Raw genomic sequence first — 455,480 nt, 5'->3', positions numbered from 1 at the left:
GGCATCCGCGCCGCACGCTCCGCGGCGATCCGGAGTGCCAACGGCAGCCGCGCGCACAGCGCGGCAAGCTCCGCCATGTGCTCGGGATCGTCCTCCTGCCGAGAGCCCGAGGTGACGCTGCGCAGCAGGGCGATCGAACCGTCCTCGTCCAGCACGTCCACGGCGAGCCGCTGTGCGCCCTCCCGGACGGCCAGGCCGGACAGCCGGTGCCTGCTCGTCACGACGGCAAGACACCCCGGGGTCGCCGGCAGCAGCGGCCGGACCTGGTCGGCGTCGGCCGCGTTGTCGAGGAGGATCAGCAACCGCCGGTCGGCGAGCCGGGAGCGGAAGTCCGCGGCCATCTGCTCGCCGTCGGCCCGGACGGCATCCTCGGGAGCGCCGAGACCGCGCAGGAAGCCTTCGAGCACCCGCTCGTACGCGACCGGGGCCCGCCGGTCGTAGCCGTGCAGATCGGCGTACAGCTGCCCGTCCGGGAACCGGTCGCGTACCGCGTGCGCCCAGTGCAGCGCGAGTGACGTCTTCCCGACGCCCGCAGTGCCGGTGACCAGGACGATCGACGCGCCGACGGGCTCGGCCCGGAGAATCCCGTCGAGCACGGCCCGTTCGCGGTGCCGGTCGACGAAACCCCTTCCGGCGAGGGGGAGCTGGCGTGGAACCGGAGGACCGCTGCGCTCGGCGGTGTGGAAGTGGATTCCCCCGTGCACGTCGTGGGCCTGCACGACGTCGCGGGCCACTCCGGACACCCAGGAGTGGACCTCCTCATGGCGCTCAGACACCTGTCGGGGGTGCGGTCCCGGCCACCTCGCGGGCGAAGTAGGCGCCGATGTCCTCACCCCGCGCGTACAGTTCCTCGATCCGGGCCACGACGCGGTCCCGCGACGCCCGGTCGAGGTGGCGCACGGCTCCCTCCAGGACGCCCGCTGCGTCGTAGCGGATCTCGTAGACCACATCGTCGTTGAGTGTGACCAACTCCGGTACGGTCCCCTCGCGTTCGTACTGAACGACATGCTCGGGCCCGATGACCCGGATCAGTTCCCCGCACTCGGCCCGCACACGCAGCAGTTCGAGCTCCCACCGCAGGTACGGCGTGAGCGGCCGCTCCACCACGCGGACCCGGAGCAGCCGGCAGGCGTGGCTCGCGGCGAGGCGGGAGAGGTCCAGCAACTCGCCGCGCCGTTCCGCGATCAGGCGCAGGGCCTGCTGCCAGTCACCCCGGACGAACGCCTCCCAGCTCGGATCCCCCGGCTCGCGGAAGTCCTGGCGGCGCTCCAGCTTCCAGGAGTCGTAGCCGTCGACGGCGAAGTCCCGTCGCCGGAAGTCCTCCCGATAGGCGTCGAGTTCCAACGGCTCGCCGTGCGGACCGCCGAGGAGATCACGCATTCGGGATCTGCGTCTTCGCCGCCAGCAGGGTGGCGCGCGGGATCACCACGAGGCGCTCTCCGCCGCCGATGACCGCGTCCTCGGGCAGCCCCTCGGCGTACACCGCGGTGAGGTCGCGACCGATCACCGCGAAGTCCCCGTTGTCGAGTTCCCAGATGTCCGGGCAGCCGTCCCGGCCCCCCGTCGTCCCCAGGTCGGACGGCGCCGCACCGACCCGCCGCAGCAACCGCGCCCGCGGATCGGCCTCCCACGCGCTACCCATGTACGCCGCCCCCATCCACCGCCGAGCCGTGCACCCAGCGTACGGAGGTGACCGCGGGGCGTCCACGTGCCCCGGCGAGAACGGGCCACGGGTACGGCGAGGGCCCGCCCCCCGGGAGGGGAGCGGGCCCTGCCGCGAAGAGACGGTTACTTCCCCAGCGGGGAGTCCGCCGGGATCGTGCCGAGGCGGCCGGCCTGGTAGTCGTCGAAGGCCTGGGCCAGCTCGGCGTGGGTGTTCATGACGAACGGGCCGTACTGCATCATCGGCTCGCGGATGGGGCGGCCGCCGAGCAGGACGAACTCGAAGTTCGCCGAGCGCGAGTCCTGGGTCTCGGCCGCCCGCAGGGTCAGCGCGTCGCCGGAGCCGGAGGCGTCGCCCTTGCCGAAGACGACGGCCTGGCCCATGCGGAAGGGGCGGGCTTCGGGGCCCGCGAAGCCGGAGCCGGCGAGGCCGTAGGCGAGGGCGTTGAAGTCCGCGCGCCAGGGGATGGTCAGTTCGGCGCCGGGGTTGAGGGAGATGTGCGCCATGGTGATGGGGGTGTGGGTGGCGCCGGGTCCGACGTGGCCGCCGAGGTCGCCGGCGATGAGCCGGATGAGGGCGCCGCCGTCGCCGGAGGTGAGCAGCTTGAGGCCGGAGGCGCGCAGGTCCTGGTACTTGGGCGGCATCATCTTGTCGGCCTTCGGCAGGTTCACCCACAGCTGGAGGCCGTGGAAGAGGCCGCCGCTGAGCACGAGCGACTCCGGCGGGGTCTCGATGTGCAGCAGGCCGGAGCCGGCGGTCATCCACTGGGTGTCGCCGTTGGTGATGGTGCCGCCGCCGCCGTGCGAGTCCTGGTGGATGAAGGTGCCGTCTATGATGTACGTGACGGTCTCGAAGCCGCGGTGCGGGTGCCAGGGGGTGCCCTTGGGCTCGCCGGCGGCGTAGTCCACCTCACCCATCTGGTCCATCATGATGAACGGGTCGAGGTGCCGGTAGTCGATACCGGCGAAGGCGCGGCGGACGGGGAAGCCTTCGCCCTCCAGACCGCTCGGGGCGGTGGAGACGGCGAGGGCGGAGCGGGAGTGTGCCTCGGCGGGTGCGGACACCCGCGGCAGGGCGAGCGGGTTCTCGACGGTCACGGCAGGCATGGGGGGCCCTCCTCGGGGACGGTGCACTTCCAATGTAGTTGAACACTGAACGTCTTGCCACGCGTGACCATTCCCTCACCCGATCGGGCACGAGGGCCCGGGGGCGTACGGGGCGTAACGGACTCAAGGAGCAGCCGGCCTCAGCCGTACATCCGGCGCATCGTGAAATCGACCATCTGTTCGACGGCCTTGGCGTCGAAGACCATACGGTGCTGCCCGTCGATGTCCAGCACAAAGCCGTAGCCGGTCGGCAGCAGGTCCAGCACCTCGGCGCCGGTGATGACGAAGTACTTCGACTCCTTGCCGGCGTAGCGGCGCAGCTCCTTGAGCGAGCTGAACATCGGGATGACGGGCTGCTGCGTGTCGTGCAGCGCCAGGAAGCCCGGGTTCTCGCCGCGCGGGCAGTACACCCGGGAGGTGGCGAAGATCGCCTGGAAGTCCTCGGCCGCCATCGAACCGGTGGTGAAGGCGCGTACGGCGTCGGTGAGCGAGGGCGGCGAGGGCTCGGGGTAGCCGCCGCCCATGGGGGGCGCGGCGTTCGGGTCGGCGTAGCCGTTCATCGGCGCACCGCCGGCGTCCGGGTAGCCCGGCATGGGCGCGGGCCCACCGGGACCCGGCCCCGGACCGGGATTCGCGCTCTGGTCGTAGCCGTACACGGCCCCTAGCGTAACGGCGCCCGCGCCCGGCCGGGCGCGGATCGATCCCGTCACATCCGGGGAGCGGGGCTTGCGCCTTATTACTGACGGGTAGCATCATGGGTGAGACGTTTTGTGACACCAGCAGCGATACGGAGCCGACGTCATGGGCCACTACAAGTCGAACCTCCGCGACATCGAGTTCAACCTCTTCGAGGTGCTCGGCCGCGACCAGCTGTACGGCACGGGTCCGTTCGCCGACATGGATGCCGACACCGCGCGCGACATCCTCGCCGAGCTGGCGCGACTGGCCGAGAACGAACTGGCGGAGTCCTTCACCGACGCCGACCGCAACCCCCCGGTCTTCGACCCCGGCACCAACACCGCCCCGGTGCCGGACACGTTCAAGAAGAGCTACCAGGCCTTCATGGACGCCGAGTACTGGCGCCTCGGCCTGCCCGAGGAGATCGGCGGCACCACCGCGCCGCGCTCCCTGATCTGGTCCTACGCCGAGCTGGTCCTGGGCTCCAACCCGGCGATCTGGATGTACTCCTCCGGCCCCGCCTTCGCGGGCATCCTCTACGACGAGGGCACGGAGCAGCAGAAGAAGATCGCCGCGCTCGCGGTGGAGAAGCAGTGGGGCTCCACCATGGTGCTCACGGAGCCGGACGCGGGCTCCGACGTCGGCGCGGGCCGCACCAGGGCCGTCCCGCAGGACGACGGCAGCTGGCACATCGAGGGCGTCAAGCGCTTCATCACCTCGGGCGAGCACGACATGGCCGAGAACATCATCCACTACGTGCTGGCCCGCCCCGAGGGCGCGGGACCCGGCACCAAGGGCCTGTCGCTGTTCATGGTCCCGAAGTTCGAGTTCGACCCGGAGACGGGCGAGCTGGGCGAGCGCAACGGCGTCTACGCCACCAACGTCGAGCACAAGATGGGCCTGAAGGCGTCCAACACGTGCGAGATGACCTTCGGCGACCGGCACCCCGCCAAGGGCTGGCTGATCGGCGACAAGCACGACGGCATCCGGCAGATGTTCCGGATCATCGAGTTCGCCCGGATGATGGTCGGCACCAAGGCGATCGCCACGCTCTCCACGGGCTACCTGAACGCGCTGGAGTACGCCAAGGAGCGCGTGCAGGGACCGGACCTGGCGCAGTTCACCGACAAGGCCGCGCCCAAGGTCACCATCACCCACCACCCCGACGTGCGCCGCTCGCTCATGACGCAGAAGGCCTACGCCGAGGGCATGCGCGCGCTCGTCCTCTACACCGCCTCCGTCCAGGACGCGATCCAGGTCGCCGAGGCGAACGGCGAGGACTCCCGCCGCCTGCACGGCCTCAACGACCTGCTGCTGCCCATCGTCAAGGGCTACGGCTCGGAGAAGTCCTACGAGCAGCTCGCGCAGTCGCTCCAGACCTTCGGCGGCTCCGGCTACCTCCAGGAGTACCCGGTCGAGCAGTACATCCGGGACGCCAAGATCGACACCCTCTACGAGGGCACCACCGCGATCCAGGGCCAGGACTACTTCTTCCGCAAGATCGTCCGCGACCAGGGCCAGGCGCTCACGGCGCTCAGCGAGGAGATCAAGAAGTTCCTCGCCGACGCGGCCGGCGGCGAGGAGCTGGCCGACGCGCGCGACCAGCTCGCCAAGGCCGCCGCCGACCTGGAGGGCATCGTCGGCACGATGCTCACCGACCTCGCGGCGACCGAGCAGGACGTCCGCAGCATCTACAAGGTCGGCCTCAACACCACCCGCCTGCTGCTCGCCTCCGGCGACGTGGTCGTGGCCTACCTGCTGCTGCGCGGCGCGGGCGTCGCCCTCGACAAGCTGCCGTCCGCCTCCGCGAAGGACGTGCCCTTCTACCAGGGCAAGGTCGCGGCGGCGAAGTTCTTCGCGACGAACGTCCTCCCGGGCGTCGCCGTCCAGCGGGCGATGGCCGAGTCCGTCGGCCTCGACGTCATGGACCTCCCGGAGGAGGCGTTCTGACCCGGTCCGGCCTCCGTCGGGCGGCCTGCTTCCCGGCGCCCTGACCTGCTGAAACGTCCCGCCTTCGCCTTTTCGGGTGAGGGCGGGACGATTGCGTGCGGGGCCGCCGGGCGGCGCGGCCAGAATCCGGGGATGACGAGCAGCACGACCCCCCGCCCCCGGGCGGCCGCCGACGCGCCGAAGCAGCCGGACGGCTCGCCGTGGCCCGTGCCCCCGCCGGGCGGCTACCGCCTGGCCGACCTCCTGCGCCTCGACCTGCCCCCGCGCGCCGAGCTGATCGACGGCAGCCTCGTGCTCCCCGGCCCGCAGCAGGAGTTCCACTCCGTCACCACCGACCTGCTCCTGCACGCGCTGCACGAGGCGGCGCCCGCGGACGTGCTGGTGCGCCGGCAGACGGCCGTGGTGCTCAGCGAGCACACCGCGCCCGTGCCCGACCTGATCGTCGTCAGATCCGGCGGCACCGACGGCACCGGCGGCCCGGAGCGGCGCAGCCACCCGGCGCAGGACGTCACCCTCGCCGTCGAGGTGGTCTCCCCCGACTCCCGGGAGCGCGACCGCGAGACCAAGCCGTTCAAGTACGCCCGCGCCCGCATCCCGCACTACTGGCGGGTCGAGGCGACCGGCCCCGACGACCTGCCGGTGGTCCACACGTACGCGCTCGACGTGCTGACGTTCGGCTACGTCCCCACGGGCATCCACCACGACCGGCTCAGGGTCGACGTCCCCTACCCGCTCACCGTCGACCTCACCGAGATCGCCCGGATGTGAGCCGCCGCCCGGGGCCGGGCCGGCGGTGAATCGGCTGGTTGGCTGTCGGGGCGGTTTCCTATGCTGGCCGGTATGAGTTCCGCACCGCGGGTTTTCGACCGCTCGCACACCGATGACCTGGCCGCCTTCGTCGCCTCGGCGCCCTCGCCCTACCACGCCGTCGCCGCCGTGGCGGAGCGGCTGGAGGCGGCGGGCTTCCGGCGGGTGGCGGAGACGGACGCGTGGGACGGCGAGCCGGGCGGCAGGTACGTGGCACGCGGCGGGGCCGTCGTCGCGTGGTACGTGCCCGCGGGGGCGCGGCCCGAGACGCCGTTCCGGATCGCCGGGGCGCACACCGACTCGCCCAACCTGCGGGTCAAGCCGCGGCCCGACATGGGGTCCGCGGGCTGGCGGCAGGTCTCCGTCGAGCTGTACGGCGGGCCGCTGCTCAACAGCTGGCTGGACCGCGACCTGGGCCTCGCCGGGCGGCTCGCGCTGCGCGACGGCTCGACGGTGCTGGTGGACGTCGGCCGGCCGCTGCTGCGGGTCGCGCAGCTGGCGATCCACCTCGACCGCGGGGTCAACGACAACGGCCTGACCCTCGACAAGCAGCGTCACCTCCAGCCGGTCTGGGGCCTGGGCGACGCGCACGACGGCGACCTCGTCGCCTTCCTCGCCGCCGAGGCGGGCCTGGACGCCGACGACGTCACCGGCTGGGATCTGATGGCCTACGACGTGCAGCCGCCCGCGTACCTGGGCCGGGACCGCGAACTGCTCGCCTCCGGGCGGCTGGACAACCTGCTGTCCGTGCACGCCTGCACCGCCGCGCTGCTGGCCGCCGTCGAGGCGGGCGGCCTCCCGCACATCCCCGTGCTCGCCGCCTTCGACCACGAGGAGAACGGCAGCCAGGCCGACACCGGTGCCATGGGCCCGCTGCTCGGCAACGTCCTGGAGCGCTCCGTCCACGCCCGCGGCGGCGGCTACGAGGACCGGGCGCGGGCGCTCGCCGGCTCGGTGTGCGTGTCCTCCGACGTCGGCCACGCCGTCCACCCCAACTACCCCGAGCGGCACGACCCGACGCACCACCCGCGGGCCAACGGCGGGCCGATCCTGAAGTCCAACGTCAACCAGCGCTACGCCACCGACGGCGCCGGCCGCGCCCTCTTCGCCGCCGCGTGCGAGACCGCGGGCGTGCCCTTCCAGCACTTCGTGTCCAGCAACGCCATGCCGTGCGGGACGACGATCGGCCCGATCACCGCCGCCCGGCACGGCATCACCACCATCGACGTCGGCGTGCCGATGCTCTCCATGCACTCCGCGCGCGAGCTGTGCGGCGCCGACGACCCGGCGTACCTGGCGGGGGCGCTCACCGCCTTCCTCCGGGCCTGACGGCCGCGGAGACGGAAGCGGGCCCGCACCCGGGGGTGGGTGCGGGCCCGCCGTCCGTGGGGCGGTGTCAGCGCTGGGCGAGCACCACCGGCACCGCGTCCCCGGCGAAGGGGCCGTCCGGCCCCTCCTGGTGGCCGACGACCGTCACGCCCTGCCGCGGGCTGTACGACACGCTCTCCGTCGCGACCAGGCCGCCCTCGGGCGCCGCGGGCAGCGCGAGGCGGTGCCAGCCCGTCGCGTCGGACTGGGCGACGTAGCCGTCCCGGCCGCCGACGACGCTGCCTGCGACGGCGACACCGGACGGGGTGAAGGCGATGCCGGTCAGCTGGCCCGCGTCCGCCGGCGCCGGCACCTCGCGCCACACCCCGCCGGTCCGGCGCAGCAGCAGGGCGTGGCCCGGGTCGTCCTCGGTCAGCAGCGTGCGGCCGACCGCCCAGACGCTTCCGGTGCCGTCCACGCCCAGGCCGTACACCTCGCCCCCGTAGCTGTCCGGGAGCTTCTCGGCGGTCCAGGTGCTGCCGTTCCAGTGCTGGACCACCGGCACGTCGTCGCCGCCCCAGCCGGCGGTGTACACGTCGTGGCCGGACACCACGAGCGAGGTGGGCAGGTAGGTCAGCGCGTCGGGCACGGGGAACCGCTTCCAGGCGTGGCCGTCCCAGTGGACGACCAGCGCCTCCATGTGGTCCTGGATGATCCAGCCGCCGGGCTTGGCGGGGTTCGGCTCCCCGCTGTCGAAGATCTGGAGCCAGCCGGTCGCCCACACGTCGGACGGCCCGCTCGCGGCCACCTGGACGAGGCCGCCGCCCTCCGCGTTCGCCGGCGTCGGCACCGGCTCGGCCTGCCAGGAGGTGCCGTCGAAGTGGTCGGCGAGTATCGGCCCGCACACCTGGAAGTCGGGCGGGAAGCCGCAGTTCGCGGTGCTCCGCCCCTCCAGGCCCACCGCCCAGGCCTCGCCCGCGGTGCCGGGCACGGCGGCGGTGGAGTTGATCTCGTTGTCGCCGTTGCCGACGCCCTCCGACGGCAGCGCCACGGCCTGCCAGCCCTTGCCGTCCCGGTCGTCCTTGCGGAGCAGCAGGGGGCTCTGACGGACGACCTTCTCGCTGACGGCCCGCTGGTTCAGGCCGCTCGCGAAGGTGACGTGGGCCCCGGCCTGCGTGACGTCGAACAGCGACCCGCTGCCGGGCGGCACGGGCTGGGCGGTGAGGGGGCCGTTCCCGGCGTCCGCCGTCAGCGGCGCGGCCGAGGCGGTACCGGTGAGGGTGCCGGCGGCGATCAGGGCGGCGGCGGCCACCAGGGCGGCAGAGGCCGAAGTCCGCATGCGCATAGCCAAGTTCTCCGATCCGGACGGCCTACGGGAAGTGCCGTCCGTCCCTCTCACGCCCCGCCCCGCCCGGAGGTGACGCCCCAGGGCGCCATTTCTGCACGGGTGTTCGCAGCCGCGCATGCAACTGCCCGCACCGGGCAGGCGATCCACCAGGACAACACGGGAACCGCAGACGAATTCCACCTCTGGAGGCGAACGCTGTGGGTATCGGAGGCTGCATCATCCTGATCGCGGTGGGCGGCATCATCACCTTCGCGACGGACTGGCACGCCAAGGGCGTCAACCTGGACCTGGTCGGCCTGATCATGATGGCCGTGGGCGTGATCGGGCTCGCCGCGTACGTGAGCATCTTCAAGCGCCGCCAGATCCCGCCGACCCGGGACGGCGACGTGCCGCCCGTCGTCGAGGAGCGCTACTACGCCGACGAGCGGTACCCGGGGCCGCGCTACTGAGCGACCCCCGTCACGCCTCGGCGCCTTCGTCGAGGCCCGCCAGCACCAGGGCCAGGCGCGTGTCGCCGCTGTCGGTCAGCCGCACGGGGACGCCCCAGTCCTGCTGGTGCACATGGCACGCCGGGTACTCGGCGGCAGGCGCGTCGTCGCAGGACGCCGCCATCGCCGAGACGTGCAGCACGCCCTCGGGCACGGCCGGGTTGAGCACCAGGTCGCGGAAGAGGTCGGTGCCCTTGCCCTCGCCGTCCGTGAGCAGCTCCGGCGGGGTCGCGCTGACCAGCAGCCGCGTCGAGGGCCCGTACCGGTCGTCGAGCTTCTGCCCGGCGGGCGCCGAGAAGACGACGTCCAGCCGGAAGGCGCCGGGCGCCACGTCCGTCGCGGCCCGCTGCGTGCGGTGCGCGACGCCCTCGACGCGTACGGCCTCCTCCGGCAGCCGCAGCCGGGTCAGCCGGTGCCGGGCGGACTCCACGACGACGATGTCCCCGGCGACGACCGCCGCGTCGGACGGCTCCCGCAGGTCGGTCGCGAGCGTGCTGACCTCACCGGTGACGGGGTCGTAGCGGCGCAGCGCGTTGTTGTACGTGTCGCTCACCGCGACCGAGCCGTCGGGCAGCCCGGTCACGCCCAGCGGGTGCTGGAGCAGCGCCTGACCCGCGGCGCCGTCGCGGTGCCCGAAGTCGAACAGCCCGGTGCCCACCGCGGTGCGCACGACGTAGCCCTCCTCGCCGCCGGCCCCCGCCGCGCGCTCGGCCCAGCGCAGGGCGGAGGTCTCGGAGTCGGCGATCCACAGCCTGTTCCCGGAGACCGTGAGCCCGGAGGGCTGGGCGAACCACGCCTCGCGCGCCGGGCCGTCGACCAGGCCCTCGTTGGTGGTGCCCGCGGCGACCTCGACGCGGCCGGTCGCCGGGTCGTACGTCCACAGCTGGTGCACGCCCGCCATCGCGATCCACACCCGGTCCTCGAACCACGCGACGTCCCACGGCGACGACAGGTCCACCCGGAGCGCCTCGCCCGCGGTCGGCGAGCCCTGCCACCACTGGCGTCCCGTGCCGGCGACCGTCGTCACGACACCGGACTCCAGGTCCAGCCGGCGCAGCGCGTGGTTGACGGTGTCCGCGACGATCACACCGCCGTCCGGCAGCATCGCGAGCCCCTGCGGCTCGCTGAAGCGCGCGGTCGCCGCGTCGCCGTCCGCGAGGCCGCGCTCACCGCTGCCGATCCGCCGCACGACGCTCTCGCCGTCCGCCGCCAGCTCCACCAGGGCGTGCCGCGTCGAGTCCGACACCAGGTAGTGGCCCGAGCCCGGCAGCGCCAGCACCTTGCCGGGGAAGCGCAGATCGGTCGCCACCGGCTCCGGCGGCACGTACGGGCCGTCGCCGCGGCGCAGCGTGCCCTTCTCGCCGTGCTCGGCCTCCAGCTGCGTCACGAGCCGCTCCAGGGCGTGCGCGTGCCCCTCGCCTGCGTGCTGCGCGACGACGTAGCCCTCCGGGTCGATCACGACGAGCGTCGGCCACGCCCGGACGGCGTACTGCTTCCAGGTGACCAGTTCCGGGTCGTCCAGCACGGGGTGGTGCACCTCGTAGCGCTCCACCGCATCGACCACCGCGTCGTGCTCCGCCTCGTGCACGAACTTCGGCGAGTGCACGCCGACGATCACCACCGTGTCCCGGTGCCGCGCTTCCAGTTCCCGCAGCTCGTCCAGGACGTGCAGGCAGTTCACACAGCAGAAGGTCCAGAAGTCCAGGATCACGATCGACCCGCGGAGGTCGGCGAGGGAGAGGGTGGCCCCGCCGGTGTTCAGCCAGCCGCCCCTGCCGGTCAGCTCGGGCGCCCGGACGCGTGCACGTGCAGTCATGTCCCCATCCAACAGCATTCCCCGGGGTAGGCATTCCCGCATGAAATACGTGGTGCGGGAGAAACTGCTCGCCATCGGCGAGGACTACTGGATCGAGGACGAGGGGGGCCGCCGCGCCTTCTACGTCGACGGCAAGGTGCTGCGGGTCAGGGAGACGCTGGAGCTCCGGGATCCCGGCGGCGAGGTGCTCGCCGTCATCCACCGCAAGCTGCTCACGCTGCGCGACGCCATGACCGTCGAACGCGGTGGCGACGTGCTCGTCACCGTCCGCCGGCGGCGGCTCGCCTTCCTCCACGAGGTCTACCGCGCGGAGCTCGCCACCGGCGAGGAGCTGGAGATCCGCGGGGACCTCATCGGCAAGGAGTACGACATCGAGTACGAGGGCGAGCGGCTCGCCCGCGTCTCCCGCCGCCTGCTGTCCCTGCGGGACGCCTACACCGTCGACGTGGAGCGGCCCGACGCGGACGCGGCGATGCTCGTCGCGATCGCCGTCTGCGTGGACCGCCTCGCGGCCAAGGAGGAGTAGCCCCATCCCCGCCGCCGCGGGGTGATCCGCCGTGGGTTCCCCCGGGAGGGCCGCGAGGGGCGTCCCGCAGGGCGCGTCAGGGCGTGCCGGGCGGCGGGACGGGGAGCACGCGGTCGCGCAGGACGGGGAAGTCCTGCCTCGTGGCCGCCACCCGCGAAGGGTCCAGCTCGCAGGTGAGGAGCTGCTCGGCGGGACCGGCCTCGGCGAGGACGGCCCCCCAGGGGTCGACGACCATGCTGTGCCCGGCCTGCTCCACCCCGGCGTGGGACCCCGCCGTCCCGCAGGCGAGGACGTACGCCTGCGACTCCACCGCCCGCGCGCGCACGAGCACGCGCCAGTGGTCGAGGCGCCGCGCCGGCCACCCGGCGCAGAGCACCAGCAGCTCGGCCCCGCCGTCGACGAGCAGCCGGAACTGCTCGGGGAAGCGCAGGTCGTAGCAGGTCGCGAGCCCGACGACACCGAACGGCAGACGGGCCGTCACCACCGTGCGCCCCGCGTCGAGCAGCGCGGCCTCACCGCTGTCGAAGCCGAAGCGGTGGATCTTGCGGTAGGTGGTGACCAGCTCGCCGTCCGGCGAGAAGAGCAGCGCGGTGTTGTAGAGGAGCCCCTCGGCGTCGCGCTCGACGACGGACCCGGCGTGCAGCCACACCCCGGCGTCCCGCGCGGCGGCGCTCATCGCCTCGGCGGTGGGCCCGCCGTCCACCGGCTCCGCCTCCGCGGCGAAGTCGCCGGAGGCGAAGGCTCCGACGGGCCACAATTCGGGCAGGACGACGAGATCGGCGCCCGTCTGGGCGCGGACGAGCGCGGCCGCGCGCACCCGCCGCCGCGCGGGCGTCTCCGCCGGGTCGACATCGATCTGGACTAGCGTTGCGCGCACCTGGACACCGCCCATACGTTGGGTCGTCAAGCCGGGCCTACCATCGTCACTCGAAAGCACTGCGTGGGCGCCCGCGCGCAGCGTAACTTAGGCGCCAACCACCACGACCGCGCACCGATCCGTCGAGGGGTCCCGTGACCGTCCACAGCAAGCTCCAGCCGTACATAGACGCCTGGACCCACTCCATCGAATCCGTCAACGAGCTGGTGTCGCCCCTTGCCGAGGGGGAGTGGAACCGCGCCACGGAGTGCCCGTACTGGTCGGTGCGCGACGTCGTCTCCCACATCATCGGCTTCGAGTGCGAACTCCTCGGCGATCCGCGCCCGATCCACACCCTTCCCAGCGACCTGCGGCACATCACCTCCGAGACGGCCCGCTACACCGAGGTGCCGGTGGACATCCGGCGCCACCACACCGCCCCGGAGATGACGTCGGAGCTGGAATACACGATCATCCGCAGGGCGCGGCAGCTGCGCAACGAGTCGCGGCAGCCGGACGCCAAGGTGCGCGCGATCGGCGGCGGCGAGACGACGCTGGAGGAGCAGCTGTGGGGCCGCGTCTTCGACGTCTGGGTGCACGAGCAGGACCTTCGGCGGGCCCTCGACAAGCCCGGCAACCTGGCGTCGGCGGGTGCGGTGCTGGCGCGCGACTACGTGCTGCGGTCGCTGCCGAAGCTGGTGGCGCACGACGCGGGCGCGCAGCCGGGCTCGGCGGTGGTGTTCGACGTGCACGGGCCGCTGGAGTTCATGCGCACGGTCCGGGTGAACGCCGAGGGCCGCGGCAGCATCGACTCCGCCGTGTCGCTGGGTCCCGCGGTGACCTTCGTCGCGGACTGGGAGACCTTCCTGCGGCTGCTGACCGGCCGCGTCCGCCCGGCCGCGGTCAGCGGCCAGGTCAAGGTCGAGGGCGACGCGGACCTCGCGGACGCGATCCTGCGTCACATCGCCGTGACGCGCTGAGCCGTCCGGGTGAAACACCGTACGCCGAACGGGTGCGGGCCTTCCGGGGCTCGCGCCCGTTCGCCGTTCGGACGGGGCTACTCGCCGCGGACGGCGGCGGGCGTGCGGTGGACGGTCTCGACGCGGCTCACCGCGATCCGCTCGCGCTCCAGCCGCTCGCTGGCCCGCCGCAGCCGCAGGATCTGCGCGAGGCCGAACGCCTCCATGACGAAGATGCTGCACCAGGCGACGCGGTAGTCGCCGCCGGTGGAGTCCAGCAGCACGCCGACCGCCAGCAGGGTGAGCATGGAGGCGACGAAGCCGCCGATGTTGACGATGCCGGAGGCCGTGCCGAAGCGTTCCGGCGGGTTGGCGGGGCGCGCGAAGTCGAAGCCGATCATCGACGCGGGCCCGCTCGCGCCCAGCACCACGCACAGCGCCACCAGCAGCCACGTCGGGTCGTCCCCGCCGGGCCAGGCGAGCACCCCCGCCCACGTCAGCGCCGTCACCGCGACCACGCCGAGCGTCAGCGGCAGCCGCGCCCCGTGGTGACGGGAGATCAGCTGGCCGAAGAGCAGGCCGAACGCCATGTTGGCCAGCACCACCAGGGTGAGCAGCCCGCCCGCCGCCCCGCGTGACAGGTGCTGCGCCTCGACGAGGAACGGCATGCCCCACAGCAGCAGGAAGACCATGCCGGGGAACTGCGTCGTGAAGTGCGTCCACATGCCGAGCCGGGTACCGGGCTCCGCCCAGGCCGCCGCGATCTGGCGCCGTACGTACGCGGTGCCCGCGTGCTCGGCGGGCGCGGGCTCGTAGCCCTCGGGGTGGTCCTTGAGGAAGGCCGTCATGAGCAGCAGCACGAGGGCGCCCGCGGCCGCCGAGCCGACGAAGGTCGGGGTCCAGCCCGCGGAGTGCAGCAGCCGTGCCAGCAGGACGGTCGAGATGAGGTTGCCGGCCACCCCGAAGAGCGCCGCGGTCTGCGCGATGATCGGCCCGCGGCGGGCCGGGAACCAGCGCGAGCCGAGCCGCAGCACGCTCACGAAGGTCATCGCGTCGCCGCAGCCCAGCACCGCCCGGGCGGCCAGCGCCGTGCCGTAGGAGTGCGACAGGCCGAAGGCGAGCTGCCCTGCGGTGTAGAGCAGCGCGCCGAGCGTGAGCACCTTCTTCGTGCCGAGCCGGTCCACCATCAGGCCGACGGGTATCTGCATCCCCGCGTAGACGAGCACCTGGAGGATCGAGAAGGACGACAGGGCCGAGGCGCCGACGTGGAAGCGGTCGGCGGCGTCGATGCCCGCGACGCCGAGGCTGGTGCGGTGCACCACGGCGACGAGGTAGACCAGGGTGCCGACGCTCCACACCAGCACCGCCCGCCGGCCGCCCGGCGGATCGCCGGGCAGCGCGCGTAGAGCGGCCGCGCCGGCCCCGCCGCCCCGGGAGGGTTCACCGCCCGCCGTCACGACTCGCCCCGCGCCAGGGTGTTGACGCGGACCAGGTGCCGGGAGACCGCCGCCTTCGCCTCCCGGACGCCCGCACCGCGCAGCGCCTCCAGGATCTCGGCGTGCTCCTCGATGTTCTTGGCGACCCGGCTCGGCTCGGCGTGCATCGTGGCCACGCCCATCCGCAGCTGCCGGTCGCGCAGCTGGTCGTAGAGCTGGGCGAGGATGCGGTTGCCGGCCGCACGGACGATCTCGGCGTGGAAGCAGCGGTCGGCCACCGCGAAGGCCGCGAGGTCGCCCGCGGCGGCGTGCAGCCGCTGCTCGGCGAGGAGTTCCTCCAGCCGGGCCGCGAGCGGCTCGGGCAGCGCGCCCGCGAGCTTGGCCACCGCGTGCTGCTCCACCAGCAGCCGGGTCTCGACGACGTCGGCGATCTCCTGCGCGGAGACCGGCAGCACGAGCGCGCCCTTCTTCGGGTAGAGCTTGAGCAGCCCCTCCGCCTCCAGCCGCAGCAGCGCCTCGCGCACGGGGGTGCGCGACACCCCCACGGCCTCGGCGAGATCCCCTTCCGTGAGCAGCGTGCCACCCTCGTAACTGCGCTCCAGCACACCCGCCTTGACGTGCAGGTAGACGCGCTCGGCGGCGGGTGGCGACTTGGCGGCGGCGCCGCCGGAGGCTGCGGTGACGGTATCCATGATGCGCACATCATAGATACAACAGCCGCCCGGACGGCACGGCGGTCCGCGATGCGGACGGCACACCTCCGGCGGAGGCGGTCATTCGAAGACGGGCACGGTCCCGCTGTAGTGGCGCACCGCCGCGACGACCTCGGCGCGCCGCACCCCGTACAGGCGCGTAGGCACCACCAGTGCCGTCCCGAACTGCTTCATCAGCCGCTTGCGCCTGCGCCGCGCTCCCCCGGACAGGACCCTCGGCCCGACCGGCAGCAGGGGCAGCTCGGTGGCCGGGGACCACGGGAAGAACACCAACCCCCCGCGCCTCACCTCGGCCTTCCGCAGCTCCCGCCACGGCACGGTCGGCTCCCCGGCCACGGTCAGCCCGGCCTCGTCGATCCGCAGCAGGCAACCCCGCCGGTGCAGCTCGTACTGCTGCCCGACGAAGAACATCCCCCACCCCAGGAAGTAGCACCCGCGCACCACGGAGCCGGTCGTCACGTGCCAGTCCGTCGGATTGAGCGTCACCACGGCGACGATCCCGGCCACGACCGCGGTGCGCGCGACCGTCCTCCACCCCCAGCTCGACCGCACCTCGTAGCCGCTCTGCGGCTCACCTGCTCCGGCGTCGTCCCCCATCGCACCTGTCCCCCCGGACACGTCCCGCCCCGCAGGCGGGAACACGCTCGCATCGTCCCACCGCGCCCACCGTCCGGCCAGAGCGGGTGACGTGGCGTCAGTCACCGTCGAAGACCGGCGGCCCGCCGCTCAGCGCCGCACCGCGGCGACGATCTCCTCCGACCGCAGGCCGTACGGCCGCGGGGGGACGATGAACGCGGCGCCGGAGCGCCAGGGACTCAGCCGGCCGTCACGGCGCGGGCGGGAGGTCGTCGCGGAGGATCGAGTAGAGGACGTTGTCGTGCCAGCTGCCCTGCCGGAAGGTGGACGCGCGCATCACGCCCTCGCGCGTGAAGCCGGCCTTCTCCAGGGCGCGCTGCTCGGCGATGTTGTCGATGTCGGTGTCCGCCTCGACGCGCACGGCGACGGAGTGGTCGAAGAGGTAGCGCACGAGGAGGCGGTGGGCCTCGGTGCCGGCACCGCGGCCGCGGGCGTCCGGCCAGAGCATGATGCCCATGTTCCAGTGGAAGGACGTGCCGCGGGGGATCTTCCGCCAGGAGACGAAGCCGAGGGATTCGGTGCCGCGCACGACGAGGAGGCGGCCGCTGTCCGGGCCGAGGATGCCGTTCTGCTCCCAGTCGCGCTTCCAGCGGTGCGGGTCGGACCAGCCGAACCACTGGAAGGGGCCCGAGGCGACGGGGTCGGAGAGGTGGCCGTTGATCACGGGGAGGTCGTCCTCGGTGATCGGGCGCAGGGACACGGCGTCGGGGGCGTGGTTGCCCTGGGTGTCGATCATCCGGTCATCGTATGACCGTGGTGATCCGATGTGGCGTTCCCTCAGGGGCGGATGGTGCTGACCAGATCCGCGGTCGAGGCGACCGTCGACTGGATCGTCGGCGCGACGCTGGAGCTCGCCAGGCAGAAGCCGAGCAGCCCCGCCACGATCGCATGGCTGACCTTGAGGCTCTTGTTGTGCATGAGCAGCCCCACGATGACGAGGAGCAGCACGATGACGGAGACGTGGACGACCATGGGGCGATAGCAGCACAATTCGACCGCGGAGCGGCGCAAACACGCAGAAGGGGCGGGTGCGGACGTCAGTACGTCCGCACCCGCCCCACCCTTTCGGGGATGTGCCCGGCGCCTACGCCCAGGTGATCAGCCGCTTGGGCTGCTCCAGGACCGCCGCCACGTCCGCGAGCACCTTCGACCCCAGCTCGCCGTCGACCAGCCGGTGGTCGAAGGACAGCGCGAGCGTGGTGACGTGCCGCGGCTTGACCTTGCCCTTGTGCACCCACGGCTGGAGCTTCACCGCGCCGAAGGCGAGGATCGCCGACTCGCCGGGGTTGAGGATCGGCGTACCGGTGTCGACGCCGAAGACGCCGACGTTGGTGATCGTGACCGTGCCGCCCTGCATGTCGGCGGGCGCGGTCTTCCCCTCGCGCGCCGTCGCCACCAGCTCGCCCAGCGCGGCGGCCAGCTCCGGCAGCGTCCTGTCCTGCGCGTCCTTGATGTTGGGGACGATCAGGCCGCGCGGGGTGGCCGCGGCGATGCCGAGGTTCACGTAGGACTTCTGGACGATCTCCTGCGCCTGTTCGTCCCACGTCGCGTTGACCGCGGGATTGCGCCGGATCGCGACCAGCAGCGCCCGCGCCACCAGCAGCAGCGGGCTGACCTTCAGGCCCTCGAAGGCCCGGTCCTCCTTCAGCTGCTGGACGAGCTTCATGGTCCGGGTGATGTCGAAGGTCACGAACTCGGTGACGTGCGGGGCCGTGAACGCGCTGGACACCATGGCCTGCGCGGTGGCCTTGCGCACGCCCTTGATCGGCGTACGCGTCTCGCGCGCGCCCGCCGCCGGAGCGGTGAGGGGCGCGGAGGGCAGCGGCGCGGGGGGCGCGGCCGCGGCGCGGATGTCCTCGCGCGTGACGACGCCGTTCGGGCCGGTCGGGACGACGGTGGCCAGGTCGATGCCCAGCTCCTTGGCGAGCTTGCGCACCGGCGGCTTGGCCAGCGGGCGTTCGGCGGCGGGCGCCGGGTGCCCGTTCACGGGAGCGGCCGGGCCGGGAGCGGTCTCGGGGGCCGCAGGTGGCTGCTGCTTGCGCGGGCGGCGGGTGGTGGAGGACGGCGCGACGCCGTACCCCACCAGCACCGCCTCGCGCTTGGCGGCCGCCGGCTCCGCGGCGGGCGCGGGCTCGGCGGCGGCCGGAGCGGGCTGCGCCGGTACGGCCTCGGACGCGGGCGCCTGCGGCGTGCCCGCGGCGTCCCCCGGGCCCTCGGCGCCCTCTGCGCCCTCTGCTCCCGAGGCGTCCACGACGATGATCGGCGTGCCGACGTCCACCGTCGTGCCCTCGCCGAAGCGGATCTCGCTGACCACCCCGTCGTAGGGAATGGGCAGTTCGACGGCCGCCTTCGCCGTCTCCACCTCGCAGATCACCATGCCGTCGTGCACGGTGTCGCCCACCGCCACGTACCACTTGAGGATCTCCGCCTCGGTCAGGCCCTCCCCGACGTCCGGCATCCTGAACTCGCGGAAGCGCTGCCCCTGTGCGGTCACGGTAGTCACAACCCTCTCCCTCAGTACGCCAGGACGCGGTCGACGGCGTCCAGCACCCGGTCCAGGCCGGGGAGGTACTCGTCCTCCAGGCGGGCCGGCGGGTAGGGGGCGTGGAAGCCGCCGACCCGCAGCACCGGCGCCTCCAGGTGGTAGAAGCAGCGCTCGGTGATGCGCGCCGCGATCTCCGCGCCCGAACCGTAGAAGACCGGCGCCTCGTGCACGACGACCAGCCGCCGGGTCTTCTCCACCGACGCCTGCACGGTGTCGAAGTCGATCGGGGAGAGCGAGCGCAGGTCCACGACCTCCAGGCTACGGCCCTCGTTCGCCGCCGCTGCCGCCACCTCCAGGCACACCTTCACCATCGGCCCGTACGCGACGAGCGTGACGTCCGTGCCCTGCTGCGCGACGACCGCCGAGTGCAGCCCGGCCGGGACCGCCTCGGTGTTGACCTCGCCCTTGTCCCAGTAGCGGCGCTTGGGCTCGAAGAAGATCACCGGGTCGTCGCACTCGATGGCCTGCTGGAGCATCCAGTACGCGTCCGAGGGGTTCGACGGCGAGACCACCTTTAGGCCCGCCACGTGCGCGAAGAGCGCCTCGGGCGACTCGCTGTGGTGCTCGACCGCGCCGATGCCGCCGCCGTACGGGATCCGGATGACGACCGGCAGCTTGATCTTGCCGAGCGCGCGGGCGTGCATCTTGGCCAGCTGGGTGACGATCTGGTCGTAGGCCGGGAAGACGAAGCCGTCGAACTGGATCTCCACCACCGGCCGGTAGCCGCGCAGCGCCAGGCCGATCGCGGTGCCGACGATGCCGGACTCGGCGAGCGGGGTGTCGATGACCCGGTCCTCGCCGAAGTCCTTCTGCAGCCCGTCGGTGATGCGGAAGACGCCGCCGAGGCGGCCGACGTCCTCGCCCATGACGAGGACCTTCGGATCGCTGTCCAGCGCCTTGCGGAGGGACTCGTTGAGGGCCTTGGCCACTGCCATCGTCTGCTTCATGATCAGTGCCCCTGTCCTGCGGTCGCGCCGTCTTCCTCGAAGGACGCGAGGTAGTCCGCGAACTGCGCCCGCTCCTCGTCGACGAGCGAGCTGCCGTCCGCGTAGACGTTGTCGAAGATGGCCATCGGGCCCGGGTTCGGCATGGTCCGCACGCCCTCGCGGACCCGCTTGGCGAGGGCGTCGCTCTCCGAGTCGACCCCGGCGTAGAAGCCCTCGTCGGCCAGGCCCTCACGGTCGAGGTAGGCGCGCAGCCGGGCGATGGGGTCCTTCGACACCCACTCCTCACGCTCCTCCTCGCTGCGGTAGCGCGTCGGGTCGTCGGTCGTGGTGTGCGCGCCCATCCGGTACGTGAACGCCTCCACCAGCATCGGGCCCTGCCCGCTGCGCGCGTGCTCCAGGGCCGCCCGGGTGACCGCGAGCACCGCCAGCACGTCGTTGCCGTCCACCCGCACGCCGGGGAAGCCGTAGCCCGCGGCGCGCTGGTAGATCGGCACGCGGGACTGCTTCTCGGTCGGCTCGGAGATGGCCCACTGGTTGTTCTGGCAGAAGAAGACCACGGGCGCGTTGTAGACGGCCGCGAAGGTGAAGGCCTCGGCCACGTCGCCCTGGCTGGAGGCGCCGTCGCCGAAGTACGCCAGGACCGCCGAATCGGCGCCGTCCTTGGCCACGCCCATCGCGTAGCCCGCGGCGTGCAGCGTCTGGGAGCCGATCACGATGGTGTAGAGGTGGAAGTTGTTCTCGTTGGGGTCCCAGCCGCCGTTGTTCACGCCGCGGAACATGCCCAGCAGGTTCAGCGGGTCGACGTCGCGCGTCCAGGCCACGCCGTGCTCGCGGTAGGTCGGGAAGACGTAGTCGTCGGGCCGGGTCGCCCGGCCGGAGCCGATCTGCGCGGCCTCCTGGCCCAGCAGCGACGCCCACAGGCCCAGCTCCCCCTGCCGCTGCAGGGTGATCGCCTCGCCGTCGAAGCGGCGGGTCAGGACCATGTCCCGGTACAGGCCGCGCAGCTCCTCCGCCGTCAGGTCGATCGCGTAGTCGTCGTGCTCGACACGCTCGCCCTGCGGGGTCAGCAGCTGCACGAGCCCGGGCTCACCACCGCCACGGCGCTTCGCGGCGGCTGCACGGGTCGTCCGCCCCCTTTTCGCGGGGGCACCACCGCCGGCAGTGCTCTTCACGCTCACGTTCGCTCCTCCGTCTGTCCGGCCCCCGGGATCTGCCGGGGAGCAGGATGGGGCCGCCCTCCCGTGTCTACGGGAGGCGGCGCACCTGGTCCGGCGGGACGCACGGGGTGTGTGCGGCATGACCGAGCCCAGGGCTGACAGCGCCCCGGCGAATGGCCTGCGACTACAGACGTTACCCACAAGTCCAGCATTCGCGCTAAGCCGTCCGACCTGCGGTTTTGCTTGGATTTCCTAGTAACTGCGCGCGCGCCGCGCATTCGGGTCGGGCATTCGTTTATTGCTGCAGGCCACCGGGACAATCGCACCGTATCTCGAATGGCGGACAACCGTAAGGGGCGGCAGGGAGCGCGTCGGCGGGAGGCGGGAAGCTCCGGGGGGTGCGACGCTGGGGGCGTGAGCGAAAACGGCCGTAAGGGTCATATACGGGTGTTCGTGGTGGACGACCACGAGGGCGTCCGCCGCGGGGTCAACCGGCTGCTGTCCCTCGACCCGTCGATCGAGGTCGTCGGCGAGGCCGCCGGCACCGCCGAGGCCGTCGACCGGGTGCCGGACGCCCATCCGGACGTCGCCGTCCTGGACGTACGCCTGCCGGACGGCAGCGGCGTCGAGGCCTGCCGGGAGATCCGCTCCCACGACGAGTCCGTGAAATGCCTGATGCTCACCTCCTTCGCCGACGACGAGGCCCTCTTCGACGCGGTCATGGGCGGTGCCGCGGGCTACGTCCCCAAGGTCATCACGGGCGACGACCTGGTCAGCGCCGTCCGCGAGGTCGCCGCGGGCCACTCCCTCATCGACCCGGCCGCCACCGCGGAGGTGCTGGAACGCCTCCGGGAGGGCGGCGCGCGCGGCGGCGAGGGCCAGGGCCGGGAGCGGCCCGGACGCCTCACGACGCGCGAGCGGGAGATCCTCGACCTCATCGGCGAGGGCCTCACCAACCGCGAGATCGCCGAACGCGCCGGGCTCGACGAGCGGACCGTACGGCAGCAGGTCTCGACGCTGCTGCACAAGCTGGGCATGGCCCGCGGCGGGGCGCAGGGCGCGGGGGCGGCATGAGACGTACGCCCGCGTGGCCGGCACGGACGGTGTGAGGCGCACGGGCGGCGCGGGCGCGGGGGCGAAATGCGGCGCAAAGGCGTAAGGGCGCCCTTAGCAGGTCGAGGTGGGGTGGCGCCACCTCGCCCGAACGGCCGCGCCCGTTGATCTACGCTGACACTCGTGACGGGCACGGCAACGGAGCCGCACACGCGGGCTGCGCTGTCCGCGCTGCTGCACCGGTACGAGGACGCGGGCGAACCGCTGACCTGCGAAGCCGTCCCCCGGGGACTGCTCAACCGCGGCTGGCGGGTGACCACCACCAGGGGCCGCTACTTCCTCAAGCAGTACATCTCCGCGGACACCGCCGCCCCCGCCACCATCGTCCGCCAGCACCGCGCCACCCGGCGCCTGGCCCGCCTCGGCCTCCCCGCCGCCGCGCCCCTGCGCGCCACCGACGGGCACACCGTCACCGTGCACGGCGGCGTCGGCTACGCGCTCTTCCCGTGGATCGACGGCACCCACCGCGAGGGCACCGACCTCGACGCCGACCAGTCCCGGCGGCTCGGCCTCCTGCTCGGCCTCGTCCACACCGGCCTGGCCCGCGTCCAGCCGCCCCCCGCCGCCGGACCGCGGCCCAGCGCCGACCCCGACGCCACCCACGCCGACATCGAGCGGCTGCTCGCCCTCGCCCGGGCGCACCGCCCGCACGACACCTTCGACCGGCTCGCCGAGCACCGCCTGGTCGAACGGCGCGAACTCCTCCGGAGGCACGCCCACCGCCGTCCGCCCGACCCCGCGCCGGAGGGGGGCGTGCAGGGCTGGGTGCACGGCGACTTCCACCCGCTCAACCTGCTCTACCGGGGTGACGAGCCCGCCGCGATCGTCGACTGGGACCGGCTCGGCGTCCAGCCGCGCGCCGAGGAGGCCGTCCGGGCCGCCGCGATCTTCTTCGTCCACCCCGTCGACGGCCGCCTCGACCTGCGCAAGGTCCGCGCGTACGCCCGCGCGTACCGGCTCGCCTCCGGAGCGGGCGAGGACGAGGTCGCGGCCGCCGTCCACCGGGTGTGGTGGGAGCGGCTCAACGACTTCTGGATGCTCCAGTGGCGCTACGAGCAGCGCGACCTGCGCTCCGACCCGCTCTTCCCCGCGACCTCCGCGCTGGCCGTGTGGTGGACGGGGGAGTACGAGGCGGTGCTGGACGCCTTCGCGGGGTAGGCCGCGGGGCGGCGCCCGGGATCAGGGCTTGTCGCCGGAACCCCCGGGGCCGCCGTTGCCGGCGCCGCCCGACCCGGCGGTGGGGGTGCCCGTCGGGGCGTCGTCGGTCGGAGAGGAGGACGGGGTGTCCTTCGTCGGCGGCGGCGTGGTCTTCGTCGGCTTCGACGACGGCGTGTCCTCGGTCGGCGGCGTCTTCGTCGGGGACGGGGGCGGCGCGCTCGTCGACGGGGTCCAGGACGGCTTCGTCGGCTCGTCCGTGGGGCCGCCGGTGTCGGTCGGCTCCTGGGTCGGCTGGTCCGTGGGCTGCTCGTCGCTCGGCCGGTCGGCGGGCGCGCTCGTGGACGACGTGGGCTGGTGGTTGTCGGCCGGGTTGTCGCCGCTGCCGTGGCCTTGCGTGGCGAGGACCACGCCGATGACCACGGCCAGCACCGCGGCCACGGTGAAGAGGACGGGCTTGAGCCAGCGGTTGCCGCTGCCGCCGTCGTAGCCGCTGCCGCCGGAACCGGTGCCCGAGCCCGCCGCCGCGCCGCCGACGACGCCGGGGACGAGCGGGGCCTTCAGCTCGGCGGTGCTGCCGCTGCCGCCGTCCGGGCGGTAGCCGCCGGCGCCGGGGGCACGGCCCTCGGGGAGGACCGCGGTGATGGCGCCGGTGTCCCACATGCCGCCCGTCCAGCCGCCCTGCTGGGTGAGGGCCTGGTGGGCGTAGCCGACGACACCGCGCATCTCCTCGGCGCTCTGGAAGCGGTCCTCCGGCTGCTTGGCGAGCGAGCGCAGCACCAGGCCGTCCAGCTCGGGCGGCACCCGGTCGCTGACCTGCGACGGGAGCCGCGGCTCGTCCTGGACGTGCTGGTAGACGACGGAGAGCGGGGTCTCGCCGACGAAGGGCGGGCGCAGTGCGAGCAGCTCGTAGAGCAGGCAGCCGGTCGCGTAGAGGTCGCTGCGGTGGTCGACGGACTTGCCGAGCGCCTGCTCCGGGGAGAGGTACTGCGGGGTGCCCATGACCATGCCGGTCTGCGTCATGGTGGTCGCGGCCCCGTGCAGGGCGCGGGCGATGCCGAAGTCCATGACCTTGACCGCGCCGCCCGTCGTGATGATCACGTTGGCGGGTTTGATGTCCCGGTGCACGATGCCGTGCTGGTGGCTGTACGCGAGGGCGTCCAGCACACCGGAGACGATCAGCAGCGCCTGGTCGACGGGCGGCGGCGTGGCGCTGGTGAGCAGGTCCTTGATCGTGTGGCCCTCGACGAGTTCCATCACGATGTAAGGGGCCGTGCCGTTCGGGGTGCGGTCCTCGCCCGAGTCGTAGACGGCCACGACGGCGTGGTGGTTCAGGCCCGCGACGGCCTGTGCCTCGCGCGTGAAGCGGGCCTTGGCGACGGGGTCCTCGGCGAGGTCGCCGCGCAGCAGCTTGACGGCGACGATCCGGCCCAGCCGCACGTCCTCCGCCGCGAAGACCTCGGCCATACCGCCGCGGCCGAGCTTGCGCGTCAGCCGGTAGCGGCCGTCGCCGACGACGGAGCCCGTGCCCCACTGCTGGAGGGAGGTCTCAGACGCTCCGGTGGCCGCGGCCGTCTCGTTCGGGTCGACCATCAGTCCTCGCCGTCGTTCGCCATCGCTTGGTCTGGTGCGCCACCGTACCGCTTTTCCGCCGGCCGTCTCGGCCCGCGTCCGGTGAACGGGCGCACCCGTGCACCCGTCGCCGCGACCCCGTCGGCCGGGGCCGCCGCGCACCGCTCACCCCAGCCGCCTACCCCCCGGCGGCCGCCCGATCCCGATACGCGGGAAAGTTCCGCGTTCTGTACGGGCTCGATGCGTATCAGGTGACGAGATGGTCAACGAACTTGACGTGCCCGCGCGATCGGCCAGACTGAGCGGGCAAGCTCGGGGACGTGTGTCATCCCGTCGGACCTTCATGGGGGTAGCGGTACTGATGAGCGGGGACGCCACGCAGGGCGGCGGTTACACGGGGCGCTCGGTGGGCGGTGGGCGCTACGTACTGCGCAACCTGCTCGGTCAGGGCGGCATGGCCTCCGTGCACCTGGCGCACGACACCGTGCTCGACCGGCCGGTGGCGGTCAAGACCCTGCACACCAACCTCGGCCACGAGCAGTCCTTCCGCGAGCGCTTCCGCCGCGAGGCGCAGTCCGTCGCGAAGCTCAACCACACCAACATCGTCTCGGTCTTCGACTCCGGCGAGGACACGATCGACGGCCAGGTCGTCCCCTATATCGTCATGGAGTACATCGAGGGCCGTCCGCTCGGCGACGTCCTCGCCGCCGACATCGCCCAGTACGGCGCGATGCCCGCCGACAAGGCGCTGAAGATCGTCGGCGACGTGCTCGCCGCGCTCGCCGTGAGCCACGAGATGGGCCTGGTCCACCGGGACATCAAGCCCGGCAACGTGATGATCACACGGCGCGGTGTCGTGAAGGTCATGGACTTCGGCATCGCACGGGCCATGCAGTCCGGCGTCACGTCGATGACGCAGACGGGCATGGTCGTCGGCACCCCGCAGTACCTGTCGCCCGAGCAGGCCCTCGGGCGCGGTGTCGACGAGCGCTCCGACCTCTACTCGGTCGGCTGCATGCTCTTCGAGCTCCTCACCGGCCGGCTCCCCTTCGACGCCGACTCCCCGCTCGCGATGGCCTACCAGCACGTCCAGGAGACGCCCCCGGCGCCCTCCGGCTTCAACCGCGCGCTGAGCCCGGCCGTCGACGCGCTCATCGCCCGCGCCCTGCGCAAGAACCCGGCGGAGCGCTTCCCGACCGCCGACGCCATGCACGACGAGACCGACCGCGTCCTCGCCGCCACCGCGCAGAACGCGATGCCGCAGCTCTCCGGCGACGCCGTCACCAGCAGCCGGGGCGAGGGCGTCGCCCACTCCGTCTTCCCCTCCGCGCAGGGGCCCGTGCAGACCCCGCCGCCGCAGCTCCAGACGCCGTACGCGCCGACGACGCCCGCACCGCAGTCCAATTACGCCCCGCACACCCCGCCGCCCTCCGCCTACGGCTACCCGCAGCAGGGCGCCCCGACCCCGCCGCCCAGCACCGCCTACGGCATGGGCGCACCGCCCTCCCTGCAGGGCATACCCCCGCAGCACATGGGCGGCGGCATGGGCCCGGGCGGGCCCGGGGGCGGCCGCAAGCGCAACACCCCGCTGATCGTGGGCGCCGCGGTGGTGGGTGTCGTCATCGTCGTCATCGTCGCCGTCGTCCTCGCGACGCAGGGCGGCGGCAAGCCCGACCCCGACCCCACGGCCGCCCCGAACCCCACCGCGACCACCGGGGCCCCGACGCCCACCGCCACCGGCGACGGCGTCGTCATGGGCGACCAGACCCGCACCATCGAGCCCAGCGAGTGCACCAAGGCGCACAACGAGCTGATCAACCCGGGCAAGCCCAACCTCATGACGATGCCCGACTTCACCTCGATCTACGTCGACTCCGCCGTGGCCTGCATGAAGGCCGCCAACTGGCCGTACGAGATCAAGGACATGGACGAGCAGCAGTGGGGCAAGGGCACCGTCACCTCCCAGAACCCCAAGCCCCTCGACGACTTCGACGCCAGCTCCGGTGACAAGGTCACCATCTGGGTCTCCACCGGCAAGAGCGCCAACTAGCCGCGCCGCAGGCTCCGCGGGCCCGCCCTCCTTCGCGGAGGGCGGGCCCGCACCGCTGCCGGGGCTCCGCGGACTAGAGGTACGGACCCGAGCGCGAGCCGGGGTGGCCGCCCTCCAGCTCCTCCTCGTGCCCGAGCGCACCCGGCGGCAGTGCCCGCCGCATCTGCTCCAGCTGCGCGCGCGCCGCCATCTGCTGGGCGAACAGCGCGGTCTGGATGCCGTGGAAGAGGCCCTCCAGCCACCCGACCAGCTGCGCCTGGGCGATCCGCAGCTCGGCCTCGCTCGGCACGCTGTCATCGGTGAAGGGCAGCGACAGCCGCTCCAGCTCCTCCACCAGCTCCGGCGCGAGCCCGGCCTCCAGCTCCTTCACGGAGCTGGCGTGGATCTCCTTCAGCCGCACCCGGCTGGCCTCGTCCAGAGGCGCCGCCCGCACCTCCTCCAGGAGCTGCTTGATCATGCTGCCGATCCGCATCACCTTCGCCGGCTGCTCGACCATCTCCGTGACCGGGACCTCGCGCCCCTCCTCGCCGTCCGTGCCCTTGGCACCGCCCAGCGCCAGGCCGTCCGGCCCGACGACCAGGACCTGCGGATTCTTCGAGCTCTCCGGCGAGCGTTCGTTCATCGGCATCTCCATGCCGCCATTGTCCCGCACCTGCCTGCCCCGCGGCCGTGTGCCCCCTCGTCCCCCGCGCTCCCCGCTCACCCGCCGGCCCGCCTGCCGGGGTGCGGCCGCGAGCGGGTGACCCGGGGCGCCGGTGGCCCCGCCCCACCAGCACCGTTACCACCAGCAGCACCGGCGCCCCCCCGGGGAACGGCCACCGGGACACGGGGGGCACGCTGCCCCCGTCCGTCCAGCCATGGGGCAGGTCGCGGGGGCGCCGTGCCCACTGGTGCGCCCGCGCGGGCGCGGGCGCGCGGGAGAGCAGGGCGGGGGGCGCCGGGAGGTCAGGGGCGGCGCAGCCGGAGTCCCAGGAAGCCCAGGCCGAGGCCGACCAGCACCATCCCCGCACCGAGCGGCAGCACGCGGAGGACCCGGGGTCCCCGGACAGCGGCAGGGGACGGGTCGCCGTGCGCCGCGGCCGGTGCGGGGAGGGTGGCGGGGGCCGGCGGCGGGGCGGTGGGGTCCGCGCCGGGCACGAGCGAGGGCGCCTGCTCGCGGACGCCGTGGTCGTAGCGGTGCGGCCGGGGCCCGTCCCCGTAGGCGCGGTGCCGCGCGTGCCCGCCCGGGCCGGATCCGCCGGCCGGGATGCTCACGGGCGGCCGCAGCGCGCCGCCGGAGGAGGGCACGGACGGCCGCGCGGAATCGGGGCGGGCGGGCTTTCCGGCAGGGCGGGAGGGAACGGGCGGGACGGCGGGAGCCGGCGGACGGGACGGCGGGGGCGTGGCCGGTGTGCCCGAGGTGGCGGGCGGACGCGCCGCGCCGTGCGGCGGGGCGGTCACGGGTGGGCCGGGCGGCGGGGGACCGGGAGGCCGCGCGGTCCCCGGCGGCGGTGCGGGTCGCGCCGGGCGGGCGGTCCCGGAGGGCGCGGGCGGCCGGAGGTCCCCGGCCCCGCCCGGCTGCGGGCCGCCGGGCCGCGGGTCCCGCCCCGGCCGGGGCGGGCGCGCCGCACCGGGAGTCGGCCCGCGGGGCGTCACCCCGCGCGGAGGCGGAGGCGGGCGGCCCCGGCGGGGCGGGGCGCCCGGCGGCCGGCGGGGCGACGAGGGCCGCCGCGAGCAGCACGGGCGCCGCCGCGCGGAGGACGGTGACGCCGGCGGGGCGGACGGGATGCGCCACACCGGGCGGTGACCCGCGCCTGCCGGATGCCCACCGCACGTCCCTCGCCTCTCCGCCGGACTCTCGGTGGAACCAGCGTCACACGAGGTGACACGTCCGGCATCCCGGGCATCCGGCGACGCGGGGGCGATCAGACGGCGAGCAGGATCTTGCCGATGTGCTCGCTGCTCTCCATCAGCCGGTGCGCGGCGGCGGCATCGGCCAGCGGGAAGGTGCGGTCGACGACCGGGCGCACCGTGCCCGCCTCGACCAGCGGCCAGACGTGCTCGCGGACGGCCGCGACGATCGCCGCCTTCTCCTCCCCCGGCCGGGCCCGCAGGCTCGTCGCGATGACGGCCGCCCGCTTGCCGAGCAGCTTCGCGAGGTTGAGCTCCGCCTTGGCACCGCCCTGCATACCGATGACGACGAGGCGCCCGTTGAGGGCGAGGGCGTCGAGGTTGCGGTCCAGGTACTTCGCCCCGACCACGTCCAGGACGACGTCCGCGCGGCGGTCGCCCAACTGCTCGACGAAGTCCTGCTCCCGGTAGTTGACCAGGATGTCCGCGCCCAGCCCGGCGCAGAAGGCCAGCTTCTCCGGGCTGCCCGCGGTGGTGGCCACCGTCGCGCCGATCGCCTTGCCGAGCTGGATCGCCATGGTGCCGATGCCGCTGGAGCCGCCGTGCACGAGCAGCGTCTCACCCGGTCGCAGGTGCGCGATCTGGAAGACGTTGGACCAGACCGTCGCGGTGACCTCGGGCAGCCCGGCCGCCGAGACCTGGTCCACGCCCCGGGGGAGCGGCAGCAGCTGTCCGGCCGGCACGGCCACCAGCTCGGCGTAGCCGCCGCCCGACAGCAGCGCGCACACCTCGTCCCCGACCGACCAGCCCGCCACTCCCGTACCGAGCCGCACGATCCGCCCGGAGCATTCGAGCCCGGGGTAGGGGGAGGCACCCGGCGGCGGGTCGTAGAAACCCTGCCGCTGGAGGACGTCGGCGCGGTTCACCGCCGAGGCCGCGACCTCGACGAGCACCTCGCCCGGGCCGGGTTCGGGATCGGGGACCTCGGCGAGGACCAGCGCGTCGGGGCCGCCGGGCTCGGCAATGGTGATCGCACGCATGTCACGACCATACGGGAAGCGGTTGCGGCGGTCCGCCGCGCCGTGCGGCGGCGGGGGACGCCGGAGTCAGTCCGCCGGCACGGCCCCCTGACCGCCCGTCGCCCGGTGGATGGTGATCAGCCGGTCGGTCGGGCGCAGCGGCGACGCGTCCGGGTCGTCGTGGCCGATCAGGCGCGAGCCGCGCTTGACGGACACCACCAGGTCGGCGCACTCGCGCGGCGCCCTGCCCGCCTCGGACGCCGCCACCGGCCGCTCGATGAGGTCGAGCCCGCTGCCGTAGGTGATCAGATCGTCCATCACCTGCCCGACGCTGGGGCTGAGCACGCCGAGACCCAGCAGCCGCCCCGCGTAACCGGAGCTGGTGATGACGGAGTCGGCGCCCGACTGCCGCAGCAGCGGTCCGTTCTCGTCCTCGCGGACCGAGGCGACGATGTGCGCCGCCGGGTTGAGCTGGCGCGCGGTCAGCGTGACCAGGACGGCTGTGTCGTCCCGCTGCGCCGCGACGACGATCTGCCGCGCCCGCTGCGCCTCGGCCCGGCGCAGGACCTCGCTGTGGGTCGCGTCGCCGCCGACCACGACGAACCCCTCCTGGGCCGCGCCGTGCACCGCCTTGTGGTCGGGGTCCACGACCACGATCTGCTCCTTCGGCACCCCGCGGCCCAGCAGCGTGCGCGCCGCCGCCCGGCCCTTGGTGCCGTATCCCACGATGACGACGTGATCGCGCACCTTTCTCCTCCAACGGGTGAGCCGGAACTGCTCCCTGGTCCGCTCGGTCAGCACCTCCAGCGTCGTGCCGACCAGGATGATCAGGAAGAGGACGCGCAGCGGCGTCACGAGAAAGGTGGTCGTCAGGCGTGCACCGGTGCTGTAGGGGACGATGTCGCCGTAACCCGTCGTCGACAGCGTGACCGTCGAGTAGTAGAGGGCGTCGAGGAAACCCACCGAGGTGTCCGCCGCGTCGTGGTAGCCGCGGCGGTCGGCGTAGACGAGGACGACGGTCACGGCGAGGACCAGGAGCGCGAGCAGCAGACGCCGGCTCACCTGCACCAGCGGCCCCGCGGCCTGCCGCGGGAAGACCACCGTCCGGCTGCCGGGCGTGGCGGCGGGCGGCGGCTGCCGCTCCGCGCTCCCCGGGCCCTCCGGAGGGGTCATGCGCCGGTACCCCAGGCGGGCGCGAGTGCCCCGGTGTCCAGGACCGCCGTCTCCTCCCCCGCCCTCCCGCCGCCCGGCGGGATCACCGCCATACCGTCCGCCGCGGCCAGCCCGCGCAGCATCGCGGGGCCGGTGAAATGCAGTGGCCGAGCGGCCGATTCGTCGTCGAAGACGACGGGCACGAGCCGGGTGTCCACCGGGTGGCCGGGAACGTCCGCGGTCAGCGGGGCCGCGTACGGGGCCGGCAGCGGGCGCCCGGCGAGCGTGCGCAGCACGGGGGCGACCAGGGTGAGCACGCCCGACACCGCCGCGAGCGGATTGCCGGGGAGCCCGGCCAGCAGGCTGCCGGAGGGCAGCCGGGCGAGCAGCATGGGATGCCCCGGCCGCACGGCCACCCCGTCGACCAGCAGCCCGGCGCGCAGCCGCGCCAGTACGGGATGCACGTGGTCGACCGGGCCGCCCGCCGTCCCGCCGGTGGTCACCACCAGGTCGGCGGTGCTCGCGGCCAGGGCGGCGTACAGGATGTCGGCGTCGTCCACGAGCCTCCGCACCCCGGTCACGTCCGCGCCCAGCCCGCGCAGCCAGGACGGCAGCATCGGGCCGAGCGCGTCACGCACCCGCCCGCCGCGCGGCGGGCCCTGGTCCAGCAGTTCGTCGCCGAGCACCAGGATCTCGACCCGGGGGCGCATGACGACGGCCAGCTCGTCGTATCCGGCCGCGGCGGCCAGCCCGAGGACCGCGGGGCTGACCACCGCTCCCGCGGGCAGCAGCTCGTCGCCGCTGCGGCATTCCTGGCCCCTGCGCCGTATCTCCTGACCGGGCCGGGGGGCGGAGTGCGGCGCCAGCACGTGCAGCCACTCCCCGTCGGTCCGCTGCCGCACACCGCCGTGCTCGCTGCGCAGCACCGCGGTGGTGCCCGGCGGCAGCACCGCCCCCGTGGCGATACGGGCCGCGTGGCCGCCCAGCAGGGGCTCCGACGGCCCCCGCTGCCCGGCGAGCACCTGCCCCTTCAGCCGCCACGGGCCCGGGCCCGACACGGCCCAGCCGTCCATCGCGGAGGAGTCGAAGGGCGGCAGGTCGGTCAGCGCGGGCAGCGGGCCGGCCAGGGCCATGCCGAGAACGTCCTCGCCGAGCGGCAGCGTCCGCGCGTCGAGGCGGCGCCCCGCCCGGCGGGCGATACGCCGCGCCTCCGGCCAGGAGACGGCGCTCGCCGCGGGCGGGGCCGGGTCCGGCACGCGCGCCGGCTCGTGGCCGAGTGCGACCGCCAGCGGATCGCCCGCGGGCGGGCGTGCCGACCGGCCGGCCACCCCCCGGGGGCCGCTGGCCAGTGCGAGGGCGTCGTCGAGCGCGCGGTCGGCGGCGTCCTCACCGCCGCGTCCGCGGTCACGGGGGCCGTTCATCCGCCCTGTCCCTCCGGTTCCGGCCAGTGCACGGCCAGATCCGCGGCCTTGCGCGCCGCCTCCCGCACGGCCTGCGGCCCGCCGCCGGCCTGCGCGGCCGCGTAGCCCACCAGGAAGGTGGTCAGCGGCGCCGCCGGGCGGGCGACACCGTGGGCGGCGTCACGGGCCAGGTCGAGCAGGACACCGGTGTCCACGTCGAGGTCGATACCCAATTCGGTCTTGACTGCTGCGATCCATTCGTCCACCACACGCCCATGGTCCCCGATCCGCCCCCGCAAGCCACCCAGGCTCACCCCGTGGACACCCCGCCCGGCCCACCGGGAGGGGCCGCGGATCCTCCGGCCGCCGGTGACAGGGGGGCTGTCGGGGCGTCAGGGGCCGGAGAGGCCGCCGTGCCGGTCGAGGTGGGAGCGCGCCACCGCGACGTCCTCCCAGGTGTCGCAGTCGAAGCTCGCCCGGCCGGTGGGGTCGGGGATCCGGCGCAGCGTCAGTTCCGCGGTGAGCAGGCGCAGCGGCAGGCCGGACAGGGTGCCGTACTCCGACCGCAGCAGCGCGGCCTCGCGGCGCAGCGGCTCGGCCCGGTAGGCCGCCGCGAGCGGCTGGTCGCGGCCGCCGGCGTCGGTGAGCAGCACACCCTCCCACTCGCCGGTGAGGGCGCCGGTGAGGGCCGCGACCGTGTCCACCGTGAGGAAGGGCAGATCGGCCGCGAGCACCAGCACCACCGGGGGGCGGTCCGGGCCGCCCAGCGCGGCGAGCCCGGCGGCCAGCGCGGGCAGCGGGCCGCCGCCCGCGGGTTCCTCCCGGGTCCAGTGCACGGGCCGGGCGGTGGGCCTGCGGGGGCCGACGACGACCGTCCGCCCGGCGTCCGCGCACACCGCGAGCACGCGGTCGAGCAGCGTCCGGCCGCCGACTGCGAGCGCGGGCTTGTCGGTGCCGCCCAGCCGCCGGGCGGCCCCGCCCGCCGGCACCACCGCGTCGTAGCTCGTCGTCATGCCGCCGAGTATCCCCCGGCCGGCGGGCGGCGCGGCCGGGGGGAGCGGGCTCCGGGTGGTGTCAGACGGCCGCCAGCAGCACGGCGGGCTGCTCCACGCAATCCGCCACCATCCGCAGGAAGCCGCCCGCGACGCCGCCGTCGCACACCCGGTGGTCGAAGGTGAACGACAGCTGCACCACCTGGCGCACCGCCAGCTCGCCCTGGTGCACCCACGGCTTCGGGGAGATCCGGCCCACGCCCAGCATCCCCGCCTCGGGGTGGTTGATGATCGGCGTGGAGCCGTCGACACCGAAGACGCCGTAGTTGTTCAGGGTGAACGTGCCCCCGGTCAGCTCGGCCGGCGACAGCGTGCCGGCGCGCGCGGACTCGGTGAGCCGGGCGATCCCGTCCGACAGCGCCGCGGTGGTCAGGGTGTGGGCGTCACGCAGCACGGGCACCACCAAGCCGCGGTCGGTCTGTGCGGCGAAGCCGAGGTGCACAGCGGGCAGCCGCACGATCTCCGAACGCTCCGCGTCCACCGTGGCGTTGAGCTCCGGGTATCGGGCCAGCGCGGCCGTGACCACCCTGGCGAGCAGCGCGAGCACGGAGATCCGGCGCTGCCCGGAGGCGTTCATCGCCGCCCGTGCGGCGAGCAGTTCGGTGGCGTCGGCGTCCACCCAGCACGTCGCGTCCGGCACCTCGCGGCGGCTGCGGGCCAGCTTCTCCGCGGCCGCCCGCCGTATCCCGCGCAGCGGCACCCGCTCCGCGCCCTCCGGCACGGCGGCCGCAGGCGGGGTGCCGGGCACGGCGGCCGGGGCGGCGATCGCGCGCTCGACGTCGGAACGCAGGATGAGCCCCTCGGGTCCGCTCCCGGCCAGCGTCCGCAGATCCAGGCCGTGTTCGCGCGCGATCCGCCGTACCAGCGGCGAGATGACGGCCACCGGCCCGCCCTCCGCGCCGCCCACCGCGGGCCGCGGGGCGGGCGCGAGCGCGGGAGCGGGAGTAGGAGCGGGAGCAGGAGCAGCAACGGGAGCGGGAGCGGATGTCGTGGGCGCGGGGGCTGCGGCAGCGGGCACCGCCGGGCCCCCGCCCGTGCGCAGCCGTCCCCGGCGGCGGCCCGTGGCCCCGCCGGTGCCGTAGCCGACCAGCACGTTGCCCGAGCCCTGTCCGCCGCCCCCGGAGCCGCTGGAGCCGCCGCCCGCGTCCCCGGTGCCGCCCGCGCCGTCCGGCCGGGGCATCCCCGCCGCGTCGCCGGACCCGACGGCGACGGTCACCAGCGGCCGCCCCACGGCCAGCGACTCGCCCTCCTCGCCGAACCGCGCGGTGACCACCCCGCCGTAGGGGCAGGGCACCTCGACCACGGCCTTGGCCGTCTCCAGCTCGACCACCGGCTGGTCGACCGCGACGACGTCGCCGACCTGCACCAGCCAGCGGACGATCTCCGCCTCCGTCAGCCCCTCCCCGAGGTCGGGGAGCGTGAATTCGCGCACGACGGCCATCAGTCGTCCTCCCACTGGAGCCGGCCGACCGCGTCGAGGATGCGGTCCACGCCCGGGAGGTGGTGCCGCTCGAGCATCGGCGGCGGGTAGGGGATGTCGAAGCCGGTGACCCGCAGCACGGGCGCCTCCAGGTGGTGGAAGCACCGCTCGGTGAGGCGCGCGGCGATCTCCGCGCCCGTCCCGGCGAAGCCCGCCGCCTCGTGGACCACGACCGCCCGCCCCGTGGCCCGTACGGCCGCGGCGACGGTCTCCTCGTCGAAGGGCACCAGGCTGCGCAGGTCCACCACGCCCAGATCCCAGCCCTCCTCCTCGGCCGCCTCCGCCGCCTCCAGGCACACCGGCAGCGACGGCCCGTACGTCACCAGCGTCGCCGTGCGCCCCGCCCGGCGGACCACGGCCCGTCCCGCCGGGGCCACCTCGGCCGGTGCCTGCGGCGACCACTCGGCCTTCGACCAGTACAGCCGCTTCGGCTCCAGGAAGATCACCGGGTCGTCGGAGGCGATCGCCGCCCGCAGCATCCCGTACGCGTCCTCCACCGTCGCCGGGGTGAAGACGTGCAGGCCCGGGGTGTGGACGTAGTAGGCCTCCGAGGAGTCGCTGTGGTGCTCCACCCCGCCGATGCCGCCGCCGTACGGGACGCGCACGGTGATGGGCAGCGGCAGAGCGCCCCGGGTGCGGTTGCGCATCCTGGCGACATGGCTCACGAGCTGTTCGAAGGCCGGGTAGGCGAAGGCGTCGAACTGCATCTCGACGACCGGCCGCAGCCCGTACATCGCCATCCCGACGGCCGCGCCCAGGATGCCCGCCTCGGCGAGCGGCGTGTCGGTGCAGCGGTCCTCACCGAAGTCCCTGGCCAGGCCGTCGGTGATACGGAAGACCCCGCCCAGCGTCCCGACGTCCTCCCCCATGACGTGGACGGCGGGATCCGCCGCCAGGGCGTCCCGCAGCGCCTGGTTGAGCGCCTGCGCCATCGTGCTCTGCCTGCCTGCGGGCGGCGCCTGGCGGCCCGCGTCGGTCGTGGCGGTGGTCATGACCGGTGCTCCGCCCCCGGCTCCGGCGCGGCGGCCGCTGCCGTGTGCTCCGCCTCCGCCGCCAACTCCGCCCGCAGCAGCTCGGACTGCTCACGCAGCTGCGGCGTGGGCTCGGCGTAGACGTGCGCGAAGAGCTCCATCGGATCGAGCGCGGGCTCTGCGTGCATCCGCGCGCGCAGGTCGGCGGCGAGCGTCTCCGCCTCCTCCTCCGCCTGCCGCCGCCCCGCGTCGTCGAGCAGCCCGCGCCCGGTCAGCTCCCTGTCCAGCAGCTCCACCGGGTCGTAGGCACGCCACGCGGCGACCTCGGCCTCCTCGCGGTAGCGGCCCGCGTCGTCGGCGTTGGTGTGCGCGTCGATCCGGTAGGTGACCGCCTCGACCAGGGTGGGGCCGCCGCCGTCCCGCGCGCGGTTCAGCGCCTCGGTGAGGACCTCGTGGACGGCCGGTGCGTCGTTGCCGTCCACCAGCCGTCCCGGCATCCCGTAGCCGACCGCCTTGTGCGCGAAGGAGGGGGCCGCGGTCTGCTTGGCGAGGGGCACGGAGATGGCGAAGCCGTTGTTCTGCACCAGGAAGACCACGGGGGCGTTCCAGACGGCGGCGAAGTTGAGCGCCTCGTGGAAGTCGCCCTCGCTCGTGCCGCCGTCGCCGACCATGGCGAGGGCGGCGACCGGGTCGCCGCTGAGCCGGGCGGCGTGCGCGAGGCCGACGGCGTGCGGCAGCTGGGTGGCGAGCGGCGTGCTGAGCGGGGCGACCCGGTGGACGCGCGGGTCGTACCCGGTGTGCCAGTCGCCGCGCAGCAGTGTCAGCGCCTCCACGGGATCGACCCCGCGGGCCACCACCGCGAGCGTGTCCCGGTAGCTGGGGAAGAGCCAGTCGGCGGGCCCGAGCGCGAGGGCGGCGGCGACCTCGCAGGCCTCCTGGCCGGTGCTGGACGGGTAGACGGCGAGCCTGCCCTGCTTGGTCAGCGCGGTGGCCTGCCGGTTGTAGCGGCGGCCGCGGACGAGCTGCGCGTACAGCGCGCGCAGCAGCGCGGGCTCCAGCCGCGCGGCGGCGGGGGTGCCGAGCACCCGGTAGGGCTCCGGGTCGGGCAGCAGCGGCGCGGCGTCGGCGCGTGGCCGCCAGGCGGGGGTGTCCAGCACGGTCATCGCGAGCACCTCCTTGTGGTCGGTGACCGTCAGCAGTCGGTAGCGCGAGCGGATCCCGCTCTCCCTACCGATTGTTCGGTCGCCGGAGGCATTTTGGCTACGGGGTGGTCCCGCCTGTGGACAAACGGTTCTGCACAGCCTGAGATGGAGCCAGTACGTCCATGGTAGGGAGCCCCCGGGGGATGGCGAGAGAACAGATGGCCGACCAGGAGCCGGCGGCGCGGCCGCTGGACCCGACGGACCGCACGATCCTGCGGCTGCTCCAGGAGGACGGCAGAGCCTCGGTACGGTCGGTCGCGGAACGCGTGCACGTCTCCCGGGCGAACGCGTACGCCCGGATCAACCGGCTCATCGAGGACGGGGTCATACGCGGCTTCACCGCCCGCGTGGACCACGAGCGGGCGGGGCACGCGGCCTCCGCCTACATCACCCTGAAGATCGTGCAGAATTCCTGGCGGACAGTGCGGGAGAAGCTCGTCCTCCTTCCCGGCGTCGCCCACATCGCCCTGGTCAGCGGCGATTTCGACGTCCTGCTGCTGGTGCACACGGTGGACAACAGAAGCCTGCGGGAGCTGGTGCTCACCCGGCTCCAGTCGATCGAGGAGGTGCTGAGCAGCAGGACGCTGCTGGTCTTCGAGGAGACGGACCTGGTGGTCGGGGACTGACCCGGTACCCCGCCTTCACCCGTTCGGGTGACGCTCGCCCGGGGTCCCCGGCCGCCGTCTACGCACGCAGCCCGTCGAAGGCCAGCCGCACCACGGCGTCGGCGACCTGCTCCGGGTCCAGCGCCCCCCTGGCCGCCGGCCGGTACCACTCGGCTATCGAGTTGATCATTCCGAACAGCAGCCTCGTCGCCAGCCGGGCCTCCACGTCCGTCCGCAGATCCCCCTCCGCCACGGCGGCCTTGAGCAGCTCGGCGACCCGCTGGTCGAATTCCCTGCGGCGCTTCATGGCCCAGCGCTCGGTCGTGGTGTTGCCCCTGACCCGCAGCAGGAGTGTCACATAGGGGAGTTCGTCCATCAGGACCACGGCCGTGCGCCGGATGACGTACTCCAGCCGCCGCACCGCCGAACCCTCCGCGGCCGCGGGGTCCTCCAGGATGCCGAAGAGCGCGTCGAGAGCCCGGCCCACCGCGCGGTTCAGCAGCTCCTCCTTGCCGCGCACATGGTGGTAGATGGAGGATTTGGAGATCCCGGCCACGCGGGAGAGGTCTTCCATGGACGTGCCGTCGTAACCCCGCTCGTTGAAGACCCCGACGGCCACGGCGAGCAGCGAATCCGGCGTGTATGTGTCGCGCTTCGGCATGGTCATGAGGAGATCACACCTTCCTGCGCCGCGACGCGCCGCCTCAGCCCCGGACTGGGGGCGTAGCGGCCGGTGGGGTACCACGCGTGCATCCCCTCCAGCAGATCCACCACGTAGCGCGCCGAGATCCGGTCGCACCACTCCAGCGGCCCGAGCGGGTAGTTGACCCCCAGCCGCATCGCGGTGTCGACGTCCTCGGCGGAGGCGACCTGCCGCGCGACGGCGTCCGCCGCGAGGTCCGCCAGCATGGCGACGGTCCGCGCGACGATCAGGCCGGGCACGCCGTTGACGACGCTGACCTCCTTGCCGAGCGCCTGGAAGAGTCCGACGGCGTGCGCCACCGCGTCGGCGTGCACCCCCGGGCCGGGCGCGAGCGCGATGCGGGTGGCGGCCCGGTAGTCGGCCGCCAGGTCGAAGTGGATCTGCGGCTCGTCCCTCTCCCGGCCCGTGGTCAAGGTGAGCAGCGTCCCGTCCGGCAGAACGAGCCCGCCGTCACCGCCCCCGGTGTCCTCGGCGGCCCCGGTGCCCTCGGCGACCTCGATGCCGGCCTCCCCGAGCATCGGCACCATGTCCCGGGCCGGCCCCAGGCCGCCGCGCAGGAGCACCCGGGCCGGCGCCAGGGCGGCTTCCGCGGTGTGCGGCTGGTGTCCGGGATCGGCGGTGCCGCCGGGACCGCCGTCCGCCGGGTACGGATACCAGCCGCGGCCGGACTTCCTGCCCAGCCGGCCCGACTCCACCAGACGCCGCTGGGCCAGCGACGGGGTGAACTTCGGGTCGTGGAAGAAGGCCTCCCAGACCGTGCGGGTCACCGCCTCGTTGACGTCCTGGCCGATCAGGTCCATCAGCTCGAAGGGGCCCATGGCGAAGCCGCCGCACTCGCGCAGCACCGCGTCGATGGTCGCCGGGTCCGCGACCCGCTCCTCGTAGAGCCGCAGGGCCTCGGCGTAGAAGGGGCGGGCGATGCGGTTGACGACGAAGCCCGGGGTGTCCGTGCAGACCACGGGCGTCTTGCCCCACACGGTCGCCGTGCCGGCGGCGAGGGAGACGGCCGAGGGGGCGGTCTCCGCGCCCGCGACCACCTCGACCAGCGGCAGCAGCGGGGCGGGGTTGAAGAAGTGCATCCCGACCAGCCGGCCCGGCAGGCGCAGCGCCCCTCCGATGGCGGTCACCGGCAGCGAGGAGGTGTTGGTCGCCAGCAGACAGCCGTCCGCGACGACGTCCTCGAGGCCGGCGAAGAGGGTCTGCTTGGCGGCCAGGTCCTCGACCGCGGCCTCCACCACCAGCGCGGCGTCCGCCAGTTCGCCGGTGCTCTCCACGGGGACGAGCCGGGACAGCGCGTCCCTGTGCTCGGTCGCGCCCAGCCGTCCCTTGGCGACGAGCCGGTCCAGGCGCCCGCCCACGACGTCGGCGGCGGCCCGGGCCCGGCCCGGGAGGGCGTCGTGGAGCAGCACCCGGTGACCGGCGAGCAGCGCGACCTGCGCGATGCCCTGGCCCATGGTGCCGGCGCCGACGACGGCCACGGTGCTGGTGCGGTCGATCCCGGTCACGCTGTCCCCTGTCCCTGCTCGCGGTGTGCTGCCTGTCCGACCTGCTCGCGCGTCCCCGCCCGGCCGGTGCCCGTCCCGTCCGGCCGTCCCGGTCGGGTCGTGGCGGCCAGGCGAGTTTTCCACAGGCCGGGTCGGCCGCCCTTGTCCCGACCGACCATTCGGTTAATCTAGCCGTGTCGCCCTCACTCCACGCAGCTCGACGAGGAGTTGGTCCCATTGTCCGCCGGTCTCTCCCCCCAGTCCCTGGCAGAAAGCCACCGTGCCACGCTCGACACGGCGCTGGACACGATCAGGACGCGCGGCTACTGGTCGCCCTACCCCGAGCATCCGAAGGCGTACGGGAACGCCGAGGAGGGGAAGGCCGCCTTCGAGGCGCTGCTCGGGCGTCCGTTCCCCTTCGCCGCCGAGCAGCCCGGCACCGACGAGTGGACGGGCGGCGAGCGCTCGCCGTACGGCGTGGAGCTGGGCGTGCGCTATCCGCATCCCGATCCGGACGTCCTGCTGCCCGCGATGCGTGCGGCGATGCCCGCCTGGCGGGACGCCGACCCGCAGACCCGGGCGCTGGTGTGCCTGGAGATCCTGGCCAGGATCAACGCGCGCACCCACGAGATGGCCCACGCGGTCATGCACACCTCGGGGCAGGCGTTCACCATGGCCTTCCAGGCCGGCGGGCCGCACGCCCAGGACCGCGGCCTGGAAGCGGTGGCCTACGCGTACGCCGAGCAGGTCCGCGTGCCCGGCACTGCCGAATGGGTGAAACCGCAGGGCAAGCGGGATCCGCTGGAGCTGCGGAAGTCCTTCACCGCGGTGCCTCGCGGCATCGGCCTGGTGATCGGCTGCAACACGTTCCCGACCTGGAACGGCTACCCGGGCCTCTTCGCCTCGCTGGCCACCGGCAACGCGGTGCTGGTCAAGCCCCACCCGCAGGCCGTGCTGCCGCTCGCGATGACCGTGTCCGCCGCCCGGGACGTGCTGGCCGAGGCCGGCTTCTCCCCCGACCTGGTGTGCCTCGCCGCCGACCGCCCCGGCGAGGGCCTGGCGAAGACGCTGGCGCTGCGTCCCGAGGTCCGCATCGTCGACTACACCGGCTCGACCGCCTTCGGCGACTGGCTGGAGGCCAACGCCCGCCAGGCGCTGGTCTTCACCGAGAAGGCGGGCGTCAACACGGTGGTCGTCGACTCCACCGACGACTACCGCGGCATGCTCGCCAACCTGGCCTTCTCGCTGTCCCTGTACAGCGGGCAGATGTGCACGACACCGCAGAATCTGCTGATCCCCAGGAGCGGCATCGGCACCGAGGCCGGCCCGCGGACGTACGACGAGGTGGTCGCCGACCTCGGCGCCGCCGTGGACAAGCTGCTCGGTGACGACACACGGGCCAACGCGCTGCTCGGCGCCCTGGTCAACCCGGAGGTCAGGGCCCGGCTGGAGGCCGCCCCCGGTATGGGCGAGGTGGCGCTCGCCTCCCGGGAGGTCGTCCATCCCGACTTCCCCGGTGCCGTGGTCCGCACCCCCGCGCTCGTCCGGCTGGACGCGGCCAAGCCGGACAGCGAGGCGCTCTTCACCGCCGAGTGCTTCGGCCCGGTCGCGTTCGCCGTGGCGGTCGACTCCACCGACGAGGCGCTGCGGCTGCTGCGCCGTACCGTCCGCGACCACGGCGCGATGACGGTCGGCGGCTACACGACCTCCCCCGAGGTCGAACGGCAGCTCGTGGAGGTGTGCCTGGAGGAGTGCGCCCAGCTGTCGCTCAACCTCACCGGCGGGGTGTACGTGAACCAGACGGCCGCCTTCTCCGACCTCCACGGCTCGGGCGGCAATCCCGCGGCCAACGCGGCGCTGTGCGACGCGGCCTTCGTCGCCGGCCGCTTCCGGACGGTGGAGGTGCGCAGGCCGGCCTGACCGCGGCGGGCCCGGCCCTCAGGGGCGGCCCGGCACCCGCGGGGATCGTGAGGTGGCGGCCCAGTGGTAGAGCGTCATGCCGACACTGGTGGCGAGGTTGTAGCTGGACACCTGCGGGCGCATCGGCAGCGCCACCAGGGCGGCGGCGCGCGCCCGCAGCTCGTCCGACACACCGTGCCGCTCCGAGCCGAAGACGATCAGGGCGTCGTCCGGCAGCTCGGCGGCACGGATGTCCTCGCCCTCCGGGTCGAGGACGTGCAGGGGTCCCGGCGGCAGCGCGTCCGCGGCGGTGCGGGCCACCGTGGTCGCGTAGTGCAGCCCGGCGCCGGCCCGTACGGCGTTGGGGTGCCAGGGGTCCAGGTCCCCGGTGGTGACCACGCCCGTCACGCCGAAGCCGGCCGCGAGCCGGACGACGGCGCCGACGTTGCCGAGGTTGCGGGGGCGGTCGAGGACGACCACGGGCGCCTGCCGGGGGAGCGCGGCCAGCGCCGCCGTACGGCTCGCGGGGTCCGGCGCGGCCGCGAGGGCCGCCACGCCGGTGGGGTGCACCCGGGTGACCAGGCCGCGCAGCTCGGCGGCCGGGATCTCGGTCACGCGCCGGGCGAGCTCGGCGGCCAGGTCGGGCGCGAGGTCGGCGGCGAGCCGGAGCACCGCCTCCTTGTCGCTGCTGACGGCGACAAGGACGTCGGCGCCGAAGCGCAGCGCGTGCTTGAGGGCGTGGAAGCCGTCGAGCAGCACCGCGTCCGCGGCGTGCTCGTGCCAGCGCAGTACGGCGGGCCGCGCCCCGGACAGCCGGAATGCGGCCTGCTCGTCACTCATGGCGCCAGCCTACGGCCGGACGCGGGGCCGTCCGGCCGCCCCCGGCCCGTACGGCCCCGGCCAAGGTCAGCCCAGGTCGGTCACCGGCTCGGCGGCCGGCGTGTCCTCCGCGGGAACACCGTCGCCGGCCTGCCTGCTGCCGGGGATCGCGACCGCCGCGCGGGGGGCGGGGGTCAGGTGCAGCAGCCGGGCCACCCGCTGGCCGAGCCAGCGCAGGAAGTTGGTGGGCAGGAAGACGGAGTCGGCGGCGATCATCGCCAGCGAGAAGATGGGCAGCCCGAGCACGATCGCGATCGACGCGTGCTCCAGCATCATCGCCCCCAGCAGCACGTTCTTCACCTTGCGGTTGAAGAGGGTGAAGGGGAAGGCGACCTGCACGATGACGGTGCCGTAGGTGATCAGCATGACCATCAGCGAATTGCCCGCCAGTGCGTGCGACAGCGAGGGCCACGGGGTGAAGTCGTCCAGGTGGAGCGGGTAGTAGAGCGCGGTGCCGTCCTCCCACCGGCTGCCCTGGATCTTGTACCAGCCGGCCGTGGAGTAGATCAGGCAGACCTCCACGACGATCACCAGCATGGCCCCGTTGTGGATGACGTTGGCCATGATGTCCAGCACCGAGCGCGGCTCGCCGGGCGCGTAGCGGCGCACCGCCCACCACAGCATCTGGAGCAGCAGCCCGGCCCACAGGGCCACCTTCCACTCGGTGGAGAGCTTGCCCATCGAGGTGGCGAGCACCAGGGCGGCGGCCAGCAGCACCCACAGGCCGACCCCCACCGGGTCGCTCCCGGCGCGCGCGGTCGCGAGGTCCGCGGAGATCTCCGGCTCCGCCGCAGCCCGCGCCGCGGCCCGGTCGGCGAGCCTGCGGTCGACCGACCAGACCTTGCCGCAGCGGGTGAAGACCAGGTAGATGGCCATGAGGTGGACGACGTTGTCGCCGCCGTCGCCCATGAAGACGCTGCGGTTCTGCAGCGACAGCACGCCGATCATGAAGAGCACCGACGCGGTCCTGGTGCGCCAGCCGACCAGCAGCATGACGCTGCTCACGATGGCCACGGCGTAGACCAGCTCGAACCAGCCCCGGTTGTCGCTCCAGATCAGCGCGGTGAAGGCGTGGTTGCCGGCGATCAGCCGCTCGGCGAGGTCGAAGCTCCACGGGCTGTCGGGGCCGTAGAGCTCGGAACGGTGCGGGAATTCGCGCAGCAGGAAGAGCAGCCAGGTCAGGGCGAAGCCGATACGGACGATCGCCACCTGGTAGGGACCGAGGACGGAGCCGGTGACCTTGGCCAGGCCCTGGGCTATGCCGCGGTCGACGGCGGCGCCGAGTCCGGCGAAGGGCGAGGTCACGGCGCCGTCGTCCGTGGCGGGGGCCTCGGTCTCGGCGTGGCGGCCGCCGGCGGCGGGGGCGTCGCCGCCCGCGTGTCCGGCGGGGGTGCGGGGGTCGCTCACGAGGCCTTCTCCTGCCCGGCGGGGGCCGCGGGGATGGTCCACCACGGCAGCTCTCGGTAAGTGGTCGCGGTGTCGGAGCTCTGGCCGCTCCAGCCCGGCTTGGCGACCGGGGTCACCGCGCCCCGCGCCTGGATGCGGACGACGGTCCCTCCGTTGAGGTGGGAGCCGAGGCGCCGGGCGACGATGTTGCGCAGGTAGGTGTCGCTCAGGTCGCTGCTGCTACCGGAGGTCGCCTGGCTCTGGTCGTTGTGGGTGTCCGTGTAGTAGCCCCAGGCGCGGCGGAGCTCGTTCTGGTCGGCGTGGCTGGGGATCGGGTTGTGCCGCATGGCCGCCACGTCCAGCGCCGTCAGGTCCACCCATCCGGTGGTCTCCGTGCTGCCGTCCGGCTTGCGCACCTCTGCCCTGGCCTGCACATGATTGTTCTGCTGGACCGGGTCGGGCGCGAAGAGCTTCCAGTTCTGCTCGAACTCGGGATAGATGTAGTCGCTCACCGCCGCGGCGTGCTGGGTGTTGAGCGTGTTCGACGGCGAGACGTGCAGGAACACCATGCCCAGGTGTAGGAGCGCTCCCACGGCGACCGCGCCGACGGTCACCGCCACCGTTATTCGTGCGGGCAGCGACAACGTCGCCACGTGGGGCGTCGATCCCTCCGCTGACTGCATCGTCTCTCCACTCTCACGTCGTCACACCAGGCACGCGCATGCCGGGCAGCACGCTACCGATCCCGAGGTCCGGCGGTGACCTTACCGAGATATCCACAGGTGACGGAATGCCTTGACACCCCTGCGATCAGGCCCCGACCATGGAACGGACCGAACGATCGGTCGGTCGACTGACAAGGCGTCCGGGGGCGGCGTCCGGGGGCGGGCGGCCGACCGGGCGCTGACCAGGGCACGACCGCGCGAAGGAGGGTTCCGCATGACGACCACGGCGACGACGAAGGGCTCGGCGGCCACCACGGCGTCCACGACGGCGACGGCACGAGCGGCCACCGCGCAGGACGTCCGTGCGCTCACGGCGGCCTTCGACGCGGCAGTGGCCGACGAGGTCAGGATCGAGCCGCGGGACTGGATGCCGGACGCCTACCGGGACACGCTCGTCCGCCAGATGGCGCAGCACGCCCATTCGGAAATCATCGGCATGCAGCCCGAGGCCAACTGGATCACCCGCGCGCCCTCCCTGCGCCGCAAGGCGATACTCATGGCCAAGGTGCAGGACGAGGCGGGCCACGGCCTCTATCTTTACAGCGCCACCGAGACCCTGGGCGTCAGCCGGGACGAACTGCTGGACAAGCTGCACGCCGGCCGCCAGCGCTATTCCTCGATCTTCAACTACCCCACGCTCACCTGGGCGGACGTCGGGGCGATCGGCTGGCTGGTGGACGGCGCCGCGATCACCAACCAGGTGCCGCTGTGCCGCTGCTCCTACGGCCCGTACGCCCGGGCGATGGTGCGCATCTGCAAGGAGGAGTCCTTCCACCAGCGGCAGGGGTACGAGCTGCTGCTCGCCCTCAGCCGCGGCACCCCCGAGCAGCACGCCATGGCGCAGGACGCGGTGAACCGCTGGTGGTGGCCCTCGCTGATGATGTTCGGCCCGCCCGACGACGAGTCGGCGCACTCCGCGCAGTCGATGGCGTGGCGGATCAAGCGCCATTCCAACGACGAACTGCGGCGCCGCTTCGTGGACATATGCGTCCCGCAGGCGGAGATCCTCGGCCTCACGCTCCCCGACCCCGACCTGCGGTGGAACGAGGAGCGCGGCGGCTACGACCACGGGCCGATCGACTGGGAGGAGTTCCGCGAGGTGCTGCGGGGAAACGGGCCGTGCAACCGCGAGCGGCTGGAGCGCCGGCGGTCGGCCCACGAGCAGGGTGCGTGGGTCAGGGAGGCGGCGGCCGCCTACGCCGCCAAGCACGCCCCCGGGGTGCGGCAGGCCGAGCGGCAGGAGGAGGGCGCATGAGCGGGCAGCAGCAGCCGGACGGCGAGTGGCCGCTGTGGGAGGTCTTCGTCCGCAGCCGGCGCGGGCTCAGCCACACCCATGCCGGAAGCCTGCACGCGCCGGACGCCGAGATGGCGCTGCGCAATGCGCGGGATCTCTACACCCGGCGGGCGGAGGGCGTGTCGATCTGGGTGGTGCCGTCCACCGCGGTCACCGCCTCCTCCCCCGACGAGAAGGACGCGTTCTTCGAGCCCGCCGCCGACAAGCCCTACCGCCACCCGACCTTCTACGCGATTCCCGAGGGGGTGAAGCACCTGTGACCGGACCCGCGCTCTCGGGCACGACCGCGGCCGCCGCCCTCGCGCTCGGCGACGACGCCCTCGTGCTCGCCCAGCGGCTGGGGGAGTGGGCCGGGAACGCCCCGGTGCTGGAGGAGGACGTCGCCCTCACCAACATCGCCCTCGACCTCCTCGGCCAGGCCCGCGCCCTGCTCTCCCTGACCGGCGACGAGGACGAGCTCGCCTTCCGCCGCGAGGCCCACCAGTTCCGCAACGTCCAGCTGGTGGAGCGGCCCAACGGCGACTTCGCCGACACCATCGCCCGCCAGCTCTGCTTCTCGGTCTACCAGGAGCTGCTGTACGGCGCCCTCGCCGAACGGGACGGCGCGCTGGCACCGCTGGCCGCCAAGGCGGTCAAGGAGGTCGCCTACCACCGCGACCACGCCGAGCAGTGGACGCTGCGGCTCGGTGACGGGACCGCGGAGAGCCACCGCAGGATGCAGCGCGCCCTGGAGGCGCTGTGGCCCTGCACCGGGGAGCTGTTCGACCCGCTGGAGGGCCTGGCGGTGGAGCTGCCCGCACTGCGTAGTCCGTGGCTGGAGCGGATCGGGAGCGTCCTCACCCGGGCCACCCTCGCGCTGCCGCAGGGCAGCGACCGCACGGCGTGGTCGGCGGGCGGCGGGCGGCAGGGCGTCCACACCGAGTCCTTCGGGCGCCTGCTGGCCGAGATGCAGTATCTGCACCGCGCCCACCCGGGGGCGACATGGTGAGCGACAGCCCGCTGGAGCGAGAACTGCTGCGGCTGGTCGGCGAGGTCCCCGACCCGGAGCTGCCGGTGGTGTCGCTGGCCGAGCTGGGGGTGCTGCGCGGTGTGGAGGTCACCGGGCCGGGCCGGGTGGAGGTGGAGCTGACCCCGACGTGGACGGGCTGCCCGGCCCTGGACACGATGGCGGCCGACATCACCCGGGTACTCACCGAGCACGGCATGCCCGACGTCGAGGTCCGCACGGTGCTGGCGCCGGCCTGGACGACCGACGCGATCAGCGCCGAGGGCCGCCGCAAGCTCGCCGAGCACGGCGTCGCGCCGCCGCGCCCGGGAGCCGGTCCGCACGCCGCGGGCAGCGGCCGGGACGCACCGGTCGCCGTGGATCTGGCGGTGCGCTGCCCGCACTGCGGCTCCACCGAGACGGTGCTGCTGAGCCGCTTCTCGTCGACGGCCTGCAAGGCGCTGCGGCGCTGTGAGTCGTGCCGCGAGCCGTTCGACCACTTCAAGGAGGTGTGAATGTTCCATCCGCTGCGGGTGGCCGAGGTCAGCCCGCTCACCGACGACTCGGTGACCGTGACGTTCGAGGTCCCCGAGGAGCTGCGCGGGGAGTACCGCTACGCGCCCGGCCAGCACATCGCGATCCGCCGCGGGGCGGACGGCGCGGAGATCCGCCGCACCTACTCGCTGTGCGACCCGGTGGCCGCCCCTCCCGACCCGGGGCCGCGGCGGCTGCGGGTGGGGGTGCGTCTGGTCGAGACGGGCGAGTTCTCGACGTACGCCCTCAAGGAGCTGGCGCCGGGAGACGTGCTGGACGTGCTGACGCCCGCCGGCAGGTTCGTGCTGGAGCCGCGGCCCGGCCGTTTCGCCGCGGTCGTCGGCGGCAGCGGCATCACCCCGGTGCTGTCGCAGATCGCGACGCTGCTGGCCCGGGAGCCGCAGGCGCGGTTCTGCCTGATCCGCAGCGACCGTTCGGCGGCCTCCACGATGTTCCTGGACGAGGTGGCGGAGCTGAAGGACCGCTGGCCGGAGCGCCTCCAGCTGGTCTCGGCGCTCTCCCGGGAGGAGCAGCAGACGGGGCTGCCGTCCGGGCGGCTGGACGAGGAGCGGCTGGCGGCGCTGCTTCCCGCGCTGCTGCCGGTCGCGGCGGTGGACGGCTGGTATCTGTGCGGTCCGCTGGGCCTCGTCGCCGCGGCCGAGCGCGCGCTGCGCAAGCTCGGCGTGCCGAGGTCGCGGGTGCACCAGGAGATCTTCCACGTCGACGAGCCGTCCGCGCCCGGCCCCGCCGCCGCGGCGGTACCCGGCGGCGGCACGGTACGGGCGACGCTGGACGGGCGGGCGGGGAGCTGGCGCTCGCAGGCCGGCGAGACGGTGCTGGAGACGGTGCTGCGCAACCGGCCGGACGCGCCCTTCGCGTGCAAGGGCGGGGTGTGCGGGACGTGCCGGAGCCGGCTGGTGTCGGGCGAGGTGCGGATGGACCGCAACTTCGCGCTGGAACCCGAGGAGACCGAGGCGGGCTATGTGCTGGCCTGCCAGTCGCACCCGCTCACGCCCGAGGTCGAGGTCGACTTCGACGCCTGACCGGCGGCAGGGTCACGGCGGTCCCGGCGCGCCCCCACGGGGAGGCCGGGACGCCCGCCGGAGGAGCGGTCAGACGACGAAGCCCGCGGCGCCGTCGCCGGTGACGACCGGGCGGCCCGCGGCCTCCCAGTCGAGCATGCCGCCGCTGACGTTCACCGCGTCCCGGCCCTGGGCGATCAGATACTGCGTGACCTGCGCGGAGCGGCCGCCGACGCGGCAGACGACGTGCAGCGGGGCACCGTCCGGCACCTCGTCGATCCGGGCGACGATCTCGCCCATGGGGATGTGGACGGCACCTTCGGCATGGCCTGCCGCCCATTCGTCGTCCTCACGGACGTCGAGCAGGACGGCGTCGGCCGGTACGGCGGCGGCGTCCACCGCGGGCAGCTGGGAACGGAACATCGGGCTCGGCCTCCTGGGGCGCGGGAGAGCGCGGTGACGCGTGGGCAAGGGCTCCCGCAAAGCTACCTCAGCCGTCGCCGGGGTCCCGGACGAGTTCGGCGAGCCTGGCCTCGCGCTGGGCGACCTGGCCGAGGAGCTGCTCGGCGATCTCGTTGAGCAGCGCGTCCGGATCGTCGGGCGAGAGCCGCATCATCTGGCCGATGGCGCTCTCGTCCAGCTCGGCGGCCATCGCCGAGAGCATCTCCTTGCGCTCGGCCAGCCACTCCAGCCGGGCGTAGAGGACGTCCGCCTCGCCCGGCAGGTCCGCGAGCGGTACGGGCCCGGCCTCCCACTCGGCGGCCAGGGCCTGAAGGGCCTCCTCGTCCGCGTAGGCGTACGCCTCGTTGACGCGGGCGATGAAGGCGCTGCGCCGTTCCTTCTCCTGCTCGTCGTCCTGCGCGAGGTCGGGGTGGGCCTTGCGGACCAGCTCGCGGTAGAGCCGCTGGGCCTCCTTGCCGGGCCGGACCCGGCGCGGCGGGTTCGGGTCCTCCACCGGGCGCACACCGTCCGAGCCGAGGAGGCCGCCGAACAGCTCCTCCACGCCGGGCATCGGCATGACGAGGGCACGGGCCTCCCAGGCCCGCTCGATGTCCGCCCGGTCCCCGCTGTGGGCGGCGACCGCCTCGGCGATCAGCGCGTCCAGCTCGTCGAGGCGCGCGTACATCGGGCCGAGCCGCTGGTGGTGCAGCCGCGAGAAGTTCTCCACCTCGACCCGGTAGGTCTCCACCGCGATCTCGAACTCGATCAGCGCCTGCTCGGCCGCCCGCACCGCCTTCGCCAGCCGCTCCTGCCCGGCCGACGCGGCGCCGGGCACGGCGGCGGGGCCGGACGCGGCGGCGGACTCGGTTCCGAAGGTGTTCGTCACCCGGACAGCGTAGGCCCTGTCCCGGCGGGCATGCCGAACGCGCCGGCCCGGGGGCGGCCGGCGGCACGCCCCCGGGCCGGCGCCGGACGGCAGGGGCTCAGCCCTCCGTCTCCGCGGCGAGCCGCCCGCCGCGGACCGCCGCCAGCAGGTCGGCGTGGTCGGCCTCGGTCCGGTCGGCGTACGCCACCGCGAAGGCCGCCACCGCGTCGTCCAGTTCCTCGCTCTTGCCGCAGTAACCGGCCACCGCACGCGGATCCGCGCTGTGCGCGTGCGCCCTGGCCAGCAGCGCGCCGGTCATCCGCGCGTAGTCGTCCAGCAGCCCCGGCGGCAGGGTCGCGGGGTCCACGCTGCCCTTCCGGTTCCGGAACTGCCGCACCTGGTACGGCACACCGGCCACGTCGGTCCAGCCGAGCAGCAGGTCGCTGACGACCTGCATCCGCTTCTGGCCGAGCACGATCCGGCGCCCCTCGTGCTCCACCGGCTCGGGGGCGAATCCGGCCCTGACGAGGTGGGGCAGCAGCGCCGAGGGCCGCGCCTCCTTGACCTGGAGCACCAGCGGCTCCCCCAGGTGGTCCAGCAGCAGCACCACGTACGACCTCGTCCCCACGCTGCCGGTGCCGACGACCCGGAAGGCCACGTCGTGCACGGCGTAGCGCGCGAGCAGCGGCAGCCGGTCCTCACCGACCGTGCGCAGGTAGCCGTCGAGCGCGCCCGCGACGGCCGCCGCCTCCGCGTCCGGTATCCGCCGCAGCACCGGCGGAGCGTCGGTGAAGCGCCGCGCTCCCCCCTCCAGCGCCTCGGTGGAGCGTGCCGCGAACCTCGCGCCGGTGTTCCGCCGGGCCTTCGCCGAGACCTGCTCCAGGGTCCCCGCCAGGTCGTGGGCGCCGGCGTGCGTGACCAGCCGCTCGTCGGCGATGGCGTTCCACGCCTCGTGCACCGGGAGCCTCGCCAGCAGCCGCATCGTGCGCCGGTAGGCGCCGACGGCGTCGTACGCAGCCGCCCGGCAGACGTCCTCGGCCGCGCCCGCCTCCCTTCCGGCCAGCACCAGGGACACCGCCAGCCGCAGCACGTCCCACTCCCAGGGGCCGCGCGCGGTCTCGTCGAAGTCGTTGATGTCCATCACCAGGCCGCCGCGGGCGTCGCCGTACAGGCCGAAGTTGGCCGCGTGCGCGTCGCCGCAGATCTGGGCGGCGAGACCGGTCACCGGGCGGTCGGCGAGGTCGGCGGCCATGAGCCCGGCGGAGCCGCGCAGGAAGGCGAACGGGCTCGCGGCCATCCGCCCGACGCGCAGCGCCACCAGCCCGGGTATCCGCCCGGCGTTGGACTCCTCGACCGCGGCGACTGCCGCGCTCCCCCCGCCGCCCGCCGTCGCGCGGCCGTCCCGCTCCCGCCACGTCCACAGCTCCGGCCGGCCGAAGACGGCCCTCGGCACGCGCTCGCGCACCGCTTTGCCCTGCTGCTTCGCCGACCGCTCGTGCGGCCAGCGCGCGAACCCCGTCACCTGCGGCACCCGTGCGTGCACGACAACTCCCCCCAGCCGTCCGCGTCAGCGGACAAGACGTGATGTAACCCACAGCGGGGGTCAATCCGGCTATTCGGTCGCCCCCGTCGCCCGATCCGTGCTTGCCTTGGACCCAGAGGACCCTACTCAGCGGCGAACCGCAGGTGCACGACGTTGGACGACAGCAGCGGGCCTCCCGCAGCCACCGATGCAGATGACCACACGGAACGTCCCACACCCGAGGAACAGCGCGACGACCGGGCACGTACCGCCGTCCGGCCGGGGCCGGAGGTCCCGCCGCCGGCCGACCGCAGGTTAGCCGGAGTGCGCCCCGCGGCGGACGGCACGCCGCCGCCCGCCGCCGCACCGGGAGTACGGGGCACCGCCGGGCCGTTCGGCAGCGGCGCCGCGCAGGTGCCGGGCAGCGTCCCGGGCATGACGGCGCTGCTCCGCCTCGCCGTGCTGTGCGTGGATCCGGACGGCCGGATCTCGTACTGGAACCGCGGCGCGGAGGAGCTGTTCGGGCACCGCTGGGAGCACGTCTTCGGGCACCGCGCCTCGGGCCTGCTCACCCCGGCCCGCACCGCCGCCGGCGCGCTGCACACCACCTCGGGCACCGCCCGCCAGGACACCCTCGACGTCCTCGACGACCTCACCGCCCCGGCCTGGGCCGGCGCGCTGGCCGCCGCCGACCGGGAGGGCACCGTCAAGGACGTGCTGTGGTGGACGTACCGCATCACCGAGCCCGGCGGGCGCAGCCTGCTCGCCGTCGCCACGCACGGCAGGCCGCTGCGCACCGGCGGGCTGCGGATCGCGGTCGGCGGCAGGCTGCTGCCCTACACCGCGGAGGGCCCGCGCAGGCAGGACATCGCCGTCGCCGCCGTCCTGTCCCCCGCGCCCGACCCCGCGCAGGGCCACGCGCTGACCGCCCGGCTCGGGACCGTACTGCCCGGCGTCAGCCCCGGCCGGCTGGACCGCATCGTCCGGCAGATCGCCCCGCTCGGGCACCCCGCGATCGAGATCGAGGGCAGCGTCCGGCTCCCCGTCACCCCGCAGGACTACGCCCAGGTGGCCGCGGCCGCCCGCGCCGACCGATCCGCCCGTCGCGAGCTGCTGCCCGGCTCCCGCCCGAACCCGGCCGCCGCCCGGGGCACCGGCACTCCGCGACGGCCTTCGGCCACCCACGGCGGCGACCGTTCGAGTGCCTCGGCCCTCACCGCCGTACCGCCGCCGTCCCCCGACCGGCCCCGCCCCGTCTCCCCCGCGTCCGCGGCGCCCCACCCCGACGGATCCGGGCACTCCGCCGGGCCCCCGGCGCAGCCCGGCGCGGCGGCCGGCCCCTCCGCCCGCGCTGCGCGGCGCGGCAGTTCCCCCGGCAGCGCGCTCGACGAGCAGCTGTCGCTGCTGCGCGAGACCGGCTCCGTCGTCGGCTCCACCCTGGACCTGCGGCTGACCGCGCGCGAGCTGTGCGCGGTCACCGTCCCGCGCTTCGCCGACCTGGCCAGCGTGCTCGTCGTCGACCAGCTCTTCTCCGACACCGAACCGCTCAAGGACGACCGCGCGGCCGACAGCGTCGTGGTCCGCCGGATCGCCCTCACCCGCCGGCCCGAGCCCGCCGCGAGGTGGCCCGCCTGGGAATCGGCACTCCCGGAGGGCGAGCTGCTGACGCTGGCCGCACAGGACGCGATGCCGCGGCTCGGCGACCCCGTCCTCGTCCCGGTCGTCGACCCCTCGCTCGCCCCCGACATCGCCGCGGACCTGGGCGTTCCGGGAATCGGCGACCTGCTGGCCGGCCACTCGCTGATCCTCGCGCCGCTCACCGCCCGTGGCACCGTCCTCGGCCGGGTGTGCTTCGTCCGCGGTCCGGGCCGCCGGCCCTTCGACGCGAGGGACGCCGCCACCGCCGCGGAGGTCGCCGCCCGCGGCGCCGTGCACCTGGACAACGCGCGGCTGCACCAGCTGGAGTCGCGCGCGGCCGCGACGCTCCAGCGCTCGATGATGCCGACCAGGCCGCCGCGGATCCCCGGCGTGCGCATCGCGCACCACTACATGCCCGGCGACCGCCAGGCGCAGGTCGGCGGCGACTGGTTCGACGCGATCCAGCTGCCGGGCGGGCGGGTCGCCCTGATCGTCGGGGACGTGATGGGCCACGGCCTCCAGGCGGCGGCCGTGATGGGCCAGTTCCGTACCGCGGTGATCACCATGGCCGCCCTCGACCTGCCACCCGCGCAGCTGCTGCGCCATCTGGACAACCTGGCCCACCGCCTGGGTACCGACCACCTCGCGACCTGCGTCTACGCCGTCTACGACCCGATCAACCGCACCCTCACGCTCGCCAACGCCGGGCACATCCCGCCGGTCCTGGCCGGTCACGACGGGCGCAGCGAGCTGCTGGCGATCCCCGGCGGCGCGCCGATCGGGGTGGGCGGGGTGCCGTTCGAGACGGTGGAGATCCCGGCGCCGGACGGCAGCTGGCTGGTGCTGTGCACCGACGGCCTGGTGGAGGTGCGCGGCCAGGGTATAGACGCCGGACTCGCCGCGCTGTGCGCGCATGTGATCGAACCCCAGCAGACGCCCGAGGACGTCTGCGCGCAGATCCTGCAGCGGGTGCACTCCGAGGACCGCCGCGACGACGTGGCACTGCTGGTCGCCAGGTTCGAGGGCATCGCCCCGCGGGACGTGGTGCAGTGGCGGCTGCGGGTCGACGAGTCCGACGTCGCGCGGGCCCGTGACCTGACCCGCCGCCAGCTCGAGTGCTGGGGCCTGCAGCGGATGAGCGAGACCGTCGAGCTGCTGGTCAGCGAGCTGGTCACGAACGCGATCCGGGCGGCGTCCTACGAGGTCGAGCTGCGGCTGATGCGGGTCGGCAAGCTGCTGGTCGAGGTCAGCGACGACAACCACAACCTGCCGCAGCTGCAGCGCGCCGAGGCGGACGACGTCGAGGGGCGCGGGCTGGCGCTGGTGTCGCACATGTCCCGGCGCTGGGGGACGAGCCGCAAGGCGGTCGGCAAGGTCGTGTGGTTCGAACTTCCACTACCGAGCTGATATTGTTGCACTCTACAACACTTCAGGTCGGCAGTCCGTCACCGGACCTGGGACGGCCGGCCGGCCGGAGTACCGGTGTGAGGAGTCGCAGCCATGAACGCCCGGGAGTCGTCGTCGTCCCTGGACATCGTCCAGCGTGAGCTGACCGCGTTCGCCCGCCGCGCGCGGGCCACCGCGGCGCGCATGCACCCCGAGCTCTCGCTCGTGTCCTACACGATCCTGGCACATCTGGAGGAGCAGCAGGGCTGCCGTGCCACCGATCTGGCCAGCCACTACATGCTGGACAAGTCCACGGTCAGCCGGCAGGTCGCCGCCCTGGAGAAGCTCGGCTTCATCGAGCGCCGGGTGGACGACAAGGACCACCGGGTGCAGGTGCTGCACCTGGCGCCCGGCGGCAAGGACGTCCTGGCCTCCGCCCGGCGCAGCCGCCAGGAATCCATCCAGGTGCGGCTGGCCGCCTGGGACCCGGAGGACCTGGAGCGCTTCGCCCGCTACCTCGTCCGCTACAACGCGGACGCCGCCGCACACCCGTGAGCCCCGCCCGCGCCCCGTGGAGGCGGCGGGCGGGGTCGCCGGGCCCGTGGCGGCCCTGCGTCAGAGGTTGACGCCGAAATCCTGCGCGATGCCGCGCAGGCCGGACGCGTAGCCCTGGCCGACGGCGCGGAACTTCCACTCCGCCCCGTTGCGGTACAGCTCGCCGAAGACCATCGCCGTCTCGGTCGAGGCGTCCTCGGTGAGGTCGTAGCGGGCGATCTCGGCGCCGCCTGCCTGGTTGACGACCCGGATGAACGCGTTGCGCACCTGGCCGAAGCTCTGCTGGCGGGTCTCGCCGTCGTAGATCGAGACCGGGAAGACGATCTTGTCGACCTCGGCGGGCACGCCGGCCAGGTTGACGTTGATGGTCTCGTCGTCGCCCTCGCCCTCGCCGGTGAGGTTGTCACCGGTGTGCTCGACGGAGCCGTCCGGGCTCTTGAGGTTGTTGAAGAAGACGAAGTGCTTGTCCGAGACGACCTTGCCCGAGGCGTCGAGCAGCAGCGCGCTCGCGTCGAGGTCGAAGTCCGTACCCGTGGTCGTACGGACGTCCCAGCCCAGGCCGACGGCGACCGCCGTGAGACCGGGGGCCTCCTTCGTCAGTGAGACATTGCCGCCCTTGGAGAGGCTGACACCCATGGTGGATCTCCCTGCTCAATCCGGCGCGGGCCGCGCCACTTGACGATTTCTTTGCCCAATGGCTCCAACGGACACCACCCTGCCCCGGTTCCCGGCGGGCTGCCACCGTACGCGCTCAGCCGTGCTCGGCCACCTGGCCGCGGGCCCACTCCGCCCACTCCTGCTGCATCGCGGTCAGCCGCAGGCCGTACTCCAGGGCCAGCCGGCCGTGCACGGAGATCTTGTCGTCCCCCCAGTCGACGGACGCCTCCAGCCGCTCGAGCTCGGCGTGCTCGGCGGCGGCGCGGTCGGCTTCGAGACTGAGATAGGTGACCGCCTCCACCCGACTGAGGACCCCGAGGAAGAAGACGCGCAGCAGCGTGTCACTGCGGCGCGTACGGTCCGGCTGGGTCTCGATCAGCCAGGTGCGCAGCTCCGCGAGGCCGCGCTCGGTGATCATGTACTCCTTGCGCCCGCGCGGGCCCTCCGCGGCGACCTCCAGCAGCCCGGCCCCCGCGAGTTTGCCCAGCTCCCCGTAGACCTGGCTCTGCGTGGCGGGCCAGACGTTGGCGAGCGAGGAGTCGAACAGCTTCATCAGGTCGTAGCCGCTGGCCGTCCGGTCGGCGAGCAGCCCGAGAACCGCATGGCGAAGACTCATGCGGAACAGCCTACCTTCCACATCCAACAGGTCAATACTTGACCTTCCACTCTCGACATGTCAGAGTTGGAACGCGCCGAGCCCGAGCAGCATCCCAGACCGACGCCCGGGCCCTACAAGGGGGAAACGATGAACTACCTGCGCGGCTTCATCCCGTGGATCGCCTTCGCCGCCGTCTCGCCAGCCGGCTGGCAGTGGGGCGCGCTCGCCGGACTGCTCCTCGGGCTCCAGCGGGTCGTGCAGGACCGCAGGGCGGGCGTCGCGAGGGACGCGCTGATACTGGAGTACAGCACCCTCGCCTGGTTCGCCGCGCTGACCGCCTTCGCCTTCGCCCGCACCGGCAGCCCGGTGCAGAACTGGACGGGCGCGCTCTCCCTCGGCTGGCTCGCGGTCACCGCATGGGCCGGTCTCGCCGTCCGCCGCCCCTTCACCCTCGGCACGGCCCGCCGCCAGACACCCGAAGAGGTGTGGCACAACCCGGTGTTCCTGCGGATCAACGTCGTCCTGAGCACGGCGTGGGCGGCCTCCTTCACCGTCACCGCCGCCCTGGTCGCCGCGGCCGGCGCCGCCGGGCTGGGCGCCGCGGTCACGATCCCGGTCCAGATAGCCGGATTCGCCGTCCCCGCCGCCTTCACCGCCCGCTACCCGGAGCGCGTCCGGGCCCGCCTCGCCTGATCCCGCGGGCAGCACGAAAAACCCCCGCCCCGGAAAGATCCGGAGCGGGGGTCCATGAGATCCCGGCGACACTTGCACACCGAGTGCTCACTATTGTGCGCGAGGGGGGAGTTGAACCCCCACGCCCTTTCGGGCACTGGAACCTGAATCCAGCGCGTCTGCCTATTCCGCCACCCGCGCATGGGTGCTGCCGTTCGATTCTCACACATCCGGTGGACTGTTCGGCCCGTTGGTGGTGAGCGCCTTGCGACATGCAGAAGGTTAGCACGGGGTCAGGGGTGGAATCACATCCGTTTGGCCTGGGGCGGAGGCGGCCGGGAGAGGCGGCGGGAAGGTGACGCGAAGGGTGACGCGAAGGACACGGCAGGTTCCGGGAGTCGACGCGGGGGTAGCCGCTCGTGCGGGACACTAGGGGACAGCTGGTGCGGAGCCGGATCTACCATCGCTGTGGAGCGGGTGAAGGTGACAAGGGGAGGCGAGGGGAACGAGGGGGGAAGCGCGGGCGTGTGAGGGTTGACACTGCCCTGTCCAGGGCGTTCGGGGAACCACAGGTTTTTCCCGCGCGTGGATACGATCAGTAAGCAGTATCGGATTCGACTCGGAGGAAGGCCCGAGGAGGGAGGTGCCCCGTGGGAGTGCTGAAGCGCTTTGAGCAGCGCCTGGAAGGACTGGTGAACGGCACCTTCGCCAAGGTGTTCAAGAGCGAGGTGCAGCCCGTCGAGATCGCGGGCGCGCTCCAGCGCGAGTGCGACAACAACGCCACGATCTGGAACCGCGACCGCACGGTCGTGCCCAACGACTTCGTCGTGGAACTGAGCACCCCCGACTTCGAGCGGCTGAGCCCCTACGCGATCCAGCTGGGCGACGAACTGGCCGGCATGGTCCGTGACTACGCCAAGCAGCAGCGCTACACGTTCATGGGGTCCATCAAGGTCCACCTGGAACGGGCCGCCGACCTGGACACCGGGCTCTACCGGGTGCGCAGCCGTACCCTGGCGTCCAGCGAGTCCCAGCACCCGCAGCACCCCCAGCAGTTCCCGCCGGAGCGGCAGCAGCCACGGCCGGCCGCCTACCAGCAGGCTCCGCAGGGCTATCCCCCGCAGCACGCCCCGTACCCGCCGGCCCTGCCCACCGCCGGGCCGCGCCCCGCGGCGGCGCCGCCGATGCCCGCCGCACCGCCGCCCGGTGGCGGCGCCCGGCCGTCCGCACCGGTCACCCGGCTCCCGGGCACGGGTGTCCCGGCCGGCGCCCCCGGCGCGTCCATGCGGCGCTGGATCGAGATCAACGGAACGCGGCACCAGATCACCAGGCAGTCCATGGTGCTGGGCCGTTCCACCGAAGCCGACGTCCGGGTGGACGACCCGGGCGTATCACGCAAACACTGCGAGATCCGGGTCGGCATGCCGTCCCTCGTGCAGGACCTCGGGTCGACAAACGGCATTGTGGTGGACGGACAGCACACCCAGCGCGCTACGCTCCGCGACGGCTCCCGCATCGTCGTGGGGAGCACGACCATCGTCTACCGGCAAGCCGAAGGGTGAAGCGGGGCCAATGTCAGAGCTGACCCTGACGGTCATGCGGCTGGGTTTCCTCGCCGTGCTGTGGCTGTTCGTGATCGTCGCGGTGCAGGTCATCCGCAGTGACCTCTTCGGGACGCGTGTGACCCAGCGCGCCGGGCGCCGGGAGGCCGGGACGAGACCGCCGCAGCAGCGCCAGCAGGCCGTCCCCCAGGCGCAGCAGCAGGGCCCCCGCCAGCGGCGCGGCGCCCCCACCAAGCTGGTGGTGTCCGAGGGCTCGCTCGCCGGCACCACGGTGGCGCTGCAGGGCCAGACGATCACGCTCGGCCGGGCGCACGATTCGACGATCGTCCTCGACGACGACTACGCGTCCAGCCGGCATGCCAGGATCTACCCGGACCGCGACGGACAGTGGATCGTGGAGGACCTCGGATCCACGAACGGCACCTATCTCGACCGGAACCGGCTCACCACGCCGACCCCGGTCCCGCTGGGCGCCCCGATCCGCATCGGCAAGACCGTCATCGAGCTGCGGAAGTAGTCGCACAATGAGCGAGCGGAGCCACGACGCGCGAGCGAGAGGGTGGGCAGCGTGCGGATGTACCCGGAGCCGACGGGGGAGGTACGCATGTCTCTGAGCCTGCGTTTCGCCGCCGGTTCGCACAAGGGCATGATCCGCGAGGGGAACGAGGACTCCGGCTACGCCGGTCCCCGTCTGCTCGCGATCGCCGACGGCATGGGCGGGCAGGCCGCCGGTGAGGTCGCCTCCTCCGAGGTGATCTCGACCATTGTCCCGCTCGACGACGACATTCCCGGTTCCGACATCCTGACGTCACTCGGATCCGCGGTGCAGCGTGCCAACGACCAACTGCTGCAGATGGTCCAGGAGGACCCGCAGCTGGAGGGCATGGGCACCACCCTCACCGCCCTGCTGTGGACCGGCCAGCGGCTCGGCCTGGTCCACGTCGGCGACTCGCGCGCGTATCTGCTGCGCGACGGCGTCCTGACCCAGATCACCCAGGACCACACCTGGGTGCAGCGGCTGGTGGACGAGGGGCGGATCACCGAGGAGGAGGCGACCACCCACCCGCAGCGCTCGCTGCTGATGCGCGCGCTGGGCAGCGGCGAGCGCGTCGAACCCGACCTCTCCATCCGCGAGGTGCGGGTCGGCGACCGCTATCTGATCTGCTCCGACGGCCTGTCCGGCGTCGTCAGCCACCAGACCCTCGAGGACACCCTGGCCGGGTACCAGGCACCGCACGAGACGGTCCAGGAGCTGATCCAGCTCGCGCTGCGCGGCGGCGGCCCCGACAACATCACCTGCATCGTCGCCGACGTCCTCGACACCGACGACGGCGACACCCTGGCCGGCCAGCTGAACGACACCCCCGTGGTGGTCGGCGCGGTCGCCGACACCCAGCTGCCGCTCAGCGACGCGCGCCACCTGCAGACCCCGGCCGGCCGCGCCGCGGAGCTGGGCCGCACCCCGCAGCAGGCGGGCCCGGCCGGCGCGTTCGGTCCGCCGGGCAGCGGGGGGCCGGTCCCGGGCGCCCCGCTCGGCACGTTCGGCGAGCACGAGGGCACCGAAGCGGCCAAGCCGCGCAAGAACCGCTCGTGGGTCAAGCGCACGGTCATCGGCGCGGTCGTGCTCGCCGTGGTCGCAGGCGGCGGCTTCTACGGCTTCTACACCTGGGCGCAGACGCAGTACTACGTCGGCGCGAAGGGCGACCACGTCGCCGTCTACCGGGGCATCGACCAGAAGCTGGTGTGGGTGAGCATGTCGAAGCTGCACACCGACCGCCCCGAGATCAAGCTGGCGTACCTGCCGGACTACCTGCGCAACCAGGTCAGCGCCACCATCACGATGGACAACCTGAGCCAGGCCGACAACAAGGCCGACGAGCTGGCCGAGCAGGTCAGGGTCTGCGAGAAGGCCGAGCGGGCGAAGAAGGCGGACGGCACGGCGAAGGCCCAGGAGGGCACCGCGGCCGCGGGAGGCGCCGGGGGCACCGTGTCCGACAAGGACGACACGGCCGCGAGCCCGCTCGACAGCATGAAGAAGGCGACCGCCCTTCCGACCAGCACCGGCGCCGCCGGCGCGGCCGGCCCCGAGGTGGGCGATCCGACGAGCACCGCGGCCCCGGGCAAGAACAGCCCCGCCGCGTCGGGCCCCGACAAGGCCGACACCGGCAAGGCCACGACCCCGCCCACCGCCGAGAGCCTGACGCCGGACGAGCAGGCGAAGGCCCGGAACTGCCCGTCGGGGCAGTCGTAAGTCCAGGAGGGCTCGGCTCGTCATGAGCGCCAGCAACACCACGACCATCACTTCGATCGGCGCTCCCAACCGCCGCAACACCGAGCTGGCCCTGCTGCTGTTCGCCGTTCTCATCCCGGTCTTCGCCTACGCGAACGTCGGGCTGGCCATGAACGGCTCGGTTCCCGCCGGGCTGCTCGGCTACGGTGCGGGCCTCGGCGTGCTCGCCGGGGTGGCCCATCTGCTGGTGCGCAAGTTCGCGCCGTACTCCGACCCGCTGATGCTGCCGATCGCCACGCTGCTGAACGGCCTCGGCCTGGTGCTGATCTGGCGGCTCGACCAGGAGCCGAGCCTGGGCGCCCCGATGGCCTCCAAGCAGCTGATGTGGTCGACGTTCGGCGTGGCGCTCTTCATCGCGGTGCTGGTCTTCCTCAAGGACCACCGCATCCTGCAGCGCTACACCTACATCTCGATGGCGGCGGCGCTCTTCCTGCTGGTCCTGCCGGTGTTCTTCCCGCCCGTCTACGGCGCCCGGATCTGGGTGACGCTCCCGGGCATCGGGTCGCTGCAGCCGGGCGAGTTCGCCAAGATCGTCATCACCGTCTTCTTCGCCGGCTACCTGATGGTGAAGCGCGACGCGCTCGCCCTCGCCAGCCGCCGGGTCATGGGCCTGTACCTGCCGCGCGGCCGCGACCTCGGCCCGATCCTGGTGATCTGGGCCATGAGCCTGCTCATCCTCATCTTCGAGACCGACCTGGGCACCTCGCTGCTCTTCTTCGGCCTCTTCGTGATCATGCTCTACGTGGCCACCGAGCGCACCAGCTGGATCGTCTTCGGCCTGCTGCTCAGCTCCGCCGGCGCGGTCGCGGTGGCCTCGACCGAGCCGCACGTGAAGGTGCGCGTCCAGGACTGGCTGCACCCGCTCGCGCTCGCCTCCAACGGCGGTGTGACCGAGACCGCCCAGTCCCGGTACGCGTTCGGCGCCGGCGGGCTGTTCGGCTCCGGGCTCGGCCAGGGGTACTCCCGGCTGATCCGCGGCATCGCGCCCAAGAGCGACTACATCCTCGCCACCGTCGGCGAGGAGATGGGCCTCGCCGGTGTGATGGCCGTCCTGCTGCTCTACGGCCTGCTGATCGAGCGCGGCATCCGCACCGCGCTGGCCGCCCGGGACCCGTTCGGCAAGCTGCTGGCCATCGGCCTGTCCGGCGCCTTCGCGCTCCAGGTCTTCGTGGTGGCCGGCGGCGTCACCGGACTCATCCCGCTGACCGGTATGACGATGCCCTTCATGGCCCAGGGCGGATCCTCCGTGATCGCCAACTGGGCCCTGGTGGCGATCCTGCTGCGGATCAGCGACACCGCACGCCGGCCCGCCCCGACTCCCGCAGGATCCCCCGACGCCGAAGCGACCCAGGTGGTGAAGAGCCAGTGAACAAGCCACTGCGACGGGTTGCGATCTTCTGCGGTCTGCTCGTCCTCGCCCTGCTGCTGCGGGTGAACTACGTGCAGTTCGTCCAGGCCGACCAGCTCAACAGCGACAAGAACAACCGGCGGGTGGCGATCAACCAGTTCGCCCACCCGCGCGGCGACATCATCGTCGACGGCAAGGCCGTCACCGGCCACACCGTGACCACCGGCAGCGACTTCAAGTACAAGCGCACCTACACCGACGGCAAGATGTGGGCGCCGGTGACCGGCTACGCCTCGCAGGTCTACGGGACGACGTTCCTGGAGGGCGTCGAGGACAGCTTCCTGACCGGCGACGACGACCGGCTGTTCTTCAACCGCACCATCGACCTGCTCACCGGCAAGCAGCGCCAGGGCGGCAACGTGGTGACGACGCTCAACGCCAAGGCGCAGAAGGCCGCCTACGACGGCCTCGGCGGCAAGAAGGGCGCGGTCGTCGCACTCGACCCGCGCACCGGCGCGATCCTGGCGATGGCGAGCACCCCGTCGTACGACCCCTCGAAGATCGCCGGCAGCAACGACGGCGACGCCTGGGCGGCGCTCGACAAGAAGAACAACCCCGACGACCCGATGCAGAACCGGGCCCTGCGCATCACCTACCCCCCGGGTTCGACGTTCAAGCTGGTCACGGCCGCCGCCGCCCTGGAGGAGGGCAAGGTGACCGACATCGACGCCAAGACGGACTCGCCCGATCCGTACGTCCCGCCGGGCACCACCAAGCGGCTGGTGAACGAGGGCAGCATCAAGTGCAAGGACGCCACGCTGACCGAAGCGCTGCGGCAGTCCTGCAACACCGTCTTCGGCAAGCTGGGCGTCGACGTCGGCCTCAAGGGGATGGTGGAGGAGGCCGAGAAGTTCGGCTTCAACAAGGAGCAGTTCGTCCCGGTGCGTGCCAACGCGAGCAACTTCGACACCGAGATGAGCGCCGACCACGTCGCCCAGTCCTCCATCGGCCAGTTCGACACCGCCGCGACGCCGCTGCAGATGGCCATGGTCGCCTCGGCCATCGCCAACAACGGCGTGCTGATGCAGCCGTACGAGGTGGACAAGCTGGAGGCGCCCAACACGAGCACCGTCTCCCAGACCACCCCGCAGAAGATGAGCACCCCGCTGTCCCCGGAGAACGCGCAGAAGCTCCAGCAGATGATGGAGACGGTCGTCACCCACGGCACCGGCAAGAACGCGCGGATTCCCGGCGTGCGCGTCGGCGGCAAGACCGGCACGGCGCAGCACGGCGTCAACAACGACAAGGCGCCCTACGCGTGGTTCGTGTCCTACGCCATGACCGACCACGGCTCGCCGGTGGCGGTCGCGGTCGTGGTCGAGGACGGCGCCGCCAACCGCGACGACATCAGCGGCGGCGGCCTGGCGGCCCCGATCGCCAAGAGCGTCATGGAGGCGGTGCTCAACAAGTGAGAGGAAGCTCACGCAGGGTGCCGGCCCGGTTCACATACCGGTCAGGTATCGGCGGAGGGCGGGGGCGCGGATCCGTGGGAAATGCCCGGTACCGTAGCTCCGTGCGGCGCAGGGCGGCAACCAACGGATTCGGGTCGTGAACGTCAAGATACGGGTTTGAGGAGAGGGCAGAGCTATGGAAGAGCCGCGTCGCCTCGGCGGCCGGTACGAGCTGGGCTCGGTGCTCGGCCGCGGTGGCATGGCGGAGGTGTACCTCGCGCATGACACCCGCCTCGGCCGTACGGTGGCGGTGAAGACGCTGCGGGCGGACCTCGCACGCGACCCGTCGTTCCAGGCCCGGTTCCGCCGGGAGGCCCAGTCGGCCGCCTCGCTCAACCACCCCTCGATCGTCGCCGTGTACGACACCGGCGAGGACTACGTCGACAGCGTCTCGATCCCGTACATCGTGATGGAGTACGTCGACGGCTCGACCCTGCGCGAGCTGCTCCACTCCGGGCGCAAGCTGCTGCCGGAGCGGGCGCTGGAGATGACCGTCGGCATCCTCCAGGCGCTGGAGTACAGCCACCGCGCCGGGATCGTCCACCGGGACATCAAGCCCGCCAACGTCATGCTGACGCGCACGGGCCAGGTCAAGGTCATGGACTTCGGCATCGCCCGCGCGATGGGCGACGCCGGCATGACGATGACGCAGACGGCTGCCGTCATCGGCACCGCGCAGTACCTGTCGCCGGAGCAGGCCAAGGGCGAGCAGGTCGACGCCCGCTCGGACCTCTACTCGACCGGCTGCCTGCTCTACGAGCTGCTGACCGTTCGGCCGCCCTTCGTGGGCGACTCACCCGTGGCGGTGGCCTACCAGCACGTCCGCGAGGACCCGCAGCCGCCGTCGGTCTTCGACCCCGAGGTCACCCCGGCGATGGACGCGATCGTCCTCAAGGCGCTGACCAAGGACCCCGACTACCGCTACCAGAGCGCCGACGAGATGCGGGCCGACATCGAGAGCGCGCTCGACGGCCAGCCGGTCGCCGCGGCCGTCGCGATGGGCGCGGCCGGCTACGGCTACCCGCAGTCCTACGGGGACGGCGCCGCCACCACCGCACTGCCGCAGCAGGCCGACCCGCGCACCTCGATGCTGCCTCCGGCCCGCGACGACGACGGCGGCTACGGCTACGACGAGCGCCCTGACCGGCGGCGGCAGAAGAAGAGCGGCGGCAGCGCGTCCACCGTCCTGCTGGTGCTGGCCGGCATCCTGGTGCTGGTCGGCGCGATCTTCCTGGGCAAGGCGCTCTTCGGCGGCAACGGCGCCGGCAGCGACGAGAAGGTGCCGAACCTCGTCGGCAAGTCCATGGACGAGGCGAACAGGGCGGCCGGCAACCTGGAGCTGAAGATCGTCGCGGGTACCCCGGCGTTCTGCGACGCGGTCGACAAGGACCTGATCTGCTCGCAGACCCCGGCGGCCGACAGCCCGGTCCCGGACGACAAGACGGTCACGGTCGTCCTGTCGAAGGGTGCGGCGCCCAAGGAGGTGCCGAGCGTCGTCAACGACAAGTTCGAGGACGCGCAGGCCGAGCTGACGAAGGCGGGATTCCAGGTCAAGCGGGTGGACCAGGAGTCCACGACGGTCGACGAGGACACCGTCATCAGCCAGGACCCCGGTCCGGGGACCAAGCAGCCCAAGGACGCGATCATCACGCTGAAGGTCGCGGTCAAGCCGGCGGAGAAGGAGATCCCGGACCTCGCCCGCTACCCGGAGGGCGGCGCCAAGAAGCAGCTCCAGGAACTGGGCTTCACCAACGTCCACACCCAGCGCCAGCCCTCGGACGACCCGCAGTACCCCGAGGGCACGGTCATCAGCACCAACCCGCAGGCGGGCTCCTCGGCGAAGCTGGACGACTCGATCACCCTGATCGTCTCCTCCGGCCCGACGCAGCAGACGCAGAATCCGCCGCAGAACCCGGTGATGCCGGACGTCGCCGGCCACCGGCTGGGCGAGGTCAAGCAGCAGCTGCAGCAGATGGGCATGAACGTGGTGGTCGTCGGCGGCGGTCCCGAGGGGGACAACGCCCGCGTGATCGGCAGCCCCACCCCGCAGGGCACGCCGCTCACGCCGGGCCAGGACGTCCAGGTGATGACCGTGGGCGGGGGCGGCGGAGGCTGATCCCCCCGGGCCCGGCGGGAGCCGGGCCCACCCGCAGACCCAGGGGCGCCGCCGTCCGGACTACCGCAGTTCGGGCGGCGGCGTCCTTTGCGCGTCCACCTTCTGGGTGCGGACGAGCTCACCCCACACGATGTAGCGGTAGCGCGAGGTGTAGACGGGGGTGCAGGTCGTGAGGGTGATGTAGCGGCCCGGCTTGGTGCGGCCGGACTCCTTCGGCACCTGGGCGGTCACGCCGACGTCGTACTTCGACGTCTGGTCGAGGATCTTGTAGACCTTGTAGACGTACCAGGTGTCCTTGGTCTCGAAGACGATCGCGTCGCCCTTGCCGATCTTGTTGATGTTGTGGAACTTGGCGCCGTGTCCGTCGCGGTGGGCGGCGAGCGTGAAGTTGCCGGTCCTGGCCCACGGCATGGCCGCCGGGGTGGGCTTGGTGTAGTAGCCGGCGACGCCCTCGTTGAGCACCTTGGTCGAGGTGCCCTTCTTGACCAGCACCTCGTAGTTCCTGCCCATCGCGGGGACGTGCAGGAAACCGATGCCGCCGGCGGTGTCCAGGCCGCGGGCGTGCGCGCCGGGCGGCGCCTGGGCCCACTCCTGGCGGACCTTCCTGGCCTCCTTGGCCTCGTGCCGGTCGGCCAGCACGTTGGTCCACCACAGCGAGTAGACGACGAAGAGGGCCATGATCAGCCCGGCCGTGATGAGCAGCTCGCCGACGACGCTCACGACGGAGGCGAGCGTGCCCCTGCCGCGCGGGGCGCCCTCCTGGCCGTCGCCGCTCTCCGGGACGCCGGGGTCGCCCGTCTCGCTGGTCGTGGTGGTCGTCACGCTGTTCAGCTCTCCGTCCGAGGGCACTGAGGCACTGCCGGCGAGGTGCGGGCTCCGCGGATCCGTCAGTCGCCGGTGACGAGCGCGTCCGGCTTGCCCTTGCTGCGCGGCCGCTCCTCGACCAGTTTGCCCCACACGATCAGCCGGTTGGTGCTGGTGAATTCGGGGGTGCAGGTGGTGAGCGTGAGGTAGCGGCCGGGAGCGGTGAAGCCCGAGCCCTCCGGGATCGGCTTGAGCACGCTGATGTTGGACGGCGGGGTACTGGCCAGCGAGCTGGTGATCACGTAGGTGTAGTACTCGTTCTCCGTCTCGACCACCACCTTGTCGCCGGCCGCGAGGTGGTTGATGTAGCGGAAGGGCTCACCGTGGGTGTTGCGGTGCGCGGCGACGGCGAAGTTGCCGGTCTTGTCCCACGGCATCGCGGTGTTCATTGCACCGTCGTAGTGGCCGATCATGCCCTTGTCGAGCACCTTGTGCTTGGAGACCCCCTGCGCGATGGGCGCCTTCACGTCCAGCTTGGGGATGTACATGATCGCGAAGCCCTGGCCGGGCGAGAAGGTGCCGGGCAGCCGGTTCGGGTCGGCGGATTCGCTGTCCCACTTCTGCTGGAGGTTGTTCGCCGCGCCCGCGGCCTCGCGGTGGGCGCGCACGTTGGTCCACCACAGCTGGTAGGTGACGAAGAGCAGCATCAGCACGCCGAGGGTGATGAACAGCTCGCCGACGACCCGGCTGGCGATGACCGCGGGGCTCTCCTTCGCGGCCCTCGCGGCCCGCCGCGCCTCCACCCGGCTCAGCGGTGCGGTGGGGGTCGTGCTCGGGGCCTGCGCGGCGCCGCTGTGGCCGCCGCCGCGGGCCCGGTGGCCGCCGCTCTGCCGCGCCGCCCTGCGCCGTGCCGCCCGTCCCCCGTCGGCAGGTGGCCCGGTGGTGGGGGCGGCCGTCCCGGGGGCCACGACAGGCAGCACGGCGGTGTCCCCGCCCTCGCCCGCGGGCCCGCTCTCCGGTACGTCCCCGCCCGCGGGCGGCTCGCCGTACGGCAGGGGGCCGCCCCGCCCGTCGTACGCCGCCGGTGCGCGCGGCCCGTCGTGCGGCGCCGCGGCGGGCGCCCCCTCGTACGGGACGGCGGCGGGCGCCTGAGGCTCCTCGTACGGGACGGGCGCGGGGGACGGCTCGTACGGGACGGCGGCGGGCGCCTGAGGCTCCTCGTACGGGACGGCGGCCGGCTCGGGAGCGGGGGCGAGGGGCTGCGCGGGGCTGAACCAGGGGGAGGCCGACGCGGGCCCGGCGAAGGGCTGCGGCGCGGGGGCGTACACCTGCTCCGGCTCGGGGGGCGCGTGCTCCGCGCGGACGTCCGGGGCGCCGGACGGCTCCGGCCGCTCCTCCGGGACGGCCGCGGGGCGGCTGGGCAGCGGGTCGTTCAGCGGATCGTCGAGCTGTTCCACGACAGCTCTGAACTGCCCGGTGTTCTCGTACGACATCGGGCCGTCGTCGGCGGGGCGCTCCGGGCGGAGCGTGGTCACGCCCCCGCCCTCCCGACAACGGGCGCGAGCCCCTCCGAGCGGTCCCTGGCGCCCTCGTCACCGCATTCGGCCAGCCAGTTCGCCAGCATCCGGTGCCCCCACTCGGTGAGCACCGACTCGGGGTGGAACTGCACGCCCTCCACGGCCGCCTCCCGGTGTCTGAGCCCCATGATGATGCCGCTGTCCGTCCAGGCGGTGACCTGCAGCTGGTCCGGAAGAGTCGGGCCCTCGACCGCGAGCGAGTGGTAGCGCGTGGCGGTGAAGGGCGACGGCAGTCCGGCGAAGACGCCCGCTCCTTCGTGGGTCACCAGCGACGTCTTGCCGTGCAGCAGCTCGGGGGCGCGGTTGACGACGCCGCCGTAGGCGACCGCGATGGACTGCACACCGAGGCAGACGCCGAAGACCGGCACCCCGGTTTCCGCGCAGTGCCGCACCATGTCGACGCACACCCCGGCCTCCTCGGGGGTGCCGGGGCCGGGGGAGAGCAGCACGCCGTCGAAGCCGTCCTGCGCGTGGGAGGGCCGCACCTCGTCGTTGCGCAGCACCTCGCACTCGGCGCCGAGCTGGTAGAGGTACTGGACCAGGTTGAAGACGAAGCTGTCGTAGTTGTCGACCACGAGAATGCGTGTGCTCATCGGACGGCGGCCATCCCGTTGTCGACGGTGACGTCATTGAAGGGGAGCAGCGGCTCCGCCCAGGGGAAGACGTACTGGAACAGCAGGTAGACGACGGCCAGCACCAGCGCCAGGCAGGTCAGCGCCCTTATCCACGCGTTGCCCGGCAGATGCCGCCAGATCCAGCCGTACATGCGGTCCCTTTCCTTCCGGCTCCCCGGAACAGAGTAAGGGGAGATCGCCCGGAGTGGGTTGGTAGCCGGACAAAGCTTCGTCCTGGCTTCACCTGCGCGTCCGGCGGCCAAGAGGCCGTGGTGCAGGCGTTTTTCAGGGCTGATCCACAGGCTGCGCATAGTGCAGGGACGTCGAGCCGGCGTAGCCCGGCAGGGTGGTGGAGCGGGCGGTGCCGACCTTCCAGCCGAGTCCGTAGGCGGCCACGTACTGGAGGTAGTTCTGGATCGCGGGGCTGCGGTCGAGAGCCTGGCGGAGTTTCGCCTGGTCGCCGACGGCGGTGATGCGGTAGGGCGGGGAGTAGACGCGGCCCTGGAGGATCAGGGTGTTGCCGACGCAGCGGACGGCGCTGGTGGAGATCAGGCGCTGGTCCATGACGCGGATGCCGCGCGCCCCGCCCTGCCAGAGCGCGTTGACCACGGCCTGCAGGTCCTGCTGGTGGATGACCAGGTCGTTGGGCTGCGGATCGGGGACGCCGGGGACGAGCGGGGTCGCGTCCGGCGGGGCGTCGTTCAGGGTGACCTGGACGGAGGGGCCGGTGAGCGGGGTGGTGCCGGCGTCCTTGCGGAGGGCGTCGATCCTGGCCTGCTCGGCGGCGCTCAGCCCGCTGCCCTGCCGGGTGAGCTCGTCCACGTCGTCGCGGACGCCGGTGAGCTGGTCCTCCAGCTGCTCGTTGCGCGCGTTCTTGGTGCGGATGGTGTCGGAGAGCTTCGGCAGCGGGTCGTCGCTGCGGATGTCGACGCCCTTGGCGGTGTCGAAGCTCATCCAGAAGATCAGCCCGGCCAGCGCGAAGACTCCCGCGCTGGCCAGCCGCAGCGCCACCGTGCGCGAGGCGGGGCGAGAGGAGGGGGCGGGTGCGCTTCCGCCGGGATCCGTCGCCACCGTACGCTGTCTCCTTAACAAGCAGAGGAAGCACTACGCTAACGGACGCCCGGCGTCGGCACCGCCCCCGCCGGCGCGAGACCGTCTTCCCATACCCGCCAGGACCGCCCAGCACCCCCGCGCGGTTACGCAGCGCATCGACAGGAGAGTCCCTCGTGCCGAAGTCACGGATCCGCAAGAAGGCCGACTTCACCCCGCCCCCGGTGAAGGCGGCAACCGCCATAAAGCTCGGCAACCGCGGCTGGGTCGCCCCGCTGATGCTGGCGTTCTTCGTCGTCGGGCTGGCCTGGATCGTGCTCTTCTACGTCACGCAGGGCGATCTGCCGGTGGACTCGCTCGGCAACTGGAACATCGTCGTGGGCTTCGGCTTCATCGCCGGGGGCTTCGTGGTCTCCACCCAGTGGAAGTAGCGGGCCCTCCCGGCGGCAACGCCGGCACGGTTGTCCACACAGTTATCCACAGCCGTTTCCACAGTGGGGAAAAGGTCGGAAGATCTGTGGATAACCTCTACGCAGTTGACGCCGGTACGACCGGTGGCCGCGGCTGACGGCCACCGGTCGTTTGCTGTCCCGACATCGAACCGCAGTGATCTTGCGGGAAAAACCGGGACAATACGAACGCCCGGCTGGTGTCACACAGCCCGCTCCGCAGGGTGTGCACATGATGCACAGGATTCCCTACCCGCTGTGGATAACGTGTGATCAACGGCCGGGGTAACGGCCTTCAGGACGTGACCTGCGCCACAGCGATCACGCTGAGCACCAGGGAGAGCGCCAGTACCCCGGCGGTCGTCCCCCACTGCACCGCGTTCCGCCGCTCGCGCGGGGCGTAGAACATCCCCACGGCGACGGCGGTGCCGCCCACCAGCCCGCCCAGGTGCGCCTGCCAGCTCACGTGGGGCCAGGTGAAGGTGAAAAGGATGTTGAGCCCGAGCAGGATCAGAATCGGACGCATGTCGTAGTTGAGCCGCCGCACGAAGACCGCGGTCGCGCCGAAGAGCCCGTAGAGCGCGCCCGAGGCGCCGAAGGTGAGCGAGTGCGGAGCCAGCAACAGCACCGCGGCGCTGCCGGCCAGGGCCGAGACCAGGTAGAGCGCGAGATACCGGCTGCGTCCGAGGACGCGCTCCAGCGGTCCGCCGATCCACCACAGCGTGAGCATGTTGAAGAGGATGTGCGTGAAGTTGGGCGGCAGGTCGTGCACGAAGGCCGAGGTGATGATCCGGTACCACTCGCCGTCGGCGACGCCCGCGCACTGCCGGTCCGGGAAGCCCTTGGGCCCGCAGACGGCGCCCAGCCCGAGGTCGTCGGCGATCCGGCGGCCGACCGCCAGCTCCAGCGCGTAGACCGCGACATTGAGCGCGATGAGGATCTTGGTGACCAGGAAGGGGTCCCGCGCGACCACGCCGCCCGCGATCGTGCGGTGCCGGGTGTGGGCCGACGCCCCCTGCCGTACGCAGTCCGGGCACTGGAAGCCGACAGAGGCACTGATCATGCACTCCGGGCAGATCGGGCGTTCGCACCGCGTGCAGCGTATGCCCGTCTCCCGGTCCGGGTGCCGGTAGCAGCAGACCGCCTGGTCCATGGATCCACTCCCCTGTCGCGGCGCTCTCGCCGAACGCCCCACCCGCCTGTTCCGACGTGCGGGCGGGGCGTGGTGTTCCCGTCGTGGTGCCCCGGGGTCCCGTACGCCTCCTGACGGCGCCCTCCGGGAACCTCGAAGACTACGTCAGCCGCGCTTCTCGACGACGACGGACTCGATGACGACGTCCTCCAGCGGGCGGTCGGTGCGCGGGTTCGTGGGGCTGCTCACGATGGAGTCCACGACCTTGCGGCTCGCGTCGTCGGCGACCTCGCCGAAGATGGTGTGCTTGCCCGTCAGCCACGCGGTCGCCGACACGGTGATGAAGAACTGCGAGCCGTTGGTGCCCGGGCCCGCGTTGGCCATCGCCAGCAGGTAGGGCTTGGTGAAGGCGAGGTCCGGGTGGAATTCGTCGGCGAACTTGTACCCGGGGCCGCCGGTGCCGTTCCCCAGCGGGTCGCCACCCTGGATCATGAAACCGGAGATCACCCGGTGGAAGACCGTGCCGTCGTAGAGGCGGTCGTGCGAGGCCTGGCCGGTGTTCGGGTGGGTCCACTCGCGGGTGCCCTCGGCGAGCCCGACGAAGTTGGCCACGGTCTTGGGGGCATGGTTCGGCAGCAGCCGGATCACGATGTCGCCCTGGTTGGTCTTCAAGGTGGCGTAGAGCTCCTCGGCCACGGTCTACCTTCCATAGTCGTCGCTGACAGGGGTTGATCCTCGCACGGCGCGAACCACCGCGCGGCCTTCCCCCGCACTCCGCACCCGCCGGCTGCGCCGCAACCGGGCCGACTGACCCGTATGCGCGTCCGCACATGCCGTACGGGGTCCGGGCGGGCATGATTTCAAACCGGATGGAAAGGCGAAAACCGTACGCCACCGAGGAGGAGGTTCCTGTGACCCGCATCGACAGCGTGCGCAGCGCGGCTGACATGACGAAGGACAGCGTGCGGCACGCCGCGGAGGTGGCTGCGCCGTACGCCAACACCGCGAAGGACGAGGCCGCGCGGTACGCACAGCAGGCCGGTGTCTACGCCCAGCAGGCAAGCAGGTCCGCCCGCCGGGTCTACGACGCCAAGCTCGCCGCCCAGGTGAAGCAGGCGCGCGAGCAGGCCTGGGCGGCGGTGCCGCCGAAGGCCGCGGAAGCGGTCGAGACCGCCGCCAAGCGCACCGCGAAGAGCGCACGGACGGCCGCCGACTACGCCGTACCACGGGTGAACTCCGCGGTCGCGGCGACGCGGGCGGTCGCCGTCCCCGTCACGGCCGAGGCGCTGGTCCGCGGCACCGCGGCGCTGCACGCGCTGCGCGGCCAGGTGACCGCCGCCGAGATCGACCGGCTGGTCCGCAAGCGGATCCGCCGCCGGCAGACCGCGCGGGCCTTCCGCACCCTGCTGCTGGCCGGGGCCGCGGGAGGCGCGGTCTTCGCCGCGTGGCGCTGGTGGAGCGCGCAGTCCGACCCGGAATGGCTGGTGGAGCCGGGCGAGGCCACCGAGGCGCCGGCGCCCGAGGAGACCATCAGCGGCACCAGCACCCTGACCGTCGTCGACCCGCTGGACGGGCCGCCGTCGTCGGTCAACGGCCAGGGCGGCGCGCACGTGGACCTCGTCGACGGCTCCGCCGGAACGGACGCCGACGCCGAGTCCTCGCCGTCCGAGGACGACAAGCCCGAAGGCGCCTGAGGCGCCCTCCGGCACGCAGCGGAGCCCCGGCCCCGCGCCCTCACAGGGGCGCGGGGCCGGGGCTCCGCGGGGTCGTACGGGGTGTCAGGCGGCGGCCGGCTCCGGGTCCTGCAGGACCGCGGGGACCTTGCGCAGGGTGATGAGCGCGGCGACCGCGCCGGCGAGCATCAGGCCGCCGCCGATCAGGGTCGTGGCGTGCAGGCTGTCGGTGAAGGCGTTCCGGGCCGCCTCCACGACCTGGTGCCCGAGCCCGCCGCTCAGCCGGGTGCCGGTGGCCACACCGCCGCTGACCGACTCGCGGGCCGCGCCCGCCTGGCCGGCCGTCAGGCCCGACGGCAGCGTCAGGCCGCTGCGGTAGTAGGCGTTCAGCACCGAGCCGAGGATGGCGATGCCGAGTGCGCCGCCGAGCTCCATCGCGGTCTCCGAGGTGGCCGCGGCGGCGCCGGTGCGGGTCGCGGGGGCGCTGGCGAGGATGGTGTCGGCGGTCACCGCGAAGGTGAGCATCAGGCCGGCGCCGTTGACGATCACCACGGGCAGCAGCTGCCAGTACGCGCTGTGCTCGGTGGCCAGGCCCAGGCCCGCCGTGCTGAGCCCCATCAGCACCAGGCCCGCGGCCACGGTGCGGGCCCGGCCGATGAGCGGGATCAGGGCGGAGGCGGCCGGCGCGACCGCCGCGGCGGCCAGCGGGCCCGGCAGCACGGCGAGGCCCGCGGTCAGCGGCGACCAGCCGCGCACCTCCTGGAAGTACAGCGAGAATCCGAGGGAGAGCACGGTCGAGGCGAACATCGTCACGACGTTGGCGCTGATCGCACCGGAGAAGGCCGGGTTGCGGAAGAGGCGCAGGTCCAGCAGCGGTTCGGCGAGCCGGGTCTGGCGGCGCAGGAAGGCCGTCAGCAGCGCGACGCCCAGGCCGCCCGCGATCCACACCGACGGCTCCGCGACCCCGTCGCGGGCCGCCGTCTTGATCGCGTAGATCACGCCGAACATGCCCAGCACCGACAGCGGCACGCTGGTCCAGTCCAGCCGCCCCGGCCGCGGGTTGCGGCTCTCCGGCAGCACGACCTTCCCCAGGGCGAGCACCAGCGCCATCACCGGCACGTTGACCAGGAAGACCGAGCCCCACCAGAAGTGGTCCAGCAGCAGACCGCCCACGACCGGACCGAGCGCGAAGCTGGCGGCGGCCACCCCGCCGCTGATGCCGACCGCTGCCGTGCGCTCCTTCGGGTCGGTGAAGACCGATCGCACCAGGGAGAGCGTGGAGGGCATGATCGTGGCGCCGAAGAGGCCGAGCAGCGCACGGGCGGCGATGAGCATCTCCGGGCTGCCGGCGTAGGCGGTGAGCGCGGAGGCGGCGCCGAAGCCCGTCACGCCGATCAGCAGCAGCTTCCTGCGGCCGATGCGGTCGCCGACATTGCCCATCACGATGAGCAGGCCGCCGAGCACGAAGCCGTAGACGTCCACGATCCACAGCAGCTGGGTGGCGGACGGCGCGAGCTGCGCGGTGAGCGAGGGTACGGCGTAGTTGAGGACGCTGGTGTCGATGCCGAGCAGCGCGGAGGCCACGCTGCAGATGGCCAGCACGGCCCAGCGGCGCCCGTCGCGCTCGGGGGCGCCCGCCTGACCGGCGGTGTCCTGCGGGGATGTCGTCGTCTTCGTCATGTACGGCAGCCTGCGGGGCACCGCTGACCGGCGGCTGACCGTCCGCGCACCGCCCGCACCGCTCACGCACCGCGCGCGCACCGGCGCCGGTGCGCGCCCTGCGGGGCGGTGCGCGGACCTGTCAGCGGCCGGTCACGTACGACGTGAGCAGTTCGACGGCGGCGTTCCGGTCGGACGGCACCGCCGGGGCGACGGCCCCGGCGGTGCCGTCCAGTGCGGCGCGGACGTCGCGGAGGACGCCGGTGCTGTCCGGCCCGCTCCCCGGGCCGCCGCGCAGCGCCTCCGCGGCCCCCAGCAGGGCGGCGGCCTGCCGGGGGTCGCCGTCCAGCAGCGCGAGGGCGGCGGCGGCCTCGGCCGCGGTCGCGGCGGTCTCCGCGGCCATCCGCAGCACGTCGGGGTCGAAGGTCACCGCGTCCCGCAGCGGGCCGCGCGCGCCGTCCGCGTCGCCCGCGGCCACAGCTATCCGCGCCCGTGCCACCTGCACGCCGCTGCGGATCGCGTTGCTGGAGAACCAGCCGGTGGGGCATTCGGCGAGGGCCTGCTCGGCGAGCGCCCGGGCCCCCGGCAGATCGCCGCGCAGCCGCGCGGCATCGGCGAGGCCGGTGTGCGCGAGTGCCAGGCTCTCCGGGGCGCCGGCCCGCCGGGAGAGCACGACGGCGCGCTCGCAGTCGCCCTCGGCGCCCGCGAGGTCCCCCGCCCGCAGCCGGTAGGCGGCACGGTTGGTGAGCAGATCCGCGACATCGAGGGCGGAGTCCAGCTCCTCGGCGAGCACCAGCGCCTCCTCGTGCAGTGCCACGGCCCTCCGCAGGTCCCCGCAGTGGTCGGCGAGGTCGGCGAGGAGGTGCAGGCTGGTGATCATGCCCCAGCGGTCGCCCTGCCGCCGGAAGCCCGCGAGGGCCTCCTCGCAGGCCTCGCGGGCGGCGTCCTGGTCACGGAGGCCCAGCCATGTCTGGAAGCCCTTCCCGAGCCGCCCCAGGGCGTCGTACCAGGGGTCGTGGCGGGCGGCGATCGCCGCGTCCGCCTTGGCCAGCTCCGCCGAGTCGTCGGAGGGCGCCCCGGCGAAGGGCGCCCACAGCAGTGTCAGGACCGGGAAGAGGGTGGCCACCCGGGAGAAGCCCTCGACGATCCGCGCGGCCTCGGCCACGTGCGCGGTGTAGGCGGAGGCGTCGGACAGTGCGCTGACGACCGCGAGCACGCACAGCGCGTACTCCTCCTCCAGCCCCTCGGGCGCGTGCGGTCCGAGTGCGGCCAGTACCTGCCGGGCAGGTCCGACGCCCTCGTACCGCACCCCGCGCAGCATCCAGTACGAGGAGAGCGCGGCGATCAGCCGCATGGCGCCGTGGATGTCACCGGCCTCGAGGCCGCGGTGCAGGGCGGCCTGGAGGTTGTCGCGCTCGTCGGAGAGCAGCCGCAGCCACTCCAGCTGGTCCGCGCCGCGCAGATGGGGATCGGCCGCGAGCGCGAAGCCGAGGAAGTGGGCGGCGTGCGCGCGGTGCGTCCGCTCCGTCTCGCCCGCCTCCGCCAGCCGCTCGGCCCCGTACGCGCGGATGGACTCCAGCATCCGGTAGCGGACGCCGCCGGGCCCGGTCGTGTGCTGGACCACCACCAGCGACTTCTCGACCAGCGCGGCCATCAGGTCGAGCATGTCCTCGGGGGCGACGTCCCCTTCGTCGCCGTCGCCGTCGGCGCACACCGCCTCGGCGGCGGCAGGCGTCCAGCCGCCCGCGAAGACCGAGGCGCGGCGCAGCACGGCCCGTTCGTCCTCCGGCAGCAGCTCCCAGCTCCAGTCGACGACCCCGCGCAGCGTGCGCTGCCGCGGCTGGGCGGTACGGCTGCCGCGCGACAGCAGCCGGAAGAGCACGTCGGGCCGCGGCCCGAGGCTGTACGGGGCCGTGTCGGCAGGCAGCGCGCCGAGGCGGGCGGCGATCTCGGTGACGGGCAGCGTGCGCAGCCGGGCGGCGGCCAGTTCGATGGCCAGCGGCAGCCCGTCGAGGGCGGTGCACAGCCGCAGCACGGTGTCGGCGGTGGCCGGGTCGGCGCCCAGGTCGAAACCCGGGCTGACGGCCGCCGCGCGCTCGGCGAAGAGCCGCACCGCGGGCGAGGCGAGCACCTGCTCGCGGTCGCTGCCGGGCTGCGGGAGGGCGAGCGTGGGCACCGGGCACAGCGTCTCGGCCGTGATCCCGAGCGCCTCCCTGCTGGTGGCCAGGATCCGCAGCTGCGGTGAGGCGGCGAGCAACCGCTCGGCCAGCGCCGCCGCCTCGGCCACCACGTGCTCGCAGTTGTCCAGCACCAGCAGCAGGGGCCGGTCGGCGAGGGCGGCGGCGATCCGGGCCACCAGGTCCGCGCCCGCCCCCGGCCCGGTGACCGCACCCGCCGGCCCCGTGCCTGCGTGGCCCGGCGGGAGGAGGCCGCCGTCGCGCAGGCCCAGGGCGCCGAGCACCGCCTGCGAGACCTCGGCTCCGTCGCTCACGCCGGTCAGATCCACGAAGCAGGCGTCGTGCGGGTGGCGGGCGGCTGCCTGCACCGCGAGCCGGGTCTTGCCCGCGCCGCCGGGACCGATCAGGGTCACGAGCCGCTGCCGGGCCAACTGGTCGCCGATCGCCGACAGTTCCTCACCCCGGCCGACGAAGCTGGTGAGCTGGGCCGGTAGATCGTGCTGCGCGGCGGGCGCCGCGGACCTGTCCAGTCCGGGGACGGCTGCGGTGTGCGCGGCGCCGGGTCGCGCCACTGCCGGGGAGGCGGCGGCCGACGGCGTTTCACGTGGAACATCCCGACTCCAAGCGTTTTCCGCTGTTTCACGTGGAACAGCAGCCGCCGGTGGGTCGAGCGGTTCACCGCGCAGAATCGCCAGGTGGACGGCGGCCAGCTCCGGCCCGGGATCGGCGCCCAGGGACTCGGCCAGCTCGCGGCGCGCGTCCTCGTACACCTCCAGCGCCTCGCTCGGCCGCCCGCTGCGGTACAGCGCGCGCATCAACTGGCCGCGCAGCCGCTCCCGCAGCGGGTGGTCCGCGACCGCCGCTCCCAGCTCGGCGACGAGCGAGCGATGCCGGCCGAGGGCGAGATCGGCCTCGACGCGGTCCTCGACGGCGCCGGTGCGCAGCTCCTCCAGCCGGACGACCTGGGCGGCAGCGAAGGGCGCGTCGCCCACGTCGGCCAGCGCGGGACCCCGCCACAGCGCGAGGGCCTCCCGCAGCACCTCGGCGGCCCGGGCCGGTTCACCCCCGAGCAGCGCCTCCCGGCCCTGCGCGCTGAGCCGCTGGAAGCGGTGGGCGTCCACCTGGTCGGGCCCGACGGCAAGCCGGTATCCCGCGGGGTGGCCCTCGACCGGGACGGGCAGCACCTGGCGCAACCGGGAGACCTGCGACTGCAGCGCGTTGGCCGCGCCGGCCGGCGGCTCCTCCCCGTACAGGGCGTCGATCAGGCGCTCGGTGCCGACGAGCCGCCCGGCGTCGAGCAGCAGCACCGCGAGCAGCGCGCGCCGCCGCGGGCCGCCCAGCGCAAGTTCGGCGCCGTCCGCGCCCAGGGCCCGCGTCGTACCGAGGATGCCGAACATCACGACCCGATTGTGTCGCACCCGCCGCCGGTGCCACCGGGCCGTTTCAGCACTCGGCCTCCGGGGCGCAGCCGCCGTGCTGCGCGGGGCCGCAGCCGTCACCCGCGGGCCCGTGCGCGGCGGCGTCGCAAGGGTGCAGCGATCCGCAGGCGGCGAGCAGCAGGAGTTCGTAGAGGGTGTTCCGCTGCTCGGCGTCCAGCGCCCCCAGCACCTCGTCCTCGACCGCGGCGAGCGACAGCTCCGCCGAGGCCAGCACACGGGCCCCACGCTCCGTCAGCAGGACGATGTGGCGCCTGCGGTCCTCCGGAGAGCGCTGCCGTTCCACCAGCCCGTCGCTCTCCAGCTCGTTGAGCAGGCCGACCACCGTGGCGCGGTCCATCATCAGCGTCGTCGCGAGCGCCTGCTGCGTGCTGCCGCGCTGGTCCCGCAGCACGGTCAGCGCCACGAGATGCCGCGGCCGCAGTCCGAGCGGCGCGAGCACGCCCTCCGCGTGCAGCCGCATCCGCCGCGCGAGGTGGTCGAGCAGCGCGCCCGACCGCCGCGGCGGCTGGTTCAGCACCGGCAGGGAGACCATCCACGAAGTCTATCTCGACAGGAGGGAAAGGTGTCGTGCTATAAATCGTTGGCGTTAGGCAAATCAATGAGAGAGGACAAACGAGATGCCTCACCTGCTGCACATCGACTCCAGCGTCCAGGGCGAGAACTCCACCAGCCGGCGGCTGACCGCGCGCGCCGCGGCCGCCTGGCGCGCCGCGCACCCGGAGGGCACGGTCACCTACCGCGACCTGGGCAGCCACCCGCTGCCCCATCTGACGTCGGCCACCGTGAACGCCGGGATGGTCCCGGAGGCCAACCGCACGCCCGAGCAGGCGGCGGCCTGGGCCCTGAGCCAGGAGATCGTCGGCGAGGTCCTGGCGGCGGACACCGTGCTTCTCGGACTGCCCGTCTACAACTGGGGAGCACCCAGCAGCGTCAAGTCGTGGGTCGACCACCTGATCGCCGTCGGCCTGTCCGTCGACGCGGAGACGCGGCAGGGCCTGCTCGGCGACCGCGACTTCATCGTGGTGGAATCCCGCGGCGGCGGTTACGCCCCCGGCACGCCGCGGGAGGGCTGGGACCACGCGCAGCAGTGGCTCCCGCACGGCGTGTCCCTGACCGGGCTGGTCCCGCGCTTCATCATCGCCGAGCTCACGCTTTCCCGGGTCAATCCGGCGATGACCGAGCTGATCCCGCTCGCCGACAAGAGCCTCGCCGAGGCGGAGCAGGCCATCGACACCCTTTGGCCGGCCCCCGTCAGCGCCTGAGCCCGCCGACACTCTCGTCCCGCTGCGCGGCGAAGGCGGTGTTCCACGTGAAACAGCCCCTTCACCCGGAGCGGGCGAAGGGGCTGGAGTGATTCCGGCAAGAAGTGGAGCCTAGGGGAGTCGAACCCCTGACATCTGCCATGCAAAGACAGCGCTCTACCAACTGAGCTAAGGCCCCGCAACGGAGACAGCGTACCCGGTGAAGCGGGGTCGGCCGAACGGCATTTCCGGGACCTAGGATGGTTTGCGGTATTCGCACGCGCAAACAGGGAGTGGCCATGGGCGACTCGGGCCGGACCGGAGGGACTCAGGACGCCGGCGACCGGGCACTGGAGGCGCGGGAGTTGCAGCGCGCCTGGTACGGGGAGCCCCTGGGGGAGCTCTTCCGGCGGCTCATGGAGGACCTGGGGCTCAACCAGGCGCGGCTCGCGGCCGTCCTGGGACTGTCGGCGCCCATGCTGTCGCAGCTCAAGAGCGGGCAGCGGGCCAAGATCGGCAATCCGGCGGTGGTGCAGCGGCTGCAGGCCCTCCAGGAGCTGGCCGCGCAGGTCGTGGCGGGACGGACGGGAGCGCGGGAGGCGGCGGCGCGGATGGAGGAGATCCGCGACGCGGCCGCCTCCTCGGTGCTCGGCACCACGACGCACTCCGCCCTCCCCGCGGAGACCCCCGCCGCACCGCGCGAGGTGGTGCGCGGCATCCAGGAGGTGCTGCGCTCGCTGGCCTCGGCCGCGGAGGTGGAGGACGCCGCCCGCTCCCTCGCGCCGCTCCATCCGCACCTGGCAGAGTTCCTCCGTGTGTACGGCGCCGGGCGGACCAGCGAGGCCGTGGCCCACTACGAGGCGCACCGGGACTGACGGACGGCCACGGGGGGAGAGCGGGACGCCATGGGTGAGGTCTTCGCCGGTCGCTACGAGCTCGTGGACCCGATCGGACGCGGCGGCACCGGCGCGGTATGGCGGGCCTGGGACCAGCGGCGCCGCCGCTACGTGGCGGCGAAGGTGCTCCAGCAGAGCGACGCCCACGCCCTGCTGCGCTTCGTCCGCGAGCAGGCCGTGCGCATCGACCACCCGCACGTCCTGGCGCCGGCCAGCTGGGCCGCCGACGACGACAAGGTTCTCTTCACCATGGACCTGGTGCGCGGCGGCTCCCTGTCGCATCTGGTCGGCGACTACGGACCGCTGCCGCCGCACTACGTGTGCGTGCTGCTCGACCAGCTGCTGGCCGGACTGCACGCGGTCCACACCGAGGGCATCGTCCACCGCGACATCAAGCCGGCGAACATCCTGCTGGAGGCCACCGGCACCGGGACCCCGCACGTGCGCCTGTCGGACTTCGGCATCGCCATGCGGCAGGGCGAACCGCGCCTCACCGAGGCCCACTTCGTGGTCGGAACCCCGGGGTATTTCGCGCCCGAACAGCTGCTGGGCGCAGAACCCGCCGTCGCCGCCGACCTCTACGCCGTGGGTCTCGTCGCCCTCTACCTGCTGAGCGGGCTGCGCCCGGACACCGAGGCCGTCAACGCCCGCTTCCTCGCCGACAGCGCACCCCCGCCGCCGAAGGAAGTGCCGCGGCCGCTGTGGCAGGTGCTGGTGGCGCTGCTGCAGCCGGACCCGCAGGCCCGCTTCCGTACCGCCCTCGGGGCACGGAAGGCACTGGCAGGCGCCGTCGAGCTGCTGCCCGAGCCGCCACCGGGGGAGGAGCCGGTCGAGATCTTCGACCAGGTGGGCCCGCTGCCGGAGGGCTTCGGCCCGGACGGCCCGCTGCGGCCGGCGGCCGGCGGCGCTCCCGCGTACGGACCGCCCGCGGTGGAAGGGGGGACGGCACCGGCGGCCGGCCCGCTGGGCGCGGGCCACCCGGTCACGGCAGACGCCCCGGACGCCTCCGTCACGCATCCGCCCACCCGGGCGGACGTCCCCGCGCCCGTTGACTCCCGCCCCACCGCGCCGCCACCGCCCGTTCCCGCCCTTTCCGCAACCGCTTCCGAGCCCGCGCCACCGCGCGCGCAGGCCGCGGCTGGCGGCCGCCGGGGAGCGCACCGGCCCACCCCGCGGCGCAGGCCGGGCCCCCCTCGCTCGGTGGTGATCCCGGTCCTCGTCGTCGCCGCCCTCTGCTTCGCAGTCGGCATCGTGGCGCTGGCCACGGGCTGACGCCCCGCCGGAGACGGTCCGGGCCGCGCCGTCAGCGACGCTGCGGAGGCAGCTGGGTGACGGTGTCGGCGGCGGCCGGCCGCCGCCGCGCGACGATCGTCCACACACCCAGCGCCAGTACCAGCACCGTCCCGGCGCCGAGCGCCGCGAAGCCCACGAAGCGGCGTGCGGAGACACTCCCGCCGGCAGCCGGGGAGCGCGCGGTGCCGTCCGCCGAGGACACGTCGTGAGCGTCGATCCCGATCCCGGCGGCCCGGGGGTCCCCGCTGTACGGGGGCGGGGACTGCGCGCCGCCCGACACCTGGACCCGCAGCGTCACCGGGACGGCGCCCCGCACGAAAGTGGCCACATCCGGGTGCACGGTGACGGCGAGGTAGTACCAGCCCGCGAAGCGCACCGCCGAGACCTCCGAGTCGTCGGCCGTGCGGTTGGCGTACGAGACGGGTGCGAGCTGCTCGTGCAGCGAGGTCGGGGTGCCGTCGTAGGAGTGGTCGGAGTCGTCGACCAGGGCGCGCACCGGGTTGAGGACGGCCAGCCGCACACCGCCGCTGGTGAAGTCGGAGTCGTCGGTGACCTCGGCGTTGGAGAAGTCGGCGAAGACGGTGGCCTGCTGGCCCCAGTCGACCGGGATCTCGTAGAAGCGGGTCTCGCCGGGCAGCACCCTGTCCTTCCAGATGCCGGTCCTGACCGCCGCCGCGGTCTCCGGGGACGTACCGCCGGCCGCCGGGCGCGGGGTGCCGACAGTGAGCGGCGTCGGGGTGGCGGCGTCGTCCGGGTCGGTGCCGGGCGCGTGGCCGACGGAGGCGCCCGCCCTGAGCGGCGGCTCCAGCACGGAGCGCAGCTCCAGCGTCCAGGGCGCCGGGTCGGACGCGCCGTCGCTGGTGCGGTGCACGGACAGGGTGTACTGGTTGGCCTCCTGGCACGAGCCGTCGCCCGCGATCGTGCGGGAGACCGCGGTGCCCACCGGGCGCACCCCGTCGTCGGTCCCGAAGTGGGCGCTGGCCTGGTCGCAGTGGTCGCCGTCCGCGCTGAGCAGGGTCAGTTCGATGCCGTCGTCGAAGGCCACCCGCCCGCCGGGGGCGGGAAGCGCGAAGGCCGAGGCGTAGGCGGAGGAGGTGGCGTCGAGCGCGAGGCCGTAGAAGCGGGTCTCGCCGGGCGCGATCGTGTCGCGGTAGGTGACGCCGGGCGTCATCGCGGGGGCGTCCGCGGTCGTGGCCGCACCGGCCAGCCGCGTGCCCTGCGGCTGCCACGTGGCGGGCGTGCCGGGCGCGGCGGGGGTGCCGCTGTCGGCGCGGGCGGGCCCGGCGTGGAGCGGCCCCAGGACCAGCAGCGCCCCGACCGCGAGGGCCCCCGCCGCGCGGCGGGCGCCTCCCCCGAGGCCGCGGCCCGTACCGCCCGCGGTCCGCGGGCCGCGCCTCTCGTCCTCCGCGCCACACGCGCCGGGCCGTCCGGCTACCGCGCCACGTATGCCGGCCCCTCCGGCCACCGCACGTATGCCGCCCCGCCCCGGCGCACGGCCACGCCCACCGGTTTCTCCGGCCACCGCGCCGCCTGTACCGAGCTCTCCGGCCTCCGCGCCACGTATACCGGGCCCTCCGGCCACCGCACGTATGCCGCCCCGCCCCTGCGCCCAGCCACGCGCACCGGTTTCCGCGGCCACCGCCGCCCGTATGCCGCGGCGCGACGCCCTGCCCGCTGTCATGCCCCACCCCTTGTCGTACGGCTCCGCAGGCGGCGTATCAGGGCCGCCGCTCCGAGTCCGGCGAGCGCCGCGGCACCGCCCGTTCCCGCCGCCACCAGGTCCATACCCTTCAGCCCGCCCCCGCCCGAGGGGGCTGCGACGGCCGGAGGCGGGGCCGCGTCCCCGGCCCCGGCGCGCGCCGCGGCGGTCCCGTGCGCGACGGGCGGGGCCTGGTACTGCGGCCCTGACAGCTCGGTTCCGGTGACGTTCACCCGCAGCACGACACCGACCGCGGCGTTCCGGGCCAGGCGGGCAGCCTCCGGGCCGAGGCCGACGGTGATCCAGTAGTCGCCCGCGCTGTGCACGGGGGTCACGTCGCCGCCGTCCACCCAGCGGTTGGCCCAGCTCACCAGCACGGTGCCGAGACCGACCGAGGCCGGTCCGCCGTCGTAGGGGCGGGTGCCGTGGCCGTCCGAGGCGTCCTTGACCGGCAGCCGGCCCGGCGCGTAGACGGCGGTGGCCACGAAGGTCGGCTCCGCCGGCGTATCCAGCGATCCGCCGTCCCCGACCGGCTCGTTGGCGAAGTCGGCGGAGTAGGTGGGTCCGATCGTGTCGGTGTACTGCCCGGGGGCGAGCGCGGCGGCGGTGGCCGCGGTCGTGCCGCCCGTGACCGGATCGCCGGCCGTCCGGTAGCTGTCGGCGCTCCGTTGCGAGGCGCGGGCGATCGCGGCGCGCGCGGAGTCGATGCGGGTGCGGACCGGGCCGTCCGGGCCCGCCCTGGATCCGGAGGAGTCCAGCGCCGTCACCAGGCCGCCGTCCGGGCCCCTGGCTGACGGGGCGGCCCCGGCGGCGGGAGGGGCCGGCAGGCTCGCCGCCGCGCCGAGCAGGACGACGGCCGGCAGCAGGCGCCTGCCGGGCTGTGGTCGTCGTCTCATGGCGCCGCATCCCCCTCGTCGACGGCGGCCGCACACCTCTTCGCGCCAGCACATTATGGTGCCGGCGCCCGTGCGTCAGGGGGCGGTCACGGTCCCGCAACAACGAAGGTCCCGGCCGCAGTCGCTGCGGCCGGGACCCAGGGCGGTGGTGCCTTCCTCTCGGCGGCCCACCGCGACGTCACGCGTTGGTGCCGGAACCCGCCGGGACCGAGTCAGTGGCTTCCGTCCACAGGTCCTGCTCGGCGCGGTCCGCCTGGATCTGTCGGTAGACGAACAGCCCGGCGACGGCGGCCAGCGCAACCAGGAGAAACTTCTTCATCGCCCGACCTCCTCCTTCATGCGTGGTGGAAACAGCTCCTGACGCGCTCGACTATACACAGCGGCCGATACCGAACGGTGACCTGCGCCCCGAAGCGCCACACCCACCGTCGACCGGCGCACATACGCCGAGAGCCATGTACTCGGTGGAGTACATGGCTCTCGAAGCGTCGGTGGGGCTACCAGGACTTGAACCTGGGGCCTCTTCCTTATCAGGGAAGCGCTCTAACCGTCTGAGCTATAGCCCCGCGCTGCAACGAAAGATTAGCGCACGCCTGGCCATGTCCCAAAATCGGTATCGCCCGGCGCTACTCGTCCTCGGCGAGCGTGAGCTCCACACCGCCCACGAAGCCCGCGGACAGGTTGTAGATGAAGGAGCCCAGCGTGGCCAGCGCGGTGGCCAGCACGACGTCGATGACCGCGATCACGGTGGTGAAGAGCATCACGCGGGACAGCGACAGGAAGGCCACCAGGTCGAAGCCGCCCTTGCCGCCCTGCTCGGACGTGGTGGCGTCGGAGATGGTCGAGCCGACCGTGCTGAAGACGCCGATCGCGTCGAGCACCATCCACAGCACCGCGACGGCCACGATCGTGCAGATGCCCAGCGCGATGGACAGCAGGAAGCTGACCTTCATCACCGACCAGGGGTCGGCCTTGGCGATCCGCAGCCGCGCCTTGCGCGTACGCGGCGCCGTACGGGCCGCGGGGCGGGGGCGGCGCACCCCGGCGGAGGCCGCCGAACCGCGCCCCGTGGGGCGGCCCTGCGCACCCCGCCCGCCGTGCCCGGCCGGCGTACCGGCCGGGGCCGGCGGCGCCCCCGGCGGCGGGGGCGCATAGGCCTGCGGCGGCTGGTGCGGCTGGGCCGGCTGCTGGCGCGTGCCCGTCACTGGGTATCCCCCCTGCTCAGGGCCGCCAGCTGAGCCACGGGCACCTCCGGTCGTCCCGGCCCCGCCCGCGGCGCCCGTGGCTCCACTCACGGCTTACTCCTCCGGCTCACCGGCCGCGGGCGCTGCGCCCTCGGCCGTAACGTCCTGTCCGGCGTCCTGCCCCATGCCGGACACAACATGTTCGATTCCGTGTCCGGACCCATCCTCGCCCATGACGGCGGGACCGGTCGCATCCGGATCATCCTCCGCTTCGGCGTTCCGCGCGATACCGACCACGGCGTCGCGCTTTCCGAGGTTGATGAGTTGGACGCCCATGGTGTCACGGCCGGTTTCCCGGACCTCGTCGACCCGCGTGCGGATGACGCCGCCGCCCAGCGTGATGGCGAGGATCTGGTCGCCGGCCTCCACGACCAGCGCGCCGACCAGCGAGCCGCGGTCCTCGACGATCTTGGCGGCCTTGATGCCGAGGCCGCCGCGGCCCTGCACCCGGTACTCGTCGACCGAGGTGCGCTTGGCGTAGCCGCCGTCGGTCGCGGTGAAGACGTACGTCCCGGCCCGCACCACGTTCATGGACAGCAGCTCGTCGCCCTCGCGGAAGCTCATGCCCTTGACCCCGGACGTCGCCCGGCCCATCGGCCGCAGCGCCTCGTCCGAGGCGGTGAACCGGATGCACTGCGCCTTCCGGCTGACGAGCAGCAGGTCGTCCTCCGCCGAGACCAGCTCGGCGCCGATCAGCTCGTCGGGAGTGCCGCCGTCGGCGCCCTCCCCGCCGTCGGCAGCCTCGCGCAGGTTGATGGCGATGACGCCGCCCGCGCGCGGCGAGTCGTAGTCCTTGAGCGCGGTCTTCTTCACCAGGCCGGACTTGGTGGCGAGCACCAGGTACGGCGCCGCCTCGTAGTCCTTGATCGCCAGGATCTGCGCGATGCGCTCGTCGGGCTGGAAGGCCAGCAGGTTGGCGACGTGCTGGCCGCGCGCGTCCCGCCCGGCGTCCGGCAGCTCGTAGGCCTTGGCGCGGTAGACCCGGCCCTTGTTGGTGAAGAACAGCAGCCACTGGTGGGTGGTGGTGACGAAGAAGTGGTCGACGATGTCGTCCTGCTTGAGCTTCGTGCCGCGCACGCCCTTGCCGCCGCGCTTCTGCGAGCGGTAGTCCTCGGTCTTGGTGCGCTTGACGTAGCCGCCGCGGGTGATCGTGACGACGATGTCCTCCTCGGCGATCAGGTCCTCGATGGACATGTCGCCGTCGAAGGGCACGAGCTTGCTGCGCCGGTCGTCGCCGTACTTGTCGACGATGGCCTGCAGCTCCTCGCTGATGATCTGCCGCTGCTTCTGCGGCGAGGCGAGGATCGCGTTGTACTCGTTGATCTTCGCCTGCAGCTCGTCGTGCTCGGCGATGATCTTCTGGCGCTCCAGGGCGGCCAGTCGGCGCAGCTGCATCTCCAGGATCGCGTTGGCCTGGATCTCGTCGATGTCGAGCAGGCCCATCAGGCCCTCGCGCGCGACCTCGACCGTCTCGCTGCGCCGGATGAGCGCGATGACCTCGTCGATCGCGTCCAGGGCCTTGAGCAGTCCGCGCAGGATGTGGGCGCGCTCCTCGGCCTTGCGCAGCCGGAAGCGGGTGCGCCGGACGATGACCTCGACCTGGTGGGTGACCCAGTGCCGGATGAAGGCGTCCAGCGACAGCGTCCGCGGCACACCGTCGACCAGGGCCAGCATGTTGGCGCCGAAGTTGGTCTGCAGGTCGGTGTGCTTGTAGAGGTTGTTCAGCACGACCTTGGCGACCGCGTCCCGCTTGAGGACGATGACCAGCCGCTGGCCGGTGCGCGACGACGTCTCGTCGCGGACGTCGGCGATGCCGCCGATCCGGCCGTCCTTGACGAGGTCGGCGATCTTCTGCGCCAGGTTGTCCGGGTTGACCTGGTACGGCAGCTCCGTGACGACGAGGCACTGCCGGTTCTGGATCTCCTCGACCTCGACGACCGCCCGCATCGTGATCGAGCCGCGGCCCGTGCGGTAGGCGTCCTCGATGCCCTTGCGGCCGACGACCAGCGCGCCGGTCGGGAAGTCGGGGCCCTTGATGCGCTCCATGAGCGCGTCCAGCAGCTCCTCCGGGCTCGCGTCCGGGTTGGCCAGGCACCACTGCGCGCCGTCGGCGACCTCGCGCAGGTTGTGCGGCGGGATGTTGGTGGCCATGCCGACCGCGATGCCCGCCGAGCCGTTGATCAGCAGGTTCGGGAAGCGCGACGGCAGGACCGTCGGCTCCTGGTTGCGGCCGTCGTAGTTGTCCTGGAGGTCGACGGTCTCCTCGTCGATGTCCCGGACCATCTCCATCGACAGCGGCATCATCCGGCACTCGGTGTACCGCATGGCGGCGGCCGGGTCGTTGCCGGGCGAGCCGAAGTTGCCGTTGGAGTCGACGAGCGGCATGCGCATCGACCACGGCTGCGCCAGGCGCACCAGCGCGTCGTAGATCGAGGAGTCACCGTGCGGGTGGTAGGTGCCCATGACGTCGCCGACGACGCGGGCGCACTTGTAGAAGCCCTTCTCCGGCCGGTAGCCCCCGTCGTACATCGCGTACAGCACGCGGCGGTGCACCGGCTTCAGGCCGTCGCGCACGTCCGGCAGCGCGCGCGAGACGATGACGGACATCGCGTAGTCGAGATAGCTGCGCTGCATCTCGGTCTCGAGCCCGACGGGCTCGACACGCAGTCCGCCGGCCTCGTTGCGCAGTTCCCGCTCGGAGGCGGGGACGTCGGGCACGGGAGGCGTGGGAGGGGTCGTGGGGGTCTCGTCGTCGGCCATCGCTGTCAGATAGTCCTTTCACACGGCGGGTGGGTGGGCCGACTCAGATGTCCAGGAACCGGACGTCCTTGGCGTTGCGCTGGATGAAGGAGCGCCGGGCCTCGACGTCCTCGCCCATCAGCACCGAGAACAGGTCGTCGGCCTGCGCCGCGTCGTCCAGCGTGACCTGGCCGAGCACGCGGTGGTCGATGTCCATCGTGGTCACGCGCAGCTCCTCCGCGTTCATCTCGCCCAGGCCCTTGAAGCGCTGGATCGAGTCCTCGCGGATGCGCTTGCCGCTCTGCTTGCCCAGATCCACCAGCGCGTCGCGCTCGCGGTCGGAGTAGGCGTACTCGAAGTCGTCCCGCCCCCACTTGATCTTGTACAGCGGCGGGCGGGACAGGTAGACGTGTCCGGCCTCCACCAGGGGGCGCATGAAGCGGAAGAGGAAGGTCAGCAGCAGGGTGTTGATGTGCTGGCCGTCGACGTCGGCGTCCGCCATCAGGATGATCTTGTGATAGCGCAGCTTGGCGATGTCGAAGTCCTCGTGCACGCCGGTGCCGAAGGCGGAGATCAGCGCCTGGATCTCCTGGTTCTGCAGGATCTTGTCGATCCTGGCCTTCTCGACGTTGAGGATCTTGCCGCGGATCGGCAGGATCGCCTGGTACTGCGGGTTGCGGCCGGACTTCGCGGAGCCGCCGGCCGAGTCGCCCTCGACGATGAAGATCTCGCACTTCGTCGGGTCGTTGGACTGGCAGTCGCTCAGCTTGCCGGGCAGCGACGCGGACTCCAGCAGGCCCTTGCGGCGGGTCAGGTCGCGCGCCTTGCGGGCCGCCACCCGGGCCGTCGCCGCCTGGATGGCCTTGCGGACGATGTCCGCGGCCTCCACCGGGTTGCGGTCCAGCCAGTCGCTGAGGTGCTCGTGGACGACCTTCTGCACGAAGGTCTTCGCCTCGGTGTTGCCCAGCTTGGTCTTGGTCTGGCCCTCGAACTGCGGCTCGCCGAGCTTGACCGAGATGATCGCGGTCAGGCCCTCGCGGATGTCCTCGCCGTTGAGGTTGTCGTCCTTCTCGCGCAGCAGCTTCTTCTCCCGCGCGTACTTGTTGACCAGGCTGGTCAGCGCCGCGCGGAAGCCCTCCTCGTGGGTGCCGCCCTCATGCGTGTGGATGGTGTTGGCGAAGCTGTAGACGCCCTCGCTGTACTGGCTGTTCCACTGCATCGCCACCTCGACGGACAGCAGCCGCTCCTTGTCCTCCGCCTCGATGTCGATGACGGTGGGGTGGATCAGCTCGCCCTTGCGCGAGTTGAGGTACGTGACGTAGTCGACCAGGCCGCCCTCGTAGTAGTACGTGACGGTGAGCGGCTTGCCCTCCTCGTCGACGTGGTCGGCGCGCTCGTCGGTCAGCGAGATGCGCAGCCCCTTGTTGAGGAAGGCCATCTCCTGGAAGCGGCGCGACAGCGTCTCGAAGGAGTAGTCGGTGGTCTCGAAGATGTCCGGGTCGGCCCAGAAGGTCACCGACGTGCCGGTCTCCTCGACGGCCTCGTTGCGTGCCAGCGGCGCCGTCGGCACCCCGAGCTTGTAGTCCTGCGTCCAGCGGTAGCCGTCCGTGCGCACCTCGACCGCGACGCGCGTCGACAGCGCGTTGACCACGGAGACGCCGACGCCGTGCAGGCCGCCGGAGACCGCGTAGCCGCCGCCGCCGAACTTGCCGCCCGCGTGCAGCACGGTGAGCACGACCTCGACGGCCGGCTTGCCCTCCGAGGGGACCACGCCGACCGGGATGCCGCGCCCGTTGTCCACCACGCGCACCCCGCCGTCGGCGAGGACCGTGACGTCGATGGTGTCCGCGTGCCCGGCCATCGCCTCGTCGACCGAGTTGTCCACCACCTCCTGCACGAGGTGGTGGAGGCCGCGCTCACCCGTCGACCCGATGTACATGCCCGGACGCTTGCGTACCGCGTCCAGGCCTTCGAGCACGGTGATCGCGCTGGCGTCGTAGGACTTGCTGGAATTCTCGTTGGGGTTGCCGGAATCGGCCACGAAGCGCCCTTTCTGGCACAGCACGAGCCGGGTCCCGCCGCGCGGGATTCGGCTGCGTCTTCGACATGTTCCGCTGGGGTACCCCTGCCGCGTGGCCAGGGGAGGGCGGTGTTGGAGCCAGTCTACCGGTAGCGCCGACCCTCATGGGGCTTTGCCGGTACCTCGCTTCCCATGTGCCGCCCAAAACCGCTGCCGTGAGACTCCCTCCACGCGGGCCGGGCCCCAAAACCGCTCACACGGGCGTCCAGGGCTTCCGGCTGTCAGGGTCCGGCTACACACAGCAGGGTCACCTCCCGGCGAGCCCCCGGACCTGGAACCAGGCTCGCACGAAGGTCCGACACAGCCCTGTGACCAGCGCTTTCACCGCGCTGCGGGAAGGCCGCGGAAGCGCACGGGCGTACGGGCGAGGTGCGGGGGAAGGAGACGGGCAGCCCCTGCCCGCGAAGGCGTGCCGCCGCGGCGGCTCAGCCGTACGTGTCGCCCGGGCCGCGGCTGCCCGGTGCGCGCAGCCGCCCGCCGTAACCGCGCGGCGGACCCGCGGGGCCCTGCACCTTCAGCAGCTTGACGGTGCCGTGCCCGAGGTCGGTGTTGAGCCGGGCCACCAGCATCGGGGCCAGCAGCCGCAGCTGGGTCGCCCAGGCCGTGGAGTCGCACACCACGGTGAGGACGCGCGCCTCCTCGTCGTAGCGCTCGGGCGAGCAGTGCTGGGCCACGTCCGGGCCGACGAGCTGCGGCCAGCGGCCCATCACCCCGCCGACCGCGGCGGGCGCCTCCCAGCCGCGCTCGGTGATGAGCCGGTTGATCGCCGCGCCCAGCGGCAGCGGGTCGCGGCCGTCGGCGTGCGCGCCGCTGCGCAGACCGCCGCGCCTGGCCTGCTTCTTCTGCACGGCCGCCGCGCCCCTGGCCCTGGCCTGCTCCTTGGCGGCGCGCAGGGCGACCCGCGCCAGGTCCACGCCGGAGGGCTGCGGACCGGGCCCGGCGGACGGGGCCGCCACGTCCGGGGTGCCGGGCGTGCCGGGGAGCTCGGGGACGTCGCTCACTGCCGTACCACCGTCCCGTTCTCGACCGCGAACCGCGCGCCGCGCAGCGCACCGGGCACGTCGTCGTCCACGGCCGCCGTGACCAGCACCTGCTCGCCGCCCGCGACCAGCTCCGCGAGCCGCTCCCGGCGGCGGGCGTCCAGCTCGGCGAAGACGTCGTCCAGCACCAGCACCGGCTCGTCGCCGTCCGCGCACAGCAGCTCGTAGGAGCCCAGCCGCAGCGCCAGCGCGTACGACCAGGACTCCCCGTGGCTGGCGTAGCCCTTCGCGGGCATCGGGCCGAGCTTGAGCAGCAGGTCGTCACGGTGCGGGCCGACCAGCGTCACACCGCGCTCGATCTCCTGCCGCCGGGCCTGCGTCAGCGCCTCCAGGAGCCGCTCGCGCAGCTCCTCCCGGCCGCTCGCGCCCGCCATCGCCTCGTCGCCGATCGAGCCGCGGTAGTCCAGTCCCACCGGCCCGCCGCCCGGCGCCAGCATGTCGTAGGCCTTGTCCACCAGCGGCTGGAGGGCGGCGACCAGGTCGAGCCGGTGCGCCAGCAGTTCGGCGCCCGCGGCGGCCAGATGCTGGTCCCACACGTCGAGCGTCGACAGATCCGCCCCCTTGCCGCCGTGCCGGCGGGCCAGGGCGGCGGTCTTCAGCAGCGTGTTGCGCTGCTTGAGCACCCGGTCGAAGTCGCTGCGCACCCCCGCCAGGCGCGGCGCGCGGGCGGTGATCAGCTCGTCGAGGAACCGCCGCCGCTCCCCCGGATCGCCCTTGACCAGCGCCAGGTCCTCGGGCGCGAAGAGCACGCTGCGGACGATGCCCAGCAGGTCGCGCGGGCGGACCTGCGAGGAGCGGTTGATCCGGGCGCGGTTGGCGCGGCCGGGGTTGATCTCCAGTTCGAGCAGCTGCCGGCGCTCGCCCTCGGCACCGCTCCCGGGGCCGCCGCCCCGCACCACCTGGGCACGCACCACCGCGCGCTCGGCGCCCATGCGCACCAGCGGGGCGTCGGCGGCGACGCGGTGGCTGCCCAGCGTCGCCAGGTAGCCGACCGCCTCGACCAGGTTGGTCTTGCCCTGCCCGTTGGGGCCCACGAAAGCCGTGACGCCCGGGTCGAGGGGGACCTCGGCCCGGGCGTAGGAGCGGAAGTCGGCGAGCGACAGGTGCGCTACGTGCATCGCGTGCTTGGCGCGCGGCCGCGCCGACCTCCTTGCCTGTGCTGTGCGGTGCGGGCCGCCGGGCCCGCACGCGCGGCTTACTCCGCGGCGGTGACCGCGTGGCCGCCGAACTCGTTGCGGAGCGCGGCGATCATCTTCATCTGCGGCGAGTCGTCCTGGCGGGAGGAGAAACGCGCGAAGAGGGAGGCGGTGATCGCCGGCAGCGGCACCGCGTTGTCGATCGCGGCCTCCACCGTCCAGCGTCCCTCACCGGAGTCGTCGGCGTGCCCGCGCAGCCTGTCCAGGTGCTCGTCCTTGTCGAGGGCGTCCACGGCGAGGTCCAGCAGCCACGAGCGGATGACCGTACCGGACTTCCAGGAGCGGAAGATCTCACGGACGTCGGTGACCGACTCCACGGCCTCCAGCAGCTCCCAGCCCTCGGCGTAGGCCTGCATCATCGCGTACTCGATGCCGTTGTGGACCATCTTCGCGAAATGGCCCGCGCCCACCTTGCCGGCGTGCACCGCGCCGCTGTCGCCCTCCGGCTTGAGCGCGTCGAAGATCGGCTGCGCCTTGGCGACGTCCTCGGCCTTGCCGCCGTACATCAGCGCGTAGCCGTTCGCCAGGCCCCACACGCCACCGGAGACGCCGCAGTCGACGAAGCCGATGCCCTTGGAGGCCAGCTGCTCGGCGTGCTTCTCGTCGTCCGTCCAGCGCGAGTTGCCGCCGTCGACGACGAGGTCGCCGGGGGAGAGCAGCTCGCCCAGCTCGTCGATGGTCGCCTGGGTCGGGGCGCCGGCCGGCACCATGACCCACACCACGCGCGGCCCCTGGAGGCTGTCCACAAGCTCCTTGAGGCTGTGGACATCGGCGAGATCGGGGTTGCGGTCGTAGCCGATGACGGTGTGGCCTGCGCGGCGGATCCGCTCGCGCATGTTGCCGCCCATCTTGCCGAGACCGATGAGACCGAGCTCCATCACACTTCCTTCGTTTCGAAGCATCGCGGACACCCGGCACGTGCACCGGCGCCGGTCCGCTGCCGTCTGACCCTGAACCTGACCTGAGGACGAGCCTACGTCGGCCCCCGCGGCCCCGGCGGGCGGGCTCAGCCGGACAGGCGCACCGGCATGATCAGGTACTTGTACGCCTCGTCGGCCTCGGCGTCGACGGCGGGACGGCCGCTGAGCAGCGCCGGCTTGGTGGAGGTGGTGAAGGACAGCTGGGCGGCCGGGGAGTCGATCGCGCTCAGCCCGTCCAGCAGGAAGGTCGGGTTGAAGGCGATCGAGATGTCGTCGCCCTCCAGCTTCGCGTCGACCCTTTCCACAGCCTGTGCATCCTCGCTGGAGCCGGCCTCCAGGGTCAGCACGCCCTGCTCGAAGCTCAGACGCACGGGGGTGTTGCGCTCGGCGACCAGGGCCACGCGCTTGACGGCCTCGACGAAGGGCGCCGTCTCGATCACCGCCACGGAGGCGAATTCGGTGGGGAAGAGCGTGCGGTACTTCGGCAGGTCGCCCTCCAGCAGCCGGGTCGTCGTCCGCCGCCCGGCGCCCTCGAAGCCGATGAGGCCCTCGCCGGCACCCGCGCCGGCCAGCGCGATCGACACGGTGTCGCCGCTGGTGAGGGACTTGGCGATGTCCTGCAGCGTCTTGGCGGGCACCAGGGCGACGGCGGAGATGTCGGCCTGCTCCGGCTTCCACAGGAACTCGCGGACGGCGAAGCGGTAGCGGTCGGTGGCGGCCAGCGTCACCGTGTCGCCCTCGATCTCGATCCGCACACCGGTCAGCACCGGCAGCGTGTCGTCGCGCCCGGCGGCGATGGCCACCTGGCTGGCGGCGGCGGCGAAGACCTCGCCGGGCACGGTGCCGGACGCCGTCGGCATCGCGGGCAGCGCCGGGTACTCCTCCACAGGCAGTGTGTGCAGCGTGAAGCGGGAACTGCCGCAGACGACCGTGACGCGCACACCGTCGGCCGAGATCTCCACCGGGCGGTTCGGCAGCGCCCGGGAGATGTCGGCGAGCAGCCGGCCGGACACCAGGACGGTGCCCTCCTCGTCCACCTCGGCCTCGACGGCCACCCGGGCCGAGACCTCGTAGTCGAAGCCGGACAGGCTCAGCTGCCCGTCCTCGGCCTTGAGCAGCAGGCCCGCGAGCACCGGCACCGGAGGACGGGCCGGGAGGCTGCGGGCTGCCCAAGCCACTGCCTCGGCGAGTACGTCGCGCTCCACCCGGATCTTCACCGGAACCGCCTCCTGCTTGTTGCCGACTGTCGGGGAACAGTCTGCCGCAGGGGACTGTCACTCGTTGCGGCTTGCCGTCAAGCGGCGACACGGGCGGGCGGACGACGACGGGCGAGTTGTGCACAGGACCGGCTTCGAAACGCTTTCCCCCCTCTCTACGTGTAGTCGTAGTAGTAGGGGGTGTGGATACCGTGGATAACCGGTTCCTGCGCAGGTCAGGCCGCGTTTTTTATCCCCAGAGCCTGTGGGCGGGGCCTGTGGGCAACCGGGGTCCGCTGTGGACGGCGAAAAGTTGTGCACACCCCGTGCACAGGGCACAGGGGGTTGTCCCCAGCTCCGTCCCCAGGAATACCCAGGTTCTCCCCAGGCGAACCCACCACGTTGGTGTGACGGCTTTCACTCTCCGGTGGGACAGACCGGATTTCGTTGCCGAACAGTGGACAGAGATGTGGAGAAGTGGGCTCTCGCTGTGCACAACCGACCGCATCCTGTGGGCGAGCGGTGGACAACCGGTCGGAGGCCGCTGTGGACAGCCGGGCCGTCCACAGTCTGTGGACGGCGGTTACCCACATTTCCCCACCCTGCTGAGCTGCCCGGACGGCCGCGCGGGGGTGCGCCCTGTGGAGGGTATCGGGACAACTTCGGTGTCCCCAGGGTGTGGACGGCAAAAACGCCGCGATCCTGTGGACAACAGGACCGCGGCGTCAGGGATTCGAACAGCGCGCGGGACGGGCGCCGGCCCGCTCAGCTCTTGATGCGGTTGGTGAGCTCGGTCACCTGGTTGTAGATCGACCGCCGCTCGGCCATCAGCGAGCGGATCTTGCGGTCGGCGTGCATCACCGTGGTGTGGTCGCGGCCGCCGAACAGCGCGCCGATCTTCGGCAGCGAGAGGTCCGTCAGCTCCCGGCACAGGTACATGGCGATCTGCCGGGCGGTGACCAGCACCCTGCTGCGTGAGGAGCCGGACAGGTCGTCCACCGCGAGCCCGAAATAGGCCGCCGTCTCCGCCATGATCGCGTTGCCGCTGATCTCCGGCACCGAGTCCTCGCCACCGGGGATCAGGTCCTTGAGCACGATCTCGGTGAGCTGGAGGTCGACCGGCTGCCGGTTGAGACTCGCGAAGGCGGTGACGCGGATCAGCGCGCCCTCCAGCTCGCGGATGTTGCGGGAGATCCGGGAGGCGATGAACTCCAGCACCTCGGGCGGCGCGTTCAGCTGCTCCTGCACGGCCTTCTTGCGCAGGATCGCGATCCGGGTCTCCAGCTCGGGCGGCTGGACGTCGGTGATCAGCCCCCACTCGAAGCGGTTGCGCAGCCGGTCCTCCAGGGTCACCAGCTGCTTGGGCGGCCGGTCGGAGGAGAGCACGATCTGCTTGTTCGCGTTGTGCAGGGTGTTGAAGGTGTGGAAGAACTCCTCCTGCGTCGACTCCTTCTGCGCCAGGAACTGGATGTCGTCGACGAGCAGGATGTCCATGTCCCGGTACCGCTTGCGGAAGGCGTCCGCCTTGCCGTCCCGGATGGAGTTGATGAACTCGTTGGTGAACTCCTCCGAGCTGACGTACCTGACCCGGGTGCCGGGGTAGAGGCTCCGCGCGTAGTGACCGATCGCGTGCAGCAGGTGCGTCTTGCCCAGACCCGACTCGCCGTAGATGAAGAGCGGGTTGTACGCCTTGGCCGGCGCCTCGGCCACCGCGACGGCCGCGGCGTGCGCGAAGCGGTTGGAGGCGCCGATCACGAAGGTGTCGAAGAGGTATTTCGGATTGAGCCGCGCGGTCGGCTCCACCGCCCCGCCGCTCGCCCCGCCCGACCCGGGACCGCCGCCGTGGCTGCGGCCGTGGCCGCCCGCCGGCCCCGGCCCGGAGCGGTCGCCGCGGGAATCGGGGGCCTGGGGCTGCTGCGGGTAGCCGCCGGATCCGGAGGCGTAGGGGTCCCGGTCCGGGGGCAGGGCCTGATGCGGAACGGACGGGTAGCCGTCCCCGCGCTCGGGGCGGTAGGGCCCCTCGGGGCGCGGGTCGCGGTGCCCGGAGTAGTCGTCCGGCCCGCGGTCCTGGAAGCCGCCGGAGGGCGCGCCCCAGTTGCCCAGACCGGGCTGCTGCCAGCTCTCGCCGGCCGGGCTGCGCGGCGTCCAGTCGTCGCTGCCGCCGCCGGGCGGGTCCTGGTAGGAGTGCCGCGGGCGCGGCACCTCGTCGTACGGGTCCTCCGCGGGGCGCTGGCGCTCGGGGGAGGAGGCGGGGGGCGGCGCGGACTGCTCCTGCTCGCCGCCGGACGCGACGGCGATGGCGATCCCTACGGTGTGACCGAACTCATGGCTGAGCACATCGGTGATGAGCTGCTTGAGCTGCTGCCCCTCGAGGATCTTCTTGGCGTACTCGTTCGGCGCAGAGAGCACCGCGGTGCCGGCCACGAGCGCCAGCGGCTGGATACGGCGCAGCCACTCGGCGTGCACCGGCTTCAGGTCCTCCCCGCTCACCAGCAGCTTCTGCAGGACCCGGGGCCACACTGCGGCAAGATCGGCGCTTACGTCAGCCACAGGGCACGCTCTCTCGGGTTGCTGAATTACTGGGGGTGCGTGGACTCCCGCGGACGTGTGGGTCTCGGCAGGGGCGGGAAGAGTACGGAGTTCAGCCACGGTAATCAGGGCGGCGTGCACGGTTCAAGTCGTTGTCCACAGGGTGTGTACAAATGGCGGGCGCGCACCGCCGGGTTTGACCGGATGGCCTAGCCGCACGTACCGTATCGAGGTCGAGTTGTCGATGGCTGCTGCCGCCTGCCTACCGATAGGCGAGGATCCTCCGGGGTGTCCCTGCTACCGGGCGGTCGTCAAGCGGTGACCCGTTTGGTCCGCGAGCTTTTCGTGGGCGCACGGTGACAGCCAGGCGACGCCCCGCCGGATCCGAAACTCTCCTGGAGCCCCTGAGTGAGCAAGCGCACTTTCCAGCCGAACAACCGCCGCCGTGCCAAGACCCACGGTTTCCGTCTGCGGATGCGTACGCGCGCCGGCCGCGCGATCCTCGCGACCCGTCGCGCCAAGGGCCGCGCACGCCTGTCCGCCTGATCGCCGCGGGCCTGATGTCGTGCTGCCCACCGAGAATCGGCTGAGGCGGCGCCAGGATTTCGCTACGGCCGTACGCCGTGGACGCCGGGCGGGCCGCCCGCTGCTGGTCGTCCATCTGCGTCGCGACGCCATACACCCGCACGTGCCTGGGGAGAGCACTCCCCCGGCACGTGCGGGTTTCGTCGTAAGCAAGGCGGTCGGCGGCGCCGTACAGCGGAATCAGGTCAAGCGCAAGCTCAGGCATCTCGTCCGGGAACGTCTGTCTCTGCTCCCCCCCGGTAGCCTGGTAGTGGTACGCGCGCTTCCCGACGCCGGGAACGCGGACCACGCACAGCTGGCCCTCGACCTGGACGCCGCACTGAAGCGGCTGCTGGGCCGTGACACCCATGGCGACGCCGAGGGGAGGGTGGCTCAATGAAATACCCGCTGCTGGCACTGATCAAGCTGTACCAGTGGACGATCAGTCCGCTGCTCGGCCCGGTGTGCCGGTATTACCCGTCGTGCTCGCACTACGGGTACACCGCGATCGACCGGCATGGCGCGATCAAGGGCACCGCCCTGACCGCGTGGCGCATCCTCCGGTGCAACCCCTGGTCGCCCGGCGGTGTGGATCATGTACCGCCGCGCAAGCGGCCGCCGTGGCACCAACTGCTGCGCCGCGCACTGCGGGGCGGCTCCGACGGGCCCGTCACGCCCGAGCCCACCGGACCCTCTCACGCCCAAGGAGCCTGACCGTGGGGATCCTGAACCCCCTATACGACGCAGTGTCGTGGATCATCGTCCAGTTCCACTCGTTCTACAGCCTGATCTTCGACGAGGACAGCGGCTGGGCGTGGGGTCTGTCCATCGTCTCGCTGGTGGTCCTGATCCGTATCTGCCTGATCCCGCTGTTCGTGAAGCAGATCAAGTCGACGCGGAACATGCAGGCGCTCCAGCCGAAGATGAAGGCGATCCAGGAGCGCTACAAGAACGACCGCCAGAAGCAGTCCGAAGAGATGATGAAGCTGTACAAGGAGACGGGCACCAACCCGCTCTCCTCGTGCCTGCCGATCCTGGCGCAGTCACCGTTCTTCTTCGCGCTCTACCACGTGCTGAGCAACATCGCGAAGGGCAACAAGGTCGGCGTGATCGACCACAGCCTCCTCGAGAGCGCGCAGCACGCCCACATCTTCGGTGCCCCGCTGGCCGCGAAGTTCCTGGACAGCTCCTCCAAGATCGAGGGTCTGGGCGCCTCGCTGACCGACGTGCGTGTCGTCACCGTCATCATGATCGTGATGATGTCGGCCTCGCAGTTCTTCACCCAGCGCCAGCTGATGACGAAGAACGTCGACATGACGGTCAAGACGCCGTTCATGCAGCAGCAGAAGATGCTGATGTACGTCTTCCCCCTCATCTTCGCCGTGATGGGTATCAACTTCCCCGTCGGTGTCCTCATCTACTGGCTGACCACCAACGTGTGGACGATGGGCCAGCAGATGTTCGTGATCTACCGCAACCCCACCCCGGGCAGCCTGGCCTTCAAGCAGCGCCAGGAGCGGCTGCGCGCCAAGGGCAAGCTCGTCGAGCCGCCGGAGGAGGTCGCCGCCAAGGAGGCCGTCGAGGTCGCCCGGGCCAACCGCACCCAGCCCAAGCGGCAGCCGAAGGCCAAGCGGCAGACCGGTGGTACGGGCGGCGGCGCCCCCCGCGTCGGCGGTTCCAGCGGCCAGAAGCAGGAGACGGACAGCAGCGCCGGGACCGAGGACGGCGGCTCCGCCGGCTCGTCCGGGTCCTCCCCGGCCTCCGGCGGCGGCGGCAAGCCCAAGTCCGGCGGCGGTGCGCCGCGGGCGGGAGCGCCGCGTGCCGGTGCGCCCCGCGCCGGAGCCCCGAAGGCGGGCGGTCAGAAGGGCGGCTCCACCGGCAAGCAGTCCGGAGCCAAGGCCAAGCCGACCAACCTGTCGTCGAAGAAGAAGTAAGAGGAGAGTCCAGGCGTGAGCGACGTCAACACCGGCACGGCAACCGACAGCGGCTCGTCCGCGACCCTCACCCGTCTCGAGCAGGAGGGTGAGATCGCGGCGGACTACCTGGAGGGGCTGCTGGACATCGCCGACCTCGACGGTGACATCGACATGGATGTCGAGGGCGAGCGGGCTTCGGTGTCGATCATCGGCGACGGCTCCGCGCGCGAGCTGACCAAGCTCGTCGGGCGGGACGGCGAGGTGCTGGAGGCGCTTCAGGAGCTGACGCGGCTCGCAGTGCACCGGGAGACCGGCGAGCGCAGCCGCCTGATGCTCGACATCGCGGGCTTCCGGGCCCGCAGGCGTGCCGAGCTGACGCGGCTGGGCGCGGAGGCGGCCGCGGAGGCGAAGGAGACCGGCGAGCCGGTGAAGCTGGACCCGATGACCCCCTTCGAACGCAAGGTCGTCCACGACGCGGTGGCTGCCGCGGGACTGCGCAGCGAGTCCGAGGGCGAGGAGCCCCAGCGCCGGGTGGTCGTCCTGCCGGTCTGACGACCGGCTGCCGCCCATGATCATTCGGCCCCGTCTGCTCGCAGGCGGGGCCGAAGCTTGTCAGTCTGGACGAGTCCGCACGTGACGGGCACGGCATGACGACGATCACGAGAACCGACCGAGAACCGACGAAAGGACAGTCCCGTGACGGAGGCAGCAGCGGAGCTTCCCGCGCCGCCGGAGCAGGCCGGGGCGGTGTTCGGCGACCGGTTCGCCGATGCGGTGCGCTATGCCGAGCTGCTGGCGGACGCGGGGGTGCACCGCGGCCTCATCGGTCCGCGTGAGGTGCCGCGGCTCTGGGAGCGTCACCTGCTGAACTGCGCGGTGCTCTCCGAGGTGATCGAGGAGGGGGTGTCGGTGTGCGACGTCGGCTCGGGCGCCGGCCTCCCGGGCATTCCGCTGGCGCTTGCCCGCCCCGACCTGGACATCACCCTGCTGGAGCCGCTGCTGCGCCGCACCACCTTCCTCGAGGAGGTCGTACGGCTGCTGGGGCTGGACAACGTCACGGTGGCGCGCGGCCGGGCGGAGGAGATGGTCGGCAAGCTGCCGCCGGTGGACGTGGTGACCGCTCGCGCCGTGGCGCCGCTGGACCGGCTCGCCGGCTGGGGGCTGCCGCTGCTGAGGCCGCACGGGGAGATGGCGGTACTCAAGGGCGACACCGCGGAGGACGAGCTGAAGGCGGCACGGGCCGCGCTGGGCAAGCTCGGGGCGGTGGGCGCCTCGGTGGTTCAGGTCGGTGAAGGCGTCGTGGACCCGCTGTCCACCGTGGTGCGCGTCCTGGTGGGCGAGAGCCCCGGTGGGGTGCGGGCGGCAACGCGGCGTGCGAAGGCCGCGCGAGCCAGCCGAGGGCCGCGCCCAGGGGGCAACGCGGGGCGCCGCCGGCGCTGAGGCGCGAGCCGGGCCGGTGGGGCGTGGCAGCTCTGGTCCCGGCCGAAGGCGTCGGCGGAAACGGCCAAAGCGGCATAATTCGGAGTGTCTGCCGCAATACCGGCGCGGTGCGGCGCATCGTGTTTCACGTGAAACGTCGCTCACTGCTTCCAGGAGTCCTCAGCCGTGGCCGCGCCGCGGCTGAGGCGCGCGCCAACAAACCGACCAAGACCAATTCGGCTGTGGATAACCGTGATTTGTCCACAGGCGGCCGGGGCTCGCTGGTTCAGCACCCCTCGGGCATGGCAGGCTCTCCTTATCGCGAGCCTTCCGTCGAGGAGAGTGAGTCATTGCGGTCCGACGCCAACATCGCGGGGCCGATGGCCGACCCGGTCCCCGGCCCCCGCACAGCTGAATCAGCCGGGGGATCACTTTCCACGCCCCCCGGGTTCGGAAGCGATGTTTCACGTGAAACATTGCCTCCTATGGATGACACCCCGATCGGCCGCGCCGCCCAGATGGCCGTCGAGGCGATGAACCGCACGGGCGAGGGGCTGCCGCGACCGGCGCAGACCCGCGTCATGGTGGTCGCCAACCAGAAGGGCGGGGTCGGCAAGACCACGACCACGGTGAACCTGGCGGCCTCGCTGGCGCTGCACGGCGCCCGGGTACTGGTGATCGACCTCGACCCGCAGGGCAACGCGTCCACCGCGCTCGGCATCGACCACCACTCCGAGGTGCCGTCGATCTACGACGTGCTGGTGGAGAGCAGGCCGCTGTCCGAGGTCGTCGTGCCGGTGGCCGACGTGGAGGGTCTGTTCTGCGCGCCCGCCACCATCGATCTTGCCGGCGCCGAGATCGAGCTCGTCTCGCTGGTCGCCCGTGAGAGCCGGCTCCAGCGCGCCATCGAGGCATACGAGCAGCCGCTGGACTACATCCTGATCGACTGTCCGCCCTCGCTGGGACTCCTCACCGTCAACGCCCTGGTCGCCGGCGCCGAAGTGGTGATCCCGATCCAGTGCGAGTATTACGCGCTGGAGGGTCTCGGACAGCTGCTGAAGAACGTGGACCTCGTCCGGGCCCACCTCAATCCGAAGCTCCATGTCTCCACGATCCTGCTGACGATGTACGACGGCAGGACCCGTCTCGCCTCCCAGGTCGCCGAGGAGGTGCGCACGCACTTCGGCAAGGAGGTGCTGCGCACCAGCATTCCGCGTTCGGTACGCATCTCCGAGGCGCCCAGCTACGGCCAGACCGTCCTTACCTACGACCCCGGTTCCAGCGGTGCCCTGTCCTATCTGGAGGCGGCGCGGGAGATGGCACTGCGCGGACTGCCGGGTGGCCTGACCGTGGAGTACCAGCCGCAGGACGAGCAGCACCATGAGCAGCACCCGCACAGCATGTCGGAGGGCATCCAGTGAGTGATCGACGCAGAGGACTTGGGCGCGGTCTCGGCGCGCTGATCCCGGCCGCGCCGCAGCCAACCAGTCCGGCGGCGGGAGCCGCTCCGGTGATGGTGCCGGACCGCGGGGTCGCGGCCGCCAAGGTGGCCGGACTGGTGGACCGCCGCCCCGGCGATGCGCCGCCCGTGGTGGACATCCCTGTTTCACGTGAAACAGAGCCGGATCTCTCCGCCGCCCGGGTTCCGGTGAGTGGTGCCTACTTCGCCGAGCTGGAACTCGACGCGATCACCCCCAATCCGCGGCAGCCGCGTGAGGTGTTCGACGAGGACGCCCTCAACGAGCTGATCACCTCGATCAAGGAGGTCGGTCTCCTCCAGCCCGTCGTCGTACGGGAGATCGGCTCGGACCGTTTCGAGCTGATCATGGGCGAGCGCCGCTGGCGGGCCTGCCGTGAGGCGGGCCTGGAGCGGATCCCGGCGATCGTCCGCGCCACGGAGGACGAGAAGCTGCTTCTCGACGCCCTGCTGGAGAACCTGCACCGGGCACAGCTGAACCCGCTGGAGGAAGCAGCCGCCTACGACCAGTTGCTGCGGGACTTCGCCTGCACGCACGAGCAGCTGGCGGACCGGATCGGCCGGTCACGCTCACAGGTCTCCAACACGCTGCGGCTCTTGAAGCTGACGGCTCCGGTGCAGCGCCGGGTGGCCGCGGGCGTGATCTCCTTCGGGCACGCGCGGGCGCTGCTCGCCCTGGAGGATTCCGAGGAGCAGGACCGGCTGGCGCTCAGGATCGTGGCCGAGGAGCTGTCGGTCCGCACGGTCGAAGAGATCGTGAAGCTGATGAACAGCGAGCCGCGGGTGACGAAGAAGACGGCGGCGCCTCGGGCCGGCCGCCGGGTGTCGCCGGCGCTCACCCACCTCGCCACGCGGCTGTCCGATCGCTTCGACACTCGGGTGAAGGTCGACCTGGGCCAGAAGCGCGGAAAGATCGTCGTGGAGTTCGCGTCGATAGAGGATCTGGAACGCATCCTCGGCACGATGGCACCGGGCGAGGGCAAGGTGCTGGAGAACCGGCTCGACGACGAAGCCGAGGACGACGACGAGTGAAACCGTGACACCCCGGCACCGCCGCCGGGGTGCCACCGCCGTTCGATAGCGACAGAAATGGGGTCTGTGGCACATGGGGCGTCGGCTGGTACCGCTCACGCTGGACAACCTTCCCGATCTCCCCAGACCCTGCAGACGCTGCGTCTTCTGGGAACTCGACCCCGTGAGTGGTGAGGCGGCCGTTCAGGCGGGCAAGCCCGAGCTCGAGAAGGAGGCCTGGATCTCCGCCGTACTGCTGGAGTGGGGGTCCTGCGGCCGGGTCGTCTACGTCGACGAGATGCCCGCGGGCTTCGTGCTCTACGCCCCGGCTGCCTATGTGCCGCGCTCCACCGCTTTCCCGACAAGCCCGGTGTCGCCCGACGCCGTTCAACTGATGACCGCCCGGGTGCTGCCCGGCTATCAGGGCCAGGGCATAGGGCGGGTGCTCGTGCAGACCGTGGCGAAGGATCTGGTGCGACGGGGCTTCAAAGCGATCGAGGCCTTCGGCGACGCGACGTGGTCCTCACCCTCATGCGTCCTCCCGGCGGACCACCTGCTCGCCGTCGGCTTCAAGACGGTCCGGCACCATCCCCGTTATCCCCGGCTGCGTCTGGAACTGCGCTCGACGATCTCCTGGAAGGAGGACGTCGAGATGGCCATTGACCGGCTGCTGGGCGCCGTGCAGAAGGAACCGGCACTCCGGCCGCTGTGAGCACCCGCGAGGGCGCAGACGGGCCACCAGGCGCCGCCGTGCAGCCAAAAGGGCCGGCTCCCCCGCAGGGGAGCCGGCCCTTTCGTGTTCCACGTGGAACAGCGGCGACCTCAGCTGATGAAGTCCGAGAGGTCCCGCAGCAGAGCGGCCTTCGGCTTGGCACCGACGATGGTCTTCACGACCTCCCCGCCCTTGTAGACGTTGAGCGTCGGAATCGACATCACGCCGTACTTGGCGGCGGTGACGGGGTTCTCGTCGATGTTGAGCTTGACGATGGTGATCTCGTCGGCGTGCTCCGCGGCGATGGCCTCCAGCGACGGGGCGATCTGGCGGCACGGGCCGCACCACTCGGCCCAGAAGTCCACCAGGACGGGCTTGTCGCTGTTGAGGACCTCGTCGGCGAAGGTGTCGTCGGTCACGTGGATGGGCTTGTCGGCCACGGCGGTCTCCTCAGGTTCGATGGGATGCGGGGTAAAGGATTCAGGCAGGCTGCTCGGCGTCGCTGAGGGCCGCCAGGTAGCGCTCGGCGTCGAGGGCGGCGGAGCACCCGGTGCCGGCCGCGGTGATCGCCTGGCGGTAGGTGTGGTCCACGACGTCCCCGGCGGCAAAGACCCCCGGGATGCTGGTGCGGGTGGTCGGCGACTGGACCTTGAGGTAGCCCTCGGCGTCCAGGTCGAGCACGCCCTTGAAGAGTTCCGTCCGCGGGTCGTGGCCGATCGCGATGAAGAGGCCGGTGACCGGCAGTTCGGACGTCTCGCCGGTCTTGGTGTTGCGCAGGGTCAGGCTGGCGAGCTTCCCCTCGCCGTGGATCTCGGCGACCTCACTGTCCCAGATGAAGGAGATCTTCGGATCGGCGAAGGCCCGCTCCTGCATCGCCTTGGACGCGCGCAGGGTGTCCCGCCGGTGCACGATCTTGACGGACTTGGCGAACCGGGAGAGGAAGGTTGCCTCCTCCATGGCAGTGTCGCCGCCGCCGATCACCGCGATGTCGTGCTCGCGGAAGAAGAAGCCGTCACAGGTGGCACACCACGAGACGCCTCGGCCGGACAGCTGGTCCTCGTTCGGCAGGTTGAGCTTGCGGTGCTGCGAGCCGGTGGTGACGATGACGGCCTTCGCGCGGTGAACGGTGCCCGCGGAGTCGGTGACGGTCTTGATGTCACCCGACAAGTCGACGGCGACCACGTCGTCCGGAACCAGCTCGGCACCGAACCGCTCCGCCTGGGCGCGCATGTTGTCCATCAGGTCGGGACCGATGATGCCGTCACGGAAGCCCGGGAAGTTCTCCACCTCGGTGGTGTTCATCAGTGCACCGCCCGCGGTGACCGAGCCCTCGAAGACCAGCGGGCTGAGGGAGGCGCGTGCCGTGTACAGCGCCGCGGTGTAGCCCGCGGGCCCCGAGCCGATGATGATCACGTTACGGACGTCGCTCACGGGTGTCTTCCTCGTCTCTGCGGACTGCGGTGGGGGTCCGGTACTGGCTGGACTCTCGTCGTGCCTAACGGATCCTACGGGGCAGGCATTCCCAGGGCGGTGCAGCGCTCCAGGCGCACCGCCGCAAGCCGCCCAGGAGGGTCTCAGTCCCGCGGGTAGCTGTTCTCGAAGAGGAGCTGGGCCGGGGTGACGGGGCTGCACGAGGCCGTCAGTACGTAGGCGCTCACCAGGCTGGTGTCGTCGGGGTCGGGCAGGACGACCACGAAGGAGTCGACCCCCTCGTACACCTTCCGCTCGGCGGCCAGCGGCTTCTCGGTGCGCTGGGTGGCCTTGAGCACACAGGAGGGGACGGAGGTCACCGTCCCGTTGGGCGCGGCGACGACGACGTCCCCCTTCGTGCCCAGCATCGGGGAGTTCGCCGGTCCGCTCGCGGAGGTGGATCCTGAGCTGTCGAGAAGCCGCGCCACATCGATCCCCAGCGCGTCCGGCGCGGCGTTGTCGCGGTTCGAGCCCTTGGCGGACGAGGCACTGCTGTCGTGTCCCATGCCGCCGGAGCCGCTGTGTGATGCCAGCTCGTACGTGAGCCCGCCCAGCACCAGGAACGCGGCCGCCCCGGCAGCCGTCAGGAGCATCCGGCGACCGCGCCGCCTTGCCCGGCCCGGGCCGGTGGACGCGGCCGGACGGCCGGCGGGGGCCGATGTTCCACGTGGAACACCGCCAGGAGAACCGCCGGGCGCCGGTGGTGCTGTTTCACGTGGAACATCCGGCTGCTCGCTCGCCGGCAGCGGCTCGGCGGCCAGCGCCGCGTCGATACGTGCCACCACGTCCGAGGGCATCGCCTCGGGCTCCGGCATCTCCGCGAGGAGGCCGCTGATCTCCCGGAGTGACGCCAGCACGCCCGCGCAGTCGGGGCACGAGCCGAGGTGCGCGCGGACCTGGAAGGCCCGGTCCTCCTGCAGGATGTCCTCGGCGAGGTCGGCGATCTCCATGACGTCGGGATGCGCGTTCTGATCCGTGGGCGATGTCATCGGGGGTCACCTCCGCTCTGCTCTGCTCCTGCCGGTGGGACGGATGGCTCCGCCGACCGGTTCCTCTGCCTGCCGGGACCGCGAACCGTACCGCCCGCTCCCCCCGACCGGAGATGAGTCAGCAGCGGGAGCAGCCGGGCGCGGCCCCGCGCGCATCTGCTCTTCACCGTGCCCTCGGGAATGGCCAGCACTGCGGCTGCCTCGGCCACCGGATAGCCCTGCATGTCCACCAGCACGAGGGCGGCGCGCTGCTCGGGGGGCAGTGTGGCCAGCGCCCGCAGCAGCTCGCGGTGCAACTCCTCGCGCTCGGCCGGCGCCTCGGCGGACTCCTGCGGTTCGAGATGCGCCTCAAGGCTGTCGTCGTCGGCCATCGTGGCGGTGCGCCGGGCCGCCGCCCGCCGGACCCGGTCCAGACAGGCGTTCACGGTGATCCGGTGCAGCCACGTGGTGACGGCCGACTGACCGCGGAAGGTGTGGGCGGACCGGAAGGCCGACACGAGGGCGTCCTGCACGGCGTCCGCCGCCTCCTCACGGTCGCCCAGGGTGCGCAGGGCGACGGCCCACAGCCGGTCCCGGTGCCGGCGGACCAGCTCGCCGAAGGCGTCCGGCTCGCCGGCCACATGGCGCGCGAGCAGGTCGGCGTCGTCGGCTTCGCCGAGCGGTATTCGCTCCTCCAAGGCCGGACTCCCCCCGTGCGCGGTCGGTCAGCCGATGACGCTGATCTCCGAGATCTTGCCACGGAAATCACCGTTCGGGATGGGCGGGAGCTTGGTCAGCCAGACCACCACGTAGCGGGTGGTCACCGGGGAGGCGGGCTTGAGCGTCACCCGGGAGCCGCCCGATCCGGAGGCGACCTTGCTGAAGCCGCTCAGCTCCGTCGGCTCGGCACCGGTGCCCGCGGGTGCGGCCAGCAGTTCCACGTCGGTACCGTCACCGCCGAGGTCGACCGTCACCGAGGTGACACGGTGGTCGGCGCCCAGGTCCAGGACGAGTCCCACGCCGTCCTTGAGGCCGCCGAGGTCCGTCCGGGTGTAGCTCATCGTCTGCCAGTAGGTCGCCGGGTCCTTGTCGTAGGCGTTGCCGACGAGCTTGGGCGATTCGACGCGGTCGTCGCCCTGCGGGTCGAACGACTTCGCCGCGACGATCGCCAGCGGAGCCGGCGGCGGCGGCGCGGAGTGCGGCTTCGCCGTGGGCGTGGGCGTCGGGGTGGGCGCGGAGTTCTCCCGCGACTTCAGGGCGTCGGCGAGCTGCCAGCTGCCGAGTCCGATGGCGACGATCAGCAGCGCCGAAACGGCCCACTTCAGGACGCTGCCGGTACGGCCCGGGAGGGCGGGCGGCGGGGCCGGCACCGCTTTCGGGGCGGCGTAGAAGGTCGCGTTGGCAGGCGGCTGAGGGGGCTGATGGAAAGCGGGCTGGCGGTAGACCGGCTTGGGGTGCTCGGGCGGCCGGATCCGTGGGACGCCCGCGATGGCCTTCGCCAGCTCCTCCGGGGTGGTGCAGGGCGGCTCCTCGCGGGAGGCGGTCGCGCCGTCGTTGACGAGAGCGCGCATCGCCACGTCCGACAGGCCGCGGTGGACCCCCGCACGCAGCTGGTCGGGCGCGACCAGTCCGACGCCCTTGGGGAGCCCCGACAGGCCGTGTGCGTCGTCCTCGTACGGCCAGCGCTGGGTGAGGCAGGCGTAGATCAGGGCGCCGATCGCCTCGGTGTCCTGACGCTGCGGGCGGTCGGCGCGCAGCCCGCGCAGGGCGGCGGCCACGGCGAGCCCGCGGATGCGGTACTGCCCGGAGCTGGTGCGCAGCACGGCACCCGGGTCCAGCCGCAGATGGGCCAGCCCCTCGCGGTGGGCGGCGGCCATGCCCTGGGAGACCTGGGCGGCCATCTGGTAGGTCTCGTGCGGCTCCATCGGGCCGGAGGCGAGCAGATCCGCGAGCGACAGGGCGTCGGGCAGCCACTCGTGGATGACGTAGACCAGCTCGTCCTCCTCCACGGCGTCGAGGACCTGGACGAAGCGCGGGTCCCCGAGCAGCGCCGCGGAACGCGCCGCGGCAAGCACCTGGCGGGCCTGCGGGTGGTCGGCGGGCAGCAGGTGGATGCCGACGGCCCGGCGGAGTTTCTCGTCGACCGCGCGCCAGCTGCTGAAGCCGTCCACGCGGGTCACGCACTCCGCGAGCTGGTAGCGGCGGGCGAGCCGGTGGCCGCTGTGGAGGTCCGGTGCCGTGGGCTTGGCGCGGGGGCGGGTCTTTTCGGCGGGGGGCTCCACGGCGCTCTGTGCGGCTTCCGCGGGGGCCTGAGGCTCATCGGTGCCGGGCTCGGTCGCGGGTGCCTCCACGGGCTCCTCGTCAGTGCCGGATCCGGCTTCGGCGGGCGCTTCCGGATCGCCGTCCGCCGTGTCCTCGGGTGGGGTGTCGCCGTCGGCGCTGCCGCCGTGCCGGCCGTCCGTCGGCGTTTCGTCGGGTGTGCCGTCCTGCTGGGGGTCAGGCGCGCTGCCCTCATCGGCCACTTCGACGGCCGTGCTCCGATCCGCCACCGTCGTTCCTGCCTCCCCATCCAGTGCACGATCTCACATCGAGCCGAGGACAATTGTGCCCGCACTCCGGCTGTATGCACGACACGCGGCGGCCCACGATGGTTGTCCGCGGGGCCCCGCCGGTGCCGTCAGCGCCCGAGCCGCCCCCGGACCATGCCGATCATGCCGTTCAGCTCCTGGATTCGCATCTGCTTCGCGATCACAAGGAAGATGCCCCCCAGGAGGCCGCCGCCGACCACGAGCGACGCCAGCGACCCGGTCACCCCGCCGCCCAGCTTGCCGCTGATCATCCACACGGCGATCCCGGCGATTGCGGCAGCCGGGATGCAGGCCCCCACGAGCCGGGCGTAGGTGCGGACCACCCGGCGGCCGTCGAGGTCGCCGCCCAGCCGGCCGCGGAGCCGCTTGGCGGCCACCCCGACGCCGACCGCGTAGGCGAGGCCGTAGGAGAAGGCCATGCCGACCACGGCCCAGCGGGCGGGGAGGACCAGGAAGCAGAATCCGGAGGCCGCCGCGTTGACGGCGGCCACGATCACGGTGTTGTAGAACGGGGTGCGGGTGTCCTCGAAGGCGTAGAAGCCGCGCAGGATCACGTACTGCACCGAGTAGGGGATCAGGCCGCCGCCGAAGGCCATGAGGATGAAGCCGATGTTGCGGGCCGAACCCGCGTTGGTGCTCGCGTAGAGCAGGGTGCACATCGGTACGCCCAGGGCCAGGAAGGCGAAGGCTGCGGGAACGATCGCGACCGCCGAGGTGCGCAGGCCGTAGGAGATGTCGTCGCGGACCGCGGTGATGTCGCCGTCGGCGGCGGCGCGGGAGATCCGCGGCAGCACCGCGGCCATCACCGACACCGTGATGATGGCCTGGGGCATCTGCCAGATCAGCAGCGCGTTGTTGTAGGCGGTGATGCCCGTGCCCTGGAAGCCGCTCTTGTCGGCGTTGGCGCCCGCCCAGGTGGCGAGCTGGGTGACCACGATCAGGCCGGCCTGGTTGGCGAGTACGAAGAAGAACGTCCACTTCGCGAGCTTGGCGGCCTTGCCGAGGCCGTGGCCGCGCCAGTCGAAGCGCGGCCGGAACCTGAACCCGGCGTCGCGCAGGTAGGGCAGCATCGCGAGGGACTGCACGACCAGTCCGAGCAGGGTGCCGATGCCCAGCAGCCGGGCGCCCTCGGGGGTGATGGTGGTGGCGTCCATCCGCGTGGTGCTGTAGGAGCCGTAGACCCAGATGAACATGCCGAAGGTGAAGATCACCACGATGTTGTTCAGCACCGGGGTCCACATCATCGCCCCGAAGCGGCCGCGTGCGTTCAGCACCTGGCCCATGACCACGTGGACGCCCATGAAGAAGATCGTGGGCAGGCAGTAGCGGGCGAAGGCGATGGCCACGTCGTACGTGTCCGGGTTGTCGGCGATCTTGGCGGACATCAGCCGGATCAGCAGCGGCGCCGCGATCACGGTGACCGCGACGATGCCGCCGAGCACCACCATCACGACGGTCAGGAGCCGGTTGGCATAGGCCGAGCCGCCGTCCTCGTCGTCCTTCATCGCCCGCACCAGCTGCGGGACGAACACCGAGTTCAGGCCGCCGCCGATGGTGAGGATGTAGATCATCGTCGGCAGGGTGTTCGCGACGGCGTAGGAGTCGCCGAGGGTCGCCACGCCGATCGCGGCGGCGATCACCAGGGTGCGCACGAAGCCGGTCAGGCGGGAGACCAGGGTGCCCGCGGCCATCAGGGCACTGGACTTGAGGATGCCGCCGCTCTTGGCCGCCGCCGCGGGGGCCGCGGCCGCCGCAGCGCGGCGCGGGGTGCCCGCCGGTGCCCCGACGCCCTGCTGGGGGCCCTGCGGGGAGTGCCCGGGCTGCTGCTGGTAGTCCTGCGGCGGGTACGGCTGCTGCCCCTGGTCCTCGTAGGGCTGCTGGTACGGCTCCTGGTAGGGCTGCTGGTACGGGTAGCCGTAGCGGGGGTCCGCGTAGCGCGGGTCGACGTACTGCTGGTCGGCGTAGCGCGCGTCGTCGTACGCCGGGCTCCGGTACATGTCCTGGGCGTAGCCGGTGTCCTGGAAGACCGGCAGCGAGAAGCCCGTCGTCTCGTTCGCGGACGGCACGTGCGGATAGCCGGACGGGTAGCCGTACTGCTGCGCCTGGTAGCCCTGGTAGCCGCCGCCCTGCTGGGGGTAGCCCTGGTAGCCGCCGTCCTGCGGGTAGGCCTGCTGCTGGTGGTGGTCCTGCTGCGGGTAGCCCTGCTCGTAACCACCCTGCTGGTATCCGCCCTGCTGGTAGCCGGCGTGCGGGTCGTGTCCCCCCGGCTGCGGGTAGCCCTGCGGGTAGCCCGCGTCCTGCTGCGGATACTGCGGCTGCTGGTCGCGGAAGAGGTGCGCGAAGGGGTCGTGGTCCTGGCCCTGCTGCTCCTGGCCGGGGACGGGCGCGCCTTGCCCGGGGTACTGCGCCGCTTCGGGGTAGCCGCCCTGCTGCGGGTAGTCGGGCTGCTGCTGCCACTGTGCCGGATCCTGCTGCTGGTACGGATCGTAGGCATACGTGTTCTGCAGATACGGGTCGGGTGATCCCGGACCCTGCTCCGGAGAGTGGGGCATCTGGCCCGCAGAGTCGCGGTCACCGTCGTACGGCGCGTTCATCAGTGCCCCACCTTATTGTCTCCGGCTACCCGTCCACTTTCCCACCTGCTGGTGATGGCTCCCGGGTTTCCGGCCCGGTGTCAGCGGCAGGGTCACCCGGCTGCTCCGGGTCCTTCCCGTTCCAGTCCCCGTCGTCGTCCTCGCCGTCGTCCCCTTCGTCACCGCCGCCCGCGGCCAGCTTCTTGCGCTGACGGTAGATCCGTACCCCGGCCAGGACCAGAAGCAGCAGCCCGGCGCCGATGACGAGCATCACAAGGTCGGTGACCTTGTTGATGTGGACATCGAAAGGCATGGAACGCCCGTACATCTGATTGTCCACGGTGTACAGGGCGGCGATGACGCTGACCGTCCCGTTCGCGCTGGCCTTGGTCTGGAACTTCAGGGTACGGGTGTGGCCGCCCTCGATGGTGATCGGCTGGTCGGCGTCCTTGATCTTCAGCCGGATGTTCGAGCCCGACGTGAGCTTCAGCACCACGTTCACCGGCTGGCTGAGCTCGTTCTTCACGGTGATCGGGATGGTGCCGCTGCGCCCGGACAGGGTCAGCGCGCTCTTCTCGATGATGTGGACCGATCCGATGAGATCGGTGAGGTAGAGGCCGATGGCGTTGCGGTAGGCGGTCGCCCCGGCTGCGTCGCCGCGCCAGTTCGTGGACATCGAGCGCAGCACCGCGTTGCCGAACGGGACCGTGACCCGGTCCTGGCGGGTGAGGATCACCACGAAATTGTTGAGGTTCTTCTGCGTCTGCTGGATCTGGTCGAAGTCCTTGACCGTCGGCTCCTGCTTGCGGAGCTTCGCCGGGTAGGCCTTCGCCGACGGCACCGTGCGGTTCGCGCGGGCGTCGGGGTGGGCGGACGCCGCGTCGTTGAAGTAGATCTGCGTGGCCCAGGCCGCCGCCGAGGTCTCGTGGATCGCCTCCGCCATCACCTGGGCCTGCGTGACGGTGGGCATCCGCTGCGGGGCGACCACCACCGAGCGCTGCTTCTCGGGGGCCTCCAGGGTGATCATCAGCGTCTGCGCGATGAAACCCTGTACCGCGAGATTGGCGTCCTGCGGATCGGACATGGCGCCGCTGAAGGCGGTGGACAGCGTCGCGTCGCTGACGACCGCCGTGGTGCCCTTGCCGATCGGGCGGGCCGCGTTCGGGGTGTAGTCCAGGCCCTCACGCTCGTGGAAGGTGTCGCTGCGGGCGATGATCCGTTTGGCACCGCCGGTCCGGGCCACCGAGACGATCGCCGGGTCGATGGCGCCGTCCGCCGGCCAGGCCACGTCAGCGGTGGGCGTACCGCCGAGGATCGTCTCGACGGTGCTCAGCCCGAGGGCGGTGCCGGTCTTCAGGTGGTCCGTGACGCCCGCGACCTTCTGCCCCTCGTGCGCCATGGCGGCCAGGTCGGTGTCACCGAAGGGCAGGGCGATCACCTGGTCGCCGGCGACCGCGAGCCTGAGGTCTTTCAACCACTGCCTGGCGGCGTCGGAGCCCGTCCCCGCCGTGGTCTTGGTGACGTCCCCACCGGGGCCCGCGACGCGGTAGCCCTTGGTCATGAACTCCACGGTGGCCAGCAGATCGGGGTCGACGACCCAGGTCACCTGCAGATTCCTGGCCAGGTCGACCATCGTCCGCAGCCGGCCGCCCGGTCCCAGCTCGGTGGCGAGTTCGTCGTCGAGGAAGATCGGGCTGCGCTGCGAGTCGGTGTCACCGCGCGGGGCGATGTGCGCGGTGTCGATGAGCGGCCACAGGTAGCTGATCCTGGTGTGCTTGGTACCGGTGGCGTCGTCCTCGCCGTACCAGGGCAGGAAGGTGCGCTTGATGCCGACCACGTGCTCCGACGGGTCGGACGAGGTGCTGCCCTCCAGCGCGACACCCAGCTGGTAGACGCCGGCGTCGCTGAAGCCGAGCGCGCTGACCGGGACGCTGATGGTGAAGGCGGACTTGCCGCCCGCCGGGAGGTCCTCCACCGTGACCGTGTGGCCCTCGACCTCGTCACCGTCCTGCGCGTAGCTGTAGCCGGTCCGGGTGGCGGCGTTCTTGAGGGCGCTGCGCGTGTCCAGCGGGCCGTCGGAACGCACCCGGAGGCCGACGTGCGCCTCGGTGACGGCGGACTTGCCGTTGTTGGTGAGCCGGCCGGAGAGGGTGACCGTGCCGCCCTTGGTGGGGATGCGCGGGGTGAGGACGTCCAGGGAGACCGCGACCGCGCGTGAACCGGACGGCGCCGCCGCCTGGGCGGGGGGCGCGGTGGCGGCCTGCAGCAGCCCGGTCAGCATGGCTCCGCCGGTCACCAGCGCCAGGACCCCTGCCATCCGGCGCCGGACCCGGGACGGGGACTCTCCGGGTGACTGTGCCGCCTTGCCCACGCGTTCGCCCGTCCTCGTCTGTGTATCTGATCGTCTGCCGTGCTGGTCCATCCGATGTGCGTGTTGGCATGGTAACGATCGGCGCTGTGCCGCAGTGCCGTGGACGGCGGCTTGATACGGGCTTGGTACCGGAGCCCCGACGGGCCGGGAAAACCTGTGCGCGGAGGGTGCCCGCGGACCCGTACCCTTTTACGTTGTGCCGAATGCCAACAATGCCGCTCAGACCACGCCGCCCACCGGTTCCGCGCAGGCCTCCCGCGGGGTCGAGCCCGTCGCCGAGGACCTGGGCCGCCGCTTCCGTGCCGCGGGGTTCGCACTCGCCCTGGTGGGCGGGTCGGTCCGGGACACCCTGCTGGGCCGGCTCGGCAACGACCTGGACTTCACCACCGACGCGCGCCCCGAGCAGGTGCTGAAGATCCTGCGGCCGTGGGCGGACGCGGTGTGGGAGGTGGGCATCGCCTTCGGCACGGTCGGCGGCATGAAGAAGGCGGAGGCGCTGGACGGCACCACACGGAGCTTCCAGATCGAGGTCACCACCTACCGCAGCGAGGCGTACGACCGGACGTCCCGCAAGCCCGAGGTCTCCTACGGCGACACCATCGAGGAGGATCTGGTCCGCCGTGACTTCACGGTGAACGCGATGGCGGTGGCGCTGCCCGACACCGACTTCATCGACCCCCACGGCGGCCTCAACGACCTCGCCGCCCGGGTGCTGCGCACCCCCGGGGCGCCCGAGGCGTCCTTCTCCGACGACCCGCTGCGGATGCTGCGTGCGGCCCGTTTCGCCGCCCAGCTGGACTTCGAGGTCGCGCCCGAGGTGGTCACCGCCATGACGGAGATGGCCGACCGGATCGAGATCGTCTCCGCCGAGCGGATCCGGGACGAGCTGAACAAGCTCATCCTGTCCGATCACCCGCGCAAGGGGCTGCGGCTGCTGGTGGACACCGGGCTCGCCGACCGGGTGCTGCCCGAGCTGTCGGCGCTGCGGCTGGAGCGTGACGAGCACTTCCGTCACAAGGACGTCTACGAGCACACCCTGACGGTGCTGGAGCAGGCCATCGACCTGGAGGACGACGGGCCCGACCTGGTACTGCGGCTGGCCGCGCTGCTGCACGACATCGGCAAGCCCAGGACGCGGCGATTCGAGCCGGACGGCCGGGTCTCCTTCCACCACCACGAGGTGGTGGGCGCCAAGCTGACCAAGGCGCGCATGCTCCAGCTGAAGTACTCCAACGAGCTGGTGAAGGACGTCTCGCGGCTGGTCGAGCTGCACCTGCGCTTCCATGGCTACGGCAGCGGCGAGTGGACGGACTCCGCGGTGCGCCGCTACGTACGGGACGCGGGGCCGCTGCTGGAGCGGCTGCACAAGCTGACCCGCTCGGACTGCACGACCCGCAACAAGCGCAAGGCGGCGGCGCTGTCACGGACGTACGACAGCCTGGAGGCGCGGATCGCCGAGCTCCAGGAGCAGGAGGAGCTGGACGCGATCCGGCCCGATCTGGACGGCAACCAGATCATGGCGGTGCTGGGAATCCCGCCGGGGCCGATGGTGGGCAAGGCGTACCAGTACCTGCTGGAGCTGCGGCTGGAGAACGGGCCGCTGGGGGAGGAGGCCGCGACCGCGGCACTGCACGAGTGGTGGGCGGCGCAGTCCGCCGGATGAGGTGGGGGTGGGCATGTTTCACGTGGAACATGCCCACTGCCGTCAGCCCGCCGGGGTGCTCGCGCGCGGTGTTCCACGTGAAACATCGCGCACCCGCGCCATCCCGACCGCGGTCACGGCGTAGATGAGCGCCAGCGCCACCACCAGTACGGGCGAGCGTCCGTCGGCGGGGAGCAGCAGGGCGGCGACCGCGGCGGCGCCGACGAAGGCGACGTTGAAGACGACGTCGTAGACGGAGAAGACGCGGCCCCGGTACGCGTCGTCCACTTGTGCCTGGACGACCGTGTCCGTGGCGATCTTGGCGCCCTGGGTGGTGAGGCCGAACAGCACCGCGGCCAGCATCATCGGTGCGCGCGTGAAGGACAGCGCGAGCGGGGGCAGCAGCACCGCGGAGGCGGTGCAGCACGCGATGATCCAGCCGGAGGTGCCGAGCCGCCCGGTGGCCCACGGGGTGACGAGCGCCGCTGCGAAGAACCCGGCGGCCGACAGGCCCACGGCCAGCCCCAGCAGACGCAGGCCCGCGTCGGTGTCGGACGGGTCGGACCAGGCGTATCGGCAGAGCATCAGCAGGGTCACGGTGAGCGCGCCGAAGCAGAAGCGCATCGCGGTCATGGCCGTCATCGCCCGCGCCGCCGGTGGGCGGCGGCGCAGATGCCCCACTCCTTCCCGCAGCCCTTGGGCGGTGCCGGCGAGCGCGGAGCGCATCCTGGGGCGCATCCGCTCCGGATCCGGGCCGAGCAGGTCGCGGTCCAGGGTCAGTGCCGCCAGGCCCGCGCACAGGTAGAGCAGGGCCCCGAGGAGCACGGTCGCGGCGTTGGCGGTGTCGCCCTCGGCGCTGAAGAGGTGCACCAGGAAAGCGGCACCGCCGCCCGCGGTCGCGGCGAGGGTGCCCGCGGTCGGGGAGAGCGCGTTGGCGGTCACCAGGGCGTCCCGGTCGACGACGCGGGGCAGGGCCGCGGAGAGACCGGCCAGGACGAACCGGTTGACGGCGGTGACCGACAGGGCGGACAGGTAGAACAGCCAGTCCGGCACACGAAGGAGTATGAGCCCCGCGGTACCGCAGGACAGCGCTGCCCGCAGCACGTTGCAGTACAGCAGCACCTGGCGCCGCCGCCAGCGGTCGAGCAGCACACCGGTGAAGGGGCCGAGCAGCGAGTAGGGCAGCAGCAGCACCGCCATCGCGGAGGCGATCGCCCCCGGAGTGGCCTGCTTCTCGGGAGAGAAGACCACGTAGGCGGCCAGCGCGACCTGGAAGACGCCGTCGGACAGCTGGGACAGCAGGCGCACCCCCAGCAGCCGGCGGAAGTCCGGCAGCCGCAGCAGAACGCGCAGGTCGCGCAGAAGGCCCATGCGCACAGCCTCACACGACGCGGAAGGCCCCGGGTACGCGACCCGGGGCCTTCCGTGGTGGAGCCGTGCGCCGTGCTGAACGGTGCGGGCGCTGTGTCAGCGCTCGACGTCGCCGCGGATGAACTTCTCGACGTTCTCGCGGGCCACGTCGTCGAAGTACTGCACCGGCGGGGACTTCATGAAGTACGAGGACGCCGACAGGATCGGGCCGCCGATGCCGCGGTCCTTGGCGATCTTCGCGGCGCGCAGCGCGTCGATGATGACGCCGGCGGAGTTCGGGGAGTCCCAGACCTCGAGCTTGTACTCCAGGTTCAGCGGGACGTCACCAAAGGCGCGGCCCTCGAGGCGGACGTACGCCCACTTGCGGTCGTCGAGCCACTGCACGTAGTCGGACGGGCCGATGTGCACGTTCTTGGCGCCGAGGTCACGGTCGGGGATCTGCGAGGTGACGGCCTGCGTCTTGGAGATCTTCTTGGACTCCAGGCGCTCGCGCTCGAGCATGTTCTTGAAGTCCATGTTGCCGCCGACGTTCAGCTGCATGGTGCGCTCGAGGACGACACCGCGGTCCTCGAAGAGCTTGGCCATCACGCGGTGCGTGATGGTCGCGCCCACCTGCGACTTGATGTCGTCGCCGACGATCGGGACGCCGGCCTCGGTGAACTTGTCCGCCCACTCCTTGGTGCCGGCGATGAAGACCGGGAGGGCGTTGACGAAGGCGACCTTGGCGTCGATGGCGCACTGGGCGTAGAACTTCGCCGCGTCCTCGGAGCCGACGGGCAGGTAGCAGACCAGCACGTCGACCTGACGGTCCTTGAGCACCTGGACGACGTCCACGGGCTCCTCGGCGGACTCCTCGATGGTCTCCCGGTAGTACTTGCCGAGGCCGTCGAGGGTGTGGCCACGCTGCACCGTCACGCCGGTCTGCGGCACGTCGCAGATCTTGATGGTGTTGTTCTCGCTGGCGCCGATGGCGTCCGCGAGGTCGAGGCCGACCTTCTTCGCATCGACGTCGAAGGCGGCGACGAACTCGACGTCGCGCACGTGGTACTCGCCGAACTGCACGTGCATGAGACCAGGCACCTTGCCGTCCGGGTCAGCGTCCTTGTAGTACTCGACGCCCTGCACCAGCGACGTGGCGCAGTTGCCCACACCGACGATGGCTACGCGAACCGCACCCATACCCGTTGCTCCCTGTGTATTCGTCACGCGGTTCCCCGGGCTTCGGGTCGGCCGCCGTTCTCTTGGTTGTTGTCGTTGTCGTCCCGCTGATCGGGCGAGCGCATCGTGCGCCCGGCCCGTTCCGTCTCGATCAGCTCGTTGAGCCAGCGGACCTCGCGCTCCACGGACTCCATGCCGTGCCGCTGCAGCTCGAGCGTGTAGTCGTCGAGCCGCTCGCGGGTACGGGCCAGCGAGACGCGCATCTTCTCCAGACGCTCCTCCAGGCGGCTGCGCCGCCCTTCGAGCACCCGCATCCTGACGTCCTTGGACGTCTGGCCGAAGAAGGCGAAGCGGGCTGCGAAGTGCTCGTCCTCCCAGGCGTCGGGGCCGGAGTGGGCCAGGAGCTCTTCGAAGTGCTCCTTGCCCGCCGCCGTCAGCCGGTAGACGATCTTCGCACGGCGGCCGGCCAGAGGCGCGGCGTGCGGATCGCTGTCCACCGCCGACTCCTCCACCAGCCACCCCAGCGAGACCAGGGTCTTCAGGCAGGGATACAGACTCCCGTAACTGAAGGCCCGGAAGACCCCGAGTGAGGTGTTGAGCCGCTTGCGCAGCTCGTAGCCGTGCATCGGGGACTCGCGCAGCAGACCGAGAACCGCGAATTCGAGGATTCCGGAGCGCTTGCTCAATGGCCCGTCCTCGTCCTCTCGTTTCGCGCTTCTGTCGATCCGATGTATCGAGTCGATACATCGTGACGATAGAGCGGCGCGAGACATCATGCAAGGCAGGCCGTCGTGACCGGTGTCACATCCGTAAACCTGTCGGCCCGGGAGGGCCCGCTATGTGATGAACCTTCGCATCATGCGTCTTTTGGCCCTGCGTACTCTGTTCGCCATGCAGAGCACCGGGAACCCCACGCCGCCGGCGAGCGTCTTGATCCTCGGTGCAGTGCGGCCTGACCGAGCCGCATGCAGGGGGGCCGACCGCAATGTCATCGATGCCTTCAGGCGATCCTGCCTGTCGAGGAGTAGCTGTTCATGAGCGAGCACCGTCGCAAGCCGCCGCAGTCGCCCTCCGGCGGCCGTGCAGCCGCCCGGCGCGGGGGACAGCAGCCGACGCCCCCGCCGTCCGGCGGCCGCCGGTCCGGAGGCGGCCCACCGGCCGGCGCCCGTAGCGGACGCGACATCCCCACCGGATCGCCGAGCGGTTCGCACGGCAGACGGGACGAGGGCCCGGACATCATCGGTGGCGGGAGGGATTCCGGCAGCGAGCCGTACCAGGGACGCGCCGCGGCACGCCGCGCAGCCCAGGGCCACGGCCGGCGCCGCGGCGGAGCGGGCAGCGCGCCCGGCGGTCCGGGTGGTCCGGCAGGGCGCGGGGGCCGGGGGCCCGGCCGCCGCCCCGGCAAGAAGCGCTTCATCGACTACCCGCGCTTCGGCAAGGAGGGATGGCGCCGCTGGATGCCGTCCTGGCGGCAGGTCACCGCGCTCTTCATCGGCTTCGTCGGCACCCTCGTCGGCATCGCCGGCCTCGCGTACGCGATGGTGGACATCCCCGACGTGAACAAGGCCTCCCAGGCCCAGAACAACGTCTACTACTGGGCCGACGGCACCCGCATGGTGACGGGCGGCGGCAGCGTCAACCGGCAGAACATCCCGTACTCGAAGATCCCCAAGGCCATGCGCTACGCGGTGATCTCGGCGGAGAACAAGAGCTTCGAGACGGACAAGGGCGTCGACCCGATGGGTATCGCCCGCGCGCTGTTCAACATGGCGCGCGGCGGTGAGACCCAGGGTGGCTCGACGATCACCCAGCAGTACGTCAAGAACACCATGCTGGACCAGTCGCAGACGCTGAGCCGCAAGTTCAAAGAGCTGTTCATCTCCATAAAGGTCGGTGAGAAGGTCAGCAAGGACGACATCATGTCCGGCTACCTGAACACCTCGTACTTCGGGCGCGGTGCGTGGGGGATCCAGGCCGCGGCGCAGACGTACTACGGCGTCGACGCCGAGAAGCTCAACCCCAGCCAGTGCGCGATGCTCGCCGCCCTGCTCAAGGGGCCGACGTACTACGACCCCAACGGCAACGAGAACATCGACAGCTCCGCGACGCCGGCCGCGAACAAGGCGCGCGCCGAATTCCGCTGGAAGTCGATCCTCGACAACGAGGTCCGCTTCGGCCACATGTCCGCGAGCGAGCGCGCCAAGTACACGACCTTCCCGATGCCGCAGGGGCTCAAGGCCCAGGCCGGGATGAGCGGCCAGATCGGCTACCTCGTCGCGACGGCCAACAACTACATCGTCCAGCACTCCAATCCGAAGATCACCCAGGACATGCTGGACCGCGGTGGCTACCAGATCTACACGACCTTCGACCGGGACAAGGTCGACGCGCTGAAGACCTCCGTCGAGAAGGTGCAGGCGCAGCGGATCAAGCCGGGTGCGGGCCACGAGTACACCGGTGGCGTCAAGGAGTTCAAGGGCGACGCCGACACCAACGTGCAGTTCGGCGCGGCCTCCGTCGTCCCCGGTGACGGCAAGATCGTGGCGATCTACGGCGGCCCCGGCATGGACAAGGGCGAGTTCAACAACAACGCCGACACCCTGGGTGTCCCCGTCGGATCGACCTTCAAGCCCTTCGTGCTCGCCGCGGCGATGACCTACGGCACGAACTACAGCGACGGCAAACCGCTCACCCCGGACAGCAAGTACAACGCCGACGACCTGATCCCGATCAAGGACCACGACGGCAACCAGATCAGGACCAAAGAAGGCAAGATCTTCAGACAGAAGAACGAGTCCGGCTACAAGTGGGGCTACGTCACCTTGAACAAGGCGATGGAGCAGTCCATCAACTCGCCCTTCGTCCAGCTGGGCGAGGACGTGGGCCTGGACAAGGTCAGGGACGTCGCGCTCAAGTCCGGCATCCTCGAGGACTCGATGAAGGCCACCCAGGACGTCGCATCGTTCTCCATCGGCACCTCGACCCCGAGCGCGATCCGCATGGCGAACGCCTACGGGACCTTCGCCGACTCCGGCGTCTCCGTCGAGCCGTACTCGGTGACGAAGGTGCTGCACAACGGCGACAGCGACTCGTCCTTCAAGAAGCCGGAGCGCGCCAAGACGGTGGCGCTGGAGCCCGCCGTCGCCGACACCGTGACCCAGGTGCTGCAGAACGTGGTGAAGAAGGGCACCGGTAAGGCCGCGCTGGCGCTGCACCGCGACGTGGCCGGCAAGACCGGTACCACGGACACCGAGGGGGGTACGCGGTCGGCGTGGTTCGTCGGCTACACCCAGCAGCTGTCCACCTCGGTCGTGATGTTCCGGCAGGACTCCAAGAAGAAACAGCTCCTGCCGATGGCCGGTACCGGTGGCCCGTCGTCGACCACGCACGGTGGTGACATCCCGGCGACCATCTGGACCGACTACATGAAGAAGGCGCTCGGCAACTCCGACGACCCCGGCTTCCCGAAGCCCGGCAAGATCGGCGACGGCAAGACGATCAACGAGAAGGGCGCCCCGTCCCCGACCCCGTCGATGACGGCGCCGCCGACCCCGACGAACTCGCCGACGCCCTCCGTGACGCCGACGTGGCAGCCGCCGACCAACACGCCGACGTGGCAGCCGCCGACCGGCACGCCGTCACCCTCGGACACCCCACGCTGCTCCATCTTCAATCCGCAGAGCTGCGACACGTCCACGCCGACGTCCACGCCGACCGCTACGGACACCGGACCCCCGGGGCACAACAACAACGGAGGCACCCGGGGCACCACGGGCTGACCTCCTCCCGGGGCCCGTACCCGCCAGGGAACGGGCCCCGGGACCGCTGAGGCCCGGGCCTCCCCCAGACCCCGTGCCGGTCGCCGGACGACATCCGGAACACATGACGACCGTCACGGGGTCTGCTGTACCCACAGACCCGTACGGCAGGATGTGCGCATGACGAGCGTGCGCGATCGAGAAGAGGACGGCCGCCGGGACGTTCCGGTGCGCCCCACCGAGGAGGACTCGGTGGCCGCAGCGGCGAGCGAGCTGATCGGCGGCCCCGCGGGCAAGCACGCCGAGACCGGCGGGCACCGCTGGTGGACGGCGCTGCGCGTGATGGTGCTCGTCGTCATCGGGATGTTCGCGCTCGGCATGGCCCAGAAGGTGCCGTGCTACGACGGCGCGTGGTTCCGGAGCGGCGACGCGCAGTACATCCACGCCTGCTACTCCGACATCCCGCACCTCTACCACGACCGCGGTTTCGCCGACGACGTCGTGCCGTACTTCGACAGCATCCCGGGCTCGATCTCCGGCAGCGGCTTCCACTACCTGGAGTACCCGGTCCTGACGGGGCTCTTCATGGAGGTGGCCTCCTGGCTGACGCCGCACGGCGGCACCATGCAGCACCGCAGCCAGGTCTTCTGGATCGTGAACTCCGGCATGCTGATGGCCTGCGCGGCCGCGCTCGTCGTGCTGGTGTCCCGGACCAACCGGCGACGGCCGTGGGACGGCCTGTTCATCGCGCTGTCCCCGGCGCTCGCGCTGTCGGCGACGGTCAACTGGGACCTCTTCGCGGTGGCGCTGGCGGCCGGGGGCCTGCTGCTGTGGTCACGCCGCCGGCCGCTGGCCGCAGGTGTGCTCATCGGCCTGGCCGCGTCCGCGAAGATCTATCCGGTGCTGCTGCTGCTCGCCCTGCTGCTGGTGTGCGTGAGAGCGGGCCGGATGCGGGCCTTCGGCGCGGCGCTGGGCGGCGCGGTGGGGGCCTGGCTGGTGGTCAACCTGCCGGTCATCCTGCTGGCCCGTTCCGGCTGGGAGCAGTTCTACAGCTACACCCGCTCACGGGGCGTGGACTACGGGTCGCTGTGGCTCGTCGTCATGCAGCGCACCGGCAATCCGCTCAGCGGGGTGAGCGCGTACGCCGCCGCGCTGATGATCGTGCTGTGCGCCGCCGTCGCGGGCCTCACCTTCTACGCGCCGCGCCGGCCGCGGCTCGGGCAGGTCGCCTTCCTGCTGGTGGCCGCACTGGTGGTGAGCAACAAGGTCTACTCGCCGCAGTACGTGCTCTGGCTGCTGCCACTCGCGGTGCTCGCCCGGCCGCGCTGGCGCGACCTGCTCATCTGGCAGGGCGCCGAGGTGCTCTACTACCTGGGCATCTGGATGGAGCTGGCCTACGTCAGCGGCGGCACCAAGCACCACGGGCTGCCCACGGACGGCTACCAGCTGGCCGTCGTGCTGCACCTGCTGGGCGTGCTGTACCTCAGCGGGGTGGTCGTCCGCGACATCCTGCGGCCGGAGCGCGACGTCCTGCGGCAGGACGGCTCCGACGACCCGGCGGGCGGCGTGCTCGACGGGGCCGGGGACTCCTTCGTCCTGGCGCTGGCGGCGGATCCGGACGAGGAGCCGCTGCCCGCGGTGGCCGGAGTGCCCGGCCCGGCGGGCGAGCCCGGCGGCTTCGCCCCGCCCGCGGGTCCGGCCGCGCCGGGCGGCACCGGGCCCGCCGGCACCCCGGGCTACGACGCCTGACGGTCGACGATCCGGTCGAACTGCGTGGTCGTGTGCCGCAGGTGCGCGACCAGCTCGTCACCCACCGCGGGCGGCGCCACGTCGCCCGGAAGGAAGAGGATCGAGACCTGCATGTGCGGCGGTTCGGCGAACCACCGCTGCTTGCCCGCCCAGACGAACGGCGACAGGTTGCGGTTGACGGTCGCCAGGCCCGCGCGCGCCACGCCCTTGGCGCGCGGCATCAGGCCGTGCAGCGCCTTGGGCGCCTCCAGGCCGACGCCGTGCGAGGTGCCGCCCGCGACGACGACCAGGTGGCCGCTGTCGGCGGCCTTCTCCTGCCGGTAGCCGTATCGCTCGCCCTTGGCGATCCGCGTCACGTCGAGGACCGCCCCGCGGTACTCGGTCGCGTCGTGGTCGCCGAGCCACATCCGCGTGCCGATCCGGGCGCGGAAGCGGGTCTGCGGGAACTGCTGCTGGAGCGCTGCCTGCTCGGTCGCCTTGAGGTGGCTGACGAACATGGTGTGCAGCGGCAGCCGGGCGGCCCGCAGCCGCTCCATCCAGCCGAAGACCTCCTCGACGGCGTCGCTGCCGTCGGGGCGGTCGAGCGGCAGGTGGATGGCGAAGCCCTCCAGCCGGACGTCGTCGATCGCGGTGTGCAGCTTGCCCAGGTCGTCCTCGGCCACGCCGTGGCGCCGCATGGAGCTCATCACCTCGATGACGACCCGCGCGCCCACCAGCCCGCGCACCCCCTCCACCGAGGACACCGAGCGGATCGCCCGGTCCGGGAGCGGCACCGGCTCCTCGCCGAGCCGGTAGGGGGTCAGGACCAGGAGGTCGCCGCCGAAGAAGTCCTTGATCCGGGCCGCCTCGTAGGTCGTGCCGACGGCGAGCATGTCGGCGCGCAGCCGTGTCGCCTCGTCGGCGAGCCGCTCGTGGCCGAAGCCGTAGCCGTTGCCTTTGCAGACCGGGACTATGCCGGGGAACTGGTCGGCCACTTGCCGCTGGTGGGCGCGCCAGCGTTCGGTGTCGACATACAGCGTGAGCGCCATGGCCTGGAGGACCTTCCTGTCGTGCGTCGGCCGGTCAGCGGCGCGACATGTAGATGTCGAGAGCCTTGTGGAGCAGCTTGTTGAGCGGGAAGTCCCACTCGCCCAGGTACTCGGCGGCCTGGCCGCCGGTGCCCACCTTGAACTGGATCAGGCCGAACAGGTGGTCCGTCTCGTCCAGCGAATCGCTGATACCGCGCAGATCGTAGACGCTGGCGCCCATCGCGTAGGCGTCGCGCAGCATCCGCCACTGCATCGCGTTCGACGGCCGGACCTCGCGCTTGTGGTTGGCCGAGGCCCCGTACGAGTACCAGACGTGGCGGCCGACGGTGAGCATCGTCGCCGCCGCGACCGCCTCGCCCTCGTGCAGTGCCAGGTACAGGCGCATGCGGTTGGGGTCCTCGGCGTTGAGCTTGGTCCACATGCGCTGGAAGTAGGCCAGCGGGCGGGGGCGGAACTGGTCGCGCACCGCCGTGATCTCGTAGAGCTGCTGCCAGGTCGGGAGGTCGTCGTAGCCGCCCTGGATGACCTGGACGCCGGCCTTCTCGGCCTTCTTGATGTTGCGGCGCCACAGCTGGTTGAAGTTCTTCAGGATGTCGTCGAGCGAGCGGTTCTCCAGCGGGACCTGGTAGACGTAGCGCGGCTGGACGTCGCCGAAGCCGGCGCCGCCGTCCTCGCCCTGCTGCCAGCCCATCCGCCGCAGGCGCTCGGCCACCTCGAAGGCGCGCGGCTCGATGAAATCGGCCTCCACGTCACGCAGCCGCTTGATGTCGGGGTCGGCGATGCCCGCCTTGATGGTGTTGGCCTCCCACCGGCGGATTATCACCGGGGGGCCCATCTTCACGCTGAAGGCGCCGTTCTGCTTGAGGTGGCGCAGCATCGGCTGGAGCCAGTCGTCCAGGTTGGGGGCGTACCAGTTGATGACCGGGCCCTCGGGCATGTACGCCAGATACCGCTTGAGCTTGGGCAGCTGCCGGTACAGGACGAGGCCGACGCCGACCAGCCGGCCGCCGCCCTTGGACAGCTGGCCGGGCTGCTCGTCGAACCAGCCGAGGCTCTCGGACCGCCACTCGGACTTCACGTCGGCCCATGCGGGGACCTGGCAGTGGCTCGCCGAGGGCAGGCTCTGGATGTACGCCAGGTGCTGCTCTCGGGTGATGGTCCTCAGGGTCAGGCTCATGCGGGGCGCTCCCCATGCTCACGACTGCGGGGTTATCTGGCCCGAAGCCTACTGCTCAGGGGTAGCGCCCCCACCAGCCCTGTGGACAACGGCGCGGCTTTTCCACAGGCCGCAGGACAGCCGCCGGGGCGGTTACCAGAGGCCGCCGGTCAGGCCGCCGTGCGCCACTCCGATGTAGAAGCCGACGGCGGACATGCCGAGGCCGATGATCAGGGCGAAGCGCTCCACCGTCGTGACCGAGATGAACTGGCCCCAGCCTCCGGTGAAGATGCCGACGAGCCCGGTCCAGGAGCTGAGCAGGTGCAGGCTGCTGAACGCCGAGGAGATGACCGAGATCCCGCCCAGGACGAGGGTGAGGACCGCGAGGGAGTTCACCAGCGGATGGGGCCGCCCGTCGGTGTTGAACGTGAGGCGGTGGGGTCGTGCCGCGTGCTGTGCCATGGGTTACCTCCGTGACGGAGTCGTGGCGCGATGTGGCGCCTGACACACCCGATGTGTACAGATTGCGGTCATTAGCGGGCGGATTTCAACCCGGGAGCATGAGCCGGGTACTGTGTACGGTCTGCACCGGTGTCTGCGCAGGCCCGCTGCTCCGGGGGATCTCCTCCGATTGTCAGTGGCCCGCGCTACCGTTGCGACGCAGATAAACCCTCCTGCCACGGAAACGCCGTGGCCGCTGAGTCCAAAGGAGGTGGGTTCACCTATGCGTCACTACGAGCTCATGCTCATTCTCGACCCCGATCTTGAGGAGCGCTCCGTCGCCCCGCTGATCGAGTCCTTCCTGTCCGTCGTCCGCAACGGCGGCGGCAGCGTGGAGAAGGTCGACACCTGGGGCCGTCGTCGTCTCGCCTATGAGATCAACAAGAAGCCCGAGGGCATCTACTCGGTCGTCGACCTGAAGGCATCGCCCGAGGTCGTCAAGGAGCTGGACCGTCAGCTCAACCTGAACGAGTCGGTGCTGCGGACCAAGGTCCTCCGTCCGGAACTGCACTAGTCCGGACTCCGAGTAGCCAGACCAGCACTACCCAGAGCCAGTCGAGAGGTCACCCCATGGCAGGCGAGACCGTCATCACGGTCGTCGGCAATCTCGTCGACGACCCCGAGCTGCGCTTCACCCCGTCCGGTGCGGCGGTCGCGAAGTTCCGTGTCGCGTCCACTCCCCGCACGTTCGACCGGCAGACCAACGAGTGGAAGGACGGCGAGAGCCTGTTCCTGACCTGCTCGGTCTGGCGGCAGGCGGCGGAGAACGTCGCAGAGTCGCTGCAGCGTGGCATGCGCGTCATCGTGCAGGGCCGCCTCAAGCAGCGGTCCTACGAGGACCGCGAGGGCGTCAAGCGGACGGTCTACGAACTGGACGTCGAAGAAGTGGGCGCCAGCCTGCGCAGCGCCACGGCCAAGGTCACCAAGACCAGCGGCGGTGGCGGACGCGGCCAGGGCGGCTACGGCGGTGGCGGTGGCGGCGGCCAGCAGGGTGGCGGCAGCTGGGGCGGCGGCCCCGGCGGCGGCTCCGGCGGCGGGGCTCCCGCCGACGACCCCTGGGCCACCAGTGCGCCGGCCGGCGGCGGCCAGCAGGGCGGCGGTGGCGGCTGGGGCGGCTCCGGCGGCTCCGGCGGTTCCGGTGGCGGCTACTCGGACGAGCCGCCCTTCTAGGGCGGATCCTCACTCACTTCTTGATCGCATAGGAGAAACACCATGGCGAAGCCGCCTCCGCGCAAGCCGAAGAAGAAGGTCTGCGCGTTCTGCAAGGACAAGACCGTGTACGTGGACTACAAGGACACGAACATGCTGCGGAAGTTCATTTCCGACCGCGGCAAGATCCGTGCCCGCCGCGTCACCGGCAACTGCACGCAGCACCAGCGTGACGTCGCCACGGCCGTCAAGAACAGCCGTGAGATGGCGCTGCTGCCGTACACGTCGACCGCTCGATAAGGAAGGGTGACCGTAATGTCGAAGATCATCCTTACCAACGAGGTCAGCGGCCTGGGTGCCGCCGGCGACATCGTGGACGTCAAGCCGGGCTACGCCCGCAACTACCTGATCCCGCGGGGCTTCGCCATCGCGTGGACCAAGGGTGGCGAGAAGGACGTCGAGCAGATCCGCCGTGCCCGCCGTATCCGCGAGATCCACTCGCTGGAGGACGCGAACGCGGTGAAGGGTCAGCTGGAGGCCGTCAAGGTCAAGCTGAGCACCCGCGCCGGCGACACCGGCCGCCTGTTCGGCTCCATCACCCCGGCCGACATCGCCACGGCGATCAAGGCCGCCGGTGGGCCGGCTGTCGACAAGCGCCGGGTCGAGGTCGGTGCGCCGATCAAGACGCTCGGTTCGCACAAGGTGTCCGTGCGGCTGCACCCCGAGGTCGAGGCCGTTCTCGACCTGGAGGTCGTCGCGGCGTAACGCGCCTTCCGCCCGGCACGGACCGGGACACCGTCGGTGTTCCACGTGGAACACCGACGGTATCCGTACCGTCACGGCGAACGAGAGGGCCGGATGTCCCCTGCGGGGCGTCCGGCCCTCTTCGGCTGTCCGGCCCCGCTCCTCCGCCGGCAGTGCGGACGTCGCCGCCGCCTCAGCGTGCGGCGCCGGTGACCACCCAGCGGCCGGAGCGGGCGCGCAGCCACAGCGCCACGAGCCGGGTCAGCATCATGAGCGTCATCGCCCACCACAGGACCGTCAGCCCCGCCCCGAGCGCCGGCACGGCGAGCGCGGCAGGGGCGAAGACCGCCAGCGTCACCAGCATCGACCAGGCCAGGTACGGGCCGTCCCCCGCACCCATCAGCACGCCGTCGAGGATGAAGACCACTCCGCTCAACGGTTGCGAGACCGCCACCACCAGCAGCGCGGACGCCAGAGCGGACCGTACGGCCGGGTCGGAGGTGAACAGCGGCCCGATCAGCGGCCGGGACAGCGCCAGCAGCAGCCCGAGGACGACACCGCAGGCCACGCCCCACTCGATCATCCGCCGGCAGGCGGCCCGCGCCCCTGCCGCGTCCTCGGCCCCCAGGTAGCGTCCGATGATGGCCTGGCCGGCGATGGCGATGGCGTCGAGCGCGAAGGCCAGCAGGGACCAGACCGTCAGCGTGATCTGGTGGGCGGCGATCGCGGTGTCCCCCAGCCGCGCGGCGACGGCGGTGGCGATCATCAGCACCGCCCGCAGGCTGACGGTGCGGACCAGCAGCGGCAGCCCTGCGCGGGCGCAGGCCCGTATTCCGGCGGCGTCCGGGCGCAGGGCCGCCCACCAGGGACCGGCGGCACCGTCCGCGGCGGCCTGGCGGCGGACGCCGCGGACGACGACCCACAGGTAGACGGCGGCCATGCCGTTCTGGGCGATGACGGTGCCCCACGCGGAGCCCGCGATGCCGAGGCCGGCGCCGTACACGAGAGCGGCGTTCAGCCCCGCGTTGGCGGCGAAGCCGCCCACGGCGACGTAGAGCGGGGTGCGGGTGTCCTGAAGGCCGCGCAGCACGCCGGTGGCCGCCAGCACCACGAGCATGCCGGGGATGCCGAGGGAGCTGATCCGCAGATAGGTCGTCGCGTACGGGGCGGCGGTGCCGGACGCCCCGAAGAGGCTCACCAGGGCGGGCGCCGCGGGCAGCACGGCGGCGATCACCGCGCCGCCCAGCAGCAGGGCGAGCCAGATGCCGTCCACGCCCTGCCGCAGCGCGGCGGCCGGGTCTCCGGCGCCGATCCGGCGTGCGACCGCGGCGGTCGTGGCGTAGGCGAGAAAGACGAAGACGTTCACGGCGGTGGTGAGCAGCGCGGCGGCGACACCGAGCCCGGCCAGCTGGGCCGTGCCGAGGTGGCCGACGATCGCGCTGTCCACCATCACGAAGAGTGGTTCGGCGACGAGGGCGCCGAAGGCGGGCAGGGCGAGGGCGAGGATCTCGCGGTCGTGCCGGCGCCGGGACGACCGGGCGCGTCCGGGGGTGGGGCCACGGGTCTCCGGGGGTTCGACGGCGTGATGCACAAGCACAGCTTAATCGTCCACAAGTAAGAGGTGGAAGCCCTGAAGGACTCTTACTGACGACTGCGTAGCGTGATCTCCTCCGTGTCGTTTGTGGCGATCTTGGCAGCGTGTGAAAAGTTTTTCTCCTGCACAGCCTATGGACGAAGAAGTCGCTGGTCAGAGGGCCTCTCCAGGGGACGCTCGCGGCTTGTCCACAGCGCTGTCCCAAGGCCTGTACACAGGTTGGGGGCAGTTCTCCACAGGTATGCCGCCGTCGTCCACACCCCCTGTGGATAACCGCCTTGGTCTGGGTCGCCCGGAGCCCTACCGTGGACCCCTCCCCCCGGCATGCCGCGAGCGGTGCGGCGCGGCGCGTCACGGCACGCGCGACGGCCACCGGGTGGATCGAGGATCGGAGCGGCGCCATGAAAGAGTGGCACGCACGCGGGGTCCGGCCGGACCGGCCGGATGGGAGGAGGTGGCGGGCGTGAGCCAGCCAGAACCCGCAGACGACCGCTGGACCGACCTCCCGCCCGGCGAGCGCCAGGGGACCGCGGCCGGGGTCAGCCCCTTCCGCAAGAAGTCCGCGCAGGACGACGCCCGCTACTCCGAGGGCGGCGGCGGCTTCGAGCGCGTCCCGCCGCAGGACCTGGACGCCGAGCAGTCCGTGCTCGGCGGCATGCTGCTGTCCAAGGACGCCATCGCCGACGTCGTCGAGGTCCTCAAGGGCGCCGACTTCTACCGGCCCGCGCACGAGACCATCTACAGCGCGATCCTCGACCTCTACGCCCGCGGCGAGCCCGCCGACCCCATCACCACCGCGGCCGAGCTCACCAAGCGCGGCGAGCTCGCCCGGATCGGCGGCTCCCCGTACCTGCACACCCTCGTCAACGCCGTCCCCACGGCGGCGAACGCGGAGTACTACGCCGAGATCGTCCACGAACGGGCGGTGCTGCGCCGGCTCGTCGAGGCGGGGACGCGCATCACCCAGATGGGATACGCCGCCGACGGCGACGTCGACGAGATCGTCAACAACGCGCAGGCCGAGATCTACGCGGTCACCGAGCAGCGCACCTCCGAGGACTACCTGCCGCTCGGCGACATCATGGAGGGCGCCCTCGACGAGATCGAGGCGATCGGCTCCCGCAGCGGCCAGATGTCCGGGGTCCCCACGGGCTTCGCCGACCTGGACTCGCTCACCAACGGCCTGCACCCCGGTCAGATGATCGTCATCGCCGCCCGCCCCGCGATGGGCAAGTCCACGCTCGCGCTGGACTTCGCCCGGACGTGTTCCATCGCCAACAAGATGCCCAGCGTCATCTTCTCGCTGGAGATGGGCCGCAACGAGATCGCGATGCGGCTGCTGTCCGCCGAGGCCAGGGTCGCGCTGCACCACATGCGCTCGGGCACCATGACGGACGACGACTGGACCAAGGTCGCCCGCCGGATGTCGGACGTCACGGAGGCACCGCTCTACATCGACGACTCGCCCAACCTGTCCATGATGGAGATCCGCGCGAAGTGCCGCCGCCTCAAGCAGCGCAACGACCTGCGGCTCGTCGTCATCGACTACCTCCAGCTCATGCAGTCGGGCGGCTCCCGCCGCCCGGAGAGCCGCCAGCAGGAGGTCTCCGACATGTCCCGCAACCTCAAGCTCCTCGCCAAGGAGCTGGAGGTCCCGGTCATCGCCCTCTCCCAGCTCAACCGCGGACCCGAACAGCGCACGGACAAGAAGCCGATGGTCTCCGACCTCCGCGAGTCCGGCTCCATCGAGCAGGACGCGGACATGGTCATCCTCCTCCACCGCGAGGACGCCTACGAGAAGGAGTCCCCCCGCGCCGGCGAGGCCGACCTGATCGTCGCCAAGCACCGTAACGGCCCCACGGCAACGATCACCGTGGCCTTCCAGGGCCACTACTCCCGCTTCGTCGACATGGCGCAGACCTGAGCCACCCGGGCGCGGGGCCGGGGCGGGGAGAGGGCGGCTTATGCTGCCGGGATGATCAAGCCTGTTGAGCTGGTGATATTCGACTGCGACGGGGTTCTTGTCGACAGTGAGCGCATCGCGGTGCGCGTGCAGGTGGGGCTCGGGGCGGAGCTCGGGTGGGCGCTGGACGAGGCGGAGGTCGTCGAGCGGTTCATCGGGCGGTCGCACGCGGCGATCCGCGAGCAGGTCGCGGAGCGGCTGGGGGAGGACGTCGCGGGGAGGTGGGCGGAGCTGTTCGAGGAGCGGCACCGGGTGGCGGTGGACGCCGAACTCGTGCCCGTGGACGGACTGCCCGAGGCGCTCGCCGCGATAGGCCTGCCGACCTGTGTGGCCTCCAGCGGCTCGCACGACAAGATGCGGCACACCCTGGGGCGTACGGGCCTCTACGACCACTTCGCGGGGCGGATCTTCAGCGCGTCCGAGGTCGCCCGCGGCAAGCCCGAGCCCGACCTCTTCCTGCACGCCGCCCGGCGGATGGGTGCCGACCCCGCCGCCTGCGTGGTCGTCGAGGACAGCAGGCCCGGGGTCACGGCCGCGCGGGCCGCCGGGATGCGTGCCTTCGGTTACGCCGGCGGGCTCACCCCGGCCGAGCGGCTCGCGGGGCCCGGGACGACGGTCTTCCACGACATGCGGGAGCTGCCCGCGCTGCTCGCCGGGTGACGGGATCCCCGGGAGGCGCTCACGGCCAGCCCCGGCAGGACGTCCCCGCCGTTGCGCTGGGAGCGCGCCCGTCCCCCATCCGCGCCTCCTCGGGTGGCAGCCTGGGGGGATGGACGAGCAGGACAAGGACAAGGGACGCGGCGGCGAGCGGATCAGGGTCGAACTCGGCGGTGTGCCCGAGACGCTGCTGTGGAATCTCTACCAGCGTTCGGTGGAGGCCGCCCGCCCCGGGGGGCGGGTGCTGGACGACCCGCGGGCGGTCGAACTGGTCGAGCGCATCGACTACCCGTTCTCCCGGTTCGCCGGTGCGGGTCTGGCCCAGTGGCACGCGCTGCGGATCGCCTGCCTCGACGCCGAGGTGCGCCGCTTCCTCGCCGCGCATCCGGGTGGCACCGTGGTGGCACTGGGCGAGGGACTGGAGACGCAGTTCTGGCGGGTCGACGACGGGCTGGTGCGGTGGCTCTCGGTCGACCTGCCGGAGACGGTCGCCGTACGCGACCGGCTGCTTCCCGACGATCCGCCGCGCCGCCGTACCCTCGCCTGCTCCGCGCTCGACCTGCGCTGGATGGACGAGGTGGAGCCCGGAACGCCGCCGCAGAACGTGCTGGTGACCGCGCAGGGACTGCTGATGTACCTGCCGCCAAGGGACGTCAGGAAGCTGATCGCGCGGTGCGCCGAGCGTTTCCCCGGCGGGAGCTTCCTCTTCGACGCGGTCCCGCGCGCGATGGTGGCCCGCAGCCGGGCGGCCGCGGAGAGCGGAGCGGTGGGCGGGGGCGGCTACCGGGCACCGGCGTGGCAGTGGGGCATGAACTCCGGGGAGTACCGCAAGGTGGCCGGGGCCTCGCCGCGGATCGCCGAGGTGCGCCGGCTGGCGCTGCCGCGCGGCCGGGGGCTTTTCGCGGTCGCCCCGGTCTCGCATCTGGTGCCCGGCCTGCGTTCGGCGCGGATGTCCGTTGTCGCGGTGCGTTTCGGCCCGGCCGACTACCGTAACGGGGTCGCGCGCAGCTGACGTCGTGCGCGGTGGACAGGCAGTGCAGGCACGGCGAGTGCGGTTCGGTTCGGTGACGGAAGGACGTGGGCGGGTGACGGTGGAAGCCGGATCCGGAGGACGGTCGGGCGGCGACCAGGGGAGCGCGGCGGCGGAACTGCTGCCGTCCACCCGGCGGGCGCTGCTGCACCGGGTGGCGGTGGGCCAGCGCGACGGGCGGGCCCCGTCGCTGGTCGGCGCGGTGGTACGGGACGGGGCGCTGGTCTGGTGCGGCGCGCGCAGCATGATCGAGGGGCACGCACCGGACGCCGACACCCAGTACCGCATCGGCTCGATCACCAAGTCCTTCGTCGCGGTGCTGGTGATGCGGCTGCGGGACGAGGGTCTGCTCGACCTGGGCGACCCGCTGGCCCGCCACCTCCCGGAGACCGCGGATCCTGCCGCGGAGGACGGTACCGGTGCGGCCGCAGGGCTCGACGCGGCGGGGCTGCGGGCGGCCGGGCGCCTGACGGTCGGGCAACTGCTCAGCCACACCTCGGGGATCGCCGCGGAGACCCCCGGCCCCTGGTGGGAGCGCACGCCCGGTGATCTGCGGCCCGAACTCGCCGACGTGCTGGGCATCGATCCCGTCAAGCACCCCGCGGGCCGCCGCTACCACTACTCCAACCCCGGCTTCGCGCTGCTCGGCGCTCTCGTGGAGCGGCTGCGCGGGACGCACTGGTACGAGGCACTGCGCGCGGAGGTGCTGGAGCCGCTGGGGATGCGGCGGACGACGCTGCTCCCGCAGGATCCGGCTGCGGGGGGCTTCGCCGTCCACCCGTGGGCGGACGTGATGCGGCCCGAGGCCGTACAGGACACCGGGCGGATGGGGCCGGCCGGTCAGCTGTGGTCGACCGCGGAGGAGCTGGGGCGCTGGGCGGCGTTCCTGCTCGCCGGGCGGAACGGGGTGCTCGGCGCGGCGACGCTGGAGGAGATGCGGAGGCCCGCCGGGCCCCCCGAGGAGCCGGGCTCGGGCTACGGCCTGGGCCTCCAGCTCGGGCGGTACGGGAAGCGCAGCCTGGCCGGCCACACCGGTTCGATGCCCGGTTTCCTGGCGACGGTGTGGGTGAGCCCCGAGGAGGGCGTCGGCGCGATCGCGCTGGCCAACGCCACCTCGGGGCCGCAGGTCGGAGCCATCGCCGCGGATCTGCTGGCGATCACCGCCGACGCGGAGCCCGGCCTCCCACGGGCCTGGCGTCCGGCCGACGCCCTCCCGCCGGAGCTGCTGGAGCTGGCCGGCCCCTGGTACTGGGGCACCAGCGCCTACGTGCTGCGGGTCGACGCGGAGGGCGGGCTGAGCCTCGCCCCGCTGACCGGCCAGGGCCGCGCCTCGAGGTTCCACGTGGAACATACCGGGGCGGGCGGCACCTGGACCGGACGCGAGGGGTACTACGCGGGCGAGACGCTGCGGCCGGTGCGGCGGGAGGACGGCTCGCTCAGCCATCTGGACATCGGGTCGTTCGTCTTCACGCGCGAGCCGTACGATCCGTCCGCTCCGGTGCCTGGCGGCTTCCCGGGCTGGAGCTGACCGCGGCAGGCCGGGCGTCCTGGGCCCCGCCCACCGGCGAGTCGCCGGCCGCGGGGCTCCCCGCGTCCGGCCGGCTCGCCGCGGCGAGCACCCCGTGGCGGTCCGATGCACGCAGCAGTACCGCCGCCGCGGCGGCGGCCGCGGCGAGCAGCCCCGCCGCGACCAGGAAGGCCAGGTGGTAGCCGCTGGTCAGGGCGCTCCGCAGCGGGTGCCCGGCGTCGGCGAGCCGGTCGGTGCGGGCGGTGGAGAGCGCGGCCAGCACCGCGAGGCCCAGCGCGCCGCCGATCTGCTGGGCGGTGTTGAAGACGCCGGAGATCAGGCCGGAGTCGGCGGGAGTGGCGTCGGCCATGCCGAGCGTCATCAGCGCGGGCATCGCGAGCCCGAAGGCGATGCCGAAGACCAGCGTCGCCGGAAGCACGTCGACGGCGTAGCTCGCGTGCCCCGCGGGCAGCCGGGTCAGCAGCAGGAAGCCGAGCGCGAAGAGCACGAGGCTGGGCAGCAGGACCGCGCGCTCGCCGAAGCGCGCGCCGAGCCGTGCCGAGAGCACGAGCGACATCACGCCGATGACCACCCCGGTGGGCGCGATGGCCAGCCCGATCTCCAGCGGGTCGTAGCCCTGCACCTTCTGGAGGTAGAGCGTGACGGTGAACTGGAAGCCGAAGCCGCCCGCCACCACGAGGGCCTGGACGATGTTGGCGCCGGTCACCTGGCGGGAGCGGAAGATCCGCAGCGGCATCAGCGGCTCGGCCGCCCTGGCCTGCCGGATCAGGAAGGCCGCCAGCAGCACGAGCGAGAGGACGCCGAGGCCGGCGGTGGACGCGGAGGACCAGCCGCGGTCGGTGGTGCCGACGATGGTGTAGACGCCGAGCATCAGCGCGGCGGTGACCAGCAGCGCTCCGGGGGCGTCGACCCCGCGCAGCCGGGCGGTGGCGGATGCGGCGGCGGCCGCCCCGGGCCGGTCGTCGGGCAGCAGCCGCAGGCTGAGGAGGGCGGCGGCGGCGCCGATCGGCAGGTTGACGATGAAGATCCAGTGCCAGTCGGCGATCTGCGTGAGCACGCCGCCGGCCAGCAGTCCGGCCACGCCGCCCGCGGACTGCACGAAGCTGTAGACGCCCATCGCCCGGCCGCGGCCGCGCGCGTCGGGGTAGAGGGTGATGACCATGCCGAGGCTGACCGCGGAGACCATCGCGCCCGCCGCGCCCTGGACGAAGCGGGCGGCGATCAGCAGGCCGGCGGAGTCGGCGAGGCCGCACGCGAGCGAGGCCGCCGTGAAGGCGGTGAGCCCGGCGACCAGGATGCGGCGGCGGCCGAGCAGGTCGCCGAGCCGTCCGGACAGCAGCAGCAGGCCGCCGAAGGCGATCAGGTAGGCGTTCACCACCCAGGCCAGTGCGGACTGGGAGAAGCCCAGGTCGTGCTGGATGGACGGCAGCGCGACGGTCACGATCGTGCCGTCCAGGATGATCATCAGCGTGCCCGCGCTGAGGACGCCGAGGGCGGCGCTGCGGGATCGGGAAGACAGTGGCATGGGGTCGCCTCCTGGCGCGGTGGGAGTGCCAGGACCGACCGTAGCAGAAAGTTTTGTTCGGGACTATCTCTTACGGACTCAGCTTTGGGCAGGGCCATCGGGCCGCTCCGGCGCCGGCAACCGGCGCACGCGGGCGGCTACTTGCGCGACTGCCGCGGCCGGCGCACCACCTCCGGGCACTCCACCGGTTCCGCGAGCAGCCCGGTCGCCAGCCCGCTCAGCGCGGCGACGAAGACGGCACGCTCCGGCTCCGCCAGGGCGTCCAGCACCTCCTGGTGCACCCGGTCGACGATCGCCTGCCCCTTGCGCACCACCTCCGCGCCGCTCTCCGTGACGCGGATGATCCGCGCCCGGCGGTCGGTCGGCGACGGGACGCGCTCGGCGAGCCCGGCCTTCTCCAGGGAGTCGGCGGTGACGACCATCGTCGTCTTGTCCAGGTCGGACAGCTCGGCGATCTGCGCCTGGGTGCGGTCCTGCTGGGCGGCGTGCGCGAGGACGCAGTGCTCGCGCGGCGACATGCCGATCTCGGCGAGGGCTGCCGTCATCCGTGTGGTGAGCACGTGGGCGGTGTGCTGGAGCAGGAAGGAGACGTCCGTGGTGGCGCCGAGGGCGCCGCCGGGCGGCGCGGCGGCGGGTGGTGGGGAGGTCATGCCGTCGAGCGTAGCAAAATAGGTCCGCTACGGGACGATCCCGTAGCGGACCTATGTGGGCGGTCCGCGGTGTCTCCGGGTCCGCGGGGGCGCCCCGCGGTGGAGGACCGGCTCAGCGGAGCTCGGGGCCGAGCAGGCCGAGCACGCCCTCGATGTTCGCGTCCAGATAGTGCCGCAGCGTCAGCGGCACGATGTCGACCGAGGCGATGCCCAGCCGGCTGAAGGGCACCCGCACCACCTCGTACTCGCCGCACGGGTCGTCCACCTCGGGCCCGTGCCGCAGGGACAGATCCATCGACTCCAGGCGGCAGGCGAAGAAGAACTGCACCTTCACGCCGTGCGACCCGTCCTCGGCGATGTGCTCGACGGTGTCGACGAAGGCCGGCACCACGTCGGTGACCTTCGCCCCCAGCTCCTCGTCGACCTCGCGGTGCAGGGCGGCGACGACGCTCGCGTCGTCGTCCTCCACGCCGCCGCCCGGGGTGACCCAGTAGGGAGCGATACCGGGCTTGGTGCGCTTGATCAGCACAAGCCGGTCGCCGTCCAGCAGCAGGGCGCGGGCGGTGCGTTTGACCACCGGACGGGTGGTCGCGGGGCTGGGGTGCGTATCCGGAGGCATGCCAGTCATCTGCCGCGGCGGGAAGCGGGGCAAACGTGCGCACCGCCGGGAATCGGAGCGCGGGCCGGCCGTGCGCGCGCCCACCGCCGGGCGCGGCCGGCTCCGCCGTCGGGACGGGCCGCGGCCGGCCGTTACGGGCCCCGCGGGCCGCGTCCCGTCAGGCCGCCGCCTCGTCCAGCGCACGCAGCACGTCGGCCACGATGTCCTCGGCGTCCTCGATCCCGACCGAGAAGCGGACGAAGCCGGGCGGCACCGCGTCGCCGCCCCAGCGCGCGCGGCGCTCGGCGGTGCTCTGGATGCTGCCGAAGCTCGTGGCCTCCGACGTCATCCGCAGGGCGGCCAGGAAGCGTTCGGCGTGCGCCCGGTCGGGCAGGGTGAAGGACACCACGCTGCCGAAGCGGCGCATCTGCCGGGCGGCGACCGCGTGCGCGGGGTCGGACGGCAGCGCCGGGTGCCGCAGATCGGCCACCTCCGGGCGTTCGAGCAGGGCCGTGGCCAGAGCCAGGGCGTTCGCGGACTGCTTGTCCACGCGCAGCGCGAACGTCGCGATCGAGCGGTGCGCGAGCCATGCCTCCATCGGCCCGGGGATCGCGCCGACCGTCTTGCGCCAGTAGCGCACGCTCGCCGCCAGCCCCGCGTCACGCGTGCTGACGTACCCCAGCAGCAGGTCGCCGTGCCCGCTGAGCGCCTTGGTGCCGCTGGCCACCGAGAAGTCGGCGCCGAGGGAGAGCGGCCGCTGCCCGAGCGGCGTCGCCAGCGTGTTGTCGACGGCGACCAGCGCGCCCGCGGCGTGCGCGGCGTCCGCGAGGCGGCGGATGTCGCACACGTCGAGTCCCGGGTTGGAGGGCGTCTCCAGCCACACCAGCGACACCCCGTCCAGCGCGGCCAGCTGCGCGTCGCCCGCGGTCGGCGCGAGCCGGACGGCGACCCCGTACGATTCCAGGCGCTCGCGCAGCGCGCGCGTCGTCTGGTAGCTGTCGGACGGCAGCAGCACCGTCTGCCCGGCCTTGACCTGCGACAGCAGCACCGCGGCGACGGCCGCCATGCCCGATGCGAAGACCGCGGTGCCGGTCAGCGGGTCGCCCGGCGCCTCCAGCTCGGAGATCGCCGCCTCCAGCCGCTCCCACGTCGGGTTGTCGTCGCGCCCGTAGACGTACGGCCCGGTGGGCTCACCGGGCAGGTGGTAGTGCGACACGAAGACCGGTCCGGGCAGCGACGGCTCGTACGCCGTGGCCGGCGGCCGCCCCGCGTGCACGCTGCGCGTGCTGTCCCCCGCACCCGTCAGGTCCGCCCCCGAGGACCCCGCCTCCGAAGGCCCGGAGGACCCCGAAGACCCTGAAGAACCAGACCCTGAAGAACCCGTGCCCCCCGGCTCGGCCGTCACTCGTCGTCCGGGAGGACGACGTGCAGGGCCCAGGACACGACGCTGACGATCAGGCCGCCGACGATCGCGGTCCAGAAACCGTGCACATGGAAGTCCAGGTCCAGCTTGCCCGCGAGCCACGACGTCAGCAGCAGCATCAGGGCGTTCACGACCAGCGTGATCAGCCCCAGCGTGAGGATGAACAGCGGGAAGGACAGCACCTTGACCACCGGCTTGACCAGCCAGTTCACGACGCCGAAGACGAGGGCGACGAGTATCAGGCTGAGGGCCTTGCGGGCGTTCGAGCCACCCGTGAGGGTGATGTCGTCTATCACCCACGTGGCGACGCCCAGCGCTGCGGCGTTCGCCAGCGTTTTGACGATGAAATTCTTCATGGTGTGATCGTCGCAGACTCAATCGTCAGGGCAAGAGACTGGGCGAAACCGTAGCCCGACCGCAGCGGAGGAGTGGCGATGAAGGTGTTCCGGCTGGACGACCTCGACGCGGAACGGGCCGCGAATCAGGGTGCCTACCTGCGCTTTCTCAAGGAGCGCTCGATGTCCGCCGGGTTGTACGCGCTGCGCGCGGGAGAGACCGACCCGCAGGCGCCGCACGCCCAGGACGAGATCTACCTCGTCGTGAGCGGGCGCGCGGCGCTCACGGTGGGTGACGAGACCACGACCGTCGCGCGCGGCAGTGTCGCCTTCGTCCCGGCCGGCACCCCGCACCGCTTCCACCACATCACCGAGGACCTCAGGGTCATGGTGGTCTTCTCCCCGCCCGAGCCCTAAGGGTGCGGTCAGGGTCGGATCCGGTCTCCGGGAGCCCCACACCGGGTGGCTGTGGCCCTACAGTCGAAGTACCGGCGGACGGTCTGCCGGAAGGACCGGACCCGCAGAGGGGACGAAGGAGAGTCAAGGCGTCATGGACAAGCTGCTGAAGGGCCTGCCGTGGTGGGTCAAGTGGGTCGCGGTCCCGGTCATCGCGCTGGTGATCTTCGGCTCCCTCGTCGCGGCCCTCGTGAGTTTCGTCATCGGGCTGCTGTTCAAGGTCATCGTGTTCCTGGTCCTCGTGGGTGCCCTGGTGCTGGTCGTCAAGCGCTTCACGTCCGGCGGGTCGTCCAAGCGCGACTGGTGACGGCCGCCGTCCCGCATCCCGCCCCTCCCGCCCACACCCTCCGCCGCCGGTGGCCCCGCCACCGGCGGCGGCTGTGTGCGCGGGGCGGAGCCGCGGCCCCCTGGTCCGGTGGCGGGCGCGGCCGCTACCGTTAGGGCTGCCTTTTGCACACGCGGGAGCTCGGAGCACCGGGCTGAGAGGGCGCTGAGGAGCGGGCGCGGGCGTACGCGAGTACGCCGTCGCCACGCCGTCGCTGCGCCGACCGCCGAACCTGTTACCGGGTAATGCCGGCGTAGGGAGTAGGTCTCATGACCACGCAGGAATCACGCACGCACGCCATCGGCTGGCACAAGGACTACGTCACCGGGCCGCGGCCCGACGTACGCGTCCCGGTCCGCCGGGTGCACCTGACCACCGGGGACGACGTGACGCTGTACGACACGTCCGGCCCGTACACCGACCCCGCCGCGGACACCGACGTCCGGCGCGGCCTCGAACCGCTCCGGGACGAGTGGATCGCCGCCCGCGGGGACACCGAGGAATACCCGGGCCGCCCGGCCCGGCCCGAGGACGACGGACGCAAGGCCGCCCCCGGCGGCGGCCTGCGCAATCTCGACGCGGTCTTCCCCGGCCGCCCCCGGCTCCCCCGGCGCGGCCGCCCCGGGCAGCCGGTCACCCAGCTCGCGTACGCGCGGCGCGGGGAGATCACCCCCGAGATGGAGTTCGTGGCGCTGCGCGAGAACGTCCCGCCGCAGACCGTACGCGACGAGATCGCCGCCGGGCGGGCGGTGCTGCCCGCCAACGTCAACCACCCGGAGATCGAGCCGATGATCATCGGCAAGAGCTTCCTGGTGAAGGTCAACGCCAACATCGGCAACTCCGCCGTCACCTCCTCGATCGAGGAGGAGGTCGAGAAGATGACCTGGGCGACGCGCTGGGGCGCCGACACGGTCATGGACCTGTCCACCGGCCGCAACATCCACACCACCCGCGAGTGGGTGCTGCGCAACTCCCCCGTGCCCATCGGCACCGTGCCGCTCTACCAGGCCCTGGAGAAGGTCGACGGCCGCGCCGAGGAGCTGACCTGGGAGATCTACAAGGACACCGTCATCGAGCAGGCCGAGCAGGGTGTCGACTACATGACCGTGCACGCCGGTGTGCTGCTGCGCTACGTGCCGCTCACCGCGCGCCGCAAGACGGGCATCGTCTCGCGCGGCGGCTCGATCATGGCCGCGTGGTGCCTGGCGCACCACCAGGAGAACTTCCTCTACACGCACTTCGACGAGCTGTGCGAGATCCTCGCCGCCTACGACGTCACCTACTCGCTCGGCGACGGCCTGCGCCCCGGCTCCATTGCCGACGCCAACGACGAGGCGCAGTTCGCCGAGCTGCGCACCCTCGGCGAACTCAACACCGTCGCCCGCCGCCACCAGGTGCAGACGATGATCGAGGGCCCGGGCCACGTCCCGATGCACAAGATCAAGGAGAACATCGACCTCCAGCAGGAGATCTGCGACGGCGCGCCCTTCTACACCCTCGGCCCGCTCACCACCGACATCGCACCCGCCTACGACCACATCACCTCGGGCATCGGCGCCGCGATGATCGCGTGGTGGGGCACCGCGATGCTCTGCTACGTCACGCCCAAGGAGCACCTGGGCCTGCCCGACCGCGACGACGTCAAGACCGGTGTGATCACCTACAAGATCGCCGCGCACGCCGCCGACCTCGCCAAGGGCCACCCGGGCGCGCAGGCCTGGGACGACGCGCTGTCCGACGCCCGTTTCGAATTCCGCTGGGAGGACCAGTTCAACCTGGCCCTCGACCCGGACACCGCCCGCGCCTTCCACGACGAGACGCTGCCCGCGGAACCGGCCAAGACCGCGCACTTCTGCTCGATGTGCGGGCCGAAGTTCTGCTCGATGCGCATCTCGCACGACATCCGCAAGGCGCACGGCGAGGCCGCCCCCGCGGCGGCCGGGGACCCGGGCGAGGCCGAGATCGCGGCCGGCATGGCGGCGAAGTCCGCCGAATTCGCCGCCGCGGGCAACCGCGTCTACCTGCCACTGGCCGACTGACGCGGTGGTCGCGGGGGCGGGCCGGTCGCGGTCCGTCCCCGCGACCGTCAGGCGGCGGGTACCGGGGGCGGCCAGCCGACGGTGGAGAAGCTGCGCCACAGGCCGAGCTGGAGGACCGTGGTCGCCGACAGCGACGTGGCCAGGTAGGAGCTGGGCCGGCCGGGCGGGTCGGTGCAGTTGAGGCCCTTGTGCAGGACGATGTCGATGCCGGTGTTGTTGCTGACCCGGTCCACCCCGCTCGGCGCGAAGGAGTGGCACTTGTCGTGCACCGGGTCCTGGACGGACTGCCGGAAGGTCAGGCCGCGCGTGCCGATGACCTGACCGCCCGACGAGTCCGAGCAGCCGGTGGCCGCCCACACCAGCGGGGCGATCGCGCACAGGGCGGCGAGCGTACGGCGGACGCGCATGGACTTCTCCCGTCTGACCATCCCGCCTGATCAGGTACGGCACGAGTCAAACGCCGCCGGACGCGGCCCGCGAGCCGGGACGGGCCAACCGGGGGTCCGGCCCGGGCACCCGGACCGGCCGCGGCTCATTCCGGGGTGTGCTCGGGGCCGCCGAAGTCGGGGCTGGTGAATTCCGGGCTGCTGAAGCGCGGCGCCGTACGCGGCGGCGACTCCTGCGGGGCGCCGAAGTCGGGCCGGGAGTAGCCGAGCCGCGGGGTGCGGCGCAGCGTCGGCGCGGGGGCGGGTGCGGTGCCGGCCGCGGCGGGGTCGCTCAGGGCGTCCGTCAGGAAGGGCAGCATCCCGCGCGCGAGCAGTGCCTCCTGCCAGGCGTGGCGCGCGGCGAGCACCTCGGGCGGCATGCCCTCGGTGGAGTCGTGGATGGCGGTGGAGCCGTCCCGCAGCGCCGTCACCAGCAGTCCTATCGCCCCCAGCAGGACCGAGGCCGCGGTGACCGCGGCGAAGAACCAGCCGGCGGTGCGCAGCGGGGAGGCGATGGCCGGCTGCGGGTCCACGGCGGACATCGCGTAGCCGATGAGCAGGAAGATCAGCGCCGCCGCCCCCGCGAGCAGCGGTGTGAGGACGGCGATCACGGCCAGCAGCCCGGCGCCCGACCCCGCCCCTTCCGCGACGCCCATGGCCGCGTAGCCGAAGGACCGGCTCTCCCGCGCGCGGGCCGCCTCGCGGGCGTCGGTGCGCGCGTCGGCGCGCAGGGCGCGGTAGTCGTCGTACTCGGCGGCGGCGCGCGCGCATATCCGGTCCGCCGCGGCGAGCGCGAGCGTACGCAGCTGCTCGGCGTTCAGCGGACTGCCGGCCTCGTCCGGGCCGGCGTCCGCCTCCGCCGTGCCGCCGCCGGTTCGTCCCGTACCCCGCGGGCCCTCCGTGCCGTCCTGGTCGAGGACGATGCGCAGGGCCCGGTCCAGTACGTGCTCGAAGTCGGGGCGGTCTTCGTTGAGCAGGTGTGGAGCGGTGGTCATGTGCATCCCCCGATGCTCCGACTCCTCGTGCGAGGCCGGTGTTCCGGTGACGGAACGGGCTCGGCCGGCCGGATGCGCGGAGAGCGGTGTGCCTACGGATAAGGCGATGGTAGAGCGGGGAGGTGAGAGCGTGACAGGGTGCAACCGCGAAACAAGCAGAAAATGCGACGGCCGGGTTCCGGCAAGGGACGAGCGGGAGCAACGGGGCTCCGGCAGGGAGGACCGGAGCCTGGGATCCCCGGACGGAACGGTTATCCGATGAGCGGGAGTTGGGCGACCAGCAGCCGGCCGTCCATCGTCACGCCGCCGTCCATCGCGACCGCGAGGCTGTCGGCGTAGATCATCGGCCCGCTCACCTGGTGCCCGTGCTCCTCGCCGTCCTGCTGACCCTCGCCGCCGGCCTCGCCGAGCAGGTAGGGGATCGGGCTGTGGCCGTGCACGACCCGCTGTCCGCCGTAGACGCCGAGCAGTTCGCGGGCCGCGTCCGCACCGCCGTCGCCCCGGAAGGCGAAGCGCTTGGTGAACTTGCGGAAGAGGTCCCAGCACTCGTCGGCGTCGTTGCGCTGCAGCACTCCGGTGACGGCGTCGTTCATCTCCTCGATGCTGCTGCCGTAGTCCAGGTACGCGGTGGTGTCGGAGTGCAGCAGCAGGTGGCCGTCGGTGAGGTGGGCGGCGTCCAGCCGGGAGATCCACGTCAGATGCCGGTCCTCCAGGCGCTCCATGTCGGAGGGCTGGCCGCCGTTGAGGCGCCAGGCGGCGAGGAAGGAGGCGGTGCCGCCGGTGGAGTTGACCGGCTGGTCGCCGAAGCGGTGGGCGCCCAGCAGCAGCAGCTCGTGATTGCCCATGAGGGCGCGGCAGTAGCCGCCGGCCGCGGCGGCTTCCGCGGACAGCTGCATGACCAGCTCGATGACGCCGATGCCGTCCGGGCCGCGGTCGGTGAAGTCGCCGAGGAACCACAGCCGGGCGTTGCCCGCCGACCAGTGGCCCGACTCGTCGACCAGGCCGCGTTCGCGCAGTGCGGCGAGCAGCTCGTCGAGGTAGCCGTGCACGTCGCCCACGACGTAGAGGGGGCCGGGGCGCTCGGGCCGGTCGTCGGCGGCTTCCGCGGGCTCGGCGATGACGGGCAGGTCGTGGGCGGTGGGCGTGTACTCGGCGGGGACGAGCGGGGCGTCGCGCTGGGTGGGCTCGTACGGCCGGGGCGGGGCCGGCACCGCGGGGGCGTGCGGGGGTGCGGGCGGCGCGCCGTCGAACGAGGCGGACGGGACGGGGGACGGCGGGACGGAGGCGGGCGCCGGGTAGCCGTGGGGGGCGTGCTCGTGGCCGTAGCCGGTGGCGGGTTCGTGCTCGAAGCCGGCGGAGGGCCGGTACGCGGCGGGTGCGGGGCCGAAACCGCCGGAGGGCTCGTAGCGGGCGGTCTGCTCGCGGGGCGGCCCGGGGTGCGTCCCGGGGACGGGCTCACGACCGCCGCCGAAGCCCGTCGCGCGGCTCGGCCCACGCTCCGCGGCCCGCTCGTACGCCGGGGAGGCAAGGCCGCCCGCCGCGTGCTCGTAGCCTGCCGCGCGCTCGAATCCGGGCTCGGGACGCCAGCCTTCCGCGGTCCCGGGCTCGGCCCCCTGACCTGCCCCCTGAGTCATCGACCCCTCCACGCTCGCGCCGCCATCCGCCCATCATAGGAATGACGCTGTCGCGTTGTGACATACCCGGGCAGCTGGTTTTCGCAGGGTACAGACAAAACGCCGCGTAGTCCCCATGGGAATGCCAAGCCTTGGCGAAGGATGTCCGGGCGCCGTCCGCGGCCCCCCCGTGCGGGGGCCGCGAGGGAATCCGGAAGAACCCGCGAGCGGGCGCGTGAAAGGCCCTGCGTCAGGGCCCGGCCGTACCGCCGCTCCCGGGGGGCGGCGGTCAGCCCTCCCCCTGGCTCGGGCCGCGCGGGGGGCTGACGGTGGCGCGGTGCGGACGCCGTTGCGACGAGGTGCGGACGATGAGTTCGGTGGGCATCACCTGCTGCACCGGGTGCGGGGGGCCCACTCCCTCGATGGCGTCGATGAGCAGCTGGACGACGGCGGTGCCGATCCGGCGCGGTTTGAGCGACAGCGTGGTGATGGGCGGTTCGGTGGCCGCGTAGCCGGTGCTCTCGCTGCAGCAGACGAGCAGCAGGTCGTCGGGCACCCGCAGGCCGTAGCGGCGGGCGGCGGCGAGCAGGTCGGTGCCGTTGGGGTCGAAGAGCCCGTAGACCGCGTCGGGGCGGTCCGGGCGCGCGAGTAACCGGTCGGCGGCGACCGAGCCGGCACAGGGGTCGTGCGCGGGGTAGGCCTCGTAGACCGGTTCCTGGCCGACGCGTTCGCACCACTCCAGGTAGGCGGTCGTCGAGAGTCGGGTGTACGTGTCGGTGCTGGTGCCGGTGAGCAGGCCGATGCGGCGGGCGCCCGCGGCGGCGAGGTGGTCGAGGATGCCGAGGACGGCCTCCTCGTGGTCGTTGTCGACCCACGCGTGCACCGGCAGGCTGCCCGCAGGGCGGCCGTCGCTGACCACCGGCACGCCCTGCCGGACGAGTTCGGTGACCACCGGGTCCTGGTCGGAGGGGTCGACGACGACCGTGCCGTCCAGCGCCACGTTGCCCCACACGTCGTGCCGTGAGGACGCGGGCAGGATGACGAGGGCGTAGCCGCGGGCGAGCGCGGCGGAGGTGGCGGCCCGGGCCATCTCCGCGAAGTACGCGAACTCGGTGAAGGTGAACGGTTCTTCGCCGTATGTCGTCACCGTCAGCCCGATCAGGCCCGACCTGCCGGTGCGCAGGGTGCGGGCGGCGGCGGACGGGCGGTAGCCCAGCCGGTCGGCGACCTCGCGGACATGGCGGCGGGTGGCGTCGGGCAGTCGGCCCTTGCCGTTGAGCGCGTCGGAGACGGTCGTGATCGAGACGCCGGCCGCTGCGGCGACGTCCCTGATCCCCGCCCGCTCCAGCCGGCGTCCGACGGACCGGCTCGCCTGGTGATTACCTGCTGCTGTCATGGCGTGCCGATAGTAGGGCGGCGTTGGTCCGTCCGGCGGCCTTCCCGGCAGGGACGGAGAAGAAAGGTTTCTCCATGATCGAAACCGTTATGCGAGGTGGAATATGCAGGCGGCAGACGGGGAGTTGGCGGGATAAGGGCACGCGGGCGCGCTTCCATCGGCCATTGGTCCAGCGGAAGCCGGAGCGGCAACTCACTCCTTCGGGGGATGCGCGCCACCCCGCGCGCCACCGGAGCACGGTGCCGCGCACGCTCCTGACGCACCTGCCGGCACGCCGAGGCCGGGGTGGCGTCCCGGCCCCCGCGCACCACCCCGCGCCGATGTCGCGCCGGACCGCACGCCAGGCCCGCCGCGCCACCCCGCGGCCGGCACCGGTGACACGTGGCCCGCGGCCGGGGGTCGCGCGGCGGGGTGACGTACCGCACTCCACAGTGCCGCGCCGCCCTCGTAGGGTGTGGCCATGAGCCCCGAGACCCCCAAGCTGCGCGCGGAACTGGACGGTATCCCGACCTACAAGCCGGGACGCCCGCCGGCGGCGGCCGAAGGCGCGCCCGCCTTCAAGCTGTCCTCGAACGAGAACCCGTATCCGCCGCTGCCCGGCGTCCTGGAGGCGGCGACGGCCGCCGCGGCGTCCTTCAACCGCTACCCCGACCTGGCCTGCTCGCGGCTGACCGCGGAGCTGGCCGAGCGCTTCGGGGTGCCGGCCGCGCACGTGGCGACGGGAACCGGCTCGGTGGGTGTGGCGCAGCAGCTGCTCCAGGCGACGTCGGGACCGGGCGACGAGGTCATCTACGCGTGGCGGTCCTTCGAGGCTTATCCGATCGTCACGCAGATCAGCGGGGCGCGGGCGGTGCAGGTGCCGCTGGACGCCGCGGAGCGGCACGACCTGGACGCGATGGCCGACGCCGTCACCGACCGGACCCGGCTGATCTTCGTCTGCAACCCGAACAACCCGACCGGCACCGCGGTGCGCCGCGCCGAGCTGGAGCGGTTCCTGGACCGGGTGCCGGGCGATGTGCTCGTCGTCCTGGACGAGGCCTACCGGGAGTTCATGACCGACCCGGAGGTGCCGGACGGCGTCGACGTCTACCGGGACCGGCCCAATGTCGCGGTGCTGCGTACGTTCTCCAAGGCCTACGGCCTCGCCGGGCTGCGGGTGGGCTTCGCGATCGCCCACGAGCCCGTCGCGGAGGCGCTGCGCAAGACGGCGGTGCCGTTCGGGGTGAGCCAGCTCGCGCAGGACGCGGCGGTCGCGAGCCTGCGCGCCGAGCCCGCGCTGCTGGAGCGCGTCGCGGGGCTGGTCACCGAGCGGTCCCGGGTGGTCGCCGAGCTGACGGCGCAGGGCTGGACGGTGCCGGACACGCAGGCCAACTTCGTCTGGCTGCGGCTGGGGGAGCGCACCTCGGACTTCGCGGCGGTGTGCGAACGTGCCGGGGCGACCGTCCGGCCGTTCGCGGGCGAGGGCGTCCGGATCACCATCGGCGAGACCGAGGCCAACGATCTGCTGCTGCGCGCCGCGGCCGACTTCCGCAAGGAGCTGTGACCGCCGCCGCTGAACGGCCTCTGACCTGCTCTTTCGCCCCCTGACCACCCCCCGGTGGCAGGGGGCGAACGCATGTGCGCGATACTGCTTGTGAATGAGTTCACGTTCACAAGCGCGACGCAAAAGGAGACGTATCGTGCAGCTCGCACTGGAGCCACTGAACGTCGCCAGGTGGCAGTTCGGCATCACGACGGTCTACCACTTCCTGTTCGTTCCCCTGACGATCTCGCTGTCCGCGCTGACCGCGGGACTGCAGACCGCCTGGGTGCGGACGTCCAAGGAGAAGTACCTCCGGGCCACCAAGTTCTGGGGCAAGCTCTTCCTGATCAACATCGCCATGGGCGTGGTGACGGGCATCGTCCAGGAGTTCCAGTTCGGTATGAACTGGTCGGACTACTCGCGCTTCGTCGGCGACATCTTCGGCGCCCCGCTGGCCTTCGAGGCGCTCATCGCGTTCTTCTTCGAGTCGACCTTCATCGGCCTGTGGATCTTCGGCTGGGACAAGCTGCCGAAGAAGATCCATCTGGCCTGCATATGGATGGTGTCGCTCGGCACGATCCTGTCGGCGTACTTCATCCTGGCCGCCAACTCCTGGATGCAGCACCCGGTCGGCTACCGCTACAACCCGGTGACCAAGCGGGCCGAGCTGACCGACTTCTGGGCCGTGCTGACGCAGAACACCGCGCTCGCCCAGTTCTTCCACACCATCTCCGCGGCCTTCCTCACCGGCGCCGCCTTCATGATCGGCATCGCCGCCTACCACCTGGCGCGCAAGCGGCACATCGCCGTGATGCGCTCCTCGCTGCGGCTCGCGCTCGTCGTGGCCGTGGTGGCCGGGGCGCTCACCGCGATCAGCGGCGACCAGCTCGGCAAGGTGATGTTCAAGCAGCAGCCCATGAAGATGGCCGCCGCGGAGGCGCTGTGGGACGGCGAGCACGGCGCACCCTTCTCGATCTTCGCCGTCGGTGACGTGAACAAGGGCCACAACGAGGTCGCGATCGACGTCCCCAACCTGCTCTCCTTCCTGGCCACCGACGACTTCGGCTCCTACGTCGGAGGCATCAACGACGTGGAGAAGTCCGAGCAGCACAAGTACGGCCCGGGCGACTACCGGCCGAACATCCCCGTCGCCTACTGGGGCTTCCGCTGGATGATCGGCTTCGGCGTCGTCTCGATCGGCGTCGGCGCCGCCGGGCTCTGGCTCACCCGGCGCCGGATGTGGGTGGCACCCGAGCACCGCACCGGGCCGGACGAGGTGCCGCACCTGATGCTCACCCGCTCGACCCGCCTCGGCCCGGGGCTGTCCCGCTGGTACTGGCGGCTGGCCCTGCTGACCATGGGCTTCCCGCTGCTCGCCAACTCGTGGGGCTGGATCTTCACCGAGACCGGCCGCCAGCCGTGGGTCGTCTACGGCGTGCTGCGCACCCGCGACGCCGTCTCCCCCGGCGTGAGCACCGGCCAGGTGCTGACCTCGCTGATCGTCTTCACCGCCCTGTACGGAATCCTCGCCGTCGTCGAGGTCGGGCTGCTCGTGAAGTACGTCAAGGCGGGCCCCCCGGAGCTGACCGACGACGACCTCCGGTCCCCCACCCGTATCGGCGGCGACGGTCCCGGCGGCGACGCCGAGGACGCCGACCGTCCGATGGCCTTCTCGTACTGAGCGGCAGGAGGAAAGACCATGCAACTGCACGATGTCTGGTTCGCGACGATCGCCGTTCTGTGGACCGGCTACTTCTTCCTGGAGGGCTTCGACTTCGGCGTCGGGGTGCTCACCAAGCTGCTGGCGAGGGACCGCGCCGAGCGGCGCGTGCTCATCAACACGATCGGCCCGGTCTGGGACGGCAACGAGGTGTGGCTGCTCACGGCGGGCGGTGCGACCTTCGCGGCCTTCCCCGACTGGTACGCGACGCTCTTCTCAGGCTTCTACCTGCCGCTGCTGATCATCCTGGTGTGCCTGATCGTGCGCGGGGTCGCCTTCGAGTACCGCGCCAAGCGGGACGGCGAGCGCTGGCAGCGCAACTGGGAGCACGCCATCTTCTGGACCTCGCTGGTGCCCGCCGTGCTGTGGGGCGTCGCGTTCGCCAACATCGTCCACGGCGTGAAGATCGACGCGCACAAGGAGTACGTGGGCGGCTTCTGGGACCTGCTGGGCGGATACGCCCTGCTGGGCGGACTGGTGACGCTGGTGCTCTTCACCTTCCACGGCGCGGTGTTCGTGTCGCTCAAGACCGTCGGCCCGATACGGGAGCGGGCGCGGGCCTTCGCCACCCGGGTGGGAGCCCTCGCGGTGCCGCCGGCGCTGGCCTTCCTGATCTGGACGCAGGCCGCGAGCGGCAACGGGCGCAGCCTGGTCGCACTCGTCGTGGCCGCCGTGGCGCTGCTGCTCGCGCTGGGCGCGAACGCCGCGGGGCGCGAGGGCTGGTCCTTCGCCTTCTCGGGCGTGACGATCGCGGCGACCGTCGCACTGCTCTTCCTGGGCCTCTTCCCGGACGTGATGCCGTCGTCGCTGGACAGTGCCTGGAATCTGACGGTGAGCAACGCCTCGGCGACCCCGTACACACTGCGGATCATGACCTGGTGCGCGGCCGTGGCGACCCCGCTCGTGCTGCTCTACCAGGGCTGGACGTACTGGGTGTTCCGCAAGCGCATAGGGACGCAGCACATAGCCGGGGTGAAGCCGGCGAGCGTTCCGGCGGAGGGAGCGCGGTGATGTTCCACGTGAAACACATTCGCGACGTCAGGGGGTGTTCCACGTGACACCGGTCGATCCGCGACTTCTGCGGTACGCCCGCACCACCCGGGTCTTCCTGGCGGGCACGGTGGCGCTGGGACTCGTGGGCGCCGGGCTCGTCGTCGCGCAGGCGACGCTGCTCGCGGACCTGGTGGTCGGCGGTTTCCAGCACGGCGAGGGGACCGGCCGGCTGGGCGGCGACCTGCTGTGGCTGGCGGCCGTGTCGGTGGGGCGGGCCCTGGTGGCGTGGCTGACGGAGCTGTGCGCCCACCGCTCGGGGGCCGCGGTCACCTCGCAGCTGCGGGGACGCCTGCTGGAGAAGGCCACCGCGCTGGGACCGGCGTGGCTGACCGGGCGGCGCAGCGGTGAGCTGACCACGCTGGCGACCCGCGGTATCGACGCGCTGGACGACTACTTCGCCCGCTACCTGCCGCAGCTCGGGCTCGCCGCGGTGGTGCCCGCGGTGGTGCTGGCCAGGATCCTGCTCGCGGACTGGATCTCGGCGCTCACCATCGTGCTGACGCTGCCGCTGATCCCGCTGTTCATGGTGCTCGTCGGCTGGGCCACCCGGGACCGGATGGACCGCCAGTGGCGGCTGCTCGGCAGGCTCTCCGGGCACTTCCTCGACGTGGTCGCCGGACTGCCGACACTCAAGGTCTTCGGACGCGCCAAGGCGCAGGCCGAGAACATCCGCGCCATCACCGGCGACTACCGCAAGGCCACACTGCGGACGCTGCGGATCGCGTTCCTGTCGTCCTTCGTGCTGGAGCTGCTCGCGACGATCTCGGTCGCGCTCGTCGCCGTGGACATCGGCATGCGGCTGGTGCACGGCGAGCTGTCGCTGCGCACCGGGCTGCTGGTGCTGATCCTCGCGCCCGAGGCGTATCTGCCGCTGCGGCAGGTCGGGGCGCAGTACCACGCGGCCGCGGAGGGGCTGGCCGCCGCCGAGCAGGTCTTCGAGGTGCTGGAGACCGAGCCCGCCACCCGCCCCGGCACCGCCCCGGCGCCCGACCTGCGCACCGCGACCGTACGGGCCGAAGGCCTGGCCGTACGCAGGGAGGGATCGCTCGCCCCGACGTCCTTCACCCTGGCGCCCGGCGAGACGCTGGCCGTCACCGGGCCCAGCGGGGTCGGCAAGAGCACACTGCTCAGCGCGCTGCTCGGCTTCGCCCCCGCGGCGCAGGGCCGCGTCACCGTCGAGGCCGCGGACGGCACGGCCGTCGACCTGCGCGCGATCGACCCCGCGTCCTGGCACCGGCAGATCGCCTGGGTGCCGCAGCGGCCGCACCTCTTCGCGGGCACGGTCGCGGAGAACGTGCGGCTCGTGCGGCCCGACGCGCGGGACGCCGATCTGGACGCCGCGCTCGCCGCGGCCGGCGTGCTGGGCTTCGCCGGTCCCGACGACGTCATCGGAGAGGACGGCGCAGGGCTGTCCGCGGGGCAGCGCCAGCGCCTCGCCCTGGCCCGCGCCTTCCTCGCCGACCGTCCGCTGCTGCTGCTGGACGAGCCCACCGCGAATCTGGACGGCGACACCGAGGCCGCACTCATCGCGACACTGCGCGAGCTGACGCGGGGACGCACGACGGTGCTCGTGGCGCACCGTCCGGCGCTGCTGCCGCTGGCCGGCCGCGTCCTGGCGCTGGAGCCCGCGGAGGGCACGGCGGCCGGCGAGCTCGCCGAGGAGCCGCGGGAGGGCGTGGCCGCGGTGGCCGCGGCCGACGGCGGAAGCACCGCGGAGGGGCGGCCGGTACGCGACGCCGCCGGGGGAGGCGTGGTGACGCCCGGCGGCGGCACCCGGACCCGCGCCGAGGAGCAGCCCGGGGACGAGGGGACGGGGCTGCTGCCGCGGGGGCGCGGACTGCTGCCGATGGCGCGGGCGCGCGGATTCCGCGGGCGGTTCGCGGCCGCGTGCGGGTTGGGCGCGCTCGCGCTGCTCTCCTCGGTGGGCCTGATGGCCACCTCGGGGTGGCTGATCAGCCGGGCCTCGCAGCAGCCGCCGGTGCTCTACCTGATGGTGGCCGTGACCGCGACCCGCGCCTTCGGTATCGGGCGGGCCGCCTTCCGCTACGGGGAGCGGCTGGTCGCGCACGACGCCGTCTTCCGGGCGCTGGCGGGCGTGCGGGTCGCCGTCTACCGGCGGCTGGAGCGGCTGGCGCCCGCGGGGCTGCGCGAGCGGCGGCGGGGCGATCTGCTGTCGCGGCTGGTCGCGGACGTGGACGCCGTCCAGGACCACTACCTGCGCTGGCTCCAGCCCGCGATCACCGCCGGGCTCGTGGTGCTGACCTCCGCGGCCTTCGCCGGCTGGCTGCTGCCCGCCGCCGGAGTCGCCGTCGGCGCCGGGCTGCTCTTCGCCGGGGTCGCGGTGCCCGCGCTCGCAGGGGCCGCCGCCCGCCGCACCGAGGCGAAGCTCGCCCCGGCCCGCGGGGAGCTGTCGGCCCGGGTCCTGGCCCTCTTCACCGGCACCGCGGAACTGACGGTGGCCGGCGCACTGGACCGCCGCCGGGCGCAGGCCGCCGACGCGGACCGCACCCTCACCTCGGTCGTCTCCCGGTCCGCCGCGGTGACCGCGCTGGGCGCGGGGCTGACCACACTGGCCTGCGGACTGACCGTGACGGCCTGCGGCTGGCTCGGGGTGCGCGCGGTGGCGGCGCACCAGCTCCCGGGGGTGGCGCTCGCGGCGCTGCTGCTCGCGCCGCTCGCCGCCTTCGAGGCCGTCAACGGCATGCCGCTCGCGGCGCAGCAGCGGCAGCGCAGCCGCCGTGCGGCCGAGCGGGTGAACGACGTCCTCGCCGCCCCGCTTCCGGTCCGCGAGCCGGACCGTCCCGCCGCCCTCCCCGCGTCGCCCTTCCCGCTGGTGGTCGAGGGCCTGACCGCGCGCCACCCCGGGCGCGGGGCCGCGGCGCTGGACGGCGTCGACCTCACCCTCACCGCGGGCCGCCGGGTGGCCGTGGTCGGCCCCTCGGGCGCGGGCAAGACGACGCTGGCGCATGTGCTGCTGCGCTTCCTCGACGCCGAGTCCGGTACGTACACCCTCGGCGGCGTGCCCGCGGCCGACTGCGACGGCGACGACGTACGCCGCCTGGTCGGGCTGTGCGCACAGGACGCACACGTGTTCGACAGTACGGTCCGGGAGAACCTGCGGCTGGCCAGGCCGGGCGCCGGGGACGACGCGTTGCGGTCCGCGCTGGCCGCGGCCCGCCTGGACCTCGGCCTGGACACGCCCGTCGGTGAGCACGGCGCCCGGCTGTCCGGCGGCATGCGCCAGCGGCTGGCCCTGGCCCGCGCCCTGCTCGCGGGCTTCCCCGTGCTGGTGCTCGACGAGCCCGCCGAACACCTGGACACCGCCACCGCCGACGCCCTGACCGCCGATCTGCTGGACGCGACCCGGGCGCACGACCGTACGACGCTGATCGTCACGCACCGGCTCGCCGGGCTCGCGGGCGGAGCCGTCGACGAGATCCTGGTGCTGGACGCGGGCCGGGTCGTGCAGCGCGGCTCCTACCGCGAGCTGGCGGCGGCGGACGGCCCCTTCCGCCGCACCCTGGAGCGCGAGCGGATCGCCGACGCGGCGGCCGCGGCCGGGGCCGCGGCACCGCTGCCCGTCGCGGCCTGACAGCCGGCGGGCGGCGGCCGCACCGCGGCCCGGTTGCCGTGGCAACCGGGCCGCAGGACGCTGGGGAAGGGAGGGTGCGGCCGCCGTTTCCCGTGCGCGCACAGGGCGCAGACCGTCGGCCGTGCGCTGCCGGAAGGGTGAATTCCCATGCGGATGCTGCTCACCGCCAGAATGGACACCGAGGCCGCGAACCACGCCGTGGACGACGGCACGATGTCCAAGATGGTGCAGGAGATGACCGAGACGCTGCGCCCGGAGTCCGCCTATTTCACGGCGGCCGAAGGAGACCGGTGCTGCTACATGGTCTTCGACATGAAGGACAGCTCCCAGATGCCGCCGGCGCTCGAACCGTTCTTCCACGCCGGGGCGAAGGTCGACGTGCGGCCCGTGATGACCATGGACGACCTGCAGACCGGGCTGGCCGGCCTGGGCCGCTGAACCCGGCTCCGGACGTCCTCGGCCGGCCTTTCGTAAAACACCTCCGTAAGAGCTCCGGAACGGCCCCGAATATCCTCGCCACCCGCCGTGGCAGGCGCATATTGCGCCAGGCGGGTGGCGTTGGTCTGAATATCGGCGAACTCGGGGTGCGGATCCGGCGAATCCGTGCTCGTTTCCCCATCATCGGATTAGTCAGCTCGATGGATAAGAAACGAGAGAGGTCATGGCTGCCACCACTTCCCGGATCAGCGCCCTCTGGGCCGCTTTCCTGAACCTCCTGATCACCTGCATCGGTGCCCTCGGCTTCACCGCCCCGGCCCGTCTCCGCGCCGCCGTCCCGGTCGCGCCGGCCGCCCCCGCCGTTCCGCCCGTCCCCGCGGTCGCGCCGTCCGGCCGTCCGGTCGCCGGGCCCCCGCCGCAGCCGCCCGTACGCGCCGGGCGGCCCGCCGTGCCGCCCCAGGCCGCGGCCGGGCGCGGGCGGACGGCCGCTGCCGTACCGGCGCAGGCCACGGCGTCGCCGGAGCCGCGGGCCGGCGCGCCCGCCCGCCGCAGGAGTGCCGCCGGGGACCGTCCCTCTGCCGCGTCGAACCGCCGGACCTTCGTGCCCGCCCCGCGCCCGTACGCACGGGAGCGCTCGCTGCCGCCGACGATGAAGCAGCGCATCGGGGCCGAGGCGCACGGCGCCTCCCCCAGCGCGCGCAGCGTGGCCGAGCCGTTCGACCTCCCGCTCGGCCCGCCCGCCGCCGCGGCCGCCACCGGCCGGGCGGAGGCCCGGATCCCCGCCGCCCGCCGCCGCGACCGCGCGCTGTGCGGCTGACCGCGGTCGCCGCCCGGCGCGCACCGCACCGCCGCTGCCGGTCCTTCCCCGCAGCGCGCCCCATGCCCCTGCTCCACTCCGCGGCCCCGGCCGGCGTACGCCACCGCGCCACCACGGCGCCTTTCCGCGGCGACGACGACGGGGCCCGGACGACCACCGGTTGACCCGGAGGTCTCCGTAGGCCCCGGCGGAACCGGCAACGCCGGCAGGAAGCAACGCCGGCAGGAAGCACCGCCGAAGGACCCGTAGCACCCCGGACCACCGGCTCTGCTGAGCACGTATCCGCACTTTTGTGCGAGATGTGCGCGGCGGATGCGGGAGGATGGGGTACGTGACCCAAGCCATCGGTGCCCCCGGAGGGCATTCCCGCTCCACGGGCGCGCACCAGCAGCCCCACGCACACGACGACGTCGCCATGGCCTCGCCGCGGCTGATCGCCACCGACCTGGACGGAACGTTGCTGCGCAACGACCGGACCGTGTCGCCGCGTACGGTCGCCGCACTCGCCGCCGCAGAAGCGGCCGGCGTAGAGGTCTTCTTCGTCACCGGGCGGCCCGCCCGGTGGATGGGTGTCGTCGCCGAACACCTCGCAGGCCACGGGATGGCGATCCTGGCCAACGGCGCGGCGGTCTTCGACCTGCACGCCAACCGGCTGATCGAGGCATTCCCGCTGCCCGAGGACGACGCCCTGGCCGTCGCGCGCGATCTGCGCGCCGCGCTGCCCGGCACCGCCTTCGCGGTCGAGCGCGCCTTCCGTTTCCGGCGCGAACCCGCGTACGCCCCCGTTGAGCCCGATGGTGCTCCGGCGGCGTCGATCGAGGTGCTGCTCGCCGAGGACCGGGCGCAACCGCTGCTGAAGCTGCTGGTCAAGCACCCGTCGATGGAACCCGACGCCTTCCTCGCCGCGGCGGTGGAGGTCATCGGCGGCCGGGCCGAGGTCACCCGTTCCAGCGACTACGCGCTGCTGGAGGTCAGCGGTGCGGGCGTCAGCAAGGCGACCACGCTCGCGCACTGCTGCGCCGAGCGCGGGGTCACCGCGGCGGAGGTCGTCGCCTTCGGCGACATGCCCAACGACCTGGCGATGCTCGGCTGGGCCGGCACCTCCTACGCCGTCGCCAACGCCCACCCCGCCGTCCTGGCAGCCACCACCCGCAGGACGGCGGCGAACGAGGACGACGGGGTCGCGCGGGTGATCGAGCGGATCGTCGCGGCCCGCCGCAACTGACCGGGCCGCCCCGGCGACGGCCGCGGCGCTACGACCGCAGCGGGGCCACGACCGAGAAGACCGCGCCCTGCGGGTCCTGGACGACGGCCATCCGGCCCACCTTGTCCATGTCGAACGGCGGCGCGAGCACGTTGCCGCCCGCGTGCACGACCGCGTCCACGATGCTGTCGGTGTTGTCGACGGCGAAGCTGACCAGCCAGTGCGGCGGGGTGTTCGGGGGGAGGTTCTCCATGCCCTGGACGCCGCCGACGGTGCGTCCGTTGACCTGGATCCCGGTGAACTCCGGCATCTCGGGCATGGGACCCGCCGTCACGCCGAGCACGGCCGAGTAGAACGCGCCGGCGGCCTTGGGGTCGGGGGTCTGCAGCTGGTTCCACACCAGCGCGCCGTGCTCGTTGACGATCCCGGCGCCCTTGAAGTCGCGCGGCTCCCACACACCGAAGACCGCGCCCTGCGGATCCGCCGCGACGAACATCCGCCCCAGCGTCATGACGTCCATGGCGGGCATGATCACGGTGCCGCCGTTCTCGCCGACCTTCGCCGCGGTGTCGTCCGCGTCGAGGACGGAGAAGTAGGTCGTCCAGGCGGTCGGCGGGGCCGGCTGGCCCTCCTGGGCCATGGTCTTCATCAGACCGGCGACCGGCTTGCCCTTCTGCAGGCAGACCGAGTAGCCGCCGAACTCGTCCGGCCCGACCTCGGCCTGCCAGCCGAAGAGGTCGCGGTAGAAGTCGAGCCCGGCCTGCTGGTCGGGCACCATCAGGTCGATCCAGCACGGCGTGCCGGGGTCGTAGGGGCCGGTGACTTCGGGCATCTGGCGTCTCCTTGCGTGGAGCGGGCACCGGGCGGGCGCCCGGTGGGACGTCTCCCCCGGCCCGGCCCGGACGACCGGGCCGCCCCCGCGGGCGAACCACCCCCCGGCTCCCACCCTCCCCGCCGCCCGCCGCTCCCGCTACCCGAACCGGCCCCGCGGGTGGCGGTCAGCGGAAGGCGGCGGCGTGGGCCGCGGCCCAGTCGGCGAAGGAGCCCGCCGGGCGGCCGAGCAGCCGTTCGACGTCGCCGGACACTGCCTGCTCCGCGGGCAGCGGGCTGCCGAGGATGCCGAGCGTGGCGTCCACGACCGGCTCGGGCATGAAGCTCAGCATCCGCGCCCGGGCCTCCTCCCGGCTCTGCTCCACGAAGCGCACCTCCTCGCCGAGGGCGGCGCCGATCGCCCGGGCCTGCTCGCGCGGGGTGACGGCGGCGGGCCCGGTCAGCTCGTACGTCCGCCCGGTGTGGCCCTCGCCGCCGCCGGCCAGCACCGCTGCCGCGACCGCCGCGATGTCCGCGGGGTCGACGACGGGCAGGGCGACGTCGCCGAAGGGCGCGACGACCGTGCGCCCGGTGCGGACGGACTCGGCCCAGCCCAGGGAGTTGGTGGCGAAACCGCCCGGGCGCAGCACCGTCCAGTCCAGACCCGAGCCGTGGACCGCCGCCTCGAAGGCGGCCGGGTGGGCGTACGCCTCGGGGCGGGTGCCCGCGCCCTGCGACGAGAGGAGGACGACACGGCGGACACCCGCGGTCTTCGCCGCGTCCAGCACCTCGTGCGGTGCGTCCCCGGCGACGAGCAGGAAGAGCGCGTCCGCCCCGGTGAACACTTCCCGCAGGCCGGCGGGCTCGGCGAGGTCGCCGCGTACGCCGCGGACGCCCGCGGGCCGGTCGCCGGCCTGCGGCCCGCGGGACAGCGCCGTCACCTGCTCGCCGGTCGCGGCCAGCGCCTCGACCACTCGGCGGCCGACGTTTCCGGAGGCTCCGGTCACCACGATCATGATTGCTCCCCAGGTGTGTTGCGGGCTCGTTCACCCGCTGACCCGACGAAGCTAACATCGCTCGGATAGTAGGTACCTAGGAGAAAGTATTGGCCGGATGCCGACTCAGTGGGAGGAGAGCTGAGCCAGGCCCTCGGTGGCGATCCGGGTGAAGACCTCGTGGTCGGCGGCGAAGTCGGAGTCCGGGATCGGGTGGTGCAGCACGATCTCGGTGACACCCAGCTCGGCGTGCCGGCCGGCGAAGTCCACGAAGGCGTCGACGGAGTCCAGCATCGTGTTGCGGTCCGGTGTGAAGCCGGTGAGCATGATGCGCTCCAGCTCTCCCGGATCGCGCCCGGCGGCCGCGCACGCCTCGCCGAGCCGTTCGATCTGGCCGCGGATCGCCGCCCGCGACTGCTCGGGCGTGCCCTCGTCGTAGAGCGCCGGATCGCCCGTCGTCACCCAGGCCTGGCCGTACCGCGCGGTCAGGGCGAGGCCGCGCGGGCCGGTCGCGGCGACGGCGAAGGGCAGCCGGGGCCGCTGCACGCAGCCGGGGACGGTGCGCGCCTCCTCGGCCGTGTAGTACGTGCCGCGCCGGGTGAGCGCGGGCTGCGTCAGCAGGGCGTCGAGCATGTCGACGAACTCCCCGAACCGCGCCGCCCGCTCCCGCGGCGACCACGCCTCCTGGCCCAGCGCGGTGGCGTCGAAGCCGGTACCGCCCGAACCGATGCCGAGCACGACCCGCCCGCCGGAGATGTCGTCGAGCGACATCAGCTCCTTGGCGAGGGTGACCGGATGCCGGAAGTTCGGCGAGGTCACGAGGGTGCCGAGGCGGATCCGTGACGTGCTCACGGCCGCCGCCGTCAGCGTCGGGACCGCTCCGAACCACGGCTTGTCCCGGAACGTCCGCCAGGTCAGGTGGTCGTAGGTGTAGGCGGCGTGGAAGCCCAGCTCCTCCGCCTGCCGCCACACCTCCCGGCCCTCGGCCCAACGGTAGATCGGCAGAATCACAGTACTCAGTCGCATGCACACGACCCTACGAGCAAGGGACCGCGCAGCAGACACGAAGCATGGCTGCGCCGTGCGGCGGTCCTGTGCCGGACGCCACCGCGCTTCAGCCTGCCTGCAAGTTGTTGGCGCTTCGAGGAACGCGACCCACCGAACGCGCGCCGCTCGCTACCGTGGTTGAGGTGAACGCAAGGAGCGGCGCCGAACTGGACGCGCTGATCGAGGAAGCGACAGTCGACACGTACGACGAGATCGAGGCGGTCAACGGATTCCTGGCGGCCCTTGATGAGCACCTGACGGTTCCTTTCACCACGGCCGTCCTGGGAGTCGAGGTGACAGTGGTCGAGATCGACCTCACGAACGACTCCCGCATGGTTGCTCGTTGCGTCCGGGAGGAGTTCCGGCAGGACATCGGCCTGGCCGAACTGCCCCTGCCGGAACCGCCTCCGGACGGGGCGCACTGGGTCGAGGCGTACCGACGTTGGGCCGGATGCTGAAGAAGTGGACCCGGACGAGGGCCGAAACGCGTAGGAGCACGACATGGACACCGCGCCGGATCTCGCACATGCCCTGCGCCGTAGCGCCGAGTTGAAGGAAGACCTCGTCGCGTTCGGGGAGGGTCGCTCCTTCGAACGATTCCTCGACCCGCTCTTGGCGGAGGCAGACGGCCTTGAAGGCGCGCTGGACGAGGCGACCGCGGTCAACGTCATCGACCACTTCCTGCTGCAGTACCGCCTGCCGGACGGCAAGACGGTCGCCGACCGTTTCGTCACCCGGCGAGCGGCTCTGACCGAGGCCGACCGCCAGATGGTCCTGGCGTGGCGCGATCCGGTGGAGGGGCTCTTCGAGGTACGGGGCAAGGACGGCGAGTACCTGCGCCTGCTCAACCTGCTGGACGACCTGGAGTACCGGACGTACACCAACGCCGGTCGATCGGCCTTCCGGAGCGTCACCAGGGGAGGCTTTCTCGGCGCCCGGCTCGTCCCCCTGGCGACGGTATCCGGCGCATGGCTCGTCTCCGGTGTGATGTCCTCCTACCCCCGGGCCGCCGCGCCGGAGGTCGCCGGTGCGGCCCTCGAGCTGGCCACCAGCCGGCCCGACCTGGTCTTCCGCAACCCGGAGAAGGTCGAGCAGGGATGGCGCTCGATGCGGGAGGACCGGGTCGCGTTCGCCGAGTTCTTCGGCGGCGACGAACTGATCCTCGCGCCCGAAAAAACCGAGGACCGCATCAATGCCTACTACCGCCACAGGCGGGAGGTTGCCGCCGGGCAACGGCCCGGCACCACCCGCGGGGAACAGCACGCTGCCCCGGGTCTTCCCCTCTTCACGCTGCCGCGTGAACTGAGGGACTCGGATACCGTCGGCGTCATCTACGACCAGGTCGACGGGCTCAACTTCTACGCGGACTACGGATCGTTGCTGGACCTGTTCGCCAACCCCGACCTCGCGGGCCGCAAGCGCCATCAGGATCTGCTCCGCACGTACCTGCGCGAGGAGACGATCACGCCGCTGCCCATCCGCCGTCTGGCCGCCGCACACCCGCAGAACGTCGACACGGTGTTTCGCAGACTCCTGCGGCAGCCCGGATTCACCTGGAGCGAGCACGGCGACGCTCTGCTGCGCCGACGCAAACCCTGGTACTACGCAAGTGAGCCGCGCCCGGGAGTCTCCGTGATCGGTGACCGGCTCGGTGAGCTGCTCCGGGCGCGACCGCGCTGAGCGCATACGGGGAGTTCATCCCGGGAGGCCCCACAGCCTGCACCCGGTGACCGAGAAGGAAGGCCTTAGTGTGCATACTGCGGTATGCTGACCGTATGGCTGACACGACCCGGATCACGGTCACGCTGCCGACCGAGCAGGTGGCGGAGCTGAAGAAGCTCACGGACAACGTCTCCGGCTATGTGGCCGAGGCAGTCGCCCGTCAGATTCGGCACCAGCTACTCGGGGCCGATCTGCGGAGCTACGAGGACGAGCACGGCTCCTTCAGCGAAGAGGAACTGGCCGAGGCCCGTGCGCGTATCACGGGGGCGACGGGGACCACGGGCGGCGCGAGCGCCGCGTGAGTCAGCACATCGAATCCGTGGTCCTGGACAGCGAGGGCCTGTCAGCCTGGGTCGCCCAGGACCGGAAGGTCCTCGGCCTGCTGAAGGTGTTCCACGAGATGGGCGCGGATCTGATCATCAGCGCGAACACCATCGTGGAGGTCAGCCACTCCCGCGTGAACATGCCACGGCTCCAGTGGGCGCTGTCCCGGATCAAGGTAGAAGCGGTCACCGAGCAGACGGCGAAGGAAGCGGCGCGGCTGCTCAAGGCGACCGGCCTTCATGGGCACAAGTACGCGATCGACGCGACCGTCGCGGAGGCGGCCCTACGGCAGCCTGGCCCCGTGGTCCTCCTGACGTCGGACATCGACGACATGGCCCGCCTGTGCGGCAAGCGGATCGGGCTCATCGGCATTTGAGCAGCAGAAGCGCAGGTCAGGCCGTGATGGGTGAACGCGGCTTGACCGAGGTCAGGAGGGTGCCGAGGCGGACCTGTGACGTGCTCACGGCCGCGGCCGTCGGCGTCGGGACGGCTCCGCACCACGGCTTGTCCCGGAACGTCCGCCAGGCCAGGTGGCCGTAGGTGCAGGCGGCGTGGAGCCCGGCTCCTCCGCCTGCCGCCCCACCTCCCGCCCCTGCTCGTGCCGGCGGTGGATCGGCGGGATCACAGTGCTCGGACGCATGCGGCGAGCCTGGCCGGTCCCCGGCACGAAGGTCTCGCCGGCTCCCGAGCCGGATCCGCTCCGTCACGGCCGTCACGGCCGCCGCGGCCGTCAGCGTCGGCGCGCATCGACCACAGTCGTCACGCGCCCCGTCTCGATGGCGTACACATGCCCGGACACACTCACCTTCGGTGACAGCAGCGGTGCGGCGAGCAGGTGTGCGACGTCCTCTCGGACCGTCCTGTCCGGCTCGGACACCTCGGACGCCCTCAGTACCGGCTCTTCCACACCGGTCGCCTCCGCGGCCTGCCGCAGGAATGCGGGGTCTGCGAGGAACCCGGTACCGCACTGGGTGTGGTGCAGGATCGCGACCTCGAAGAGCGGACCCGTCAGGCCGAACACCGCCTCGGCCAGGAAGGTCAGGTAGGCGAGGTCGTCGATCACCGACGGGGTGATCCGGCCGCCCGCGTTACGTATGACCGGGGCGTCGCCCGGCCGGAGTCCGAGAACGGCCGCGGGATCGATCCGGTGGTCGAGGCAGGTGACGACAACCAGCCGCGCGGTGGGCGCGCTGAGCGGAGCGGGGCGGTAGTCGCGGACGAACTGCTCGTTGCGCTCGAGCAGAGGGGTCAACCTGGTCATGGCATTCCGTCCCGCTGACGGTCGAGCGGCAGGACGGCGAAGTCCCTCAGCCGCGATGGTGGACGCCGTCCACATTAAGCCGAGCAAGTGGACACTGTCCACCAATGTTAGTGTGGCGCCGTGACATCCGGCCCAGCAGCAGCGGAAGCCTCCGGGGCGAACGAGCCGCGTCGGCGGCCGCGCGGCGCGGTGCGGGACGGACTGGTCGCCGCCGGGCTCGAACTCGCCCGGCACGGCGGGCCGGAAGCCGTGGTGCTGCGCGAGGCAACGCGGATCGTGGGCGTGGTGCCCAACGCCGCCTACCGCCACTTCGCCGACCGGGACGAACTCCTTGCCGCGGTGTGCACGGCGGCGATAGGCGAACTCGCCGACGTGATGGCGGAAAGCGTGAGGCGTGTTCCCGGCGAATACGGTGATCCCGCCGCGGCGGGCGAGCGGTTGCGGGCGATCGGCACGGCCTACTTCGCATTCGCCCACGACGAGCCGGGCCTGTTCGCGACCGCCTTCGCACTGCCGCGACCGCACGCGTACCGCACGCCGGAGGACGCGGGCGGGCCGGATCGCACACCTCTGGGTCAACTCCGGGCCGCGCTGGACGAACTCGTCGTCGCCGGCGGGCTCGATCCGCGACGTCGGCCCGGCATCGAATACGGCATCTGGTCCGCGGTGCACGGGATGGCGGTCCTGTCCGGGCAGGGGCCTCTGCGTGACGTGCCCGACGCCGATCGCCGCCGCCTGGAGGAGCTCACACTGAAGATGATCGGCGCATCCCTGAGGGACGAACCGCAGGCCGGCCCGTGAGGCACGAACGCGGCGTGACCGAGGTCAGGAGGGTGCCGAGGCGGACCTGTGACGTGCTCACGGCCGCGGCCGTCGGCGTCGGGACGGCTCCGCACCACGGCTTGTCCCGGAACGTCCGCCAGGTCAGGTGGCCGTAGGTGCGGGCGGCGTGGAGCCCGGCTCCTCCGCCTGCCGCCCCACCTCCCGCCCCTGCTCGTGCTGGCGGCCCCGTGCGAGGACCCGCTCTCCTCGGGCGTTCTCCTCGGGCGTGGCCTCAGCCCGGGACCGCCGCCGGCAGACCGAGCAGACGGCGCATCGCCTCCGCGGAACGGACGGCTGCGTCGCCGCAGCAGTTGTTGAACAGGAGGTGGACCTCGCGCGCCTGCTCCGCGAGCCGGCGGATGCGCGGCGTCCACTCGGACAGTTCCTCCGGCGTGTAGGAGTGCCGGAACCGGTCTTCCTTCGAACCCGTCGCCCAGGCGCTGCTGCGACCGTGGAAACGCACCACGGCGAGATCCGGGGTGGTGACCCGCACGACCGGCGGAACGGACGTGGGGAGCGTCTGGACCATGTCGACGCCCACGGCGGTCATCTCCAGCTCGGTCAACAGCGCGGCCGTCCCGGTGACCTGGTCCTCACCCCACCAGCCGGGATGCCGGAACTCCACAGCCACCGGCCAGCCCGCGGCACGCTCACGGCACTGGCGCAGGAACGCCACCGCGGCCCTGCCCGGCACGAGCTGACGCGGGAACTGGAACAGCAGCGTCCCCAGACGGCCCGTGCGGCGCAGCGGTTCGAGGGCCCCGCTGAACCGGTCCCACACCTCGTCGAGCAGCCCGGGATCGGTGCCGGCCCGGCCCGGTCGTCCGGCGAGCGCGGGGCGTAACTCGACCGGCAGTGCGCTCTGCCGCGTCGGGTGCCCGGTGAGCAGGGAGAACGCCTTCACGTTGAACCGGAAGCCGTCGGGGGTGCGTTCAGCCCACAGCCGGCTGTTGCGGGCGCTGGGCAGCCCGTAATACGTCGAGTCCACTTCCACCACCGGGAACTGCGCGGCGTAGTGCCGTAGCCGGCCCTCCGCGTCGCGCTGGCCCGCCGGATACCAGCCGCTGGCCACCAGAGCCTTGTCCGTCCACGAGCACGTGCCGACCATGACCTCTCCCATGCCGCCCGTCTTCCCCGGTACGAGCGGGCGCAACGTCCCGCGCGGCTCCTCCGCGCAGGGGCGGCCGTTCCGCACAGGCCGGCGCGCCGTCGCCGCGGTCAGCCGGGGGACTGCGACCGGGGCGGGTGAAGGCCTGCCGCCCGGGAACGGGCCGCGAGGGCGTCCATGCGGCGCGCGGCGACCTCCCGTTCGGCCGCCGCGGCCACGAACTCCGCGACGTGCTCCGCGCCGACCAGGGCCCTGACCGCGCTCACGGTGCCGGCGGGGAGCGTCACCTGCCGGCTGTCATCCGGCTCCGGGGAGGAGGCGGGTACGGGTCCCGGTACGGGCTGCCGCGGCCCGGAATCGGTCCCGGGCTCGTGGGGGGACTCGGGCCCGGGCCCGTGGGCCGGGGCGGCGGGCAGCACCGCGTCGCCGAGGTGGCGCCGTACGTGCGCGGTGGCGCGCAGCCGCATCGCGCGGGCCAGCTCCGCGTCCACCGTCTGCTGTGCCAGCGGGCGCAGCCGCCGGACCAGCTCGGCGGCCTCGGCCGTCTCCGCACCGGTCGGCGGGTGCTGGAGGAAGCGCTGGAAGACGTATTCGGTCGTGAACTCCAGGAAGCGCTCCGAGATGTGCTCCACCTGCCCGCGCAGCTCCCGCAGATGGCCGGTGATCGCGCCCAGCGGCACACCGGCCGCGTGGAGTTCCACCGCCACGGCCAGCTCCTGGGGGCTGGGCACGGTGAACTCGCCCTCGCTGCCCGGCACCGGCTCCAGCACCCCGAGGCGCACCGCATCGCGCACCGCGGACGGATCGGGGGGCCCGCCGAAGGCCTCGGTCAGCTCCGCCAGCCCGATGCGCGCCGGCTGCTCGTCCGACCAGGGACGGTCCACCTCGCCGACCAGCCCGAGCACACCGGCGAGGCCGGTGCCCGCGTCCCACGCGGCCAGCAGCTCCTTGATGCTGGCCAGCGTGTAGCCGCGCTCCAGCAGATCGGCGATCTGCCGCAGCCGCTCCAGGTGCGTGTCGTCGTAGAGGTTGGCCCGCCCCCGGCGCTCCGGCTTCGGCAGCAGCCCGCGGTCGGTGTAGGCGCGAATGGTGCGGACCGTGGTCCCGGTGATCCGGGACAGGTCCTCGATCCGGTACGCGCTCCTCCCGTTGCCGGCGCCGCTGCTCACCGCCCGGCCCTCATGTGTTCCCGTCCTGCTGTCCGTCATCTCCGCCTGCCGTTCCCGCCGGCTCCTCCGGCCGGCGGCCACGGGGTCCGCCACCGGCGCCCCGTGCCGCCTGCACCGTACGCCACCGGCTACAGCGGAGGACGGACCCGGGCGAGGGCCCGTGCCGTCCGGGGCGAGAGCCGGCTCAGCAATCGGGCGCCGTGGGCCTCGGGTGTCACGGGCACCACCGCGGTGTCCCGCAGCACCGCACGGACCACGGCACGGGCGACCTTCTCCGGCGGGTAGTTGCGCAGCCGGTAGAGCCGCGCCGTCCTGGCCCGGCGCCGCTCCTCCTCCTCGCCCCCCACACCGACGTGCCGCGCGCTGCCGGTGATCGGGGTGTTGACCGGACCGGGGCAGACGGCACTCACGCCGATGCCGAGGGGCGCCACTTCGGCCCTGAGCGCTTCGGACAGCATCAGCACGGCGGCCTTCGAGGTGCTGTACGCGGGCAGCAGGGGCGGCGGCAGGAAAGCCGCCGCGGAGGCCGTGTTGACGATGTGGCCGCCCTCACCGCGCTCGGCCATCTGGCGTCCGAAGACCCGGCAGCCGTGGATGACGCCCCACAGATTGACGTCCAGCAGCTGCTTCCAGTCCTCGGCGGTGGTGTCCAGGAACCGGCCGGCCACGGCGACGCCCGCGTTGTTGACCACCACGTCGGGAACACCGTGCCGTTCGAGGGTGCGGGCGCCCAGCTCCTCCATCGCCGGGCCGTCGGACACGTCGACGGTCTCGGCCCAGGCGCCCGGCGAGCCCGCCGCCCGCGCCAGTTCGGCCGTCCGCAGGGCGCCCGCGGGATCCCGGTCCACGGCCACGACCCGTGCCCCCGCCTCGGCGAACGCCACCGCGGTCGCCCGGCCGATGCCGCTCCCGGCGCCCGTGACCAGCACCAGCTGGCCGGCGAACCGCTCGCCGGCCGTCCGCAGGTCCTTGCCCAGCGCCGGCCGCGGCCCCTTGCCCGCCCTTTCCGCCCGCCCGGCCGCGGCGCCGCCCACCGCCGGCGCACCCTCCTGCGCCGCGGCGGCGAACTCCGCGATCCAGCGGGACAGCTGCTGCGGGCGGGAGCGCGGCACCCAGTGCTTGGCCGGCAGCGTACGCCGCGTCAGCAGGGGTGCCCAGTGGTCCAGGTCGTCGTAGAGCCGCTCGGACAGGAAGGCGTCGCCGGTCGGGGTGACGAGCTGTACGGGCACCTGTGCGTAGGCGTCGGTGCGGGGGTGGCCGAGGCGCTGCCGCACGTTGTCCCGGTAGAGCCAGGTGCCGTTGGCGGCGTCCCGCGGCAGGGAGGCGGTGGGGTACTCGCCGGCCGGCAGCTTCTCCGCGCGCGCGAGCATCCGGGGCCACTGCCTGCCGAGCGGGCCGCGCCACGCCATCTCGGGCAGGACGGGGGTGTGCAGCGCGTAGATGTACCAGGACTTCAGGCCCTGGCCGAGGACCTGGGCGGCGCGGCGGGGGGTGGGGCGGCGCACCCGGCGTCCGATCCAGTGGCCGAAGTGGTCCAGGCAGGGGCCCGACACGGAGGTGAAGGACGCGATCCGGCCCGCGGTCTCCGGCACGGTGACGAACTCCCAGCCCTGCACCGAGCCCCAGTCGTGGCCCACGAGGTGCACGGGCCGCTCCGGGCTCACCGCGTCGGCCACGGCGAGGAAGTCCCGTGTCAGCTTCTCCAGGGTGAATCCGCCGCGGAGCGGGGACGGCGCCTGCGAGCGCCCGTGTCCGCGCACGTCGTAGCGGACCACGTGGAAGCGGTCGGCCAGCAGCTCCGCCACCTTTGACCACACCTCCTTGCTGTCCGGGTAGCCGTGCACGAGCACCACCGTCGGCAGCGCCGCGTCGCCGGACTCGGCCACGCACAGCCGGACGCCGTCCGCACCGCTCACGAACCGCTCGGCCGTCCGCCGCCCGGGCTGCTCCTGCCCCTGCTCCTCGCCGGTTCCCTGCTGCCCGCCCGTCCCGGTCATCCCGCTCACCCGCCCCTTCGTCCGCACATCCGAAGCTGACATCACTCACTGTGACATCGGTCGATGGGACGGTCAATACTCGGTCACTCCCTGTGGACAACTCGCCCTCACCCTTCGGCGGCAGCCCCGCGGTGTACCGACCCCTACGGGTGGTCAGCCCCGAGGAGTACACATATCCACGACCCCGGGGGGACGCCAGGGTGTGCTCCGGACCACTACGGTCGTCCCGTGACTGTGATCTCCACCGAAAGCCTGAGCAAGCGGTATCCGGGTGTGACCGCCCTCGACCGGCTGTCCGTGGCCGTCACCCCCGGAGTGACCGGGTTGGTGGGGGCCAACGGGGCCGGCAAGTCGACGCTGATCAAGATCCTGCTGGGGCTGTCCCCGGCGACCGAGGGCAGGGCCGCCGTGCTCGGGCTCGACGTCGCGACCGACGGGCCGCAGATCCGCAGCCTGGTCGGCTACATGCCGGAGCACGACTGCCTGCCGCCCGACGTGTCGGCGACCGAGTTCGTCGTGCACATGGCCCGGATGTCGGGCCTTCCACCGTCCGCCGCGCGCGAGCGCACCGCGGACACGCTGCGGCACGTCGGCCTGTACGAGGAGCGGTACCGCCCGATGGGGGGCTACTCGACGGGCATGAAGCAGCGGGTCAAGCTCGCCCAGGCGCTGGTGCACGACCCGAAACTGGTGCTGCTCGACGAGCCGACCAACGGTCTGGACCCGGCCGGGCGGGACGAGATGCTCGGCCTGATCCGCCGCGTCCACTCCGACTTCGGCATCTCGGTACTGGTCACCTCCCATCTGCTCGGCGAGCTGGAGCGCACCAGCGACCACATCGTCGTCATCGACGGCGGCAAGCTGCTGCGCGCCTCCTCCACCAGCGACTTCACCCAGACCACCGCGTCCCTCGCGGTCGAGGTCACCGACCGCGAGGAGGAGCTGCTCGCGCAGCTGACCGGCGCGGGGCTGACCACCCAGGCACAGGGCCACCTGCTGCTGGTCGACATCGCGGACGACGCGACGTACGACATCGTGCGCGACGCGGTGGCCGGCCTCGGTGTCGGCCTGGTGCGCATGGAACAGCGCAGGCACCGGATAGCCGAGCTGTTCGTCGACGACGACACCGCCCCGGCAGGGGACGACGCCCACAGCACGGAAGGAGACGGCCGTGAAGCAGCCTGACGTCGCCGCACCCGGCGGCACGGCCGCCGCGGGCGCGCCCGCCGCCGGTTCACCACCCGACGTCATCCACGACATCGGCTACCGCAGCTACACCGGGCCGCGCCTCGGCCGCGGCTACGCGCGCACCTCACTCTTCGTCCAGAGCCTGCGCGGCGCCTACGGACTCGGCCGCAGCGGCAAGTCCAAGGTGCTGCCGATGATCCTGCTCGGCGTGATGTGCCTGCCCGCGCTGATCATGGTCGCGGTGGCGATCTTCGCCGACCAGAACGACCTGCCCATCGCCTACACGCGCTACGCCGTGGTCCTCCAGGCGGTCATCACGCTCTTCGTCGCCGCCCAGGCACCGCAGTCGGTCAGCCGGGACCTGCGCTTCAAGACCACGCCGCTGTACTTCTCCCGCCCCATCGAGCGGGTCGACTACGTGGCGGCCAAGTACGCCGCGCTGACCGCGGCGCTGCTGCTGCTGACGGCGACCCCGCTCCTCATCCTCTACATCGGCGCGCTGCTGGCGAAGCTGGGCTTCGCACACCAGACCGCCGGGTTTGCGAAGGGCCTGGTGTCCGTCATATTGCTCTCCCTGCTCTTCGCGGGGATCGGCCTGGTCATCGCGGCGGTCACACCGCGCCGCGGCTTCGGTGTCGCGGCGGTCATCGCCGTGTTCGTGATCACCTACGCGGCCGTCTCCAGCGTGCAGGGCGTGGCCGGGGCGCAGGAGCACGACGATGTCATCGGCTGGATCGGGCTCTTCTCGCCGGTCACCCTGATCGACGGCTTCCAGACGTGGTTCCTCGGTGCCCGCTCGGCCTTCCCGGAAGCCGCGGGCCCGCCGAACGCGGCGGCCGGAATCGCGTATCTGCTGGTCCTCGCAGGCATCATCACCGGCTCGTTCGGGCTGCTGATGCGGCGCTACCGGAAGGTGGGCCTGTCGTGACCACGGTCACCATCGACAACGTCTCGCGCTGGTTCGGCAACGTGGTGGCGGTCAACGACGTCACCATGAGCATCGGGCCGGGCGTGACGGGACTGCTCGGCCCCAACGGCGCCGGCAAGTCCACCCTCATCAACATGATGGCCGGCTTCCTCGCCCCCTCCAGCGGCACGGTCACGCTGGACGGGCACGTCATCTGGCGCAACGAGCAGGCCTACCGGGAGATCGGCATCGTCCCCGAGCGCGAGTCGATGTACGACTTCCTGACCGCCCGCGAGTTCGTCGTCGCCAACGCCGAGCTGCACGGCCTGCCGGATCCCGGCGCGGCCGCCCAGCGGGCGCTGGCCACCGTCGGGATGGAGTACGCGCAGCACCGCCGGATCGAGACGTACAGCAAGGGCATGCGGCAGCGCGCCAAGATGGCGTCCGCGCTCGTCCACGAGCCGTCGGTGCTGCTGCTCGACGAGCCGTTCAACGGGATGGACCCGCGGCAGCGGCTGCATCTCATGGAGCTGCTGCGGCGCATGGGCGCCGACGGGCGCACGGTGCTCTTCTCCTCCCACATCCTGGAGGAGGTCGAGCAGCTGGCCCACCACATCGAGGTCGTGGTGGCCGGCCGCCACGCCGCCTCCGGTGACTTCCGCAAGATCCGCCGGCTGATGACCGACCGCCCGCACCGCTACCTGGTGCGGTCCAGCGACGACCGGCGGCTGGCGTCCGCGCTGATCGCGCACGCGTCCACCGCCGCGATCGAACTGGACGTACGGGAGAAGGCCCTGCTCATCCAGGCGGTCGACTTCGCCGGATTCACCGAATTCCTGCCCCGGATCGCCCGCGACCACGGCATCCGGCTCTTCACGGTCTCGCCGTCCGACGAGTCCCTGGAGAGCGTCTTCTCCTACCTGGTCACGGCGTAAGGAGCGACCGAGATGTCCGTCACCACCGCCCCGCCCGGACGCGGCACCGCGCCGCCGTCACCGAGCCCCCGGTTCTACCATCCGACCGTCGCCCGGCTCACGTACGGCGCGCTGCTCGGCCGCCGCCGCGCCCTGCTCCTCTTCTGCCTGCCGCTGCTGCTGCTCGTCATCTCGGCCGCGGTGCGCGCGCTGAGCGGCGCCGACGACTCCACGGCCGACGACGTGCTCCAGGGCTTCGCGCTCAGCGCGCTGGTGCCGCTGGTCGGCGTCATCGCCGGCACCGGCGCGATCGGCCCGGAGATCGACGAGGGCGCGATCGTCTACCTGCTGGCCAAGCCGGTCAGACGCAGCACGATCATCCTCACCAAGCTGGTCGTGGCCGTGGGGGTGAGCCTCGCCTTCACCGCCGTCCCCGTGCTCCTCGCCGGATACATACTCAACAGCAACGGCCAGAACGTCGCCGTCGCCTACACCGTCGGCTCCGCCGTGGCCTGCGTCGCCTACTCCGCGATCTTCCTGCTGCTGGGCGTCGTGACGCGGCACGCGGTGGTGGTCGGCCTGGTCTACGCGCTGGTGTGGGAGGGCGCGGTGGCCAACGTGGTGCCGGGCGCCCGCAAGCTCAGCGTCCAGCAGTGGGCGCTGGCGGTCGCCCAGAAGGTCGCGCACGGCGACATCGTCAGCTCCGACGTCGGCCTCACCGCGGGCGTGGTGCTGCTGGCCGTCGTGACGGTGGTGACCACCTGGTTCGCCGCCCGCCGGCTGCGCAGCCTCAAGCTCGCCGCCGAGGAGTGACGCGGCGCCCGTCGGCACCGCGGCCCGTCGCCGTACGCGCCAAGGCGGCGGGCCGCCCCGGTGGGCCGGTGCCGACGGGCGGGGGAGCGTGCCGCGGGGAAGACTGGGGGCGATGCTCCAGCACACCCTGCAGGCGGCGCGGGCGTCAGTGGCCCGCGCCGCGGCGCTCCGGCTCCGCCGCGTCACCCCGCGCGACGCGCGCCGCTGGGCCGTGCGGTGGGTGCGGTCCTCTCCCGGTACCCACCTGTGGCTGGCCACGCTGGCGGTGACCAGCGCGGTCGTGGCGGCCGCCGCCCCGCACACCCGTTCCGCGCTGCTGCACCACTACAGCACCAACCTCGTCGAGCTGCACCGTCACCCGGTCCGCGTACTGATCGGCAGTGCGTTCTGGATCCAGACGCCCTCGGCGTTCGCCTTCTACAGCCTGCTCTTCGCGCTGGTGCACGCCCCGGCCGAACGCTGGCTCGGCACCTGGCGCTGGCTCTTCACCGCCGCCACCGCGCACATCGGCGCCACGCTCGTCAGCCAGAAGGCGGTCTTCTTCGGCATAAGGGACGACCGCCTGCCGCACTCCCTCGCTCACACCGTGGACATCGGTGTGAGCTACGGCCTGGCCGGCGTCGTCGGCGTGCTCGCCTACCGGGTGCCGCGGCCCTGGCGCTGGGGGTATCTCGCCGCCCTGCTCGCCTTCTTCGCCCGTCCCGTGCTGAACGGCGGCACGTACACCGACCTGGGGCACCTCACGGCCTTCCTGCTCGGGCTGTGCTGCCACGCGGCGACACCGCTGCCGGCGCCGCGCGGCCGACCGCGCCCCACCCGTACGCGTCCGCTCGCAGCACCGGCCGCACCGGACCCGCTGAGCGCCGGCGATCAGGTCAGAGGGGGCCGAAGAACCGCTCCAGGACCGGCACGATCCCGTCCTCGTCGTGGGCGGCGGTGACCTCGTCGGCGACGGCCTTCAGCTCCTGGTGCGCGTTGGCCATGGCCACGCCGTACCCGGCCCACGCGAACATCGGGATGTCGTTGGGCATGTCCCCGAAAGCGATCGTCTCGGCCGCCGTCACGCCCAGCCGCCGTGCGGCCAGGGACAGACCGGTCGCCTTGGTCAGGCCCAGCGGCAGCAGTTCCACGATGCCGGCGCCCGCCATGGTGGCGCTCACCATGGTGCCCGCCACCTCCGTGGCCACCTGCGTCAGCTCGTCGTCCGTCAGCTGCGGATGCTGTATGTAGAGCTTGTTGAGCGGCTGCGCCCACAGTTCTTCCGGGCCGGAGATGTGCAGGACCGGCAGCTCGGGGTTGTGCACGTAACCGGGGCCCACCAGCACCTCGCCGGTGAGCCCGTCGCGGCTGGCGGCCACCGCCAGCGGGCCGGTCTCCGCCTCGATCTTGGCGAGCGCCAGCGCGCCGACCTGGCGGTCCAGGGTGATCGAGGTCAGCAGCCGGTCGGACCCCGCGTCGTAGACCTGCGCGCCCTGCGCGCAGACGGCGAGCCCCTGGTAGTCGAGGTAGTCCAGTACATGGCGCACCCACGGGACGGCCCGGCCCGTCACCACGATGTGCGCGGCGCCCTTGGCGGCGACGGCCGCGAGCGCGTCCCGCGAGCGGGGCGAGACGGTGGCGTCGCTGCGCAGCAGGGTGCCGTCGAGGTCGGTCGCGACCAGCCGGAAGGGCGGCTCGACGGAGCCCGCCGCGGTGACGGGCCGGTCCGGCGTGCTCACTTGGCGGCGGCCGGGGCGGCGGGCGAGCCGGCCGGCTCCAGCAGTTCACGCCCGCCCAGGTAGGGCCGGAGCACCTCTGGCACGCGCACCGAGCCGTCGGCCTGCTGGTGGTTCTCCAGGAGGGCGACGATCGTGCGCGTGACGGCGCACAGCGTGCCGTTGAGCGTGGCGAGCGGGCGGGTGCCGTTCGCGTCGCGCATGCGCACGCTCAGCCGCCGGGCCTGGAACTCGTTGGTGTTCGAGGTGGACGTCAGCTCGCGGTACTTGCCCTGGGTCGGGACCCACGCCTCGCAGTCGAACTTCCGCGACGCCGACATGCCGAGATCGCCCGAGGCCAGCTCGACCACCTGGAAGGGCAGCTCCAGCGACGTCAGCCACTGCTTCTCCCAGGCCAGCAGCCGCTGGTGCTCGGCCTCCGACTCCTCGGGAGTGGTGAAGACGAACATCTCGACCTTGTCGAACTGGTGCACCCGGAAGATGCCGCGGGTGTCCTTGCCGTACGAGCCGGCCTCGCGCCGGTAGCAGGACGAGAAGCCCGCGTAGCGCAGCGGCAGCCGGCCCGCGTCGATGATCTCGTCCATGTGGTAGGCGGCCAGCGGGACCTCGGAGGTGCCGACCAGGTAGAGGTCGTCCTTGTCGAGGTGGTAGACGTCGTCCTCGGCCTGGCCGAGGTAGCCGGTGCCGGCCATGGCGGCGGGCTTGACCAGGTTCGGCGTGAGCATCGGGGTGAAGCCGGCAGCCGTCGCCTGCGCCATGGCGGCGTTGACCAGGGCCAGCTCCAGCAGTGCGCCGATGCCGGTCAGGTAGTAGAAGCGCGATCCGGACACCTTGGCGCCGCGCTCGGTGTCGATGGCGCCGAGCAGCTCGCCCAGCTCCAGGTGGTCGCGCGGGGTGAAGCCCTCGGCGGCGAAATCGCGCGGGGTGCCGTGCTGCTCGACGACGGTGAAGTCCTCCTCGCCGCCGATCGGGGCGTCGGGGTGGACGATGTTGCCGATCCTGAGCAGCAGCTGCTGGGCCTCCTCGGCGGCTTCGTGCTGCTCGGCGTCGGCGGCCTTGACCGCGGCCGACAGCTCGCCGGCGCGGCGCAGCAGCTCGGCCTTCTCGTCGCCCTGGGCCTTGGGGATCAGCTTGCCCAGCTGCTTCTGCTCGGCGCGCAGCTCGTCGAAGCGCGTGCCGGAGGAGCGGCGGCGCTCGTCGGCGGACAGCAGGGAGTCGACGAGCGCGACATCCTCTCCACGGGCGCGCTGCGAGGCACGCACACGGTCGGGGTCGTCACGGAGCAGGCGAAGGTCGATCACGGCAACAGGCTACCGGGGAGGCGCCCGCAGCCGCGACAGCTTAGCGACTTTATGCCCGATATGAGAGCTTCACAACATAAGCGTGGGAAATCCTGAGTAGGGCCGGAAAACGGTCTGTCAACCATATTGCGGGGGTCCCACCGCAGGTACATCCGGCTTGTGGAGAACCGGAGTTGATCATCCCTCCCGGAGGTGAGTTATCCACAGGCCTTCAGAAGTTCTCCCCTACTTGTCCACAGGGTGTGGGGAAGATCTGTGGAGGAGGGTGAGATCATTCCGGGCGCCGAGTGATCGGCTATGGATTCCCCGCGGAAACTCGCTCCACACTCACTTTCGAGTGAGAAAACCTCCCTCGGACGAGTGGGCCGCGCGAAATGGGCTGACGGGGGGTGTCCTGCGCCACTCTGCGGTGTCCTGGTATCTGTGTACCGATTTGTCGATGACGTCGGTTTCGCCTGTCGACGTGTCCCCACGTTACCCACAGGCTCGCGGCCGTCCCTGTGGATAACTCGCGGGTAGCTGTGCAGAACAGTGCAGAACAGCTGCGCAGGGCCACCGCGGACGGCGGCGCGGGCCGATCCGGGACCCGGGGGGTGCCCCTCAGCCGCGGCCGTCGAGCGTGCGGTTCAGCCAGTCCGAGGCCTCGGCGAATTCGGTGTCGCCCGTGCCCCGCGCGACAGCCCCCGCCACCTCGTCCGCCCGCGGGTACGACCCGAGGAAACGCACGTTCAGGCAGCGCCGCCGCAGTCCCATGAGCGTCTCGCCGACCCGCCGGTCGGTCAGGTGGCCCTCGGCGTCGACGGAGAAGCAGTAGCGGCCCAGGCCCTCCCCCGTCGGCCGGGACTCGATCCGCATCAGGTTCACCCCGCGGATGGAGAACTCCTGGAGCAGTTCCAGCAGCGCGCCCGGGTGGTCGTCGCGCAGCCAGAAGACCGCCGACGTCTTGTCCGCGCCGGTCCGCGCCGCCAGCCGGGCGGGGCGGCCGACCAGCACGAAGCGCGTCGTCGCGTTGGCCGCGTCCGCGATGTCCGTCGCCAGCGGCTCCAGGCCGTAGGTCGGCGCGGCGAACTCCCCCGCGAAGGCCCCGTCGAAACGGCCCTCCTGCACCAGCCGTGCGCCGTCGGCGTTGGACGCCGCCGACTCCCACAGCGCGTCCGGCAGGTGCTCCGACAGCCACTGCCGCACCTGCGCCTGCGCCGCCGGGTGGCCCGTGACGGTCTTCACCGACGACAGCTCCGTGCCGGGACGCACGAGAAGCGCGAAGGCGATCGGCAGCAGCACCTCGCGGTAGATCATCAGCGGCTCGCCGAAGGCCAGCTCGTCGAGGGTCGCGGTGATGCCGCCCTCCACGGAATTCTCGATCGGCACCAGGGCCCCGCCCGCCTCGCCCGCGCGCACCGCGTCCAGCGCGGCCGGCACGGAGACCATGGGGACCAGCTCGCGCGTCGCCGCCTCGGGCAGCGACCGCAGCGCGGCCTCCGTGAAGGTGCCCTCGGGACCCAGGTACGTGTAGCGGCTCGCTGACGACATGCAAGCAGCCTAACGGCCCGCGCGCAGTGCTCCGTACGGGTCACGCACCGTCACCCCGGCACGGGGTATCCTCCGGCGCGCTCACCCCTCCAGCAGCCGCTGGCCCACGTATTCGCCCGGCCCCGCACCGCCCGGTACCGCGAACAGCCCGCTCGCCTCGTGGCGCAGGAAGCGCGACAGCCCGTCGGCGCTGTCGAGCTTGCGCTGCACGGGCACGAAGCCGCGCATCGGATCCGCCTGCCAGGCCACGAAGAGCAGCCCCGCGTCCGGCGTCCCGTCCGCGCCGATGCCGTCGTGGAAGGAGAAGGAGCGCCGCAGCATCGCCGCGCCGCCGTTGGAGGCCGGGGCGGCGACGCGTATGTGCGCGTCGCCCGGGATCGCGAGCGTGCCGTCCGGCCCGAACCGGGCGAGGTCCACCGGGGTGGTTCCGGTGCCGCCGGACAGCGGCGCCCCGTCCGACTTGCGCCGCCCGATCACCTTCTCCTGGCGTGCGACCGGGAGGTGGTCCCAGTCGTCGAGCAGCATCCTGATCCGCCGCACCACCGCGTACGACCCGTTCGCCATCCACGCCGGGGAGCCGTTCGGCGGCACGAAGACCCGGGCGGCGAAGTCGGCGTCGGAGGGCCTGGGGTTGTTGGTGCCGTCGATCTGGCCCATCAGGTTGCGGCCGGTCACCGGGTGGGCGGTCGCGCCGGGGCTGCGGGTGAAGCCGTTCATCTGCCAGCGGACGGTCGCCCAGTCCCGCGCCGCCTTCTGGAGCACCCGCAGCGCGTGGAAGGCCACCAGGGCGTCGTCCGCGCCGATCTGCACCCACACGTCGCCGTCGCTGCGTGCGGCGTCCAGCCGGTCGCCGGGGAAGTGCGGCAGCGGCGCCAGCGCCTCCGGCAGCTCCGGCCCGAGCCCGGTGCGCGCGAAGAAGCCGCGGCCGAAGCCGAAGGTGACGGTGAGGGAGGCCGGACCGGCGTCGTACGCGATCTGGTCGTCGTACGCCGCGGGGGCCGCGGGCCGGTCCTGCCGGGTCATCGTGCGCACCGCGGACGACCAGCGGCGCATCAGCGCCGCAGCGCCCCGGCGCCCGGCGTCCGGCAGCAGGTCGAAGGCCGCCAGGTGCCCGAGGGCCTGCGCGGGCTGCACGATGCCCGCCTGGTGGACGCCCTCGAAGGGGATGTGCGCGGAGCCGACCGTGCCGAGCGCCACCGGTACGGAGCGTGCGGCGACCGCGCCCGCGGCCCCGGCGGTGCCCCCGGCGACCAGGCCTGCGGCGCCCGCCGCGCCCGCGGTGCCGAGAAGACGGCGCCGGGTGATCGGCGTCGCACGGTGCTGTGCCGTGTCAACGGCGCCGGGTGCCGCCGCGTCGAGGCCGACCTCCTCTTTTGTGCCGGGTGCGGTTGTCTGCGCGTCCGGTGCGCCGCCCGTGCCGCGGCCCCGTGCACGCGGCTCACCCGCGGCGGGGTCCCCGGCGGATCCGCTGCCCTGCGCCGCGGATCCGCCGCCGCCCTTCCTGCCTGCCGTGCTCATGTGCGCTCGCCCTTGCCGTGGGGTCAGGAGGTGATCTGGACGTCCCGGGTCACCGTCACCTCGTCGATGTCGGAGGTGCGCACGGTGAGTGCGAGCTGCCAGGTGCCCGCGAGCGGCAGCCGCACACCGGTCGCGATCCAGTGGCCCGCGGTGAAGGCTCTGACCTTCGCCGGGAGCGGGCCCAGGTGCTGCGCGGGCAGGGTGAAGGCGAGCCGTACCTCCGGTGCCTTGATCGGCTTGCCCGCGGGGTCGGTCAGCTCCATGTGCACCTCCGCGTCCCGGCCCGCGCGCGGCGGGGCGAGGGTGAGCGAGGCGGTGCCCTTGCCGCCGGCGCCGCCGGTGTCGAAGGGGATGCTGAGGCTGACCTGCTGCGGCGCGGTGGCCGCCGGGGCGCTCGCACCGGGTGCGGCCGGTGCCTTGGCCAGGCGCTTCTGCTCCTCCGCGGCGCGGCCGGGCTGGCTGCCGGTGAGGATCGTGGTGACGGTCAGCAGGACGACGGCGATGCCCGCCTCGATCAGCACGGTGCGGCGCAGCGCCACCCGCGCGGGGTCGGCGTCGCGCACCTTGCGCTCGCGGGCCGCGGCCCGTACGGCCTGCTGCCTGCGCAGCTGGGCCGCCCGCCGCGGGTCGCCGCCGGCCGCGCGCTCGACGGCGTCGTCGCGGCCGGTGTCCGCGCCCGAGGAGTCGCCCGGGCCGTCCGCCCTCCCGGCCGCTCCGCCCGCCGCCGTGTCCGTGCCGTCCTGCGCGCCCTGGCCGGGCTCCTGAGGGCCTTCCGGCCCCGCCGCGGCCTCCGGTCCGCCCGCCGTCGCCACGACAGCCTGACGGGGCGTCCGGCGCGCCTCCCCGCGCGCCTTCTGCCGCGCGACCCTGCCCGCCGTGCCCGCCCTGCCGGATGCTGCCGCCGCGGGCACCGCCTCGCCGAGGGACTGCGTCCAGCGCCGCGAGAACCACGCGGTGGCCACCAGGCAGCACACCAGCCCGATCTTGATGAGCAGCAGCCGCCCGTAGGAGGTGTCGGTGAAGGCCCGCCAGGTGCCGATCTGCCGCCAGGCCTGGTAGGTGCCGGTGCCGACGAGCGCGGTGATCGCCGTCAGCGCGACGGTGGAGAAGCGGCGTACGGCGGCGCGTTCCAGCGTGGCCGCGGCGGACGGCACGCCGAGCGCGGTGAGCAGGGTGATCAGGCCGCCCAGCCACACCGCCATGGACACCAGGTGGACGACGTCGACCGGCATGGCCACTTTGCGCTGGATGCCGACCGAGGCGTGCTCGGCCATCGCCCACGTGGCGGCGATGCCCACCGCCACGACGCTGCCGCCGATGCCGAGGCCCCACGCCAGGTCCGCGCGCTCCTCCGGGTCCTCGCGCTCGGTGAAGCTGCCGAAGAGCACGGCGAGGAAGACCGCGGCCGCGGCGAGCAGCAGCAGCCGGGAGACCAGCGCGGCGCCCGGCCGGGTCTCCAGCTGGGTGCGGATCACGTCGAGGTCGAAGGCGTCACCGAGGCCGGTGCCGTTGGCGTAGGGGCCGCGCAGCATGATCAGCGCGATGGTCGCGGCCACCAGGGCGACCCAGCCGCCGGCCGCGAGCCGCTTCATCGGGCGCAGCCGTGCGCCCTGCGGCCAGCACACGGACAGGAAGACGCAGCCGCCGACGAGCAGCGCGAAGCCGCCGTAGGCGACATAGCGAGCGACGCCGTAGAGCGTGCCCGCGGCACCGCCGCCCACGGCGGCCTGCGCCGCCAGGTCGACGGTCGTCTTCGAGGGCGCCCCCACCGAGAAGGTGAAGGCGCCCGCGACCGGGTGGCTGTCCTGCGAGACGGCCTTCCACGCCACCGTGTACGTGCCGTTGCCGAGCCCCGCGCGGAGCGCGACGGTGGCGGTGGCGCCGGAGTCCTCGCCGTCGGCGTGCGCGGGGGTGCCGACGGCGACGTTCGCGCCCTGCGGGTCCAGGACGCGCAGCGAGTCGGCGGACAGCAGCACGCCCTCGGAGAAGGTGAGCACCACGCGCTGCGGCGCGGTCTGCACGACCGAGCCGTCGGCGGGGTCGGTACGCAGCAGCGCGGCGTGCGCCGACGCGGGCGTGGCGGTGCCGAGCAGGATCGCGACGAGCGCGCCCAGCGTGGCGAGCACCGCCGCCGCGGCACGGCGCGGTGTGAGCCGCCGCCCGTGCCGCCGTGCGGAAAGCCGTCTGTTCATGCGTCGGTCAGCCCCTCGGGTCGTACGTCGTCGGCCGCACGGGCACGGTCACCGTGACCGTGGCGGGCGAGGCGTGGGTGAAGTGGAGTCGCAGGGTGATCTGCTCGCCCACCGAGGGTTTGTGGGTGAGCCCTTCGAGCATCATGTGCGCGCCGCCGGTGCCCAGGACGAGCCTGCCGCCCGCGGGCACGGTGAGTGCGCCCACCTGGCGCATGGTGGTGCCGGCCGTGGTGTGCAGGGTGACGTGCGCGGCCAGCGGTGTGGTCACCGACGTCAGCTGTGCGTCCGTGCCGCCGGTGTTGGTGACCGTCACATAGGCGGCGGCCTGGTCGGTGAGCAGCGGCCGGGGGATGTAGCCGCCGCTCACCACGAGCCGCGCGGGACCGCCGGCAGCCGGGCCGTGCCCGGTCAGGGCCGCCGCCGCGCCGGTCGCCGCGGCCACTGCCACGACGCCGCCTATTGCGCCCAGGAGTGCTCGCCGCTTCACGGCGCCTCACTCCTGATGAGCCTGGGCAGGTCGTGGGCGTACTGCTGGGCGGTGGTGCCGGACATGTACAGCACGTGCGCCTTGTCGTCCTTGGGCCAGAAGGCCAGCACCTCGGCGCCGTGGGTGACGGTGATGCTGCCGTCCTTCTCCTTCACCGGCGGCGCGATGCCGACGCCGACCGACCGGGCGGCGTTCTCGATCGTGGTGAAGTCGCCGGTCAGGCCGATGAAGCTCTTGTCCATCGCGCCCAGCCACTCCGTCAGCCGGGCGGGGGTGTCGCGATCGGGGTCGGTGGTGACGAACACCACCCGCAGCTCGGCCTGGTCCGCGGCGGGCAGCTTGGACTTGGCCAGGGCGATGTCGCTCATGGTGGTCGGGCAGACGTCGGGGCAGTGCGTGTAGCCGAAGAAGAGCAGGACGGGATGCCCGGCGGTCTGCTTGACCAGGTCGAACGGCTTGCCCTTGTTGTCGGTCAGTTTCAGCCGCGGCTTGCTGAAGGGCGTGTCCAGCAGCGTTCCGGGCTGGCCCGCCGCCGTGGACACGTCGGCCGCGGGACCGGAGCCGGAGCCCTGGCCGGAGGTGTCGGAGCCCCCCGAGCCCCCGCAGCCGCCGAGCAGGAGGGCACAGGCGGCGGCGAGGGTGACGGCGGCGGTCTTGACGGTGGTGCGCATAGGTGGTCCCCAGGGTGCGATGGCGAAGGCCGGGCGGCCGCGGGGCCGCGGTGCGGGGGACGCGGCCGCCCGGCGTCTTGCGGTGGGCGTCAGTCGGTGGCCGCGGAGCTGCCGGAGTCCTGTGCCGCGGCCGTACGGCGCCGCCCGGCGAGGACGCCGAAGCCGACGCCCGCGGCGCCGACGACGATGCCCGCGATGCCGAGGGCCCGCGCGGTGCCGTCGCTGCCGCCGCCGGACGCGGCGGTCCGCGGCTCGGCCGCGCCGGATCCGCTGTCGGCGGCCGGCGCGGGCGCGGGGGTGCCCGTGGCGGCGCCGGCGTCGCCGGACGCGGCCGCGGTCAGCTTCAGGGTCGGGGCCGGGTTCTGCGGCTCGGCCTGGCCGGCCTGCGGGATCTCGATCCAGCGGACGACGTCGCCGTTGTCGTACGTCTGCAGCGTCTTGAACGACAGCGAGTCGGTGTCGGAGGGCAGCGGGCCGAAGGAGACCGGGAACTGCTGGAACTGCCCGGGCGCGATCTTCCCGCCGGACCAGGTGATCTTGGTGACGGCCTGGTCGACGGTGCCGTCGTCGGTCTTGACCGGCGTCGCCAGCTTCGACTTGGTCACCTGCGCGGTCCAGCCCGGCACGGGCTGCAGGGAGACGGACGCGATCGGGTGGTCGGTGGGCAGATTGACCTCGATCTTGACGGTCGAGGTGCCGTCCTGCTCGTTGGGCACCTTGAAGGCGACCGTGGTGTAGCCGCCCTTGGCGGCGGCGGTCGGCTGCACGGTGACATGGGCGAAGGCCGGCACCGCGGCCAGCAGGACGGTCGCGCCGGCGAGCGCGGCGACGGTCGTGGCGCGGCCGCGCAGGCGGGACGTGCGGGAAGTGCTCATGGCAGGGCTTCTCCACGGTGAGGATGCTGCGGACGGAAGGCTGTGCAGGTACGGGCCGCGCCGCTCGCTGAGATGCGCGCAGCAGGGGCGTACGGGCGTACGCGACCGCTCGCCGACGCAATGTGCGACGGTCCGCGGGCGCGGGTACGCGGGTGCGCCGCCGGTGCGCTGATGCTGCGGCGGGCGCGGCAGGGCGGACCCGCGCGCCGTCCGGCCGCCACCCGCACCGCACCCGACGCGGGCACCGGAGCCGCCCGCGTCGGTGCCCGGCGCGGCACCTGAGGCCCCGGAAGGTCCAGGGATGTCAGAGAGCCGTCAATGCCGGGTGAAACCGGATGAAAGCGGACGAGCCCGGAAGAACCGGGTGAAGGGTGAGCCGGGGGAGCCGACGTCGCGTCAGGCCGCCACGACCTGCGGCGGACCGCGCCGGGCCACCGAATGCCGCAGCAGCACCGTGCGCCAGGCGGCGCGCGGTGTCTCCCAGGTGCGCGGCGGGCCGTGCCGCGGGGCGCCGGACAGGCCGGCGGCGAGCGCGGCCAGCAGCGCGTGTGCGCGGCGTACGGCGGCGGGGCTGAAGCCGGTGAGCTCGGCCGCGCCGCGCACCGACAGCCTGACCAGCCGCCAGAGCGCGGCCTCGCCGCGCCGCAGCAGCCAGCCCGCCACCACGGCGGCCAGCAGGTGCGCGAGCAGCATGGGCAGCGAGCACAGCGGCAGCGCGGCCAGCACCGAGTGCGCGGTGAGACCGGCCTGCGGCGACATCCCGGGCATGCCGGCCGCGGTGTGGACGGCGTGCGGGCCGAGCCCCGCGGCGGTCACGATCTGCTGCGCCGCCTGCGGGGTCAGCCCCGTCGCGTGGGTGCCGCACACCAGCCGGGCGGCCACGGTGAGCAGTCCGCCGTCACCACCACTCGAAGGGGTGAACCCCGGCGTGGCGCACATCTGGCCCGCGCCGAAGACCATGTGGAGGGTGAGCTGTCCGGCGGCAAGGCTCGCGGTGATGCCGGGCAGCGTCCGTTCGCGGCCCGCCAGGGGCGCCACGACGGCGACGACTCCCAGCCACCCCAGTGCCAGCGACCAGACCGGCACCGGGGTGCCGGAGGCCAGTGTGTGCCCGGCGGCGGCCAGCACGACGCAGACCGCGGCGAAGAGCGCGGCCCTCAGCAGTCGCATGCCGGCGCCTGCGCGCACAGCGAGGGCGGGGGTAGCCATGACGGCCGACATCCTCTCACCACGGGCCCCGTCCGTGAACAAGGGGGTGTCCGGCTCGCGGTGGTGTGTCCGGTCGCCCTTACACCCGTATGCCGGGCGCGGGAATCCGCCGAATGAGCGGTGTCACGTCAACACCGCGCTTACAGAGTGGCCTTCGCGGCAATACGTAGTCGTATGTCGAGCCGCAGCCAGGAGGCTGAGCATGAGCATCTGGTGGTCACTCCATTTGCGGCGCGAGGCTGCGAGCGTCCCGCTCGCCCGGAAGCTCCTGCTGGGAACGATGGAGACGGCCGGGGTGGACCCCGACATCTCCTTCGACCTGTCGGTGGCGCTGTCCGAGGCGTGCGCGAACGCCGTTGAGCATGCCGGAACGGCGACCGGCTACAGCGTCACCGCGCACATCGACGGCGACTGCTGCCGGATCGAGGTAGCCGATTCCGGGCCCACGACCTCCCGCGACCGCACGACCGTCTTCGAGCACGCACCCGAACTCGACCGCAAACCCGACTGGGTCATGCACCCCAACCGCCCCCTGCCGCACCGCGCGCAGTACGCGGAGCACGGGCGGGGGCTCATCATGATCGAAGCGCTGGTGGACCACGTGCGCTTCCACGACCGCCCCGGGGCCGGGACGGCGGTGTCCTTCGACAAGGTCCTCAAGTGGCGCGACGACGCCCTCCTCAACGCGTCCTGACGCGCTGAGGAGGACGTCCCGGAGGACTCAGCCGCGCAGCGCGGCCATCCAGGACTCGACCTCGGCCGAGGCGCGCGGCAGCGCCGCGGACAGATTGCGGTGGCCCTCCGCCGTGACCAGGATGTCGTCCTCGATGCGCACGCCGATGCCCCGGTACTCCTCGGGCACGGTCACGTCGTCCGCCTGGAAGTACAGCCCGGGCTCCACGGTGAGCACCATGCCCGGCTCCAGCGTGCAGTCGACGTACGCCTCGATGCGCGCATGTGCGCAGTCGTGGACGTCGATGCCGAGCATGTGGCCGGTGCCGTGCAGCGTCCAGCGGCGCTGCAGGCCCAGTTCGAGCACGCGCTCGACCGTGCCTTCCAGCAGGCCCCACGCGACGAGGTGCTCGGCGAGCACGCGCTGGGCGGCGTCGTGGAAGTCGCGGTAGGCGGCGCCGGGCTTGACGGCCGCGATGCCCGCCTCCTGCGCGGCGTGCACGGCGTCGTAGATCTTCCGCTGGAGCGGAGTGAAGCGGCCGCTGACCGGGAGCGTGCGCGTCACGTCCGCGGTGTAGAGGTGGCGGGTCTCGACGCCCGCGTCCAGCAGCAGCAGGTCGCCGGAGCGCACGGGGCCGTCGTTGCGCACCCAGTGCAGCGTGGTCGCGTGCGGGCCGGAGGCGCAGATCGAGCCGTATCCCACGTCGTTGCCCTCGACGCGGGCGCGCAGGAAGAAGGTGCCCTCGATGTAGCGCTCCGAAGTGGCCTCGGCCCTGTCCAGCACCTTGACGACGTCCTCGAAACCGCGGGCGGTCGAGGCGCAGGCGCGCTCCAGCTCGGCGATCTCGAAGTCGTCCTTGACCAGGCGCAGCTCGGACAGGAAGACGGTCAGCTCGGCGTCCCGCTCGGCGGTGACCTTGTCGGCCAGCGCCGCCTCCACGCCCGCGTTGTGGCCGCGGACGACCCGGACGGGGCCGGTGGCCTCGCGCAGCACGTCGGTGACCGTGCGCACGTCGCGGCAGGGCAGGCCGAGCAGCTGCTCGGCCTCGGCCAGGCTGTTGCGGCGGCCCACCCACAGCTCGCCCTGGCCGTGCAGCCAGAACTCGCCGTTCTCCCGGTCGGAGCGCGGCAGCAGGTAGGCCGTCGCCTCGTGGCCGCCCTCGGCGAGCGGCTCCAGCACCAGGACGGCGTCCTGCGTCTGGTCACCGGTGAGGTGCGCGTACTCGGTGGCGGCGCGGAAGGGGTAGTCCGTGTCGTTGGACCGGCGGCGCAGATTGCCGGCCGGGACGACGATGCGCTCGCCGGGGAACCGCGCCGACACCGCGGCGCGCCGCGCGGCGGTGTGCCGGGCCTGCGGAATCGGCTCCAGGCCGCGCCGCTCGGTGTCGGCCCAGCCGGACTTCATGACGGCCGCCAGCTCGTCCGACACCGCCGGATACAGCCCGTTCTTGCGCTGCTTGACCGGCTTGTCACCGGCCGCCCCGGTCGCCTCCGCTTCCGCCGTGTCCTGCTCTTCCCCGTTCGTGCCCCGCTGCCCGTCGGCCTCCGTCACGTCCTGCCTCCTCCAGATGAACCGTCCGTCCATCGTAGGCGGGGGGTGCGTCAGTCGAAACGGGCCACCAGCAGCACCAGGTCCTCGGTGCCCGCCGTGCGGTCCAGCCCGCCCGGCAGCACGGTCCGCAGCAGGTGGTCGGCCAGCCGCCCGGGGTCCTCGCGCACGGCAGCGCTCGCGGCCTGGGCGGCCGCGTGGACGCGCGCGACGGCGCGGTCGGTGCAGTCGCCGGTGCGGTGCAGCAGGCCGTCGGTGTAGAGCACCAGGCTCTCGCCGGGCCGCACCCGCAGCTCGACGCTGGGCGCCTCCCAGCAGCTGAGCATGTTCAGCGGCGCCGACAGCGACGTCTCGACGAATTCGCAGCGGTCGTCGCCGACGAGCAGCGGTGGGCAGTGCCCGGCGCCCGCCAGCGTCACACGGCGGCTCCCGGCGGAGTGCGGGGCGCACACGTGGCCGAACAGCGCGGTAGCGGAGCGGGCCGGCTCGGTCAGCCGCAGCAGCAGCTCCAGGTCGGAGAGCACGGCGACCGGGTCCTCGCCCTCCATCACCGCGTACGCGCGCAGCGACGCCCGCAGCCGGTCCCGTGCGGCCACCGCGCCCGGGCCCGCGCCCGTGACGCCGCCCACGGCCAGACCGAGCGCGCCCTCGGGCAGCGGAAGGGCGTCGTACCAGTCGCCACCTCCGCGCGGCCCGCAGTGGTGCCGCACGGCCATGCGCAGCCCGGGGACGCGCGGCAGCCGGGACGGCAGCATCTCGTCGGACAGGGCGGCGGCGTCCCGGCGGGCCCGCGCCAGGTCCAGACCGCGGGCGAGGTGCTCGGCGGCGTACCGCAGGTACATCCCGGCCAGCCGGCGCTGGCGCGGGGTCGGCTCTGCGGGCTCGTCGTAGAACCACACGGCCGCGCCGAGACGCCGGCGGGCCGGCCCGGCGGCGGAGGGGGCGGGGACGGGCGTGGACGGGACGGGCCCGGTTGTGGAGATGTCGCGGAGGTCTTCGGCGGCGCAGCTGTGCGCGGAGGGGCCGGAGTCCCGGGCGGCGGCGGAACATGCCGCGCCGTTTGTGGCGGAAGCGGTCGCTTCCGGTGAGGATCCCGTGCCGCCGTCCGGCCGGGCGGGGGTGCTGTCGACCGCGAGCGCGAGCCCGTAGGCGGCAGCCAGGCCGAGCTGCGCCGCCACCTCGTGGTGCCGGCCGCGGGCACCCGGGCCCTGCCGCAGGTCGGGGTGCGCGGTCTCGTCCGTGCCCGGCGGCACCGCGCCGAAGCCGACGGTCTCCAGCGCGCCCAGGTCGGCGTGCCCGAGGCCGAGGCCGACGGTGCTGTCGGGGCCCTGGCCGTCGGCGGGCGCGAGGGTGATGAGGCCGCGCCGGGCGCCGACCAGGGCGCTTCCGGCCAGCACGACCTCGCGCAGGGCGTCGTCCAGCAGGGCCGTACGGGCCAGCCGTTGGGTCAGCTCGTGGAGCAGGGACAGGTCGCAGGCCCACGACGCCAGGCGGTCCTGGAGGGCCGGGGCGTGTCCGGGCGGGGTGCGCGGCAGGCCGGGGGCGCTCTCCGCGGCGGGTGCGGGAACCGCGGGCACGGCGGAGGGCACCGCGGCGGGCGAGGACGAGGCGGAGACAGGCGCGCTGGGAGTATGCGCCGCGGCGGGTCGCCGTGGCTCGCTTCCGGCCACTTTTCTGACCCGGGCCGGGTTCACCGCCCGCGACTTCCGGGCAGAGAAGGGAGGGTGGGGCAATCCGAGCTTTTCGCCCGCGCAAGGCGGAGCACTCGCATGATTAGCATCGCAAACCCCCATGTGTGCTGCGCCGCTGTCAAGGACCCCACTTCTACACGGGCGATCGCGGGCATGTCCAGGATTGTCCCGATACCGGGAATGGTGTCGGGTCCCTTGCGCCCGCCATGTCCGACGGCATACGTTGGCCGAAAAGAACCACCCCTGCCGTATGCGCGCTGTCGACTGATCCAAGCCAACAGCGCGTCATATTGCGGGCGGTGGGTAGGAACCCGATGTCTGGCTCAAGCGTCGTAAGTACGTAATCAGTTGACGGCCGACCCAACCCGAGTGGCAGGGGTGCTGGGCCCGGAGTGAGCCACGAACGAGTGGGTCACGATCAGGGCACCGCGAAGTGCCGAGCGCCCTGTACGCGCTAACCTCCGCCACGTTCCACGCTCGGCTGGCGGCGGCGTGTTGCGCTGCCTCGCAAGCGGTGTGCTCGACAAGTTACGTTGTGTAATGGGCAGATCCCTGGGCGTTAACGGAAAGGAACGAGCGCTGATGCGCGAGATCCTCGGAAGGCGACGCAAGCTCTCACTACAGCGGAAGGAGCGGACCGCGTTGCTCAACGCGGCGCTCACTTACGCCGAACAGTGGCAATGGCGCGTGGTGCCCGGCGTCGGTTACGACCGGCGCGGAAGCTGGCGCGCCGCGGGTGCGCAGCCGTGCGCCTGTGCACGCCCCGACTGCCCCGTACCCGGGGCACATCCGCTCGACCCCGGACTCCTCGCCGCGACCCGCGACCCGCGCATGGTGCGCTACTGGTGGACCAGCCGGCCGGACGCGCCCGTCGTCGTCGCCACCGGCGACCGCGTCTCGGCGGCGAGCCTGCCCGCGGTGGCCGGTGCGCGTGCGGTGGAGGCGCTGGAGGCGATGGGCGTACGCCTCGGCCCCGTCGTCGCCACCCCGACGCGGTATCAGCTGCTGGTCGCCCCCTACTCGCTCGCCGACCTCGGCGAGATCCTCGACGGCCACGAATGGGTCCCCGCGTCCCTGCGCTACCACGGCGACGGCGGCTACGTGGGGCTCCCGCCGTCGAGCAGCAGCGCCGGACAGCTGCGCTGGGTGCGGCCGCCGCTGCCCGACGAGCGCACGGGCGGCCCGCAGCCGTGGCTGCCGCAGATCGGCACCCTGATCGACGCCCTGGTGAGGGCGGGCCGCAGCATGCCGGGAAGCGACCGGCTGACGTACTGACGCCCCGTCCGCGGGGGACGGCTGACGGCGCCTCAGCGCCTCGGCGCCTGCGGGAGGTGCCGGAGGAAGCCGCTCCGGGCCGTGTGCCCCGGCACATTGCCACGGGGTACGGGTCCGGGCGCCGGGTGGGGCGACCGCGCGGACCGCGGCTCCAGGTGCCGGTTGGGGCGACTGCGCGGACCGCGGCGTCCTCACGCTCTCCCCACGCGGGACGGCGTACGGTCCGGCGTGACGGTGAGCGCGTACGGGAGACGCACGGGGCATGACGTGTGAGGGCCGCTGCCGGAATCCCTCGTACGGGTGAACGCGTGTCCCGCCGTCACCCGATCGGGCAGTGGCTGACCGCAGGTGACCTGGCGCGCGGCGCCGCATGGGCGGGACGGTCCGCACCTGACCGCTATGTTCTTTTTCGTGGCACATTGCGTCGTGCGCAGAGACGGCGACCGGGCGCGAGGAGGAGGGGAGCGGATGGCAGCGCACCGCCAGGCGGCACAGGACCCCGGGGACCGGCTGCGGCTGATCGCGGCCGCGAGCGCCGTCGCGCTCGCCGTCGTCCTGCCCCTGGCCGCGGTGACCGCCGACCACCACGACGGCGCCCCGCGCCGCCAGGCCGGGCACAGCACGCCGCACGGCACCCCGGGCGTGGGCCGGGCGGGCGGCGAATGAGCGGTAGGTGCCGCAGGCGCCCCCGGTCCGGAGGATCGGGCGGCGGGGGCGTGGCTCGCGTCCGCGGCCTTCGCGCCGTGATCCCGAGCGGCGTTCGGGGCGGGCCCGCGGGCGGCTGACCCGGGGCGGCACGGGCCTGGGCGTGGGCTTGCACAGGGGCCGGCACATGGAAAACCCGGTCGCTGACGACGGGGGATGCATCAGCGACCGGGCTGACTAAACGGTAACAAGACTTCGTCCGTTCGCAAATTCCCCGCAAGCGGAGCAGGCGCCCAATGCTGGGGGTTTCGCCAGGGTTGTGACCGGAATCACTGACCAACCGCTCAGTCGGATGCGCCGGGCCGTGCGGGCGGCGCCCGGGGCCGGCACCCGGCCGGGCGCCGGCCCCGGGGCGCTTCAGCTCAGGGTGATCTGGCGGTTCATGAAGCCGCTGCGGGCCCGCCGTTCCTCGGCGGACAGGGGCTCGGTGCGGGCCAGGGTCTCCGCCAGGCGCTCGCCGAAGGCGGCCGCGGGCTTCTCGACCTCCTCCGCGCCCATGCCCGAGGGCAGGTCCCACACCGGCACGGTCAGCCCGTGCGCGCGGAAGGACCCGACGAGGCGGGTGCCCTCACCGAGCGAGGACGCGCCCGCGACGTGCAGGCGGGCCATCGCGTCGAGAAGGGCCTCCTCCGGGTGCGGCATGACCCACCGCAGGTGGTTCTTCTCCGGCGTCTCGCACCAGTAGGCCGCCTCGACCCCGCTCAGCCGCACGGTCGGGATGACGGCCTCGTTCGCGCGCTCCAGCGACGCGGCCACCTCGCCGGTCGCCGTCTGCGCGTCCTCCAGCCAGAACTCGAAGCCCGAGTGCACCTCCGGCACGAAAGGCGCGTCCAGGTCGAGCAGATCCTGCAGCCGCGGCCCGTCCGGCGCCGTCCTGCGGCCCTCGACGGGGTTGCCCGGCTCGGCGGTGAGCGCGCGCGTCAGGGTGTCGGCGAGGTCGCGGCTGATGTCGCCGGAGGCGGTGTCGCTCTGCAGACCGAGCAGCACGGCGCCGGTGTCGCGGCGCAGTCCGGGCCAGGCCATCGGCAGCACGGTGCCGAGCGTGACGGACGGCACGCCGTCGGGCAGCGGCTCCTTGAGGGTGAGCGGGGCGGTCGCCGCGGGCACCAGCTCGCGCAGCGCCACCCAGTCGCATTCGCCGGGCAGGCCCTCGAAGGGGCGCTTGACCAGCTCCGTCACCGCGTGTGCGGCCTCGCGGCCGTGGCAGGCCTTGTAGCGGCGGCCCGATCCGCACGGGCAGGGCTCCCGCGCGCCGACCACCGGCACTGCCGCGCCCTTCGCCGTTCCGGCCGCCGGGGCGGCCCCCTTGCTCCTGGTGGCGGTCGCGCGCTTCTTGGCCATGGCTCGGTCTCTCCCGGTGCGGCGTTGTTCCGGCCGCGAGCCTAGCGCCCGGCGGCCCTCCGCCCGACCACGACGGGCGGGACTCAGCTCCGGTCGTCCAGGGACTCCGCCAGATCCAGCGGAAGGCCGAGGGGGACCCCGCGGGGCAGGCCGATGCCCGTACCGCCCGGGGCGAGGCCGTCACGGCGGGCGTGCCGGCCGCGGACCGGGAGCAGGGCCCACACGGTGACCTCGCCGGGCGCGTAGTCGCCCACCCCCCAGCGGAGCGCGAGGCTGCCGACGATGCCCAGGCCACGGCCGCCGTGCGCCGTCAGGGAGGGGCTGGAGGGGCGCGGCCTGGTGGGCCCGCCGCCGTCCGTGACCTCGATCTTGAGCAGGCCGTCGTCCCCGACCGCCCACCCGGCCCGTATACCGCCGTCCGCCTCCTGCGCACCTCCGCGGCCCGTGTCCGCGCCCGGGGACGCGTGCAGCGAGCCCTCCGCGGGATCGCCCAGCGGACGGGCGTGCCGGCAGGAATTGCTGAGCAGCTCCGAAAGGATGAGCACCGCGTCGTCCACGACCGGCTCCGGCACGCTCTGCGCGTACAGATCCCGGCGCATGCGCCTGCGCGCCTCCGCGACGCCGTCGGGACCATGGGGCAGGGCCATGGTCGTGGACGTCGGCACCTCCTGTGCGACCATCAACGACACCCCCGTGACCTCCTTCACCCCACGCCACGGGATGGATGCCCTCTGGGACCGGACCGGAAACGGGCCAACCGCGATCTATTGACGCACTCCTTACGTCCCGGCAAAAGGCTCTGCGCCAGGTGGTGGGAAAACCTCCCGCGTTCCTGACCGCCGCGCACCGGAGCCGTACCGGCCGCCCGCCCGCGTACGCCCCCGCCTCACGCGACGGGCCGGAGGAGCGCCCGGCACACCTCCGCGCCCGCGTTCCCAGCGGCCGCCCGGCGGCGAATCCGCGGCGTATTGCGCCGCCGGCGCAATACGCGCGGTGGACAGCCCGCGGGCGACGGGGACCCGCGGCCGGTCCCAGGCGGCGGATCCCGCACCCTGTCGGTACGGCGTCGGCGCGGGAGGCGTGCGGCCGGGCGCACACCCCTTTCGCGCCGGTTCAGCGCCGGAGTCCGCCCGTGCCGTCGATCCCGCCCGCGCCGTCGATCGCCGCGAGCTGGGCGCGTACCTGCCGGGGCCGGTTGGTGATGACGGCGTCGACGCCCAGCCGGGCGCACAGCTCGACGTCGGCGGGGTCGTCGACCGTCCACACGTGGACGCGGTTGCCCGCGCGGTGCAGCCGCGCCACATACCCCGGGTTCGCCCGCACGATGCGTATGCTCGGCCCGGCGATCCGCACCCCCGCCGGGATCCGGCCGTCGCGGTGCCGCGGCGACACGTACTGCATCAGGTACACGGTCGGCAGCGCGGGCGCCGCGAGCCGCACCCGGCGCAGCGAACGGGACGAGAAGCTCATGACCCGCACCGGCGAGGGCGCCCCGGCCGGCGAGGGCCCGTCCAGGCCGAAGGCGCGCAGCAGCTCGATCAGCCGCTCCTCCACCTGTCCGGCCCAGCGCGTCGGGTGCTTGGTCTCGATGGCCAGCTCGACCCGCCGGTCGGTGTCCACCACGAGCTGCAGCAGCCGCCGCAGGGTCAGCACGCGGCTGCGCTCCTCGGGATCGTCCGTGTCCCCCTGCGGATCGCGCTCCGGCGCCTCCGGATCGGCCTGGCGCCCCTTCCAGGAGCCGAAGTCCAGCGCCGCGAGATCCGCCAGTTCCAGCGAGGAGACCGCGCCGCGGCCGTTGGACGTACGGTTGACGCGCCAGTCGTGCACGCACACCAGCTCGCCGTCCGCCGTCAGCCGGATGTCGCACTCCAGGGCGTCGGCCCCGTCGTCGATGGCTTTCCGGTACGCGGCGAGCGTATGTTCTGGTACATCTTCGGAAGCACCCCGATGGGCGACGACCTGGACAGGTCGCCCCTGCGGGTACGCCTCCGGGACCGCGCGCACATGTGTCACCGGTTCATGGTGCCACCGCCTCGGCGGCGGTCACGCGAACCGGCTCCCGGAGCACGCGTCCCTGACATGCACAGCTCCCGCTTACGGTGGTCCGACACGCCGTGGGAAATGCTGTGTTCGGCCCACCACTCTGTCCTTAACCGAGGAGAAACGCTGTGAGCACCGAAAACGAAGCCGGTTCCGTCCCGGCTGCGGAGTCGGAGGCGGCCGCACCCGGCGGTGCGGCGTACGACGGTGCCTCGGCGGCACAGGCTCCCGCTCCTCCGGCGACCCCGCCGGCGCCCACGGACGACGCCGCGCGCACCGAGGTCCTGCCGGCGCAGGCGCCTCCGCCGGTGGGGCCGCCGTCGCCGTACGGGCCGCCTCCGGCCGCGCTCGCCCACCAGCAGCCGCAGGCCGCGCCGTCCTACGAGCCGGCGGCTCCCGCGCCCGCACCCGCGTACGACGCCAAGCCGCCCGCGTACGACGCGCCTGCGGCCGTACCGGCACAGCCCCAGCCGCGCGCCGACGCCCAGCCGCCCGTGGTGCCGGCCCAGCCGCAGGGCTACGGGCAGCACGCCGCGTTCGGCGCGGAGCCGCCGCACCAGGCCCCGCAGCCCCCGCAGGACCCGTACGCGGTGCCGGCCACGCCCTCGTACGCCCACGGGGGCCAGCCCCCGCAGACCCAGCCCGGCTACGGCGCCCCGGGCGGGCCCGAGGGCCCGGTGTGGGGCCAGCCCGCACCCGTGCCCCCGGACGGCGGACGCAAGCGCCGCGGCTTCGGCGGCCTGGTCGCCGCAGTGCTGGTGGCGGCGCTCGTCGCCGGCGGCGTCGGCGGCGGCATCGGCTACTGGGCCGCGGAGCACAACGACAAGAACGACACGTCCAGCTCCACCACGGTCGCCGACGGCGGCAGCCAGAAGGCCCTCAACCGCGCCCCCACCTCCGTCGCAGGCATCGCCAACACCGCGCTCCCCCGCGTCGTGACGATCAAGGCGAGCGGCAGCCAGGAGAGCGGTACGGGCACCGGCTTCGTCTACGACACCCAGGGCCACATCCTCACCAACAACCACGTCGTCGCCCCCGCCGCGGACGGCGGCAAGCTCACCGTCACGTTCTCCGACGGCAAGACCTACGACGCCGAGGTCGTCGGCCGCGCCCAGGGCTACGACGTGGCCGTCATCAAGCTCAAGAACGCCTCGGGCGTCAAGCTCTCCCCGCTCCCGCTCGGCAACTCCGACAACGTGGCGGTGGGCGACGCCACCATCGCGATCGGCGCCCCCTTCGGCCTGTCCGGCACGGTGACCACCGGCATCGTCAGCGCCGTCCACCGCCCCGTCGCGTCCAGCGACGGCCAGGGCTCGCAGGCGTCCTACATGAGCGCGATCCAGACGGACGCGTCCATCAACCCCGGCAACTCCGGCGGCCCCCTCCTCAACGCCAACGGCGCCGTCATCGGCATCAACTCCGCGATCCAGCCCGGCGGCAACACCCAGCCCGGCAGCCAGGGCGGCAGCGTCGGCCTCGGCTTCGCCATCCCCATCAACCAGGCCAAGCGCGTCGCCGACGAGCTCATCAAGACCGGCAAGCCCGTCTACCCGGTCATGGAGGTCCAGGTCGACAGCCAGTACCAGGGCGACGGCGCGAAGATCGCCGACGGCTCCAGCGGAGTCACCCCGGACGGCCCCGGCGACAAGGCCGGCCTCAAGCCCGGCGACGTCATCACCGAGTTCGACCACACGATCGTCGACAGCGACGAGACCCTGATCGGCGAGATCTGGCAGCACCAGCCCAACGAGAAGGTCTCGGTCACCTACACCCGCGACGGCTCCACCCACACCACCACCGTCACCCTCGGCTCCCGCGTCGGCGACACCCCGCAGTAGGCTGATCCCCGCAGCGCCCAGCCCCCCGTCCGGGGGCCCGGGCGCCGCGGGGAGGCTTGCCCGAGCGGCCGAAGGGAACGGTCTTGAAAACCGTCGTGGCAGCGATGTCACCGTGGGTTCAAATCCCACAGCCTCCGCACAGCTAGCTGTATGACCAGGCCAGAGCGGGTGCCCCGGACTCCGGGGCACCCACTCTGTGCGTCTGCCGTCCCACCGTGGACCGCGTATGGCCCGCCGTGGACCACTGCGTGGGACAGGCGTCGACCGGACACCGCGGCCCCGAGGGGCCTGGGGCCTCAGCGCCTGCGTCGGTTGGCGAGGTGGAGGGCGACTTCGCAGCACTGCCCGACGACGCCTAAGACGACCAGGGCCCAGACCGCGGTGTGGTCGTGCACATGCCCCGACGCGATGGCTGCGGCGATGCCTCCCCCGCTGAGGACGCCCCATCTGATCTTCGCCAGCGAGAGCCTCACGTTGAGGTCGTGGGATCTGCTCATCGAGGCACCTCGTGCAGCGTGGTGGGTAGGCGGTGATCCGCACTTCGGGTGCGGAGGCACGGCACATGGTACACGAGAGCCTACGAATGCAAGGATGAGGCGTTGGTATTTCTTCGAAGTGAAGGTCGGGTGCGAGAACTTTTGAGGCCAACGTCCTGATGGCGGCCTCGGTGGTCTCCCGCTCGCGACCCGGCGCGTGTGGCCGGCCTGTGCGGGCAGGCAGCCGTGTGGTGGGGGCAGCGGCCGTCCGGGGGTGAACCGGGCCCCTGCACGTACGCGCGTGTGGACGGCCCTCGTGGTGGCGAGGGCGGTCATGGCTGGGCGGCCGGGCCGCGATCCGGGGCGGCGGCGACAGGCGGGGGGCGACGGGCGAACCGCGCGTCGGCCCGGTGGGGGTGCTCCTCGGCGGGGTGGGGGCCTGCGGCTCGGGGAGGCTCGGATCCGCCGTGCGGGGCCGCCGACGCGCCGGCTCCGCCGCCGGGGGCCCGGTGCGTGTCCGCCGCTGGCCCGGTGCGTGTCCGGTGGGGGAGCGTGGGGTACCGCATATCTCGACGGGCCGTCAGGGGAGCGGGTCGGGCTCTTGGGGCGCATGGAGTGTGGATATGCCGGGGGGACGCGTGGGCGTTGCTGGGAATCCGCTCGTGGGCACGGGCGTGGCGAACTACATGGACGCCGCTCGGTCGTTCTTCGAGCCGCAACTGCGGCTCATGAATCTGGGCCACACGCAGATCGAGGCGCAGAATCTCAACCAGCTCAAGGAGTCGCTGGACCGGATCAACCTGGCGATCGCGAATCCCGGGCAGTTCGGGGCGCTCGGGATCAAGTTCTCGGCCGGTGTCGGTGCGGTGGTGGCGCGGGCGTCGGCCGGCGGGACGATCACGGTGGGGGTGCTGCCCATCCTCGTCGAGCGCAAGCGGCTGGTGCTCGACCGGATCAGGACGCTCGTGCCGCAGGAGCAGTTGGAGGACTTCCTCGCGACGATCGAGGAGAAGGTCAAGGATCCCGAGGTGCGGCAGGAACTCACCTCGCTGCTGTCGGGTTACGTGTCCGAGCAGCGCCTGATCGCCCAGGAGGCGGAGCACGTCGCGGGCAGTGAGCTCGATCTCGCGCTGCACGACATCGAGATCAGGGAGCGGAAGTGGCGCCTTCGCAAGTCGCTTCTGGAGAAGGAGCCCGTCGCGGTGCTGGTGGGAGGTCTTCTCATCTCGGTGCTGACGATCGCGATGGTGGTGGGCATGTTCCTGCACACTCCGGCGCCGGAGATCCTGACCAATGCGTTCCTGCTGATTCTCGGGTTCTTCTTCGGCCAGACGACGAGTGGGGGCACCGTGAACGCCGCGCCGTCGGGGGCGGCGGGCGAGCCGGGGGGACCGGCGCCGACGGGGGCGGTGGAGTAGGCGCGGGTGCGGATCGCCGGTCGCGGCCCGGCAGCGGGGTCTGCCGGGCGGCGGCGGGGTGGGGCTACTTCGTCGTCCACTGGGCCGTTTCTTCGGCGAAGCCGGAGTTGGGGGTGTACTGGACGCGGGTGACCGCGGGGGGCTTGGGGACCTGGAAGACGAGCCAGCCCAGGGCGACGTCGCCCGGGGGGAGTTTGAGCTCGGGGGGCATCAGCGGGCCGGCGGTGATGGCGTCGACGAGGGTCTCGTCGAAGCGCTGGCCCTGGGCGTCGGCGGCCTGGACGCAGTTGCCGGGGCTGTCGTCGTAGACGCCGGTGCCGACGTTCCTGATCTCGAACTGGCCGGCCACCCAGGCCTTTCCGGGGTCGGGCGTGAAGTACTCGTCCGTGCTCCTGGCGGTGTCGGTCCACTTCTTGAGGGTGATGGCGAGCTTCACGCCGCCGTCGCCGCTCACGGTGACGGTGTCGCCGACGGCCGCCGCGGTGGGCCTGGGGGCGGGCGTCGTGGTCGTGGGGGCCGCGGTCGTGGGCCCGGCGGCCGCCGTCGTCGCGGCGGGCTTGTCGGGGGCGGTCTTCACGGTGCTGCCGCTGCCGGACGAGCAGGCGGTGAGGGCGGTGAGGGCGGCGGCGGCCACGGCCGTGGTGGCGATACGGGTGCGCATCGGGCCAGAGTGGCGGACCCGACGCGTCATGTGGAGGAGATGTGACGGACCTGTGATGAAAATGCCGAAGGTCCTGCTCGGGGGCGGCCGTTGGGGTGGTGTGCGGCGGTCGCGGCGCGCGGGCGCCCTCGCACCGCCGGGCGTCATGGTCCCGCGTTGAGCCAGGCGCCGATGGCGGGGAGCGCCGCCGGGCCGTAGTCGCCGGTCACCTCGGCGGCGAGGTCGGCGACGGATATGCCCCGCAGGCTCGCGCGCCACGCGGCGTCCGCGCCCGCCATGGCGCGGGTGATGGCGCAGGGGCGGGTGCAGGCCTCGGGGGGTGTGGCGAGGGGCCCGCGCCGGCGGATCTCGGTGCAGGTGAAGGCGGGCTGCGCCCCGTCCACCGCGGTGACGACGTCCAGTACGGTGATCTGCTCCGGCGGCCGGGTCAGCACGTAGCCGCCCGCCTTGCCCTGGACGGACTGCACCAGGCCGGCCCGGGAGAGGGCCTGGAGCTGCTTGGCCAGGTAGCTCGGGGAGACGTCGTGCAGCTCGGCCAGCCGTGCGGCCGGGACCGGCTCGCGGGCGGTCGTCAGGACGACGCAGCAGTGCAGCGCCCACTCGACCCCGCCGGAGATCTTCACGCCCGTTCCCCTTCCCGAGCAGGACCCCCTGCGTCCGTGTGACTCGGACAGAGTTTATCCGACTATCATCTCGGACACATATTGTCCGAGTTCACGCGTGGAGCGGGCGAGAGGTGGCAGCGATGAAGTTCACCGTCATCGGCGGTACGGGTCTGATCGGGTCGCAGGTGGTCGCGAAGCTCTCGGCGGCGGGGCACGAGGCGGTGGCCGCGTCGCCGTCCACCGGCGTCGACATGATCACCGGCGACGGCCTCGACGCGGCGCTGGAAGGTGCCGGGACGGTGGTCAATCTGGCCAACTCGCCGACCTTTGACGACAAGTCCCTCGACTTCTTCCGCACGTCGATGGGCAACCTGCTCGCCGCGGGGGAGCGCGCCGGAGTGCGGCACCAGGTGGTGCTGTCGATCGTGGGCGTCGACCGGGTGCCGGGGCTCGACTACTACCGGGCCAAGACGCTCCAGGAGGAACTGCTGCGGCAGGGGCCGACGCCGTACTCGATCGTGCGGGCCACGCAGTTCTTCGAGTTCATGGACGCCGTGCTGTCGTGGACCTCGGACGAGCGGACGGTGCGGCTGCCCGCCACGCCCGTCCGGCCGATGGCCGCCGCGGACGTCGCGGCGGCCGTCTTCGAGGTCGCGACGGGTGCGCCGCTGGACGGGATCCGCAACGTCGGGGGGCCGGACCTCTTCACGCTCGACGACCTCGGCCGGCTCACGCTGGAGGTGAAGGGGGACGGCCGCGAGGTCGTCACGGACGACACGGCGGGCATGTTCGCGGCGGTCGACGGCGACGTGCTGGTCGGCGGCCCGGACGTCCGGCTCGCCCCCACGCACTACCGCGACTGGCTCCGGAACGAGCACTGACCCGTCGTCCCCTCGGGTGCGGGGGAGGTGTGCGCGGCGGGCGCGCCGGGCCGGGACAGTGACCCGGGGAAACGCGCCAGGGGTGTTTGGGGAGGGAACGTCACGCTTGGGAGGGAAAAGGAGTACGCGGGCGCATCGGGCGGAGTGCGGTGGGCAACCTGATCTCGGCGACGCCGTCAGAGGGGCGGAAGGAGCGGCCGGCCGGCCGCTCCGCCGCAGACAGCAGGTCCGACGTCGGAATTCTGTTTCCTGGGAGGGAACACCATGGCAAGCATCCGTACCGCACGTGTCCTGGCCGCTGTGGCGGCACTGCCCCTCGCGGCGGTGCTGTTCGCGGCCGGCACCGCCGCGGCGGACGACGGCGCTTTCGCGGGCGGCCGGTCGGCCGCGACGGTCGTGAGCAACTCCGGGGGGAACGTCGTCGGGGACAACTTCGGCAACGTGACGACCACCCAGCAGGTCGCCACCGGCACCGGCGCTTCCAACCGGAACAACCAGGCGAGCGTGGCCGGTTCCCCGTTTACCTCGATCGACCAGGACACCGTCGACGTCCACTTCTCGCCGCTCTGGCTCGGGTGACCCCGCGATCGGCCCGGCCCCGGCGTGCGAGGTGCTCGCCGGCCGGTTGAGTCGGGTCCGGGCGCGCGACGGTCTCCCCGTGCCGTCGCGCGCCCACCGGGGGTGGCACGCGGGGGGTGTGTCCACAGGCTGTGGACACAGCTTCCGGGAGGGTGGCGGGACCGGAGGGGAGGTAAGGGGGCCGAGGGTCGGTGGGGGCCGAGGGTCGGTGGGGTCCGAGGGGGAGGTGAAGGGGGCCGAGGGGCGGTGGCGTCCGAGGGGGAGGTGGGCAGGGCGCGAGGGGTGGCGGGAGGGGGTCGAAACCGCCGCAGACGGGTGTGCGGCGGCGTGTCTGCGCGCGTGGCGGGACTTCCCCGCGTTGACTCGCTGAAATGAGCGACAGAAGTGGTTTCGTCCGTTATGTACGCCGCCTCCTGGTGGGCATCCTGACGATGACCGGCCTGCTTCTCCCGGCGGCGGGCGCCGCCGCCGTGTCGGACGGCTCGGGGGCCGACCGCGGCGACACCGCGCCCCGGATCTTCCAGGGGAGCGGCTTCGACACGTGCCAGGCACCCGACCTGGCGACGATGCGGGCCTGGCGCGCCTCCTCCGCCTACGGCGCCGTCGGAATCTACTTCGGCGGGCGCGCCCGCGCCTGCAAGAGCCAACTGCACCTCACGACCGACTGGGTGCAGCAGACCACGGCGGACGGCTGGGGACTGCTGCCCATCTACGTCGGCTCGCAGAGCCCGTGCGTCACCGGCTCCAACAAGAACCCCTACCGCATCGACCCGCTCCGTGCCTCCGCGCAGGGCGGCGACGAGGGCGAGGACGCGGTGGCCGCGGCGCAGGCGCTGGGCCTGGACAAGGGCAGCCCGCTCTACCTCGACATGGAGGCCTACGACACGCGGGACGCGGACTGCGACGCCGCGACCCTCACCTTCGTGCGCGCGTGGGACCGCGCCGTGCGGGCCGCCGGCTACCTCACCGGTTTCTACAGCAGCGCCGACTCCGGCATCCGGCACATGGAGACGGCCCGCCGGGCCGGCGTCGGCGACCTGCCGGACGTCGTCTGGTACGCCCGCTGGGGCGTGGACGCGACGCTCACCGACGAGCCGGTGCTGGCCGCCGGCGCCTGGCCCTCGCACGCCCGGATCCACCAGTACACCGGCAGCGTGACGGAGACGCACGGCGGCAGCACGCTGACCATCGACCGTGACCTGATCGACGCGCCGGTCGCGATCGTCGCCCCTGCCGGCAGCCGGCTCGGCCGTTTGCCGGCCGGGCAGCCCCGCGTGCACCCGCGACCTGGCCCTGCCCGTCACCACTGGTGACGTGGGCCCGTGCGGCCGGGGCCGCGCCCGGCACTCCCGCCGGCCGCGGACCCGCGCCGGGCGCCGGGGAGCGGGTGCGGGCGGGCGCCGGTGGAGCGGGGTGCCGTACGACTGAGGGTGTATCCCCCGTCCTACCCTGAGGCCCGGCTCCCCCCTCGGGGGGTGGGGCAATCCCCCGGCCTACGACCTGAGGGTGATCTCGTTTCGGCACCTGCGGCCGATCCGCGCGGCCCGCCCCGGCCCCTAGCGTGGAGCCATGACCACGCCTGTGTGCACCCGCGCCGGCACAACGCAGTTCACGGCCTACGTCCGGACCAAGGGCCCGACGCTGCTGCGCACCGCGCGCTCCCTGACCCCCAACCCCGCCGACGCGGAGGATCTGCTCCAGACGGCACTGACCAAGACCTACCTCGCCTGGGACCGGATCGACGACCACCGGGCCCTCGACGGCTACGTGCGGCGCACGCTGGTCAACACCCGGACCTCGCAGTGGCGCAAGCGCAAGGTCGACGAGTTCAGCACGGACGAGCTGCCCGAGCCGGCGGCGTCGGGCCTGCCCGACCTCACCGAGCAGCAGGCCCAGCGGGACGCGCTGCTGCGCGCGATATCCCGTCTGCCCCCGCGCCAGCGCGCCATGGTCGTGCTCCGCTACTACGAGGACATGAGCGAGGCGCAGACGGCCGAGGCGATGGGCGTCTCGGTCGGCACGGTCAAGAGCGCCGTCTCCCGCGCCCTCGGCAAGCTCCGCGACGATCCGGAAGTGGAGCTCTGCGTGGCCTGAGGCCTCCGCGCCCCCCGCAGGGGGTAGTGACATACCACCCGGTATGCCAGCACAATCGGGGCACCCGCGCCGATCCCGTGAGCCGCCGGAGGCCCGCTGTGCTGAGCACCATGCAGGACGTACCGCTGACCGTGACCCGCATCCTCGTGCACGGGACGCTGGTGCACGGCAGGTCGCGGGTGACGACGTGGACGGGTGACGCCGAGCCGCAGCGCCGGACCTTCCGGGAGGTCGGGACGCGGGCGGTGCAGCTCGCCAACGGGCTGCGGGACGGCCTCGGCGTGGTCGAGGGCGACCGGGTGGCGACACTCATGTGGAACAACTGCGAGCACATGGAGGCCTACCTCGCGATCCCCTCCATGGGTGCCGTCCTCCACACCCTCAACCTGCGGCTGCCCGCCGACCAGCTCACGTGGATCGTCCACCACGCCGCCGACCGGGTGCTGCTCGTCAACGGCTCGCTGCTGCCGCTGCTCGCCCCCCTGCTGCCCCGCCTGGAGCCGCTGGAGCACATCGTGGTCGTCGGCCCGGGCGACCGCGCGCTCCTCGACGGCTGCCGGCCCGCCGTGCACGACTACGAGGAGCTGCTCGCCGGCCGCCCCACCGCCTACGACTGGCCCGAGCTGGACGAACGCACCGCCGCCGCGATGTGCTACACCTCCGGCACCACGGGTGACCCCAAGGGTGTCGTCTACTCGCACCGCTCCGTCTACCTGCACTCCCTGCAGGTCGGCAGTGCGGAGTCGATGGGCCTGACCGACCACGACACCAGCCTTCCGGTCGTGCCCATGTTCCACGTCAACGCGTGGGGTCTGCCCCATGCGGCCTTCATGAGCGGGGTCAACCTGCTCATGCCCGACCGCTTCCTCCAGCCCGGCCCCCTCGCCGAGATGATCGAGAGCGAGCGCCCTACGCACGCGGCCGCCGTGCCCACCATCTGGCAGGGCCTGCTCGCCGAGCTGACGGCCAAGCCGCGCGACGTCAGCTCGCTCGCCCGGGTGACCATCGGCGGCTCGGCCTGCCCGCCCGCGCTCATGAAGGCCTTCGACGAGCAGCTGGGCGTTCGGCTCTGCCACGCCTGGGGTATGACGGAGACATCGCCGCTCGGCACCGTCGCGCTCCCGCCGGGCGGCGTGGAGGACGAGGCGGAGGAGTGGGCGTACCGCATCACGCAGGGGCGCTTCCCGGCCTCCGTGGAGCCGCGGCTCATCGGACCGGACGGCTCCGTCATGCCGTGGGACGGCAGGTCGGCGGGCGAGCTGGAGGTGCGCGGGCCCTGGATCGCGGGGGCGTACTACGGGGGAGCGGGCGCGGAGCCGCTGCGGCCCGAGGACAAGTTCAGCCCCGACGGCTGGCTGCGCACGGGGGACGTCGGCGTCATCTCGCCGGACGGCTTCCTCACCCTCACCGACCGGGCCAAGGACGTCATCAAGTCGGGCGGCGAGTGGATCTCGTCGGTGGAACTGGAGAACGCGCTCATGGCGCACCCGGACGTGGCCGAGGCCGCGGTCGTGGCGGTGCCCGACGAGCGCTGGGGCGAGCGCCCGCTCGCCACGGTCGTGCTCGTCGAGGGCGCGAGCACGGGCTACCAAGAGCTGCGGGACTTCCTCGCCGAGCGGATCGCGCACTGGCAGGTGCCCGAGCGGTGGGCGGTCGTCCCGGCGGTGCCGAAGACGAGCGTCGGGAAATTCGACAAGAAGGTGATCCGTAAGTCGTACGCAGACGGTGAGCTGGACGTCACCCGGCTCTGAGGATCGCCCGGGGAGAGCAGGTGCCCCGGGCCGGAAGCTGCTGGACGGGCGCCACGAACTCGCGCTCCTCCCCGCGGAGTTCGTCCTCAGCTTCGGTCAACCAGACCCGGACGCAGGGCCGTAGATGCGTCGTGCAACCCAACCTTCCGCACAACCTGGGTCGTTGGAGTGCCAGCAGTCCGAAACGGGCTGCCTAACGGGCTGGTTGACCAACACCGTTGTCCCGCAGGGTCGTTGACCTCACGGGGACGGCAACACCGCGCACAGCGCGGCCAGTGCGGCGGCGAAGGAGTGGTCCGGCGGGGCCGCGTAGCCGACCACCAGGCCGTCCGCGGGGACGCCGGTCCGGGCACCTGACTCCCCCACGCGCGGCGGCGCGTCCGGATGCAGGTAGTCGCCGAGCGCCCCCAGCGCGACGCCCTGGAAGGCGGCCGCCTCAGCCACCGCGGCCTCCGTCCCCCGCGGGAGGCGGAGCACCGCGTGCAGGCCCGCCGCGATGCCGCTCACCTGGATGTGCGGGGCCTTCTCGGCGAGGACGGCGGTGAGTTGGTCACGGCGGCGCCGGTAGCGCTGCCGCATGCCCCGCAGATGCCGGTCGTAGGCCCCCGACCCGATGAAGTCGGCGAGCGTCAACTGGTCCAGCCCGCTCGCCCATTGCTCCCGTTCCCCCTTCGCCGCGACCACCTCCTCCACGAGGTGCGCCGGCAGCGCCATCCAGCCCAGCCGCAGCGCGGGAGTGAGGCTCTTGCTCACCGAGCCCAGGTAGACGGTGCGTTCGGGGTCCAGTCCCTGCACCGCCCCCACCGGCTGCCGGTCGTAGCGGAATTCGCCGTCGTAGTCGTCCTCCAGGACCAGCCCGTCCGCCGACCGCGCCCAGCCGACCGCCGCCGCCCGGCGGTCCGGGTGCAGCGCGGCGCCGGTGGGGAACTGGTGCGCGGGCGTGAGGAGTACGGCCCCCGCGCCGGACGCCGCGAGCCCCGCCGGGTCGGCGCCGCGGCCGTCCACCGGCAGCGGCGTGGTGCGCAGGCCCGCGCCGGTGAGCAGGCGGCGGTGGTGCGGCAGGCCGTACGCCTCGACCGCGAGCGGGGCCGACCGCAGCCGCGGCAGCGACGCCAGCAGCCGCAGCGCACCCGCCGTGCCCGAGCACACCACGAGCCGCTCGGGCGAGGCCCGTACGCCCCGGGCCCGTGCGAGGTACTCCGCGAGGGCCTGCCGCAGCTCGATCCGGCCGCGCGGATCGCCGGGCCCGAAGGCGTCGTTGGGCGCCGCGGCGAGCGCCCGCCGGGTCGCCGCGAGCCAGGCGGCGCGCGGGAAGGACGCGGTGTACGGGATGCCCTCGCGCAGGTCGTGCACCGGACGGGAGCCGGGCGGCGGCGCCGCGGGGGCGGGCGGCGGACCGCTCGGCGCGATCGGCGGCGCGGCCCGGTCGGCGACCCGCGTGCCCGAGCCCTGGCGGGCGGAAAGCCAGCCCTCGGCGACGAGTTCGGCGTACGCGTCCGCGACGGTGTTGCGGGCCATGCCGAGATCGGCGGCCAGCGAGCGGTACGGCGGCAGCCGGGTGCCCGGCGCGAGGCGCCCGCCCCGTACGGCCTCCCGCAGCGCGGCCGTCAACGCGGCGCGCCGGCCGCCGCCCCGGCCACCGGCGTGCGCGGACAGCTCCAGGTGCAGGTCCCGTCCGAGCCCGCCGGCCGTTTCCGCCCAGCCGGAACCGCGACCGGAGCCGGAGGCCGCCGCCTCGCCCGTAGGCCTGCCCTCGACCGCGCCCGCGCCTTCGCCGGTTCGCTCGACCGTACCCGCGCCCCTGACCGCGCCCGGGCGCTCTCCCGTGCCTTCGCCGGTTCGCTCGACCGCACCCGCACCCGCGCCCGTGCCCTCAACCGCACCCGGCCGCTCGCCCGTACCCGTGCCGTCGGCGTCCGGCGCCCGATTGACCCGCGAATCCGTCACGGAATTGCACTCTACGTCAGGTCACTGCGCTTCCTAAGCTCGTCTGCATGACGACGACAACGACGCAGCAGCCCACCGCCGCCACCGCCACGCACACCCGGCGGCTCGACCTCGCCCAGCAGGCCCCCGCCGCCTTCAAGGCCCAGATCGCCTTCGACGCCGCCGCCCGCGCCGGGCTCGACCCGACCGTCGCCGAGCTCGTCGAGATCCGCGCCTCCCAGCTCAACGGCTGCGCGTACTGCCTGCACATGCACACCAAGGACGCCCGCAAGCACGGCGAGAGCGAGGAGCGGCTGTACCTGCTCGCGGCCTGGCGCGAGGCGCGGCACTTCTACACGCCCCGGGAGCAGGCGGCGCTCGCCCTCACCGAGGCGGTGACGCTCGTCGCGCAGGGCGGCGTGCCGGACGACGTCTACGACGAGGCGGCCGCGCACTTCGACGAGACGGAACTCGCGCACCTGCTCGCGAAGATCATCTCCATCAACACCTGGAACCGCATCGCGATCACCAGCGCCCGCCGCGCGGGCACGGACATGCGGGTGGCGGCCCGCGGCTGAGTGCCGCGGGCCCCGGTCAGGTGCCGATCTTGCCCAGCAGGTCGACGATCCGGGACTGCACGTCGGTGCTGGTGGAGCGCTCGGCGAGGAAGAGGACCGTCTCGCCGGACGCGAGCCGCGGCAGCTCGGCCGGGTCGATGTCGGCGGAGGTGTAGACGACCAGCGGCGTGGTGTTGAGCCGCTGGTGGCCGCGCAGCCAGTCGACGATGCCCTGCCTGCGGCGCCGGATCAGCATCAGGTCCATGACCACCAGGTTGGGGTGGACCTGTGCGGCCTTCGTCATCGCCTCGGCCTCCGAGGCGGCGTGCGCGACCTGCATGCCGCGCCGCTCCAGGGTGGCGGCGAAGGCCTGCGCGATCGGCTCGTGGCCCTCGACGAGCAGCACCCGCGGCGGGTGCTGCTCGCTGTCGCGCGGGGCCAGCGCCTTGAGCAGCACGGCCGGGTCGGCGCCGTAGGCCGCCTCCCGGGTCGCCTGCCCGAGCCCCGCCGTGACGAGCACGGGGACGTCGGCGGCGGCCGCGGCCTGGCGCAGCGCCTGGAGCGCGGTACGGGTGATCGGGCCGGTCAGCGGGTCGACGAAGAGCGCGGCGGGCGGCTCGGCGACCTGCGCGTCGACCTCCTCGCGCGACCGCACGATCACCGGACGGTAGCCCCGGTCGGTGAGCGCCTGGCGCGTCGAGACGTCGGGCTCGGGCCACACCAGCAGCCGGCGCGGCTCGTCCAGCGGCTCCTCCAGCCGGTCGTCGGCCGCGTCCGCCAGATCCGCCATGTCGGTGACGTCGACCGCGCCGTTCGGCCCGTCCAGCGGCTCCGGCCCCTCCGCGGCACCGGCCGCGGGCGCGCCTATGGCGTACGAGCGGCCCTGCGGCTGCACGGGAGGTACGGCGACGGCCGGGGGCGCCGAGGGCACGGGGCGGAGCAGCGCCGTCTCCTCCTCCGGCGAGACGTCCGGTGCGGACTGCGGGGCCGCCTGCTGCTCCGGACGGCGTACGGGCAGCTGGCCGCTGTCCGGGTCCGCCTGCGGGTGCTGGCGGGCCTGGCCCTCGCCGCCCGGGCCGTGCGGCTGGCTCGGCACCTGCTGGATGAGGCTGCGGGTGGACGGCGCGTCGTCGGTGCGTTCGGGGCTCAGCCGGCGGCGGCGCCCGGAACCGCCCGCGGCGACCTCGGCGGGCAGGCCCTGCGGATCCGTCTGGCCGTTCGGGCCCGGGGCGAAGACGCCCTGGCCGAGGGTGCGGACGCTTATGGCCCGGCCGTACGTGCTGTGCGTCGCGTCCTGCGGCTGGCCCGCGGCCGGGCCCGGGAGCTGCGGCGGGGGCGAGGCGAGCGCCGGACGGTTGCCGGGCGCGGCGGGCCACTCCGTGGGAGGCGGCAGCGCGGGCGACCCGGCGGCGGGGGCCGCGGGCTGTCCGGCCGCGCTGGGCCAGGCCTGCGGGGAGGCCGGCGCGGCCTGCCCGGCGGCGGGCCACGACTGGGGGGCGGACTGCTGCACGGGCACGGGCTGCTGCGCGGGCGCGGGCGCCGGGGGCTGCGGCTGCGGGGGGACGGGGGCCAGGCCCGCGCCGGGAGCCGGGGGCTGGTCGGGGACCTGGGGCTGGGGCTGGGCCTCGCCGGGCGCCGGGGCCTCGGGGGCGCGGTGGGAGGCGCGGCGGCCGCCGGGGCGCGCGTTCTGGCCGTCCGCGCCGGTCTGGCCCGCAGCCGGGGCCTGGCCGGCGTGCGGGCCGCCCTGGGCGTCGAGCGGGAGCGGATGCTGCGGCTGCGCGCCGGGCACGTCCTGGGCCGCGGCCGGGAGGGCGTTGGGGATCGGGACGGGCGGCAGTTCGGCCGCGGCGGCCTGCGGCTCGCCCGTACGGGCGCGGCGGCGGCCGGTGGGCTGGGACGGGGGCAACTGGGGCTCCGCGACGGCGGGCGCGGGCTCGGGCCGGCCCTCCGGACGGCGGAGCGCGCGCCGGCGCCCGGTGGGGGCGTCCTGCTCCGGGGTGTGCGGCTGGGCGGGGGCGTGCGCCTGGGCCTGACCGTTCGCCTGGGCCTGGGCCGCGGCCTGCATCTGGGCCTGGCCCTGTGCGGACCAGGCGGCCGCGTCACCGCCCGGCTTGCCCGTACCGTCGCCGCCCGGGCCCTGCGTGCCGCGGACCGGCTCCGTCGAGACCGGCATCACGGTCGTCTCGGACTCGTGGGGCGCGTGCCCGTCGCCGCCCGCGCGTCGGGCGCCCTGGAGCGCCGCGTCGGCGCCGGCGTGCGCCTGCTCCGGGGACGGAGCCGTACCCGCGGCCGGGGCCGTCGCCCCACCGTTCGCGCCGCCCTTCCCGGCGGGCACCTCCAGGACGTAGGCGCTTCCGGCACCGGGGACCTCGTGGGTCTGGAGGACGCCGCCGTGCCGCTCGACGATGCCGCGGGCCAGCGGGAGGTGCACCGGGTCGCCACCGGGGTGCGGGCCGCGTACGTCGATGCGGATGACCTCGCCGCGCGGGGCCGCGGCCACCACGATCGTCGAATCACCCGCGAAGGCCTGCGCGTTGCCGGCCGAGTCGATACCCGCGACGTCCGCGATCAGATGGGCCAGCGCCTGCGCCATCCGCTCGCCGTCCACCGCGGCCTGGATGGGCGGCGCGTGCACGGCGTACTGCGCCCGCCCGGGGCCGATCAGCTCGGTCGCGCCCTCCACGGCCGCCGCGATGACCTGGTCCAGGCCCACGTCCGCCCGGCGCAGCTTCTCCTCGCCGCGGTCCAGCCGCTGGAAGGCCAGCACGTTGTCGATGAGCGTGGTGATGCGCGCGTAGCCCGCGGCGAGGTGGTGCAGTATCTGGTTGGCCTCGGGCCACAACTGCCCCGCCGGATCGGCCGCCAGGCCCGCGAGCTCGCCCCGCAGCTCCGCGAGCGGGCCGCGCAGCGACGTGTCGAGCAGCGCCCGCAGCTGCGCCGTCCGGGCGGCGAGCGCGTCGAAGGCCGAGCGGTCGGTGAAGGTCATGACCGCGCCGACCAGCTGGTCCCCGTCCCGTACCGGCGCCGTCGTCAGGTCCACCGGGACCGCGGCACCGTCCTTGCGCCACAGCACCTGGCCGCGCACCCGGTGCTTGCGGCCGCTGCGCAGGGTGTCGGCGAGCGGGGTCTCCTCGTACGCCAGCGGGCTGCCGTCCGGGCGCGAGTGGTGCACCAGCGGGTGCAGCTCCTTGCCGCCCAGGTCGGTCGCCCGGTGGCCGAGGATCTGTGCGGCCGCCGGGTTGACCAGCACGATCTTCCCGGCGGTGTCCACGCCCACCACGCCCTCGGCGGCGGCGCGCAGGATCATCTCCGTCTGCCGCTGCTGGCGGGCGAGTTCGGCCTCGGTGTCGACCGTGCCGCTCAGGTCGCGGACGACGAGCATGAGCAGCTCGTCACCGGTGTAGTGCGGCACCCCGTCGCCGTACTCGGCGTACGGCGTGCGGCCGTCCTCCAGGTTCGCGCTGGTCACCTCGACGGGGAACTCCGTGCCGTCGGTGCGCCGTGCGACCATCCGGGTCGGCTTGGTGCGGGTGTCCTCGGCGGCCTCGCGCGGGCTGCGCATGGAGCCGGGGATACGTTTCGAGTCGAATGCGGGCAGCAGGTCGAGCAGGCCGCGGCCGACGAGCGCGGTGCCCGGCGACTCGAAAGTCTCCAGCGCTATGGCGTTGGCGTTGACCACGGTGCCGTTGACGTCGACCAGGAGCAGGGCGTCCGGGAGGGCGTCGAGTATGGAGGCGAGGCGAGCAGCGCCTCGGGATGGCCTGCTGCTCACGAGACGCGTCCTCTCTGGTCACCGCACTGCTCTCGCCCGGGGAGCCGGCACCGCACACGGCCGGCCCGCCGCCCGCCTGACCGGCCGGCGGCGTCGGCCGTCCTTGGCCGGTTTCCGGGCGGCCCATCTTGCCGCCACCCCCGGGTCATGTCACTAGACCGAGTGTACGGGTCGGGCTCGGGAGCGGGGCGGCGGATGCCCATGTGGGCCTGTGCGTATAGGGGTTCGGATGTGTGCGGGGTTTGTGTGGTGTCGGTCACGGCACGCGCGGCGCGCCGGCTCCGCACGCGGGCCGGACGAGCGCGGGGCCCGCCCGCAAACCGCCGCCCCGGCCGTACGGGCACCACGCCGCGCCCGTACGCGCCCGGGCATCCCCGGCTCAGGCGGCGAGGGTGCGGGGGCCGCCGGAGGTGGGCTCGGGCAGGGCGGGGACCATGCGCTTCCAGCGGGCGACCTCGCAGCCGTTCGTACGGCGGTAGGTCTCGTCGACGGGCTCGCCCCGCCACACGCCCGTGACGTGCGCGGTCTGCGGGCCGCCGTAGATCATCGAGCACATCTGCCCCGCGGGCACGGGCGCGAGCGGCCCGCCCAGCTCGTCGAGCTGCCGGCACGCGGCGAGCTGCTCGGCCCTGACCGCGCGGCCGCAGCTCAGGGTGTGCGTGCTGATCCGCCCGCCGCCGTCGTCGTACGCCACCGAGAGCCGGTCGGCGCCACCGGCGAGCGCGGACCAGGGCAGACCGACGGCGACGGCGGGCCCGGCGGCCAGCACACCCCCCGCGACGGCGAGCCCGAGTGCTCCGAGCACCCGGAGACGGTGACGCCCCCGGGGGCTGCGGGGACGGCTGACACGAGAGCCTGCACGGCGGTGTGCGGCACGAGCACTGACAAGAGCCATACCCATCCTTTACCGCCCGATACGCTCGGAACGCCGCCTTTCACCCGTTCGTGGGCGAGCCGCGTCGCGCCGTCCCCGCGTTTCCCCCGCCCCGGCCGCCCAACCCCTTTGCCCTGCCGACCGGCGGCCTTGTACCGTAGTCTGCGATTGGTCGCAGCCCGCAGGGCTGTGCCATCATCTGCACACGCGCCCGCTCACGCGGGCCGCGCGCTGGAGGCGTCGCCTAGTCCGGTCTATGGCGCCGCACTGCTAATGCGGTTTGGGCTTTACCGTCCATCGAGGGTTCAAATCCCTCCGCCTCCGCCACCACCCGGAACCCCGCCCGTCCCTCCCGGACGGCGGGGTTCCGCCGTTTCCCGCCCCCCGCCTCCCGCCCCCCTCCGGCGGCCTGCGCCCCAGCTCAGCCCGCCTCCCCCTTATCGATTTCACGTCCCGCCCCACCTCATGTAATGTTGTTCCCGCGACGCCGACCGGCCCAAAAGCCGCGAAGCAGACCCGCACTCGTAGCTCAACGGATAGAGCATCTGACTACGGATCAGAAGGTTGCAGGTTCGAATCCTGCCGAGTGCACACAGGTGAGAGGCCCCCGGAGAACATCCGGGGGCCTTTTGCGTTGTCGGCGAAGGAGCGGGCCCGGCCGGCGGGGCGCCGGCCGGGGTGGGGGGCGGATCAGGAAAGGGGGGCGGCCGGGAGGTGGGCGGACCAGGCGCGGGTCTCGTCCGCGGTCAGGACGCGGGTCAGCTGCGCCGTGCCGGGCAGGTGGGGGAAGAAGCGGTCGGCGTTCCAACTGCGCTGGTACGAGGGATTGTCGAGGACGAGGAGGCGGCGGCCCGCCACCACCGGGATGTCGTCGGGCAGGCCCTCGTTCCACAGGCGGGTGCCGTCCGGGGCGAGGAGCTCGAAGGCGCCCGTCGCGACGCAGTCGGAGCGGCCCCGGGCGGGCTCCGGGTCCGTGGCCAGGCGGACGCTCTCCGGGGAGGGCGGGGTGCCGGGCACGTGACCGCCGCCGATGAGGACGTGGGCCAGCAGTGTGTGCAGCTGGAAGTTGTCTCCGATGCCGCCGATGCGTATCTCGAAGCCCGTTCCGGTGGGGCGGTGCAGGACGATCACGGGTTCGTCGTCCAGCACGGCGAGCGCGTAGGCCAGGCACTTGAGGTCGTGCCGCTCCAGGGCCGCGAGCTCGCGGCAGGCGGGGAGCAGGGGGGCCGCGTGCCGGCGGCGCACCTCCGCGCTGCGGCAGAGCACGGCCAGCGCGGGCGGCTGCCATTCCTCGACCGTGCACCAGGCCAGCGCCAGCCGGGTGGCCTCGTGGGCGTCGCCGCCGAGGCGGGCGAGCAGCGCGTCGTCGATGATCCCCCCGTCCGGTTCGGGCAGCTCTTCCCCTGCCCCGCCGGTGGCCGTCCAGCGGCGGGCGAACTCCAGCGCGTCGAGCAGGTCCCGGTGCACGCCGTCGAGGATCGGCCCGGCGCAGGCCACCGGGTCCGCGCCGCGCTCGACGCAGAAGCCGGCCGCCATCGCCAGCATCGGGCGCGGGCCGGTGGGCGGGAAGGCGGGGAGCAGCGCGGCCAGCCGGGGTCCTGCGGCCACGCGGGCGTCGTCCGGTGCCGACTGCACGCTCTCGATCACGGTGGAGAAGGCGCGTCCGGTGCGTTCGCCGTCACGCGCGGCGACCGCGGACTCCAGTTCGGTCACGGCAATGGGAAGGCCCGAGGCCTGCTTCCTCTTGAAGATCACCGGCACACCCTAGGGGGCGCCGTGAGGCCGCCTCGCACGTGCCCTTCCGGCCCCGACGGCATGACGCGGTCCTGTCGGCGCGCGAACCGCTGCGGCGCCCTCCGCCGGGGCGGCCGGGCGGCTCAGCGGTGGAGGTGCGAGACGTCCGCGGGGTAGGGGCGCTCGTGCGGCAGGAGGGCGCGGGCCGCGTCGAGTTCGCCCGCGCGGACGTGGGCGCGGATCGTGCGGGCGAGCGGCGTGACGTCGGTGACGGCGACGGTCCACTCGTCGGCGTAGCGGCGCACGGCCTCGCCGGACAGGCCCAGTTGCAGCGAGCGATACGGCAGCGGGCGCGGGTGGAGGTCGCGTTCGGGATCCCACTGGACGCCTGCGGGGGAGCGTTGCAACTCCCGCTTCCAGGAGGCCTGGTCGGCGTGCAGTCCGGGCTGGTGGTGCGACAGGCAGGCGTGGGCGAGCGCCCACGCGAGGCCTTCGCGGGTGATCTCGACGGCGAGGACGGTCTCCTGGCCCTCCTCGGTGCCCCATCCGCAGCGGTACATCATCCACGGGAACGACGGCTTGATCCACGTCAGGCCTCGTTCGTAGTCCCTTTTCCACGGCCACCTGTCCGGCTGCCGGCAGGGTGACGGAGGGAGTCTCAACGGTCTCGTCAGCGCCAGCTGGTCGTAACTCCGCCGTGCTGCAACGGCGTCCGGCTACCGTCAGGAGTCACCTCGGCTACGTTCGGCGAGGACGGCTGCGAGCACTGCCGCGACCGGAGTTCCTATGACTGCGAGGAAAGCCCAGGCACGCCCGCCGGTGACGGTCACCGAGACCATGGTCTCGGTGAAGAAGACAACGCCGGCGACGACAGCCGCCCAGCTCCTGAGCGTCAACGCTCGCGCCTTTGGCAGCAACAGAACCAGCGCGGCCCCCGCGGCCAGACCCGGAAGGAGCCCCAGAGCCGTACCACAAGCCAGGACGCCCACTCCAAATGCCAGTCCGTCGAGGGCGGAAGTCCCCTCGCCCGCGGCGCCCACCTTGAGCGCGACGAATGCGGATATGGCGGTCAGAACCGCAAATGGAGCGGCAGAGGCAGGCATGCCGTAACGGGCGCTACGCCAAACGATGGTCGACCTGGGCTGCATCTATGCCTCCTTCTTCCTGGACGTCCTGAGGGTCAGGCTGTTCTGCACCTGTGCGGGGCAGCAGGGTTTAGGGCTCGCGCCGACTCAGGACGGGGTCGGCCAGCACTCTCGCCATGGCGCACAGGGTCTGGCCGTGCCGGGCAAAGAGCTCGTCGCGGGAGTCGAAGTGGCCCAGGTCGTTGACCACGAAGGCTGAGAGGTCACACGGGCCGGACGATGCCGGGCATGCCACGGTTCCATCCCAGTCGACATCGGTCCTGGCCAGAGCGTCGAACAGTGTCTCCGTCCCGGCATTCGTGAAGCCACCGCCGACTCGTCCGCCCGGTTCGCCCACCCCGGCGAAGAGTTCCGACACCGGCAGCCAGGCTGCCGAGGCACGGCCGGACCGTCCACCAATGCGGAACTCCGGCCAGGCCAGCACGACCTGGCTGGGAACGAGCCGTCGCAGCCGAGGAAAGCGCGGATACCAAAAAGCCCCGTCCACGACCAGGCCGCGCACTCGGGTAGACACGTCCCACGACCGTGCCATCGCCTCCAGTACGGCCATCCGCTGACTGCAGGAGCCGCGGCCGCGCCGCAGAACCTCGGAGACCGGCCGTATCTCCTCCACCGAGTACACCGGCCGAATTGCTGCCGAGATCCACCGGTGCGCGCGACGGAGAGCTGCCACCTCCGCCGCGGGTCCCTCCTCATTCCGGGCCGCAGCGTCGATGCCCTGCGCGGCGGACAGGACACGCGGATGCCGCCAGTCGAGTATCCGTGTCGATGCCACGCCACCGCATACAGCGCGGCTCCCCTCTTCGGTTTGTCGAGCCTGCCCGCGCGGCATCAGCAGACCACTCACCATGACCGACCCTTCCCACCCCGCCCAATCGAGTACCCAGTCTGGCAGCTCTTTTGAACGTGTTCAAGAATGGAGGCATCAGGAGAGCTCGCCGCTCCCCGGCCGTAGCCTGGTACGGGTCCGATGCGCGACCAGGTGGTCTGGCTTGCTCAGCTTGCGCTCCTGGAACTGGCGCGGTCGTCAGTGTCTTGCCCTCAGCTGCCGGCGTAGAAGGTTGTGCTGCACATGCCGCCTGTGAGGACTACGAACGCGGCTTACTGATCCACGTCAAGCCTCGTTCGTAGTCCCTTTCGGTCCCTGGTACTTCGACGGCTGGTTCTGTCGCCCATAGGGTCGCAGGCGGTTCCTCAGTCCACTCGACTGCGGCGGGTGGGGCGCCGAGGTCCTCCCTGGTGATAAAGCGGTGGTCATGCTGTGAGCGTTTTTCTGGCTTCATCGGTGGTGTCCCCTGGGTACCGCCAGATCGCCATCGGTGACTTCGAGACCGTTGACACCCCGCAATGGCAGTCGGGCGAGGAGTCCTTGGTCAGTTCATCCAGCGGCTTTCTCATCGGAACGATCGACGATCCGGACGGCGACGTCGAAGTGGAAATGCGGCGCGGTGACGTCGACGTGCCGGATGTCCGGGTCGTCTTCGAGGGCGTACTCAGCTGCCCGTCCGGCATCGTCAGCGCCACCGGTCCGACGGATGACCGACAGGAGACCCTTCTGCTGCCCGGGAGGGGGGACTGGTCGGTACGCATCGCGGTCAGGGGCCGGGACAGGCCGGACTACGTCGCTGTCTTCTTCGACCAGCAGGAGTGGGTCGCTGCGCTCTCGTCCTGATACCCCTGCCCGACCGCTCGGGTTCGCCAACGTCCCGGAACTCGATGAACAGGGCCAACCGGTCAACGAGCAGAACGCCGAGCGCCGCGCCGCGACGTGGCTCTACCGGTGCTGCAGCGGAGAGCTGCTCCCGGGGGAACCGGACATCAAGGCCTGGGAGTCCCAGCTCTACTGGCATGCGCTGCGTCCGTCTGGCCGTTGACCAAGCTCGACAGGCTGCGCGCCGCGACCAGACCGGGCTTGCCCACCTCGGGGTAAAGTTGCTAAGGAAGCGGGCCTCGGGGGTGGCGGCGTGTTCGGTTGGAAGGTCTCGACAAGACGTGCGTTGGCGGCGTGGGCGCTCAGCGGCGCGGTAGTGCTGGCCGTGTCCGGGTGCGGGCCGGAGGAGCGTTTACTCGTTGCCGTGTATGTGGACCAGCAAGGCACCGCGCAGGCGCTCATACGCACGTGCGACAACGACGGTCAGGTCAGGGGCCCCTGGCTCGAAGGCACTCTCAGCACCGATTCCGAAGAACCGACGTCTGGCGGGACGAGAGGCGTCGCGTCCGCCGCATCCGGGACGGAAGAACCATGGATCGGCTGGCGTGCCTACGGGATCCACAGGGCCGTGGACTTTCCACTCCTCGCCCCGCCCGCGCTGTGGCGAGTCGAGACCCACGGCGTTCAGATCCTACAAGCGGGCTACACGTATGAGCTGAGCATCAGTGACCCCGACGACCACTACGTGTACAACGGAACGGTGCGGTTCGATGCCGCCCAACTCGCACGTGTGAAGCCGGGCAGGGTTCTGACCAGTGAAGGCGTCATGAGCAGGAAGGCATTCGAGGAGGGCGCCCGTAAGGCGTGCTGACCCGGTCAAACGTCAGCCGCTGTCCGGGGTCCCGGCATGATTGCGTCACTGGTACAGGCTCGCCGGGGCGAGTGACCTGTTCCCCCCGCGTCACGCCGCTTCTCCGTGCCTCGGGCATCGGGGACCGGATCGTGCGCAGGCTTGTGGACGATGAACGTGCTGTGGTGATCCACGTCATCCGGTCCCGCTTCCACGCCGTCGGGAAGCGGCCGTCCCGTGCCGCCGCGAGGCCGATCTGCGGCCGGTCCGCCTGGTAGACGGTGACGGTGGAGTCGGTGGCGAGGGCGCGGACGCGGTGGGTGGGCCTTCCATGCGTCCAGGGTGGGCGGTGCCGTGACGGGGCCGTCAGCGAATTACCCGCGCGGGGCGTGGGCGTCATCGCGTGTGCGGGGCGAGGGGTGCGGTGGAGGGGGCCGACCACGGGGCGGGGGCCGGGGACGGCCGGTGGGGGCCGCCGGCCGTGGGGGCGGGACGAGCCTTTCGCCGCGGGTCGGCAGGGCGGTGTCGCGGCTCTGCGACCGTGCTGTGCGGGTGCGGTGGAGGCCGGGGCGGCCGCGCAGGCGTTTCGGTACGCTGCGGCCCGTGACGGAGCACGGGGGAAGCGGCACACGGGACACGGGCGGCGAGGACACCGCAGGAGGCGGCACTGACGGAGCGGGCGGGGACTTCGACCTCGCGGGCAGCGGGGCCGCCGCGCTGAAGGTCGAGGACCCCGTCCGGATCGGCGGCATCCCGCTGCTGGGCAGGCTCGGGTCCGGCGGGATGGGCCGGGTCTACCTGGGGCTGGCCGGCGGGGAGTACGCCGCCGTCAAGCAGGTGCACCCGCACTTCGCCGAGGACGGGATGTTCCTGCGCCGCTTCGGGCGCGAGCTGGACAACATCGCGCGGCTCCCGGCGGGGGCCGGTGCCCCGCTGCTGGACAGCGACCGGGACGCGCGCCCGCCGTGGTTTGCGACCGCGTACATCCCGGGGCTCACGCTCAGCCAGGCCGTCGAGCTGCACGGCGAACCGCTGCCGGTGCCCGCCGTGTGGCTGCTGCTGCGGCATCTGGCCGCGGGCCTGCGCGCGTTGGGCACGCGGGCGATGGTGCACCGGGACCTCAAGCCGTCCAACGTCATGCTCACCGCCGAGGGCGTCACCCTCATCGACTTCGGCATCGCCCGCGCCGCCGAGCAGAGCCGGCTCACCGGTACGGGCATGGCGGTCGGCACCCCCGCGTACATGTCGCCCGAACAGGCGGCCGCCACCCGGCAGCTGACCGGCGCCACGGACGTCTTCGCGCTCGGCTCGCTGGTGGCGTACGCGGCGACGGGCCGCCCGCCGTTCGGCGACGGCGCGGGCCACGAGGTGCTCTACCGCATCGTGCACGCCGAGCCGGACCTGTCCCCGCTGCGGGCGGTGGACGGCGAGCTGGCCGACGTCGTCGCCGGCTGTCTGGACAAGGACCCGGAAGCCCGCCCCGGTCCGCAGGAGTTGCTCGACCTCGCCGCACGCCACGCGGCCGATCCGGTACCGGGCTGGCCGCCCGCCGTCATGGCGCGGCTCGACGCCCGCGCCGCCTTCCTGGCCCGGCCCCGCCCGGACGCCGCCGGACTCCTCGCCGCCGCGCGGCCCGCGACGGCGGTGGTGCCGGAGCCCGCCCCGGAGGACCGCGCCCCCGCGCCGGGCGAGGAGAAGCGTGCGGCGAAGCCGCGGCGGAAGGTGCTGCTGCTGGTCGTCCCGCTCGTCCTGGCCGCCGGAACGCCGCTGACGCTCCAGCTCCTCCCCGACTCCTCACCCGGCCAGGCCGCCGACGGCCCGCGCCCGCCGACCGCTTCCGGCTCGCCGACCCCTGGCTCCCCCTCCGCCCTGCCGGCCGCCTCGACCTCCGTCCCGGCCACGAGGGCGGGCACCTCCCCGTCCGCCACCGGCCCCGCCAAGTCCGCGGCCCCGAAGGCCGGTTCGGCAGCGGGCGCCTCGGCGACGTCCGGCTCCGGCGGCTCCTCCGGTACGGGCGGGGGCACGTCCGGCGGCAGCTCCGGCTCCTCCGGCGGCTCGGGCGCGGCCTCCGGCTCCGGCGGCGGATCCGGCACCGGCTCCGGCGGCGGGACGACCGCTTCCGCGAAACCCCCCGCCTCCGGCGGGAGCGGCAGCGGCTACCACGCGTACAAGAACGGCAGGACCGGCACGTGCCTGGTCGCGAACGGCTTCGGCAACGCCCTCCAGCTGGGCTCCTGTTCGGGCGACGCGGCCCTGTGGATCCAGAAGGCCGTCGGCGGCGGCTTCCAGATGGTCAACAAGAACACCGGCGAATGCCTCCAGGCGGGGATGTTCAACAACGCCGCCACCGTGGCAGGTTGCGGCAGCACAGGCCTGCAGACCTGGCACGACGCGGCGGGCGCCGGAATCGCCGACGGCTACGACAACCGGTGCCTCACCGTCGCCTACGTCGGCTCCAGCGTCGCCGGCATCGGCACGCAGAGCTGCGACGGCTCCCCCGTCCAGGCCTGGCGCCGGCAGTAGCCGGTCCCGCGTCGCACCGCACGCCGGGCCCCCGCGGCTGGTACGGGTGGGGCAGGGGGCCGACGGTGAAGGGACGCGGGCGTGACCGAGGCGGCGGACGGCAGGGTCTGGTACGTGGCGTACGGCTCCAACATGTGCGCCGAGCGGCTGCGCTGCTACCTCGCGGGAGGCCGCCCGCCCGGCGCGTCCCGTGCGTACCCGGGCGCGCGCGACCCGCGCATGCCCGCGCGCTCGCGCCCCGTGGAGCTCCCGGGCGCCCTGTACTTCGCGACGCACTCCCCCGTCTGGCAGGGCGGCCGCGCCTTCTACGACCCCGGCGCCCCCGGCACGGCATGGGCCCGCGCCCACCTGCTGACGGCCGGGCAGCTGTCCGACATCGCCGCCCAGGAGATGTACGGCCCGCCCGGGCGGGACCTCGACCTCACCCCCGTCCTCGCGACGGGCCGCCACGCCCTCGGCCCCGGCCGCTACGAGACCCTCGTCCACGCCGGCGAGCTGGACGGCCACCCGCTGCTGACCCTCACCGCGCCCTGGCACCTCGACGACGTCGCGCCGGTCCCGCCCTCCGCTGCCTACCTGCGCATCATCGCCGCCGGGCTGCGCGAGGCCGCCGCCTGGGACTCCGCCGCGATCGCCCGCTACCTCGCCACCCGCCCCGGCGCCGCCGGCCACTGGACCCCCGCACGGGTGGCCCGCGCCGTCGCCGCACCGGGTGGCAGCATGAACGCATGAGCAGCAGACGGGGCGTGACGGTGGTGCGGGCGTGCATGCGCGGGGAGGCCGGCGGCAGCCCCACCGCGGTCGTCGACGAGCGCGAGGCCGCGGGCGCCACGGACGCGGAACGCGCCGCCGTCGCGCCCGCCGCGGGCACCTCCCACGCCGTCTTCGTCGACCCCGCGCCCGACGGCGCCCACCTGCGCTTCTTCACCGCGGAGGGCGAACTGCCCGCCTGCGGCCACGGCACGGTGGCTGCCCTCACCCACCTCGCCGGGCACGCCGGCGGCCGCTTCACCGGGCAGCTGCGGGCGGGCGGCACCGCCTTCACCGGATGGGCCGAGCGCGACGGGGCCGGCTACCACGCCGCCTTCCGCACCCGGCCGGTCGACCTGCGGCCGGCCACCCCCGGCGAGGCGGCCGCAGTGGCGGACGCCCTCGGCGCGGCGCCCCCGCACGAGGCCGTGGTCGCCTCCCTCGGCCGGGCCCGCATGCTGCTCCCCGTCCCCGGCCGCGCCGCCCTGCGCGCCCTCGACCCGGATCCCGCCCGGCTACGCGCCGCATGCGACCGGCTGGGCCTGCTCGGCGTCTACGTCCACACCCCGCCGGAAGCGGACGGGCGGCTCGCGGCCCGCATGTTCGCGCCCTCCATCGGAGTGCCCGAGGACATCGCGAACGCCAACAGCACCGCCTGCCTCGCCGCCCACCTCACCGCCCGCGGCGTGCCCCGGATCGCCGCCGACATGGGCGACGGCCTCGGTGCCCCCGCCACCGTCACCGCCACCGCGGAACCCGGCCCGGGCCCGCGGCGCGTACGCGTCGGCGGGCGTTGTCAGACCCTCCCCCTACCGTGATCTTCATGAGCGAAAAAGTGGTGCGGGTGGACCTGGCAGCCTGGGGCGAGGACGACTTCCCGCTGCTGGAGCAGACCAACACCCCCGAGATGACGGACCACCTCGGCGGCCCCGAGAGCCCGCAGGCCCTGGAGGCCCGGCACAGGCGGTATCTCGCCCTGCCCAAGGGCGGCATGTTCAGGGTCGTGACCCCCGAGGGCGAGACCGCCGGCGCGATCGGCTACTGGGAGCGCGAATGGCGCGGCGGCCCGGTCTGGGAGACCGGCTGGAGCGTCCTCCCCGCCCACCAGGGCCGCGGCATAGCCGCGGCCGCCGCCCGCGAGATCATCCGCACCGCCCGCGAGGCGGACGGCAACCGCTACCTGCACGCCTTCCCGAGCGTCGACCACCCCGCCTCCAACGGTGTGTGCCGCAAGGCGGGCTTCGAACTGCTGGAAGAGGTCTCCTTCGAATACCCCAAGGGCAGCTGGATGACCTGCAACGACTGGCGCATCGACCTCCAGTCCCCGGCCGGCCCCACCGCGGGCTGATCCGGCGGAAACCCGTGGCCAAGGCCGCGCCGCAGAGGGCAGCATGCCGGGATGAGGTTCTCAGGGCCGCCCCAGGGCGAGGTCAGCGTGCCCGCGCCAATTGTGCGGATCGCGGAAGGGCGGCCCGTGACCGCCGTGTGGATCAACAACCGGGGCGGCACGGCCTTCCGGCTCGGCCAGGGCGAGCACTACGCCAAATGGGCACCCGCAGGCGCGGACCTCGACCTCACGGCGGAGGCGGAACGCCTGGCGTGGGCCGCGCACTACACACCCGTACCGCGCCCCCTCGACCACGGGGCCGACGACACCGGTGCCTGGCTCGTCACGGAAGGCCTCCCCGGCGACAGCGCGGTGAGCCCGCGGTGGCTGGCGGACCCGCACACGGCCGTACGCGCGCTGGGCCGCGGACTGCGGGCACTTCACGACCGCCTGCCGGTCGAGGACTGCCCCTTCACCTGGTCGGTGGAACAACGGCGCCGCCACCCCGACGTGCCCGCCGACCTCCCCGGCGCGCCGCCCGTCGACCGGCTCGTCGTCTGCCACGGCGACGCCTGCGCGCCCAACACGCTGCTGCACCCGGACGGCTCGTGGGCCGCGCACGTCGACCTCGAGGCGCTCGGGGTCGCCGACCGGTGGGCCGACCTCGCGATCGGCGCATGGAGCACGAGCCTCAACTTCGGGCCCGGCTGGGAAGAGGCCTTCTACGCCTCGTACGGGGTCGCGCCCGACCCCGAGCGCATCGCCTTCTACCGCCGCCTCGCCGGCCTGAGCTGACACCCTCCGGGGGGTCCGTATGCGGCTCCCTTCGCCGCGCTCGGCGGTGCCCCTTCCGGCGGTGCCCGCTTGCGGTGGGGCTTGCGGCTGCCCCGCCGCGCCGCGCTCGGGCGGTGCCCGGTTGCCGGTGCGTATGCGGCTGACCGCGCCTGGCGGCGCTGCTTCGGGCGGTGCCCGGGGTGCGTGGGCGGCTGCCCCGCCGCGGGGTGCCCGCGCCTGGCGGCGCGGGGTGTTCCCACCCCCACCACCCGTGCGGGACAGATGTCGGCTGACGGCCTTCTCGTGGGGGTGCGCCGCCGTCGGGGGCGAACCGCAGTCCCTGGACAGCTTCACCCCCACCGGCAGGCAGCCGCCCACGAGACACCGGGAGGGGGACGATCCGGGGGTGCCCCCGCAGGAATGCGCACCCCGCCGCCCAATATCCGGGGAGAGGTCAGACGCGCATTCCGAGGAGGTACCCGCGGAGTGGCACCCGACCCCACCCCCGCACAGGACGCGCGATGCCCCGCCGGGCAACCCAGGGGCGCGAGGAACTGCGCGACCAGCCCCCACCGGGCGAATGGCGAACCGCCCACCGCAAGCCGCACCCCCTCAGGGGCGCGGGGAACGGCGCGAGCAACCCACCACCGGGCGAATGGCGAACCGCCCACCGCAAGCGGCACCCCCTCGGGGGCGCGGGGAACGGCGCGAGCAACCCACCACCGGGGGAACGGCGAACCGCACGCCGCAAGTGGCACCCCCCCCCCCCCGGGGCGCGGGGAACGGCGCGACCAGCTTCCGCCCACCGTGAGGCCGCGGGCCACCGCACCACGCACCCCCCCGCAGCGCAGAAGCAGCCGCGGGGAACGCCGCGAGCCCCCGCCGGCGACGAGGCGGACCGCCGCCGGCCGAGGCGGCACCCCCCGAGGCCACGTGCCCACGGGATTCTCAGAGGATTCACAGATTCGGCCAAGACGGCTTTCATAGGCGCCCCACAGGCTGCAAGCATGACGACGACACCCCCCGCTCCCGCCGCGCACGGCGCCGCGGCCGGTGGTGGCGCGCTGCGCGCCGCCAGGAGCTCCGTGAGCCACAGCGCCGCCACCTCCGGCGGACCCGCCGCCTCCTCCTCCGCCGCCGCGGACCTCGCGCGGCCGGACGGCTCGCCCGTCCGCGTCCTGGTCGTGGACGACGAGGCCCCGCTCGCCGATCTGCTGTCGATGGCCCTGCGCTACGAGGGCTGGAAGGTGCGCACGGAGTGCGACGGTTCGAGCGCGCTGCGCGCGGCGCGTGAGGACCGGCCGGACGCGGTCGTGCTGGACGTGATGCTGCCGGACATGGACGGTCTGGAGGTGCTGGCGCGCCTGCGGCGCGAGACGCCGGACGTGCCGGTGCTGTTCCTGACGGCGAAGGACGCCGTCGAGGACCGGATCGCCGGGCTGACGGCGGGCGGCGACGACTACGTGACGAAGCCGTTCAGCCTGGAGGAGGTCGTCGCGCGGCTGCGCGGCCTGCTCCGCCGCTCCGGCGCCGCGGCCGTACGCAACGAGTCGCTGCTGACCGTCGGCGATCTGGTCCTCAACGAGGACAGCCACGAGGTGAGCCGCGGCGGGGACAACATCCACCTCACCGCGACGGAGTTCGAGCTGCTGCGCTATCTGATGCGCAATCCGCGCCGGGTGCTCAGCAAGGCGCAGATCCTGGACCGCGTGTGGTCGTACGACTTCGGCGGCCAGGCCAATGTCGTCGAGCTGTACATCTCCTACCTGCGGCGCAAGATCGACGTCGGGCGCCCGCCGATGATCCACACACGGCGCGGGGCGGGCTATCTGATCAAGCCAGGAGAGCCCGCGTGACCCTGCCGTACCCCGGCAGGTCCGACCGTGCGAAGGGGCCCGGCACCCGTACGCCGCGCCCGCGCCCAGGCCTGCGCCCAGGCCCGCGCCCAGGCCTGAGCCTGCGTACGCGTCCGCGCTGGTCGCTGCGGCGGCGGCTGGTCGCGTCGTGCGTGGCGCTGGTCGCCGTCGTGTGCACGGTGATCGGCGCCGTCACGATCTTCGCGCTGCACGACTTCCTGTACGGCCAGCTCGACGGCAAGGTCCGCGACCTGGCGATGCGCGCGTCCGGCCCGCACGGCGGTCCCGGCGGCCCGCTGCCGGGCGCGAACGGCGCTGACGGCACCAACGCCACCACCGGCACGAACAGCACCCACGACACCACCGGCACCAACAGCACCCACGGCGTGAACGGCGCGAACACCCCCCGCGCGGACCGCGACGCCGGCGCCCCGGAGAACGTCCGGCTCGGCTTCCTCATCGGCGGCGGCCAGCCGCGTGAGACGGTCGGCGCGATCGTGACCTCTTCCGGCACGGTCGCGCAGGCCCAGGTGAGCGCGACCAACGCCGCCGACACCTCCGGCTCGTCCGGCGGCGCCCTGGTCGCCGCCCCGCTCACGGGCACCCAGGCGGCCGCCTTCGCGGACGTGCCGCGCGACGGCCACCCGCACACCCTCGACATTCCCGGCCTCGGCGGCTACCGCGTCGAGTCCGCGCGGCCCGGCACGGACGGCAGTACCGTCCTGGTGGGACTGTCCACCGAGGGCACCGAGGACACCCTGTCGACCCTGGTGTGGGTCGAGGTCTCGGTGTCGGCGGCCGGTCTGGTCGCCGCGGGCCTGGCGGGCGCGGCGCTGATGCGGATCGCCCTGCACCCGCTGCGCCGGGTCGCCGCGACCGCGACGCGGGTGTCCGAGCTGCCGCTGGACCGCGGGGAGGTGGCGCTGCACGAGCGCGTCCCGGACTCCGACACCGATCCGCGGACCGAGGTCGGCCAGGTCGGCGCGGCGCTCAACCGCATGCTCGGGCACGTGGCCTCCGCGCTGCACGCGCGGCAGGCGAGTGAGACGCGGGTGCGGCGGTTCGTCGCGGACGCCAGCCACGAGCTGCGCACCCCGCTGGCGTCGATCCGCGGCTACGCCGAGCTGACCCGGCGCGGCCGGGAGCCGGTGGGCCCGGACACCCGGCACGCGCTGGGCCGTATCGAATCCGAGGCGTCCCGGATGACGACCCTCGTCGAGGACCTGCTGCTGCTCGCGCGGCTGGACGCGGGGCGTCCGCTGGACCCGGTGCCGACCGACGTGTCCCCGCTGGTCGTGGACGCGGTGAGCGATGCCCGCGCGGCCGGCGGCGGCCATTTGTGGCGGCTGGACCTGCCCGACGCCCCGGCGGTGGTCGACGGCGACCCGCAGCGCCTGCACCAGGTGCTCACGAATCTGCTGGCCAACGCCCGCACCCACACCCCCGCGGGCACGACCGTGACCGCGCGCGTCGCGCCGCTGCCCGGCGGCGCCGTGCGGATCCAGGTCGAGGACGACGGCCCCGGCGTCCCCGCCGGGCTCCAGCCGGTCGTCTTCGAGCGCTTCGCCCGCGGTGACGCCTCCCGTTCCCGCGCCCAGCAGGGCGGCAGCACGGGGCTGGGGCTGGCGATCGTGCAGTCGGTGGTGGCGGCGCACGGCGGCTCCGTGGAGCTGGAGAGCGCGCCCGGCCGTACCGTCTTCAGCGTCACCCTGCCCCCTGCGCACTCACAGGCCGTCCCCAGCCTCAGCACACGGTCGTGACAGCGCCCCCGCCGAGCCTCGGGGTATGCGAACCACACTCGGCAACCTGCCTCCCCGGCAGCACCTGCCGGTCGCGGACACGGCGGCCGGCGAGGGCGTGAGCGGCGCGGCCGCCGCCCCCGTGCTGGACGTCGTCATCCCCGTCCACAACGAGGAGAACGACCTCGGCCCCTGCGTCCGCCGCCTGCACGCCCACCTGTCGGAGACCTTCCCCTACCCCTTCCGCATCACCGTCGCGGACAACGCCAGCTCCGACCTGACCCCGCTGGTCGCCGCGGAACTCGCCGCGCAGCTGCCCGGGGTGACGTCCTTCCGGCTGGAGCAGAAGGGCCGCGGACGGGCCCTGCGCACGGTGTGGACCGCGTCCGGGGCGCCCGTGCTGGCGTACATGGACGTCGACCTGTCCACCGACCTCAACGCGCTGCTGCCGCTCGTCGCCCCGCTCATCTCCGGGCACTCCGACCTGGCGATCGGCTCCCGCCTCACGCGCTCCTCGCGCGTGGTGCGCGGCGCCAAGCGGGAGTTCGTCTCCCGCGCCTACAACATGATCCTGCGCGGCTCGCTCGCCGCCCGCTTCTCCGACGCCCAGTGCGGCTTCAAGGCGATCCGCGGCGACGTGGCGCAGCGGCTGCTGCCGATGGTCGAGGACACCGGCTGGTTCTTCGACACCGAGATGCTCGTCCTCGCCGAACGGGCGGGGCTGCGCATCCACGAGGTGCCCGTCGACTGGGTCGACGACCCGGACAGCAGCGTCGACATCGTCCGCACCGCGCTGGACGACCTGCGCGGAGTCTGGCGCGTCGGCCGGGCGCTGGCCACCGGGCAGCTCGCCCTGGACCGGCTGCGCCGCCCCTTCGGCGACGACCCGCGCGACCGCGACCTGTCCGGTGTGCCCGTCGGGCTGGCCCGCCAGCTCGTCGGCTTCTGCGCCGTCGGAGTCCTCAGCACCCTCGTCTACCTCGCGCTCTTCTCCCTCTTCCGGCTCGGCACGGGCTCCCAGGCCGCCAACGCGCTCGCCCTGCTGCTGTCGGCGCTCGGCAACACCGCCGCCAACCGCCGCCTCACCTTCGGGGTACGCGGCCGCGACCGCGCGATGCGGCACCAGGCGCAGGGGCTCGTCGTTTTCGTGATCGGCCTCGCCCTCACCGGCGGATCGCTCGCGGCGCTGCACACGGCGACGGACGCGCCCTCGCACGGCAGCGAGCTCGCCGTCCTCGTCGCGGCGAACCTCGCGGCGACGGTGCTGCGCTTCCTGCTCTTCCGCGCCTGGGTCTTCCCCGACCCCGCGCCCCCCGCCCCTGCCCCTTCCCCCGGCGCGGGTCCCGGCCCGTGCGGCACCGTACCGGCGAAGCCCGCCGCCGACCCGTACGGCACGGCCCCCCACGGCACCGCCCCCCACGGCGCCGCCGGCGCCGTTCACGCGCCGGACCCGGGGGCCCCGGCCACGTCCGACAGGAGGACGCGATGACCGCGACGACCGGCCTCCCCCACGCGCCGGCCGCCGCCCGCGCGGCCACGGCGCGGGACCGCGCGGCGCGCCTGGCCCGCAGGATGTGGCGCGGCCGGGCCGCCGACCCGGCGTGGGCGCGCCCCGCGCTGCTCGCGCTGCTGCTCGGCACCCTCGTGCTCTACCTGTACGACCTGGGGGCGTCCGGTTACGCCAACTCCTTCTACTCCGCGGCCGTCCAGGCGGGCAGCCAGAGCTGGAAGGCGTTCTTCTTCGGCTCCTCCGACGCGGCGAACGCCATCACCGTCGACAAGCCGCCGGCCGCGCTGTGGCCGATGGCCCTGTCCGTACGGCTCTTCGGGCTCGGCCCGTGGCAGATCCTGGTGCCCGAGGCACTCATGGGCGCGGGCACCGTGGCGCTGCTGAACGCCGCCGTGCGCCGCCGCTTCGGCGCCGGCGCGGGCCTGCTCGCGGGGGCGCTGCTGGCGCTCACGCCGGTCGCCGCGCTCATGTTCCGCTTCAACAACCCCGACGCGCTGCTCGCGCTGCTCATGGTCGCCACGCTCTCCTGCGTGCAGCGCGCGCTGGAGCACGCGAGCACCCGGTGGCTGCTGGCCGCCGGCGGGCTGCTCGGTCTCGCCTTCCTCACCAAGACGCTCCAGGCCTGGCTGATCGTGCCCGCGCTCACCGCCGTCTACGCGGTGTGCGCGCCCGCGCGCCTGCCGCGCCGGCTGCTGCAACTGCTCGCCGCGGGCGCCGCGATGGTCGTCGCCGGCGGCTGGTGGGTGGCGGTCGTCGAGCTGTGGCCCACGTCCTCCCGCCCCTACATCGGCGGCTCCCAGGACAACAGCTTCCTGTCGCTGACCTTCGGCTACAACGGCTTCGGGCGCATCACCGGCAACGAGACCGGCAGCGTCGGCGGTGGCGGCGGGGGCCGCGGTCCCGGCGGCGGTGGCGGCGGCATGTGGGGCGAGACCGGCATCGGGCGGCTCTTCGGCTCCGACACGGGCGGGCAGATCGCCTGGCTGCTCCCCGCGGCCTTCGCGCTGCTGCTCGCGGGCCTGTGGCTCACCCGGCGTGCCCGCCGCACGGACCTGGTCCGCACCGACCTCGCGCTGTGGGGCGGCTCGCTGCTCGTCACGTTCGTGACCTTCAGCTTCATGTCCGGGATCTTCCACCAGTACTACACCATCGCGCTGGCCCCCTACATCGCGGCGGTGTGCGCGATGGGCGGCGTGCTGCTGTGGCGGCGCCGCGCCCGGCTGCCCGCCGCGGCGGCCCTCGGGGTGGTCGTCGCGGGGACGGGCGCGGTCTCGTACGTGCTGCTCGACCGCTCGCCGGACTGGCACCCGTGGCTGCGGAGCGTCGTCCTCGGCGCGGGCGTCCTCGCCGCGGTCGCGTTCGTCGCGCTGCCGTACGTGCGGAGCGCCGGCGTGGCCGCCGCCGCGGGCGCCCTCGGCCTTCTCGCGGTGCTCGGCGGGCCCGTGGCCTACACCCTCGACACGGTGAAGACCCCGCACCAGGGATCCATCGTCACCGCCGGCCCCGCCGTCATGTCCGGCGGCTTCCCCGGCGGCGGAGGCGGCGGCCGCGGCGGCATGCCGGGCGGGCCCGGCGGCCAGGCGGGCGGGCAGGGCCTCCCGGGCGGCCAGACCGGGCGGACCGGCCAGACCGGTGGCCAGGGCTTCCCGGGCGGCCAGAACGGCCCGGCCGGGCAGCAGGGCTTCCCGGGCGGCCAGGGCACGCAGGCCCGGCCCCCGCAGGGCTTCGGCGAGGGCGGCTTCCCCGGCGGTGCCGGAGGGGCCGGCGGCATGGGCGGCCTGCTCAACGGCGCGCAGGTCAGCGCGCAGATGACGGCCCTGCTCAAGGCGGACGCCGGCAGGTACACATGGGTCGCGGCCGCGGTCGGCTCGCAGAACCAGGCGAGCTACCAGCTCGCGACCGGCAGGCCCGTGATGTCCATCGGCGGCTTCAACGGCAGTGACCCGTCCCCGACGCTCGCCCAGTTCAAGGAGTACGTCGCCGAGGGCCGCATCCACTACTTCATCGGTGGCGGCGGCATGGGCGGCGGGAGCATGGGCGGCTCCGCCGCCGCGTCCGACATCGCCTCGTGGGTCGAGTCGACGTTCACCGCGAGGACGGTGGGCTCGGCGACGGTGTACGACCTCACGCCGTAACCCGCCCCGCCCTCCGGGGGCACCCGGCGCTTCCAGCTCCGGGCTGCCCCCGGAGGCGTTTTGCGCGATCGTCCGCGCGCTGTGGCTGGTCGCGCGGTTCTCCCCCCGGGCTCCGCCTGGGAGGTGCCCCCACGCGCCCCCGATCGCCTGCCCTCTGCACGCAGGGTGAGCGTTTTCCGGGGCGCGGGGAACTGCGCGCGCGACCACCCACCCGGCGGGAGACGGCAGCGTGCGGTCGGGGGCGGACGCGAGCCCGTACCCCCTTACCCGGCGGTCACCCCAGCCGCGCCGGGAAGCCGCCCGTGGCGACGGGCGACCACCGCTCCGGGGTGATGCGGATGAGCGACTTCCCCTGGCGGACCATCGCCTCGCGGTACTCCGCCCAGTCGGGGTGCTCGCCGCTGATGTTGCGGAAGTACTCCACCAGCGGCTCGACGGAGTCGGGCACGTCCAGCACCTCGGCGACGCCGTCGATCTGGACCCAGGGCCCGTCCCACTCGTCCGACAGGATGATGACGCTCACCCGCGGGTCGCGCCGCGCGTTGCGGGTCTTGGCGCGTTCGGGGTAGGTCGAGACGACGATGCGGCCGGCGTCGTCGACGCCGGCCGTGAGCGGGGAGCCCTGGGGGCGGCCGTCCGCGCGGGTGGTGAGGAGGATCGCCCGGTGCCGCGGGCGTACGAAGTCGAGGAGCTCTTCCCGCGAGACCGCGGTGTTGGTGGCGATGTTGGGAGCCATGCCCAGCACTTTACGTCGCTGCTCCCACGCCCGCCGGGCGTGGGAGAGCCGGGGGTCCCGGCGGGCGGCGTCGGCCGTCCCCTGCCTCGGCCGCCGCCGGGACCCGTCACCCGTACCTCCGCTGCCTGGACCTCTCCGCTGCGGGCACAGGACTGGTGGGACGGGGGTTCGACGGGCGGGCGCGGAGCGCGCCCGCGGGTGCTCAGTCGTCGGCGCGCTCCAGGCCGCTGCGGGTCTTGAGCGCCACCTCCTTGACGAAGACGACGAGCAGGAAGGACAGCAGCGCGAAGGGCGCCGCGTAGAGGAAGACGTCCCCGATGCCGTGCCCGTAGGCGCTCTCCACGACGCCGCGCACGGGCTGGGGGAGCAGGGCGACGTCGGGGATGCCGCCGCTGTCGCCCGTGGTGGGCTTGACGTGGATCGCGGCGAGGCCGCTGCTCACGAAGTGGGTGACGCGGTTGCCGAGGACGGCGCCGAGCGCGCTGACGCCGATCGCGCCGCCGAGGGAGCGGAAGAACGTCACGAGGGAGCTGGCGGCGCCCAGGTCCGCGGGGGCGACCTGGTTCTGCACGGCGAGCACCAGGTTCTGCATCATCATGCCGACGCCGAGGCCCAGCAGCGCCATGTAGACGCCGACCTCCCAGTACGGGGTGTCGTAGCGGATCAGGCCGAGCAGCCCGGAGCCCGCGGTGAGCAGCAGACCGCCGGAGACCAGGAAGATCTTCCAGCGCCCGGTGCGGGTGATGATCTGGCCGGTGACGGTGGAGGAGACGAACAGGCCGCCGATGAGCGGGATGGTCATGATGCCGGACATCGTCGGGGACTCGCCGCGGGCCAGCTGGAAGTACTGGCTGAGGAAGACCGTGCCGGCGAACATCGCCACGCCCACGAAGAGGCTGGCCAGCGAGGTGAGGGTGATGGTGGCGTTGCGGAACAGCCGCAGCGGCACGATGGGCTCTGCGGCGCGCGACTCGGTGTGGACGAAGAGCGCGCCCAGCACGAGGGCGGCGGGCACCATCACGAAGGTCTGCCAGGACATCCACGCGTAGTTCTGGCCGGCCAGCGACACCCAGATCATCAGCAGCGACACCGCCGCGGTGATGAAGAAGGCGCCCGTCCAGTCGATCTTGACCTGACGCTTGACGACCGGCAGGTGCAGCGTCTTCTGCAGCACGATCAGCGCGATGATCGCGAAGGGCACGCCGACGTAGAAGCACCAGCGCCAGCCGAGCGCCGAGTCGACGATGACACCGCCGATGAGCGGGCCGCCGACGGTGGCGACGGCGAAGGTCGCGCCGAGGTAGCCGCTGTAGCGGCCGCGCTCGCGCGGCGAGATCATCGCGGCCAGGATCACCTGGGTCAGCGCGGACAGGCCGCCGGCGCCGATGCCCTGGACGAGGCGGCAGCCGATGAGCATGCCGGGGCTGGTGGAGAAGCCGGCCACGACCGAGCCGAGCACGTAGACCACCAGCGAGAGCTGGATGAGCAGCTTCTTGCTGAAGAGGTCGGAGAGCTTGCCCCAGATCGGCGTGGTGGCCGTGACGGCGAGCAGCGAGGCGGTGACCACCCAGGTGTACGCGCTCTGGCCGCCGCCGATGTCGGCGAGGATGCGCGGGAGCGCGTTGGAGACGATGGTGGACGACAGGATCGCCACGAAGAGCCCCAGCAGCAGGCCCGAGAGGGCCTCCATGATCTGCCGGTGGGACATGGCCGCCCCGTCCGGGGAGCCCGGCGGGGCGGTGTGTGCTGAGGATCCGGTTGTGCCGGACTTGTCGGGGAGCTGGTTGTTGCTCCGTGTCGACGGGGTCGCCATCAGGCCTCCACTTGATTGCCTGAAGCAACCATACGACGATATGGTTGTATAGGACAAGCTCTGTGAGGGGCCTGTGGCGCACGCCACGCGTGCGCGTGATGCGCCCGGGCGGGCTGTGGGGGGTGCGTCAGCCGGAGCCGACACGCTAAGGTCAGGCGGCATGTCGAGTAGCCAGCAAAGCCCTGAGAACAACTACGACCCGGCCGGCTCCACGCAGATGTTCCGCGCCTTCGTCGACGAGCAGCCGCAGGCCGTCGAGGTGCAGCGGGCACAGGCCCGTCCCCGGATCGGCCTGATCGTCGGCATCGTCGTCGCGGTGGTGGTCGTCGTCGGAGTGGTCGTACTCGCCATGAAGTAGCCCTCGGGACCCCGCGCGCGGGCCCGACCACTCCGCCCGTCACCCCGCCCTGGTGCGGTCGGTCTTCCTGCTCGCTCCCTCCGCGGACGGCCTCGTTCCTCGGCCGGCCACTTCGGGAGCTCGGGCGTCAGCCCTCGCTCGTGCCGTCGGTCTTCCTGCCCGCTCCCTCCGCGGACGGCCTCGTTCCTCGGCCGGCCACTTCGGGAGCTCGGGCGTCAGGCCTCCGCGGTCAGCCCCTCGCGGAGCTGCGCCAAGGTCCTCGTCAGCAGCCGGGAGACGTGCATCTGCGAGATGCCGACCTCCTCGCCGATCTGCGACTGCGTCATGTTCGCGAAGAACCGCAGCATGATGATCTGCCGCTCACGTGGCGGCAGTTGGGCCAGCAGCGGCTTGAGCGACTCGCGGTACTCCACGCCTTCGAGGGCCGCGTCCTCGTAGCCGAGCCGGTCGGCGAGCGAGCCCTCGCTGCCGTCGTCCTCGGGCGGCGGGGAGTCGAGGGAGCTGGCCGTGTAGGCGTTCCCGACGGCGAGGCCGTCCACCACGTCCTCCTCGGACACGCCGAGGCAGGACGCCAGCTCGCTGACGGTCGGGGAGCGGTCGAGCCGCTGGGAGAGTTCGTCGCTGGCCTTGGTGAGCGCCAGGCGCAGCTCCTGGAGCCGCCGCGGCACCCGTACCGACCACGAGGTGTCGCGGAAGAAGCGCTTGACCTCGCCGACGATCGTCGGCATCGCGAAGGTGGGGAATTCGACCCCGCGCTCGCAGTCGAAGCGGTCGATGGCCTTGATCAGGCCGATGGTGCCGACCTGGACGATGTCCTCCATCGGCTCGTTGCGGCTGCGGAAGCGCGCCGCCGCGTACCGCACGAGCGGGAGGTTCAGCTCGATGAGCGTGTCGCGTACGTAGGTGCGTTCCGGGCTGTCCTGCGGCACTTCCGCAAGGCGCAGGAAGAGCGAGCGGGACAGCGTACGGGTGTCGATGGCCTCGCCGTGATGAAGAGCATCGTGCGGTGCTTCGCCGGAGTCGAGCACCTTGGGACTGCCCACCTGTACGGACATGCCACCCCCTTGAGGTCGCGGACGGGTGTCGCGAGCGACGTCGTTCCGGTTGTTCCTCCACTGGAATACCGGCTGAGCGCACGCGACAAACGCGGTATCCGCAGAATGTCACATGTCGGCAACACGCTGTAGCGCCATGTCGACATATCTGTGCAGGTGACTTAATCCGCTTCGGTTAGGGTTCGATCTGGTTTGCGGACCTCAGTCTGGCGAAGCTGCGGGAGAGCAGCCGGGACACGTGCATCTGGGAAACCCCCAGCTCAGCGCTGATCTGCGACTGCGTCAGGTTGCCGAAGTAGCGCAGCAGCAGGATCCGCCGCTCGCGCTCGGGGAGCTGCACGAGCAGATGGCGCACCAGATCGCGGTGCTCGACGCCGGACAGGGCCGGGTCCTCGTAGCCGAGCCGGTCCAGCAGCCCGGGGGCGCCGTCGCCCTCCTGGGCGGCCTCCAGGGACGTCGCGTGGTAGGCCCGGCCGGCCTCCAGGCACGCGAGCACCTCCTCCTCCGACAGTCCCAGCCGCTCGGCGATCTCGGCGGTGGTGGGCGAGCGGCCGTGCAGGACGGTCAGGTCCTCGATCGCACCGCTGACCTGCACCCACAGCTCGTGCAGCCGCCGTGGTACGTGCACCGTCCGCACGTTGTCGCGGAAGTAACGTTTGATCTCCCCCACCACCGTCGGCATCGCGAAGGTCGGGAACTGCACCCCGCGGTCCGGGTCGAAGCGGTCGATCGCGTTGATCAGCCCGATGGTGCCGACCTGGACGACGTCCTCCATCGGCTCGTTGCGGCTGCGGAAGCGCGCCGCCGCGTAGCGCACCAGCGGCAGGTTGACCTCGATGAGCGCCGCGCGCACCCGGGCGTGTTCGGGTGTGCCGGGTTCAAGTGTGCGAATCTGTTCGAAGAGCACCTGGGTGAGGGCCCGTGCGTCCGCCGCGCCGGCGCTGGGGGTGCGCGTCCTGCCGCGGGGATAGGAGGTCGACGCGGTCGCCGCAGTCGACGCCGTACGGGCCGGCACCGGCACGTCACACCCCTCTTCGGTTCTTCATCCACTCATCCGGCAAAAGCGGTCATAGCATCACAATTCATGTGTGGGGGTTCAAGCACCGCATAGTGCCGTGTTGTACGACCGCGGCCGTGTTCCCGCCCGCCGGAAACGGCAAAGCCCCCCACCGTGACGGCAGGGGGCTCGGCGGCTTCCGCGCGCGGCGCCCGGGGCGGCCGCGGGGGTCCGGGCTCAGAACTCGTAGTCGGCAATCACCCAGGTGGCGAATTCCGTCCAGGGCGCGACGGCGGCCTGGTGCGCCGGGTGTTCGAGGTAGCGGCGCAGCGCATCGGCGTCCGCGACCGAGGAGTTGATCGCGAAGTCGTACGCGACGGGCCGGTCGGAGACGTTCCAGCCGGTCTCCCACGACGCGACCTCGGGCACCAGGCCGCCCAGCTCGGCGAACGCCCGTGCGCCCGCCACCACCCGCGGCTCGTCCCGCGAGACGCCCTCGTTGAGCTTGAACAGGACCAGATGCCGGATCATGCCACCCTCGCTCGCTCGTCAGTTGGCCAGGTCGTGCATGAACTGCCCGATGCTCTTGGCCGCGTTCGATATCCCGACGAAGCCTACTTGCACCAGGTCGGCGGCCCGGGCGGGCTGGTTGATGATCGTGTACAGCACGAAGATCACCAGCACGTACGTGGCGATCTTCCTCGCCTGCGCCATGCTTCTTGCCCTCCCCAGCCGCAGCCCCACACCAACGGTCACAAGCGTGCAATCCACAGAGTCTATCCGTCAGATGGCGCAAGAAGGCGTCCACCGGACCGTTGATCCGATGAACGCCATGCCCTGTGGCCTGGGCCGGGAAACGCCCCCGGGAACGCCGAACGCCCGCCGGCTCGCGAGGAGTCGACGGGCGTTTGCTGCGCTGTGGGCGCCAGAGCGGTAGCGGTGGGATTTGAACCCACGGAGGAGTTGCCCCCTCACACGCTTTCGAGGCGTGCTCCTTAGGCCGCTCGGACACGCTACCGAGAGAGAGCTTAGCCCACGCCGGGGCGTGCGCAGAAATCCGTCAGCGGTCCAGCGGGCGGCCGGAGCGGAAGAAGGCGGTCAGGAGGGCGGCGGCGGGCCCGGGGAGGACGCCGGTGATCACTTCGGGGCGGTGGTTGAGGCGGCGGTCGCGCAGCAGGTCCCACAGCGAGCCCGCCGCGCCCGCCTTGGTGTCGGTGGCCGCGTAGACGACCCGGTCGACGCGGGACTGCACGAGAGCGCCCGCGCACATCGCGCACGGCTCCAGCGTGACCACCAGCGTGCAGCCGGTCAGCCGCCACTCGCCCACCTCGGCGGCGGCCCGGCGCAGCGCCAGCACCTCCGCGTGCGCGGTCGGGTCGCCCGTCGCCTCGCGCTCGTTGCGGGCGCGGGCCAGCACCGTCGTACCGTCCGCGGCCAGCACGACCGCGCCCACCGGGACGTCGCCGGTGAGCGGGGCCAGTTCCGCCTCCGCCAGGGCCAGCCGCATGGCGGGGACCCAGGGGTCGCGGACCGGGTCCTGCGGGTCCGCGGGCTCCCCGGGCGGCTTCCCCGGCGGAGGGGAGTGGGGTACGGGTGGGCCGGGTGGGTGTGCTGTCAGCGGACCGCCTCCAGAACGTCACCGCAGCCCAGGGCCTCGGCGATCTCACCCAGCGCCTCGCCGGTGAGTGCGCCGTCGCCGCTGAGTGCCAGCAGCTCCATGCGGCTCATCCCGAGGTCCGCCAGCAGGTCGGTCTCGCCGAGCGGGCCGGCGGGCACGTGGTCCTCGGAGAGGCCTGCCACGGCCTCCTCGTCCCCGTCGCCGTCCTCGGTGCCGTCGAGGTCGACGAGCACGTCGAGGTCCTCCGGGTCGCGGCCCAGCACCTCGTCGGTGAGCAGGATCTCCCCGTACGAGCTGCGGGCGGCCGCTGCCGCGTCGGACACGTAGATCCTGGGGTCGTCCTCACCGTCCACGCGGACGACGCCGAACCAGGCGTCCTCCTGCTCGATGAAGACCAGAACCGTTTCGTCCTCGTCGCCGGCCGCGCGGGCCAGATCACTCAGGTCGGCGAGGGTTTCCACATTGTCGAGATCGGGTTCGCTCGCTTGCCAACCGTCCTCGGTGCGCGCGAGCAGTGCGGCGAAGTACACCGTGACTCTCCCACAGGTCTCAGGCCGTCCGGACCGGGTGGGGCCGCCGCCGACATCTCTCGGCATTCACGGTCCCGCCCATCGGCATCGTGGCAGAAACCGGGGCGTTGCGAGAGGTCTTCGGCACTGCGACGTGCCAGGTCTTCGTCACTTCTGCGGGATTCGCGGGCCGCGTACCGCCATTGCGGGGGTCCGGCGGTCCTCCGGCCGCCGCCGAACGGTCACACTCCGCGCGCGCCGCGATCGTCCGCGAACACCCGGACGGCCCTCACCCGGCCCTCACCAACGGAAGGTGCGCATCCGCATCTGCTGCCGCAGCCGGGCCGCACGCGCCCGGCGCGGCTGCACCCGCTCCCTCAGCTCGCGCGCCTCGTCCCGCTCCCGCAGGAAGGACGCGCGCCTGCGCCGGCGCTCCTGCTCGCGCTCGGCCGCGCTGCCGCGCCCCTGCGCCGCGCTCCCGTCCCGGTCCGCCATGGCGGCCACCATCCCTGGGTCGCTTCACCCGGGTGACGCGCCCGGGCGTACCAACCCACTTTCCCCCGTTCGGGCGGTTTACCCCACCGGCGGCGCAGGAGCGGCGGGCCGGGCGGGGCTGGCAGGGCCCCCGGGAGCTGCGGTTACAGTCGTCGGTATGCGTCTCCACGTTGTCGACCACCCGCTGGTCGCGCACAAGCTCACCACCCTGCGCGACGAGCGCACCGACTCCCCGACCTTCCGCCGGCTGGCCGACGAGCTGGTCACCCTGCTCGCCTACGAGGCGACGCGCGACGTCCGGACGGAGCAGGTCGACATCCGCACGCCCGTCGCCGCCACCACCGGCGTGCGGCTGTCGTACCCGCGCCCGCTGGTCGTGCCCATCCTGCGCGCCGGGCTCGGCATGCTCGACGGCATGATGCGCCTGCTGCCCACCGCGGAGGTCGGCTTCCTCGGCATGGTCCGCGACGAGCACACGCTGGAGGCCACGACCTACGCCACCCGCATGCCGGAGTCCCTCTCCGGCCGCCAGGTCTACGTCGTCGACCCCATGCTCGCCACCGGCGGCACCCTCGTCGCCGCGATCAACCTGCTCATCGAGCTGGGCGCCGACGACGTCACCGCGCTGTGCCTGCTGGCCGCCCCCGAGGGCGTCGAGACGATGGAGGCCGCGCTCGCGGGCAAGCCGGTCACCGTGGTGACGGCCGCCGTCGACGACCACCTCAACGAGCAGGGCTTCATCGTCCCCGGCCTCGGCGACGCGGGCGACCGCCTCTACGGCTCCGTGAGCTGAGAGCTGCCCGACCCGACCGGGGCCGAGCTGACCTGAGCCGGGCGCTGCCGCCGGGGTGACCCCGGCGGCAGCCCTGGCTCAGCTGGGCTTCGGCTTGGCCGAGGGGGAGGAGTGGGCGGCGGAGGAGCCGCACACGGGGCTCGGCGGCGGGGGGTTCGCCGCCGCCACGCGGGCCTTGGCCGCGGCGGCGGGGCTCGCCATCGCGGAGAACGCGTTGCCGATCATGACGTCCACGTTCTTGTCCTTGCGCGCCGGATCGATCTTCACCGACGACCCGGCGATCTGGGTGCCCGCCTCGCGGGCCGCCGCCTCCGCCGCCGGACCGGCGACGATCAGCGCCGTCTGGGTGACCTTCTTGTCGTACGGCGCCGAGGCGTTCCCGAAGGACTTGACCTTGAAGCCGCGCTTGGCGAATTCGTCGGCGGTGGACTTGGCCAGGCCGCCGCGCGTGGTGGCGTTGTAGACGTTCATCGTCACGGCCTTGGGCTGCGGCAGCACCATGGGCCTGAGCGCGGGCGCCGGGCTCGCGGTGCACGGGCGGCTCTGCGGAGCGGCGTTCGCCCTGGTGTCGCCGTCGTCGTTCTTGAAGACGTCGAAGAGCTGCAGCGCGCCGTAGCCGAACAGGCCCAGCACGACGACCGACGCGACGACCACGGCCACGACGCGGCCGCGCCGCCTGGGCCGCCGCATCCGCGGAAACTGGTCCCCGGTGATTCGGTATTTACCGCCCATCCCGGAGGGCGTCAGCATGCTCATGAGCGCAGCGTAAGCGGATTGTCAGTCCATCTCCAGGACCCGGGCGTGCAGCACCTGACGCTGCTGGAGGGCGGCGCGTACGGCTCGGCGGAGGCCGTCTTCGAGATAGAGATCACCCTGCCATTTGACGACATGTGCGAAGAGGTCGCCATAGAAGGTGGAGTCCTCGGCGAGGAGCGTCTCCAGGTCGAGCTGGCCCTTGGTGGTCACCAACTGGTCCAGCCGCACGGGTCGGGGGGCGACGTCCGCCCACTCACGCGTACTCACCCGGCCGTGTTCCGGGTACGGCCGGGAGCTTCCGATGCGCTTGAAGATCACACGGAAAGCCTACCGGTCCGGCTTGTGCGGGCGCAGCACCCCGCGCCCCCCGCCCTGCGACGGGCCCTGCGGCCGGGTCACGCGGTCGCGGCGTAGAGCAGCTCGCGGGTGGCCGGGCACGCGGCGGAGGAGGGCGGCCACACGAGCCGGAGCCGCAGGGCGGGCAGCGGCAGCGGGAGGGCGGTCAGGGCGCCCGCGGCGAGGTCGGCGGCGACGGCGAAGGCGGGCAGCAGCGCGACGCCCACCCCCTGCCGGGCCCAGGCCCGCATGACGGCGACGCTCCCGGCCTGCACGCGCTCGACCCCGGGCCCGAAGATACGGCGGCCGGCGAGGGCGAAGGAGCAGGTCGAGGTGTTGTTGACGAGCAGGCGGCGGCCGTCGAGATCCGCCGGGGCCAGGCCCGCCGGCGCGGCGGCCAGCGGGTCGGCGGGGGCCGCGACCAGGACCAGCGGGACGGGGTCGAGGTCGAGGAAGTCCAGCTCCGGGCCGGGCGGCACGGCGAAGCCGAGGTCGCCGAGGGTGTCCCCGGTGTCGAGCAGCAGCGCCGCGTCCAGCTCCCCGGTGCGTACGGCGGCGAGCAGCGCGTCCCGCGACGCCTCCGCGCGCACCTCGGCGGCCAGCCCGGGCCGCCGGGCCGCGAGCCGGTCCAGGATCTGCGGCACCAGCTCGGCGGCAACGGACTCCAGCGCCCCCAGCCGTACGAGCGCCCCCTGCCGCGCGGCGGCGTCCGCGGCGACCACCTCGTGGCGCGCCCGCTCCGCCTGTTCCAGCAACCGCCGCGCCCACCCCGCCAGTTCCTCCCCCGCCGCGGTGGTCCGCATCCCGCGCGCCCCCCGCTCGAAGAGCCGCACCCCGAGGTCCCCCTCCAGGGTCCGCACGGCCTGCGACACCGACGAGGGGGCCATCCCCAGCCGGACGGCGGCCTCCGTCACGCTGCCAGCGCGCACGACGGCCTCGAAGCTCCTCAGTTGCCGCAGTTCCACCGCTTCCCCCCTCCGTGCCCGGTCACCGTGCCACCGTATCCGGCGGCCCCGGGCCGCCTGCCCGCCGCGGACCGGACGCAGGCTCCGCCGGGATCCGGCCGAATCCACCCGGGTCGTGCGCGGTAGTTGTCATGGACGCGACTTAAGTGGTGCGCTTGTGGCCCACGGGGACGGCGAGAGCTGAGGAGGGGTACGAGGCTCATGATCAAACGAACAGCCGCCGCGGCGGCGCTGACCACGGCCGTGCTGGCCGTCATCACCACCGGCACCACCCCGGCGCAGGCCGCGCCGCGCACGACCACGGCGGTGGTCACCCTGACCTATTCCGTCAGCCAGGCAGGCCAGTGGGCGGGCGCCATCGCCCAGGGCGTGCAGAACTGGAACGCCGCGCTGCACAACGTGCGCTTCCAGCAGGCGACGTCGTCCGCCCCCGCCGACTTCGTCTACAAGGCCACGACCGGCTGGCCCCAGACGACGCTGGGACCCGTCTTCCCGGGCCGCAACCGCGGGCAGGTGCAGCTGGGCCAGGAGGCGGTGGCCGAGGGGTATGACATGACGCGGATCGCCGCGCACGAGACCGGCCACATCCTCGGGCTCCTCGACGACTACAGCGGGCCGTGCACGGAGCTGATGTCCGGCCACGGTCCCGGGACGTCGTGCACCAACGCCGTACCGGACGCCGCCGAGGCGGCGCAGGCGGACCGCAACTACGCGGTGGGCGCCGCGGCGTTCCGTCCCGACCACGAGCAGGTCGTGATCGACATCTGGGCGGCGCCGGCGTCCGCTCCCGCCCGCTGACCGGCGGCGCACGGCAGCCGTACCGGATGACGCGCGCGCTCCCGGGCGGCCGCCGGGCCGGTGGTCCGCGGCGGGACCCCGCGCCCGCGGCCCGGCGTCCCCGGCATCGTGCCGCCGGGGACGCCGAGGGCCCCGGTCGTCAGGTGACCGGGGCCTCGGGGCTGTTCGGGGGCGGGGTTACTCGCCGCTGCCCACCGGGCCGTGCTTCTTCGTGCCGGCCGCGGCCTGGAGGTCCTGCTGGAGCGTGGAGTAGACGGGCTTGGGCTTCAGGTTGACGTCGTAGAGGAGGCCGTAGCCCTCGCCGCTGAAGGTGCCCGGGATCCAGGAGTCGCCGTCGTAGACGCCCCAGGCGGTGAAGGAGATGCACTGGCTGACGAGTTCGCAGCCCTTGAGCAGCTCGGAGAACTCGTACGGCTGCGCGAACTGCGCGAGCGAGTCGGTGGGCACCTGGGTCGCCGGGTCGTCGACGAAGGTGCGCACGTCGGCCTCGGTGATGGCGACCTTCAGGCCGAGGTCGGCGTAGGCCTGGAGGTCGCCCTGGTAGCGCTGGGCGTCGAAGCCGTACTGCGTGTCGAGGTGGCCCTGCTCGCCGATGCCGTCGATCGGGACGCCCTGCGCGCGCATCTTCTTGACGAAGTCGTAGACGGCCTGGAACTTGACGTTCGTGCCGTCCTCGCCGGTGATGTTGTAGTCGTTGTACATCAGCAGCGCCTTCGGGTCCGCCTGGTGCGCCCAGCGGAAGACGTCGGCGAGCACGCCCGAGCCGAGGTGCTTGACCCAGAAGTCATCGGCGTTCAGGCCGTCGGGCTGCGGGGTCTCCCAGGAGTTGGCGAAGGTCTCGTTGACGACGTCCCACTGCCAGATCTTGCCCTTGAAGTGCGTGACCTCGTCGGTGACGTGCTTGTGCAGGATCTCGCGCAGCTGCGCGTCGCTGATGGTGCCGTTGGAGACGCCGGTGGTCAGCCAGGACGGGATCTGGTTGTGCCACATCAGGGTGTGGCCGCGGACCTCCTGGCCGTTCTTCTGCGCGAAGGCGACGAGGTCGTCCGCGGCCTTCCAGTTGTAGACGCCCTGGCTCGGCTCGATGGCGTCCCACTTCATGGCGTTCTCGGCCGTGACGACGGAGAACTGCTTGGCGACGACGTCGGTGTAGGCCTTGTTGCTGCCCAGCCGGCTGGCGTCGACGGCGGTGCCGAACCGCAGCCCCTGCTTCGACGCCAGCGCCCGCAGGGAGGTGTCGGCCGGCTTGCCGTCTCCGTGGGCGACGGCGATTGCGGCCGGAACGAGCATGACGGCGGCGGCACCGGCAGCGACGACCGCGGATCTGCGTCGGAGCTTCACAGCAGACTCCCGGGGAGTGAGTGGTCTCGAAAGTTTCGGACCGATGTTCGATCGGAGCTGAAAGCTAGCCCCGCTGTTCTGGGGGAGTCAATGACGCTGCACGGCTCAAATTCGACGGATTCGACGTCTCATTAGGTGAGGGAATCCGCGCCGGTGGCCCGGCCGTACGGCTGCGGGCGGCCGGTCAGTCCTGCCGCGCCGCCGCGCGCGCGGCCACGGCGTCGACCGCCCCGCGCGACCAGGCCAGCTCGGCGGCCGGGCCGCGCGCCTCCCGCAGCAGGGGCCGCAGCCGGTCCCAGACGCGCGCGCCGCTCCACTCGGCGAAGCGCCGGTGCGCGGTGGGCCCGGAGGGCCCGAAGACCGGCGGCAGTTGCCGCCAGGCGCAGCCGGAGGTGGCCACGAACACGATCGCGGCCAGCACCTCCCGGTCGCCGTGCCGGCGCCGGCCGCCGCCCTGCGGCCGGGTGGGCGCGTCCGGTGCCACGCGCTGGAAGGCCTCCCACAGCGCGTCCGGTACGAGCCGCTCCACGATCGTCACGGCGTCAGGTTAGCGCCGGCGCCATATGAGATGAGTCCGAGGTGTCTCCCCGGTGTTAATTGCCCCTGTTTCGTCACTCGGTGGTGACATCGAAACTTTCGAATCTGCGGCCGATCCCGGCTCCGGACTCCGGTCGGCCCGGGCCCGTCAGGCCCCGGCGCCGCCCGCGCGCAGCGTGAGCACGGTGATCTCGCTCGGCGCGAAGACCCGGAAGGGCGGGCCCCAGAAGCCGGTGCCGCGGCTGGTGTAGAGGCGCGTGCGCTCGCCGTGCCGGCTCAGGCCCTGCACCACCGGCTGGTCGATCCGGACGAGGAAGTGGAAGGGCCAGATCTGGCCGCCGTGCGTGTGGCCGGAGATCTGCAGGTCGACTCCCGCGGCGGCGGCCTGCGCCACGTACTTGGGCTGGTGCGCGACGAGCAGCACCGGCCGCCCGGGGTCGGCCCCCTCCAGCGCGCCGTGCAGGTTGGCCCGGTGGCCGGCCAGGCCCGAGGACTCCGCGGTCACGTCGTCGACGCCCGCGAGCACGAGCGCGTCACCGCCGCGCTCCACCACGACGTGGCGGTTGTGCAGCGGCTCCCAGCCCAGCTCCGCCATGCGGTCCAGCCAGCCCTGGGCCTCGCCGAAGTACTCGTGGTTGCCCGTGACGTAGACCTTCGCGAGCCGCGCCCGTACCGCCCCGAGCGGCGCGGACTGCGCGCGGCGCTGCACGGGTGTGCCGTCGGCGATGTCCCCGGCGTGCACGACGACGTCCGCGTCCAGCGCGTTGACCGCCTCCGTGACCCGCGCCGACCAGCCGGCCCGGTCGATCGGCCCGTAGTGCGTGTCGGCCAGGACGACCACGCGGATGCCGTCGAGGCCCCCGCCGAGCCGCGGGAGCGGGACGTCCACCCGCCGTATCCGCGGTACGCGCATGGCCTCGTGGTGGCCCCACGCCAGCAGCACGGCCGCGACCGCGGCGACGCCCACCGCGAGCGCCCGCGCCCGGCCGGCGCCCCCGGCCCCGAGCCCGACGAGCACGAGGTGCACCAGGCCGGCCGGCACCGACCAGGCGAACAGCACCCACACCACCCCGAGCGTGGTGTCCGCGACGCGCGACGCCCGGTCGTTGCGCCGCCGCCCGTGGCCCGCCGCCATCAGGAACGGGAAGGCGAGCAGCCCGGCGCCGAAGACGGCCGTACCGGCGGCGAAGACCGGCAGCGGCCAGCCGGTGCCGAAGGCGAAGAGCGTCGCCCACGGCAGCCCGAAGAGCAGCGCGAGCACGAGCAGTACCACCACCGTGCGCAACCGCGGCCGCGGCGACCGCCGCTCACTCCTGGCGCCCTCGGGCGGCCCGTCCGCCGCCGCGGTAGCTGCGCCCGCCGCGGTGCCTGCGCCCGCCGCCCGGATGGATTCGCTCTCAGCCACTGGCCCGCCCCTCGGTTCCGCCGCCCTGCCGTCCACCCCATCATCCGGCACCCGGCCGGCGCGGTCGGCGGTTCCCGCGGGCCGGTGGAGGACAAGGGCGCGGAGCAGCGGGCAGACTGCACCTGGCGCAGTGCCAACCGACAAGGGGACCGAGCATGATCACGCTGAAGAAGGACGACGAGCCCGCGGACCTGGGCGGGGTCACCCATCTGTCCATCGGGGTGTCCTGGGATCCGTCCGCCGGGAGCAGCGGCGGCCTGATGGGGAAGATCCGCCAGAAGTCCGGCACCGACCTCGACCTGATCGCGATAGCGATGGCGGGCGCCGAGCCGGTGCGGCTGGCCGGGCTGGACTCCCTGGACCCCTTCGGCAACGGCGCCCTGGTGCACAGCGGCGACAACCAGACGGGACGCGGCGACGGCGACGACGAGACGGTGACCGTCGTGTTCGACAAGGTGCCGGACGCCGTCACGTCCATCGTCTTCGTCGCCGCCGCCTACAAGAAGCGCAGCGCCTTCCAGAACGCGCGCAACGTCAGCTTCAAGGTCTACGACGCGACTGGCGGCAGCGCCCAGCAGGTCGCCGACATCTGGCCCAGCCTGCTCACCACCGACAACGGCTGCGCGGTGGCCAAGGCGGTGCGGGAGGGCGCGGCCTGGAAGCTCCAGGTGATCAACGAGACCGGGAAGATCAAGCAGGGGGACGAGCAGGCGCTGATGCGCTTCGCGATGAGCAAGTAGCCGTCCCCGGCCGCACCGGGCGGTACGCGCCGCAGGGGGCCCGCCCGGCCCCGGGCCCCCGCGGGCGGATCGCCGGGCGGGAGTTCCGGCGTCCCCCGCGCACCCGTAGGCTCCGGCCATGGCACTGAGACCCGACGAATTCCACGCCCGGGCGCTGAGCGTCGCGGACGGTGAGTCCCGGCTCCCGCTGTCCCGTATGACGGGGTGGGACATCAGCCCGTTCGAGCAGGAGGGCCTGCGCGTTGCCCCGCTGCGCCCGCCCGTGCTGCCCGAACCGCCCCGGCACGGCGAGGACCCCGCGGACTGCGGCTCGTGCCGCGAGCGGGACGAGGGCATCTGGCTCGACGACCGCTGGCGGCTCACCCGCATCCCGAAGGTGGGTGTGCCGCTGGTACTGATGCTGCACCCGCGCGACCACCACGACCTCGACGACCTGCCCGACGACCTGGCGGCCGAGCTCGGCGTCCTCACCGCCCACATCGCCCGCCACGTGCAGGCCCTGCCGCACATCGCCCGCTGCCACGTCTACCGGATCGGCGACGGGGGCGCCCACCTGCACATCTGGTTCTTCGCCCGTCCCGAGGGGCAGGCCCAGCTCTACGGCTCGTGGATGGTCGTCTGGGACGACCTGCTCCCCGAATACCCCGAGGACGTCGCGGCCGCGGACGCGGCGACCGTGGCGGACGCGCTCGTCGCCTCGTACGGCGGCCACCGCCCCGCGTCCTGACCCCCGCCGGCGCCGCCCCGCCGGACGCGGGCGGTCAGTCGGCTTCGGGGCGGGAGGCGGTGGACGCCGCGTCCGCGGCGCGGCGGTACTCGGCGTTGATGCGCTGCGCCTCTTCGAGCTGGTCCTCAAGGATCACGATGCGGCACGCGGCCTCGATGGGGGTGCCCCGGTCGACGAGCTCGCGGGCCCGCGCGGCGATCCGCAGCTGGTAGCGGGAGTACCGGCGGTGCCCGCCCTCGGAGCGCAGCGGTGTGATCAGCCGGGCCTCGCCGATGGCCCGCAGGAAACCCGGGGTGGTGCCGAGCATCTCGGCGGCCCGGCCCATGGTGTACGCGGGGTAGTCGTCGTCGTCCAGACGATCGCTGAGCGGAGTATCTGCTGCCATGTCACCTCGTAGTGCAACGCGTCGAGGGGCCCCGGCGCCGTACGGCACCGGGGCCCCGAAGGAAATTGAACACCATCCGTCGGCCCTCAGGCGGCGCCGACCTCATGTTTCCGCTCCGCTGCCCGGCGACGGGCGGGATACGGGGATCGCGGCTGCGTGACCGGGGACCACCATCCAATCCGGGCTCTTGCGGCACCCGGCCGGGGCTTCCCGGACCGGGCGATGCTGACGGGGCCCCTTGACCCGCGGGCCGCCCGGTGCGGCCCCCAGCTCCGTCGCCGTCCTTCGACAACCGTGGCTTCGGAGCTCCGGGGCCGCACCGACCTGCGTACTTCCGGTACTGCTTCCCGGCAGTTCGTCTCTACCGGGCTGTGCTCGACTGTGTTGACACCTCAAAGGCTAACCACCCCCGAGGCGAATGTCTACTCTGACGAGAGTAGATTTTGGCGCACAAGGATCACAGTTAACCTTTGGCCCATGACGACAGGAGGGCCCCGCCGGCACGTGCCGGCGGGGCCCTCCTGAGGTGCGGCGGTCTCCCGCCCGTTGTCACTCCTGCGCGAAGCCCGGGCCGGTGCCCCCGAGCAGCGCCGATGCCGTCTCCAGCGCCGATGCCGTCTCCAGCGCCGACGCCGTCTCCGGCGACGCCGCGGACGGCGCGGGCGCGGCCTGCTCCTGCGGGTGGCAGGTGAACCCGAGACGGGTCATGGCGCGGACCACCTCGCCGTCGGTGAAGTCGCGGGGGTCCTGGCGGGTGAGGACCTTGCCCACCTGCTTGACCGGATACCGGCGGCGGCCGATGGCCACCGACCCCCCGGTGACGGGTTCGGGGGTGACCCCCTTCATCGAGGCCAGCACCCCGCTCCTACTCAGCTCGAACGCGTAACGGGCGATGACACAGCGCATGATGCCTCACAGGGGGAGAGAACGGTCCGACCGGGCGGGGGCGGGCCGGCCGCCGGCGCGGGGCCCGGCGTCAGACGCCCGGAAATGCAGCGAGCCGGGGCCCGCACCGGCGAAGGTGCGGGGCCCCGGCGGCGACGTACGCGTCAGAGCTGCGGTCAGGCGGGAACGATGTTCTCCGCCGTCGGGCCCTTCTGGCCCTGAGCGATGTCGAACGACACCTTCTGGCCCTCCAGCAGCTCGCGGAAGCCCTGGGTGGCGATGTTCGAGTAGTGGGCGAAGACGTCGGCGCCGCCGCCGTCCTGCTCGATGAAGCCGAAACCCTTTTCGGCGTTGAACCACTTCACGGTTCCAGAAGCCATGTCAATTCTCCTTCTGAGGCGGTACCGGAAATCGCCCTGTGCGAATTCCGTGTCGCCATGGTGATTACCTCGTCCGGAAAAAAAGCGTCTGGCAACCACGTCTGCAACTGGGTTCGACGGTAGCACGGTGCGACCGGGCCCGCGCGGCGCATTTCTGTGTCTTCGCCGATGCCTGAGGAATACTTGCCGCGCCCCGCGGCTAATTCTCATGCCGCGGGCACAGATATTCCTTTCGGCCGGAGGGCGCCCTTCGGGCCGTGCGCGCCCGCACGGATCGGCCGGGCGGGACGGCGGCGGGGCGGGGACCGGGGCGGGCGGGCGCGCACGGCCCCGCGGTGCCCGTACCGGCCCGCAGTCCGGCCCCCGGCGCCGGTGCGGGCGGTGCCGAACGGAGGTGCCGCCGCGATGCCACCGTTCGGTGACCACTGTCACAGGCGCGCCACAGGGGCAACCGGACACCGGAGGGGCGCGTGGAAAGATCACGTACGGCCGAGCAACGTGGCGGATACAGCCACGTCCCGCCCATGGAGGAGTTCTGATGATCATGCAGCTGCGCAACCGGCGACTCGCGGCGACCGCGGGCATGGTGCTGTGCGCGGGTGCGGCGCTCGCGGCCTGCCAGGGGGGTACGTCGGGGGACGACGCCGCCGGGAAGGACACGCCGACCGCGGTGGCGACGGCCACCGGCACGTCGGCGCCCGCGCCCGGCGCCACCACCACCGCCACCTCCACCCCGGCCTCCGCCCCGGCGACGAAGGCCGCCGACGGCGGGAGCAGCGGCTCCTCCGGCTCCTCCGGCTCGTCCGCCACGCGCTGCCGGACGGCCGACCTCGGCTTCTCCTTCGCCCCCGGCAGCGGTGCCCAGGCCGTGGGCAGCCAGGGCGGGATCGGTGTGGTGCTGACCAACAAGGGCGGCGGCGCCTGCACCCTGCAGGGCTTCCCGGGCGTCGACATCGTCAGCAGGAGCGGGACGCACTGGTCGCTGACCCGGCAGGCCAAGAGCGCCGGCAAGGTGACCGTCAAGCCGGGCTCCGCGGCCTCCTTCGAGATCACCTACCTGCCCTTCGACGAGGGCGACTCCGGTGGCTCCGTGGCCTTCCACGCGGCGAGCATCCTGGTGACCCCGCCGGACGAGACGCACTCCGCCACGCTGAAGTGGGACGGTTTCGCCGACGTCATGGACCAGAGCGGCGCCACCCACCCGGGGACCTACGTCGGCCCCGTGGTGGCGGGCGGCTGACGGACACCCTCGAAGACGACCGACCAGGGCCGCGGCCCGCCGGCGCCGTCCGGCGCGGCCCGGCGGGGCGGTGCGGCCGCGCCGCCGCCGGTGAGGGCGCGCGCGGCGGTACGGGCGAAGGCGGGCGCGGCCGGGTGCCCCGAGCGGCGCGGCCAGACGGCGGACATCCGATGGCGCAGCGGGCGGCCGGCCAGCGGCCGCCACGCGGTGCGGGGCTCCTTGGCCGCGGTGCGGCCGTCGTCGAAGGCCACCCCGTGGCCCGACGCGACCAGCCCGAGGAGGAACTCGGGGGTGCCCGCGTGCCGGACCGCCGCCGGGGTGAACCCGGCGGCGCGGCAGGTGGCGAGGATCTCGTCGTACCAGCCGGGGGCCGCGGACCGCGGGAAGATGACCAGGTCGTGGCCGGACAGCTCGGCGAGGCCGACCTCCGGGCCCAGGGCCGGCGCCGAGCCGCGGTGCAGGACGACCCCCCAGTCCGTCTCGGCCGCCGGGCCCGTGACCAGGTCGTCCGCGGGGTCCAGCGGGTGGTGGAGCAGCCCGGCGTCGAGCCCGCCGGACCGCAGCAGCCGCAGCTGCTCCGCCGCCTCCTGCTCCTGCGGCTCGACGAGCACGCCCGGCAGGTCACGGGCGCAGGCGGTGAAGAGGGCGTGCAGCGCCGCCGCCGACGTCTGCGGCGGTACGCCCACGCGCAGGGTCTCCGGTTCCCCGGCGCCGGCCATCGCCGTGCGCAGGTGCTGCTCGGCCGCGAGGAGCGTGCGGGCCTCCGCCAGCAGCACCTCGCCCGCGGGCGTGAGGCGGACGTTCCGGCGTGACCGGTCGAAGAGCTCCGCGCCCAGATGCGCCTCCAGCCGGCGGACGGACTGGCTGAGCGGCGGCTGGGCCATGCCGATGAGGTCGGCGGCGCGGCTGAAGTGCAGTTCCTCGGCGACGACGACGAAAAGGCGCAGGTGGCGGAGGAGGTCCACACCGCGAGCCTATGTGATCATCCGAGGGGTGCGGGAGCGGATCCGGAAGGTGCGGGGAATGGACACGGTCGGGGAGCGCGTCGCCGGGGAGACGGTCGAGGAGCACGTCACCCGGGTGCTCGCCGGGGCCGGGGCCACCGTCCGGCTGCACGCCGTCGACGTGCACGGCGGCCGGGAGATCGCCGTGGCCGCCGACGAACAGGTCGTCCTGGCCTCGGTGGCCAAGATCCTGATGGTGCTCGAATTCGCCCGGCAGGCCGGCGCCGGGCAGGTCGACCCGCAGGAGCGGGTCGTGCTCACCGCCGCCGACCGGCTCGGCGGCTGGGGCGTCGCCGGATGCGCGGACGACGTCACGATGTCGCTGCGCGACCTCGCCTACCTCGCGATGTCCGTGAGCGACAACACCGCGGCGGACGCCCTGCTGCGCCGCGTGGGCCTGGACACCGTACGGCTGCTCGCCGCCGAACTCGGGCTGCGCCGCACGCGTGTGCTGGGCGGGCCGCGCGAGCACCTGGAGTCGATGTTCGAGGACGCGGGCGCCCGGGACGCGGCGGAGTTCGCCGAGCTGTACCCCGGCCTGGAGCCGCACCGGGTGCGCGGCTTCGCGGCGCTGGACCCGGCGCGTACGACCTCCGCCACCGCCCGCGACGTCACCACCCTGCTGCGGCTGATCTGGCAGGACCGGGCCGGACCCGCGGCCGCGTGCGCGTGGGTGCGGGAGCTGATGTCCCGGCAGGCCTTCCGGCACCGCCTCGCCTCCGGCTTCCCCGACGACGTGCGCGTCGCGGCGAAGACCGGGACGCTGCCGGGCCACCACATCGAGGCCGGTGTCGTGCACTACCCGGACGGCGGCCGGTACGCGGTCGCGGTCTTCGCCGAGACGGCCGGGCTCGCCCCCGTGCAGACGGCGGTCGACCGGGCGATCGGCCGCGCGGCACGGATCGCCGTGGAGGGCCTCAGGGGCGCACCAGCCGCCTGACCAGGACTGATATCGCCGCGGATATCACAGCGGAGGGTGATCGGTCTTGGACACGGCGCGGTCGCCGGTGCTGTGCTCCTCCCATGAGCGCGACGAGAGACCAAGGATTCCCCCGGCGGCGGCTGCTCAGGACGGCCGCCGCGGGAGCGGTGGCGGCGGGTGCGGTGGCGGCCGGGGCGGCCGCCCCCGCGTCGGCCGCCGCCCCGGCCGCCGGGCCCGCGGACGCCACCGCGGACGGCGTCACCTTCCGCTGGTTCGGCACCAGCGGCTGGCGTATCGACATCGGCGCACGGACCGTGCTGGTCGACCCGTACCTGACCCGTTTCCCCACGGGGCTGTTCACCAAGCCGTTCAACGCGAACACACCGCTGACCACGAACGAGGACCTGGTCACCGGGCACGTGGGGAGCCCGGAGCTCGTCCTGGTCACCCACAGCCACTGGGACCACTTCAGCGACGTCCCCTTCATTGCGGCCACGACGACCGCGCAGATCGTCGGCACGGAGACGACGTACCACCTGCTCAGGGCGTACGGCGTCGACCCGGCCCGGATCATCGTCGTCAAGGGCGGCGAGGTGCTCGACTTCGGGGGCTACGCGGTGCAGGCCGTCGCCGCCCGCCACAGCAGGAACGCCGCCCACGGCTACTTCGCCCCCGGCACCCTCCACGGCACCGCGGTCCCGCCGCGGCCCGAGACGATCGCGGACCTCCCGGAGGGCGACACCCTCGCCTTCCACGTGAGCGTCGACGGCGGGCCCTCGGCGTTCTTCATGGGCGCCAGCGACTTCAGCGAGCGCGACACGGCGGGACTGCGCCCCGACGTGGCGATGATCGCCCCGCCGACCAGCACCTCGACCCGCACCTACGTCCCGCGCCTGCTGACGGCGCTGGGCTGCCCGCGCACCGTCGTCCCCGTCCACTGGGACAACTTCGAGACCTCCCTGACCGAGCCGCCCCGGCGCGATCCGGCGGTGGACTGGGACGCCTTCCTGCGCCAGGTGGGCACGGCCTCCCCGCAGTCCCGCGTGGTGGTGCCCGAGTACCTGACGCCCTACCGCTTCGTCTGACGGCGGCCCGGCCGGGCCTCAGCCCCCGGCGGGCCGGAAGAGCGTGTCGTCGTGGTCGGGGAAGATCACCGGCATCGCGCGGCGGAAGGCGGCGACCTCGGCGCTGTCCTGCAGCTCCCGGCACAGCGTCTGCGGCCAGTACCAGAAGCCGCGGGAGGCGAGCAGCCGCTCCAGGTACGCGCCGAAGCCGTAGCCGGTGTCGTACAGCTCCTCGCCGAAGTAGTGGTAGTGGACGGAGCCCCGGGGCGGGACGAACGCCGCGCACGCCTCGGGGACGAACATGTCGAAGGGCTTCACGTCGCGGTACTCCCGGTCCTCCGCCGAGTGCCAGGTGACGCCCTGCCAGTCGCCGAAGACCTCCCGCAGCGGCAGGACGTTGACGAGGCCCTGGTCCGACAGGTCGCCGTGGCGCAGTTCGGGGACGGTGTGCCGCCAGGTCAGGCGCACCGCCCCGACCTCGCGGTAGAAGTCCTCGACGCCGTCCGGGAGGCGGCCGCCGGCCAGGCGGAGGGCGAGGTCGATGTCGGAGGACGGCGTCGGCGGCGCGACGTCGGCCTCCACGAGCTGGACGCGCGGGTTGCGCTCCAGGTCGGCGATCATCGCGTCCAGCCGGGCGCGGGGGGTCGTCACGTACGTCTCCTTCTCGGGCGCGGACTAGAGGCGGTTGTTCTCGATCTCCCAGGCGTCGCCGTAGAGTTCGGTGCCCGCCGTGTCGTAGACGGTGTACTCGGCCTCGACCTTGCCGGCCAGCTTGGCGGCGTAGTTGGCGTCGATGTCCGACTCCACCGCGCTCGGCAGCGGCGCGAAGTCGCTGCCGGCGGGGTGGGTGCCGTAGTCGGCCGTCACGGCGTACTCGACCACGTTGCCGTTGGTCAGCACCTCGGCCTTGACGCTCTTCTCGACCTTCGCGTGGTGGGCGGAATTCGCGGACTTGCAGAGCGGGGTCAGGTTGCTCATGGTGTTGCCGGGGCCGCCGACCTGCTCGTTGAGCAGGTGCCCCTGCACCATGTACTTGGCGAACCAGTCGGCGGTCGCGCCGCTCCCGGTCGGCCACCAGGACGGCTGGACGCTCGGCCTGGAGCCCTTGCCGAGCTGCCCGGGCCACAGCTCGGCGTGCATCGAGGTGCCGACGCCGTTGCCGTTCAGGGCGCCGTAGGTGACGTACGGCTTCCCGGTGAAGGCGCGCTGCACCGCCGGTCCCGGCGCGGCGGACCGGGCCCGCGGGGCCGCGGGGCGGCCGGTCCGGGCCATCGCCCGGCTCAGCACGCGGCCGGCGTTCGCCTCGGCGGCGCGCTCGAAGCGGTCGGACGGGTCGCTGACCGCCAGCCCGTCGCCGTGGTCGGTGCCGGCCACCGGCCCCGAGCGCTGCTGGATGACGTGCGTGAGCTCGTGGGCCAGCGTGTGCTTGTCGCCGCCGTCGCGGCCCAGCACGATGTGCTCGCCGGAGGTGTACGCGCGGGCGCTGATCTCGGCGGCCGAGCGGGCCGCGGCCGCGCCCTCGTGGATGCGCACGCCGCTGAAGTCGGCGCCCATCCGGGCCTCCATCTCCGCGCGCACGTCCTCGGCGAGCGGCCGGCCCGGCGACCGCAGCACCTGGTGGACGGCCGAACGCTGCACGGACGGGCCCGCCTGCCCCTGCCGCCCGAGAAGCCGTACGACGGCGGCGTTGCCGATGGCGCGCTGCAGCCCGCGCACCGACTGCAGGTGCGGCGCCGCAGCCGGCTGCCGCGCGTCCGGGCGGGCGTGTTCACGGTGCTCGGACTTGCCCTGCGATCGCTGTTCGTGCGTGTGCACATCCACCTCCTGGACAGGCGGCCCGGGCCGGGGTCGCGGCGTGCCACAGCCGGTGTACGACGATACGCGGGTACGGGGCAAGGACCGCGGGGGCAGTGCCGGGGCAGCCGTCGCGCCCTCGCACGGGGGCCGGTGCCGGCGCCGGGGCCGACCGGGGGGAAGGCCGGGCAATGCGTTTGGCGCGTGGCGGGGGAGGGGTACCGGTGCCGCGTGAACCAGGCAGAGATCGACGACGTCCTCCCCGAACTCGCCCCGTTCGTCCACGCGGTGCAGGGACGGCGACCCGACGACGGGACGTGGTGCGAGGGCTGGACCGTACGCGACGTGCTGGTCCACCAGACGGGGAACGCCGAGGAACTGGCCCGCGTCCTGCACGCGTTCCACGCCGGCTCCCCCGTCGAGACCAGGGGGTTCGAGCGCGAGGCGCCCTTCCGGCGGATGTCCGACGCCGAGCTGTGGGCGGCCTTCCGCGACCGGTGCGAGCGGCTCGCCGAGGTCACCGCCGACGCCGCGCAGGGCCTGGCACCCGACACCGAGGTGACGTGGACCGGCCGCACGGTGACCGTGCCGTTCTTCGCCGAGCACATGCGCGAGGAGCTGATCCTGCACCGCTGGGACCTGACCGGCGACGACCGGACGGCCCTCCAGGCGCTCAACGCCCCGTGGATGACCGAGCACAGTGTGGTGTCCGTGGGCCGGCCCCTCCTGGAACGGGGCCGCACCACGCTCGACCTGGGATCCGAGGGGCGCATCGAGGGCCGGCTGCGCACGCCGGGCACGGACGACGTCGTCGTCACCGCCGACGCCGGCGGGACCAGCATCCGCCTCGCCCCGCCGGAGGGCCCCGCCACGATCGAGAGCGACCCCGCCGCCCGCGTCCTGCTGCTGTGGGGCCGGCGGCCCGCGGACCCGTCCCGCTGGCACAGCTCGGCGGGCCCGGGCGCCCTGCTCCGTCTGCGCTCGCTGCTCGCGGGCTACTGATCCCCGCGAGCAGCGGCACCGGCCGGGGGCCGGGAGCGGCGGCCGCGCGGTCCGGCCGGGAGGCGGCGGGTGCCCCGGGCCGCAGCGGCGGCGCCACGGGCGGGACGTGGCGGCCCGGCCCGGCGGTCGGTGCCGCCGCCGACAGGCGTCAGCGGCGCTCGGCCCCCCGCCCCACCGGCGGCCGCGGGCGGACCGGCGCCGCCGCACGCCTGCGGCCTCCTCGCCGGTCCCGGCGTGGCCGCGGCGGCGTCAGGGACCGGGCGGCGGCGTGCCGGCGGAGCCGGTGTGCGAGAGCGTGGCGAGCAGCCGCAGCTTCTCGTCGCTGTCGCTGTCCCTGTCGGGGTAGTAGACGACGAGGAGGACGTCGTCGACGGGGAGTTTGTCGCGGTGCAGGCGCAGTTCACCGACGACGGGGTGGTGGACGGTGACGGTGCCCCCGCCGAGCGCGCGGACGTCGTGGCGGGCCCACAGGATGCGGAACCGCGCGCTGGACAGAGCCAGTTCTCCGACGAGCTCGACGAAGCGGGGGTCGTCGGTGTCGTCCCCGACGGTGGTGCGAAGGGCGGCGACGAGATCGGCGGTGGCCTTCTCCCAGTCCTGGTGGAAGGCCCGTTCCTCGGGGTCGAGGAGGAGGGAGCGCAGCCGGTTCCGGCCGGGCTGCAGGCGGGGGGAGAGCGCGACGGCCATGGGGTTGGAGGCCAGGACGTCGAAGGCGCGCCCCTCGACGAACGCGGGGATTCGGAGGTGCGCGAGCAGCTCGTGCACCCGCGCCGGTACGTGCTCGGGCCGCTTGCGGCGCGGCGCCCGGGGGCGGCCCGCCGTGAGGCCGAGCAGATACGTCCGCTCGACGTCGTCGAGCTGCAGGACGCGCGCGAGCGATTCGAGGACCTGCGGTGAGGGGTTGTTGTCGCGGCCCCGTTCCAGGCGCAGGTAGTAGTCGGGACTGATCCCCGCGAGCAGGGCGACCTCCTCCCGGCGCAGGCCGGGCACGCGGCGGTTGCCGCCGGGCGGGATCCCCGCCTGCTCCGGGGAGACCAGCTCGCGCCGGGCACGGAGGTAGCTGCCGAGCCGGTTGCCGGTTTCCCCGTCCTTCATACCGACACCGTAATCCCGTGCGCGTCTCCCGACGGGGGCCCTGGCAGGACCAGGGACAACGGGGGCCCTGCCGCATCCGGAGCAGCCCGTCGAGACTGCAGGAGCGCTGCTGCGCATCAGGCAGGGCGCCACCGTCCGCGCCGCGGGTCCGCACACCGGCGGCGCGACCGTCTGAAGGGAAGACCTCGTGGACCTCTCCCACCGCACCGTTCTCGTCGTCGGCGGAACCTCGGGTATCGGGCGAGAGCTGGCCCGGCGGTTCGCCGCGGCGGGCAGCACCGTGGCCGTCGGCGGCCGCAACCCGGAGGCACTCGCGGAACTCGCCGGGGAGGGCTTCGGCACGGTCCGTGTCGACGTCACCGACGGCGCCTCCGTCGCCTCCGCCCGTGACACCGTGCTCGCGCGGTACCCCGGGCTGGACACCGTGGTGACGATGTCGGGCGTCATGCTCCTGGAGGACCTGCGCGACCCGGCGCACTTCGAGGCGGCGGCCACGACGATCGAGACCAACCTGCTCGGCACCATCCGGGTCGTCGACGCCTTCACCCCGCACCTGGTCCGGCGCGGTGAGGGCACCATCGTCACCGTCACGTCCGGCATCGCCTTCCTGCCCTTCCCGCCCATGCCCAGCTACGGCGCCTCGAAGGCGGCGGTGCACGCCTACTCCGAGGCCCTGCGCGCGCAGCTCGCCGGTAGCGGTGTCGCCGTCGTGGAGCTCGTCCCCCCGGCCGTCGCCACCGCGGGCCAGGAGAAGGTGAACCCGCACGCGCTGCCGCTGGACGACTTCGCCACGGAGGTCGTGCACCTGCTCTCGCAGGAACCCACTCCCGACGAGATCCTCGTGAAGGGCGTCCTGATGCACCGCTGGGCCGAGCGCGACGGCACCTACGGCGACCTCGTCGCCCAGCGCTCCCAGGCGCTGGCCATGCTCCCCGGCCGCCGGGGCTGAGCCCGGCGGCCGCTTCAGGAGGCCGGGCACGCCGTCGGCGACGGCCCGGCGGGCCGTCAGTCGCCGAGGGTGAGGACGATCTTGCCGCGGGTACGGCCGGTCTCGACGCGGAGGTGGGCCGCGGCGGCCTGCTCCAGCGGGAAGGTCTCCTGCACCTCGACGGTGACCTCGCCGGCGTCGATGAGGTCCGCGATCGTGGTCAGCGCCGCGGCGTCGGGCTCGACCAGGTACGCGGTGACCCGTACGCCGGCCGCCTCGGCGGCCCGGGCCAGCTCGGGGGAGACACCGGCCGGGACGGCCACCAGCAGGCCGCCGGGGCGCAGCACCTCCAGGGAGCGGGTGCTGGTCCGGTCGTGGGCGTCGCCCACCAGGTCGATGACGACGTCGATGTCCTTGACGGCGTCCTCGAAGGGGGCGGCGGTGTAGTCGACGGTCTCGTCGGCGCCGAGTTCCCTGAGCCAGGTGTGGTGTGCGGCGCGGGCGGTGGCGGTCACGTGGGCGCCCAGGTGGCGGGCGAACTGGACGGCGAAGTGGCCCACCCCTCCGGCGGCGGCCGTGATCAGGACGCGCTGGCCGGCCTGGACGTGGGCGGTGTCGACCAGGGCCTGCCAGGCGGTCAGTGCCGCCAGCGGCACGGCGGCGGCGTGCACGTGGTCGAGGGTGGCCGGCTTGCGGGCCCACTGGCGGGCCGGTGCGGTCACGTACCGGGCGTAGCCGCCGGCGGCGCGCGGGAACCACGGCATGGCGTACACCTCGTCGCCGGGGGCGAGCGTGGTGACGCCGAAGCCGACCTCCTCGACGACACCGGAGACGTCCCAGCCCAGGATCAGCGGGAGGGTCTGGTGCCCCGCCATGCCCTGGCCCTCGCGGGTCTTCCAGTCCACCGGGTTGACGCCGGCGGCGTGCACGCGCACCAGCACCTCGGTCGGCAGCGGCTCGGGGCGCGCGACCTCCTCGACCGTCAGCACCTCCGGCCCGCCGAACCCGCCGACGGTGACAGCCTGCATGGTGCGCTCGCTCATCGTGTCCTCACTCCTGTCCGTCCCATCTGGTTCCACCGGGACCGCGGTCCCGGTGGAACCAGAGTGGGACGTGCGCGGGGACGCGGGTGAGTGGCCGGAAGGCCGACTGTCGTACCATTCCGGCCATGACGCACCGTGTTGCCGTCCTCGCCCTCGACGGAGTCCTGCCGCTGGACCTGGGCATCCCGGCCCGGGTGTTCAACGAGGCCCGCGCACCGGACGGGACCCCGCTGTACTCGGTCGTCACCTGCTCCCTCGGCGGCCGGCCGGTACGCACGCACGAGGACTACAGCATCGTCGTCGACCACGACGAGTCGGCGCTGGAGACCGCCGACACCGTCGTCCTCGCCACGCAGGAGCCCGGCGAGCACCTGCTCGCGACCGGCACGGTGTCCGGGGAGCTCACCGCGGCACTGGACCGGATAGGACCGCGGACCCGCATCGTCAGCCTGTGCACCTCGGCCTTCCAGCTCGCGGCCGCCGGGCTGCTGGACGGCTGCCGGGCCACCACGCACTGGGCGCTGTGCGACGCGCTGGCACGGCTGTTCCCCGCCGTCGAGGTCGATCCGGACGTGCTGTTCGTCGACAACGGGCGCATCCTGACGTCCGCCGGAGGAGCCGCCGGCATCGACCTGTGCCTGCACCTGGTCCGCCTGGACCACGGGGCGGCGGTGGCCTCGGCCGCCGCACGGCGCTGCGTCGTGGCGCCGTGGCGCGAGGGCGGGCAGGCGCAGTTCATCGAGCACCCCGTACCGCAGGACACCGGCCGTTCCACCTCGGCGACCCGGCAGTGGGTGCTGGACCGGATGGCCGAGCCGATGACGCTGGAGGACATGGCCCGGCACGCGCACATGAGTGTGCGCACCTTCACCCGGCGCTTCCGCAGCGAGGTGGGCAGCAGCCCGCTGAAATGGCTCGGGCAGCGGCGGCTGGCCCACGCGCGCCTGCTGCTGGAGACCACCGACCTGACCGTCGCACGGATCGCCACCGCCAGCGGCTTCGGCGACCCCGTCGCCCTGCGCAAGCACTTCTCCAGCCACCTGGGCCTGTCACCGCTGGCCTACCGCCGGGCGCACCACGCGCCGGAGCCGGAGGCCTCGCGCTGAGCCGTCGGCGGCCGCCGTCCGCCGCGCCCGCGCCGGAAGCGGCTCAGCGCCCGCCGCCCCCGTGGGGGCCCGGTCCGTGGTGGGGCGGAGCGCCGTCGCCGGGCCCGGGGGACAGGCCCGGGGTACGGCCGCTGCGCAGGTAGGTGACATCGCCCGCGCCGGCCGCGCCGCGCGCTTCGTTCAGCCAGCTCTCGGCGAGATCCGGCCCGGCCGCGGGGCGGCCGGGCGGTGCGGCGGCGGGCACGGTGGCGGGCACGGTGAGGCTGCCGTAGCGCTCCATGCGCTGCCACCGCAGGCGGCTTCCCGCGAGGGCGGTGGCCACCGACTGGATGACGACCAGGTACATCAGCTGCCGGTAGACGAACTGCTGGAGGGGCAGCGTCCACAGCGGCCCCGGCCGCTCGCCGTCCAGCGCGAAGGCGTAGGCGCTGATGAGGGTCTGCAGGAGCAGGAAGGCCACCCACAGGCCGATGATGCGCAAGGGGTCGAGGAACACCAGGCCGTAGACGGCGAAGACGTCGACGACCGGGGCGACCAGCGGCAGCAGCACCTGGAAGAGCAGCAGGTAGAGCAGTCCGCGGCGGCCGAGCTTGCCGGCCTGGCCGGTGGAGACCACGGCGCGGCGGTGCTTCCACATCGCCTGGAGCGTGCCGTAGCACCAGCGGTAGCGCTGCCGCCACAGTGCGCGGAGGGAGGCCGGCGCCTCGGTCCAGGCGACCGCGTCCTCCTCGTAGACCACCCGCCAGCCCTCGCGGCACAGCGCCATGGTCAGGTCGGTGTCCTCGGCGAGGGTCTCGTCGCTGACCCCGCCGACCCGGAGCAGCGCGCTGCGCCGGAAGGCGCCCACGGCGCCGGGGACGGTCGGCATGCACTGCCCGAGGTCGAAGAGCCGCCGGTCGAGGTTGAAGCCGACGACGTATTCGATGTGCTGCCAGCGGCCGAGCAGCCCGCGCCGGTTGGCGACCTTGGCGTTGCCGGACACCGCGCCGACGCGCGGGTCGGCGAAGGGCTGGATCAGTGTGCGCACCGCGTCCGGCTCGAAGACGGTGTCGCCGTCGACCATGACCAGCAGTTCGCAGGAGGCCGCGGCGATCCCGGTGTTGAGTGCGGCGGGTTTGCCGGCGTTCTCCTGCCGGATGACCCGCACGCCGGGCAGGCGGAGGGATTCGACCAGGTCGGCGGTGCCGTCGGTGGAGCCGTCGTCGACGACGAGGACCTCGACCGGGTGGTCGGAGGCGAGCAGGGAGCGGACCGCGGCCTCGATACCGGCGCTCTCGTTGTAGGCCGGGACGATGACGGTGACCGGCTCGGTGACCGGGGGCCCCCACGCCCTGCCACGCCGCCTGACGTGCCGGCGCGCGGCGGCCACCACGGCGGCCGCGCGCAGCACGGCGAGCACCCCTGCGGCGAGGAGCAGCCAGCCCAGGATCCGCAGCGTCCACCTGCTCGCGGTGAGCGTGCCGATCAGGGCGAGCCCGAGCCAGTGGTCGCCGGTGCCCGCCGGGTGCACGGCCTGCGGCAGGCCGACCGCCTCCGAGACGGTGGCGAAGCGGTAGCCGCGTGCCGTCAGCTGCGGCAGCAGCCGGTCGAGGGCGGCGACGGTCTGGGAGCGGTCGCCGCCGCCGTCGTGCATCAGCACGATCTGCCCGGCGCTGCCGTGCGGGGTGGCGTGGGCGACGATCGCCTCCGCTCCGGGCCGCTGCCAGTCCTCGCTGTCCTGCGTGCTGAGCACCGTGAGGTAGCCGTGCCGCCCGGCTGTCTCGACGGACTGCCAGTCGCGGTCGTCCAGGGCGTCGTTGCCCGACGAGTACGGGGGGCGCAGGAGGTAACTGGTCTGCCCGGTGGCGCCGGCCAGGGCGAGCTGGGCCTCGCGCAGCTCCAGCGAGCGCTGCCACGCGGGGATCGCGCCGAGGTCGGCGTGGGTGAAGGTGTGGATGCCGATCTGGTGGCCGTCGGCGAGGATCTGCCGCACGAGGGCGGGGTGTTGCGCGACCTCGGTGCCGACGACGAAGAACGTGGCGTGCACGTGGTGGCGGCGCAGCACGGCGAGGATCTGCGGGGTCCACCGGGGATCGGGGCCGTCGTCGAAGGTCAGGGCGATGGTGCGGGCCTTGGGGCGGGCGGTCCGGGCCGGCGTCACCGCGCTGTCGATCACCGGGCCGCCGTGGCTGGCGGCCGTGGGCACCTGGCTCGCCGGTCCGCCGCCGGAGCCCGCGGCGTCGTCGCCGATGCCGAACATGTGCTCGGTGTAGCCCTGGACGAGGAGCGTGCCGCCCAGGGTGAGGATCAGCACGGTCAGCAGCAGCCAGTGGGTGCGCAGCGTTTTGTTGCGCACGACCCCGCGCCGGCCGTGCGGGCTGTGGCGCCTGGCCGGCGCCTTCCTCCGGCGGCTCATCCGCGGCCGTGCCCGGTGTGGGTGGGGACGGGGTGGGTCGCGGTGCTCCGGCCGTGGGTCACGGTGGGGGAGGCGGTGGCGGACGGCCTGGCGGTGGCCGCGGTGGTGCTGCCGGACGCGGACGGCTGCGCCGCGGCGGGCGCGGGGGACGTGGAGCCGGCCTTCGCGCGGGCGGTCGGCGTACCGCCGGCGGACGCCGCGTCGCCCGCCGTCGGGGGCGTGCGGTGCGCCGGGCCGGGCGCGGCGTGCCGGGGGGTCGCCGCGCCCGGCCCGTGGCCGGGCGCGGCCGGCAGCGGCAGGTACGGCGAGTCGACCGAGGGCCCTCCGAGGGCGGTGCTCAGCAGGAGCGCGACGTAGCCGGCCGCGGGTACCGCCAGGAGGCATCCGAGCCGCCTGACCCGGCGCTGGCGCCGCCCCGAGGGGTCGAGGAAGACCGGCCGGGCGGCTTCGGGGGAGCCGGCCGACCGGTGCCTTCCCGTGCCGGGGGGCCGGGTGGTGGTGCCGGAGGGGTCCTGCGCTGTCTCGGGCTGCACAGCCGCGCACCTTACAAGAGGCCCGCCGCGTAGGCGATGCGGCGGACATTTCCGGATGCGCCCGCTTCCGCCGGTGGTCCCGGCGCCGGGGGGCGGGGCGGGCGCACCGTGTCAGCTCTGCCGGAGCGGCGGCATCGGCAGCGGGATGCCGAGGGTGGTGGCGCCCGTACCGACGCCGCCCTCACAGGAGTTGGGGGGCGCGGTCGTCACCCCGCGGGTCGAAGGGCGTTCGGCGGCCCAGAACATGTAGCCGAGCAGGCCGGTGGTGGTGCCGGCGCCGGCCGGAGCCGCGTTCCGGGTCCAGGAGGACGTGGCGTTCGTCACCGAGGAGGAGAAGTCGTTGCACTCCGGCCGGATCCGGGAGCCCTCGGCGATGTAGAGGCTGCCGGTGAACTTCGCGGGGGCCAGCGGCGGGATGGCCGGACTGTAGTTGGTCTTGCCGGCCAGGTGCTCCTGCCAGTTGGACTCCGCGGCGTCGGCTGAGGGCTGCTTGCTCGGCACCATGGCGTTGGCGTAGTCCAGGACCGGTTTCGCCGTGGTGAGCCAGTTGGCGGTGGCGTACTGGTCGAGGTCGATCAGCCAGCGGTCGCCGGCGGCGACGTCGATGGTCAGGCGGGCGGCCGGGTCGGCGCCGGAGGCGTCGTAGGGGTGCGCGGCCCGGTAGGCGTCGATGAAGGCCTGCAGCCCGGTGACGTTCGGCCCGGAGCTCTGCTCGTAGTCGATCTCGATGCCGACGCCGAGCTGCGAGGCGAGTGCGGCGGCCTTCTGCCCGAGCAGGGCCGGGTTCTGGGCGAGGGCGGTGTTCCAGTCGTCGGTGTAGGTGATGCCGCCGATCGAGAGCATCACGCGGATGCCGCGGCTGGTGAAGTAGTCCACCACGGCCTGGTTCATGCCGACCGGCACACCGTTCGCGTTGCCGCTGTTCGTGGTGCCGTTGAGCAGCGTGAGCGGGTTGACGAAACTGAGCACCACGAGGTTGACGGAGGGGCGGCCGTCGCCGCGGTCGACCAGCCAGTGGTTGGCCCGGTCGAAGTCGGCCATGTCGCGCACGGTGGCCCAGGTGCAGGCGTCGTCGCTGCAGTGCCAGGCGCCGTAGACCTGCGGGGGCGTCCCGCTCGCGGCGCCGGCCGGCGTGGCGGGTGCGGCCACCGGCACGAGCGCCGCGGAGGCGGCGAGGGCGGCGGCGGCCACCCAGGACTTCACATTTCCGAACGGCACACGCATGAACGCCTCCTGGCGATCAGGTGGTTCTCCGTGAAGGGGTGGCACACGGTGGCGGATTGGTCTGGACCTTGTCAAGACGGCACCCGTACGCGGGCATAGGCGGACGTCCGGGACGGAACCGCGCCGGGCGAGAGGCCCCCGGACGGCCGCCGCTCCCCGCCCGCCGCAGGTCAGCGGGTGTAACGCTTTGGGCGACCGCTACGTCCCCTGTTCTACGCGCATTCCCGCGCGAAACCGGTGGTCGGGAGGGAGAGGCGTGGGGGCGGATCGGACGGTGGACGTGCCCGTGGAGGCCGTGGAGCCCTGCCCGCGGTTGGCGGCCCGCCTGGTGGAGACGGTGCGCGAGCGCTCCGGGCTGGGGCTCGACTATTCGGCCGGGAGCCTGGCCCTCGTCGACCGCATGGTCGACGGCCTGCGCCAGGGGCGGCGGCAGGCCGCGGACCTGGCGCCGACCCTGAGGGCGCTGGGCGCCTACACCGGAGAGGTGCTGGTGCGGGCGACCGGTGCGGTGTGGGTGGAGTTCGACGCCGACCAGCAGGCTATCTTCGGACAGCCGTTCGGCATTCGTACGCCCGACGGCCGGCTGTGGAACCCCCTGGGTAAAACCGTCAAACGCTATGAGAACGGGCCGCAGGACAGCCTGCGCCTGTTCTGCCTCGCGGTGGTCGGCAGAACGAGGGGCTAGTTCCGCGGCGCAGAACGGGCAGACTGCTGACGCCGGCGGCGGACACCACCGGGCCGGTGGCCGACGAGCACGATGAGGACGGGTGGCGGGAGCGCGGTTGCCCCGGCGGAGCGCGACGGACGAGGCGGCGTTCGCCGCTGCCCTCGCACGGGCCCGCGAGGGCGACGAGGCGGCGTTCGCCACCGTCTACCGGACGGTCAACCCGCGCCTGGTCGGGTATCTGTACGGACTCGTCGGCCACGACGCCGACGACGTCGCGGCGGAGACCTGGCACGACGTCGTACGCGGCCTGAGCGGCTTTCGCGGCGACGGGCCCGCCTTCCGCGCCTGGGCGGCGACGATCGCCCGGAACCGGGCACTGGACCACCTGCGCAGGATCAAGCTCCGGCCGCGGACCACGGAACTCGAGGACGCCGCCGCGGACCCCCCGACCGAGCGGGATTCCGAGGGACTGGCCCTGGAGAACCTCTCCACCGCCCACGCCCTGTCCCTGATCGCGAAGCTCCCCCGCGACCAGGCCGAGGCCGTACTGCTGCGGGTGATGCTCGGACTCAACGCCCCCATGGCCGCCCAGGTCCTGGGCAAGCGGCCCGGGGCGGTCCGCACCGCCGCCCACCGCGGCCTCAAACGCCTGGCAGAGCACATGCGCCGCACCGGCGGCACCGAGGAGAAGTGACGACGATGACCACCAACGGGCGCCCGGAGCCGCGGGAAGGCTCCGACCCCGGCCTGACCGGTGACCTGTCGGGGAGGCACCGGGCCGGACCGGAAGGGCGGCCCGGCCGGCTCGACGCCGGGACGGCGGAGCGGCTGCTGGACGGGGACCCCGGCACGCCCCACGGCGACCCGCCGACGGCGGAGCTCGCCCGGCTGCTGTCCGCGGCCGTCGAGGAGGCCGATGCCCTGGCCGGGAGGGCGGACGACGAACGGCTCCTGCTCCAGGCGTTCCGCGACGCCTCGCGAGCCGGACGGACGCCGGCCGGCACGGAGCGCCGCCCTGCACGGTGGCGGCGCGCGTCCCGCCCGACGAGAGCGCTGGTGGGCGGCCTCGCCGCGGCGTCGGTGCTCGGCGGGGTGGCGATCGCCGCCCAGACCGGGACGCTGCCGCATCCCTTCCGCTCCGGGAACGGCACACCGGTGCAGAGCCATGCTCCGGACCCGGTGTCGCCCTCGCCCGGCCCCCCGGGCGCTTCCGGTTCCGCACGGCCCACCGCCTCGCCGGACCCGGCAGCGCCCGGCACTTCCGCAGGATCCTCCGCGCACCCTTCCGCTCCCGGGGCGAGCGCCCCCGCGGTGCCGAGCCTCAGGGGCCTGTGCGCCTCCTACACGCGCGCCTCCCAGCACGGCGAGCACCTGGGCGCCACGGCGCAGCACCGCCTGGAGACCGCCGCGGGCGGTTCCGCGGAGGTCGCCTCCTACTGCGCGCGGCTGACCGGCGGCCAGACGCCCGACCACGGCAGGGCGGCGCCCCCGGCGGCAGGCGCCGCGCCGCCCGCGCCGCCGGCCTCCGCGCCGCAGACCCCCGCGCCCCGCGCCTCCCGGCCTGCGGCGCCTGGGGTCGCCTCCGGCCACGCGAAAGGTCATGGCCGCGCCTGACCATGGGACCGGGCCGGAAGGGAGACCCCCCTTCCGGCCCGGAGTTTCGGTGTGCGGCGGGTCAGAAGGCGCCGGTGCCGTTCGGGGTGCCGAGGCCGGTGGGGCCGTCCCAGCCGGTACGGGCGTTGCACCACTGGGAGGTGGTGCAGCTGCCGTTGCTGCCGGAGGTGACGTCGTTCAGTGCGGAGGAGTGGGTGTAGGGGTAGTTGTTGTCGATCGAGCCGGTGTTGCCGGCCAGCGCGTAGACCGAGGCGATGATCGGGGACGACACGCTCGTGCCGCCGAAGACCATCCAGCCGGAGTAGCCCTGGTAGGCGGTGCTGTCGTAGACGGCGACGCCGGTGGAGGGGTTGGCGACGGCGGAGACGTCGGCTTCGGCGCGCTTGGAGCAGCCGGTGGCGAAGGACGCGGCGCCGCTGAGGGCGGTGTTGTAGCTGGAGCAGCCGCTGCCGGCGCCGCTCCAGGCGGTCTCGGTCCAGCCGCGGGTGGTGGAGGCGGTGTTCAGGGTGGTGCCGCCCACCGCGGTGACGTAGTGCGAGGACGCCGGGTAGCTCGCTCCGTAGCCGGAGTCACCGGAGCTGGCGGTCACGGCGATGCCCGGGTGGTTGTAGTACGAGCCGTAGCTGGAGTCCGAGGCGTCGGAGCCGCCGTAGCTGTTGCTGATGGCCACGACGCCGGGGGTCGCGGCCGCCTGGTTCACCGCGGCACCGAGGTTGGCGAAGCTCGGGGTCTTCGCCTCGACCAGCAGGATGTGGCAGTTGGGGCAGATCGCCGAGACCATGTCGATGTCGAGCGAGATCTCCTGCGCCCAGCCGCCGTCCTTCTTCGGGTAGCTGGTGCCGCCGTTCTGGTCGATCTTCTTGAAGCAGCCGTTGGCCGTGGTGCAGGCCGGGAGGCCGTACTGGGCGCGGTAGACGGCGAGATCGGCCTCCGCGGTCGGGTCGTCGTAGGCGTCGACGATCGCGACCGTACGGCCGCCGCCCGCCGTCGAGGAGGGCAGCTTGTAGGCGGACTGGAGGCTGGAGGGCCCGTAGCCGGACGGCGTGGCGTTCGGTGCGACCGTCTTCGCCGCGGCGATGTCGGTACGGACGATCGCTTGGCACGAGGCGTGCCCCCGGGCGGGGGTGGCACACGAGTGGGCGGTCTTCGCGGCCGGCGAGACCGCGGCGTGCGAGGTACCGACAGGGCCGAGGACCATGAGCGGGATTCCCGCCAGGGTTGCTATGCCCATGCCAAGCACCTTTGCGCGTGAGCGCAGTTGCATCTGACTCTCCTCGGGGTTGTGGCCGATCGGGGTGTCGGCCTCGGCAGCCTGCCCGGCTCGGGCCACCCGGGTGGGGTGGCGCGAGCCGGACGCTGCCGTGTTCAGGGGAGCGCGACGAAGGCCGCGAGGAACGCCCGGGCCGCCGGAGCGTCGAGCCGGTAGGCGACGTTGGTGGCGTAGCAGGGGGAGTCACCGGTGATGGTGGTCGCCGCGAGGACGAGCGAACCGCCGATCACCGCGAAGTCCGGCCCGCCCGAATCGCCGTAGCAGGCACCGCCGTTGCCCTGGGGAGCCGTCATGGCCAGCCGCACCCAGGAGGGGTTGAGCGCGTCGAAGGCGACCGGCGCCTTCATCCGGACGCCGCCGCCCGGGTGGGTCTGGCCGCCCGGGCCGCGCTGCGCCTCCTGCGTGCCGTAACCGGCGACCTCGAACGGCGTGCTGTTCAGCTGCTGCGGACCCAGCGCGTTCAGTTCGCCCGGGGCGGGCAGTGTGGCGGGGGTGAACGACCAGCGCGCGGCGACCGCGGCGGCGGGCAGCTGGATCACGGCGATGTCGTGCGGATCGGCGGACGGGCCCGGGTAGGCGGGGTCGGTGTGCGGAACACCCTCGACGCCCACGGCCGCCGCGGTGGCCGCCGGGTCGCCGGCATGCGCCTGCCCGGCGGCGTCCAGCTCTGACTGCACGTCCTGGTCGAGCGAGACGTAGAACCGCACGCCCGCGGGCCAGTCGCTCGTGCAGTGCCCCGCGGTCAGGAACGTGTCGCGGTCCACCATCGTCCCCGAGCACACCCAGTCCACCCGGTCGGGTGTGGCGGCGTCCCCGTCGTCGTCCCACTGGGCGATCAGGGCGCCGACCTCGGTGCGCTCGGGCGCCGGTACGGCGTTGTACGAGTTGATCGCCGCCGCGGGCGACACCCCGGCCATCGCCACGACCGCACCGGCGGCAGCGGCGGCCAGGCCGGCGCTCACCCGCCGCTTGCCGCTTCCCGCGTTCCGGAACGACACGACGAGCTCCCTTCACGGCAGCCGCGCCAGGCGGCACGGCGGACAAGGCGCACCACGCGCTGACGTGGCAGGGCGCGGCACTAGGTGCCCAGGGGTCAGGAGTTGCTGCCCGTCCTCTGGGGACGCGTGCAGTGTGATGGCTTGGCAGGTACAACGCAACCACCCGCACAAAGACGGGAAAACCGCGTCGGAGCAGGCACATCGCCCCGGACAGGCGGGAGAACGCCGCCCCCGGCGGGGAGGTGCGGGCGCGCGGAAACGGCGGCCGGCCCTCCTGGGAGGACCGGCCGCCGCATGCCTGCCGGGGGAGCGGACCCGGACGTCCCGGGCACCGCGGTCACACCGTCAGTACGTGATCACCGCGCCGCCTCGGCTGCTCCCTGCCCGCTCGCGGAACGGCGGCGTTCACCGCCGCGGGACAGCGGTGCGGCGGGGCCACGCGCGGTGCGGCCGAGCACGATCCCGCGGCCGGCGTAGAACCGTTCCAGCCCCGCCCAGGACACGCGCGCGTGCTGCTGCGACACCCCGGGGAAGCCGGACGGGTTGTTGAGCTCCACCCCTTCGGCGTCCGCCCCGACGACCAGGACCAGGTGGCCGCCCCTGCCCGGCGGTTCGGCCCCGGGGGTGCGGATGCCCGGGTGGACGGAGATCATCACCAGGCGGCCGGCGGCGATCTCCTGCCGGATCCCGGTGAGGGCCAGCTCCGGTGCGACCCGCGCGTGGAGGCCCCACCGCCGGGCGACGTGATCGGCGAACGGCCGGTAGATCAGCCCCTTCACCTGCTCCCCGTCGCGGACGTACGCCCCCGCGGCCTCCAGCTCCCGTACGAGCGGCACCGACGGCGGCACGTCCAGGCCCCAGTGGTCCAGCACCATCCGCAGGCACGCGACCCCGCACATGCGCCGGGCCCAGAACGCGTACTCCTCCACCGAGTCGGCGCCGGACTTCTGCCACAGCGGATCGTCGGCCGCCGACATGGCGCCCGTGACGAACGCGGGCACCAGCGCCGCGGACTCCCACTGCGCGTAGTACGGAACGAGCGATTCTGCCGGGGAGGCTGTCATGGCTCCCCATTCTCGCCCACGGCCGCGCGGGAGGGCGTCGGTGAACGCGGCGCGGTGGCCCCCGCTGCTCGCCGCGGGGGCCACCGGCGCCGTGGCCTCCCGGCCCCGCTCAGGACGGGCGGATCAGCGCAGCCCGGCGAAGAGGTCGTTCTCGGGGACGGCCGCGCCGGTGGTGTCCCGGACCCGTACGAAGGTCTCCACGCCCATCAGCTCGCCGAACTTCTCCTTGCCCATCTTGAGGAAGAAGATGTTCTCGCCCTGACTGGCGTGCGCGGCCAGCGCGTCGAACTTCTGGCCGCTGAACGCGGTGGCGTCCACCCACGTGGTGACCTCGTCGTCGGGCAGGCCGATCTCGGCCATCGCGACGGCCTCGGCAGAGTCCGGTTCGGGCATCTCCGCACCGAACTCGCGCATCAGCTCGCCGAACCGCTGCATCATCGAGCGGGGCGCCGTGGTCCAGTACACCTTCGGTGTCAGCGTGGTCGTCTCCAGCGCCGCCATCGTGATGCGGTGGGCCTGGATGTGGTCGGGGTGGCCGTAGAAGCCGTTCTCGTCGTAGGTGACGACCACGTCGGGCCGGTAGTGCCGCATGAGTTCCGCGAGCCGGGCGGCGCCCTCCTCGACCGGGGTCCGCCAGAAGGACCCCGGGGCGTCGTTGCTCGCCCAGCCCATCATCCCCGAGTCGGCGTAGTCCAGCATCTCCAGGTGGCTGATCTTCAGGACGTCACAGCTCGCCTCGAGTTCCCGGCGGCGCATCACGGAGACCGCCGCCGGATCGTGCCCGGGATCGCCCGGCTTGACCCCCTCCGGTCCGTCACCGCAACCGCCGTCGGTACAGGTCACGAGAACCGTGCGGATGCCCTCCGCCGCGTACCGCGCGAGGATCCCTCCGGTCCCGGTGGCCTCGTCGTCGGGGTGGGCGTGTACTGCCATGAGCGTCAAGGGCCGGTCGGTCATGAGACAGTCCTCCTGCGGAAATACGTCTTGGTCCGGGGTGTGCAGCGGGCGTACCACGATGCAGGGGCCCGGGCACGCGCGGCACGGGCGGCCCTGCGGCCTCCGTGCTCCGCGCCCGTGCGGCGCCGGTCCCTCGACAGTGCAACCGTGCCGAGGGGACCGGCTGTTCCCGGCACGGCCGTCCCGTCCGGGCTTCCCGTCCCATGACGACGGGCGCGACGTGTATGTCTCAGCGCCCCGCCGGAGGGGCTGCGGCCGCCGTCCGTGGGGGAGGACGGTGACGGGCACTCGCCGCGGCTGCCGGCGTCCCGGTGACGCAGCCGGCCGTGCTCCACGACGGCAGGGCCGGCGGTGCGACCCCGAGGAGGAACCGCGGACCCGCCGGGGAACCGTCCGCCCGGTCGCCCTGACCGGGTCAGGAGGGCAGGCGGTTCAGGGCCGCGGTGGCGATGCCCCTCACCCGGCCCGGCTCGTCCTCGGCCGCGCCGGTGAGCTCGACGACGGCGACCCTGGTGCCGCTGCGCAGGACCGCGACGCCACCGGCCGGAGTGCCGTCACCGCTGTAGGACGGGTACCAGCGGCCGCTTCCGCCGCCGGCGGTGAGGGTGTGGGCCGCGCCGTAGTACCAGTGGCCGGCCGGCTCGTCCTGGCATTCCCGCACCATCGCGTTCAGCTGCTTCTCCCAGGTGCTCGCCGCGTTGCCGGTGGCGGCACTCGCGGCCGATTCCGTCAGCCGGGCTTCGGTGTCGAAGGTCCAGGTCACCGACGCGTACGCGGTGGCCTTGCCCTGGGTCAGGCCGGGCATCGACTCCTCGCCCGAGCACGCCGAGAGCGCCTGGTCCCCGGTCAGCGTCACGGTCGCGCCGACCGGGCCCAGGCCCTGCTGGAAGAAGTCCTCGCTCTGGACGAGGGCGCCGGAGCCGAGTCCGGGCGCGGCGGCCGCGGCCGGACGGGCGGTGACCGGGCGGGCGGCCGCGGTGCGGTGCGCGGCGCTGTGCCCGGCCCCGTCGGCGGCGGCCGACTGGATGCTCACGGCGCCGGCCGTGACCAGTGCGGCGGTCAGGCAGGCCGCGGCGGTGAACCGGCTGCGGTGGGCGGACTTCTGCGGGGCGGTCCGGTTCTCGGCCATTACGGTCTCCTTGCGGGTCGGGACGCCTGCTGCGTCCTCCTGCAGCGGGGAGATGACGCCCGCCAAGGGAAAGTTGGAGCCCCGGCCGGCTGTTTCACAGCTGTGACAGAGCGGTCCTGACGATGCGGGACATCGCCGCCGTGCCCAGGCAGGCGTCGACTTCCAGCACTGCGTAGTGCGTGCCGCTGCGGAGCACCGCGAGGCCGCCGCAGGGCTCCTCGCCCTCGGGCGCCGTGCCGCCGGTGTTGCGGGCGCCCTGGTAGGTGCCCATCCAGCTGGCGGTGAGGCCGGGGGCCAGTTCCAGCGTCGTGGTCCTGCCGTAGACCCAGTGGCCGGGAGTCTCGTCCTGGCAGGGCACCTCCTCCAGCAGCAGGCGAGCGGCGAAGTTCTGCGCCAGGGCGGGGCTATGGGCCTCGGCGGCGACCTCGCGGGCGATCTGGTCGGCGCTGTCCTCGGCCACGGTGGGGTCGCCCGGGTCGGTGCGGGTGCCGGTCATCAGCCCGCGGAAGTGGGCGCCGGGCCCGCCCAGCGTCTGGGTGAGCGTCTTCTCCCCGGTGCAGGCCGAGTTGGCGTACGCACCGTCCCCGAAGCGGTCCCTGGCACGGATCCGCGCGGTGACGCCGACCGCGCCGAACGCCGCGGGGTCCAGCAGGTTGGCGGTCGTCACCGGCCCGGTGGCGGCCGTGGGCAGGGCGGAGCCGGAGACCGGGGTCGCGGGCGCCGGGACGGACGCGCCGGGCGTCGCGCGAGCGGAAGGGCCTGTGGCCGCGGAAGCCGCGGGCGCTGCCGGGTGCGTAGTGCCGGGCGGCGGCGGCAGGACGAGACGGCCGGTCGCCAGGCCGCACACGGCGGCCGCCACCAGGGCGGCGACGGCGGCTCGGGGCCGGACGGCGGCGCGGCCGCTCGCCGCCGCGGGACCGCCGTTCACAGGCCCTCGGCCAGGCGCTCGCGCATGAAGCGCCGCGCCTGGTGGATACGGTCCTTGACGGTGCCCAGCGGGACGTCCAGCTCGGCGGCCACCTGGACGTAGGTCAGGTCGCCCAGGTCGCGCAGCACGAAGGACTCCACCAGGACGGGGTGCTGCTGCTCCAGCGCGGTGAGCGCCTCCATCAGGTCGAGCCGGGTCCCGGCGATGACGCTGGTGCTCCGCGGGTCCACGGACTCCGGCAGGTCGGCGTGGCTGTCCTCGGCACGCCGGCGCATCGAGCGGTAGGTGGACCGGGCGGCGTTGGACGCGATCACCGTCACCCAGCCCAGGAACGAGCCGTGGCCGCCGTACTCGCCCAGGTGCGTACTGATGGAGAGCAGCGCGTCCTGCGCGGCCTCCTCCGCGTCGGCGTGGTGCGGCAGGAAGCGGGAGCAGCGGCGCAGCACCATGGGCCGCAGCTTGGCCAGCAGGTACTCCGTCGACTCCGGGTCCCCCGCCCGGGCCGCTGCCACGAGCCGTTCCAGCTCACCCTCCTCGAACACCCGGCCCCGTCCTGTCCCCTGTCGCGTCCCCCCGCCGAACGGGAGTTTCCCCCTCCCGGCGAATACGGCAGAATGCTGCCACATGCGCAAGCTCGGCCGTTACCTCCTGCTGGGCCGGCTCGGAGCAGGCTCCTTCGCGACGGTCTGGAAAGCCTACGACCCGGAGCTCGACACCGAGGTCGCCGTGAAGATGCTGGCCGAGAACTGGGCGGCCAACGCAGACGTGCGCGAGCGGTTCCTGGCCGAAGCGAGGCTCCTGCGCCGGATCGCCAGCCCGAGGGTGGTCCGGGTGCACGACGTCGGCGTGCAGGACGACCGGCCCTACTTCGTCATGGACTACGTGCGCGGCGGCACCCTGGCGGACCGCGTCGGGCGGTGCGGCACGCAGGAGGCGCTGCGGCTGGCCGCGGAGGCGGGCTACGCGGTCCAGGTGCTGCACGAGGCCGGCGTGGTGCACCGTGACGTCAAGCCGTCCAACCTGCTGCTCGACACCGGCTCCGCGCCCGCCGCCGTGCTGGTGGCGGACCTGGGCAGCGCGAAACACCTGGCCGACGCGTCCGGGCTGACGGTGACCACGGGCACGCCCGCGTACATGGCGCCGGAACAGGCCTTCCAGACCGGAGGGTTCGACGGGAGGGCCGACGTGTACGCGCTGGCCGTCGTCGCCTACGAGCTGCTGACGGGGCAGAAACCCTTCGGCCCGGGCGGACGCGCCACGGCCCTGATGACCGACCAGCCGGCCTCGTCGACGCTGCCCGCGCCGCCGCCCGGCCAGCACGTGCCGCCGGGGGTGGCAGTGCTGCTGCGCGCCGCGATGTCCGTCGAGCCGGCGGAGCGGCCGCCGACCGCACAGGCCTTCGCAGACGCGCTGCTGTCACCGGCCCCGCAGCCCCGGCCGCGGGAACGCCCCGGGCGGCTGACCCCGCGCGCGGTCTGGCTCGCGTCGGGCGCCGTCTTCACGGCGACGACCCTGCTGAGCTGGCTGCTCCGCTGAACCCGGCCGGGAACCGGCCCACCCCGGGAGCGCGCCCTCATGAGGCGTCACCCCGCCACCCCCGGCCTCAGTCCTGGTCTCATCAGGCGGAGCGGGCCGGTGCACGGAAAAGGCCCGGTCGACCGGAATCGCGCGTCGTGGCCGCCGTCACGCCGCGCTGATCGGCCGGATACCGCCGATGCCCGTCCGCGGCGCGGCCCTGCGCGCGGCCATGGCTGCGGTTCAGGCGGCCGAGGTGATCGCTCGGGTGACGGCGGTGATCGCCGGGGCGGGGTGGCCGCAGACGCGTGCCACGAGAATCCGGCGGATCTCGGGGGGTGCGCCGTCGACGCGCAGCAGGCTCACCCCGGGCGGCAGCACCGGTGAGAGCCCGGACGGCACCGTGGTCACGCCGAAGCCGCCGGCGACCAACCGGAGCTTCGTCAGCCAGTCGCGCGCGGAGTGGACGACGCGCGGCCGTCCGGGCAGGCCGGGCCAGACGCCGAGCAGTGGCTCAGCGCCCGATGACGGAGCGGCGATCCATGCGGCGTCGACCAGTTCGTCGACGTGCACCGTGGTGCGTCCGGCGAAATCCCCGGTCGAGGACACGGCCACGACCAGTTCGGTGTCCGCGACGGTCTCGAGGTGCAGGCGCGGCAACTCGCTGTCGAAGGGCCGGTGCGGTGGGCGGGATGTCAGCACGGCGAGATCGAGCGAGCCCGCGCGCAACGCCCGGATCAGGGTGGGCGTGGTGCCCTCGCGGGTGGTGACCGTGATCTGCGGGTCGGCCTCCGCGAGGTGGGCGAGTGCGGTCGGCAGGATCACCGAGCCCGCGCTCAGGACAGCCCCGAGCCGCACCAGTTCGGTCTGCGGGACGGTGCCGGTGAGCTCACGCTCGGCCGCCGCGAGCGAGGCGAGAATCGTGTGGGCGTGCCGCAGCAGGGTCAAGCCGGCGGGAGTGAGCCGCACCCCGTCCGGACGGCGCTCGAACAAGGTGGTGCCGGCGTTGTGTTCGAGGGCGGCGGCCTGGCGCGAGACGGCCGACTGCGTGTATCCGAGCCGGGCTGCCGCCGCGGTGAAGCTGCCGGATTCGGCGATCTGCCGCAGGACCCGCAGTCCCGTGCTGGAGATGTCCATGCGTCATACGCATACCACAGATGCGAAACAATTGATTCCCGCATGCTCGTGCCGCCTCTAGCGTTGATCTCGGATCACGGACGAACACGGAGGTCATCACCGTGCGAGCAGCAGTTCTGACGCAGTTCGGCGCCCCACTCACGGTGCGGGAGGTGCTCGACCCCGAAGCCGGAAGCGGTGAGGTGGTGGTCGAGGTTCTCGCCGCCGGCGTGGCGCCCTACGCGGCCGACGTCTTCAGCGGCAAGCGGAAGTACCCCCTTGTCCCCCCTGTCGTGCCCGGTGTCGGCGGGGTGGGGCGGATCGTCCACGTCGGCCCGGACGCCACCCGGCTGCGGATCGGCGACCTGGTGTGGTGCGATTCGACGGTGCGCTCGCGGGACGACGCCCTGACGCCCGACATCACGCTCCAGGGCTGGAGTTCGCGCGGCGAGGGCGGCGCGCGGCTCGCCGAGTACATGCACGACGGCGCCTTCGCCGAGCTCATGCGGGTCCCGACGGAGAACGTCTTCCCGCTGCCCGCCGCGGCCGGGGAGGATGCGGCTCGCTGGGCCGCGCTCACCGTGCACACCATCTCCTACGGCGGGCTGCTGGCAGGCGGGCTCGCGGCCGGCGAGACGCTGCTCGTCAGCGGGGCCACCGGCAACCTCGGCAGCAGCGCGGTCGCGGTCGCGGTCGCCATGGGCGCGGGCCGCGTGGTCGCCCCGGGCCGCAACAAGGCCGCGCTCGACCTCCTCGCCGACCGGTTCGGTCCGCGTCTGCGTCCGGTCACGCTGACCGGGGACGAGGCCACCGACCGCGCGGCGATGTCCGCGGCGGCCGACGGCCCGATCGACATGGTGATCGACATGCTCCCCCCGAGCGCGCCCAGCTCGGCCTCGCGCGCGGCGGCCATGACCGTACGCGAGTACGGCCGGGTCGTCCTCATGGGCGGCGTCGGCATGCTCGGTGGCGACGACCTCGCACTCCCGTACCCGTGGATCATGCGCAACTCCGTCACCGTGCGCGGGCAGTGGATGTACCCGCGCACAGCCAACGTCGGCATCATCCGGCTCCTCGCCTCGGGTGCTCTGGATCTCGCCCCGGAACGGGTCCGGTCGTTCGGCCTCGACGCCGTCAACGAGGCCATCGCGTACGCCGCCGCGCACGGTGGCCCGTTCGACCGCGCCAGCCTCACCCCGTCGGCAGGACCCCGAGACTGAGCCGGCCCGACTGCCGCCGAGATCCGTGAGGTCCACGCCTCTTGCAGCTTAAGGTGAGACCTGCAACCTCCTGACGACGTAGGGCCCGACCGCATCCCGGTCGGGCCCTACCTCTGCCGTGACGGGCACCGTGGGGGCTTGGCACGGCAACGGGTCAGCTGGAGAGCACGTACCCTTTGGCCAGTAATATTTTGGCAATAACGTTCTAATGACTTTCCCTCCTTCGAATCCCGGGAAGAAAATGCCTCGCAGCGCGCGATCTGCATGGGTGAGCTCCGCCCTCCTGTCCGTCCTGGCCCTCGGTGCTTCCGCCTGCGCGAGCGACAGCGACGACAAGCCCTCGGCCGGCGTACCCGCCTCGTCGCTGCCGGCCTCTTCTGCCCCTTCAACGCCTGCCGCCTCCTCCGCGCCCGCCGCGGCGCCGCTCAGCGCGGGTCAGCTGAAGAGCGCCCTGCTCACCGCCAAGGACCTGCCGACCGACTACAGGGCGACCACGCCGAAGTCGGACGAGGACATCCTCGGGCAGACCGCCACGGCGACGCCCGCCGTCTGCCAGCCGATCCAGGACATGGGCGCCGGCGAGAAGTCCGTGCGGCCCACGGCAGCGGCAAACCAGAACTACTCGCAGAAGTCCAAGCCCTTCGTGAAGGTCTTCGGACGCATCGCCGCCTACGCCCCCGGCGAGGCCGAGAAGGCCATGGCCGACCTCAAGGCAGCTGCCAAGGCGTGCCCCGCCTATACGTTCAAGGACGAAGCGGACGGTACTGCCGGGAAGGCCTTGGTGAAGTCCCTTCAGCCCCTCTCGCTGGGGGATGACGCGGTCACGTTGGAACTCACCGTCACCAGCGACGGCGATTCGATGGTCCTCCCGTTCACGCAGATCCGCGTCGGCTCCACCATTGCGCTCTTTGCCACCATGGACGTCATGAAGCTCGACCGGGCCGTCGAGTTCCCCCACGAGCTGCTGGCCAAGCAGGTCGAGAAACTCAAGGCGGCCACCGCCGGCTGAGCCGACCGCGGCCGGCCCCGGACCGTTCCCCGGCGTCCGCGCGGTGTGATCAACGAACGCCGCCTCGTTCGCGTCTGCGCAGAGCCGCATCACCGAGTGCCACCAAAGACGTCGAAGGGCCCCACCGCGAACGGTGGGGCCCTTTGCTGCGAGGGCTCTGCGACCCCCTCGTGCTCGTGGCTACGAGGTCATCACGAAGGAGCGGGAGGGTGGTGAACAGATTTGCGGGCGTTCTACCGTGTGGGCGGACCCGGGGGGCGCGATGAGGCATCGGTGGCGGCAAGGGTTACTGGCCGTGGTGGTGGGGCTGCTGGCGGCGGGCTGTTTCGCCCCGCCGCCGCCGGCGTTCGGCGACGGGAAGGCGGTGCCCGAAGAAGCCTCGCGTGTTCCACTGCCCGTACGGCCGGGCCCCGACGGCACCTGGGCGCTGAACGACCCCGCGGCGGGGCTGCTCGGCGAGGGCCGCACGGTGGTCCGCCTGCACGGCGCGGAGAACGCGGGCTGGCGGCTGGCACTGCCGGCCGAGTTCGCGTTGACCTCGCACGAGCCCGGCGCGGCGCACTCCGCGCTCGTCGGTGGTCGGGTGGTGCTGGTCGGCGGCAGCGACGGCTCCCCGGGGCCGAGCGCGATCGCCGGGCTCGACCTGGAGCGGGGGCTCCTGGCCTGGCGTCAGCCATTGCCGCCCGGGAGCCAGGTCTTCGTGTTGGAGAACGACGCTGTGGTGATGACGGCGCTCTGCCGCACCGGGTCCTGCCGCCTGGACGGCTGGGACACCGGGTCGGGTGTCCTCCAGTGGACTCGCACGGTGCCCGGCGCGACAAAGGTCGTCTGCCAGGACAACGCGCCCGCCACCGCCATAGGCCCGAACGGGGACCACTGCGTGCCCTATCTGGTCGCCCCCCACCGTGTCGGCACTGTCGACCCGTACGACGGCGGACCTGACTGGCAGACGGCCCTGCGGCCGCCCGACGGCACCCTCGATCGCATCATTGACGACAACTACCGGTTCATCATGGTCACCGAACCGGCCAAGGGCAGCTGCCGCGCCACCGTCCTCGCAACGGGATCCGGTGACGGCGACCGCGGCTGGCGGTACAGCTTCGTCTGGGACCAGCCTCAGGCCCCGCGCGACGCGCGCACCGGATGCCGCTGGAACCGCGCTCTGCCCCTGGTCATCGGCTTCGACTTGGTACTGCCGGACGCCAAAGGCGCCCTGGTTGTCGCTCCCGACACCGGCCCCCTGGGCCGCACCCGGCGACTGGCCCCGGGCGAGTACGTGGTCACCGACGGCACCAGGAACGAGATCATCCGCGCGCCCGGCCGCCCGGACCGGCTCCTCGACGCAAGGGCCGGCCAACTGGTCCGCCCCCACGGGCTGAGCCCCGCAGCGCGGTCCGTCGCCGACAGCTTCTGGCAGGACGGTAACCGCCTGCTCCTGCTGGACAACCAGGGCAGAACCCTCTGGCAGGGCACATCGGACTGCCAGGCGTACCGGCCCCACAACAGCTACGGCGGGTCGCTCGTCTACTGCGACGGCGACGACCTGGTGACCCTACGTCCCGTGCACAAAGGCTGATCAACCTCCCAGTGGTCACCGGACGGGGTTCGCAGCAGGAAGGTGAGAACCGGGCGGGTCAAGCGCCGGCCATGGCGGTTCGGAGGCGTCCTGACCTGCGGCGGACGGGTCTGCGACGCGACGGGGTCAGCCGGCGGTGCCCTCTGCCCGTCCGGCCGGGCGGTGACCAGACGTCCTCCCCCGCTGCGGGTTCGGTCCCGCAGGCCGTCCTCCCGCCGGCGGGCCGCTCGCGGCGCTCGGCCCGCCCGGGTCCTCGGGCGTCTCGCCGAGCTCGCCCAAAGGCGCGTCGGTGTCGGCGAGTGGCAGCGTGACGCGGAAGGCCGCCCCGTCCCCTGGCGCGGTGTGGACGCTCACGGCGCCGCCGTGGGCTGCGGCCAGTGAGGCCACGACGGCGAGTCCGAGTCCGGAGCCGCCGGTGTGGCGCGTACGTGAGGTGTCGGTGCGGTAGAAGCGTTCGAAGACGCGCTCCGCCTGTTCGGGGGTGAGGCCAGGGCCCTGGCCGGCGACTTCCAGCACCAGGGCGGCTGCTTCGCCGAGGCGTCCGGGTCCGAGCCCGATCGAGATGGGTGTGCCGGGTGGCGTGTGGGCGAGGGCGTTGCCGGTCAGATTGGACAGCACCTGCCGCAGCCGGATCTCGTCGCCGGTGACGACGTAGGCCGTACGGTCGTCCGCCGCGAGCCGGATGTCGCGGTCGGGGGCGAGCAGGCGGGCGTCGCGTACCGCGTCGACGGCCGGCGCGAGCAGGTCGACGGGCTGCCGCTCCAGCGGACGCTGCTGGTCCAGCCGGGCGAGCAGCAGCAGGTGCTGACGTCGTTGACGAGCACGTAGCCGGCGATGGCGTCGGCGGCCTCCTGCCCCGCGCGGCACAGCCCTGCACGGGACGTTTGTCACCGGTCTGGAACAGCGCTCAAGGCGTCCAACATTTCCTGTGCGGTCGGCATCTCCCCAGGTGCACGAGGGCGCGCAGCGATCGCGTCCCGGTGACGCACAGCCGAACTCAACGAAAGCGTGGGGAACATGGCACGGAACGCACGACCGGCACCGCAGCGCAGGCACCGCGGGCCCGCCAGGCACATCGGCGCGGCGCTGCTCGCTGCGGCGGTGCTACTGGGCGCCGGCGCCTGCCAGAGCGGCGCCGCCAAGGCCGGCGGGGCGGGCACCTCGTCGGCGCAGCCCTCTTCGTCGACGCGGTCCCCTTCGCCAGGCGCCTCGACGGGCGGCACACCGGGCACCGGCACCGGCTCCGCCGCCCCCTCCCCGTCCCCCACCCACCCGGCGGGCCCGCCCCTGCTGCTCGAAACGATCACCCCGACAAACGGCGCGACCGTCGGCGTGGCGATGCCCATATCGGTGCAGTTCACCTACCCCGTCGCCCGCACCGCCCGCGCGGGGGTCGAGCAGGCTCTGAAGATCACCACGTCCACCCCGGTCACCGGCGCCTGGCACTGGTTCAGCAGCACCCGGGCGGACTGGCGACCGCAGCACTTCTGGCCTTCCGGCATCCACGTGGCCATCGACGCCCGCCTCACCGATGTCGCCGACGGCAACGGCCGCTACGGCCTCCACGACTACCACCACGCCTTCACCATCGGCCCGGACTGGGAGACCAGGGTCGATGCCCCCGCCCACACCATGGACGTCTACCTCGACGGTGTCCGCCAGAAGCACTTCCCGATCGACGCGGGCAGCGCCCAGTTCCCCACCTGGGACGGCACCATGGCCGAGATGGGCAAGGCGCCGACCGTGCACATGACCTCCTGCAGCGTGCACATCAGCTGCGTCCCGGGCACCGCCAACTACTACGACGTCACACTGCCCTGGGACGTCCAGCTCACCACGAGCGGCACCTACGTCCACTACTCCGACAGCCACCCGAACCCCGGCCAAGCCGGCTCCCACGGCTGCATCCACCTGTCGCTGGCCGACTCCAAGTGGTTCTACGCCCACGCCCACCAGGGCGACCCCGTCACCGTCACCGGCACCCCACGGGGCCTCGTCCCCGCCGACAACGGCTACGCCGCCTTCACCCTCAGCTGGACCGCCTGGCTCGCCGGCAGCACCGCCGGTGCACAGCAGACCACGAGCTCCTGACCCCACATCGCGGGCCCCTCCGGCAGCGGCTGACGGGGCATCGGGTACACGGTCGCGGGAAACGGGTGCGCTCCGCTGACGTGCCCGTGAACGTCCGGGCGCGTCCGGACCGGTCAGGAGCCGAGAAGCCCGGTTCGCGGATACGCCCGCCGGCCATGGACATCACCATTCCCGCGACGTCCCTTCCGCACGGCGACCCGGACGCGTCGCCGTCCGCGACTGCGCGTTCCGCGACCCCGCGGGCAACCTGATCCGCATCCAGCAGCTGCGCCGAGCCGTGCGGGTATCGATGCGGTCGTTCAGGCGGCATGCGGCGCGATGCCGGGGACCGCACCAGACGGCTCACCAGTCGGCAGCTGCTGCTCGGTCCAGATGCATTTGCCGTCCTGAAGATACCGGGCACCCCAGCGCCGGGAGAGGGCTGCGACGAGTTGCAGGCCGCGCCCGCCTTCGTCGGTGGAGTCGGCACGGCGGATACGGGGAGTGTTGAGGCTCCCGTCGTAGACCTCGCAGATCAGGGTCCGGCTGCGCAGGAGACGCAACCGGACCGGGCCGCTGGCATGCCGGACGGCGTTGCCGACCAGCTCGCTCACCAGCAGTTCGGTGGTGAGCACGAGGTCGGTCAGTCCCCACGCGTCGAGCCGTGCGCGGACGTACTGGCGGGCCTGGCCGGCCGCCCGGGGATCGTCGGTGAGGTCGCATCCGACGACGTCGCGCGGGGCGGTGCACCGGGTGTGGACGATGAGCAGGCCGGCGTCGTCGCTGGTCGCCCTGGCATCGGGCAGCAGGGCCGAGACGACCGTGTCGCAGAGCTCCTCCAGGCGCCGGACGTCGTCGTCCTCGTCCGCGACCCGGAAGTACGGGGTGGAGGACACGACATCGGTGAGGACCTGCTGGAGGCGGGCCCGGCCCTCCTCCACGTCCTGGGTGGCCGATTCGATGAGCCCGTCCGTGCACAGGACGAGCAGGCTCTCGTCGGGCAACTGGAGCTGGTGTGTCTCGAAGGGCGGCTGTGCGGCGCCCAGGGGCGGGTCGGCGGCGACGACAGGGCTGTCGACGGTGCCGTCGCCATGGACGACGACCGGCTGGGGGTGCCCCGCCACGGCGTACGAGCACGTCCGGGCGACCGGGTCGAAGACGGCGTACAGACAGGTGGCGTAGGAGTCGTCGCCCAGCTCGGAGACCAGGTCGTTGAGCCGGTCGAACAACTCGTCGGGAGGCATGTCCAGGTCGGCGAGGGTGCTCACGGCGGTGCGCAGCCGTCCCATGGTGGCGGCCTCCGCGATGCCGTGTCCCATCACGTCGCCGATCACGATCGCGACCCGGTCGGCCGACAGCGGGATCACGTCGTACCAGTCGCCGCCCACTCCCTCGCCCTGGGCGGCGGGCAGGTAGCGGGCGGCGGCGCAGGCCGCGGGCAGCCGCGGCAAAGCACGGGGCAGGAGACCGCGCTGCAGCTCCCTCGCGCGGGCGTGCTCCATGTCGTACAGGCGGGCCCGCTCCAGGGCCTGTCCGACCAGGCCGCTCAGGGCCGTCAGGAGGGTGCGCTCCTCCTCGCTGAAGGGGCGCGGCTCGCTGAAGGACACCGTGCACAGGCCGATGGTCCGGCCGGAGGCGATCATGGGCAGGAACGCCCACGCCTCCTTCGGCGACTTCACGCTCACCTGGCGCATCGAGGGGTAGAGCCGCTCGTACTCGGCTTTCGACTCGATGAACCGGGGGGTACGGGTCCGTACCACGTCGTGCACCGTGGCGTAATCGGACAGCGGGAACCCGTCCATCAGCCTGGTGAACTCCTGCGGGTACCCGGCAGAACCGACGGCGTACAGCCGGTCGTCCTCGTCGAGTACCTGGACCAGGAGCCCGTCGGCACCGAACGGGGGCATCACGCGGTCCGCGACGGCCTGAGTGACGTCCTGGGCCGTCACGGCCTGGCCGAGCGCGGCCGTCAGCTCACCCATGAGGGCGGAACGCGCGACCACCGATCCCGGACCGGGCGCCGACGGCTGCGGCACACCGTGCACGTGCGCCGCGGCCCATGCCGCTGTCGCGCGCAGGAAAGACCGCTGCATCTCGTCCGGCTCGCCTGCCCCGCCCGTGAGCACGGACAACGCCCCGACGGGTCCTTCAGCGCCGAGGAACGGCACCGCGGCGGTCCCGGAGGCCCCGATCCCCAGGGGATCCCCTTCCACCCACGCGTAGCCGCCGCGCCGGACGGCGCGTGCGGGCGCCGCGTCCTGGTCCGCACGCAGCTGCGCCCACCCCTCGGCGCCGGCCGGGACAGAGCCGTCGGAGGCCACCATCCGCAGCCGCCCGTCAGCGGGCTCACGCCAGTGGGCCAGAGCTTCCAGGCCGCCCAGACACACCTTCGCCTGCCGAAGGGCCAAGGCGAACACCGAGGTCAGGGTGCTGTCGAGCGGCGCTCCCTCCGGGGAGGCGGGCCGAGCAGCCGAGAACGCCCCGGGATCCACCGCAGTCAGCGGACCGGAACTGCCTTCCGGCGTGGTCCTCGCAGCTGTCATCTCACCCTGCTCACCATTTGCCCAGGGGACGGAGAAACGGAAGAAATCATCGTATTTCCCCCTGCTAATGACGCTAGCACTCTTCTGGAGGAACCTCCTCCCGCGGTCCCGCACCAGGTCCAGCGCCTCGACATCGCCCGGGCGAACAGCCCCTCGCAGCCCCTGCTCAGCCTCGTGGAGGGCGGTTCCGGCAGCCGCCGTCCCCGTCCCGATCCCCCCGGTCCTGCCCGGTCGTCCGGCGGATCCCCGGCCGGCTGCGCCGTCACACGCCGGTGCCTGCGCGACCACCGCGACGACACGCCCGGCACCGCTGGGGTGATCCACCAGGGCCGTGAGCCGCTGCTGCTCGTTGCCGGGCGGCAAACCCCCGCAGCGCCGGAACCGGCCTCGGGACGCACTGCGGCGCCCTGTACCGGCAAGGTCGTGCCCGTGGCTGCCCGGTCGGCCGCCCCGTCTCGGGCGCCCGCCCGGGCCTTCCCCGTACACCGGAGGGCCCCACCGCGCGGTGGGGCCCTCCGGTTGCCTGCGGGTGAACGGTGCCAGTCCGATGACGCCGGTGATCAGGTCGGGCGCGGTGGCGGCCGCGACGGTCGCGGCTCCGCCGCTCTCTTCCCGACGCCTGCCCTGGCCCTGGAGCAGGACCGGTGTGAGGGTCAACGGCCGAGGGCCTGGATGACGAGCTCGGCGACGGCGGTGCCCGAGTACTGCTGTTGGCCGGTGACGAGCAGGCCGTCGCGGACGGCGTGCGGGCGGAAGCGGCCCGACACGGTGAAGTTGGTGTCCGGCAGTGCCCGGGCCCGGTCCTCGATGCGGAAGGGCTGGATCGGCCGGCCGACGTAGGCGTCGGCGTAGTCCTCCTCGGAGTTGGCGAAGCCGGTCCAGGTCTTCCCGGTGACGAGAAGGGTGCCGTCGGACAGGTGTGTCGTCAGGAGCGCGGCCGTGCCGTGGCACAGCACCGCGGTGATCTTCCCGGCCTCGTAGAAGCCGGCGATGAGCCGGTGGACGCGCTCGTCGTCCACGAACGTGTACATGGGTGCCTGCCCGCCGACGACGAGCAGGGCGGAGTAGCCGGCAGGGTCGACGTCGGCGAGCGAGGGCGTGCTGTCCAGCAGGGCGGCGTGCTCGGGGGAGTTCACGAAGCCGAGCGAGAGGAGGTCGGCGGCGGAGTAGCGGGATTCGTCGCGCGGGTCGCTCCACGCGTCGGCGGTGAGCGCGCCGCCGTCAGGGCTGGCGATGTCCACGGTGTAGCCGGCCTGGGTGAACGCCCAGTAGGGGTGGGTGATTTCCGACCACCAGAACCCGACGGGCCAGCCGGTCCGCTCGGACACCGCCGGGTTGGACGCCAGGACGAGGATCCTCTTGCTGCCGAGGATGTCGATGTCCGCGGACATGGCGGTTCAGCGCTCCTCGAAGCCGTAGGCGCTGTTCCAGCGGGACAGGACGCGCTGCCGGACCTCCTGCGGCCAGCCGTTCTCGAAGCTGCCCTTCACCGGCTGCGCGCCCTCGGGGTAGAGGTCGGCGAGGAGGCAGTTGTGGACGACCTTCCCGGCCATGAAGGTGTGGGATTCCTCGGGGCTGAGGTAGACGGCGAGTTGCATGCTGAGTTTGTGCGGGTAGTGGAACTCGCCGCGTTCGGGGTGGGAGCGGGTGGCGAAGGCCCAGACGACCTCGTCGAGGTCGGTGATGTCGATGTCGTCCTCGACGACCAGGATCTTGGGTGCGTTCACCGAGGGTTTGCCGGTGAAGATGACGTCGGCGATCCGGTCGATCAGTTCGGACGACGTAATGCCCAGGGTCGTGTGCCAGTCCTGGCGCATGGCCACGACGAACCAGTGCACGGCAGCCTCGAACGGGTACCACGCGGACGTCACGGGCAGTCCGGCTTCCCGCAGCTGGTAGAGGATCTCGGCGGCACTCGTCGTGCCGATGACGGTGTGGTCCTCCTCCACGGGCGGGCCGGCGGCGACGACGGCCTGGAGCGCGCCGTCGCGGTGGGTGACCGCGCTGACGCGGAACAGCGCCTTCGGGGACGCCTCGGTCGCGTTGTAGCCCGGGAACTCGTTCATCGGGCCCTCCATGACCGTCTCGTCGACGGATATGTGGCCCTCGACGACGATCTCCGCGGTGGCAGGGACGTACAGGTCGACGGTCTCGGCCTTCACGACGTCGATGCCCTCTCCGAACAGCGCCCCGAGGAAGTGGCTCTCGTCGGCTCCCTGCGGCAGCGGCATCCCGCCGACGAACGGCAGGCCGGGTTCGACGCCGATGGCCAGTGCGATCGGCATGGGCTCGCCGATCGCGGTCCACTGCGCGCGGATGACGCCCAGGTGCTGGGGAGGCGGGATCAGGCACGCGAGGGTGTCCGGGCCGGCGATCATCATGCGGTTCACCGACCAGTTCGTCCACGAGCCGTCGGGCGTGGCCGCGATGTTCATCCCGTAGGTCTGGATGTAGCGTCCGCCGTCGTTGCCGTGGATCAGCGGGGTGGGGAATGCGAACAGGTCGATGGCGTCGCCCGTCATGACGTTCTGCTTGCAGGGCGCGTCCTCGCGCGGCACGACGACCGGCGGGATTCCCTCGGCGGAGCGGGCCGCCACGAGCGTCTCGACGATCTCCTGGCCCGACGCGTCCGGACCCAGGCCCAGCGCGAGGGAGATGCGGGCCAGCGGGTTGGTGTAGGACGACAGGGCGCCCGGGGCGCCGAGGAGGCCGAAGCCCGTGCCCTGGTAGCCGGTGAGGTTGGTGAACAGCGGGGCCGGGGCGTTGAGGTCGTAGCAGCGGCGGATGACCGCGCCCACCTCCAGGTTCCAGTCGACCTCGGTGTCGATGCGCCGGAGATCGCCGATCCGGTCGAGTTCCTCGACGAACTCGCGCAGGCTGCGCAGGTGCTTCATTGAACGTGTTCCCTTCACAAGGTCATTCGCCCCAGCGGGGCAGGTCGGGCACGTCGATCCCCAGCAGATCGAGCGCACGTCCGGCCGAGTGGGCGACGACGTCGTCGACGCTTCCCGGCCGCAGGTAGAAGGCGGGCACGGGCGGCATGACGATCGCGCCGGACTCGGTGGCCGCGGTCATGGCCCGCAGATGGCCGAGCGTCAACGGCGTCTCGCGGACGAGGAGGACGAGGCGGCGGCGCTCCTTGAGCGTGACGTCCGCGGCCCGCGTCAGGAGGTTGTCGTTCGCGGCGTACGCGACGGCCGCCAGCGTCCGCACCGAGCAGGGAGCGACGATCATGCCGCACGTCCTGAAGGAGCCGGAGGCGATGGCGGCTCCGACGTTCGCGTGCCGGTGGACCACGTCGGCCAGCGCGGCCAGATCGCCGGCCGACAGATCGGTCTCGTACGCGCGGGTCTGCTGGGCCGCGGGCGTGACGACGAGATGGGTCTCGACGCCTGCCTTGCGCGCGAGTTCGAGGACCTTCACGCCGTACGCGATGCCGGTCGCCCCGCTGATGCCCACGACGAGGCGTCGTCGTGTCCGCACGCCGCCGGCACCGTTCCCGGAACCGTCCCCCGTGATCGACAACGAATACCCTCATTTCGAGAAGCGGCACCACTCCCGCGACGGGCGGCGCGCGCGTTGTGCCGGCATGACGGATCGCAGAGCACTCCCCCTGGGCGCGGTCCGGCGCGCACGGTCCGGCCGTCGGCCCGAATCGAGCGGAATCAGCTTGGGAGGGCCACCTAACCGGTGACTAACATGGCCCTCACATGGCTGGTAACGGGGCACGGCCGTGACACATGACTCCTGCGGAGGACCGTGATGCGGTTCTGTGTGCTCGGGCCACTGGCGGTCCTGGACGGCGACGCCTGGACAGCAGGGGACGCCGAACGGCCCCTGCGGGGACCGTTGCTGCGAGCTCTGCTGCTGGTCCTCCTGCTGCGCCCCAACCAGCCGGTCACGTCCGAGTGGCTGCGCGACGCCCTGTGGGGCGGCAGCCCACCTGCCTCGGCTGCGGCGTCGCTGCACAACCTCGTGGCGCGGCTGCGGTCCGCCCTGGCCGAAGGAACGACCTCCCGGCTTCGTTCCACCGCACGGGGCTACCTCCTGGACGTCGCTCCGGGCGAGCTGGACACCGAGGTGTTCGACGCCTGCCTGGGCAGGGCCCGTGAGGCGCGGCTCGCGGGACGCTGGGACGAGGTGCTGTCCGCGACCACGGCCGCACTGGCGCTGTGGCGCGGCACGCCGCTGGCGGATCTCCCGGACCACGGCGAGGCGTACGTGCCGCGGCAGAGACTGGAGACGGCACGTCTGGAAGCGGTCGAGTGGCGCTTCGACGCCGAGCTGGCCCTGGGGCGCGCATCCGGCCTCGTCCCGGAACTCACCAGGCTGGCCGCCGAGCACCCCCTGCACGAGGCGTTCCACACCCAGTTGATACGGGCGCTGCACCACAGCGGGCAGCGCGCAGAAGCGCTGGCCGTCTACCACCGGCTGCGCCGCGCCCTGACCGACGAACTCGGCATCGAACCGGGAAGCGCTGCCCAGGAGGCCCACCGGGCCGTCCTCGCCCGGGCCGACACCGCCGCGACGTCCGCGCAATCCCAGCCCGCTCCTGCCCAACTTCCACCCCCCACCGCCTACTTCGTGGGACGTGACGAGCACGTCAAGGCCGCACTCGAAGTGTTGACGGCACGACGTGAGCGCGCCTCGGTGGTCACTGTCAGCGGCATGGCAGGTGTCGGCAAGACCGCGCTGGCACTGCACCTGGCCGAGTCGCTGCGCGACGACTTCCCCGACGGGCAGCTGTTCGTCAGCCTGCACGGCGCCACCGCGGGACTGGCTCCGCTCGAACCTGTGCGGGCGCTGACGCTGCTGCTCCGCCACCTCGGTGTGGACGCCTCTCGCACCGGTGACGGCCCGGACGCGGTAGCGGCCCTGCTCCGGTCGCGGCTCGCCCGCAGCCGCACCCTGCTGGTGCTCGACGACGCGGCCTCAGCCGCGCAGGTCCGCCCCCTGCTGCCCGCGGGCCCGGGCTGCGCGGCGCTCGTCACCAGCCGGGCCGCGCTCACCACGCTGGACGGCCTTCACATCAGACTCGCGCCGCTGTCCCCGGCCGAGGGCGTGGCCCTGGTCGAACGGGCAGCCGGGGGCCGCAAGCGGAGTTCGGCAGAGGAGGGGCCCGACCCCCAGGGCGAGGCACTGCGGCTGGTCGAGCTGTGCGGGGGGCTGCCCCTGGCCCTGCGGATCGCCACCGCCCGGCTGAACAGCCGCTCCGAGCTGCCTCTGGCCCGGCTCGTCGACCAGCTCGCCGCGGCCGACGAGCGCCTGGACCGGCTCGAACTCGACGACCTGAGCGTCCGCCAGTCCCTCGCGATCGCCCACGACGCCCTGCGCCGGTCCACCCGGCCGCTGGACGTGGCCGCCGGTCGAGCACTGGCGCTGCTCGGCGTCGTGGACCTGCCGGCGTACTCCGCTCCCGTCATGGCCCGGCTCATGAACACCACCGAGGCGCGGGCCGGCGCCGCACTCGACCGGCTGGTCGACGTGGCGCTGCTGGAGGAAACCGGGCGCCCGGGCCGCTACGCGCCCCACGACCTGGTCCGCGACTTCGCCCGCGAACTCGCCGCCGCCCAGATCCCGCCCGCCGCCCGTGACCGCGCGGCGAGCCGCGCCCTCACCCTGCTTCTGTCCGCGATGACCCGCACCACGAAGATCCTCTACCCCACGGCCTATGAGCAGCGGAAGCTGGCCGGGTACGACGACCCCGCCAGCCCGATCGCCACCACCGCCGACGCCCTGGCCCGGGGTGACGAGGAGGCCGACAACCTCGACGCCTTCGTCCGGTATCCGTGGACCGACGCCGCGGACACCACCAGGGCTCTGGCCCTGGTCCGGGCGGCCTTCATCTACCTGCGGTTCCGCGCCCGTTACGAGGAGATGGGCCGGCTCAACGAGTTCGCGGCGGCCCTGGCCCGTGACGCCGGCGACCTGGTTGCCGAGGCGTGGGCCCTGGACGACCTGGCGGGACAGCACTTCGAGACCGGGCAGTTCGACGCCGCCATGCCGCTGCGGGAGCGGGCACACGCCCTGTGGCTCCAGGTCGGCGACGAGCCCATGGCGCTCGCCGCCCTCAACAAACGGGCCGTGCTGCTCGAACAGTCCGGCCGCCTCGACGAGGCGGTCGAGGTCCTGAACGAGACCCTGAGGGCATGCGCGGCCGCCGGCAACGTGCACGAGGAGGCCTGCGCACTGTCCAACCTCGGCAACGTCTACCAGCGGACGGACCCGCGGCAGGCCCTGCGGTACCACCGGCGGAGCATCGAGGTGGGCCGGGGATCGGCCGTCGCCGCCCAGATCGAGTACGTCGGCGAGGCCAACATCGGCGACGCGCATCTCGCACTCGGGGAACCCTCCGCTGCCCTGGAGCACTATGAACGATGCCTCGAACTCGCCGGCGGAAAGGGCGTGTGGAACACCGAACGCGAAGCCCGGATCGGCCTGATCCGCGCCCTGCGCGCGCTCGGACACACCGACCGCGCCGAGGCCGAGTGCCGCACGCTGCTCACCGCCGCCCGCACGGATTCCTACGGCCGCGGCCTCGCCCACCACCAACTCGGCCTCGTCCTGCACGAGCGCGGCGACGCACAGGGCGCGCATCTGCACCGGCGCACGGCCCTCGACCTCCTCGACGGCACGGGTGCCTCCGTTCTTCCCGAGCTGCGCTCGCTGCTCGGCGAGCCACCAGCGCAGGGCCGATAGCCGCCTGCGGGCCCCACCGGTCATGCCCGGTGCCGGAGCCGTCGTCGCCGGCGTGGGCGCACCCCCCGGACCAGCCGCCCCCAGCCGCCTGATCGGGCAACTGCAGTCCTCCAACGACGAGAGCCCCGGCCGCTGAGCGGCCGGGCCCCCGTATGCCCTGGCGGGCGGGGTGCGGAGGATACGAGACTCGCACTCGCGAGGGGTTGCCCCCAACACGCTGTCCAACGGGTCACGATGCGGTACACGAGAGAGCAGAGACGCTCTGACCTGCGGCCGAGCGAGCACCCAGGCAGGTGGCGGACGGACCCGGACGCGGCTGAATGAGACCAGAACTGAGACCAGGGAGGTCGCGTCGGACTCCACCGAGGGCTCAGCACGAAGGGGCCGCGGAGAGTGGACCGTGTGCCGTCGGGCTATTTCCCGGCATCGGGGCCATACCACTGGAGGGGTTGCCCAGTGACGGCGGCGATGCAGTCGAAATCCCGGTCACGATGGAGGAGGGTCAGTCCTTGGAGCTCCGCCGTCGCTGCAACCACCAGGTCCACCGCGCCCGCGCTGCGGCGCTGCCCCTTGCGCGTCAGCAGTTCCTGGACCCGCCAGGCGCGATCGTAAGCCCGGTCATCCACAGGCACCCAGCCGAAGAGCAGGCGCATGTCCTCGATGCCGCGTGTCCGGTCCTCAGCAGAGCGCGCACTGTAGAAGAACTCCAGCTCGGTCACCGGGCAGGTGGCGATGAGCCCCGCTGCCGCTGCCCGATCCCAGCCGTACTGCCCCGCACCCTCCCGCAGGAAGCGAGCGAGGGCGCTGGTGTCGATCAGGAACTGCGCCGCACTCATCGACGGTAGTTCCTCTTGTCCTCAAAAAGATCCAGATCGAAACCGCCCTCGTCCGCAGCCGACCGCAGCCGGGTGAGCGCCAGGGCGCGCCGCCGGTTGTCCAGCACCTCGCGGAGAGCCGTATTGACCGTGTCCTTCTTGGTGCTCGTGCCCAGCGCCTGGGCTACATCGGCCAGCAGCTCGTCGTCGAGGTCGATCACGGTCCGACTCATGACTACCTCCGTGGATATCAATGATGTACTTCATGATACATCGCTGGATGTGCAGAGGGCAGGGCTGAGCAGGCCCTCCCACAAGATCAGAGAATGCCCGGCTGCTCACGCTGACCCCGGGCCTCGAGCCGAGAGCCCTGCAGGGGAGACGGCCGAGGCAAGCGGCCCATCCCATGTCGACTGGTGACCCATCAACGAAGTGGGGAGCGAAGAGCGAGGCTGGGGATTTTCGGCCAGCCTCATCAGTGCCAGGCGGTGTCGGTGTAGGCAACGCCGACGCCTGCTGGGACCGCTGGTAGTCCTGCGACGTGGTCATGTAGGGGCTGGTGGGAAGCGGGCCGGGGTCCACCGCAGCACCGACGGCCTCCCCACGCTGCGAGCCGGCGGCGCCCAGCGCCGGCAGTACCGCCATCCCCACCGCGACGACCCGCGGCGCCCCCAGTCTCACGGCGCAGATGCTAACGCCTCGTCAGCCAAAGCATGCCCGCCAAAGAGCGGCGTCCGATGCAGTACCCCCTCAACTTCGCAGGGGACTCCCAGCAGGGCGTACGGATCACCGTCGCACCTGGCCCGCTCGGCTGATCCGTAAAATCCGTGACGACACCAAGCGCCGCCAAGCCTGCTCCATGGGCAGCGGGCACCGTTGGCGGGTCGAGGCGCGGCGGTAGCCCAGGGGCGGTGCGGGTATGACCGCAGAGCTGCCAGCCGGACATGCACCGCGCTACGTTTCCCCCATACCTCAACTGAGGGATCCTCGCGGGGAGGAGGGCCATGTTTCCGCTCCACCCTGTCCACCTCCTTCAGCGCAGGTGGGAGGCGCTGAACGGCCTCGCGGTGGAGATGCGTACCCGCGATCCGCAACGTGCGTTGGAGTTACGAGTGACCCGCCGGTACGTGAAGGCACACGGACGGTACTGGTACGTCTTCTCGGGAGCGGCCCTGCTGCTGCCTACTCCTCGCCTGCGACTCTTCCAGCGGCGGCTGCACCGGGATGCCAGACGGGCCACGGCACGCGAGTTGGAGACGCTGCTCTCCCTTGGATGGCGTGAGCAGGCCGTGGGTCTGTGGCTCATCGCCGCCGGCCGACGTGTGGACCTGCGCAATCGCCTGGCAGATATGGCTGCGGGGGACGAACACCACGGTTTGGCGGATATCGGTCCAGCAGCAGCCTGCTTGGGCGAGGACCAAGACGCCGAAACACTGGCCAGATACCTGCACGTGGCACTGGCCCAGGGCGACGAGGACGGACCTCGCCTGGCCCTGGCCGCCCTGCTCCATCTCGACGACCGCCTCGGCACCCACCGCGCACAAGAGTTCCTCACCACCGACGGGCCCTGGGAACGCTACGCGGGGCACGCCGCCGACCCGGACGATCTACGCCGCTCGATCGCCGAGTACCTCGCCCTGTTCTCAGGCGGGCGCCCTACCTCGCGTGCCGAACTCGTCCGCGACGGCGCCTACCCGCCCGGCTGGCGGGGCTGGCACCTGCCGCCCTTCTTCTGAACGTCGGCGGGGAGGGCCAAGTGCGCCGGCCAGCCGGGCGAGCAGGGGGGAGATCGGGGAGTGCCGTCAAGTTCGAGCTTCGGCGCTCGGGGCTGCGCCGATACGGGCTCGCCTGACAAACCCCGGCTGGGGCGCCGCCCGTGATCTCGTCGCCGAGCCAGGAATGCTCCGGCCGTGGAGCGACGGCACCCACCCGGACGTGGCCGCGCCGCTGGTGCAATCCCGAACGTCGATGGCCCCCGCTGCGGGCCGTCGTACGCCGGAGTCCGTCACCGTTCTGAGCTGGGAAGCGGCGCCGCCTGCTGCCCCCGTCGGACGACCACGGACGAGGGTGAACGCAACCCGAACTGCAACCCTTCGCGCGTCAGTGCGGGCGCACCCAGTAGTCCGCGAAGAGCCGTGGTTTGCTCGTGACCATCACGATTTCGTGCCCTTCGTCTCCTGCCGATCGACAGGCGGCAGTCCGTGCTCAGCCGGCTGTCGCGAGCCGTCGTACGGCACCGGGCCAAGGCACCGGCTCGTGCGCGTCCTCCGCCGCCACGACCTCGTCCTCCCACCAGCCGGTCCCTGCCAGCCACGTATCCAGCCACTGGGCCAGAGACGGCGAGTCGAGAAACCATGCGTCGGCCCAGTCCTCGGGACCAGCGTTCGGCTCGAACAGCAGAACAGGTGCGACGGGATCAAGGCAGTCCACCGCGGCGTACATGCCACAGCCCCAGTCCAGGATCGGCAGTACGCCGCGCGGCCAGTGCGCCGGGCGCGCGTCCAGGAGTGGCCCGTACTCGCCCACGACGGTCCGCCCGCTGCCGACGAGCGGCAGAAGGGTGTAATCAGGCCCGAAGCCGCCGTTGGCGACGTGGAGGTAGAGAAGGCGGAGCAACGGCGGCAGGTTGAACCCGAGTGCCTGCTCGGCGGCCACGACGTCCTGCTCGCGGACGCACGGAGCAAGGACCTCCGTCTCCCGCTCCGCGCGGTCACGGACGCGCAGTAGGAGTTCGTCCAAGCCGCTCATATAGCCGCCCCCTTCGCCGACAAAGTGCTGGTGGATGGCGTCGTCCCTTTCCGCAACGCGCGCGGAGCCGAGGTCCCTCGACCTACGGCGCCGCGCTCGACGGGTGCCAACGGCCCCGTCTCGGGGCGGTCCGGCGCAGGAGCTCACCCCCCGAAACGTAGCGGTAGCCACTGACATCAGCCCCGATGATCCTGGTGACGACTCGGAGAGGACCTTCACCCGCCGCGCAACTACGTCTCGAGGTCGGCGAAGTCCGCGGCGGGGAGGCCGTGGCGGTGGTCGACGCGGTGGAGGAGGGTTCGGGAGGGGTGGTGAGCGTTGGCCCAGGTGCGGTCGGCGTCGGTGATCTCGTCGTCGAGCCAGGCGAAAGGGTGGTCCGCGGCCCACTCGACGAGCGTTCGGGTCTTCCAGTGCAGGCCGGCCAGCTCGGGCTCGTCGGAAGGCTCCGGCCAGGTGACTACGGGGAGCTGCGGCAGACCCAGGAGCGGAGCGAGGCATTCGTTGGCCTCGGACTCCCATGTGGTGGCCCACACCAGATCACAGGGCAGCGCCAGCAACCTGGGGCCGAGGGCAGGGGCGACCCTGGCCAGAAGCGGGTTCGCCCCCGCTTCCTGCGGCACGTACGTCGGATAACCGTCGGGGTACTGCTCCCGTGTCGCTCCGAAGGGGATGAGCGGTCCGTCGACGTCAAGGAAGAGGATGGGCCGCACCCTGGGAACGATCACGTCTGCACCGTACGGGGAGACGAACGGACTGCGTCACTCCGAACGTCGAAGGGCCCCCATCGCGGATGGGGGCCCTTCGACGTCGTGCCCGGTGAGGCACTGGCGGAGGATACGAGATTCGAACTCGTGAGGGGTTGCCCCCAACACGCTTTCCAAGCGTGCGCCCTAGGCCTCTAGGCGAATCCTCCGTGGGGAACAGTACAAGACGGAGGGGGGTGGGAGCGAACTCGTTCGGGGGTGGGGGGATCGGGTAAGGTGGGCGTAGCCCCTCACGTGGCGCTATCTCGCTGAACTCCCCCAGGGCCGGAAGGCAGCAAGGGTAGGTGGGCTCTGGCGGGTGCGTGGGGGGTCTTCGCTTGGGTGGGGCCGGTTGTCGGTGGGCGCGGATAGGCTCGTGGTGTGTCGCTCGCTCTGTATCGCCGCTATCGCCCCGAGACCTTCGCCGAGGTCATCGGGCAGGAGCATGTCACCGACCCGTTGCAGCAGGCCCTGCGGAACAACCGGGTCAATCATGCGTACCTGTTCAGCGGGCCGCGCGGGTGCGGGAAGACGACCAGTGCGCGGATCCTCGCGCGGTGCCTGAACTGCGAGCAGGGGCCGACGCCCACGCCGTGCGGTGAGTGCCGGTCGTGCCGGGACCTGGCCAGGAACGGGCCGGGGTCGATCGACGTCATCGAGATCGACGCCGCCTCGCACGGTGGTGTCGACGACGCCCGTGACCTGCGGGAGAAGGCGTTCTTCGGGCCTGCGGGCAGTCGCTATAAAATTTATATTATCGACGAAGCCCACATGGTCACCTCGGCCGGCTTCAACGCGCTGCTGAAGGTCGTCGAGGAGCCTCCGGAGCATCTGAAGTTCATCTTCGCCACCACCGAGCCCGAGAAGGTCATCGGGACGATCCGGTCGCGGACGCACCACTACCCCTTCCGGCTCGTGCCGCCGGGGACGCTGCGGGACTACCTCGACCAGGTCTGCCGGCAGGAGGACATCGCCGTCGAGGACGGGGTCTACCCGCTGGTCGTACGGGCCGGGGCCGGGTCCGTACGGGACTCGATGTCGGTCATGGACCAGCTCCTGGCCGGTGCCGGGGCGGACGGTGTGACGTACGCCATGGCCACCGCGCTGCTGGGGTACACCGACGCGGCGCTGCTGGACGAGGTCGTCGACGGTTTCGCCGCCGGGGACGGGGCCGCGGTCTTCCAGGTCGTCGACCGGGTCATCGAGGGCGGCCACGACCCGCGGCGGTTCGTCACCGACCTGCTGGAGCGGCTGCGCGACCTGGTCATCCTCGCCGCCGTGCCGGACGCCGCCGAGAAGGGGCTCATCGACGCCCCGCGCGACGTCGTGGAGCGGATGCAGGCGCAGGCCTCGGTCTTCGGGGCCGCCGAGCTCAGCCGCGCCGCCGACCTGGTCAACACCGGGCTGACGGAGATGCGCGGGGCGACCTCGCCGCGGCTGCAGCTGGAGCTCATCTGCGCGCGGGTGCTGCTGCCCGCCGCCTACGACGACGAGCGGTCCGTCCAGGCGCGGCTGGAGCGGCTGGAGCGGGGCGGTGCCGGCGGCGGGTTCGCGGCCGGCGCCCGCGCGGCCGCCGCGCCGCCTGCTCCGCCCGCCCCCGCGCCGGCCGCGCCCCCACCGGTCGCGCCGCCCGCTCCGGTGGCCCCGCCGCCCGTGCCCGCGGCTCCCCCCGCCTCCCCTCCGGCCGCGCCCGCGCCCGTACCCCCGGCCGACGCTCCCGCCCGGCGCGGGGCCTGGCCCACCGCTGCCGCCCCTGCCTCTGCACCTGCGCCCGCGCAGGCGCAGCCCGCCGCCGCCCCGCAGCAGGGCTCCGCGGGTGTCGGGGATCCCTCGCGGGTACGGCAGATGTGGCCGCAGATCCTGGACGCCGTCAAGAGCCGGCGCCGCCTGACGTGGATGCTGCTCTTCAACAACGCCCAGATCTCCGGTTTCGACGGCGAGACGCTGCAGATCGGCTTCGACAACCCCGGAGCCCGCAACAGCTTCGCCAACAACGGCAGCGAGGACGTCCTCAAGCAGGCCATCAGCGACGCCCTGGGCGTGCAGTGGCGTATCGAGGCCATCGTCGACCCCTCCGGCGGCGGCTCGGGCGGCGGTTCCGGCCCCGGCCCCGCGGGCGGCGGCTTCGGCGGCGGAGGCGGCAGTGCCCCCGGCGGCTTCGGCGGGGGCGGCTCCCCCCGCCCGCAGGCCCCGCCCGCGCCCCCCGCACCGTCCTACGCCCCCGCGGCCCCCGACGCGTACGCCTCGGCGCAGGCCCCCGCCCGTACCGCACCGGCGAGCACCGCGCCCGGCCCGCCCGGCCCGTCCGGCGGCCCCGGTGCCCCCGGCGCCGCCGCCGTACCCGGTCAGGCCGCGCCCGTACCGCCCGCGCCGCGGCCCGCTCCGTCCGGGCCCGGGGGCGTACCGTCCGGCCAGGCGTCCGGCGGGCAGCGGCCGCGGCTCATGACCGACGAGGTGCCGCCCCCGCTCGAGGACGACATCCCCGAGGACGACGACCCCGACCTCGTCGATTCCGCGCTCAGCGGCCACGATCTGTTCATCCGCGAGCTCGGCGCGACCGTGATCGAGGAGATCCGGCACGACTGACGGCCCCGGCCCGCGAATCGTCCCCGCAGGAGGGGACTGACCTGCCCCGCAGCGGGCAGACGGTGCTCCGGATACGCCCTGCGGCTGCCGCGCCCACTACTCCGGTCGGAGTTCTCGGGCGGCGCGATCCTCCGTACGGCGTAGGACGCGGCAGGGGGCGAGCACGTAGGCTCGGCGTGTCACGGACGGCAGGGTGCGAGACGATCGAGAGACGGACCGGACCGGTACGGGGAATCGTGCCGGAGGGATCCGGGACGGCAAGTGGCAAGGACGAGGGTCGTCCGGCGGACGATGCGAGGCAGGAGCGAACCATGAATCCCGGTGGTCAGCCGAACATGCAGGCGCTGCTCCAGCAGGCGCAGAAGATGCAGCAGGACCTGGCCGCGGCCCAGGAGGAACTGGCCCGCGCCGAGGTCGAGGGCACGGCCGGCGGCGGACTGGTCACGGCGACCGTGTCCGGCGCGGGCGAGCTGCGCGCGCTGGTGATCGACCCCAAGGCCGTCGACCCGGAGGACACCGAGACGCTGGCCGACCTCGTGGTCGCCGCCGTGCACAACGCGACGGCGGTGGCACAGGAACTGCAGCAGCGCAAGCTGGGGCCGCTCGCACAGGGCCTCGGCGGCGGCGGCGGGCTGCCCGGACTCTTCTGACGGCCCCGGGCGCACCGGCGGCGTTTCCGGCCGGCCGGTGACCGCAGACCCGACCCCTCCTCCCCGAAAGGCGACCCGGCGTGTACGAAGGCGTGGTCCAGGACCTGATCGACGAACTGGGCAGGCTGCCCGGCGTGGGTCCCAAGAGCGCGCAGCGGATCGCCTTCCACATCCTGCAGGCCGATCCCGCCGACGTGCGCCGGCTGGCGCACGCGCTGGCGGAGGTCAAGGCGAAGGTGCGCTTCTGCCAGGTGTGCGGGAACGTCGCGCAGGACGAGCTGTGCCGGGTGTGCCGGGACCCGCGCCGCGATCCGTCGGTGATCTGCGTCGTCGAGGAGCCCAAGGACGTGGTCGCGATCGAGCGGACCCGCGAGTTCCGCGGGCGGTACCACGTGCTGGGCGGGGCGATCAGCCCCATCGACGGGGTCGGGCCGGACGACCTGCGGATCGCGGAGCTGCTGCGCCGGCTCGCCGACGACTCGGTCACCGAGCTGATCCTGGCGACCGACCCGAATCTCGAGGGCGAGGCGACGGCGACGTACCTCGCCCGGACGGTCAAACCGATGGGTTTGCGTGTGACGCGCCTGGCCAGCGGACTGCCGGTGGGCGGCGACTTGGAGTACGCGGACGAGGTCACGCTGGGGCGGGCCTTCGAAGGGAGGCGGTTGCTCGATGTCTGAGACCGTGGTGAACAGGAGCCCGCAGAGTGCCGCGAGCGGCGCCGCCGCAGGGGCCGTCGAGCCCGTCGTGGCGCTGCCGCGCGAGCAGGAGCCGGACGAATACGCCGTCCAGATCGCCGACCAGATCGAGAGCTTCATCCTCTCGGTCCGCGAGGTCGCCAAGGGCGACGACCCGGACAGCGCCGTGCCGTACCTGCTGCTGGAGGTCTCGCAGCTGCTGCTCGCGGGCGGCCGGCTCGGGGCCCACGAGGACTTCGTGCCCGACGAGCGCTACGAGCCGGACGCCGGTCCCGAGCCCGACGAGGACGACCTGCGGCAGCGCCTCGCGACGCTGCTGGAGCCGATCGACGTCTACTCCGAGGTCTTCGACCCCTACGTGCCCCGGTCGACGCCGGTGGCCTGCCGGATCTCGGACGACATGGCCGACGTGGTGGCCGATCTCACGCACGGGCTCACGCACTTCCGGGCCGGGCGGGTGTCGGAGGCGCTGTGGTGGTGGCAGTTCTCGTACCTGTCCAACTGGGGATCGACGGCGAGCGCGAGCCTGCGGGCCCTGCAGTCGCTGGTGGCGCACGTACGGCTGGACAGCCCGCTGGACGAGCTGGACGGCCTGGACACGGGCGGCGAGGCGGACGACGAGGAGGAGCTGGCGGAGGAGGCCGGCCGCGTCATGGAGGCCGAGCTGGGGACGATGGGGCTGGGCCCGGCGCGGTGACGGTGCCGGGCGTGCCGGAGGACCGGGCGTGCCGGCGTGCCGGCGGGGGACTGCGTCCGCGGCGGCGCGGCTCAGGATGCGGGCCTCGTCCGGGCGGATGTCTTCCGGTGTGATCGGGTGATCATTCTCTGAGCGTCACATCTCACCATGCGATACGTTCCGGGCGAATCGGGCCTGCTCGTTAAACTGGGCCGACCGCATTCACATCCCTGAGCGAGGAGCGCACGTGGGCCTTGTCGTGCAGAAGTACGGCGGCTCCTCTGTCGCCGATGCCGAAGGCATCAAGCGGGTCGCACGCCGGATCGTGGACACCAAGAAGAACGGCCACCAGGTCGTCGTGGTGGTCTCGGCGATGGGCGACACGACGGACGAGCTAATCGATCTCGCGGAGCAGGTGTCGCCGATCCCGGCCGGCCGCGAATTCGACATGCTGCTGACCGCGGGAGAGCGCATCTCCATGGCGCTGCTGGCGATGGCGATCAAAAACCTCGGCCACGAAGCGCAGTCCTTCACCGGCAGCCAGGCGGGTGTGATCACCGACTCGGTGCACAACAAGGCGCGGATCATCGACGTCACGCCGGGCCGGATCCGTACCGCGCTCGACGAGGGCAACATCGCGATCGTCGCCGGCTTCCAGGGCGTGTCGCAGGACAAGAAGGACATCACCACCCTCGGGCGGGGCGGCTCGGACACCACGGCGGTCGCGCTGGCAGCGGCGCTCGACGCCGAGGTCTGCGAGATCTACACGGACGTCGACGGCGTCTTCACCGCGGATCCGCGCGTGGTGAAGAAGGCCCGCAAGATGGACTGGATCGCCTTCGAGGACATGCTGGAGCTGGCCAGCTCCGGCTCGAAGGTGCTGCTGCACCGCTGTGTGGAGTACGCGCGGCGCTACAACATCCCGATCCACGTGCGCTCGTCCTTCTCCGGGCTCCCGGGCACCTGGGTCAGCAGCGAACGGCCCGAGGGCCTGGAACCGCGGCCGGTGCCGCACCACGTATCGCAAGGAGGCAGCCCAGTGGAGCAGGCGATCATCTCCGGTGTCTCGCACGACACCTCGGAGGCGAAGATCACGGTCGTCGGGGTGCCGGACAAGCCCGGCGAGGCGGCGACGATCTTCCGGGCCATCGCGGACGCCGAGATCAACATCGACATGATCGTGCAGAACGTGTCGGCCGCCACGACCGCGCTGACGGACATCTCCTTCACGCTGCCGAAGGCCGAGGGGCACAAGGCGATGGAGGCGCTGTCGCGGGCGCAGACCGTGATCGCCTTCGACTCGCTGCGCTACGACGACCAGATCGGCAAGATCTCGCTGGTCGGCGCGGGGATGAAGACCAACCCCGGGGTGACGGCGACCTTCTTCGAGGCGCTGTCCAACGCGGGCGTCAACATCGAGCTGATCTCGACCTCGGAGATCCGCATCTCCGTCGTCACCCGGGCCGACGACGTGAACGCGGCGGTGCAGGCCGTGCACACGGCCTTCGGGCTGGACAGCGACAGCGACGAGGCCGTGGTCTACGGCGGCACCGGCCGCTGAGCGTCCGACCGGACTCGGCCGGACCGCATCCGGCCGGATCCGGCTCCGGCCGCATCCGGCTCCGACCGCATCCGGCTCCGACCGAACGGACCCGGACCGACCTGGACCCGGGCAGGACCGGTCGGAACCAGGCAGGACCGGCCGGATTTCGGCTGAACTTCCGCCGCGATTGCGGCGAATCGGGAGAAAACCGGCCGAATTCGGCCAGATGGTGGTCTGGACCACTTGAAATCCGCCGGTACAACCCTGGAGAATCAGCTCCCCCGTGGCCGCAACCGCAGGCCACGGGGGAGCGTCTTTGTGTCAGCGCGCTACCGGGTGCTGTCCGGGGTGCTGCACACACCGAATGTGGACGGGGGCCGTCGGTGCAATTCTGGCGCTGAGGGAAGAGCTGGTGCGCATGGGGATAAATGACGCTCCGTCGGGTGGGGTGCCTTGCGCGTACAACCCTGACAAGGGGATGCGTGTCCAACTGGCGTGGCGGAGGCACTGGCTATCGATACGGCACTGGGGCGAGCGGCGGTCGTACCCGTCGTCCAGCCGGCGCTCCCGGCCGACCCGGCCCCTGCGGTGCGCCCCGCCGGGAAGAAGCGGGCGCCGTACGGAGGGCTTCCGGTGATCGCGCCCTGGCCGGTGGCGCGGGTGACGCCCGCCGCACCGGACACGGCGACGGCCGATGGCGAGCAGACGGACACGGACGAGCGGGCCGGTACGGAAGCCGGCGGCCGCGCCGACGGACGTCCGGGCGCTGACGCCGCGATGGCCGCCGGCACCACGGTCGACCACCTCACCGAGACCTACCGCGCCCACTACCGCGCCCTGCTGGGCCTGGCGGCCCTGCTGCTCGACGACACCGCATCCTGCGAGGACGTCGTCCAGGAGGCCTTCATACGGGTGCACTCCGCCCGCAGCCGGGTCCGCGACCCCGACAAGACCCTCGCCTACCTCCGCCAGACGGTGGTCAACCTCTCGCGTTCGGCCCTGCGCCGCCGCATCCTCGGGCTGAAGCTGCTCTCCAAGCCGATGCCCGACATGGCCTCCGCGGAGGAGGGCGCCTACGAGCTGCTGGAGCGCGACCAGCTCAAGGCCGCGATGCGCTCCCTGCAGCGGCGGCAGCGTGAGGTGCTGGTGCTGCGGTACTTCGCCGACATGACCGAGGCGCAGGTCGCCGAGACGCTCGGGATATCGCTGGGCTCGGTGAAGGCGTACGGCTCGCGGGGCATCGCTGCCCTGCGGGTCGCCATGGAGAGCACGACATGACCGCGGCCCCCGGCGCACACGAGGACGACACCCCCGAACCCGAAGCCATGAACCGGCACCACACCTCCGACCCCGACCCGGCCCGCAGCGCCCTTCCCGGCCGGGCTCCCGCCGCCGCCTCCCGCCTCGACGCGGGCGCCGGCGCAGACGCAGTGCGCGAGACGGACGAGGAGGCGCTGCGCGACCTCTTCCGCCAGGCCGTGCGCGACCTGCGGCCCTGCCCCGACGCGCTGGAGCACCTGCGCCGCGCCGTGCCCGCCCGGCGGCTGCACCGGCGGCAGGCGGTGGCCGGCAGCGTCGCCGCGCTGCTGCTGGTCGGCGCGGCGGTGCCCGCGCTGGTCCACGCCGCCGCCGGGCACGGCAGCCCCGCCGCGGCCCCCGCCGGCCCCGGCGGCACCAGCTCCGCCGAGCGTGACCGGGGCGGCCGCGCCGACGCCTGGGGAACCAGCGGCGGCGCCGGGGCGACCAGCCCCGGCCAGGACGACGGCGCCGGGAGCCAGGCAGCGGCGTCCGGTGGCGACGGCGACTCCGCGGGCGTGGCCACCAGCCCGGGCAGCCCGCCGCCGCCCGCCGCCCCGGCCTGCTCCAGCTCCCAGCTCGGCAGGGGCAGCAGCGGAGCCGTCCCCGACCCGGACGGACACGTCCACGGGTGGTTCCGCGTCGCCAACGTCTCCACCTCCGCCTGCACCGTGCCGCCCGGCCCCGCCACGGTGGGCGTCATCGCCCAGGGCGGCGCCGACCCCGCGCAGATCACGGTGGTCAACCACACCGCGGGCGACGCCGCCGTGGAACTGCCCGCGCCCTCCGACGACGACCAGCCGCTCGTCCTCGCACCGGGCGAGACCTACCAGGTGGCCTTCGCCTGGGTGCCCGCCGACACCGGGCCGGGCGGCTGCCCCCCGAGCGGCCCGCCCACGGCGAGCCCCACCGCCTCGCCCACTCCGACGGACACCGGCGCCCCCGCGGACGGCACGGACGGCGCCGCCGCGGCGGCCGCGGCCTGGTCGGACAATCCGCAGGCGGGCGGCCCGTCCGTCGGCTCCCCGCCCGCCACGACGGCGCCGGCCACCATCGCGCTGACCCACACCCCGGCCGCCGGCGCGCCGCTCGTCGTGGGCCCGACCCTGCAGGACGCCTGCGCGGGAACCGTCTACACCACGGCCCCGGTCGCGGAGAAGGCGCCCGACGGCAGCTCCTGACCCGCGGCCCGCCCCTGGAACCGCGCGGGCCCTGGGCCGCCGCCCACCCCTGAGCTGCCGGGACACCGCCCTGACCTGGACCCGGCGGGGGGACCGGGTCCCGGTGGCGGGCGGCGCGGCGCTGCCCCGTACCGTGGGGGTGTGTACCGGTTCCTGCTCACCCCGCGCTGGCTGGCCGTCGGCGCGTTCGTGGTGCTCGCCGTCGTCGTGTGCGTCTTCATGGGCACCTGGCAGCTGAGCCGCTTCGAATTCCGGGTGGACCAGCACCGGGACGCCAAGAGCTCCCAGGCCCACGCGGCGGAGCAGAAGCCCGTACCGCTCGGCGGGGTGCTGCCCGACACCAGGGCCGAGGTGCCCTCGGACGCCTCCGGCCGCCGGGTCACCGCGACCGGCCGCTACGACGCCGCGCACCAGCTGCTCGTCCCGGACCGCCGGCTCGACGGCCGTGACGGCTACTACGTGCTCACCCCGCTGCGGCTCGACGGCGGCGCCGCGCTGCCGGTTGTGCGCGGCTGGCTGCCGGGCACGGTGCCCGCGAGCGGCTCCACCGGGGCGGTGCCGGCCGCGCCCTCCGGCGAGGTCACCGTCACCGGCGCCCTGCAGTACCCCGAGACGGCGGGCAGCAACGGGGTGCCCACCGCGCCCGGCGGACTTCCCGCCGGTCAGCTGGGCATCATCAGTGCCGCATCGCTGGTCAACCTCCTTCCGTATCCCGTCTACAACGGCTGGATCACCGCGACCGACGCCGCCGCGCCCCTGAAGTCCGTGCCGCCGGTGGCGCCGCCGAACAGCGGCCTGGACCTCAAGGCCTTCCAGAACCTCGGCTACACCGGCCAGTGGTTCGTCTTCGCCGGCTTCGTGGTCTTCATGTACTTCCGGCTGGCCCGGCGGGAGGCCGAGGCCCGCGCCGACGCCGAGCTGGGCCTCCTCCCGCCGTCCGGCCCGGGTGCGGGACCCGGGACCGGAGCCGGGGCGGCGGCCGGGTCAGCCGCCCACGTGGCGTAGGGCGAAGGCCAGCTCCAGCCGGACCTGCTTGATGCGCTCCTCGACGACGAGCGAGCCGTGGCCCGCGTCGTAGCGGTACACCTCGTGCGGCTTGTCCAGCTTCCGCAGCCGCTCCACGTAGTTGTCGATCTGGCGTATCGGGCAGCGCGGGTCGTTCATCCCGGCGCTGATGTAGACCGGGGCGGTGACCTGCTCGACGTACGTCAGCGGTGAGGAGGCCGCGTAGCGCTCGGGCACCTCGGCGGGGGAGCCGCCGAAGAGCGTGCGGTCCAGCGCCTTGAGCGCCTCCATCTCGTCGGCGTACGCCGTCGGGTAGTCCGCGACGGGCACCGCGGCTATGCCCACCGCCCAGTCGCCGGGCTGGGTGCCGAGGCCCAGCAGCGTCAGGTAACCGCCCCACGAGCCGCCGGTGAGGACCAGCCGGGCCGGGTCGGCCAGGCCCGACGCGACCGCCCAGGCGCGGACCGCCGCGATGTCCTCCAGCTCGATCAGGCCGACGCGGTGCTTGAGCGCGTCCGTCCACTCGCGGCCGTAGCCCGTCGACCCGCGGTAGTTGACCCGCACCACCGCGAAGCCGTGGTCCAGCCATGCGGCGGGGCCCGCCGCGAAGGAGTCCGACTCGTGCCACGTCGGGCCGCCGTGCACCTCGAAGACGGTGGGCAGCGGGGCCGCGCCGGGACCGGCGGTGGGCGGGCGCTGCACCAGGGCGTGGATCGGGCCGCCCGGCCCTTCCACCCAGACGTCCTCCACCGGTACCGAGTCGGGTGCGCGCAGGCCCGCCGCCTCCAGCACGACCGCGCCGGTGGTGGAGCGCACCGCGGGCGGCCGCTCCGCCGAGGACCACAGGTACTCCACCGTGCCGTCCGGCCGGGAGGTGGCGCCGCTGACCGAGCCGCGGGGGGTGTCCAGCGCGGTCAGCGAGCCGTCCGCCAGGTCGTACCGGAACAGCTCGCTGCGGGCGTGGTAGTCGTGCACCAGCAGCAGCGCGCGGGCGTCCGGATACCACTCGGCCTGCACGTCGCCCGGCAGGTCTATCTCCGGGAGGGTCTGCTCGCCGCTTGTCACGTCCCAGATCAGCGGCAGCCAGCGGTCGGAGCGCTGGTGGCCGACCAGCAGTCGCGGATCGCCGGGCACGGGGGCGAAGCCCCAGCTGTCGAGGCCCAGCTCGCGCAAGCCGCCCTGGGTGTCGTCCAGCTCGGCGACCACCGAGCCGTCCGCGACCCGCAGCACCCGCAGGGCGCTGTGCATCGCGTCGCCGTGCTCGGTGTGCTCGATGACGACGAGCGTGCCGTCCTCGGAGAGGTCGCCGACGCCCGCGGACTCCTCGTGCCGGTAGATCTCGTACGGCTCCGCGCCGTCCGGCGGTACGACGTGCACGGTCGTGCCCTCGTCGTCCGTCGAGCGGCCGACGACCGCGACGCCGCCGGCACCGAGCGCCAGGCCCGCGGGGTAGGACGGGGCCAGGCCGGGGGCTGCGGGCACGTCCTCGCCGCCGCCGAACGGCTGGCGCATCCACACGCCGAACTCGTCCCCGTTCGTGTCCGAGAACCACCAGACCCACTCGCCGTCCCGGCTCAGCGTGCCCTCCGTCGTGCCGTTCGGCCGGTCGGTGACCTGGCGGCGCTCGCCCGTGCGGCGATCCCACGCGTACAGCTCGTACGTACCCGTCACGTCGGAGACGTACAGATTGCGCTCCGGTGCGTCCTCCGCCCACTCCGGCAGGCCCACGCGCGGCGCACGGTACCTCTTCTCCCAGTCGGGGACCCTGGTCTCCCACTCGGGGACCCGGCCGTGGGGCTCGCGCCTTGACGCGGGGCGCTCGGCCGTGACCGTGTCCTGCCCCTCCGCGGTGGGAGGCGCTGTGAGGACGGCGGGCGCGCCGACGGCGGGCGGGGCGGCCACGGGCGGGGCCGGCGGTACGGGCCGGGCTGATACGGCGGGCGCCGCGTCGGATGCGGGTGCGGACCCGCTGGCGGATCCGGTCGTCTCGTTCATGCCCTCCATCATGCTCCGCCGGGCATGCCTCACGAGCGGCCGTCGGCCAGGCTGTGGACAACTGTGAGCAGGCCCCTGACAAAGCGGGGAGCTCGCGTTATTCCTGGGGCGTGCCGTCCGCCGTCCCGGTGGCTTCCGGGTCGTCGTCGGTTCCGCGCACCACGACCACCGGGCAGCCGGCGTGGACGGTGACGGTGTGGCTCACCGAGCCGAGCAGCGTGGCGCGGAAGGTGCCGCGGCCGCGGACCCCGACGACGATGAGGCCGGCGTCGTCCTCGTCCGCGCGGTCCAGGATCGCCTGGGCGGCGTTGCCCAGGACGACGACCTGCTCGACGGTCTGCGCCTGGGCCGGCGGGAGGGCGGTCCTGACCGCCTCCGCGAGCGCCTGGGCGGCGGGCTCCTCCATGTCCAGGTCCTGCGGAAGACCGGGGATGCCGGCCCAGCCGAACGCGCCGGGCAGCTCCCACGCCATGACGGCGACGAGCCTGCCGCCGGTCAGCTCCGCCTGCCGGCCGGCCCAGCGCAGGGCCTGCAGGGAGGGCGTCGAGCCGTCGACTCCGACGATGATCGTGTCGTTCGGCATCCTGTCGGACCTTTCCCTCGCGCGGGCGGTGGAGGATGGGCGGCTACCCGCTGCTTGGGAGCGTAAGCACTCGCCGGGGGCGGCGCGACCGGAGCACGGGCGCCCGGCGGCCGCGCGGCCCGGGCCGTCCCCGCCGTTCCGCGCGGCCGGCGGATCCGGCGTCAGGGGCGGGCAGCCGCGTCCAGCAGGGGGGCGAGTTCGGTGGCGACCGCGGTCAGGGGAGCGGTGGACTCGTGGGCGCGGCACAGGAGGATCGCGCCCTCCAGGGCGGAGATCATCAGGGTCGCCAGGGACGGGGCGCGGCCGGCGGGCACGCCGAGGCTCACCAGGGCCGCGGTCAGGGGCGTGGTCCATGCGGTGAAGGCGGAGGCGGTCGCCGCGCGGGCGGAGGGGGTGGAGGCCGTGGAGTCGACGGTCGCGGCGGCCACCGGGCAGCCGGTGACGAAGCCGGCGGATTCGAACTCGTCGATCCACTGCTGTGCCATCGCGGCGAAGAGGGCGCTCGGGGTGGGGTCCGGCAGGCCGGCCAGGTACCGGTCGACGCGCCTGCCCGCGTAGCGGCCCGCCCAGGCGACTGCCTCGTTGACGACCTGCTCCTTGCCGCCGGGGAAGTAGTGCTGGAGGGAGCCGCGCGGCGCCTCGGCGCGGGCGGCGATGTCGCGCATGCCGGTCGCGCCGACGCCGTCACGCCGGATGAGCTGGGCCGCGGCGAAGACCATGCGCTCCCGCGGGCCGTGGGTGCGGGGTGCAGTCATCGCCGGCCTCCTCAGGGTGGGTCCAGCTTATAGACGCCGCTCGGGCCGTCGGAGGTGTACGCCAGGTGGGCGGCCGGCAGGCGCCGGCCCAGGGCGCGGAGCAGGGCGGGCCGGCCGGGCAGCACGGTCGCGGTGACGCGCCGGACCCCGCGGGCGCGGGCCCGGGTGAGCAGCAGCTCCAGCATCGCGTGCCCGGCGCCCTGCCGCTGCCAGGGGTCGCCGACGAGGACGCCCAGCTCCGCCGCCGTAGCGCCCGCGGGCAGGGCGAGGCTCGCGAGGCCGGCCAGTCGGCTGCGCGCGCCGTCCCGCGCGTAGGCCACCACTGCGTCGTGCCGCTCGGGACTGCCCGCGAGCACCTGTTCCAGGTACTCGGCGGGGAGTGCGCGCACGGGGCCGAAGAAGCGCAGCCGGACGGTCTCGGGCGAACAGACCGCGAAGAGGGCGTGCAGTGCGGGAGCGTCCGCGGCGCGTACGGGCGCGGTCCGCCAGCGCGAGCCCGCCGCGGGGAGGGGCCGGCCGGAGGCCCCCGGCTGCCGGGCGGAAGGCTCTATGACGGTCGTCATAAGGACCAGTATTATGACGGCCGTCATAGGCCGCAACCCGGCGGGGGCGGCCCGGCGGAAAGGGTGCGCCCGCATGGACGGGAACGGAATCGGCTTCCTCGGGACCGGCGTCATGGGGCGGCCCATGGCGCTCAACCTGCAGCGGCGGCAGCCGCGGCACGCGCCGATCACGGTGTGGAACAGGACGCCCGGCAAATGCGCGGACCTGCGGGAGGCGGGGGCGCTCGTCGCGGACTCCGCCGCGGAGGTGCTGCGCACCTGCGACGTGGTCTTCCTCATGCTCGCCGACGGCGCCTCCGTCGACGACGTCCTCGGGCGCGGCACGGACGCCTTCGCCGGACGCGTGCGGGGGCGCACCCTCGTGCACATGGGCACCACCTCGCCGGGCTACTCGCACGCCCTGGAAGCGGACGTCCGTGCGGCGGGTGGGCGCTACGTCGAGGCGCCGGTGTCGGGTTCGCGCGTGCCCGCGGAGGCCGGGCAGCTGGTCGCGATGCTCGCCGGCGAGCAGGCGGCGGTGGACGCGGTACGGCCGCTGCTCGCACCTGTGTGCCGGGACGCCTTCGCCTGCGGGCCGGTGCCGAACGCCCTGCTCACGAAGCTGGCCGTGAACCTCTTCCTCATCACCATGGTCACCGGCCTCACCGAGGCCTACCACTTCGCCGACCGGCACGGACTGGACCGGGACCGTTTCCTCGCCGTGCTCGACGCCGGGCCCATGGCCAGCGCGGTCTCGCGGATGAAGGCGCCCAAGCTGCGCGAGCGCGACTTCGCCGTCCAGGCCGGCGCGGTGGACGTCCTCAAGAACAACCGGCTCATCGCCGACGCGGCGCGCGCCGCCGGGCTCGCGTCCCCGCTGCTCGACGTCTGCCACGCGCTCTTCACCGAGACCGTGGCCATGGGCCACGGCGACGGCGACATGGTCGCGGTCCTGCACGCCATCGAGGCCCGCACGTCCGCCGCCGGAGGGGAGCCGTACGGGCCGGCGCCGCAGGCCGGGTGACGGACCGGCACATTGCCACGCCGTCGCAATGTGCCACGCCGTCCCGGTCGCGCGCCCGCCCGCGGTGCCCGGGACCGGGGCGCCGCGGGCGGAGGGGGCCTCAGGCCAGCGTCGCGCAGATGTCCTCGTACGGACCGCTCAGGGCCAGCAGCTCCCTGCTCGTCACGCCGCCGGCGGTGCTGACCTTCACCGACATGAAGGTGCTCGCCACGATCCACCGGTTGTGGACGGGCCGGTCGGTGGTGTGGAAGGCGGCCGACCAGTCGTTGCCGCTGAGGACGTACGAGTCGGGGGTGGGGTAGGTGATCACACCCGTGCCGGAGATGTCGCGCACGATGCTCCTGCCGGTGTCCAGGTTGGTGACCTCCATCAGCAGCGGACCGTCCTCGATCGCGAGGACCGGGGTGCCCGCGGAGTCCGTCCACGTCCGCATCCGCAGGTCGCTCACCGGGAATTCGGTGTGCGTCGGGAAGGCGCAGACCTCGCCCGCGGGATAGTCCCTCGGCGACTCGCTCGGATGGGTCACCACCGGGCCCTGCAGGCCCTGCAGGTCCTGCACGGTCGCCGGTACGCCCGGCAGGTCCGGGACGGCGGTCGCGGGCCCGTCCTGCGCGCGGGCCGGTGCCGCGAGGACGGCGGCCAGCGCGCCCGCCGCCAGCACTACCGCGCCCGCCGTCCGGAAGGGAGCCCGCCGTGCGGCCGTTGTGCCCTCGCCCGCGTCCGGTGCGCCCGTCCGGCGCGCCGCAGCCCCTTGCCGTGCCTTCATGCCACGTCCTCCCGTTCCGTGTGCGCGCCGCCGCGCCTGCGACGGCGCATGTCCTGCGTCCCGTGCGGGGACGGTGCCGTCTTCCCGCCGCGTTCGGGCGCGGCCGGGCGCCGCGCCGCACGCGCCGGTGAACACCGCCCGGACGGCGGCCCGCCGTGCGGGGCGCTCCCGAGCTCCCCCTCCCCGTACGCTCGAAAGCACCCCGCACCCACCACCGTGCCGGGCGAAGAGGACGACGGCGCTACGTTTCGGCCCTGGTCGAAGCGAAAGCCGAGGCGAATGGGGGACGTTCGTGCGCATCCACTTCACGCTGACCGACCTGGCGCGCACCCGGATCGCGAGCCGCCCCAGCCCGCTGGCGGCCACCACCTTCAGCGCCTTCCGGCTCACCCAGCGGGCCGGCACTCCGCGGCTCGACGACTGGCGGCGCCTGGTACGCGCCGGGCTCGCGCTCCTCGACGCCCCGGCGCCGCACCGGCCGCGGCCGTGGCAGCCGTACTTCGCGCAGCTGGCGGCCTCCGACCCGGCGCACCCCGTGCCGCGCTTCCTGCGCCCGCACATCGGCCTGGAGAGCCTGGAGGACGAGCTCCAGCGGCTGCTCGGCACGCCGTCGCAGGCGCTGCGCGCCGACCTGGAATACGTCGGGCGGCACCGTCCGCTGCCGGGCTGGGCGCGCGACCTCGCCGCCGGTGACCCGGCCACGGCGGAAGGCCTCGCCTCGGCCGTGCGCGCCTACCACCGGGTGGCCGTGGCGCCGTACTGGCGCCGGATCACCACGGCGCTCGCCGCGGACGGCGCGGCCCGTGCCCGGCAGCTCGCCGAGGGCGGCGTCGAGCAGGTGCTGAGCGGCCTCGGGCCCGATATACGGTGGCGGCCGCCGGTGCTGGAGGTGCGGACCACGGCGCCGGTCGCCTACGACTACCACCTGCGCGGACGCGGCCTCGTCCTCGCGCCCGGGGCCTTCGGCGGCTACGTGCCGTGCGATCCGGACGACGAGCAGCCGACGCTCTACTACGAGGCCGGTGCGGGCGGCTGCGCCCCGCACCCTTTCGCCGTGCCACCGGGCGCCGGGGAGCCGCACGCGGGTCTGGCGGCGCTGATCGGGCACAGCAGGGCGGCGGTGCTGGAGGTCATCGCGGACGGCGTGACGACGGGTCAGCTCGCGCGGCGGGTCGGGCTGTCGCCCGCGTCGGCGAGCGAGCACGCGAGCGTGCTGCGGCGGGCGGGGCTCGTCGTGACGCGGCGCAGCGGACGGTGGAGCCATCACAGCCTGACGGCTCTGGGGGCGGAACTGCTGCTCGCCGGCGGCGGGGGCGGGTGAGCGGGGCGTTACCGTGCCCCCCGCGCTCCGGGGCCGTGCGTGGGGCGCCGCCGCGGCCCGGCCCGGCGGGGGCCGGGCGCGGTTCCCCGCGTCCCCCGACAGCGCCGCCATTCGGCTGGTCCGGGGGCGGGGGGTACGTGTGTCGGGCGGGGGAGGGGGACCGGCCGTCGGATCGTAAGGGCGCTCGTCTGCGCTCTGCCCACCGTCGCCCTCCCCCTCGGAGCCCCCCATGCGTCTGTTCGCGCGCGGTCTGTCGGCCGCCGCCCTGGTGCTCGCACCGCTGGCCGCGACAGGTACGCCTGCCGCCGCCGCCATCCCCGTGCCCACGCCGGAGGCGACGCTCGCCCCGCTGCGGACGCATGAGAACGCCATCGCCGGCCAGTACATCGTCACACTCGACAAGGCGCTGGACCCGGCGTCGACGGCGCAGAAGATCGGCGTCACGCCCTTCTTCACCTACAGCAGCGCGCTGCACGGCTTCGCCATCACGCTCACCACGCCGCAGCTGGACGCGCTGCGTGCGATGCCGGGGGTGACGTCGGTCGAGCAGAACGCCCCGGTCAGCGCCTTCGGCCTCGCGCACACGACCGGCACCACCGGCACCGCCGCGCCGCTGCTCGACCCGTCCGGCAGCAGGGTCAAGGCGAACTCGTGGGGGCTCGACCGCATCGACCAGCGGCAGCTGCCCCTGGACGGGCAGTTCAACACCGTGGGCAGGGGCGCGGGCGCCACCGCGTACATCATGGACACCGGCATCGACTACGGGCACAGCGAGTTCGGCGGACGGGCGGTGCCGGGCTTCGACGCGATCGGTGACGGGCGGGACGGGCGGGACTGCCAGGGGCACGGCACGCACGTGGCGGGCACGGTCGGCGGGGCCACCTTCGGTGTCGCGCCGCAGGCCAGACTGGTCAGTGTGCGCGTACTGGGCTGCGACGGCACGGGCAGCTGGGCCGGGATCATCGCGGGCTTCGACTGGGTCGCCCGGAACGCGCAGCAGCCGGCGGTGCTGAACGCCTCGCTCGGCGGCGACTTCTCCCCCGCCGTCAACGACGCCGCCGACGCGCTGGCCGACGCGGGCGTGCTGCCGGTGGTGGCCGCGGGCAACAGCGGCCAGGACGCGTGCGACGTCTCCCCGGCGAGCGCGGGCGGAGCCTTCACGGTCGGCGCCACGACCTCCTCCGACCGGCAGGCGGGCTTCAGCAACTTCGGCCGCTGCCTGGAGATGTACGCACCGGGCCAGGACATCGTCTCGGCCCGGATCGGCGGGGGCAGCGTCGCGGAGTCCGGTACGTCCATGGCGAGTCCGCACGTCGCGGGCGTCGCCCTGCTCTACAAGGCGGCGCACCCGGCCGCCGGCACGGTGGAGGTCGGCAACTGGCTGCTCGGCGCGTCCACGCACGGCGTGCTGGCCGTGAGCTCCGGCTCCCCGGACAACCTGCTCTACACCGGCGGTCTGTGACCCCGTGCGACACCCCGCGGGCCGCCCCGTCACGGAGGAGCGGCCCGCGCTGGCGTGCGGCCCGGATCCGGCACCTGTTGCCACGGCCCGTCGCCGCACCTGGTGCGGGCGTTCGGCGGCGGCTCAGAGGAGGCCGAGGCGCATCGCCGAGGTGACGGCGGCGGTGCGGTCGTCGACACCGAGCTTGCCGTAGGCGCGCAGCAGATGGGTCTTGACGGTGGACTCGCCGATGAAGAGGCGGCGGCCGATCTCCGCGTTGGTGCAGCCCTCGGCGACGAGGCGGAGGATGGCGGTCTCGCGGTCGGAGAGGTGCGGGCGCTCGGGGCGGGCGCGCAGGTGGTCGACGAGGCGGGCGGCGACCGTGGGGGCGAGCACGGTCTCGCCGCGGGCGGCGGCCCGGACGGCGTCGGCGAGCTCGCCGCGCGCGAGGTCCTTGAGGAGGTAGCCCGCCGCCCCGGCCTCGACGGCGCGCAGGATGTCGCCGTCCGTCTCGTAGGTGGTGAGCACGACGACCCGGCAGGGCAGTCCGGCCGCCGTCATCCGGACGATGGAGTCGACGCCTCCGCCGCCGGGCATGCGCAGGTCCATGAGCACGATGTCCGGCAGCAGCGCGGCCGCCTGGGCCTCGGCCTGCGGGCCGCTGGACGCCTCCCCGACGACGTCGAGGTCGTCCTCCGCGTCGAGCATCGCGCGCAGGCCCTCCCGGACGACGGGATGGTCGTCGGCGAGCAGGATGCGGATCACGGGGCGCTCCTCGGGGCGTCGGCGGGCCCGGACGGCGCCGCGGGCGGCGGGCGGTCGGACCCGGGCGGTACGTGCGCGGGCGGTACGGACCCGGGCGGTACGTGCGCGGGCGGTACGGACCCGGGCGGTACGTGCGCGGGCGGTACGGGCCCGGGCCCGGAGGACACGGCGGCGGCATCGGGCGGTACCGCGGCCGATCCCGGCCCGGCGCCGGAGGGCACGTCACCCGCGCCGGACGCCCCGGGCGTGGCGTCCCCGGGCCGCGGCGCCGCCCCCGGCGTCAGCGGCAGGCACACCGTCACGCACGTCCCGGTGCCCGGCGCGCTGCTGACCGTGACCGTACCGCCCAGCTCGGCGGCCCTGGCGCGCAGCCCGGGGAGGCCGTAGCCGGCGCCCGGCGCGGCCCCGGGGGTGAAGCCGCGCCCGGTGTCGCTGACGGCGACGCGGAGGGCGTCGGCGGCGTAGTCGACGTCGAGGGCGACGGGAACGGCGGCCCCGGCGTGCCGGCGGGCGTTGGCCAGGGCTTCCTGGCAGCTGCGCAGGGCCACGACCTCGACGGCCGGGGGGAGGCTCCTGACGCGGCCGGTGACGGAGACCGTCGCGGGGGCGCCGCTCTGCTCGCGGTGGCGGGCGGCGAGGCGGTGCAGGGCGTCGGGCAGCGAGGCGCCGTCGAGGCCCGCCGGGGCGTTGCCGGCCACCAGGGCGCGGGCCTCGGCGAGGTTCTCGCGGGCGGTGCGCCCCATGAGTTCCAGGTGGCGGCGGGCCTGTGCGGGGTGGGTGTCCAGCTCGCCCTCGACGGCCTGGACGAGCATGACGAGGCTGGTGAAGCCCTGCGCCAGGGTGTCGTGGATCTCGCGGGAGAGCCGCTCGCGCTCGGCGAGGGCGCCGCGTTCGGCGGACAGCCGGGCGATCTCACCGCGGCTGGCCTCCAGTTCGGCCAGGAGCCGGGCCCGCTCGGTGCTCTGCTCGATGATGCGGATGATCCAGCTGCCGACGACCGCCGAGAAGGCGAGCGTGACCATGCCGAAGACGGAGTTGTAGAACAGGTCGTGCGTGCTGGGCCGCCAGACGACGGCCCACGCGGCGACCGGCGTGACGTTGACGACGGCCACGGCGGCCAGGGCGCCGGGCACCCGCAGCAGCATGAAGCACTGCGGCACCAGGGCGAAGGTGGCCAGCCGGGTCTCGCCGACAAGGGTCGCGGGCGGCAGGAAGAGCAGCACCAGGCCCGCCAGGTAGCGGACGGCGGCGCGGCTCCCGGTCGTCTCGGCCTGCCGGCACAGCAGTGGCCGGCCCACGGCCGCGTACCAGGGAACGGGCAGGCAGAACAGGCACGCCGACACCACGCGCACCCGCAGCCCCGGGCTCTCGGCGGACAGCGCGAAGAGGACGGTGCCGAGCCACACCACCGCGAAGTACAGGTCCCACGGCAGGAAGCTGCGCTCCCACACGTGCCCGTCGCCGGAGGACCCCGCGGGGTCCTCCGGCGACGGGCCCACCACCCCGGACGGCGACACGCTCACCCGTCGTCCCGGCTCTTCCAGCGGAAGGTCAGCAGGCACAGCACCAATCCTCCGACGCACCAGGCGGCGAGCACCAGGGCCGTGCGGCCGTACTCCCAGCTGCCCGCGGGCTCCAGCGCGGCGGCGGCCTGCGGCAGGAACACCCCGCGCAGGCCCTGGCAGAGCCACTTGAGCGGGAAGAACGAGCCGACGGTCAGCATCCAGTCCGGGACGGTGTCGACGAGGATGTAGACGCCGGAGATGAACTGGAGCACCAGGAAGGGCAGCACGACCACCGAGGTGGCGCTGCGGGCGGACTTCGGGACGCTGCTGACGGCGATGCCGAGCAGCGCGCACGCGGTGATGCCGAGCACGAAGATCCAGCCGAAGGTGAGCCAGCCGGCGGCGTCCGACGGCAGGTCGACGTCGTAGACGGTGGCGCCGAAGACCAGCAGCGCCGCGGTCTCCAGCAGCCCGGTGACGAGGACCAGCCAGATCTTGCCGAGGAAGTACGCGGCCGGTGGCATCGGGGTGCCGCGCAGCCGCCGCAGCACCTTCTCGTCGCGCTCGACGGCGATGGAGATGCCGAGCGACTGGAAGCTGGTGGACATGATGCCCGCCGCCGTCATCGACGCCACGTAGTACTGGGACGCCGTGGAGCCGGTGCCGGCCATGTCGTCGTGGAAGATCGAGGCGAAGAGGAAGAGGAAGACGATCGGGAAGGCGAAGGTGAAGATCACCTGTTCGCGTTGCCGGAAGAAGAGTCTGATCTCCATCGCGCCGCGCACCATGCCGAGCCGCCATGCGCCCGGGAGCGCGGTCCCGCCTGTGCCGCGCGCCGCGGGCGCCGCCGCCGTTGCCGTGGTCCCGGCCATCACGCGTCCTCCGATCCGGTGATTCCGATGAGCCGCAGGTAGACGTCCTCGAGCGTGGGCCGGGTGACCCGCAGCTCGGGGATCTCGCCGTCGAAGCGGCGGGCCAGCTCGCCGACCGTACCGGTCGGGGTGTCCGTCTCGGTGCTGCGGGCGGTGCCGTCCGGCTCCGTCCAGCGCACGGTCGCCCGGGCCTGCGCGCGCCCGGCGAGCGAGGCGGGCGCGCCCTCGGCGACGACGCGGCCGGCGGCTATCACCGCAAGCCGGTCCGCCAGCGCCTCGGCCTCCTCCAGGTAGTGCGTGGTCAGGATGATCGTGGTGCCCTCGGCCGCGAGGTTGCGGATGAGCGACCAGAACTGCCGCCGGGCCGCCGGGTCGAAGCCGGTCGTCGGCTCGTCCAGCAGCAGCAGCTCGGGGCTGCCGATCACGCCGAGCGCCACGTCGAGGCGGCGCCGCTGGCCGCCGGACAGCGCCTTGGTGCGCGCGTCCGCCTTCCCCGCCAGGCCCACCAGCTCGACGACCTCGGCGGGGTCACGCGGCCGCGGGTAGTAGCGCGCGAAATGCCGCACGGTCTCGGCGACCGTCAGCTCCGCCGCCGCGGACTCGTCCTGCCAGACGATCCCCACCCTCGCCTGCCAGTCGCGCGACGCGCGGCCCGGGTCCTGGCCCAGCACCGTGACCTCGCCCCCGTCACGCCGCCGGTGGCCCTGCAGGATCTCCACCGTCGTGCTCTTTCCGGCCCCGTTGGGCCCCAGGATCCCGAACACCTCACCGCGCCGGATGCGGAGATCCACCCCGTTCACCGCGTCGACCTCGCCGTAGCGCTTGCGAAGCCCGCGGACCGTCACCACGTCGTCCGTCATGCATCCACGATCCCGCCGCGCCCGCGCCCGGGGAACGCCCTGACGGTCACGGTGGGGTCCACCGAACGGTGGACAGCGGCCGGCGCACCAGGCCCGCCCGGACGCCGGGGCGCGTCCGCCCGCGTGGCGGCTTCCCCGGGCCGGGGTGATGATGGGGGCACCGGAGGGCGGTGGGGCTCATGCGGCGCAACCACACCCCCGCCTCCGCGGGTGCACTGGCCGCTCCGCGGCGCAGCACCGCGGAGCGGGCGGCACACGGCAAGGCCGTCAGGCGGCACGTACCCCGCTCGGCGCACGCCCGCTACGAGGCGGGCCCGGACCGCTTCGACCCCGTCGCGGTGCTGGAGCGGCAGTCCGCCGACCGGGTGCCCGAGCTGGTGCCGCTCCGCTACGGGCGCATGCTGGAGTCGCCCTTCCGCTTCTACCGCGGTGCCGCCGCGATCATGGCCGCGGACCTCGGCGCCGCCCCGCACACCGGCCTGACCGCACAGCTGTGCGGCGACGCCCATCTGCTCAATTTCCGGCTGCTCGCCTCGCCGGAACGGCGCCTCGTCTTCGACATCAACGACTTCGACGAGACGCTGCCCGGCCCCTTCGAATGGGACCTCAAACGCCTCGCGGCCAGCCTGGAGATCGCCGCCCGCGCCAACGGCCTGTCCGGCGGGCGCCGCACGGCGGTCGTCCGCGGGGCCGTGGAGTCCTACCGCGAGCGCATGCACCTCCTCGCGGGCATGGGCACCCTCGACATCTGGTACGCCCTCGACGACGCCGACCAGCTCGGCGCGCTCTCGACCGGGGACCCCGGCACGGGCCCGGACAAGGCCGTCCGCAAGCGGACGGGCAAGGCGCTCGCCAAGCCCGCACCCGGGACACCGCGCAGGCCTTCGGGCGGCTCGTCCACGTCGTCGACGGCCGGCCGCAGATCGCGGCGGACCCGCCGCTCCTCACCCCGCTTCGCGACCTGCTGCCGCAGGACGCCGAAGGCGGCGGAGCCGGCGAGCTCACCGGCTGGCTGCACGGGCTGCTGCAGGCCTATGCGCAGAGCCTGCCCGCCGAACGGCAGCTGCTGCTCAGCCGCTTCGACGTCGTGGACATGGCCCGCAAGGTCGTCGGTGTGGGCAGCGTCGGCACCCGCTGCTGGGTGGTCCTCGCGGTCGGACGGGACGCGCACGACCCGCTCGTCCTCCAGGCCAAGGAGGCCGGCCGGTCCGTCCTCGCGCCGTACGTGGGCGGCCCGGGCGCCGGCCGCGGGCACCAGGGGCGGCGCGTCGTGGAGGGCCAGCGGCTGATGCAGTCCGCCGGGGACATCCTGCTCGGCTGGGTGCGCGTCACCGGCCTCGACGGGCGGCAGCGGGACTTCTACGTGCGCCAGCTGCGCGACTGGAAGGGCATCGCCCGGCCGGAGACCATGACGCCCGAGATGCTGCGGCTCTTCGCCCGGGTTTGCGGCGGCTCGCTGGCCCGCGCGCACGCCCGCTCCGGCGACCCCGTCGCGATCGCCGCCTACGCCGGCACCGGCGACGCCCTCGACCGGGCGCTCGGCGAATTCGCCGAGGCCTACGCGGACCGCAACGAGGCCGACCACCAGGCCCTCGCCGCCGCCGCGTCGGACGGCCGTGTGACCGCGGCCGCCACCACTTCCCGCTGACAGCGCTCACCACGCAGAACCGGAGGCAACCCATGAGCGACACCGTCTATCTCGCGTACGACTACCCCGTGCTCGGCGCCTTCCTGACCGCCCTGTGGGTCTTCCTGTGGGTGCTGTGGGTCTTCCTGCTCTTCCGCATCGTCGTCGACATCTTCAGGGACGACGACCTGGGCGGCTGGGCCAAGGCCGCGTGGCTGATCTTCGTCCTGGTCCTGCCCTTCCTCGGCGTGTTCGTGTACGTGTGCGTGCGCGGCGGCAGCATGGGCCGGCGCGAGGCGCGGCACGCGAAGGCGCAGCGCGCGGAGTTCGACGACTACGTGCGCAAAACCGCCGGGTCCGGCGGGTCCGCGGACGAGCTCGCCAGGCTGGCCGAGATGAAGCGCGAGGGGCACCTGACCGAGGAGGAGTTCCAGCGCGCGAAGGAGAAGATCCTCAGCTGAGCGGGCCGCACCGGAACGGAGCAGTCCGGGACGGGCCGGTGCACCGCCGGGACACGGCGGTGCACCGGCCCGCCCGCCGTGCGCGTCAGTACACGTCGCGCACGTAGCGCTTGTCGGCGGCGAGCTGCTTGAGATGGGCGGTGGCCGCCTCCGGCGTCATCCCGCCGTGGGTGGTGGCGATGGTGTGCAGCGCGCGGTCCACGTCCTTGGCCATACGGGCGGCGTCCCCGCACACGTAGAGGTGAGCCCCGTCCTGGAGCCAGGACCACAGCTGCGGCCCGTGCTCGCGCATCCGGTCCTGGACGTACACCTTCGCGCGCTGGTCGCGGGAGAAGGCGGTGTCGAGCCGGGTGAGGGTGCCGTCGGCCTGGAAGGCGGCGAGCTCGTCGGCGTAGTAGAAGTCGGTGGCGCGGTGCTGCTCGCCGAAGAAGAGCCAGTTGGGGGCGCGGTGGCCGCGGGCGCGGCGCTCGTCGAGGAAGCCGAGGAAGGGCGCGACGCCCGTGCCGGGCCCGACCATGACCATCGGGGTGGTGGGGTCCGCTGGGGGCCGGAAGTGCGGGGCGCGGCGGACCTGCACGGGCACGGCCGTGCCGGGCTCGGCGTCGGCGAGGAAGGGCGAGCAGACGCCGCCGCGGGGACGGCCGCCGGGGCTCTCGTACCGGACGACGGAGACGGTCAGCGCGATGGCGTACGGGTCGGTGAGCGGGCTGGACGATATGGAGTACTGCCGCGGCTGGAGCTTCTTGAGCACGGCGACCCATTCGGCTGCCTCGGCGCGCACCGCGTACTCCGCGATGACGTCCACCGCCTGCCGGCCCCACGACCAGGCGGCCAGCTCGTCCTTGTTGTCGGGCCGCAGCAGCTTGCGCAGCAGCCGGCCGTGGGTGTGGTCGCGGTCGCGCTCGGCGAGGAAGCGCAGCAGGTCGGGGGTGATGCGGGTGATGTCCAGGTGGTGCCGCAGGGCTTCGTGCAGGGAGACGTCACCCGTGCCCGGGAGGGTGACGGCGGTGTCCGGGGAGAGGCCGGTGACGTCGAGCCACTCGGCCACCAGTGAGGGGGCGTTGACGGGCATGACGCTGAGCGCGTCCCCCGCCTCGTACGGCAGCGGTACGGCGCTGTCGCGGGTGTCGAGGACGAAACGGCGCACCTCCTTGGCGGCGCCCGGCAGGCTGAGCAGCCGGTTGCCGGTCAGCCGTGCGACGCCGGGCGCGGGACGGGGCTGCCTGGCCGGTGCGGGTACGGCCGCGGGTGCGGCCGCGGGTGCGGCGCCGGAGCCCCCCAGAGCGGCGAGCACCTGGTCGAGCCACGCGAGGGCGGACGGCTCGTAGTCCGGTTCGCAGTCGGTGCGCGGCGCGAGGCGGACGCCGCCCAGCTCGCCGAGCCGCTCGTCGAGGCGGCGGCCGTGGCCGCAGAAGTCGGCGTAGGAGGAGTCGCCGAGGGCGAGCACGGCGTAGCGGCGGCCGTCGAGCCGCGGGGTGTCGGCCGCGGTGAGGGCGTCCCAGAAGCCGCTGCCGTTGTCGGGGGCGTCGCCGTCACCGAAGGTGCTGGTGATGAGCAGCAGGTCGGCGGTGGCGGGCAGGGCGGCCGGGGAGACGTCCGCCATGCCCAGGAGGGTGGCGCGGTGCCCGGTCCCGGCCAGCCGCTCGGCGGCCGCGGCGGCGAAGTCCTCGGCGTTGCCGGTCTGCGAGGCCCACAGCACCACGACGTCCCGCCCGGCGGGCGCCGGCGCGGCGGCGGGCGCGGCCGTGCCGGGCACCCGCGAGTACATCCCGGCGAGCGCCCCGTTGACCCACAGCGCGTGCTCGGGCGTGAAGGGCGCGTCCGCCGGCAGCACGGGAACGCCGGCGAGACCCGACCCCAGCCCGGCGAGGAAGCCCACGAGGTAGCGCCGTTCGGGCTCGTCGAGCACCGGCGGGGCGACGTCCTGGACGCCGAAGACGCTCGCGGCCGCGTGGGGCACCCCGCCCGCGCCGCCGGTCCCCGGGCCCGCCTCCGGCCCCGAAGGGCCTGCGAAGGGGCCCGGGAGGGCCTGCGCGGGGGCTTCCACGGCGGGCGCCGCGGCGACCCGCGTCAGCGACACCGCGCAGACCTTCAGCTCGGGCTGGAAGGACACCGGGTCGACCGCGTCGCTCGTCACCGCGTTGACGCTCAGGTACTCGCCGAAGAGGTCGTTCCAGTGGAAGGGTGCGAAGCAGCAGCCCGGCAGGACGCGGTCGGTGAGCACCGCGGGCAGCACGGCCCGCCCGCGCCGGGAGGCGACCTCGACCGTGTCGCCCTCGGCGATGCCCAGCTCGGCGGCGTCACGCGGGTGCAGTTCCACGAAGGGCCCGGGGTTGAGGCGGTTGAGCTTGGGCACGCGGCCGGTCTTGGTGAGGGTGTGCCACTGGTGCTGCACCCGGCCGGTGTTGAGCAGGAACGGGAAGTCGTCGTCCGGCATCTCCGCGGGCGGCACGTGCGGGCGGGGGTGGAAGACCGCGCGGCCGCTGGGGGTGGGGAAGCGCAGCCCGCCGTCCTCCCGGACGTAGCGGACCGGGTTGCGGTCGGGGCCGTCGGCGGTGGGGGCGGGCCACTGCACGGGGGTGCCGCGCAGCCGCTCGTACGTCACGCCGCGCAGGTCGTAGCCGGTGAGCGGGTTGTGGGCGCGGCGGATCTCGTCGAAGATCTCCTCGGCGTCCGCGTAGTCGAACGCCTCCCCGTACCCCATGGCCCGGGCGACGCCCGCGATGATCTGCCAGTCCGGCAGGGCCTCACCGGGCGGGTCGACGGCCTTGCGCGCGAGCGTCAGGTTGCGCTCACTGTTGACGAGGACGCCGTCCGACTCCGTCCACATGGCGCCGGGCAGCACGATGTCGGCGTACGCGTTGGTCTCGGTGTCGGCGAAGACGTCCTGTGTGACGACGAACTCGGCCGCCTCCAGGCCCTCGATGACGGTGCGGCGGTTCGCCACCGAGGCGACCGGGTTGGTGCAGATGATCCAGCAGGCCCTGATCTCGCCGTCGGCCATGCGCCGGAACATCTCCACGGTGCCGCGTCCGACGCCGTCCGCCCGGACCGTGCCGGGCGGCAGGCCCCACAGCTCCTCCGCGAAGGCGCGGTCCTCCGCGACCTGCACCGAGCGCTGGCCGGGCAGGCCCGGGCCCATGTAGCCCATTTCGCGGCCGCCCATGGCGTTCGGCTGGCCGGTCAGCGAGAACGGGCCGCTGCCGGGGCGGCAGATCGCACCCGTCGCCAGGTGCAGGTTGATCAGGGCGTTGGTGTTCCACGTGCCGTGCGTGGACTGGTTCAGGCCCATCGTCCAGCAGCTCACCCAGTTGGCGGCTCCGCCGATCAGCTCCGCGGCGCGGCGGATGTCCTGCTCCGCCAGGCCGGTCGTTTCTGCGACCTGCGGCGGTGCGTAGTCCGCGAGGAAGTCCGGCATCGCCTCCCAGCCCTCGGTCCAGCGCGCGATGAAATCCGGGTCGGTGGCGCCGTCGGCGTGCAGCAGGTGCAGCAGGCCGTTGAGCAGCGCGAGGTCGGTACCGGGGCGCAGCTGGAGGTGGAGATCCGCCTTCGCGGCGGTCGCGGTGCGCCGCGGGTCCACGACGACGAGCTTCGCGCCCTGCTTGACCCGGTCCATCATGCGCAGGAAGAGGATCGGGTGGCAGTCGGCCATGTTCGAGCCGATGACGAGGAAGACATCGGCACTGTCCAGGTCCTCGTACGAGCCGGGCGGGCCGTCCGCGCCCAGCGACAGCTTGTAGCCGCTGCCCGCGCTCGCCATGCACAGCCGGGAATTGGACTCGATCTGGTTGGTGCGCAGGAAGCCCTTGGCGAGCTTGTTCGCCAGGTACTGGGCCTCCAGGCTGAGCTGGCCCGAGACGTACAGCGCCACGGCGTCCGGGCCGTGCTCGTCGACGATCGCGCGCAGGCGGCGGCCGGTCTCCGCGATCGCCTGCGCGGTGGGCGAGGGGACGGGCTCGGCGCCGCGCTCGGCCCTCGTCAGGGCGGTCGTCAGGCGGCCGGGGGCCGCGAGCATGTCCGCGGTCGTCGCGCCCTTCGTGCACAGACGGCCGTGGTTCGCCGGGTGCGAGGCGTCGCCGCGGGCCCTCAGGACGGTACGGCGGCCGTCCGGGCCCGTTCCCACGTCCAGCAGCAGCCCGCATCCGACGCCGCAGTACGAGCACGCTGTACGCACCGTCGTGGTCACCTGCGGGTCCCTCCCACCCGCGGCCGCCGCGGCCGCGCCAGCGACACGCTAGGCGCGGCCGATTTCGCGGGGATCACTCCGTGGGCCGCCCGGGGTTACACCCTCCTTACAGCCCGCCGGGCGGGGCGGTGAGGCCTTCCCGCCGGGGCGGGTGGCCCTTCGCGCCCCGGTGCCTCCCCGCGGCCTGCGCGGGCCCCCGGCCCCGCGCAGGGACGTCAGAGCGGCGGGACGCGCAGGTTCGAGGCGCGGAGGGCGCTGACGAGGGACGGCGGCGAGGTGGCCACCGAGCCCGTGGTGTACGGGGGTTCCGGGGCGTATTCGACGACGAGCTGGATCGCCTGGGCGACCGCGTCGCCGGCGACGCGGCCGGCGAGGGTGAGGGCGAGGTCGATCCCGGCCGACACGCCCGCCGCCGTCGCGTACTTCCCCTCGAAGACGATCCGCTCCTCACTGGGCACCGCCCCGAAGAGCGGCAGGTGTTCGAGCGCGAGCCAGTGGCAGGCCGCCCGCCGGCCGGTGAGCAGTCCGGCGGCGGCGAGCAGCAGGGAGCCCGAGCACACCGACGTCGTCCAGGTCGTCCCGGGGTCCACCGCCCGCAGCCAGTCGAGGAGCGCGCTGTCGCCGAGTGCCGCCTGCGTGCCCGGCCCGCCGGGCACGAGCACCACGTCCGGCGCCGTGACCTCGGCGAGCGCCCGCTCCGCCACGAGGGACAGGCCCATGTCGGTGCGTACGGGCCCCGGCCGTTCGGCGGCGAACACGACCTCGGCCCCGGGCAGGCGGGACAGGACCTCGTACGGTCCGACGACGTCGAGCGCGGTGAAACCCTCGTAGAGCGGGGCGACTATCTGCACGTTCAGCTCCTGACACTGTGGAAGCGCCGGCGGTATTCGGCCGGCGGGGTGGCGAGGGTGCGGACGAAGGCGCGGCGCATGGCCTCGGGGGTGCCGTAGCCCGCGGCGCGGGCGACCTCGGCGATCCCGTCGCAGGTGTCCTCCAGCAGCCGGCGGGCCGCTTCGATACGCACCCGGTCGACGTACTGCCCGGGGGTGACCCCGACCTCCGCGCGGAAGGCGCGGGCGAACTGCCGGGGGGAGAGCGCCGCGCGGGCGGCGAGCGCGTCGACGGACAGATCCGCCTCCGGGTGCTCCGTGATCCACCGCTGGACCTCGCGCAGCGGGTGCCGTTCGGCGAGCTGCGCGGCCAGCTGCGTGCTGAACTGCGCCTGGCTGCCGGGCCTGCGCAGGAAGACGACCAGGCCGCGGGCGACCGCGAGGGCCGCGTCGCGTCCGAGGTCGTCCTCGACGAGGGCGAGCGCCAAATCGATCCCGGCGGTGACGCCCGCGGACGTGGCGTACTTCCCGTCCCGTACGAAGATCGGCTCGGGATCCACCCGGGTGCCGGGGAAGCGGCGGGCGAGCGTGGCGCAGTAGGCCCAGTGCGTGGTGGCCCGGCGGCCGTGCAGCAGCCCCGCCTCGGCGAGCAGGAACGCGCCCGTGCACACCGACACCACGCGCCCGGCGTCCGGCGCGAGCGCCGCGACACGGGCGACGGTCTCCGGGTCCGGCCGGTGGGTGCCGGTCCCTCCGGGCACCAGCAGGGTGCCGGGCGGCGCGGCGGTGCGCAGGTCCTCGTCGGGCAGCAGCCGCAGTCCGGCGCTGGTGCGTACCGGGCCGCCGCCCAGCGCCGCGGTCCGTATCCGGTACGCGGCGCGGCGGGGCGTCCGGCCCGCGGCGGACGGGGACGAGGCGGCGGTGAAGACCTCGACGGGTCCGGTCACGTCGAGGCTCTGAACGCCGTCGAAGAGCACGACGAGCACATCATGGGCCGGAGCGCCGCCGGGGGTCTCATGGCTGGTCACGCACCTCAGCGTGGCAGCGGGCCGCAGGTGGCGGCAATGACGGATTTCCCACCTTTCCTGCCACCGGCCGTGCCCCGCGGGCCGGTACGCGGGCATGCGAAGGGCCGCCGGCGAGCAGGTCGCCGGCGGCCCTTCGGTGCACCGCGCGGTGGCGGTGCGGACGTGTCAGCCGTTCGCGGTGCCGTTGCCGGACAGGACCGGGATGTCGTCGACGATGTGCGACAGCGGCTCGTCGCCCTGGGCCTGCGTCGAGTTCTCGGTGCACTGCTGGTTCTGCGGCGAGGTCAGGACGTTGACGTCCTGGACGGTGATCGGGATCAGGCCGATCAGGGAGCCGACGTTGGCCTTGACCGGGACGCCGAGGCACGGCTTGTTCAGGCTGCCCTGGACCAGGCCGACCTGCGGGCTCTGGGTGCCGCTGGTGACGGTGTTGCCGTAGTTCTGCTCGGCGCCGTTGCCGTTGACCGTGGTGGTGCCCTGGTCGTCACCGAGCGCCATGGCCGGGGCGGCGGTCATGCCGACGGCGGCGACGGAAGCGGCGATGGCGGCTCCGGCGAGCATCTTCTTGATCATTGTGTGTCCCTTTGCGGTGCTCGGTGGCACGGTTCGTGGAAGGTCTGAGCGATCTGATCAACCGCTCAGGGAGGGTTTGGTTCCGGCGATTCACTCCGATGGCGGAGCGGGCGCGCCGTCGCCCTGACGGCCCGCCGGTCCGCGGATCGAGCGTCGGACCGGCGGCTGCGGCCGGGTCAGCCGCCGAGGCCGCCCAGCAGGCCGGCCAGCGGCAGCCCGCCGAGCAGCGAGGCCCCGGGCACGGCGTTGGCCAGCAGGTCGGACCCGGCGAGGTCCTTGGTGGCCGCGGTGGCGTCGCCGACCATGCCGGTCGCCGGGGCCTTGCCCTGCAGGGTGGCGCCCGCGTCGTCGACGGTGCGCGTCGTGGAGTCGAGGTTCGCGCTGTCGGCGGCCTTCTGCAGCGGCTGCTCGGCGAACGCCTGGTCCATTCCGCCGTTGATGCTGGTGGGCATCGTGCTCATGGTGCGGGCGTCGACGGGGTTGGCGGTGTCCGTGGTGGAGGCGAACGCGGGAGCTCCCACGCCGACCGCCATCACGGAACCGGCCAGGACCGCTGCGACCTTCGAGTACTTCACTTGCCACCCTTTCGGTAGCGCGGGATGTCTGTCATCACGCACAACGATCACGGAGCGCGACGGAAACTGTGTGCTGCGTCGCCGGCCGACAATCACCCGATGGAGCGCGGCGCCGGCGTCCCGCGTGTGCGCGCGGCGCGTGCGCCAACAGGGTGCTGCCCCGGGACGGCGGCGGCCGTCGCTCAGGAGTAGGTGCGGCGGATGCGCGCGGCTCGCGCGGAACGCCGGTAGACCATCGTTCCGCCGAGCAGCAGGATCGCGCCGGCGCCGGCCGCGGCCCCCGTCACGCCGCCCGACGAGCCCGTCTCCGCGAGCTGCGTGTGCACCTCGGGCGCCGGGGCCTGCGGGGTGACGGCGGGTGGCTGCGTCCGCTGCGGCGGCACCACCTGCTGTGCGGGCGTCCCGTTCGCGCACGAGTTGCCGAACGAGGGGTTCAGCAGCCCGACGACGTCCACGGAATTCCCGCACGCGTTCACCGGCACGTCGACGGGAACGCTCACGCTGTTGCCGGACAGCACTCCCGGCGAGCCTTCCGCGTCGCCCTGCGCCGTCGCGCCGCCGCCGGTCGCCGCCTCGTTCGCGGCCGCCGCGATCGCCGCGGCGTCCGTGTGCGAGGGGGCGGCGGAGGACGGGGACGTCGCGCCCTCGTCCTGCTGCGACAGGTCGTCGGCCGAGTGGCGGGGCGCGTTCTGCCCGCCCTGCGCCGCGGAGTCCGCGTGCGCGTAACCTCCCGTCACCGCGAGGATGCTGCTTGCCGCAGCAACGGTGAGCAGACCCCGGTTCAGAATCTGTCGTCGCATGGACTGTTTCTCCGCTCGTGCAAATGGTGGTGCAGATGACGGACCGCCCCGGAGTGCGCTGCGCGCTCGGCCCGGGGCGGCTCCTTGCCGGCCGGCGCGGGGGGCCCGGCCGTCGGTGTCGATCGGCGTACGGCCGTCGTCAGCCGTTGTTCTCGCAGACGTTGCCGAAGGCCGGGTTGAGCAGGCCGATGACGTTGATGGTGTTGCCGCACACGTTCACCGGGACGTGGACCGGGACCTGGATCAGGTTGCCGGAGAGCACGCCCGGGGAGTGGGCGGCGCCGCCGAGCGCGCCGGAGCTGGCGAAGGCCGGGCTGGCGACACCCATGGCCATGACGGTGCCCGCGGCGAAGGCCGCTGCCTTGGTGAGCTTCTTCACGTTTCTACTCCTCTATTTTTCCGGCGCCTGCGGATGGAGCGCCGCCACGGATTTCGTGCCGGCCGGTCCCGGATGACGGGCCCGTGCGCACCGCGCCGATCGGTCAACGAGCATTGATGCCGCCAGGTGACTCCTCCTGCTTCTCCTGAGGCCATCAACCACTCGAATGGAGGGCGGATTTGACATTCAGGAGGTGAATGCGGAAGGAGAAGGAACGGCTCCGGCCGCCGGTTCCGCACCGGTGGCCGGAGCCGCGCGACGGGGCCCCCGGGGGCCTTCCCGGCGCCGTCCTCAGCCGTTGGCCGCGCCGTTCCCGGACAGGACCGGGATGTTGTCCAGGATGTGCGAGAGCGGCTCGTCGCCCTGCGACTGGGTGGAGTTCTCGACGCACTGCTGGTTCTGCGGGGAGGTCAGGACGTTGAGGTCCTGGACGGTGATCGGCACGACGCCGATCAGCGAGCCGGCGTTGGCCTTCAGCGGCAGGCCGATGCAGGGCTTGTTGAGCGAGCCCTGGATCAGCGCGAAGGACGGGCTCATGTAGCCGCTGGTGTAGGTGTTGCCGTAGTTCTGCTCGGCACCGTTGCCGTTGACGGTGGTGGTGCCGTTGTCGTTGCCCAGGGCCATCGCCTGCGGGGCGGCGACCGCGGCCGAGATGCCCGCGACGGAGGCGGCCACGGCAGCCGTGGCGAAGAACTTCTTGATCACGGTGGATCCTTTGCGAACTGGAGTGGTGTGCCCCGGAAGACGGGTCGCACTGCCCAACCCCGCGGCTCGCGATTAGTAATGACGTTTCACCCGAATGGATAGCGCCCGGCGTGGCGCGCGGACGTCATCAGGTGCGGGGGTGAGAGCCCGGTTACTGCGTTGACGCCACGTCAATGCGGCGCCCCGGTAGGGCCGGAGGCGGTCCGTGCCGCATTGCGGGGCGTGCGGTGTGATGGTCGTAAGAAGTCACGACCATGCCCTCGTTCGCGCGGCTTGCGTGATTTTCGACGCACTGTCTGCGACCGTGCATTTCTGTTTCCGGTGTTTCCGGGGCTCCCGGTGTTTCCGGCGATGACGCGACCGGTCCGGTATTCGTGCACACGAAAGGGCACGGGTCACGCGGCGGCCCGCGGAACCGAGTGGCGGGATTTGACGGGCTCGTAGAGGGAGAACGGCGCGCGATGCCGCAACATCTGGACGGACTCGCCGGCCTGACGGTGCTGCATGTGGTCCAGCCGGTCGAGGGCGGGGTGGCCCGTGTGGTCGCGGACCTGATCCGCGCGCAGGTACGGGAGGGGGCCGCCGCCGTCGTCGCATGCCCGGCGGCGGAGGGGCCTGGCACGGCCCGCGTCCCGGAGCACGCACCGTCCGGCCCCGCGGGGGCCGCGTTCCCCGGCCGCCTCCCCGCCGGATCCTCCTTCGCGCCCGAGACGCTCGCCGTCGCCGCGGAGCGCGCGGGCGCGCGGGTCGTGCGCTGGGACGCCCGGCGGGCCCCCGGCCCGTGGCTGGGGCGCGAGGTCGCGGCCGCGGCACGCGTGGTGCGCCACGTACGGCCCGACCTCGTGCACCTGCACAGCGCCAAGGCGGGGCTGGCCGGCCGGCTCGCCGTACGCGGTGCGCTGCCCACCGTCTTCCAGCCGCACGCGTGGTCCTTCGACGCGGTCGGCGGCCCCACCGCCCGCGCGGCACGCGCCTGGGAGCGCCACGCCGCGCGCTGGGCGGAGCGCGTGCTGTGCGTCAGCGACGACGAACGCCGCGCGGGCCTGGCCGCGGGCGTGCGGGCCCGCTGGGCGGTCGTGCGCAACGGCGTCGACCTCACCCGCTTCGTCCCCGCCGTCGATCCCGCGGCCGTACGTGCCACCCTGCCCGCGCTCTCTGACGCCGGGCCCGGGACGCCGCTCGTGGTGTGCGTCGGGCGGCTGTGCCCGCAGAAGGGTCAGGACGTGCTGCTGCGGGCGTGGCCCGCGGTCGCCGCGGCGCTGCCCGGGGCGCGGCTCGTCCTGGTCGGCGACGGGCCCGACCGGCCGCGGCTGCTCGCGGGCGCGCCGCCCGGAGTCCTGCTCGCGGGCGCCGCCCGCGACACCGTGCCGTGGTACCAGGCCGCGGACGTGGTGGTGCTGCCGTCCCGCTGGGAGGGCATGGCGCTGGCCCCGCTGGAGGCGATGGCCTGCGGGCGGCCGGTGGTCACCACCGGCGTCAGCGGCGCCCGCGAGTCCCTGCACCCGCAGGACCGGGACGGCTGCGTCGTCCCGGTGGGCGACCCGGCCGCGCTCGCGGCGGCGCTGCTGAGGCTGCTCGCCGACCGGCCGCTGCGCACCGCCGCGTCGCTGCGTGCCCTCGCGCACGCGCGCGCCCACCACGACGCGGCCCGTACCGCCGCGGCCGTCACGGCGCTCTACCAGGACGTGCTCCGGCTCCCCCGCACCGCCCGCCCGCGGCAGCTGCCGCGGTGATCCCCGAACCCGTCCCCACCCCCGCGGCCGAACCGGACGCCGGGGAGGGCAGCGCGGTCCCCGCCGCACGCCTGCACGGCCCCGGGGACCCGGAGTCCCCCGGGACGCCCGGGGACGGCGGTCCCCACCCCGGCCCGGGGACGGACGTGCGGGACGCCCGGCCGTGCGACGCGGGCGCCGGGCCCGCGGCGCCCGCGCGCCCGGAGGCGGAGGGTACGGAGCGGGCGGACACGGGCTCTCCGGCGGCGGCCGTGCGGGCCTGCGACGGGGCGGGCGCCGGTCTGCCCGCGCCGGGTCCGGCGCGGGCGGCGGGCGGGGACACGGCAGCCGCTGCCGGGCGCCACGGACCGGCGCGGCAGGACGAGCCGCACGGCGTGGGCGGTACGGCGCCCGCGCCTGCCGTCCCCCGCAGGCACGGCGGGTACGGGGGCGGAACCGTACGGCGGGACGCCGGACGGCCGCGGCACCGGGCGGCGCGAGAGCGGATCGGCGTGGTGCTGGCCGCCGCGGACTGCGCCGGGGCCGTCTCCGGCGTCATGGCCCTCGCACCACCGCGGGCGGCGCTGGCCTGCGGGGTCGTCGCGGGCTGCCTGCTGGTCGCGCAGCAGCGGGCCGGGCTCTACCGGCCGGGCCTCGCGCCGGGGGCCTTCGCCGAACTGCCCGGCCTGGCCCTCCGCGCGATGCTGGCCTGGGTCCTGTTCGCCGCCCTCGCGGCGCCGGGCGCGCCCGGCCGGGCGGCGCTGGTGGCGGCCGTGGGGGTGACCGTGACCGTCGCGGGCACGCTGCGGGCCGCGGTCTACGGCACGCGGCGCCGCGCGGCCCGCAGGCGGCCCGCCTCGACCCTTGTCGTCGCGGCGGACGCGGCTTCGGCGGGGCGTGTCGCCGCGGTCCTGCACGCCCGCCCGGAGTACGGCATGCGCCCGGTGGGCCTCGCCGCACCCGTACCCGTGCGGTCCGCGCCGCCCGAACCGGAACCGGCGGCGGCCGCGGGCGTACCCGTCCAGCAGGCGCCGCACCTGCCGCCGCCGGTGCTGCCGGTACTGCCGTCGCCGGGGGAGGTGACGCGGGCGGTGATCCAGAACGCCGTGCGGCACGCCGTCGTGACCGGACCGCCCGCGCCCGACGCCCGCACCATTGCCACGGCGCGGCTGCTGGCCGCACAAGGGTGCGTGCTGTGGCGGCTGGAGGGGGCGGACGGCGCCCTTCCGTACGGGCGGGGGACGTCCGCCGGCGGGCACCTGTGGGGCTACGCGTGCCGGCGCCTCGATCCGTACCCGCCCACGTCCGGGCGCACGGCGCGGTGCGCCAAGCGGGCGCTGGACGCGCTCGTCGCCGCGGCCGCGCTGCTGTTCCTGGCACCGGTGTTCGGCGTCTGCGCGCTGACCGTACGGCTCGCGGACGGCCCCGGTGTGATCTTCCGGCAGGAGCGGATCGGGCTGCACGGGCGGCCCTTCACCCTGCTCAAATTCCGCACCCTGCGCCCCGCCGACGAGCGCGAGTCGGCGACGCTGTGGAGCGTCGCGGGCGACCGGCGCATGAGCCGCGCGGGCCGGTTGCTGCGCCGTACCTCCCTCGACGAGCTCCCCCAGCTCTGGAACGTCCTGCGCGGCGACATGAGCCTGGTCGGGCCGCGTCCGGAACGCCCGCACTATGTGGCGCAGTTCAGCCGGACCCTGCCGGGATACGCCGACCGGCACCGGATGCCCGCGGGCATCACCGGGCTCGCGCAGGTGCACGGGCTGCGCGGGGACACCTCCATCGCCGACCGGGCGCGCCTGGACAACCACTACATCGACAGCTGGACGCTCTGGCAGGACGTGACGATCCTGCTGCGCACCGCCGTCACCGTGTTCCGCCACGCGGGGAGCTGAGGTGCCGTGAACGTACCGCTCCCGCCCCTCCCGCGGCGTCCTGCGCGGCCGTGCGCGGTCAGGGCAGCCGGGGCACTCCGGGCAGTCAGGGCCCTCAGGACCGGGCCCCGGGCCCACGGCCGGGGTGGGGCGCCGTGACCCTCACCGCCGTCTTCGGCGTGCCCTCCGCAGGCCGGCGGGCGGCGCCCCTGCTGCGCCGCTACGCGCCGCTCGTGCCCGTGCTGGCCACGGTGCTGCTGCTGGCCCTGCCGGTGGCCGCGGGGGACGTGAGCGCCTCCGGCAAGGTCACGCCCGCGGACGCCGCGTCCGCCGTGCTCGTCCTCACGGCCGCGGTGCGGTGCCTTCGGGACCGGGCCCGGCCGCTGACGCCCGCCGCCGCATGGGTGCTGGGGGCGCCGGTGGTCGGGTGTGCCGTCGCCGCCGTGACGTCGCCCGACCCGGGTGCGGCGCTCATCGGATTCCTGCGCTATGTGCAGGTCTTCGTGGCCGTGCCCGCGGCAGTGGTGGTGCTGCTGCGCGACCGGCGGGACTTCGGCGTCGTCGCCGGGGCGGTGGTGCTGCTCGCCCTTGTGCAGGGCGCGGTCGGCACGTGGCAGTACGCGACGGGGAACGGCGCCTCGTACACGGGCCGGGACATCCGCGCGGTCGGCACCTTCGGCCCCTCCGACGTCATGGGGATGGCCACGGTCGTCGCGTACGGCCTCGTCGTCGCCCTCGGCTACGCCCTTGCCGCGCCCCCGCCCGGCACCCCGAGGTGGCCGCGGGCCGCGGCGGCGTGCTGTGCCGCGTTCCTCGCCGTCCCGCTCGCGGTGTCCTTCAGCCGCGGTACGTGGATCGCCACGGCTCTCGCGTGCGCCGTGACGGTCCCGCTCGCCGGGCGGCGGCAGGTGCTGCGCGCCCTGGCCGCGCTCGCGGCCGCCGTGGCGGCCGGCATCGTCCTGGTGGGCGGATTCGGCGCCGGGTCCCAGGTGATCGGCGCGCGGGCCGCCAGCATCACCGAGGTCACCGCCGCGCCCGACTCCTCGGTCAGCGACCGCTACACCCTCTGGTCCGCCGCCCTCGGCATGTGGCGCGAGCACCCGCTGACGGGCGTCGGCCTCAAACGCTTCCCCGCGGAGCGCGACGGGCACGCGGGACTGAGCCTGTCCTCCGCGAGCGACACCGGGGGCGCGGGGCAGGGCTTCGCGCGTGAACCCCTGCTCTCCCCGCACAACATGTACCTGCTCGTCCTCAGCGAGCAGGGCCTGCTCGGCTGCACCCTGCTGGCCGGCGGCTGGGCCGCGCTGCTCGTCCTCGGCCTGCGCCGGCTGCGCGCCGCGCCCGCAGCGGCGCGCGGCGCCGGCCTCGGCGCGACGGGCCTGCTGCTGTGGCAGTGCGCGGACTTCGGCTACGCCGACATCGGCGGCCCCTCCACCGCCGCGACCGCCGTGCTGCTGGGCCTCGCCGCGTGGTGGGCCCTCCACGCGGGCCCCACCGGGGGCGAGCCGTGAGCGCGCCGCTGCGCGCCGGGCCGGGACGCGCCCTCGCCGCCGCCCCGGCCCGGGCGCTGAGCCGCCTGCGGGGCGGCCGCGAGCCCGTGGCGGAACGTGCGGGCGCCGCACCGGCGGCCGCCGTGGGCGGGGGCACCGCGGCGGAGCCGCCCGGCCCGCCGCCTGCGCTGCCCCTCGCCGCCGTGGGCGCGGGGGCGCCGGACGGCGCCCGGGAGGAGGTACGGGCGCCGGGGGAGGCCCCGCGCGGGGCGCGGGGGTTCGTGGCGCGGGCCGCGGCGCTCACCGCGGGACTGAGCGTCGCCGGGTCGGTGCTCGGGCTGGTGCGGGACCAGGCCGTCGCGCGGTTCTTCGGGGCGGGGACGGGGAGCGACGCCTTCCTCGTCGCCTGGACCGTGCCGGAACTCGCCGCGACCGTCCTCATCGAGGACGCGATGGCCCTGCTGCTCGTGCCCGCCTTCAGCGCGGCCCTCGCCAGGGGCGGTACGGCCGCCCTCATCCGCGGCACACTGCCGCGTCTTGCCGCCCTGCTCGCCGCCGTCACGGCCGGGCTGTACGCCGCGGCCCCGCTCGTCGTACGCCTCGTCGCCCCGGGCCTGCCCGATCCCGGACTCGCCGCCGCGTGCACCCGGCTGACCGCCACCACCGTCCTCGCCTACGGCCTGGCCGGCTACCTGAGCGCCGCCCTCCGCGCCCACCACCGCTTCCTGCCGCCGGCGGCGATCTACGTGGCCTTCAACGCGGGCGTCGTCGGCACCCTGCTGGCCCTCCACGGCCCGCTCGGCGTGCGGGCCGCGGCGCTGGGCGTCGCGGTCGGCGGGGTCCTCATGGTGCTGGTGCAACTGCCGGCGTTCCTGCGGGTGGTGCGGGAGCGCGGTGCCGGCGCGGAGGCGGCCGGGCGCCCCGCCGTGCCGGCGGGCGGAGCCGCGGACCCGGCCGGCAGCGCGCGTACGGGCCGCCGGCACCGGCGGCGGCACCGCGTGGCGCGCGGCGGGAGTGTCGGCCCGGCGGTGGGGCTCGTCGCGCCGGTGGTCGTCTTCGCCGTCAGCCGGCAGGCGCAGGTGCTCGCCGAGCGGTACTTCGCCGCCGGACTGCCCGCCGGCGCCATCTCGCACCTCAACTACGCACAGAAGGTGGCCCAGCTGCCGATGGCGCTCTCCCTCATGGTCTGCACGGTGACCTTCCCCGTCGTCGCCCGCGCGCTCGCCGCCGGGGACCGGGAGGGAGCGCGGCGGCGCGTCGAGCGGGACCTGGCGCTCGCGTGCGTCGTCGTCCTGGTCGGCACCGCGTACGTCGTCGCGTGCGCGCCGCAGATCGTCGGGGTGCTCTTCCAGCGCGGCGCCTTCGGTGCGGGGGACACCGCCGCGACCGCCGCCGTCATGCGCGTCTACGCGCTCGGGCTGCTCGGTCAGAGCCTCGTCGGCGCGCTCGTCCGCCCGTACTTCTCCGCCGCCCGGCCCACGTGGTTCCCCCTCGCGGCGATGGCCGCGGGGCTCGGCGTCACGGTCGCCGCGGACGCCGCCGCCGTCGGGGCCTGGGGCGTGTACGGGATCGCCGCGGGCAACGCCGCCGGGATCAGTGTCACCGCGGCGCTGCTGCTGCGCGGGCTGCCCGCGCGGGCCGTGCCCGTCCGGGCGGGCGCGCTCGCGGCGGCCGTGGCCCGGTACGTCCTCGCCGCCGCCGTGGCCGCCGGTGCCGGGTGGTGCACCGTGCGGCTGCTGCCCGGGCCGGCCGCCGCCGGTGCGGGCGTCTGCTGCCTCACCGTCCCGCTCGTCTTCGCCGCCGCGGCCGCCGCGGCCGGCGCGCCCCTCAGGAGCCTGACCCATGCCGTATGACGCCTCCGCACCGGCGCCGTGGGTGCTGATGTACCACTCCGTCGCCGCCGGCGGCGAGGACCCCTACCGCGTCACCGTCAGCCCGCGGCGGCTCGCCGCGCACCTCGGCTGGCTGCGCCGGGCCGGGCTCACCGGTGTCGGCGTGGGCGAACTCCTGCGCGCCCGCGCGGAGGGCCGCGGGCGCGGCCTGGTCGGGCTCACCTTCGACGACGGCTACGCGGACTTCCTCACCGGCGCCGTGCCGCTCCTGCGGGCGTACGGGCACCGGGCCACCGTCTTCGTGCTGCCCGGGCGGCTCGGCGGCGACAACGCCTGGGACGCGGAGGGGCCGCGCAGGGCGCTGCTCGGCGCGGACGGAATCCGCGCCGCCGCGGACGCCGGGATGGAGATCGGCTCGCACGGGCTGCTCCACACCGACCTCACCGCCTGCGCGCAGGCCGTGCTCGCGGCCGAGACCGCCGAGAGCAGGCGGCTCCTCGGGGAGCTCACCGGGGAGCCCCCGGCCGGCTTCTGCTACCCGTACGGGGCCGTCGACGCGCGGGCGGTGGCGGCGGTGCGCTCCGCCGGCTACGCCTACGCCTGCGCGGTGACGCCGCCCGCCGGGCTGACGGGTCCTCACGCCCTGCCGCGTGCCTACGTCGGCGAGCGCGACCACGCCGGGCGGCTTCTGGCGAAGGGCCTCCTCCACCGCATGCCCGCGGCCCGCTCCGCCCTCCGCCGGGGGGCGGGGGCCCGTGCGTAGCCCCCGCCGGGTGCGGGGAAGGGCGCCCGGCCCGCGGTCGGCGGCTCGCCTCGCACGGAGGGCGGCGCATCGTGCGCCGGGGCAGGGGACGCCGTCCGCTGCCGCGTGGCGGGGCGGCTGTCCCTCCGGGCCGCCCGCGCCGCCTCCCGCGCCCCGGACGGGCCCGGCGTCGACGGCGGCCGCTCCTGACGGCGCGGCGGATGTTGCGGCACCTTCCGGCGGTGGAGGGCCGGGCGCGCGGTGTCCCGTGCCCGGGGGGTTCGCCGCGGGGGTGAGGGGGTGAAGGTGCTGCACGTCATCACCGGGCTCGGGGTGGGCGGGGCGGAGCAGCAGCTCAGGCTGTTGCTCCGGCAGACGGCCGCCGAGGTGGCGCAGGCGCGGGTCGTCGCCCTGACGAACGCGGGGGCCGTGGCCGACGGGATCAGGGCCGACGGGTTCGAGGTCACCGACCTGGGGATGCGCGGCAATCGCGACCTCGCCGCGCTGCCGCGGCTCGTGCGGCTGATCCGGGCGGGGCGCTTCGACGTCGTCCACACGCATCTGTACCGCGCGTGCGTCTACGGGCGGATCGCGGCCCGTCTGGCGGGCGTGCGCGCGGTCGTGGCGACCGAGCACTCACTGGGCGCCTCGCAGATCGAGGGCCGGCCGCTCAGCGCCGGTACGCGGGCGCTGTACCGGGCGACCGAGCGCCTGGGGTCGGGGACCGCCGCCGTGTCCGCGACCGTCGCAGGGCGGCTGCGGGCGTGGGGCGTGCCGGAGCAGCGCATCCACGTGGTGCCCAACGGCATCGACCCGGAGCGCTTCCGCTTCGACCCCGCCGTGCGGGCGGCCGTGCGGCGGAGCCTCGGCCTGGACAGGGCGGACTACGTCGTCGCGGGCGTGGGCCGCCTCGTGCCGGGCAAGCGGTTCGAGCTGCTGGTGCGGGCGGTGGCGGCGAACCCCGGCACGTATCTGCTGCTGGCCGGTACGGGTCCGGAGCGCGACCGGGTGCTGCGGACCGCCGTGGAGACGGGGGCCGCGGACCGGGTCCGGATCGTCGGCGACCCCCGGGACGGCGGCGGGCCCGGCGTCCCCGGAGTGCTGGCCGCCGCGGACCTCTTCGTGTCGCCGAGCGCCGAGGAGGCCTTCGGGCTCGCGGCCGTGGAGGCCCTGGCGGCGGGGCTCCCGGTGCTCTACGCGGCCTGCCCGGCGATCGAGGACCTGCCACCGCGGGACGCGCCCGGTGCGAGCCGGACGGGCGGTTCGGCGGAGGAGATCGCCGAGGCCATCGGGCGGCAGCGCCGGGCGGGGCCGGTGCGTCTGGCCGTGCCCGCAGCCGTCGCGCACTACCACATCGCCAACACCGCGGACCGCGTCCTGGCGTTGTACGCCGCGGCGCTCGGGTCCGCCCGGAAGAAACGAGCTTCTGTATGAGGGCACTCCCGAGGGCGGCGCGGTGGGCCGCGCTGCCGCTGGGCATCGGCTGCGGCATGCTCGCGGGTCTGGGCTGGGGCGTCGCCGCGACCCCGCAGTACGCCGCGACCAGCTACGTGATGGTCGTGTCGCAGCACGCCGACGCGCCGGCGGCGCTGGGATTCGCGCAGGCCTACGGCCGGGTGGTGACCGGCACGGCGGTGCTCGCGGGCGCGCAGGCCGCGGCGGGCACGTCCGCGGAGCGGCTGCGCGGGCACGTGGCGTCGCAGACCTCGCCGGACGCGCCGATGATCTCCGTGACGGGAACGGCGTCGACCGGCGCGGCGGCCGCGCGTTACGCCAACGCCGTGGCCGCGTCGCTCGCCGCGGCCGGCAACCGGGACACGTCCGGCACGGGCGTCAGGCTGCTGCTCTTCGCACCGGCCTCGGCGCCGGGCGCGCCGTCCTCCCCGTCCGCGGCCCTGTCGGCGGCGGTCGGCGGCAGCGCGGGCGGCCTGCTGGGCGCCCTGGCGCTGCTGGTCCGCCCGGCCGCGCGCCGCGCCCAGGACACGGCCGACCCGGCCGCGGCCGTCCCCGCCCCTTCCGTCCGGGAACCCGCGTGATCCCGCCGGGCCCGACGCCGGGTGGCGCGGCAGCCGGTCCCGCGCCGCAGACAGACCCCGTGCCCGGGACGGTTCCCCGCGAGTTCCCGCTGCCGTCCTCCGCCCCGCCCCCGCCGGGCACCGCCGGGCCGTCGCGGTCCGTGCACGTCCCGGCGGGAGGGGCCGCGGGGCCGCTCGTGGTCAGCGTGTGCCGGGAGAGCGGGGAGTTCGGGCGGCTCGCGGGGGAGTGGGGGGAGTTGTGGGCACGGTGCGCGGGAGTGACGGGCTTTCAGGGGCACGGGTGGCTGCACTCGTGGTGGCTGGCCTACGCGGGGCGGCGGGACCGGCTCAGGATCGTGCTGGTGCGCAGTGCGGGGGTGCTGGTGGGCGCGGCACCGCTGATGCGGACCTACCGGCCGGGGCCGGTCGTGGTGGCGCTCGGCGGGGGCATCACGGACTACGTCGACGTGCTGGTCGCCGCGGACGGGGTGGCGGGCACGACACCGGAGGCGGTGGCCCGCGCGCTCGCCGGGGGGATTCGCGCGGTGGCCCGGGGGGCGGTCGTCGACCTGCGGGAAGTACGGCCGGGGGCGGCGGCTTTCGCGGTGTACGACGCGTGGCGCGGGCCGCGGCGGCGGGCGGCGGGGTCGGTGTGCCTGGAGCTGCCGGGGCTGCCGATGGAGGAGCTGATCGCACGGGTGGGCAGCTCGCGAGGGCAGCGCATCCGTGCGAACCTGCGCAAGCTGGACGCGGCCGGCGTGACCGTGCACGAGGCCGCCGCGCACGAGGTGCCGGACGCCGTGGCGGCCATGCTGCGGCTGCACCGTGCGCAGTGGCGGGGCCGCGGGGTGACGCCGGAGCACCTGCGGCCGCGCTTCGCCGCGCACCTGACGCGCGCGGCCACGGCGATGGTCGCGGGCGGCGAGGCGGCGGTCGCCGAATTCCGCGTCGGCGGCCGCCTGGTGGCCGCGAACCTCACCGTGCTCTCCCCCACCCTCGCCGGCGGCTATCTCTACGGCGCCGACCCCGCGCTGCGCGGCACCAAGGTCGACGTCACGACGCTGCTGATGCGGCACGGCGTGCAGCACGCGGCGGGCGCGGGACGGCCGGTGCTGAGCCTGATGCGGGGCGCGGAGCCGCACAAGTTCCACTGGCGGCCCGAACACGTCGCGAACGAGCGGCTGCTGCTCGCGAGCCGCCCGCTCGGCCCCGTGCTCCACGCCCGCTACGCGCTCGCCGTCATCCGCACACGGCTGAGCCGCGCGGCGGCCGCCCGGCTGCCCGCCCTGCGCACGTGGCGTGCTCGCCTGCACGGACTGCGCGTCCGCCTCCGTCCGGGGGCCTGACGCGGCCCGCGCCGCCTCAGCCTTTCGGCGCCGCCGACGGGCTCGGTACGGGAGCGGCTGCACGCGGCCCCCCGTTCCCGCCCGGCGTGAGGCCCCCGCGCGCGGGGGCCGCCCTCCGCGCCGCAGCCGGCGCGGACGCCGTGCCCGACGACTCAGGGGCCGCACCCGACGGCACCGGCGTGGTGGAGGTGCCCGGCGCAGGAGTGCCCGGCGCCTGGCTCGTGTCCGTGGCCCGCCCTGGCGAGGGCGTGCCGCTCCCGGACGCAGGGGCGGACAGCAGCTCCCGGAAGACCTTCGACGACTCCGGGTTGGCGGTGCACTGCCACACGCCGTGCGGGCAGTAGTCGGTGATGGTCTGGTAGAGGGCGTGGTGGTCGCTCATCCACTGCAGCATCTGCTCGATGTACGCGGGGTCGTCGCCGTTCCGGAACAGGCCCCACTCCGGGTAGGAGACCGCCTTGCCGTGCAGCGCCGCGAAGTCCACCTGCGCCTGGAGCCCGTACGGCTCGCTGACCTGACGGTCGAACGACTCGCCCGGTGGCTGGTCGTAGGCGTCCATGCCGATGACGTCCACCGTGTCGTCGCCGGGATAGCACTCCGTCCACGGGACGGCGTCCGCGCCGCGGGTGGGGGCGAAGTCGAAGCGGAACTTCTGGCCCGGCACGGCGCGCATCGCCCCGACGATCCGCCGCCAGTACGCCTGCCAGCTCTCCGGGTCGGGGCCGCAGCGGTGGGCGTACGTCGTGCCGTTCATCTCCCAGCCGAGCACGATCACCGTGTCCGGCACGCCCAGCTCGACCAGATGCCGGGCGAGGACGCCGAAGTGCTCGTCGAAGGCGCCTCCCGCACCCTGCCGGAGCAGGTCGCGGACGCGGGCGTCCGAGGTGGGCTCCTCGTTGCCCGCCTGCATCGGCACGTTGAGCACGAACAGCCGATCCGGCTCGGCCCGCCGCCACTCGGCCCAGGGCTGGAGCAGATCCTGGGGGCCCTCGATGTCTTCCCAGCTGCCCCCGGCCAGGTAGGTGTGGCCGACCCGGACCGGCGTGCCGCCCAGCCACTCCTGAAAGCCCGCCAGATTCGCGACCCCTTCCGCACCGGAGTCGGTGAAGACGCCGAGATAGGGGAAGACCAGCCCCCCGGACCTCGCCCCGCCGCCCCTCCCGCCGTTCGCCGCCGAGGCGTCTTTGCTCGCGGCGGCGGAGCCGAGGGCGCCCGCCGCCAGGCCCGCCAGCAGAGCCGCCGTCGCGACGCCGGCCCCCGCTCCCGTGATCCACCGGCACCGCTCGGCCATGGCCCGTCACTCCTTGCTCGTCGGAAACGACGGGAAGAGTGTTCCCTTTCCGGCAAGTCATAACGTATGACGGGTAACTCGGGGCCCAGGAGTAGCCCGAACGCGGCGTCAGTTCCGTTGTGCGCATTTTCAATCTCCTCCGAGCGGTGAATTCCGGCGTATCGTCGATATGCCCTTGGCATACGCGTGCGAATCCCGCCGTCGCGTCACTCGCCCGGATGAACTTCCGGCACGCATAAACCGATAATCCGCTGTTCTCCGCCGCCGCCTCTGCATGATGGCCCGGCAGCCGACCGGACACGAGCGGGCGGGGGCGTGGACAGGCGAAGGAGTCATGCGCAACGCATGAAACGGTTGAAGCAGACGAAGCAGATGAAGCAGACAAAGTAAACGAAACAGACGAGAGGAGTCGGTCGTGAGCGAGACCGACGCAGGACGCAGGGCCGGCCGGACGTCCGCGCGCCCCGCCGTCACCCGCCGGCGGGTGATCACGTCCGGCGTGACGTCCGCCGCCGCCGTGGCCGGCACCGTGGCGGCCCTGCACCCGATGCTGACGGCAGGTCAGCCGTCAGGGGCCGTCGCCGCCGGGGGACCCTCGGGCGCCGACGGCAGCGGCGGCGACGTCGAGGCACGGCCCGTGCAGGCCGCCGCGCTCTTCGACGAGGTCTACCGCGGCCGGCGGATCCAGGGCTTCACCGACCCCGGCGAGGACGGCATGGCCATCACCGTCGACGGGGAGGCGCTGCCCGTCATGCGCCGGGCCGACGGCAGCTGGATCAGCACCGCCAACCACTACCAGCCGTACACGACGCCGCTGGCCACCGCGCGGGCGGCGGTCGACGCCATCGGCCGGGCGAAGCTGTCCGCGGCCTTCGCACAGCTGCACCACCACTGACCCGCGTACCACCACCGATCGGGGCGCCACCGGTGAACACCCGCAAGAACCAGCGCAATCTGACCAGCAGCCAGCGCACCCGCTTCGTCGAGGCGGTCCTCGAACTCAAGCGCTCCGGCCGCTACGAGAAGTACGTCCGCACGCACGCGCAGTACTTCACCTCGGACGGCGAGAACGGCCTGCGCGTCGCCCACATGGCACCGACGTTCTTCCCCTGGCACCGGCAGTTCGTCCTGTACTTCGAGCGCGACCTCCAGCTGATCGACCCGTCCGTCACCGTGCCCTACTGGGACTGGACGGTCGACAACGAGGAGTCGTCCGCGCTGTGGTCGGCGGATTTCATGGGCGGCAACGGGCGGCAGAGCGACGGACAGGTGATGACCGGCCCGTTCGCGTACGGCAACGGCAAGTGGCCGATCACCTTCGGCGTCACCGACGAGAAGTACCTCACCCGCAACATCGGCCGTCCCGACCGGCCGATCAGGCTGCCCACCAAGGCGGAGCTGGACGGTGCGCTGGCGCTCGGGACCTACGACACCGCTCCGTGGAACTCCGCGCCCGGCACGCAGGGCTTCCGCAACAGGATCGAGGGCTGGACGGTCAGCGAGTCCAAGGGCGGCTACCTGCACAACCGGGTGCACCAGTGGGTCGGGGGCCACATGATCGGCGCGGCCTCGCCCAACGACCCGGTCTTCTGGCTGCACCACGCCTTCATCGACCTCATCTGGGTGCGCTGGCAGCGCCTGCACCCGAAGTCCGGCTACCTGCCGATGAAGCCGATGGCCGGGAGCGACCGGGAGCGCGGCCGGGTGATCAGCGCCGACGAACCGATGCCGCCCTTCAACGTGAAGCCGTCGGAGATGTTCGACCACCGCCCGTACTACCGCTACGAGGAGTAGCGCGGGCGTCCCTACGCGAAGGGGCCTTCCCGTACCGCCGCGGCGGTACGGGAAGGCCCCTTCGCGTACGGGGAGCGTCTACCAGCCGTGGTCGTCGTCACCGGGGGCGGGGTTGGTGACGGGGACCGGGGTGGCCACCGTGTCCGAGGAGGTGTTGGCGCACTGGTTGCCGAACGCCGGGTTCAGCAGGCCGATCACGTCGATGGTGTTGCCGCACAGGTTGACCGGCACGTGGACGGGCACCTGCACGAGGTTGCCGGACAGCACACCCGGCGAGTTGACCGCAGCGCCCGCGGCGCCGGCGTCGGCGGCGGCGATCCCGGCACCGGCGGCCAGCACGGCGCCCGCGGCGGCGGTGACGGCCGCGGCCTTTGCGATACGCGACATCAAGATCTCCCTGACTGAGGACGAAAGAGCGGCCGCACCACACTGCGGCTTTGACGCAGTGGGCAACGGGAGCGGATCAGCAATGGTCACGCAGGTTGAGCTGAATCGGTGATTCGTTATCGGATTACGCCAATGGAGTGACAAGCGCTCCGGACCGACGCCCGCGGCCGTTAATGTCCGGCCCATGAGCCAGACCACTTCTGCGTCCGACGCGTCATTGCTGAGCCGGCTGGGCACCTTCATGGTGATCCCGTGGTCCGGCGAGAATCATCAGGACGGCCGCCACACGGCCTTCCTGATGGCCTACACCCTCGGCGACGGGGTCGAGGGGCCGACGGGGTCGGAGGCGGCCGCGCTCGCCGTCGCCGAGGAGGCGGGTCTGCCGGTCGGCGGGGCGGTCCTCGACGTGGCGCAGGCGCCCAGGTCGCCCGTCAGGCTGCTGGTCGAGGGCGGCAAGGCGGTGCTGACGATGCCGTACCTGCACGTCGCCTGCGCGGTGCCGGACGAGTGGACGGCCGCGGCGCGCGCCCGGGGCTCGGTCTACGTGATCCTCGCCAGCCGCCCCTGGCCGCAGGCCGTACCGGGCCGGCAGCTCACCGAGGACGACCTCAAGGCGTTCGTCGGCGACGAGACGGTGCTGGCGTCCGCCGCCCACTGCTTCGTCCCCGTCGGCTCGCTCACGTCCTGACGCGCCGCCGTCCTGACGCGGCCGACCGTCACGAGGCCACCGGTCGTCCGGGCGACCGGTGGCTTCCTGACGGGAACGGCCCGTGGCGCCCGGAGCCGGGAAGGCGGGGCGGCCGCGGGCCGCGAGGAGCGGGGCTCCGCTAGTTGACCAGCTCGTTGCCCGCGTTGACGGCGTCCGTGCCGGCCTGGACGGCCTTCTTCACGGCGCCCACCTTCTTGGCCACGCCGGACTGCGCGACCAGTCCGCCGGCGGCCTGCTCGCCCACCGTCTGGGCGGTGACGGCGGTGCCGCTGAGGGTGCTGCCGAGGTCGGGGGCCTGGGCCGACGCGGAGGTGGCGGCGGTCGCGGACGTGGCTGCGGCGAGCAGGACCGAGCCTGCCGCCGCCTTGCTGAGGAATCGGCGTACGTTCATGGCCGGTCCAACGACCCACCGCCCCCCGAGGGCACGCGCCTCACCCCCACAGGCGGGTCCCCAGCGTCACCCCCGCGAAGGCCGCGCCGAGCCCGGCCGCCACGCTGAGCAGCGCGTTCCCCGCCGCATACGCCCTCGCCCCGTCCTCGGCGAGCCGCAGCGTCTCGTAGGAGAAGGTCGAATACGTCGTGAGCGCCCCGCACAGCCCCGTGCCGAGCAGCAGTTGCACGTGCGAGGACACCGCGCCCGCCAGCGCGGCGCCGGTGAGGGTGCCGAGGACGAGGGAGCCGGAGGTGTTGACGACGAAGGTGCCCCACGGGAAGACCGAGTCGTGCCGGGACTGCACCGCCCGGTCGGTCAGGTAGCGCACAGGTGCGCCGACCGCGGCGCCGGCGATGACGAGCAGCCAGTTCACGCCGTCGCCTCCCCGGGCCCGGCGGTGCGCGGTACGACCTCGCAGGCGTCCAGCACCACCAGGCCCTTCTCGACCAGGCCGTCCAGTTCGGGCAGGAAGGCGCGGACGCGCTCCTCGGTGTCCACGACGATCACCGCGACGGGCAGGTCCTCGCTGAGCGACAGCAGCCGTGCGGTGTGGATGAGGGAGGACGCGCCGAAGCCCTCGATGCCGTGGAAGACGCTCGCGCCCGCCAGCCCCGCGCGGTGGGCGCGGTGCACGATCTCGGTGTAGACGGGCCTGTGGTGCCACCGGTCGCTCTCGCCGAGCAGGACGGTCAGGCGCAGCGCGGCACCGGACAGCCGGCGCTCCCCGTGCGCGCCCGTACCGGTACCGCTGTTCGTCTCAGGGGTCACGGAGACCATCGTGCCCGCCATGCGAGCACCCCGCGGGTCGCCCACGCCGAGGCCCACACCGCGCCCATCGCGGCGGCCAGTGTCCCGCCGGCGTACGCGGCAGCGGTGGCCGCCTGGTGCGCGTCGGCGAGCCGCCGGACCTCCACGGCGTACGTCGAGAAGGTGGTGTAGCCGCCCAGCACACCTGTGCCGAAGAACGGCCGGACCAGGCGGTGCGCCGTCCAGAGCTCGGTGACGAGCACCATGAGGACGCCGATGACCGCGCAGCCCGTGACGTTCACCCCGAACGTCGTCCACGGGAAGCCGTCCGGCGGCTGCGGCCACAGCAGCGACGCACCGTACCGCGCGCACGCTCCCGCCGCGCCGCCCGCCGCGACGGCACCCACCACCGGCCCCTGGCCGTGCAGGGGACCGGGCGCCCTGTGCGGCGCGGCAGCGGGCCGGGACTCGGGCGGCTGCTCCATGTGCGGGCGTCCTCTCGTGCCGTGCCGGGCCCCGGTGGTCAGCGTAGTGCGGGGCCGCGCCGTCGCGGCGGCTTGAAACGGCGGTACGGCCGGGGACGCGGCAGGCGCAAGGAGCCGGGCCGGGCATCGCGACACCGTTGCACGCACGTGACAACGGGCTGACAGGAGGGGGACGTTGGGGCTGCCAGGATGATCGCAGCGCCGGCGCGGCTGCGTGACCGGCGCACGACCACATCATGTTCATGGGGGAAAACGACCATGTCCGTACGTTCCAGAAGCCGCCGCACCGCAGTCGCCGTAGCCGTCGCGGCGAGCGTCACCGCGGGGCTCAGCATCGTCCTGACCGGCTGCGGCCCCGAGGACGACCCCGCCGCCGACGGCGCCGACCCGTCCGTCACCAGCACTGCCTCGCCCGCGCAGGGCACCTCCGGCGCGAAGGGCGACCCCGCGGCCTCGGACGCGCCCGCCGCGAAGGTCAACGGCACCGCGCACAACGGCCTGACCATCAGCAACGGCTCCCGCTACGTCGTCATGAACGGCACCCGCGTGGACTTCGGCACCGTCGTCCGCGACCTGGCCTGGTCCCCCGACGGCAAGAAGGCGGCCTTCGTGGACGGCGACGGCGACCTCGTCGTCAGCGACCCGGACGGCGGCAACCGCAGGGTCGTCGCGAAGAACCCCGGCAACCAGAACTGGTCGCACCCGACCTGGCAGGTCCGCGCCGCCGACCCGGTGAACCAGCTGCCGAAGCTGAACAACATCTTCTTCGCCGGCCGCAAGGACGGCGTCTCCCGGCTCTACGGGGTCTCCGCGACCGCGCACAACGGCACGCCCCACGTCCTCGGCCTGGGCAGCGAGTCCGGCGAGAACGTCAAGCCGCTGCCGCAGACCGGCAACGTCTGGCCGAACGCGGCCGGCAAGTACGGCGCGGCCGTCTACGCCAACACCGACGACGGCAAGGTCTACGTCCGCGACGACTACCTGCGGCAGCAGGGCGCCGCGATCACCCCCGGCTCGGAGCCCGCGCCCGCGCCCGGTGACGACGAGGGCTTCGTCTTCGTGCGCTCCGTCGGCGGCCACGACCACCTCTTCCGGGAGACGCCCGGCGACAACGGCCCGGTCTTCAAGGACCTGACGCCGAACGCCACCACCGACTACACCGAGCCGGCCTTCTCGCCCGACGGGAAGACCGTCGCCGCGCGCACCCCGGACGGCATCGTGACGCTGCCCGCCGACGGCTCCGCGGCGCCCGTCAGGACCTCCGACTACATTGGCCTGCCCGCCTACCGCGCCTGACGCCCCTCCAGGGGCTTCCGGGGCCCCTCCGGGGACTCCCGTACGCCCGCGCCGCCGGACTCCTCGGCCGCGCGGGCGGCGAGCTCCGCGCGCAGCTCGTCGAGATGCGTGTCGGACACGTCGTGCGGCAGGAACTCGACGATGTCGAGGAAGCGGAAGACGACCTTCGACGGTGTGATCGCGAACTCGTAGTCCGCGAAGCCGACGACCGCCCCCGTCGCACCGCGCGCCGCGCCCCTGACCACATGAGCCGTCATGTCGTCGGGGGCGTCCGCGCCCGTGCGGCGGCGGGCGTTGGGCCGGGCCAGGTACGGGCAGACCATCGAGGCGTACAGCATGCAGGCGCGGTGCCCGGGGCCCTCCAGCGTCGGCGCCATGTTCCGGTACGGCCGCCCCGCCGAGAGCGCGTCGGCCATCGCGGCGCATTCCGAGGCGCCCACCACCCGCCACACCGGGCCGCGCGGCATCAGCCGGTCGCACACCGAACACAGCCGCCCGCGCGCGCACTTAGCGCTGCGTTCGTAGTCGGTGAGCGCGAACTGCGGCTGATCGCCCTCCCACGGGGTGATCGCCGGGACCGGATAGCCGCGGACGTCCCGCGGCCGGGCGTCGACGGCGGGCGGCACGGGAACGGATTCGAAGCGCACCGCCCCTCTCTATCAGGCCGGACGCGTCCGGCGGAACAGCCGCCGGAGTCCCTTCGCGCGGGCCTCCTGCGGCGCCGGCGCCTCTTCCACGGCTGTTGGCAGGGGCCGGGCCGCGCGCCAGTCGGCGACGACCTGCTCGACGTCGAAGAGGCCGCGCATCAGCGGCGGCCCCTGCGGCGGGCGGCGCAGCGCCTCGCGCAGCTCCTCGTTGACCGCCCCGATGATCCGCCGCACCTGCGCCTCGGTCGGCGCTGCCATGGCCGCGGCCTCCGCGTCCTCGGCGCGCTTGCGCAGCACCAGCGAGGGCGGCAGTGCCGACAGCCCCTCGGTCTGCATCTTGCGCCGCACCCACCACAGCGGGTCGTACGGCTCGTCCAGCGACGGCAGCGGCTTGCCCGCGCCCTCCAGGCCCGTGAAGTCCCCGCGCCGCTCGGCGTCCCGGATCTGCTTGTCGGCCCAGGTCTCGAAGGAGACCCCGGGCGGCTTGCGTTCCGTCATCGCGCACTCCTCCCCGTGCGTCGCCGCTGCCCTCCAGGCTAGCCGGGGGCCGCCGCGTACGGCCTGGCGCGGGCCGCGAGCACGGCCACGTCGTCCTCCGCGGCCTGCGGGGCCAGGTGGTGCACGACGCGGGCCAGCAGGGTGTCCAGGGGGCCCGCGGCGTGCGGGAGGACCATGCCGGCGAGGCGGGCGAGGGAGGTGTCGATGTCCTCACCGCGCCGCTCGACCAGGCCGTCGGTGTAGAGCAGCAGGGTGTCGCCGGCGGGCCAGCGCATGTGCACCCCCTCGTACGTACCGCCCAGATCCGCGCCCAGCGGTGGGCCCGGCGGGACCTCCAGCAGCCGCACCCGGCCGCGCGGGTCGACGAGCGCGGGGGGCAGGTGGCCGGCGTTGGCGAAGCGGCAGCGGCCGTGCGCGGGGTCGGCGAGGGCCAGCAGGCACGTCGCCGGGCGCTCGGTGCCCGCGGCGGTGAGCAGCGCGTCCATCCGCCGCAGCATGACGTCCGGCGGGTCGCCGTCGCCCGCGACGACGCGCAGCAGGGAGCGGTAGTGGCTCATCTCCACGGCCGCCTCCACTCCGTGGCCCATCACGTCGCCCATGGCCAGCAGCGTCACCCCGCCGGGCAGCGCGAACGTGTCGTACCAGTCGCCGCCCACCAGATCCGACGCGCCCGACGGCAGATAGCGCGTCGCGACGTCCAGCTGCGGCTGCGAGCCCCCGCCCGGCGTGGCCAGCAGCGCGCGCTGCAGCTCCACCGCGATGCCGTGCTCACGGCTGTAGCGGCGCGCGTTGTCCATGCTGATCGCCGCGCGGTCGGCGAGCGCCACGGCCACCGCCACGTCCTCCTCGGCGAACCCGGGGGACGATCCCGCCCGCACCAGGGTCACCGTCCCCAGCTGCTCGCCGCGTGCCGCCAGCGGCACCACCAGCGCGGAGTGGATGCCCGCCGCGCGGTACGCCGACACCCGGCCGGTGTCCGGCGCGGACCGGCCCATCTCCGCGTCGCCGGGCACGTTGTACGCCAGCGGGCGGCCGGTGCCCAGGCAGCGCGGGACCGCCGAACCGGGCTGGTACTCCACGTGCTCGCCGGGCACCCCGAACTGCTGCACCGCCTCGCGCAGCCCCGGCACCGACGCGAGCGCCGCCCGGCGCAGCCGCAGCGTGCCCGTGGCGGGCGGGCGGCGGCCGTCCGAGCCGGTCATCGCCAGCAGCTCCACCGTCGCGACGTCCGCGATCACCTCGACCAGCAGGTCGCACAGCTCCTGGCAGGTGCGGTCCACCTCCAGCGTCCGGCCGATCCGCACCGCCGCGGTGTCCATGAGCTGCAGCCGCTCCCGGGTGCGCTCCAGCTCCGCATGCGCCTCCCGGTCGTCGCTCACCTCCAGCAGGACGACGCCGAGTCCGTGCACGCGCCCCTGCGGATCCTCCAGCCGGTGGCAACTGCCGCGCCACACCCGCAGCCGGTGCGGGGACTCCGCACGGGTCTGGCCGCTCAGCACCAGCTCGCGGGTACGGCCGTCCTCGAGAACCTCGCGCATGGTACCGAGCCCGGCGTCCACCCCCGGTACGACCTCGGAGAGCGTACGGCCGAGGTGCGCGTCGGCGGGCACACCGTTCAGGCGGGCCATCGCCGGGTTGACGTGGACGAAGCGCAGGTCGGTGTCGAGCACGGCCACGCCGGCCGCGGTGCCTTCCACGAGGGCAGAGGGCATCCACTCCCCGCCCGGAGCGCCTGCCCCGGGCAGGGAGGCGTCGTCCGGAGCGGCTGCTCCGCCTGGCCTCCCGCCCACCGCACCTCCGCCCGTCCGCCGGCCTTGCACTCCAGCGTGCGCTTCCCTCCGGGGGCGGGCGAGTTTTCCGCAGCCGCGGGGGCCGGCGGCACGGCGTCGCGGCGCGCGCCGGGTGCGAGCGGCGCGCCGCGCGCACCCGCCACCGTCCGACAGGGGAGGTACGTCCGTTCCGGACCAGCGGCCGGCCGCCCCCGGGCGTTCAGGGCGTGCGGGAGGGGCGGGGCAGGGCGGCGGTGAGGGCGAGGGCCGGGACGACGGCGGCGACGAGGAGGGCCACGGCGATCCGGGGGTCGGAGTGGGAGGGGGAGGCGTGGGGGGAGAGCGTGGTGAAGGCGCCGAGGACGGCCACGCCGAGGGTCGCGCCGAACTGGCGCACCGCGTTGAAGAGGCCGCCCGCCGCTCCCGCGGTGCCCGCGGGCGCGAGGGTGATGACCGCGGTGGTGAGGGCGGGCAGCGCAAGGGAGACGCCGAAGCCGACGGCCGCGAGCCCGGCGGCGAGGAGCGGGTAGGGCGCGCCGGTCCGGACAGCTCCGCTCATGACGCCGCCGCCGGCGGCGAGGAGGCAGAGCCCGGCGAGGACCGGGGCGCGGGGGCCGGTGCGGGCCACGACGCGGCCGGTGAGCAGCGGGTTGAAGGCGGTGGGCAGCGTCATCGGCAGGAAGGCCAGGCCCGCGCCGACGGCGCTGTAGCCGAGCCGTTGCTGGAGCAGCAGCGGCAGCACGAAGAGCACGCCGGTGAGGGTGAAGCCGACGGCCGCACCGGCCAGCAGCATTGCGGCCATGCCCGGTGCCCGCAGTACGGCCCTGGCCAGCACGGGCGCGGTGCTGCGGCGCTCGCGCCGCGCAAAGAGCCAGGCCGTCGCAATTGCGACGCCGAAGGAGCCCGCGGAGTGCGCCCAGTGCCGGCCGCCGAGTGCGATCGCCGCGTCCGTGCCCAGCGCGAGCGCGGCGCAGGCCAGCAGTTGGCCCGTACGGTCGATGCGCCGGGACGCGTCCGCGCGGCAGCGCAGTGCGGGCCCGCGCACCAGGGCGAGGGTGAGTGCCGCGATCGGGGCGTTGACGAGGAAGACCGCCCGCCAGCCCGCGAGCCCCACGAGCAGCCCGCCGGCGATCGGGCCCGCGGCCAGGGCGGCGCCGCTCACCGCGGCCCATACTGCGACGGCGCGGGCCCGGCGGGCGGGCTCCGGGTAGAGGGCCGTGATCAGCGCCATGGAGCTGGGCACGCAGGCCGCGGCGGCGATGCCGAGCACCGCCCGCAGCCCGACCAGCACCCACAGGGCGGGAGCGGCGGCGCACAGCAGCGACCCGGCGCCGAAGACGGCGACGCCGCCGCGGAAGAGCCGGTGCGCGCCGAAGCGGTCGGAGGCCGCCCCGGCGGACAGCAGCAGCGCGCCGAAGGCCACCGTGTAGCCGGTGACGGCCCACTGGAGTCCGGCGACGGAGCCGCCGAAGGCGCGTGCGAGGTCGGGCTCCGCGACCGACAGCACGGTCATGTCGAGCAGCACCATGAAGTAGCCCAGCGCGATGCCGAGCAGCGCGTACGGGGCGCGGGCGCCGTCCCCGGCACCTCCGGCGTCGCCGGCGGCGGGGCGCGCGGCGGGGGCGGGGACAGGGACGGGGGACGGTGCGGGCGGTGGAACGGGGGGCTGCGCAGGCATGGGCTCTCCGGTCGTCCGGGCTCACCCGGATGGCGGGTGTACGGGGGAAGCGTCCGCAGAAGTGCTGCCGTGCTCAGGCCCGGCACGTCACCCCGCGGGAGACGTGCGCCAGCATGCGGCTCCCGCGCGTACCCCCTCCACCGGCGCCGCCGCACGCAGCGTTCGGTACGGCCGAACGCCGTGCCCCGCCGGCGGGCACCTCCGAGGTGCGCGTCCCGCGGCAGCGCGTCACGTTGCCCACCCCCCCCGCATGCGCCCGGCGCGGTCTGCGGGCTGCCCGCGCGCAGCCTCGTGACCTGGGCTTCCGGACGGGGCGGCGGCCGCTCCGGGAGCCGTGGGAGGGATGCCATACGCTGCCGGGGGACGGCGGTTTCCGTGGGGGCGGGGGGACGTGAGGCCATGACGGGGGAGGCGGGCGCCGGGGCGTGGGGTTCCGCGCTGTCGGCGCAGGAGTTCGCGGCGGTCGAGGACGCCGGGTTCGACCCGGTCGGGCAGGTGCTCGGGACGACGGTCCACCACCTCGGCTACACCGGAAACCGGTGTGCGTACATGTGGTCGTCCGGCGAGGACACGTCCGTGTCGTCCACCCGGTGGGCGCCCTTCTCGGAGCTGGTGCAGGCCATGTACCAGGCCCGTAGGCGGGCTCTCGACCGGGCTGTGGAGGAGTGCCGCGCGCTGGGCGGCGACGGGGTCGTCGGAGTGCGGCTGCGCACCGGCCCCTTCCCCGCGGGCGGAACGGAGTTCACGGCTGTCGGAACAGCCGTCCGGGCGCGCTCCCGGACCCGTCCGGTGCGGCCCTTCACGACGCATCTGGGCGGTCAGGACTTCTCCAGGCTCGCCGGCAACGGCTGGGTGCCCACCGGGCTGGCCTTCGGGATCAGCATCGCGACCCGGCACGACGACCTGGGCACCCGCCGGCAGTCCGGCCGCTTCGCCGGAAACCGGGAGGTGCTCGGCTACACCGAACTGGTCACGCACGCCCGGCGCGACGCCCGGGCGCAACTGGCCGCCAGGGCGGCGGCGAACGGCGGTGACGGCGTCGTGCTGGACACCGTCGACCTGCGGGTGCGCGCGCAGGACTGCGGCCGGGGCTACGTCGACCACGTGGCCGAAGCGGTCTTCGCCGGCACCTCCGTCGCCCGTTTCGGCCGCAGCGCACGGCACACCGGGCCCCGGCCACTGACCATCATGAGACTCGAGCGGGAGCACTGACATGGCGGAGCAGCCGGATCCTGGACCGGGCGGACACGAAGCCCGGATGGCGGCGGCGGGAGTACCCGAGGACGCGATGCGGCGCCTGTCGCAGCTGCAGCCGGGGCAGGCGGGGTCGATCTTCACGTCCGACCTCTCGGTGAACGAGTTCCTGCTCGTGCGGGAGGCCGGCTTCCGGCCGCTGGGCCTGGTGCTGGGGTCGTCGATCTACCACGTCGGCATCCAGATGGGCCGCTGGTCGAAGAACCAGGAGCTGACGACGCTCTCCCAGGCGATGTACCACGCGCGGGAGCTGGCGATGAGCCGGATGGAGGCGGAGGCCAGCGAGCTGGGCGCGGACGGCATCGTGGGCGTCCGGCTGGACATCGAGATCAAGGAGTTCGGCACGGACATCGCCGAGTTCATCGCCGTCGGCACCGCGGTGAAGGCGGACGGGGCGGACCCCGGGCGCACCGGGACATGGCTCAACAACAAGGGCAAGCCCTTCACCTCCGACCTGTCCGGCCAGGACTTCTGGACCCTCATCCGCGCCGGGTACGCACCCCTCGACATGGTCATGGGCTCGTGCGTCTACCACGTGGCGCACCAGCGGCTCGGCCAGGTGATCGGCAACGCGGGCCGCAACGTCGAGATCGAGCAGTTCACGCAGGCGCTGTACGACGCCCGTGAGCTGGCCATGGGGCGGATGCAGGCGGAGGCGGAGGAACTGGAGGCCGAGGGGATCGTGGCCGTGCAGCTGCGGCAGCACTCGCACACCTGGGGCGCGCACACCACGGAGTTCTTCGCGATCGGGACGGCGGTGCGGCCGCTGCGGGACGACCACGTCATCGACCGGCCGACGATGGTGCTGGGCCTCGACAGCTGATCCGCCGGGAAGAAGGAGGGGACGCCATGTCCGAGAAGGAACCCGGCCGGGGCCTGCCCGGGGGCGGCGGGGAGGTGGAGCTGCTCGCCGCGGCGCTGCGGCGGGACAGTGCCGACCTGGACCTCTACGCGCGCGTGCTGTCGGTCAACCTGATGGAGTCGCTGCCGCCGGGCGCCCTCCAGGTGGCCCGGAAACGCTCGCTGGCCGACCGGATGGCCGGACGTGAGGGCACCGTCACCGGGCTGGACGTCTCGCTCGGGGAGCAGAGGCTCGTACTGCGCAGGGAGCGGGAGCGGACGGTCGCCGAGATCCACAAGGAGGTGCGCGGTGTCGTGCTCTCCCGCCGCGAGGTGGGGCTGGACGAGTGGGTCGACGCCCTCGCTCGCGCCCTGGCGGCTGCCGCCGCCTCCAGCGCCCGGGCCCGCGAGGCGCTGGAGCGCTTCCTGACGTGACGTGATCCGGGAGGGCGTGGGGCCGCCCGGAGCGGGGCGGGCCTCAGCTCTGGAGGCGGGCGGGGAGCGGGACCCACCGCCGCTCGGCCCGGTTGTCGACGGCCGCCCGGGCGTCGGCCACCCGCAGGCCGGCCGCGGCGCACGCGTAGGCCAGGGCGTTCGCACCGTACGGGAAGCGGGGCCGGGTCTGCCAGAAGCGGAAGCGCCAGTACGCGTCCTGGACGGGCAGGGGCACCGGGGAGCCCAGCTCGCCGGACGCCACGACCTCGCCGTCCTTGGCCAGGGTGAAGAAGGTGCCGCCCTTCGGGTTGAAGTACAGCCCGCACGCTTCCGTGCCCGCGGACACGGCGCTCAGCAGGCTCCCGCCGTCGGGGAGGTGGCCCTGCTGCGTGAGGGCGCAGCCGCCCGGGTCGCCGGGAAGGGCCGTCACGCCCACGTGGCGCAGGGACTCCTCGACGTCGTCCTCGTCGAAGGGGGCGTCCTCGATGGCGGTACGCGGGCACCGTGCCGGGTCGGCGCCGAGCCGGCGTATCAGCTCCTCCTCGGTCACGCCGCGGACGAAGGCGGTACCGAGGCCCTCCGTCCACAGCCCCCGCGTGTCGAAGGCGGCGACGAGCGTGTCGGCCTCCGCGAAGGCGTCGGCCTCGGCGGCGGACAGCCGCACGGCCCCGGGCAGGCCGGCGACCAGCGGTGCCAGCGGTGTGGTCAGCAGCAGCCGGCCCGGCGACCAGGGGCCGTCCTGCGGCGTCCACGCGTCCGCGCCCGCGTCGAGCAGCGCGCGCACGCTGCCCTCGTCGAGGGCGCAGGCGGCCGCCCAGAGCGGGGTGTGCCCCTCGGGGTCGCGCACGTCGGGCGGGGCGCCGTGCGCGAGGAGCGCGGCGACCGCCTCCGCCGTACCGCGCTCGGCCGCCATGTGCAGCGGCGTGGAGGCGGCGCCCGTCCCGGCGGTACCGGCGAACCGGTCGGCGGGCGCGCCGCCCTCCAGCCGGGCCCGGACCAGGGCCGCGTCCTCCCAGTCGCGGTAGCCCATGCCCCGCCAGTCGGCGCGCGGCACATAACGCTGCCGGGCCTCCTGGGCGCGGCGCAGTTCGGCGCGCTGCTCCGGGGTGAGCGGCGGGGCGAGGAACGCGGGCGGCCCGCTGCGTTCCATGTGGGCGAAGGCGCGCGGACCCGCCGGATCAGCCGCCGGCTCCGGCAGCCCCGGCCAGACCTCGACGGCCCGCTCGGCCGCCGCCCGTATCGCCGCAGTGTCCAGCGGCGTCCGGGTCTCCGGTATGCCCTCGTCCGGCCATTCGACGACCAGTTCCGTCGCTCCCGGGGGCGGCAGCTCGGGCAGGTACAGATCGACGTCCGTCCGGAACGGGGAGCGGTGGGAGGGGCCGAGGCCCGGGTCGAGCGGGATCAGCCCGACGGCCTGCGGCGTGGCCGCCTTGTGCGCCCTGCCCTGCGCGTCGGTGTACGTCACGTGGCGCATCACCGTCCCGTCCAGCGACGTCACCCGGCGGCCGTCCGCGAGCAGCAGCCCGATCCGCAGCCCCGACTGCCGCCGCCCCCGCCCGGCGGGCTCCTGGCGCAGGACGGTGCGGAAGACGGTCAGCCGCGCGGTGAGCGCCCGCGGCCACACCGACCACCCCACGGACACGACCCGGACCTCCGCCCCTTCGCCGACGACTCCCGCGCCGGGCAGCACGGCGGGCGCGAAGTGGTCGGCGGGCGGCGCGTACTCCCCGCCCGCGGCCCCGCCGGGGCGCAGCCGGGCCACCACCGCCTGCTCGTCGGCGGCCGCCTCGGCCGGCTCACCGGCCGTCACCAGATCATCGAAGAATCCCACGCGCCGAGCTTCGCACGAGGGTCTGACAACCCGTCCTGATGCCGGCTCAGCTCCCTGCGGCCCGGGCCGCAGGCATCTCCCGGCCGCCGGGACGCCCGCCCCCGCCGCTCCCCGGCGTCCGGGCCTCGGCTTCGCCTTCGTCCTCAGCCGTCGGCCCGCAGCACCAGGAGATCCAGCCAGCTGACGGCCTTCTCCGCCGGATCGGCGGCGGCCGCGGCCCGCAGCCGGGCGAGGCCGCGGGCGTAGGCGGCGTCGCTGAGGGAGCGCAGCTTGCTGTCGGTGCCGCGGCGCAGGCCGTCGGCGTAGGCGGCGAGGGTGGGCGCGGACTCCTGCGGGAGCGAGCGCAGGGCGGTGCGGCGGAATCCGGCCGCGGCGAAGACGGCGGTGACCTGCTCGACGGTCGGGTAGCCCGCCACGGCCCGGGCGGTCTCGGGGAAGAAGCGCAGCCGCAGGTCGCGCCCGCCCCTGCCCGGGAAGACGTTGCGGACGAGCACCGGCGCCCCCGGCCGCAGCGCGCGCCGGGCCTCGCGGGCGGCCGCCGCGAGGTCGCCGATGTGGTGGAGGACGGAGCCGAACCAGGCCGCGTCCGCGCACCCGTCGCCCACCGGCAGGGCCTCCGCGCGGCCCCCCAGCGCGGTGATGCCGTCCCCTGCGGGGATCAGCGCGCGCATGGCCGCCGCGGGCTCCACCGCCAGCACGTCCACCCCGAACCACTCGCGGAAGGCCACGGCGAATCCGCCGGTACCGGCCCCGACGTCGAGCACCGTCATCCCCGGCCGCAGCCCCGCCTCCTCCGCGACGGCCTCCCGCCACGCCCCGAGCCCGCTCAGCGGCACCTCCCTCGCGGCGCGGTACGCGCCGGCGTCCACGCTGTCCGGACCGGTCCCCTCGCCCGCGCTGCCCCCGTCCGTGCTGCTCTCGTCCATGCTTCCTCCCCGTACACGGCGCCGCTCCCGCCTCCCGCGGGTGTACGAGCGCACAGTACGAGCCCGGTCCGCCCCGGACGCCGCAGGGTCGCGGGCCGTGATTCCGGTGCGGGCAGGCCGTGTCCGGGGACGAGGCGGTGACGGCGGGAGCGGCGACCTCGTCGTCGTCCCGCCGGGCCGCCCGCACGCCTCGCCGCGGCACCAGGCAGCGACGCCGATTCGCCCGTCGTCATCACGCCCGGCGTCGAACGCTTCGGGTACTTCCGCCACCCGCAGCGCATCGGCCTCGGCGAGGGCACGCCGGAGAGCCTGCTGGAGGTCCGGGAGGTCTACGACGCGTACTTCCTGCAGAGCGCCGCATGGGACGCCACCCGGCGTGCGGGCGCTCAGGGCTGAGGAGTCGGGCCGCGCGCGTCCGCCGGGCGCGACGGCACCGTACGATCGGGGCGTGGTCAACGGTGTGATGTTCGACTTCTCCGGCACGCTGCTGCGGATCGAATCCGCCGAGGAATGGCTCGCGGCCGTCCTGGCGGAATCCGGGATCCGCCCGGAGGAGGGCGAATTCGCCCAGTGGGCCGCACGGCTCACCGAATACGGGGCCGTCCCCGGGGGGACGCCGCCGCGCCGGATGCCCGAGGAGGCCGCGGAGCTCTGGGACGGGCGGGATCTCAGCGCCGGGCAGCACCGCGCCGCGTACACTGCGCTCGCCCGTGCGGCGCAGATCCCCGTGCCCGGCATCGAAGAGGCCCTGTACGAGCGTCACATGAGCCCGGCCGCCTGGCGCCCCTACCCCGACACCGGGCCGACGCTGCGCGAACTGCGCCGGCGCGGGCTGCCGGTGGCCGTCGTGAGCAACATCGGCTGGGACCTGCGGCCCGTCTTCCGCGAGCACGGCCTCGACGAACTGGTCGACACATATGTGCTGTCGTACGAAATCGGCGTCCAGAAGCCCGATCCGGAGATCTTCACGACCGCCTGCGCCCGTCTCGGCCTGCCCCCCGCCCAGGTGCTGATGGTCGGCGACAGCCGCGAGGCGGACGGCGGCGCGGCCCGCCTGGGCTGCCCGGTCCACTTCGTCGACCACCTCCCCGCGGACCGCCGCCCGTCCGGCCTGACCCCGCTGCTCTCCCTGCTGGACACGGAGCCGGCGGCCGGCTGAACCGGCCCTGCGCGCGGTCGGTGCCGTGGACCCTGCGCGCGGTCGGCGCACGCGCCGGTGCACGGGCTCGATGCACGGGGGGAGGACCGGGCCGCGCCTGCGGTCGTGCGGGTCGAAGTCCTGCAGCAGCCCGCGCCGGCGGAAGGCGCCGAGGTCGACGTGTTCCGCGGGCGCGCCGGCGTGCGGCAGCGGCTCGCCGCGGACGTCGCCGCGGCCTTGCCCCGAGCACGGCGTGCAGCATCTCGTGGGCAGGGACGGAGCGCCCGTCCCCGGTGCAGGCGGGCTGCGGTTGACGTGGATCTCACCGGCGGCCGCGGTGACGGCGGCGACGGAGATCTGGTGGACGCGTGCGGGCTCCGCGTCCAGGGCGCGGCTCCCCCGTCCCGCGGGGTGCGGCGGCGGGGGCGTGGCCGCGCGAAGTGGCGTGCGCCCCCGCGTACGCCTGTGCGGTTGGTGCACCTCCGCGTAACGGATCATGCAGTTGCCACGGGTTGGCGGCGTCGTTGCCAGGGCATGATGATCGAGAACCCGCCGCCGGCCTCCGGACCGGCCCGGATCCCGGCCCCGGGGTCCGGTGCGCTGTCGGCGGCGCTCGCGGCCGTGCTCTACGAGGACGGCCCGGGAGAGTGGCACGGCCTGTGGCGCAAGGCCGTGTCCGCCGACGTCTTCCGCCACACACCGCACCTGCCCGACGAGGCGCGGTGGGCGCAGGCGTACGAGCGGCTGCGCGCGCTGCACGACGAGGTGCCGGACCCGGTGGCCCTCGCGGGCGACGTGCGCGGGCTCGCGGCGCTGCACGAGTGGACGGGCCAGGTGGACGGCGCCACGGCGACGGTGGCGGGCATCCACTTCAACCTCTTCCTCGGCAGCGTTCTCGACGACACCGCCACCGTGCCGGCGCACGACGTACGGGACTTCACCTCGCTTCGGCGGACGGGCGTCTTCCTGTGCACGGAACGGGCGCACGGCAACGACGTCTCGGCGCTGGAGACCACCGCGACCTGGGATCCGGCGGACGGCGGCTTCGTCCTGCACACCCCGCACCCGGGCGCGGCGAAGTACATGCCCAACACCGGGCCCGCGGGCGGTCCCAAGACGGCCGTGGTCGCCGCACGGCTGCTCGCGCGCGGCACGGACCACGGGGTCTTCCTGCTGCTGGCCCCGCTCACGGGCGAGGACGGCGGCCCGCTGCCCGGCGTGCGGATCGAGGTGCTGCCGCGCCGTGCCGGCGACCCCGTCGACCACTGCGCCACCGCCTTCGCACACGTACGGCTGCCGCCCGGCGCGCTGCTCCAGGGCCGGCACGGCCGGCTGCGGCCGGACGGGACGCTCGACGCCGAGGTCGTCACCGTCCGGCGCCGGGTGCTGCACGCGATCCGCCGGGTCACGGTCGGCAAGCTGTGCATGAGCGCCGCCACCGCGGGCGGCGCGCGCGCCGCGCTCGCGGTGGCCGTGCGGTACGGCGAGCGGCGCCTGGTGTCCGGCGCCGTCCCCGGCAGCCGCGTCCCGGTCAACACGCTGCGCAGCCACGCCGCCCCGCTGCTGCGTGCGACCGCCACCGCGTACGCCATCACGCTGTGGCACCGCCGCGTCGTACGCCGGTGGATCGGCCACTCCCCGAACGAACGGGCCGCCGCGGAAAGGCTGGTGGGCATCGCCAAGAGCTGGATCACCTGGCAGGCGCGCGCCGTCATCGCCGAGTGCCGGGAGCGCGTCGGGGCCCGCGGCCTCTTCCCGGCCAACGCGCTGCCCGACTACTACGCCAACGCCGAGGGCGCCGTCACCGCCGAGGGCGACAACCTGCCGGTGTGGTGCAAGGCGGGCAGCGAGATGGTCTTCGGGCAGTCGCTGCCGCCCGCCCCGCCCCCGCCGAACGGCTCCGAACCGCTCACCGACCCGCGCTTCCTGCTGGGCCGCGCGGCCGCCGCCGAACGCCACTGGCAGCTGCGGGCCCGCGAGCGGATGCGCGACGCCCCGGCCGGCAACCCCCTCGAACGCTGGAACCACGCCTCGGGCGCGGCGTTCGAGATGGTCCGCGCGCACGCCGTGCGGGCCGCGGGTGAAGCGCTGGCCGCGGCCGGTGAGCGGTGCGCCGATCCGCGGGCGGCGGCGCTGCTGGACGGTCTGGCCGCCCTCTTCCTGCTGGACCACCTGCGCGAGTGGACCGGCCCGCTGCTCGCGGACGGCGCCCTCACCGCGGGCCAGACGGGGGCCTGGGCCGCGGCCCGGGACGACCTGACCGGCCGCCTGGCGCCCCAGCTGCCCGTGCTGACGGCCGCGTTCGAGGTGCCCGAGGAGCATCTGGGGCGGCTCCCGCTGCTCCGCGAGCCGCTGTAGCAGCGGCGGGTGGTCACACCCGGGTGACCGGCGTCTCGCGGGCGATGCGGGCGAGTTTCTCGGGGTTGCGCACCACGTACACCGCGCTGATCAGGCCGTCGTCGACGCGGACGGTGACCAGGTCGTCGCCCTCGCCTTCGACGCGGACGAGCAGCGCCGGGGCGCCGTTGACGTGGAGCCATTCGAGCGTGGCACGGCGGCCCAGCTCCGGCAGGCCGGCCGACAGGGTGCGGCCGACCGCCTCCGCGCCGCTGACCGGGACGGTCGCAGCGGTGCGTACGCCGCCGCCGTCGCCGACGAGCACGACGTCGGGCGCCAGCATGTCCAGGAGTTCGCGCAGGTCTCCGGTCTCGACGGCGTGGCGGAAGGCGGCGAGCGCGCGGCGGCTCTCGGCGGCGGGGACGGCGCCCTGCGCGGCGCGCGGCCGGCGGGCGGCGACGTGCGTGCGGGCCCGGTGCGCGATCTGCCGCACCGCGGCCGGGGACTTGTCGACGGCCGCCGCGATCTCGGCGTAGTCGACGGCGAAGACCTCGCGCAGCACGAACACCGCGCGCTCGGTCGGCGTGAGCGTCTCCAGCACCAGCAGCATCGCCATCGAGACGCTGTCGGCCATCTCGACGTCCTCGGCCACGTCGCGCGCGGTCAGCAGCGGTTCCGGCAGCCAGGGGCCGACGTACGTCTCCCGGCGCCGGGAGAGGGTGCGCAGCCGGACGAGCGCCTGGCGGGTGGTGGCGCGCACCAGGTACGCGCGCGGCTCGCGGACGGTGGCCGGGTCGACGGCGATCCAGCGCAGCCACGTCTCCTGGAGGACGTCCTCGGCGTCGGCGGCGGAGCCGAGCATCTCGTAGGCGACGGTGAAGAGCAGGTTGCGGTGGGCGACGAAGGGCTCGGTCGCCGTGTCCATCCGGCCGCCCGGCCGGTCCGCCGCTCCACGGCCGCCGGGGGCCGTCTCCGGTGTCGTGACGTCCCGTGCGGTGCCGTCGCCGGTGTGCTCGCTCATGTCCGTTTCCCGCCCTTCCCCGCCCGCCCGTTCGCGGACGGCGCCGCCCACGTGACACCGGCCGTGGCGGCGGTGTGACGTGCGCGGCGCGTGGCGCTCGTCACAGCCGACGGGACGTCACAGGGCGCGGACGCCCGGTGTCCTGTGGGCGAACCGCGCCGGGCCAGGAGAGCACGGCGCATCCACCGCACGGGAGGAACCCCCATGGCACCCCGCTTCGACCTGCTCGCCGCCCCGACGTCCCAGAAGGTCGGCAAGCGCTTCTACGCCGCCTCGCTGGCGCTCTTCGAGTCGACGACGCTGCCCCGCGCGCTGACGGAGCTGGTGCAGCTGCGCGTCAGCCAGATCAACGGCTGCGGCTACTGCGCCGACGTCCACATCAAGGAGGCCGCAGCGGCCGGGGAGAGCGCGCTGCGGCTCGGCCTCCTCGCGACCTGGCGGCACACCACCGTCTTCACCGAGGCCGAGCGCGCCGCGCTGGCCTTCGCCGAAGAGGGCACCCGGATCGCCGACGGCGCCCCCGGGGTGACCGACGCGACGTGGGCGGCGGTGCGCGAGCACTACGACGAGGACGGGACCGGCGCGCTGGTCGTCCTGGTCTCGCTCGCCAACGCGGCGAACCGCATGGGCGTCATCGTGCACAACGAGGGAGGTTCGTACGCGTCGGGTGCCTTCGCGGCGCTCGGCTGAGCGGGGGTTCGGCCGAGCGCCGCGAAGGCGGGCACGGGTCCGCGACGGACGGGCCTGATCGCGCCCGGTACGGGGGTCAGGCCGCGCTGCCCGCCGTGTCGGCGGCCCCGGCGACCAGGTGGTCGCCGGGGATGCCGGCCTTGTCGGGCGCGTAGTAGTCCTTGATGCCCTCGGCCCATGTCCGTACGCCGATGCGGTCGTCGGGGGTGGGGGAGAAGGCGTCGAAGAGCGCGTCGATGTTGCTGCGCCGGAAGCCGATGGCCGTCATCAGCGCCATGAACGCGGGCCTTTCGACCAGCCCGTCGCCGTCCGGGTCCCCCAGCTCCGCGAGCGCCTCGGCGAATTCGGCGACGGTGGGTGCGAAGCGCGCGGGGGACAGGACGCACGAGTGGTACTCCTCGAAGTCGATCCGCCCGTCCCGGTCGGTGTCCAGCTCCTTCAGGAGTGTCGTCCAGTAACGGGCGAAGGCGGCGTGCATGCGCTCCTGGGCCGCTGTGCCCGCGCGCGGTGCCGCGGCGACGACGCGGTCGCTCATGAGCGAGAAGTCGTCGGCCTCCAGCACCCCGTTGCCGTTCGCATCGAGCAGCGAAAAGACGAGCGCGACCCTCCGGGTGGCCTCTGTGCGCATGGCTGCGTTGCCTCTCTTGCCGTGATGCCGCCGTGGTGGGGACGGGTCCCCCGCGGCCGGGCCTTCTGCCCGGCTCGTGGGAAGAGGTGCCCGGCGCCCGGGACTCGTACACCGCAAGCGGACACGGTTGCCCACAAAGGGGGAATTCCCGGCATTCCGGTGTGAGTTCGGGCGGGATCGGGTAAATGCCTGAGCGCGTGCCGGTGTTCGGCCCCGCGCCCGGCCGCGAGCCCCCGGTGGGGGCGGGGGCCGGGAGGCCTCGGTGCGGGCGTCCTCGGCGCGGCCCGTTCCGGCCGCCCTCCGCAACGCCACCGCGGGTGGATCGCCCCTGGTCGGAGGCGACTTGGAGGGCGTTGTCAGACCCTTGGTGCAGACTGTCGTCAACCGGTCAGAAACCCGTGAAAGGGAAATTTCCGCCCGGGGCTCCGGGGCCGTCCGCAACGGCCCCGGAGCCCCGGGCGGAAGGGGGGAGAGAGGGGCTAGTCGCTTGCGGCCATGACGTCGACGGGCCGCGGGCGCAGGGCGAAACGGCCGGGGAGGGCGGTCGCGGGAAGGGCCAGCAGGGCGGCGAGCGCGAGGACGGACAGGTAGGGGACAAGGGCGAGGCTCGGAGAGGAGGTGCCGGTCATGCCGGTGCTGAAAGCGGTGAGGACGGCGAGGGAGATGGCGGTGCCGAGCAGGGCCGCGAGGGCGACGACGGCGGTGGCCTCGCAGGCCAGCATGCGGAGCACCTGCCGCCGGGTGGCGCCCACGAGCAGCAGCCGGGCGAATTCGCGGACGCGCTCGGCGGTCGACATGGCCAGGGTGTTGACGGCGGCGATGGCGGTGAAGACCAGGACCAGGCCCATGGCGAGGAACTGGGCCTCGGCGTTGCCGCGCCGCACGGTGGGGGCCAGCGCGTCGGCCGCGTGCCCGGGGGCCAGGACGCGGATACCGGGGTAGTCGCGGACGGCCGCGGCGAGGGTGTCGCGGCCGGTGCCCGCCGTGGTGCGGACCAGGACGGCGGCCGCGAGCGGGTTGTCGACGTGCCGGGCCACCAGGGTGTGGGACATGGTGAGGTCGCCGAAGCCGAGCCCGCGGGTGTAGACGGCGGCGACGGTCAGGGTCACGGGTGTGCCGTCGCCGAGCGTCACCCGCAGCGTGCTGCCGGGGTGCACGTGCCGGGTGCGGGCGGCGGTCTCGCTCACCGCGACGCTCGTGTCGCCGAAACCGGCGAGCGAGCCGGCCACCACGTCCGGGTCCAGGCCGTGGCCGAGGGATCCGGCGGTCACGCCCTGCGCGGGGAATTTGTCGAGCCCGATGCGGACGGTGGTGCGGACGACCTCCGTGACGGACGTGACACCGGGGGCTCGGCGTACGGCCATGGCGGCCGCGTCCGGCACCCCGAGCCCGTCGGAGGCCAGCGCCCAGGCGCCCCGGGTGCCGGCGGCGGCCTGGTCGTGGGCGGCGTGCTGGAGCGTCGCCTGGGTGAAGAGGACGGTCGAGGCCATGGCGACGAGCAGGGCGAGCGGGGTGACGGCGGCGGCGTTGCGGAAGGCGTTGCCGCGCAGGTTGCGCCGGGCCAGGACACCGGGGAAGCGGGCCGCGCGCAGCGGCCCGGCCAGCAGCGCGGCACCGCCGCGCACCAGCAGCGGACCGAGGAGGGAGACGGCGATGGCGAGGACGATCACGGTCAGGAAGGTGACGGGCGTGGCGGCCGGTTCGGTGTGCAGCGAGCGCAGGACGGCGACGAGCGCGCCCCCGCCGGCGAGCAGCACCAGGCCCGCGGCGGTGCGGGCGGCGGAGGCGCCGCGCTCCAGCAGCGATTCGGCCAGTGCCTGCGCCGGGCTCAGCCGGGTGATGCGGCGCGCGGAGATCCGGGCGGCGGCCCACGCACCCGCCGCGGTGGCCAGGGCGCCCGCGGCCACCGGCGCGAAGCCGACCGAGGGCCGCAGGGTGTCCGGGATCGCGCCCAGCGCCACGAAGCGGCGGAGGAGCCAGTGGGCCAGGGGCAGCCCGGCGAGCGCGCCGAGCACCCCGGCGGTCGCGCCCACGAGCAGCGCCTCGCGCCCGATGAGCTGCCGCAGCTGGCGGGAGGTCGCGGCGACGGCGCGGAGCAGGGCGAGTTCGCGGTGCCGCTGGCGCAGGGACAGCGCGAAGGTGCCGACGACGACGAGGATCGCGACCAGCAGCGCGGTGCCGCCGATGGCCCCGCCCATGCTGACCAGCTGGACGCGGGCGCGGGCCGCGTCGGGGAATTCGGCCGCGCCGCGCCCGTCGCCGGTGTGGACGCGGGCCCTGGTGCCGTCGAGCGCCTTGCGGAGGGCGTCCGGGTCGGGGCCGCCCTCGGCCTGCGGCAGCACGCCGAAGGCGGCCACCTGCCCCGGGTGGGCGGCCAGCCGCTCGGCCTCGGCCTGGCTGAAGAAGAGGCTGGTCTGCTCGGCGAGGTCGGCGTGCGCTCCGCCGTCCGGCGTGGTGGGGGCGGCGATTCCGCTGACGCGGTACGTCCGCGGGGCGGCGGTCGACTGGACCGTGAGCCGGCCGCCGGGCGCCAGGTGGGCCCGCCGGGCGAGTCCGCGGTCGACGACGACCTCGTCCGCGGCCGCCGGTGCGTGCCCGGAGACGAGCGCGAAGGGCGTGAGCACGGCGGAGCTCCAGGCGTGCCCGTACGCCCGGCCGTACGAGGGGGTCCCGCCCGCCGAGCCGGTGCCGGCGCCCGAGGCCGCGAAGGATTCGGCGGGGAAGGTCAGTTCGGGGACGACGGCGCGGACGCCGGGGACCGCGGCGATGCGGGGTGCGAGGTCCGCGGGGAGCCAGACGCGCTCGGCCAGGGGCTTGGCCTTGTGCTTGACCTTCGTCTTGCCCTTCTTGTGCTTGACGGTGGTCCGGTGGACGTTCTGGTCGGCGGTGACGACGACGGGCGCGGCGCCGTACCGCTCGGTGGCGATGCTGCCGGCGAGCCCCGTCTCCAGCAGTCCGCCGCACGCGGTGATCAGCGCCGCGGCGCAGAAGAGGGCGAGAAAGGCGCCCAGGAAACCGCTCCTGCGGGCCTTCAGTGTTCTCAGCGCGAGACGCGTCAGCATCGTGAACCGGTCCTCGTGGCAGTGGCGTCCGGCCCCGTCCCCGGGCCCGGTGGCCGGCATGCTCCGACCTGTCCCCCACGATCCCGTCCCGCCCGCCGCGCCACACTCCGGCGGCCCGCCACCTTGCAGGTGGGGCCAGCCCCACCAACTCCCGGCCGGGGGCACCCGGTTCCGCCACCCAGGCATACGACGCGCAACCATAAGTTGCGTATCGCGCGGGCCGCCGTTATCGTTATGCGCAACCGAACGTTGCGGGAGGTGGCCGTCATGGAGACGGGGACGAAGACGGAGTACGGGTCGATCACGCGGGAGATGCGGATCGAGGCGTCGCCGGAGGTGGTCTTCGACGTCGTGAGCAGTCCGGAGCATCTGCGGGAGTGGTGGCCGGACGAGGTGGACCTGCCGGGGGTCCCGGGTGTGGCCGGGCGGATCGGCTTCGGGGACGTGGCGAACGGCAAGGGTGACTGGGTGCAGTTCACCGTGGTCGACGCGGTGCCGCCGCGGCTGTTCTCCTTCCGCTGGACGCAGCCCGAGGGGGAGGCGGCGCGGCTGGGGAACTCCCATCTGGTGGTCTTCGAGCTGGAGGCCGCCGGGGAAGGGGTGACGCTGCTGCGGATGACCGAGACCGGCTTCCGCGAGCGCGGCTGGAGCGAGGCCCAGATCGTCGAGCGGTACAACGACCACTCCTCCGGCTGGGACTTCTACCTGCCGCGGCTGGTCGGCTACGCCGCCAGGGTCCGGGCGGCCGGGTAGCCGTGGCGGCCACCGGCACCGCCGCCGAGGGCGGCGGCGAGATCGACGACGACCTCTGGTCCGCGGTCGGCGACCCGACCCGGCGGCGGATGCTCGACCTGCTGCTGAGCGAGGGCAGCGGGACGGCGACGGGCCTGAGCGAGCGGCTGCCCGTCACCCGGCAGGCGGTCGCCAAGCACCTCGCGGTCCTGGACCGGGCGGGCCTCGTGCACGCGGCCCCCGCGGGCCGCGAGAAGCGCTTCCGCGTCGACGAGGAGCAGCTCGCCCGCGCGGTCGCCCAGCTCACCGGCGTAGGTGCCGCGTGGGACAACCGGCTGCGCCGCATCAGGCGCATCGCCGAGACCGTCCAGCGCCGGAAGGACGCCCAGGAGGCCCCCGACGCGCAAGAGGCCCAGGACGCCCAGGACGCCGAGGATGCGGGGGACGACAGGGACGTGCCCGGCGCGCAGGACGACGGCGACCAGAGCTGACCGGCCCCGCCGGACCCACCGGACCGACGGGACCGGCCCCACCGGACCGACCGGACCGGCGGGACCCACCGGCCCGACCGGAGATGAAACGACCAGCCCCAGTGAACGAAAGGCACGGCCATGCCCGACATCCTGCACCGCATAGGCGTCCGCGACGCCACGCCCGACCGGGTGTACGCCGCCCTCACCACGCTCGACGGCCTGTCCGGCTGGTGGGCGGAGAAGACCACGGGCTCCCCCGCGGCAGGCGGCGTCCTCGCCTTACTGTTTCGCCGTCGGCGGCTTCGACATGAAGGTCACCGGGACCGATCCGGGCCGCCGGGTGGCCTGGGAGGTGGTGGACGGCCCCGAGGAGTGGATCGGCACCACCGTCACCTGGGACCTGCGCCGCGAGGGGGAGTGGACGATCGTCCTCTTCCGGCACGAGGGCTGGCGCGAGCCCGTGGAGTTCATGGCGCACTGCAGCACGAAGTGGACGACGTTCCTGATGAGCCTCAAGCAGTTCGTCGAGACGGGCGAGGGCGCCCCCGACCCGCGGGACGTGGCCGTCAGCGACTGGCACTGACCTCCGTGGCGCCGTCCGCCGCGCACGAGGGGCACAGGCCCCGGTAGGTGACCTCCACCGTGTCGACGGTGAAGCCGAACCGTTCCGCCGGGGGGAGGTCGGCCAGCGGGCTGCCGGCCGGGTGGACGTCGCGGATCGTGCCGCAGCGCGAGCAGACGAGGTGCTGGTGCGGGTGGTGGGCGTTCGGGTCGTACCGCTTGGCGCGGCCGTCCGTGGCGACCTCGATCACCTCGCCCAGCGAGACCAGCTCGCCGAGCGTGTTGTAGACCGTTGCCCGGGAGATCTCCGGCAGCAGCTGGGCGGCCCGTGCGTGCACCTCGTCGGCGGTCAGGTGGACGTGGTCGCCGTCGAGGACCTGCGCGACCACACGCCGCTGCGAGGTCATCCGCCAGCCGCGGCCGCGCAGCCGCTCCAGCAGGTCGCTCATGTGGGTCCACCAATCAGGGTCAGGCTCCCGGTAGCCAAGAGTTTACCAAGTGCGGTCAGAGAATCGATGGTGTGTACGACTAGGGCAATTCTTGACTTGGACAGAGTCCATCGTAGGATCGTTTCCGGCGACAGGCCAAGTCTCAGGTCGGGAAGGACCCTCACACACATGACTGAGAACCACGACGCACTCGAGGCGGCCGGGCTGGCCGCGGGCGGCGGCTGCCCCGTCGCGCACGGGCGCGCACCGCACCCCACGCAGGGCGGCGGCAACCGCGGCTGGTGGCCCGAGCGGCTCAACCTCAAGATCCTCGCGAAGAACCCCGCGGTCGCGAACCCGCTGGGCGAGGACTTCGACTACCGCGAGGCGTTCCTCTCCCTCGACCTGGCCGCGGTCAAGCAGGACATCGCCGAGGTGCTCACCACCTCGCAGGACTGGTGGCCGGCCGACTTCGGCAACTACGGCCCGCTCATGATCCGGATGGCCTGGCACAGCGCCGGCACGTACCGCATCAGCGACGGCCGCGGCGGCGCGGGCGCGGGGCAGCAGCGCTTCGCCCCGCTCAACAGCTGGCCGGACAACGGCAACCTGGACAAGGCCCGCCGCCTGCTGTGGCCGGTCAAGAAGAAGTACGGCCAGAGCATCTCCTGGGCCGACCTGCTGATCCTCACCGGCAACGTCGCCCTGGAGCAGATGGGCTTCGAGACCTTCGGCTTCGCCGGCGGCCGCCCCGACGTCTGGGAGGCGGACGAGGACGTCTACTGGGGTCCGGAGACCACCTGGCTCGGCGACGAGCGCTACACCGGTGACCGCGAGCTGGAGGAGCCGCTCGGCGCCGTCCAGATGGGCCTGATCTACGTCAACCCCGAGGGCCCCAACGGCAACCCGGACCCGGTCGCCGCCGCCCGCGACATCCGCGAGACCTTCCGCCGGATGGCGATGAACGACGAGGAGACCGTCGCCCTCATCGCCGGCGGCCACACCTTCGGCAAGACCCACGGCGCCGGCCCGGCGGACAACGTCGGACCCGCCCCCGAGGGCGCGCCGATCGAGGCCATGGGCCTGGGCTGGGCGAACACGTACGGCACCGGCAAGGGCGCCGACGCGATCACCAGCGGTCTGGAGGGCATCTGGACGGACACCCCCACCACCTGGGACAACAGCTTCTTCGAGATCCTCTTCGGCTACGAGTGGGAGCTCTTCCAGAGCCCGGCCGGCGCCCACCAGTGGCGGCCCAAGGACGGCGCCGGCGCGGAGACGGTGCCGGACGCGCACGACCCGTCCAAGCGCGTCGCCCCGACGATGCTCACCACCGACCTCTCGCTGCGCTTTGACCCGGCGTACGAGCAGATCTCGCGGCGCTTCAAGGACAACCCGGCGGAGTTCGCCGACGCGTTCGCCCGCGCCTGGTACAAGCTGACGCACCGCGACATGGGCCCGATCGCCCGCTACCTCGGCCCCGAGGTGCCGGCCGAGACGCTCCTGTGGCAGGACCCGCTGCCGACCGCCGACTACGAGCAGATCGACGCGGCCGACGTCGCCGCGCTCAAGGAGCGGGTGCTCGCGTCCGGGCTCACCGTCGCGCAGCTGGTGTCCACCGCGTGGGCCTCGGCGTCCTCCTTCCGCGGCAGCGACAAGCGCGGCGGCGCGAACGGCGCCCGTATCCGTCTGGAGCCGCAGCGCGGCTGGGAGGTCAACCAGCCCGACGAGCTGGCGCTCGTGCTGCGCACCCTCGAAGGCGTCCAGGAGTCCTTCAACTCCGCGCAGACCGGCGGCAAGCGCGTCTCGCTCGCCGACCTGATCGTGCTGGCCGGCGCCGCGGGCGTCGAGAAGGCCGCCAAGGACGCCGGGGTCAGTGTCGAGGTGCCCTTCACGCCGGGCCGCGTGGACACCACGCAGGAGCTGACCGACGTCGAGTCCTTCGCCGCGCTGGAGCCGCTCGCCGACGGCTTCCGCAACTACGTGGGCAAGGGCCAGCGGCTGCCGGCCGAGTACCTGCTGGTCGACCGCGCCAACCTGCTGACGCTGAGCGCGCCCGAGATGACCGTCCTGGTCGGCGGCCTGCGCGTGCTGGGCGCCAACCACGGCGGCTCGCCGTACGGCGTGTTCACCGACCGGCCCGGCACGCTGACGAACGACTTCTTCGTCAACCTGCTGGACCTGGACACCACGTGGCAGGCGACCTCCCCGGACGCCACCGCCTTCGAGGGCCGTGACACCACCGGCGCCGTCAAGTGGACGGGCAGCCGCGCCGACCTGGTCTTCGGCTCGAACTCCGAGCTGCGCGCGCTGGCCGAGGTCTACGCGAGCGACGACGCGAAGGAGAAGTTCGTCACGGACTTCGTCCAGGCGTGGGCCAAGGTCATGGACCTGGACCGCTTCGACCTGGTCTGAGACCCGGTCCGAGACCCGGTCCGAGACCCGGTCCGAGATCGGTCCGGGGCCAGGGCCCAGATCGGTCCGGGGCCCGGTCCGACGCTCGTCGCGCCGCTGAGGGCGCACCTCCCGTGCGGGGCCCCGCGGTTCACCCGAACCGCGGGGCCCCGTCGCGTCGCGGGCACGCCCGGGCCGTTCACCCCTGCCGCTCGCCGGGCCCGGTACGGGCCCGGGGCCCACCGCGTCAGTAACCCCCGCCGGACTGCGAGCCGGAGGTGGTGATCTGCTTGCCGTCCGTGCCGACGACGTACCACTTGGCCCCGAAGTTGTTCAGGCCCTGGCCGCGGGTGTTGCCGGAGCCGGTGTCGGCGGCGAAGAGGTAGAGGGGGTGGCCGTTGTAGGTCACCTGGTTGCCGCCGCCCGAACGCTTCGTGGTGCCGAGCTTCTTGGCGTCCGCACCGCCGGCGGCCGTGGGCTTGCCGTTGACCAGCAGCGGCGGCCACACCTTCGCGCACGCGCCGGTGCAGGTGGACTCGTTCTTCTTGTCGGCGAGGAAGAGGTAGAGCGTGCGGTTCTTCTCGCCGCCCACCAGGATCTTGCCGAAGGGCGAGATGTCCTTGGTGGTGACCGTCGACGGAGTCGCCTTCGCGGCCTGGCCGGCCGGGCTCGCGGTCACGGTGGCGGCGGTCCCGGTGTCGTGGGCGCCGCTCTTGTTCCCGCCGCCGCTGGAGCAGGCGGTCGCGGTGGCGGCGAGCAGGGCGGCGGCGACGGCGGTCGTGACGGTGACGTGGTGCCTCACGGCGATTCCTCCGGGCGGTCGTGACGGTGGGGGATGCCGTACGGGGTACGGCGGGGGTACGTGCACGGGTACGCGGGGCGCGGCGGCCCGGGTGGCGGGCCGCGCACCGCCCACTACACGCCACTCCCGGGCAGCCGGCCACGCGGGAGCGCCGTCCGGAGTACGCACGCGGCTGCGCGGGCCGGGGCACGGGGCCCCGGTCAAGGGCCGTAAGCGGCCGCCGGGCGGTCCCCGGCAGTGGCGCGCGCGTGGCCGTCAGTGCCAGAGTGTCCACTCCGGTGGCGCGCCGGACGGCTTCCGGCAGGCGCACCGGCAGTCGCCGGACCAGGCGTGCGGGGCGCGGTACGAGCGCCGGCCGCGGGCGCCACGAACCATGACGGGGGAATCGCGATGGAACCGCTCAAGGCCGGTGACCCGGCCCGGATCGGTACGTACCAGCTGGTGGCCAGGCTCGGGACGAGCGGGCTCGGGCAGGTCTTCGCCGGGCGCGGCCCGGACGGCCGGCTGACGACGGTGACGGTGCTGCACGCCCGCCTCGCGGGTGACCCGCAGTACCGGGAGCAGTTCCGCCGCGACGTCGAGAGCGCCCGCCGCATCACCGGGCCGTCGCTGGCGACCGTCGCCGCCGACACCGAGGGCGACGTGCTGTGGGTCGCGACCGGCAGCGCCGACGCCCCGACCCTCGCCTCCGTCGCGGGCAGCGGCCCGCTGCCGCCCGCCGCGGTGCGCGACGTGGGCCTGGCGCTCGCGCACGCGCTGCGCGCGGTGCAGGCCGCGGGCGCGAAGCTCACCGGGATGGAGCCCTCCCATGTGGTCCTGACGCCCGAGGGCCCGCGGCTGACGCACTTCGGTATCACGCAGCCCATGGTCGGACCCGGCAGCACGATCGCCGCCGTGCCCTCCGACGCCGACGCCGTACGGGCTCTCGGCCGGGTGCTGCACGTCGCCGCGACGGGGCAGCCGGCCCCGGCGGGCGGCGGCTGGCAGCAGCCCGCCCCGCAGATCGCCGATCCCGTACTCGCCTCGATCGTCGCCGACTGCCTGGCGGCGCAGCCCTCCGGACCGGGCCTGGACACCGTCATCGAGCGGCTGACGAGCGCGGCCCCGCCCGCCATGGCGCCGCCGCCCGGCTTCGGGCCGGCCGCCGGTCCGCCGGCCGGTCCGCCGCCCGGTTTTCCGGCAGCGGGTTTCCCGGCCGGCGGTTTCCCGCCCGCCCCCGGCCCGGGCACGCCCCCGGGGCCGATACCCGCACGGCAGCCCTGGTGGCGTACGGCGAACGGCCAGCTGGTGGCGATCGTCGCCGTCGTGGCGATCGTCATCGGTATCGGCGTGGCGACCGCCGGCACGGACGGCGACTCGTCCTCCACCGCCAAGCCCGTTGTGAGCGCGTCCGGGCTGCCCTCGCTGCCGGGCACCCTGCCCGACGACAGCAGCAGCGACGAGGACAGCGACGGCAGCGGCTCCGACGGCGGCAGCGGCAGCGACTTCGGCAGTGACGAGCCCAGCGACCCGCCCTCCGCCGACCCCGTCGCGGACGCCGTGACGGGCGACTGCTTCGACAACTCGGGCACCGCCACCAGCCCCGAACTGACCTCCGCCATGTGCGAGTCGGGCACCTTCAAGGCCGTCGAGGTGCTGCACGGCACGAGTGACACCCACGACTGCGACAAGGTCGCCGACGACGACTGGAACGTCGGGTACCCCGGCCGCGACCTCGTGCTGTGCCTGAGCTACCAGTACGAGCACGGCACCGCCTACCACGCCGAGTCCGGCACGTGCGTCTACGGCGAGAGCGCCGGCAGCGACTGGGACGAGATCGACTGCCAGACGGGCGCCTTCACCGTCCTCGCCCGCTACACCGGCACCACCAGCTCCGCGAAGTGCAAGGGTCTGCGCGACTACGACTGGTCCGAGCACTTCGGCGTCACCGGCCGTTCCGACCTCGACGTCACGCTGTGCCTGTCGATGGTCTATCCGGACGACGCCGGGCACGCGGTGCTCAACCAGTGCCTGAAGTTCACCGGTTCCTACGCGCAACCGCACATGAAGTCCGTGTCGTGCTCGTCCGCGAACGTCATCGTCACCGGGCGCACGAGCAAGTACAACGCGAAGTCCTTCTGCGGCAACGACGCGTGGACCACCTGGAAGCCCACCGACTACCCGTCGCTCGCCTACACGATGTGCTATCGGCGGCGCTGACGTCCCGTCAGGCGTCCCCGGACCTCGCGTGCTGGGGGCGGGCGCGGACGTGCATGCGCTCCCCCTGCCGGCCGAAGAGGCTGAGCACCTCCGCCGGGTGCCCGTCCGCCCCGCTGAACCAGTGCGGCACGCGGGTGTCGAACTCCGCGGCCTCGCCCGGCCCGAGGAGGAGATCGTGGTCGGCCAGCACCAGCCGCAGCCGCCCGTGCAGGACGTACAGCCACTCGTAGCCCTCGTGCGTGCGCAGCTCCGGTTCGCCGGGGCGGGCCGGGACGAGCATCTTGTACGCCTGGAGCGGCCCGGGAGTGCTGGACAGCGGGACCACCGTGCCGCCGCCCGGCAGCGACCGCGGGGTCAGCCGCACCCGCGGGTCACCCACCTCCGGCGCGCCGACCAGCTCGTCCAGCGGCACCCGGTAGGCGGCGGCGAGCGGCAGCAGCAGCTCCAGGCTGGGGCGGCGCAGGCCGGACTCCAGCCGGGAGAGGGTGCTCTTGGAGATCCCCGTCGTCTCGGACAGCGCGGCCAGCGTGAGGCCGCGCCGGGCCCGCAGCCGCTTCAGCCGCGGGCCGACCTCGTCGAGTACGGCGCGGTGCGAGGGCGGCCCGGGGGCGGGGCCGGAGTCGGGTATCGGCACAGGGGTATTCCACCGCGCCGTCCCGGAAACGGCAACGGTAATTGCCGTGCGGTACGTCACGGGTGCACGCTGCCCGGCATGAGCGCTCACACGGACACCGCCCCCGGCCACGAGCACGGGAACCACGGCAGCGTGCACGGCCACGGCGGCCACGGACACGGTCACGGACACGACACCGGGATCGACTGGGAGGAGATGTCCGACCACCTGATCGCCGCCGGCGAGCTCCAGCTGCCCGCCCTGCGGGACGTCGCCGCCCGGCTGCACACCTTCGCCGACGGGACCGGCGGCGGCCACGAGGTGCGCCGGGTCCTCGACGTCGGGAGCGGCCCCGGCGTCATGACCTGCGTCTTCGCCGAGGAGTTCGGCACCGCCGAGGCCGTCGCCGTCGACGGCTCGCAGCCGCTGCTCGACCGCGCCCTCACCCGCGCCGCCGCCCTGGGCCTCCAGGGGCGGGTGGGCGTGCGGGCCGCCGAGCTGAACGGCGGCCTCGACCCCGATCTCGGTCCCGCCGACCTGGTGTGGAGCAGCAGGGCCGTGCACCACCTGGGCGACCAGCAGGGCGCCCTCGACGCGCTCGCGGCCGTTCTGAGCCCCGGCGGTGTGCTCGCGGTCGCCGAGGGGGGCCTGCCGCTGCGCTACCTGCCGCGCGACATCGGCCGCGGCGTCCCGGGCCTCACGGCGCGGCTGGACGCGGTGCAGGAGGAGTGGTTCGACGCGATGCGGGCCGAGCTGCCCGGCAGCAAGCCCGTCGTGGAGGACTGGCCCGGGATGCTGCGGACGGCCGGGCTCACGGACGTCACGAGCTTCACGTGCCTGCTGGACCTGCCCGCGCCGCTCGTCCCCGCAGGGCGGGACTACCTGCTGGCGCACCTCACGCGCCTGCGCGACAAGGTCGCCGGGGGGCTGCTCTCGCAGGCCGACCGCGACACGCTGGCCGTGCTCACCGACCCCGACGCGCCCGAGGGCATCCTGCACCGCCCGGACGCGTATCTGCTGATGGGCACCACCGTCCACGTGGGGCGCCGCCCGAGCTGACCCCTCGCGCCGTCAGGGGGCCGGCCCCCTGACGGCGCCGGCCGTACGTCAGGCGCGGGGCGCCATGTACGACGTCACGCGGTCGGCGAGGACCGCGTACTCGCCCTTGGTGAGGCCGCTGCGGGCCTGCCGCAGCACGGCCTCGACGATGTGCCAGCGCTCGTCGACCCGGCTCGGGCCCGCGTCCCCCAGCGCCTCCGCCGCGGCCAGTTCGGCGGCGGCCTCCGCGGCCTCCTCCTGCTCGACCTCGCGCAGCGCGCCCGCCGCGTCCTCGCGCCCGACGGCCGAGAGCTGCTCGGCGGTGACGCCGACCGCGCGTGCCATCCGGGCGAGCGTCTTGCCGGGGCTGCGGACGGCGACGTGCGTGCGCTGCACCAGCTGGTAGCCGGACACGAGCTGGCGCCAGCGCGCCTCGCTCATCCGGGCCCGGCGCGCGGCCTCCCGCTGGGAGATCTTCATGCCCATCTGGGCCTCTTTGATCAGCAGACCCTCGGGCGGCGCGGCCAGTGGCTCAGTCATGCGCCGAGCTTCGCACCACTACGCACACGTCGTCCACCGAATCCCCCGAAAGAGTGGCCCGTGGCAGGGCGCGCGGGATGGCCGAAAACAGAGGGGTCGGCGGGTCGGGTGGGAGAAGTTTTGTTTTCTGGTGAACAACTTCGGCGCGGGGTCCGTATGCCGTGGTGCCGGGGCGGCGCCCAGCGCCGGACCGGCACCGCTTGCTCCCCCCACACCTAAGGAGCACACCTTGGATCTCGACAAGCGGATCGACGCTGCACGCCCCTACGTCTTATCCCTCTACCGCATCGTCGTCGGGCTGCTCTTCGCCTGCCACGGTGCGTCCACCGTGCTCGGCATGTTCGGCGGCCCGGAGGGCGGCCGTCCGCACGCGGGGGCCTGGCCCTCGTGGTGGGCCGGGCTCATCCAGCTCGTCTGCGGGGTGCTCGTCTGCGCCGGTTCCGGTGACAGGACCACCCGGGCCGCGGCCTTCCTCGGCTCCGGCGCCATGGCGTACGCGTACTTCACCGTGCACCAGAAGCGCGCGCTGTGGCCGATCGAGAACGGCGGCGAGGCGGCCGCGATGTTCTGCTGGAGCCTGCTGCTGATCGCCGCGGTCGGCCCCGGAGCCTGGCAGCTCGCCCGCGCCCGCCTGCCCCGCCGGTCCGCCGACGCCGCGGCCGACCCCGACCGAGCCCCGGAGGCCCGCCTGATCTGACACGGCACGTACGACACGGAACCGCCCCCGCGGCAGGTCTGCCGCGGGGGCGGTTCCGTCCGCCGGGCTCCGGTCAGAAGGCGCCGGTGCCGTTCGGGGTGCCGAGGCCGGTGGGGCCGTCCCAGCCGGTACGGGCCTTGCACCACTGCGACGTCGAGCAGCTGCCGTTGCTGCCGGAGGTGACGTCGAAGAGCGAGGTGGAGTGGGTGTAGGGGTAGTTGTTGTCGATCGAGCCGGTGTTGCCGGCCAGTCCGTAGACCGAGGCGATGATCGGGGACGACACGCTCGTGCCGCCGAAGACCATCCAGCCGGAGGAGCCCTGGTAGGCGGTGCTGTCGTAGACGGCGACGCCGGTGGAGGGGTTGGCGACGGCGGAGACGTCGGCTTCGGCGCGCTTGGAGCAGCCGGTGGCGAAGGACGCGGCGCCGCTGAGGGCGGTGTTGTAGCTGGAGCAGCCGCTGCCGGCGCCGCTCCAGGCGGTCTCGGTCCAGCCGCGGGTGGTGGAGGCGGTGTTCAGGGTGGTGCCGCCGACCGCGGTGACGTAGTGCGAGGAGGCGGGGTAGCTCGCTCCGTAGCCGGAGTCGCCGGAGCTGGCGGTCACGGCGATGCCGGGGTGGTTGTAGTAGGAGCCGTAGCTGGAGTCCGAGGCGTCGGAGCCGCCGTAGCTGTTGCTGATGGCGACGACGCCGGGGGTCGCGGCGGCGCGGTTCACCGCGGCACCGAGGTTGGCGAAGCTGGACGTCTTCGCTTCGACGAGCAGGATGTGGCAGTTGGGGCAGATCGCCGAGACCATGTCGATGTCGAGCGAGATTTCCTGCGCCCAGCCGCCGTCCTTGGCCGGGTAGCTGGTGCCGCCGTTCTGGTCGATCTTCTTGAAGCAGCCGTTGGCCGTGGTGCAGGCAGGAAGCCCGTACTGGGCGCGGTAGACGGCGAGATCGGCCTCCGCGGTCGGGTCGTCGTAGGCGTCGACGATCGCGACCGTACGGCCGCCGCCCGCCGTCGAGGAGGGCAGCTTGTAGGCGGACTGGAGGCTGGAGGGCCCGTAGCCGGAGGGGGTGGCGTTCGGTGCGACCGTCTTCGCCGCGGCGATGTCGGTACGGACGATCGCCTGGCACGAGGCGTGCCCCCGGGCGGGGGTGGCACACGAGTGCGCGGTCGACTGGCCGGAGCCGGCCGCCGCCTGGGAGACCCCGGCGGGGCCGATGATCGCGAGCGGAACGGCCGTCAGGGCGGCCACTCCCATGCCTAACAGCTTGGCGCGTGCGCGCAGGTGCATCTGACTCTCCTCGGGGTTGTGGCCGATCGGGGTGTCGGCCCCCGGCGGTCACCCGCGCCCGGGCGCCCGGTCGGGGCGGTCCGGGGCGGAAGGCCGCCGCACAGGCTGGTGCAGTGTGCAGGTGTTGTCAGGTACAGCGCAAGAGGGACTGTGCGGTGAGGGGAGCGGCATGAGCGGTTATCGGACGCACGCGGCCTGCCCGGACAGCCCTCCGCCCCGCCGGGAACGGGACCCGGCGGGGCGGAAGGGGTGAGGCGGTCGGACGGTCAGTGCACGACCACCGGGACCTTCTCCGCCTCCGCGGCCTCGCCGGACGGGGTGTCCGAGCCGGAGGCGACGCGGATCGAGGACGGGCGGGGTGCGCGGACCACGGTCAGGGCGATCAGGGCCGCGGCGGCCTCGATCGCGAAGGCCCACCAGATCGCGTGGGTGTAGCCGTGGACCAGGGCGTGGGACTGCGTGAGCTTCGCGGCCGCCGGGCCCGCCGCGTGGTGGGCGGCGAGGTAGGTGGTGGTCGCGGAGGCGGCGAGCGTGTTCAGCAGCGCGGTGCCGATCGCGCCGCCCACCTGCTGCGAGGTGTTGACCATCGCCGACGCCACACCCGCGTCACGCGGCTCGACGCCCGAGGTGGCCAGCGACATGGCCGGCATGAAGGCCGTCCCCATGCCCAGGCCCAGCAGCACCAGGCCCGGCAGGATCACGCCCGGGTAGGAGGAGCCGACGCCGAGCCGGGTCAGCAGCAGCATCGCGACCGCCGCGGTGGCGAAGCCGGGGGCCATCAGGGCGCGGGCGGGCAGCCGGTTGACCAGCCGGGCGCCGATCTGCGTGGAGCCGATCACGAAGGCGGTGACCATCGGCAGGAAGGCGAAGCCGGTGCGCACGGCCGAGTAGCCCTGGACGACCTGGAGGTAGTAGGTGAGGAAGAGGAAGACGCCGAACATCCCGATGATGGCCAGCGCGAGCGAGGCGTAGACGCCGCCGCGGTTGCGGTTGGCGACGACGCGCAGCGGCAGCAGCGGGTGCCGCACCCGGGACTCGACGGCGACGAAGGACGCGAGCAGCACCACCGAGCCCGCCAGCAGCGCGATCGTGGAGGCCGCGGCCCAGCCCGCGGACTCCGCGCGGGTGAAGCCGTAGACCAGGGAGATCAGTCCGAGGCTGGACAGCAGCACGCCGGGGATGTCCAGCGGCGAGCGGTTGCGGCCGCCGGCCGGCTCGCGGATCACGAAGTAGGCGCCGAGCGCGGCGATCACCGCGAAGGGGACGTTCACGAAGAAGGTCCAGCGCCAGTCGAGGTATTCGGTCAGCACACCGCCGAGCAGCAGGCCGACCGCACCGCCGCCGCCGGCGATGGCGCCGAAGATGCCGAAGGCCTTGGCGCGTTCACGGGCGTCGGTGAAAGTCGTCGCGAGCAGCGACAGCGCGGAGGGCGCGAGCAGCGCGCCGAACAGGCCCTGCGCGGCCCGTGAGCCGAGCAGCATCGCCTCGTTGGTGGCGGCGCCGCCGATCGCGGAGGCCAGTGCGAAGCCGGTCAGGCCGGTGACGAAGGCGCGCTTGCGCCCCCACAGGTCGGCGATGCGGCCGCCGAAGAGCAGCAGCCCGCCGAAGGCGAGTGCGTAGGCGGTGATGACCCACTGCTTGTTGGCGTCGGAGATGCCGAGGTCGTGCTGGGCGCTCGGCAGCGCGATGTTCACGATGGTCGAGTCGAGTACGACCATCAGCTGGGCGAGGGAGATGAAGACGAGTGCTTTCCAGCGCCGCGGGTCGGGCTGGAGCGCGTTTTCAGGCATGAGGGTGTCCACTTCGGTACGCAATGCGGTGGGCCTGCGGCGGGCCGCGGCTGAAAGAGGCAACAAGGGGCCGGGCGCTCGGCTGTCGTGCCGTCGCGCCGGTGTCGGCCGGTGGCCGGGCGCTCCGTCGCGCCCGCGGGAGTTGTCGGGACTACTGCTGGTTCGTGAGGCCGTCCAGGAAGAGCTGGAGGTGGCGGTGGACGTCGTCGCCCGGGCAGTCGACGCCGGGCAGCGGGCGGGTGAGGCGGGACAGGACGACCATGAGGTCGGTACGGGTCACGCCGGCGCGCAGCGCCCCGGCACTCCTGGCCCGTGCCATCAGTTCCTCGACAGCCGCCTCGAACCGCGCTTTCTGGGCGGTCAGTTCGGGGGAGTGGGCGTCGGCGCGGCCGACGAGCAGGCCGCACAGGGCGCCGACGTTCTCGTCGACGGCGGCGTGCGCGAAGCGGCCGAGGGCCGCGGACGCGTCACCGCCGGCGGCGACGTTCGCCGCCTCCGCCACCGCGCGGTCCGCGGTGCGGGTCACGACGCTCAGCAGCACGGCGTGCGCGAGCGCGTGGCGGTCGGCGAAGTGCCGGTAGAGGGTCGCGTTGCCGATGCCCGCGCGCCGGGCGATCTCGTCGAGCGGGGCTTCCGGCCCGTACTCGACGAACGCGTCGCGCGCGGCGGCCACGATCCGCTCGCGGTTGCGTACCGCGTCGGCCCGCGGCCGGTGCGGCCTGGCCCCTCCGGTCGCCTCCCCGGTACGCGCGGTGGGACCCGCGGTCTCGGTCGTGTCTGCCACGGTGGTCACGCCGGTCGCCTCCTTCCACGTCCGTGTCGGCGATCCGGGGACGTGCTCCCCGGATTTTCATTCACGTGCATGTAACGGGGAAGGAGTCCCCGCATATTTCCCCGGGGGAAAGTGACCTGCGTCACGCGGCCGTCTCAGCGGACGTGCAGGGACTCCGCGCCGGCCGGCCGGAAGCCCGCGGACTGGAAGGCGCGGACGGAGCGGGCGTTGCCGGGGGCCAGCTGGGCCCATACGGGGCCGGGGGCCAGATGGCGGGCGGCGGTCGCGAGGGCGGCGCCCAGACCGCGGCCCCTGGCACCGGGCTCCACCTCGACCGCGGCCTCCCAGCGCCCGGCCACACCGCGGCCCAGGACGAGCACACCGCGGCCGCCGTCCGCCGTCCAGACCCGTACACCGTCGCGGTGATCCAGCGCGCGGGCCACCCGCGGGTGCGCCGGGTCGTCGGTCACGGCCAGGGGGAGCGGCGGCGGACCGGGCAGCGGCTGCGCGACGGCGAGCAGGTCGATCGTGCCGGTGCGGCGGCCGGCGCGGTCGAGCAGCGCGGTCAGGAAGCGGGGGTGCAGGGCGGCCGACAGCGGGTCGCCGTCGGCGGCGGCGAGCTGCGCGCGGACCCACGCCGGGTCCTCGTCGGTGAAGACGACGGAGTGCGCGGTGAAACCGATGACCCCGGCGTCGCGCTCCGCGTCCTGCGGCACGATCGTCGTCCCGCCGTCCGCGGGCGGGAACGCCCCGCGGGCCGCGTCGTCCAGGATCTCGCGCAGGGTGCGTTCCATGGGGTGGAGCGTAACGGGGTGCCGTGGGGGGCCCGCGCGCGTACCGCTCCCGCGGCACGGAAGGGACAGCGCGCGGTGCCGCCGGGTCCTGTGCACCCGGCGGCACCGCGCGTCACGCAGGCCCGGACGGTCAGGCGTTCCAGACCTGCAGCTCGGACAGCTGGGCGGCGGGCCAGCCGTCGTTGGCGGTGACCGTCACCCGCACGTAGCGCGCGGTCGCGGCCGGGAAGGTGATCGTGACGGTGTTGCCGGCCCCCGGCGTGAACGCGTAGGCCGCGGACGCCTTGAGCGTGCTGAAGCCCGAACCGTCGGTGCTGCCGGTCACGGACAGCGTCTCGTTGCGCGCGCCCCAGCCCGCGGGCAGCTGGAGGACGACCTTGCCGACGCTCGCCGCCGAGCCGAGGTCGACCTGCGCCCACTGCGGGAAGGCGTTGTTGGCGCTCTCCCAGTAGCTGGCCTGGTTGCCGTCCGTGAGGTTGGACGACGGGTAGACGTCGGTGTGGCTGGACTCGCTGGTCGCGCGGCCGGCCGCCAGGTTGGTGCTCGCCGAGCCCGTGCCGGTGCCGGAGAGGGCCACGGTGGTGGGGCTGTTGGACGCGTTGCCGGTGACCGTGAGGGTGCCGGTGCGGGTGCCGGACGCGGTCGGGGTGAACTTCACCGCGACCGTGCAGCTGGCGCCCGCCGCGAGCGACGAGCCGCAGGTGCTCGTCTGCGAGAAGTCACCGGACACGGCGACCGAGGAGATGGCGGCCGCCGCCGAACCGGTGTTGGTGAGCGTCACGTTCTGCGCGGCACTGGTGGTGCCGGGCGCCTGCGTGGCGAAGGTGAGCGAGGACGGGTTCGCCGAGAGCGTCCCCGACGCCGGGGTGGTGCCGCCGCTCGGGAAGACCTGGAGCGCCGACAGCTGGGCCGCGCTCCAGCCGGTGTTGGCGGTGACGTTGATCCGGACGTAGCGTGCGGTGGCCGCCGTGAAGGTGATGCTCACCGTGTTGCCGTTCGCGTTCGGGTCGAACGTCCGCGCCGCCGGGGCCGACAGCGTGCTGAAGCTCGAACCGTCCGTGGAGCCCAGCACGGACAGCGTCTCGCTGCGGGTCGCCCAGGCCGTGGACGGCGGCAGCTTGAGCGTGACCTTGCCGACGTCGGTGGCCTGGCCGAGGTCGACCTGCACCCACTGCGGGAAGGAGCCGGCGCTCTCCCAGTACGTCGACGCGTCCGCGTCGGTGACGTTGCCGGCCGTGTAACTGCCGTTGGACGAGCTCGCGGTGGCCGGGCGGCCGACCGCGATGTCGGTGCTGCCGTCGATGCCCGCCCCGCTCAGCGCCACCGTGGTGGGGCTGTTGTTGGCGTTGCTGGTGAGCGTGAGCGTGCCGTTGCGGGTGCCGCCCGAGGTGGGCCTGAAGGCCACCGTCACGGTGCAGGACGCGCCGACGGCGAGCGAGGAGCAGGAGCTGGACTGGGTGAAGTCACCGGTCGCCGCCACCGAGGAGATGGTGGCCGCGGTGGTGCCGGAGTTGGTGACCGTCACCGTCTGGGAGGCCGCGGTGGAGCCGACGACCGTGGCCGGGAAGGACAGGCTCGCCGGGTTGGTGTTCAGCACCGGGCCGGGCGCGGTACCGGTGCCCGACAGCGCGACGGTGCTGGTGCTGCCGCCCGCGGTGACGGTGAGGGTGCCCGTGCGCGGGCCCGCCGCGGTCGGCCTGAAGGTGACGCTGACGGTGCAGGAGCCGTTCGCCGGGACGGAGCTGCCGCACGTGTTGCTCTGCGCGAAGTCGCCGGAGGTGGACAGCGCGCTCACGGACGCGGCCGAGCCGGTCGGGTTGGTGACGGTCACGGTCTGCGCCGCCGAGGCCGAACCGGTCGCCACCGAGCCGAAGCTGAGCGCGCCCGGGCTCGCCGTCACGCCGCTCGCCGGGTAGGGCGGGAAGACCGGGGTGGGCCAGCCGCCGCAGAAGGGCGTGCCGGAGATGCCGGAGTTGCCGCCGCCGTCGGTGACGGCGAAGTTGCCGCCCTCGCAGGAGTAGACGGGGCTGGACGCGCCCACGCCGGTGGCGGTGACGTCGGTGAACCTGGCGGCGCCGCCGGTCTGCTCCTGGAGCGCGAAGGTGCCGGTGCCCGCGATGGTGACGTTGCTGAGGCTGACCCCGGAGACGGTGCCCTCGACCCACTGAACGGCCTCGTACGGACTCTGCTCGATCAGCGCGTTGCTGACGTTGATGGGGCCGTTGATCGCGCCCTGCGAGCCGTCGAACCACAGCGCGCCCACGCCGAACTGCCAGTTCGGGTCGAGGCTGCCGGCGCGGATGATCGTGTTCCCGGTGATGGTGGTGGTGCCGACCGGCGTGGAAGTGAAGCGCTGGCCGACGTGGATGCCGCCGCCCTGCGCCAGGCCGGTGTCCTGCACCAGGTTGCCGCTCACGGTGTTGTCGTGGCCGCCGTAGATCGCGATGCCGTTGGCGAGGATCTGCGTCTCGACGGTGTTGTTCGAGATCGTGTCGTTGGCGTCGGCGCCGAGCGAGGAGTCCGCCCAGGTGGCGATGCCGTCGTCGCCGGTGTTGCGGATCTCGCTGTTGGTGACGGTCGAGTTGGTCACGCCGCCGTGGAAGTTGATGCCGTCCGCGGTGGTGTCCCGGATCCGCACGGCGCTGAAGGTCAGCTTGTCCATCGGCCCGTCCATCCAGGCGCCGACCTTCATGTGGTCGATCCACACCCGGTCGACGGTGGAGTTGCTGAGCGCGCCGCCGATGCCGTTGACCTGCGCGCCGTCGTTGCGCTCCTGGACGTCGCCGAAGATCGCGAAGTCCTTGAGGTGGACGCCTGTGCTCGGGTTCGGCTGGTAGTTGCCGTAGAAGCCGGGCGCGGCGCCCGTCACGGTCGAGTACCACATGCCCGCGCCGGCGATCGTCACGTTGTTGACGGCGATGTGCCCGGGGATCTTGAACGTACCCGGCGGGATCCACACCGTGCCGCCCGGACCGGCCGCCGAGATCGCCGCGTTGAAGGCCGCGGTGGAGTCGGCCGCGCCCGTCGCGTCGGCGCCCTTGCCCGTCACCGACACCGAGCCGGACGGCTGTGCGAGCGCGCCGCCGACCTGTTCGAAGTCCGCGAAGTCGAGCGTCGTGGCGGTGCCGCCGGAGGGCACGGTGAGGGTGAAGGTGGTGCCGGCCGGATACGTCTGCGGCAGCAGCCGGTGCACCTCGTCGTAGAAGTGGTGCGGGTTGCTGCCCGGCGAGTTGGTGAACGGGTAGCTGCCGTAGTACCAGCTGTAGGCGTTGGTGAGCGTGAAGTCCTGCTGCGCGGCGCCGTTGATCGCGAACGACAGCGGGGCGGTGTAGACCGAGCCGCCCGAGGTGTCCGGGATGCTGTAGCGGAAGTCGATCGAGTTGGTCGCCACCGGCGTGGTGAAGGTGACGTACTTGCCGCTGCCCGAGAGCGTCACGGCCTTGCGGTACGAGGCCTCGTCCGCGAGCTGACCCGCGGCCCAACTGGGCCCGATCACGGTGCCGTTGGTCGCGGAACTCTCCGCCTGGACCTCGACGTAGGGCAGGTTCGCACCGCTGCCGCCGGTCGCACCGGCCGCGTACGCGGGCGGGCTGCCGAGGGCGAGCAGCCCGCCGCTGGTCAGCAGTGCGGTGCTGCCGGCGACCGCGACGGCCCGGCGCAGCCGCGGACCGCCCGTACTGCCACCGCCCGGCGGACCCTGTCTTCTGCGGCGTGGGGGGAGGGGGGACATGCGGAACATCACGTGCTCCTTTCGGGCGCAGACCGCGATCTGCACCGGTGGGGGATGGAGCGTCGACGCAAGGGGCACCGTAATGTCGCGGATACAGCACCGCAATATCCGTGCTCCGCATTGATAGAAAGTAACTTTCTTGCGCAAGATTCTGCGTTGAGCGGAGGCAGTGACCGGAGGGGAGGATTCCGCCGTAACCGGTCGGCGCGCGTGTGCCTGCCGGCCCCTCATGACGTTCCGCATCGCCCCGCCGAGCGCGGGCCCGAAGCGTCACGGCCGCTGCCTCCCGGCCCCTGGCGGGGTCCCGGCCGCGACCGTACGCCGCGATTCCGCACGGTCCCGGGCCGGATCACGCCGCCCTGCTCACGGCCGGCGGTTCCCCCGGGGGGCCGGAGCCGGAGGTGCGGGCGACGGGCTCACATCGGGTCGCCGTGGTGGGCGACCAGCAGGCCGAGCATGCGGGTGAGTTCGGCGCGTTCGGCGGCCGTCAGGGGGGCCAGGACGTCGTCCTGGAGGTCGGCGAGGAGGGCGTCGATGCGGGCGAGGCGGCGGTGGCCGCGGGGGGTGATCGTGACGACGTTGCGGCGCCGGTCGGACGGGTCGGGGGTGCGGGCGACGTAGCCGGCGCCGGCGAGCTCGTTGATCGCCGCGACCATGTCGGAGCGGTGGATGCCGGAGCGGTCGCTCAGCTCCGCCTGGCTCGCGGGGCCGAATTCCTGGAGGGCGGCGAGCACCGCGTAGTGCCATTTGTGGGCGCCGACCGTGGCGAGCCCGTCGGCGATCCGCCGGTCGCTCCACATCCCGGCCAGGCCGAGCAGCCGGCTGGGCAGCGTGCGCAGCCGGGCGGGGGTGCGGCGGGCGGCGGGGGCGGGGTCGGTCATGGGGGAAGTGTAACGCCGTTGCGTTAGTCGGACTAACGATGTACGTTCGTTCGCGTCACAAACGTTCGTCCCACCAACGTTTCTGCCCGATCCAGCGAAGGCGCCGCATGCCCACCGTCAACGTCCTCGACTCGACCATGTACTACGCGGAGTCGGAGCCCTCCGCCCCCGGCACCCCGTACGTCCTGCTGCACGGCAACCCGGGCAACTCGCACTCCTGGCGCAAGGTCCTCCCCGGTCTCGCCGGGCGCCGGGTGCTGGTCCCCGACCTCATCGGCATGGGCCGCTCCGGGCGGCCCGACATCCCGTACCGCCTCGCCGACCACGCCCGCTACCTCGACGCCTGGTTCGACGCGCTCGGCCTGGAACGCGTCGTGCTGGTCGGCCACGACTGGGGCGGCGTCCTCGCCTTCGACCGGGCCGCGCGGCACCCCGGAGGCGTCGCGGGCATCGCCTTCTTCGAGACCTTCCCGCGCCCCCTCGACAGCGCGGAGCTGAGCCCGCGGTCCGTCGAGCGCACCCGCATGCTGCGCACCCCCGGCACCGGCGAGGCCATGATCGCGGGCGACAACCAGCTCGTCCGCTCGGCCTTCTCCGGCGGCGTCCTGACCCCCCTCTCCGAGCCCGACCTCGACCTCTTCCTCGCCCCCTACCCCACCGAGGCCGACCGCCGCCCGCTCCTCGCCTGGGCCCGCCAGCTCCCCGTCGACGGCGAGCCCGCCGACACCGTCGCCCGCATCGCCGCGTACGGCCCCTGGCTCGCCTCCTCCCACGACGTCCCCAAGCTCCTGATGACCTTCACCGGCTCCCCGACCCTCGGCATCACCGACGCGATGGCCGCCTGGTGCGCGTCCCACGTCGCCGCCCTGACCACGGTCCCCTGCGGCGAGGCGGGCCACCACGCGGCGGAGGACCGCCCGGCGGAGATCGCGGCCGCGGTCACCGCGTGGGCGGCGAAGGAGGGCCTCGGGTGAGGCGGCCGGAGCGGACCTTCCCGCCCGGGCGGGCCCCGGTCCGGACGGTGCCGCCGGGCGGGCGGGGTGCGGTGCCTAGACTGCCGGCGTGCCGGAACTGTGGAACGAGACGGGCCAGGCGCACCGCGGCGCGGCCCGTGACACGCCGCCGGGCGCCACGGTGCTCGCCGCCGGGCGCGGCCTCACCGCGGTGACGGTGCCGCGGATCGCCGAGCGCACCGGGAACGGCCGGGCCACGCCCCGCACGGACGTCCCGGACGCCGAGCAGGTCCCCGCCGCCGGGCGCGAGCACCCGGTCGCCGCCCACCCGCCGCGGCGCACTGCGGCGGGCCCGAGGGCGGCCGTCCACCGCCCCGTGCGGGCCCCGCGCACGAGGCGCCGGGGCGGGACGGGTCCGCACAACCCGCGTGCCCCGCGCCGTACCCCCGCGGGGAGGTGACCGCCGTGCTGCCCCCCGACTTCCTCGACCGGCTCCGGGCCGGAGCCCGCGACCGCGCCGCCACCCGGCCGCGCGGGCCCGAACTGCCCGCCGTCCGCGACCTGGTGGGGCCGGGCGGTCTGCGCCTGCGGGCGTACCGCTGCACGGCGGAGGGGCCGGGCACCGCCTCCCCCGCCCGGGAGGGCGTCCCGCTGGTCGTCTACCTCCACGGCGGCGGCTTCGTCTTCTGCGACCTCGACACCCACGACCGCACCTGCCGCCGTCTCGCACGCGCCTGCGCGGTGGACGTGCTCGCCGTCGACTACCGCCTCGCGCCCGAGCACCCGCACCCCGCCGCGCTGGAGGACGCCCTCGCCGTGCTGCGGTGGGCGCGGCCCGCGGCCGTGGCGGGGGACAGCGCGGGGGGCTTCCTCGCGGCCGCCGCGTGCCTGGCGCTGCGGGACGAGGGCGGGCCGCTGCCGGGCCTCCAGGCACTGGTGTGCCCGAACACCGACCTGACGCTGGCACAGCCCTCCGTCGCCGAGAAGGGCACCGGTCATGGGCTGGACGCCGACGCGCTCGCGTACTTCGCGTCCGCATACGTCCCGGACCCCACGCGCCGCGCCGCCGTCAGCCCGCTGCACGCCGCGGACGTCTCGGGGCTGCCGCCCGCGCTGGTCGTGACCGCCGAGCACGACGCGCTGCGCGACGAGGGCGACGCGTACGCCCGGCGCCTCGCAGGCGCGGGCGTGCCCGTACGCCACCGGTGCGAACCGGGCCTGCCGCACGGCTTCATCCAGGGCATGGACCTGACCGACCCGGCCGCCGCCGCGGCCCACGACCGCCTCTTCGCCGACCTGCGGGCACTCGTCCCGCGCGGCGGGGCCGCCGGTTAGCATGCGGAGAATGCTCGGTCCCGAAGACGTCCGCCGTATCGCGCTCTCGTTCCCGCTCACCGCGGAGAAGGAGCTGTGGAACATCCCGACCTTCCATGTCGCGGGGCGGATGTTCGTCACCGTGCCGGACGACGGGACGTCGTTCGCGGTGCGCTGCCCGCGCGCCGAGCGGGCGGAGCTGATCGCCTCGGAGCCGGGCAAGTTCTGGGTGCCCGCGCACGAGGCGCACTCCTCGTGGGTACGGGCGCGGCTCGCGGCCCTCGACGACCGGGCCGAGCTGCACGACATCCTCCTGGACTCCTGGCGCCAGGCGGCCCCGCCGGACCTCGACGCGACCGCCTGACCGCCGTCGCGGGCGGCGACACGATAGATGTGACGATTCGGCGGGCGCCCCGCGGCGGGTCCGGCTGTGCGGTGATGTGCGGTGTCACGCCGGGTCCGCCCCCGGGCGGCCCGCGTGCCGCGACGGGGCCCGGCGCCGTCCGCTCACGCCGGAGGAACCATGCCGCACCCCGTACCGCGCCCGCGGGCGCTCGTGGTGGGACTGGCCGCGGTGGCACTCGCCGCGCTGCTCCAGCCGGCCGCCGCCGGCCGTGCCGGCCCGTACGAGTGGGCGGCGCTCGGCGACTCGTACACCGCCGGGCTCTTCATCGGCGCCCCGCAGCCCCCGCTGGGGGATCCGGCGCGGGACGGCTGCGACCGGACGGCGAACGCCTACCCCGACCTCGTCGAGCGGGGGTTCGCCGCCCGCCCGCCGGACAGGCCGGTGCACCTGACCGACGTCGCCTGCGACAACGCCGACATCGGCGACGTCACGAGGGAGCAGCAGCAGCCCACCAGCCCGGTCGATCCTCCCGGCGGCGACCCCGGTGCCTGGCCCCCGGTGGCACCGCAGATCCGGCGGGCCGGGCTCGGCGAGCGGACGGGAGTCGTCACCGTCGGCATCGGCGGGATCGCCCTGCCCTTCGGCGAATGCCTGGAGCTCAGCCTCTCCCACCTGTCGTGCCGGGAGCACTTCACACATCCGCCCGCGGGCGAGGAGGGACTCGGCGCGAGGCTCGCCCGGATCCGGGACGACTACCGCCGGATGCTCGGCGACCTGCACCGCGCGGCGCCGCGGGCCACCGTGGTCACCGTCGGCTACCCGGCCGTGCTGCCCGAGCGGGGCGGCGTCTGCACCGGGGGCCCCACGCAGCTGGGCCCGATCGGCCCGGCCGACATCGACTGGCTGCGCGACGACGTCCTGAAGGCCCTCAACAGGATCATCCGCCAGGAGACGGCGAGGCGGGGCGGCGTCTACGTCGACCTCTACACCTCCAGCGTCGGCCATGACGTGTGCGAGCCCGAGGACGCCCAGTGGATCGAGGGCATCTGCGGTGACGCCGGGCCCTTCTGGCCGGCCGCCCCGCCCGCCGGCCTGCCCTTCGACTGCGCCTCCCTCGGCAAGCGCGCCACGCTGCTCCACCCCAACGCCAGGGAGCACGCCAACGCCGCCCCCCTCGTGGAGCGCGCCGTCCGCGCGGCGCTCCTCGGCGGCTGACGCCCGGCCGGGCGGCGCACTCAGGCGCGCAGGAACGCGAGGACGGCGAGCACCCGGCGGTGGGTGTCGTCCGTCATCGGCAGGTCCAGCTTCGTCAGGATGCTGCCGATGTGCTTGCCCACCGCCGCCTCGGAGACGACGAGTTCGCGCGCGACGGCCCGGTTGGAGTGGCCCTGCGCGACGAGTGCGAGCACCTCGCGCTCGCGCGGGGTGAGGCGTTCCACCGGGTCGCGCCGCCGCCGCAGCAACTGCCGTACGACCTCGGGGTCGACGACCGTGCCGCCCGCGGCGACGTCCTCGACGGCGGCGACGAACTCCTCGACCTGGCCGATCCGGTCCTTGAGCAGGTAGCCGACGCCGCCGCCGTCGCCGGAGTCCAGCAGGTCGGCGGCGTAGGCGCGCTGGACGTACTGGCTGAGGACCAGCACCGGCAGGCCCGGGTGCCGGGTCCGCAGGGCGACCGCCGCGCGCAGGCCCTCGTCCTGGAAGCCGGGCGGCATGCGGACGTCGGTGAGCACGATGTCGGGACGGTGCTCCGCGACCGCCGCGGTGAGGGCGGCCGCGTCGCCGGCCTCCGCCACCACCCGGTGGCCGAACCGAGTGAGCAGGCCGGTCAGGCCGTCCCGCAGCAGGACGCTGTCCTCGGCGACGACGACGCTCAGCCCGCGGTCGGGGTCGGTCGGCACGGGATCTCCACTCGCAGTCGGGTCGGACCGCCGGGCGGGCTGGTCAGGGCCAGTGTGCCGGACACCACCGCGACCCGGTCGGCGAGTCCCGCCAGCCCGCTGCCACGCTCCGGGGCGGCCCCGCCGCGCCCGTCGTCGCGGACGTCGAGGCTCAGCAGGCCGCGCGCGTAGCCGCCGGTGAGCTCCGCACGGCCGGCGTGGCTGTGCCTGGCGACGTTCGCGAGCGCCTCGCACACCGCGTAGTACGCCGCCGCCTCGACGGGCGGCGGCAGCCGTACGTCCAGGTCGAGGCGGACGTCCACGGGGACGGGGGAGCGTTCGGCGGCGTCCGCGAGGGCCGCCGCCAGACCGTAGTCGGCGAGCACCCGCGGGTGGATGCCGTGAATGAGGTCCCGCAACTCCTCCAGCGCGGCGCCCGCCTGCTCGTGGGCCTTCGCCAGCTGCTCGGCCAGCGGCCCCGGCGGGGCGTCCAGGCGCGCGAGACCGAGCGTCATCGTCAGCGCGACCAGCCGCTGCTGGGCGCCGTCGTGCAGATCGCGCTCGATGCGCCGCCGCTCCGCCTCGAAGGCGTCCACCAACCGCACGCGGGAACGCGTCAGTTCGGTGACACGGGCCTTCGCGTCCGCCGGTACGAGCAGCGCGCGGGCCGCCGCAGCCCGTACGCCCGCCGCCGCGCCCACGACGTAGCCGCCCGCAGCGAGGCCCAGCAGCCCGAGCAGCGCCACCCCCACGGCGGGCGGCCAGCCGTGCACCGTCCAGGACTTGAGCACCTTCGTCGAGGTGCCGCCGTTCAGCGCGAGCATGGCCGGCGCCGCGAGCAGCGCCCCCGGTACGAGCACCGCACCGGCCAGCACGAGCGCGTCGAGCGGCCACAGCACCAGCGCGAGCAGAGCGGCGTAGCCCAGTTCGCGCCACGTCGCGCCCTCCCGGGCCCGCGCCAGCGCCCAGCTCCCCGGCCCCGGCGCGGGAGGCTCCCGGTGCGGGGAGGGCGCGGGGCCCGCGTCCACCAGGCGCATCCGGCGCCGCTCCAAGGCGCCCACCGGAAGGCCCGAGAGGGCTGCGAGCGCCAGCACCGGCAGGCCCACGAGCGCGAGCGACAGCACCCCGCCCACGGCCAGCAGCAGGGCCAGCACCACGAGCGTCAGCACCCCCGCGGGCACCCCCGCGGCCAGGTACGCCGCCGCCCGCCACGGCCACGCCGACACCAGAAAACGCCCCCTGGCCAGGGCCTGCCACACAGTACGGTCACGCATGCCGCCACCGTAGGAGCCCGCCCCCGGCCCCCGCGACCGGGCGGGCCCCACCTCCGGGGTAGTGCCAGGCATACCCCCAGGACTCGCCCCAGCCGTGATGTCCCCGCCGCCCGCGCCGAGTTGGCTGGAGGGCATGAACGAAGACGTGCTCACCCTCCACGAGGTCAGCCGGACCTACCCGGCCGCCGGGGGCACCGTGACGGCCCTCGACAAGGTGTCCCTGCGCTTCGCCCGCGGCACCTTCACCGCCGTCACCGGCCCCTCCGGCTCCGGCAAGACCACGCTGCTGCACTGCGCGGCGGGCCTCGAACGCCCCACCGCGGGAACGGTCACCCTCGACGGCACCGACCTCACCCGGCTGCGCGACGCCCGCCTCACACGGCTGCGCCGCGAGCGCATCGGCTTCGTCTTCCAGGCCTGCAACCTGCTCCCCGGGCTCACCGCGGCCCAGAACGTCGCCCTCCCCCTCCGCCTCGCGGGCCGCCGCCCCGCCCCCGGCGCCGTCCACGACGCCCTCGCCGCGGTCGGTCTCGCCGACCGCGCCCACCACCGACCCGCCCACCTCTCCGGCGGCCAGCAGCAACGCGTCGCGCTCGCCCGCGCGTTCGTCACCCGCCCCGCCGTCCTCTTCGCCGACGAGCCCACGTCCGCGCTCGACGCCCGCGCGGCCGGGCACGTCCTCACCCTCCTCCGCGACATGGCCCTCGCGGGCAGCACGGTCGTGATGATCACCCACTCCCCGGCCGCCGCCGCCCCCTACGTGACGGGCACGATCGCCCTGGCGGCGGGCCGCGTGACACCGGCGGCGCCATGCGGGCCCGGCCCGGCGGGCGGAGTGCCCGGCGGTACCGCGCCCCGCGCGGCGGGCACGGCCGGCGGGGTGGTGACGGCGTGAACTCCTCCCGCGCCCGCTGGGCCACCGTGGCGGCCCTCGTCGTCGCCGGCGGCCTCGTCTGCGCACTGCTCCAGGCGCTCGCCTCCGCCCTCGCGGGCCCGCCGCCGGGCACCCCGCAGCGTTTCGCCCACGCCCGGGCGGTGGTCAGGGGCGACGCCACCTTGCGCGTACCCACCGCGCACGGCACCCGTACCACCGCCCTCCCCGGCCCACGCCCCCTCCCCGCGTCCCTGCTCCAGGAGCTGAGCGCCCTCGGGGGCGTGGTCGCCGACCGCTCCTTCGCCGTGCGGACCACGAGCGCGGGCGCCCCCGCAAATCTCACGGGCCACCCCTGGTCCACCGCACCGCTCGGCGGCTACCGCCTCACCGGCGGCCGCGCGCCGGAGGCGCCCGACGAGGTCGCCGCCGGCGGCAGCTGGGCCGCGCCCGGCACCGCCCTCGGCACCTCCCGTGGCACGGTGCACGTCGTCGGCACCGTGGAGGCACCCCGCCCGTTCGAGCACGCCCTCTTCTTCACCGACGCCCGCGCCGCCCAGGTCTCCCCGCTCACCTTCCAGGTGGCCGTCGACGCGGATCCGGCCGCGGTCCGCCGCGCGGTCCGGGCGAGCGCGCCCGGCGCGACCGTGCTGACGGGCGCGGCCAGGCGCGCCGCCGACCCGGACGCGGCGGCGGACCGCACCGCCCTGACCGGCGTGGAGGTCGTCCTCGGCACAGCGGCGGGCGTGACCGGCTTCGTCGTCGTCTTCGCGGTGTCGTCCGTGACCGCCCTCGCCGTGGCGGCGCGCCGCCGGGAGTTCGGGCTGCTGCGGCTCGCGGGCGCGACCGCGGGCAGGCTGCGCCGGCGCGTCCTGGCCGAGCAGTTGCTGATCGCCCTGCCCGCGTCCGCGGCGGGCTGCGCGCTCGGCGGTGCGTACGGCGCGGGCGCGCTGGCCCGCTGGATGACCGGCGGAGGCCTCGCGCCCCCGTGGTTCGCCGCGGGCGGCGGCCACGTGTGGCCGTACCCCGCGGCGGTGGGCACCGCGGCCGCGGCCGCGCTGTGCGGCAGCGCGGCCGCCTCGTGGCGCGCGGGCCGCACCGCACCGGCGGAGGCCCTGAGGGAGGCGGACACACAGCTCCGCGCCCTGACCCGGGGCCGGGCCCTCGCGGGCGGCGCCCTGCTGCTGACGGCGCTCGGCCTGACCACGTATTCCCTGTACGCCGACCCCGCCGACCTGCTGCACCGCAAGTCCTACGTGAGCCGTCCGATGCTGCTCGTCGCGGCCGCCGCGGCGCTGTCGCCCGCGCTGGTACGCCCGCTGCTGCGGCTGCTCGGCGCACACGGCCGGCTCGTCCGGGCGCAGGCGGCCGCGGCGGCGCAGCGGACGGCCGCGGTGGCGGCACCGGTCGTGGCGATGGTGGCGCTCGCGGGCGCGCTGCCCGGTGCGGTGGCGACCGTGAACGCCGCGAAATCCGCGGAGATCGCCCGCGCGACGACCGCCGACCTCGTCCTGACGGCGCCGGGCGGCCTGGATCCCGCCGAGCTGGCCCGCGTCCGCACCGCGTCCGGCGTCCGTACCGCCTCCGCCGAAACGCCCGCACCCGTCACCACACTTGAGGACGGGGTGGCGCTGGTCCGCGCGCAGGGCTGGGCCGTCGACCCGGCGACGCTGCCGGAGACCGTACGGCTGCCGGTCGTCGCGGGCAGTCTCGCCGGCCTTGACGACGGCTCGATCGTCGTGAACACCGAATGGCAGCGGCACACGGTGGGCGCCACCGTGACCGTGTGGCGCGCCGACGGCTCCCCGCGCCGGCTGCGGATCGCCGCCGTCCTGGCGGAGGGCACCGGCGACAACGGCGTCTACGTCACCCCGCGCAACGCCCCGCCCGGCGCGGCCCCCACCGTGGTCCGCATCCGCCTCGCCCCGGGCGCGTCCCCCGCGACGGTCACGGCGGCACTGCGCCACGCGGCGCCCGGCGCGGACGTCCGCACCGGCCCGGCGTGGGCGAGGGCGACCGCCCCGCACGCCACCGCCGCCACCCGCCTCGGCCTCGCCCTGACCCTGGGCATCGCCCTCCTCTACGCCGTCCTCGCCCTCGCGACCGCCCAGGCCGTGTCCACGGCCGCCCGCGCCCACGAGCTGACGCTCCTGCGCCGTTCCGGCGCGACCCGCCTGCAGCTCCTCCGCCTGACGGCGGCGGAGTCCCTCCTCCCCGTCGCCGTCGGCGCCACCCTCGGCGTCCTGACCGCCGCGCTCCACCTCGCCGTCCTGCACGCCGCCCTCGCCCGCCTGTCCGCCCCGGGTCCCCTGGCCGTCCCCTGGCCCGAACTGGCCCTGGCGACCGGGACCTGCGCGGCAGCCGCGGCGGCCGCTGCCGTGATCCCGGTCCTCTTCCGCTTCCGCCCGACCGGCGGCCGGGCCCGCCCGTAGCGCTTCCGCTAGTGCCCGGGGGGTGCCCGCGCCGTGGCCGGGCGCCCTCCCCGCGGTGAGCCCGGCATGCGGAACCCCGCAGGCCCCGCCCGGCGCGGTGGGCGCGGGGCGGGGCCTGCGGGGCTGCGGCAGGGGAGGCCGGGAGGGCCTCAGGGGTGGATCAGTGCTCGACCCACTCGGACCAGGACATGTTCCAGCCGTTGAGTCCGTTGCTCGGCTGGATGGTCTTGTCCGGCGAGTTGACGACCTGGACGACGTCGCCGATCAGCGAGTTGTTGTAGAACCACGCCGCCGGGGTGCTCGGGTCGTTGCCGCCCTTGACGTCGTGCAGGCCGACACAGCCGTGGCTGGTGTTCTCGTGGCCGAAGGTCGACGAGGGGCGCCAGTAGTTGCCGTGCGCGAAGGTGCCGGAGTCGGAGAGCCGCATGCCGTGCGGGACGTCCTTGATGTGGTAGGCGTTGCCCAGACCCACGGTCTGCGAGTCCATGTCCACCACCTTGGACTTCTCCTCGATCACCATCTTGCCGTTGTAGGTGGTGTGCTGGGCGTCGCCGAGGCTCGCGGGCAGGGTGCGCAGCACCTTGCCGTTGCGGTAGACGGTCAGCGTCTTCGCCTTGTTGTCGGCGACCGAGGTCTGCGAGCGGCCGATGGTGAAGGAGACGTCCTTGTACTGCTTGCCGTAGGTCGTCTTGGACATCTTCACGCCGTCCAGCTTCATGTGCAGCGTGACCTTGGTGCCGGGCGCCCAGTAGGCCTCCGGGCGGAAGTCCAGGCGCTGCGAGCTGAACCAGTGGCCCTCGACCGGGACGCTGGGCTCGGCGGTCACGGTGATCGCGTGCCGCACGTCGGCCTGGTTGGTGACCGCATGGTTGAAGCGGATCGACACCTCCATGCCGACGCCGTACGTGGCGTTCGGGTTGACGTTGAAGATGCCGTAGTTGGTGGCCGAGTCGCCCGGCGTGAGGGTGGTGAAGGACGACTGGCTGGTGGCCTGCTTGCCCTTGGCGTCCGTCGCCGTCGCGGCCACCGAGTACTGCGTGCCCGTGCGCAGGTTGCCCTTCGGCGTCCAGCTGGCGCCGTCCGCGGAGATCGTGCCGTCGACCGCGGTGCCGTCCTTCGCCGTGACGGTGACCTTGGTGAGCTTGCCCTGCGCCGCCGCCACCTTGAGCCCACCGGCCGTGTCGACGCCGGTCGCGCCGTTGGCCGGCGTCACGGTGAGCTTGGCCTGCGAGGCGTTGTCCGCGGACTGGCCCTGGGCGGCGGAGCCGTTCTTGCCGCCCGGCGAGTCGGAGTGCGCGTCCGCGTTGCCGCCGCAGGCCGCCGCGCCGAGCAGCACCGCACCGAGCGCGAGTGCCGTCATGCCGCGCCGGACGCGCCGCCCGCGGGTGCCGAATATCTGTGAAGTGCCCGATATCGCCCGGGTTGCCCAGCCGTCAGGCGCGGCCGCCTCCGCCCCGGTGGCGGTGCTTGCCGCCGTCTTCTCCGTCATCACTCTCGTGTCTCCCCATTTCCGCAAAGGTCGCACTCTAGGAGACCGCATTCCCGGCCCGTGGTTGCGGCTGTTGCATGACTGATACGTCACGTTCCTGTGTACGGCCTGACCAGGGCGGTTCCTGCCCGCCCGGACCGCTTTCCGTCCGTTCCCGCTGCCCTGCCGCGGCGCCCGGCCCGGCGTGCGCCCGTGGCGCCCGCCGTGCTGCCGCCGCCCTTCCGTCTACCCCGCCCGCACCGTCTACCCGCCGCCTTCCCGACTCTCCCCACCGCCGCCGCGTCCGAAGCGCCGGCCCGCGGGTGAGCTGCCGCACGTCCCGCTGACGGTGCGCACTCCTGACCTGCTGAACCGGCTGCCCGGGCCGTCCGGTTGCCTCAATCGTATGGACGTTCGGCGCGGGGTGTCCGTTCCGTAAACGTTGCCGGTTGTCTTGACATGCCGGATGCGGGACGGGACTCTCGCCGAGAGCGCTCTCAGAACTCCCAACCCGGCCGCGCGGCACGGCTGTTGCGCCGCCACCCCCCACAGGAGAAGGAGTACGTTCCGCATGCCGACTACGGACATGAGAGACATCCCGGGCATCCGGCGCGGAAGCGGCCGATCCCCCCGGCTCTTCCGCCGCCTCGGCGCCGGGCTGCTCGCGGCCGCCGCGGCGGCCGCGGTCACCTTCGCGGGCACGGGCCCGGCCTCGGCCGCACGTGCCACGGTGCCCGCCGCGAACGCCGCCGCCGTCGCCCCCTCGGCCGTCCCGGCCGCCCCGGCCGGTTTCACGACCACCTGGAGCGACGACTTCAACGGCGCCGCCAACACCGGCCTGAACACCGGCACCTGGCGCTACGACGCGGGCGAGGGCTGGACGTTCGGCACCGGTGAGATCGAGACGATGACCACCAGCACGTCCAACGTCGCCACCGACGGCAACGGCCACCTGGTGCTGCGCGCCCTGCACAGCGGCAGCGACCCGGCCACCGGCTGGACCTCCGGCCGAGTCGAGACGCAGGCGGACGGCTTCGGCGCACCCCCCGGCGGCGTCGTCCGGATGCAGGCGTCGATCCAGCAGCCGAACGTCTCCACGGCCAACGGCGCCGGCTACTGGCCCGCGTTCTGGATGCTCGGCGCGCCGCTGCGTGTCGGCGTGACCTGGCCGGGCTCCGGCGAGGTCGACATCATGGAGGACATCAACGGCCGCAGCTCCGTCTTCGGCACCCTGCACTGCGGTGTCGGCTCGGGCGGCCCGTGCAACGAGACCACCGGCATCGGCAGCGGCGAGCGCGCCTGCTCCGGCTGCCAGACCGGCTACCACACCTACGCCGTGGAGATCGACCGCTCGACCTCCCCCGAGCAGATCCGCTACTACCTGGACGGCGCCAACTACTTCACCGTCAACGCCGGCCAGGTCGACGCCGCGACATGGGCCAACGCGGTCGACCACAGCTTCTACATCATCTTCGACCTGGCGATCGGCGGCGGCTTCCCCGCGGCCTTCGGCGGCGGCCCCAACGCCGCCACCGTCTCCGGCGGCCAGATGAACATCGACTACGTGGCCGTCTACAACAAGACCCCCGACCACGGCACGAACGTCGCCAGGGGCAGGCCGACCACGTCGTCCTCCGACGAGAGCGCGCAGTTCCCGGCGTCCAACGCCACCGACGGCGACATCACCACCCGCTGGTCGAGCGGCTTCTCCGACCCGCAGTGGCTCCAGGTCGACCTCGGCCAGAACTACGACCTCAACCACGCCACCCTGACCTGGGAGGCGGCGGCGTCGTCCGCCTACCAGGTGCAGGCGTCCACCAACGGCAGCACCTGGACCACCGTCTACAGCAACAACAACTCACCCGCCGACATCCAGGACACCGGCCTGAACGCGACCGCCCGGTACGTCCGGGTCTACTCCACTGCCAGAGCCTCGAGTTACGGCAACTCCCTCTACGAGCTCGCCCTCTTCGGAACCCCGTCCTCCGGCGGCGGCGACCCGGGCCAGGCCACCCTGCTCTCCCAGGGGAGGACGGCGACCGCGTCGTCCAGCGAGAACGGCAGCTTCACCGCCCCCATGGCCGTGGACGGCAGCACCGGCACCCGCTGGTCGAGCGCCTTCGCCGACCCGCAGTGGCTCCAGGTCGACCTCGGCGCGAGCCACACCGTCAGCCAGGTCGTGCTCAACTGGGAGACGGCGGCCGCCAGGTCCTTCCAGATCCAGACGTCCGGCGACGGCACCAACTGGACGAGCGTCTACAGCACCACGTCCGGCACCGGCGGCACCCAGACGCTGAACGTCAGCGGCACCGGCCGCTACGTCCGGATGTACGGGACGGCCCGCACCACGGGCTACGGCTACTCGCTCTGGGAATTCCAGGTCTACGGCACCTGACCCCGCCCCCGCGCACGGCGGCCGCCGCTCCGGCCGCTCCGGTACGTCCTCCCCGGCGTCCGGAGCGGCCGGCGTACCCCGCTGCCCCGCGGCCCTCACCCGGTCGGACGTCCCGGGTGGCCGGCCGGCGGGGCAGGCGCGAGGGTGGGGCGGAGGCCCGCGGGCCCGACGGAGGAGGGTCACGTGGAGTTGTTCCCGGCGCTCGCGCTCGACGATTGGCGCGACTCGAAAGAGACGCTGCACCGCTTCGTGCAGATCGTGGGCAAGATCCGCCTCGCCGGAAGCCCCCGCCGCAACCACTGGTGGAACGTGCCCTTCCATGTCACCGGAAGCGGCATCACGACCCGCCCGATGGGCCCCGTCCACGGCGGCGACGCCTTCTGCATCGACTTCGACTTCGTCGCCCACCGCCTGGTGGTGCGGACGCTCCGGGGACGCGAGGTGTCCTTCCCGCTCGCCGGGCGGTCGGTCGCGGAGTTCTACCGGGACACCCTCCAGGCCCTCGTCGCCCTCGACATCGACGCGGCGCCCGAGCACCCGTACCCGTACGACCTGCCGGACGCCCGGCGGCCCTTCGCCGAGGACTACGAGCACCGCGCGTACGACCCGGAGGCGGTCGGGCGCTACTGGCGCGTCCTGAGCCAGGTGAACCTGCTGCTGGAGGCCTTCTCCGCGGGCTACTCGGGGAAGACCAGCCCCGTCCACCACTTCTGGCACACCTTCGACATCGCCGTCACGCGCTTCTCCGAGCGGGAGATCGGGCAGCCGGCGACGGCGGACCCGGTCACGCGCGAGGCGTACTCGCGGGAGGTGATCAGCGCCGGCTTCTGGTTCGGGGACGACACCGTGCCCGCCCCGGCCTTCTACTCCTACACCGCCCCCGAGCCGCCCGGCCTGGCGGCGCGGCCGCTGGAACCGGCGGCGGCGAGCTGGTCGCAGGCGCGCGGCAGCCACATCGCGCTGCTGATGTACGACGACGCGCGCGCGACGCCCGACCCGTGGGCGACGGTGCTGGGCTTCTTCGAGAGCGCCTACCACGCGGGAGCGGAGCTGGCGGGCTGGGAGCGGCGCCCGGAGTGCCGCGAGTGCCCCGGCGGCGTGACCGATCCGCGGCTGGCGGCCTGACCCGCTGCCGCCGTTGGGGTCCCGGCCCCCGGGGCTGCGGACGGCTTCCGGCTGTCCGGAAGTTGTCCACAGGCTGAGGACGGAGCGGCTCGCGGGCACCCCCGGTTGATCTATGGTTCTGGAGTCAGCAGTCCATCCATAGGTGACCGGAGAAAGGCCAGCCGCCATGTCTGCCGAGACGTTCGAGTTCCAGGTGGAAGCGCGCCAGCTTCTGCAGATGATGATCCACTCGATCTACTCCAACAAGGACGTCTTCCTGCGGGAGCTGTTGTCCAACGCGTCGGACGCGCTGGACAAGCTGCGGCTGGAGGCGCTGCGCGATGACACGCTCGGGGCCGACGTGTCCGACCTGCACATCACGATCGAGACGGACCCGGCGGCGCGTACGCTCACCGTCCGCGACAACGGCATCGGCATGTCGCGCGAGGAAGTCGTGCAGCTCATCGGCACGATCGCGAAGTCCGGCACGGCGGCCTTCCTCAAGGAGATGCAGCAGTCCGGCGACGCCGCGTCGGGCGAGCGGCTCATCGGCCAGTTCGGCGTCGGCTTCTACTCCGCCTTCATGGTCGCCGACGACGTCACGCTGCTGACGCGGCGGGCGGGCGAGACCCAGGGCACGCGCTGGACGTCCAGCGGCGAGGGCACGTACACGATCGAGGACGTCGCGGACGCGCCGCAGGGCACCTCGATCGTGCTCGAGCTCAAGCCGGAGGACACCGAGGACCAGCTGCACGACTACACCTCGCCGTGGAAGATCCGGGAGATCGTCAAGCGCTACTCGGACTTCATCACGTGGCCGATCCGGATGGCCGCGGAGAAGCCCGCCGCCGCCGGTGACGAGGGCGCGGAGGAAGGGGAGGCCGCCGCCCCCGAGCCGCAGACCCTCAACTCGATGAAGGCCCTGTGGGCCCGCCCGCGCGACGAGGTCACCGACGCCGAGTACCACGAGCTCTACAAGCACATCAGCCACGACTGGATCGACCCGCTGGAGACGATCCGCCTCCAGGCCGAGGGCACCTTCGAGTACCAGGCCCTGCTGTTCATCCCCTCGCACGCGCCGCAGGACCTGTTCATGCAGGGCTACAAGCGCGGGGTCCAGCTCTACGTCAAGCGCGTCTTCATCATGGACGACTGCGAGGCGCTGCTCCCGTCCTACCTGCGCTTCGTCAAGGGCGTCGTCGACGCGCAGGACCTCTCGCTCAACGTCTCCCGCGAGATCCTCCAGCAGGACCGGCAGATCCAGCTCATGCACCGCCGGCTGGCCAAGAAGGTGCTGTCGACGGTCAAGGAGATGATGACCGCGGAGCCGGAGCGCTACGCGACCTTCTGGCGCGAATTCGGCCGCGTCCTGAAGGAGGGCCTGCTCGGTGACAGCGGGGAGCGCGACGCCATCCTCGCCGCGTCCACCTTCGCCACCACCCACGACAAGGACACGCCGACGACGCTGGCGGACTACGTGAGCCGGATGAAGGAGGGCCAGGAGCACATCTACTACCTGACCGGCGAGTCCCGGCAGGCGGTGGAGAATTCGCCGCACATGGAGGCCTTCCGCGCCAAGGGCGTCGAGGTGCTGCTGCTGACGGACCCGGTCGACGAGGTGTGGGTCGACGTCGTGCCCGGCTTCGACGGCAAGCAGCTGCGCTCGGTCGCCAAGGGCGAGGTCGACCTCGGCGGCACGCAGGACGCGGAGCAGGCCGAGGGCGAGCGCGAGAAGCAGCAGCAGGAGTACGCCGACCTGCTGGCGTGGATGACGGAGTCGCTCAGCGAGACGGTCAAGGAGGTGCGGCTGTCCTCGCGGCTCACGGTCTCGGCCGCCTGCATCGTCTCGGACGCCGACGCGATCACGCCCGCGCTGGAGAACATCTACCGGGCCATGGGCCAGGAGGTCCCGCAGGTCAAGCGGATCCTGGAGATCAACCCGGGCCACCCGCTCATCACCGGGCTCAACAAGGCCCGTGCCGCCCGCCCCGACGACCCCGCACTCGCCGAGACGGCCGAACTCGTCCACTCCCTCGCCCTCCTGGCGGAAGGCGGCGAGCTGACCGACCCGGCCCGCTTCGTGTCCCTCGTGACCGGCCGCCTGGAGGCCGGCCTGTAGTCCCGGGCAGGTCCCGCCGAGGCGCCTTATTCCCGCCCCGCCCCCGCGGGATGATGCGGGCATGAGCGAGTCGGAAGACGTCCCAGGAGGCGGCGAGCACGGCACCGGCGGAGGCGGGGGGAGCCTGGCGCACAGCCTCGTCCCGATGAGCGGCCGCGATCCCGGGGAGCGCGGCCGCGTCTCCTCCCCCCTCGAACTGCTCTTCGACCTCACCTTCGTCGTCGCCGTCGGCACCGCCGCCGGGCAGTTCGCGGACATGGTGGCGGAGGGCGCCTACGGCAAGGGCGCCGTCGCCTTCGTGCTCGCCATGTTCGCGATCTCCGTCGCCTGGATCAGCTTCAGCTGGTTCTCCTCGGCCTTCGGCACCGACGACTGGCTCTACCGCGTCCTGACGATGCTCCAGATGATCGGCGTCGTCGTCTTCGCACTCGGCCTGCCCGCGATGTTCCACTCCGTCCGGGAGGGCGGCCACCTGGAGCTGCGGGCGATGGTGATCGGCTACGTCGTGATGCGCGTCGCGATGGTCGCCCAGTGGTGGCGGGCGGCGCGCGCGGCGCCGGACTTCCACGACGTGGGCATGGCCAGCATCCGCTGGACGGTGGTGGTGCAGGCGGGCTGGGTGGTCCTGGGCTTCGTGCGGATGCCGCCGGCGGCCGCCTTCACCGTCTTCGCCCTCCTCGCGGTCCTCGAACTGCTGCTGCCGGTGCTCGGCCAGGGCGGTGCGGGCGCCACGCCGTGGCATCCGCACCATGTCGCCGAGCGCTACAGCCTCTTCGCCATCATCACCCTGGGTGAAGGAGTCGTCGGCACGGTCGCCTCTTCGGGTGAACTCCTCGGCGGCCGCGACGGCACGATGTGGACGTGGGACGCCGTCGCCGTCGTCATCGCGGGCGTCGGGCTGACCTTCGGCATGTGGTGGGTGTATTTCGCCGTGCCCTTCGGCGACATCCTCGTCCACCGCCGGTCACGCGGCTACCTCTTCGGCTACGGCCACATGGCCGTCTTCCTCGGCATCGCGGGCGCGGGCGCGGGCCTGCACGTCGCGGGCCTGAGCCTGGAGCACCACTCGGACATCGGCGGCACCGCCGTCGTGCTCGCCCTCGCGCTGCCCGTCGGCCTCTACCTGCTGACGGTCTACCTGCTGCACACCCTCCTGCTGTCCGCGCCCGACCGCTTCCACCTGATGCTGATCTCCCTCACGCTGCTGGTGCTGCTGGCCGCGGCGCTGCTCGCGGCCGCGGGTGTCTCCCTCCCGGTGTGCCTGCTGGTCCTCACGCTTGCGCCCTTCGTGTCGGTGGTCGGCTACGAGACGGTGGGGCACCGCCACCAGCGGCGCATGCTCGCGCGCCTCGCGGAAACGGCCGAACCGGCGGAACCGGCGGAACCGGCGAAAAGGGCGGAAACGGCGTGAGCAGCCGGAACGGCCGCCCCGCCCGGCGCGGCGGGGAATTCCTGACACATGAATGACAAATGAATGTCGAATTTTCTGCCTCATCATCCCGGGCGGGTCGCGGCAGATATTCCGTGATATCCGGAGTACGTTTCTCGGCAACGGATCTCATCAGTGGATTTCCGTTATCCGAGAGGACGTTCGATGAGCAAGGCAAGGAAGGTTCTGGGCGGGGCCGCGGCAGTGCTGTCGGCAACCGCCCTGGCCGCGGTCATGGGCATGGCCACGGCCACGGCGGCGGACCGCGACGGCGTCTGCGACGCCGGCGTCTCCGGGCAGGCCAGGACGGGTGAGTTCTGCCTGTACTACAACTCCTACCAGGCGGGGTCGCTTTTCGACAGCCGCTACGAGGACGGAAACATCAAGAACCTCGCGGGCTACACGTTCCTGACGCGCGGCCTTCCCGGGTACGGCCAGTACGTCAAGAACAATGCGGCCTCGGCGTGGAACCGCAACGTCACGAAGTCCGTGTACGTGTACTACAACAGCAATTTCATGGGCGCGTCCGACTACGTCGGCTCGCTCCAGAAGAAGCAGCTCGTGAACACCTACAACGAGAACGCGTCCTACCTCTGGACGCAGTAAGGCCCGCTGTGCCGAAGAACCACGCCCGGCCGCGCGCCGGGCTCGCGGCGGCCGCGGCGTGTGCCGCGGCCGCCGTCGTGCTCGCCGCCGCGGGCTGCACACCGTCACAGGTCCCGGACCGCCCAGGAGGTACGGCCGGCCGCGCGGCGCAGGCCCCGCCGCCCGCGAGCCCGGGCCGGGCCGCCGCCGTGCCGGACATCCCGCTCGCCGCCTACCTGCCCTCCGGGCGCCAGCTGCGCGACTACGCGACCGCCCGGCAGATCCTCGCCAACCGCTGCCTCGCCGGTTTCGGCTTCAGCCCCGATCCGCTGCCGCCCGCCTTCACCGCGGACGACGCGGACGTCACCTCCCTCACCGCGCGCCGCTACATGCTCGCCGACCCCGCGACAGCCCGGGCCTACGGCTACCACACGTCGCTGACCCCGTCGTACGTCCGCGTCGACCGGCGCGACCGCGCCGGGCAGAAGGCCGAGCAGGCCCCGCGCCCCGACCACCGCAGCGCCGCCGACCGCGCCCTGGTCAGCCTCGGCCTCGACCCGGCGGGCCGGCCCGTACCGCACCCGCGCAGCGGCGGCCGCGCCGTTCCGGAGGGCGGCTGCACGGGCCAGGCCAACCGCGCCCTGACCGGTACCGACGACGGCCTGACCCGCGCCGACCTGCCCAACAGGCTCCAGATCGAGGCCTGGCAGCAGTCCCGTACCGATCCCGCGGTCAAGCGCGCCTTCGCGGACTGGTCCGCGTGCATGGCCGCCCGCGGCTACCGCTACGCCGACCCCGTCGCGGTCGACAACGCCGCCGACTGGCAGTCCGCGGAACCCTCCGCCCGCGAGCTGGCCACCGCCACGGCGGACGTGGCGTGCAAGCGCCGGGCGCACGTCGTCACCGTCTGGAACGCCGCCGACAGCGCCCTCCAGAGGGCTGCGATCGCCCGCGACGCCGCCGCCCTCGCGACGATCCGGTCCGGCCTCGGCGCGACGACGGCGAAGGTCAGGGCCGTCCTCGCTCAGCCGTCGCCCGGCTGAGGCGACTCGGGGGCGGTGGCCGTCGGGTCGCCGCCGCCGGTGGCCGTGGGGGACGGCGCGGGCGTCGCCGGAGGCGCTCCGGGGCCGGTCTGCCCGGGCGAGGGCGTCACCTGTGCACCGCCGCCGGGCGCGGTGGTGGCGGGGTGCGGGGTGGACGGTTCGCCGCCGCCGGGGTGGCGGCGGCCGGGTGCCGAGGGCGTGGGGGCGGAGGGCGCGGGGGAGTCGGTGTCCGCCGGGTGGCTGCCGCCGCCGGAGCGGCCGGTGCCATGACCGGTGAGCGCGTTGCCGATGGTCGTGCCGCCGTGGCCGCTCAGGTTCTCGCCGGCGAGGGCCTCGTAGCCGGTGATCCCGGCCATCGTGAGCCCGAACGCGAGCGCGACGGCGACCACGGTCCGCCGCCCTCCCCGCCGCCGTCCGGCCCGGTAGGAGGTGGCCGCGCCGTAGCCGCCGTACGCCTTGGGCACGCCGGTGGGCCGTCCGGCTGACGTGTGCGGGGCCGCCGTCCGGTCCGGGTCGTGGCCGGCTGCCGTGTGCGGGGTGGAGGCCGTCCGGTTCGGGTCCTGCCCGGCCGTTCCGTGCGGGGCGGAGGCCTTGCGGTCCAGGTCCTTCACCCCCGGCGCGAAGGCCGTGCGGTACGACGGGTCGCTGCGGCTCAGCGCCCTGCGGGCGGCGGGTGCCGCCTGGACGGCGGCCTCCTGGACGCGGCGGCCGGTGTGCCGGAAGAGGTACTGGAGGACGGAGCCGCCGCAGGTGCCCAGCGCGCTGACCACGCCCGCGCCCGCGATGGTGCCGTAGACGCCGAGGTTCGAGGCGAGCTTGGCGGCGACGACCGCGGCCACCGCGCTGCCCGCCACCTGCGGCACGCTGAGGTCGAGCCCGCGCCGCCGCCCGGCGGGTGCGGCACCGGTCGCGCCGTCGGCACCGGGCACCCTCACCGGCCCGTCCGTGCCCGCGTCCGTGCCCGTGGCCGTATCCGCCGGATGCCGGTCGCCGCTCCTTGCCTCGCCCATGCCCGACTCCGCCCGTCCTTCCCCGCGCCCTCCGCCGGGCGCGCCGTTCACGGGGTGGGACGAGCAAGCGGAGGAGACAGTTCCGTTTGTCGGATTTTCGTGAGCCAGACCACGGTGCCCCGGTTTCGTCCGGTACGGGCCCGGTTACGCGCTGATCTGGATGAGCGCGCGCGTCCCGCTCGTACGCCACGCCTCCCCCGTGGCGTCGAGCTCGTCCGCCGTCCGCCGGTCCAGTCCCGTGACGACGTCGGACTTCAGCGTGCGCAGCGCGGCCACCGGGCCCGGGAAGTAGTCCGTGACCTCGGCGAAGGGCGTCGTGGCCGGCCACAGCCGGTCCTGGACGAGGCGCCGGTAGTTCAGGTCGCCCTTCATGATCGTGAGCGTGGCGGCGGCGAAGTCCGCGCGCAGGTCCGCGGGCATCTGCGGGTAGGGGAGCGGCGCGCAGGAGAACGGGTGCGTGCGCAGGCCGAGCCGCCCGGCGGCGATCGCGTCCCGCAGCCGCCGCCCCAGCTCCTCGCCCGGCCCCGCGGCCATCCGGTCCAGGCAGCCGAGCACGTCCTGCACCGTCGCGTCGGAGACGAAGTACGGGTACGGCTTGAGGTGCAGCACGACGTCCGCGGCCCGCCCCGTAGCGAGCAGGTGGTCGGCCAGCACGAGGTCCGGCAGCAGCTCGGGGCCGGCGTTGTCGGCGACGAGGCACACCGTGCCGGGCCGCCCGCCGTCCAGCACCTCCCAGAGCGCGGCGCTGTCGTCGGCGAGCAGCCCCGTCACCGCCTCGCCCACCTCGCCCGCCCCGGCGGACAGCCGGAAGCCGAGATCGGCCCTGTTGCCCCACAGCGAGGACAGCAGGACGGCCGTGTCCCGCTCCTCGGCGGGCAGTCGCGGCAGGCGCCGCAGCGCCGCCAGCTCCTCGTCGACCTTGCCCCCGGCGAGCTCGGCGGCCTTGAACGGCGCGAAGGGGTCGACACCCTGCCACGGTCCCGCCGCGAAGTAGCCCACCGCACCGAGGAGTCTGCGGTAGAAGAAGCTCTCGGCCCACAGGAACGGCACCTCCGCCCAGCGCCGTCCCACGTGCCCTTCCCCCCACTCCCGCCAGATCCCCGCCCCCGGCCCCGCGTCCTCCAGCGGCCCGACGACCCCGCCCTCACCGATCTCCGCCGCCAGCGCGTCCAGCGCCCGCTGCTGCTCCGGCGGGTACGGCGTGGCCCGCCGCACGCGCTCGACCAGCGCCGGATGCCGCTCGTGCAGCACCCCCCACGCGAAGGACCCGGCCACCTCGCCGGTGACCTCAGGAGCCCCGTCCCCCGACCGCCCGGACGCCATCCCCACGCACTCCCTCCGTACCGACCGCCTCGGGGGCCCGGCCGGCACCCCCGCCGAGTTGATCAGCTCCCGCCCGGCTCGTCCACGTCCCACGCGGAGCCCAGCTCCAGCAGGCGGTCGCGGTACTCGACGGCGTCCACCCACTCCGCGGGCCAGGCCGCGGCGCCGTGGTGGGCCCCGGCGAAGGTCCCGGCGAGGGCGGCGAGGGAGTCGGAGTCGCCGGAGGAGTACGCGGCGCGGCGCACCACGGCGGGCGGGTCGTCGGGGAGCATGAGGAAGCAGAAGAGCGCGGTGCCGAAGGCCTCCTCGGCGATCCAGCCCGCGCCCGCCGCCGTGCACGGATCGGCCTCGGGGTCGGGGGAGCGCAGCGCGTGCTCCACCCGGTCCAGTACGGCCAGGCACTCGTCCCAGCCGCGGGCGGTGAAGGAGACGGCGTCCGGGTCGTGGGCGCGGTCGGCGAGGTCGCCGAGCCAGTCGGCCCGGTGGCGGAGCCGGTTCGCGTGCGCGTGTTCCCGCAGGGCGGGCAGGAGCCGGCCCGGCGCGGTGCCCGTCGCCAGCAGCCGTACGGTGTGCGCGGTCAGGTCGCTCGCGGCCAGTGCGGTGGGGTGGCCGTGCGTGAGGGCCGATTGCAACTGGGCCGCACCGGAGCGCTGTTGCCCGTCGAGGCCCGGGACGAGCCCCACCGGGGCCACCCGCATGTTCGCCCCGCACCCCTTGGAGCCGAGGTCGCTCGCGTCCTGCCAGGCGCCCCCGCGGCGCAGCGCGGCGCAGGCACGCAGGCACGTGGCGCCCGGGGCGCGGTTGTTGTCCGGCGAGAGATACCACTCGACGAAACGCGCGCGTACGGGCGGCTCCATGCGGGCCGCGGTCAGGCCGCCGCCCGCCGTCGCCTCGGCCAGCCCCTCGGCGAGGGCGAGCGTCATCTGTGTGTCGTCGGTGACGTACGCCAGCCCCGACGAGACGGGCAGCGGCATCTCCCGCCAGGGCCCGCACTTCGCGGCGATCATCGCCATGGTGCTGAATTCCGTCGGGAAGCCCATGGCGTCCCCGATCGCGCCCCCGAGCAGGGCCCCTGTCGCCGCCCGTTTCATACCGTCCCCCTCCGTCCGTCCGCCCCCAGGTCTACCGGAGCCGGGCGCCGCGCGCTCGCGCATATGTGCCCGTGGAGGTACGGGGGCGCCCGCCCCTACCGTTTCGGGTACGGCCCCGCAGGGCGCGGGGCGGGTTCGGTGCCGGGAGGGAGGCGCTTGTGGCCGGTGCGTTCCAGGAGCGCAAGTTCAGGGGGATGTTCGCGGCGTTCGACGCGGACGGCGACGGGCGGCTGCGGGAGGAGGACTTCAGGGCGCTCGCGGACCGGTGGGGCGCGCTGCCCGCGGTCGGCCCGGACGCGGAGCTGCGCGCCCGGGTCGAGGGCGTGTGCACGGGCTGGTGGGAGGTGATGGCCGCGGTCGGCGACACCGACGGCGACGGGGCGGTCGACCTCGCCGGGCTGCTGGCGGTCGTCGACCGCCTCCCCACGATGCTCGCCGAGGTGACGGCGACCGCCGACGCCGTCTTCGACGCGGTGGACGCGGACCGCGACGGCCGCATCACCCCCGACGAGCACCGCCGGCTCGTCGAGACGTGGAACGGCGGCCCCGGGGACCTGACGGGTGTCTTCGAGCTCCTCGACGCCAACGGCGACGGCCATCTCAGCCGCACCGAATTCGCCGCCCTGTGGCGCCAGTTCTGGACCAGCGACAACCCCACCGACCCCGGCAACCACCTCTGCGGCCGCATCCCGCCCCAGCCGGCCTGACCCCGGGCCCGCCGGGTGCGTCAGGCCGGGGTGTCACTCCGCGGCGGAGAGGCAGAAAGGGTGGCCCTCGGGGTCGGTGAGCACCACCCAGCTGTCCTCGCCGGGCTGGAAACCGGGCTTGGCCGCCCCCGCGGCGAGCAGCTCCGCGACGGCCGCGTCGACGTCCGCGACGCCGAGGTCGAGGTGCGCGTGGGCCGCCGCGGACGGCCAGTCCGGCGCCCGGTAGCCCTCGACGCGCTGGAAGGCGATCTGCACCGGGCCGCCGTTGCCGAGGGCCGCGTACTCCGCGTCACTGGACGTGACGTCCCAGCCGAGGGCCGTGCGGTAGAAGCCGGCGAGGGCCGCCGGGTCGGCGCAGTCGATGACGATCGTGGTGGAGCGGGTGGTGACGGACATGGGGTGACCCTTCGTACGGTGGCGTGTGGTGCTGCCGGAACGGCCGCCGGAGCGGCGGCCCGGCATGCGCACCAGCCTGCGGCAGCGGCCCGGCCACGGTCTTGGACATCCTTGCGGGCCGCGCGCCCCCGGTGCCGGCGGGGCGTTGTCGGACCCCGCGGCTAGCGTTCAGGTGTGCGCTCGGCCACCACCCTCGCCACCCGCCCCCACTTCCGCGTCACCGCTGTGTCCTGCCGGGACGACCACACGCGCTGGTCGGCACCGGAGGTGCACGGGGACTACCGCGTGGTGCTCGTCCGCCGCGGCCGCTTCCGCCGCCGCGCGGGCGGCGCCGACGCCGACCTCGACGCGACGACGGCGTACGTCGGCGTGCCCGGCGAGGAGGAGCACTTCGCCCACCCCGCCGGCGGCGACGACTGCACGTCCGTCAGCGTGACCCCGGCCCTGTGGCGCACCATGGCCGGCGACACCGCGCGCCCGCCCGCACCGAGCGTGTACGCCGACGCGCCCCTCGACCTCGCGCACCGCCGCCTGCTGGCGAGCGCGCGCGGCGGCGACGTCGACTACGCGCTGGCGGAGGAGCTGCTCGGTCTGCTCGCCGCGACCGTCGCCCGGGCCGTCGCCGCCCCCGTCCCGCCGCGCGGCCGGAAGGACGCGGCGCTCGTCGCTGCGGCCCGCGAGGCGATCACCGAGGCCCACCCCGCCGCGGACGGCCTGCTCCCGCTCGCGGAGCTGCTCGGCGCCTCCCCCTTCCGCCTGAGCCGCGCCTTCACCCGCGAGCTGGGCGTCCCCCTCACCCGCTACCGCAACCGGGTCCGCGTCGCCCGCGCCCTCGACCGCCTGGAGCAGGGTGAGACCGGCCTCGCCGCCCTCGCCGCGGAGCTCGGTTTCGCCGACCAGTCCCACCTGACGCGCACCCTGCGCCACCACCTGGGCCGTACGCCCACGTCGCTGCGCCGCCTGCTGTCCCCGGCGGAGGACGCGCCTCCGCCGCGGGGTTCCGGGGCGGGGGAGTGAGTGCGCGTCAAAAGTGGGCAAAGGCGCCGATAGTTCGTGCCGGATCGGCCGTATTTGGCCGCCGGGCGTGCCCGGAAAGCCGTGGCCCGGCGGCCTGCCTGTGCCTAGCCTGTCCCTCGCCTGCGCTCGGCGCAGTACCGCCTGACGGGTCCCCGAGGGGGGCCGGGGCGGCAGGGACATCAGTCCGTGGGGGGATTTCGTATGTCGCACAGCCAACATCGCCGTGCCCTGGCCCTGGTGGCCACCGTGGGCGCGGCGGCCGGTCTCGCGCTCACCGGGGCCGCCCCGGCGCACGCCGACGACCGGCCGGTCATCACGCTCCAGCAGACCGCGCCGGTCGCGGTCTCCCCGGCCACGCTCACCGGGGTCTCGCCGACCGCCATGCCCTACCTCTCGTTCACGACGACGGCGAGCAGCCTGAGCGCCAACGCCACACTGACGATCGACGTGACGCAGCTCTCCGCGATCGCGAACGTGACGTTCTCCGACAACTGCACGGTCGTCCGGCACGTCGCGAGCTGCTGGGAGATGTTCTTCTACGACGACCTGAGCGGCGTCGGCTCCATCGGCGCCGTGACCCAGATGACGGTCAGGGCGAAGGCGGACGCCCCGGCCGGGGCATCGGCCGACTACACCGTCAGCGGCACCGCGGACAACGCCGTGATCGTGGGCGGCACGGGAACGGTGGACATCGGCGGACCGGCCTACGACCAGGCGCAGCCGAAGAACCTGACGGGTGTGGCCGTCGGCTCCACCGCCACCGAGCCGGTGCGCTTCACCAACATCGGCGACCGCCCCGCGGACGGCACGCAGGCGCTGCTGTGGGCCTCACCCGGCATCGGCTTCGCACGGCACTTCGCCAACTGCCGCTACAGCGGCGAGGGCGACCCGCGGCGGGCGGCCCTGGCGCTGTGCGACATCCCCGGCGAGGTGCTGCCGGGCGAGAAGGCCGCGCTCGCGCCCGCGGTCCGGCTCGACGTCGAGTCGACCGCCTACTACACGTACCTCGACACGATGATCGCGCCGGCCGGTGACCCCGGCATCCAGCAGTCGATCGCGGGCCGCCAGTGGACGCAGGGCACCGGCGGGCAGCTGACGCTCAGGATCCTCACGCCGGGGACGCCCACCGACGCACCGTCCGGCACGGTGTCGCTGAGCCAGCGCGGCGCGCACGGCGACTACCGGATCACCAGCCTCCAGGCAGCGAACACCGCGGACTTCTCGGTGACCGGGGCTACCGCCACGGCGGCCCAGGGCGACACCGTGACGCTGGACCTGGCCATGACCAACAACGGCCCCGCCACCATCTTCGACCGCAGCGGCGAGACGAGGAGCGCCGACATCCAGCTCCCGCCCGGCACCACCCCGGTCAGCTCCTCGGCGAACTGCAGCCAGCAGGGCGCCACTTCGTACCACTGCACGAACGGCGACATCGTCTCCCCGGCGGGCGAGGTCTCGCACTTCTCCCTCACCCTCCACGTCGACGAGGTGATCCCGGCCGCGCAGGGCTCGATCTCCATGGACTGGGGCCCGTCCGGCCACCCCGCCTACGACCCGGACCCGGCGAACGACACGTCCCCGATCACCCTGAACTGACCCTGCCCCCTGAGCGGCCGGCCCGCTCACCCGTCCCGCCCCCTGGAGGCCGCCTCCCGGGGGCGGGACGCGTTCAGCGCCGCCCACCGCCGGTCCGCTCTTTCGCCGACCGCCGCGCCTGACCCGGAGGTCGGCCCCGAGCCGCCCGGCGGACGGCACGGCGGAGGGCCGGTGCGCCGCACCGGCCCTCCGCGGATGTGCTCGTGTCAGCGGTGCCCGGCGCGGCGCCTGCGGCTCAGCAGGGCGAGAGCCGAACCCGCGCCGAGCGTCAGGGCGACGAGGGAGAGGATCTCCCCCATGTCCGCCGTACCGGTGTGGGCGAGGCTGCCCGACGGGCCGCTGCCCGTGTCCCCGCCGGTGTGCGTGCCGCCGGACGCCGGGGCCGACGTCGGCGGGACGGATGTCGGCGGTGCGGACGACGGCGGCGTGGTCGGGGGCGTGGGACGCGGGACGTACACGCCGGCGTCGATCGTGTGGTCGACGCCTCCCGGCTCTGCCGGCGCCGTGACCGGGGCGTACCCGTTGCACAGCCGCCCGGTGGTGGGCGGGACCACGTTGGAGTCGTGGACCCGGTCGGTGCCGGCCAGCGGGAGCGTGAACCGCAGCGCGGAGGATGCCGGACGGTCCGGGACCCCGGACGTGTCGGCGGTGCACACGTCGAACTGCACGGTGTACTTCGCGCCCGGTGTCAGCTGGTAGGAGGCGCCGACCCCGCCGAAGTAGTACTCGCCCGCGGCGTCGGTCCTGGTCGTGGCGACCTTCTTGCCCGCGGCGTCCAGCAGGGTGACCGTGGCGCCCGGCAGCATCACCTGCCCGGCGTCCTGGACGCCGTTGTGGTCGCCGTCGTACCAGACCACGTTGCCGATCTGGATCGGCGCGTTCGCCGCGGCGTACGCGATGTCGCCGAGCCCGCCGGCCTTGCCGAACCCGTTCTGCTCCTGGCCGACGAACTGGTAGGCGTTGGCGGCGGTGTCGTTGCCGGGCCCGGCGCCGGTGGTGATGTCGTAGTAGCCGGTGCCCGACGTCTCCACGCTGGTGGCCGGGTCGAACTCCGTGCTGACGACCCACTGCTGCTGGGGGATGTAGGCCACCGACCCCAGGGCGGTCTCCTCGTGGCCGCCGGCGAAGAAGTCACCGGGGAAGTACTCGACGACGCCGCTGCCCTCGCCGTGGTCGTTCGCGGGGGTGGCGTGGTCGGGGCAGTCGCCGGTGCCCTCCCACCAGTAGCCGCCCGCGGGGTTGGCGCAGGCCATGGTGATGTCGCCGCCGGACATGCCGATCTCCGGCGTGTTGTCGAGCGGCCGGGGGTCCAGGCCCTTGGCGCTGAGCACGTCCATGAACCGGTCGCGGAAGCCGAGGATCATCGACCCGTCGCGGCCGAAGGCCATGCTGGCCAGCTCCGGCTGCGGGTCGATGAAGGCGCCGCCCAGCTTCCGCGCGTCCCAGCTCGCCAGGCCGGTGTTCCACGGGTTCCAGTGGGTGGCCTGGTCGGCCGTACCGGCGCCGGTGAAGACGCTGCCGCGCTCGGCGGTGAGCGGATGGGCCAGCACCGCGGTGAACTTCCCGCCGTCGTAGGTGTAGACGACGGCCTTCAGGTCCGCGCGGTCCTGCGTGCTCTCCGCGTCGCACACCCCGCCGACGTACAGGGTGTTGTCGTGGGTGGCCAGGCCGAAGGGCCGCCAGTCGGCCGGCGACGCGCATCCCGGGTCGGGGATGGGCACCGCGGCCTTCTGCGCCGCGGCGTCCGCACCCGTCGCGTCGAAACTGACCAGTGACCGGGTGAGCAGGTTCACCACGTACAGGGTCGAACCGTCCTCCGACAGGGCCAGGCCGCCGATGCTCTCCTTGCCGGGGGCGTCGGTGAAGCCCGGGTCCTTGAGCATGTCGGCGCCGTCGTGCGGTGTCACCGTGGAGCCGGGCACCTTCGCGAACAGCTCCGGGGCGCCTGCGCCGTCGGTGGGCACGGTGTAGATCGCGCCTCCGCCCTCCGGCCCGTAGGAGGCGTACCTGCGGGCGAACGCGCTCTGGAACAGCCGGTGCCGGTACTTGTCGTAGGCCAGCCCGAACGTCGTGCCCACCTGGTCCTGCGTGTCGAGGACGTCCGGGCACGGCGCCGCGCCCGGGCACGTGCCGCGGGTGCCCGTCCCGAAGGCCACCAGCGCCCGGGTGTCCTTTCCGCTCGCGCCGTTCTGGACCGGCACGAAGTACCGCGTGTCCGGCAGCGCGTAGTCGGCGGCGTCCCACACCCCGGTGACGACGGAGGCGTCCTTGCCGTCCGAGACGTCGACGAACGAGGTGAAGCTGTCGAAGTGGTTCGCCGCCGTCGAGGCCGGCGCGGCCCGCAGATACCTGCTGTACGGCGCCGGGACGGTGACGTCGACGCGGTAGCGGCCGCCGGTCAGGTCGGACGACGGTGGCACCACGACCTTCCCGGTGGTGTCCGTGACGCCGGTGACGCGATGACCGGCGGAGTCGGCGATGTCGACCTTGATGCCGCGCTGCGGCACGTCCATCGTCGCGTTGATCACGCCGGTGCCGAAGAAGTCCCGCAGGACCTCGACGGTCACGGTGCCGTCGGATGTCGAAGCGCCGGCCTGCCCGGCGCCGGTCACGATCGTGCCGGTGGCTCCGCCCACCAGTAACAGACCGGACAGGCCGGCCCGTACCAGCCCACTTAATGGCATGGCTTTCCTTTGTGTCGTCCTACGTCAATGCCGACGCATCGACCTCAGCCAGCAGGCTACAAGTGACGGAGGGTCATGTCTCCGATACGCAAAGTTTCGAATAGTGTTCGATCGGGGAGCTGTTAGCATCGCGCCGCGTGCGAAGCATGAGGATCACCCGACGTCATCCGCGCGGCGCGGCGGGCAGGCGCGGCCGGCGGCCGTGGTTACCCCTGGCGGCAGCCGCCCTCGCTCTCGCCGCCGCCGCGGCGACCGCGTTCCTGCTCACCGGAGGCGGCGGGCACACCGGCCCGCGCGCCCTGACCGCCGACGAGGCGAACCGGCTGGCGATCACCCGGTTCCGCAACTACCAGGCGGGCGGCCGTGCGGTGACGGTCACCGTGCCGGACACCGCGGGCGGCCTGGTCGTCACCGCATCCGTCGACTTCCGCGCGGGAATCGGTTACGGGGTGGTGCACGGCACTGGACGGGACACCTCCAGCGACGGGCTCATCCAGTGGACGGCGACCACCGTGCTCGTCCGCTCCATGGCCGACGCCCCGGCCGCCGCACCGGCGGTGCCGCCCCCGACCGGCTGGTACGGCCGCCCGCTGACCACGGCCGGCAGCTCCCTCGACAGCTCGCTGGCCATCGTGCTGGGCCTGGGCAGCGACCGGCCGGACAACGCCGAACTGCTGCCGCAGAACGGTGCCGTCCGGCTCGGGAGCGACCATGTGCGCGGACACCGCACGGAGATCATGAACGGGCCGCGCGCCCGTGCCGCCGCGGGAGCGCCGGCCGCGTCCGGCGCACCGGCCGCGTCCGGCACGGTCCGCTACTGGATCGGCGCGGACGGCACGATGTACCGGGTCAGGGCCGACGTCGCCTCCGAACCGCAGCCGGTGGTCATCGACTTCGACACCCACGCGTACGTCCCAGTCCGGCCCGTGCCCGCGCTCAGGGCGCCCCGGTAGCGGCCGCTCAGGAGACCTGCACGAGCGCGTTGCCCGCCAGGAGCGAGGCCGCGGGCAGCGGCACGTCCGCGACGTCCGGAAGCACCGGCACGGCGGGCACGGCGGTGGCGCCCGCGGTGGCCGCGTCCGGGAACTGCGGCTGCGGGCCGGGCGGGGCCACGTCCGTAAAGGGGATGCCGCCGGGCGGTGACGGCCTCGACCACGTTCCGGACGGCGACAGCGACGTGCCGGCCGCGGGAGGACAGGACGCGGTCACGGCGAGCCGCGCGGGCACCGTGCTGTGCAGGACGTTGCCGTGCAGGCAGTTGCCGTGTCCGCGGGTGGCGGTGGGGAACGTCCAGCCCACGTCGACGCCGTTGGCGGCGAAGGTGTTGTCCGTGATCCGGTTGCCGTCCGCCGGGATGTCGGCGGTCGCGGTGACCACCAGGCCCGCGTCGGCGTTGCCGGTGACACGGTTGCGGACGAACACGTCGTCACTGCCGCCGTCGACGCCGATGCCGATACCCCAGCCCCCGTCGGCCTGCTGGGGCGTCCGCGCCTGCTGGTTGTCCGCCACCAGGTTGCCGGCGACGACCGCGCCGCGCTGCGGGAGGAGCTTCTCCTGGTGGTCGGAGTCCGTGGTCAGGCCGACCCGGTTGCCGGCCAGGCGGTTCCCCACCACGTACATGTCCCCGCCGGCGTTGGTGCCCTCGTAGCCGACCGCGTTGAGCTCGGCGACGTTGTCGCGCACCACGACCCGGCACGGTTTGCACTGCCCGACGTAGATCCCCGAGTCCGCCCCGCCCGAGGCGTAGGAGTGCTCGACGACGCCGTTCTGCGCGGAGAACACGTAGATGCCGTACAGCCCGTTGCGGGTCGCGGTCACGTACGAGACGAGGAAGGACTTCAGGAAGGTGACGGGTTCGTCGCCGGTGTCGTAGCCGCCGCTGTGCCCCGGCAGTCCGGCGACCGCCGCGGGCGAGCCGGTGACCAGCACACCGTTCTGCGTGTTGTTCCGCACCGTCAGGTTCTCCACGGCCACCCCGGGCGCCGCGACGACCACGCCGTTGGGCTGCTGCAGCCGCCCGTCGATGACGACCTCGTCCCGGGACACCCCGCGCAGCGTGACCCGCGGCGTGCGGATCCTCACCGACTCGTGGTAGACGCCCGCCGCCACCAGAACCAGGTCACCGGGCCGGGCCAGCGCGACCGCGGCCGAGATGGTCGGGGCGTCGGAGGGCACCCGGATCGTCACGTGCGCACCGGCGGGCCGCCGGCCCTTGTCCGAACCGCCGCCGTCGCCGCCACTGCAGCCGGCCACGAGCGCCAGCGTGCCCAGTACCGCCGCCGTCACGCGAAGAGCTAATCGAGGCATGATCCCAGTCTGGCACGGCACCTGACGCCCTTTCACCCGATACGCCTCGGTCTGCCGCACCGGCCCGCCGCCCACCGCCCGCCGCCCCTGCGGCTGTCCCCGGGGGCCGCCGGGGGGCGCCGCCGTGCCGCAGTGCCAGGCCGGGGGGCGGGGCGACGTGGGGGCGAGGGTGTCCGGCCGGTGCGCCAGGGGTGCCGCGGCGCCGCCGTGCCGCAGTGCCAGGCCGGGGGCGGGGCGCGGGGTGCCGTGCGGGGGTGAGGGCGTCCGGTCGGTGCACCGGGTTCCGGTGCGGGGGTGGTGCGCCGGGGCGTCCCGCACGGGCGTCACGCGGAAAAGCACCCACCGGGACTCGCCCACCCGGCAGGGATGTGGCACCCTTCACGCCATGCGTGGAGCCGATCACCATCCGTCACGTCGCAGATTCCTCGACGCCACCGGCGCCATGGTGGCGATCGGTCTCACCGCCGGGTGCGAATCGCACGCCGACCGGCCGGACGGCCCCGGCGCCGCCGCGCCGGCCACCCCGTCACCCCGGCCGGTGGCCCCGGCGGGCAGGCACCAGGCGGGCGTCACCGTCCCGCAGCCCGCCCAGCGCAACCTGCTGGCCGTGGTGGCCGACCTCGGCCCCGGCGTGGCCGCCGGCCCGCTGCTGGCCGAACTCGGCCGTACCGTCCTGACCTTGGCGGCAGGGACCGACGCCCGGCTGATGGGCCTGCCGCCGGGCGACCTGACGGTGACGGTCGGGGTGGGCCCGCGGCTGGTCCGCACGGCCGGTCCGTCCCTGCCCGGCGCGGCCGACCTCCCGCGGTTCTCCCGCGAGCGGATCCCCCCGCAGGCGCGCGGGGGCGACCTCCTGATACAGGTCTGCGCGACCGACGCCCTGCTGCCGCCGGTCGCCGCCAACGCCCTGCTGGACCAGGCCGGCGACCGCCTCCGTGAACGTTGGCGCCAGTCGGGGCACCGCGGCGCGGACGTCCCCGTGGACAAGGGCCGCAGCGCGCCACGCAACCTGCTCGGCTTCGTCGACGGCATCGTGGGCCCGCACACCGCCGAGGCGCAGGAACGGCACCTGTGGCTGGCCGGACCCGCGCCGGTGGCCGGCGGCACCCTCGCCGTACTGCGGCGCATGGAACTCGACCTGCCGCGCTTCGCCGCGCTCACCGTCGCCGAGCAGGAGGCGGTCTTCGGCCGGCGCCGGGCCACCGGCAACCCGCTCTCCGGCGGCGCCATCGCCTCGGACCCGCAGCTCGGCGCCAAGACCGCCGACGGACGCTACCTGATCCCCGCCGACGCCCACGTCCGCAGGGCCAACGCCAACGCGGTCGGCGCCGGCCTGATGCTCCGCCGCTCCTACAGCATCGACGAACCGGCCCCGGGCCTGCTCTTCATCAGCTTCCAGAACGACATCCGGACCTTCACCGACACGCTCACGCGCATGGACAGCTCCGACGCGCTGCTGCCGTACACCACCACCACCGCAGGCGCGGCGTTCCTGATCCTCCCCGGCTTCGGCGAAGCGAAGCCGCTCGGCTCGACGCTGTTCCGCTGACCCCGCTCCCGGACGCCCGGGCGGGCCCCCGGATCCGCCGTGCCGGCGCGGGCCGGCGGCACGGATCAGCGGTCATAGCCGCTGACCTGGGGCCGGGACGCGGAATTCACCGCAGCAGGGGCAGTTCGGTAGCACGTTCACGCCCCCTTTCACCATGCCGCAATTGCGCCGCGGCTGAGGTATAGGTGCGGTGAGAGGCCGCTGTTACTGTCGTTGCGACCAGGAATGCGGTCGCAGAATTCCCCCCACGGTAACGAGGCGTCAGATTGGTCCAGCCCAAGAGAAACGCAACCGTCACACCCGGATCGCCGATCGCCGTCCGGCCAGGTGCGTTCTCGACGCGTGCGGCGGATTTCGTGCGGTCAACGGCACATTCCTGTGAATGGAAACGGTGTCCCACTCCGATCCAGAAGGGGTCAACATGCGCGTTACCCGGACGATTGCGGGGGCGACGGCCGCCCTCACCGCCGTTCTCGGGCTGAGCCTGGCGACCGCCGGCTCCGCCTCCGCTGCGGGCGGTGGCAGCTGGCACGCCTACGGCAACACCAACCCGATCACCTCCAGCTCCAGCACCTGGGTGTGCGGCACCACCAAGACGGTCGCCAGCGAGGTGGGCGCCCAGGTCTGCGCGATCAGGGCGCCGGGTGGAGGCGCGGTGCAGGGGGCGGTGATCGTGCGCAACAACCGGTCCTCCGCCTACAGCACGTCCGCAGAGGTGACGCTCCACGACTGGAGCGCCGACGTCACGTGGGGGTGTGCGTCCTCGGGGGTCGCGGCGAATTCCTGGTCGGTGTGCTTCTCGCCGACCGTCGCCGACGACTACTACGTGTATGCGAGCGGATATGCCAACGGTGTGGCCCTGCCGGCAAGCGGAGATGCCTGAGCGGGAATTCCCGGCAGAGCGAATTGTGCGGTCCCGGCCTCCGGTGCGTCCTGAACGAAGAAGAAACATTCACAGGTCGGGCAGGGGTGCGCCGGATGCCCGGTGATCTCCGGGTGCTGTTTTCGGGGATCGCATTCAGGGGCCGTGCTCGCATGACCGGGGCGTGCGGTGCGCCACTCCCACCGCGCTCGTTTCCCTGACGCGGTCACCTGGCACCCCCTCGAATTCGGCATGAGCCCCGATCCACCGTGGATCGGGGCTCATGGGGTGGGGACGCCGGGCTGCGTGGGGTGTCGCCGTCTACGGGGTGCCGCTCCGCCGGTAGCCGGCCCAGAGGCGGCCCCCGGCCCGGGCCAGGACCTCGTCGACGGTGGCGACCAGGGGGGAGGTCCGGCCCGCGAGCGCCCGCCGGACGTCGTGGTGCAGGCGCGCGCTCAGGCCGGGCGCCGTGGCGTCGAGGCGGCGGGCCAGCCATTTGCCGCCGCCGTTCCAGGCGGTGTCGAGGGCCAGGGACAGTTCGGCCGTGCGGCGGGCGAGTTCGGTGCAGATGAAGAGGCGCTCAGCCGGGTCGGTGCACCCTTCGAGGTCGTCGAGCAGATCGGTGAGGGCGTAGCGGCGGTCGTCGATCTCCTCGGCAGGCATCGGGGGCGGCCCGGCGGCGGCCAGCGACTTCGCGCGGGCGCTGACGCGCGCGCCTGCCCCGTCCCGGTCGAAGAGCAGGATGCCTTTCGCGCACATCCACAGGAGCGGGGACCTGCGGTTGCGGACCTCGCGCTCGACGAAGGCGTGCCAGGACTCCTCGGTGTGCACGAACAGCTCCGCGGGCCAGCCGTGTTCGTGGACGCTCAGCCGGTACGGGGCGGGGGCGCCGTGGAGCAGGACGACGATGTCCAGGTCGGAGGTCGCCGTACGGCGGTCCGTGATGACGCTGCCGCCGAGGAAGGCGGCCCGGGCGCCGGGGTGGTGCTCCTCGACAAGGGTGTGCGCGGCGTCGACCGGTTCCATGGGGCAATTCTCGGCGGGAAGCGGGCTGAGCGCGCCGCACTTTGCGCCGAAGCGCCAGGACCCGGAGGACGCCTCCCACGTCGGCGAACGCGGTGGCGAGACTGCCGCCCACGGTCGTCACGCCGCCGATCGAGGCGAGAGCCGCCGAGATCCGCTCACCGTCACAGGCACTCACCGGCGGGAGCGGTAGCGTGGTCCGCCTGCCGGCGGGCGACTGTGGCGCGCGGACTCTGGGCAGGGATGACGTTCTCCGGCGCCGCTCCCCAGGGTGGCGGTCGTTGTTCACGGCCGGGCGCCGACAGGGACGGGGGAACGAGTGACTGACCAGCCGGTTTTCGTCCTGGGAGAGGAACTGCAGGCCTTGGAGCCGGCAGCGTTCGAGACCGAGGCCGAGTTCCAGAGGCTGCTGGCCCGCCATCCACGGGTGCTGGACTTCGTCGGTGAAGCGGACCATGAAGCGGACGACTTCGTTGGGCGTGTAGTACGTACCCCTCCGCTGTCGCAATTCGGGATCGTAAGCGCTCAGGAGCCGTCGGAGATGTGGAGGTAGGCGTCTCCGTTCCCGTCCTTGAGCATTTCCGGGTCGGCCGCGGAGACGTCGATCAACAAGTCGACGACCCCCCGAAGGTCGTCCAGAGCTTCGTCCGTCAGCGCTGCGAGGGCCTTGCTCATCCGGGAGTGACGTTTGCCGAGCCGCCCGACGACGTCGGGGAGGGAGAGCCTCCCCAGATCGATGCCCTCCCACTGGGCCAGCGCAGCAGGGCGCAGATCCTCGCGATGTGCTTGGCCAGTTCGCGATGCTGCCGAGCGTCACTGGTGCAGGTGTCAGGAAGATGCTGATCACCCGCTCGAAGTGGCTGTCCAGGGCGGGCAAAGGGCGCGTCCGTGCGACCAGGTCGCCGGTCGGGTGCCCGGTGGGGCCGACCTGGACGCCGAAGCGCTATCGCCCAGTCGTACCCGTCGCGGTACAGGACGTTCGGGAGGGCGTCACCATGTCCCGCAGCAGGTGCTGCTGCCCGCTGAGCTCACCGATGGCGGAACTTTGAATGACGGTCTGTGAATTGTGTCAACGTGGTCTAGCCTCGGTTGGTGATGGGCCTCGTGTACGCTCCAGGTATGACGGACAATGTTGCGGCATCGGCCGGCTCACTCGTCACCGCTTCCGAGATTGCCCGTCTGGCCGGAGTCACACGGGCGGCCGTCTCCAACTGGCGGCGTCGCTATGACGACTTCCCCGCACCTGCCGGAGGTGGCGCCAACAGTCCCCTTTACGCCCTCGCTGATGTCCAGGCGTGGCTGGACAGGCAGCGCGGGGGCCAGGAAGTTTCCCCGGAGGTGCAGCTGTGGCAGGCCCTCAGGGCTGCGTACGGCGAGCAGATGGTCGCGGGACTGGCAGGGGTGGCAGCGATGCTGGCCGGAGAGAGCGACGCGGAGTTGCCGGACGACGTTGCTACCCGGGTGAGGCAGCTGGCCCGCACGGAAACACCCGCTGACCTGGTAAACGGGCTCACCGAGCGTTTCATGGACTCGGCCCGGCGTGCGGGGTCGGAGCAGGTGACACCCGACCGCGTGGTGCGTGCCGTGTGCCACTTCGCTCCCGGGCTCCCGGCCGACGCCACGGTGTTCGATCCGGCATGCGGGATCGGATCGCTGCTCCTGTCCGCCGCCTCGCAGAGCGGGATGCGCTGCTTCGGTCAGGAGCTGGATCTGGACAGCGCGCGTTTCGCACAGCTGCGTACCGGCCTGGCGGGTCGCTCAGGCGTGCATGTCGTGGCCGGTGACTCGCTCCGCGCGGACGCATGGCCGGATCTCAGGGCGCATTTGGTTCTCTGTGATCCACCGGCGGGTGTCACCGAGTGGGGGCGAGAGGAATTGCTGCTCGACTCACGGTGGGAGTTCGGTACTCCGTCCAAGGCCGAGGGGGAACTCGCATGGCTTCAACATGCCTATGCGCACACCCGACCTGGCGGCCACGTTCTCATGGTCATGCCGGCATCGGTTGCCTACCGCAAGGCGGGACGTCGGATCCGGTCGGAGCTCGTACGCCGGGGGATCGTACGTCAAGTGGTCGCTCTGCCGCCGGGGACGGCCACTTCCCACGCCTTGCCGATCCATCTCTGGATTTTGCAGCGACCCGGAAGTGCCAACGCCGATGTCAGCGGTACGGTGCGCATGATCGATCTGACCGGCAACGCACCCGAAGGAAGCCTGAAACCACGGCCCGACCAAATCGCCGACGTGCCATTGATCGAACTCCTTGACGACGTCGTGGATCTGACCCCCGCCAGCCATCTCCGCGCCCGGCACCGTGACTACCTCGCGGACTACATCGCTCTGCGCAACGAGCTGCACGACCAGATCCGGCGCCTTGCCGCATCTCTGCCGGAGCTTGTCGCCGGCGGCGGGCCGGGAGCACTGGACAGTGCCGGTACAAGCATTGCAGAGCTTGCCCGAGCGGGGCTGGTCACGTACGAGGGCCAGGAACCGGTCTCCGCCAGCGCACAGCTGGACACGGACTACCTCCAGGGATTTCTGCGCAGCTCCCTCAACAACCGCCGATCCACAAGCGCGAGCGGAAGCTTTCGAGCCGACAGCCGCGGCGCACGCATCCCGAGCATGAGCATTGACGATCAGCGTCGTTACGGCGCGGCCTTCAGATCCCTGGCCACATTCGAGAAGAGTATGCGGACGATCGAGGACCTCAGCCGCCGGCTCGCGGAGGTCGCCCAGGAGGGCCTCTCCTCAGGTGCCCTGTCGCCCGACAGCTGATGGGGTGCGCGGCAAAAACGTGCTCGGAACTCCGCTCCAGGTCACGCTCAGCGCTTCACGGGCGCGTGTACAGGCGACGAAGAGGAGGCAGCGTTCCCGCAGCAGATCCGCTTCATGCTGCATCGGGTCGGCCTCTCGCGGGGTGATCTCGCGGGTGAAGGGGACCATGCCCTCGTCGACGCCGAGAACGCATACCGCGCGGAATTCCAGCCCTTTCATCGCGTGCATGGTTGCCAGACGCACTCCGTCGGTGCCATGCCCGCCCCTTCCTCTGACCCGCACAACTGGAATGCCCACCGTCCGAAGCCCTTCCTCGGCCGCGTCCAGGACACGGTTGAATCGGGCGCACACCCCGATCTCTCGTGGGGCGATGCCTTCGTCGAGCAGCGAACGGACCTTGGCGGCGAGAGCGCCGATCTCCTCCGGGCGGGCCGCGTACCCCTCGACTCGGGGACTGCGCCCGTGCAGCAGCGAACGGTATCCCGCGAGCGAGTCCGTGCCCTCGCCGTCGAGTCCTTCCACGACGACCGACGCGAGGAGCCGCGCGGACCAGGAGAGGATCTCCTCGGTCGAGCGGTAGTTGACGCGAAGCCGGAAGCTGCGACCCGCGGTGGCAATGCCGAGTGAGCCCAGCGAGACCCGGGAGTCGTAGATCCGCTGGTGCGGGTCGCCGGTGACGAACAGGTCGTCGGGGCCAGGGGACACGGCGGCGCGCAACACCCGCCACTGCGCCGGATGCAGATCCTGCGCCTCGTCGACGACGACGTGGGAGTACGGGGGCGCCTCGTCGGCGAGGAGATCCGCGGCGCGGGCGCAGATGTTCAGGTGGGTCGTCTCGCCCCGCTCGGCGAGCAGCCGTTCGAACAGCTCCAGGCTGCTCCACACCTGTCGGCGTCGCGCCGGGCCGAGTGCGGTGCCTCGGCCGCGGCGGCTCGCGCCGAGGTAGGCGTCGAGGTGACGGAGGTTCTGGCCGAGAACAACGTGCCGGTACTCCTGCGCCATGAACTGCGCGGTGAAGGGCAGATCGCGCTGCTTGACGACGCTTTCCCACAGCTGCCGCTGTTCCCGGTCCCCGGCCGGTGTGAGCCCGGTCGTCGACTTGGCCCGCACGACACCGTTCGCGTAGGCGTCGACCGTCGTCACGTCGACCCTGCCGAGAAGTCTCTCGTCGCCTTCGAGGAGCAGGCCCAGCATTTCCCGAAGACCGGCGGCGAGCGCGTTCGTGTAGGTGGTGAGCAGGATGCGGCCGTTCTCCGAGCGGCTGAGCAGGTGCTTGACGCGGTGAACGGCCGCGACGGTCTTGCCGGTTCCCGGGCCGCCGGTGACCTGGGCGGGACCTCCGTACGACGTGCGGTACGCGACGCGACGCTGCGACGGGTGGAGGAAGACCCGCCAGGCGTCGAAGGGCTTCGCCAGGATCTCCTCGAGTTCGTGCGGCCCGGTGACCAGACGGATGCGCGCGGAGGTGTTGGAGATGACTGTTGCCAGGTCCTCCACCGGCTCGGCGGGAGCGTCGGCGGGCCGGCGGACGGCGACGACGTCCCGGTAGACCTCGTCCGGGCTGAATCCCTCGGCGAGGTATTGCAGCACCTCCAGCTGGTCCTCCGGCAGGAGCGTGGCGAACGCCTCCAGCTGTGCCTTGTCCGCCAGCGAGCGTGCGGCGCGGAGCACCTGGTCGTCGATGCCCAGCTCGCGCAGCGTCCGGTCCGAGACCCCTGCGAACAGCAGCCGCGGAGCGGTTCGCGCTGCGGTCTCGTAGAGCGGGGTCAGCTCGTCGATTGCGACGGCATCGCGTACCTCAAGGGCACGGGTCGCGCTGTTCGCGCTGTACAGGCGCTTGGCCGCCCACGTGTACGCGTCGTCGTGCGGGAGGACCTTGACGAGGAGGAACATGTCGCTGCCGTCGTCAGGGGCGAGGACCACACCCCGCCAGAAGTCGGTGATGCGAATGGTGCGCATCCGCGGGTCACGGGCGTTCTCGACGGATTCGAGGTGCAGCCCCTTGTCCGCGTTGAGTTCCGCGACGTTCATGGCGTGGAACTTCGCCATGGCCTTGCGTACTCCGGCCCGGACGGGCCTTTCCAGACCGTCGTAGCCGTCCCAGAAGCTCTGGGCGAAGGCGAGCCGGGGCATGGTCCCTGTCCTCTCTTCCTGGCGGCACTTCGTGCTTACGGTTGCAGGGCCACCGCGGCCAGTCGACCGGCGATCTCCCGTAGGGTCGACACGAGCCGCGCGGGTTCGCGCGCGAGGTCGAGACTGTGCAGGTGGAGCCGGATTCCCCGGCCACCCGGTCCCGCGGTGCTTCCCCGGATCTCGTGGAAGCGCTCGGGCTGCCGACCCGCCGCGTACACCAGGTGGGCCTCGGGCAGTCTCAGCACCGTGGCATAGGCGAGCGCCTGGTACAGGTCGGCGTTGAGGAGCCCGTCGGGCTTCTCGACCTTGTATTTGGCGTCGACGACGGCGAGTGCGGTGCGGCCGTCGCCGGTGCGTGCGACGAGGTCGGGGCGGATCTTCACCTTTCCCGCGGTGTCCAGGTGGTGGGGGTCCTGCAGGTAAGCCGTCAGACCCCGTTCACGCAGTGCCTCGCGCAGGGCGACGGTGACGAAATCCTCGAACACCTTGTTCATGTCGAGCAGGAAGCCGTCGATGGAGAGGGGGTCGGGCCCGGTCGGGCGGTGCTCCGGTGAAACGCCACGAAGCACGGCCTCGGCCAGCCTCAGCGCAGTCTGGTAGCGCGAGTTCAGACGTGACGGCTGCCAGCGCGGCAGCTCCTGCCCGCGTACGAGTGGCAGCGCATCGGCGAGACGTACCCGCTGACGGGCGAGGCGCCGGCGGACCACGCCCGGAACTCCCGGCAACCGCAGCAGCCGCTCGGCGGCGGCGCGCAGGATCCGGTTCTCGGCGGTGTCGGCCGTGTACGCGTCGTAGGTGACCTCCACAGGCGGCGTTCGGCCGAAACGGCGCCGGATCTGCTCCGACTCAAGCACCCGTCCCCGTACGACGAGGGCGGATTCCTCCACCTGTCGGTAACCCTGGAGAACCCCCTGCCGCAGTGCCGCATCGATCCGTCGTTCCACGGCGTGCGCAAGAGCGGGTACGACGTCGTTGTACGTGCCGGTGTCGATCGTTCCTTCTGCGCTGTCGCGCCAGGCACGGGCCGGATCGAGGCTGAAGCCCAGGAGGAAGAACAACCGGTCCACCGGCGTCTTGGGCAGGATCCGCAGGACCAGGCCGCCGGGCGCGTGCACGGCGCCGACACGGCTGCCTGCTCGCAGCAGCCAGTTCCCGTTCACGGCAGGATCCGGGGTCGCGCTCTGCAGGATGCCGGACGCAGCGAGGGTGCGGCCGGCCTCGGCGGCCAGCGGGACGGAAACCGCAGGCCCGTACTCGCGCAGCGTCACCTCAGGCACGGTCGCGGATGCTCTCGTAGAGGGCCTCCAGACCGTAGCGGGCTGCGATGTCGATGCCCTCACCGTAGTGGTGTTCCTCGAGCAGCGGCAGGATCTTCGTGCGCCAGGTCCTGTCGAGACCCTTCTCGCGATATACGCCCGGCTTCATCAGATAGGAGGGGCCGATCGCGAAGTCGGCGTCGTCGATACGTGAGTTGAGGGCGTCCAGAAGGCGGGCGGGTTCCTGGTCACGCCCCTCGCCCGCGAGCCAGCGGGCAAGCATCCCCGCGGTCGGCTCGACGCGCGGGGACAGCTCGACGAAGGCGAACCGGCGCCGCATCGCCGCGTCGACCAGGGCGATGGACCGGTCGGCGGTGTTCATCGTGCCGATCACGAACAGGTTCTGCGGGAGCGTGAAATCGTCCCCCGAGTAGGTGAGGCGAAGGCTTCTGCGCCGGTATTCCAGGAGGAAGTAGAGCTCGCCGAAGACCTTCGCCAGATTCGCCCGGTTGATCTCGTCGATGATCAGGAAGTGCGGGATGTGGGCGCTGCCTTCACGCCGCGCGCGGTCAGCGAGCTCGCGCAGCGGCCCGGCCGTCAGACGGAAGGCGACCTCCCTCGTCTCCGGGTCCTCCACCGGACGGAATCCCTCGAAGAAGTCCTCGTACGCGTACGAGGGGTGGAACTGCACGACCTTGACCTGCTCGGGACCGCCACCGAAGTGCTCGGCCAGCTTCATGGCCATGTACGTCTTACCGGTGCCCGGCGGGCCGTAGAAGACGAGCTGCTTCTCGTCGAGCAGCAGTTCGCGTACCTCATCGAGCCACGAAGGGTCGTGGACGAGGAGCTTTGCGGCCATCTCGGCCGTGACCTCGGGGAACGACAACTCGCGCGGCGCTGACGTCTCCGCGACGTCGCGCACGGCGGCATCCGCTCCAGTGGCGAGGCCCGTGTGCTCCGGCTGCCCGGCGAGCCCGTCCAGCGCCTCCAACTCGCCGGTCAGGTCGACGACGTCGTGCTGGACGGACAGCTTCTGGCGGACCTCCTCCGGCAGTTCCTCGTACGCATGGCCGTCCGGAAACCAGTCGACGCTCCGGCGCACGTTCGACAGCCCGTCCTGCGACGGGCTCTGCACGGCCTCGCCGGTGATCCGCCCGAGGAAGAGCCGGTTGTCGCCGGTGGTGACCACGGTGTCGCCGACACGCATCTGCGTGAGGAAGGCGTGCAGCTCGTCGACGAGTCCCTGCTTCTGGTTGTACGAGGCGGCACCCTCGTACCCCTCTTCCACGAAGCGGCGCAGCGCGCTCTTGGTCGGTGGCCCGGCCGCCTCGAGCTTGGGCAGATACGTACCCGGGAGCGAGACGAACCCCTCCGCGAACCACAGACCCCGCACCAGGTTGTGCCCCGACACGTTGGACCCGCGTACGAGCCACGCCTTGCGGGGAGCGCGCCAGCTCAGCGCCAGGTAGTCCGCCATCGGATGCCCTTCCGCGGTGCGCCAGGACTCCGGCCCTGAGGCGTCGTAGCCGTACACCAGCGCAGCGGCGGCGGAGGGTGAGTTGCACTCGATGTCCCGGGCGGCCACCCAGCAGGGTGCCGCGTGCGGTCGGGCGGGGTCGGCCGGCGCATCGACGAGCGCGCCCTCTGCCCGCAGCTCCGCCCGGCGACGCCGGCCGTACTCCCCGAGCCCCGGTCGTGCGCCGGCGTCCACTACGGAGCCTGCCGTGAGGAGGAACTTGTAGGAGCCGTTGTTGCCCAACTCGTCGAGCAGATACCCGTGCGCCTCCCGGTCGAACTTGGGAAGCTTGATGTGGAACTCGGGTGCGTCGGCGAGGCGTTCGGGCTGCGGCATGGGTGGCCCTCCGGGCGGGCGAGGTCTGCGCGGGCGTTGCACACACCCTACTCGTTGACACTGTCAAGTCCCTGCTCTCTTTCGCGGCATGTTGACGATGTCAACGTGTTTATTCTACGATTGATCCCTCCCGGCTGACTGTGTGGGCGCCATCGGATGTCGGCCCCGTACTGCGGCTTCGCCACGTTGGAGACCTGAATGAGCACTCACGCCGAACCGCTCGCCGACGGTGCAGTCCCGATGAGCGCGTATGAGCGGCAGGTATGGGGCACGCTCAACGAGCACTGGCAGCGCCGCGTCGGTCGCCGCGGTCTGCCGACCTGGGCGGGCACCGCGCTCAGTCGAACGGGTGAGGCCGCCGGGCGTGCCGTGAGACGGGCTGCGGACGCCGTACCGGAGGCGGTCGCCGAACCTGTCCGTCGCGCAGGCGAGGCGGTCGCCGACACGGCCTTACGACCGGCGCTCGCAGCCGCGGCAGGGCTGCTCGAACTGGTCAACGACTGGGCCTCGGATCTCAACGACCCGAAGAGCGTCGAGGATCTCGCCCGCAAGCTCGGTGTGGAGCTCGACAGTTTCACCGAACTTCGGCAGCAGGATCTCAAGGTCTGCGATCGGCTGCTGACCCGCAACACCCTCAAGTGGCGCACCGCCGGTGCCTTCGAAGGTGGCGCCATGGGCTTCCTGGCCATGGTCCCCGTCGCCGGGGTACCCGTCGCGATGACAGCGGACGTCCTCGTCGTCCAGGTCCTGAGCACGTCGATCGCATCGCGCATCGCGTACTCCTACGGCTACGACGCCAAGGATCCCCAGGAGCAGGTCTTCATCCAGCGCCTTGTGCAGCGGTCCTTCATGGCGCAGGCGGCCAAGGCCAAGCCGTTGCGCGAGACCGCGCAGGCGGCCAACGCGATCAAGGGACGCGTGAAGTGGTCGAACAAGCTGCGCCAGGATCACCGCCTCCTTGCCGCCCTTGAGAAGCTGATGCAGCGGATGGGCCCGGCCGGCTCCAGGGTGCCGGTTCAGAACGTGGCCAAGGCCGTGCCGGTCGTGGGCATCCTCATCGGAGCGGGCATGAATTCCGCGATCCTCGGTAGGGTGGCTGCCGACGCCCAGCGGTACTGCCAAACCCGCTTTCTCTGCGACAAGTACGGGCTTCCGCTGCCGGCCGCGCTGTTGATCGACCCGGACGACGAACCTCGGAGCGAAGCCCCGGAATGACCGCCGCAGGCCCACGGCGCAGGATCGCGCTGCCCGCTGTGAGCTAGGCCCGGGCCGATCTCCGGCCTCGGTTGCGCATGTGGGGTCCGGTGATCATGGTGGCGGGGTGCGCGGAAGGATGCTTGGGACGCCGACTACTGCCGAGGGTCAGGGCCCGGAAGTGGCGTCGGACCACCGCGTCCTCGCCGAGGAAGAGGGCGCGGGGCGTGTACGCGGGGGTGCCGAGTGAGCCTGCCTCAAGGGCGGGCAGGTAGTTCCAACGCACAGCGGGATGTGCGGAGTGTGCATAGTGGTAGAGGTCGCCGTAGGGAAGCCAGGTGCCGCGTGCGAGCAGCGCGAGGACCGGGTTGCGCGGGTACAGGCGCAGGCAGCGGGCAGCTTCCATAACTGCCGGCGGGCCCGTGAGGGGTTCCGCGTCCCACCAGCGGTGCTCGACCAGAAGGGACAGCCAGGCGAGCTGCGGATACAGCAGCAGCCGCGGTACGGCATAGGCGAAGAGCACGGCCTTCCAGCCGAAGACGCCCGCGACGGCTGCGGGCAGCACGGCGAAGCCGAGCAGGCGCCACCGACGACCGGGGCCTGCAACGAGGTTGGAGGCGATGCCCCGCAGCGTCGTGACGATCCCGGCCGGGGTGAGCGGGAAGACGAGCGCACGCAGGAAGCGTCGACGGCTGACGCCGGCGGAGAGCCCCGAGTCGTGAAGCTCTCGGAGATTGGGGTCCACACCGGACAGCGTCGCATTGGGGTGGTGCTCGCGTACGTGACGTCTGCGCCGGGCGGACACCGGCCCGAGACCGAGCGGGACATGGACGGCCGCCTCGCTGAGCGCCGTACCCGCACGGCCGCTGCGCGTCAGCACGCCGTGGACGCCGAAGTGGCTGACTTCCTGCAGGTGGCGGAACTTGACCCCGCCGGCGGCCGTGGCGAGAGCCCAGCCCCAGGGACCGCCATGAGCGGCGACCAGGCACCACCCCGTGAACTCCAGCCAGTGGCCGAGCAGCAGCAGCGCCGGTGTGACGTCGTTGGCGCGTGCGCGCTGGAGCGTAGTGACGTCCCGCAGCGTGGCAGCGGGTAAGCGCCCGCGACGGGGGCTGAACCACCAGCGGTCCGCCTGCCGTAAGGCCGTACCCGCGCCGATGACGGCGAAGATCTCCGGACGAATGACCAAACCTCCCCCTCGTCTCGTTGCCGGAGCGGGAGCGGGAGCGTGGCGGGGCGGTGTCTCAGAGTTCCGCGGGGCCCTTCACTGCCATCTCGATCCCGGCTTCCTGCAGATGCTTGAGATTGTCGCCGTTCAGCTCGGCGAAGGCATCGGCTTCGCCGAGGAACACCTCGCCCTGGTAGTCGATCGGCCCGCCGCCGAGCAGTACCGCCGGGTCGAGTTCGGTGGCGTAGACCTTGGTCGCGTTGCCCTCCAGCACGGGACGCCACTGCTCGCCGTCGGTCTGCAGCCAGCTGCGTGCGACACCCCCCGGGTTGCGGACGACCACCGGACGATCCGGCTCGACCCGTCCCAGGCGGGAGAGCACGGCGCGGGAGGCGGCGACGCCGGAGCCGCACGAGGGCGTGAGACCGGCTCCTCGCTCGAAGGTGCGGATGAACACCTCGGCCTCGGCCAGCGGCCGCACGAACGAGACGTTCGCACCGATGGGAAACACGTCCGGAGTGTTGGCGACGCGGGTGCCGGTGGCGACCAGCTCGTGCTCGTTGTAGGTGTCGTCGAGCACGGTGACCAGGTGCGAGTTGGGCACAGCCGCAGCGGAGACGTGCCGGGTGGCGTGGTACGCGGGAAGCGTCCGGTCGACGAAGGGCCACTCGGCGTCGGCGACGATCGGCTCCGCCGGCGTGAAGTCGACCGGCGGCAGGGAGACGGAGACCTGCCGCACCCCCTGCGGAGTGGTGTCCGCCGCGCGGACCGTGAACATGTGGGGCCCGGTACGCAGCACGACCTCCTCCGCCTGGTATCGGTCGAGCAGCAGCCGCCCGGCCCCGCGCATCCCGTTGCCGCACAGGAGCGAGGGGGAGCCGTCGGGGTTGTAGAAATACGCTTCGGCGGTGCCGTCGCCGTTGTCAGCGACGAAGTAGACGCCATCCCCGCCAAGCCCCCTGCGGCGGTCGCACAGCAGCTGTACGGCGCGGGGGACGTCGGCGTCCGCGAAGTGGTCGCCCGGGGCGCCGTCGATCACGAAGATGTCGTTGAGACTGCCGTGCGTCTTGGTGATCGAGAGAGCCATCGCTTCCGTCCGTCGTCCTGCTCGCCATCCCTCCGGGAGTGGCTCGTTCCCGCCAGTCTATTCGGTCCGGGCACACCTTCAGCGGTGCGGGAGGGCCGTCCGGGTGCGGACGACGGGCGGCGCTCGTCGCCCGCGTCAGAGCCGCGCGACGGCCGCCCGCACGTCGTCCTCGTCCCAGGTCCGGGCGGCCAGCAGCGGGCGCACCTGCGACTCGTAGCTGCTCAGGATGGAAGGAGCGGAGAGCGAGCCGTGGCCCCAGACCGACTCGAACCGCCCCGCCCAGCGCTCGACCTGCTTGAAGTACACCGAGGAACGCCCACGCAGGTACTCCGCGTCGCCCTGCTCCTCCTCGACCAGCACGGCGGCGTGGGAGATGACGACGAAGTCGATGGCCTGGTCGGCGCGCAGCCTGTCGCGGACGGCCAGCGCGCACTGCACCCCCAGAGAGCGGTGGTGGTCGATGAGCTGCAGGAGCGAGCGTGCGAAGTCCTCCCTGACCAGATCGGCGGTCCAGCAGATGAAGAGCCGCTGGACGGTGCCGCCTGCCTCGATCAGCCGACGGTTGGCGGTGAGGTATTCACGGCGTGCGGTCAGCAGGTCGGGGCTGGTGGTCAGGTCCGCGGCCAGCACTCGCTGCGGCTGCGAACCGGAGTCGATCAGGACCTTGAAGAGCAGGACCGACAGACGCGGCACCTCGGAGGCGTACACCTGGAGGTGCCCGTCGGCGATCTCGCCGAAGTCCGCTATCAGATCCCTCTCCAGCTGCGAGCGGATCAGGGCGAAATAGCGGGCGTCGGCCATGTCCCGGTCGTTGGCGCGGCGTAGCTGGATGTAGATGCGGCGCAGCCACATGTGGTTCACGATCATGAGCAGGAGGAGGGCGGTCTCGCCGGCCAGAAGGATGTTCGTCAGGTCCTTCTGCTGGAGTGCCCAGGCGACCACCGGCACCGCAAGGCCGACGATGCCGATCAGGGCGTTCAGGCTCTGGGAGGAGAGTGCCTCGGCGACCCGCGTGCCCAGATCGCGGCGCGGTGGTGTGGTCATCCGTCGTCCCCCTGGCCCCTTTTTATGCCTGTCCCGAGGAACGATGGTCCCGGACACGCACAGCCCGGGCAAGGGCACCTGCTGTGACCGGGGCGGGCCTCCCCTTCTGTCCGGGTGCTGCGTGCGGGGCGCTGCGTGCGGGTTCTCAGCCGGGGAGTCGGAGTCCGGCGATGACGGAGGTGCCGCGGGTGGGGCGGGGGCGGACGGTCCAGGCGGTGGCGAGGTGGTCGACGAGGAGGAGGCCGCGGCCGGTCTCGGCGTCGGGGGCGGGGTGGGTGACGTGGGGTGCGCCGTTGCCGGGCTCGGAGACGGCGAGCCAGTAGCGGCCGTCGGCGGGCCACAGGACGAGCTCGACGACCTCGTCCTCCTCGGGGCGGGCGCCGTGGCGGATGGCGTTGGTGAGCAGTTCGCTGGTGAGCAGGCGGAGGTCGCCCCCGAGGCAAGGCCGCAGGCGCTGCGGGAGGGCTTCGGCAACCGCTTGCCGGGCGCGGGCGACGGAGGCGGGGTGCGCGGGGAAGCGCCACAGGGAGGGCACGAGGGGGATGGGGCATGGCGAACTCCGTGGTGAGGGTGGGGTGTTCGGACCCGCCGGTGGCATGCCGCCCTGGTCGCGGACACACCCGTCCCAGGGCAGACGGCAGGCTCGCGCGGTGCGCTTCCGGCGTCGCGGTGCGTAGCGGTGCGCTGTACTGACCGTAGGGCATCACGGGTGCAATTGTCCCCTGTTTCATTGCAACTACCCCCCGGTGAGTTTGAGCTGAGGAGGGACCAGGGGGCAGACTGGCCCCAGACGAACCGAGGGGGATGCATGTCGACGCGACGTACGCCAACCGAACGCCAAAGGCGTCTTGGTGCCGAGCTGCGCAAACTCCGCACCTCCGCGGACATCTCCACGGAGTTCGCGGCCGGGCTCCTGGGAATGGACCGCACGCGTATCGCCAACATGGAATCCGGCATCCGCACCATCAGCGCCGAGCGTGTGCGCACCCTGGCGACCAACTACGCATGCGGCGATGACGCCTACATCGAAGCGCTGGTGGCGATGGCCCAGTCGGGGGCCGGCTGGTGGGAGCGCTACCGAGGCAGCCTGCCACCCGGCATGCTGGACATCGCGGAGATGGAAGCCCACTCAGTACGCATGTGCGGCGCGAACACAGCCCACATTCCCGGCCTCTTGCAGACCGCAGACCACGCAACGGCCGTCTTCCGCGTCGTCGTACCCAAACTCCCGGACCACGAGGTGGCCCTCCGGCTGGCACACCGCTCCGAGCGCCAGCAGATGATCACTGGCGACGATGCGATCCCCTACGTCGCCATCATCCACGAGGCTGCCCTGCGCATGCAGTTCGGCGGCCGCGACGTGGCCCGGGCCCAGCTGGAAAACCTCCTTGACCTGTCCGAGCCCGACAACGTGACGATCCTGGTCCTGCCCTTCGCACGCGGCGCCTTCCCCGGCGCCGGGCAGAACGCGGTCTACGCCGAGGGCCGTGTTCCACAGCTCGATACGGTGCAGGTGGACAGCCTGCACGGACCGGTCTTCCTCCATACCGAGGCCCAGCTCGCGAAATACCGGGCACAACTCGACTGGTTGGAAGAGTTGGCCCTGTCACCGGAAGAGTCCCGCGACTTCATCCGTGACATCGCACACGACCTGTGAGGAGCACCTCATGCCCGACATCACCTGGGAAGCCCCCTTCTGCGGCGAAGGCAACTCCTGCTTCCGCCTCGGCACCGACATCGAAGGCAACGCCTACATAGCCGTCAACGGCCAAGAAGACCACTACCTCACCGACTCCGCCGAAGCGCTGCGCACCCTCATCGCCGACATCAAGGCCGGCAAGGCCGACCACCTGCTGTAGCGCAGGCGTACCTCCGCGGGTCCGAGCGCGCTCCCCCATCGGCGGCGGATGATCAAAACACCGAGCCGACCGCGGCCGTGATCGATTCACGGCCGCATTCCCCGGCGCCAGGCCGCGCCCGAGCGCGTGGGTCGTCAGCTCGCGATATGCAGCAGCACGTTTTCGGGACGGCTCTCGAATTTCCAACTCGGTCAGCGCGGCGCACGCGAAGTTCCCTGCGGTAGGCACAGAGCGCCGCTCCCGACGTAGGGCCGCAATCTCCGGTCCGCAGGGTCGTGCTCCTCCCTTGTTTCCGGGTGGGGATGGATGGGGACGTAGAGGGCGGTCCGCCACCGAGCGGCGGCTCGCATGTCTCACACAGCACTATCGGTAGGGAGCGCCTGGTCCAAAGTCCAAGTCGTCAGGTCGAACTGATGCACGAGCGTACCGATGCGTTTATCAAGGGCACTCGGCTGAGGTAGGTCCTCTGGCCCCAACACCTCCACGGTGGTCCACTCGCCGGTTGCGTACCTCGTTGCCACATGAGTCCCGCGATCGGAGGAGCGTCCGTAATCGTGCGCAGCCGAATAGAGAAGTTCTGCTGCCCGCCGGCTTGCAGCGGGTGAGCTGCCGTGCCTGGGCGGCTCGGCGTGATTAAAGGTGAACAGCACCTCGCTTTCGGAAGTTAGCTCCACGCTAAACGGGTGCCCACCGATGGCGTACGATCCTTCCTCTAGGGCTGCTGTATCAATTCCTGCAGCCAGGGCCAGGACTCCGTCCAGCGTGACGAAAAATTCGATTCCAGAGACGGGGTCCGAAAACTCCTTCCATAGCGGTGTCCTGCACTTCGCCCGAACCTCGTCCCTGTCGCGCAGAGTCAACGCGTGAAGAATCTTTTCTGGAGTGCGATCTTCCACGCGGCACAGCGTGCGCAAGAACTCATAATTTTCGACCTTTCCTGTGCACGGCCACACAATAGCCCGTGTTGCGTTTTCATGCATGGGGCAATACGGATCTGACCGAATCGGGCCGTCTGGGTCGTCGCAATACTGGCACAAGTCCCACGCGACCGTGCGCTGATACCAGATGTTGCGCGGACTATCCTTGCGGTCTCGCCGCCAATCTTTCGACTCTAGATATGCCTCTACGAGGGCTGAGGGCTGAGAGCGAAACGAGGCGAGCTGGACGTCCGAGATTTCGAACGGCACGGTCACGAGTCCTTTCGGGCCGGGTGGCGGGGGCCCTGGCCGGGTGGCGGGGTAAGGGTGGATAGGTAGGTGCCGGACTCGCCTTCGGTAAGGGGGGTTTCGAGCGACAGGCCTGCGGCGGCCATGCGGTCGTACTCGGCGAGGATCAGGTCCCTGGTGCGGTATGCACCGTACTTTTCCTCGTCCTTGCGCTTGACGATTGGGAAGGTACCGAGGATATACGCGGTGTCCTCGCGATTGATGTCGTAGAGGTGGAAGAAGAGCGCGTCCAGCTCTGCACGAATGATGGCACGGCGATCTTCATCCCAGCGGAAGGGGGCCCCGGTGTCGCCCACGTCACGGGCGAGCCCTGCCATGTCGTGAGCCGTGTAGGTCAGTTCCAGCGCTCGCCGAACGATGAACTCTCCGTGGGATCGGAGGTTCGCTGGTGTTGGAGTCGGGATTTGTTCGGTTGTGCTCTGTGGGAGGCTGGGCTGAGTTAGGTTATTGCGTAGCACGTAGTCATAGATGAATGAGTTGAAGGTGGCCAGGAGTAGCGTCAAATGCCAGGCATCTGGACCGGACGACAGGATCCAGCCGTAGGACGTTGCCCCCCATGGGAGCAACGATGCGATGACTGTGCGCTCATCTGTGTTCCGGGTCACTCGTCGGTGTCCTAGGAGTGCGCTTTGGCACATAGTCGGGTACCGAGCGAGGCGCTTCTCGGTCTCCTCTTCAGGAACCCAGTATTGAGGATACGGTGCGAAAAATGGATCCTGGACATTTTCGAGAGTGGCTGAATTCAGGCCTGAGGAATCGGCGTAGCGGTGGGTAAATTGGTGACCCATTCGACCTTCGTGGAGTGGTAGCATCTTTCGCTTGCCGCGAAAATACTTTGTTCCGTCAGGCGTCCACTCTCCGTTCTCGAGCTCCTCGTGGGTGATGAATAGCTCGGAGTCGTCTGTCATGTCGAAGATTCGCCGCAACCGGAGACCCCACGGATTGCCGTTTTTGCTACCGTTTACATTCAAAATCGGGAAGCGCCTATATGTGGAAGTAGTCAGTTCGGCATCTCTGGGGGTGCGGAAGACGGGAAGCGTGCCCGTGTTGGGGTTAATCCGGGCCAGGTCTTCGGGGTTTAGGGGGAAGACGCGGTTCGGGTCGTCCAGATCTGTGACATCGGTCAGAAAGAACCCTACGCGAGTGGCTTCGGCTCGACCTCCCCGACCGGTCAGGGAGAGCAAGCAGAATTTGTAACTAGAGTGCACGCCGTCAAACCACTTGCCTCCCATCGGTAGTGCGGGCGACTTCGGCCGGCGGTTCTCGAAGTCGTAGAGCGACGCCAGAGCACCCCGCCGCATGAAGTCGCCGAACAGGTGTTGCGAGCCCGCGCCGGTTGCAATTGCCGTGGGCAAAAGGAGGCCGTATCGCCCCCCCGGAGCCACTACTCTGGTCATGCGCTCGGCGAATAGTTGATCCGTCTGGAGGGAATTTACGCCCTTGACCGTCAGCCCCTTCGCGCAAAGGGGAAACACCCCCGAGTTCCCAGCGAAATGAAACGCCCCCTTCAGGGTGCGTCGCGCCCTCCGGTAACGTCGCCCGGCTTCCGGATTATCGTTCTCCCATTCGATGATTCTCTTCTTGCGTGCTGTACCGGAGATCTCCGCGATCTCGGGGTTCACTACGCTGAAGTACTGCTTGTCGAGGAAGTCCACCTTGTCCCACGGCGGATTTCCCACTACGCACGAGAACCCACCGGTCCAACCCGTAGCCGGATCGACCGCCCTGGTGGCCTTTTCCGAGGCGGCGCCTGACTCCGGGACCGTGAAGATCTCGGGGAACTCCAGGTGCCAGTGAAAGAAGGTGTACTGCTTCCGCAGTCGTGCGATCTCGTCGTGCGTGGACTGGGGTGCTGCTCCTCCGGCCTGGTCCGCTAGGTCCCTGAACACCTTGTGCGTGATGGCTGGGGGCGCGTCCGCCCGTTTGACCCATACGAAGGCCGCGCACCAGGCGTCCGCCATGTCCAGGGCGTGACGGTACTCGGCCGAGGCGGACCACTTGCGGTAGGCGGCCTCTTTCCGGCGTACCGCGGTGAGGTTTTCGGATGAGGCCGCGGTGATGCTGCGCAGCTCGCGCGCGAAGGAGGCGTTGGTGACCTTCGTCTCCGTCTCCACCTCGAACAGGTTCTCCTGGCCCCGGCGTTCCTCCGCGTTGCGGTTGAGAAGCCCCCTCGCCCAGCCGTCGTCGTCGCCCTCGGTCTTCTTGAACGCCCGGTCCGGGATGCCGTCCCGCATCAGGGCCGGAGTCGCCCCGATCAGGCCGTTGCCGTGCTTGATGTGGGCGTCCAGGAATCCCAGCGGTCGCCCCGGCTCCATGGCCTCAAGCCACAGGGACACCTTGGCCAGCTCCACCGCCATGGGGTTGAGGTCTACGCCGTAGACACAGCGGGCGACGACCTCGTGGAGGGCATGCCGGACGGCCTCGTCCGTCGGCTCGGGGTTGTGCTCGCGGACGGAGGCGACACGCTTGGCGATGCGGCGGGCCGCCGCCACCAGGAAGTGGCCGGAGCCGCAGGCCGGGTCGCAGACCGTGAGGGAGAGGAGCTCCTCGACGATCGGCTCCGTGGCGTCGAGTAGGCCCTCAGCTCTCGCGCGCTGCTCTCCTCGCCGCACGGCATCGTCTATCACCGGGTTGAGTGTCGAGTCGAGCAGGGTCTCGGTGAGCGGGGCCGGGGTGTAGTAGCTGCCGGTCTTCTTGCGGTCGTTGCCAATGCGGTCGACCAGCTCGAAGGTGCGGTCGGCCGGGCTGTGCTTGGGCACCATCTCCAGCAGGCTCTCGTAGACGGAGCCCAGTTCTTCGGCGCCCATGTGGAGGTAGTCGACGGGGCGCCAGCGGGCCGAGCCCGCGTCCCGTACGCGCGCCATCTGCTTGACGGCCTCGAACAGATGGCGGTTGGACAGCCGGGCCTCGCGCAGGGGCGTATCGGCGGCGGTGTCGTTGAACAGGCCGCCCAGGCCCTTCAGCCCCAGCTCGGGGCGCCCGTCCTCTGAACCCAGCGCCACGATCAGAAGCTCCAGCGCACGGTACTGGTCGTCGTGGGCGGTGCCCAGGCGGCGCAGGGCGTGCCGGCGCAGCCGTGCGGTGGAGAAGTATCGGGTGAAGCGCACCCGGGTCTGCTCGTCCGCCTTCGGATCGAGCAGGGCACCCCGGTCCTCGGCCACGAAGAGGAAGATCAGGCGGTAGACGAGCCGCAGCAGTGCCGTCTGGAAGGCGTGCACGTCCAGGTGCTCGCGCATCTTGTCGTTCTGCGGGTGGCTCAGGAAGCCGGTGCCGAGGACGGTGAGCGCCGCCTGTACGCCGTCCCGGAAGTGGTCCAGCGCCCGGCTGCCGGACTCGATGGCGACCGTCCGCCACTTCTCCAGCCAGCACCCCGAGGCCGCTGTTCCCTCCGGGACGGTGAAGCGGGACGCGTGCAGGACGCAGTACAGCAGCACGAACTCGCTGAACAGCTCGCCGTCGAAGATCGCTTCGAGGTCGAATTCGACGTACGCCGCCGTCGCGAAGGACGACGAGTCGCGCAGCAGGCGCAGGCGGCGGCCGTTGGAGAGGGCGGCCCACAGGTGGGCGTCGGTGCGGTTGAGGCAGTCCTGCAGCATCGACTGGGCGGGGACCCGGCCGGGGGCCGGGCGTTTGTCGAGTTCCTGGTTCCACGGGATGAGGTGGATGAGGGCGGGGCCGTGGCGGTGGGAGACCGGGAAGTGTTTGTCCGGATCGGAGTCGGCCGCGATACCCGCCGGGCCCACCTCCGTCAGCGCGCCGAAGTCGAGCTTGCGGAAGAGCTGGGCCAGCCAGTCCGTTCCGGCCCGGCCGGTCGGATCGGTGGCCGGGGCACCCGTCGTGGGGTCGGAGGGCAGCTCGGCACGCAGGTCGCGCCAGAGCGGCTTGAGGTACTCCCAGGCGCGTTCCGCCTCGTCGCGCACCGGCACCGAGGCGGGGAGGCCGTAGTCGGCGGATGCGGTGCCCGGCAGGGTCCGCGCCTCGGCGATGCGCAGCAGCATGTCGGTCGGGAGCAGCCCGCCCACCGTGGTGACGGCGGTGAAGGCCAGGGCGGTACGTGGGACGGCGGACATCAGGCTGCGGCTCCGGACACGAGAGAGACGGGGGCGGGCTGCTGCGGCAGGTAGACGTAGATGCCGAGGACGTCGGCCGGTTCCTGCGGGACGACCTTCAGGCCGCGGCGGATCTCGCCGCCCGCCTCCCGCACGCGGCGGTGTGAGGCGTCCAGTTCCGCGGCCAGCACCGTTCCGTACTCGGTGAGGTGCCCGGCGAGCTCCGGCAGGCCGTCCAGGGACCGCGCGATCTGGTTGCGGGCCAGCTGCTCGTGGGTGTTGCCGGAGGCGCGGGCCGCGAGAAGGGCGCCGGCCGCGTCGGGTTCCAGCCAGCGGGCACGCGACGGCATGCCCTCGTACGCCAGCAGGCGCGCGTCCTCCGCGACCACCTGCCGTTCGCCGGTCCGGGACGGGAGGGTGAGGTGGAAGCGGTAGCGGACCAGCAGCAGCGTGGTGCGCGTGGTGACCGCGTCCGTGGTCACCACGCCGCAGCGGCGGGCCGGGCGGGGGCCGAGGGCCTTGGCGTCCAGCGCCGAGTCCAGGACGTACGAGGCGAGGGCGCCGATGGCCGGATCGGTGCGGACCAGGGCCGCCTCGCCCCGGCCGATCGCCGGACTGGCGCGGAAGGGGATCTCCCGGTCCTCCTCCACCAGACGGCTGCCCAGGGTGGCGGCCAGCGCGTCGCGCAGGCCCGCCGGAGTGCCGCCGACCTGGGCGGTGAAGTCACCGGAGACGTCGTGTGGGTCGCGGACCAGGGCCTCCAGGCCCCGCAGAGCCTCCAGCGCGAAACCCCGGACCTCCTCGCTGCCGCCGAGCGCGGCCCGTACGGCGGCGACCTCGCGAGCCACCTCCTCCGGGTGGATGGCGCGCTGGGCGTACTTGGAGCGGGAGGTCTGCTCGCGCTCGGCGGCCGAGGTCCACTCGCGCTCGATGCGGTCGAAGGACTCCTGGTGGCCGTCCAGGTCGAACAGGCTCTCCTGGCTTCCCTGCCGGCCGTGCAGCAGCAGCCACTCCACGACGGCGTCGGTGACGCCCGATGCGGTCTCGTCGGGGACGGAGACGGAGATGCCCAGGTCCTTCTTGATCTGCCGGTGCTTCTTGAACAGCACCTCCAGGACCTTGCCGTCGATGCCGTTGTCCTCGCCGTACATGGTGATGACGCGGACCTGGTCGCGCTTCTGCCCGTACCGGTCGACGCGGCCCTCGCGCTGGTCGTGGCGGGTCGGGTTCCACGCCAGGTCGTAGTGGACGACGGCGTCGAAGTGGTGCTGGAGGTTGACACCCTCGGACAGGCAGTCGGTGGCGATGAGGACGCGACGCACGGCCGTGGCGTCGGCCTCCTGCGCGGCTTCGGTGGCGAGCTGTTCGATGCGCTCCAGCCGCTGCTGCGGGGAGAGGGTGCCCGTCACGGCGGCGATCGTCGTCTTCTTGCCGAGCTTGCCGTCGAGCTGCTTGCGGAGGTAGTCGGCGGTGGGGATGTAGCGGCAGAAGACGATCGGGTGGTAGCCCTCGTCGAGCAGGGACTTCAGATGCTTGGTGAGCGCCTTCAGCTTCGCGTCCTCGGCCGGGCCGACAAGCTGTTCGGCCCGTTCGGCGAGCGCGAGCAGGCGAGCCCCCGCGTTCTCCGTCTCGGCGGCGCCGGGCGCGACGTCCATGCCCTCCAGGCGGTCCCCCTCCGCGGAGTCGGCCGCCACCGAAGCGCCCAGCGCGTCCGCCTCGTTCGCGGTGCGCGCCGCCGCGGATTCGGAGCGGGTCCTCAGCGTCTGCGCCGCCGCCGCCGGCGAGGAGACCATTGAACGCAGCAGCGCGATCACCGACCACCAGGCGATGCGGGCCTCCCGCTTGCCCTGTTCACCGGCGGCCTGGACGCGGTCGCGCGCGTAGGCGATGGCGTCGTCGAGGAGCGCCCGGTAGGCCGGGGTGAGCCGGTAGGGCTCGTCCTTCGTCCAGCGGTCGGACGGGAAAGCGGTGCGCTCGGCCAGGGAGTCGTCGGCGAGGCCGTCCTCCTTGGTGAGGTACTCGCGTACGTCGGCGCGCTTGCGTGCGACGAAGTGCTCGGCGAGCTTCGCTCGGCCCGCCGGAGTCTCCAGGTCCAGCGTCGCCAGCTCCGGCCGCACCAGGCCGAGCAGGTTGCGGAAGGCGGACTCCTTGCCGGAGTGCGGGGTCGCCGTCAGCAGCAGCAGGTGACGGTCGGCGTCGGTGGCGACGCGGCGCAGCAGCTCGTAGCGCAGCTGGCTGGAGTTGACCGCCGATCCCTGGGCGGCGTCGTCGGCCGCGACGCATGAGTGCGCTTCGTCGACGATCACCAGGTCGGGGCAGTGCCGTACGAAGTCCTCGCGGTGCCGCGTCGACTTGATGAAGTCCGTCGAGATGATCGTGAACGCGTGCCTGTCGAAGAGGGACTGCCCCAGCTCCAGGGCGCGCTCCAGGCGTGACACCGTGGAGGCCAGCACCAACTCGGCGTCGATGCCGAACTTCTCGCGCAGCTCGGTCTGCCACTGCTCGGCCAGCGCGGGGGAGCACAGGACGGCCATTCGCGTGGCCTCACCGAGCGCGAGCAGCTCCTTGGCGATCAGACCGGCCTCGACCGTCTTGCCGATACCGACGTCGTCGGAGATCAGCAGCCGGACCGTACGCTGCCGCAAGGCCATCAACAGCGGGACCAGCTGGTAGGCGCGGGGTTCGACGGCGATCGACGCGAGCGAGCGCAGGGGGCCGGCGCCCGACCGGAAGCCGATGCGCAGCGCGGTGCGCAGCAGGCCGGCGGCGCGCTGGTCGCCCAGGTCGTCCGGGCTCGGCGCGGCGAACTCCGCCGGACGCACGTCCTCGAAGGCCGGGAAGACGGCGGCGGTGTCGTCCTCGCTCCCGCCCAGGGGGCGCAGCACCAGCATGTCGGGGGCGCTCTCCGGCAGTACCACCCACTCCCGGCCGCGGGCAGCGACCAGAGAGCCGGCTGTGTACGTGGGGCTCATGAGATCTCTCGGTTCCTTGCGGTGGGAGTCGGCCGATCGGACGGGGCCGTCAACGGGTGTGGAAGTAGGCCGCGTTGCGGTCGACGAGGTCGTCCCAGTCCGCGTCCGTCGGGAAGCGCAGGACCTCCCAGCCGATGTCTTCCAGGCGGCCGCGGGCGTCCGCGTCGCGCGTGGAGTCCGGCGTCAGGCCCGGGAGGTCCACGAACACCGCGAGGTTGGCACCGTCCAGGTGGAAGACGAGGTCCGGGCAGGCTCCGGCCGTCGCCACGAAAGAGTTGACCGCGTCCGGCAGCCGGTGGCCTTTCGCCTTCAGCCAGCCGAGCATGTCGCCCTGCGAGACGAGATCTGCGAGGACCTCCTCGACCGGGGCGGGGGAGGACGCCTCGCCGACGTCCTCCGGGGCGGCCTGTGCACCATCGGCCGAGGGGGTGGCGAGCCTGCGGAACTGCTCGCTACGGGACTCTCCGCGGTCCTCGCGTGTCGTGGTCGCCGCGGCCAGCCGCAGGAGCAGCGGTTTGGCGGCGTGGCGGCTCAGCTCACGGTGGTGCGCCTGGTTGGCGTACGTCAGCAAACAGGCATAGCAGCCACGCGCGCACTTCTCGCGACCCTCAGGGCCGCCGTTGTCCTCGCCGGTGTTCGGGTCGAAGTGGCAGATCTCCAGTGCGGTGCGGGCGGCCTGGGCGAGGGCGCCCCTGTCGTGCTGGAGGCGGCGCAGCACACCGGCGCCGCCCTCCGCCGCCTCCGTGAACAGCAGCCGCCGGCGCGGACCCTCGCGTGGCGGGAGCAGCTCCGCGGTCAGCTCGGAGTCCTCCAGTTCGAAGGCCGCCTCGACCCCGCGCTCGAGGGCGTAGAGGAACGACAGGGCCACCGGCTCCGGCTGCGGCTCGTCCAGGGTGACGACGAGGATGTTGCGGCGGTCCTCCACGTAGGGCAGGACCCGCTTCTTGCGGCGCTTCTCGTTGCCGTCCTGGTCCACGACCGGCATGCCCGTGCCCTCGATGGCCTCTGCCGCGGACTTGTCGTTGAGCCAGCGCCCGTCGCCCTGGTCCAGCCAGTAGCCGTCCGGTTCCCCCTCCTTGTCGCGGACCCGACCGAGGTTGGTGAGGCGGACGGTGGCCGAGTCGCCGTAGTCCAGACTCGCCGCAAAGTTCCCCTCGGTGTCGGTGACGTGCGAGGTGAGCCGTCCCTTGCGGGCGCCGTGGTCCTGGAAGGCGTAGGAGGTCTCCAGGCGGAAGCCGGCCCTGCGGCGCTCCTCCTCGTCGGAGGAGATCCGCTCGCGCGGCGTGGTGTAAACGGTGTGCAGATGGAGCAGGCCGGTGCGCATCTCCCGCAGTTCCTCGCCGCACATCGTGCACTTGTCCAGGCCCACCCGCACCTCGTGGTGGTAACCGCAGCCCTCGCAGCGACGGGCCTCCGTCGTGGGCAGCTCCCCCGACGCGTCCGGTGGCAGCTGCGCACGGGTGACCTGGTAGCGGGCGCCCTCGTGATAAATGAGCGCGCCGGGGCCGAACTCGCGGATGGCCAGGAAGCGGGGGCGCTGCAGGTAGTCGCCGTCGGCGTTGCGGCGGTTGCCGGAGCGCGGGATGTACGCCGCCAGCGGCAGCCGCGGGAAGCTGTAGCCCGGGAGGAAACCCTCTGACGCGAGGTAGCGGTAGGGGTTGAAGTCGCTCATCACCGACTTGTTGTCGGTGGAGCGGTTCAGCAGCAGCTGCGTCTGCGTCTCCGCCTCGCGCCGGCGGGACCGTGCCCGCTGCTGCTCGCCCGGGGAGAGCGTGTGGTCGACGACGCGCTTGTTCTGCTCGTACTGGTCGATCACCGCGGCCCGGAAGAGGTCCCGCCACCGGTCGAAGGAGGCGTCGAACCGCCTCGCGGCCCGCTCGACACGGTCCTCGATCCACTCGTCGTACCACCAGGTGGTCGCCTCGAAGTCCGCGACGAGCGGGGCGAGGACCCTGTGCGCGGTGACGACGGCACGGCGGCGGGCGTCCTCGTCGAGCGACAGGTCGCGGATGTGCGGGTGGAGTGGGAGCGCCATCCGGGGGTCGGGGCGGTCGTCACCGTCCGGGTCGTAGGCGACGTCGATGACGTCCGTGACCGCGGCGCCGAGCTTCATGCCGGTCTCGGCCAGCCAGATGCCCTGCAGGTGGGAGCGGACGAGGTCCTCGTTGGCCAAGTCCAGCCGCGGCGGGGCCACCTGGCCGGCCACCATGTCCCGCGACCGACCGAAGTAGTACTGGTCGTGGCTGTTGCCCGTGGCGCAGTACGTGGTCACGAGCGCTGGCTGGCCGGACCTGCCCGCCCGGCCGGAGCGCTGCGCGTAGTTCGCCGGGGTGGGCGGCACGTTGCGCATGAGGACGGCGTTGAGCGAGGAGATGTCCACTCCCAGCTCCATCGTCGGCGAGCAGTACAGCAGCGGCAGCTCGCCCTTGCGGAAGAGATCCTCGCGCTCCTCCCGGTCCTCCCTGCTGGCCTGCGCGGTGTGCTCCCGTGCGTACAGGCCGGCCAGTTCGGCGCCCGCGGTGCGGTACAAGTTGCGGAAGAACGGGTTGACGCGTGGACCCTCGCCACTGCTGTACGTGCGGGCCAGCGGATCGATCACACCGCGCTCACCGTTGCCCGCGCGCCAGATCAGGGCTGCGGCCGACACCCGGTAGCCGGTGCGCCGCTCCGCCGGGCGGCGGCGGTAGGCAGGGCCGGAACGCTCAGGGGCCGCCTCGACCTCGCGTACCAGTTCTGCGTCGCGCAGCACCTCCAGCAGGTCCTTGATGACGACCTCGATGTCGTCCTGATGGCTGTTTCGCAGCTCGCGGATGTTCCGCCGCAGGTACCTTCCGAACTTGCCGCGCGGCGACAGGAACTCCGCGGAGCGCTCCATACCCGGCCGCGAACCGTACGGATAGACGATCTTGACGGCCGGCTGGTCGCCCTTGCCCAGGATCCATGCTCCGGTCAGGCGCTCCTCACTCGCCCGCTGGAGGGTGTCGAAGTCCTCGCGGAAATACTGCACGTCGATGGCAAGCGCACGTCGCATGAAGTCGAGGAGTGTACGGGCGACCTCCGCGCGCAGGGCAGGGTCGGCGTCACGCAGTGCGGAGTGGGTCCTTTCCCAGCGGTCGGGGCGGGCAGCGATCCAGGCGAGGTCCTCGTAGTCGATCCGCAGCAGGCCGGTCTGCTCCAGGTTCGGCATGGTGACGCGCCAGCCGCGCTCCAAGTCGCGGTAGAGGAGGTAGCCGACGACGTCACGGAAGGTCTTCGTCGCCCGACGTTCCATCGACGGCGGCAGGTTCCTCCCGGCCGCGTATTCGGCAAGGGGGACGTTCATCGCCTCGGTGACTGCCTCTGCGAGGTCGTCGTGGCGCAGCCCTTCCTCGCCGGCCCGCGCCGCCGCCTGGTACAGGGCGCCGCGCAGCTGCGTCACCTGGGCGAAGTCGTTGAAGTGGCCGGCCTGCAGCGAGGCGTCCTGGCGATTGTCGACGAACGTGAGGAGCTTGCGCGCATCCTTGTCCAGGCTCTCCTCGGGTACCGCCCGCAGGGACCGCACGATGGAGGCGGAGATCAGCGACGTGGCGGAGGAACGCCCCTCCTGGTCGAGGGTCGCCAGCTTGGCGAAGTCCCGGCCGCGGGTCTGCTCGTACGAGACCTGGCAGTGCACGCAGAACAGGAACGGTGCGGGGATGAACGCCGCGACCAGCCCCTCCCCGGACTCGTTGCCGTGTGCGTCCACCACCACGCGCTTGGGTACCCGGGGGCGGTAGGACTTCTTGACGACCGTCACATCCTGCGCATCCGGCTCGAGCCACGACTCGGGCAACCGCCTGTCGTCCACCGCCTTCTGCGGATCGGCCGGCCATTCGTAATCCTCACCCGTCACGCCCACGTAGAGGTAGCCCTCGCCGTCGCGGCCGCCAGAGGCGAAGGTGTCGCGCCGCGGCTCGTATCCGAAAGAGCCGCCCTTCTCGGTGCGCCAGACCGTCAGGTACTCCTGGCCGCACTCGCGACAGAAGGCGAGGGGGAACAGCGGCTTGCCGTCGCTGCCGGGCTGCTCCAGCTGGTAGGTGCGGGTCAACGGGCGGGTGAGAGGGTCTTCCAGCGTCGTGTAGACGGTGTCGCCCTTGGAGAGGAACTGGTGCAACCGGAAGGCGAACAGCGGCCGTTCCGTCACCGGGTGCTTGGCCTGCGCACCCGCCTCCAGCGTCGCCCGGATCGCGTCGCGCACCTGCTCCTCGGGTACCCCGGACTGCGCGTGGAGTTCCTCCGCGGCGTCCTCGACCCTGCCGGGATGGCACCGGCGCAGACGCCCGGTGGCGCTCTCGGTCTCCAGACCGAAACGGGACTCCACCCAGCGGGCGAGGGGGTCCCTCGTCAGCGCTTCGTACGAGAGTGGCGCCGCCTGCACCCGCAGCCGCTCCGCGGGCACTGTCGCCGGCGCCTCCTCGGTCGCCCGGACCAGCGTCTCGCCGATGACCCGTTTGGGCAGAACGGTCGTGCCGAACAGCCGGCTGGCGACCTTGGCCACCTCGCGCTGCTGGTCCTCCCAGGTGCCCTCGGTGGACATCGTCGCCGACGTGCCGATGCACTGCAGCGTCGCGGCGGCGTTGCACGCCTCGCGGACCCGGCGGATCAGAAATGCGACGTCCGCGCCCTGCCGGCCGCGATAGGTGTGCAACTCGTCGAAGACGAGGAACTGCAGACCGTCGGCCATGCGGATCAGGCTCGACCGGTCGTCCGGCCGGGTCAGCATCAGCTCCAGCATCACGTAGTTGGTCAGCAGAATGTCCGGGGGATTCCGGCGCAGCTCCTCACGGTCCTCCTGCGACTCCTGCCCGGTGTAGCGGGCGAAGGTGACCGGCTCGCGGCCCTTGCCGAAACCATGGCGCAGGTACTTCGCCAGCTCCTCCAGCTGCGAGTTGGCCAGCGCGTTCATCGGGTAGACGACGATCGCACGCACCCGACCGCCGCCCCGTCCCGCTGCCTGGCGCTCCTTCAGCACGTGGTCCACGATCGGGACGATGTACGCCAGCGACTTGCCGGAGCCCGTTCCCGTCGTGAGTACGTAGGACGCACCGGCCTGCGCGGCCTCGATCGCCTGCCGCTGGTGGAGGTGGAAGGTGAGCGGTCGGCCGTCCGGGCGTGGTGAAGACTCCTTCTTGCCGCTCTGGAAGATCTCCGCGCATCCGGGGTGCAGTACCCCGTCCCGCACGAGATCCGTGACATGGCCACCGTCGGCGAAGAACGGGTTGAGCGACAGCCATGGATTGGGCCACTGCGACTTCGCCTTGAGGTCGTCCTCGACGAAGCCCTCGATCCGGGCGTCGCGGATGACAGTGGAACTCCTGGTGAAGTCCGCGTACTCGTTGACAAGGTTGGCATGGACACCGAAGACGTCCATCGTCTCGGGCAGCCGCCGCTTCTTCTGCGGCACGGGAGCGGGTGCGGCCGGCGTGGGCTCGGGAAGCTGGGCGCGCAGGCGTGCCACCGGGTCCATCGCCTGCCAGTGCGGGGCCAGGAGCGCGGCAGTGTCGTCCGGTGCGAGTGCCAGCGGGATCAGCGTCTCGCGCACCATGGCGGCGCTCTCGGGCCGCAGCTCGGAGTCCTTCTCCAGCAGCCGGCCCACCAACCGGACCAGCTCGGCGGGCAGATCTGGCCGGACGAGCGTGATCTGGGGCGGCTGCTCGTGCTGGTGCTGCTCGGACAGCTCGTACGGGGTCCGGGCCGAGAAAGGCGGCCGCCCGATCAGCAGCTCGTACAGGATGCAGCCAAGAGCGTAGAGGTCGGCCGACGCGGTGACCCGCTTGGCGCGGAACTGCTCGGGTGCCATGTAGCGGGCGGTGCCGACGCTGACGCCCGTGCTGGTCAGCCGGGTCTGGTCCGGGTCGTCGACGATCGAGCCCATGCCGAAGTCGAGCACCTTGACGGTCCCGTCGCCGGTCAGCATCACGTTGGCCGGCTTGAGGTCCCGGTGGACGACCCCGGCCGTGTGCGCCGCGGTGAGGCCGGCGGCGATCTGGGCTCCCAGAGCGGCAACCCAGGAGACAGGTAGCTGGGGCTCCTCGTCGATGAGGTCGGCCAGGGGATGGCCGTCGAGCAGTTCCATGGCCAGGTAGGGCAGGCTGCTGCCGCCTGCGGTTCTGTCCACACCGCCGGCGATGAGCAGGGTGAGGTTCGGATGTCCCTGAGAGAGCATCCGCATGATCCGCACCTCGCGACGGAAGCGGTCAACCTCCTTGCCGCCGCTGGCGGCGTCAACGGCAATGCCGGTGCGGCCACGCAAAACGGTCTTGAGGGCGACCTCACGGTGCGGGGAATCGGCTGCGGCCTGGAGATCCTCGGCCCGCCGCACCTCACCCATGTTTCCGCGGCCCAGGAATCCTGTGATTCGGAACCGCCCGTCGACCGTCTCCATACCTACCGACTCTCCCCCGTTTGCGCCACAGCGTGCAAGGTGGCCGAACTCCGCGCCGAGTGTACACCAGTATTCGATATCTGATGGGACGACAGTGCGTTGACATCGTCAACGTGCTGTCGTAGGGTCAAGATGTTGCCAGGGCTGTCCCGAAGGTGAAGTGGAGGACGGCGCGCGTGGGATCTGCCACCAGGCTCTTCACCGTATCCCCACAAACGCCGTCTCGCCCAGGTAAGTGCGCATGGGGATCGGTCGACTCCCAACTGCCGATACGGCCGCTCTGCTGGTCCCACGAGAGGCGGGGACGACTGGGGCGCGCGGCCTGTCGCCGCCGTCGCGCAGCGTTTTATGATCGTTGCTCCGTGTGAGAGGGGTGGGTTGTGGGGGCGGATGGATCGGCGGAACGTCGGGCTCAGGAAGCACGGCGTAAGGAGAGGGAGTTACGGGAGCGCTGGCAGGCCGCGCACCGCATGGTCCAGCGGTGGGGGCGGGCAGGTGAGGGGGAGCGGCAGGTCGCCGCTCAGTTGCTATCGCTGACCGGCAAGGGGGGTTGGCGGCTGCTGGTCGACCGCAGCTGGCCCGGTGCGGAGGGGGCGGGTGCGTACATGGTGCTCGTCGGCCCTGCCGGGATCTTCGTCGTCGACGTCAAGGACTGGCAAGCCGGACCATCCGTGGTCGACGGGAAGCTCAGCGCGGCCGGTGAGTCTCGGGACGACCATGTTCAGCGGCTTCTTCAGATGACGCGCACCGTCGAAGGGGCCTCGGCGGAGCTCGGGATGACTCCGGTGGCCGTGCAGCCGCTCGTGGTCTTCGCGGGCAGGCGGCTCGACGCCGCGCCGCTGGGAAGAGTCCACCTTCTCGGTGAGCGTGAGGTCGGCCCTTGGCTCGTGTCCCGCAGCGTCCGGCTGCGTCCGGCGTTGGTGCGCGTTCTCGCCGCACATCTCGAGGAGACCCTCCAGGAGTACGAGAGCGCATCTGTGGACGAGGTTCCGGCGCTGCCAAGCACAGCGGTGGGCGCCGATGCCGAGCCGCCCGGGCTCTTCGACGTCGACGCGATGAGGGAGGCCGCTCTCGACGAGGCCATGCGCGCCCCCATCGAACAGTGGATGACGTTGCTCCATCCCGACCAGGCCGCGCTGGTCCGCCGCAACTGGGCAGGTCCGGCCCGAATCAGCGGTCCGGCCGGCACCGGCAAGACGGTGGTCGCCCTGCACCGCACGGCTCACCTGGCTCAGCGCACGACCGGCCGCGTCCTGTACGTGACCTTCGCGAGCAACCTGCCGCGCGTCCAGCAGACGTTCCTCGCCTCCCTCGCTCCGCATGTCGCCGACCGCGTGGACTTCCACAGCTTGCACGCGTGGGCCCTTGACTACCTGCGTTCGCAGGGCGTGCAGGTGAACCTGAACGCGGAGAAGGCGGAAACTGCGTTCAGCCTGGCGTGGCGACGGGTCGGCCGCGAGAGCGCTCTGGTCGATCTCGTCCCTCAGCCGCAGTACTGGCACGACGAGATCACGTACGTCATCAAGGGCCGCGGCGTCGCCACCTTCGACGACTACGTCATCGTGCGGCGGCCCGGCCGCTACACGATGCTCCGGCGTCACCACAAAGAAGCCGTCTGGGCGCTCTACGAGGCCTACGAGTCGAACCGCACCGAGCGCGGAGTACACGACTTCAACGACGTGCTGTCCCTCGCACTGGCCGAGGTCCGGGGAGGCGCCAGGCCGCCGTACGCCGCGGTGATCGCCGACGAGGTCCAGGACTTGACACTCGTCGGGGCCAAGCTCCTGTACGCCCTGGTCGGGAACGCACCGAACGGCCTTCTGCTGGTGGGCGACGGCCAACAAGCCGTGTACCCAGGAGGCTTCCGGCTCTCCGACGCGGGCATCGAGGTCCGCGGCGACCGTGGCCAGGTGCTGCGCATGAACTATCGCAACCGCAAAGAGATCCTTGAGGCCGGCCTGGACGGAGTTGCAGAGGATTCCTTCGAAGACATCGACGGTGAACGCCTCTCGGGGCGCCGCGATGTGGAGGTCACGTACCAGGAAGGCGCTGTGGAGCGGGGTGAGTGGCCGACATCGGAAGAGCACGACGAGGTGTTGGTCGAAGCCTTGAGCAGCCTCGACGTGGAACAACAGGCGGATTCAGCTGTGCTGTGCTCTTCCAAGCGCCTGCTGGAGCACTACCAGCGGCTGCTCACCCGCTCGGGCATTCCGGTCGTCTTGCTGGAACGCTACGACGGCCGCTCGGTGCCCGGCGTGAAGCTCGGTAGCTACCAGCGCTCGAAGGGACTGGAGTTCAAGCGCGTCTATCTCCCACGGTACGACGCTGCGATACCCAAAGGCGGAGGGAATGCGGAGGCTGACCGCGAGCGCCGTGAACTCGCTCGACGCCAGCTCTTCGTGGCGACGACACGAGCTCGCGACTTCCTCTGGACGGGCAGCGTGACGCCAACTGACAGCTCTCAAACGAGCTGAGCCTGAACTGTGCCGTTCGTTAGGGTGCGGATGTGCGGCGGCCTTTCGTTCTCTTCGACCTCGACAACACCCAAGTGGACCGTTGAGGGGCGCTCGGCGGTTGGGCTGCCATCGCGCCCCCGAAACGCGAGCCCGGCGACCGGGCCTGGCCCGGCAGCGGGAGCGGCACGGCACACCTTTTCCGGGCTGGCCTCCGACGGTGATCCCCGCGTTGCCCTGGCTCCGCAGATCACGAGATCAAATGGGGTGAAGGGCGCGTAGCTCGTCGGGAGCGCGCATACCGGTGTGCGTTGCTCTCAGGCGCGCGGGAGTGCCAACCACCGTTCGGCGCGACTTCGCTTGCCCGAGTCTCCGGAGCGGCGAGCGTGTGCCAGCAGGCGGGCGCGCAGGGGTTCGGGGAGGGCGGCGACGTCCGGCTTCTGGCGCGGGCGGGTTTTCCAGCCCACCAGGTGCCGCACCGCTCCGGCGTCGTGACGTTCCTCCGCCCGGTGGTCGGCCAGTGCGGTGAGCAGGTCGGCGATCGGCACCCTGCCGAGCAGTTGGCCGGGCACGTCCTCGTGGACGGGGTAGCCGGAGCAGCGCCCGCTTCCGGAGCCGTGCCAGTGGAGCAGTGCCAGCACCCGTTCCACCGGATCGGGGAACGTCGACTGCAATCGCTCCGTGAGTTCCGCGAGCAGTTCGGGGGAGGGCCTGGCGCCGGTGCGGGAGAGGTCGAGGATCCGGTCGGTGGAGCCTTCCAGCCCGGCGGGCACAGCGGCCAGCCAGTTGCGCTGCTCTTGGGCCTCTTCCTCCGCTCGTTGCCGGTCGGCCTCGAACTGCTGCATGGGGCCGGGCATGCCGTGCCCGTCCAGCCAGGTCAGGAGCAGGCGACCGTCGGCGAGGACGGCGTCGCTCTCCCACTGCTCCCACCTCAGCGTCGCCCCGTGGTGCAGGACGACGACGGCGAGCCGCTCACCGTCCCGGCCGAAGAACTCGAAGCGGACGTCCCCGAGGCACATGCAGTGGAAACCTGGAAGGGATTCCACGGCCATGGCTGTTCTGAGCCGGGCCGACTCCGCCGGATCGGAGAGGTCTACCCGGATCTCCCGGTCCGCCCCGGACCCGCTCACCGCGCTCACCTGGGCGACGTGTGCCTGCCGGAGCACGCTGTCCAACACCGCTGCCTCGTCCGTCAACTGGTCCTCCTCGCCGGGCGCCACGGGTGCCCGGTTCGCGCGATCTCACCGCAGCCCGGGCTGTCTCGCAACCCGATTCCCCCCAGGCTCATAGCTCAGCTTGCACGCAGACGGGCCGACCCTTCCGGGGTGAAAACGAAGCCGTCCCTGAACAGGGTGCCGCCGTCCCGGAAGGCCCAGAGGGCGGGTTCGGCGTGGACGGAAGCCGATGACTGGGCCGGAGTCCGGGCGAAGTCGTTCCAGAGGTGGAAGCACAGCAGGGTGTCGTCACGCAGGTCGGTCGCGTAGGCCAGCGTCTTGGGGCAGCGGGGATTGCTCCCCCCGAATCGGCTTTGCCGACAGTGCTGCAAATTCGGGGTGTTGCAGCCACTCTGATGGCAACCGGAAAGATGATCTCCGCCTTTCGGCTCGTTTCCGCCGTTCAGAGGCCTTGACCGTACAGTCGGACAGACGCGACACCGGCGCGGCGTACGACCATCCCCCGCTTGACATGTCTGTAACGTGCGGTCTGATCAGATGCCCGCGGAACTGAGGCTGACTAAACTCCCCCGAAGTATCAGCCATCTCGGTTGGTGACAGTCGCAGCCAAGGGAGAGATGTGGAAGCGGCACGGATCGTCTTCGGTCTGTCAGCGTCCGTCCTAGCTCCTTGGGGCTACGGCCTGCATCGTGCCCATCCACGGCTCACGATCGTCATCACTCTCGGGTACGGCGCCTACACTGTGGCGCCCTACGTCAGCCAGTGGCGAGTTGGGAGCGCGCTCGGAGCTACGACTTTGCTTTCATTAGGATCGGCGCTATGGCACCACTCCTCAAGCTCCCCCGGCGCAGGAGTCTCAGTTACCCTTCCGCTCTCAGGGGGATCCATGCCCGTGAGGAAGCAAGCCGGCATCGTTTCGATGGGAGCAGCGGTTGTCTTGGCGCTCTGGTCCGCCGGGGCGAAGGTGACCTCGTTAGGTTCTGAGCTGCTTTCAAGCGATCGCGTAGCTGTGATCCTCTCGGGATTACTTGTCGCTGTCTTCGCTGGCGGAGCCCTGGCTCAAACTGCGACAGAACCAGTGCATCGAGAGATTCATGCCCTTCCTGATGGCCCCGAGAAGAGGGCGGCCATGGACTTCGTGATGAGCGGTGGGCGGGGGATCGGGCTGTTGGAGCGGGGCCTCTTGTTCGCCTTCCTCGCGGGTGGTCAGCCTGATGCAGCCGCTCTGGTACTTGCAGCCAAGTCCATGGCGCGAGTGCCGGCTAACGATCCTGGCAGGTATGCGTCCGAGTACTTCCTCATCGGTACCCTGGCCAGTGTCATCGCGTCACTGGCCACGAGCATCGCTACTCGCTTAGCGCTAGGGCTGCCCATGCTCTAGGAGGGACTCTTGGAGTTGGCTAGGCACCCTCTAATCCTGAAGCTGCTGTCACTGAACCTACCAACGACGGACTACGTAGTCGCAGGCAGTGGGCCGCTTCTGGCCCACGGGCTGCGTCAGGAAATCGGAGACCTCGACGTAGTCGCGCGAGGACCCGCGTGGAAGCTCGCGCTCGGCCTGGGTGATCCAGAGGTTCCACCTTCGGGGTATGGATGCATGATCCTTCTGTTCGGAGGGAGCATTGAGATCTTCGACCGTTGGTTGCCTGGTACCCGCACCACTGATCGCTTGATCGAAGGTGCAGAGCTAGTGGAAGGTATCCCCTTCTGCACCCTGTCGGATGTGTTGGCTTGGAAGCGAAGGTCTCATCGTGAAAAGGATCAAAACGACATTGCTCTGATCGAGTGCTACCTCCTCCAAACGGGTCAACTCGGGTAGCCATTTACCCGAAGCCATCCCGGTGAGCTCTGGGTCTGGTGAACGAAGGGTGACGTCTGAACTGGCTTGCCCTGTAGGGCGTGGGGCGGATGCCGCCGTTGCTCATGCCTGATCCGGACGTGTTCCGCGAGGATGCCGTGCGGTTCGCGAGGAGCCGGGGCCCGGGCGTAACGGTCGAGCAGGTTGCTTCCGACTTCGGTGTCCACGCGATGTCGTTGTTCGAGTGGATGCGCCGTGCGGACATCGACGACGGGACCAAGCCCGGAACAACCTGCCAGGAGAGCGTGGACTGCGGGAGGCGCGTCGTCGGGTCAAGCCGCCGGAGCAGGAGAACGAGGTCCTTCGCCGGGCCACGGCCTACCTGTCGCAGGCGCACCTGCCGGGAAAAGGATCTACCTGCTCGTGAAAGAGCTGGCCGTCGGCGGTGTTCCCGTCACGGTCGCGTGCCGGGTCCTGAAGCTCTCGCGCCGGCCCTAATCCCGCTGGCTCGACGAACCGGTGGCCGACGCCACCTTTGAGCATGCACATCGCACGAACGCGTTGTTCGACGCGCACCGAGAGGATCCGGAGTTCGGCTACCGCTTCCTGGGTCGATGAAGCCCCGGCCGTGGGAGCCGGTATGGCGGATCGGACCGCGTGGCGGATCTGCCGGGACAACCGCTGGTGGAGGGTGTTCGGCAAGAAGTGCGGCAGGGTCAAGGAGGCTGGACCGCCGTGGACGACGACCTCGTCCGCCACGACTTCACCGCCGACAGGCCGAACCAGCTCTGGCTCACCGACATCATCGAACACGCCACGGGAGAAGGGGGCTGTATCTCCGCGCGGTCAAGAACGCTTTGAGCAGGGGGGTCGTGGGCTACTCCATCGACTCACGGATGAAGTCCCGCCTGGCCGTTGCAGTCCTGGACAACGCGGTGGCCTGATGTGAAGACTTTGCCGGTTGTTGCGTGCTGCACAGCGATCGCGGGTCGCTCGCCGCCGGCGACGACTGGGAGGAACACGGCCTGGTCTTCGCCTCCGCGGTCGGGAAGGAGCAGGACGCCTCCCATGTACGCCGGGCCTTCCGGGCGGCGCTCAGCAAGGCTGAGGGGATCGACGCTGCCGAGTGGACGCCTCGGGAGCTCCGGCACAGCTTCGTGTCCCTGCTCTCGGACAACGGGGTGCCGCTGGAGGAGATCAGTCGGCTGGTGGGACACTCCAGCTCGGCCGTCACGGAGGAGGTCTACCAGAAGCAGATCCGGCCCGTCATCCAGACCGGCGCGGTAGCCATGGACCGGATCTTCGCCCGTGATCCGAAACCGTAGACACTCATTTTGACACTCAGCACGAATCAGGGCCACCTAGGAACGTTCCTAGGTGGCCCTGACCTGCTGCTTTGGAGTCGGGGTGGCGGGATTTGAACCCACGGCCTCTTCGTCCCGAACGAAGCGCGCTACCAAGCTGCGCCACACCCCGGTGCAACGGGCTTAACTTTAGCGGACGCGGGGCTGAGGGCGAAATCCGGTTTCGGGGGTGGGGGTCAGGGTCAGGAGGGTGGCCTCGGGGGGGCAGGCGAAGCGGAGGGGGGTGAAGCGGTTGGTGCCGCAGCCTGCGGAGACGTGGAGGTAGGAGGTGGAGCCGGTGGCGGTGTGGGTGGAGAGGCCCTTCACGCGGTCGGTGTCGAGGTCGCAGTTGGTGACCAGGGCGCCGTAGAAGGGGATGCAGAGCTGGCCGCCGTGGGTGTGGCCGGCGAGGATCAGGGGGTAGCGGTCGGACGTGAAGGCGTCCAGGACGCGCAGGTAGGGGGCGTGGACCAGGGCCAGGGTGAATTCGTCGGCCGGGTCGGGGCCGCCGGCGACCGCGGAGTAGCGGTCGCGCTTGATGTGCGGGTCGTCCAGGCCGGTCAGGCCCAGGACGGGGCCGTGGTCGAGCTTCACCTGGCCGCGGCTGTTGCTCAGGCCCACCCAGCCTGCCGCGTCGAAGGCGTCGCGCAGGTCGCCCCAGGGGTTGCGGATGGCGCCGTGCGCGCTGTGGCTCTTGCCGTTCAGGCCGTGCTGGCCGCGGGCCTTCTCGACCAGGTAGCGCCCGGGGTTGCGGAATTTCGGGCCGTAGTAGTCGTTCGAGCCGAAGACGTACGCGCCCGGGAAGCGCAGCAGCGGGCCGAGCGCGTCCAGCACCTCGGGGACGGCCGTGGGGTCCGACAGGTTGTCGCCGGTGTTCACCACGAGGTCGGGGCGCAGGCCGGCGAGCGACTGGAGCCAGCGGGCCTTCTTGCGCTGCCCGGACACCATGTGGATGTCGGACACCTGAAGGACGCGGATCGGCCGCATCCCCCGCGGGAGCACCGGCACCTCGACCCGGCGCAGCCGGTAGGACCTCGCCTCGAAACCTGCCGCATAGGCCAGGCAGGCCGCGCCTGCCGCCGTCACACCCAGGGGTACTCCGTATCGCGCGCGCATGACTCCATCGTGTCAGAGTCGCCGCGACTCTTAATACGGGGCGGCTCTCCTCCCGGGGTGCCAGAATCGACGGCATGACCACGACCCTCAAGCAGCGGCTCAAGGACGACCTCACCTCGGCGATCAAGGGCCGTGACGAGCTGCGCGCCGCGACCCTCCGGCTCACCCTCACCGCGATCACGAAGGAGGAGGTCGCGGGCGAGAGCGCCCGTGAGCTCTCCGACGACGAGGTGCTGACGGTGATCGGCCGCGAGGCGAAGAAGCGGCGGGAGGCCGCTGAGGCGTTCGAGCAGGGCGGCCGCGCGGAGTCCGCGCAGCGGGAGCGGGCCGAGGGCGAGCTGCTCGCCGCGTATCTGCCGCAGCAGCTCACGGACGACGAGCTCGCCGCGATCGTGCGCGAGGCCGTCGCCGAGTCCGGCGCGCAGGGGCCGAAGGCCATGGGTGCCGTCATGAAGCTCGTGAACCCGAAGGTCGCCAAGCGCGCGGAGGGCGGCCGCGTCGCCGCCGAGGTCAAGCGCCAGCTGGCCGGCTGAGGCGGGCGGCCGGTCCCGGCCGCCTGCTCCCGTACGGGTCCGCCCGCGCGGGTTCTGTCCGTACAAGGTTCCGTCCGTGCGGGTCCGTCCGTGCGGGTTCCGTCCGTACAAGGTTCTGTCCGTACGGGTCCGTCCGCGCGGGTTCTGTCCGTACAAGGTTCCGTCCGTACGGTCCGTCCGTAACGGGTAAGGGGCGCCCTCCCAGAGAGGGCGCCCCTTACATGTGTGGCCGGTTACGCGTGGCCGGTCACGGCCCGTTCCCGCCGCGTCCGTTCCCTCCGCCGCCCTTGTTGTCGCCGCCGCCGTTGGCCGGCGGCGGGAAGCTGAAGCTCGGGAAGGGGTTGGGCAGGCCGCCGCCGTTGGCCGGGGGCTGCTGGCCGTGGCCCTGGCCGGGGTCGTTGTTGCGGGGCGCCGAGCCGGGCAGCTGCACGGTCACGAAGTGCTCGTTGTCCGTGCCGTCGAGGGCCCCGAGCATCGCGTCCTTCCAGATGGGCGCGGGGCCGGTCGCGCCCTCGACCTTGTCGAAGGTCTCCGGGCCGATCTTGACCTTTATGCCGCCGTGCCCCTCGCCGTCGCCGCCGTTCTCCTTGGCGCCGTACTGCATCGACAGGCGCTTGCCGCCGGGGCCCGCGCCGAACGGGTCGCCCAGCCAGACCGCGGAGGCGAGCGAGGGGGTGTAGCCGGCGAACCAGGCGTCCCTGCGGTCGTCGGTCGTACCGGTCTTGCCCGCGGTGTCGCGGCCCGGCAGGTCGGCCCTGGTACCCGTACCGTCGTCGACGACGCCCTTGAGCATGCTGTTGATGGTGTCGGCGGTGTTCTGCGACATCGCGCGGCTGCACAGGCTCTTGGGCACGGTCATCGCCTTGCCGTTCGGGCCCTTCACGGCCTTGATCGCGATCGGCGTGCAGTAGACGCCCCGGTTGGCGAAGGCGGCGTACGCGGCGGCGACGGACAGCGGGGAGACCTCGTTGGTGCCCAGGGTGACCGAGGCGCCCTCGCGCATCTTGCCGCCGTCGGCGCGGACGATGCCCACCTTGCCGGCCATGGTGAGGACCGGGCACAGGCCGACGTCGGCCTCGAGCGCCACGAAGTAGGTGTTGATCGA

General features: G+C 73.2%; 394 protein-coding genes, 9 tRNA genes, 1 other RNA gene, 7 pseudogenes and 1 riboswitch (2 of these 412 running past the window's edge). Of the genes and pseudogenes, 183 read left to right on the top strand and 228 right to left on the bottom strand.

Annotated elements, in window-relative coordinates:
• The 5 genes from ACH4SE_RS02925 to ACH4SE_RS02905 form a co-directional block, all read right to left on the bottom strand.
• Nucleotides 1-776 carry the 5' end (the start) of an ATP-binding protein gene (locus ACH4SE_RS02925; RefSeq protein WP_398541467.1) on the bottom strand. It extends 1,585 nt beyond the left edge of the window, so only the first 776 of its 2,361 coding nucleotides appear in the window; its start codon is at nt 774-776; its stop codon lies beyond the left edge, outside the window.
• Nucleotides 769-1,380: a DUF6879 family protein gene (locus tag ACH4SE_RS02920; RefSeq protein ID WP_398541466.1), complete on the bottom strand. Its 612-nt coding sequence runs from the start codon at nt 1,378-1,380 to the stop codon at nt 769-771. Before ACH4SE_RS02920 ends, ACH4SE_RS02925 begins: the two co-directional genes overlap by 8 nt.
• Nucleotides 1,373-1,642, bottom strand: coding sequence for a hypothetical protein (locus tag ACH4SE_RS02915; protein ID WP_398541465.1), 270 nt, complete (start codon nt 1,640-1,642; stop codon nt 1,373-1,375). Before ACH4SE_RS02915 ends, ACH4SE_RS02920 begins: the two co-directional genes overlap by 8 nt.
• A gap of 146 nt (nt 1,643-1,788) precedes the next feature.
• Nucleotides 1,789-2,769, bottom strand: a complete 981-nt coding sequence (locus tag ACH4SE_RS02910) for a pirin family protein (RefSeq protein WP_398541464.1) — start codon at nt 2,767-2,769, stop codon at nt 1,789-1,791.
• 140 nt (nt 2,770-2,909) lie between these two features.
• Nucleotides 2,910-3,425 (bottom strand): SseB family protein, encoded by a 516-nt coding sequence (locus tag ACH4SE_RS02905; RefSeq protein WP_398541463.1) that lies wholly within the window; start codon nt 3,423-3,425, stop codon nt 2,910-2,912.
• A 145-nt stretch (nt 3,426-3,570) separates the two neighbouring features.
• Here ACH4SE_RS02905 and ACH4SE_RS02900 point away from each other — a divergent pair, with 145 nt between their 5' ends.
• The 3 genes from ACH4SE_RS02900 to ACH4SE_RS02890 all read left to right on the top strand — a co-directional run bounded on the left by ACH4SE_RS02900 (nt 3,571) and on the right by ACH4SE_RS02890 (nt 7,533).
• Nucleotides 3,571-5,397, top strand: coding sequence for an acyl-CoA dehydrogenase (locus ACH4SE_RS02900; RefSeq protein ID WP_398541462.1), 1,827 nt, complete (start codon nt 3,571-3,573; stop codon nt 5,395-5,397).
• 132 nt (nt 5,398-5,529) lie between these two features.
• Nucleotides 5,530-6,165 (top strand): Uma2 family endonuclease, encoded by a 636-nt coding sequence (locus ACH4SE_RS02895; protein ID WP_398541461.1) that lies wholly within the window; start codon nt 5,530-5,532, stop codon nt 6,163-6,165.
• A 72-nt stretch (nt 6,166-6,237) separates the two neighbouring features.
• Complete coding sequence (locus ACH4SE_RS02890; RefSeq protein ID WP_398541460.1) at nt 6,238-7,533, top strand: M18 family aminopeptidase; 1,296 nt, start codon at nt 6,238-6,240, stop codon at nt 7,531-7,533.
• A gap of 67 nt (nt 7,534-7,600) precedes the next feature.
• On the opposite strand, the gene ACH4SE_RS02885 is transcribed toward ACH4SE_RS02890, so the two are convergent.
• Nucleotides 7,601-8,851 (bottom strand): hypothetical protein, encoded by a 1,251-nt coding sequence (locus ACH4SE_RS02885; protein WP_398541459.1) that lies wholly within the window; start codon nt 8,849-8,851, stop codon nt 7,601-7,603.
• 206 nt (nt 8,852-9,057) lie between these two features.
• Between ACH4SE_RS02885 and ACH4SE_RS02880 the strand changes: the two genes are divergently transcribed.
• Nucleotides 9,058-9,309: a hypothetical protein gene (locus ACH4SE_RS02880; RefSeq protein ID WP_398541458.1), complete on the top strand. Its 252-nt coding sequence runs from the start codon at nt 9,058-9,060 to the stop codon at nt 9,307-9,309.
• Between the two features lie 10 nt (nt 9,310-9,319).
• On the opposite strand, the gene ACH4SE_RS02875 is transcribed toward ACH4SE_RS02880, so the two are convergent.
• Nucleotides 9,320-11,164, bottom strand: a complete 1,845-nt coding sequence (locus tag ACH4SE_RS02875) for an NHL domain-containing thioredoxin family protein (protein WP_398541457.1) — start codon at nt 11,162-11,164, stop codon at nt 9,320-9,322.
• 40 nt (nt 11,165-11,204) lie between these two features.
• Between ACH4SE_RS02875 and ACH4SE_RS02870 the strand changes: the two genes are divergently transcribed.
• Nucleotides 11,205-11,690: an LURP-one-related/scramblase family protein gene (locus tag ACH4SE_RS02870; protein WP_398541456.1), complete on the top strand. Its 486-nt coding sequence runs from the start codon at nt 11,205-11,207 to the stop codon at nt 11,688-11,690.
• 76 nt (nt 11,691-11,766) lie between these two features.
• On the opposite strand, the gene ACH4SE_RS02865 is transcribed toward ACH4SE_RS02870, so the two are convergent.
• Nucleotides 11,767-12,567, bottom strand: coding sequence for a carbon-nitrogen family hydrolase (locus ACH4SE_RS02865; protein WP_398541625.1), 801 nt, complete (start codon nt 12,565-12,567; stop codon nt 11,767-11,769).
• A gap of 134 nt (nt 12,568-12,701) precedes the next feature.
• Here ACH4SE_RS02865 and ACH4SE_RS02860 point away from each other — a divergent pair, with 134 nt between their 5' ends.
• On the top strand, nt 12,702-13,526 hold the full coding sequence (locus ACH4SE_RS02860; RefSeq protein ID WP_398541455.1) for a maleylpyruvate isomerase family mycothiol-dependent enzyme: 825 nt from the start codon (nt 12,702-12,704) through the stop codon (nt 13,524-13,526).
• Nucleotides 13,527-13,603: 77 nt separating this feature from the next.
• Here ACH4SE_RS02860 and ACH4SE_RS02855 read toward each other — a convergent pair whose 3' ends face one another.
• The 8 genes from ACH4SE_RS02855 to pdhA (ACH4SE_RS02820) all read right to left on the bottom strand — a co-directional run bounded on the left by ACH4SE_RS02855 (nt 13,604) and on the right by pdhA (ACH4SE_RS02820) (nt 20,960).
• A complete protein-coding gene (locus ACH4SE_RS02855) occupies nt 13,604-14,962 on the bottom strand; it encodes a nitrate/nitrite transporter (RefSeq protein ID WP_398541454.1) in 1,359 nt (452 codons plus the stop codon).
• Complete coding sequence (locus ACH4SE_RS02850) at nt 14,959-15,633, bottom strand: GntR family transcriptional regulator (RefSeq protein ID WP_398541453.1); 675 nt, start codon at nt 15,631-15,633, stop codon at nt 14,959-14,961. Before ACH4SE_RS02850 ends, ACH4SE_RS02855 begins: the two co-directional genes overlap by 4 nt.
• An 81-nt stretch (nt 15,634-15,714) precedes the next feature.
• Nucleotides 15,715-16,251: a hypothetical protein gene (locus ACH4SE_RS02845; protein WP_398541452.1), complete on the bottom strand. Its 537-nt coding sequence runs from the start codon at nt 16,249-16,251 to the stop codon at nt 15,715-15,717.
• A 229-nt stretch (nt 16,252-16,480) separates the two neighbouring features.
• Entirely contained in the window at nt 16,481-17,026 is a 546-nt protein-coding gene (locus ACH4SE_RS02840) for a GNAT family N-acetyltransferase (RefSeq protein ID WP_398541451.1), read from the bottom strand.
• 41 nt (nt 17,027-17,067) lie between these two features.
• The gene (locus ACH4SE_RS02835) at nt 17,068-17,262 is read right to left on the bottom strand and encodes a hypothetical protein (RefSeq protein WP_398541450.1); all 195 of its coding nucleotides are present in this window, start codon (nt 17,260-17,262) and stop codon (nt 17,068-17,070) included.
• Between the two features lie 112 nt (nt 17,263-17,374).
• Nucleotides 17,375-18,793 (bottom strand): dihydrolipoamide acetyltransferase family protein, encoded by a 1,419-nt coding sequence (locus ACH4SE_RS02830; RefSeq protein ID WP_398541449.1) that lies wholly within the window; start codon nt 18,791-18,793, stop codon nt 17,375-17,377.
• 11 nt (nt 18,794-18,804) lie between these two features.
• On the bottom strand, nt 18,805-19,782 hold the full coding sequence (locus ACH4SE_RS02825) for an alpha-ketoacid dehydrogenase subunit beta (protein ID WP_398541448.1): 978 nt from the start codon (nt 19,780-19,782) through the stop codon (nt 18,805-18,807).
• Between the two features lie 2 nt (nt 19,783-19,784).
• Nucleotides 19,785-20,960: a pyruvate dehydrogenase (acetyl-transferring) E1 component subunit alpha gene (pdhA, locus tag ACH4SE_RS02820; RefSeq protein WP_398541447.1), complete on the bottom strand. Its 1,176-nt coding sequence runs from the start codon at nt 20,958-20,960 to the stop codon at nt 19,785-19,787.
• A gap of 393 nt (nt 20,961-21,353) precedes the next feature.
• Between pdhA (ACH4SE_RS02820) and ACH4SE_RS02815 the strand changes: the two genes are divergently transcribed.
• Both ACH4SE_RS02815 and ACH4SE_RS02810 read left to right on the top strand, forming a co-directional pair.
• On the top strand, nt 21,354-22,013 hold the full coding sequence (locus tag ACH4SE_RS02815; protein WP_398541446.1) for a response regulator: 660 nt from the start codon (nt 21,354-21,356) through the stop codon (nt 22,011-22,013).
• A 153-nt stretch (nt 22,014-22,166) separates the two neighbouring features.
• Nucleotides 22,167-23,210 carry a phosphotransferase gene (locus ACH4SE_RS02810; RefSeq protein WP_398541624.1) on the top strand — a complete coding sequence of 348 codons (1,044 nt, stop codon included), beginning with the start codon at nt 22,167-22,169 and terminating at the stop codon, nt 23,208-23,210.
• A gap of 21 nt (nt 23,211-23,231) precedes the next feature.
• Here ACH4SE_RS02810 and ACH4SE_RS02805 read toward each other — a convergent pair whose 3' ends face one another.
• Nucleotides 23,232-24,800, bottom strand: a complete 1,569-nt coding sequence (locus ACH4SE_RS02805; RefSeq protein ID WP_398541445.1) for a protein kinase — start codon at nt 24,798-24,800, stop codon at nt 23,232-23,234.
• 340 nt (nt 24,801-25,140) lie between these two features.
• Here ACH4SE_RS02805 and ACH4SE_RS02800 point away from each other — a divergent pair, with 340 nt between their 5' ends.
• Nucleotides 25,141-26,829: a protein kinase gene (locus ACH4SE_RS02800; protein ID WP_398541444.1), complete on the top strand. Its 1,689-nt coding sequence runs from the start codon at nt 25,141-25,143 to the stop codon at nt 26,827-26,829.
• Nucleotides 26,830-26,902: 73 nt separating this feature from the next.
• On the opposite strand, the gene ACH4SE_RS02795 is transcribed toward ACH4SE_RS02800, so the two are convergent.
• From ACH4SE_RS02795 to pdhA (ACH4SE_RS02750), 10 genes and pseudogenes are all read right to left on the bottom strand, one after another.
• Nucleotides 26,903-27,463: a bacterial proteasome activator family protein gene (locus ACH4SE_RS02795; RefSeq protein WP_398541443.1), complete on the bottom strand. Its 561-nt coding sequence runs from the start codon at nt 27,461-27,463 to the stop codon at nt 26,903-26,905.
• A gap of 311 nt (nt 27,464-27,774) precedes the next feature.
• On the bottom strand, nt 27,775-28,083 hold the full coding sequence (locus ACH4SE_RS02790; RefSeq protein WP_398541442.1) for a hypothetical protein: 309 nt from the start codon (nt 28,081-28,083) through the stop codon (nt 27,775-27,777).
• Between the two features lie 650 nt (nt 28,084-28,733).
• Nucleotides 28,734-29,699, bottom strand: a complete 966-nt coding sequence (locus ACH4SE_RS02785; RefSeq protein WP_398541441.1) for an NAD(P)H-quinone oxidoreductase — start codon at nt 29,697-29,699, stop codon at nt 28,734-28,736.
• A 66-nt stretch (nt 29,700-29,765) separates the two neighbouring features.
• Nucleotides 29,766-30,851, bottom strand: coding sequence for a potassium channel family protein (locus ACH4SE_RS02780; protein ID WP_398541440.1), 1,086 nt, complete (start codon nt 30,849-30,851; stop codon nt 29,766-29,768).
• Nucleotides 30,848-32,251 (bottom strand): molybdopterin molybdotransferase MoeA, encoded by a 1,404-nt coding sequence (locus ACH4SE_RS02775; RefSeq protein ID WP_398541439.1) that lies wholly within the window; start codon nt 32,249-32,251, stop codon nt 30,848-30,850. The genes ACH4SE_RS02780 and ACH4SE_RS02775 overlap by 4 nt, the downstream gene beginning before the upstream one ends.
• Nucleotides 32,248-32,520, bottom strand: a pseudogene (locus ACH4SE_RS02770) (DUF6457 domain-containing protein); the annotation flags it as partial. The pseudogene ACH4SE_RS02770 and the gene ACH4SE_RS02775, both read right to left, overlap by 4 nt.
• Before the next feature lie 138 nt (nt 32,521-32,658).
• A pseudogene (locus ACH4SE_RS02765) lies at nt 32,659-33,243 on the bottom strand (molybdenum cofactor guanylyltransferase); the annotation flags it as partial.
• A 61-nt stretch (nt 33,244-33,304) separates the two neighbouring features.
• Entirely contained in the window at nt 33,305-34,723 is a 1,419-nt protein-coding gene (locus ACH4SE_RS02760) for a dihydrolipoamide acetyltransferase family protein (RefSeq protein ID WP_398541438.1), read from the bottom strand.
• On the bottom strand, nt 34,723-35,754 hold the full coding sequence (locus tag ACH4SE_RS02755) for an alpha-ketoacid dehydrogenase subunit beta (RefSeq protein WP_398541437.1): 1,032 nt from the start codon (nt 35,752-35,754) through the stop codon (nt 34,723-34,725). Before ACH4SE_RS02755 ends, ACH4SE_RS02760 begins: the two co-directional genes overlap by 1 nt.
• Nucleotides 35,751-36,896 carry a pyruvate dehydrogenase (acetyl-transferring) E1 component subunit alpha gene (gene pdhA / locus ACH4SE_RS02750; protein WP_398541436.1) on the bottom strand — a complete coding sequence of 382 codons (1,146 nt, stop codon included), beginning with the start codon at nt 36,894-36,896 and terminating at the stop codon, nt 35,751-35,753. Before pdhA (ACH4SE_RS02750) ends, ACH4SE_RS02755 begins: the two co-directional genes overlap by 4 nt.
• A 182-nt stretch (nt 36,897-37,078) precedes the next feature.
• On the opposite strand from pdhA (ACH4SE_RS02750), the gene ACH4SE_RS02745 reads away from it, so the two are divergent.
• The gene (locus tag ACH4SE_RS02745; protein ID WP_398541435.1) at nt 37,079-37,561 is read left to right on the top strand and encodes an Lrp/AsnC family transcriptional regulator; all 483 of its coding nucleotides are present in this window, start codon (nt 37,079-37,081) and stop codon (nt 37,559-37,561) included.
• A 58-nt stretch (nt 37,562-37,619) separates the two neighbouring features.
• Here ACH4SE_RS02745 and ACH4SE_RS02740 read toward each other — a convergent pair whose 3' ends face one another.
• Nucleotides 37,620-38,207, bottom strand: a complete 588-nt coding sequence (locus tag ACH4SE_RS02740; protein ID WP_398541434.1) for a TetR/AcrR family transcriptional regulator — start codon at nt 38,205-38,207, stop codon at nt 37,620-37,622.
• On the bottom strand, nt 38,204-39,748 hold the full coding sequence (locus ACH4SE_RS02735) for a 3-hydroxyacyl-CoA dehydrogenase (protein WP_398541433.1): 1,545 nt from the start codon (nt 39,746-39,748) through the stop codon (nt 38,204-38,206). The genes ACH4SE_RS02740 and ACH4SE_RS02735 overlap by 4 nt, the downstream gene beginning before the upstream one ends.
• Nucleotides 39,749-39,964: 216 nt before the next feature.
• Between ACH4SE_RS02735 and paaN the strand changes: the two genes are divergently transcribed.
• Nucleotides 39,965-41,647 (top strand): phenylacetic acid degradation protein PaaN, encoded by a 1,683-nt coding sequence (gene paaN / locus ACH4SE_RS02730; RefSeq protein WP_398541432.1) that lies wholly within the window; start codon nt 39,965-39,967, stop codon nt 41,645-41,647.
• A gap of 18 nt (nt 41,648-41,665) precedes the next feature.
• On the opposite strand, the gene ACH4SE_RS02725 is transcribed toward paaN, so the two are convergent.
• The 3 genes from ACH4SE_RS02725 to ACH4SE_RS02715 all read right to left on the bottom strand — a co-directional run bounded on the left by ACH4SE_RS02725 (nt 41,666) and on the right by ACH4SE_RS02715 (nt 44,574).
• On the bottom strand, nt 41,666-42,466 hold the full coding sequence (locus tag ACH4SE_RS02725) for a TrmH family RNA methyltransferase (protein WP_398541431.1): 801 nt from the start codon (nt 42,464-42,466) through the stop codon (nt 41,666-41,668).
• 66 nt (nt 42,467-42,532) lie between these two features.
• Complete coding sequence (locus ACH4SE_RS02720) at nt 42,533-43,810, bottom strand: HTTM domain-containing protein (protein WP_398541623.1); 1,278 nt, start codon at nt 43,808-43,810, stop codon at nt 42,533-42,535.
• 98 nt (nt 43,811-43,908) lie between these two features.
• Nucleotides 43,909-44,574 (bottom strand): DUF5819 family protein, encoded by a 666-nt coding sequence (locus tag ACH4SE_RS02715; RefSeq protein WP_398541430.1) that lies wholly within the window; start codon nt 44,572-44,574, stop codon nt 43,909-43,911.
• Between the two features lie 256 nt (nt 44,575-44,830).
• On the opposite strand from ACH4SE_RS02715, the gene paaA reads away from it, so the two are divergent.
• The 5 genes from paaA to ACH4SE_RS02690 are packed head-to-tail and all read left to right on the top strand — an operon-like array spanning nt 44,831 to nt 48,472.
• Nucleotides 44,831-45,871: a 1,2-phenylacetyl-CoA epoxidase subunit PaaA gene (gene paaA / locus ACH4SE_RS02710; RefSeq protein WP_398541429.1), complete on the top strand. Its 1,041-nt coding sequence runs from the start codon at nt 44,831-44,833 to the stop codon at nt 45,869-45,871.
• Complete coding sequence (gene paaB / locus ACH4SE_RS02705; RefSeq protein WP_398541428.1) at nt 45,868-46,170, top strand: 1,2-phenylacetyl-CoA epoxidase subunit PaaB; 303 nt, start codon at nt 45,868-45,870, stop codon at nt 46,168-46,170. Before paaA ends, paaB begins: the two co-directional genes overlap by 4 nt.
• Nucleotides 46,167-46,898 (top strand): 1,2-phenylacetyl-CoA epoxidase subunit PaaC, encoded by a 732-nt coding sequence (gene paaC, locus ACH4SE_RS02700; protein ID WP_398541427.1) that lies wholly within the window; start codon nt 46,167-46,169, stop codon nt 46,896-46,898. Before paaB ends, paaC begins: the two co-directional genes overlap by 4 nt.
• Entirely contained in the window at nt 46,892-47,410 is a 519-nt protein-coding gene (paaD, locus tag ACH4SE_RS02695) for a 1,2-phenylacetyl-CoA epoxidase subunit PaaD (RefSeq protein ID WP_398541426.1), read from the top strand. Before paaC ends, paaD begins: the two co-directional genes overlap by 7 nt.
• Nucleotides 47,411-48,472 (top strand): 2Fe-2S iron-sulfur cluster-binding protein, encoded by a 1,062-nt coding sequence (locus ACH4SE_RS02690; protein WP_398541425.1) that lies wholly within the window; start codon nt 47,411-47,413, stop codon nt 48,470-48,472. It abuts the gene before it with no gap.
• A 69-nt stretch (nt 48,473-48,541) separates the two neighbouring features.
• Here the strand turns inward: ACH4SE_RS02690 and ACH4SE_RS02685 are convergent, their stop codons facing one another.
• From ACH4SE_RS02685 to ACH4SE_RS02675, 3 genes are all read right to left on the bottom strand, one after another.
• A complete protein-coding gene (locus tag ACH4SE_RS02685) occupies nt 48,542-48,874 on the bottom strand; it encodes a rhodanese-like domain-containing protein (protein ID WP_398541424.1) in 333 nt (110 codons plus the stop codon).
• Nucleotides 48,875-48,941: 67 nt separating this feature from the next.
• Entirely contained in the window at nt 48,942-49,778 is an 837-nt protein-coding gene (locus ACH4SE_RS02680) for a hypothetical protein (protein WP_398541423.1), read from the bottom strand.
• Nucleotides 49,779-49,875: 97 nt separating this feature from the next.
• Complete coding sequence (locus ACH4SE_RS02675) at nt 49,876-51,300, bottom strand: DUF2252 domain-containing protein (RefSeq protein WP_398541422.1); 1,425 nt, start codon at nt 51,298-51,300, stop codon at nt 49,876-49,878.
• A gap of 303 nt (nt 51,301-51,603) precedes the next feature.
• On the opposite strand from ACH4SE_RS02675, the gene ACH4SE_RS02670 reads away from it, so the two are divergent.
• On the top strand, nt 51,604-54,324 hold the full coding sequence (locus ACH4SE_RS02670; protein ID WP_398541421.1) for a SpoIIE family protein phosphatase: 2,721 nt from the start codon (nt 51,604-51,606) through the stop codon (nt 54,322-54,324).
• 93 nt (nt 54,325-54,417) lie between these two features.
• The gene (locus ACH4SE_RS02665; RefSeq protein WP_398541420.1) at nt 54,418-54,858 is read left to right on the top strand and encodes a MarR family winged helix-turn-helix transcriptional regulator; all 441 of its coding nucleotides are present in this window, start codon (nt 54,418-54,420) and stop codon (nt 54,856-54,858) included.
• A gap of 60 nt (nt 54,859-54,918) precedes the next feature.
• Here the strand turns inward: ACH4SE_RS02665 and ACH4SE_RS02660 are convergent, their stop codons facing one another.
• Both ACH4SE_RS02660 and ACH4SE_RS02655 read right to left on the bottom strand, forming a co-directional pair.
• A complete protein-coding gene (locus tag ACH4SE_RS02660; RefSeq protein WP_398541419.1) occupies nt 54,919-55,494 on the bottom strand; it encodes a TerD family protein in 576 nt (191 codons plus the stop codon).
• 115 nt (nt 55,495-55,609) lie between these two features.
• On the bottom strand, nt 55,610-56,131 hold the full coding sequence (locus tag ACH4SE_RS02655; protein WP_398541418.1) for a PadR family transcriptional regulator: 522 nt from the start codon (nt 56,129-56,131) through the stop codon (nt 55,610-55,612).
• A 57-nt stretch (nt 56,132-56,188) separates the two neighbouring features.
• Here ACH4SE_RS02655 and ACH4SE_RS02650 point away from each other — a divergent pair, with 57 nt between their 5' ends.
• Nucleotides 56,189-56,806: a hypothetical protein gene (locus tag ACH4SE_RS02650; protein WP_398541417.1), complete on the top strand. Its 618-nt coding sequence runs from the start codon at nt 56,189-56,191 to the stop codon at nt 56,804-56,806.
• Nucleotides 56,807-56,902: 96 nt separating this feature from the next.
• Here the strand turns inward: ACH4SE_RS02650 and ACH4SE_RS02645 are convergent.
• Nucleotides 56,903-56,986: transfer RNA gene (locus ACH4SE_RS02645), tRNA-Leu, on the bottom strand.
• A gap of 449 nt (nt 56,987-57,435) precedes the next feature.
• Here ACH4SE_RS02645 and ACH4SE_RS02640 point away from each other — a divergent pair.
• The 6 genes from ACH4SE_RS02640 to pknB all read left to right on the top strand — a co-directional run bounded on the left by ACH4SE_RS02640 (nt 57,436) and on the right by pknB (nt 65,612).
• On the top strand, nt 57,436-58,347 hold the full coding sequence (locus tag ACH4SE_RS02640) for an FhaA domain-containing protein (RefSeq protein WP_398541416.1): 912 nt from the start codon (nt 57,436-57,438) through the stop codon (nt 58,345-58,347).
• Between the two features lie 10 nt (nt 58,348-58,357).
• Nucleotides 58,358-58,864, top strand: a complete 507-nt coding sequence (locus tag ACH4SE_RS02635; protein ID WP_398541415.1) for an FHA domain-containing protein — start codon at nt 58,358-58,360, stop codon at nt 58,862-58,864.
• A gap of 87 nt (nt 58,865-58,951) precedes the next feature.
• Nucleotides 58,952-60,598 carry a Stp1/IreP family PP2C-type Ser/Thr phosphatase gene (locus ACH4SE_RS02630; protein WP_398541414.1) on the top strand — a complete coding sequence of 549 codons (1,647 nt, stop codon included), beginning with the start codon at nt 58,952-58,954 and terminating at the stop codon, nt 60,596-60,598.
• Nucleotides 60,599-60,620: 22 nt separating this feature from the next.
• On the top strand, nt 60,621-62,006 hold the full coding sequence (locus ACH4SE_RS02625; protein WP_398541413.1) for an FtsW/RodA/SpoVE family cell cycle protein: 1,386 nt from the start codon (nt 60,621-60,623) through the stop codon (nt 62,004-62,006).
• Entirely contained in the window at nt 62,003-63,457 is a 1,455-nt protein-coding gene (locus tag ACH4SE_RS02620) for a peptidoglycan D,D-transpeptidase FtsI family protein (RefSeq protein WP_398541412.1), read from the top strand. The genes ACH4SE_RS02625 and ACH4SE_RS02620 overlap by 4 nt, the downstream gene beginning before the upstream one ends.
• A 175-nt stretch (nt 63,458-63,632) precedes the next feature.
• Nucleotides 63,633-65,612, top strand: a complete 1,980-nt coding sequence (gene pknB, locus ACH4SE_RS02615) for a Stk1 family PASTA domain-containing Ser/Thr kinase (protein ID WP_398541411.1) — start codon at nt 63,633-63,635, stop codon at nt 65,610-65,612.
• A 60-nt stretch (nt 65,613-65,672) separates the two neighbouring features.
• Here pknB and ACH4SE_RS02610 read toward each other — a convergent pair whose 3' ends face one another.
• The 5 genes from ACH4SE_RS02610 to ACH4SE_RS02590 form a co-directional block, all read right to left on the bottom strand.
• Nucleotides 65,673-66,434: a class E sortase gene (locus ACH4SE_RS02610; protein WP_398541410.1), complete on the bottom strand. Its 762-nt coding sequence runs from the start codon at nt 66,432-66,434 to the stop codon at nt 65,673-65,675.
• A gap of 65 nt (nt 66,435-66,499) precedes the next feature.
• Entirely contained in the window at nt 66,500-67,951 is a 1,452-nt protein-coding gene (locus tag ACH4SE_RS02605; RefSeq protein WP_398541409.1) for a class E sortase, read from the bottom strand.
• The gene (locus ACH4SE_RS02600) at nt 67,948-68,586 is read right to left on the bottom strand and encodes an aminodeoxychorismate/anthranilate synthase component II (RefSeq protein WP_398541408.1); all 639 of its coding nucleotides are present in this window, start codon (nt 68,584-68,586) and stop codon (nt 67,948-67,950) included. Before ACH4SE_RS02600 ends, ACH4SE_RS02605 begins: the two co-directional genes overlap by 4 nt.
• Entirely contained in the window at nt 68,583-68,759 is a 177-nt protein-coding gene (locus tag ACH4SE_RS02595) for a hypothetical protein (RefSeq protein ID WP_398541407.1), read from the bottom strand. Before ACH4SE_RS02595 ends, ACH4SE_RS02600 begins: the two co-directional genes overlap by 4 nt.
• A 133-nt stretch (nt 68,760-68,892) precedes the next feature.
• On the bottom strand, nt 68,893-69,561 hold the full coding sequence (locus tag ACH4SE_RS02590; RefSeq protein ID WP_398541622.1) for a DUF881 domain-containing protein: 669 nt from the start codon (nt 69,559-69,561) through the stop codon (nt 68,893-68,895).
• 272 nt (nt 69,562-69,833) lie between these two features.
• Between ACH4SE_RS02590 and crgA the strand changes: the two genes are divergently transcribed.
• The gene (gene crgA / locus ACH4SE_RS02585) at nt 69,834-70,088 is read left to right on the top strand and encodes a cell division protein CrgA (RefSeq protein WP_398541406.1); all 255 of its coding nucleotides are present in this window, start codon (nt 69,834-69,836) and stop codon (nt 70,086-70,088) included.
• Between the two features lie 313 nt (nt 70,089-70,401).
• Here the strand turns inward: crgA and ACH4SE_RS02580 are convergent, their stop codons facing one another.
• A complete protein-coding gene (locus tag ACH4SE_RS02580) occupies nt 70,402-71,259 on the bottom strand; it encodes a rhomboid family intramembrane serine protease (protein WP_398541405.1) in 858 nt (285 codons plus the stop codon).
• 144 nt (nt 71,260-71,403) lie between these two features.
• A complete protein-coding gene (locus ACH4SE_RS02575; protein ID WP_398541404.1) occupies nt 71,404-71,934 on the bottom strand; it encodes a peptidylprolyl isomerase in 531 nt (176 codons plus the stop codon).
• 215 nt (nt 71,935-72,149) lie between these two features.
• On the opposite strand from ACH4SE_RS02575, the gene ACH4SE_RS02570 reads away from it, so the two are divergent.
• Complete coding sequence (locus ACH4SE_RS02570; protein WP_398541403.1) at nt 72,150-72,932, top strand: DUF5324 family protein; 783 nt, start codon at nt 72,150-72,152, stop codon at nt 72,930-72,932.
• Nucleotides 72,933-73,016: 84 nt separating this feature from the next.
• Here ACH4SE_RS02570 and ACH4SE_RS02565 read toward each other — a convergent pair whose 3' ends face one another.
• From ACH4SE_RS02565 to ACH4SE_RS02555, 3 genes are all read right to left on the bottom strand, one after another.
• Nucleotides 73,017-74,591, bottom strand: coding sequence for an MFS transporter (locus ACH4SE_RS02565; protein WP_398541402.1), 1,575 nt, complete (start codon nt 74,589-74,591; stop codon nt 73,017-73,019).
• Between the two features lie 121 nt (nt 74,592-74,712).
• Nucleotides 74,713-78,147 (bottom strand): AfsR/SARP family transcriptional regulator, encoded by a 3,435-nt coding sequence (locus ACH4SE_RS02560; protein WP_398541401.1) that lies wholly within the window; start codon nt 78,145-78,147, stop codon nt 74,713-74,715.
• Between the two features lie 43 nt (nt 78,148-78,190).
• Nucleotides 78,191-78,718, bottom strand: coding sequence for a MarR family winged helix-turn-helix transcriptional regulator (locus tag ACH4SE_RS02555; protein ID WP_398541400.1), 528 nt, complete (start codon nt 78,716-78,718; stop codon nt 78,191-78,193).
• Nucleotides 78,719-78,803: 85 nt separating this feature from the next.
• On the opposite strand from ACH4SE_RS02555, the gene ACH4SE_RS02550 reads away from it, so the two are divergent.
• A complete protein-coding gene (locus ACH4SE_RS02550; RefSeq protein WP_398541399.1) occupies nt 78,804-79,448 on the top strand; it encodes an FMN-dependent NADH-azoreductase in 645 nt (214 codons plus the stop codon).
• Nucleotides 79,449-79,553: 105 nt separating this feature from the next.
• Here the strand turns inward: ACH4SE_RS02550 and ACH4SE_RS02545 are convergent.
• Nucleotides 79,554-79,626: transfer RNA gene (locus tag ACH4SE_RS02545), tRNA-Ala, on the bottom strand.
• A 100-nt stretch (nt 79,627-79,726) separates the two neighbouring features.
• Between ACH4SE_RS02545 and ACH4SE_RS02540 the strand changes: the two genes are divergently transcribed.
• Together ACH4SE_RS02540 and ACH4SE_RS02535 are read left to right on the top strand one after the other, a co-directional pair.
• Nucleotides 79,727-80,302 carry a helix-turn-helix domain-containing protein gene (locus tag ACH4SE_RS02540; protein ID WP_398541398.1) on the top strand — a complete coding sequence of 192 codons (576 nt, stop codon included), beginning with the start codon at nt 79,727-79,729 and terminating at the stop codon, nt 80,300-80,302.
• Nucleotides 80,303-80,332: 30 nt separating this feature from the next.
• On the top strand, nt 80,333-81,595 hold the full coding sequence (locus ACH4SE_RS02535; RefSeq protein WP_398541397.1) for a serine/threonine-protein kinase: 1,263 nt from the start codon (nt 80,333-80,335) through the stop codon (nt 81,593-81,595).
• A gap of 31 nt (nt 81,596-81,626) precedes the next feature.
• Here the strand turns inward: ACH4SE_RS02535 and ACH4SE_RS02530 are convergent, their stop codons facing one another.
• From ACH4SE_RS02530 to dnaA, 12 genes are all read right to left on the bottom strand, one after another.
• A complete protein-coding gene (locus ACH4SE_RS02530) occupies nt 81,627-83,081 on the bottom strand; it encodes a hypothetical protein (RefSeq protein WP_398541396.1) in 1,455 nt (484 codons plus the stop codon).
• Nucleotides 83,082-83,293: 212 nt separating this feature from the next.
• Nucleotides 83,294-84,211 carry a hypothetical protein gene (locus ACH4SE_RS02525; RefSeq protein ID WP_398541395.1) on the bottom strand — a complete coding sequence of 306 codons (918 nt, stop codon included), beginning with the start codon at nt 84,209-84,211 and terminating at the stop codon, nt 83,294-83,296.
• 178 nt (nt 84,212-84,389) lie between these two features.
• Entirely contained in the window at nt 84,390-84,530 is a 141-nt protein-coding gene (locus tag ACH4SE_RS02520; RefSeq protein ID WP_398541394.1) for a DLW-39 family protein, read from the bottom strand.
• 173 nt (nt 84,531-84,703) lie between these two features.
• Nucleotides 84,704-84,777, bottom strand: a tRNA-Ile gene (locus ACH4SE_RS02515).
• Nucleotides 84,778-84,837: 60 nt separating this feature from the next.
• Nucleotides 84,838-85,506, bottom strand: coding sequence for a DUF3566 domain-containing protein (locus ACH4SE_RS02510; RefSeq protein WP_398541393.1), 669 nt, complete (start codon nt 85,504-85,506; stop codon nt 84,838-84,840).
• A gap of 3 nt (nt 85,507-85,509) precedes the next feature.
• A complete protein-coding gene (gene gyrA, locus ACH4SE_RS02505) occupies nt 85,510-88,215 on the bottom strand; it encodes a DNA gyrase subunit A (RefSeq protein WP_398541392.1) in 2,706 nt (901 codons plus the stop codon).
• A gap of 43 nt (nt 88,216-88,258) precedes the next feature.
• Nucleotides 88,259-90,259, bottom strand: a complete 2,001-nt coding sequence (gyrB, locus tag ACH4SE_RS02500; protein WP_398541391.1) for a DNA topoisomerase (ATP-hydrolyzing) subunit B — start codon at nt 90,257-90,259, stop codon at nt 88,259-88,261.
• 440 nt (nt 90,260-90,699) lie between these two features.
• Nucleotides 90,700-91,230, bottom strand: a complete 531-nt coding sequence (locus tag ACH4SE_RS02495) for a DUF721 domain-containing protein (RefSeq protein ID WP_398541621.1) — start codon at nt 91,228-91,230, stop codon at nt 90,700-90,702.
• Between the two features lie 41 nt (nt 91,231-91,271).
• Nucleotides 91,272-92,432, bottom strand: a complete 1,161-nt coding sequence (gene recF, locus ACH4SE_RS02490; protein ID WP_398541390.1) for a DNA replication/repair protein RecF — start codon at nt 92,430-92,432, stop codon at nt 91,272-91,274.
• A gap of 77 nt (nt 92,433-92,509) precedes the next feature.
• Complete coding sequence (gene gnd, locus ACH4SE_RS02485) at nt 92,510-93,388, bottom strand: phosphogluconate dehydrogenase (NAD(+)-dependent, decarboxylating) (RefSeq protein WP_398541389.1); 879 nt, start codon at nt 93,386-93,388, stop codon at nt 92,510-92,512.
• 128 nt (nt 93,389-93,516) lie between these two features.
• A complete protein-coding gene (gene dnaN / locus ACH4SE_RS02480) occupies nt 93,517-94,647 on the bottom strand; it encodes a DNA polymerase III subunit beta (RefSeq protein ID WP_398541388.1) in 1,131 nt (376 codons plus the stop codon).
• Between the two features lie 744 nt (nt 94,648-95,391).
• Complete coding sequence (gene dnaA / locus ACH4SE_RS02475) at nt 95,392-97,176, bottom strand: chromosomal replication initiator protein DnaA (protein WP_398541387.1); 1,785 nt, start codon at nt 97,174-97,176, stop codon at nt 95,392-95,394.
• Nucleotides 97,177-97,563: 387 nt separating this feature from the next.
• Between dnaA and rpmH the strand changes: the two genes are divergently transcribed.
• From rpmH to ACH4SE_RS02430, 9 genes are all read left to right on the top strand, one after another.
• A complete protein-coding gene (gene rpmH / locus ACH4SE_RS02470) occupies nt 97,564-97,701 on the top strand; it encodes a 50S ribosomal protein L34 (RefSeq protein ID WP_030543677.1) in 138 nt (45 codons plus the stop codon).
• Nucleotides 97,702-97,720: 19 nt separating this feature from the next.
• Nucleotides 97,721-98,119, top strand: coding sequence for a ribonuclease P protein component (rnpA, locus tag ACH4SE_RS02465; RefSeq protein ID WP_398541386.1), 399 nt, complete (start codon nt 97,721-97,723; stop codon nt 98,117-98,119).
• A complete protein-coding gene (yidD, locus tag ACH4SE_RS02460) occupies nt 98,116-98,433 on the top strand; it encodes a membrane protein insertion efficiency factor YidD (protein WP_031512713.1) in 318 nt (105 codons plus the stop codon). Before rnpA ends, yidD begins: the two co-directional genes overlap by 4 nt.
• A gap of 2 nt (nt 98,434-98,435) precedes the next feature.
• The gene (gene yidC, locus ACH4SE_RS02455) at nt 98,436-99,653 is read left to right on the top strand and encodes a membrane protein insertase YidC (protein WP_398541385.1); all 1,218 of its coding nucleotides are present in this window, start codon (nt 98,436-98,438) and stop codon (nt 99,651-99,653) included.
• Between the two features lie 15 nt (nt 99,654-99,668).
• Complete coding sequence (locus ACH4SE_RS02450; protein WP_398541384.1) at nt 99,669-100,187, top strand: protein jag; 519 nt, start codon at nt 99,669-99,671, stop codon at nt 100,185-100,187.
• A gap of 144 nt (nt 100,188-100,331) precedes the next feature.
• Nucleotides 100,332-101,075 carry a 16S rRNA (guanine(527)-N(7))-methyltransferase RsmG gene (rsmG, locus tag ACH4SE_RS02445; protein WP_398541383.1) on the top strand — a complete coding sequence of 248 codons (744 nt, stop codon included), beginning with the start codon at nt 100,332-100,334 and terminating at the stop codon, nt 101,073-101,075.
• Nucleotides 101,076-101,356: 281 nt separating this feature from the next.
• Nucleotides 101,357-102,475, top strand: a complete 1,119-nt coding sequence (locus ACH4SE_RS02440; protein ID WP_398541382.1) for a ParA family protein — start codon at nt 101,357-101,359, stop codon at nt 102,473-102,475.
• Entirely contained in the window at nt 102,472-103,563 is a 1,092-nt protein-coding gene (locus tag ACH4SE_RS02435) for a ParB/RepB/Spo0J family partition protein (RefSeq protein ID WP_398541381.1), read from the top strand. Before ACH4SE_RS02440 ends, ACH4SE_RS02435 begins: the two co-directional genes overlap by 4 nt.
• A 73-nt stretch (nt 103,564-103,636) precedes the next feature.
• Entirely contained in the window at nt 103,637-104,254 is a 618-nt protein-coding gene (locus tag ACH4SE_RS02430; protein WP_398175138.1) for a GNAT family N-acetyltransferase, read from the top strand.
• 110 nt (nt 104,255-104,364) lie between these two features.
• Here ACH4SE_RS02430 and trxA read toward each other — a convergent pair whose 3' ends face one another.
• The 7 genes from trxA to ACH4SE_RS02395 form a co-directional block, all read right to left on the bottom strand.
• Nucleotides 104,365-104,694, bottom strand: a complete 330-nt coding sequence (gene trxA / locus ACH4SE_RS02425; RefSeq protein WP_398541380.1) for a thioredoxin — start codon at nt 104,692-104,694, stop codon at nt 104,365-104,367.
• A gap of 40 nt (nt 104,695-104,734) precedes the next feature.
• Nucleotides 104,735-105,685, bottom strand: a complete 951-nt coding sequence (trxB, locus tag ACH4SE_RS02420; RefSeq protein ID WP_398541379.1) for a thioredoxin-disulfide reductase — start codon at nt 105,683-105,685, stop codon at nt 104,735-104,737.
• A 143-nt stretch (nt 105,686-105,828) separates the two neighbouring features.
• Nucleotides 105,829-106,713: an anti-sigma factor family protein gene (locus ACH4SE_RS02415; RefSeq protein WP_398541378.1), complete on the bottom strand. Its 885-nt coding sequence runs from the start codon at nt 106,711-106,713 to the stop codon at nt 105,829-105,831.
• Nucleotides 106,710-107,390 carry an RNA polymerase sigma factor SigM gene (gene sigM, locus ACH4SE_RS02410; protein WP_398541377.1) on the bottom strand — a complete coding sequence of 227 codons (681 nt, stop codon included), beginning with the start codon at nt 107,388-107,390 and terminating at the stop codon, nt 106,710-106,712. The genes ACH4SE_RS02415 and sigM overlap by 4 nt, the downstream gene beginning before the upstream one ends.
• Nucleotides 107,391-107,417: 27 nt before the next feature.
• Complete coding sequence (locus ACH4SE_RS02405; protein ID WP_398541376.1) at nt 107,418-109,241, bottom strand: serine/threonine protein kinase; 1,824 nt, start codon at nt 109,239-109,241, stop codon at nt 107,418-107,420.
• Between the two features lie 128 nt (nt 109,242-109,369).
• Nucleotides 109,370-111,874 (bottom strand): murein biosynthesis integral membrane protein MurJ, encoded by a 2,505-nt coding sequence (murJ, locus tag ACH4SE_RS02400; protein ID WP_398541375.1) that lies wholly within the window; start codon nt 111,872-111,874, stop codon nt 109,370-109,372.
• A 25-nt stretch (nt 111,875-111,899) separates the two neighbouring features.
• Nucleotides 111,900-114,275 carry a DUF6049 family protein gene (locus tag ACH4SE_RS02395; protein ID WP_398541374.1) on the bottom strand — a complete coding sequence of 792 codons (2,376 nt, stop codon included), beginning with the start codon at nt 114,273-114,275 and terminating at the stop codon, nt 111,900-111,902.
• A 145-nt stretch (nt 114,276-114,420) separates the two neighbouring features.
• Here ACH4SE_RS02395 and ACH4SE_RS02390 point away from each other — a divergent pair, with 145 nt between their 5' ends.
• The gene (locus ACH4SE_RS02390; protein WP_398541373.1) at nt 114,421-115,887 is read left to right on the top strand and encodes a CCA tRNA nucleotidyltransferase; all 1,467 of its coding nucleotides are present in this window, start codon (nt 114,421-114,423) and stop codon (nt 115,885-115,887) included.
• A 42-nt stretch (nt 115,888-115,929) separates the two neighbouring features.
• Here the strand turns inward: ACH4SE_RS02390 and ACH4SE_RS02385 are convergent, their stop codons facing one another.
• From ACH4SE_RS02385 to ACH4SE_RS02375, 3 genes are all read right to left on the bottom strand, one after another.
• Nucleotides 115,930-117,237 carry an MFS transporter gene (locus tag ACH4SE_RS02385; RefSeq protein WP_398541372.1) on the bottom strand — a complete coding sequence of 436 codons (1,308 nt, stop codon included), beginning with the start codon at nt 117,235-117,237 and terminating at the stop codon, nt 115,930-115,932.
• 96 nt (nt 117,238-117,333) lie between these two features.
• Entirely contained in the window at nt 117,334-118,416 is a 1,083-nt protein-coding gene (locus ACH4SE_RS02380) for an inositol-3-phosphate synthase (RefSeq protein WP_398541371.1), read from the bottom strand.
• Nucleotides 118,417-118,439: 23 nt separating this feature from the next.
• Nucleotides 118,440-119,081 carry a helix-turn-helix transcriptional regulator gene (locus tag ACH4SE_RS02375; RefSeq protein ID WP_398541370.1) on the bottom strand — a complete coding sequence of 214 codons (642 nt, stop codon included), beginning with the start codon at nt 119,079-119,081 and terminating at the stop codon, nt 118,440-118,442.
• Nucleotides 119,082-119,429: 348 nt separating this feature from the next.
• On the opposite strand from ACH4SE_RS02375, the gene ACH4SE_RS02370 reads away from it, so the two are divergent.
• Nucleotides 119,430-122,174 carry a transglycosylase domain-containing protein gene (locus ACH4SE_RS02370; RefSeq protein ID WP_398541369.1) on the top strand — a complete coding sequence of 915 codons (2,745 nt, stop codon included), beginning with the start codon at nt 119,430-119,432 and terminating at the stop codon, nt 122,172-122,174.
• A 159-nt stretch (nt 122,175-122,333) separates the two neighbouring features.
• Entirely contained in the window at nt 122,334-123,902 is a 1,569-nt protein-coding gene (locus ACH4SE_RS02365; protein WP_398541368.1) for a glycosyltransferase family 87 protein, read from the top strand.
• Here ACH4SE_RS02365 and ACH4SE_RS02360 read toward each other — a convergent pair.
• From ACH4SE_RS02360 to ACH4SE_RS02350, 3 genes are all read right to left on the bottom strand, one after another.
• On the bottom strand, nt 123,890-124,930 hold the full coding sequence (locus ACH4SE_RS02360; RefSeq protein ID WP_398541367.1) for an alanine racemase: 1,041 nt from the start codon (nt 124,928-124,930) through the stop codon (nt 123,890-123,892). The two genes, ACH4SE_RS02365 and ACH4SE_RS02360, sit on opposite strands and share 13 nt — an antisense overlap.
• Before the next feature lie 34 nt (nt 124,931-124,964).
• Nucleotides 124,965-126,107 (bottom strand): lipid II:glycine glycyltransferase FemX, encoded by a 1,143-nt coding sequence (locus ACH4SE_RS02355; RefSeq protein ID WP_398541366.1) that lies wholly within the window; start codon nt 126,105-126,107, stop codon nt 124,965-124,967.
• Nucleotides 126,108-126,239: 132 nt separating this feature from the next.
• On the bottom strand, nt 126,240-126,548 hold the full coding sequence (locus ACH4SE_RS02350) for a hypothetical protein (protein WP_398541365.1): 309 nt from the start codon (nt 126,546-126,548) through the stop codon (nt 126,240-126,242).
• A gap of 262 nt (nt 126,549-126,810) precedes the next feature.
• Between ACH4SE_RS02350 and rpsF the strand changes: the two genes are divergently transcribed.
• Genes rpsF through rplI form a run of 4 tightly spaced genes read left to right on the top strand, consistent with a single transcriptional unit; the run spans nt 126,811 to nt 128,501 of the window.
• Nucleotides 126,811-127,101 carry a 30S ribosomal protein S6 gene (rpsF, locus tag ACH4SE_RS02345; protein WP_031512681.1) on the top strand — a complete coding sequence of 97 codons (291 nt, stop codon included), beginning with the start codon at nt 126,811-126,813 and terminating at the stop codon, nt 127,099-127,101.
• 56 nt (nt 127,102-127,157) lie between these two features.
• Entirely contained in the window at nt 127,158-127,757 is a 600-nt protein-coding gene (locus ACH4SE_RS02340) for a single-stranded DNA-binding protein (RefSeq protein WP_398541364.1), read from the top strand.
• Between the two features lie 42 nt (nt 127,758-127,799).
• Nucleotides 127,800-128,036, top strand: a complete 237-nt coding sequence (rpsR, locus tag ACH4SE_RS02335) for a 30S ribosomal protein S18 (RefSeq protein ID WP_031512678.1) — start codon at nt 127,800-127,802, stop codon at nt 128,034-128,036.
• Between the two features lie 15 nt (nt 128,037-128,051).
• Entirely contained in the window at nt 128,052-128,501 is a 450-nt protein-coding gene (gene rplI / locus ACH4SE_RS02330) for a 50S ribosomal protein L9 (RefSeq protein WP_398541363.1), read from the top strand.
• 172 nt (nt 128,502-128,673) lie between these two features.
• Here rplI and ACH4SE_RS02325 read toward each other — a convergent pair whose 3' ends face one another.
• Nucleotides 128,674-130,071, bottom strand: a complete 1,398-nt coding sequence (locus ACH4SE_RS02325; protein ID WP_398541620.1) for an MATE family efflux transporter — start codon at nt 130,069-130,071, stop codon at nt 128,674-128,676.
• Between the two features lie 466 nt (nt 130,072-130,537).
• On the opposite strand from ACH4SE_RS02325, the gene dnaB reads away from it, so the two are divergent.
• The 4 genes from dnaB (at nt 130,538) to ACH4SE_RS02305 (ending at nt 135,252) form a co-directional block, all read left to right on the top strand.
• Nucleotides 130,538-131,998 (top strand): replicative DNA helicase, encoded by a 1,461-nt coding sequence (dnaB, locus tag ACH4SE_RS02320; protein WP_398541362.1) that lies wholly within the window; start codon nt 130,538-130,540, stop codon nt 131,996-131,998.
• 51 nt (nt 131,999-132,049) lie between these two features.
• On the top strand, nt 132,050-132,697 hold the full coding sequence (locus ACH4SE_RS02315) for an HAD family hydrolase (protein WP_398541361.1): 648 nt from the start codon (nt 132,050-132,052) through the stop codon (nt 132,695-132,697).
• Between the two features lie 109 nt (nt 132,698-132,806).
• Nucleotides 132,807-133,706 (top strand): class I SAM-dependent methyltransferase, encoded by a 900-nt coding sequence (locus tag ACH4SE_RS02310; protein WP_398541360.1) that lies wholly within the window; start codon nt 132,807-132,809, stop codon nt 133,704-133,706.
• A gap of 79 nt (nt 133,707-133,785) precedes the next feature.
• The gene (locus ACH4SE_RS02305) at nt 133,786-135,252 is read left to right on the top strand and encodes a serine hydrolase domain-containing protein (protein WP_398541619.1); all 1,467 of its coding nucleotides are present in this window, start codon (nt 133,786-133,788) and stop codon (nt 135,250-135,252) included.
• Here the strand turns inward: ACH4SE_RS02305 and ACH4SE_RS02300 are convergent.
• From ACH4SE_RS02300 to ACH4SE_RS02280, 5 genes are all read right to left on the bottom strand, one after another.
• Complete coding sequence (locus tag ACH4SE_RS02300; RefSeq protein WP_398541359.1) at nt 135,191-136,777, bottom strand: DHA2 family efflux MFS transporter permease subunit; 1,587 nt, start codon at nt 136,775-136,777, stop codon at nt 135,191-135,193. The genes ACH4SE_RS02305 and ACH4SE_RS02300 overlap by 62 nt on opposite strands.
• Before the next feature lie 137 nt (nt 136,778-136,914).
• Nucleotides 136,915-137,427: a MarR family winged helix-turn-helix transcriptional regulator gene (locus ACH4SE_RS02295; protein WP_398541358.1), complete on the bottom strand. Its 513-nt coding sequence runs from the start codon at nt 137,425-137,427 to the stop codon at nt 136,915-136,917.
• A gap of 112 nt (nt 137,428-137,539) precedes the next feature.
• Nucleotides 137,540-138,046, bottom strand: a complete 507-nt coding sequence (locus ACH4SE_RS02290; protein ID WP_398541357.1) for an NUDIX domain-containing protein — start codon at nt 138,044-138,046, stop codon at nt 137,540-137,542.
• Nucleotides 138,047-138,203: 157 nt separating this feature from the next.
• Nucleotides 138,204-139,331, bottom strand: a complete 1,128-nt coding sequence (locus ACH4SE_RS02285; protein WP_398541618.1) for a cystathionine gamma-lyase — start codon at nt 139,329-139,331, stop codon at nt 138,204-138,206.
• Between the two features lie 95 nt (nt 139,332-139,426).
• The gene (locus ACH4SE_RS02280; protein ID WP_398541356.1) at nt 139,427-139,804 is read right to left on the bottom strand and encodes a phage holin family protein; all 378 of its coding nucleotides are present in this window, start codon (nt 139,802-139,804) and stop codon (nt 139,427-139,429) included.
• A gap of 78 nt (nt 139,805-139,882) precedes the next feature.
• Here ACH4SE_RS02280 and ACH4SE_RS02275 point away from each other — a divergent pair, with 78 nt between their 5' ends.
• The 3 genes from ACH4SE_RS02275 (at nt 139,883) to thiC (ending at nt 142,603) form a co-directional block, all read left to right on the top strand.
• Nucleotides 139,883-140,200 carry a cupin domain-containing protein gene (locus ACH4SE_RS02275; protein ID WP_398541355.1) on the top strand — a complete coding sequence of 106 codons (318 nt, stop codon included), beginning with the start codon at nt 139,883-139,885 and terminating at the stop codon, nt 140,198-140,200.
• 133 nt (nt 140,201-140,333) lie between these two features.
• Nucleotides 140,334-140,546, top strand: coding sequence for a DUF5326 family protein (locus tag ACH4SE_RS02270; RefSeq protein WP_398541354.1), 213 nt, complete (start codon nt 140,334-140,336; stop codon nt 140,544-140,546).
• Nucleotides 140,547-140,687: 141 nt separating this feature from the next.
• Nucleotides 140,688-140,841: riboswitch (TPP riboswitch) on the top strand.
• A complete protein-coding gene (thiC, locus tag ACH4SE_RS02265; protein WP_398541353.1) occupies nt 140,834-142,603 on the top strand; it encodes a phosphomethylpyrimidine synthase ThiC in 1,770 nt (589 codons plus the stop codon). It overlaps the preceding riboswitch by 8 nt.
• A 47-nt stretch (nt 142,604-142,650) precedes the next feature.
• Here the strand turns inward: thiC and ACH4SE_RS02260 are convergent, their stop codons facing one another.
• The 4 genes from ACH4SE_RS02260 to ACH4SE_RS02245 form a co-directional block, all read right to left on the bottom strand.
• On the bottom strand, nt 142,651-143,010 hold the full coding sequence (locus ACH4SE_RS02260) for a hypothetical protein (RefSeq protein ID WP_398541352.1): 360 nt from the start codon (nt 143,008-143,010) through the stop codon (nt 142,651-142,653).
• Nucleotides 143,011-143,135: 125 nt separating this feature from the next.
• Entirely contained in the window at nt 143,136-144,029 is an 894-nt protein-coding gene (locus tag ACH4SE_RS02255) for a hypothetical protein (RefSeq protein WP_398541351.1), read from the bottom strand.
• Nucleotides 144,030-144,274: 245 nt separating this feature from the next.
• Nucleotides 144,275-145,657 (bottom strand): metallophosphoesterase, encoded by a 1,383-nt coding sequence (locus tag ACH4SE_RS02250; protein WP_398541350.1) that lies wholly within the window; start codon nt 145,655-145,657, stop codon nt 144,275-144,277.
• 268 nt (nt 145,658-145,925) lie between these two features.
• Nucleotides 145,926-147,032, bottom strand: coding sequence for a LacI family DNA-binding transcriptional regulator (locus ACH4SE_RS02245; protein WP_398541349.1), 1,107 nt, complete (start codon nt 147,030-147,032; stop codon nt 145,926-145,928).
• A 460-nt stretch (nt 147,033-147,492) separates the two neighbouring features.
• Between ACH4SE_RS02245 and hisC the strand changes: the two genes are divergently transcribed.
• From hisC to ACH4SE_RS02210, 7 genes are all read left to right on the top strand, one after another.
• On the top strand, nt 147,493-148,575 hold the full coding sequence (gene hisC, locus ACH4SE_RS02240; protein WP_398541348.1) for a histidinol-phosphate transaminase: 1,083 nt from the start codon (nt 147,493-147,495) through the stop codon (nt 148,573-148,575).
• Nucleotides 148,576-148,711: 136 nt separating this feature from the next.
• Nucleotides 148,712-150,235 carry a cytochrome ubiquinol oxidase subunit I gene (locus ACH4SE_RS02235; RefSeq protein ID WP_398541347.1) on the top strand — a complete coding sequence of 508 codons (1,524 nt, stop codon included), beginning with the start codon at nt 148,712-148,714 and terminating at the stop codon, nt 150,233-150,235.
• Nucleotides 150,236-150,253: 18 nt separating this feature from the next.
• Nucleotides 150,254-151,285, top strand: a complete 1,032-nt coding sequence (gene cydB / locus ACH4SE_RS02230) for a cytochrome d ubiquinol oxidase subunit II (protein ID WP_398541346.1) — start codon at nt 150,254-150,256, stop codon at nt 151,283-151,285.
• A gap of 43 nt (nt 151,286-151,328) precedes the next feature.
• Nucleotides 151,329-154,919, top strand: a complete 3,591-nt coding sequence (cydD, locus tag ACH4SE_RS02225; RefSeq protein WP_398541345.1) for a thiol reductant ABC exporter subunit CydD — start codon at nt 151,329-151,331, stop codon at nt 154,917-154,919.
• A gap of 147 nt (nt 154,920-155,066) precedes the next feature.
• Entirely contained in the window at nt 155,067-155,357 is a 291-nt protein-coding gene (locus tag ACH4SE_RS02220) for a DUF3303 family protein (protein WP_398541344.1), read from the top strand.
• A gap of 223 nt (nt 155,358-155,580) precedes the next feature.
• The gene (locus tag ACH4SE_RS02215; RefSeq protein WP_398541343.1) at nt 155,581-156,174 is read left to right on the top strand and encodes a DUF6344 domain-containing protein; all 594 of its coding nucleotides are present in this window, start codon (nt 155,581-155,583) and stop codon (nt 156,172-156,174) included.
• Between the two features lie 415 nt (nt 156,175-156,589).
• On the top strand, nt 156,590-157,399 hold the full coding sequence (locus tag ACH4SE_RS02210; RefSeq protein ID WP_398541617.1) for an HAD family hydrolase: 810 nt from the start codon (nt 156,590-156,592) through the stop codon (nt 157,397-157,399).
• 28 nt (nt 157,400-157,427) lie between these two features.
• Here the strand turns inward: ACH4SE_RS02210 and ACH4SE_RS02205 are convergent, their stop codons facing one another.
• The 3 genes from ACH4SE_RS02205 to ACH4SE_RS02195 form a co-directional block, all read right to left on the bottom strand.
• Nucleotides 157,428-158,210, bottom strand: coding sequence for a VOC family protein (locus tag ACH4SE_RS02205; protein WP_398541342.1), 783 nt, complete (start codon nt 158,208-158,210; stop codon nt 157,428-157,430).
• Between the two features lie 166 nt (nt 158,211-158,376).
• Nucleotides 158,377-159,204 carry an SDR family oxidoreductase gene (locus tag ACH4SE_RS02200; protein WP_398541341.1) on the bottom strand — a complete coding sequence of 276 codons (828 nt, stop codon included), beginning with the start codon at nt 159,202-159,204 and terminating at the stop codon, nt 158,377-158,379.
• A gap of 105 nt (nt 159,205-159,309) precedes the next feature.
• On the bottom strand, nt 159,310-160,215 hold the full coding sequence (locus ACH4SE_RS02195) for an LLM class flavin-dependent oxidoreductase (RefSeq protein ID WP_398541340.1): 906 nt from the start codon (nt 160,213-160,215) through the stop codon (nt 159,310-159,312).
• A 158-nt stretch (nt 160,216-160,373) separates the two neighbouring features.
• Between ACH4SE_RS02195 and ACH4SE_RS02190 the strand changes: the two genes are divergently transcribed.
• From ACH4SE_RS02190 to ACH4SE_RS02175, 4 genes are all read left to right on the top strand, one after another.
• Nucleotides 160,374-160,688, top strand: coding sequence for a hypothetical protein (locus ACH4SE_RS02190; RefSeq protein ID WP_398541339.1), 315 nt, complete (start codon nt 160,374-160,376; stop codon nt 160,686-160,688).
• A gap of 43 nt (nt 160,689-160,731) precedes the next feature.
• Nucleotides 160,732-161,910, top strand: coding sequence for a hypothetical protein (locus ACH4SE_RS02185; protein WP_398541338.1), 1,179 nt, complete (start codon nt 160,732-160,734; stop codon nt 161,908-161,910).
• 95 nt (nt 161,911-162,005) lie between these two features.
• The gene (locus ACH4SE_RS02180) at nt 162,006-162,254 is read left to right on the top strand and encodes a hypothetical protein (protein ID WP_398541337.1); all 249 of its coding nucleotides are present in this window, start codon (nt 162,006-162,008) and stop codon (nt 162,252-162,254) included.
• On the top strand, nt 162,251-162,652 hold the full coding sequence (locus tag ACH4SE_RS02175; RefSeq protein ID WP_398541336.1) for a PIN domain-containing protein: 402 nt from the start codon (nt 162,251-162,253) through the stop codon (nt 162,650-162,652). The genes ACH4SE_RS02180 and ACH4SE_RS02175 overlap by 4 nt, the downstream gene beginning before the upstream one ends.
• Before the next feature lie 354 nt (nt 162,653-163,006).
• Here the strand turns inward: ACH4SE_RS02175 and ACH4SE_RS02170 are convergent, their stop codons facing one another.
• On the bottom strand, nt 163,007-163,537 hold the full coding sequence (locus ACH4SE_RS02170; RefSeq protein WP_398541335.1) for a carbonic anhydrase: 531 nt from the start codon (nt 163,535-163,537) through the stop codon (nt 163,007-163,009).
• Nucleotides 163,538-163,726: 189 nt separating this feature from the next.
• Here ACH4SE_RS02170 and ACH4SE_RS02165 point away from each other — a divergent pair, with 189 nt between their 5' ends.
• On the top strand, nt 163,727-164,338 hold the full coding sequence (locus tag ACH4SE_RS02165; RefSeq protein ID WP_398541616.1) for a TetR/AcrR family transcriptional regulator: 612 nt from the start codon (nt 163,727-163,729) through the stop codon (nt 164,336-164,338).
• Nucleotides 164,339-164,591: 253 nt separating this feature from the next.
• Here ACH4SE_RS02165 and ACH4SE_RS02160 read toward each other — a convergent pair whose 3' ends face one another.
• The 3 genes from ACH4SE_RS02160 to ACH4SE_RS02150 form a co-directional block, all read right to left on the bottom strand.
• Nucleotides 164,592-165,479 (bottom strand): DUF72 domain-containing protein, encoded by an 888-nt coding sequence (locus tag ACH4SE_RS02160; RefSeq protein ID WP_398541334.1) that lies wholly within the window; start codon nt 165,477-165,479, stop codon nt 164,592-164,594.
• Between the two features lie 98 nt (nt 165,480-165,577).
• A complete protein-coding gene (locus tag ACH4SE_RS02155; protein WP_398541333.1) occupies nt 165,578-166,675 on the bottom strand; it encodes a MerR family transcriptional regulator in 1,098 nt (365 codons plus the stop codon).
• Between the two features lie 89 nt (nt 166,676-166,764).
• Nucleotides 166,765-168,633, bottom strand: a complete 1,869-nt coding sequence (locus ACH4SE_RS02150; protein WP_398541615.1) for an SDR family oxidoreductase — start codon at nt 168,631-168,633, stop codon at nt 166,765-166,767.
• Between the two features lie 234 nt (nt 168,634-168,867).
• Between ACH4SE_RS02150 and ACH4SE_RS02145 the strand changes: the two genes are divergently transcribed.
• The 5 genes from ACH4SE_RS02145 to ACH4SE_RS02125 all read left to right on the top strand — a co-directional run bounded on the left by ACH4SE_RS02145 (nt 168,868) and on the right by ACH4SE_RS02125 (nt 173,395).
• A complete protein-coding gene (locus tag ACH4SE_RS02145) occupies nt 168,868-169,818 on the top strand; it encodes an ABC transporter ATP-binding protein (RefSeq protein ID WP_398541614.1) in 951 nt (316 codons plus the stop codon).
• A gap of 64 nt (nt 169,819-169,882) precedes the next feature.
• Nucleotides 169,883-170,749 carry an ABC-2 transporter permease gene (locus ACH4SE_RS02140; protein WP_398541613.1) on the top strand — a complete coding sequence of 289 codons (867 nt, stop codon included), beginning with the start codon at nt 169,883-169,885 and terminating at the stop codon, nt 170,747-170,749.
• Nucleotides 170,746-171,663, top strand: coding sequence for an ABC transporter ATP-binding protein (locus tag ACH4SE_RS02135; protein WP_398541332.1), 918 nt, complete (start codon nt 170,746-170,748; stop codon nt 171,661-171,663). Before ACH4SE_RS02140 ends, ACH4SE_RS02135 begins: the two co-directional genes overlap by 4 nt.
• A gap of 12 nt (nt 171,664-171,675) precedes the next feature.
• Nucleotides 171,676-172,455: an ABC transporter permease gene (locus tag ACH4SE_RS02130; protein ID WP_398541331.1), complete on the top strand. Its 780-nt coding sequence runs from the start codon at nt 171,676-171,678 to the stop codon at nt 172,453-172,455.
• Between the two features lie 112 nt (nt 172,456-172,567).
• Complete coding sequence (locus ACH4SE_RS02125; RefSeq protein WP_398541330.1) at nt 172,568-173,395, top strand: rhomboid-like protein; 828 nt, start codon at nt 172,568-172,570, stop codon at nt 173,393-173,395.
• On the opposite strand, the gene ACH4SE_RS02120 is transcribed toward ACH4SE_RS02125, so the two are convergent.
• The 9 genes from ACH4SE_RS02120 to ACH4SE_RS02080 all read right to left on the bottom strand — a co-directional run bounded on the left by ACH4SE_RS02120 (nt 173,331) and on the right by ACH4SE_RS02080 (nt 183,953).
• Nucleotides 173,331-174,173: an HAD family hydrolase gene (locus ACH4SE_RS02120; protein WP_398541329.1), complete on the bottom strand. Its 843-nt coding sequence runs from the start codon at nt 174,171-174,173 to the stop codon at nt 173,331-173,333. The two genes, ACH4SE_RS02125 and ACH4SE_RS02120, sit on opposite strands and share 65 nt — an antisense overlap.
• The gene (gene serS, locus ACH4SE_RS02115) at nt 174,170-175,471 is read right to left on the bottom strand and encodes a serine--tRNA ligase (RefSeq protein WP_398541328.1); all 1,302 of its coding nucleotides are present in this window, start codon (nt 175,469-175,471) and stop codon (nt 174,170-174,172) included. Before serS ends, ACH4SE_RS02120 begins: the two co-directional genes overlap by 4 nt.
• A 600-nt stretch (nt 175,472-176,071) precedes the next feature.
• Entirely contained in the window at nt 176,072-177,001 is a 930-nt protein-coding gene (pheA, locus tag ACH4SE_RS02110; protein ID WP_398541327.1) for a prephenate dehydratase, read from the bottom strand.
• An 81-nt stretch (nt 177,002-177,082) separates the two neighbouring features.
• Complete coding sequence (gene efeB / locus ACH4SE_RS02105) at nt 177,083-178,519, bottom strand: iron uptake transporter deferrochelatase/peroxidase subunit (RefSeq protein ID WP_398541326.1); 1,437 nt, start codon at nt 178,517-178,519, stop codon at nt 177,083-177,085.
• Between the two features lie 23 nt (nt 178,520-178,542).
• On the bottom strand, nt 178,543-180,711 hold the full coding sequence (locus ACH4SE_RS02100) for a copper resistance protein CopC (protein WP_398541325.1): 2,169 nt from the start codon (nt 180,709-180,711) through the stop codon (nt 178,543-178,545).
• Nucleotides 180,712-180,718: 7 nt separating this feature from the next.
• Nucleotides 180,719-181,159, bottom strand: a complete 441-nt coding sequence (locus tag ACH4SE_RS02095; RefSeq protein WP_398541324.1) for a copper chaperone PCu(A)C — start codon at nt 181,157-181,159, stop codon at nt 180,719-180,721.
• 35 nt (nt 181,160-181,194) lie between these two features.
• Nucleotides 181,195-181,869 carry an SCO family protein gene (locus ACH4SE_RS02090; protein WP_398541323.1) on the bottom strand — a complete coding sequence of 225 codons (675 nt, stop codon included), beginning with the start codon at nt 181,867-181,869 and terminating at the stop codon, nt 181,195-181,197.
• Nucleotides 181,870-181,958: 89 nt separating this feature from the next.
• Nucleotides 181,959-182,744, bottom strand: coding sequence for a YcnI family protein (locus ACH4SE_RS02085; protein WP_398541322.1), 786 nt, complete (start codon nt 182,742-182,744; stop codon nt 181,959-181,961).
• A gap of 396 nt (nt 182,745-183,140) precedes the next feature.
• A complete protein-coding gene (locus ACH4SE_RS02080; protein WP_398541321.1) occupies nt 183,141-183,953 on the bottom strand; it encodes a hypothetical protein in 813 nt (270 codons plus the stop codon).
• Between the two features lie 202 nt (nt 183,954-184,155).
• On the opposite strand from ACH4SE_RS02080, the gene ACH4SE_RS02075 reads away from it, so the two are divergent.
• Entirely contained in the window at nt 184,156-184,647 is a 492-nt protein-coding gene (locus ACH4SE_RS02075; RefSeq protein WP_398541320.1) for an ATP-binding protein, read from the top strand.
• 27 nt (nt 184,648-184,674) lie between these two features.
• Here the strand turns inward: ACH4SE_RS02075 and ACH4SE_RS02070 are convergent, their stop codons facing one another.
• Entirely contained in the window at nt 184,675-186,177 is a 1,503-nt protein-coding gene (locus ACH4SE_RS02070) for an aminopeptidase P family protein (protein WP_398541319.1), read from the bottom strand.
• 50 nt (nt 186,178-186,227) lie between these two features.
• Nucleotides 186,228-187,751: a PP2C family protein-serine/threonine phosphatase gene (locus tag ACH4SE_RS02065; protein WP_398541318.1), complete on the bottom strand. Its 1,524-nt coding sequence runs from the start codon at nt 187,749-187,751 to the stop codon at nt 186,228-186,230.
• 696 nt (nt 187,752-188,447) lie between these two features.
• Between ACH4SE_RS02065 and ACH4SE_RS02060 the strand changes: the two genes are divergently transcribed.
• A complete protein-coding gene (locus tag ACH4SE_RS02060; protein WP_398541317.1) occupies nt 188,448-189,140 on the top strand; it encodes a bifunctional DNA primase/polymerase in 693 nt (230 codons plus the stop codon).
• 468 nt (nt 189,141-189,608) lie between these two features.
• Complete coding sequence (locus ACH4SE_RS02055) at nt 189,609-189,806, top strand: hypothetical protein (RefSeq protein WP_398541316.1); 198 nt, start codon at nt 189,609-189,611, stop codon at nt 189,804-189,806.
• 396 nt (nt 189,807-190,202) lie between these two features.
• Here the strand turns inward: ACH4SE_RS02055 and ACH4SE_RS02050 are convergent, their stop codons facing one another.
• The 3 genes from ACH4SE_RS02050 to ACH4SE_RS02040 all read right to left on the bottom strand — a co-directional run bounded on the left by ACH4SE_RS02050 (nt 190,203) and on the right by ACH4SE_RS02040 (nt 193,199).
• Nucleotides 190,203-191,186, bottom strand: a complete 984-nt coding sequence (locus ACH4SE_RS02050; RefSeq protein ID WP_398541315.1) for a DUF5926 family protein — start codon at nt 191,184-191,186, stop codon at nt 190,203-190,205.
• Nucleotides 191,187-191,269: 83 nt separating this feature from the next.
• On the bottom strand, nt 191,270-191,875 hold the full coding sequence (locus ACH4SE_RS02045) for an ATP-binding protein (protein ID WP_398541314.1): 606 nt from the start codon (nt 191,873-191,875) through the stop codon (nt 191,270-191,272).
• A 424-nt stretch (nt 191,876-192,299) separates the two neighbouring features.
• Nucleotides 192,300-193,199 carry a glycerophosphodiester phosphodiesterase gene (locus ACH4SE_RS02040; protein WP_398541313.1) on the bottom strand — a complete coding sequence of 300 codons (900 nt, stop codon included), beginning with the start codon at nt 193,197-193,199 and terminating at the stop codon, nt 192,300-192,302.
• A 155-nt stretch (nt 193,200-193,354) separates the two neighbouring features.
• On the opposite strand from ACH4SE_RS02040, the gene ACH4SE_RS02035 reads away from it, so the two are divergent.
• The 3 genes from ACH4SE_RS02035 to ACH4SE_RS02025 all read left to right on the top strand — a co-directional run bounded on the left by ACH4SE_RS02035 (nt 193,355) and on the right by ACH4SE_RS02025 (nt 196,958).
• Entirely contained in the window at nt 193,355-195,064 is a 1,710-nt protein-coding gene (locus tag ACH4SE_RS02035) for a trypsin-like peptidase domain-containing protein (protein ID WP_398541312.1), read from the top strand.
• A 50-nt stretch (nt 195,065-195,114) separates the two neighbouring features.
• Nucleotides 195,115-195,201: transfer RNA gene (locus tag ACH4SE_RS02030), tRNA-Ser, on the top strand.
• A gap of 1,013 nt (nt 195,202-196,214) precedes the next feature.
• Nucleotides 196,215-196,958 carry a hypothetical protein gene (locus tag ACH4SE_RS02025; RefSeq protein ID WP_398541311.1) on the top strand — a complete coding sequence of 248 codons (744 nt, stop codon included), beginning with the start codon at nt 196,215-196,217 and terminating at the stop codon, nt 196,956-196,958.
• A gap of 64 nt (nt 196,959-197,022) precedes the next feature.
• Here the strand turns inward: ACH4SE_RS02025 and ACH4SE_RS02020 are convergent, their stop codons facing one another.
• Both ACH4SE_RS02020 and ACH4SE_RS02015 read right to left on the bottom strand, forming a co-directional pair.
• Entirely contained in the window at nt 197,023-197,619 is a 597-nt protein-coding gene (locus ACH4SE_RS02020) for a hypothetical protein (RefSeq protein ID WP_398541310.1), read from the bottom strand.
• Between the two features lie 143 nt (nt 197,620-197,762).
• Nucleotides 197,763-198,242, bottom strand: coding sequence for an RrF2 family transcriptional regulator (locus ACH4SE_RS02015; RefSeq protein WP_398541309.1), 480 nt, complete (start codon nt 198,240-198,242; stop codon nt 197,763-197,765).
• 122 nt (nt 198,243-198,364) lie between these two features.
• On the opposite strand from ACH4SE_RS02015, the gene ACH4SE_RS02010 reads away from it, so the two are divergent.
• The 5 genes from ACH4SE_RS02010 (at nt 198,365) to ACH4SE_RS01990 (ending at nt 203,529) form a co-directional block, all read left to right on the top strand.
• Nucleotides 198,365-199,105 carry an SDR family oxidoreductase gene (locus ACH4SE_RS02010; RefSeq protein WP_398541308.1) on the top strand — a complete coding sequence of 247 codons (741 nt, stop codon included), beginning with the start codon at nt 198,365-198,367 and terminating at the stop codon, nt 199,103-199,105.
• A gap of 264 nt (nt 199,106-199,369) precedes the next feature.
• Nucleotides 199,370-199,684 carry a hypothetical protein gene (locus ACH4SE_RS02005; RefSeq protein ID WP_398541307.1) on the top strand — a complete coding sequence of 105 codons (315 nt, stop codon included), beginning with the start codon at nt 199,370-199,372 and terminating at the stop codon, nt 199,682-199,684.
• Nucleotides 199,685-200,055: 371 nt separating this feature from the next.
• Nucleotides 200,056-200,997, top strand: coding sequence for a DUF1906 domain-containing protein (locus ACH4SE_RS02000; RefSeq protein WP_398541306.1), 942 nt, complete (start codon nt 200,056-200,058; stop codon nt 200,995-200,997).
• A gap of 256 nt (nt 200,998-201,253) precedes the next feature.
• Nucleotides 201,254-201,778: a SigE family RNA polymerase sigma factor gene (locus ACH4SE_RS01995; protein WP_398541305.1), complete on the top strand. Its 525-nt coding sequence runs from the start codon at nt 201,254-201,256 to the stop codon at nt 201,776-201,778.
• A gap of 98 nt (nt 201,779-201,876) precedes the next feature.
• A complete protein-coding gene (locus ACH4SE_RS01990) occupies nt 201,877-203,529 on the top strand; it encodes a long-chain fatty acid--CoA ligase (RefSeq protein ID WP_398541304.1) in 1,653 nt (550 codons plus the stop codon).
• A 240-nt stretch (nt 203,530-203,769) separates the two neighbouring features.
• Here ACH4SE_RS01990 and ACH4SE_RS01985 read toward each other — a convergent pair whose 3' ends face one another.
• Nucleotides 203,770-205,197: a PLP-dependent aminotransferase family protein gene (locus ACH4SE_RS01985; RefSeq protein WP_398541612.1), complete on the bottom strand. Its 1,428-nt coding sequence runs from the start codon at nt 205,195-205,197 to the stop codon at nt 203,770-203,772.
• Between the two features lie 326 nt (nt 205,198-205,523).
• Here ACH4SE_RS01985 and ACH4SE_RS01980 point away from each other — a divergent pair, with 326 nt between their 5' ends.
• Nucleotides 205,524-206,033 carry a carboxymuconolactone decarboxylase family protein gene (locus ACH4SE_RS01980; protein ID WP_398541303.1) on the top strand — a complete coding sequence of 170 codons (510 nt, stop codon included), beginning with the start codon at nt 205,524-205,526 and terminating at the stop codon, nt 206,031-206,033.
• A gap of 16 nt (nt 206,034-206,049) precedes the next feature.
• On the opposite strand, the gene ACH4SE_RS01975 is transcribed toward ACH4SE_RS01980, so the two are convergent.
• Nucleotides 206,050-209,784: a PAS domain-containing protein gene (locus ACH4SE_RS01975; protein ID WP_398541302.1), complete on the bottom strand. Its 3,735-nt coding sequence runs from the start codon at nt 209,782-209,784 to the stop codon at nt 206,050-206,052.
• A 379-nt stretch (nt 209,785-210,163) separates the two neighbouring features.
• Nucleotides 210,164-210,589, bottom strand: a complete 426-nt coding sequence (locus ACH4SE_RS01970; protein ID WP_398541301.1) for an SSI family serine proteinase inhibitor — start codon at nt 210,587-210,589, stop codon at nt 210,164-210,166.
• 302 nt (nt 210,590-210,891) lie between these two features.
• Here ACH4SE_RS01970 and ACH4SE_RS01965 point away from each other — a divergent pair.
• Both ACH4SE_RS01965 and ACH4SE_RS01960 read left to right on the top strand, forming a co-directional pair.
• Nucleotides 210,892-210,985: transfer RNA gene (locus tag ACH4SE_RS01965), tRNA-Ser, on the top strand.
• 191 nt (nt 210,986-211,176) lie between these two features.
• Nucleotides 211,177-211,249, top strand: a tRNA-Arg gene (locus tag ACH4SE_RS01960).
• Nucleotides 211,250-211,348: 99 nt separating this feature from the next.
• Here the strand turns inward: ACH4SE_RS01960 and ACH4SE_RS01955 are convergent.
• The 4 genes from ACH4SE_RS01955 to ACH4SE_RS01940 form a co-directional block, all read right to left on the bottom strand.
• A complete protein-coding gene (locus tag ACH4SE_RS01955) occupies nt 211,349-212,413 on the bottom strand; it encodes a hypothetical protein (protein ID WP_398541300.1) in 1,065 nt (354 codons plus the stop codon).
• Between the two features lie 122 nt (nt 212,414-212,535).
• The gene (locus ACH4SE_RS01950; RefSeq protein WP_398541299.1) at nt 212,536-213,054 is read right to left on the bottom strand and encodes a DUF4291 domain-containing protein; all 519 of its coding nucleotides are present in this window, start codon (nt 213,052-213,054) and stop codon (nt 212,536-212,538) included.
• A 60-nt stretch (nt 213,055-213,114) separates the two neighbouring features.
• A complete protein-coding gene (locus tag ACH4SE_RS01945; RefSeq protein ID WP_398541298.1) occupies nt 213,115-213,540 on the bottom strand; it encodes a hypothetical protein in 426 nt (141 codons plus the stop codon).
• 67 nt (nt 213,541-213,607) lie between these two features.
• Nucleotides 213,608-214,369, bottom strand: a complete 762-nt coding sequence (locus ACH4SE_RS01940) for a transglutaminase domain-containing protein (protein WP_398541611.1) — start codon at nt 214,367-214,369, stop codon at nt 213,608-213,610.
• 429 nt (nt 214,370-214,798) lie between these two features.
• Between ACH4SE_RS01940 and ACH4SE_RS01935 the strand changes: the two genes are divergently transcribed.
• Nucleotides 214,799-215,209, top strand: coding sequence for a hypothetical protein (locus tag ACH4SE_RS01935; protein ID WP_398541297.1), 411 nt, complete (start codon nt 214,799-214,801; stop codon nt 215,207-215,209).
• Between the two features lie 292 nt (nt 215,210-215,501).
• Nucleotides 215,502-216,059, top strand: a complete 558-nt coding sequence (locus tag ACH4SE_RS01930; protein ID WP_398541296.1) for a hypothetical protein — start codon at nt 215,502-215,504, stop codon at nt 216,057-216,059.
• Between the two features lie 166 nt (nt 216,060-216,225).
• Here ACH4SE_RS01930 and ACH4SE_RS01925 read toward each other — a convergent pair.
• Nucleotides 216,226-216,438 (bottom strand): annotated as a pseudogene (locus tag ACH4SE_RS01925) (DUF4291 family protein); the annotation flags it as partial.
• Between the two features lie 203 nt (nt 216,439-216,641).
• Between ACH4SE_RS01925 and ACH4SE_RS01920 the strand changes: the two are divergent.
• The 9 genes from ACH4SE_RS01920 (at nt 216,642) to ACH4SE_RS01880 (ending at nt 228,652) form a co-directional block, all read left to right on the top strand.
• Nucleotides 216,642-218,561, top strand: a complete 1,920-nt coding sequence (locus tag ACH4SE_RS01920; RefSeq protein ID WP_398541295.1) for a protein kinase — start codon at nt 216,642-216,644, stop codon at nt 218,559-218,561.
• Between the two features lie 132 nt (nt 218,562-218,693).
• Nucleotides 218,694-219,293, top strand: a complete 600-nt coding sequence (locus ACH4SE_RS01915) for a histone deacetylase (RefSeq protein WP_398541610.1) — start codon at nt 218,694-218,696, stop codon at nt 219,291-219,293.
• Nucleotides 219,290-220,129, top strand: a complete 840-nt coding sequence (locus ACH4SE_RS01910) for a PhzF family phenazine biosynthesis protein (RefSeq protein WP_398541294.1) — start codon at nt 219,290-219,292, stop codon at nt 220,127-220,129. The genes ACH4SE_RS01915 and ACH4SE_RS01910 overlap by 4 nt, the downstream gene beginning before the upstream one ends.
• A 5-nt stretch (nt 220,130-220,134) precedes the next feature.
• A complete protein-coding gene (locus tag ACH4SE_RS01905) occupies nt 220,135-220,659 on the top strand; it encodes a GNAT family N-acetyltransferase (protein ID WP_398541293.1) in 525 nt (174 codons plus the stop codon).
• 51 nt (nt 220,660-220,710) lie between these two features.
• Nucleotides 220,711-221,433 carry a phosphotransferase gene (locus ACH4SE_RS01900; protein ID WP_398541292.1) on the top strand — a complete coding sequence of 241 codons (723 nt, stop codon included), beginning with the start codon at nt 220,711-220,713 and terminating at the stop codon, nt 221,431-221,433.
• A gap of 986 nt (nt 221,434-222,419) precedes the next feature.
• Complete coding sequence (locus ACH4SE_RS01895; RefSeq protein WP_398541291.1) at nt 222,420-223,268, top strand: response regulator transcription factor; 849 nt, start codon at nt 222,420-222,422, stop codon at nt 223,266-223,268.
• Nucleotides 223,269-223,393: 125 nt separating this feature from the next.
• Entirely contained in the window at nt 223,394-225,028 is a 1,635-nt protein-coding gene (locus ACH4SE_RS01890) for an ATP-binding protein (RefSeq protein ID WP_398541609.1), read from the top strand.
• A gap of 25 nt (nt 225,029-225,053) precedes the next feature.
• Nucleotides 225,054-226,496 carry a glycosyltransferase gene (locus ACH4SE_RS01885; RefSeq protein ID WP_398541290.1) on the top strand — a complete coding sequence of 481 codons (1,443 nt, stop codon included), beginning with the start codon at nt 225,054-225,056 and terminating at the stop codon, nt 226,494-226,496.
• Nucleotides 226,493-228,652, top strand: coding sequence for a glycosyltransferase family 39 protein (locus ACH4SE_RS01880; protein ID WP_398541289.1), 2,160 nt, complete (start codon nt 226,493-226,495; stop codon nt 228,650-228,652). The genes ACH4SE_RS01885 and ACH4SE_RS01880 overlap by 4 nt, the downstream gene beginning before the upstream one ends.
• Before the next feature lie 274 nt (nt 228,653-228,926).
• Here ACH4SE_RS01880 and ACH4SE_RS01875 read toward each other — a convergent pair whose 3' ends face one another.
• Together ACH4SE_RS01875 and ACH4SE_RS01870 are read right to left on the bottom strand one after the other, a co-directional pair.
• The gene (locus ACH4SE_RS01875) at nt 228,927-229,388 is read right to left on the bottom strand and encodes a PPOX class F420-dependent oxidoreductase (protein ID WP_398541288.1); all 462 of its coding nucleotides are present in this window, start codon (nt 229,386-229,388) and stop codon (nt 228,927-228,929) included.
• A gap of 202 nt (nt 229,389-229,590) precedes the next feature.
• Nucleotides 229,591-231,096: an MDR family MFS transporter gene (locus ACH4SE_RS01870; protein ID WP_398541608.1), complete on the bottom strand. Its 1,506-nt coding sequence runs from the start codon at nt 231,094-231,096 to the stop codon at nt 229,591-229,593.
• Between the two features lie 265 nt (nt 231,097-231,361).
• Between ACH4SE_RS01870 and ACH4SE_RS01865 the strand changes: the two genes are divergently transcribed.
• Nucleotides 231,362-231,559, top strand: coding sequence for a hypothetical protein (locus ACH4SE_RS01865; RefSeq protein WP_398541287.1), 198 nt, complete (start codon nt 231,362-231,364; stop codon nt 231,557-231,559).
• Nucleotides 231,560-231,774: 215 nt separating this feature from the next.
• Here ACH4SE_RS01865 and ACH4SE_RS01860 read toward each other — a convergent pair whose 3' ends face one another.
• From ACH4SE_RS01860 to ACH4SE_RS01825, 8 genes are all read right to left on the bottom strand, one after another.
• Entirely contained in the window at nt 231,775-232,614 is an 840-nt protein-coding gene (locus ACH4SE_RS01860; RefSeq protein WP_398541286.1) for an RNA polymerase sigma factor SigF, read from the bottom strand.
• 175 nt (nt 232,615-232,789) lie between these two features.
• The gene (locus ACH4SE_RS01855; RefSeq protein WP_398541607.1) at nt 232,790-233,629 is read right to left on the bottom strand and encodes an RNA polymerase sigma factor SigF; all 840 of its coding nucleotides are present in this window, start codon (nt 233,627-233,629) and stop codon (nt 232,790-232,792) included.
• Nucleotides 233,630-233,848: 219 nt separating this feature from the next.
• Complete coding sequence (locus tag ACH4SE_RS01850; RefSeq protein ID WP_398541285.1) at nt 233,849-234,142, bottom strand: Dabb family protein; 294 nt, start codon at nt 234,140-234,142, stop codon at nt 233,849-233,851.
• 18 nt (nt 234,143-234,160) lie between these two features.
• Nucleotides 234,161-234,325 (bottom strand): hypothetical protein, encoded by a 165-nt coding sequence (locus ACH4SE_RS01845; protein ID WP_167981734.1) that lies wholly within the window; start codon nt 234,323-234,325, stop codon nt 234,161-234,163.
• Between the two features lie 217 nt (nt 234,326-234,542).
• A tRNA-Ser gene (locus ACH4SE_RS01840) sits at nt 234,543-234,629 on the bottom strand.
• A 42-nt stretch (nt 234,630-234,671) separates the two neighbouring features.
• Nucleotides 234,672-235,118: a nucleoside deaminase gene (locus tag ACH4SE_RS01835; RefSeq protein ID WP_398541284.1), complete on the bottom strand. Its 447-nt coding sequence runs from the start codon at nt 235,116-235,118 to the stop codon at nt 234,672-234,674.
• A 107-nt stretch (nt 235,119-235,225) separates the two neighbouring features.
• Nucleotides 235,226-235,759, bottom strand: a complete 534-nt coding sequence (locus ACH4SE_RS01830) for a hypothetical protein (RefSeq protein ID WP_398541283.1) — start codon at nt 235,757-235,759, stop codon at nt 235,226-235,228.
• Between the two features lie 279 nt (nt 235,760-236,038).
• Entirely contained in the window at nt 236,039-236,233 is a 195-nt protein-coding gene (locus ACH4SE_RS01825) for a hypothetical protein (RefSeq protein WP_398541282.1), read from the bottom strand.
• 157 nt (nt 236,234-236,390) lie between these two features.
• On the opposite strand from ACH4SE_RS01825, the gene upp reads away from it, so the two are divergent.
• On the top strand, nt 236,391-237,026 hold the full coding sequence (upp, locus tag ACH4SE_RS01820) for a uracil phosphoribosyltransferase (RefSeq protein WP_398541281.1): 636 nt from the start codon (nt 236,391-236,393) through the stop codon (nt 237,024-237,026).
• Nucleotides 237,027-237,104: 78 nt separating this feature from the next.
• On the opposite strand, the gene ACH4SE_RS01815 is transcribed toward upp, so the two are convergent.
• From ACH4SE_RS01815 to ACH4SE_RS01805, 3 genes are all read right to left on the bottom strand, one after another.
• Complete coding sequence (locus ACH4SE_RS01815) at nt 237,105-237,782, bottom strand: LytR C-terminal domain-containing protein (protein WP_398541280.1); 678 nt, start codon at nt 237,780-237,782, stop codon at nt 237,105-237,107.
• Nucleotides 237,783-237,803: 21 nt separating this feature from the next.
• Complete coding sequence (locus tag ACH4SE_RS01810) at nt 237,804-238,100, bottom strand: type II toxin-antitoxin system VapB family antitoxin (protein ID WP_398541279.1); 297 nt, start codon at nt 238,098-238,100, stop codon at nt 237,804-237,806.
• A gap of 77 nt (nt 238,101-238,177) precedes the next feature.
• Nucleotides 238,178-239,083 carry a LysR family transcriptional regulator gene (locus ACH4SE_RS01805; protein WP_398541278.1) on the bottom strand — a complete coding sequence of 302 codons (906 nt, stop codon included), beginning with the start codon at nt 239,081-239,083 and terminating at the stop codon, nt 238,178-238,180.
• Nucleotides 239,084-239,284: 201 nt separating this feature from the next.
• Between ACH4SE_RS01805 and ACH4SE_RS01800 the strand changes: the two genes are divergently transcribed.
• Nucleotides 239,285-239,881 carry a snapalysin family zinc-dependent metalloprotease gene (locus ACH4SE_RS01800; protein WP_398541277.1) on the top strand — a complete coding sequence of 199 codons (597 nt, stop codon included), beginning with the start codon at nt 239,285-239,287 and terminating at the stop codon, nt 239,879-239,881.
• Nucleotides 239,882-240,058: 177 nt separating this feature from the next.
• Here ACH4SE_RS01800 and ACH4SE_RS01795 read toward each other — a convergent pair whose 3' ends face one another.
• The 3 genes and pseudogenes from ACH4SE_RS01795 to ACH4SE_RS01785 form a co-directional block, all read right to left on the bottom strand.
• Nucleotides 240,059-241,222 carry an endo-1,4-beta-xylanase gene (locus ACH4SE_RS01795; RefSeq protein WP_398541276.1) on the bottom strand — a complete coding sequence of 388 codons (1,164 nt, stop codon included), beginning with the start codon at nt 241,220-241,222 and terminating at the stop codon, nt 240,059-240,061.
• A 190-nt stretch (nt 241,223-241,412) separates the two neighbouring features.
• A pseudogene (locus ACH4SE_RS01790) lies at nt 241,413-241,760 on the bottom strand (transposase); the annotation flags it as partial.
• Between the two features lie 147 nt (nt 241,761-241,907).
• Nucleotides 241,908-243,164: a metallophosphoesterase gene (locus ACH4SE_RS01785; RefSeq protein ID WP_398541275.1), complete on the bottom strand. Its 1,257-nt coding sequence runs from the start codon at nt 243,162-243,164 to the stop codon at nt 241,908-241,910.
• Nucleotides 243,165-243,319: 155 nt separating this feature from the next.
• On the opposite strand from ACH4SE_RS01785, the gene ACH4SE_RS01780 reads away from it, so the two are divergent.
• Nucleotides 243,320-243,904, top strand: coding sequence for a TerD family protein (locus ACH4SE_RS01780; RefSeq protein ID WP_398541274.1), 585 nt, complete (start codon nt 243,320-243,322; stop codon nt 243,902-243,904).
• Between the two features lie 118 nt (nt 243,905-244,022).
• Nucleotides 244,023-244,631, top strand: coding sequence for a hypothetical protein (locus ACH4SE_RS01775; RefSeq protein WP_398541273.1), 609 nt, complete (start codon nt 244,023-244,025; stop codon nt 244,629-244,631).
• 34 nt (nt 244,632-244,665) lie between these two features.
• Here the strand turns inward: ACH4SE_RS01775 and ACH4SE_RS01770 are convergent, their stop codons facing one another.
• The 3 genes from ACH4SE_RS01770 to ACH4SE_RS01760 all read right to left on the bottom strand — a co-directional run bounded on the left by ACH4SE_RS01770 (nt 244,666) and on the right by ACH4SE_RS01760 (nt 246,281).
• Nucleotides 244,666-245,016 (bottom strand): MerR family transcriptional regulator, encoded by a 351-nt coding sequence (locus ACH4SE_RS01770; RefSeq protein WP_398541272.1) that lies wholly within the window; start codon nt 245,014-245,016, stop codon nt 244,666-244,668.
• A 549-nt stretch (nt 245,017-245,565) separates the two neighbouring features.
• The gene (locus ACH4SE_RS01765) at nt 245,566-245,922 is read right to left on the bottom strand and encodes an SCO5918 family protein (RefSeq protein ID WP_398541271.1); all 357 of its coding nucleotides are present in this window, start codon (nt 245,920-245,922) and stop codon (nt 245,566-245,568) included.
• Nucleotides 245,923-246,077: 155 nt separating this feature from the next.
• Nucleotides 246,078-246,281 (bottom strand): cold-shock protein, encoded by a 204-nt coding sequence (locus tag ACH4SE_RS01760; RefSeq protein WP_030590130.1) that lies wholly within the window; start codon nt 246,279-246,281, stop codon nt 246,078-246,080.
• A 538-nt stretch (nt 246,282-246,819) separates the two neighbouring features.
• On the opposite strand from ACH4SE_RS01760, the gene ACH4SE_RS01755 reads away from it, so the two are divergent.
• Nucleotides 246,820-247,521, top strand: coding sequence for a DUF4232 domain-containing protein (locus tag ACH4SE_RS01755; RefSeq protein ID WP_398541270.1), 702 nt, complete (start codon nt 246,820-246,822; stop codon nt 247,519-247,521).
• Here ACH4SE_RS01755 and ACH4SE_RS01750 read toward each other — a convergent pair.
• Nucleotides 247,491-248,486 carry a LysR family transcriptional regulator gene (locus ACH4SE_RS01750; protein WP_398541269.1) on the bottom strand — a complete coding sequence of 332 codons (996 nt, stop codon included), beginning with the start codon at nt 248,484-248,486 and terminating at the stop codon, nt 247,491-247,493. The two genes, ACH4SE_RS01755 and ACH4SE_RS01750, sit on opposite strands and share 31 nt — an antisense overlap.
• A gap of 58 nt (nt 248,487-248,544) precedes the next feature.
• On the opposite strand from ACH4SE_RS01750, the gene ACH4SE_RS01745 reads away from it, so the two are divergent.
• Nucleotides 248,545-249,465, top strand: a complete 921-nt coding sequence (locus ACH4SE_RS01745; RefSeq protein WP_398541268.1) for a serine hydrolase — start codon at nt 248,545-248,547, stop codon at nt 249,463-249,465.
• A gap of 83 nt (nt 249,466-249,548) precedes the next feature.
• Nucleotides 249,549-250,532: an MBL fold metallo-hydrolase gene (locus tag ACH4SE_RS01740; RefSeq protein WP_398541267.1), complete on the top strand. Its 984-nt coding sequence runs from the start codon at nt 249,549-249,551 to the stop codon at nt 250,530-250,532.
• 18 nt (nt 250,533-250,550) lie between these two features.
• Here the strand turns inward: ACH4SE_RS01740 and ACH4SE_RS01735 are convergent, their stop codons facing one another.
• Both ACH4SE_RS01735 and ACH4SE_RS01730 read right to left on the bottom strand, forming a co-directional pair.
• Nucleotides 250,551-251,162: a hypothetical protein gene (locus ACH4SE_RS01735; RefSeq protein ID WP_398541266.1), complete on the bottom strand. Its 612-nt coding sequence runs from the start codon at nt 251,160-251,162 to the stop codon at nt 250,551-250,553.
• A gap of 24 nt (nt 251,163-251,186) precedes the next feature.
• Entirely contained in the window at nt 251,187-252,326 is a 1,140-nt protein-coding gene (locus tag ACH4SE_RS01730) for a DUF4157 domain-containing protein (protein WP_398541265.1), read from the bottom strand.
• Nucleotides 252,327-252,536: 210 nt separating this feature from the next.
• On the opposite strand from ACH4SE_RS01730, the gene ACH4SE_RS01725 reads away from it, so the two are divergent.
• Nucleotides 252,537-253,307, top strand: a complete 771-nt coding sequence (locus tag ACH4SE_RS01725; protein WP_398541264.1) for a maleylpyruvate isomerase N-terminal domain-containing protein — start codon at nt 252,537-252,539, stop codon at nt 253,305-253,307.
• Between the two features lie 249 nt (nt 253,308-253,556).
• Here ACH4SE_RS01725 and ACH4SE_RS01720 read toward each other — a convergent pair whose 3' ends face one another.
• A complete protein-coding gene (locus ACH4SE_RS01720) occupies nt 253,557-254,402 on the bottom strand; it encodes a helix-turn-helix transcriptional regulator (RefSeq protein ID WP_398541263.1) in 846 nt (281 codons plus the stop codon).
• Between the two features lie 187 nt (nt 254,403-254,589).
• Here ACH4SE_RS01720 and ACH4SE_RS01715 point away from each other — a divergent pair, with 187 nt between their 5' ends.
• A complete protein-coding gene (locus ACH4SE_RS01715; protein ID WP_398541262.1) occupies nt 254,590-255,351 on the top strand; it encodes an SDR family oxidoreductase in 762 nt (253 codons plus the stop codon).
• A gap of 56 nt (nt 255,352-255,407) precedes the next feature.
• On the opposite strand, the gene ACH4SE_RS01710 is transcribed toward ACH4SE_RS01715, so the two are convergent.
• On the bottom strand, nt 255,408-256,373 hold the full coding sequence (locus ACH4SE_RS01710; RefSeq protein WP_398541261.1) for an NADP-dependent oxidoreductase: 966 nt from the start codon (nt 256,371-256,373) through the stop codon (nt 255,408-255,410).
• Nucleotides 256,374-256,498: 125 nt separating this feature from the next.
• Here ACH4SE_RS01710 and ACH4SE_RS01705 point away from each other — a divergent pair, with 125 nt between their 5' ends.
• Nucleotides 256,499-257,479 (top strand): GlxA family transcriptional regulator, encoded by a 981-nt coding sequence (locus ACH4SE_RS01705; protein WP_398541260.1) that lies wholly within the window; start codon nt 256,499-256,501, stop codon nt 257,477-257,479.
• 43 nt (nt 257,480-257,522) lie between these two features.
• Here ACH4SE_RS01705 and ACH4SE_RS01700 read toward each other — a convergent pair whose 3' ends face one another.
• From ACH4SE_RS01700 to ACH4SE_RS01690, 3 genes are all read right to left on the bottom strand, one after another.
• Nucleotides 257,523-259,814, bottom strand: coding sequence for a bifunctional polysaccharide deacetylase/glycosyltransferase family 2 protein (locus ACH4SE_RS01700; RefSeq protein WP_398541259.1), 2,292 nt, complete (start codon nt 259,812-259,814; stop codon nt 257,523-257,525).
• 56 nt (nt 259,815-259,870) lie between these two features.
• On the bottom strand, nt 259,871-260,407 hold the full coding sequence (locus tag ACH4SE_RS01695) for a hypothetical protein (protein WP_398541258.1): 537 nt from the start codon (nt 260,405-260,407) through the stop codon (nt 259,871-259,873).
• Nucleotides 260,408-260,518: 111 nt separating this feature from the next.
• The gene (locus tag ACH4SE_RS01690; protein WP_398541257.1) at nt 260,519-261,631 is read right to left on the bottom strand and encodes a hypothetical protein; all 1,113 of its coding nucleotides are present in this window, start codon (nt 261,629-261,631) and stop codon (nt 260,519-260,521) included.
• 274 nt (nt 261,632-261,905) lie between these two features.
• On the opposite strand from ACH4SE_RS01690, the gene ACH4SE_RS01685 reads away from it, so the two are divergent.
• The 3 genes from ACH4SE_RS01685 to ACH4SE_RS01675 all read left to right on the top strand — a co-directional run bounded on the left by ACH4SE_RS01685 (nt 261,906) and on the right by ACH4SE_RS01675 (nt 263,912).
• Nucleotides 261,906-262,316 carry a hypothetical protein gene (locus ACH4SE_RS01685; protein ID WP_398541256.1) on the top strand — a complete coding sequence of 137 codons (411 nt, stop codon included), beginning with the start codon at nt 261,906-261,908 and terminating at the stop codon, nt 262,314-262,316.
• A 97-nt stretch (nt 262,317-262,413) separates the two neighbouring features.
• Complete coding sequence (locus ACH4SE_RS01680) at nt 262,414-262,992, top strand: RNA polymerase sigma factor (RefSeq protein ID WP_398541255.1); 579 nt, start codon at nt 262,414-262,416, stop codon at nt 262,990-262,992.
• Nucleotides 262,993-262,997: 5 nt separating this feature from the next.
• Nucleotides 262,998-263,912 (top strand): hypothetical protein, encoded by a 915-nt coding sequence (locus tag ACH4SE_RS01675; RefSeq protein WP_398541254.1) that lies wholly within the window; start codon nt 262,998-263,000, stop codon nt 263,910-263,912.
• A 61-nt stretch (nt 263,913-263,973) separates the two neighbouring features.
• Here ACH4SE_RS01675 and ACH4SE_RS01670 read toward each other — a convergent pair whose 3' ends face one another.
• The 7 genes from ACH4SE_RS01670 to ACH4SE_RS01640 all read right to left on the bottom strand — a co-directional run bounded on the left by ACH4SE_RS01670 (nt 263,974) and on the right by ACH4SE_RS01640 (nt 270,800).
• The gene (locus ACH4SE_RS01670; protein ID WP_398541253.1) at nt 263,974-265,143 is read right to left on the bottom strand and encodes a peptidase S8; all 1,170 of its coding nucleotides are present in this window, start codon (nt 265,141-265,143) and stop codon (nt 263,974-263,976) included.
• 134 nt (nt 265,144-265,277) lie between these two features.
• Nucleotides 265,278-266,180 carry a trypsin-like serine protease gene (locus ACH4SE_RS01665; protein WP_398541252.1) on the bottom strand — a complete coding sequence of 301 codons (903 nt, stop codon included), beginning with the start codon at nt 266,178-266,180 and terminating at the stop codon, nt 265,278-265,280.
• A 356-nt stretch (nt 266,181-266,536) separates the two neighbouring features.
• The gene (locus tag ACH4SE_RS01660) at nt 266,537-267,244 is read right to left on the bottom strand and encodes a C39 family peptidase (RefSeq protein ID WP_398541251.1); all 708 of its coding nucleotides are present in this window, start codon (nt 267,242-267,244) and stop codon (nt 266,537-266,539) included.
• Nucleotides 267,245-267,367: 123 nt separating this feature from the next.
• Complete coding sequence (locus ACH4SE_RS01655) at nt 267,368-268,201, bottom strand: PIG-L family deacetylase (RefSeq protein ID WP_398541250.1); 834 nt, start codon at nt 268,199-268,201, stop codon at nt 267,368-267,370.
• 415 nt (nt 268,202-268,616) lie between these two features.
• Nucleotides 268,617-269,330 (bottom strand): hypothetical protein, encoded by a 714-nt coding sequence (locus tag ACH4SE_RS01650; RefSeq protein WP_398541249.1) that lies wholly within the window; start codon nt 269,328-269,330, stop codon nt 268,617-268,619.
• 94 nt (nt 269,331-269,424) lie between these two features.
• The gene (locus ACH4SE_RS01645) at nt 269,425-270,258 is read right to left on the bottom strand and encodes a hypothetical protein (RefSeq protein WP_398541248.1); all 834 of its coding nucleotides are present in this window, start codon (nt 270,256-270,258) and stop codon (nt 269,425-269,427) included.
• Entirely contained in the window at nt 270,255-270,800 is a 546-nt protein-coding gene (locus ACH4SE_RS01640; protein ID WP_398541247.1) for an RNA polymerase sigma factor, read from the bottom strand. Before ACH4SE_RS01640 ends, ACH4SE_RS01645 begins: the two co-directional genes overlap by 4 nt.
• 82 nt (nt 270,801-270,882) lie before the next feature.
• Between ACH4SE_RS01640 and ACH4SE_RS01635 the strand changes: the two genes are divergently transcribed.
• A complete protein-coding gene (locus ACH4SE_RS01635; protein ID WP_398541246.1) occupies nt 270,883-271,794 on the top strand; it encodes a serine/threonine-protein kinase in 912 nt (303 codons plus the stop codon).
• A gap of 222 nt (nt 271,795-272,016) precedes the next feature.
• Here ACH4SE_RS01635 and ACH4SE_RS01630 read toward each other — a convergent pair whose 3' ends face one another.
• Nucleotides 272,017-272,910 (bottom strand): LysR family transcriptional regulator, encoded by an 894-nt coding sequence (locus ACH4SE_RS01630; RefSeq protein ID WP_398541245.1) that lies wholly within the window; start codon nt 272,908-272,910, stop codon nt 272,017-272,019.
• 101 nt (nt 272,911-273,011) lie between these two features.
• Between ACH4SE_RS01630 and ACH4SE_RS01625 the strand changes: the two genes are divergently transcribed.
• The 3 genes from ACH4SE_RS01625 to ACH4SE_RS01615 all read left to right on the top strand — a co-directional run bounded on the left by ACH4SE_RS01625 (nt 273,012) and on the right by ACH4SE_RS01615 (nt 276,694).
• Nucleotides 273,012-274,109, top strand: coding sequence for an alcohol dehydrogenase catalytic domain-containing protein (locus ACH4SE_RS01625; protein WP_398541244.1), 1,098 nt, complete (start codon nt 273,012-273,014; stop codon nt 274,107-274,109).
• A gap of 268 nt (nt 274,110-274,377) precedes the next feature.
• Nucleotides 274,378-275,118: a hypothetical protein gene (locus ACH4SE_RS01620; protein WP_398541243.1), complete on the top strand. Its 741-nt coding sequence runs from the start codon at nt 274,378-274,380 to the stop codon at nt 275,116-275,118.
• 262 nt (nt 275,119-275,380) lie between these two features.
• Nucleotides 275,381-276,694: a PQQ-binding-like beta-propeller repeat protein gene (locus tag ACH4SE_RS01615; protein WP_398541242.1), complete on the top strand. Its 1,314-nt coding sequence runs from the start codon at nt 275,381-275,383 to the stop codon at nt 276,692-276,694.
• Between the two features lie 126 nt (nt 276,695-276,820).
• Here the strand turns inward: ACH4SE_RS01615 and ACH4SE_RS01610 are convergent, their stop codons facing one another.
• Nucleotides 276,821-277,561: a sensor histidine kinase gene (locus ACH4SE_RS01610; protein WP_398541241.1), complete on the bottom strand. Its 741-nt coding sequence runs from the start codon at nt 277,559-277,561 to the stop codon at nt 276,821-276,823.
• A gap of 150 nt (nt 277,562-277,711) precedes the next feature.
• On the opposite strand from ACH4SE_RS01610, the gene ACH4SE_RS01605 reads away from it, so the two are divergent.
• Nucleotides 277,712-278,785, top strand: a complete 1,074-nt coding sequence (locus ACH4SE_RS01605) for an Ig-like domain-containing protein (protein ID WP_398541240.1) — start codon at nt 277,712-277,714, stop codon at nt 278,783-278,785.
• Nucleotides 278,786-279,084: 299 nt separating this feature from the next.
• Here ACH4SE_RS01605 and ACH4SE_RS01600 read toward each other — a convergent pair whose 3' ends face one another.
• From ACH4SE_RS01600 to ACH4SE_RS01585, 4 genes are all read right to left on the bottom strand, one after another.
• Nucleotides 279,085-281,181, bottom strand: a complete 2,097-nt coding sequence (locus tag ACH4SE_RS01600; protein WP_398541239.1) for a SpoIIE family protein phosphatase — start codon at nt 281,179-281,181, stop codon at nt 279,085-279,087.
• A gap of 779 nt (nt 281,182-281,960) precedes the next feature.
• Entirely contained in the window at nt 281,961-282,698 is a 738-nt protein-coding gene (locus ACH4SE_RS01595) for a type 1 glutamine amidotransferase domain-containing protein (protein WP_398541238.1), read from the bottom strand.
• A gap of 6 nt (nt 282,699-282,704) precedes the next feature.
• On the bottom strand, nt 282,705-284,201 hold the full coding sequence (locus tag ACH4SE_RS01590; RefSeq protein ID WP_398541237.1) for a UbiD family decarboxylase: 1,497 nt from the start codon (nt 284,199-284,201) through the stop codon (nt 282,705-282,707).
• A gap of 22 nt (nt 284,202-284,223) precedes the next feature.
• Complete coding sequence (locus ACH4SE_RS01585) at nt 284,224-284,790, bottom strand: UbiX family flavin prenyltransferase (protein WP_398541236.1); 567 nt, start codon at nt 284,788-284,790, stop codon at nt 284,224-284,226.
• Nucleotides 284,791-285,069: 279 nt separating this feature from the next.
• Here ACH4SE_RS01585 and ACH4SE_RS01580 point away from each other — a divergent pair, with 279 nt between their 5' ends.
• Nucleotides 285,070-288,006 carry a BTAD domain-containing putative transcriptional regulator gene (locus ACH4SE_RS01580; protein WP_398541235.1) on the top strand — a complete coding sequence of 979 codons (2,937 nt, stop codon included), beginning with the start codon at nt 285,070-285,072 and terminating at the stop codon, nt 288,004-288,006.
• A gap of 413 nt (nt 288,007-288,419) precedes the next feature.
• Here ACH4SE_RS01580 and ACH4SE_RS01575 read toward each other — a convergent pair whose 3' ends face one another.
• Together ACH4SE_RS01575 and ACH4SE_RS01570 are read right to left on the bottom strand one after the other, a co-directional pair.
• Nucleotides 288,420-288,842, bottom strand: a complete 423-nt coding sequence (locus ACH4SE_RS01575) for a PIN domain nuclease (RefSeq protein ID WP_398541234.1) — start codon at nt 288,840-288,842, stop codon at nt 288,420-288,422.
• On the bottom strand, nt 288,839-289,054 hold the full coding sequence (locus ACH4SE_RS01570) for a type II toxin-antitoxin system VapB family antitoxin (protein ID WP_398541233.1): 216 nt from the start codon (nt 289,052-289,054) through the stop codon (nt 288,839-288,841). Before ACH4SE_RS01570 ends, ACH4SE_RS01575 begins: the two co-directional genes overlap by 4 nt.
• Nucleotides 289,055-289,825: 771 nt before the next feature.
• Between ACH4SE_RS01570 and ACH4SE_RS01565 the strand changes: the two genes are divergently transcribed.
• The gene (locus ACH4SE_RS01565; protein ID WP_398541232.1) at nt 289,826-290,557 is read left to right on the top strand and encodes a DUF6000 family protein; all 732 of its coding nucleotides are present in this window, start codon (nt 289,826-289,828) and stop codon (nt 290,555-290,557) included.
• Nucleotides 290,558-291,026: 469 nt separating this feature from the next.
• On the opposite strand, the gene ACH4SE_RS01560 is transcribed toward ACH4SE_RS01565, so the two are convergent.
• The 3 genes from ACH4SE_RS01560 to ACH4SE_RS01550 form a co-directional block, all read right to left on the bottom strand.
• Nucleotides 291,027-291,569 (bottom strand): SMI1/KNR4 family protein, encoded by a 543-nt coding sequence (locus tag ACH4SE_RS01560; protein ID WP_398541231.1) that lies wholly within the window; start codon nt 291,567-291,569, stop codon nt 291,027-291,029.
• Between the two features lie 230 nt (nt 291,570-291,799).
• Nucleotides 291,800-292,291: an HAD domain-containing protein gene (locus ACH4SE_RS01555; protein WP_398541606.1), complete on the bottom strand. Its 492-nt coding sequence runs from the start codon at nt 292,289-292,291 to the stop codon at nt 291,800-291,802.
• Between the two features lie 103 nt (nt 292,292-292,394).
• Nucleotides 292,395-292,482: transfer RNA gene (locus tag ACH4SE_RS01550), tRNA-Ser, on the bottom strand.
• Nucleotides 292,483-292,554: 72 nt separating this feature from the next.
• On the opposite strand from ACH4SE_RS01550, the gene ffs reads away from it, so the two are divergent.
• The 9 genes from ffs to ACH4SE_RS01505 all read left to right on the top strand — a co-directional run bounded on the left by ffs (nt 292,555) and on the right by ACH4SE_RS01505 (nt 301,947).
• Nucleotides 292,555-292,651: signal recognition particle sRNA small type (gene ffs / locus ACH4SE_RS01545), an RNA gene on the top strand.
• A 42-nt stretch (nt 292,652-292,693) separates the two neighbouring features.
• On the top strand, nt 292,694-294,898 hold the full coding sequence (locus ACH4SE_RS01540) for a DNA polymerase III subunit gamma and tau (RefSeq protein ID WP_398541230.1): 2,205 nt from the start codon (nt 292,694-292,696) through the stop codon (nt 294,896-294,898).
• A 311-nt stretch (nt 294,899-295,209) separates the two neighbouring features.
• Nucleotides 295,210-295,548 carry a YbaB/EbfC family nucleoid-associated protein gene (locus ACH4SE_RS01535; protein WP_398541229.1) on the top strand — a complete coding sequence of 113 codons (339 nt, stop codon included), beginning with the start codon at nt 295,210-295,212 and terminating at the stop codon, nt 295,546-295,548.
• Between the two features lie 80 nt (nt 295,549-295,628).
• Nucleotides 295,629-296,228 carry a recombination mediator RecR gene (gene recR, locus ACH4SE_RS01530; protein WP_398175486.1) on the top strand — a complete coding sequence of 200 codons (600 nt, stop codon included), beginning with the start codon at nt 295,629-295,631 and terminating at the stop codon, nt 296,226-296,228.
• Nucleotides 296,221-296,943 carry a DUF5063 domain-containing protein gene (locus tag ACH4SE_RS01525; protein WP_398541228.1) on the top strand — a complete coding sequence of 241 codons (723 nt, stop codon included), beginning with the start codon at nt 296,221-296,223 and terminating at the stop codon, nt 296,941-296,943. Before recR ends, ACH4SE_RS01525 begins: the two co-directional genes overlap by 8 nt.
• 226 nt (nt 296,944-297,169) lie before the next feature.
• Nucleotides 297,170-298,483: an aspartate kinase gene (locus ACH4SE_RS01520; protein ID WP_398541227.1), complete on the top strand. Its 1,314-nt coding sequence runs from the start codon at nt 297,170-297,172 to the stop codon at nt 298,481-298,483.
• A 615-nt stretch (nt 298,484-299,098) separates the two neighbouring features.
• A complete protein-coding gene (locus tag ACH4SE_RS01515; RefSeq protein ID WP_398541226.1) occupies nt 299,099-299,743 on the top strand; it encodes a SigE family RNA polymerase sigma factor in 645 nt (214 codons plus the stop codon).
• Nucleotides 299,740-300,942 (top strand): hypothetical protein, encoded by a 1,203-nt coding sequence (locus ACH4SE_RS01510; RefSeq protein WP_398541225.1) that lies wholly within the window; start codon nt 299,740-299,742, stop codon nt 300,940-300,942. The genes ACH4SE_RS01515 and ACH4SE_RS01510 overlap by 4 nt, the downstream gene beginning before the upstream one ends.
• 141 nt (nt 300,943-301,083) lie before the next feature.
• Nucleotides 301,084-301,947: an SURF1 family protein gene (locus ACH4SE_RS01505; RefSeq protein ID WP_398541224.1), complete on the top strand. Its 864-nt coding sequence runs from the start codon at nt 301,084-301,086 to the stop codon at nt 301,945-301,947.
• Here the strand turns inward: ACH4SE_RS01505 and ACH4SE_RS01500 are convergent.
• The 4 genes from ACH4SE_RS01500 to ACH4SE_RS01485 form a co-directional block, all read right to left on the bottom strand.
• A complete protein-coding gene (locus ACH4SE_RS01500; protein WP_398541223.1) occupies nt 301,927-303,942 on the bottom strand; it encodes a S9 family peptidase in 2,016 nt (671 codons plus the stop codon). The genes ACH4SE_RS01505 and ACH4SE_RS01500 overlap by 21 nt on opposite strands.
• 97 nt (nt 303,943-304,039) lie before the next feature.
• Nucleotides 304,040-304,525 (bottom strand): universal stress protein, encoded by a 486-nt coding sequence (locus tag ACH4SE_RS01495; protein ID WP_398541222.1) that lies wholly within the window; start codon nt 304,523-304,525, stop codon nt 304,040-304,042.
• Nucleotides 304,526-304,686: 161 nt separating this feature from the next.
• The gene (locus ACH4SE_RS01490; RefSeq protein WP_398541221.1) at nt 304,687-305,280 is read right to left on the bottom strand and encodes a TetR/AcrR family transcriptional regulator; all 594 of its coding nucleotides are present in this window, start codon (nt 305,278-305,280) and stop codon (nt 304,687-304,689) included.
• Between the two features lie 11 nt (nt 305,281-305,291).
• On the bottom strand, nt 305,292-305,843 hold the full coding sequence (locus ACH4SE_RS01485; protein WP_398541220.1) for a GNAT family N-acetyltransferase: 552 nt from the start codon (nt 305,841-305,843) through the stop codon (nt 305,292-305,294).
• 73 nt (nt 305,844-305,916) lie between these two features.
• Between ACH4SE_RS01485 and ACH4SE_RS01480 the strand changes: the two genes are divergently transcribed.
• A complete protein-coding gene (locus ACH4SE_RS01480) occupies nt 305,917-306,846 on the top strand; it encodes an NAD(P)-dependent oxidoreductase (protein WP_398541219.1) in 930 nt (309 codons plus the stop codon).
• A gap of 100 nt (nt 306,847-306,946) precedes the next feature.
• On the opposite strand, the gene ACH4SE_RS01475 is transcribed toward ACH4SE_RS01480, so the two are convergent.
• Nucleotides 306,947-307,612: a hypothetical protein gene (locus ACH4SE_RS01475; protein ID WP_398541218.1), complete on the bottom strand. Its 666-nt coding sequence runs from the start codon at nt 307,610-307,612 to the stop codon at nt 306,947-306,949.
• Nucleotides 307,613-307,904: 292 nt separating this feature from the next.
• On the opposite strand from ACH4SE_RS01475, the gene ACH4SE_RS01470 reads away from it, so the two are divergent.
• Both ACH4SE_RS01470 and ACH4SE_RS01465 read left to right on the top strand, forming a co-directional pair.
• Nucleotides 307,905-308,933, top strand: coding sequence for an ArsR/SmtB family transcription factor (locus tag ACH4SE_RS01470; RefSeq protein ID WP_398541217.1), 1,029 nt, complete (start codon nt 307,905-307,907; stop codon nt 308,931-308,933).
• Nucleotides 308,934-309,162: 229 nt separating this feature from the next.
• Nucleotides 309,163-310,395 carry a S8 family peptidase gene (locus tag ACH4SE_RS01465; protein ID WP_398541216.1) on the top strand — a complete coding sequence of 411 codons (1,233 nt, stop codon included), beginning with the start codon at nt 309,163-309,165 and terminating at the stop codon, nt 310,393-310,395.
• 123 nt (nt 310,396-310,518) lie between these two features.
• Here the strand turns inward: ACH4SE_RS01465 and ACH4SE_RS01460 are convergent, their stop codons facing one another.
• Genes ACH4SE_RS01460 through ACH4SE_RS01445 form a run of 4 tightly spaced genes read right to left on the bottom strand, consistent with a single transcriptional unit; the run spans nt 310,519 to nt 314,376 of the window.
• Nucleotides 310,519-311,139, bottom strand: a complete 621-nt coding sequence (locus ACH4SE_RS01460; RefSeq protein WP_398541215.1) for a response regulator — start codon at nt 311,137-311,139, stop codon at nt 310,519-310,521.
• Nucleotides 311,136-312,701, bottom strand: a complete 1,566-nt coding sequence (locus tag ACH4SE_RS01455) for a histidine kinase (protein WP_398541214.1) — start codon at nt 312,699-312,701, stop codon at nt 311,136-311,138. The genes ACH4SE_RS01460 and ACH4SE_RS01455 overlap by 4 nt, the downstream gene beginning before the upstream one ends.
• Nucleotides 312,659-313,516 carry an ABC transporter permease gene (locus ACH4SE_RS01450; protein ID WP_398541213.1) on the bottom strand — a complete coding sequence of 286 codons (858 nt, stop codon included), beginning with the start codon at nt 313,514-313,516 and terminating at the stop codon, nt 312,659-312,661. The genes ACH4SE_RS01455 and ACH4SE_RS01450 overlap by 43 nt, the downstream gene beginning before the upstream one ends.
• Nucleotides 313,516-314,376: an ABC transporter ATP-binding protein gene (locus tag ACH4SE_RS01445; protein ID WP_398541212.1), complete on the bottom strand. Its 861-nt coding sequence runs from the start codon at nt 314,374-314,376 to the stop codon at nt 313,516-313,518. Before ACH4SE_RS01445 ends, ACH4SE_RS01450 begins: the two co-directional genes overlap by 1 nt.
• Before the next feature lie 179 nt (nt 314,377-314,555).
• Here ACH4SE_RS01445 and ACH4SE_RS01440 point away from each other — a divergent pair.
• Both ACH4SE_RS01440 and ACH4SE_RS01435 read left to right on the top strand, forming a co-directional pair.
• Nucleotides 314,556-316,024, top strand: a pseudogene (locus ACH4SE_RS01440) (DUF2252 domain-containing protein).
• A gap of 32 nt (nt 316,025-316,056) precedes the next feature.
• Nucleotides 316,057-316,464: an SHOCT domain-containing protein gene (locus ACH4SE_RS01435; RefSeq protein WP_398541211.1), complete on the top strand. Its 408-nt coding sequence runs from the start codon at nt 316,057-316,059 to the stop codon at nt 316,462-316,464.
• Between the two features lie 85 nt (nt 316,465-316,549).
• On the opposite strand, the gene ACH4SE_RS01430 is transcribed toward ACH4SE_RS01435, so the two are convergent.
• The 8 genes from ACH4SE_RS01430 to ACH4SE_RS01395 form a co-directional block, all read right to left on the bottom strand.
• Nucleotides 316,550-320,650 (bottom strand): molybdopterin-dependent oxidoreductase, encoded by a 4,101-nt coding sequence (locus tag ACH4SE_RS01430; protein WP_398541210.1) that lies wholly within the window; start codon nt 320,648-320,650, stop codon nt 316,550-316,552.
• 215 nt (nt 320,651-320,865) lie between these two features.
• Nucleotides 320,866-321,501 (bottom strand): DJ-1/PfpI family protein, encoded by a 636-nt coding sequence (locus ACH4SE_RS01425; protein WP_398541209.1) that lies wholly within the window; start codon nt 321,499-321,501, stop codon nt 320,866-320,868.
• Nucleotides 321,502-321,503: 2 nt separating this feature from the next.
• Nucleotides 321,504-322,508: a GlxA family transcriptional regulator gene (locus tag ACH4SE_RS01420; protein WP_398541208.1), complete on the bottom strand. Its 1,005-nt coding sequence runs from the start codon at nt 322,506-322,508 to the stop codon at nt 321,504-321,506.
• 165 nt (nt 322,509-322,673) lie between these two features.
• Nucleotides 322,674-323,081 carry a rodlin gene (locus ACH4SE_RS01415; RefSeq protein ID WP_398541207.1) on the bottom strand — a complete coding sequence of 136 codons (408 nt, stop codon included), beginning with the start codon at nt 323,079-323,081 and terminating at the stop codon, nt 322,674-322,676.
• Nucleotides 323,082-323,257: 176 nt separating this feature from the next.
• Nucleotides 323,258-323,656 carry a hypothetical protein gene (locus ACH4SE_RS01410; protein ID WP_398541206.1) on the bottom strand — a complete coding sequence of 133 codons (399 nt, stop codon included), beginning with the start codon at nt 323,654-323,656 and terminating at the stop codon, nt 323,258-323,260.
• Nucleotides 323,657-323,838: 182 nt separating this feature from the next.
• A complete protein-coding gene (locus ACH4SE_RS01405; RefSeq protein WP_398541205.1) occupies nt 323,839-324,456 on the bottom strand; it encodes a chaplin in 618 nt (205 codons plus the stop codon).
• Nucleotides 324,457-324,595: 139 nt separating this feature from the next.
• Nucleotides 324,596-324,790: a chaplin gene (locus tag ACH4SE_RS01400; protein ID WP_398541605.1), complete on the bottom strand. Its 195-nt coding sequence runs from the start codon at nt 324,788-324,790 to the stop codon at nt 324,596-324,598.
• 336 nt (nt 324,791-325,126) lie between these two features.
• Nucleotides 325,127-325,540, bottom strand: coding sequence for a rodlin (locus ACH4SE_RS01395; RefSeq protein WP_398541204.1), 414 nt, complete (start codon nt 325,538-325,540; stop codon nt 325,127-325,129).
• 461 nt (nt 325,541-326,001) lie between these two features.
• Here ACH4SE_RS01395 and ACH4SE_RS01390 point away from each other — a divergent pair, with 461 nt between their 5' ends.
• The 8 genes from ACH4SE_RS01390 (at nt 326,002) to ACH4SE_RS01355 (ending at nt 336,548) form a co-directional block, all read left to right on the top strand.
• The gene (locus ACH4SE_RS01390) at nt 326,002-327,273 is read left to right on the top strand and encodes a glycosyltransferase (protein WP_398541203.1); all 1,272 of its coding nucleotides are present in this window, start codon (nt 326,002-326,004) and stop codon (nt 327,271-327,273) included.
• Nucleotides 327,274-327,767: 494 nt separating this feature from the next.
• On the top strand, nt 327,768-329,144 hold the full coding sequence (locus ACH4SE_RS01385; RefSeq protein WP_398541202.1) for an exopolysaccharide biosynthesis polyprenyl glycosylphosphotransferase: 1,377 nt from the start codon (nt 327,768-327,770) through the stop codon (nt 329,142-329,144).
• A gap of 134 nt (nt 329,145-329,278) precedes the next feature.
• A complete protein-coding gene (locus ACH4SE_RS01380) occupies nt 329,279-330,634 on the top strand; it encodes an O-antigen ligase family protein (RefSeq protein ID WP_398541201.1) in 1,356 nt (451 codons plus the stop codon).
• A complete protein-coding gene (locus ACH4SE_RS01375) occupies nt 330,631-332,466 on the top strand; it encodes a lipid II flippase MurJ (protein ID WP_398541200.1) in 1,836 nt (611 codons plus the stop codon). The genes ACH4SE_RS01380 and ACH4SE_RS01375 overlap by 4 nt, the downstream gene beginning before the upstream one ends.
• The gene (locus tag ACH4SE_RS01370) at nt 332,456-333,208 is read left to right on the top strand and encodes a polysaccharide deacetylase family protein (RefSeq protein ID WP_398541199.1); all 753 of its coding nucleotides are present in this window, start codon (nt 332,456-332,458) and stop codon (nt 333,206-333,208) included. Before ACH4SE_RS01375 ends, ACH4SE_RS01370 begins: the two co-directional genes overlap by 11 nt.
• Nucleotides 333,209-333,487: 279 nt before the next feature.
• Complete coding sequence (locus ACH4SE_RS01365) at nt 333,488-334,621, top strand: glycosyltransferase (RefSeq protein WP_398541198.1); 1,134 nt, start codon at nt 333,488-333,490, stop codon at nt 334,619-334,621.
• Entirely contained in the window at nt 334,618-335,223 is a 606-nt protein-coding gene (locus ACH4SE_RS01360) for a lipopolysaccharide biosynthesis protein (protein ID WP_398541197.1), read from the top strand. Before ACH4SE_RS01365 ends, ACH4SE_RS01360 begins: the two co-directional genes overlap by 4 nt.
• A gap of 140 nt (nt 335,224-335,363) precedes the next feature.
• Complete coding sequence (locus ACH4SE_RS01355; RefSeq protein WP_398541604.1) at nt 335,364-336,548, top strand: GNAT family N-acetyltransferase; 1,185 nt, start codon at nt 335,364-335,366, stop codon at nt 336,546-336,548.
• Nucleotides 336,549-336,564: 16 nt separating this feature from the next.
• Here ACH4SE_RS01355 and ACH4SE_RS01350 read toward each other — a convergent pair whose 3' ends face one another.
• Nucleotides 336,565-337,839 carry a glycosyl hydrolase gene (locus ACH4SE_RS01350; RefSeq protein ID WP_398541196.1) on the bottom strand — a complete coding sequence of 425 codons (1,275 nt, stop codon included), beginning with the start codon at nt 337,837-337,839 and terminating at the stop codon, nt 336,565-336,567.
• Between the two features lie 415 nt (nt 337,840-338,254).
• On the opposite strand from ACH4SE_RS01350, the gene ACH4SE_RS01345 reads away from it, so the two are divergent.
• A complete protein-coding gene (locus ACH4SE_RS01345) occupies nt 338,255-338,734 on the top strand; it encodes a tyrosinase family oxidase copper chaperone (protein ID WP_398541195.1) in 480 nt (159 codons plus the stop codon).
• A gap of 32 nt (nt 338,735-338,766) precedes the next feature.
• Nucleotides 338,767-339,633 carry a tyrosinase family protein gene (locus ACH4SE_RS01340; RefSeq protein WP_398541194.1) on the top strand — a complete coding sequence of 289 codons (867 nt, stop codon included), beginning with the start codon at nt 338,767-338,769 and terminating at the stop codon, nt 339,631-339,633.
• A gap of 78 nt (nt 339,634-339,711) precedes the next feature.
• Here ACH4SE_RS01340 and ACH4SE_RS01335 read toward each other — a convergent pair whose 3' ends face one another.
• On the bottom strand, nt 339,712-340,020 hold the full coding sequence (locus ACH4SE_RS01335) for a chaplin (protein WP_398541193.1): 309 nt from the start codon (nt 340,018-340,020) through the stop codon (nt 339,712-339,714).
• Nucleotides 340,021-340,204: 184 nt separating this feature from the next.
• On the opposite strand from ACH4SE_RS01335, the gene ACH4SE_RS01330 reads away from it, so the two are divergent.
• Nucleotides 340,205-340,708, top strand: a complete 504-nt coding sequence (locus ACH4SE_RS01330) for a DUF5949 family protein (RefSeq protein WP_398541192.1) — start codon at nt 340,205-340,207, stop codon at nt 340,706-340,708.
• A gap of 139 nt (nt 340,709-340,847) precedes the next feature.
• On the opposite strand, the gene ACH4SE_RS01325 is transcribed toward ACH4SE_RS01330, so the two are convergent.
• From ACH4SE_RS01325 to ACH4SE_RS01310, 4 genes are read right to left on the bottom strand one after another with little or no spacing between them, the layout of a single operon-like run.
• On the bottom strand, nt 340,848-341,120 hold the full coding sequence (locus tag ACH4SE_RS01325; RefSeq protein ID WP_398541191.1) for a hypothetical protein: 273 nt from the start codon (nt 341,118-341,120) through the stop codon (nt 340,848-340,850).
• A gap of 40 nt (nt 341,121-341,160) precedes the next feature.
• On the bottom strand, nt 341,161-341,535 hold the full coding sequence (gene crcB, locus ACH4SE_RS01320; RefSeq protein ID WP_398541190.1) for a fluoride efflux transporter CrcB: 375 nt from the start codon (nt 341,533-341,535) through the stop codon (nt 341,161-341,163).
• Entirely contained in the window at nt 341,532-341,930 is a 399-nt protein-coding gene (locus tag ACH4SE_RS01315) for a DUF190 domain-containing protein (protein WP_398541189.1), read from the bottom strand. Before ACH4SE_RS01315 ends, crcB begins: the two co-directional genes overlap by 4 nt.
• Complete coding sequence (locus ACH4SE_RS01310) at nt 341,927-342,394, bottom strand: fluoride efflux transporter FluC (protein ID WP_398541188.1); 468 nt, start codon at nt 342,392-342,394, stop codon at nt 341,927-341,929. Before ACH4SE_RS01310 ends, ACH4SE_RS01315 begins: the two co-directional genes overlap by 4 nt.
• A gap of 258 nt (nt 342,395-342,652) precedes the next feature.
• Between ACH4SE_RS01310 and ACH4SE_RS01305 the strand changes: the two genes are divergently transcribed.
• Nucleotides 342,653-343,690: a hypothetical protein gene (locus tag ACH4SE_RS01305; RefSeq protein ID WP_398541187.1), complete on the top strand. Its 1,038-nt coding sequence runs from the start codon at nt 342,653-342,655 to the stop codon at nt 343,688-343,690.
• Here ACH4SE_RS01305 and ACH4SE_RS01300 read toward each other — a convergent pair.
• The 4 genes from ACH4SE_RS01300 to ACH4SE_RS01285 all read right to left on the bottom strand — a co-directional run bounded on the left by ACH4SE_RS01300 (nt 343,678) and on the right by ACH4SE_RS01285 (nt 348,282).
• On the bottom strand, nt 343,678-344,337 hold the full coding sequence (locus tag ACH4SE_RS01300; protein WP_398541186.1) for a hypothetical protein: 660 nt from the start codon (nt 344,335-344,337) through the stop codon (nt 343,678-343,680). The genes ACH4SE_RS01305 and ACH4SE_RS01300 overlap by 13 nt on opposite strands.
• Before the next feature lie 12 nt (nt 344,338-344,349).
• On the bottom strand, nt 344,350-344,835 hold the full coding sequence (locus tag ACH4SE_RS01295) for a DUF1992 domain-containing protein (protein WP_398541185.1): 486 nt from the start codon (nt 344,833-344,835) through the stop codon (nt 344,350-344,352).
• Nucleotides 344,836-344,873: 38 nt separating this feature from the next.
• Nucleotides 344,874-346,547 carry a SpoIIE family protein phosphatase gene (locus tag ACH4SE_RS01290; protein ID WP_398541184.1) on the bottom strand — a complete coding sequence of 558 codons (1,674 nt, stop codon included), beginning with the start codon at nt 346,545-346,547 and terminating at the stop codon, nt 344,874-344,876.
• Between the two features lie 277 nt (nt 346,548-346,824).
• Nucleotides 346,825-348,282, bottom strand: a complete 1,458-nt coding sequence (locus ACH4SE_RS01285) for an MFS transporter (protein ID WP_398541183.1) — start codon at nt 348,280-348,282, stop codon at nt 346,825-346,827.
• 399 nt (nt 348,283-348,681) lie between these two features.
• On the opposite strand from ACH4SE_RS01285, the gene ACH4SE_RS01280 reads away from it, so the two are divergent.
• The 3 genes from ACH4SE_RS01280 to ACH4SE_RS01270 are packed head-to-tail and all read left to right on the top strand — an operon-like array spanning nt 348,682 to nt 350,811.
• Nucleotides 348,682-349,494 carry a heavy metal-binding domain-containing protein gene (locus ACH4SE_RS01280; protein WP_398541182.1) on the top strand — a complete coding sequence of 271 codons (813 nt, stop codon included), beginning with the start codon at nt 348,682-348,684 and terminating at the stop codon, nt 349,492-349,494.
• 1 nt (nt 349,495) lies between these two features.
• On the top strand, nt 349,496-350,359 hold the full coding sequence (locus ACH4SE_RS01275; RefSeq protein WP_398541181.1) for a heavy metal-binding domain-containing protein: 864 nt from the start codon (nt 349,496-349,498) through the stop codon (nt 350,357-350,359).
• Nucleotides 350,360-350,385: 26 nt separating this feature from the next.
• Nucleotides 350,386-350,811, top strand: a complete 426-nt coding sequence (locus tag ACH4SE_RS01270; RefSeq protein ID WP_398541180.1) for a hypothetical protein — start codon at nt 350,386-350,388, stop codon at nt 350,809-350,811.
• 43 nt (nt 350,812-350,854) lie between these two features.
• On the opposite strand, the gene ACH4SE_RS01265 is transcribed toward ACH4SE_RS01270, so the two are convergent.
• Both ACH4SE_RS01265 and ACH4SE_RS01260 read right to left on the bottom strand, forming a co-directional pair.
• A complete protein-coding gene (locus tag ACH4SE_RS01265; protein WP_398541179.1) occupies nt 350,855-352,642 on the bottom strand; it encodes an ankyrin repeat domain-containing protein in 1,788 nt (595 codons plus the stop codon).
• A gap of 143 nt (nt 352,643-352,785) precedes the next feature.
• Nucleotides 352,786-353,568 carry a class I SAM-dependent methyltransferase gene (locus ACH4SE_RS01260; RefSeq protein WP_398541178.1) on the bottom strand — a complete coding sequence of 261 codons (783 nt, stop codon included), beginning with the start codon at nt 353,566-353,568 and terminating at the stop codon, nt 352,786-352,788.
• A 113-nt stretch (nt 353,569-353,681) separates the two neighbouring features.
• Here ACH4SE_RS01260 and ACH4SE_RS01255 point away from each other — a divergent pair.
• The 3 genes and pseudogenes from ACH4SE_RS01255 to ACH4SE_RS01245 form a co-directional block, all read left to right on the top strand.
• Nucleotides 353,682-353,964 (top strand): annotated as a pseudogene (locus ACH4SE_RS01255) (cupin); the annotation flags it as partial.
• A gap of 67 nt (nt 353,965-354,031) precedes the next feature.
• A complete protein-coding gene (locus tag ACH4SE_RS01250; RefSeq protein ID WP_398541603.1) occupies nt 354,032-354,727 on the top strand; it encodes an HAD family hydrolase in 696 nt (231 codons plus the stop codon).
• A 513-nt stretch (nt 354,728-355,240) separates the two neighbouring features.
• Nucleotides 355,241-357,064 carry an acyl-CoA oxidase gene (locus ACH4SE_RS01245; RefSeq protein WP_398541177.1) on the top strand — a complete coding sequence of 608 codons (1,824 nt, stop codon included), beginning with the start codon at nt 355,241-355,243 and terminating at the stop codon, nt 357,062-357,064.
• 13 nt (nt 357,065-357,077) lie between these two features.
• Here ACH4SE_RS01245 and ACH4SE_RS01240 read toward each other — a convergent pair whose 3' ends face one another.
• A complete protein-coding gene (locus ACH4SE_RS01240; protein ID WP_398541176.1) occupies nt 357,078-358,064 on the bottom strand; it encodes an RNA polymerase sigma-70 factor in 987 nt (328 codons plus the stop codon).
• Between the two features lie 204 nt (nt 358,065-358,268).
• Here ACH4SE_RS01240 and ACH4SE_RS01235 point away from each other — a divergent pair, with 204 nt between their 5' ends.
• Nucleotides 358,269-358,754 (top strand): carboxymuconolactone decarboxylase family protein, encoded by a 486-nt coding sequence (locus tag ACH4SE_RS01235; RefSeq protein ID WP_398541175.1) that lies wholly within the window; start codon nt 358,269-358,271, stop codon nt 358,752-358,754.
• Nucleotides 358,755-358,830: 76 nt separating this feature from the next.
• Here ACH4SE_RS01235 and ACH4SE_RS01230 read toward each other — a convergent pair whose 3' ends face one another.
• Together ACH4SE_RS01230 and ACH4SE_RS01225 are read right to left on the bottom strand one after the other, a co-directional pair.
• Complete coding sequence (locus ACH4SE_RS01230) at nt 358,831-359,382, bottom strand: EF-hand domain-containing protein (protein WP_398541174.1); 552 nt, start codon at nt 359,380-359,382, stop codon at nt 358,831-358,833.
• A 479-nt stretch (nt 359,383-359,861) separates the two neighbouring features.
• Nucleotides 359,862-362,444 carry an FtsX-like permease family protein gene (locus tag ACH4SE_RS01225; RefSeq protein ID WP_398541173.1) on the bottom strand — a complete coding sequence of 861 codons (2,583 nt, stop codon included), beginning with the start codon at nt 362,442-362,444 and terminating at the stop codon, nt 359,862-359,864.
• A gap of 267 nt (nt 362,445-362,711) precedes the next feature.
• Between ACH4SE_RS01225 and ACH4SE_RS01220 the strand changes: the two genes are divergently transcribed.
• From ACH4SE_RS01220 to ACH4SE_RS01210, 3 genes are all read left to right on the top strand, one after another.
• On the top strand, nt 362,712-363,197 hold the full coding sequence (locus ACH4SE_RS01220) for an SRPBCC domain-containing protein (RefSeq protein WP_398541172.1): 486 nt from the start codon (nt 362,712-362,714) through the stop codon (nt 363,195-363,197).
• Nucleotides 363,198-363,199: 2 nt separating this feature from the next.
• Entirely contained in the window at nt 363,200-363,667 is a 468-nt protein-coding gene (locus tag ACH4SE_RS01215) for an ArsR/SmtB family transcription factor (protein ID WP_398541171.1), read from the top strand.
• Nucleotides 363,668-363,956: 289 nt separating this feature from the next.
• Complete coding sequence (locus ACH4SE_RS01210; protein WP_398541170.1) at nt 363,957-364,232, top strand: SRPBCC domain-containing protein; 276 nt, start codon at nt 363,957-363,959, stop codon at nt 364,230-364,232.
• Here ACH4SE_RS01210 and ACH4SE_RS01205 read toward each other — a convergent pair.
• On the bottom strand, nt 364,216-364,659 hold the full coding sequence (locus tag ACH4SE_RS01205) for a Fur family transcriptional regulator (protein ID WP_398541169.1): 444 nt from the start codon (nt 364,657-364,659) through the stop codon (nt 364,216-364,218). The two genes, ACH4SE_RS01210 and ACH4SE_RS01205, sit on opposite strands and share 17 nt — an antisense overlap.
• Before the next feature lie 168 nt (nt 364,660-364,827).
• On the opposite strand from ACH4SE_RS01205, the gene katG reads away from it, so the two are divergent.
• Complete coding sequence (gene katG / locus ACH4SE_RS01200) at nt 364,828-367,053, top strand: catalase/peroxidase HPI (protein WP_398541168.1); 2,226 nt, start codon at nt 364,828-364,830, stop codon at nt 367,051-367,053.
• 226 nt (nt 367,054-367,279) lie between these two features.
• Here the strand turns inward: katG and ACH4SE_RS01195 are convergent, their stop codons facing one another.
• Nucleotides 367,280-367,834: a hypothetical protein gene (locus ACH4SE_RS01195; protein ID WP_398541167.1), complete on the bottom strand. Its 555-nt coding sequence runs from the start codon at nt 367,832-367,834 to the stop codon at nt 367,280-367,282.
• Nucleotides 367,835-368,224: 390 nt separating this feature from the next.
• Between ACH4SE_RS01195 and ACH4SE_RS01190 the strand changes: the two genes are divergently transcribed.
• Nucleotides 368,225-370,033, top strand: a complete 1,809-nt coding sequence (locus ACH4SE_RS01190; protein WP_398541166.1) for a hypothetical protein — start codon at nt 368,225-368,227, stop codon at nt 370,031-370,033.
• A gap of 7 nt (nt 370,034-370,040) precedes the next feature.
• On the opposite strand, the gene ACH4SE_RS01185 is transcribed toward ACH4SE_RS01190, so the two are convergent.
• On the bottom strand, nt 370,041-370,667 hold the full coding sequence (locus tag ACH4SE_RS01185; RefSeq protein ID WP_398541165.1) for a helix-turn-helix domain-containing protein: 627 nt from the start codon (nt 370,665-370,667) through the stop codon (nt 370,041-370,043).
• Nucleotides 370,668-370,745: 78 nt separating this feature from the next.
• Here ACH4SE_RS01185 and ACH4SE_RS01180 point away from each other — a divergent pair, with 78 nt between their 5' ends.
• On the top strand, nt 370,746-371,705 hold the full coding sequence (locus tag ACH4SE_RS01180; RefSeq protein ID WP_398541164.1) for a class I SAM-dependent methyltransferase: 960 nt from the start codon (nt 370,746-370,748) through the stop codon (nt 371,703-371,705).
• A 48-nt stretch (nt 371,706-371,753) separates the two neighbouring features.
• On the opposite strand, the gene ACH4SE_RS01175 is transcribed toward ACH4SE_RS01180, so the two are convergent.
• The gene (locus ACH4SE_RS01175) at nt 371,754-372,224 is read right to left on the bottom strand and encodes a hypothetical protein (protein ID WP_398541163.1); all 471 of its coding nucleotides are present in this window, start codon (nt 372,222-372,224) and stop codon (nt 371,754-371,756) included.
• A gap of 229 nt (nt 372,225-372,453) precedes the next feature.
• Here ACH4SE_RS01175 and ACH4SE_RS01170 point away from each other — a divergent pair, with 229 nt between their 5' ends.
• Nucleotides 372,454-372,921, top strand: a complete 468-nt coding sequence (locus tag ACH4SE_RS01170) for a DoxX family protein (RefSeq protein ID WP_398541162.1) — start codon at nt 372,454-372,456, stop codon at nt 372,919-372,921.
• 73 nt (nt 372,922-372,994) lie between these two features.
• On the opposite strand, the gene ACH4SE_RS01165 is transcribed toward ACH4SE_RS01170, so the two are convergent.
• The 6 genes from ACH4SE_RS01165 to ACH4SE_RS01140 form a co-directional block, all read right to left on the bottom strand.
• The gene (locus ACH4SE_RS01165) at nt 372,995-374,197 is read right to left on the bottom strand and encodes a peptidase S8 (protein ID WP_398541161.1); all 1,203 of its coding nucleotides are present in this window, start codon (nt 374,195-374,197) and stop codon (nt 372,995-372,997) included.
• A gap of 266 nt (nt 374,198-374,463) precedes the next feature.
• Nucleotides 374,464-375,987: an MFS transporter gene (locus ACH4SE_RS01160; protein WP_398541160.1), complete on the bottom strand. Its 1,524-nt coding sequence runs from the start codon at nt 375,985-375,987 to the stop codon at nt 374,464-374,466.
• 151 nt (nt 375,988-376,138) lie between these two features.
• Nucleotides 376,139-376,780 (bottom strand): TetR/AcrR family transcriptional regulator, encoded by a 642-nt coding sequence (locus tag ACH4SE_RS01155; RefSeq protein ID WP_398541159.1) that lies wholly within the window; start codon nt 376,778-376,780, stop codon nt 376,139-376,141.
• Nucleotides 376,781-376,914: 134 nt separating this feature from the next.
• The gene (locus ACH4SE_RS01150) at nt 376,915-377,553 is read right to left on the bottom strand and encodes a GNAT family N-acetyltransferase (RefSeq protein WP_398541158.1); all 639 of its coding nucleotides are present in this window, start codon (nt 377,551-377,553) and stop codon (nt 376,915-376,917) included.
• Between the two features lie 130 nt (nt 377,554-377,683).
• On the bottom strand, nt 377,684-381,292 hold the full coding sequence (locus ACH4SE_RS01145; RefSeq protein WP_398541157.1) for a choice-of-anchor D domain-containing protein: 3,609 nt from the start codon (nt 381,290-381,292) through the stop codon (nt 377,684-377,686).
• Nucleotides 381,293-381,699: 407 nt separating this feature from the next.
• Complete coding sequence (locus tag ACH4SE_RS01140; RefSeq protein WP_398541156.1) at nt 381,700-382,164, bottom strand: MarR family winged helix-turn-helix transcriptional regulator; 465 nt, start codon at nt 382,162-382,164, stop codon at nt 381,700-381,702.
• A 107-nt stretch (nt 382,165-382,271) separates the two neighbouring features.
• Here ACH4SE_RS01140 and ACH4SE_RS01135 point away from each other — a divergent pair, with 107 nt between their 5' ends.
• The 5 genes from ACH4SE_RS01135 (at nt 382,272) to ACH4SE_RS01115 (ending at nt 385,992) form a co-directional block, all read left to right on the top strand.
• On the top strand, nt 382,272-383,138 hold the full coding sequence (locus ACH4SE_RS01135) for a haloalkane dehalogenase (RefSeq protein ID WP_398541155.1): 867 nt from the start codon (nt 382,272-382,274) through the stop codon (nt 383,136-383,138).
• 88 nt (nt 383,139-383,226) lie between these two features.
• Complete coding sequence (locus ACH4SE_RS01130) at nt 383,227-383,577, top strand: hypothetical protein (protein ID WP_398541154.1); 351 nt, start codon at nt 383,227-383,229, stop codon at nt 383,575-383,577.
• Between the two features lie 5 nt (nt 383,578-383,582).
• A complete protein-coding gene (locus tag ACH4SE_RS01125) occupies nt 383,583-384,452 on the top strand; it encodes an alpha/beta hydrolase (protein WP_398541153.1) in 870 nt (289 codons plus the stop codon).
• Nucleotides 384,453-384,462: 10 nt separating this feature from the next.
• Nucleotides 384,463-384,795, top strand: a complete 333-nt coding sequence (locus tag ACH4SE_RS01120) for an MmcQ/YjbR family DNA-binding protein (protein WP_398541152.1) — start codon at nt 384,463-384,465, stop codon at nt 384,793-384,795.
• Nucleotides 384,796-384,954: 159 nt separating this feature from the next.
• Nucleotides 384,955-385,992, top strand: a complete 1,038-nt coding sequence (locus tag ACH4SE_RS01115; RefSeq protein WP_398541151.1) for an SGNH/GDSL hydrolase family protein — start codon at nt 384,955-384,957, stop codon at nt 385,990-385,992.
• 20 nt (nt 385,993-386,012) lie between these two features.
• On the opposite strand, the gene ACH4SE_RS01110 is transcribed toward ACH4SE_RS01115, so the two are convergent.
• A complete protein-coding gene (locus ACH4SE_RS01110) occupies nt 386,013-386,678 on the bottom strand; it encodes a response regulator (RefSeq protein ID WP_398541150.1) in 666 nt (221 codons plus the stop codon).
• On the bottom strand, nt 386,651-387,931 hold the full coding sequence (locus ACH4SE_RS01105) for a sensor histidine kinase (protein WP_398541149.1): 1,281 nt from the start codon (nt 387,929-387,931) through the stop codon (nt 386,651-386,653). Before ACH4SE_RS01105 ends, ACH4SE_RS01110 begins: the two co-directional genes overlap by 28 nt.
• Nucleotides 387,932-388,064: 133 nt before the next feature.
• Here ACH4SE_RS01105 and ACH4SE_RS01100 point away from each other — a divergent pair, with 133 nt between their 5' ends.
• Both ACH4SE_RS01100 and ACH4SE_RS01095 read left to right on the top strand, forming a co-directional pair.
• Complete coding sequence (locus tag ACH4SE_RS01100; RefSeq protein WP_398541148.1) at nt 388,065-388,826, top strand: ABC transporter ATP-binding protein; 762 nt, start codon at nt 388,065-388,067, stop codon at nt 388,824-388,826.
• On the top strand, nt 388,823-391,234 hold the full coding sequence (locus tag ACH4SE_RS01095) for an FtsX-like permease family protein (RefSeq protein ID WP_398541147.1): 2,412 nt from the start codon (nt 388,823-388,825) through the stop codon (nt 391,232-391,234). Before ACH4SE_RS01100 ends, ACH4SE_RS01095 begins: the two co-directional genes overlap by 4 nt.
• A 160-nt stretch (nt 391,235-391,394) precedes the next feature.
• Here ACH4SE_RS01095 and ACH4SE_RS01090 read toward each other — a convergent pair whose 3' ends face one another.
• Entirely contained in the window at nt 391,395-392,726 is a 1,332-nt protein-coding gene (locus ACH4SE_RS01090; protein WP_398541146.1) for an Ig-like domain-containing protein, read from the bottom strand.
• Between the two features lie 547 nt (nt 392,727-393,273).
• Between ACH4SE_RS01090 and ACH4SE_RS01085 the strand changes: the two genes are divergently transcribed.
• The 6 genes from ACH4SE_RS01085 to ACH4SE_RS01060 all read left to right on the top strand — a co-directional run bounded on the left by ACH4SE_RS01085 (nt 393,274) and on the right by ACH4SE_RS01060 (nt 401,377).
• The gene (locus ACH4SE_RS01085) at nt 393,274-395,097 is read left to right on the top strand and encodes a discoidin domain-containing protein (RefSeq protein WP_398541145.1); all 1,824 of its coding nucleotides are present in this window, start codon (nt 393,274-393,276) and stop codon (nt 395,095-395,097) included.
• 183 nt (nt 395,098-395,280) lie between these two features.
• Complete coding sequence (locus tag ACH4SE_RS01080; RefSeq protein ID WP_398541144.1) at nt 395,281-396,222, top strand: DUF5996 family protein; 942 nt, start codon at nt 395,281-395,283, stop codon at nt 396,220-396,222.
• A gap of 166 nt (nt 396,223-396,388) precedes the next feature.
• Nucleotides 396,389-398,320, top strand: coding sequence for a molecular chaperone HtpG (htpG, locus tag ACH4SE_RS01075; RefSeq protein WP_398541143.1), 1,932 nt, complete (start codon nt 396,389-396,391; stop codon nt 398,318-398,320).
• A gap of 61 nt (nt 398,321-398,381) precedes the next feature.
• Nucleotides 398,382-399,731, top strand: a complete 1,350-nt coding sequence (locus ACH4SE_RS01070; RefSeq protein WP_398541142.1) for a low temperature requirement protein A — start codon at nt 398,382-398,384, stop codon at nt 399,729-399,731.
• Nucleotides 399,732-399,914: 183 nt separating this feature from the next.
• A complete protein-coding gene (locus tag ACH4SE_RS01065; RefSeq protein WP_398541141.1) occupies nt 399,915-400,355 on the top strand; it encodes a peptidase inhibitor family I36 protein in 441 nt (146 codons plus the stop codon).
• 8 nt (nt 400,356-400,363) lie between these two features.
• Entirely contained in the window at nt 400,364-401,377 is a 1,014-nt protein-coding gene (locus ACH4SE_RS01060; protein ID WP_398541140.1) for a hypothetical protein, read from the top strand.
• On the opposite strand, the gene ACH4SE_RS01055 is transcribed toward ACH4SE_RS01060, so the two are convergent.
• From ACH4SE_RS01055 to ACH4SE_RS01045, 3 genes are all read right to left on the bottom strand, one after another.
• Nucleotides 401,359-402,387, bottom strand: coding sequence for a hypothetical protein (locus ACH4SE_RS01055; RefSeq protein ID WP_398541139.1), 1,029 nt, complete (start codon nt 402,385-402,387; stop codon nt 401,359-401,361). The two genes, ACH4SE_RS01060 and ACH4SE_RS01055, sit on opposite strands and share 19 nt — an antisense overlap.
• Before the next feature lie 144 nt (nt 402,388-402,531).
• Entirely contained in the window at nt 402,532-403,710 is a 1,179-nt protein-coding gene (locus tag ACH4SE_RS01050) for a damage-control phosphatase ARMT1 family protein (RefSeq protein WP_398541138.1), read from the bottom strand.
• A gap of 62 nt (nt 403,711-403,772) precedes the next feature.
• Nucleotides 403,773-404,801, bottom strand: coding sequence for an ADP-ribosylglycohydrolase family protein (locus ACH4SE_RS01045; protein WP_398541137.1), 1,029 nt, complete (start codon nt 404,799-404,801; stop codon nt 403,773-403,775).
• 158 nt (nt 404,802-404,959) lie between these two features.
• Here ACH4SE_RS01045 and ACH4SE_RS01040 point away from each other — a divergent pair, with 158 nt between their 5' ends.
• The gene (locus ACH4SE_RS01040) at nt 404,960-405,508 is read left to right on the top strand and encodes an EF-hand domain-containing protein (protein WP_398541136.1); all 549 of its coding nucleotides are present in this window, start codon (nt 404,960-404,962) and stop codon (nt 405,506-405,508) included.
• A gap of 33 nt (nt 405,509-405,541) precedes the next feature.
• On the opposite strand, the gene ACH4SE_RS01035 is transcribed toward ACH4SE_RS01040, so the two are convergent.
• Nucleotides 405,542-405,904 carry a VOC family protein gene (locus tag ACH4SE_RS01035; RefSeq protein ID WP_398541135.1) on the bottom strand — a complete coding sequence of 121 codons (363 nt, stop codon included), beginning with the start codon at nt 405,902-405,904 and terminating at the stop codon, nt 405,542-405,544.
• A gap of 174 nt (nt 405,905-406,078) precedes the next feature.
• Here ACH4SE_RS01035 and ACH4SE_RS01030 point away from each other — a divergent pair, with 174 nt between their 5' ends.
• Both ACH4SE_RS01030 and ACH4SE_RS01025 read left to right on the top strand, forming a co-directional pair.
• Nucleotides 406,079-406,921 carry a helix-turn-helix domain-containing protein gene (locus ACH4SE_RS01030; protein WP_398541134.1) on the top strand — a complete coding sequence of 281 codons (843 nt, stop codon included), beginning with the start codon at nt 406,079-406,081 and terminating at the stop codon, nt 406,919-406,921.
• 201 nt (nt 406,922-407,122) lie between these two features.
• On the top strand, nt 407,123-408,517 hold the full coding sequence (locus tag ACH4SE_RS01025; RefSeq protein ID WP_398541133.1) for a hypothetical protein: 1,395 nt from the start codon (nt 407,123-407,125) through the stop codon (nt 408,515-408,517).
• 206 nt (nt 408,518-408,723) lie between these two features.
• Here ACH4SE_RS01025 and ACH4SE_RS01020 read toward each other — a convergent pair whose 3' ends face one another.
• Nucleotides 408,724-411,201: an SdrD B-like domain-containing protein gene (locus tag ACH4SE_RS01020; RefSeq protein ID WP_398541132.1), complete on the bottom strand. Its 2,478-nt coding sequence runs from the start codon at nt 411,199-411,201 to the stop codon at nt 408,724-408,726.
• A gap of 146 nt (nt 411,202-411,347) precedes the next feature.
• Here ACH4SE_RS01020 and ACH4SE_RS01015 point away from each other — a divergent pair, with 146 nt between their 5' ends.
• Nucleotides 411,348-412,154: a hypothetical protein gene (locus tag ACH4SE_RS01015; RefSeq protein WP_398541602.1), complete on the top strand. Its 807-nt coding sequence runs from the start codon at nt 411,348-411,350 to the stop codon at nt 412,152-412,154.
• Nucleotides 412,155-412,161: 7 nt separating this feature from the next.
• On the opposite strand, the gene ACH4SE_RS01010 is transcribed toward ACH4SE_RS01015, so the two are convergent.
• Nucleotides 412,162-413,508, bottom strand: coding sequence for a NosD domain-containing protein (locus ACH4SE_RS01010; RefSeq protein WP_398541131.1), 1,347 nt, complete (start codon nt 413,506-413,508; stop codon nt 412,162-412,164).
• A gap of 385 nt (nt 413,509-413,893) precedes the next feature.
• Here ACH4SE_RS01010 and ACH4SE_RS01005 point away from each other — a divergent pair, with 385 nt between their 5' ends.
• Together ACH4SE_RS01005 and ACH4SE_RS01000 are read left to right on the top strand one after the other, a co-directional pair.
• Entirely contained in the window at nt 413,894-415,057 is a 1,164-nt protein-coding gene (locus ACH4SE_RS01005) for a Dyp-type peroxidase (protein ID WP_398541130.1), read from the top strand.
• Nucleotides 415,058-415,478: 421 nt separating this feature from the next.
• A complete protein-coding gene (locus tag ACH4SE_RS01000; RefSeq protein WP_398541129.1) occupies nt 415,479-415,940 on the top strand; it encodes a hypothetical protein in 462 nt (153 codons plus the stop codon).
• Between the two features lie 300 nt (nt 415,941-416,240).
• On the opposite strand, the gene ACH4SE_RS00995 is transcribed toward ACH4SE_RS01000, so the two are convergent.
• Both ACH4SE_RS00995 and ACH4SE_RS00990 read right to left on the bottom strand, forming a co-directional pair.
• Entirely contained in the window at nt 416,241-416,945 is a 705-nt protein-coding gene (locus ACH4SE_RS00995; RefSeq protein ID WP_398541128.1) for a nucleotidyltransferase domain-containing protein, read from the bottom strand.
• Between the two features lie 522 nt (nt 416,946-417,467).
• Nucleotides 417,468-417,617, bottom strand: a complete 150-nt coding sequence (locus tag ACH4SE_RS00990) for a hypothetical protein (RefSeq protein WP_398541127.1) — start codon at nt 417,615-417,617, stop codon at nt 417,468-417,470.
• A 444-nt stretch (nt 417,618-418,061) separates the two neighbouring features.
• Between ACH4SE_RS00990 and ACH4SE_RS00985 the strand changes: the two genes are divergently transcribed.
• Nucleotides 418,062-419,714: an N-6 DNA methylase gene (locus ACH4SE_RS00985; RefSeq protein WP_398541126.1), complete on the top strand. Its 1,653-nt coding sequence runs from the start codon at nt 418,062-418,064 to the stop codon at nt 419,712-419,714.
• On the opposite strand, the gene ACH4SE_RS00980 is transcribed toward ACH4SE_RS00985, so the two are convergent.
• From ACH4SE_RS00980 to ACH4SE_RS00970, 3 genes are read right to left on the bottom strand one after another with little or no spacing between them, the layout of a single operon-like run.
• Nucleotides 419,688-421,847, bottom strand: a complete 2,160-nt coding sequence (locus tag ACH4SE_RS00980; protein ID WP_398541125.1) for a UvrD-helicase domain-containing protein — start codon at nt 421,845-421,847, stop codon at nt 419,688-419,690. The genes ACH4SE_RS00985 and ACH4SE_RS00980 overlap by 27 nt on opposite strands.
• Nucleotides 421,848-421,882: 35 nt before the next feature.
• The gene (locus ACH4SE_RS00975) at nt 421,883-423,124 is read right to left on the bottom strand and encodes an McrC family protein (protein ID WP_398541124.1); all 1,242 of its coding nucleotides are present in this window, start codon (nt 423,122-423,124) and stop codon (nt 421,883-421,885) included.
• Nucleotides 423,117-424,955 (bottom strand): AAA family ATPase, encoded by a 1,839-nt coding sequence (locus ACH4SE_RS00970; protein WP_398541123.1) that lies wholly within the window; start codon nt 424,953-424,955, stop codon nt 423,117-423,119. The genes ACH4SE_RS00975 and ACH4SE_RS00970 overlap by 8 nt, the downstream gene beginning before the upstream one ends.
• 198 nt (nt 424,956-425,153) lie before the next feature.
• Between ACH4SE_RS00970 and ACH4SE_RS00965 the strand changes: the two genes are divergently transcribed.
• Complete coding sequence (locus ACH4SE_RS00965) at nt 425,154-426,170, top strand: EcsC family protein (RefSeq protein ID WP_398541122.1); 1,017 nt, start codon at nt 425,154-425,156, stop codon at nt 426,168-426,170.
• 43 nt (nt 426,171-426,213) lie between these two features.
• Here the strand turns inward: ACH4SE_RS00965 and ACH4SE_RS00960 are convergent, their stop codons facing one another.
• The 4 genes from ACH4SE_RS00960 to ACH4SE_RS00945 form a co-directional block, all read right to left on the bottom strand.
• A complete protein-coding gene (locus ACH4SE_RS00960; RefSeq protein ID WP_398541121.1) occupies nt 426,214-427,338 on the bottom strand; it encodes a fatty acid desaturase in 1,125 nt (374 codons plus the stop codon).
• A 55-nt stretch (nt 427,339-427,393) separates the two neighbouring features.
• A complete protein-coding gene (dapF, locus tag ACH4SE_RS00955; protein ID WP_398541120.1) occupies nt 427,394-428,404 on the bottom strand; it encodes a diaminopimelate epimerase in 1,011 nt (336 codons plus the stop codon).
• Nucleotides 428,405-428,539: 135 nt separating this feature from the next.
• Nucleotides 428,540-429,448, bottom strand: coding sequence for a hypothetical protein (locus tag ACH4SE_RS00950; RefSeq protein WP_398541119.1), 909 nt, complete (start codon nt 429,446-429,448; stop codon nt 428,540-428,542).
• 145 nt (nt 429,449-429,593) lie between these two features.
• Nucleotides 429,594-429,983 (bottom strand): ATP-binding protein, encoded by a 390-nt coding sequence (locus ACH4SE_RS00945; RefSeq protein ID WP_398541118.1) that lies wholly within the window; start codon nt 429,981-429,983, stop codon nt 429,594-429,596.
• A 273-nt stretch (nt 429,984-430,256) separates the two neighbouring features.
• Here ACH4SE_RS00945 and ACH4SE_RS00940 point away from each other — a divergent pair, with 273 nt between their 5' ends.
• On the top strand, nt 430,257-431,105 hold the full coding sequence (locus tag ACH4SE_RS00940) for a helix-turn-helix domain-containing protein (RefSeq protein ID WP_398541117.1): 849 nt from the start codon (nt 430,257-430,259) through the stop codon (nt 431,103-431,105).
• Nucleotides 431,106-431,115: 10 nt separating this feature from the next.
• A complete protein-coding gene (locus tag ACH4SE_RS00935) occupies nt 431,116-431,307 on the top strand; it encodes a hypothetical protein (RefSeq protein ID WP_398541116.1) in 192 nt (63 codons plus the stop codon).
• A gap of 353 nt (nt 431,308-431,660) precedes the next feature.
• Here ACH4SE_RS00935 and ACH4SE_RS00930 read toward each other — a convergent pair whose 3' ends face one another.
• The 4 genes from ACH4SE_RS00930 to ACH4SE_RS00915 all read right to left on the bottom strand — a co-directional run bounded on the left by ACH4SE_RS00930 (nt 431,661) and on the right by ACH4SE_RS00915 (nt 445,957).
• Nucleotides 431,661-432,203, bottom strand: a complete 543-nt coding sequence (locus ACH4SE_RS00930; protein ID WP_398541115.1) for a hypothetical protein — start codon at nt 432,201-432,203, stop codon at nt 431,661-431,663.
• A 293-nt stretch (nt 432,204-432,496) separates the two neighbouring features.
• On the bottom strand, nt 432,497-436,603 hold the full coding sequence (locus ACH4SE_RS00925; RefSeq protein WP_398541114.1) for an Eco57I restriction-modification methylase domain-containing protein: 4,107 nt from the start codon (nt 436,601-436,603) through the stop codon (nt 432,497-432,499).
• On the bottom strand, nt 436,603-439,554 hold the full coding sequence (locus tag ACH4SE_RS00920; protein WP_398541113.1) for a DEAD/DEAH box helicase: 2,952 nt from the start codon (nt 439,552-439,554) through the stop codon (nt 436,603-436,605). The genes ACH4SE_RS00925 and ACH4SE_RS00920 overlap by 1 nt, the downstream gene beginning before the upstream one ends.
• Nucleotides 439,555-439,603: 49 nt before the next feature.
• Complete coding sequence (locus ACH4SE_RS00915; protein ID WP_398541112.1) at nt 439,604-445,957, bottom strand: protein kinase; 6,354 nt, start codon at nt 445,955-445,957, stop codon at nt 439,604-439,606.
• 380 nt (nt 445,958-446,337) lie between these two features.
• Here ACH4SE_RS00915 and ACH4SE_RS00910 point away from each other — a divergent pair, with 380 nt between their 5' ends.
• Nucleotides 446,338-448,431 (top strand): UvrD-helicase domain-containing protein, encoded by a 2,094-nt coding sequence (locus ACH4SE_RS00910; protein ID WP_398541111.1) that lies wholly within the window; start codon nt 446,338-446,340, stop codon nt 448,429-448,431.
• Nucleotides 448,432-448,727: 296 nt separating this feature from the next.
• Here the strand turns inward: ACH4SE_RS00910 and ACH4SE_RS00905 are convergent, their stop codons facing one another.
• The gene (locus ACH4SE_RS00905; RefSeq protein WP_398541110.1) at nt 448,728-449,606 is read right to left on the bottom strand and encodes a hypothetical protein; all 879 of its coding nucleotides are present in this window, start codon (nt 449,604-449,606) and stop codon (nt 448,728-448,730) included.
• Nucleotides 449,607-452,118: 2,512 nt separating this feature from the next.
• Between ACH4SE_RS00905 and ACH4SE_RS00900 the strand changes: the two genes are divergently transcribed.
• Both ACH4SE_RS00900 and ACH4SE_RS00895 read left to right on the top strand, forming a co-directional pair.
• Nucleotides 452,119-452,244, top strand: coding sequence for a hypothetical protein (locus ACH4SE_RS00900; protein WP_398541109.1), 126 nt, complete (start codon nt 452,119-452,121; stop codon nt 452,242-452,244).
• Nucleotides 452,245-452,375: 131 nt separating this feature from the next.
• Nucleotides 452,376-452,708 (top strand): annotated as a pseudogene (locus tag ACH4SE_RS00895) (tyrosine-type recombinase/integrase); the annotation flags it as partial.
• Nucleotides 452,709-452,785: 77 nt separating this feature from the next.
• Here the strand turns inward: ACH4SE_RS00895 and ACH4SE_RS00890 are convergent.
• Nucleotides 452,786-452,859: transfer RNA gene (locus tag ACH4SE_RS00890), tRNA-Pro, on the bottom strand.
• Nucleotides 452,860-452,876: 17 nt separating this feature from the next.
• Nucleotides 452,877-453,842 (bottom strand): metallophosphoesterase, encoded by a 966-nt coding sequence (locus ACH4SE_RS00885; protein ID WP_398541108.1) that lies wholly within the window; start codon nt 453,840-453,842, stop codon nt 452,877-452,879.
• 74 nt (nt 453,843-453,916) lie between these two features.
• Between ACH4SE_RS00885 and ACH4SE_RS00880 the strand changes: the two genes are divergently transcribed.
• Nucleotides 453,917-454,375 carry a GatB/YqeY domain-containing protein gene (locus ACH4SE_RS00880; protein WP_398541107.1) on the top strand — a complete coding sequence of 153 codons (459 nt, stop codon included), beginning with the start codon at nt 453,917-453,919 and terminating at the stop codon, nt 454,373-454,375.
• A gap of 247 nt (nt 454,376-454,622) precedes the next feature.
• On the opposite strand, the gene ACH4SE_RS00875 is transcribed toward ACH4SE_RS00880, so the two are convergent.
• On the bottom strand, nt 454,623-455,480 hold the 3' end of the coding sequence (locus ACH4SE_RS00875; protein WP_398541106.1) for a transglycosylase domain-containing protein. 1,428 nt of this gene lie beyond the right edge of the window; the window shows 858 of its 2,286 coding nt (coding positions 1,429-2,286); its start codon lies beyond the right edge, outside the window; the stop codon is at nt 454,623-454,625.

The organism is Streptomyces sp. NPDC020983 (assembly GCF_044333485.1).
In the GTDB taxonomy this organism is placed as follows: Bacteria; Actinomycetota; Actinomycetes; order Streptomycetales; family Streptomycetaceae; genus Actinacidiphila.
This window is presented reverse-complemented; position numbering and strand designations above follow the sequence as displayed.

Excerpts from the sequence above, each read along its gene's own strand:
- ACH4SE_RS02920 (WP_398541466.1), bottom strand. The coding sequence starts at position 1,380 with ATGCGTGATCTCCTCGGCGGTCCGCACGGCGAGCCGTTGGAACTCGAC.
- ACH4SE_RS02915 (WP_398541465.1), bottom strand. The coding sequence starts at position 1,642 with ATGGGTAGCGCGTGGGAGGCCGATCCGCGGGCGCGGTTGCTGCGGCGG.
- ACH4SE_RS02910 (WP_398541464.1), bottom strand. The coding sequence starts at position 2,769 with ATGCCTGCCGTGACCGTCGAGAACCCGCTCGCCCTGCCGCGGGTGTCC.
- ACH4SE_RS02900 (WP_398541462.1), top strand. The coding sequence starts at position 3,571 with ATGGGCCACTACAAGTCGAACCTCCGCGACATCGAGTTCAACCTCTTC.
- ACH4SE_RS02895 (WP_398541461.1), top strand. The coding sequence starts at position 5,530 with ATGACGAGCAGCACGACCCCCCGCCCCCGGGCGGCCGCCGACGCGCCG.
- ACH4SE_RS02890 (WP_398541460.1), top strand. The coding sequence starts at position 6,238 with ATGAGTTCCGCACCGCGGGTTTTCGACCGCTCGCACACCGATGACCTG.
- ACH4SE_RS02885 (WP_398541459.1), bottom strand. The coding sequence starts at position 8,851 with ATGCGGACTTCGGCCTCTGCCGCCCTGGTGGCCGCCGCCGCCCTGATC.
- ACH4SE_RS02875 (WP_398541457.1), bottom strand. The coding sequence starts at position 11,164 with ATGACTGCACGTGCACGCGTCCGGGCGCCCGAGCTGACCGGCAGGGGC.
- ACH4SE_RS02870 (WP_398541456.1), top strand. The coding sequence starts at position 11,205 with ATGAAATACGTGGTGCGGGAGAAACTGCTCGCCATCGGCGAGGACTAC.
- ACH4SE_RS02850 (WP_398541453.1), bottom strand. The coding sequence starts at position 15,633 with ATGGATACCGTCACCGCAGCCTCCGGCGGCGCCGCCGCCAAGTCGCCA.
- ACH4SE_RS02845 (WP_398541452.1), bottom strand. The coding sequence starts at position 16,251 with ATGGGGGACGACGCCGGAGCAGGTGAGCCGCAGAGCGGCTACGAGGTG.
- ACH4SE_RS02840 (WP_398541451.1), bottom strand. The coding sequence starts at position 17,026 with ATGATCGACACCCAGGGCAACCACGCCCCCGACGCCGTGTCCCTGCGC.
- ACH4SE_RS02835 (WP_398541450.1), bottom strand. The coding sequence starts at position 17,262 with ATGGTCGTCCACGTCTCCGTCATCGTGCTGCTCCTCGTCATCGTGGGG.
- ACH4SE_RS02825 (WP_398541448.1), bottom strand. The coding sequence starts at position 19,782 with ATGAAGCAGACGATGGCAGTGGCCAAGGCCCTCAACGAGTCCCTCCGC.
- ACH4SE_RS02805 (WP_398541445.1), bottom strand. The coding sequence starts at position 24,800 with ATGGTCGACCCGAACGAGACGGCCGCGGCCACCGGAGCGTCTGAGACC.
- ACH4SE_RS02800 (WP_398541444.1), top strand. The coding sequence starts at position 25,141 with ATGAGCGGGGACGCCACGCAGGGCGGCGGTTACACGGGGCGCTCGGTG.
- ACH4SE_RS02795 (WP_398541443.1), bottom strand. The coding sequence starts at position 27,463 with ATGGAGATGCCGATGAACGAACGCTCGCCGGAGAGCTCGAAGAATCCG.
- ACH4SE_RS02785 (WP_398541441.1), bottom strand. The coding sequence starts at position 29,699 with ATGCGTGCGATCACCATTGCCGAGCCCGGCGGCCCCGACGCGCTGGTC.
- ACH4SE_RS02780 (WP_398541440.1), bottom strand. The coding sequence starts at position 30,851 with ATGACCCCTCCGGAGGGCCCGGGGAGCGCGGAGCGGCAGCCGCCGCCC.
- ACH4SE_RS02775 (WP_398541439.1), bottom strand. The coding sequence starts at position 32,251 with ATGAACGGCCCCCGTGACCGCGGACGCGGCGGTGAGGACGCCGCCGAC.
- ACH4SE_RS02760 (WP_398541438.1), bottom strand. The coding sequence starts at position 34,723 with ATGGCCGTCGTGCGCGAATTCACGCTCCCCGACCTCGGGGAGGGGCTG.
- ACH4SE_RS02755 (WP_398541437.1), bottom strand. The coding sequence starts at position 35,754 with ATGACCACCGCCACGACCGACGCGGGCCGCCAGGCGCCGCCCGCAGGC.
- pdhA (WP_398541436.1), bottom strand. The coding sequence starts at position 36,896 with ATGACCGTGCTGGACACCCCCGCCTGGCGGCCACGCGCCGACGCCGCG.
- ACH4SE_RS02745 (WP_398541435.1), top strand. The coding sequence starts at position 37,079 with ATGGCGAGAGAACAGATGGCCGACCAGGAGCCGGCGGCGCGGCCGCTG.
- ACH4SE_RS02740 (WP_398541434.1), bottom strand. The coding sequence starts at position 38,207 with ATGACCATGCCGAAGCGCGACACATACACGCCGGATTCGCTGCTCGCC.
- ACH4SE_RS02725 (WP_398541431.1), bottom strand. The coding sequence starts at position 42,466 with ATGAGTGACGAGCAGGCCGCATTCCGGCTGTCCGGGGCGCGGCCCGCC.
- ACH4SE_RS02715 (WP_398541430.1), bottom strand. The coding sequence starts at position 44,574 with ATGCAGTCAGCGGAGGGATCGACGCCCCACGTGGCGACGTTGTCGCTG.
- paaA (WP_398541429.1), top strand. The coding sequence starts at position 44,831 with ATGACGACCACGGCGACGACGAAGGGCTCGGCGGCCACCACGGCGTCC.
- paaB (WP_398541428.1), top strand. The coding sequence starts at position 45,868 with ATGAGCGGGCAGCAGCAGCCGGACGGCGAGTGGCCGCTGTGGGAGGTC.
- paaD (WP_398541426.1), top strand. The coding sequence starts at position 46,892 with ATGGTGAGCGACAGCCCGCTGGAGCGAGAACTGCTGCGGCTGGTCGGC.
- ACH4SE_RS02690 (WP_398541425.1), top strand. The coding sequence starts at position 47,411 with ATGTTCCATCCGCTGCGGGTGGCCGAGGTCAGCCCGCTCACCGACGAC.
- ACH4SE_RS02685 (WP_398541424.1), bottom strand. The coding sequence starts at position 48,874 with ATGTTCCGTTCCCAGCTGCCCGCGGTGGACGCCGCCGCCGTACCGGCC.
- ACH4SE_RS02665 (WP_398541420.1), top strand. The coding sequence starts at position 54,418 with ATGAACGCCCGGGAGTCGTCGTCGTCCCTGGACATCGTCCAGCGTGAG.
- ACH4SE_RS02660 (WP_398541419.1), bottom strand. The coding sequence starts at position 55,494 with ATGGGTGTCAGCCTCTCCAAGGGCGGCAATGTCTCACTGACGAAGGAG.
- ACH4SE_RS02655 (WP_398541418.1), bottom strand. The coding sequence starts at position 56,131 with ATGAGTCTTCGCCATGCGGTTCTCGGGCTGCTCGCCGACCGGACGGCC.
- ACH4SE_RS02650 (WP_398541417.1), top strand. The coding sequence starts at position 56,189 with ATGTCAGAGTTGGAACGCGCCGAGCCCGAGCAGCATCCCAGACCGACG.
- ACH4SE_RS02635 (WP_398541415.1), top strand. The coding sequence starts at position 58,358 with ATGTCAGAGCTGACCCTGACGGTCATGCGGCTGGGTTTCCTCGCCGTG.
- ACH4SE_RS02630 (WP_398541414.1), top strand. The coding sequence starts at position 58,952 with ATGTCTCTGAGCCTGCGTTTCGCCGCCGGTTCGCACAAGGGCATGATC.
- ACH4SE_RS02625 (WP_398541413.1), top strand. The coding sequence starts at position 60,621 with ATGAGCGCCAGCAACACCACGACCATCACTTCGATCGGCGCTCCCAAC.
- pknB (WP_398541411.1), top strand. The coding sequence starts at position 63,633 with ATGGAAGAGCCGCGTCGCCTCGGCGGCCGGTACGAGCTGGGCTCGGTG.
- ACH4SE_RS02600 (WP_398541408.1), bottom strand. The coding sequence starts at position 68,586 with ATGAGCACACGCATTCTCGTGGTCGACAACTACGACAGCTTCGTCTTC.
- ACH4SE_RS02595 (WP_398541407.1), bottom strand. The coding sequence starts at position 68,759 with ATGTACGGCTGGATCTGGCGGCATCTGCCGGGCAACGCGTGGATAAGG.
- ACH4SE_RS02590 (WP_398541622.1), bottom strand. The coding sequence starts at position 69,561 with ATGAGCTTCGACACCGCCAAGGGCGTCGACATCCGCAGCGACGACCCG.
- ACH4SE_RS02580 (WP_398541405.1), bottom strand. The coding sequence starts at position 71,259 with ATGGACCAGGCGGTCTGCTGCTACCGGCACCCGGACCGGGAGACGGGC.
- ACH4SE_RS02565 (WP_398541402.1), bottom strand. The coding sequence starts at position 74,591 with ATGACGAAGACGACGACATCCCCGCAGGACACCGCCGGTCAGGCGGGC.
- ACH4SE_RS02555 (WP_398541400.1), bottom strand. The coding sequence starts at position 78,718 with ATGGTCTCCCTGCCGGTGCTGAACCAGCCGCCGCGGCGGTCGGGCGCG.
- ACH4SE_RS02550 (WP_398541399.1), top strand. The coding sequence starts at position 78,804 with ATGCCTCACCTGCTGCACATCGACTCCAGCGTCCAGGGCGAGAACTCC.
- ACH4SE_RS02540 (WP_398541398.1), top strand. The coding sequence starts at position 79,727 with ATGGGCGACTCGGGCCGGACCGGAGGGACTCAGGACGCCGGCGACCGG.
- ACH4SE_RS02535 (WP_398541397.1), top strand. The coding sequence starts at position 80,333 with ATGGGTGAGGTCTTCGCCGGTCGCTACGAGCTCGTGGACCCGATCGGA.
- ACH4SE_RS02525 (WP_398541395.1), bottom strand. The coding sequence starts at position 84,211 with ATGAGACGACGACCACAGCCCGGCAGGCGCCTGCTGCCGGCCGTCGTC.
- ACH4SE_RS02520 (WP_398541394.1), bottom strand. The coding sequence starts at position 84,530 with ATGAAGAAGTTTCTCCTGGTTGCGCTGGCCGCCGTCGCCGGGCTGTTC.
- gyrA (WP_398541392.1), bottom strand. The coding sequence starts at position 88,215 with ATGGCCGACGACGAGACCCCCACGACCCCTCCCACGCCTCCCGTGCCC.
- recF (WP_398541390.1), bottom strand. The coding sequence starts at position 92,432 with ATGCACGTAGCGCACCTGTCGCTCGCCGACTTCCGCTCCTACGCCCGG.
- gnd (WP_398541389.1), bottom strand. The coding sequence starts at position 93,388 with ATGGAGCTCGGTCTCATCGGTCTCGGCAAGATGGGCGGCAACATGCGC.
- yidD (WP_031512713.1), top strand. The coding sequence starts at position 98,116 with ATGAAATACCCGCTGCTGGCACTGATCAAGCTGTACCAGTGGACGATC.
- ACH4SE_RS02440 (WP_398541382.1), top strand. The coding sequence starts at position 101,357 with ATGGCAGGCTCTCCTTATCGCGAGCCTTCCGTCGAGGAGAGTGAGTCA.
- ACH4SE_RS02430 (WP_398175138.1), top strand. The coding sequence starts at position 103,637 with ATGGGGCGTCGGCTGGTACCGCTCACGCTGGACAACCTTCCCGATCTC.
- ACH4SE_RS02415 (WP_398541378.1), bottom strand. The coding sequence starts at position 106,713 with ATGACATCGCCCACGGATCAGAACGCGCATCCCGACGTCATGGAGATC.
- murJ (WP_398541375.1), bottom strand. The coding sequence starts at position 111,874 with ATGAACGCGCCGTACGACGGTGACCGCGACTCTGCGGGCCAGATGCCC.
- ACH4SE_RS02395 (WP_398541374.1), bottom strand. The coding sequence starts at position 114,275 with ATGGACCAGCACGGCAGACGATCAGATACACAGACGAGGACGGGCGAA.
- ACH4SE_RS02385 (WP_398541372.1), bottom strand. The coding sequence starts at position 117,237 with ATGGGCCTTCTGCGCGACCTGCGCGTTCTGCTGCGGCTGCCGGACTTC.
- ACH4SE_RS02380 (WP_398541371.1), bottom strand. The coding sequence starts at position 118,416 with ATGGGTGCGGTTCGCGTAGCCATCGTCGGTGTGGGCAACTGCGCCACG.
- ACH4SE_RS02370 (WP_398541369.1), top strand. The coding sequence starts at position 119,430 with ATGAGCGAGCACCGTCGCAAGCCGCCGCAGTCGCCCTCCGGCGGCCGT.
- ACH4SE_RS02365 (WP_398541368.1), top strand. The coding sequence starts at position 122,334 with ATGACGAGCGTGCGCGATCGAGAAGAGGACGGCCGCCGGGACGTTCCG.
- ACH4SE_RS02360 (WP_398541367.1), bottom strand. The coding sequence starts at position 124,930 with ATGGCGCTCACGCTGTATGTCGACACCGAACGCTGGCGCGCCCACCAG.
- ACH4SE_RS02355 (WP_398541366.1), bottom strand. The coding sequence starts at position 126,107 with ATGAGCCTGACCCTGAGGACCATCACCCGAGAGCAGCACCTGGCGTAC.
- ACH4SE_RS02350 (WP_398541365.1), bottom strand. The coding sequence starts at position 126,548 with ATGGCACAGCACGCGGCACGACCCCACCGCCTCACGTTCAACACCGAC.
- rpsF (WP_031512681.1), top strand. The coding sequence starts at position 126,811 with ATGCGTCACTACGAGCTCATGCTCATTCTCGACCCCGATCTTGAGGAG.
- ACH4SE_RS02340 (WP_398541364.1), top strand. The coding sequence starts at position 127,158 with ATGGCAGGCGAGACCGTCATCACGGTCGTCGGCAATCTCGTCGACGAC.
- rpsR (WP_031512678.1), top strand. The coding sequence starts at position 127,800 with ATGGCGAAGCCGCCTCCGCGCAAGCCGAAGAAGAAGGTCTGCGCGTTC.
- rplI (WP_398541363.1), top strand. The coding sequence starts at position 128,052 with ATGTCGAAGATCATCCTTACCAACGAGGTCAGCGGCCTGGGTGCCGCC.
- ACH4SE_RS02315 (WP_398541361.1), top strand. The coding sequence starts at position 132,050 with ATGATCAAGCCTGTTGAGCTGGTGATATTCGACTGCGACGGGGTTCTT.
- ACH4SE_RS02310 (WP_398541360.1), top strand. The coding sequence starts at position 132,807 with ATGGACGAGCAGGACAAGGACAAGGGACGCGGCGGCGAGCGGATCAGG.
- ACH4SE_RS02300 (WP_398541359.1), bottom strand. The coding sequence starts at position 136,777 with ATGCCACTGTCTTCCCGATCCCGCAGCGCCGCCCTCGGCGTCCTCAGC.
- ACH4SE_RS02295 (WP_398541358.1), bottom strand. The coding sequence starts at position 137,427 with ATGACCTCCCCACCACCCGCCGCCGCGCCGCCCGGCGGCGCCCTCGGC.
- ACH4SE_RS02290 (WP_398541357.1), bottom strand. The coding sequence starts at position 138,046 with ATGCCTCCGGATACGCACCCCAGCCCCGCGACCACCCGTCCGGTGGTC.
- ACH4SE_RS02280 (WP_398541356.1), bottom strand. The coding sequence starts at position 139,804 with ATGAAGAATTTCATCGTCAAAACGCTGGCGAACGCCGCAGCGCTGGGC.
- ACH4SE_RS02275 (WP_398541355.1), top strand. The coding sequence starts at position 139,883 with ATGAAGGTGTTCCGGCTGGACGACCTCGACGCGGAACGGGCCGCGAAT.
- ACH4SE_RS02270 (WP_398541354.1), top strand. The coding sequence starts at position 140,334 with ATGGACAAGCTGCTGAAGGGCCTGCCGTGGTGGGTCAAGTGGGTCGCG.
- thiC (WP_398541353.1), top strand. The coding sequence starts at position 140,834 with ATGACCACGCAGGAATCACGCACGCACGCCATCGGCTGGCACAAGGAC.
- ACH4SE_RS02260 (WP_398541352.1), bottom strand. The coding sequence starts at position 143,010 with ATGCGCGTCCGCCGTACGCTCGCCGCCCTGTGCGCGATCGCCCCGCTG.
- ACH4SE_RS02255 (WP_398541351.1), bottom strand. The coding sequence starts at position 144,029 with ATGCACATGACCACCGCTCCACACCTGCTCAACGAAGACCGCCCCGAC.
- ACH4SE_RS02250 (WP_398541350.1), bottom strand. The coding sequence starts at position 145,657 with ATGACTCAGGGGGCAGGTCAGGGGGCCGAGCCCGGGACCGCGGAAGGC.
- ACH4SE_RS02245 (WP_398541349.1), bottom strand. The coding sequence starts at position 147,032 with ATGACAGCAGCAGGTAATCACCAGGCGAGCCGGTCCGTCGGACGCCGG.
- hisC (WP_398541348.1), top strand. The coding sequence starts at position 147,493 with ATGAGCCCCGAGACCCCCAAGCTGCGCGCGGAACTGGACGGTATCCCG.
- cydB (WP_398541346.1), top strand. The coding sequence starts at position 150,254 with ATGCAACTGCACGATGTCTGGTTCGCGACGATCGCCGTTCTGTGGACC.
- ACH4SE_RS02220 (WP_398541344.1), top strand. The coding sequence starts at position 155,067 with ATGCGGATGCTGCTCACCGCCAGAATGGACACCGAGGCCGCGAACCAC.
- ACH4SE_RS02215 (WP_398541343.1), top strand. The coding sequence starts at position 155,581 with ATGGCTGCCACCACTTCCCGGATCAGCGCCCTCTGGGCCGCTTTCCTG.
- ACH4SE_RS02210 (WP_398541617.1), top strand. The coding sequence starts at position 156,590 with ATGGCCTCGCCGCGGCTGATCGCCACCGACCTGGACGGAACGTTGCTG.
- ACH4SE_RS02205 (WP_398541342.1), bottom strand. The coding sequence starts at position 158,210 with ATGCCCGAAGTCACCGGCCCCTACGACCCCGGCACGCCGTGCTGGATC.
- ACH4SE_RS02200 (WP_398541341.1), bottom strand. The coding sequence starts at position 159,204 with ATGATCGTGGTGACCGGAGCCTCCGGAAACGTCGGCCGCCGAGTGGTC.
- ACH4SE_RS02185 (WP_398541338.1), top strand. The coding sequence starts at position 160,732 with ATGGACACCGCGCCGGATCTCGCACATGCCCTGCGCCGTAGCGCCGAG.
- ACH4SE_RS02180 (WP_398541337.1), top strand. The coding sequence starts at position 162,006 with ATGGCTGACACGACCCGGATCACGGTCACGCTGCCGACCGAGCAGGTG.
- ACH4SE_RS02170 (WP_398541335.1), bottom strand. The coding sequence starts at position 163,537 with ATGACCAGGTTGACCCCTCTGCTCGAGCGCAACGAGCAGTTCGTCCGC.
- ACH4SE_RS02160 (WP_398541334.1), bottom strand. The coding sequence starts at position 165,479 with ATGGGAGAGGTCATGGTCGGCACGTGCTCGTGGACGGACAAGGCTCTG.
- ACH4SE_RS02155 (WP_398541333.1), bottom strand. The coding sequence starts at position 166,675 with ATGACGGACAGCAGGACGGGAACACATGAGGGCCGGGCGGTGAGCAGC.
- ACH4SE_RS02150 (WP_398541615.1), bottom strand. The coding sequence starts at position 168,633 with ATGACCGGGACGGGCGGGCAGCAGGGAACCGGCGAGGAGCAGGGGCAG.
- ACH4SE_RS02130 (WP_398541331.1), top strand. The coding sequence starts at position 171,676 with ATGTCCGTCACCACCGCCCCGCCCGGACGCGGCACCGCGCCGCCGTCA.
- ACH4SE_RS02125 (WP_398541330.1), top strand. The coding sequence starts at position 172,568 with ATGCTCCAGCACACCCTGCAGGCGGCGCGGGCGTCAGTGGCCCGCGCC.
- pheA (WP_398541327.1), bottom strand. The coding sequence starts at position 177,001 with ATGTCGTCAGCGAGCCGCTACACGTACCTGGGTCCCGAGGGCACCTTC.
- efeB (WP_398541326.1), bottom strand. The coding sequence starts at position 178,519 with ATGAGCACGGCAGGCAGGAAGGGCGGCGGCGGATCCGCGGCGCAGGGC.
- ACH4SE_RS02100 (WP_398541325.1), bottom strand. The coding sequence starts at position 180,711 with ATGAACAGACGGCTTTCCGCACGGCGGCACGGGCGGCGGCTCACACCG.
- ACH4SE_RS02090 (WP_398541323.1), bottom strand. The coding sequence starts at position 181,869 with ATGCGCACCACCGTCAAGACCGCCGCCGTCACCCTCGCCGCCGCCTGT.
- ACH4SE_RS02085 (WP_398541322.1), bottom strand. The coding sequence starts at position 182,744 with ATGAGCACTTCCCGCACGTCCCGCCTGCGCGGCCGCGCCACGACCGTC.
- ACH4SE_RS02080 (WP_398541321.1), bottom strand. The coding sequence starts at position 183,953 with ATGGCTACCCCCGCCCTCGCTGTGCGCGCAGGCGCCGGCATGCGACTG.
- ACH4SE_RS02075 (WP_398541320.1), top strand. The coding sequence starts at position 184,156 with ATGAGCATCTGGTGGTCACTCCATTTGCGGCGCGAGGCTGCGAGCGTC.
- ACH4SE_RS02060 (WP_398541317.1), top strand. The coding sequence starts at position 188,448 with ATGCGCGAGATCCTCGGAAGGCGACGCAAGCTCTCACTACAGCGGAAG.
- ACH4SE_RS02055 (WP_398541316.1), top strand. The coding sequence starts at position 189,609 with ATGGCAGCGCACCGCCAGGCGGCACAGGACCCCGGGGACCGGCTGCGG.
- ACH4SE_RS02050 (WP_398541315.1), bottom strand. The coding sequence starts at position 191,186 with ATGGCCAAGAAGCGCGCGACCGCCACCAGGAGCAAGGGGGCCGCCCCG.
- ACH4SE_RS02020 (WP_398541310.1), bottom strand. The coding sequence starts at position 197,619 with ATGCGCACCCGTATCGCCACCACGGCCGTGGCCGCCGCCGCCCTCACC.
- ACH4SE_RS02010 (WP_398541308.1), top strand. The coding sequence starts at position 198,365 with ATGAAGTTCACCGTCATCGGCGGTACGGGTCTGATCGGGTCGCAGGTG.
- ACH4SE_RS02005 (WP_398541307.1), top strand. The coding sequence starts at position 199,370 with ATGGCAAGCATCCGTACCGCACGTGTCCTGGCCGCTGTGGCGGCACTG.
- ACH4SE_RS02000 (WP_398541306.1), top strand. The coding sequence starts at position 200,056 with ATGAGCGACAGAAGTGGTTTCGTCCGTTATGTACGCCGCCTCCTGGTG.
- ACH4SE_RS01995 (WP_398541305.1), top strand. The coding sequence starts at position 201,254 with ATGACCACGCCTGTGTGCACCCGCGCCGGCACAACGCAGTTCACGGCC.
- ACH4SE_RS01980 (WP_398541303.1), top strand. The coding sequence starts at position 205,524 with ATGACGACGACAACGACGCAGCAGCCCACCGCCGCCACCGCCACGCAC.
- ACH4SE_RS01945 (WP_398541298.1), bottom strand. The coding sequence starts at position 213,540 with ATGCAGCCCAGGTCGACCATCGTTTGGCGTAGCGCCCGTTACGGCATG.
- ACH4SE_RS01940 (WP_398541611.1), bottom strand. The coding sequence starts at position 214,369 with ATGCCGCGCGGGCAGGCTCGACAAACCGAAGAGGGGAGCCGCGCTGTA.
- ACH4SE_RS01915 (WP_398541610.1), top strand. The coding sequence starts at position 218,694 with ATGTGCGCCGAGCGGCTGCGCTGCTACCTCGCGGGAGGCCGCCCGCCC.
- ACH4SE_RS01910 (WP_398541294.1), top strand. The coding sequence starts at position 219,290 with ATGAGCAGCAGACGGGGCGTGACGGTGGTGCGGGCGTGCATGCGCGGG.
- ACH4SE_RS01905 (WP_398541293.1), top strand. The coding sequence starts at position 220,135 with ATGAGCGAAAAAGTGGTGCGGGTGGACCTGGCAGCCTGGGGCGAGGAC.
- ACH4SE_RS01900 (WP_398541292.1), top strand. The coding sequence starts at position 220,711 with ATGAGGTTCTCAGGGCCGCCCCAGGGCGAGGTCAGCGTGCCCGCGCCA.
- ACH4SE_RS01895 (WP_398541291.1), top strand. The coding sequence starts at position 222,420 with ATGACGACGACACCCCCCGCTCCCGCCGCGCACGGCGCCGCGGCCGGT.
- ACH4SE_RS01885 (WP_398541290.1), top strand. The coding sequence starts at position 225,054 with ATGCGAACCACACTCGGCAACCTGCCTCCCCGGCAGCACCTGCCGGTC.
- ACH4SE_RS01880 (WP_398541289.1), top strand. The coding sequence starts at position 226,493 with ATGACCGCGACGACCGGCCTCCCCCACGCGCCGGCCGCCGCCCGCGCG.
- ACH4SE_RS01875 (WP_398541288.1), bottom strand. The coding sequence starts at position 229,388 with ATGGCTCCCAACATCGCCACCAACACCGCGGTCTCGCGGGAAGAGCTC.
- ACH4SE_RS01870 (WP_398541608.1), bottom strand. The coding sequence starts at position 231,096 with ATGTCCCACCGGCAGATCATGGAGGCCCTCTCGGGCCTGCTGCTGGGG.
- ACH4SE_RS01865 (WP_398541287.1), top strand. The coding sequence starts at position 231,362 with ATGTCGAGTAGCCAGCAAAGCCCTGAGAACAACTACGACCCGGCCGGC.
- ACH4SE_RS01860 (WP_398541286.1), bottom strand. The coding sequence starts at position 232,614 with ATGTCCGTACAGGTGGGCAGTCCCAAGGTGCTCGACTCCGGCGAAGCA.
- ACH4SE_RS01850 (WP_398541285.1), bottom strand. The coding sequence starts at position 234,142 with ATGATCCGGCATCTGGTCCTGTTCAAGCTCAACGAGGGCGTCTCGCGG.
- ACH4SE_RS01845 (WP_167981734.1), bottom strand. The coding sequence starts at position 234,325 with ATGGCGCAGGCGAGGAAGATCGCCACGTACGTGCTGGTGATCTTCGTG.
- ACH4SE_RS01835 (WP_398541284.1), bottom strand. The coding sequence starts at position 235,118 with ATGCGGCTGGCCCTGGCGGAGGCGGAACTGGCCCCGCTCACCGGCGAC.
- ACH4SE_RS01825 (WP_398541282.1), bottom strand. The coding sequence starts at position 236,233 with ATGGCGGACCGGGACGGGAGCGCGGCGCAGGGGCGCGGCAGCGCGGCC.
- upp (WP_398541281.1), top strand. The coding sequence starts at position 236,391 with ATGCGTCTCCACGTTGTCGACCACCCGCTGGTCGCGCACAAGCTCACC.
- ACH4SE_RS01815 (WP_398541280.1), bottom strand. The coding sequence starts at position 237,782 with ATGAGCATGCTGACGCCCTCCGGGATGGGCGGTAAATACCGAATCACC.
- ACH4SE_RS01800 (WP_398541277.1), top strand. The coding sequence starts at position 239,285 with ATGATCAAACGAACAGCCGCCGCGGCGGCGCTGACCACGGCCGTGCTG.
- ACH4SE_RS01780 (WP_398541274.1), top strand. The coding sequence starts at position 243,320 with ATGATCACGCTGAAGAAGGACGACGAGCCCGCGGACCTGGGCGGGGTC.
- ACH4SE_RS01775 (WP_398541273.1), top strand. The coding sequence starts at position 244,023 with ATGGCACTGAGACCCGACGAATTCCACGCCCGGGCGCTGAGCGTCGCG.
- ACH4SE_RS01770 (WP_398541272.1), bottom strand. The coding sequence starts at position 245,016 with ATGGCAGCAGATACTCCGCTCAGCGATCGTCTGGACGACGACGACTAC.
- ACH4SE_RS01765 (WP_398541271.1), bottom strand. The coding sequence starts at position 245,922 with ATGCGCTGTGTCATCGCCCGTTACGCGTTCGAGCTGAGTAGGAGCGGG.
- ACH4SE_RS01760 (WP_030590130.1), bottom strand. The coding sequence starts at position 246,281 with ATGGCTTCTGGAACCGTGAAGTGGTTCAACGCCGAAAAGGGTTTCGGC.
- ACH4SE_RS01755 (WP_398541270.1), top strand. The coding sequence starts at position 246,820 with ATGATCATGCAGCTGCGCAACCGGCGACTCGCGGCGACCGCGGGCATG.
- ACH4SE_RS01745 (WP_398541268.1), top strand. The coding sequence starts at position 248,545 with ATGGACACGGTCGGGGAGCGCGTCGCCGGGGAGACGGTCGAGGAGCAC.
- ACH4SE_RS01740 (WP_398541267.1), top strand. The coding sequence starts at position 249,549 with ATGAGCGCGACGAGAGACCAAGGATTCCCCCGGCGGCGGCTGCTCAGG.
- ACH4SE_RS01720 (WP_398541263.1), bottom strand. The coding sequence starts at position 254,402 with ATGAAGGACGGGGAAACCGGCAACCGGCTCGGCAGCTACCTCCGTGCC.
- ACH4SE_RS01710 (WP_398541261.1), bottom strand. The coding sequence starts at position 256,373 with ATGAGCGAGCGCACCATGCAGGCTGTCACCGTCGGCGGGTTCGGCGGG.
- ACH4SE_RS01705 (WP_398541260.1), top strand. The coding sequence starts at position 256,499 with ATGACGCACCGTGTTGCCGTCCTCGCCCTCGACGGAGTCCTGCCGCTG.
- ACH4SE_RS01690 (WP_398541257.1), bottom strand. The coding sequence starts at position 261,631 with ATGCGTGTGCCGTTCGGAAATGTGAAGTCCTGGGTGGCCGCCGCCGCC.
- ACH4SE_RS01675 (WP_398541254.1), top strand. The coding sequence starts at position 262,998 with ATGACCACCAACGGGCGCCCGGAGCCGCGGGAAGGCTCCGACCCCGGC.
- ACH4SE_RS01670 (WP_398541253.1), bottom strand. The coding sequence starts at position 265,143 with ATGGGCATAGCAACCCTGGCGGGAATCCCGCTCATGGTCCTCGGCCCT.
- ACH4SE_RS01660 (WP_398541251.1), bottom strand. The coding sequence starts at position 267,244 with ATGACAGCCTCCCCGGCAGAATCGCTCGTTCCGTACTACGCGCAGTGG.
- ACH4SE_RS01655 (WP_398541250.1), bottom strand. The coding sequence starts at position 268,201 with ATGACCGACCGGCCCTTGACGCTCATGGCAGTACACGCCCACCCCGAC.
- ACH4SE_RS01650 (WP_398541249.1), bottom strand. The coding sequence starts at position 269,330 with ATGGCCGAGAACCGGACCGCCCCGCAGAAGTCCGCCCACCGCAGCCGG.
- ACH4SE_RS01635 (WP_398541246.1), top strand. The coding sequence starts at position 270,883 with ATGCGCAAGCTCGGCCGTTACCTCCTGCTGGGCCGGCTCGGAGCAGGC.
- ACH4SE_RS01630 (WP_398541245.1), bottom strand. The coding sequence starts at position 272,910 with ATGGACATCTCCAGCACGGGACTGCGGGTCCTGCGGCAGATCGCCGAA.
- ACH4SE_RS01615 (WP_398541242.1), top strand. The coding sequence starts at position 275,381 with ATGAGGCATCGGTGGCGGCAAGGGTTACTGGCCGTGGTGGTGGGGCTG.
- ACH4SE_RS01605 (WP_398541240.1), top strand. The coding sequence starts at position 277,712 with ATGGCACGGAACGCACGACCGGCACCGCAGCGCAGGCACCGCGGGCCC.
- ACH4SE_RS01595 (WP_398541238.1), bottom strand. The coding sequence starts at position 282,698 with ATGTCCGCGGACATCGACATCCTCGGCAGCAAGAGGATCCTCGTCCTG.
- ACH4SE_RS01590 (WP_398541237.1), bottom strand. The coding sequence starts at position 284,201 with ATGAAGCACCTGCGCAGCCTGCGCGAGTTCGTCGAGGAACTCGACCGG.
- ACH4SE_RS01580 (WP_398541235.1), top strand. The coding sequence starts at position 285,070 with ATGCGGTTCTGTGTGCTCGGGCCACTGGCGGTCCTGGACGGCGACGCC.
- ACH4SE_RS01575 (WP_398541234.1), bottom strand. The coding sequence starts at position 288,842 with ATGAGTGCGGCGCAGTTCCTGATCGACACCAGCGCCCTCGCTCGCTTC.
- ACH4SE_RS01570 (WP_398541233.1), bottom strand. The coding sequence starts at position 289,054 with ATGAGTCGGACCGTGATCGACCTCGACGACGAGCTGCTGGCCGATGTA.
- ACH4SE_RS01565 (WP_398541232.1), top strand. The coding sequence starts at position 289,826 with ATGTTTCCGCTCCACCCTGTCCACCTCCTTCAGCGCAGGTGGGAGGCG.
- ACH4SE_RS01560 (WP_398541231.1), bottom strand. The coding sequence starts at position 291,569 with ATGAGCGGCTTGGACGAACTCCTACTGCGCGTCCGTGACCGCGCGGAG.
- ACH4SE_RS01535 (WP_398541229.1), top strand. The coding sequence starts at position 295,210 with ATGAATCCCGGTGGTCAGCCGAACATGCAGGCGCTGCTCCAGCAGGCG.
- ACH4SE_RS01525 (WP_398541228.1), top strand. The coding sequence starts at position 296,221 with ATGTCTGAGACCGTGGTGAACAGGAGCCCGCAGAGTGCCGCGAGCGGC.
- ACH4SE_RS01510 (WP_398541225.1), top strand. The coding sequence starts at position 299,740 with ATGACCGCGGCCCCCGGCGCACACGAGGACGACACCCCCGAACCCGAA.
- ACH4SE_RS01500 (WP_398541223.1), bottom strand. The coding sequence starts at position 303,942 with ATGAACGAGACGACCGGATCCGCCAGCGGGTCCGCACCCGCATCCGAC.
- ACH4SE_RS01495 (WP_398541222.1), bottom strand. The coding sequence starts at position 304,525 with ATGCCGAACGACACGATCATCGTCGGAGTCGACGGCTCGACGCCCTCC.
- ACH4SE_RS01490 (WP_398541221.1), bottom strand. The coding sequence starts at position 305,280 with ATGACTGCACCCCGCACCCACGGCCCGCGGGAGCGCATGGTCTTCGCC.
- ACH4SE_RS01485 (WP_398541220.1), bottom strand. The coding sequence starts at position 305,843 with ATGACGACCGTCATAGAGCCTTCCGCCCGGCAGCCGGGGGCCTCCGGC.
- ACH4SE_RS01480 (WP_398541219.1), top strand. The coding sequence starts at position 305,917 with ATGGACGGGAACGGAATCGGCTTCCTCGGGACCGGCGTCATGGGGCGG.
- ACH4SE_RS01475 (WP_398541218.1), bottom strand. The coding sequence starts at position 307,612 with ATGAAGGCACGGCAAGGGGCTGCGGCGCGCCGGACGGGCGCACCGGAC.
- ACH4SE_RS01465 (WP_398541216.1), top strand. The coding sequence starts at position 309,163 with ATGCGTCTGTTCGCGCGCGGTCTGTCGGCCGCCGCCCTGGTGCTCGCA.
- ACH4SE_RS01450 (WP_398541213.1), bottom strand. The coding sequence starts at position 313,516 with ATGGCCGGGACCACGGCAACGGCGGCGGCGCCCGCGGCGCGCGGCACA.
- ACH4SE_RS01445 (WP_398541212.1), bottom strand. The coding sequence starts at position 314,376 with ATGACGGACGACGTGGTGACGGTCCGCGGGCTTCGCAAGCGCTACGGC.
- ACH4SE_RS01435 (WP_398541211.1), top strand. The coding sequence starts at position 316,057 with ATGAGCGACACCGTCTATCTCGCGTACGACTACCCCGTGCTCGGCGCC.
- ACH4SE_RS01415 (WP_398541207.1), bottom strand. The coding sequence starts at position 323,081 with ATGATCAAGAAGATGCTCGCCGGAGCCGCCATCGCCGCTTCCGTCGCC.
- ACH4SE_RS01405 (WP_398541205.1), bottom strand. The coding sequence starts at position 324,456 with ATGCGACGACAGATTCTGAACCGGGGTCTGCTCACCGTTGCTGCGGCA.
- ACH4SE_RS01400 (WP_398541605.1), bottom strand. The coding sequence starts at position 324,790 with ATGGCCATGGGTGTCGCCAGCCCGGCCTTCGCCAGCTCCGGCGCGCTC.
- ACH4SE_RS01390 (WP_398541203.1), top strand. The coding sequence starts at position 326,002 with ATGCCGCAACATCTGGACGGACTCGCCGGCCTGACGGTGCTGCATGTG.
- ACH4SE_RS01370 (WP_398541199.1), top strand. The coding sequence starts at position 332,456 with ATGCCGTATGACGCCTCCGCACCGGCGCCGTGGGTGCTGATGTACCAC.
- ACH4SE_RS01360 (WP_398541197.1), top strand. The coding sequence starts at position 334,618 with ATGAGGGCACTCCCGAGGGCGGCGCGGTGGGCCGCGCTGCCGCTGGGC.
- ACH4SE_RS01350 (WP_398541196.1), bottom strand. The coding sequence starts at position 337,839 with ATGGCCGAGCGGTGCCGGTGGATCACGGGAGCGGGGGCCGGCGTCGCG.
- ACH4SE_RS01335 (WP_398541193.1), bottom strand. The coding sequence starts at position 340,020 with ATGTCGCGTATCGCAAAGGCCGCGGCCGTCACCGCCGCCGCGGGCGCC.
- ACH4SE_RS01330 (WP_398541192.1), top strand. The coding sequence starts at position 340,205 with ATGAGCCAGACCACTTCTGCGTCCGACGCGTCATTGCTGAGCCGGCTG.
- ACH4SE_RS01325 (WP_398541191.1), bottom strand. The coding sequence starts at position 341,120 with ATGAACGTACGCCGATTCCTCAGCAAGGCGGCGGCAGGCTCGGTCCTG.
- ACH4SE_RS01310 (WP_398541188.1), bottom strand. The coding sequence starts at position 342,394 with ATGGAGCAGCCGCCCGAGTCCCGGCCCGCTGCCGCGCCGCACAGGGCG.
- ACH4SE_RS01305 (WP_398541187.1), top strand. The coding sequence starts at position 342,653 with ATGTCCGTACGTTCCAGAAGCCGCCGCACCGCAGTCGCCGTAGCCGTC.
- ACH4SE_RS01295 (WP_398541185.1), bottom strand. The coding sequence starts at position 344,835 with ATGACGGAACGCAAGCCGCCCGGGGTCTCCTTCGAGACCTGGGCCGAC.
- ACH4SE_RS01290 (WP_398541184.1), bottom strand. The coding sequence starts at position 346,547 with ATGCCCTCTGCCCTCGTGGAAGGCACCGCGGCCGGCGTGGCCGTGCTC.
- ACH4SE_RS01285 (WP_398541183.1), bottom strand. The coding sequence starts at position 348,282 with ATGCCTGCGCAGCCCCCCGTTCCACCGCCCGCACCGTCCCCCGTCCCT.
- ACH4SE_RS01280 (WP_398541182.1), top strand. The coding sequence starts at position 348,682 with ATGACGGGGGAGGCGGGCGCCGGGGCGTGGGGTTCCGCGCTGTCGGCG.
- ACH4SE_RS01275 (WP_398541181.1), top strand. The coding sequence starts at position 349,496 with ATGGCGGAGCAGCCGGATCCTGGACCGGGCGGACACGAAGCCCGGATG.
- ACH4SE_RS01270 (WP_398541180.1), top strand. The coding sequence starts at position 350,386 with ATGTCCGAGAAGGAACCCGGCCGGGGCCTGCCCGGGGGCGGCGGGGAG.
- ACH4SE_RS01260 (WP_398541178.1), bottom strand. The coding sequence starts at position 353,568 with ATGGACGAGAGCAGCACGGACGGGGGCAGCGCGGGCGAGGGGACCGGT.
- ACH4SE_RS01250 (WP_398541603.1), top strand. The coding sequence starts at position 354,032 with ATGTTCGACTTCTCCGGCACGCTGCTGCGGATCGAATCCGCCGAGGAA.
- ACH4SE_RS01245 (WP_398541177.1), top strand. The coding sequence starts at position 355,241 with ATGATGATCGAGAACCCGCCGCCGGCCTCCGGACCGGCCCGGATCCCG.
- ACH4SE_RS01240 (WP_398541176.1), bottom strand. The coding sequence starts at position 358,064 with ATGAGCGAGCACACCGGCGACGGCACCGCACGGGACGTCACGACACCG.
- ACH4SE_RS01235 (WP_398541175.1), top strand. The coding sequence starts at position 358,269 with ATGGCACCCCGCTTCGACCTGCTCGCCGCCCCGACGTCCCAGAAGGTC.
- ACH4SE_RS01230 (WP_398541174.1), bottom strand. The coding sequence starts at position 359,382 with ATGCGCACAGAGGCCACCCGGAGGGTCGCGCTCGTCTTTTCGCTGCTC.
- ACH4SE_RS01225 (WP_398541173.1), bottom strand. The coding sequence starts at position 362,444 with ATGCTGACGCGTCTCGCGCTGAGAACACTGAAGGCCCGCAGGAGCGGT.
- ACH4SE_RS01220 (WP_398541172.1), top strand. The coding sequence starts at position 362,712 with ATGGAGACGGGGACGAAGACGGAGTACGGGTCGATCACGCGGGAGATG.
- ACH4SE_RS01210 (WP_398541170.1), top strand. The coding sequence starts at position 363,957 with ATGAAGGTCACCGGGACCGATCCGGGCCGCCGGGTGGCCTGGGAGGTG.
- ACH4SE_RS01205 (WP_398541169.1), bottom strand. The coding sequence starts at position 364,659 with ATGAGCGACCTGCTGGAGCGGCTGCGCGGCCGCGGCTGGCGGATGACC.
- katG (WP_398541168.1), top strand. The coding sequence starts at position 364,828 with ATGACTGAGAACCACGACGCACTCGAGGCGGCCGGGCTGGCCGCGGGC.
- ACH4SE_RS01190 (WP_398541166.1), top strand. The coding sequence starts at position 368,225 with ATGGAACCGCTCAAGGCCGGTGACCCGGCCCGGATCGGTACGTACCAG.
- ACH4SE_RS01180 (WP_398541164.1), top strand. The coding sequence starts at position 370,746 with ATGAGCGCTCACACGGACACCGCCCCCGGCCACGAGCACGGGAACCAC.
- ACH4SE_RS01175 (WP_398541163.1), bottom strand. The coding sequence starts at position 372,224 with ATGACTGAGCCACTGGCCGCGCCGCCCGAGGGTCTGCTGATCAAAGAG.
- ACH4SE_RS01165 (WP_398541161.1), bottom strand. The coding sequence starts at position 374,197 with ATGCACCTGCGCGCACGCGCCAAGCTGTTAGGCATGGGAGTGGCCGCC.
- ACH4SE_RS01160 (WP_398541160.1), bottom strand. The coding sequence starts at position 375,987 with ATGCCTGAAAACGCGCTCCAGCCCGACCCGCGGCGCTGGAAAGCACTC.
- ACH4SE_RS01150 (WP_398541158.1), bottom strand. The coding sequence starts at position 377,553 with ATGGAACGCACCCTGCGCGAGATCCTGGACGACGCGGCCCGCGGGGCG.
- ACH4SE_RS01145 (WP_398541157.1), bottom strand. The coding sequence starts at position 381,292 with ATGTTCCGCATGTCCCCCCTCCCCCCACGCCGCAGAAGACAGGGTCCG.
- ACH4SE_RS01140 (WP_398541156.1), bottom strand. The coding sequence starts at position 382,164 with ATGACCGACCCCGCCCCCGCCGCCCGCCGCACCCCCGCCCGGCTGCGC.
- ACH4SE_RS01135 (WP_398541155.1), top strand. The coding sequence starts at position 382,272 with ATGCCCACCGTCAACGTCCTCGACTCGACCATGTACTACGCGGAGTCG.
- ACH4SE_RS01120 (WP_398541152.1), top strand. The coding sequence starts at position 384,463 with ATGCTCGGTCCCGAAGACGTCCGCCGTATCGCGCTCTCGTTCCCGCTC.
- ACH4SE_RS01115 (WP_398541151.1), top strand. The coding sequence starts at position 384,955 with ATGCCGCACCCCGTACCGCGCCCGCGGGCGCTCGTGGTGGGACTGGCC.
- ACH4SE_RS01105 (WP_398541149.1), bottom strand. The coding sequence starts at position 387,931 with ATGCGTGACCGTACTGTGTGGCAGGCCCTGGCCAGGGGGCGTTTTCTG.
- ACH4SE_RS01100 (WP_398541148.1), top strand. The coding sequence starts at position 388,065 with ATGAACGAAGACGTGCTCACCCTCCACGAGGTCAGCCGGACCTACCCG.
- ACH4SE_RS01085 (WP_398541145.1), top strand. The coding sequence starts at position 393,274 with ATGCCGACTACGGACATGAGAGACATCCCGGGCATCCGGCGCGGAAGC.
- htpG (WP_398541143.1), top strand. The coding sequence starts at position 396,389 with ATGTCTGCCGAGACGTTCGAGTTCCAGGTGGAAGCGCGCCAGCTTCTG.
- ACH4SE_RS01070 (WP_398541142.1), top strand. The coding sequence starts at position 398,382 with ATGAGCGAGTCGGAAGACGTCCCAGGAGGCGGCGAGCACGGCACCGGC.
- ACH4SE_RS01065 (WP_398541141.1), top strand. The coding sequence starts at position 399,915 with ATGAGCAAGGCAAGGAAGGTTCTGGGCGGGGCCGCGGCAGTGCTGTCG.
- ACH4SE_RS01055 (WP_398541139.1), bottom strand. The coding sequence starts at position 402,387 with ATGGGCGAGGCAAGGAGCGGCGACCGGCATCCGGCGGATACGGCCACG.
- ACH4SE_RS01050 (WP_398541138.1), bottom strand. The coding sequence starts at position 403,710 with ATGGCGTCCGGGCGGTCGGGGGACGGGGCTCCTGAGGTCACCGGCGAG.
- ACH4SE_RS01045 (WP_398541137.1), bottom strand. The coding sequence starts at position 404,801 with ATGAAACGGGCGGCGACAGGGGCCCTGCTCGGGGGCGCGATCGGGGAC.
- ACH4SE_RS01035 (WP_398541135.1), bottom strand. The coding sequence starts at position 405,904 with ATGTCCGTCACCACCCGCTCCACCACGATCGTCATCGACTGCGCCGAC.
- ACH4SE_RS01025 (WP_398541133.1), top strand. The coding sequence starts at position 407,123 with ATGTCGCACAGCCAACATCGCCGTGCCCTGGCCCTGGTGGCCACCGTG.
- ACH4SE_RS01020 (WP_398541132.1), bottom strand. The coding sequence starts at position 411,201 with ATGCCATTAAGTGGGCTGGTACGGGCCGGCCTGTCCGGTCTGTTACTG.
- ACH4SE_RS01015 (WP_398541602.1), top strand. The coding sequence starts at position 411,348 with ATGAGGATCACCCGACGTCATCCGCGCGGCGCGGCGGGCAGGCGCGGC.
- ACH4SE_RS01010 (WP_398541131.1), bottom strand. The coding sequence starts at position 413,508 with ATGCCTCGATTAGCTCTTCGCGTGACGGCGGCGGTACTGGGCACGCTG.
- ACH4SE_RS01005 (WP_398541130.1), top strand. The coding sequence starts at position 413,894 with ATGCGTGGAGCCGATCACCATCCGTCACGTCGCAGATTCCTCGACGCC.
- ACH4SE_RS01000 (WP_398541129.1), top strand. The coding sequence starts at position 415,479 with ATGCGCGTTACCCGGACGATTGCGGGGGCGACGGCCGCCCTCACCGCC.
- ACH4SE_RS00995 (WP_398541128.1), bottom strand. The coding sequence starts at position 416,945 with ATGGAACCGGTCGACGCCGCGCACACCCTTGTCGAGGAGCACCACCCC.
- ACH4SE_RS00990 (WP_398541127.1), bottom strand. The coding sequence starts at position 417,617 with ATGAGCAAGGCCCTCGCAGCGCTGACGGACGAAGCTCTGGACGACCTT.
- ACH4SE_RS00985 (WP_398541126.1), top strand. The coding sequence starts at position 418,062 with ATGACGGACAATGTTGCGGCATCGGCCGGCTCACTCGTCACCGCTTCC.
- ACH4SE_RS00980 (WP_398541125.1), bottom strand. The coding sequence starts at position 421,847 with ATGCCCCGGCTCGCCTTCGCCCAGAGCTTCTGGGACGGCTACGACGGT.
- ACH4SE_RS00970 (WP_398541123.1), bottom strand. The coding sequence starts at position 424,955 with ATGCCGCAGCCCGAACGCCTCGCCGACGCACCCGAGTTCCACATCAAG.
- ACH4SE_RS00965 (WP_398541122.1), top strand. The coding sequence starts at position 425,154 with ATGAGCACTCACGCCGAACCGCTCGCCGACGGTGCAGTCCCGATGAGC.
- dapF (WP_398541120.1), bottom strand. The coding sequence starts at position 428,404 with ATGGCTCTCTCGATCACCAAGACGCACGGCAGTCTCAACGACATCTTC.
- ACH4SE_RS00950 (WP_398541119.1), bottom strand. The coding sequence starts at position 429,448 with ATGACCACACCACCGCGCCGCGATCTGGGCACGCGGGTCGCCGAGGCA.
- ACH4SE_RS00940 (WP_398541117.1), top strand. The coding sequence starts at position 430,257 with ATGTCGACGCGACGTACGCCAACCGAACGCCAAAGGCGTCTTGGTGCC.
- ACH4SE_RS00935 (WP_398541116.1), top strand. The coding sequence starts at position 431,116 with ATGCCCGACATCACCTGGGAAGCCCCCTTCTGCGGCGAAGGCAACTCC.
- ACH4SE_RS00925 (WP_398541114.1), bottom strand. The coding sequence starts at position 436,603 with ATGTCCGCCGTCCCACGTACCGCCCTGGCCTTCACCGCCGTCACCACG.
- ACH4SE_RS00920 (WP_398541113.1), bottom strand. The coding sequence starts at position 439,554 with ATGAGCCCCACGTACACAGCCGGCTCTCTGGTCGCTGCCCGCGGCCGG.
- ACH4SE_RS00915 (WP_398541112.1), bottom strand. The coding sequence starts at position 445,957 with ATGGAGACGGTCGACGGGCGGTTCCGAATCACAGGATTCCTGGGCCGC.
- ACH4SE_RS00885 (WP_398541108.1), bottom strand. The coding sequence starts at position 453,842 with ATGCGCGCGCGATACGGAGTACCCCTGGGTGTGACGGCGGCAGGCGCG.
- ACH4SE_RS00880 (WP_398541107.1), top strand. The coding sequence starts at position 453,917 with ATGACCACGACCCTCAAGCAGCGGCTCAAGGACGACCTCACCTCGGCG.